Source organism: Paracoccus versutus (assembly GCF_029909795.1).
In the GTDB taxonomy this organism is placed as follows: domain Bacteria; phylum Pseudomonadota; class Alphaproteobacteria; order Rhodobacterales; family Rhodobacteraceae; genus Paracoccus; species Paracoccus versutus.
Window position 1 is genome coordinate 226,371 of sequence record NZ_CP038197.1, and the last position, 445,856, is coordinate 672,226.

Annotated in this window: 430 protein-coding genes, 5 tRNA genes, 11 pseudogenes and 1 riboswitch (2 of these 447 cut by a window edge); of the genes and pseudogenes, 236 read left to right on the forward strand and 210 right to left on the reverse strand. The window is 68.1% G+C overall.

The window, feature by feature from the left end; translation table 11 throughout:
- Positions 1-315 carry the end of a nucleobase:cation symporter-2 family protein gene (locus E3U25_RS12135; RefSeq protein ID WP_116222596.1) on the forward strand. 1,158 nt of this gene lie to the left of the window's left edge, so only the last 315 of its 1,473 coding nucleotides appear in the window; its start codon lies off the left edge, out of view; its stop codon occupies positions 313-315.
- A gap of 160 nt (positions 316-475) precedes the next feature.
- Here the strand turns inward: E3U25_RS12135 and E3U25_RS12140 are convergent.
- From E3U25_RS12140 to E3U25_RS25055, 4 genes and pseudogenes are all read right to left on the reverse strand, one after another.
- Positions 476-550, reverse strand: a tRNA-Glu gene (locus E3U25_RS12140).
- Between the two features lie 110 nt (positions 551-660).
- Complete coding sequence (locus E3U25_RS12145; RefSeq protein WP_116222846.1) at positions 661-1,869, reverse strand: Bcr/CflA family efflux MFS transporter; 1,209 nt, start codon at positions 1,867-1,869, stop codon at positions 661-663.
- A gap of 226 nt (positions 1,870-2,095) precedes the next feature.
- Positions 2,096-2,296: pseudogene (locus E3U25_RS25050) on the reverse strand (hypothetical protein); the annotation flags it as partial.
- A gap of 10 nt (positions 2,297-2,306) precedes the next feature.
- Positions 2,307-2,681: pseudogene (locus E3U25_RS25055) on the reverse strand (carbonic anhydrase); the annotation flags it as partial.
- 77 nt (positions 2,682-2,758) lie between these two features.
- On the opposite strand from E3U25_RS25055, the gene tnpA reads away from it, so the two are divergent.
- From tnpA to E3U25_RS12170, 4 genes and pseudogenes are all read left to right on the forward strand, one after another.
- Positions 2,759-3,136 (forward strand): IS66-like element accessory protein TnpA, encoded by a 378-nt coding sequence (gene tnpA / locus E3U25_RS12155; RefSeq protein WP_116222597.1) that lies wholly within the window; start codon positions 2,759-2,761, stop codon positions 3,134-3,136.
- On the forward strand, positions 3,133-3,480 hold the full coding sequence (tnpB, locus tag E3U25_RS12160) for an IS66 family insertion sequence element accessory protein TnpB (RefSeq protein WP_116222598.1): 348 nt from the start codon (positions 3,133-3,135) through the stop codon (positions 3,478-3,480). The genes tnpA and tnpB overlap by 4 nt, the downstream gene beginning before the upstream one ends.
- Positions 3,481-3,534: 54 nt before the next feature.
- Positions 3,535-5,159 (forward strand): annotated as a pseudogene (gene tnpC, locus E3U25_RS12165) (IS66 family transposase).
- 354 nt (positions 5,160-5,513) lie between these two features.
- Entirely contained in the window at positions 5,514-5,936 is a 423-nt protein-coding gene (locus tag E3U25_RS12170) for a DUF1489 family protein (RefSeq protein WP_114537472.1), read from the forward strand.
- Between the two features lie 817 nt (positions 5,937-6,753).
- Here E3U25_RS12170 and E3U25_RS12175 read toward each other — a convergent pair.
- Both E3U25_RS12175 and E3U25_RS12180 read right to left on the reverse strand, forming a co-directional pair.
- Positions 6,754-8,046: a CPBP family intramembrane glutamic endopeptidase gene (locus tag E3U25_RS12175; protein ID WP_166435581.1), complete on the reverse strand. Its 1,293-nt coding sequence runs from the start codon at positions 8,044-8,046 to the stop codon at positions 6,754-6,756.
- Positions 8,047-8,078: 32 nt separating this feature from the next.
- Positions 8,079-8,861, reverse strand: coding sequence for an autotransporter-associated beta strand repeat-containing protein (locus tag E3U25_RS12180; protein WP_166435582.1), 783 nt, complete (start codon positions 8,859-8,861; stop codon positions 8,079-8,081).
- A 275-nt stretch (positions 8,862-9,136) separates the two neighbouring features.
- Between E3U25_RS12180 and E3U25_RS12185 the strand changes: the two genes are divergently transcribed.
- From E3U25_RS12185 to istB (E3U25_RS12205), 5 genes are all read left to right on the forward strand, one after another.
- Positions 9,137-9,412 (forward strand): sigma factor-like helix-turn-helix DNA-binding protein, encoded by a 276-nt coding sequence (locus E3U25_RS12185; protein WP_244295335.1) that lies wholly within the window; start codon positions 9,137-9,139, stop codon positions 9,410-9,412.
- A gap of 1 nt (position 9,413) precedes the next feature.
- On the forward strand, positions 9,414-10,367 hold the full coding sequence (locus tag E3U25_RS12190; RefSeq protein WP_116222603.1) for a FecR family protein: 954 nt from the start codon (positions 9,414-9,416) through the stop codon (positions 10,365-10,367).
- A gap of 136 nt (positions 10,368-10,503) precedes the next feature.
- Complete coding sequence (locus tag E3U25_RS12195) at positions 10,504-10,920, forward strand: STN domain-containing protein (RefSeq protein WP_116222604.1); 417 nt, start codon at positions 10,504-10,506, stop codon at positions 10,918-10,920.
- 97 nt (positions 10,921-11,017) lie between these two features.
- Positions 11,018-12,514 (forward strand): IS21-like element ISPve1 family transposase, encoded by a 1,497-nt coding sequence (gene istA / locus E3U25_RS12200; protein ID WP_116220988.1) that lies wholly within the window; start codon positions 11,018-11,020, stop codon positions 12,512-12,514.
- Positions 12,511-13,266, forward strand: a complete 756-nt coding sequence (gene istB / locus E3U25_RS12205; protein WP_116220987.1) for an IS21-like element ISPve1 family helper ATPase IstB — start codon at positions 12,511-12,513, stop codon at positions 13,264-13,266. Before istA (E3U25_RS12200) ends, istB (E3U25_RS12205) begins: the two co-directional genes overlap by 4 nt.
- Before the next feature lie 696 nt (positions 13,267-13,962).
- Here istB (E3U25_RS12205) and E3U25_RS12210 read toward each other — a convergent pair.
- The 3 genes from E3U25_RS12210 to E3U25_RS12220 form a co-directional block, all read right to left on the reverse strand.
- A complete protein-coding gene (locus E3U25_RS12210) occupies positions 13,963-15,903 on the reverse strand; it encodes a TniQ family protein (RefSeq protein WP_116222605.1) in 1,941 nt (646 codons plus the stop codon).
- 4 nt (positions 15,904-15,907) lie between these two features.
- Positions 15,908-17,245 (reverse strand): PepSY domain-containing protein, encoded by a 1,338-nt coding sequence (locus E3U25_RS12215; RefSeq protein ID WP_244295288.1) that lies wholly within the window; start codon positions 17,243-17,245, stop codon positions 15,908-15,910.
- 121 nt (positions 17,246-17,366) lie between these two features.
- Entirely contained in the window at positions 17,367-17,870 is a 504-nt protein-coding gene (locus tag E3U25_RS12220) for a copper chaperone PCu(A)C (protein ID WP_116222606.1), read from the reverse strand.
- 37 nt (positions 17,871-17,907) lie between these two features.
- On the opposite strand from E3U25_RS12220, the gene E3U25_RS12225 reads away from it, so the two are divergent.
- The 8 genes from E3U25_RS12225 to E3U25_RS12260 all read left to right on the forward strand — a co-directional run bounded on the left by E3U25_RS12225 (position 17,908) and on the right by E3U25_RS12260 (position 24,946).
- Entirely contained in the window at positions 17,908-18,225 is a 318-nt protein-coding gene (locus tag E3U25_RS12225) for a DUF1007 family protein (RefSeq protein WP_072463134.1), read from the forward strand.
- A 167-nt stretch (positions 18,226-18,392) separates the two neighbouring features.
- The gene (locus tag E3U25_RS12230) at positions 18,393-19,190 is read left to right on the forward strand and encodes an ATP-binding cassette domain-containing protein (RefSeq protein ID WP_036757674.1); all 798 of its coding nucleotides are present in this window, start codon (positions 18,393-18,395) and stop codon (positions 19,188-19,190) included.
- Positions 19,190-20,017 carry an ABC transporter ATP-binding protein gene (locus E3U25_RS12235; protein WP_116222607.1) on the forward strand — a complete coding sequence of 276 codons (828 nt, stop codon included), beginning with the start codon at positions 19,190-19,192 and terminating at the stop codon, positions 20,015-20,017. The genes E3U25_RS12230 and E3U25_RS12235 overlap by 1 nt, the downstream gene beginning before the upstream one ends.
- A 66-nt stretch (positions 20,018-20,083) precedes the next feature.
- Entirely contained in the window at positions 20,084-21,580 is a 1,497-nt protein-coding gene (locus tag E3U25_RS12240; protein ID WP_116222608.1) for an ABC transporter substrate-binding protein, read from the forward strand.
- Positions 21,580-23,334: an ABC transporter permease subunit gene (locus tag E3U25_RS12245; protein WP_208861642.1), complete on the forward strand. Its 1,755-nt coding sequence runs from the start codon at positions 21,580-21,582 to the stop codon at positions 23,332-23,334. The genes E3U25_RS12240 and E3U25_RS12245 overlap by 1 nt, the downstream gene beginning before the upstream one ends.
- Before the next feature lie 60 nt (positions 23,335-23,394).
- Positions 23,395-23,697 carry an ArsR/SmtB family transcription factor gene (locus E3U25_RS12250; RefSeq protein ID WP_208861643.1) on the forward strand — a complete coding sequence of 101 codons (303 nt, stop codon included), beginning with the start codon at positions 23,395-23,397 and terminating at the stop codon, positions 23,695-23,697.
- 16 nt (positions 23,698-23,713) lie between these two features.
- Positions 23,714-24,073, forward strand: a complete 360-nt coding sequence (locus tag E3U25_RS12255; RefSeq protein ID WP_181180827.1) for a hypothetical protein — start codon at positions 23,714-23,716, stop codon at positions 24,071-24,073.
- A gap of 6 nt (positions 24,074-24,079) precedes the next feature.
- A complete protein-coding gene (locus E3U25_RS12260; RefSeq protein WP_116222610.1) occupies positions 24,080-24,946 on the forward strand; it encodes an ATP-grasp domain-containing protein in 867 nt (288 codons plus the stop codon).
- A 27-nt stretch (positions 24,947-24,973) separates the two neighbouring features.
- Here the strand turns inward: E3U25_RS12260 and E3U25_RS12265 are convergent, their stop codons facing one another.
- The 4 genes from E3U25_RS12265 to E3U25_RS12280 form a co-directional block, all read right to left on the reverse strand.
- Positions 24,974-25,411 (reverse strand): Fur family transcriptional regulator, encoded by a 438-nt coding sequence (locus E3U25_RS12265; RefSeq protein WP_181180826.1) that lies wholly within the window; start codon positions 25,409-25,411, stop codon positions 24,974-24,976.
- Between the two features lie 281 nt (positions 25,412-25,692).
- Positions 25,693-25,878, reverse strand: a complete 186-nt coding sequence (locus E3U25_RS12270) for a hypothetical protein (protein WP_208861644.1) — start codon at positions 25,876-25,878, stop codon at positions 25,693-25,695.
- 286 nt (positions 25,879-26,164) lie between these two features.
- Positions 26,165-26,716, reverse strand: coding sequence for a hypothetical protein (locus tag E3U25_RS12275; RefSeq protein WP_140846965.1), 552 nt, complete (start codon positions 26,714-26,716; stop codon positions 26,165-26,167).
- A gap of 78 nt (positions 26,717-26,794) precedes the next feature.
- The gene (locus E3U25_RS12280; protein WP_166435584.1) at positions 26,795-27,268 is read right to left on the reverse strand and encodes a Fur family transcriptional regulator; all 474 of its coding nucleotides are present in this window, start codon (positions 27,266-27,268) and stop codon (positions 26,795-26,797) included.
- A 197-nt stretch (positions 27,269-27,465) separates the two neighbouring features.
- Here E3U25_RS12280 and E3U25_RS12285 point away from each other — a divergent pair, with 197 nt between their 5' ends.
- From E3U25_RS12285 to E3U25_RS12300, 4 genes are all read left to right on the forward strand, one after another.
- Complete coding sequence (locus E3U25_RS12285) at positions 27,466-28,368, forward strand: metal ABC transporter substrate-binding protein (RefSeq protein ID WP_116222613.1); 903 nt, start codon at positions 27,466-27,468, stop codon at positions 28,366-28,368.
- A gap of 103 nt (positions 28,369-28,471) precedes the next feature.
- Positions 28,472-29,371, forward strand: a complete 900-nt coding sequence (locus tag E3U25_RS12290; protein WP_420872913.1) for a manganese/iron ABC transporter ATP-binding protein — start codon at positions 28,472-28,474, stop codon at positions 29,369-29,371.
- A complete protein-coding gene (locus E3U25_RS12295; RefSeq protein ID WP_116222614.1) occupies positions 29,368-30,234 on the forward strand; it encodes a metal ABC transporter permease in 867 nt (288 codons plus the stop codon). Before E3U25_RS12290 ends, E3U25_RS12295 begins: the two co-directional genes overlap by 4 nt.
- Entirely contained in the window at positions 30,231-31,073 is an 843-nt protein-coding gene (locus E3U25_RS12300; RefSeq protein WP_116222615.1) for a metal ABC transporter permease, read from the forward strand. Before E3U25_RS12295 ends, E3U25_RS12300 begins: the two co-directional genes overlap by 4 nt.
- Positions 31,074-31,154: 81 nt before the next feature.
- Here the strand turns inward: E3U25_RS12300 and E3U25_RS12305 are convergent, their stop codons facing one another.
- From E3U25_RS12305 to E3U25_RS12320, 4 genes are all read right to left on the reverse strand, one after another.
- Complete coding sequence (locus tag E3U25_RS12305; RefSeq protein ID WP_116222616.1) at positions 31,155-33,440, reverse strand: FepA family TonB-dependent siderophore receptor; 2,286 nt, start codon at positions 33,438-33,440, stop codon at positions 31,155-31,157.
- A gap of 961 nt (positions 33,441-34,401) precedes the next feature.
- Positions 34,402-35,085, reverse strand: coding sequence for an autotransporter-associated beta strand repeat-containing protein (locus E3U25_RS12310; protein ID WP_116222618.1), 684 nt, complete (start codon positions 35,083-35,085; stop codon positions 34,402-34,404).
- A gap of 9 nt (positions 35,086-35,094) precedes the next feature.
- Positions 35,095-35,220 carry a hypothetical protein gene (locus tag E3U25_RS12315; RefSeq protein ID WP_255469678.1) on the reverse strand — a complete coding sequence of 42 codons (126 nt, stop codon included), beginning with the start codon at positions 35,218-35,220 and terminating at the stop codon, positions 35,095-35,097.
- 373 nt (positions 35,221-35,593) lie between these two features.
- Positions 35,594-36,511 (reverse strand): LysR family transcriptional regulator, encoded by a 918-nt coding sequence (locus tag E3U25_RS12320; RefSeq protein WP_114537477.1) that lies wholly within the window; start codon positions 36,509-36,511, stop codon positions 35,594-35,596.
- 189 nt (positions 36,512-36,700) lie between these two features.
- Between E3U25_RS12320 and E3U25_RS12325 the strand changes: the two genes are divergently transcribed.
- The 7 genes from E3U25_RS12325 (at position 36,701) to E3U25_RS12355 (ending at position 43,507) form a co-directional block, all read left to right on the forward strand.
- Positions 36,701-37,900, forward strand: coding sequence for an ABC transporter substrate-binding protein (locus E3U25_RS12325; protein WP_116222848.1), 1,200 nt, complete (start codon positions 36,701-36,703; stop codon positions 37,898-37,900).
- Positions 37,900-38,676: an ABC transporter ATP-binding protein gene (locus tag E3U25_RS12330; RefSeq protein ID WP_036757688.1), complete on the forward strand. Its 777-nt coding sequence runs from the start codon at positions 37,900-37,902 to the stop codon at positions 38,674-38,676. Before E3U25_RS12325 ends, E3U25_RS12330 begins: the two co-directional genes overlap by 1 nt.
- Positions 38,673-39,377, forward strand: coding sequence for an ABC transporter ATP-binding protein (locus E3U25_RS12335; RefSeq protein ID WP_036757657.1), 705 nt, complete (start codon positions 38,673-38,675; stop codon positions 39,375-39,377). Before E3U25_RS12330 ends, E3U25_RS12335 begins: the two co-directional genes overlap by 4 nt.
- A gap of 1 nt (position 39,378) precedes the next feature.
- Positions 39,379-40,266: a branched-chain amino acid ABC transporter permease gene (locus E3U25_RS12340; RefSeq protein WP_116222620.1), complete on the forward strand. Its 888-nt coding sequence runs from the start codon at positions 39,379-39,381 to the stop codon at positions 40,264-40,266.
- A 1-nt stretch (position 40,267) separates the two neighbouring features.
- Positions 40,268-41,266 (forward strand): branched-chain amino acid ABC transporter permease, encoded by a 999-nt coding sequence (locus E3U25_RS12345; protein ID WP_116222621.1) that lies wholly within the window; start codon positions 40,268-40,270, stop codon positions 41,264-41,266.
- Positions 41,267-41,309: 43 nt separating this feature from the next.
- Positions 41,310-42,908, forward strand: a complete 1,599-nt coding sequence (locus E3U25_RS12350; protein WP_116222622.1) for a GMC family oxidoreductase — start codon at positions 41,310-41,312, stop codon at positions 42,906-42,908.
- A 68-nt stretch (positions 42,909-42,976) separates the two neighbouring features.
- Complete coding sequence (locus E3U25_RS12355; protein WP_116222623.1) at positions 42,977-43,507, forward strand: DUF3016 domain-containing protein; 531 nt, start codon at positions 42,977-42,979, stop codon at positions 43,505-43,507.
- A gap of 36 nt (positions 43,508-43,543) precedes the next feature.
- On the opposite strand, the gene cbbX is transcribed toward E3U25_RS12355, so the two are convergent.
- From cbbX to E3U25_RS12390, 7 genes are all read right to left on the reverse strand, one after another.
- On the reverse strand, positions 43,544-44,470 hold the full coding sequence (gene cbbX / locus E3U25_RS12360; protein ID WP_166435585.1) for a CbbX protein: 927 nt from the start codon (positions 44,468-44,470) through the stop codon (positions 43,544-43,546).
- 73 nt (positions 44,471-44,543) lie between these two features.
- Positions 44,544-44,933 carry a ribulose bisphosphate carboxylase small subunit gene (locus E3U25_RS12365; RefSeq protein ID WP_072463156.1) on the reverse strand — a complete coding sequence of 130 codons (390 nt, stop codon included), beginning with the start codon at positions 44,931-44,933 and terminating at the stop codon, positions 44,544-44,546.
- A 12-nt stretch (positions 44,934-44,945) separates the two neighbouring features.
- Positions 44,946-46,409: a form I ribulose bisphosphate carboxylase large subunit gene (locus E3U25_RS12370; protein ID WP_036757650.1), complete on the reverse strand. Its 1,464-nt coding sequence runs from the start codon at positions 46,407-46,409 to the stop codon at positions 44,946-44,948.
- Between the two features lie 15 nt (positions 46,410-46,424).
- On the reverse strand, positions 46,425-47,504 hold the full coding sequence (fba, locus tag E3U25_RS12375; protein ID WP_036757649.1) for a class II fructose-bisphosphate aldolase: 1,080 nt from the start codon (positions 47,502-47,504) through the stop codon (positions 46,425-46,427).
- A complete protein-coding gene (gene tkt / locus E3U25_RS12380) occupies positions 47,504-49,507 on the reverse strand; it encodes a transketolase (RefSeq protein WP_181180825.1) in 2,004 nt (667 codons plus the stop codon). Before tkt ends, fba begins: the two co-directional genes overlap by 1 nt.
- Positions 49,508-49,521: 14 nt before the next feature.
- Positions 49,522-50,394 (reverse strand): phosphoribulokinase, encoded by an 873-nt coding sequence (locus E3U25_RS12385; protein ID WP_036757648.1) that lies wholly within the window; start codon positions 50,392-50,394, stop codon positions 49,522-49,524.
- Positions 50,395-50,415: 21 nt separating this feature from the next.
- Positions 50,416-51,408 carry a class 1 fructose-bisphosphatase gene (locus E3U25_RS12390; RefSeq protein ID WP_036757647.1) on the reverse strand — a complete coding sequence of 331 codons (993 nt, stop codon included), beginning with the start codon at positions 51,406-51,408 and terminating at the stop codon, positions 50,416-50,418.
- Between the two features lie 93 nt (positions 51,409-51,501).
- Between E3U25_RS12390 and cbbR the strand changes: the two genes are divergently transcribed.
- A complete protein-coding gene (cbbR, locus tag E3U25_RS12395) occupies positions 51,502-52,431 on the forward strand; it encodes a LysR family regulator CbbR (RefSeq protein ID WP_116222624.1) in 930 nt (309 codons plus the stop codon).
- 62 nt (positions 52,432-52,493) lie between these two features.
- Here the strand turns inward: cbbR and E3U25_RS12400 are convergent, their stop codons facing one another.
- A complete protein-coding gene (locus tag E3U25_RS12400) occupies positions 52,494-53,828 on the reverse strand; it encodes an MFS transporter (protein ID WP_036757645.1) in 1,335 nt (444 codons plus the stop codon).
- Between the two features lie 146 nt (positions 53,829-53,974).
- On the reverse strand, positions 53,975-55,201 hold the full coding sequence (locus E3U25_RS12405) for an aminopeptidase P family protein (RefSeq protein WP_116222625.1): 1,227 nt from the start codon (positions 55,199-55,201) through the stop codon (positions 53,975-53,977).
- Positions 55,202-55,325: 124 nt separating this feature from the next.
- Here E3U25_RS12405 and E3U25_RS12410 point away from each other — a divergent pair, with 124 nt between their 5' ends.
- The gene (locus E3U25_RS12410) at positions 55,326-56,231 is read left to right on the forward strand and encodes a LysR substrate-binding domain-containing protein (protein WP_072463161.1); all 906 of its coding nucleotides are present in this window, start codon (positions 55,326-55,328) and stop codon (positions 56,229-56,231) included.
- Between the two features lie 6 nt (positions 56,232-56,237).
- Here the strand turns inward: E3U25_RS12410 and E3U25_RS12415 are convergent, their stop codons facing one another.
- Positions 56,238-56,681, reverse strand: a complete 444-nt coding sequence (locus tag E3U25_RS12415; RefSeq protein WP_114536208.1) for an RrF2 family transcriptional regulator — start codon at positions 56,679-56,681, stop codon at positions 56,238-56,240.
- 123 nt (positions 56,682-56,804) lie between these two features.
- Here E3U25_RS12415 and hmpA point away from each other — a divergent pair, with 123 nt between their 5' ends.
- From hmpA to E3U25_RS12470, 11 genes are all read left to right on the forward strand, one after another.
- Complete coding sequence (hmpA, locus tag E3U25_RS12420; RefSeq protein WP_116222626.1) at positions 56,805-58,013, forward strand: NO-inducible flavohemoprotein; 1,209 nt, start codon at positions 56,805-56,807, stop codon at positions 58,011-58,013.
- A 121-nt stretch (positions 58,014-58,134) separates the two neighbouring features.
- On the forward strand, positions 58,135-58,503 hold the full coding sequence (locus tag E3U25_RS12425; RefSeq protein ID WP_244295290.1) for an AraC family transcriptional regulator: 369 nt from the start codon (positions 58,135-58,137) through the stop codon (positions 58,501-58,503).
- Positions 58,504-58,518: 15 nt separating this feature from the next.
- Entirely contained in the window at positions 58,519-59,169 is a 651-nt protein-coding gene (locus E3U25_RS12430; protein ID WP_244295291.1) for a GlxA family transcriptional regulator, read from the forward strand.
- A gap of 58 nt (positions 59,170-59,227) precedes the next feature.
- Complete coding sequence (locus tag E3U25_RS12435) at positions 59,228-60,037, forward strand: DUF72 domain-containing protein (protein ID WP_116222627.1); 810 nt, start codon at positions 59,228-59,230, stop codon at positions 60,035-60,037.
- Between the two features lie 85 nt (positions 60,038-60,122).
- A complete protein-coding gene (locus E3U25_RS12440; RefSeq protein ID WP_116222628.1) occupies positions 60,123-60,797 on the forward strand; it encodes a DUF2270 domain-containing protein in 675 nt (224 codons plus the stop codon).
- A gap of 389 nt (positions 60,798-61,186) precedes the next feature.
- Complete coding sequence (locus E3U25_RS12445; RefSeq protein ID WP_114536211.1) at positions 61,187-61,372, forward strand: hypothetical protein; 186 nt, start codon at positions 61,187-61,189, stop codon at positions 61,370-61,372.
- A 298-nt stretch (positions 61,373-61,670) separates the two neighbouring features.
- A complete protein-coding gene (locus tag E3U25_RS12450; RefSeq protein WP_072463165.1) occupies positions 61,671-63,275 on the forward strand; it encodes an ABC transporter substrate-binding protein in 1,605 nt (534 codons plus the stop codon).
- Between the two features lie 72 nt (positions 63,276-63,347).
- Positions 63,348-64,355, forward strand: coding sequence for an ABC transporter permease subunit (locus E3U25_RS12455; protein WP_036757631.1), 1,008 nt, complete (start codon positions 63,348-63,350; stop codon positions 64,353-64,355).
- Positions 64,352-65,254, forward strand: coding sequence for an ABC transporter permease subunit (locus tag E3U25_RS12460; protein WP_036757630.1), 903 nt, complete (start codon positions 64,352-64,354; stop codon positions 65,252-65,254). Before E3U25_RS12455 ends, E3U25_RS12460 begins: the two co-directional genes overlap by 4 nt.
- Positions 65,255-65,257: 3 nt before the next feature.
- The gene (locus tag E3U25_RS12465) at positions 65,258-66,097 is read left to right on the forward strand and encodes an ABC transporter ATP-binding protein (RefSeq protein WP_052096078.1); all 840 of its coding nucleotides are present in this window, start codon (positions 65,258-65,260) and stop codon (positions 66,095-66,097) included.
- On the forward strand, positions 66,094-66,933 hold the full coding sequence (locus tag E3U25_RS12470; protein ID WP_036757629.1) for an ATP-binding cassette domain-containing protein: 840 nt from the start codon (positions 66,094-66,096) through the stop codon (positions 66,931-66,933). Before E3U25_RS12465 ends, E3U25_RS12470 begins: the two co-directional genes overlap by 4 nt.
- Before the next feature lie 220 nt (positions 66,934-67,153).
- Here the strand turns inward: E3U25_RS12470 and E3U25_RS12475 are convergent, their stop codons facing one another.
- The 5 genes from E3U25_RS12475 to E3U25_RS12495 form a co-directional block, all read right to left on the reverse strand.
- Positions 67,154-67,897, reverse strand: coding sequence for a molecular chaperone DjiA (locus E3U25_RS12475; protein WP_036757628.1), 744 nt, complete (start codon positions 67,895-67,897; stop codon positions 67,154-67,156).
- 62 nt (positions 67,898-67,959) lie between these two features.
- Positions 67,960-68,784, reverse strand: coding sequence for a sulfate ABC transporter permease subunit CysW (cysW, locus tag E3U25_RS12480; protein WP_072463167.1), 825 nt, complete (start codon positions 68,782-68,784; stop codon positions 67,960-67,962).
- Positions 68,784-69,629 (reverse strand): sulfate ABC transporter permease subunit CysT, encoded by an 846-nt coding sequence (gene cysT / locus E3U25_RS12485; protein WP_116222629.1) that lies wholly within the window; start codon positions 69,627-69,629, stop codon positions 68,784-68,786. The genes cysW and cysT overlap by 1 nt, the downstream gene beginning before the upstream one ends.
- Positions 69,626-70,624 (reverse strand): sulfate ABC transporter substrate-binding protein, encoded by a 999-nt coding sequence (locus tag E3U25_RS12490; protein ID WP_116222630.1) that lies wholly within the window; start codon positions 70,622-70,624, stop codon positions 69,626-69,628. Before E3U25_RS12490 ends, cysT begins: the two co-directional genes overlap by 4 nt.
- Positions 70,621-71,721, reverse strand: coding sequence for a sulfate/molybdate ABC transporter ATP-binding protein (locus E3U25_RS12495; protein WP_116222631.1), 1,101 nt, complete (start codon positions 71,719-71,721; stop codon positions 70,621-70,623). The genes E3U25_RS12490 and E3U25_RS12495 overlap by 4 nt, the downstream gene beginning before the upstream one ends.
- Before the next feature lie 277 nt (positions 71,722-71,998).
- Between E3U25_RS12495 and E3U25_RS12500 the strand changes: the two genes are divergently transcribed.
- The gene (locus E3U25_RS12500) at positions 71,999-72,481 is read left to right on the forward strand and encodes a GNAT family N-acetyltransferase (RefSeq protein ID WP_116222851.1); all 483 of its coding nucleotides are present in this window, start codon (positions 71,999-72,001) and stop codon (positions 72,479-72,481) included.
- A gap of 44 nt (positions 72,482-72,525) precedes the next feature.
- Positions 72,526-72,602 (forward strand) — tRNA-Arg (locus tag E3U25_RS12505).
- A gap of 184 nt (positions 72,603-72,786) precedes the next feature.
- Here the strand turns inward: E3U25_RS12505 and E3U25_RS12510 are convergent.
- From E3U25_RS12510 to E3U25_RS12565, 12 genes are all read right to left on the reverse strand, one after another.
- A complete protein-coding gene (locus tag E3U25_RS12510; protein ID WP_116222632.1) occupies positions 72,787-74,412 on the reverse strand; it encodes a GMC family oxidoreductase in 1,626 nt (541 codons plus the stop codon).
- Position 74,413: 1 nt separating this feature from the next.
- Positions 74,414-74,863: a type 2 periplasmic-binding domain-containing protein gene (locus E3U25_RS12515; RefSeq protein ID WP_116222633.1), complete on the reverse strand. Its 450-nt coding sequence runs from the start codon at positions 74,861-74,863 to the stop codon at positions 74,414-74,416.
- A 223-nt stretch (positions 74,864-75,086) separates the two neighbouring features.
- Positions 75,087-75,476: a cupin domain-containing protein gene (locus E3U25_RS12520; protein ID WP_166435586.1), complete on the reverse strand. Its 390-nt coding sequence runs from the start codon at positions 75,474-75,476 to the stop codon at positions 75,087-75,089.
- 57 nt (positions 75,477-75,533) lie between these two features.
- Positions 75,534-76,532: a TRAP transporter substrate-binding protein DctP gene (gene dctP / locus E3U25_RS12525; RefSeq protein WP_166435587.1), complete on the reverse strand. Its 999-nt coding sequence runs from the start codon at positions 76,530-76,532 to the stop codon at positions 75,534-75,536.
- A 292-nt stretch (positions 76,533-76,824) separates the two neighbouring features.
- Positions 76,825-77,586, reverse strand: a complete 762-nt coding sequence (locus tag E3U25_RS12530) for an SDR family NAD(P)-dependent oxidoreductase (protein WP_116222636.1) — start codon at positions 77,584-77,586, stop codon at positions 76,825-76,827.
- 70 nt (positions 77,587-77,656) lie between these two features.
- The gene (locus tag E3U25_RS12535; protein WP_116222637.1) at positions 77,657-79,153 is read right to left on the reverse strand and encodes an aldehyde dehydrogenase; all 1,497 of its coding nucleotides are present in this window, start codon (positions 79,151-79,153) and stop codon (positions 77,657-77,659) included.
- 57 nt (positions 79,154-79,210) lie between these two features.
- Positions 79,211-79,624 (reverse strand): Zn-ribbon domain-containing OB-fold protein, encoded by a 414-nt coding sequence (locus E3U25_RS12540; RefSeq protein ID WP_116220609.1) that lies wholly within the window; start codon positions 79,622-79,624, stop codon positions 79,211-79,213.
- Between the two features lie 11 nt (positions 79,625-79,635).
- Positions 79,636-80,859, reverse strand: a complete 1,224-nt coding sequence (locus E3U25_RS12545) for a thiolase family protein (RefSeq protein ID WP_116220608.1) — start codon at positions 80,857-80,859, stop codon at positions 79,636-79,638.
- 4 nt (positions 80,860-80,863) lie between these two features.
- On the reverse strand, positions 80,864-81,358 hold the full coding sequence (locus E3U25_RS12550; RefSeq protein WP_036761367.1) for a MaoC family dehydratase: 495 nt from the start codon (positions 81,356-81,358) through the stop codon (positions 80,864-80,866).
- A gap of 86 nt (positions 81,359-81,444) precedes the next feature.
- Positions 81,445-82,590, reverse strand: coding sequence for an acyl-CoA dehydrogenase family protein (locus E3U25_RS12555; RefSeq protein ID WP_116222638.1), 1,146 nt, complete (start codon positions 82,588-82,590; stop codon positions 81,445-81,447).
- 543 nt (positions 82,591-83,133) lie between these two features.
- Complete coding sequence (locus E3U25_RS12560) at positions 83,134-84,039, reverse strand: alpha/beta hydrolase (protein ID WP_116222852.1); 906 nt, start codon at positions 84,037-84,039, stop codon at positions 83,134-83,136.
- A 143-nt stretch (positions 84,040-84,182) separates the two neighbouring features.
- Positions 84,183-85,007: an IclR family transcriptional regulator gene (locus E3U25_RS12565; protein WP_052096306.1), complete on the reverse strand. Its 825-nt coding sequence runs from the start codon at positions 85,005-85,007 to the stop codon at positions 84,183-84,185.
- 196 nt (positions 85,008-85,203) lie between these two features.
- Here E3U25_RS12565 and E3U25_RS12570 point away from each other — a divergent pair, with 196 nt between their 5' ends.
- From E3U25_RS12570 to E3U25_RS12615, 10 genes are all read left to right on the forward strand, one after another.
- On the forward strand, positions 85,204-86,352 hold the full coding sequence (locus E3U25_RS12570; RefSeq protein ID WP_166435588.1) for an acyl-CoA dehydrogenase family protein: 1,149 nt from the start codon (positions 85,204-85,206) through the stop codon (positions 86,350-86,352).
- A complete protein-coding gene (locus tag E3U25_RS12575) occupies positions 86,342-87,493 on the forward strand; it encodes an acyl-CoA dehydrogenase family protein (protein ID WP_072464243.1) in 1,152 nt (383 codons plus the stop codon). The genes E3U25_RS12570 and E3U25_RS12575 overlap by 11 nt, the downstream gene beginning before the upstream one ends.
- A gap of 78 nt (positions 87,494-87,571) precedes the next feature.
- Positions 87,572-89,197 (forward strand): class I adenylate-forming enzyme family protein, encoded by a 1,626-nt coding sequence (locus tag E3U25_RS12580; RefSeq protein ID WP_116222641.1) that lies wholly within the window; start codon positions 87,572-87,574, stop codon positions 89,195-89,197.
- Between the two features lie 67 nt (positions 89,198-89,264).
- A complete protein-coding gene (locus E3U25_RS12585) occupies positions 89,265-90,011 on the forward strand; it encodes an electron transfer flavoprotein subunit beta/FixA family protein (RefSeq protein WP_116222853.1) in 747 nt (248 codons plus the stop codon).
- On the forward strand, positions 90,011-90,955 hold the full coding sequence (locus E3U25_RS12590) for an electron transfer flavoprotein subunit alpha/FixB family protein (protein WP_116222642.1): 945 nt from the start codon (positions 90,011-90,013) through the stop codon (positions 90,953-90,955). The genes E3U25_RS12585 and E3U25_RS12590 overlap by 1 nt, the downstream gene beginning before the upstream one ends.
- 15 nt (positions 90,956-90,970) lie before the next feature.
- Positions 90,971-91,825: an HTD2 family dehydratase gene (locus E3U25_RS12595; RefSeq protein ID WP_116222643.1), complete on the forward strand. Its 855-nt coding sequence runs from the start codon at positions 90,971-90,973 to the stop codon at positions 91,823-91,825.
- Positions 91,819-92,652: an HpcH/HpaI aldolase/citrate lyase family protein gene (locus E3U25_RS12600; RefSeq protein ID WP_116222644.1), complete on the forward strand. Its 834-nt coding sequence runs from the start codon at positions 91,819-91,821 to the stop codon at positions 92,650-92,652. Before E3U25_RS12595 ends, E3U25_RS12600 begins: the two co-directional genes overlap by 7 nt.
- Positions 92,645-93,871 carry a CoA transferase gene (locus tag E3U25_RS12605; RefSeq protein ID WP_116222645.1) on the forward strand — a complete coding sequence of 409 codons (1,227 nt, stop codon included), beginning with the start codon at positions 92,645-92,647 and terminating at the stop codon, positions 93,869-93,871. Before E3U25_RS12600 ends, E3U25_RS12605 begins: the two co-directional genes overlap by 8 nt.
- A 10-nt stretch (positions 93,872-93,881) precedes the next feature.
- The gene (locus E3U25_RS12610; protein ID WP_116222646.1) at positions 93,882-95,534 is read left to right on the forward strand and encodes an acyl-CoA dehydrogenase family protein; all 1,653 of its coding nucleotides are present in this window, start codon (positions 93,882-93,884) and stop codon (positions 95,532-95,534) included.
- Between the two features lie 2 nt (positions 95,535-95,536).
- The gene (locus E3U25_RS12615; protein WP_116222647.1) at positions 95,537-96,598 is read left to right on the forward strand and encodes a TRAP transporter substrate-binding protein; all 1,062 of its coding nucleotides are present in this window, start codon (positions 95,537-95,539) and stop codon (positions 96,596-96,598) included.
- 177 nt (positions 96,599-96,775) lie between these two features.
- Here the strand turns inward: E3U25_RS12615 and E3U25_RS12620 are convergent, their stop codons facing one another.
- The 10 genes from E3U25_RS12620 to E3U25_RS12665 form a co-directional block, all read right to left on the reverse strand.
- Positions 96,776-97,900, reverse strand: a complete 1,125-nt coding sequence (locus E3U25_RS12620) for a DcaP family trimeric outer membrane transporter (RefSeq protein ID WP_072464234.1) — start codon at positions 97,898-97,900, stop codon at positions 96,776-96,778.
- A gap of 254 nt (positions 97,901-98,154) precedes the next feature.
- Complete coding sequence (locus E3U25_RS12625) at positions 98,155-99,171, reverse strand: TRAP transporter substrate-binding protein (protein ID WP_116222648.1); 1,017 nt, start codon at positions 99,169-99,171, stop codon at positions 98,155-98,157.
- Positions 99,172-99,207: 36 nt separating this feature from the next.
- Positions 99,208-100,038: an oxidoreductase gene (locus E3U25_RS12630; protein WP_116222649.1), complete on the reverse strand. Its 831-nt coding sequence runs from the start codon at positions 100,036-100,038 to the stop codon at positions 99,208-99,210.
- Between the two features lie 389 nt (positions 100,039-100,427).
- Positions 100,428-100,649 carry a hypothetical protein gene (locus E3U25_RS12635; RefSeq protein ID WP_116222650.1) on the reverse strand — a complete coding sequence of 74 codons (222 nt, stop codon included), beginning with the start codon at positions 100,647-100,649 and terminating at the stop codon, positions 100,428-100,430.
- A 79-nt stretch (positions 100,650-100,728) separates the two neighbouring features.
- Positions 100,729-101,562 (reverse strand): thioesterase family protein, encoded by an 834-nt coding sequence (locus E3U25_RS12640; protein ID WP_116222651.1) that lies wholly within the window; start codon positions 101,560-101,562, stop codon positions 100,729-100,731.
- A gap of 91 nt (positions 101,563-101,653) precedes the next feature.
- Positions 101,654-102,943 carry a TRAP transporter large permease gene (locus E3U25_RS12645; RefSeq protein WP_116222652.1) on the reverse strand — a complete coding sequence of 430 codons (1,290 nt, stop codon included), beginning with the start codon at positions 102,941-102,943 and terminating at the stop codon, positions 101,654-101,656.
- Positions 102,940-103,455 carry a TRAP transporter small permease gene (locus E3U25_RS12650; RefSeq protein WP_140848450.1) on the reverse strand — a complete coding sequence of 172 codons (516 nt, stop codon included), beginning with the start codon at positions 103,453-103,455 and terminating at the stop codon, positions 102,940-102,942. Before E3U25_RS12650 ends, E3U25_RS12645 begins: the two co-directional genes overlap by 4 nt.
- Positions 103,456-103,767: 312 nt before the next feature.
- Positions 103,768-104,922 (reverse strand): CaiB/BaiF CoA transferase family protein, encoded by a 1,155-nt coding sequence (locus E3U25_RS12655; protein ID WP_116222654.1) that lies wholly within the window; start codon positions 104,920-104,922, stop codon positions 103,768-103,770.
- 45 nt (positions 104,923-104,967) lie between these two features.
- Positions 104,968-106,221: a CaiB/BaiF CoA transferase family protein gene (locus tag E3U25_RS12660; RefSeq protein WP_116222655.1), complete on the reverse strand. Its 1,254-nt coding sequence runs from the start codon at positions 106,219-106,221 to the stop codon at positions 104,968-104,970.
- A gap of 64 nt (positions 106,222-106,285) precedes the next feature.
- Positions 106,286-107,791, reverse strand: coding sequence for an aldehyde dehydrogenase family protein (locus tag E3U25_RS12665; RefSeq protein WP_116222656.1), 1,506 nt, complete (start codon positions 107,789-107,791; stop codon positions 106,286-106,288).
- A gap of 463 nt (positions 107,792-108,254) precedes the next feature.
- Between E3U25_RS12665 and E3U25_RS12670 the strand changes: the two genes are divergently transcribed.
- From E3U25_RS12670 to E3U25_RS12700, 7 genes are read left to right on the forward strand one after another with little or no spacing between them, the layout of a single operon-like run.
- Positions 108,255-109,025, forward strand: coding sequence for an enoyl-CoA hydratase-related protein (locus E3U25_RS12670; protein ID WP_036759977.1), 771 nt, complete (start codon positions 108,255-108,257; stop codon positions 109,023-109,025).
- A gap of 10 nt (positions 109,026-109,035) precedes the next feature.
- Positions 109,036-110,526: a 3-hydroxyacyl-CoA dehydrogenase gene (locus E3U25_RS12675; protein ID WP_116222657.1), complete on the forward strand. Its 1,491-nt coding sequence runs from the start codon at positions 109,036-109,038 to the stop codon at positions 110,524-110,526.
- Between the two features lie 24 nt (positions 110,527-110,550).
- The gene (locus tag E3U25_RS12680) at positions 110,551-111,423 is read left to right on the forward strand and encodes an HpcH/HpaI aldolase/citrate lyase family protein (RefSeq protein WP_036759974.1); all 873 of its coding nucleotides are present in this window, start codon (positions 110,551-110,553) and stop codon (positions 111,421-111,423) included.
- 20 nt (positions 111,424-111,443) lie between these two features.
- Positions 111,444-111,935, forward strand: a complete 492-nt coding sequence (locus E3U25_RS12685) for a MaoC family dehydratase (protein ID WP_052096235.1) — start codon at positions 111,444-111,446, stop codon at positions 111,933-111,935.
- 1 nt (position 111,936) lies between these two features.
- Positions 111,937-112,728 carry an enoyl-CoA hydratase-related protein gene (locus E3U25_RS12690; RefSeq protein ID WP_116222658.1) on the forward strand — a complete coding sequence of 264 codons (792 nt, stop codon included), beginning with the start codon at positions 111,937-111,939 and terminating at the stop codon, positions 112,726-112,728.
- Positions 112,729-112,757: 29 nt separating this feature from the next.
- On the forward strand, positions 112,758-113,936 hold the full coding sequence (locus tag E3U25_RS12695; RefSeq protein WP_208861645.1) for an MFS transporter: 1,179 nt from the start codon (positions 112,758-112,760) through the stop codon (positions 113,934-113,936).
- A 45-nt stretch (positions 113,937-113,981) separates the two neighbouring features.
- On the forward strand, positions 113,982-115,166 hold the full coding sequence (locus tag E3U25_RS12700; protein ID WP_116222659.1) for a CaiB/BaiF CoA transferase family protein: 1,185 nt from the start codon (positions 113,982-113,984) through the stop codon (positions 115,164-115,166).
- A 33-nt stretch (positions 115,167-115,199) separates the two neighbouring features.
- On the opposite strand, the gene leuA is transcribed toward E3U25_RS12700, so the two are convergent.
- Together leuA and E3U25_RS12710 are read right to left on the reverse strand one after the other, a co-directional pair.
- Positions 115,200-116,909, reverse strand: coding sequence for a 2-isopropylmalate synthase (gene leuA / locus E3U25_RS12705; RefSeq protein WP_036759985.1), 1,710 nt, complete (start codon positions 116,907-116,909; stop codon positions 115,200-115,202).
- 499 nt (positions 116,910-117,408) lie between these two features.
- Positions 117,409-118,629 (reverse strand): acetyl-CoA C-acetyltransferase, encoded by a 1,221-nt coding sequence (locus E3U25_RS12710; RefSeq protein WP_116222660.1) that lies wholly within the window; start codon positions 118,627-118,629, stop codon positions 117,409-117,411.
- A 323-nt stretch (positions 118,630-118,952) separates the two neighbouring features.
- On the opposite strand from E3U25_RS12710, the gene E3U25_RS12715 reads away from it, so the two are divergent.
- The 8 genes from E3U25_RS12715 to E3U25_RS12750 all read left to right on the forward strand — a co-directional run bounded on the left by E3U25_RS12715 (position 118,953) and on the right by E3U25_RS12750 (position 128,148).
- Positions 118,953-120,041 (forward strand): NAD(P)H-dependent flavin oxidoreductase, encoded by a 1,089-nt coding sequence (locus tag E3U25_RS12715; protein WP_116222661.1) that lies wholly within the window; start codon positions 118,953-118,955, stop codon positions 120,039-120,041.
- 69 nt (positions 120,042-120,110) lie between these two features.
- On the forward strand, positions 120,111-121,364 hold the full coding sequence (locus E3U25_RS12720; RefSeq protein WP_116222662.1) for a CaiB/BaiF CoA transferase family protein: 1,254 nt from the start codon (positions 120,111-120,113) through the stop codon (positions 121,362-121,364).
- Between the two features lie 40 nt (positions 121,365-121,404).
- Entirely contained in the window at positions 121,405-122,061 is a 657-nt protein-coding gene (locus tag E3U25_RS12725; protein ID WP_244295293.1) for an acyl-CoA dehydrogenase family protein, read from the forward strand.
- 130 nt (positions 122,062-122,191) lie between these two features.
- The gene (locus E3U25_RS12730) at positions 122,192-123,691 is read left to right on the forward strand and encodes an aldehyde dehydrogenase family protein (protein ID WP_116222663.1); all 1,500 of its coding nucleotides are present in this window, start codon (positions 122,192-122,194) and stop codon (positions 123,689-123,691) included.
- A gap of 16 nt (positions 123,692-123,707) precedes the next feature.
- The gene (locus E3U25_RS12735; RefSeq protein WP_116222664.1) at positions 123,708-124,478 is read left to right on the forward strand and encodes an SDR family NAD(P)-dependent oxidoreductase; all 771 of its coding nucleotides are present in this window, start codon (positions 123,708-123,710) and stop codon (positions 124,476-124,478) included.
- Between the two features lie 16 nt (positions 124,479-124,494).
- A complete protein-coding gene (locus E3U25_RS12740; RefSeq protein ID WP_116222854.1) occupies positions 124,495-125,961 on the forward strand; it encodes an aldehyde dehydrogenase in 1,467 nt (488 codons plus the stop codon).
- Positions 125,962-126,216: 255 nt separating this feature from the next.
- Positions 126,217-126,372 carry a hypothetical protein gene (locus E3U25_RS12745; RefSeq protein ID WP_166435564.1) on the forward strand — a complete coding sequence of 52 codons (156 nt, stop codon included), beginning with the start codon at positions 126,217-126,219 and terminating at the stop codon, positions 126,370-126,372.
- 129 nt (positions 126,373-126,501) lie between these two features.
- Positions 126,502-128,148 carry an electron transfer flavoprotein-ubiquinone oxidoreductase gene (locus tag E3U25_RS12750; RefSeq protein ID WP_116222666.1) on the forward strand — a complete coding sequence of 549 codons (1,647 nt, stop codon included), beginning with the start codon at positions 126,502-126,504 and terminating at the stop codon, positions 128,146-128,148.
- On the opposite strand, the gene E3U25_RS12755 is transcribed toward E3U25_RS12750, so the two are convergent.
- On the reverse strand, positions 128,096-128,731 hold the full coding sequence (locus tag E3U25_RS12755; RefSeq protein WP_147304540.1) for a hypothetical protein: 636 nt from the start codon (positions 128,729-128,731) through the stop codon (positions 128,096-128,098). The genes E3U25_RS12750 and E3U25_RS12755 overlap by 53 nt on opposite strands.
- 264 nt (positions 128,732-128,995) lie before the next feature.
- Positions 128,996-129,904, reverse strand: coding sequence for a LysR family transcriptional regulator (locus E3U25_RS12760; RefSeq protein ID WP_166435590.1), 909 nt, complete (start codon positions 129,902-129,904; stop codon positions 128,996-128,998).
- Positions 129,905-130,389: 485 nt separating this feature from the next.
- Between E3U25_RS12760 and E3U25_RS12765 the strand changes: the two genes are divergently transcribed.
- The 5 genes from E3U25_RS12765 (at position 130,390) to E3U25_RS12785 (ending at position 137,017) form a co-directional block, all read left to right on the forward strand.
- Complete coding sequence (locus E3U25_RS12765; protein WP_208861646.1) at positions 130,390-131,307, forward strand: LysR family transcriptional regulator; 918 nt, start codon at positions 130,390-130,392, stop codon at positions 131,305-131,307.
- Positions 131,308-131,751: 444 nt separating this feature from the next.
- Complete coding sequence (locus E3U25_RS12770; protein WP_116222670.1) at positions 131,752-132,591, forward strand: SDR family NAD(P)-dependent oxidoreductase; 840 nt, start codon at positions 131,752-131,754, stop codon at positions 132,589-132,591.
- A 107-nt stretch (positions 132,592-132,698) separates the two neighbouring features.
- Positions 132,699-134,165: an aldehyde dehydrogenase gene (locus E3U25_RS12775; protein ID WP_116222671.1), complete on the forward strand. Its 1,467-nt coding sequence runs from the start codon at positions 132,699-132,701 to the stop codon at positions 134,163-134,165.
- A 129-nt stretch (positions 134,166-134,294) separates the two neighbouring features.
- Positions 134,295-135,266 carry a TRAP transporter substrate-binding protein gene (locus E3U25_RS12780; RefSeq protein WP_166435592.1) on the forward strand — a complete coding sequence of 324 codons (972 nt, stop codon included), beginning with the start codon at positions 134,295-134,297 and terminating at the stop codon, positions 135,264-135,266.
- 131 nt (positions 135,267-135,397) lie between these two features.
- A complete protein-coding gene (locus E3U25_RS12785) occupies positions 135,398-137,017 on the forward strand; it encodes a GMC family oxidoreductase (protein ID WP_116222673.1) in 1,620 nt (539 codons plus the stop codon).
- A gap of 243 nt (positions 137,018-137,260) precedes the next feature.
- Here E3U25_RS12785 and E3U25_RS12790 read toward each other — a convergent pair whose 3' ends face one another.
- Positions 137,261-137,629: a hypothetical protein gene (locus tag E3U25_RS12790; RefSeq protein WP_116222674.1), complete on the reverse strand. Its 369-nt coding sequence runs from the start codon at positions 137,627-137,629 to the stop codon at positions 137,261-137,263.
- Between the two features lie 629 nt (positions 137,630-138,258).
- On the opposite strand from E3U25_RS12790, the gene E3U25_RS12795 reads away from it, so the two are divergent.
- Positions 138,259-139,152, forward strand: a complete 894-nt coding sequence (locus E3U25_RS12795; protein WP_181180866.1) for a helix-turn-helix domain-containing protein — start codon at positions 138,259-138,261, stop codon at positions 139,150-139,152.
- A gap of 36 nt (positions 139,153-139,188) precedes the next feature.
- On the opposite strand, the gene E3U25_RS12800 is transcribed toward E3U25_RS12795, so the two are convergent.
- Positions 139,189-141,324: a TonB-dependent siderophore receptor gene (locus E3U25_RS12800; protein WP_072462538.1), complete on the reverse strand. Its 2,136-nt coding sequence runs from the start codon at positions 141,322-141,324 to the stop codon at positions 139,189-139,191.
- 296 nt (positions 141,325-141,620) lie between these two features.
- Here E3U25_RS12800 and E3U25_RS12805 point away from each other — a divergent pair, with 296 nt between their 5' ends.
- From E3U25_RS12805 to E3U25_RS12820, 4 genes are read left to right on the forward strand one after another with little or no spacing between them, the layout of a single operon-like run.
- The gene (locus E3U25_RS12805) at positions 141,621-142,604 is read left to right on the forward strand and encodes an iron-siderophore ABC transporter substrate-binding protein (RefSeq protein ID WP_208861647.1); all 984 of its coding nucleotides are present in this window, start codon (positions 141,621-141,623) and stop codon (positions 142,602-142,604) included.
- Positions 142,601-143,626 (forward strand): FecCD family ABC transporter permease, encoded by a 1,026-nt coding sequence (locus E3U25_RS12810; protein ID WP_116222675.1) that lies wholly within the window; start codon positions 142,601-142,603, stop codon positions 143,624-143,626. Before E3U25_RS12805 ends, E3U25_RS12810 begins: the two co-directional genes overlap by 4 nt.
- Entirely contained in the window at positions 143,623-144,648 is a 1,026-nt protein-coding gene (locus tag E3U25_RS12815; RefSeq protein WP_116222676.1) for a FecCD family ABC transporter permease, read from the forward strand. The genes E3U25_RS12810 and E3U25_RS12815 overlap by 4 nt, the downstream gene beginning before the upstream one ends.
- Complete coding sequence (locus E3U25_RS12820; protein WP_116222677.1) at positions 144,645-145,448, forward strand: ABC transporter ATP-binding protein; 804 nt, start codon at positions 144,645-144,647, stop codon at positions 145,446-145,448. The genes E3U25_RS12815 and E3U25_RS12820 overlap by 4 nt, the downstream gene beginning before the upstream one ends.
- A 111-nt stretch (positions 145,449-145,559) precedes the next feature.
- On the opposite strand, the gene E3U25_RS12825 is transcribed toward E3U25_RS12820, so the two are convergent.
- The gene (locus E3U25_RS12825) at positions 145,560-145,748 is read right to left on the reverse strand and encodes a helix-turn-helix transcriptional regulator (protein WP_036755046.1); all 189 of its coding nucleotides are present in this window, start codon (positions 145,746-145,748) and stop codon (positions 145,560-145,562) included.
- Positions 145,745-146,116 (reverse strand): hypothetical protein, encoded by a 372-nt coding sequence (locus E3U25_RS12830; RefSeq protein WP_116222678.1) that lies wholly within the window; start codon positions 146,114-146,116, stop codon positions 145,745-145,747. Before E3U25_RS12830 ends, E3U25_RS12825 begins: the two co-directional genes overlap by 4 nt.
- Before the next feature lie 167 nt (positions 146,117-146,283).
- Here E3U25_RS12830 and E3U25_RS12835 point away from each other — a divergent pair, with 167 nt between their 5' ends.
- Positions 146,284-146,577, forward strand: a complete 294-nt coding sequence (locus E3U25_RS12835; RefSeq protein ID WP_208861648.1) for a hypothetical protein — start codon at positions 146,284-146,286, stop codon at positions 146,575-146,577.
- A gap of 115 nt (positions 146,578-146,692) precedes the next feature.
- Here E3U25_RS12835 and E3U25_RS12840 read toward each other — a convergent pair whose 3' ends face one another.
- Positions 146,693-147,607, reverse strand: a complete 915-nt coding sequence (locus tag E3U25_RS12840) for an ETX/MTX2 family pore-forming toxin (RefSeq protein WP_116222680.1) — start codon at positions 147,605-147,607, stop codon at positions 146,693-146,695.
- A gap of 24 nt (positions 147,608-147,631) precedes the next feature.
- Positions 147,632-147,964, reverse strand: coding sequence for a hypothetical protein (locus E3U25_RS12845; RefSeq protein ID WP_036755057.1), 333 nt, complete (start codon positions 147,962-147,964; stop codon positions 147,632-147,634).
- A gap of 159 nt (positions 147,965-148,123) precedes the next feature.
- Between E3U25_RS12845 and E3U25_RS12850 the strand changes: the two genes are divergently transcribed.
- Positions 148,124-148,780: a Crp/Fnr family transcriptional regulator gene (locus E3U25_RS12850; RefSeq protein ID WP_052095879.1), complete on the forward strand. Its 657-nt coding sequence runs from the start codon at positions 148,124-148,126 to the stop codon at positions 148,778-148,780.
- Here the strand turns inward: E3U25_RS12850 and E3U25_RS12855 are convergent.
- The 3 genes from E3U25_RS12855 to E3U25_RS12865 are packed head-to-tail and all read right to left on the reverse strand — an operon-like array spanning position 148,764 to position 152,675.
- On the reverse strand, positions 148,764-149,561 hold the full coding sequence (locus tag E3U25_RS12855) for an adenylate/guanylate cyclase domain-containing protein (RefSeq protein ID WP_116222681.1): 798 nt from the start codon (positions 149,559-149,561) through the stop codon (positions 148,764-148,766). The two genes, E3U25_RS12850 and E3U25_RS12855, sit on opposite strands and share 17 nt — an antisense overlap.
- On the reverse strand, positions 149,551-150,462 hold the full coding sequence (locus E3U25_RS12860) for a hypothetical protein (RefSeq protein ID WP_116222682.1): 912 nt from the start codon (positions 150,460-150,462) through the stop codon (positions 149,551-149,553). The genes E3U25_RS12855 and E3U25_RS12860 overlap by 11 nt, the downstream gene beginning before the upstream one ends.
- Positions 150,459-152,675, reverse strand: coding sequence for a pyridoxal phosphate-dependent decarboxylase family protein (locus E3U25_RS12865; RefSeq protein ID WP_116222683.1), 2,217 nt, complete (start codon positions 152,673-152,675; stop codon positions 150,459-150,461). Before E3U25_RS12865 ends, E3U25_RS12860 begins: the two co-directional genes overlap by 4 nt.
- Before the next feature lie 296 nt (positions 152,676-152,971).
- Between E3U25_RS12865 and E3U25_RS12870 the strand changes: the two genes are divergently transcribed.
- Entirely contained in the window at positions 152,972-153,205 is a 234-nt protein-coding gene (locus E3U25_RS12870) for a hypothetical protein (RefSeq protein ID WP_116222684.1), read from the forward strand.
- A 47-nt stretch (positions 153,206-153,252) separates the two neighbouring features.
- On the opposite strand, the gene E3U25_RS12875 is transcribed toward E3U25_RS12870, so the two are convergent.
- From E3U25_RS12875 to E3U25_RS12895, 5 genes are all read right to left on the reverse strand, one after another.
- Entirely contained in the window at positions 153,253-153,957 is a 705-nt protein-coding gene (locus E3U25_RS12875) for a Crp/Fnr family transcriptional regulator (protein WP_083539140.1), read from the reverse strand.
- A 151-nt stretch (positions 153,958-154,108) separates the two neighbouring features.
- Entirely contained in the window at positions 154,109-155,158 is a 1,050-nt protein-coding gene (locus E3U25_RS12880; protein WP_072462550.1) for a FecCD family ABC transporter permease, read from the reverse strand.
- Entirely contained in the window at positions 155,155-156,171 is a 1,017-nt protein-coding gene (locus E3U25_RS12885; protein WP_116222685.1) for a FecCD family ABC transporter permease, read from the reverse strand. The genes E3U25_RS12880 and E3U25_RS12885 overlap by 4 nt, the downstream gene beginning before the upstream one ends.
- Entirely contained in the window at positions 156,168-157,109 is a 942-nt protein-coding gene (fepB, locus tag E3U25_RS12890) for a Fe2+-enterobactin ABC transporter substrate-binding protein (protein ID WP_116222856.1), read from the reverse strand. Before fepB ends, E3U25_RS12885 begins: the two co-directional genes overlap by 4 nt.
- A gap of 9 nt (positions 157,110-157,118) precedes the next feature.
- Positions 157,119-157,979 carry a siderophore-interacting protein gene (locus tag E3U25_RS12895; protein WP_181180867.1) on the reverse strand — a complete coding sequence of 287 codons (861 nt, stop codon included), beginning with the start codon at positions 157,977-157,979 and terminating at the stop codon, positions 157,119-157,121.
- A gap of 166 nt (positions 157,980-158,145) precedes the next feature.
- Between E3U25_RS12895 and E3U25_RS12900 the strand changes: the two genes are divergently transcribed.
- The gene (locus E3U25_RS12900; RefSeq protein WP_036755081.1) at positions 158,146-158,943 is read left to right on the forward strand and encodes an ABC transporter ATP-binding protein; all 798 of its coding nucleotides are present in this window, start codon (positions 158,146-158,148) and stop codon (positions 158,941-158,943) included.
- On the opposite strand, the gene E3U25_RS12905 is transcribed toward E3U25_RS12900, so the two are convergent.
- Positions 158,944-159,741 carry an IclR family transcriptional regulator gene (locus E3U25_RS12905; RefSeq protein ID WP_072462555.1) on the reverse strand — a complete coding sequence of 266 codons (798 nt, stop codon included), beginning with the start codon at positions 159,739-159,741 and terminating at the stop codon, positions 158,944-158,946.
- A 202-nt stretch (positions 159,742-159,943) separates the two neighbouring features.
- Here E3U25_RS12905 and E3U25_RS12910 point away from each other — a divergent pair, with 202 nt between their 5' ends.
- From E3U25_RS12910 to E3U25_RS12925, 4 genes are all read left to right on the forward strand, one after another.
- The gene (locus E3U25_RS12910; protein WP_116222687.1) at positions 159,944-162,019 is read left to right on the forward strand and encodes a TonB-dependent receptor; all 2,076 of its coding nucleotides are present in this window, start codon (positions 159,944-159,946) and stop codon (positions 162,017-162,019) included.
- Positions 162,020-162,092: 73 nt separating this feature from the next.
- On the forward strand, positions 162,093-163,394 hold the full coding sequence (locus tag E3U25_RS12915) for an NtaA/DmoA family FMN-dependent monooxygenase (RefSeq protein WP_116222857.1): 1,302 nt from the start codon (positions 162,093-162,095) through the stop codon (positions 163,392-163,394).
- A 176-nt stretch (positions 163,395-163,570) separates the two neighbouring features.
- A complete protein-coding gene (locus E3U25_RS12920) occupies positions 163,571-164,392 on the forward strand; it encodes a hypothetical protein (RefSeq protein ID WP_140847845.1) in 822 nt (273 codons plus the stop codon).
- Between the two features lie 185 nt (positions 164,393-164,577).
- Positions 164,578-164,724: a hypothetical protein gene (locus tag E3U25_RS12925; protein ID WP_166435594.1), complete on the forward strand. Its 147-nt coding sequence runs from the start codon at positions 164,578-164,580 to the stop codon at positions 164,722-164,724.
- Positions 164,725-164,784: 60 nt separating this feature from the next.
- Here E3U25_RS12925 and E3U25_RS12930 read toward each other — a convergent pair whose 3' ends face one another.
- Positions 164,785-165,471: a type 1 glutamine amidotransferase domain-containing protein gene (locus E3U25_RS12930; protein ID WP_116222689.1), complete on the reverse strand. Its 687-nt coding sequence runs from the start codon at positions 165,469-165,471 to the stop codon at positions 164,785-164,787.
- Complete coding sequence (locus E3U25_RS12935; RefSeq protein ID WP_116222690.1) at positions 165,468-166,745, reverse strand: NADH:flavin oxidoreductase/NADH oxidase family protein; 1,278 nt, start codon at positions 166,743-166,745, stop codon at positions 165,468-165,470. Before E3U25_RS12935 ends, E3U25_RS12930 begins: the two co-directional genes overlap by 4 nt.
- 74 nt (positions 166,746-166,819) lie before the next feature.
- On the opposite strand from E3U25_RS12935, the gene E3U25_RS12940 reads away from it, so the two are divergent.
- The 8 genes from E3U25_RS12940 to E3U25_RS12975 all read left to right on the forward strand — a co-directional run bounded on the left by E3U25_RS12940 (position 166,820) and on the right by E3U25_RS12975 (position 174,077).
- Positions 166,820-167,185 carry a MerR family transcriptional regulator gene (locus E3U25_RS12940; protein WP_116222691.1) on the forward strand — a complete coding sequence of 122 codons (366 nt, stop codon included), beginning with the start codon at positions 166,820-166,822 and terminating at the stop codon, positions 167,183-167,185.
- 637 nt (positions 167,186-167,822) lie between these two features.
- Complete coding sequence (locus E3U25_RS12945) at positions 167,823-168,296, forward strand: FeoA family protein (RefSeq protein ID WP_116222692.1); 474 nt, start codon at positions 167,823-167,825, stop codon at positions 168,294-168,296.
- On the forward strand, positions 168,293-170,611 hold the full coding sequence (gene feoB, locus E3U25_RS12950; RefSeq protein WP_116222693.1) for a Fe(2+) transporter permease subunit FeoB: 2,319 nt from the start codon (positions 168,293-168,295) through the stop codon (positions 170,609-170,611). The genes E3U25_RS12945 and feoB overlap by 4 nt, the downstream gene beginning before the upstream one ends.
- Positions 170,608-170,865, forward strand: a complete 258-nt coding sequence (locus E3U25_RS12955) for a FeoC-like transcriptional regulator (RefSeq protein WP_036755104.1) — start codon at positions 170,608-170,610, stop codon at positions 170,863-170,865. The genes feoB and E3U25_RS12955 overlap by 4 nt, the downstream gene beginning before the upstream one ends.
- Positions 170,858-171,208 (forward strand): hypothetical protein, encoded by a 351-nt coding sequence (locus tag E3U25_RS12960; RefSeq protein WP_140847848.1) that lies wholly within the window; start codon positions 170,858-170,860, stop codon positions 171,206-171,208. Before E3U25_RS12955 ends, E3U25_RS12960 begins: the two co-directional genes overlap by 8 nt.
- The gene (locus E3U25_RS12965) at positions 171,205-171,516 is read left to right on the forward strand and encodes a hypothetical protein (protein ID WP_116222695.1); all 312 of its coding nucleotides are present in this window, start codon (positions 171,205-171,207) and stop codon (positions 171,514-171,516) included. Before E3U25_RS12960 ends, E3U25_RS12965 begins: the two co-directional genes overlap by 4 nt.
- A gap of 2 nt (positions 171,517-171,518) precedes the next feature.
- Positions 171,519-172,004 carry a hypothetical protein gene (locus E3U25_RS12970; RefSeq protein WP_114537851.1) on the forward strand — a complete coding sequence of 162 codons (486 nt, stop codon included), beginning with the start codon at positions 171,519-171,521 and terminating at the stop codon, positions 172,002-172,004.
- 3 nt (positions 172,005-172,007) lie between these two features.
- Positions 172,008-174,077 carry a heavy metal translocating P-type ATPase gene (locus E3U25_RS12975; RefSeq protein WP_116222696.1) on the forward strand — a complete coding sequence of 690 codons (2,070 nt, stop codon included), beginning with the start codon at positions 172,008-172,010 and terminating at the stop codon, positions 174,075-174,077.
- A 129-nt stretch (positions 174,078-174,206) separates the two neighbouring features.
- Here E3U25_RS12975 and E3U25_RS12980 read toward each other — a convergent pair whose 3' ends face one another.
- The 7 genes from E3U25_RS12980 to E3U25_RS13010 are packed head-to-tail and all read right to left on the reverse strand — an operon-like array spanning position 174,207 to position 180,354.
- Entirely contained in the window at positions 174,207-174,944 is a 738-nt protein-coding gene (locus E3U25_RS12980; RefSeq protein WP_208861649.1) for an aspartate/glutamate racemase family protein, read from the reverse strand.
- A 44-nt stretch (positions 174,945-174,988) separates the two neighbouring features.
- A complete protein-coding gene (locus E3U25_RS12985) occupies positions 174,989-175,696 on the reverse strand; it encodes an aspartate/glutamate racemase family protein (RefSeq protein ID WP_072462565.1) in 708 nt (235 codons plus the stop codon).
- A gap of 7 nt (positions 175,697-175,703) precedes the next feature.
- Complete coding sequence (locus E3U25_RS12990; RefSeq protein WP_036755114.1) at positions 175,704-176,426, reverse strand: ABC transporter ATP-binding protein; 723 nt, start codon at positions 176,424-176,426, stop codon at positions 175,704-175,706.
- A 4-nt stretch (positions 176,427-176,430) separates the two neighbouring features.
- A complete protein-coding gene (locus E3U25_RS12995) occupies positions 176,431-177,213 on the reverse strand; it encodes an ABC transporter ATP-binding protein (protein ID WP_036755116.1) in 783 nt (260 codons plus the stop codon).
- A complete protein-coding gene (locus E3U25_RS13000) occupies positions 177,210-178,226 on the reverse strand; it encodes a branched-chain amino acid ABC transporter permease (RefSeq protein ID WP_240540221.1) in 1,017 nt (338 codons plus the stop codon). The genes E3U25_RS12995 and E3U25_RS13000 overlap by 4 nt, the downstream gene beginning before the upstream one ends.
- A gap of 10 nt (positions 178,227-178,236) precedes the next feature.
- The gene (locus E3U25_RS13005) at positions 178,237-179,106 is read right to left on the reverse strand and encodes a branched-chain amino acid ABC transporter permease (protein WP_036755119.1); all 870 of its coding nucleotides are present in this window, start codon (positions 179,104-179,106) and stop codon (positions 178,237-178,239) included.
- A gap of 60 nt (positions 179,107-179,166) precedes the next feature.
- Positions 179,167-180,354 (reverse strand): ABC transporter substrate-binding protein, encoded by a 1,188-nt coding sequence (locus E3U25_RS13010; RefSeq protein ID WP_116222697.1) that lies wholly within the window; start codon positions 180,352-180,354, stop codon positions 179,167-179,169.
- Positions 180,355-180,569: 215 nt separating this feature from the next.
- Between E3U25_RS13010 and E3U25_RS13015 the strand changes: the two genes are divergently transcribed.
- A complete protein-coding gene (locus E3U25_RS13015) occupies positions 180,570-181,280 on the forward strand; it encodes a GntR family transcriptional regulator (RefSeq protein WP_072462566.1) in 711 nt (236 codons plus the stop codon).
- Positions 181,281-181,340: 60 nt separating this feature from the next.
- Here E3U25_RS13015 and E3U25_RS13020 read toward each other — a convergent pair whose 3' ends face one another.
- The 9 genes from E3U25_RS13020 to urtA form a co-directional block, all read right to left on the reverse strand.
- Positions 181,341-182,546, reverse strand: a complete 1,206-nt coding sequence (locus tag E3U25_RS13020) for a multidrug effflux MFS transporter (RefSeq protein WP_244295295.1) — start codon at positions 182,544-182,546, stop codon at positions 181,341-181,343.
- Positions 182,543-183,013, reverse strand: a complete 471-nt coding sequence (locus E3U25_RS13025) for a MarR family winged helix-turn-helix transcriptional regulator (protein ID WP_036755127.1) — start codon at positions 183,011-183,013, stop codon at positions 182,543-182,545. The genes E3U25_RS13020 and E3U25_RS13025 overlap by 4 nt, the downstream gene beginning before the upstream one ends.
- Before the next feature lie 184 nt (positions 183,014-183,197).
- Positions 183,198-185,495: a caspase family protein gene (locus tag E3U25_RS13030; protein ID WP_116222700.1), complete on the reverse strand. Its 2,298-nt coding sequence runs from the start codon at positions 185,493-185,495 to the stop codon at positions 183,198-183,200.
- 2 nt (positions 185,496-185,497) lie between these two features.
- Positions 185,498-185,881 (reverse strand): hypothetical protein, encoded by a 384-nt coding sequence (locus E3U25_RS13035; RefSeq protein ID WP_147304541.1) that lies wholly within the window; start codon positions 185,879-185,881, stop codon positions 185,498-185,500.
- 271 nt (positions 185,882-186,152) lie between these two features.
- Entirely contained in the window at positions 186,153-186,860 is a 708-nt protein-coding gene (urtE, locus tag E3U25_RS13040) for an urea ABC transporter ATP-binding subunit UrtE (protein WP_116222702.1), read from the reverse strand.
- 3 nt (positions 186,861-186,863) lie between these two features.
- Positions 186,864-187,604, reverse strand: coding sequence for an urea ABC transporter ATP-binding protein UrtD (gene urtD, locus E3U25_RS13045; protein WP_036755135.1), 741 nt, complete (start codon positions 187,602-187,604; stop codon positions 186,864-186,866).
- Complete coding sequence (urtC, locus tag E3U25_RS13050) at positions 187,601-188,836, reverse strand: urea ABC transporter permease subunit UrtC (RefSeq protein ID WP_036755136.1); 1,236 nt, start codon at positions 188,834-188,836, stop codon at positions 187,601-187,603. The genes urtD and urtC overlap by 4 nt, the downstream gene beginning before the upstream one ends.
- 1 nt (position 188,837) lies before the next feature.
- Positions 188,838-190,748 carry an urea ABC transporter permease subunit UrtB gene (urtB, locus tag E3U25_RS13055; protein WP_116222703.1) on the reverse strand — a complete coding sequence of 637 codons (1,911 nt, stop codon included), beginning with the start codon at positions 190,746-190,748 and terminating at the stop codon, positions 188,838-188,840.
- A 49-nt stretch (positions 190,749-190,797) separates the two neighbouring features.
- On the reverse strand, positions 190,798-192,084 hold the full coding sequence (urtA, locus tag E3U25_RS13060; RefSeq protein WP_072462573.1) for an urea ABC transporter substrate-binding protein: 1,287 nt from the start codon (positions 192,082-192,084) through the stop codon (positions 190,798-190,800).
- A gap of 384 nt (positions 192,085-192,468) precedes the next feature.
- On the opposite strand from urtA, the gene E3U25_RS13065 reads away from it, so the two are divergent.
- The 8 genes from E3U25_RS13065 to ureG are packed head-to-tail and all read left to right on the forward strand — an operon-like array spanning position 192,469 to position 197,858.
- A complete protein-coding gene (locus E3U25_RS13065) occupies positions 192,469-193,263 on the forward strand; it encodes an urease accessory protein UreD (RefSeq protein WP_116222859.1) in 795 nt (264 codons plus the stop codon).
- 8 nt (positions 193,264-193,271) lie between these two features.
- Positions 193,272-193,574: an urease subunit gamma gene (locus E3U25_RS13070; protein ID WP_036755147.1), complete on the forward strand. Its 303-nt coding sequence runs from the start codon at positions 193,272-193,274 to the stop codon at positions 193,572-193,574.
- A gap of 11 nt (positions 193,575-193,585) precedes the next feature.
- Positions 193,586-194,128: a HupE/UreJ family protein gene (locus E3U25_RS13075; protein WP_116222704.1), complete on the forward strand. Its 543-nt coding sequence runs from the start codon at positions 193,586-193,588 to the stop codon at positions 194,126-194,128.
- Position 194,129: 1 nt separating this feature from the next.
- Positions 194,130-194,435, forward strand: coding sequence for an urease subunit beta (locus tag E3U25_RS13080; protein WP_072462575.1), 306 nt, complete (start codon positions 194,130-194,132; stop codon positions 194,433-194,435).
- Position 194,436: 1 nt separating this feature from the next.
- The gene (ureC, locus tag E3U25_RS13085; protein WP_116222705.1) at positions 194,437-196,128 is read left to right on the forward strand and encodes an urease subunit alpha; all 1,692 of its coding nucleotides are present in this window, start codon (positions 194,437-194,439) and stop codon (positions 196,126-196,128) included.
- A gap of 2 nt (positions 196,129-196,130) precedes the next feature.
- Positions 196,131-196,622 carry an urease accessory protein UreE gene (locus E3U25_RS13090; RefSeq protein ID WP_116222706.1) on the forward strand — a complete coding sequence of 164 codons (492 nt, stop codon included), beginning with the start codon at positions 196,131-196,133 and terminating at the stop codon, positions 196,620-196,622.
- Entirely contained in the window at positions 196,597-197,241 is a 645-nt protein-coding gene (locus tag E3U25_RS13095; RefSeq protein ID WP_370362701.1) for an urease accessory protein UreF, read from the forward strand. Before E3U25_RS13090 ends, E3U25_RS13095 begins: the two co-directional genes overlap by 26 nt.
- Entirely contained in the window at positions 197,238-197,858 is a 621-nt protein-coding gene (ureG, locus tag E3U25_RS13100) for an urease accessory protein UreG (protein ID WP_036755230.1), read from the forward strand. The genes E3U25_RS13095 and ureG overlap by 4 nt, the downstream gene beginning before the upstream one ends.
- Positions 197,859-197,921: 63 nt before the next feature.
- Here ureG and E3U25_RS13105 read toward each other — a convergent pair whose 3' ends face one another.
- The 5 genes from E3U25_RS13105 to E3U25_RS13125 are packed head-to-tail and all read right to left on the reverse strand — an operon-like array spanning position 197,922 to position 199,977.
- Positions 197,922-198,437, reverse strand: a complete 516-nt coding sequence (locus E3U25_RS13105; RefSeq protein WP_255469839.1) for a TonB-dependent receptor domain-containing protein — start codon at positions 198,435-198,437, stop codon at positions 197,922-197,924.
- A 47-nt stretch (positions 198,438-198,484) separates the two neighbouring features.
- Positions 198,485-198,796: a TonB-dependent receptor domain-containing protein gene (locus E3U25_RS13110; protein ID WP_338117761.1), complete on the reverse strand. Its 312-nt coding sequence runs from the start codon at positions 198,794-198,796 to the stop codon at positions 198,485-198,487.
- Positions 198,775-198,906, reverse strand: coding sequence for a hypothetical protein (locus tag E3U25_RS13115; protein WP_255469838.1), 132 nt, complete (start codon positions 198,904-198,906; stop codon positions 198,775-198,777). The genes E3U25_RS13110 and E3U25_RS13115 overlap by 22 nt, the downstream gene beginning before the upstream one ends.
- Positions 198,903-199,394 carry a TonB-dependent receptor gene (locus E3U25_RS13120; RefSeq protein ID WP_281029309.1) on the reverse strand — a complete coding sequence of 164 codons (492 nt, stop codon included), beginning with the start codon at positions 199,392-199,394 and terminating at the stop codon, positions 198,903-198,905. Before E3U25_RS13120 ends, E3U25_RS13115 begins: the two co-directional genes overlap by 4 nt.
- The gene (locus tag E3U25_RS13125) at positions 199,342-199,977 is read right to left on the reverse strand and encodes a TonB-dependent receptor plug domain-containing protein (protein ID WP_116222709.1); all 636 of its coding nucleotides are present in this window, start codon (positions 199,975-199,977) and stop codon (positions 199,342-199,344) included. The genes E3U25_RS13120 and E3U25_RS13125 overlap by 53 nt, the downstream gene beginning before the upstream one ends.
- Here E3U25_RS13125 and E3U25_RS13130 point away from each other — a divergent pair.
- Positions 199,953-200,588 carry an AMP-binding protein gene (locus E3U25_RS13130; RefSeq protein ID WP_338117762.1) on the forward strand — a complete coding sequence of 212 codons (636 nt, stop codon included), beginning with the start codon at positions 199,953-199,955 and terminating at the stop codon, positions 200,586-200,588. The genes E3U25_RS13125 and E3U25_RS13130 overlap by 25 nt on opposite strands.
- 13 nt (positions 200,589-200,601) lie before the next feature.
- Here the strand turns inward: E3U25_RS13130 and E3U25_RS13135 are convergent.
- From E3U25_RS13135 to E3U25_RS13150, 4 genes and pseudogenes are all read right to left on the reverse strand, one after another.
- Positions 200,602-201,807, reverse strand: a pseudogene (locus E3U25_RS13135) (condensation domain-containing protein); the annotation flags it as partial.
- A 31-nt stretch (positions 201,808-201,838) separates the two neighbouring features.
- A complete protein-coding gene (locus tag E3U25_RS13140; protein ID WP_116222711.1) occupies positions 201,839-203,563 on the reverse strand; it encodes an AMP-binding protein in 1,725 nt (574 codons plus the stop codon).
- Positions 203,496-204,353, reverse strand: coding sequence for a condensation domain-containing protein (locus E3U25_RS13145; protein ID WP_116222712.1), 858 nt, complete (start codon positions 204,351-204,353; stop codon positions 203,496-203,498). Before E3U25_RS13145 ends, E3U25_RS13140 begins: the two co-directional genes overlap by 68 nt.
- Before the next feature lie 42 nt (positions 204,354-204,395).
- The gene (locus tag E3U25_RS13150) at positions 204,396-205,004 is read right to left on the reverse strand and encodes a TetR/AcrR family transcriptional regulator (protein WP_116222713.1); all 609 of its coding nucleotides are present in this window, start codon (positions 205,002-205,004) and stop codon (positions 204,396-204,398) included.
- Between the two features lie 768 nt (positions 205,005-205,772).
- Here E3U25_RS13150 and E3U25_RS13155 point away from each other — a divergent pair.
- From E3U25_RS13155 to E3U25_RS13185, 7 genes are all read left to right on the forward strand, one after another.
- A complete protein-coding gene (locus tag E3U25_RS13155; RefSeq protein WP_114537831.1) occupies positions 205,773-206,021 on the forward strand; it encodes a hypothetical protein in 249 nt (82 codons plus the stop codon).
- Between the two features lie 183 nt (positions 206,022-206,204).
- Positions 206,205-206,486, forward strand: a complete 282-nt coding sequence (locus tag E3U25_RS13160; RefSeq protein ID WP_139293995.1) for a hypothetical protein — start codon at positions 206,205-206,207, stop codon at positions 206,484-206,486.
- A gap of 3 nt (positions 206,487-206,489) precedes the next feature.
- A complete protein-coding gene (locus tag E3U25_RS13165; RefSeq protein ID WP_116222715.1) occupies positions 206,490-207,902 on the forward strand; it encodes an amidase in 1,413 nt (470 codons plus the stop codon).
- 10 nt (positions 207,903-207,912) lie between these two features.
- Entirely contained in the window at positions 207,913-208,941 is a 1,029-nt protein-coding gene (locus E3U25_RS13170; protein WP_116222716.1) for a type 2 periplasmic-binding domain-containing protein, read from the forward strand.
- Positions 208,942-209,121: 180 nt separating this feature from the next.
- Positions 209,122-209,607 (forward strand): DUF411 domain-containing protein, encoded by a 486-nt coding sequence (locus tag E3U25_RS13175; RefSeq protein ID WP_072462587.1) that lies wholly within the window; start codon positions 209,122-209,124, stop codon positions 209,605-209,607.
- A 552-nt stretch (positions 209,608-210,159) separates the two neighbouring features.
- Positions 210,160-211,566 (forward strand): CopM family metallochaperone, encoded by a 1,407-nt coding sequence (gene copM, locus E3U25_RS13180; protein ID WP_244295297.1) that lies wholly within the window; start codon positions 210,160-210,162, stop codon positions 211,564-211,566.
- Positions 211,567-211,757: 191 nt separating this feature from the next.
- Positions 211,758-212,714, forward strand: coding sequence for an aldo/keto reductase (locus E3U25_RS13185; RefSeq protein ID WP_116222860.1), 957 nt, complete (start codon positions 211,758-211,760; stop codon positions 212,712-212,714).
- 181 nt (positions 212,715-212,895) lie between these two features.
- Here the strand turns inward: E3U25_RS13185 and E3U25_RS13190 are convergent, their stop codons facing one another.
- Both E3U25_RS13190 and E3U25_RS13195 read right to left on the reverse strand, forming a co-directional pair.
- Positions 212,896-214,251 (reverse strand): ATP-binding protein, encoded by a 1,356-nt coding sequence (locus tag E3U25_RS13190; protein WP_116222719.1) that lies wholly within the window; start codon positions 214,249-214,251, stop codon positions 212,896-212,898.
- A complete protein-coding gene (locus E3U25_RS13195; RefSeq protein WP_116222720.1) occupies positions 214,248-214,925 on the reverse strand; it encodes a winged helix-turn-helix domain-containing protein in 678 nt (225 codons plus the stop codon). Before E3U25_RS13195 ends, E3U25_RS13190 begins: the two co-directional genes overlap by 4 nt.
- 86 nt (positions 214,926-215,011) lie before the next feature.
- Here E3U25_RS13195 and dsbD point away from each other — a divergent pair, with 86 nt between their 5' ends.
- The 5 genes from dsbD to E3U25_RS13220 all read left to right on the forward strand — a co-directional run bounded on the left by dsbD (position 215,012) and on the right by E3U25_RS13220 (position 219,714).
- On the forward strand, positions 215,012-216,796 hold the full coding sequence (dsbD, locus tag E3U25_RS13200) for a protein-disulfide reductase DsbD (RefSeq protein ID WP_244295340.1): 1,785 nt from the start codon (positions 215,012-215,014) through the stop codon (positions 216,794-216,796).
- Entirely contained in the window at positions 216,793-217,599 is an 807-nt protein-coding gene (locus tag E3U25_RS13205; RefSeq protein ID WP_116222722.1) for a TlpA disulfide reductase family protein, read from the forward strand. The genes dsbD and E3U25_RS13205 overlap by 4 nt, the downstream gene beginning before the upstream one ends.
- Positions 217,596-218,342: a L,D-transpeptidase gene (locus E3U25_RS13210; RefSeq protein WP_116222723.1), complete on the forward strand. Its 747-nt coding sequence runs from the start codon at positions 217,596-217,598 to the stop codon at positions 218,340-218,342. Before E3U25_RS13205 ends, E3U25_RS13210 begins: the two co-directional genes overlap by 4 nt.
- Complete coding sequence (locus E3U25_RS13215; RefSeq protein ID WP_116222724.1) at positions 218,339-218,998, forward strand: DsbA family protein; 660 nt, start codon at positions 218,339-218,341, stop codon at positions 218,996-218,998. Before E3U25_RS13210 ends, E3U25_RS13215 begins: the two co-directional genes overlap by 4 nt.
- 86 nt (positions 218,999-219,084) lie before the next feature.
- Positions 219,085-219,714, forward strand: coding sequence for a DsbA family protein (locus E3U25_RS13220; RefSeq protein ID WP_116222861.1), 630 nt, complete (start codon positions 219,085-219,087; stop codon positions 219,712-219,714).
- 458 nt (positions 219,715-220,172) lie between these two features.
- On the opposite strand, the gene purU is transcribed toward E3U25_RS13220, so the two are convergent.
- From purU to E3U25_RS13240, 4 genes are all read right to left on the reverse strand, one after another.
- The gene (gene purU, locus E3U25_RS13225) at positions 220,173-221,057 is read right to left on the reverse strand and encodes a formyltetrahydrofolate deformylase (protein ID WP_116220436.1); all 885 of its coding nucleotides are present in this window, start codon (positions 221,055-221,057) and stop codon (positions 220,173-220,175) included.
- A gap of 132 nt (positions 221,058-221,189) precedes the next feature.
- The gene (folD, locus tag E3U25_RS13230; RefSeq protein WP_116222725.1) at positions 221,190-222,095 is read right to left on the reverse strand and encodes a bifunctional methylenetetrahydrofolate dehydrogenase/methenyltetrahydrofolate cyclohydrolase FolD; all 906 of its coding nucleotides are present in this window, start codon (positions 222,093-222,095) and stop codon (positions 221,190-221,192) included.
- Between the two features lie 74 nt (positions 222,096-222,169).
- Positions 222,170-222,601 carry a RidA family protein gene (locus tag E3U25_RS13235; RefSeq protein ID WP_116222726.1) on the reverse strand — a complete coding sequence of 144 codons (432 nt, stop codon included), beginning with the start codon at positions 222,599-222,601 and terminating at the stop codon, positions 222,170-222,172.
- Positions 222,602-222,779: 178 nt separating this feature from the next.
- Positions 222,780-225,227, reverse strand: coding sequence for a GcvT family protein (locus E3U25_RS13240; protein ID WP_208861651.1), 2,448 nt, complete (start codon positions 225,225-225,227; stop codon positions 222,780-222,782).
- Positions 225,228-225,461: 234 nt separating this feature from the next.
- Here E3U25_RS13240 and E3U25_RS13245 point away from each other — a divergent pair, with 234 nt between their 5' ends.
- The 3 genes and pseudogenes from E3U25_RS13245 (at position 225,462) to E3U25_RS13255 (ending at position 227,367) form a co-directional block, all read left to right on the forward strand.
- The gene (locus E3U25_RS13245; protein WP_072462771.1) at positions 225,462-226,016 is read left to right on the forward strand and encodes a helix-turn-helix domain-containing protein; all 555 of its coding nucleotides are present in this window, start codon (positions 225,462-225,464) and stop codon (positions 226,014-226,016) included.
- Between the two features lie 290 nt (positions 226,017-226,306).
- Positions 226,307-226,672 (forward strand): annotated as a pseudogene (locus E3U25_RS13250) (FAD-dependent oxidoreductase); the annotation flags it as partial.
- A gap of 74 nt (positions 226,673-226,746) precedes the next feature.
- Positions 226,747-227,367: an ArsR/SmtB family transcription factor gene (locus tag E3U25_RS13255; RefSeq protein ID WP_244295300.1), complete on the forward strand. Its 621-nt coding sequence runs from the start codon at positions 226,747-226,749 to the stop codon at positions 227,365-227,367.
- A 310-nt stretch (positions 227,368-227,677) separates the two neighbouring features.
- Here E3U25_RS13255 and E3U25_RS13260 read toward each other — a convergent pair.
- Together E3U25_RS13260 and E3U25_RS13265 are read right to left on the reverse strand one after the other, a co-directional pair.
- Positions 227,678-227,752 (reverse strand) — tRNA-Asn (locus tag E3U25_RS13260).
- A gap of 93 nt (positions 227,753-227,845) precedes the next feature.
- The gene (locus tag E3U25_RS13265) at positions 227,846-228,712 is read right to left on the reverse strand and encodes an MBL fold metallo-hydrolase (protein WP_072462723.1); all 867 of its coding nucleotides are present in this window, start codon (positions 228,710-228,712) and stop codon (positions 227,846-227,848) included.
- A 58-nt stretch (positions 228,713-228,770) separates the two neighbouring features.
- Between E3U25_RS13265 and E3U25_RS13270 the strand changes: the two genes are divergently transcribed.
- From E3U25_RS13270 to dps, 5 genes are all read left to right on the forward strand, one after another.
- Positions 228,771-230,108, forward strand: coding sequence for an ATP-binding protein (locus tag E3U25_RS13270; protein ID WP_036759578.1), 1,338 nt, complete (start codon positions 228,771-228,773; stop codon positions 230,106-230,108).
- A gap of 72 nt (positions 230,109-230,180) precedes the next feature.
- Entirely contained in the window at positions 230,181-231,107 is a 927-nt protein-coding gene (gene fabD, locus E3U25_RS13275) for an ACP S-malonyltransferase (RefSeq protein ID WP_036759576.1), read from the forward strand.
- Between the two features lie 64 nt (positions 231,108-231,171).
- A complete protein-coding gene (fabG, locus tag E3U25_RS13280; protein WP_072462722.1) occupies positions 231,172-231,909 on the forward strand; it encodes a 3-oxoacyl-ACP reductase FabG in 738 nt (245 codons plus the stop codon).
- A 136-nt stretch (positions 231,910-232,045) separates the two neighbouring features.
- Positions 232,046-232,279: an acyl carrier protein gene (locus tag E3U25_RS13285; RefSeq protein ID WP_011748063.1), complete on the forward strand. Its 234-nt coding sequence runs from the start codon at positions 232,046-232,048 to the stop codon at positions 232,277-232,279.
- A 145-nt stretch (positions 232,280-232,424) separates the two neighbouring features.
- A complete protein-coding gene (gene dps / locus E3U25_RS13290; RefSeq protein WP_024844371.1) occupies positions 232,425-232,898 on the forward strand; it encodes a DNA starvation/stationary phase protection protein Dps in 474 nt (157 codons plus the stop codon).
- Positions 232,899-232,953: 55 nt separating this feature from the next.
- Here dps and E3U25_RS13295 read toward each other — a convergent pair whose 3' ends face one another.
- From E3U25_RS13295 to E3U25_RS13310, 4 genes are read right to left on the reverse strand one after another with little or no spacing between them, the layout of a single operon-like run.
- Positions 232,954-234,030, reverse strand: a complete 1,077-nt coding sequence (locus E3U25_RS13295; RefSeq protein WP_036759571.1) for a BMP family ABC transporter substrate-binding protein — start codon at positions 234,028-234,030, stop codon at positions 232,954-232,956.
- A gap of 23 nt (positions 234,031-234,053) precedes the next feature.
- The gene (locus E3U25_RS13300) at positions 234,054-234,944 is read right to left on the reverse strand and encodes an ABC transporter permease (protein ID WP_116222729.1); all 891 of its coding nucleotides are present in this window, start codon (positions 234,942-234,944) and stop codon (positions 234,054-234,056) included.
- Positions 234,941-236,011 carry an ABC transporter permease gene (locus E3U25_RS13305; RefSeq protein WP_116222730.1) on the reverse strand — a complete coding sequence of 357 codons (1,071 nt, stop codon included), beginning with the start codon at positions 236,009-236,011 and terminating at the stop codon, positions 234,941-234,943. Before E3U25_RS13305 ends, E3U25_RS13300 begins: the two co-directional genes overlap by 4 nt.
- Positions 235,998-237,512, reverse strand: a complete 1,515-nt coding sequence (locus E3U25_RS13310; RefSeq protein WP_116222731.1) for an ABC transporter ATP-binding protein — start codon at positions 237,510-237,512, stop codon at positions 235,998-236,000. Before E3U25_RS13310 ends, E3U25_RS13305 begins: the two co-directional genes overlap by 14 nt.
- A gap of 92 nt (positions 237,513-237,604) precedes the next feature.
- Here E3U25_RS13310 and dnaE point away from each other — a divergent pair, with 92 nt between their 5' ends.
- Positions 237,605-241,075 carry a DNA polymerase III subunit alpha gene (gene dnaE / locus E3U25_RS13315; RefSeq protein WP_116222732.1) on the forward strand — a complete coding sequence of 1,157 codons (3,471 nt, stop codon included), beginning with the start codon at positions 237,605-237,607 and terminating at the stop codon, positions 241,073-241,075.
- Between the two features lie 58 nt (positions 241,076-241,133).
- On the opposite strand, the gene E3U25_RS13320 is transcribed toward dnaE, so the two are convergent.
- Entirely contained in the window at positions 241,134-241,814 is a 681-nt protein-coding gene (locus E3U25_RS13320; protein ID WP_116222733.1) for a GntR family transcriptional regulator, read from the reverse strand.
- 321 nt (positions 241,815-242,135) lie between these two features.
- Between E3U25_RS13320 and E3U25_RS13325 the strand changes: the two genes are divergently transcribed.
- Together E3U25_RS13325 and E3U25_RS13330 are read left to right on the forward strand one after the other, a co-directional pair.
- Positions 242,136-242,273, forward strand: a complete 138-nt coding sequence (locus tag E3U25_RS13325; protein ID WP_370362681.1) for a proline racemase family protein — start codon at positions 242,136-242,138, stop codon at positions 242,271-242,273.
- A 15-nt stretch (positions 242,274-242,288) separates the two neighbouring features.
- Positions 242,289-243,236 (forward strand): ornithine cyclodeaminase family protein, encoded by a 948-nt coding sequence (locus E3U25_RS13330; RefSeq protein WP_116222735.1) that lies wholly within the window; start codon positions 242,289-242,291, stop codon positions 243,234-243,236.
- Positions 243,237-243,240: 4 nt separating this feature from the next.
- On the opposite strand, the gene E3U25_RS13335 is transcribed toward E3U25_RS13330, so the two are convergent.
- A complete protein-coding gene (locus E3U25_RS13335; protein WP_036759560.1) occupies positions 243,241-243,705 on the reverse strand; it encodes an Lrp/AsnC family transcriptional regulator in 465 nt (154 codons plus the stop codon).
- Positions 243,706-243,814: 109 nt separating this feature from the next.
- On the opposite strand from E3U25_RS13335, the gene putA reads away from it, so the two are divergent.
- Both putA and E3U25_RS13345 read left to right on the forward strand, forming a co-directional pair.
- Positions 243,815-247,234, forward strand: coding sequence for a bifunctional proline dehydrogenase/L-glutamate gamma-semialdehyde dehydrogenase PutA (putA, locus tag E3U25_RS13340; RefSeq protein WP_116222736.1), 3,420 nt, complete (start codon positions 243,815-243,817; stop codon positions 247,232-247,234).
- A gap of 63 nt (positions 247,235-247,297) precedes the next feature.
- On the forward strand, positions 247,298-248,707 hold the full coding sequence (locus tag E3U25_RS13345) for a Glu/Leu/Phe/Val family dehydrogenase (RefSeq protein ID WP_116222737.1): 1,410 nt from the start codon (positions 247,298-247,300) through the stop codon (positions 248,705-248,707).
- Positions 248,708-249,051: 344 nt separating this feature from the next.
- Here E3U25_RS13345 and hpbD read toward each other — a convergent pair whose 3' ends face one another.
- The 3 genes from hpbD to E3U25_RS13360 all read right to left on the reverse strand — a co-directional run bounded on the left by hpbD (position 249,052) and on the right by E3U25_RS13360 (position 252,539).
- Positions 249,052-250,161 carry a 4-hydroxyproline betaine 2-epimerase gene (gene hpbD / locus E3U25_RS13350; protein ID WP_116222738.1) on the reverse strand — a complete coding sequence of 370 codons (1,110 nt, stop codon included), beginning with the start codon at positions 250,159-250,161 and terminating at the stop codon, positions 249,052-249,054.
- Positions 250,162-250,230: 69 nt separating this feature from the next.
- The gene (locus tag E3U25_RS13355) at positions 250,231-251,298 is read right to left on the reverse strand and encodes an FAD-binding oxidoreductase (protein ID WP_072462712.1); all 1,068 of its coding nucleotides are present in this window, start codon (positions 251,296-251,298) and stop codon (positions 250,231-250,233) included.
- 2 nt (positions 251,299-251,300) lie between these two features.
- Positions 251,301-252,539: an aromatic ring-hydroxylating oxygenase subunit alpha gene (locus E3U25_RS13360; RefSeq protein ID WP_116221257.1), complete on the reverse strand. Its 1,239-nt coding sequence runs from the start codon at positions 252,537-252,539 to the stop codon at positions 251,301-251,303.
- A 115-nt stretch (positions 252,540-252,654) separates the two neighbouring features.
- Between E3U25_RS13360 and E3U25_RS13365 the strand changes: the two genes are divergently transcribed.
- Positions 252,655-253,530, forward strand: coding sequence for a LysR family transcriptional regulator (locus E3U25_RS13365; protein WP_116222740.1), 876 nt, complete (start codon positions 252,655-252,657; stop codon positions 253,528-253,530).
- Between the two features lie 6 nt (positions 253,531-253,536).
- Here the strand turns inward: E3U25_RS13365 and E3U25_RS13370 are convergent, their stop codons facing one another.
- From E3U25_RS13370 to E3U25_RS13395, 6 genes are all read right to left on the reverse strand, one after another.
- Positions 253,537-255,009 (reverse strand): FAD-dependent oxidoreductase, encoded by a 1,473-nt coding sequence (locus tag E3U25_RS13370; protein ID WP_116222741.1) that lies wholly within the window; start codon positions 255,007-255,009, stop codon positions 253,537-253,539.
- Positions 255,006-255,800, reverse strand: a complete 795-nt coding sequence (locus tag E3U25_RS13375; protein WP_116222742.1) for a pyrroline-5-carboxylate reductase family protein — start codon at positions 255,798-255,800, stop codon at positions 255,006-255,008. The genes E3U25_RS13370 and E3U25_RS13375 overlap by 4 nt, the downstream gene beginning before the upstream one ends.
- Positions 255,797-256,906, reverse strand: coding sequence for a quaternary amine ABC transporter ATP-binding protein (locus E3U25_RS13380; protein WP_116222743.1), 1,110 nt, complete (start codon positions 256,904-256,906; stop codon positions 255,797-255,799). The genes E3U25_RS13375 and E3U25_RS13380 overlap by 4 nt, the downstream gene beginning before the upstream one ends.
- The gene (locus E3U25_RS13385; protein WP_036761282.1) at positions 256,899-257,786 is read right to left on the reverse strand and encodes an ABC transporter permease; all 888 of its coding nucleotides are present in this window, start codon (positions 257,784-257,786) and stop codon (positions 256,899-256,901) included. The genes E3U25_RS13380 and E3U25_RS13385 overlap by 8 nt, the downstream gene beginning before the upstream one ends.
- A gap of 824 nt (positions 257,787-258,610) precedes the next feature.
- Positions 258,611-259,609: a glycine betaine ABC transporter substrate-binding protein gene (locus tag E3U25_RS13390; RefSeq protein ID WP_116222744.1), complete on the reverse strand. Its 999-nt coding sequence runs from the start codon at positions 259,607-259,609 to the stop codon at positions 258,611-258,613.
- Positions 259,610-259,710: 101 nt separating this feature from the next.
- Positions 259,711-260,352, reverse strand: coding sequence for a TetR/AcrR family transcriptional regulator (locus E3U25_RS13395; RefSeq protein ID WP_036760664.1), 642 nt, complete (start codon positions 260,350-260,352; stop codon positions 259,711-259,713).
- A 148-nt stretch (positions 260,353-260,500) separates the two neighbouring features.
- On the opposite strand from E3U25_RS13395, the gene hpbA reads away from it, so the two are divergent.
- Positions 260,501-262,537: an N-methyl-L-proline N-demethylase HpbA gene (gene hpbA / locus E3U25_RS13400; RefSeq protein ID WP_116222745.1), complete on the forward strand. Its 2,037-nt coding sequence runs from the start codon at positions 260,501-260,503 to the stop codon at positions 262,535-262,537.
- On the forward strand, positions 262,494-263,144 hold the full coding sequence (locus tag E3U25_RS13405) for a dimethylsulfonioproprionate lyase family protein (RefSeq protein ID WP_116222746.1): 651 nt from the start codon (positions 262,494-262,496) through the stop codon (positions 263,142-263,144). The genes hpbA and E3U25_RS13405 overlap by 44 nt, the downstream gene beginning before the upstream one ends.
- Positions 263,145-263,172: 28 nt before the next feature.
- On the opposite strand, the gene copM (E3U25_RS13410) is transcribed toward E3U25_RS13405, so the two are convergent.
- Entirely contained in the window at positions 263,173-263,538 is a 366-nt protein-coding gene (gene copM / locus E3U25_RS13410; protein WP_072464262.1) for a CopM family metallochaperone, read from the reverse strand.
- Positions 263,539-263,868: 330 nt separating this feature from the next.
- Here copM (E3U25_RS13410) and E3U25_RS13415 point away from each other — a divergent pair, with 330 nt between their 5' ends.
- The gene (locus E3U25_RS13415; protein ID WP_036760660.1) at positions 263,869-264,870 is read left to right on the forward strand and encodes a glycine betaine ABC transporter substrate-binding protein; all 1,002 of its coding nucleotides are present in this window, start codon (positions 263,869-263,871) and stop codon (positions 264,868-264,870) included.
- A 146-nt stretch (positions 264,871-265,016) separates the two neighbouring features.
- The gene (locus E3U25_RS13420) at positions 265,017-266,069 is read left to right on the forward strand and encodes a proline racemase family protein (RefSeq protein WP_116222747.1); all 1,053 of its coding nucleotides are present in this window, start codon (positions 265,017-265,019) and stop codon (positions 266,067-266,069) included.
- A gap of 159 nt (positions 266,070-266,228) precedes the next feature.
- Here the strand turns inward: E3U25_RS13420 and E3U25_RS13425 are convergent, their stop codons facing one another.
- The gene (locus E3U25_RS13425) at positions 266,229-267,239 is read right to left on the reverse strand and encodes a GlxA family transcriptional regulator (RefSeq protein WP_244295302.1); all 1,011 of its coding nucleotides are present in this window, start codon (positions 267,237-267,239) and stop codon (positions 266,229-266,231) included.
- Between the two features lie 87 nt (positions 267,240-267,326).
- Between E3U25_RS13425 and E3U25_RS13430 the strand changes: the two genes are divergently transcribed.
- From E3U25_RS13430 to E3U25_RS13485, 13 genes and pseudogenes are all read left to right on the forward strand, one after another.
- Positions 267,327-268,499, forward strand: a complete 1,173-nt coding sequence (locus E3U25_RS13430; protein ID WP_244295305.1) for a DJ-1/PfpI family protein — start codon at positions 267,327-267,329, stop codon at positions 268,497-268,499.
- Positions 268,500-268,513: 14 nt separating this feature from the next.
- The gene (locus E3U25_RS13435; protein ID WP_116222749.1) at positions 268,514-268,957 is read left to right on the forward strand and encodes an SRPBCC family protein; all 444 of its coding nucleotides are present in this window, start codon (positions 268,514-268,516) and stop codon (positions 268,955-268,957) included.
- Positions 268,958-269,002: 45 nt separating this feature from the next.
- Entirely contained in the window at positions 269,003-269,650 is a 648-nt protein-coding gene (locus tag E3U25_RS13440; protein ID WP_116222750.1) for a glutathione S-transferase family protein, read from the forward strand.
- Between the two features lie 62 nt (positions 269,651-269,712).
- A complete protein-coding gene (locus E3U25_RS13445) occupies positions 269,713-270,243 on the forward strand; it encodes a dihydrofolate reductase family protein (protein ID WP_116222751.1) in 531 nt (176 codons plus the stop codon).
- Positions 270,244-270,314: 71 nt separating this feature from the next.
- Positions 270,315-270,575: a hypothetical protein gene (locus E3U25_RS13450; RefSeq protein WP_116222752.1), complete on the forward strand. Its 261-nt coding sequence runs from the start codon at positions 270,315-270,317 to the stop codon at positions 270,573-270,575.
- 36 nt (positions 270,576-270,611) lie between these two features.
- The gene (locus E3U25_RS13455) at positions 270,612-270,992 is read left to right on the forward strand and encodes a cbb3-type cytochrome c oxidase subunit I (RefSeq protein WP_208861652.1); all 381 of its coding nucleotides are present in this window, start codon (positions 270,612-270,614) and stop codon (positions 270,990-270,992) included.
- 5 nt (positions 270,993-270,997) lie between these two features.
- On the forward strand, positions 270,998-271,147 hold the full coding sequence (locus tag E3U25_RS13460; RefSeq protein WP_208861653.1) for a hypothetical protein: 150 nt from the start codon (positions 270,998-271,000) through the stop codon (positions 271,145-271,147).
- 29 nt (positions 271,148-271,176) lie between these two features.
- Positions 271,177-271,817, forward strand: a pseudogene (locus E3U25_RS13465) (cbb3-type cytochrome c oxidase subunit II).
- Between the two features lie 119 nt (positions 271,818-271,936).
- Positions 271,937-272,098: pseudogene (locus tag E3U25_RS25060) on the forward strand (cbb3-type cytochrome c oxidase N-terminal domain-containing protein); the annotation flags it as partial.
- Between the two features lie 79 nt (positions 272,099-272,177).
- Entirely contained in the window at positions 272,178-272,654 is a 477-nt protein-coding gene (locus E3U25_RS13470; protein ID WP_116222753.1) for a c-type cytochrome, read from the forward strand.
- A 54-nt stretch (positions 272,655-272,708) separates the two neighbouring features.
- Positions 272,709-272,942: a hypothetical protein gene (locus E3U25_RS13475; protein WP_116222754.1), complete on the forward strand. Its 234-nt coding sequence runs from the start codon at positions 272,709-272,711 to the stop codon at positions 272,940-272,942.
- Between the two features lie 8 nt (positions 272,943-272,950).
- The gene (locus E3U25_RS13480) at positions 272,951-273,184 is read left to right on the forward strand and encodes a DUF2189 domain-containing protein (RefSeq protein ID WP_116222755.1); all 234 of its coding nucleotides are present in this window, start codon (positions 272,951-272,953) and stop codon (positions 273,182-273,184) included.
- Between the two features lie 69 nt (positions 273,185-273,253).
- Positions 273,254-273,514, forward strand: a complete 261-nt coding sequence (locus E3U25_RS13485) for a DUF2189 domain-containing protein (protein ID WP_116222756.1) — start codon at positions 273,254-273,256, stop codon at positions 273,512-273,514.
- On the opposite strand, the gene E3U25_RS13490 is transcribed toward E3U25_RS13485, so the two are convergent.
- A complete protein-coding gene (locus E3U25_RS13490) occupies positions 273,495-273,677 on the reverse strand; it encodes a hypothetical protein (RefSeq protein ID WP_052096291.1) in 183 nt (60 codons plus the stop codon). The two genes, E3U25_RS13485 and E3U25_RS13490, sit on opposite strands and share 20 nt — an antisense overlap.
- Positions 273,678-273,718: 41 nt before the next feature.
- Between E3U25_RS13490 and ccoS the strand changes: the two genes are divergently transcribed.
- The 3 genes and pseudogenes from ccoS to E3U25_RS13500 form a co-directional block, all read left to right on the forward strand.
- Positions 273,719-273,895 (forward strand): cbb3-type cytochrome oxidase assembly protein CcoS, encoded by a 177-nt coding sequence (gene ccoS, locus E3U25_RS13495; RefSeq protein WP_116222757.1) that lies wholly within the window; start codon positions 273,719-273,721, stop codon positions 273,893-273,895.
- A gap of 69 nt (positions 273,896-273,964) precedes the next feature.
- Positions 273,965-274,180: pseudogene (locus E3U25_RS25065) on the forward strand (DUF6522 family protein); the annotation flags it as partial.
- Positions 274,181-274,385: 205 nt separating this feature from the next.
- A pseudogene (locus tag E3U25_RS13500) lies at positions 274,386-274,970 on the forward strand (AMP-binding enzyme); the annotation flags it as partial.
- 353 nt (positions 274,971-275,323) lie between these two features.
- Here E3U25_RS13500 and groL (E3U25_RS13505) read toward each other — a convergent pair.
- On the reverse strand, positions 275,324-276,961 hold the full coding sequence (groL, locus tag E3U25_RS13505; RefSeq protein ID WP_036761420.1) for a chaperonin GroEL: 1,638 nt from the start codon (positions 276,959-276,961) through the stop codon (positions 275,324-275,326).
- Between the two features lie 38 nt (positions 276,962-276,999).
- Positions 277,000-277,287, reverse strand: a complete 288-nt coding sequence (locus tag E3U25_RS13510) for a co-chaperone GroES (RefSeq protein WP_116222758.1) — start codon at positions 277,285-277,287, stop codon at positions 277,000-277,002.
- Positions 277,288-277,484: 197 nt separating this feature from the next.
- Between E3U25_RS13510 and E3U25_RS13515 the strand changes: the two genes are divergently transcribed.
- From E3U25_RS13515 to E3U25_RS13560, 10 genes are all read left to right on the forward strand, one after another.
- Complete coding sequence (locus E3U25_RS13515; RefSeq protein WP_072463616.1) at positions 277,485-278,786, forward strand: glycosyltransferase family 4 protein; 1,302 nt, start codon at positions 277,485-277,487, stop codon at positions 278,784-278,786.
- A 61-nt stretch (positions 278,787-278,847) separates the two neighbouring features.
- The gene (locus E3U25_RS13520) at positions 278,848-279,894 is read left to right on the forward strand and encodes a TraB/GumN family protein (RefSeq protein WP_116222759.1); all 1,047 of its coding nucleotides are present in this window, start codon (positions 278,848-278,850) and stop codon (positions 279,892-279,894) included.
- Complete coding sequence (locus E3U25_RS13525) at positions 279,884-280,219, forward strand: DUF4440 domain-containing protein (protein WP_036758438.1); 336 nt, start codon at positions 279,884-279,886, stop codon at positions 280,217-280,219. Before E3U25_RS13520 ends, E3U25_RS13525 begins: the two co-directional genes overlap by 11 nt.
- Positions 280,219-280,860: a DUF1345 domain-containing protein gene (locus tag E3U25_RS13530; RefSeq protein ID WP_116222760.1), complete on the forward strand. Its 642-nt coding sequence runs from the start codon at positions 280,219-280,221 to the stop codon at positions 280,858-280,860. Before E3U25_RS13525 ends, E3U25_RS13530 begins: the two co-directional genes overlap by 1 nt.
- Before the next feature lie 66 nt (positions 280,861-280,926).
- Positions 280,927-281,847, forward strand: coding sequence for a manganese-dependent inorganic pyrophosphatase (locus E3U25_RS13535; RefSeq protein WP_036758444.1), 921 nt, complete (start codon positions 280,927-280,929; stop codon positions 281,845-281,847).
- 15 nt (positions 281,848-281,862) lie between these two features.
- Positions 281,863-282,732: a TIGR01459 family HAD-type hydrolase gene (locus tag E3U25_RS13540; protein ID WP_116222761.1), complete on the forward strand. Its 870-nt coding sequence runs from the start codon at positions 281,863-281,865 to the stop codon at positions 282,730-282,732.
- 108 nt (positions 282,733-282,840) lie between these two features.
- Entirely contained in the window at positions 282,841-283,284 is a 444-nt protein-coding gene (locus tag E3U25_RS13545) for a MaoC family dehydratase (protein WP_036758533.1), read from the forward strand.
- A gap of 32 nt (positions 283,285-283,316) precedes the next feature.
- Positions 283,317-284,246, forward strand: coding sequence for a bifunctional riboflavin kinase/FAD synthetase (locus E3U25_RS13550; protein ID WP_116222762.1), 930 nt, complete (start codon positions 283,317-283,319; stop codon positions 284,244-284,246).
- Positions 284,246-284,686, forward strand: a complete 441-nt coding sequence (locus E3U25_RS13555; RefSeq protein WP_036758454.1) for a YcgN family cysteine cluster protein — start codon at positions 284,246-284,248, stop codon at positions 284,684-284,686. The genes E3U25_RS13550 and E3U25_RS13555 overlap by 1 nt, the downstream gene beginning before the upstream one ends.
- Positions 284,683-285,726: a threonine aldolase family protein gene (locus E3U25_RS13560; protein WP_116222763.1), complete on the forward strand. Its 1,044-nt coding sequence runs from the start codon at positions 284,683-284,685 to the stop codon at positions 285,724-285,726. The genes E3U25_RS13555 and E3U25_RS13560 overlap by 4 nt, the downstream gene beginning before the upstream one ends.
- A gap of 111 nt (positions 285,727-285,837) precedes the next feature.
- Here the strand turns inward: E3U25_RS13560 and E3U25_RS13565 are convergent, their stop codons facing one another.
- From E3U25_RS13565 to E3U25_RS13575, 3 genes are read right to left on the reverse strand one after another with little or no spacing between them, the layout of a single operon-like run.
- A complete protein-coding gene (locus E3U25_RS13565) occupies positions 285,838-286,305 on the reverse strand; it encodes a CinA family protein (protein ID WP_116222764.1) in 468 nt (155 codons plus the stop codon).
- Positions 286,302-286,799, reverse strand: a complete 498-nt coding sequence (locus tag E3U25_RS13570) for a phosphatidylglycerophosphatase A family protein (protein WP_036758463.1) — start codon at positions 286,797-286,799, stop codon at positions 286,302-286,304. The genes E3U25_RS13565 and E3U25_RS13570 overlap by 4 nt, the downstream gene beginning before the upstream one ends.
- 2 nt (positions 286,800-286,801) lie before the next feature.
- Positions 286,802-287,944 carry a bifunctional 2-C-methyl-D-erythritol 4-phosphate cytidylyltransferase/2-C-methyl-D-erythritol 2,4-cyclodiphosphate synthase gene (locus E3U25_RS13575; RefSeq protein ID WP_116222863.1) on the reverse strand — a complete coding sequence of 381 codons (1,143 nt, stop codon included), beginning with the start codon at positions 287,942-287,944 and terminating at the stop codon, positions 286,802-286,804.
- A gap of 147 nt (positions 287,945-288,091) precedes the next feature.
- Between E3U25_RS13575 and rpiA the strand changes: the two genes are divergently transcribed.
- The 4 genes from rpiA to hflC are packed head-to-tail and all read left to right on the forward strand — an operon-like array spanning position 288,092 to position 292,602.
- A complete protein-coding gene (gene rpiA, locus E3U25_RS13580; RefSeq protein WP_370362688.1) occupies positions 288,092-288,826 on the forward strand; it encodes a ribose-5-phosphate isomerase RpiA in 735 nt (244 codons plus the stop codon).
- The gene (gene gorA / locus E3U25_RS13585; protein WP_116222765.1) at positions 288,823-290,223 is read left to right on the forward strand and encodes a glutathione-disulfide reductase; all 1,401 of its coding nucleotides are present in this window, start codon (positions 288,823-288,825) and stop codon (positions 290,221-290,223) included. The genes rpiA and gorA overlap by 4 nt, the downstream gene beginning before the upstream one ends.
- Positions 290,224-290,281: 58 nt before the next feature.
- A complete protein-coding gene (gene hflK / locus E3U25_RS13590) occupies positions 290,282-291,487 on the forward strand; it encodes an FtsH protease activity modulator HflK (protein ID WP_036758471.1) in 1,206 nt (401 codons plus the stop codon).
- On the forward strand, positions 291,487-292,602 hold the full coding sequence (hflC, locus tag E3U25_RS13595) for a protease modulator HflC (RefSeq protein ID WP_116222766.1): 1,116 nt from the start codon (positions 291,487-291,489) through the stop codon (positions 292,600-292,602). Before hflK ends, hflC begins: the two co-directional genes overlap by 1 nt.
- A 76-nt stretch (positions 292,603-292,678) precedes the next feature.
- Here hflC and E3U25_RS13600 read toward each other — a convergent pair whose 3' ends face one another.
- Complete coding sequence (locus tag E3U25_RS13600) at positions 292,679-293,872, reverse strand: AI-2E family transporter (protein WP_116222767.1); 1,194 nt, start codon at positions 293,870-293,872, stop codon at positions 292,679-292,681.
- 171 nt (positions 293,873-294,043) lie between these two features.
- Positions 294,044-294,174: riboswitch (TPP riboswitch) on the forward strand.
- Between the two features lie 65 nt (positions 294,175-294,239).
- Between E3U25_RS13600 and E3U25_RS13605 the strand changes: the two genes are divergently transcribed.
- The gene (locus tag E3U25_RS13605) at positions 294,240-294,881 is read left to right on the forward strand and encodes a TenA family protein (RefSeq protein ID WP_116222864.1); all 642 of its coding nucleotides are present in this window, start codon (positions 294,240-294,242) and stop codon (positions 294,879-294,881) included.
- 3 nt (positions 294,882-294,884) lie between these two features.
- Here the strand turns inward: E3U25_RS13605 and E3U25_RS13610 are convergent, their stop codons facing one another.
- Together E3U25_RS13610 and ilvC are read right to left on the reverse strand one after the other, a co-directional pair.
- Entirely contained in the window at positions 294,885-295,358 is a 474-nt protein-coding gene (locus E3U25_RS13610; RefSeq protein ID WP_116222768.1) for an NUDIX hydrolase, read from the reverse strand.
- Positions 295,359-295,540: 182 nt separating this feature from the next.
- Entirely contained in the window at positions 295,541-296,563 is a 1,023-nt protein-coding gene (gene ilvC, locus E3U25_RS13615) for a ketol-acid reductoisomerase (protein WP_036758482.1), read from the reverse strand.
- Positions 296,564-296,689: 126 nt separating this feature from the next.
- Here ilvC and E3U25_RS13620 point away from each other — a divergent pair, with 126 nt between their 5' ends.
- The gene (locus E3U25_RS13620; RefSeq protein ID WP_116222769.1) at positions 296,690-297,145 is read left to right on the forward strand and encodes an Lrp/AsnC family transcriptional regulator; all 456 of its coding nucleotides are present in this window, start codon (positions 296,690-296,692) and stop codon (positions 297,143-297,145) included.
- A complete protein-coding gene (locus E3U25_RS13625) occupies positions 297,142-297,600 on the forward strand; it encodes an Lrp/AsnC family transcriptional regulator (protein ID WP_116222770.1) in 459 nt (152 codons plus the stop codon). Before E3U25_RS13620 ends, E3U25_RS13625 begins: the two co-directional genes overlap by 4 nt.
- Before the next feature lie 372 nt (positions 297,601-297,972).
- Here E3U25_RS13625 and E3U25_RS13630 read toward each other — a convergent pair whose 3' ends face one another.
- Positions 297,973-299,577 carry a D-alanyl-D-alanine carboxypeptidase family protein gene (locus E3U25_RS13630; protein WP_116222771.1) on the reverse strand — a complete coding sequence of 535 codons (1,605 nt, stop codon included), beginning with the start codon at positions 299,575-299,577 and terminating at the stop codon, positions 297,973-297,975.
- Positions 299,578-299,887: 310 nt separating this feature from the next.
- Here E3U25_RS13630 and clpS point away from each other — a divergent pair, with 310 nt between their 5' ends.
- The 3 genes from clpS to E3U25_RS13645 are packed head-to-tail and all read left to right on the forward strand — an operon-like array spanning position 299,888 to position 302,064.
- Entirely contained in the window at positions 299,888-300,205 is a 318-nt protein-coding gene (clpS, locus tag E3U25_RS13635; protein ID WP_024845416.1) for an ATP-dependent Clp protease adapter ClpS, read from the forward strand.
- Positions 300,206-300,208: 3 nt separating this feature from the next.
- Complete coding sequence (locus E3U25_RS13640; RefSeq protein WP_116222772.1) at positions 300,209-301,258, forward strand: class I SAM-dependent methyltransferase; 1,050 nt, start codon at positions 300,209-300,211, stop codon at positions 301,256-301,258.
- Positions 301,255-302,064, forward strand: coding sequence for an SDR family NAD(P)-dependent oxidoreductase (locus tag E3U25_RS13645; protein WP_036758495.1), 810 nt, complete (start codon positions 301,255-301,257; stop codon positions 302,062-302,064). The genes E3U25_RS13640 and E3U25_RS13645 overlap by 4 nt, the downstream gene beginning before the upstream one ends.
- A gap of 3 nt (positions 302,065-302,067) precedes the next feature.
- On the opposite strand, the gene E3U25_RS13650 is transcribed toward E3U25_RS13645, so the two are convergent.
- Positions 302,068-302,481: a hypothetical protein gene (locus tag E3U25_RS13650; protein ID WP_036758498.1), complete on the reverse strand. Its 414-nt coding sequence runs from the start codon at positions 302,479-302,481 to the stop codon at positions 302,068-302,070.
- Between the two features lie 80 nt (positions 302,482-302,561).
- Here E3U25_RS13650 and hemF point away from each other — a divergent pair, with 80 nt between their 5' ends.
- Positions 302,562-303,422 (forward strand): oxygen-dependent coproporphyrinogen oxidase, encoded by an 861-nt coding sequence (hemF, locus tag E3U25_RS13655; RefSeq protein WP_114535536.1) that lies wholly within the window; start codon positions 302,562-302,564, stop codon positions 303,420-303,422.
- Entirely contained in the window at positions 303,422-303,982 is a 561-nt protein-coding gene (locus E3U25_RS13660; protein WP_244295307.1) for a histidine phosphatase family protein, read from the forward strand. Before hemF ends, E3U25_RS13660 begins: the two co-directional genes overlap by 1 nt.
- Positions 303,983-303,985: 3 nt before the next feature.
- Here the strand turns inward: E3U25_RS13660 and E3U25_RS13665 are convergent, their stop codons facing one another.
- The 4 genes from E3U25_RS13665 to E3U25_RS13680 form a co-directional block, all read right to left on the reverse strand.
- On the reverse strand, positions 303,986-304,534 hold the full coding sequence (locus E3U25_RS13665) for a sugar O-acetyltransferase (protein WP_208021383.1): 549 nt from the start codon (positions 304,532-304,534) through the stop codon (positions 303,986-303,988).
- The gene (locus tag E3U25_RS13670) at positions 304,531-304,890 is read right to left on the reverse strand and encodes a DUF59 domain-containing protein (protein ID WP_036758506.1); all 360 of its coding nucleotides are present in this window, start codon (positions 304,888-304,890) and stop codon (positions 304,531-304,533) included. The genes E3U25_RS13665 and E3U25_RS13670 overlap by 4 nt, the downstream gene beginning before the upstream one ends.
- 64 nt (positions 304,891-304,954) lie before the next feature.
- On the reverse strand, positions 304,955-305,689 hold the full coding sequence (locus E3U25_RS13675; RefSeq protein WP_114535534.1) for a MipA/OmpV family protein: 735 nt from the start codon (positions 305,687-305,689) through the stop codon (positions 304,955-304,957).
- 100 nt (positions 305,690-305,789) lie between these two features.
- The gene (locus E3U25_RS13680; RefSeq protein ID WP_036758546.1) at positions 305,790-307,637 is read right to left on the reverse strand and encodes an ABC-F family ATP-binding cassette domain-containing protein; all 1,848 of its coding nucleotides are present in this window, start codon (positions 307,635-307,637) and stop codon (positions 305,790-305,792) included.
- 165 nt (positions 307,638-307,802) lie between these two features.
- Between E3U25_RS13680 and ndk the strand changes: the two genes are divergently transcribed.
- Positions 307,803-308,225, forward strand: coding sequence for a nucleoside-diphosphate kinase (ndk, locus tag E3U25_RS13685; protein ID WP_011748041.1), 423 nt, complete (start codon positions 307,803-307,805; stop codon positions 308,223-308,225).
- Positions 308,226-308,352: 127 nt separating this feature from the next.
- Here ndk and E3U25_RS13690 read toward each other — a convergent pair whose 3' ends face one another.
- From E3U25_RS13690 to E3U25_RS13710, 5 genes are all read right to left on the reverse strand, one after another.
- On the reverse strand, positions 308,353-309,579 hold the full coding sequence (locus tag E3U25_RS13690; RefSeq protein WP_116222774.1) for a cytochrome b/b6 domain-containing protein: 1,227 nt from the start codon (positions 309,577-309,579) through the stop codon (positions 308,353-308,355).
- Entirely contained in the window at positions 309,576-310,154 is a 579-nt protein-coding gene (locus E3U25_RS13695; protein WP_036758515.1) for a thymidine kinase, read from the reverse strand. The genes E3U25_RS13690 and E3U25_RS13695 overlap by 4 nt, the downstream gene beginning before the upstream one ends.
- A gap of 83 nt (positions 310,155-310,237) precedes the next feature.
- Positions 310,238-311,641: a DEAD/DEAH box helicase gene (locus E3U25_RS13700; protein WP_244295309.1), complete on the reverse strand. Its 1,404-nt coding sequence runs from the start codon at positions 311,639-311,641 to the stop codon at positions 310,238-310,240.
- A gap of 221 nt (positions 311,642-311,862) precedes the next feature.
- Positions 311,863-312,312, reverse strand: a complete 450-nt coding sequence (gene dtd / locus E3U25_RS13705; RefSeq protein ID WP_116222776.1) for a D-aminoacyl-tRNA deacylase — start codon at positions 312,310-312,312, stop codon at positions 311,863-311,865.
- Between the two features lies 1 nt (position 312,313).
- Positions 312,314-312,541 (reverse strand): hypothetical protein, encoded by a 228-nt coding sequence (locus tag E3U25_RS13710; protein WP_083539265.1) that lies wholly within the window; start codon positions 312,539-312,541, stop codon positions 312,314-312,316.
- Between the two features lie 144 nt (positions 312,542-312,685).
- Between E3U25_RS13710 and E3U25_RS13715 the strand changes: the two genes are divergently transcribed.
- The 8 genes from E3U25_RS13715 (at position 312,686) to E3U25_RS13750 (ending at position 323,362) form a co-directional block, all read left to right on the forward strand.
- Complete coding sequence (locus E3U25_RS13715) at positions 312,686-312,928, forward strand: DUF2312 domain-containing protein (RefSeq protein ID WP_083539266.1); 243 nt, start codon at positions 312,686-312,688, stop codon at positions 312,926-312,928.
- 956 nt (positions 312,929-313,884) lie between these two features.
- Entirely contained in the window at positions 313,885-314,073 is a 189-nt protein-coding gene (locus tag E3U25_RS13720; RefSeq protein WP_036758520.1) for a hypothetical protein, read from the forward strand.
- A 294-nt stretch (positions 314,074-314,367) separates the two neighbouring features.
- Positions 314,368-315,456, forward strand: a complete 1,089-nt coding sequence (locus E3U25_RS13725) for an ABC transporter ATP-binding protein (protein WP_116222777.1) — start codon at positions 314,368-314,370, stop codon at positions 315,454-315,456.
- A gap of 17 nt (positions 315,457-315,473) precedes the next feature.
- Positions 315,474-316,154, forward strand: a complete 681-nt coding sequence (locus E3U25_RS13730; protein WP_244295311.1) for an ABC transporter permease — start codon at positions 315,474-315,476, stop codon at positions 316,152-316,154.
- Positions 316,155-316,316: 162 nt separating this feature from the next.
- Positions 316,317-317,099: a DeoR/GlpR family DNA-binding transcription regulator gene (locus E3U25_RS13735; protein WP_116222778.1), complete on the forward strand. Its 783-nt coding sequence runs from the start codon at positions 316,317-316,319 to the stop codon at positions 317,097-317,099.
- A gap of 1,586 nt (positions 317,100-318,685) precedes the next feature.
- Positions 318,686-319,234 carry a hypothetical protein gene (locus tag E3U25_RS13740; protein ID WP_116222779.1) on the forward strand — a complete coding sequence of 183 codons (549 nt, stop codon included), beginning with the start codon at positions 318,686-318,688 and terminating at the stop codon, positions 319,232-319,234.
- Entirely contained in the window at positions 319,234-321,417 is a 2,184-nt protein-coding gene (locus tag E3U25_RS13745; RefSeq protein ID WP_116222780.1) for a Mu transposase C-terminal domain-containing protein, read from the forward strand. The genes E3U25_RS13740 and E3U25_RS13745 overlap by 1 nt, the downstream gene beginning before the upstream one ends.
- 4 nt (positions 321,418-321,421) lie before the next feature.
- Positions 321,422-323,362, forward strand: coding sequence for a TniQ family protein (locus tag E3U25_RS13750; protein WP_116222605.1), 1,941 nt, complete (start codon positions 321,422-321,424; stop codon positions 323,360-323,362).
- 1,077 nt (positions 323,363-324,439) lie between these two features.
- Here E3U25_RS13750 and E3U25_RS13755 read toward each other — a convergent pair.
- Both E3U25_RS13755 and E3U25_RS13760 read right to left on the reverse strand, forming a co-directional pair.
- The gene (locus tag E3U25_RS13755) at positions 324,440-326,041 is read right to left on the reverse strand and encodes an OpgD/OpgG family glucan biosynthesis protein (RefSeq protein WP_116222781.1); all 1,602 of its coding nucleotides are present in this window, start codon (positions 326,039-326,041) and stop codon (positions 324,440-324,442) included.
- A gap of 155 nt (positions 326,042-326,196) precedes the next feature.
- A complete protein-coding gene (locus E3U25_RS13760; protein ID WP_072464007.1) occupies positions 326,197-326,745 on the reverse strand; it encodes a cytochrome b in 549 nt (182 codons plus the stop codon).
- 94 nt (positions 326,746-326,839) lie between these two features.
- Here E3U25_RS13760 and E3U25_RS13765 point away from each other — a divergent pair, with 94 nt between their 5' ends.
- From E3U25_RS13765 to E3U25_RS13790, 6 genes are read left to right on the forward strand one after another with little or no spacing between them, the layout of a single operon-like run.
- Complete coding sequence (locus E3U25_RS13765) at positions 326,840-327,577, forward strand: CDP-alcohol phosphatidyltransferase family protein (RefSeq protein ID WP_116222782.1); 738 nt, start codon at positions 326,840-326,842, stop codon at positions 327,575-327,577.
- A complete protein-coding gene (locus E3U25_RS13770) occupies positions 327,574-329,148 on the forward strand; it encodes a sulfatase-like hydrolase/transferase (protein ID WP_116222783.1) in 1,575 nt (524 codons plus the stop codon). The genes E3U25_RS13765 and E3U25_RS13770 overlap by 4 nt, the downstream gene beginning before the upstream one ends.
- A 19-nt stretch (positions 329,149-329,167) precedes the next feature.
- The gene (locus E3U25_RS13775) at positions 329,168-330,163 is read left to right on the forward strand and encodes an ABC transporter substrate-binding protein (protein WP_116222784.1); all 996 of its coding nucleotides are present in this window, start codon (positions 329,168-329,170) and stop codon (positions 330,161-330,163) included.
- Positions 330,153-330,926, forward strand: a complete 774-nt coding sequence (locus E3U25_RS13780; RefSeq protein ID WP_116222785.1) for an ABC transporter ATP-binding protein — start codon at positions 330,153-330,155, stop codon at positions 330,924-330,926. The genes E3U25_RS13775 and E3U25_RS13780 overlap by 11 nt, the downstream gene beginning before the upstream one ends.
- On the forward strand, positions 330,923-332,461 hold the full coding sequence (locus E3U25_RS13785; RefSeq protein WP_116222786.1) for an ABC transporter permease: 1,539 nt from the start codon (positions 330,923-330,925) through the stop codon (positions 332,459-332,461). The genes E3U25_RS13780 and E3U25_RS13785 overlap by 4 nt, the downstream gene beginning before the upstream one ends.
- A complete protein-coding gene (locus E3U25_RS13790; RefSeq protein WP_116222787.1) occupies positions 332,458-333,543 on the forward strand; it encodes a glycosyltransferase family 4 protein in 1,086 nt (361 codons plus the stop codon). Before E3U25_RS13785 ends, E3U25_RS13790 begins: the two co-directional genes overlap by 4 nt.
- A gap of 213 nt (positions 333,544-333,756) precedes the next feature.
- Here the strand turns inward: E3U25_RS13790 and E3U25_RS13795 are convergent, their stop codons facing one another.
- Entirely contained in the window at positions 333,757-334,821 is a 1,065-nt protein-coding gene (locus E3U25_RS13795) for an acyltransferase family protein (protein WP_116222788.1), read from the reverse strand.
- Between the two features lie 397 nt (positions 334,822-335,218).
- Here E3U25_RS13795 and E3U25_RS25070 point away from each other — a divergent pair.
- Positions 335,219-335,698: pseudogene (locus E3U25_RS25070) on the forward strand (alpha-hydroxy-acid oxidizing protein); the annotation flags it as partial.
- Between the two features lie 194 nt (positions 335,699-335,892).
- Here E3U25_RS25070 and E3U25_RS13800 read toward each other — a convergent pair.
- Together E3U25_RS13800 and E3U25_RS13805 are read right to left on the reverse strand one after the other, a co-directional pair.
- Positions 335,893-336,846, reverse strand: coding sequence for a hydroxymethylglutaryl-CoA lyase (locus E3U25_RS13800; protein WP_116222790.1), 954 nt, complete (start codon positions 336,844-336,846; stop codon positions 335,893-335,895).
- 1 nt (position 336,847) lies between these two features.
- Entirely contained in the window at positions 336,848-338,035 is a 1,188-nt protein-coding gene (locus tag E3U25_RS13805; protein ID WP_036759613.1) for a CaiB/BaiF CoA transferase family protein, read from the reverse strand.
- 105 nt (positions 338,036-338,140) lie between these two features.
- On the opposite strand from E3U25_RS13805, the gene E3U25_RS13810 reads away from it, so the two are divergent.
- Positions 338,141-339,073 carry a LysR family transcriptional regulator gene (locus E3U25_RS13810; RefSeq protein WP_072463991.1) on the forward strand — a complete coding sequence of 311 codons (933 nt, stop codon included), beginning with the start codon at positions 338,141-338,143 and terminating at the stop codon, positions 339,071-339,073.
- Positions 339,074-339,121: 48 nt separating this feature from the next.
- Here E3U25_RS13810 and E3U25_RS13815 read toward each other — a convergent pair whose 3' ends face one another.
- Genes E3U25_RS13815 through E3U25_RS13825 form a run of 3 tightly spaced genes read right to left on the reverse strand, consistent with a single transcriptional unit; the run spans position 339,122 to position 341,723 of the window.
- Positions 339,122-340,123, reverse strand: coding sequence for an ABC transporter substrate-binding protein (locus tag E3U25_RS13815; protein WP_036759617.1), 1,002 nt, complete (start codon positions 340,121-340,123; stop codon positions 339,122-339,124).
- Between the two features lie 14 nt (positions 340,124-340,137).
- Complete coding sequence (locus tag E3U25_RS13820; protein ID WP_036759619.1) at positions 340,138-340,917, reverse strand: ABC transporter permease; 780 nt, start codon at positions 340,915-340,917, stop codon at positions 340,138-340,140.
- Positions 340,914-341,723: an ABC transporter ATP-binding protein gene (locus tag E3U25_RS13825; RefSeq protein WP_116222791.1), complete on the reverse strand. Its 810-nt coding sequence runs from the start codon at positions 341,721-341,723 to the stop codon at positions 340,914-340,916. Before E3U25_RS13825 ends, E3U25_RS13820 begins: the two co-directional genes overlap by 4 nt.
- Before the next feature lie 296 nt (positions 341,724-342,019).
- Between E3U25_RS13825 and yghU the strand changes: the two genes are divergently transcribed.
- A complete protein-coding gene (gene yghU, locus E3U25_RS13830) occupies positions 342,020-342,895 on the forward strand; it encodes a glutathione-dependent disulfide-bond oxidoreductase (protein WP_116222792.1) in 876 nt (291 codons plus the stop codon).
- 222 nt (positions 342,896-343,117) lie between these two features.
- Here the strand turns inward: yghU and E3U25_RS13835 are convergent, their stop codons facing one another.
- The 5 genes from E3U25_RS13835 to E3U25_RS13855 form a co-directional block, all read right to left on the reverse strand.
- The gene (locus E3U25_RS13835; RefSeq protein ID WP_116222793.1) at positions 343,118-344,179 is read right to left on the reverse strand and encodes a DNA topoisomerase IB; all 1,062 of its coding nucleotides are present in this window, start codon (positions 344,177-344,179) and stop codon (positions 343,118-343,120) included.
- Between the two features lie 140 nt (positions 344,180-344,319).
- Complete coding sequence (locus E3U25_RS13840; RefSeq protein WP_116222794.1) at positions 344,320-344,853, reverse strand: type 1 glutamine amidotransferase domain-containing protein; 534 nt, start codon at positions 344,851-344,853, stop codon at positions 344,320-344,322.
- Between the two features lie 174 nt (positions 344,854-345,027).
- Positions 345,028-345,921, reverse strand: coding sequence for an RNA polymerase sigma factor SigJ (sigJ, locus tag E3U25_RS13845; protein WP_116222795.1), 894 nt, complete (start codon positions 345,919-345,921; stop codon positions 345,028-345,030).
- A complete protein-coding gene (locus E3U25_RS13850; protein WP_244295315.1) occupies positions 345,911-346,387 on the reverse strand; it encodes a carboxymuconolactone decarboxylase family protein in 477 nt (158 codons plus the stop codon). Before E3U25_RS13850 ends, sigJ begins: the two co-directional genes overlap by 11 nt.
- A 94-nt stretch (positions 346,388-346,481) precedes the next feature.
- Positions 346,482-347,264, reverse strand: a complete 783-nt coding sequence (locus E3U25_RS13855) for a MauE/DoxX family redox-associated membrane protein (RefSeq protein WP_116222796.1) — start codon at positions 347,262-347,264, stop codon at positions 346,482-346,484.
- 240 nt (positions 347,265-347,504) lie between these two features.
- Here E3U25_RS13855 and E3U25_RS13860 point away from each other — a divergent pair, with 240 nt between their 5' ends.
- Positions 347,505-348,629 carry a YihY/virulence factor BrkB family protein gene (locus E3U25_RS13860; protein ID WP_116222797.1) on the forward strand — a complete coding sequence of 375 codons (1,125 nt, stop codon included), beginning with the start codon at positions 347,505-347,507 and terminating at the stop codon, positions 348,627-348,629.
- Positions 348,630-348,699: 70 nt separating this feature from the next.
- On the opposite strand, the gene E3U25_RS13865 is transcribed toward E3U25_RS13860, so the two are convergent.
- The 3 genes from E3U25_RS13865 to E3U25_RS13875 form a co-directional block, all read right to left on the reverse strand.
- A complete protein-coding gene (locus tag E3U25_RS13865) occupies positions 348,700-348,978 on the reverse strand; it encodes an Hsp20/alpha crystallin family protein (RefSeq protein WP_244295317.1) in 279 nt (92 codons plus the stop codon).
- A 13-nt stretch (positions 348,979-348,991) separates the two neighbouring features.
- Entirely contained in the window at positions 348,992-349,210 is a 219-nt protein-coding gene (locus tag E3U25_RS13870; protein WP_244295319.1) for a hypothetical protein, read from the reverse strand.
- A gap of 71 nt (positions 349,211-349,281) precedes the next feature.
- Positions 349,282-349,749: an Hsp20 family protein gene (locus E3U25_RS13875; RefSeq protein WP_116222798.1), complete on the reverse strand. Its 468-nt coding sequence runs from the start codon at positions 349,747-349,749 to the stop codon at positions 349,282-349,284.
- Between the two features lie 212 nt (positions 349,750-349,961).
- Between E3U25_RS13875 and E3U25_RS13880 the strand changes: the two genes are divergently transcribed.
- Positions 349,962-350,180, forward strand: a complete 219-nt coding sequence (locus E3U25_RS13880) for a hypothetical protein (protein ID WP_036759637.1) — start codon at positions 349,962-349,964, stop codon at positions 350,178-350,180.
- A gap of 8 nt (positions 350,181-350,188) precedes the next feature.
- Here the strand turns inward: E3U25_RS13880 and E3U25_RS13885 are convergent, their stop codons facing one another.
- Positions 350,189-350,656, reverse strand: coding sequence for a hypothetical protein (locus E3U25_RS13885; RefSeq protein ID WP_036759639.1), 468 nt, complete (start codon positions 350,654-350,656; stop codon positions 350,189-350,191).
- 306 nt (positions 350,657-350,962) lie between these two features.
- Here E3U25_RS13885 and E3U25_RS13890 point away from each other — a divergent pair, with 306 nt between their 5' ends.
- Positions 350,963-351,277 (forward strand): co-chaperone GroES, encoded by a 315-nt coding sequence (locus E3U25_RS13890; RefSeq protein ID WP_036759641.1) that lies wholly within the window; start codon positions 350,963-350,965, stop codon positions 351,275-351,277.
- A gap of 54 nt (positions 351,278-351,331) precedes the next feature.
- Positions 351,332-352,969, forward strand: a complete 1,638-nt coding sequence (gene groL / locus E3U25_RS13895) for a chaperonin GroEL (protein ID WP_036761420.1) — start codon at positions 351,332-351,334, stop codon at positions 352,967-352,969.
- Between the two features lie 353 nt (positions 352,970-353,322).
- Here the strand turns inward: groL (E3U25_RS13895) and E3U25_RS13900 are convergent, their stop codons facing one another.
- Both E3U25_RS13900 and E3U25_RS13905 read right to left on the reverse strand, forming a co-directional pair.
- Complete coding sequence (locus E3U25_RS13900) at positions 353,323-354,849, reverse strand: malonate--CoA ligase (protein ID WP_116222799.1); 1,527 nt, start codon at positions 354,847-354,849, stop codon at positions 353,323-353,325.
- 16 nt (positions 354,850-354,865) lie between these two features.
- Complete coding sequence (locus tag E3U25_RS13905; RefSeq protein ID WP_116222866.1) at positions 354,866-356,236, reverse strand: malonyl-CoA decarboxylase; 1,371 nt, start codon at positions 356,234-356,236, stop codon at positions 354,866-354,868.
- A gap of 287 nt (positions 356,237-356,523) precedes the next feature.
- Here E3U25_RS13905 and E3U25_RS13910 point away from each other — a divergent pair, with 287 nt between their 5' ends.
- The gene (locus tag E3U25_RS13910) at positions 356,524-357,168 is read left to right on the forward strand and encodes a hypothetical protein (RefSeq protein ID WP_116222800.1); all 645 of its coding nucleotides are present in this window, start codon (positions 356,524-356,526) and stop codon (positions 357,166-357,168) included.
- Positions 357,169-357,245: 77 nt separating this feature from the next.
- On the opposite strand, the gene E3U25_RS13915 is transcribed toward E3U25_RS13910, so the two are convergent.
- The 5 genes from E3U25_RS13915 to E3U25_RS13935 form a co-directional block, all read right to left on the reverse strand.
- Positions 357,246-357,983, reverse strand: coding sequence for a calcium-binding protein (locus tag E3U25_RS13915; protein ID WP_116222801.1), 738 nt, complete (start codon positions 357,981-357,983; stop codon positions 357,246-357,248).
- A 111-nt stretch (positions 357,984-358,094) separates the two neighbouring features.
- Positions 358,095-359,267 carry a glycerate kinase family protein gene (locus E3U25_RS13920; RefSeq protein WP_116171335.1) on the reverse strand — a complete coding sequence of 391 codons (1,173 nt, stop codon included), beginning with the start codon at positions 359,265-359,267 and terminating at the stop codon, positions 358,095-358,097.
- Between the two features lie 137 nt (positions 359,268-359,404).
- Complete coding sequence (locus E3U25_RS13925) at positions 359,405-361,024, reverse strand: SLC13 family permease (RefSeq protein ID WP_181180962.1); 1,620 nt, start codon at positions 361,022-361,024, stop codon at positions 359,405-359,407.
- Between the two features lie 44 nt (positions 361,025-361,068).
- Positions 361,069-361,776, reverse strand: a complete 708-nt coding sequence (locus E3U25_RS13930; protein WP_116222802.1) for a hypothetical protein — start codon at positions 361,774-361,776, stop codon at positions 361,069-361,071.
- A gap of 45 nt (positions 361,777-361,821) precedes the next feature.
- The gene (locus E3U25_RS13935) at positions 361,822-362,313 is read right to left on the reverse strand and encodes an RNA polymerase sigma factor (RefSeq protein WP_072464314.1); all 492 of its coding nucleotides are present in this window, start codon (positions 362,311-362,313) and stop codon (positions 361,822-361,824) included.
- Between the two features lie 94 nt (positions 362,314-362,407).
- Here E3U25_RS13935 and E3U25_RS13940 point away from each other — a divergent pair, with 94 nt between their 5' ends.
- Both E3U25_RS13940 and E3U25_RS13945 read left to right on the forward strand, forming a co-directional pair.
- Entirely contained in the window at positions 362,408-363,700 is a 1,293-nt protein-coding gene (locus E3U25_RS13940) for a S8 family serine peptidase (protein ID WP_116222803.1), read from the forward strand.
- Positions 363,701-363,852: 152 nt separating this feature from the next.
- Entirely contained in the window at positions 363,853-365,343 is a 1,491-nt protein-coding gene (locus E3U25_RS13945; protein WP_116222804.1) for a CYTH and CHAD domain-containing protein, read from the forward strand.
- 6 nt (positions 365,344-365,349) lie between these two features.
- On the opposite strand, the gene ald is transcribed toward E3U25_RS13945, so the two are convergent.
- Positions 365,350-366,468: an alanine dehydrogenase gene (gene ald, locus E3U25_RS13950; RefSeq protein WP_072464316.1), complete on the reverse strand. Its 1,119-nt coding sequence runs from the start codon at positions 366,466-366,468 to the stop codon at positions 365,350-365,352.
- Positions 366,469-366,910: 442 nt separating this feature from the next.
- Between ald and E3U25_RS13955 the strand changes: the two genes are divergently transcribed.
- The 8 genes from E3U25_RS13955 to E3U25_RS13990 all read left to right on the forward strand — a co-directional run bounded on the left by E3U25_RS13955 (position 366,911) and on the right by E3U25_RS13990 (position 372,714).
- Entirely contained in the window at positions 366,911-367,789 is an 879-nt protein-coding gene (locus E3U25_RS13955; RefSeq protein WP_116222867.1) for an MBL fold metallo-hydrolase, read from the forward strand.
- A 15-nt stretch (positions 367,790-367,804) separates the two neighbouring features.
- Complete coding sequence (locus E3U25_RS13960; protein WP_116222805.1) at positions 367,805-368,128, forward strand: YgaP family membrane protein; 324 nt, start codon at positions 367,805-367,807, stop codon at positions 368,126-368,128.
- Positions 368,125-368,544 carry a YeeE/YedE family protein gene (locus E3U25_RS13965; protein WP_036761444.1) on the forward strand — a complete coding sequence of 140 codons (420 nt, stop codon included), beginning with the start codon at positions 368,125-368,127 and terminating at the stop codon, positions 368,542-368,544. Before E3U25_RS13960 ends, E3U25_RS13965 begins: the two co-directional genes overlap by 4 nt.
- 1 nt (position 368,545) lies before the next feature.
- Positions 368,546-368,971: a DUF6691 family protein gene (locus E3U25_RS13970; RefSeq protein ID WP_072464113.1), complete on the forward strand. Its 426-nt coding sequence runs from the start codon at positions 368,546-368,548 to the stop codon at positions 368,969-368,971.
- Positions 368,962-370,749 (forward strand): SulP family inorganic anion transporter, encoded by a 1,788-nt coding sequence (locus E3U25_RS13975; protein WP_116222806.1) that lies wholly within the window; start codon positions 368,962-368,964, stop codon positions 370,747-370,749. Before E3U25_RS13970 ends, E3U25_RS13975 begins: the two co-directional genes overlap by 10 nt.
- Before the next feature lie 80 nt (positions 370,750-370,829).
- Positions 370,830-371,273: a thioredoxin TrxC gene (gene trxC, locus E3U25_RS13980; protein ID WP_116222807.1), complete on the forward strand. Its 444-nt coding sequence runs from the start codon at positions 370,830-370,832 to the stop codon at positions 371,271-371,273.
- Positions 371,274-371,342: 69 nt separating this feature from the next.
- Positions 371,343-372,317 carry a glutathione S-transferase family protein gene (locus E3U25_RS13985; RefSeq protein WP_116222808.1) on the forward strand — a complete coding sequence of 325 codons (975 nt, stop codon included), beginning with the start codon at positions 371,343-371,345 and terminating at the stop codon, positions 372,315-372,317.
- A gap of 321 nt (positions 372,318-372,638) precedes the next feature.
- Positions 372,639-372,714, forward strand: a tRNA-Ala gene (locus E3U25_RS13990).
- Between the two features lie 681 nt (positions 372,715-373,395).
- On the opposite strand, the gene E3U25_RS13995 is transcribed toward E3U25_RS13990, so the two are convergent.
- Together E3U25_RS13995 and lipA are read right to left on the reverse strand one after the other, a co-directional pair.
- Positions 373,396-373,479 (reverse strand) — tRNA-Leu (locus E3U25_RS13995).
- A 169-nt stretch (positions 373,480-373,648) separates the two neighbouring features.
- Positions 373,649-374,596 (reverse strand): lipoyl synthase, encoded by a 948-nt coding sequence (gene lipA, locus E3U25_RS14000; protein WP_036760049.1) that lies wholly within the window; start codon positions 374,594-374,596, stop codon positions 373,649-373,651.
- 140 nt (positions 374,597-374,736) lie between these two features.
- On the opposite strand from lipA, the gene E3U25_RS14005 reads away from it, so the two are divergent.
- Positions 374,737-375,285: a peroxiredoxin gene (locus E3U25_RS14005; RefSeq protein ID WP_116222868.1), complete on the forward strand. Its 549-nt coding sequence runs from the start codon at positions 374,737-374,739 to the stop codon at positions 375,283-375,285.
- An 85-nt stretch (positions 375,286-375,370) separates the two neighbouring features.
- Here E3U25_RS14005 and E3U25_RS14010 read toward each other — a convergent pair.
- Positions 375,371-376,557: pseudogene (locus tag E3U25_RS14010) on the reverse strand (DUF6456 domain-containing protein).
- A 213-nt stretch (positions 376,558-376,770) separates the two neighbouring features.
- Here E3U25_RS14010 and E3U25_RS14015 point away from each other — a divergent pair.
- Entirely contained in the window at positions 376,771-377,103 is a 333-nt protein-coding gene (locus E3U25_RS14015) for a DUF6477 family protein (protein WP_116222809.1), read from the forward strand.
- Here the strand turns inward: E3U25_RS14015 and E3U25_RS14020 are convergent.
- Positions 377,090-378,664, reverse strand: coding sequence for a helicase HerA-like domain-containing protein (locus tag E3U25_RS14020; protein ID WP_036760046.1), 1,575 nt, complete (start codon positions 378,662-378,664; stop codon positions 377,090-377,092). The two genes, E3U25_RS14015 and E3U25_RS14020, sit on opposite strands and share 14 nt — an antisense overlap.
- Positions 378,665-379,128: 464 nt before the next feature.
- Between E3U25_RS14020 and E3U25_RS14025 the strand changes: the two genes are divergently transcribed.
- Positions 379,129-379,905 (forward strand): invasion associated locus B family protein, encoded by a 777-nt coding sequence (locus tag E3U25_RS14025; RefSeq protein WP_243700309.1) that lies wholly within the window; start codon positions 379,129-379,131, stop codon positions 379,903-379,905.
- Between the two features lie 78 nt (positions 379,906-379,983).
- Here the strand turns inward: E3U25_RS14025 and E3U25_RS14030 are convergent, their stop codons facing one another.
- The 7 genes from E3U25_RS14030 to E3U25_RS14060 all read right to left on the reverse strand — a co-directional run bounded on the left by E3U25_RS14030 (position 379,984) and on the right by E3U25_RS14060 (position 389,394).
- Positions 379,984-381,531, reverse strand: coding sequence for a DegQ family serine endoprotease (locus E3U25_RS14030; RefSeq protein WP_114537195.1), 1,548 nt, complete (start codon positions 381,529-381,531; stop codon positions 379,984-379,986).
- A 213-nt stretch (positions 381,532-381,744) separates the two neighbouring features.
- Entirely contained in the window at positions 381,745-381,996 is a 252-nt protein-coding gene (locus E3U25_RS14035; RefSeq protein ID WP_036760042.1) for a hypothetical protein, read from the reverse strand.
- 61 nt (positions 381,997-382,057) lie between these two features.
- Positions 382,058-385,678 (reverse strand): vitamin B12-dependent ribonucleotide reductase, encoded by a 3,621-nt coding sequence (locus E3U25_RS14040; RefSeq protein WP_072464121.1) that lies wholly within the window; start codon positions 385,676-385,678, stop codon positions 382,058-382,060.
- Positions 385,679-386,073: 395 nt separating this feature from the next.
- The gene (locus E3U25_RS14045) at positions 386,074-386,664 is read right to left on the reverse strand and encodes a 5-formyltetrahydrofolate cyclo-ligase (protein WP_166435597.1); all 591 of its coding nucleotides are present in this window, start codon (positions 386,662-386,664) and stop codon (positions 386,074-386,076) included.
- Complete coding sequence (gene mgtE / locus E3U25_RS14050; RefSeq protein ID WP_116222810.1) at positions 386,661-388,046, reverse strand: magnesium transporter; 1,386 nt, start codon at positions 388,044-388,046, stop codon at positions 386,661-386,663. The genes E3U25_RS14045 and mgtE overlap by 4 nt, the downstream gene beginning before the upstream one ends.
- Before the next feature lie 88 nt (positions 388,047-388,134).
- Complete coding sequence (gene hisN, locus E3U25_RS14055) at positions 388,135-388,950, reverse strand: histidinol-phosphatase (RefSeq protein ID WP_116222811.1); 816 nt, start codon at positions 388,948-388,950, stop codon at positions 388,135-388,137.
- 84 nt (positions 388,951-389,034) lie between these two features.
- The gene (locus E3U25_RS14060) at positions 389,035-389,394 is read right to left on the reverse strand and encodes a helix-turn-helix domain-containing protein (RefSeq protein ID WP_024844684.1); all 360 of its coding nucleotides are present in this window, start codon (positions 389,392-389,394) and stop codon (positions 389,035-389,037) included.
- Between the two features lie 179 nt (positions 389,395-389,573).
- Here E3U25_RS14060 and E3U25_RS14065 point away from each other — a divergent pair, with 179 nt between their 5' ends.
- The 9 genes from E3U25_RS14065 (at position 389,574) to grxD (ending at position 399,105) form a co-directional block, all read left to right on the forward strand.
- Positions 389,574-390,542 carry an NADPH:quinone oxidoreductase family protein gene (locus E3U25_RS14065; protein ID WP_116222812.1) on the forward strand — a complete coding sequence of 323 codons (969 nt, stop codon included), beginning with the start codon at positions 389,574-389,576 and terminating at the stop codon, positions 390,540-390,542.
- A gap of 122 nt (positions 390,543-390,664) precedes the next feature.
- Entirely contained in the window at positions 390,665-391,435 is a 771-nt protein-coding gene (locus E3U25_RS14070) for a Bax inhibitor-1/YccA family protein (RefSeq protein WP_036760057.1), read from the forward strand.
- A 1,012-nt stretch (positions 391,436-392,447) separates the two neighbouring features.
- Positions 392,448-393,446, forward strand: coding sequence for a glycine betaine ABC transporter substrate-binding protein (locus E3U25_RS14075; RefSeq protein WP_116222744.1), 999 nt, complete (start codon positions 392,448-392,450; stop codon positions 393,444-393,446).
- Between the two features lie 824 nt (positions 393,447-394,270).
- Positions 394,271-395,158 (forward strand): ABC transporter permease, encoded by an 888-nt coding sequence (locus tag E3U25_RS14080; RefSeq protein WP_036761282.1) that lies wholly within the window; start codon positions 394,271-394,273, stop codon positions 395,156-395,158.
- A complete protein-coding gene (locus tag E3U25_RS14085; RefSeq protein ID WP_116222743.1) occupies positions 395,151-396,260 on the forward strand; it encodes a quaternary amine ABC transporter ATP-binding protein in 1,110 nt (369 codons plus the stop codon). Before E3U25_RS14080 ends, E3U25_RS14085 begins: the two co-directional genes overlap by 8 nt.
- On the forward strand, positions 396,257-396,604 hold the full coding sequence (locus tag E3U25_RS14090; RefSeq protein WP_116222813.1) for a pyrroline-5-carboxylate reductase family protein: 348 nt from the start codon (positions 396,257-396,259) through the stop codon (positions 396,602-396,604). The genes E3U25_RS14085 and E3U25_RS14090 overlap by 4 nt, the downstream gene beginning before the upstream one ends.
- A gap of 415 nt (positions 396,605-397,019) precedes the next feature.
- Positions 397,020-398,207, forward strand: coding sequence for a Hint domain-containing protein (locus tag E3U25_RS14095; RefSeq protein WP_244295323.1), 1,188 nt, complete (start codon positions 397,020-397,022; stop codon positions 398,205-398,207).
- A gap of 240 nt (positions 398,208-398,447) precedes the next feature.
- Positions 398,448-398,690 (forward strand): BolA/IbaG family iron-sulfur metabolism protein, encoded by a 243-nt coding sequence (locus tag E3U25_RS14100; protein WP_024844566.1) that lies wholly within the window; start codon positions 398,448-398,450, stop codon positions 398,688-398,690.
- Between the two features lie 52 nt (positions 398,691-398,742).
- Positions 398,743-399,105, forward strand: coding sequence for a Grx4 family monothiol glutaredoxin (grxD, locus tag E3U25_RS14105; protein WP_036759351.1), 363 nt, complete (start codon positions 398,743-398,745; stop codon positions 399,103-399,105).
- Between the two features lie 82 nt (positions 399,106-399,187).
- Here the strand turns inward: grxD and E3U25_RS14110 are convergent, their stop codons facing one another.
- From E3U25_RS14110 to E3U25_RS14120, 3 genes are all read right to left on the reverse strand, one after another.
- The gene (locus tag E3U25_RS14110; RefSeq protein WP_116222814.1) at positions 399,188-399,889 is read right to left on the reverse strand and encodes a phage holin family protein; all 702 of its coding nucleotides are present in this window, start codon (positions 399,887-399,889) and stop codon (positions 399,188-399,190) included.
- Positions 399,890-399,899: 10 nt separating this feature from the next.
- Positions 399,900-400,328: an ElaB/YgaM/YqjD family protein gene (locus tag E3U25_RS14115; RefSeq protein ID WP_036759354.1), complete on the reverse strand. Its 429-nt coding sequence runs from the start codon at positions 400,326-400,328 to the stop codon at positions 399,900-399,902.
- Positions 400,329-400,425: 97 nt separating this feature from the next.
- The gene (locus E3U25_RS14120) at positions 400,426-401,553 is read right to left on the reverse strand and encodes an aminotransferase class V-fold PLP-dependent enzyme (protein WP_116222815.1); all 1,128 of its coding nucleotides are present in this window, start codon (positions 401,551-401,553) and stop codon (positions 400,426-400,428) included.
- A gap of 147 nt (positions 401,554-401,700) precedes the next feature.
- Between E3U25_RS14120 and E3U25_RS14125 the strand changes: the two genes are divergently transcribed.
- The 3 genes from E3U25_RS14125 (at position 401,701) to E3U25_RS14135 (ending at position 405,145) form a co-directional block, all read left to right on the forward strand.
- Positions 401,701-402,411, forward strand: coding sequence for a type 1 glutamine amidotransferase (locus tag E3U25_RS14125; protein WP_116222816.1), 711 nt, complete (start codon positions 401,701-401,703; stop codon positions 402,409-402,411).
- Positions 402,408-403,766, forward strand: coding sequence for a glutamine synthetase family protein (locus tag E3U25_RS14130; protein WP_116222817.1), 1,359 nt, complete (start codon positions 402,408-402,410; stop codon positions 403,764-403,766). The genes E3U25_RS14125 and E3U25_RS14130 overlap by 4 nt, the downstream gene beginning before the upstream one ends.
- A 68-nt stretch (positions 403,767-403,834) precedes the next feature.
- Positions 403,835-405,145 carry an NAD(P)/FAD-dependent oxidoreductase gene (locus tag E3U25_RS14135; protein ID WP_116222818.1) on the forward strand — a complete coding sequence of 437 codons (1,311 nt, stop codon included), beginning with the start codon at positions 403,835-403,837 and terminating at the stop codon, positions 405,143-405,145.
- On the opposite strand, the gene E3U25_RS14140 is transcribed toward E3U25_RS14135, so the two are convergent.
- From E3U25_RS14140 to folK, 4 genes are all read right to left on the reverse strand, one after another.
- Complete coding sequence (locus tag E3U25_RS14140) at positions 405,142-405,786, reverse strand: DUF2062 domain-containing protein (protein WP_036759361.1); 645 nt, start codon at positions 405,784-405,786, stop codon at positions 405,142-405,144. The genes E3U25_RS14135 and E3U25_RS14140 overlap by 4 nt on opposite strands.
- A 12-nt stretch (positions 405,787-405,798) precedes the next feature.
- The gene (locus E3U25_RS14145; protein ID WP_036759362.1) at positions 405,799-407,916 is read right to left on the reverse strand and encodes a RelA/SpoT family protein; all 2,118 of its coding nucleotides are present in this window, start codon (positions 407,914-407,916) and stop codon (positions 405,799-405,801) included.
- Positions 407,917-407,938: 22 nt separating this feature from the next.
- Positions 407,939-408,295 carry a DNA-directed RNA polymerase subunit omega gene (rpoZ, locus tag E3U25_RS14150; RefSeq protein ID WP_024844556.1) on the reverse strand — a complete coding sequence of 119 codons (357 nt, stop codon included), beginning with the start codon at positions 408,293-408,295 and terminating at the stop codon, positions 407,939-407,941.
- A gap of 72 nt (positions 408,296-408,367) precedes the next feature.
- Positions 408,368-408,961, reverse strand: coding sequence for a 2-amino-4-hydroxy-6-hydroxymethyldihydropteridine diphosphokinase (folK, locus tag E3U25_RS14155; RefSeq protein WP_084197335.1), 594 nt, complete (start codon positions 408,959-408,961; stop codon positions 408,368-408,370).
- Between the two features lie 12 nt (positions 408,962-408,973).
- On the opposite strand from folK, the gene E3U25_RS14160 reads away from it, so the two are divergent.
- Entirely contained in the window at positions 408,974-409,525 is a 552-nt protein-coding gene (locus tag E3U25_RS14160) for a LabA-like NYN domain-containing protein (protein ID WP_036759365.1), read from the forward strand.
- Between the two features lie 64 nt (positions 409,526-409,589).
- On the opposite strand, the gene E3U25_RS14165 is transcribed toward E3U25_RS14160, so the two are convergent.
- The 3 genes from E3U25_RS14165 to E3U25_RS14175 form a co-directional block, all read right to left on the reverse strand.
- Positions 409,590-410,981, reverse strand: coding sequence for a peptidoglycan -binding protein (locus E3U25_RS14165; RefSeq protein ID WP_072463839.1), 1,392 nt, complete (start codon positions 410,979-410,981; stop codon positions 409,590-409,592).
- On the reverse strand, positions 410,971-412,647 hold the full coding sequence (locus E3U25_RS14170) for a hypothetical protein (RefSeq protein WP_116222819.1): 1,677 nt from the start codon (positions 412,645-412,647) through the stop codon (positions 410,971-410,973). Before E3U25_RS14170 ends, E3U25_RS14165 begins: the two co-directional genes overlap by 11 nt.
- 83 nt (positions 412,648-412,730) lie before the next feature.
- Positions 412,731-413,285 (reverse strand): gamma-glutamylcyclotransferase, encoded by a 555-nt coding sequence (locus E3U25_RS14175; protein ID WP_036759370.1) that lies wholly within the window; start codon positions 413,283-413,285, stop codon positions 412,731-412,733.
- A gap of 92 nt (positions 413,286-413,377) precedes the next feature.
- Here E3U25_RS14175 and E3U25_RS14180 point away from each other — a divergent pair, with 92 nt between their 5' ends.
- Positions 413,378-414,385 carry a DUF2125 domain-containing protein gene (locus E3U25_RS14180; RefSeq protein ID WP_116222820.1) on the forward strand — a complete coding sequence of 336 codons (1,008 nt, stop codon included), beginning with the start codon at positions 413,378-413,380 and terminating at the stop codon, positions 414,383-414,385.
- A gap of 173 nt (positions 414,386-414,558) precedes the next feature.
- Here E3U25_RS14180 and E3U25_RS14185 read toward each other — a convergent pair whose 3' ends face one another.
- The 11 genes from E3U25_RS14185 to yajC form a co-directional block, all read right to left on the reverse strand.
- The gene (locus tag E3U25_RS14185) at positions 414,559-415,494 is read right to left on the reverse strand and encodes a prephenate/arogenate dehydrogenase family protein (RefSeq protein ID WP_116222821.1); all 936 of its coding nucleotides are present in this window, start codon (positions 415,492-415,494) and stop codon (positions 414,559-414,561) included.
- Positions 415,494-416,597: a histidinol-phosphate transaminase gene (hisC, locus tag E3U25_RS14190; protein ID WP_116222822.1), complete on the reverse strand. Its 1,104-nt coding sequence runs from the start codon at positions 416,595-416,597 to the stop codon at positions 415,494-415,496. Before hisC ends, E3U25_RS14185 begins: the two co-directional genes overlap by 1 nt.
- A 191-nt stretch (positions 416,598-416,788) precedes the next feature.
- On the reverse strand, positions 416,789-417,307 hold the full coding sequence (locus tag E3U25_RS14195) for a DsbE family thiol:disulfide interchange protein (RefSeq protein WP_036759389.1): 519 nt from the start codon (positions 417,305-417,307) through the stop codon (positions 416,789-416,791).
- 13 nt (positions 417,308-417,320) lie between these two features.
- Positions 417,321-417,464 carry a heme exporter protein CcmD gene (ccmD, locus tag E3U25_RS14200; protein WP_024844546.1) on the reverse strand — a complete coding sequence of 48 codons (144 nt, stop codon included), beginning with the start codon at positions 417,462-417,464 and terminating at the stop codon, positions 417,321-417,323.
- Positions 417,461-418,186, reverse strand: coding sequence for a heme ABC transporter permease (locus E3U25_RS14205; RefSeq protein ID WP_036759376.1), 726 nt, complete (start codon positions 418,184-418,186; stop codon positions 417,461-417,463). The genes ccmD and E3U25_RS14205 overlap by 4 nt, the downstream gene beginning before the upstream one ends.
- A 52-nt stretch (positions 418,187-418,238) precedes the next feature.
- Positions 418,239-418,895, reverse strand: a complete 657-nt coding sequence (gene ccmB, locus E3U25_RS14210; RefSeq protein WP_116222823.1) for a heme exporter protein CcmB — start codon at positions 418,893-418,895, stop codon at positions 418,239-418,241.
- 24 nt (positions 418,896-418,919) lie between these two features.
- Positions 418,920-419,552 (reverse strand): heme ABC exporter ATP-binding protein CcmA, encoded by a 633-nt coding sequence (gene ccmA / locus E3U25_RS14215; protein WP_114534713.1) that lies wholly within the window; start codon positions 419,550-419,552, stop codon positions 418,920-418,922.
- Positions 419,549-419,905 carry an Mth938-like domain-containing protein gene (locus E3U25_RS14220; RefSeq protein ID WP_083539286.1) on the reverse strand — a complete coding sequence of 119 codons (357 nt, stop codon included), beginning with the start codon at positions 419,903-419,905 and terminating at the stop codon, positions 419,549-419,551. Before E3U25_RS14220 ends, ccmA begins: the two co-directional genes overlap by 4 nt.
- Complete coding sequence (secF, locus tag E3U25_RS14225) at positions 419,905-420,897, reverse strand: protein translocase subunit SecF (protein ID WP_116222824.1); 993 nt, start codon at positions 420,895-420,897, stop codon at positions 419,905-419,907. Before secF ends, E3U25_RS14220 begins: the two co-directional genes overlap by 1 nt.
- 12 nt (positions 420,898-420,909) lie before the next feature.
- Entirely contained in the window at positions 420,910-422,574 is a 1,665-nt protein-coding gene (gene secD / locus E3U25_RS14230) for a protein translocase subunit SecD (protein WP_116222825.1), read from the reverse strand.
- A 16-nt stretch (positions 422,575-422,590) separates the two neighbouring features.
- Entirely contained in the window at positions 422,591-422,923 is a 333-nt protein-coding gene (gene yajC / locus E3U25_RS14235) for a preprotein translocase subunit YajC (RefSeq protein WP_036759383.1), read from the reverse strand.
- 411 nt (positions 422,924-423,334) lie between these two features.
- Here yajC and mazG point away from each other — a divergent pair, with 411 nt between their 5' ends.
- Together mazG and E3U25_RS14245 are read left to right on the forward strand one after the other, a co-directional pair.
- On the forward strand, positions 423,335-424,090 hold the full coding sequence (gene mazG, locus E3U25_RS14240; protein WP_243785241.1) for a nucleoside triphosphate pyrophosphohydrolase: 756 nt from the start codon (positions 423,335-423,337) through the stop codon (positions 424,088-424,090).
- 13 nt (positions 424,091-424,103) lie between these two features.
- Positions 424,104-425,003, forward strand: coding sequence for a phosphotransferase (locus E3U25_RS14245; RefSeq protein WP_244295325.1), 900 nt, complete (start codon positions 424,104-424,106; stop codon positions 425,001-425,003).
- On the opposite strand, the gene dusA is transcribed toward E3U25_RS14245, so the two are convergent.
- The 3 genes from dusA to istA (E3U25_RS14260) all read right to left on the reverse strand — a co-directional run bounded on the left by dusA (position 424,987) and on the right by istA (E3U25_RS14260) (position 428,471).
- The gene (dusA, locus tag E3U25_RS14250; RefSeq protein WP_116222827.1) at positions 424,987-425,976 is read right to left on the reverse strand and encodes a tRNA dihydrouridine(20/20a) synthase DusA; all 990 of its coding nucleotides are present in this window, start codon (positions 425,974-425,976) and stop codon (positions 424,987-424,989) included. The genes E3U25_RS14245 and dusA overlap by 17 nt on opposite strands.
- A gap of 246 nt (positions 425,977-426,222) precedes the next feature.
- On the reverse strand, positions 426,223-426,978 hold the full coding sequence (istB, locus tag E3U25_RS14255) for an IS21-like element ISPve1 family helper ATPase IstB (protein WP_116220987.1): 756 nt from the start codon (positions 426,976-426,978) through the stop codon (positions 426,223-426,225).
- Positions 426,975-428,471, reverse strand: coding sequence for an IS21-like element ISPve1 family transposase (gene istA, locus E3U25_RS14260; RefSeq protein ID WP_116220988.1), 1,497 nt, complete (start codon positions 428,469-428,471; stop codon positions 426,975-426,977). Before istA (E3U25_RS14260) ends, istB (E3U25_RS14255) begins: the two co-directional genes overlap by 4 nt.
- 45 nt (positions 428,472-428,516) lie before the next feature.
- Here istA (E3U25_RS14260) and E3U25_RS14265 point away from each other — a divergent pair, with 45 nt between their 5' ends.
- Positions 428,517-429,653 (forward strand): site-specific integrase, encoded by a 1,137-nt coding sequence (locus E3U25_RS14265; protein WP_244295327.1) that lies wholly within the window; start codon positions 428,517-428,519, stop codon positions 429,651-429,653.
- Positions 429,654-429,724: 71 nt separating this feature from the next.
- On the opposite strand, the gene E3U25_RS14270 is transcribed toward E3U25_RS14265, so the two are convergent.
- A complete protein-coding gene (locus E3U25_RS14270) occupies positions 429,725-430,195 on the reverse strand; it encodes an RrF2 family transcriptional regulator (protein WP_011747741.1) in 471 nt (156 codons plus the stop codon).
- 122 nt (positions 430,196-430,317) lie between these two features.
- Between E3U25_RS14270 and E3U25_RS14275 the strand changes: the two genes are divergently transcribed.
- The 7 genes from E3U25_RS14275 to bioB all read left to right on the forward strand — a co-directional run bounded on the left by E3U25_RS14275 (position 430,318) and on the right by bioB (position 437,000).
- Positions 430,318-431,235 carry an NAD(P)/FAD-dependent oxidoreductase gene (locus tag E3U25_RS14275; protein ID WP_116222828.1) on the forward strand — a complete coding sequence of 306 codons (918 nt, stop codon included), beginning with the start codon at positions 430,318-430,320 and terminating at the stop codon, positions 431,233-431,235.
- A gap of 12 nt (positions 431,236-431,247) precedes the next feature.
- A complete protein-coding gene (locus E3U25_RS14280; RefSeq protein ID WP_116222829.1) occupies positions 431,248-431,868 on the forward strand; it encodes an SAM-dependent methyltransferase in 621 nt (206 codons plus the stop codon).
- A 473-nt stretch (positions 431,869-432,341) separates the two neighbouring features.
- Entirely contained in the window at positions 432,342-432,935 is a 594-nt protein-coding gene (locus E3U25_RS14285) for a LysE family translocator (RefSeq protein ID WP_116222830.1), read from the forward strand.
- 273 nt (positions 432,936-433,208) lie between these two features.
- A protein-coding gene (locus E3U25_RS14290; RefSeq protein WP_076611590.1) for an IS3-like element ISPbe1 family transposase occupies positions 433,209-434,296 on the forward strand; the annotation gives its coding sequence in 2 pieces (ribosomal slippage) (positions 433,209-433,464 and positions 433,464-434,296; 1,089 coding nt in all).
- Between the two features lie 422 nt (positions 434,297-434,718).
- Positions 434,719-435,387: a GntR family transcriptional regulator gene (locus tag E3U25_RS14295; RefSeq protein WP_116222832.1), complete on the forward strand. Its 669-nt coding sequence runs from the start codon at positions 434,719-434,721 to the stop codon at positions 435,385-435,387.
- A gap of 84 nt (positions 435,388-435,471) precedes the next feature.
- The gene (locus E3U25_RS14300) at positions 435,472-436,029 is read left to right on the forward strand and encodes a biotin transporter BioY (protein WP_116222833.1); all 558 of its coding nucleotides are present in this window, start codon (positions 435,472-435,474) and stop codon (positions 436,027-436,029) included.
- A complete protein-coding gene (gene bioB / locus E3U25_RS14305) occupies positions 436,026-437,000 on the forward strand; it encodes a biotin synthase BioB (protein ID WP_116222404.1) in 975 nt (324 codons plus the stop codon). The genes E3U25_RS14300 and bioB overlap by 4 nt, the downstream gene beginning before the upstream one ends.
- A 2-nt stretch (positions 437,001-437,002) precedes the next feature.
- Here bioB and pdxR read toward each other — a convergent pair whose 3' ends face one another.
- Positions 437,003-438,415, reverse strand: coding sequence for a MocR-like pyridoxine biosynthesis transcription factor PdxR (gene pdxR, locus E3U25_RS14310; protein ID WP_116222403.1), 1,413 nt, complete (start codon positions 438,413-438,415; stop codon positions 437,003-437,005).
- Positions 438,416-438,507: 92 nt separating this feature from the next.
- Between pdxR and E3U25_RS14315 the strand changes: the two genes are divergently transcribed.
- From E3U25_RS14315 to pdxY, 3 genes are read left to right on the forward strand one after another with little or no spacing between them, the layout of a single operon-like run.
- Positions 438,508-439,203 carry a glutamine amidotransferase gene (locus tag E3U25_RS14315; protein ID WP_116222402.1) on the forward strand — a complete coding sequence of 232 codons (696 nt, stop codon included), beginning with the start codon at positions 438,508-438,510 and terminating at the stop codon, positions 439,201-439,203.
- Complete coding sequence (locus E3U25_RS14320; RefSeq protein ID WP_116222401.1) at positions 439,200-439,880, forward strand: MOSC domain-containing protein; 681 nt, start codon at positions 439,200-439,202, stop codon at positions 439,878-439,880. The genes E3U25_RS14315 and E3U25_RS14320 overlap by 4 nt, the downstream gene beginning before the upstream one ends.
- A complete protein-coding gene (gene pdxY / locus E3U25_RS14325) occupies positions 439,877-440,725 on the forward strand; it encodes a pyridoxal kinase (RefSeq protein WP_116222400.1) in 849 nt (282 codons plus the stop codon). Before E3U25_RS14320 ends, pdxY begins: the two co-directional genes overlap by 4 nt.
- Positions 440,726-440,990: 265 nt before the next feature.
- On the opposite strand, the gene E3U25_RS14330 is transcribed toward pdxY, so the two are convergent.
- From E3U25_RS14330 to tnpC (E3U25_RS14340), 3 genes are all read right to left on the reverse strand, one after another.
- On the reverse strand, positions 440,991-441,905 hold the full coding sequence (locus E3U25_RS14330; protein WP_116222399.1) for a hypothetical protein: 915 nt from the start codon (positions 441,903-441,905) through the stop codon (positions 440,991-440,993).
- A gap of 59 nt (positions 441,906-441,964) precedes the next feature.
- The gene (locus E3U25_RS14335; protein WP_116222398.1) at positions 441,965-444,916 is read right to left on the reverse strand and encodes a TrlF family AAA-like ATPase; all 2,952 of its coding nucleotides are present in this window, start codon (positions 444,914-444,916) and stop codon (positions 441,965-441,967) included.
- Between the two features lie 311 nt (positions 444,917-445,227).
- On the reverse strand, positions 445,228-445,856 hold the 3' portion of the coding sequence (tnpC, locus tag E3U25_RS14340) for an IS66 family transposase (protein WP_116221375.1). The gene runs 937 nt beyond the window's last position; 629 of the gene's 1,566 nt are visible here — the last part of the coding sequence; its start codon lies beyond the right edge, outside the window; the stop codon is at positions 445,228-445,230.

The window sequence follows — 445,856 nt, forward strand, 5'->3', positions numbered from 1 at the left end:
GTGGCGACCTCGATCGGCTTCGGCACCATCCCGATCGTGCTGCCGGCCTTCTACCACCAGTTCCCGGCCTGGGTCGAGACGATCTTCCATTCGGGCATCAGCTCCTCGGCGCTGATGGCGATCACGCTGAACCTTCTGTTCAACCATTTCACGGCCGGCAATTCCGACCAGCCCTCGGTCTTCGGTGCCGCGGCGGAACGAACCATCCGCTACACCGACATCGCCCAGCTCGAGGACGGGGACTATTTCATGGACGGCCGGCTCTACGACGCGAATGGCAATGAGGTGCCGCTGGTCCGCCCGGCCAGCCACTGACCGCGACCAGCCACTGACCCCGAGGCGGGCCGCCTTCCCGGCGGCCTGCCCGAACCGCCGCCCCTTCGCGGCATGTTCCCGGCCACCCACGGGCGCGCGCCTGCATCGGGTGGGCGGCATCGGGCTAGCCGTGCAAGGGGATCAAAGGCAAAGGGGGCGATGGCAGCCCGTAGGGGAGTCGAACCCCTCTTTTCAGGTTGAAAACCTGACGTCCTAACCGATAGACGAACGGGCCATGCCTGCGCCTGCGCTTCGGCCGGCGACACGGCTGCTCTTAGGCCAGCTTCGGCGGCTGCGCAAGGGGCCGCGGCGCATTCCCCTGTGGGTAACTCGCGGCCGGCGCCGTCAGCCCTCGCGCACGCCGCGCATCAGCATCAGCGCGACCGCCGAGCAGACCAGCGTCGCCAGCACGATCGGCCGCGCCGTGCCGTCGTAAAGCAGCCCGACCGGCGCCGCGATCAGCACCGCCCCCAGCGTCGAAAGCGCGCCGACGACCGAGGCCGCCATCCCCGCCACATGACCCATGCGCTGCAGGGCCATGGCGTTGAGGTTGCCGAAGGTCACGCCGGCCATGAAGAACACGCTGACCGCCCAGAAGAAGAAGGCCGGAAAGCGCAGCGCCTCGGGCAGCAGGTCGCAAAACACCAGCACCGTCATTGCGCCCGAGACCACGACCTGCATGGCATAGGCCCAGCCCACGATGCGCCGCATGCCCAGCCGCACGACATAGCGCGCGTTCAGCACCGTGCCGCTGCCCGACAGCAGGGCCATGGCGGCGAACCACAGCGGGAAGCTTTCGCCCTTGCCGTAGGTGTCGACGAAAAGCTGCTGGGCCGAACTCAGCAGCGCGAACATCTGCCCGAAGCCCAGCGTCATCACCACCGTCACCAGCTGCACCTGGCCGTTGCCCATCACCTCGCGCGCCGAGGCCGCCAGGCTGCGCAGGTTCAGCGGCCGGCGCGCGGCCTCGGGCAGGGTCTCGGGGCGGCGCAGGTTCAGCCACAGGCTGCCGATCAGCGCCAGCACCACGAAAGAGCCGAACACCCCGCGCCAGCCGACGAAATGGATCACCACCGCCCCGATCGACGGCGCCACCGCCGGCACCAGGATGAAGACCATCATCACGAAGCTGGTGATCCGCGCCATCTCGCGCCCCTGGTACAGGTCGCGCACCATGGCCAGCGCCACGATGCGCGGTGCGGCGGCGGCGATGCCCTGCACGAAACGCGCCGCCAGCAGCAGGTCCAGCGAATCGGCAAAGATCGCCGCCACGGCGGCCAGCGCGTAAAGCGCGAAGCCGGCGGTGATGACCGGCTTGCGCCCCAGCGCGTCGGAAAGCGGCCCGCCGACCAGCAGGCCCAGCCCCAGCCCGCCGACGAAGGAGGTCAGCACAAGCTGCGCGCGGTTGACGTTCTGGGGCGTCAGGGTGGCCGCGATCTCGGGCAGGGCCGGCAGCATGGAATCGATCGAAAAGGCGATGACGGCGAAGATCAGCGCCAGCATCGCGATGAACTCCGGCAGGGGCTGGCCGCGGGTCGGTTGGGGATTGGGCATGATGTCTTCCATCGGTGGACCTCCGGGGCGTAACCTCGCAAGCCCCGGGGTTCAACCCCTGCGGGCACCCCGCCTGATCCCGTCCCTTTCGCCTACAGGAAGCGGATTTCCCCCGTGGCGGTGCCGTGCATCGCGGCCACCACCACGATTTCGGCGGCATGGCCATGTCCTTCAGCGTCGGGCTTTCCGCAAGGATCTTGGCCACGGTCAGTTCGGCATTCTTCTCGGCCACCTGCTGCACCAGCGCCTTGTCCTTCGAGGTGCGATTGGCCTGGGCGACGGCCGCAATGGCCGGTTCGATCCTCTGCATCACATGCGTCAGATAGCCCAGCTCGACCTTGTCGATGGCACCCTTGGCCGCGCCGCAGGCGCTGTGCCCCCAGCACGACGATGGCCCTGGAGCCCGAGACCTTGCAGGCAAATTCAAGGCTGCCTATGATGTCGGTGTTCACATAATTTCCGGCGATGCGCGCGGTGAACAGGTCGCCGACCTTCTGGTCGAAGACCAGTTCCGGCGGCACGCGGCTGTCGATGCAGCCCACGACCGCGGCAACGGGATATTGCCCTTCCGAGGTTTCGCGCGCCATCGCGTTCAGGTCGCAATGCTGCACCGCCCCGGCGGCAAAGCGGGCATTGCCCTCTTGCAGCGCGGCGATGACATCGCGGGGGTCATGTCGGCCTGGCGCTCCTTCGTCGGCATGACGCAGGCGGTTTCCGCCATGCCCGCGCCGGCGGAGGCCGGCGTGAACGAAGCGGTGGTGCAAAGAAACATGCGGCGGTTCATCATGGGGTAACCGCCCGGTTGCGACCATCTGCCTGAGTTTGGGCGGATCGGCTATGGGACGTGCATAACGACGTCGTTAGCGACGTCTCTTATGCGGGGTTGAGGATGCGTGGCGATGTCCTTGGGTTGGAGCGGCGGCGGTGGGATGACGAGGAGAAGCTCGGGATCGTGCTGTCGGTTGGCGCCGATGGCGCGACGGTCACGCAGGTGGCGCAGCGCCATGATGTGACGCGCCAGCAGATCTACGCCTGGCGGCCCGAGCTGAAGAAGAAGGGGCTGGTGTTTCCGACCGCCGATGCGCTGTTCCTGCCGATCTCGGCGCCCGAGCCGATAGAGACGGCCCTGCCAGAGGCAACTGTCCGCTCGACCGCACCCGATCCGCAGATTGAGTTGGTGCTGGCCAATGGCCGCTGCCTGCGCTTCATGCCAGATCTGGAGCCTGCTGTTCTGGTGCGGCTGATCCGGGTGGTCGAGGCGGCATGATCGGCCCCGGAACCGGTGTCAGGGTCTATCTGGCCTGCGGCGTGACCGACATGCGCAAGGGGATCGAGGGGCTGGCGGCGCTGGCCCGGGACGTGCTGCGCCAGAACCCGACCTGCGGCGCGGTCTTCGCCTTCCGCGGCCGTCGCGGCGACAGGCTGAAGCTGCTCTATTGGGACGGCCAGTGCTTCTGCCTCTACTACAAGATCCTGGAGCGGGGCCGCTTCCCTTGGCCCGGCAGTAGCGAAGGATCGATGCGCCTGACTTCGGCGCAGCTTGCCATGCTCTGGGAAGGAATTGATTGGCGCAGGCCGGATTGGGGCGCGCCGCCTGCGCGGGTCGGATGAACCGGAAGACGTTGTTTTTATGGCTGTTCGGACCGATCCGTGTTATCAGATCGCATGTCGAGCATGGCCGAACACCTGCCGGATGATCCTGCGCTTCTGAAGGCGCTGATCGCGGCCTTGCAGGCCGGGAATGCGCAGATATCGGCGACCCTGCGCGCCCCTGACCCTCTGATCCAGACCCTGCGGGCGCGGATCGCCAAATTGCGCAAACAGGTCTTCGGCCAGTCATCGGAGAAGATCGAACGCGAGATCGCACAGCTGGAACTGGCGCTTGAAGACCTCATGGTCGCGACAGCCGAAAGCAGCGCGGCCGCCGCCGAGGATGCCCCGGAAGTCAAGACCATCGCCGAGCCCGATACAGAGGACCGCCCCACACGCCGCCGCCCGCGGGTCTCGGCGGATACGCCGCGCGAGCGTCAGGAACTCGACCCCGGCAGCTGCTGCCCCGATTGCGGCGGCGACCTACGACTGGTGGGCGAAGACACCAGCGAGATGCTGGATCTGGTTGCGGCGCAGCTGGAGGTCGTGCAGATCGCCCGGCTCAAGAAGTCCTGCCGCCGCTGCGAGCACAGGGTGCAACCGCCCGCGCCCAGCCGTCCGATCCCCGGCAGCATGGCGGGCGCGGGGCTGCTTGCGCATGTGCTGGTCTCGAGGTTCGACGATCATCTTCCCTTGTATCGCCAGAACGAGATCTTCGCCCGCATGGGTGCGGACATCCCCGACAGCACTCTGGTCGACTGGTGCGGCCGGGCGATGCGGGTGCTGCAGCCGCTGATCGATCGCATCGAGATGTCGGTGATGGCCAGCGATCTGCTCCATGCCGATGACACCCCGATCCGGGTGCTCGACCGGTCCTTGCGCGACCGCGGCCTCGGCAAGGGGGTGAAGAAGGGTCGGATCTGGGCCTATGTCCGCGATCAGCGGCCCTGGTCCGGCTCAGCGCCACCCGGCGTGACCTGTCACTTCGCGCCGGACTGGAAGGAAGAGCATGTCCGCCATCACCTGCGACGGTCCAGCGGCATGCCTCACAGGCAGATGGCTACAAGGGCTACGCCAAGCTCTACCTTCCCGAACCGGACGGCAGCTCGGCCCGCTTCCGCGAGGCCGCGTGCTGGGCGCATCTGCGACGGGACTTCCATGACGTCTGGCAATCCACCAAATCCGAGATCGCCCGCGCAGCCCTTGATCGGATCGGGGCGTTCTACGACATCGAGCGCGACATCACCGGCCAGACTGCCAAGGCGCGCCATGCGGCCCGCCAGACGCTGAGCAAGCCGCTGGTCGAAGCGTTCTTCGACTGGTCCGGGGTGCAGCTACGCCGGCTCCCCGGCAAGAGCGATCTCGCGAAGGCCTTCCGCTATGGCCTTAGCCGCCGCGCGGGCTTCAGCCTGTTCCTCGACGATGGCCGCGTTGCCATCGACAACAATCCGGCCGAGAGGGCCCTGCGGCCCATTGGAATCGGCAGGAAAAACTGGCTCTTCGCGGGTGCCGAGACCGGCGCCGAGACTCTCGCCGGCGCCATGACCCTGATCGAGACGGCCAAGATGAACGGCCTCGATCCGCAGGCCTATCTGGCCGACATCCTGGACCGCATCCACGACCACAAGATCAACCGGCTCGACGAACTGCTCCCCTGGAACTGGGCGCCACCGGCAGCACCGCGGGCGGCAGCCGCCTGATCATCGGCAAGCCGAGGCGGTAGAAACCGAGCGGTTACATCATAGGTTACTCCTCCCGTTGTGTTCATGGGTTCACAGCCCAAGGAGGTCGGGCGCGCAGACTGCACCGGACCAGACTGCACCGGACCAGACTGCGTTGCTTTGCAAAATTTTTCCTGAATGATCGCTTTTTGGCCAAAGAATCGGATTCGGCCTGGCGTCCATGTTGTCGCAGGGTGGTCATCGCCTCGGGGGAAACAGCACGCCCCCGCCCGTCGCTGGGCCGGTCCTGTTTGCCCGGCCGCTGCACTGCGGTCATGGCGGCTTGGCGCACAGGTCCATTGCGCCCGCCCGTCACAGAGCTATATCTGGCGCATGAGCGCGTCCCTGAACCTGATGAAACTCTGCGTCGGCTGCGACGATCCGGCCGAACTCGCCGCCTGGCAGAAGCACCGTTTCGGCGGCGGCCCGGCCCGCCATGTCACCCGCATGTGGCCCAAGCGCGAGGCCGAACTGCTGGACGGCGGCTCGATCTACTGGGTGTTCAAGGGCGTGATGCAGGCCCGCCAGCGCATCCTGGAGCTGCATGAGGTGCAGGGCGAGGACGGCATCCGCCGCTGCGCGCTGGTCCTTGCCCCCGAGCTGGTGCGCGTCGCGGCCGTGCCGCGCCGTCCGTTCCAGGGCTGGCGCTATCTGCCCGGCGCCGAGACCCCGCCCGACCTGCCGGCAGGCCGCGGGGCCGAGCCGGACCTGCCCCCCGAAATCGCCAGGGCGCTGGCCGAGATGGGCCTGCGCTGAGCCATCCGGGAAGGCATGCCGAAAGCCGGCAATGCGCTTTCCCTAGGTGGCGCGGCAAAAATTTCCCATGGCGGGGTGGAAAACCCTCTCGACAGGCGCGTCGGGCTTTCGCAGTCTCCAGGTCTCCAGGTCTCCAGGTCTCCAGGTCTCCAGGTCTCCAGGTCTCCAGGTCTCCAGGTCTCCAGGTCTCCAGGTCTCCAGGTCTCCAGGTCTCCAGGTCTCCAGGTCTCCAGGTCTCCAGGTCTCCAGGTCTCCAGGTCTCCAGGTCTCCAGGTCTCCAGGTCTCCAGGTCTCCAGGTCTCCAGGTCTCCAGGTCTCCAGGTCTCCAGGTCTCCAGGTCTCCAGGTCTCCAGGTCTCCAGGTCTCCAGGTCTCCAGGTCTCCAGGTCTCCAGGTCTCCAGGTCTCCAGGTCTCCAGGTCTCCAGGTCTCCAGGTCTCCAGGTCTCCAGGTCTCCAGGTCTCCAGGTCTCCAGGTCTCCGAGGCGGGCTGCTGTATCCCTTTGCCCCAGCTTCCTGCGAGACTAGGCCGTGCCAGCACATTCCAGTGTCATGGGCACCCGGAAACCTCACCTCGGATCCCGCGCCGAAGGGCCTGACCGGCAGAGACTAGCCGTTTCCGATGGCGTGGCGCTGGAATCCGCTGCCAAATCCCGCGGCTGCAAGCCCTGGCGGGTGTTCCCTGCCGGGCAGAGCGTGCCAATCCGACGCAAGCGGGCACAGAAACCCCACCGGGCGCAGTGGCGTATCGCCCATCGCGGCCGAGGCGCGGTCCACGGCATGGCTCTGCAGGGGCCGGCAACCGGCTGGGGAACCCTGATCAGCGTCTCGGGCGGTCCGCCCATCGCGGTTGCCGCGCCCGCACCCGGCGCGGTCGGGCCTGGTGCCGGTTTTCGCCAGCAGGGCGGCCGCGATCCGCGCGTCCGGCCGGCTCGGGTCGTCCCGGCGCGCGGAAGCCGCCGAAGCCGCCGAAGCCGAGGACCAGGATGTTCCACAGGCAATGCAGCGCCATCGCCGGGACAAGCGACCGGCACCGGATGCGAAGGGCCAGCCAGCCGGTCCCGGACAGCACGGCCGCGACGGACTGCACGATGCCGCCCTGCATGTCCCCGGTGCCGGCGACATCGGCCATGTGGGCGATTCCGAAAATCCCGGAAACGGCCAGAAAGGCCGGCCAGAACGGCATCGCCCGGCGCGGCGCGCCCCATAGCACGCCCCGAAAGGCAAGCTCCTCTGCGATGCCGATGGCGATCACGTTGACCATCACATGGATCGCCACCGCTTGCATTCCCTGGCCCGCCGCCCCGACCAGGGCCGCCATGGCGGCAAGATGCAGAAGCGGAAACCAGAGGAGCCGCCCGAGGGTGCGCCAGTCGGGCCACCGCAGCCCCAGGCCGATCCCGCGCAGCAGCCGCACGGCAAGCAGCAGGAATGCCAGCGCCGCAAGGTTTTTCCACGCCAAGGTGGTGGTCGTCGCCTGTTTCAGCGAAACCGGGGCATCGCGCGGCATCAGGCCGATGCTGGTCGTCAACACCAGCCGGGCCGCAACGACGCAAAGCGCGACGGCAAGGCGGTCGAGCCCGCCGGATCGCGACCCGATCTCAAAAGCCTGGGTCAATCCTTTGTCCTTTCCCCGATCCGCCCTGCCGTGGCCGGTCGATCCGTCCCGACCTGCATCGCATCCGTTCTCTCCCGCCTGGAAGTCGACCCGCCAGTCGCCCAGCGGTCCGTCGAGCCCAAGAAGCAGCCTCTCGCTGTCCTGCTCAAGCGCGGCGGCATTGCGCCCGCCCTGCCGATCGGCCGATGATCCATGGCCCCGCGCCCAGAACGCGCTGCCGGGATCCGTGCCGGCCGCAAGGCGGAACCTGTCGGCGAAGGCGAGGCGGGGAAAACGGCCCTCCTCGAACAGCAGGTCCAGCGCCGAGGCATGGATTTCCCCCGACAGAAGGTCCAGCCCGCGGCGCACTGCATTCTCGTTGCTCATCAGCGCGACCGTGTTCCATACCGCGTAGCCGCGGGGCAGGGCATCGATCCCCCGGCCGGTCGAGGACTGGTTGGCCCTGCGCGCGAGCGATGCGAAGGAGACGTCGCACCAGCTCCAGCGTGACGTCATTGCCGTCCCCGCCGGCATGGTTCAGCTGCGGGTCAAGGAACAGGAGGTTCCTGTTCACCGCGGCGAAGGTTCCGCTTACGGCGCCGGTCCCCTGGTTGTCGATGATGGTGAAGGGGTGGGCGATCGCGCTCCAGCCCTCGGCCGCAACGGGCGAGAAGCGCAGATCGAGGGTCGATCCGGCAATGTCGACGCGGCCCTGCACCACCAACCCGCCCACGGCCTCCGGCGCGCCGGCGATCTGCAACGTGCCGCGCAGGACATAATCGCCCAGGACCGCCTGCCGGCCCAGGCGGTCGCCCGGAGCGTGGACGCCCCCGGGCGGCGATGGTGACGGCGGCCCCCGCGTCGCCGAGCGTGCCCGATCCGCCCAGCGTCCCGCCCGATTGCACGCTGATCGGGCCGCCCAGCCCGCCGGCGCCCACGGTCAGCCGGCCATCCGTGACCGTGGCGCTGCCGGCGAAGCCCGCATTGTCGCCGGCCAGCGCCAGCGTGCTCGCGCCGAGCTTGTAGAGCTCTCCGCCGCCAAGGATGCCCCGGCCCAGGGTAAAGACGTGGCCGGCCGCGGCGATGTCGAACCCGCCGCCGTCGACGCCCACCAGGACGGTGCGGTTCGTGGCCCGGTAGCTGTCGCCGGTCACGCGCAGGACGCCGCCGTCCAGAGTCAACGCGCCCCCGGCCTGGCCAAGCGCGTCGTCGGCAGCGACCGCGACCACGCCGTCCTCGATCCTGGTGCCGCCGGCATGGGTGTTGGCCCCGGTCAGGACCAGCGTTCCGCCCTGGGTCTTGACGATGGCGTACCTTAGCCACAGGGTCATTTCGCATCGTAATGGACCGTAACGTCCAGTGGAACTTGGAGTGACAGGCATGGCCTGGGATTTTCAGAGCCTTTTCCGGCGGCACGCGCCGGGGATCGCCCGCTCGCTGCGCAGGCGCGGGCTGGATGCCGAAGCTGCGGCGGACCTGACCTAGGACACCTTCGCGAGGGTCATCGCCAGGGGGCCCGCCCAGGATGTTTCCGACTACCTGTCGAGGGCCTATCTTTACCGAGTGGCGCGCACTGGGCATCAACCACGCAAAGCGGCAGGCCTTGGTGCTTTCGCTGCCGCTGGAGCAATCTGAAGCCCAACGGGCACTCGCCCGCGAGCCCGACGCAGAAACGATCCTGGCCTCTCGTGAGCAGTTGCGGCTGGTGGCTGCCGTCCTGGCCGAGTTGCCGGAACGCCAGCGGTGCGCATTCCTTCTGCATCGGGTCGAAAATTGGCCCATCGCGCGCATCGCCGAGGAGATCGGGTTGTCCCCAACCCGCACATGGGAGTTGGTCCGTGATACCTATCGCCGGATCGTGCTGCGGACAGGGGGGCTCTAAGATGGCCTCCGCATCCGAGAAACGGCCGGAACTGGACGACCGGACATCCCGCCTGCTGGACGAGGCCATCGACCTGGTGATCCGACGGCAGAACGCGCCGGAGAACTTTGTGACGCTTCAGACGATTTCGGCCTGGCGCGGGCGCAGCGCAGAGCACGGGCGCGTCTGGCAGTGCGTGGCCGAGGCGCATGGGTTGAGCGGTGCCGCCTTGGCCGAACCGGCGAAGCCCCGGCTGACCCGGCGCAATCTGGTGCTTGCGGGGACGCTCGGCCTGGGGGCTGGAGTGTTGGGTGCCTGGGGCTTGCCTTATATGCGATTGCGGTTGCAGGCGGACCAGTTGACCGCCACGGCCGAATTGCTGCCCGTGGAGTTGCGCGATGGCACGCGGATCACCCTGGGTCCGGCCAGTGCCATCGCAATGCCGGACCATGGCGAAACCCGCGCCGTGCGCCTGTTGCGGGGCATGGCCTGGTTCGATGTCGCACCCGATCCGACGCACCCCTTCGTCCTGGAATTGAACGGCGGCGTCGAGACGCGGACGGCAGGGGCATCCTTCGAGGTCTCGCAGGATGCGGGTGTCGTCAACCTTGCCGTTGCAAGGGACGAGGTCGAGTTGATCGGCACATCCCGTTACGGTATCGGCGCCGGGCGCTGGATCCGTCTGGATACCGAGACCGGCCACCCGGAGACCGGCAGCCGCGACGGGGCCATGGCTGGGGCTTGGCGGACGGGGATGGTCGTAGCCGAGGCCGAGCCGCTGGAAACGCTTGTCGCGCGGATCGCACGCTGGTTGCCCGGCCGTGTGATCGTCGCGGACGCTGCGATCGGTCGCGCGCGGATCAGCGGCCTTTTCGACATCTCCGACCCCGAGCGAGCGCTCGAGGCCGCCGTCCGCCCGACCGGCGGCCGGTTGCGCCGGGTCTCGGGTCTGTTGGCGGTCATCTCCAGCGTCTGAACTTTTTTCGATAATCGACCGAATGAATCGCCTGCCCGATTGTATCAGTCATAGGGTCGGGCAATACCCAATGCGCTCCGGCGAGCGAAGGCACGGCACATCCTCCAGTCCAGTTTGACCGAAGGAGAGGCTCGCCATGGCCGAAAGTTCAGTTTATTCAATGCTATATCCAACCGCGATCCGGCCGGCGCGGATGCTGGGGGCACTGTTGCTTTCCACGCTGGTCCTGGCGGGCGGAACCATCGTGATCAGCCAAGCGGCATCGGCGCAGGAAAGCGCGCAAAGCGTGGAGTTCTCGATTCCGGCCGGGCCATTGAGCCAGGCGCTGATGGTCTGGGGACGGCAGGCGGGGGTCCAGATCTCCTATCTGGATGCCGTCACGTCCGGCAAGAGCACGTCGGGCCTTACGGGCAACCTGCGACCGGAACAGGCGCTGGCGCGGCTGCTGTCGGGCTCGGGCCTGCATTACAGCTTTTCCGATCCCCGCAGCGTCGTCATTTCAGGCCGTTCCGCCTCCGCCGGCATGACGGTGAGAATGGCGGTGCGAAATTAGTCCACGTTAGCGGCGGCATGGTGCTGCTGCGGGCGGCGTAAAAGTCGTCCACCTTTTCCCTTTCTGCGGCTGCAGGGAGGATGGGAGGATCTACAGCGTGGAACTCTATCTCAAGGTTCGTCAGGCCTGTGCTGCTGGTATGAGCCAGCGTCAGGCGGCGACGACATTCAACATATCGCGCGACACGGTCGCAAAGATGATGACGTTCTCGGTTCCTCCGGGCTACCGGCGGACGGCCGAGGTCAGGCGCCCGAAGCTCGATCCGTTCATCCCGATCATCGAGGGTTGGCTGGAGGCGGACCGGACCATGCCGCGCAAGCAGCGGCATACGGCGAAGCGTGTGTTTGACCGTCTGCGCGAAGAATGCGGTTTCACCGGCGGCTACACGATCATCAAGGATTATATCCGGGAACGTGAGCGGCGGGGCCAGGAGGTGTTCGTGCCGCTGGCGCATCCCCCAGGACACGCGCAGGCCGACTTCGGCGAGGCAATGGTTCGGATCGGAGGTGTCGAACAGAAGGCGCATTTCTTCGTGCTGGACTTGCCGCATAGCGACGCCTGCTACGTCCGTGCCTATCCGGCGGCGGTTGCCGAGGCCTGGGTGGACGGTCATGTCCATGCCTTTGCCTTTTTTGGGGCGGTTCCGCAGTCGATCGTCTACGACAATGACCGCTGCCTGGTGGCGAAGATCCTGCCGGATGGCACCCGCAAGCGGGCGGCGCTGTTCAGCGGGTTTCTGTCGCATTACCTGATCCGGGATCGCTATGGCCGCCCTGGCAAGGGGAACGACAAAGGCAATGTCGAAGGCCTGGTGGGCTATTGCCGCCGCAACTTCATGGTGCCGATGCCTGAGTTCGCCAGTTGGGAAGAATTCAACCTCTGGCTGGAGGAGCGCTGCAAGCGGCGTCAGCACGATGTCCTTCGCGGCGAGAGCGAAACGATCGGCGAGCGACTGCAGCGCGATCTCGCCGCGATGCGCCCGCTCCCGGCGGCGCCCTTTGATGCCTGCGATCAGGCGACCGGCCGCGTGTCGTCGCAATCGCTGGTGCGCTACAAGACCAACGATTACTCGGTGCCCGTCGCCTACGGCCATCAGGATGTCTGGATCCGGGGCTATATCCATGAGGTGGTGATCGGCTGCCGGGGCGAAGTGATCGCCCGCCATCCCCGGTGCTGGGATCGCGACGAGATCGTCTTCGACCCGCTCCATTACCTTCCGCTGATCGAGCAGAAGATCAATGCGTTGGATCAGGCGGCACCATTGCAGGACTGGGACCTGCCAGAGGAGTTCGCCACCCTGCGCCGGCTGATGGAGGCACGGATGAACCGGCACGGCCGACGCGAATATGTCCAGGTCCTGCGGCTTCTGGAAACCTTCGATCTGGCCGATCTGCATGCGGCCGTGAGGCAGGCGCTGCAGATGGGGGCGATCGGCTTCGATGCGGTGAAGCATCTCTTGTTGTGCCGGGTGGAGCGCCGGCCACCCCGGCTGGATCTGGACTGCTATCCCTACCTGCCCAGGGCAACGGTCGAGAAGACCGAGGCCCGCTCCTACATGCGGCTGCTGTCTGTCAATGCGGAGGGCGTGGCATGAGCGACGCCCCGGAAATCCTGCTTGCCCATCACCTCAAGGCGCTGAAACTGCCGACCTTCCTGCGAGAACACCAGAAACTGGCCCGGCAATGTGCGGCGGAAGGCGTGGACCATGTCCGATATCTCGCCCGGCTCGTCGAACTGGAACTGATCGACCGGGAACGGCGGATGGTCGAGCGGCGCATCAAGGCCGCCAGGTTCCCGGCCGTCAAAAGCCTGGACAGCTTCGACTTCACGGCCATCCCGAAGCTCAACAAGATGCAGGTGCTGGAACTGGCCCGGTGCGAATGGATCGAGCGGCGCGAGAACATTATTGCTCTCGGCCCCAGTGGCACGGGCAAGACGCACATCTCGCTCGGCCTTGGTCTGGCCGCCTGCCAGAAGGGCCTGTCCGTCGGCTTCACCACCGCCGCGGCCCTGGTCAGCGAGATGATGGAGGCCCGCGACGAGCGCCGCCTGCTGCGCTTCCAGAAGCAGATGGCAGGATACAAGCTGCTCATCATCGATGAACTCGGCTTCGTGCCGCTGTCGAAGACCGGCGCCGAGCTGCTGTTCGAACTGATCTCGCAACGCTACGAGCGCGGATCGACCCTGATCACCAGCAATCTGCCTTTTGACGAATGGACCGAGACATTCGGCTCCGAACGCCTCACCGGCGCGCTTCTCGACAGGCTGACCCACCACGTCAGCATTCTCGAAATGAATGGCCAGAGCTATCGTCTCGCCCAAAGCCGCGCCCGAAAGGCCGGCTGACCCCTTTCAAAAAATACCAACGGCACAAGCACGGAACTCTGGTCGGGCTACGCCCTCCCGACGTTCCGTGCTTGTGCCGCTAACTGGCAGACTTTTGCGCCGCCGCGTGGCCGGGTTTTACTCCGCCGTTGACAGCTGGGCGGGAGAGACCCAATAAACGGCGCAGACAAGCATCGCCTCGGGAGGCAATACCGCGTCGGGATCAAAGAGCCATTCCTCGACACGGGAATGGCCCCACAGCCACGCTTGCGCTTCCTCGTAGCTCGACACCGACTGTGGCGCAAAGACACGACCACGACGCATGTCAGCCCCCGAGTGGGAAGGAGATGCCGGGAAGGACAACACCGCCACAGACGGCGGCATGATAGGCCGGGAACATGGTCGCGGCCACGGCACCAGCCGCACCGAGGACGGGCGGCAGAACCGCTTTGACGATCAACGGGATAAGGGGTTTCACTGTGGACCTCGCAACTGAAAACGACGGAAGGCCCGTCGCAGCCAGTGTTCCTATGTCGAACCACTGAAATAATGGCCAACTCGCACCGGTCCATTACATATAACCCATTGATTTCAATTCATCCAAGAATCGCGCGTTTTCCCGCTTTGACCATTCTACGCGCGATTATTGACCATCGAAATGTTGCGTGATGGCCAAAGAAAAGGCCGCCCGAAGGCGGCGTGACGAAGTCTGGCATCTTATGGAGGGCAGGGCCGGACTGGGCCTGCCGATAGCGGGTCAGGTTCCACCAATGCTCTCGAATTGCTCTTCGAAGATTCTGCGGAACGGGCTGCCCGGTGCGGGATGGTGGAGTTCGTCGAGCAACGACCCGAAAGCTCCCCAGTTTTTGATGCGGCAGGGAGAACGCTCGGGGTCAAACCCGGTCTGAAGGATCTGCAATGCGCCGCGGATTCCCGCCACCCCTTTGGCGGTGTAGATCCAGCCACAAGTGGTTGCAGCATCTGATCCTGGACTGATAGGTCGTCGAAAGCGGCATATGGCCCGAACTCCATAGCGGTGCCCAGCAGATCCGTCACCCGGATGCTTTGTTCGAGCGGCAGGCTGTCCAGCCATACCGGACCGGGGCGTTCTGCAATCCTGTCAGCGATATAGGTCTGGAGCGGGGATCCGGGGCAGGGCGCAGCGCAGCCTGCAAGATCCTGCAACCTAGCGGTGTTTTCCGGAACGCTGTCTGCAAAGACGCCCTTGCCGTCCGCTCCACCAGGCCGATCCCGGCGGATCAGGGGCAGCCTATGTGTCGGGCAGGACCGGATCGGCTTCAGCCGCCAGATCAGCCGTTCGCGCCGGTGGATGGCAATATCCTGACCTACCGCCATAGCGATCGCATCGTCCTCGGCCAGGCAGGCCGGACAAAAGCGCAGATCCTGCTGCGGGCGCAGGCTGTCGATCAGGATCTCCTCACCGAGCCGCCAGCTCCGGCAGGTGTTCCGCATCAGGGTGTTGCGCAGCACCGGTCCCGGATCCTGCCCGGCGGTTGCGCACAGGCGGGCCACCTCATCCGGATCGCCGATGGACAGAACGAAAGGATCGAGGCCGAGATCACGCAGGAAGGTTCCGATGGGGCCGCGGATATGGAAAGCGGCCATGCGGGCCGCCCAGGACCAATGGGTCTCATCCGCCCGGAACGGCAGCAGGGGGAAAAGGCGGGCCATGCTCATGCCCCGCCGCCGCCGGGCCCGCGCGCGAGCAGGCGGATCGTCGGCCTCGTTCCGGTCGGGGTCGATCTGCGGCCAATCCGGGGCGAGGAAGACATTGCCGCCGGGCGGGCAGCCCTCCTGCATCGCCCAGAATTCCGCAAAATGGGCGATGTCCAGACGGGATGCCCCCGCCTCCAGGGCAAACTCGATCGCACCGACCAGGGTCTCGATGCAGCGGCCAAAGCGATAGCGCGCGCCATGAAACAGGCGCAGGATCAGATCACCGTCAAGCGGCGGCTCAAGCCCCGCAATCCGGCAATATTCCCGGACTACCCCGGAGAAGCTTGCCCCATCCGTCACCTCCGAGACCGGCGGCAGGATCAGCGTCGAAAGCCGACGCTGGACCTGAGGATCGGAACGGACGATCTCGTGCAGCCTCTCGGTGCCGGACAGGATCGGGATGACGGCCTCGTCCCCCTGCATGAGGGATTTGAGGGCGCGCAGGATCAGGTGGCGATCGGCGCAAAACAGGTCATGCGCCTCGTCGATCCACAGAACCGTGATACCCAGATCCTTGAGCCGACCCCGGAGGGTTTCCCAAAGGCCCCAGCCTTCGCGGTTGGCGGTGATCACCGGGTAACCGCTGCGCTGCAACAGCGCAGCGGTCATGCTCTTGAAGGTGGCGGGGCTGGGCACGCTGGCATCGAGATAGTGCCGCCCCGTCGCTCCGGACAGAACCGGGTGCCGTTCCAGGGCGCGGGAGATCAGCGTGGTCTTGCCGCCACCGGCACCATCCACCACCATCACGCCGTGGGTCTCTCGCCCCGCGGAAAAGCGCTGCGGCTCGGGCAAGAGGTTGCCCGCCTCATCCCGACACAACAGCCGGTCGAGATGGGTGATGAATGCGGCGTCCCTTGGCGTATCGACGCGGAGTTTGCGCAGTTTCTGAAGGATCCGGGCGGCCTCGGTGGGATTGGGCATGGGGTTACTCCATGATGGACCAGGGTTGCGCTGCGGGGGCCGCATCGGGCAGGTCGGGTTGCGTGGGGGCAGGATCAGTGGCCGGCATCACCGGCAAGGTCGCCGGGCGCGGCGCCTGCGCTTCCGGGTCCGGAATGGAACGGCCAAGGCCATCAGCAGCCGCAGGCCGAGCCGGTTTGTCGCCACCCGCATTGAAGCCGATATAGAGGCTGGCCTCCAAATCCCGGATCCGCTCGGGCGTCCATTCGTCAACGAGCAGCCCGGCCATCCGGGTCGCCGCGGTGCTGCGCCCTTCGATCGCCGTGATCGCGGCATGGTTCAGCACGCCGAAGGTCTGGCCCATATGGGTGTTGATCCCCCATTCCAGCCATTTCCCCAGCGGACCGTAATCGGCATAGCCCATGTCCAGCAGCGGCTGCCCGCTATATTGGTCCAGGTGCACCACACGCTGCTGAGTGAGGTCGTCGGGATAGACCGAACCGCTGAACATGTCTTCGGGCTTCTGCGGCAGGTTGACGGCATAGCCGCGATGCAGACCCAGCCGGTCGAAGGACGCGATCGCATCGTCCAGCGTGATCGGGGTGCCGCCGGGCACCGGGCTTTCAGGGATCTGCGCCTGTTCCAGCGACCACGAGGTCTTGGCAATCTGATCCAGCTTCTGCTGCGACATTGGCACGTTCACCCGCACCCCGTCGGGATAGCCGAAGTTGTTGCCGTTGGCCCATTCGTTCACCTTGCTGCCCCAGACGCCCGACCAGGGCATGCCGGTGACGGCCAAGAAGACGATGAAGAAGCCCACGAGCAGCCCCGTCACCGCATGCAGGTCGCGCCAGAACACCCGGCGCTGCGGCTTGCCCCGAACGGAGACGATGCCGCCCTTTTGCCCGCGCGGCCACCACCGCCAGGTGCCGGTGCCGACCAGCAGGATCGACCAGCCCGCCGCGATCTCGATGACATAGCGCGTCCAGGTGCCGAAATACTTGAAGCTGTGCAGCGTGCGGATCGTCCACATGATCGTCGAACGATCCGGCATCGCGCCCAGCACCAAGCCGTTATAGGGGTTCACATAGACCGCCATCTTGCCGCGCTCCGTGCTGACGGTGATCTCGGTCGAGGCGCCGGGGTCGGCCGGATCGGTGTATTTGACCGCCGTGCCCGGAACCGCATCCAGGGCCGAGGCGACCTGCGCGGTCGGTGCCAGCCTTTGGCTGTCCTGCACCTGCACGCGCTTGAGGTCGGCGTGATACCAGTTGTCGATCTCGTTGCGGAAGACATACATCGCGCCGTTGATCGACAGCGTGATCATGAAGGGCAGCACCAGCAAGCCCGCGTAAAATGCCAACGCCAGGCGGCGCGATAAAGGTCGCCCACACCCTGGCGAGCGGTATTGGGAATTGCAGACATGGAGTCCTCGCATGCGTTGGCCCGCCGAGGCAGGACCGATGTTGGCTGGGAACGGGCGCTCAATGGCCCGAATGATCCGAAGCATGGCCCTGGTCGGCGGCGGGTGTGGCATTCATGGCGCGCACCTCGAACGGCAGGGCGATTTCGCCCGCTTTCTCGAAGACCAGTGTCGTCTCGACGATCTCGCCCTCGGCAAAGGGGGTCGGCACCTGCATGAACATCAGGTGATAGCCGCCGGGCTTCAGCTCGACCGAGCCACCGGCCGGGACTGGCAGGCCATCGGGCAGTTCGCGCATCTTCATCACGTCGCCCTTCCTGGTCATCTCGTGGATATGCAGCTCGCCCGCCCGCGTCGAGCGGGCCGCGACCAGCCGGTCCTCCTGGCTGCCCTTGTTGGCGATGGTGACATAACCGCCGGCCACCGGGGCATTGGGCGGCATGGCGCGGACATAGCCGTCCGAAAGCAGATCTCCATGCGTTACGGGATCGGCCGAGGCCGAGGCGGCAAGGAGGCCAAGGAAAAGCGCGCCCAGCATCGGGGCGGCCAGAATTCTGGATTTCATGGTTCTATCTCGTGTCTGAACTGCATTCACCGCCCCGATGGACGATGGCGAGGTTCAGACTGCGGGCGGTCCCCGAGCCGAGGGGGCAAGCACCTGCGCGCAGGGCGCGATCTCGATAAGGATGTATGATCCGGGTTACTACACCACCTATCGGCTGTCCTCTCCTCTGCGGATCGCCGGCCGGCAAGGATGCGAGATCCGGGTAAGGCGGGCAGACGGCGAGGCGGCACGCCGTCGCCATGCCGACGAACTGGCGCTGCTGGATGCGCTTGTCGCGATGGGACAGAAGATTACGTCGAATGTCGGGGCAGCCTTCGCCGACGAATGGATGCTTTCATGTCGTGCGGCGCGCTGAGACCGCTGCGCGGGGATTTAACGGCTCTTCGTCTTGCGTTGTCAGGCCTATGGGTCCAGAAAAAGCAGGATCGCACGTAATAACATCACTGCCGCTCTTGACATGTAATAGCATTACATTGTCTTCCTGAACGCCGGACAGCTATCGACGCGGATGCAGGTGCGGGTATGGACAGAACGGCAATGCTGGAGGTCGCGGGGCTGCGGATCTCCTTCGGTCCGCGCGAGATCGTCGGTCCGCTCAACTTCACCGTCGCGCGCGGCGAGCGGATCTGCCTGCTGGGAGCATCAGGCTCCGGCAAATCGATGACGGCGGCGGCGATCCTTGGGCTGATTTCGCCGCGCGCGCAATGCAGCGGCAGCGTGCGCGTGAACGGCCATGAGGTGCTGAACATCCGCGTGCCGCAGCGTCCCGCCGATGCGCGAGTGGCGATGGTGTTCCAGGATACGCAATCGGCGCTGAACCCACTGGTCTCCATCGGATCGCAGCTTGAGGAACCGCTGCGGCGGCATGGCGGGCTGGATGCTGGCGCGGCGCGGGAGGAGGTCCGTGCCCTGCTGGCCTCCATCGGCCTGCCGGGCACCGACGCCTTCCTGCGGACCAGCCCGGCCGAGATTTCGGGCGGCCAGCGGCAGCGGGTTTGCATCGCGCTGGCGCTGGCCTGCCGCACCGGGCTGATCGTCGCGGATGAGCCGACGACGGCGCTGGACGTGGTGACGCAGGCGCAGGTGCTGGAGGTGCTGAAGCAAAAGACCAGCGCGCCCGGCAGCCCCGGCTTGTTGCTGGTCACGCATGATCTGTCGGCGGCGATGCGGGTCTGCGACCGGGCGCTGATCCTGGCCGAGGGGCGGATCGTCGAGGATGGTCCCATCGACCAGATCCTGAATCGCCCGCGTCATTCCTTCACCTGCGAACTGGTCGATTGCGCCTGCGAGGGGCTGCATATCGTCCGCGAGGTTGCTTGATGAACGCCCTTCTCATGAACGAGGATGGCTCTTTCCTGTCGGTCAGCGGGCTTGAGCGCAGCTTTCCGGTCCCGGCGGGCCTGTGGCGCAAGCCCGAACGCCGCATGGTGCTGCGCGGGGTCGATTTCGCGCTGTGGCCGGGTGAGCGGGTGGCGCTGGTGGGCGCCTCGGGTTCAGGCAAGACGACGCTGCTGCGCTCGCTGCTCGCCATCGACGCGCCCGATTGCGGGCATATCCTGTGCCAGTGCAAGCCGGTCCGACCGGCGGGCATGGCGGAACTGCGCTGGTATCGGCAATCGGTGCAATACATCCCGCAGGACCCGGCGGCCTCGCTGGACCCGCGTATGACGGTGCGCCAGCAGATCGCCGAGCCGCTGCGCCGCCTTGGTGTGGATTGCGAACACGATGTCCGCATCCGTGAATCGCTGGAACGGGTCGGGCTCGGGCCGGAGCTCCTACTGCGCCGCCGCAATGAACTCTCCGGCGGCCAGGCACAGCGGGTGGCCATCGCCCGCGCCATCGCCACGCGCCCCGCTTTCCTGCTGGCCGACGAGCCGATGAGCGGCCTCGACCTGCCGATCCGCCGACAGGTTGCCGCGGTGCTGCGGGATCTGTCGGAGAACCAGGGCACCGGGCTGCTGATTGTGTCGCATGACATCGTGGATGTGTCGCGGCTCTGCACCCGCACGGTGGTGATGTATGACGGCGCCATCGTCGAGGATCGCCCCAGTGCCGAGTTGCTGGCCGATCCGCACCACCCCGCCGCCCGCGGACTGGTCGCGGCGGCATTGCCCGATGCCGCAAGGCTGCCCGCGCCGCAGGCGTAGGCCCCCCGCCTGAAAACCAACCGCTGTCCGGCGGCGCCTGCGTCCGCCATGAATGGAGTGCAACCGATGCTCGCAACCCGAAAACCCCTCGTCCTGTCGCTGCTGGGCGCGCTGATGCTGTCCGCCGGCCCTGGCCTTGCACAGGACGCCGCCCCGCATGACGACAACGCCCGCATCCGGCTGGCGATGTTGCAGCCGCCGCGTTCGGGGCTGACGCCGCTGTCGGACGATGCCTTCAAGCTGTCGCGCTGGCGCGCGGCGGAAACCCTGATCCGGCTGGACCCGGACGGGCTGCCGCAGCCCTTCCTTGCCACCGCATGGGCGCAGGTGGACGACCACACCTGGCGTTTCGTCATCCGCAAGGACGTCAAGTTCCATGATGGCACCGATCTGACGCCGGAACGGGTCGTCGCCTCGCTGGTTGCCGCCAAGCAGGCCGCGCCGAAGCCGCGCATCCTCGACGGGGTGGAACTGGAAATCACCGCCGATGGCGACGACGCCGTGCTGGTGCGGTCGCGCGATGTCGATCCGCTGATCCCGAACCGGCTGTCCAGTCCGCAACTGGCGATCCTGGCCGAGCGTGCCTATGGGGCGGACGGTCGCGTGAACCCGATCGAGGCGGGCACCGGGCCCTTTGTGCTGAAGGAGATCAACGGCACCACCAGCGCGAAGCTGGACCGTTTCGACGGCTACTGGGGCGAACGCGCGCAGGTCGCCGGGATCGACGCCGATTACGTCCCCGACGGTACGGCCCGCGCGGCGGCGCTGCGCACCGGCACCGCCCATGTCGTCGAGGCGATCCCGGTCTCGCAGGCGGCGCTGCTGGACCAGAACCTCATCCACGAGGTGCCGATGCCGCGCACCAACACACTGTATCTGAACACGAAAAACGGCGCCTTCGCCAACCCGGAAATGCGCCGGATCGCCGCCGCCGCCATCGACCGCGAGACCATCGTGCGCATGGTCTATGAGGGCCGCGCCGACGTGGCGCGCGGGCTGCTTGGCCCGGCGCTGCCTTGGGCGGACGGGCTGCGGGCGGCGGTGGGCGCCCCCGAACCGGGTGACGCGGGCGGGGCCAAGATCGTGCTGGCGACCTTCACCGACCGGGCCGAACTGCCCGAAGTCGCGGTCTTCCTGGAACAGCAACTGACGCAGGCCGGGTTCGACGTCACTATGGAAGTGCGCCAATACGCGCATATCGAGGCCGACGCGCTGGCGGGGCGGTTCGACGCCTTCATCCTGTCGCGGGCGACCGTCCTCGATTCCGGTGATCCGGTGGCCTATATGTTCAGCGATTTCGCCTGCGAAGGCTCGTTCAACATCTCGCAGCTTTGCGATCAGGACGTGGATGCCGCACTGCGCCGCGCTGCCGAGGCCGCCGCGGGCGAAGAGCGCCAGCGAGCCATCATTGAGGCCGAGGCTGCGATCCTCGCCACCCATGCCGCCGTGCCGATGCTGCATGAACGGGTGATCCAGGGCGAGGCCGCTGGCGTCGTCGATGCCGTCCGCGACCCCCGTGAACGGGAACTGGTCAATACCCGCACCCATATCCGGGCCGAATGATGGCCGGGGTGGTCGCTCCGGTGCGGCACGGCGTGGGCTGGCGGATTGCGCCTTTCGTGCCGGCCCTGTCGCGGGCAGTCACGCTGTTGGCGGTGCTGGTGCTGGTCGGGCTACTGCCCTGGCTGACGGATCGCGACCCGGCGCTGTCGATCCTGCGCGCCCGCTCCGGCGATCAGGAAGCCACGCCCGAGGCGCTGGCCGCGATCCGCGCGCAACTGGGCCTCGATCAGGGGCAGGTCAGCTATCTGCTGCGCTGGTTCGGTGGGCTGCTGCAGGGCGACGCGGGCACCTCGTGGATTTCCGGCGCGCCGATCCTGCCGGGGATGCTGAAGGCCACGGGCGTCTCACTGACGCTGATGGGTTGCGCGATCCTTGTGGTCGTGCCCATCGTCGCGGCGTTCTGCGCGCCGGTGGTCCGTTCGGGCCTGAGGGGAGAGCCGCGACGATCCTCGGGCGCCATCGCCGCCGCCTTCACTGCGCTACCGGAATTCCTGCTGGCGACGCTGCTCTTGGTAGTCTTTGCAGTCTGGCTGGGCTGGTTCGCGCCCTATGGCTGGACGCGCTGGCAGGATGCCGTGCTGCCCGCCATCGCCATGGGCATTCCGGCGGGTGGGCTGCTGGGGCGGCTGTTCTCAGACGCGCTGGCCGTCACCTTCTCGGAACGCTGGGTCGCGACGTGGAGCGTGGCGGGCTTCTCGCAGCCCAAGATCGTGCGGGCGATCATTCGCCGGGCCATGCCGGGGCTGTTGCCGCAGGTCGGCATGGTGATGATCGGGCTGACAGGCGGTGCGGTCGCGGTAGAACAGGTGTTTTCCATCCCGGGCCTTGGCCGCGCGACCCTTGGCGCGGCCTCGGCGCAGGACTTGCCTGCGCTGCAAACCGGGATCCTGATCCTGCTGCTGATCGCCGTGACGCTTGGCAGCCTTGCGAACCTGTCCAGCGCGGCCCTGCTTGGCCCGGCGCTGCGGACGGGGGCCTTGCCGGTGGCGATGCCCGATACCGCGCCCACAAGGCGCGCGCTGATCGTGCCGGTGGTGGCCTTCGCGCTGCTGGTTGCGCTGGTCCTTGCGGGCCTGCCGCGCGACCCCTTTACCTCGGCCCATCTGCGGCTCGAGGCGCCCAGCCTTGCCCTGCCGCTGGGCGCGGACGGGATGGGCCGCGACGTGCTGGCGCGGGTGGCGCATGGGGCGGTCTCGACCATCTCAATGGCGGTGATCACGACCTTTCTTGCGCTGTGCATCGGGCTGGTGGCGGGCACCGCGCCGCGGCTGATGGCCGGTCCCATCGAGATCACCAAGGCCACGCCCCCGGTGATCGCGGGGCTTGTCGTGGCGGCGCTGATGGGGCCAAGCTCGGGCGGGGCGATGATCGCGGTGCTGGCGGTAGGCTGGGCGCCGCTGGCCGCCCATGTCGCGGCGCTGGTCACGCAGGCGCGCGCGCAGCCTCATGTGCAGATGGCGCCGCTGCTGGGGGTCGGGCCGCTGCGGTTGGCGCTGCGCTATATCCTGCCCGCGGTTTTCGGTCCGGTGCTGCGCCATGCCACCCTGCGTCTGCCCGGCATCGCCCTGGCGCTGGCGGCGCTCGGCTTCCTGGGCCTTGGCGCGCGTCCGCCCACGCCGGAATGGGGCCTCGTTCTGGCCGAGGGGATGCCTTACCTTGAACGCGCACCCTGGGCGGTGTTCATCCCGGCGCTGGCGCTGGTTTTGCTGGCGGTTCTGGCCGTCTCGCTGGCCAATCTGGAACGCAGGCGGTGAAGCGGGCTCGACTGGTTGTTTGAATCACTCTATCAATCTAAAAAATCATAGATTGATAGAGTGAAACTCGCCATGGTGGACCGGCATCAGCTTGAAGAGACCGCCGCCATGTTCAAGGCGCTGGCCGATCCGGCCCGGCTGCGCACGCTTATCCTTCTGGCTGAACAGGAGCGCAATGTGGGCGAGTTGGCCGAGATCGAGGGTGCCCAGATCGGCACCGTCTCGGCCCGGCTGAAGCTGTTGCTGCAAGCGCGGCTGGTCGCCCGGCGGCGCGAGGGCAAGGCCGCGATCTATTCGATCGCCGATGCCCATGTGCTGCAGCTGGTCGAGAACGCCATCGCCCATATCTGCGAAGAACATTGAACGAAAAGGAAAAACCATGTCGAACTGCACCCATCCCCATCACGAAAACCACGACCACCAGCACGGCGCGGGTTGTGGCCATACCGCCGTCCGCCACGGCGATCATGTCGATTACCTGCATGACGGCCACCTGCACCATCCCCACGCCGACCATGTCGACGAGCATGTGATCGAGGTCAGCTCGACGAACCCCGATACCTGCACCCCTGATCACCGATGCGCCGGCCATGAGCCGGACCACGTTCACGGGCCGGGCTGCAGGCATGAGGCCGTGCCCCATGGCGGTCACGTCGATTACCTGGTCGACGGCCACCTGCATCATCCGCATGGCGATCATTGCGACAACCCCGGTCCCCTGGAAGTCGTCATTCGTTGACCGGGCGTGACGCCTGACGATACGCTCTCGGTTGCCATCGCAACCTGCGCGGCCTGGCCCGATCCCGGGCCGGGCCTTCTGCCGTTGATCGAGGCCCTGACCGCAAGGGGTTTCGACGTGACCTGCCTGCCCTGGCAGAGCGTCGATGAGCAGGCCTTCCTGACCGCGCGGGTCATCCTGCCGCTTTGTGCCTGGGACTATGCCGCCGCCCCGCGGGCGTTCCGCGACTGGATCGCCCGGATCGCGGCAGGGGGTGGCCGCTTTGCCAACGCGCCGGACCTGATGTTGTGGAATATGGAGAAGTCCTACCTGCTGGACCTTGCCGCGCGCGGCGTTCCTGTGCCCCGGACCCATGTGATCGCCGATCCCTCTGCCGGGACGGTCGCGGCGCGGATGCGGGAAGAGGGCTGGGGCAGGGCGGTCCTGAAACCCGCCATCGGGCAGAGCGGGAACGGCGTCACGCTGCTTGAACTGGCCCGGATCGGGAACTGGCCGCAGATGCCGCCGGGCGCGCATGTCCTTCAGGAGTTTCAGGCCGATATCGGTGAGACGGGCGAGACCACGCTAACCTTTTTCGGCGGCGCATTCTCACATGCCGTTCTGCGCCGTCCCGCTGCAGGAGAGTGGCGGGCGAACTCGCAATATGGCGTTGCGCTGGAACGGATCCGGCCCGACAAGGCCGTCATCGAGGTGGCCCGCCGCGCGCTTGCGGCGCTGCCCACGCCCCCGGCCTATGTGCGGGTGGATGGCATCGCCCGGCCAGGGCGTGAATTTCTGGTGACCGAGATCGAGCTGATCGAACCCGCGCTGTTCCTGCATCTCTGCCCCGGAAAGGCGGAAAGGATCGTGGATCTCCTCTGCTGCGCCGCCTGACGTCGCGGATCGCGCTGATCCTGGTCGCTACTTGCCGCCATTCTTGTCGTCTCTCGGCCTGACGTAGATCTCCAGCCGGTGGCCAACGATTTCGAAACCGTGTTCGCGGGCGATCCTGTCCTGCAACTGCTCGATCTCGTCGCAGCGGAATTCGATCACCTCGTCCGTCTCGACATTGATGAAATGGTCGTGGTGTTCCGAGCCGCTGGTTTCGTAGCGCGCGCGCCCGTCGGCGAAGCTGTGGCGTTCGATCAGCCCGCAGCTTTCGAGCGTGCTGACCGTGCGATAGACCGTGGCGATCGATATCCCCGGCGCGATCTTGCTTACCCGCCGATGAAGTTCCTCGGCGTCGGGATGGTCGGCTGAATCGCTCAGAACCTGCAGGATCACCCGGCGCTGGCCGGTCAGGCGCATGCCCTTTTCCTTGCAGAGCTCGGCCAGCTTCTTTTCGAGATTCACGGTCATTCGCTCGATTTCGCCCTGTTGGTCCCCCGGCGGGTGAGCAGGCACGATAGCAGTTCGGCCTGCGGGGGTCATCACCCTATCCCGCCCGGCATCCGGGACCGTTTCGGCCGGCTTGGGTTGGGGGTGTTCGCACCTACCGCCGCTGGGCCGGATTACGAAGCACGACGCGGCATAGGGCGACTGCCGCCGCGAATCCGTCGCTGGCGGTAAAGGTTAGCCCGGCGCCTGCCTTCAGCCCTTGGAGGCGCCGATCCCATCTCGGCCGCGATCAGGCCGTCAGGTCATCCATCCGCCTGCCCGCGTCGGGTGAGCAAATCGTCTCTATGGACCAGAACGGCGCATTTCGGCGCCTTCATCCCGTTTCCGGCGAATGCCACGGCATTGTCGAAGGGGGCGTCCGCGCCGACGATCTGGGGCGTGCCGAGAAAGCGATAGTCGTCCAGCTTTTCGTGGTCGATCACCGCCACGGCGATCTTCGATCCGCTTTGCGTCGTCTTCGGCGTCTGGCCGCCGGTTTTTCGTCGAAGATCGGCGTGTCGTCATGGACCCACAGGCTGCGCTTGGGTCGATGGTCGGGATGCCGGTTTTCGTCACCGTCGCCTGGATCGGCGTCTGTTTCGCCAGCATGTCCTTCATCGCATCGGTCAGGGCCTTCATGCCCCTCGACCCTTCTGGCTTGGGTCAATGGTTCCCGGCCTGCATCCTGCGGGACGTGCCGTCCTGGTCCGGCAATCCCGATGCCGACCGGGCGGATCAGTTGAGCAGGCGGCAATGCCCGCAGGCCGATTGCGCGATGCGGCGCAGATGCTCGACGGCATGATGCACCGAAAGCGCGGCGGCTTTCGCGCGGGCGACATGGCTGTCGATTTCCGCCCCGGTCGCGCCTTGCTTGCCGATATGCGCCGCCAGTTCGGCCAGGGCATATTTCAGATGCTGCGTACAGCTGATCCGCAACGCTATCGGGGCGGAGCGCCGGCTCGCGGTCCCGGTCAGCAGGTCGAAGGCGCGGGCAAGGGGTTCCGTCGCCTCGGCGTCCTTGCCCTCATGGACCAGAAGTGCGGCCAGGTTGTGGCACGAGACATTGACGATCACCGGCAGGGGAACGGTCAGCGCCTCGGGTCGTTGCAGCGCGAAAAGCCGCTCCGCCTCGGTCAGGGCCCGCATGTAGAGCGTCCTGGCCGCAGCATGTTCTCCGGCTGAAAACGCCTTGTTGGCGATGGCTGTCAGTTCGAGCCAGAGGTGGTCGCGGCCGGCCGGCGTCGCGGCGGCGGCGTTCATGGCATCGAGGTCTGTAAAGGCATTCATCGTCTTCTCCTTGGGAATGACCATGCCGGCGGCGCGACATCGCTCGGGCGGCGGGCGCCCTTCGGATCGGAAGGGGCGTCACCGTGTCTGTGCGCCGCGGCTTGCGCCCGGTCCGGCTTCCGACGCGGTGCGGCGGATGCGGCACAGCACGTCGATACCCGCAAGCTCATAGCCCGGCGGGGCAGGGGGAAGCTCGGCGAGGTGGATTATCCCGGCCGGGATGTCGAGCAAGCGATCTTCTTCCTCGATATAGAAATGATGGTGATCTTCTCCCTTCATCTCATACCAGACCGTGTTGCCATAGGCCGGCACGCGCCGCACCAACCCGGTTTCGCAGAAGCGTTTCAGGCTGCCATAGACCCTGCTCAGGGATCCCGGTGCGCCGCGGCTCTGCAATGCGTCGAAAAGATCTTCCGCCGAGACATGGCGCGGTGGCTGCCCGGACAGGATATCCACGATGGCGAGCCGCTGGCGCGTCGCCCGCAGGCCCGCTTCGGCCAGGATGCTGCGGGCGCGGTGGGAACCGAATGGGCTGTCATCGCTGGCGGTCATTGGCGGCTCCGACATTGTTGCGAGCAAGTCGCAACAATGGATGGCGAAAGCGCCGTCATTCGTCAAGCACAGATGCAAGTGAATTGCACTTGCAATATCGTTTTGAATCGATATTCCTTACTGCGACTCGCTCGCAACTATGCTGCGGCTGGCCTTGCAGGCGGGCTTTCGACCATGGAAACAGGAAAGGAATTCCCATGTCTTCGACACTGGCGCGCCTGCTTGGTGCGGTGACGGCAACGGCGCTGATGGCGGGCGCCGCGACGGCCGAGGACAAGATGAAGGTGGTGACGACCTTCACCGTGATCGCCGACATGGCAAGGCAGGTGGCGGGGGATGCCGCCGAGGTGGTGTCGATCACCAAGCCGGGGGCCGAGATCCACGGCTATGAGCCGACGCCGCAGGACATCATTGCCGCGCAGGATGCCGACCTGATCCTCTGGAACGGCATGAACCTGGAACTCTGGTTCGAGAAGTTCCTGGTTAACCTGGGCGATGTCCCCTCGGCCACGCTGACCGAGGGCATCGACCCGATCCCGATCGCCGCCGGCGCCTATGAAGGCAAACCCAATCCCCATGCCTGGATGGGTCTCGACAACGCGCTGATCTACATCGACAACATCACCGAGGCTTTCAGCGAACATGACCCGCAGAACGCGGCAAGCTATGTCAGGAACGCCAACGCCTACAAGAAGCAGCTTCGCGCCACGCTCGAGCCGCTGAAGGCCGAGATCGCCCGCATCCCCGAGGACCGGCGCTGGCTGGTGACCTGCGAAGGCGCCTTCAGCTATCTGGCCCGCGATTTCGGGATGCAGGAACTGTATCTCTGGCCGATGAACTCGGACCAGATGGGCACGCCGCAGCAGGTGCGTGCGGTGATCGACGGAGTGAAGGAGCATCAGATCCCCACCGTCTTCTGTGAAAGCACGGTGAATACCGCGCCCGCCGAACAGGTCGCGCGCGAAACGGGGGCGCATTACGGCGGCGTTCTTTACGTGGACAGCCTGTCCGAGCCGGACGGGCCGGTGCCAACCTACCTGGACCTGTTGAAGGTCACGTCCGAGACCGTGGCGAAAGGGCTCGCGGCCGGCGCGAGCTAAGGCCTGGCTTGCAAAAAGGACTGCCCTGCCGCGGCGCCTTCCGCGCGGCGGGTTTCCCGTTCAAAGGGCGGCCGTCCCGTTCCGGCAGAAAGCGATGACCATGATGCGCGACGACAGAATGACCATGAGGGACAGCGATCCTGGGACGGACCCCGGCGGTGGCATCGTGGCGCGCGACGTGTCGGTAACCTACCGCAACGGCCTGACCGCGCTACGCAATGCCAGTTTCGCGATTCCCACGGGGACCGTCACCGCGCTGGTCGGCGTGAACGGTTCCGGGAAATCGACGCTTTTCAAGGCGATCATGGGTTTCGTGCCGGTGGCCAGGGGCGAGATCAGGCTGCTGGGCATGACGGTCCGCGAGGCGCTGCGCCGCAACCTGATCGCCTATGTGCCCCAGGCCGAGGAGGTGGACTGGTCCTTTCCGGTTCTGGTCGAGGACGTGGTGATGATGGGCCGCTACGGCCACATGGGTTTCCTGCGCCGCCCGTCGCAGGCGGATCGCGACGCGGTGGATCGGGCTCTGGCCCGCGTCAACGTGCAGGACTACCGCCATCGCCAGATCGGAGAGCTGTCCGGCGGCCAGAAGAAACGCGTCTTCCTGGCCCGCGCGCTGGCGCAGGACGGCCGCGTCATCCTGCTGGACGAGCCCTTCACCGGCGTCGACGTCAAGACCGAAGAGCAGATCGTGGCGCTGCTGCGCGAATTGAGGGACGAGGGGCGGGTGATGCTGGTCTCGACCCACAACCTGGGCTCGGTGCCGGAATTCTGCGACCGGGTGGTGCTGGTCAAGGGCACCGTGCTGGCCCATGGCCCGACCGAGACCACCTTCACCCGCGAAAACCTCGAGGCGGCCTTCGGCGGCGTGCTACGCCATTTCACCCTGGGCGGGCAGGTGCTGCATGACGACGAGGACAGCCGCCACGTCACCATCCTGACCGACGACGAACGCCCGCTGGTGCAATATGGCGACCGCACCCACACGCGCGAGGGCGTCCGATGAACCTGCTGCTTGAACCCTTCGGCTATCACTACATGACGAACGCCATGTGGGTCTCGGCGCTGGTCGGCGGGGTCTGCGCGTTCCTGTCGGCCTACCTCATGCTCAAGGGCTGGTCGCTGATCGGCGACGCGCTGTCCCATTCGGTCGTGCCGGGCGTGGCCGGCGCCTATATGCTGGGCCTGCCCTTCGCGCTTGGCGCCTTCATCTCGGGCGGGCTGGCGGCGGCGGCGATGCTGTTTCTGTCCGATCGCTCGGGGCTCAAGGTCGATGTGGTGATCGGCCTGATCTTCACCGCGTTCTTCGGGTTGGGGCTGTTCATGGTCTCGATCAACCCGATGGCGGTTTCCGTGCAGACCATCACCATGGGCAACATCCTAGCCATCACGCCCGAGGATACCTTGCAACTCGCCCTCATCGGCCTTGTTTCGCTGGCGGTGCTGGCGCTGAAATGGAAGGATCTGATGGTGGTCTTCTTCGACGAGGCCCATGCGCGTTCCATCGGATTGCGGCCGGGGCTGCTGAAGGGCGTGTTCTTCGTCCTGCTGTCGGCCTGCGTGGTGGCGGCGATGCAGACCGTGGGGGCGTTCCTGGTCATCGCCATGGTGGTGACGCCCGGCGCCACGGCCTATCTGCTCTGCGACCGCTTCCCGCGGCTGATCGCGCTTTCGGTCGCCATCGGCGCGGCCACCAGCTTCCTCGGCGCCTATCTCAGCTATTTCCTGGATGGCGCCACGGGCGGGATCATCGTCTTGCTGCAGACGCTGGTCTTTCTTAGCGCCTTCGTCTGGGCGCCCAAGCACGGGCTGCTGGCCGCCCGCGCCAAGGCCCGCGCGGAGCTTCTGGCAGAGGGAGGCGCGCAATGATCGACACGCTTCTGATGCCGTTCCAGTTCGGCTTCATGCAGAATGCCTTCCTGATCGCCGCCATCGTCTCGGTGCCGACGGCGCTGCTCTCGTGCTTCCTGGTGCTGAAGGGCTGGGCCCTGATGGGCGACGCCGTCAGCCATGCGGTGCTGCCCGGCGTGGTGCTGGCCTATATCTTCGGCTTTCCGCTGATCCTCGGGGCCTTCGGCGCCGGGATGGTGACGGCCCTGGCGACGGGCTATCTGTCGGCCAACAGCCGGGTCAAGCAGGACACGGTCATGGGCGTCGTCTTCTCGGGCATGTTCGGGCTGGGGATCGTCCTTTACACCTCGATCACCTCGGACGTGCATCTGGACCATATCCTGTTCGGCAACATGCTGGGGATCGTGCCGGCGGACCTGCGCACCGCGCTGTGGATTGCCGTGCCGGTTTCCGTCGTGCTGGCCCTGAAGTGGAAGGACCTGATGCTGCACGCTTTCGATCCGGTGCAGGCGCGGGCCTCTGGCCTGCCGGTCGGGCTGCTGCATTACGGGCTGCTGACCATCCTGTCGCTGGCCATCGTCGCCACGATGACCGCCACGGGACTGATCCTGGCGGTGGGCCTCTTGATCGCGCCGGGGGCCATCGCCTTCCTGCTGGTGCGCAGCTTCGGACGGATGCTGATCGTGGCTGTCGCGGTCTGCATGGGGGCGATGCTGGCCGGGGTCCACGCCAGCTTCTTCCTGGACAGCGCACCGGCGCCGACCATCGTCCTGATCCTGACCGCGGCCTTCGTCGCGGCCCTCGTCCGGCGGACCTGGCAGATCAGGCGCGCCACGGCATCATTTGAGCTCACTTGAGTGTATATAGGGAAACGGCGGCGCACGAGGCACCGCCGTCACGGGGGCTTTCGGCGCGAGGGGTGGGACCGCCCTGCCGCGTCAGAAGGTCGAGGTCAGCCCGATATAGAAGGCGCGCCCCGGTTCGTTGAAGGTGTTCGTTCCGTCGCTGGTATTGGTGCGCAGGATCCGTTTGTCGAAAAGGTTCGTCACCCCGGCCGACAGCCGCGCCGACTCGCTTACCGCCCAGTTAGCACCCAGGTTGACCAGCGTATAGCTGCCGCGGGTTTCGGGATCCTCGATCTCGTTGCCCATGCTGTTGCCGATCGTCGCCGGCTCGATCTTGCCGTAGTGGGTCGCACCCAGCGTCAGGGTCAGGTCAGGCGTGGCATACCAGTCGAGCGAGGCGTTGATCGTATAGTCCGGCACCAGGCTCAGCGGCTGGCCGTTCTCGTCCTCGGACTTGATCATCTTGGTGAAGTTCGTGTTGAAGGCGAAGCTTTCGCCCAGCGGGGTCGAGAAATTGCCCTCGATCCCCGAGATCACCGCGTTCTTCTGGTTTTCCCAGCGGAACAGACGGTTTGTCGTCGCATCCGGGTTGTGCTGGATCCGGCCCGAGGCGATGCGGTTGTCATAGTCGTTGTGGAACCAGGTCAGGCTGGCACTGATGTCGTTGTGACCGGCATAAGCGACGCCGATCTCCTTGTTCAGGCTGCGCTCGGCCTCCAGATCCGGGTTGCCCAGAACGTAGCAGGGACCGCTGAGGCGCACGCCGTCGACATAGGGGCAGCCATTGCCTCGGGTGACATAGACGTAGTTCGGGTTCAGCTGATACAGGTTCGGCGCCTTGAAGGCCCGCGCCACGCCCAGCTTCATCGTCCATTCGTCGTTGAAGGCATAGGTCGCGTTCAGGCTGGGCGACCATGCGCTGCCGAAATTGTCATTATAATCGAAGCGCAGGCCGGGGGTCAGGGTCAGCTTGTCGTTCCATTGGATGTTCGCCTCGGCGTAAAGGCCGATGGTCTGCTGGTCGGTCTTGGGATCGCGGTTCTCGCCGTCGGGATCGACGCCGGTATCGGGCACCAGCGACGGGTCGAGCCCGCCGCGGATCGACACGCCGTCCTCCATGAACTCGCCGCGATATTCGGCGCCGAAGGTCACGCGGCTGTCCCGGCCGGCAAGCTTCATCGGCAGGATCCATTCGCTCTTGGCGGTGATGTTGTCCAGCGTGATGGTGCTGAACGCCATCGCGTCGTTTTCCCCGTCGCCATCGGTATCGACGCAATTGGTGATGGCACCTTCGCCACCGCCGGCCGTGCCTTCGCAAAGCCGGGCATTGCGGGTGTTTTCCCATTGCAGATAGCTGAACGACTCGCCGAAATCATACTCGCCGCGATGGGTCAGGGACAGGGCGCGGCGATACATGCGGTTGGTCTCGGTGCCGATCAGGTTGACGCCGTCCTGATCCTCTTTCACGCTGCCGAACATCGTGTCGCCGGCATAGATGTTGCCCTGGCGCGAGAAATTCGCCTCGAAGTCGATGACATGACCGGGCGCGACCTGCCAGCTCAGCAAGCCGCCCAGATCCTTGTTCACCACGCCTTCGCGGCCCGCGAGGTTGAGATATTCCGGGTTGCCGTCGTCGTCCAGAACCGGACTTCCATCATCATCCAGCAAAGGAACGCGGTTGATGTCGGGGGCGTCGCCGTCGGTCTTGTTGTAGTTGCCGAACAGACGGAAGGTCAGGTTTTCACCCACGGGCCCAGCCAGCATGAAATTGCTGCGCACCGTGTCGCCTTCCTTGCGGCTTTCGGGCGAATTGTAATGCATCCCGACCTGGCCCGAGAAGGTCTCGGGGCGCTTAGTGATGATATTGACCACCCCGCCCGACGAGCCCGAGCCATAGCGCGCCGCCGCCGGACCGCGCAGCACCTCGATGCGCTCGATCATTTCGGCGGGCACCCAGTTCGAATCGCCGCGCGAGTCGCGTTCGCCATTGCGGCTCATACGGACCGAGTTGCGCGACATGACCGGCTTGCCGTCGATCAGGATCAGGGTGTTTTCCGGCCCCATGCCGCGAATGTCGATCTGGCGCTGGTTGCCGCGCTGGCCGCTGGCGGTGGCGCCGGTCAGGTTCACGCCGGGCATCTTGCGCACGACTTCGGAAATATCGTTGACCGGAGGGGCTTTCTCGATGTCCTCGGCTGTCACGGTCGAGGTGCCGAGCGCCTGCTTGGCCTGTTCCTCGGCGGTGATCACGACCGTTTCAAGGACGACCGTGTCCTCGGTGGTTGTCTCCTGTGCCAGGACGGAACCGGCGAAGACCGGCAGTGACATCAGCAGACAGAGTGCGGTGCCCGTGGTCGGGCGCGGGAAAGGCGTCGCCATCGCATGCTCCTGTTGGAAAGGGTCAGGGATGGCTGGCGTCTCGCGCGCTTGCCGGCTTCAACCATTTGTGAATTAAGTCTTCAACGCAAAGAATGCCGAGGCTGCGGCAATCGCGCCGCATCTGTGGCTGTTCTGCCACGGCCGAGCCTGCAAGAGCAGAGCTTTCGAAGTCTGGCCCCTGATTTTCGCAGCGTGGTGTCCGGCAGGAAATCGGTTTACAGGATTGGCGGCGAGGCAGGCAGCCTTGGACCGTTCGACCAAGGACAAGCCCTCCACCAGACGCAGCCCGGGCGTGCGGGCACTGCGGGTATTCTGGAAGCCTCGCCGTAACTGCGCGAATTGCGGCTTGAGGGCGATGAGGTCGCGTGGCGGAAATATGCAGGCGGCCACGACTATCTGGTCTGGCGTGGGGTGCCGGCGGATGGGCTGATCGCCCTCTTCGGCGCGGAGGGGGAGGTGGAGTTGCCCCGGCTGCCATCTGAGCAAGGCGGCCTGCGTTGTGCGAACTGCAGAGGTCAAGACCGACCGGATCGACCCGCCGTCGGCACGAATCTTTCGGCCGGCAATGCAGCCCCGCAGGGTTGCCAGGCGGGCCGCCCGCCGCCATCACGCGATTGACACAAGCGCCGAACAGTTGCAGTGCCATCGTAAGCGGGAGCGGCAGCGACAGGGGAGCACCCGTGCCGCCGATCCGGGTGCCGATGGTGGCCGTCGCCCCCGCAAGGACGCGCAATTCGCCGCCGCCCGCCTCTGTCTTCAGCATCCCGCCGCCGGCCAGGGCATAGCTGTCGGCGACGAATTGCAGGCCCTTGAAGGACAAATCGCCCTGGACCTCGACCAGCCCTCCGGTCCCGTTGAAGGCGCCGTGGCCGCCGGCCCAAGGCCATGGGGATGTCGCCGCCACGGTCCCGCCAGGCTAGGTTCGCCGCGCTCCAGACGCCGCTGCCGCCGCGCCAGATCTTCACCGCCGCATCGCCGCCGTGCCGACCACCAGGTCGACATGGCCGCCGCCGGTCACGATTTCATAGGTGCTTGTTCCCAGTGCCGGCGTCGTCGCGATCCCAAGGCCATGGTCGGTCAGCCCGCCATAGCTCAGCAGCCGGTAATAGCCCAGGCCCGCGCCGCCCGCATTGGAAAGCCTGAGCACGCCGTCCAGGGTCAGCTGCCCGCCGACGGCGACGTGATCGCTTGTGCCGCCGCCGCTGGCCGGGCCGGAGGCGCCCAGGTCAAAGCCGAGGACGGAGCCGGTGCCGAGTTCCAGGTCGTCCGCGATCATCAGGGTGCCGATGCTGCCGCTTCCCAGTTGAAGCACGCCGCCGGCCACCAGGATGTCGCCGCTGTGGGTGTTGGTGCCACTCAGGATCAAGGTGCCGCCGCCCTCTTTCACCAGCCCGCCCGTGCCCGAGATCGTGCCGCCGAAGCCCGTGTCGCTGCCGTCCCCGCCCGTGGTCAGCGTGCCCTGGCCAAGCGTGACGTCCCCGGCCCCGGAAAGCGAGCCGATGGTCTGGTCGAACCCGTCCAGGTCGAGCGAGGCCCCGGCATCGACGGCATGCGCGCCGAGGGTCGCAAAGCTGCCGGCAGCCCCCGCCCGCAGGCTGCCCCGAGAGGCATAGGCGCGGCCATGGCCGTTCGATCCGTCGCCCATGACGTTGACTCAGCCGGACTTGCCGGCCTCGCTGCCGATGACGCCGGACCCTGTGTCCAGCCGGCCGCCCGCTTGGATCGCCAGCGTTCCGCCGCCGCCGTCGATGTCGATTGCATCCTGGGCGTTCACGCCCACGCAAGGTTCCAGGCCGCAAGCGGGGGCGGCGGGATGCCGGGAAGCATGTCGCCGCTGGCGGCCACGGTCTGCGCCAAGGCGACGGGGCTGCCCATGACCCTGCCGAGGACGAGGGCCAGCGCGGTCGAATATAGCGGATCGTGGACGGCCGATGCCCTGCGCAGGCGGGCATTCGGGGCAACCCTCGCCAGCAGGGCCGTCGGAAGGGCATGTCGCGATGCCATCTGGCGGGCTTTCCCCCATCGTGTCGCCATTCATTGCGACCTTTCTGGCAAAGGAACGTTAAGAGAAGGTTAAGCGGCATGCCGAAGCCCCGAGGCATTTCCGAAGGATTTGATCGATTCCGCACCCGCAGGGGCTTGCCGGGCGAGCCTCAGCCCGGCCCGGCATGGCCGAGGGGGCGGGACAGTTCGTGGCCGCGCTCGGCCAGCCTTGCCGACAGAAAGCCGATCACCGCGCGCACCCATTGCATCACCCGCAGGTCGCGGTGGCAGGTCAGCCAATAGGTCCGGGTCAGGCGGACCCGTTCAGGCAGCACGATCTGCAATTCGGGATATTTCGCGGCGATATACCAGGGCAGCACGCCGATCCCCAGCCCGCCCCGCACCGCCGCAAGCTGGTTGAAGATGCTGGAGCTTTTCACCCCGGCCCGGATCGCGGGATGGATCTCGCCCAGGTAGTCGAGGCCGGGGGCGAAGATCATCTCCTCGATATAGCCGACGAAGCGCAGCCGGGGCAGATCCTCGGGGCTGGCGATCGGCGGCAGGCTGCGCAGATGCTCGCGCGTGGCGTAGAGGTGCAGCGTATAGTCCACCAGCCGCTCGGAGCGATAGGGGCCGCTCGTGACCGGGTCCAGCGTGATCGAGATGTCTGCCTCGCGCCGCGACAGCGACAACACCTGCGGCATGGTGATGAGTTCCAGCGAGATCAGCGGAAATTCCGCGGCAAAGGCCGGCAGCAGATGGGTCGAGAACAGGCTGCCGAAGCCCTCGGGCATGGCCAGCCGCAGCGGCCGCGCCTGGCCGGTGGCGGCGGATTGCTCCAGCGGGATCAGCCCGGCGGCCTGCTCCATCCGCTCGGCCGCCTCGATCAGGCGCTGGCCGGCGGGGGTCGGCTCGTAGCCGCGGGGATTGCGCTCGAACAGGCGGGTGTTCAGCGCCTGCTCCAGCCGGTCGATGCGGCGCGAGACGGTGACATGCGAGGTGCCCAGCTGTCGCGCCGCGCGCGAAAGCTGCCCTTCGCGCACAACCGCCAGAAAGAATTGCAGATCGTCCCAGCTGAGATTGGCCATCTGTTCGAAAACGCACACGCCCTGTAAGAAATTAAACCTCTCTGAACACTTGTGTCAAAGCCGAATTGCCTGCATCGTTCCATGCGGGAGGGGCAAGGCGAGAGTCGCCCCCTCGCGGGTAACAGGACAGTATTCCCACCCGGCAGGCAGAAGCGGCCGGTGGAAGGGATGCGCCTTTGGGAGGACATAATGCGAAAGATTCTGCTGTCGACCGCCGCGGTCGGCCTTATTGCCACGCCTGCCCTGGCCGAGGTTTCGGACGGGGTGGTCAAGATCGGCATCCTGAACGACCAGTCCGGGGTCTATGCCGATTTCGGCGGCAAGTATTCCTATGAGGCCGCGCGGATGGCGGTCGAGGATTTCGGCGGCAAGGTGCTGGACGCGCCGGTCGAGGTCGTCACCGCCGATCACCAGAACAAGCCCGACATCGCCTCGAACATCGCCCGGCAATGGTATGACACCGAGCAGGTCGATGCGATCATGGAACTGACCACCTCGTCGGTCGGCCTGGCGGTGCAGGCGCTGAGCCAGGAAAAGAAGAAGATCACCGTCAACACCGGCGCGGCCACGACCGAGCTGACCGGGCCGCAATGCACCCCCTATGGCTTCCACTGGGCCTATGACACCCATGCGCTGGCCGTGGGCACCGGCGGCGCGCTGGTGAAGGAGGGCGGCGACAGCTGGTTCTTCCTGACCGCCGACTATGCCTTCGGCTATTCGCTGGAAGAGCAGACCGGCAATTTCGTCAAGTCGCAGGGCGGCACGGTCGCGGGCGCGGTGCGCCACCCGCTGGCGACGACGGATTATTCCTCGTTCCTGCTGCAGGCCCAGGCTTCGGGGGCCAAGGTCATCGGCCTGGCCAATGCCGGCATGGACACGCAGAACGCCATCAAGCAGGCGGCCGAATTCGGCATCACCGCCGGCGGCCAGCGCCTGGCGGCGCTGCTCTTCACCCTGGCCGAGGTGCATGGCATCGGACTGGATGCCGCGCAGGGGCTGACGCTGACCGAAAGCTTCTACTGGAACCGCACGCCGGAATCGCGCGAGTTCGGCGAACGCTTCAAGGAACGCACCGGCGTCATGCCGAACATGGTCCATGCCGGCACCTATTCCGCCGTCACCCAATACCTCAAGGCGATCCAGGAGGCAGGGACCGACGAGACCGAGGCCGTCGCCGCCAAGATGCACGAGATGCCGGTGGACGACATCTTTGCCCAGGGCGGCAAGGTCGGGCCCAACGGCCGGCTGATCAAGGACGTCTACCTGATGGAGGTCAAGGCGCCCGGCGACGTGACCGAGGACTGGGATTATTACAACGTCCTGGCCACGATTCCGGGCGATCAGGCCTTCCTGAACCCGGCCGAAAGCGGCTGCCCGCTGGTCCAGTGATGGCGGCGACGCTTGCAACGCAGTCCCAGCCGCGGGTGGTCTTGTCCGCCCGCGGCCTCGGCCGGGACTTCGCGGGCTTCACCGCCGTCAACAACGTGGATCTGGACGTGGAGCATGCGCGCATCCACGCGCTGATCGGGCCCAATGGCGCCGGCAAGACCACGGTCTTCAACCTCTTGACCAAGTTCCTGCAGCCGACGCGGGGCCAGATCACGCTCCTGGGCCAGGACATCACCAACACCCGGCCCGACAAGGTGGCGCGGATGGGGCTGGTGCGGTCCTTCCAGATCTCGGCGGTGTTCCCGCACCTGACCGTGCGCGAGAACGTCAAGGTCGCGCTGCAACGCCCCAACGGGCTTTCGACGCAGTTCTGGCTGCCGCTGTCCGCGCTCGACCGGCTGGATGCGCGCGCCGACCAGCTGATCGAGCAGCTGGGCCTGGCGCAATACCGCGACCACCGCGCCGCCGACCTGTCCTATGGCCGCAAGCGCGTGCTGGAGATCGCGACCACCCTCGCGCTCGACCCCGAGGTGCTGCTTCTGGACGAGCCGATGGCCGGCATGGGGCAGGAGGACGTGGCCATGGTCGCGGGCATCATCCGCGACGTCGCCGCCGAACGCGCCGTGCTGATGGTCGAGCACAACCTCAGCGTCGTCGCCGACATCTGCCACCACGTCACCGTGCTGCAGCGCGGCGAGATCATCGCGCGGGGCGACTATGCCACCGTCTCGGCCGATCCGCGCGTGCGCACCGCCTATATGGGGTCCGAGGCATGAGCGCGCCGCTTCTGAACGTCCGCGACCTGCAGGCCTGGTATGGCGAAAGCCACGTCCTGCACGGCGTGAACCTGCATGTGAACGAAGGCGAGACCATCTGCATCCTCGGCCGCAACGGCATGGGCAAGACCACGACGCTGCGCAGCATCATGGGCATCCTGCGCAAGCGCACCGGCCGCATCCAGTTCGCCGGGCGCGACATGATGGCGCTGCCCCTGCACCAGACCGCCCGCGCCGGGCTGGGCTTCGTCCCCGAGGAACGCGGCATCTTCGCCAGCCTCTCGGTCGAGGAGAACCTGATGCTGCCGCCGAAGGTCGCCGAGGGCGGCATGTCGGTCGAGGAGATCTACGCGCTGTTCCCGAACCTCGAGGAGCGCCGCAATTCGCAGGGCACCAAGCTGTCGGGCGGCGAGCAACAGATGCTGGCCATGGCGCGCATCCTGCGCACCGGCGCGCGCTGCCTCTTGCTCGACGAGCCGACCGAGGGGCTGGCCCCGGTCATCATCCAGGCCATCGGCGAGGTGCTGCAGAAGCTGAAGGGCCGCGGCATGACCGTGGTGCTGGTCGAGCAGAACTTCCGCTTCGCCGCCAAGGTCGCCGACCGCTTCTACCTGATGGACCACGGCCGCATGACGGCGGAATTCCCGGTCGCCGAACTGCCGGCGCAGATGGACATGCTGCATCGGGAACTGGGGGTGTGAGATGACGATGATTTTCGGCGTGCCCCTCCAGGCCCTGATGGGGCAATTGCTGGTCGGGCTGATCAACGGCAGCTTCTATGCGCTCTTGTCGCTGGGCCTGGCGGTGATCTTCGGGCTGTTGCGCGTGATCAACTTCGCCCATGGCGCGCAATACATGCTGGGCGCCTTCGCGGCGCTGCTGCTCCTGACCGTGGGCGGCATCAACTACTGGCTGGCGCTGATCCTGGCGCCGGTGATCGTGGGGGTGTTCGCGGCGCTGGTGGAAAAGACCATGCTGTCGCGGCTCTACAAGCTCGATCCCCTTTACGGGCTTCTCTTCACCTTCGGCCTGGCGCTGGCGATCGAGGGCACCTTCCGCTATTTCTTCGGCGCCTCGGGCAAGCCCTATGCGCCGCCCCCGCAGCTGACCGGGGCGGTGAACCTGGGCTTCATGTTCCTGCCGATCTATCGCGGCTGGGTGGTCATCGCCTCGCTGGCGGTCTGCATCGGGGTCTGGCTGCTGATCGAAAAGACCAAGCTCGGCGCCTACCTGCGCGCGGCGACGGAAAACCCGGTGCTGGTGCAGGCCTTCGGCGTCAACGTGCCCTTGCTCTTGACGCTGACCTATGCGCTCGGCGCCGGGCTTGCGGGCTTTGCCGGCGTGCTGGCGGCGCCGGTCTACCAGGTCAGCCCGCTGATGGGCTCGAACCTGATCATCATCGTCTTCGCGGTGGTGGTCGTGGGCGGCATGGGCTCGATCCTGGGCGCCATCGTCACCGGCTACATGCTGGGCGTGGTCGAGGGGCTGACCAAGGTCTTCTACCCCGAGGCCTCGAACATCGTGATCTTCGTCATCATGGCGATCGTCTTGATCCTGCGGCCCGCGGGCCTTTTCGGAAAGGATGCCTGACATGGCCGCAAAATCCGAAACCGTCGCCTCGGAACATGTCGCGGCCCATCCGCGCGCGGGGCAGGTGCAGCTGGTGCTGGTCGCCATCGCCCTGGCCGGGCTGCTGGTGGCGCCGATGTTCCTCTACCCGATCTTCCTGATGAAGCTTCTGGCCTTCGCGCTGTTTGCCTCGGCCTTCAACCTGCTGCTGGGCTACACGGGGCTTCTGTCCTTCGGCCATGCCACCTTCTTCGGGGGCGCGGCCTATTTCACCGCCCATGCGGTGAAGGTCTGGGGCTGGTCGCCCGAGGCCGGCATCCTGCTGGGCGTCGCCGGCGCGGCCCTGCTGGGGCTGGTGATGGGCGCCATCGCCATCCGCCGCCAGGGCATCTATTTCGCCATGATCACGCTGGCGCTGTCGCAGATGTTCTTCTTCTTCTGCCTGCAGGCGCCCTTCACCCATGGCGAGGACGGCATCCAGTCGGTGCCGCGCGGGCACCTGTTCGGGCTGATCGACCTGAACCGGCCGATGAACATGTATTACTTCGTGCTGGCGGTGTTCGTGATCGGGCTCCTGATCATCCGGCGTTTCGTGAACTCGCCCTTCGGCATGATCCTGAAGTCGATCCGGGAAAACGAGCAGCGCGCGATCTCGCTGGGTTATTCGGTGCAGCGCTACAAACTGGGCGCCTTCGTGATGTCGGCGGCGCTGGCGGGGCTGGCGGGGGGCGTCAAGGCGCTGATCTTCCAGTTCGCGACGCTGACCGACGTGACCTGGCAGATGTCGGGCGAGGTGATCCTGATGACGCTGCTGGGCGGCATCGGCACGCTCCTGGGGCCCATCGTCGGCGCAGGCCTGGTGGTCACCTTGCAGAACTACCTGGCCACATCGGACTTCCCGGTGACGATCATCACCGGCCTCGTCTTCATGGTCTGCGTCCTGCTGTTCCGCCGCGGCCTCGTCGGCGAGTTCTTCGCAACCAGGCTGGGCAGAAAAATGGGGTTCCGTTCCGAATCGTGATGGTGCGGCCCCCGCGCCGGCGGGGGCCATCATGGAGTGTCCGATGGAAAGCTACGACTATATCGTGATCGGCGCGGGCAGCGCCGGCTGCGTTCTGGCCAACCGCCTCAGCGCCGATCCCGGCAACCGGGTGCTGCTGCTCGAGGCCGGGGGGCGCGACAATTACCACTGGATCCATATCCCGGTCGGCTATCTCTATTGCATCGGCAACCCGCGCACCGACTGGGGTTTTCGCACCCAACCCGAGCCGGGGCTGAACGGCCGCGCGCTGCTTTACCCGCGCGGCCGGGTGCTGGGCGGCTGTTCCTCGATCAACGGCATGATCTACATGCGCGGGCAGGCGGCGGATTACGACCATTGGCGCCAGCTCGGCTGCACCGGCTGGGGCTGGGACGACGTGCTGCCGCTGTTCAAGGCGCAAGAGGACCATTATCGCGGGGCCGACGACATGCATGGCGCCGGTGGCGAATTGCGGGTCGAGACGGCGCGGGTTCGCTGGGCCGTGCTCGACGCCTTCATGGAGGCGGCCGAGCAGGCCGGCATCCCACGGACCGAGGACTTCAACCGCGGCGACAACGAGGGCGGCGGCTATTTCGACGTGACCCAGCGCCGCGGCTGGCGCTGGAGCGCGGCGAAGGCCTTTCTGCGCCCGGTGCGCCACCGCCCGAACCTGCGCATCCTGACCGGGGCCGAGGTCGAGCGGCTGGTGATCGAGGCGGGCGAGGTCGCGGGCGTGGTCTTTCACCACCAGGGCCAGCGGCGCGAGGTCCGCGCCGCGCGCGAGACGGTGCTGGCCGCGGGCGCCATCGGCTCGGTGCAGATCCTCGAACATTCCGGCGTCGGCCGCGGCGAGGTGCTGCAGGCGGCCGGCATCGCGCCCCAGGTCGAGGTGCCGGGCCTGGGCGAGAACCTGCAGGACCACCTGCAATTGCGGCTGGTCTACAAGGTCCGCGGCGTGCCGACGCTGAACGAAAAGGCCTCGCGCCTGATGGGCAAGGCGTCGATCGGGCTGGAATACCTGCTGAAACGCTCGGGCCCGATGTCGATGGCGCCCAGCCAGCTTGGCATCTTCACCCGCTCGGGGCCGGACAAGGCGACGCCGGACCTGGAGTTCCACGTCCAGCCGGTCAGCCTCGACAAGTTCGGCGACCCGGTGCATCCCTTTCCGGCGATGACCGCCTCGGTCTGCAACCTGCGGCCGGAAAGCCGCGGCTCGGTCCATGTCGCCGGGCCGGATTTCCGCGCCCATCCCGCGATCCGGCCGAATTACCTGTCGACCCAGGCCGACCGTGACGTGGCCGCGCGTGCCATCCGCCTGACCCGCAGGATCGCCGCGCAGCCCGCCTTCAACCGCTTCGACCCCGAGGAGCATATCCCCGGCATCGCCTTCCAGAGCGACGAGGATCTGGTCCGCGCCGCCGGCGCCATCGGCACCACGATCTTCCACCCGGTCGGCACCTGCCGCATGGGCGCCGACGACGCGGCGGTGGTCGACCCGCGGCTGCGGATGCGCGCGCTTGGCCGGCTGCGCATCGCCGACGCCTCGGTCATGCCGACCATCACCAGCGGCAACACCAACGCCCCGGTGATGATGATCGCCGAAAAGGCCGCGCGGATGATGCTCGAGGACGCCAGGGCCTGAGCCCGGCTTTGACTTTTCGCGCCCCATGCCCATATCTTGGCACAGGGCTGGAAGCGCGGAGGCAAGCCATGCTCAGGACCATCTGCCTGTCCCTTTCCCTGGCGCTCGCCGCGCCTGCCGCCATGGCCGGGCCGGACGCATCGGCGGGGGGAAACGTCACCGTCACCTATGTCGCGCCCGAGAGCTTCCGCGACCGCGAGTTCCGCCGCGAACGCAGCCGGACCTCGGTGCTGGCCGAATTCGACCGCTGGTTTGCCGAGCTTGGCGCGCGCTACCTGCCCGCCGGGCAAAGCCTTGCCATCGAGGTGCTGGACATCGACCTTGCCGGCGAGTTCGAACCCTGGCGCAGCGGCTTCAACGACGTGCGCTTCCTGCGCGACACCACGCCGCCGCGCATCCACCTGCGCTATCGGCTGATGCAGGGCGACACCGTCATCCGCGCGGGCGAAGAACGGCTGACCGACATGAACTATCTCTCGGACCCGCGCGGGCATGGCGACAGCCGGCGCTTCGTCTATGACAAGCTGATGGTGCAGGACTGGTTCCGCAAGACCTTCGCCACGCCGCGGCAACCCGCCCGTCCCGATCTTTCCGGCTGACCGGCAAGCCCCCGGCAGGCCGCAAGCGGCCCGCCCTCAATCCTCGATCATGCGGCGGCTGCCGTCGATGTCCAGCCCGCCGGAAAACACCCGGCTCGCGCGAATGTCGCTTTCGGTGATGGTGGACAGCGCCCGCGCATCGACCGGCACCTCGCCGGAAAACAGCCGGTTCGCCTGCCGCAGCCGCGCCCGGTCCAGCGCATTGCGGATCGAGCGGGCATTGGCGAAATGCGGCTGATCGCGGCGCAGGCGGATATATTCCTCCATCGCCGCCCGCCCGGCCTCGTCGAAGACATAGCCCTGGTTCACCAGCATCGAGGCCGAGATCCGCCCCAGCTCCTCGTCGGTATAGTCGGGAAACTCGATGTGATGGGCGATGCGCGAGCGAAAGCCGGGATTGGCCGAGAAGAAGCGGTCCATCCGGTCGGCATAGCCGGCCATGATGACCACCAGGTCGTCGCGGTTGTTCTCCATCACCTGCAGCAGGATCTCGATCGCCTCCTGGCCATAGTCGCGCTCGTTGTCGGGCTTGTAGAGGTAATAGGCCTCGTCGATGAACAGGACGCCCCCCATGGCCTTCTTCAGGACTTCCTTGGTCTTGGGCGCGGTATGGCCGATATATTGCCCGACCAGGTCGTCGCGGGTCACGCTGACCAGGTGGCCCTTGCGCACATAGCCCAGCCGGTGCAGCAGCCCGGCCATCTTCAGCGCCACCGTGGTCTTGCCGGTGCCGGGATTGCCGGTAAAGCTCATGTGCAGCGTCGGCACCTCATGGGCCAGCCCCAGGTCGCGCCGCGCCCGGTCTACCAGCAGCAGCGCCGCCGTCTCGCGGATCCTCTGCTTCACCGGCGCCAGCCCGATCAACTCGCGGTCCAGTTCGTCCAGGATCTCGCGCACGCCCGAGGATTCATACTCGGCCTTCAGATCCACGGTCGCCAGCGTCTCGCCCATATCGCCGTCCATCAGCCCTTCTCCGTTGCGAAAATACCTTCGGGGGGTCCGGGGGGCAGACAGCCCCCCGGCAGCAGCAGTCCGCTTAGCCGACCATCTCGTGGGTATAGCGGATATGGCGGCCATCGGCCTCCATGCGCCAGGTCTTGAAGCTCGGCTCGTTTTCCGGGCGGTTGACGATGAAGGACATCATCACCGTCTCCCAGCCGCGCGTGCTGTCGAAGGCGTTGATGCGGATATACTTGTCGCCATGCGCCTTGCGGCAGTCGTCCAGCTCCATCATCACGCCCTTGGCGTCCTTGAGGTCGAACATCGGGTTGCCCCACATCTCCCAATAGGTGTTGCGGGGATGGGGCTCGGAGGTCCATTCGATCCCGACCGCCCAGTCGCGCGACAGGATGTATTCCACCTGGTCGCGGATCTGCTCGTCGGTCAGGTCGGGCAGGAAGGAAAAGCAGCCCTGAGTGATACGCATCTGATCTCTCCCTTAGCTGACGGACGCGGTCGGAACGAAGTCCGAGGTGTCGGTCGAGGTATAGTTGAAGGTGATGTTGCCCCAGGTATCCAGCGCCGCCTCCAGCGGCTTGCACCACTTGGCCGCCTTGCGCAGCACCTCGGGACCCTCATTGGCGATATCGACGCCCTCGTTGCGCGCCAGAACCATGGCCTCCAGCGCCACGCGGTTCGCGGTCGCGCCGGCCTGGATGCCCATCGGGTGGCCGATGGTGCCGCCGCCGAATTGCAGCACCACGTCGTCGCCGAACAGGTCCAGCAGCTGGTGCATCTGCCCGGCATGGATGCCGCCCGAGGCGACCGGCATCACCTTTTTCAGGTTGGCCCAGTCCTGCTCGAAGAAGATGCCGCGCGGCAGGTCCACCGCGTTCACCGTCTCGCGGCAGACGTTGTAATAGCCCTGCACGGTCATCGGGTCGCCTTCCAGCTTGCCGACGGCGGTGCCGGTATGCAGGTGATCGACTCCGGCCATGCGCAGCCACTTGGCGATGACGCGGAAGCTGATGCCGTGGTTCTTCTGCCGGGTATAGGTGCCGTGGCCGGCGCGGTGCATGTGCAGGATCATGTCGTTCTGCCGGCACCAGTTGCTGATCGACTGGATCGCGGTCCAGCCGACGATCAGGTCCACCATGACGATGACAGAGCCCAGCTCCTTGGCCAGTTCCGCGCGGCGATACATCTCTTCCATCGTGCCGGCGGTGATGTTGAGGTAATGGCCCTTGGTCTCGCCGGTGGCGGCGGTGGCCTTGTTCACCGCCTCCATGCAGTAGAGGAAGCGGTCGCGCCAATGCATGAAGGGCTGCGAGTTGATGTTCTCGTCGTCCTTCATGAAGTCGAGCCCGCCCTTGAGCCCCTCGTAGACCACGCGGCCGTAGTTCTTGCCCGACAGGCCCAGCTTGGGCTTGGTGGTGGCGCCCAGGAGCGGGCGGCCGAACTTGTCCAGGCGCTCGCGCTCGACCACGATGCCGGTGGGCGGGCCGGCGAAGGTCTTCATGTAGGCGACCGGAAAGCGCATGTCCTCGAGCCGCGCGGCCTTCAGCGGCTTGAAGCTGAAGACGTTGCCGATGATCGAGGCGGTGACGTTGGCGATCGAGCCTTCCTCGAACAGGATCAGGTCATAGGCGACATAGCAGAAATACTGCCCCGGCGTGCCCGGCACCGGCTCGACCTTATAGGCTTTCGCGCGATACTGGTCGCAGGCGGTCAGCCGGTCGGTCCAGACCACGGTCCAGGTCGCGGTCGAGCTTTCGCCGGCCACGGCCGCCGCCGCCTCGATCGGGTCCACGCCCTCTTGCGGGGTGATGCGGAACAGCGCCAGCACATCGGTGTCCTTGGGCTGGTAGTCGCCGTCCCAGTAACCCATCTGGGCGTATTTCAGCACGCCGGCGGCGTAGCGCTTTTTCTTGTCCGTGATTTCGGACTTGCTCATCTCGTTCATCGGGCTTCCTCCTCCTCAGGCGGCTTTCGCGCCAGTGATTGCCGGGTCCAGCGCCCCCGACGCATAGCGTTTGGCCATCTCGTCCATCGGGATGACCCTGATCTTGCTGGCGTGGCCCGCGGTGCCGAAACGCTCGAAGCGGTCGCGGCACAGCGCCGTCAGCTCCTTCATGGCCGGGATCATGAACTTGCGCGGATCGAACTCTTCGGGCTTGTCGCGGGCGATCTTGCGGAACTGCCCGGTCATCGCCATGCGGCAGTCGGTGTCGATGTTCACCTTGCGCACGCCGTGGCGGATGCCGCGCTCGATCTCCTCGACCGGGACGCCATAGGTCTGCGGCATCGCGCCGCCGGCATCGTTGATCAGATCCTGCAGGTATTGCGGCACCGAGCTGGAGCCGTGCATGACCAGATGCGTGCCGGGCAGGCGCTCGTGGATCGCCTCGATCACATGCATGGCCAGGATGTCGCCATCGGGCTTGCGGCTGAACTTGTAGGCGCCATGGCTGGTGCCGCAGGCGATGGCCAGCGCGTCGCAGCGGGTGCGCGAGACGAAGTCCACCGCCTGGTCCGGGTCGGTCAGCAGCTGGCTGTGATCCAGCTTGCCCTCGGCGCCCGAGCCGTCCTCGGCCGCGGCCTCGCCGGTCTCCAGGCTGCCCAGCACGCCCAGCTCGCCCTCGACCGAGGCGCCGACGGCATGGGCGGCCTCGGCCACCTTGGCCGTCACCGCGACGTTATAGTCGTAATCCGCGGGCGTCTTCATGTCCTCGTGCAGCGAGCCGTCCATCATCACGCTGGTGAATCCGTGGCGGATCGCCGACATGCAGGTGGCCAGGTTGTTGCCATGGTCCTGGTGCAGGCAGATCGGGATGGTCGGGTTCATCTCGGCCAGGGCCTCGACCATGCGGCGCAGCATGATGTCGCCGGCATAGGAGCGGGCGCCGCGGCTGGCTTGCAGGATCACCGGGGCATCGACCTCGGCCGCGGCCTTCACGATGGCCAGGCCCTGTTCCATGTTGTTGATGTTGAAGGCGGGCACGCCGTAGCCATGTTCGGCGGCGTGGTCCAGAAGCTGTCGCAGCGTGATGAGGGCCATCACTTTCCTCCCTGGATAAGCTGGTTGGCAAGGTCGGCGGCACGTTCGGCGGTGATGCCGAAATGCCGGTAAAGCGCGGGGGCGGGGGCCGAGGCGCCAAAGCCCGCCATGCCGATGAAGCCGTCGCCGGGGCGCAGGAACAGCCCGTCCCAGCCCTGGCGGATCAGCGCCTCGATGGCGATGCGCGGGGCGCGGCCCAGCACCGCCTCGCGCTCGGCCTCGGGACGCCGGGCGAACAGCTCGAAGCAGGGGGCCGAGACGACGGCGGCGCGCACGCCCTGTGCCGCCAGCAGGTCGGCGGCCTCCAGCGCGATCTCGATCTCGGAGCCGGTGGCGATCAGGGTCACGTCGCGCGCGCCCTCGGTCTCGCGCAGGACATAGGCGCCCTGGCGGCTCAGGTTCTCGTCATCGGCCTCCAGCCGCACGGCGGGCAGGTTCTGGCGCGACAGGCACAGGACCGAGGGCGTGGCGGGCGCGGTCAGCGCGATCTCCCAGGCCTCGGCGGTCTCGACCGCATCGGCGGGGCGAAAGACCATCAGGTTCGGGATCGCCCGCAGCGCCGCGACATGCTCGACCGGCTGGTGGGTCGGGCCGTCCTCGCCTAGGCCGATGCTGTCATGGGTCATGACATGGACCACCGGCACCCCCATCAGCGCGCCCAGCCGGATGGCCGGGCGGGAATAGTCGGAAAAGGCCAGGAAGGTGCCGCCATAGGGGATCAGCCCGCCATGCAGCGCGATGCCGTTCATGATCGCGGCCATGCCGTGTTCGCGGATGCCGTAATGGACATAGCGGCCCAGGCGCTCGGCCGGCGTCACCGAGACCATGCCCTTGCTGCGGGTGTTGTTCGAGCCGGTCAGGTCGGCCGAGCCGCCCACCGTGTTCGGCAGCGTGGCGTTCACCACCTCCAGCGCCATCTCGGACGCCTTGCGGGTCGCCACCTTGGGCCGGTCGGCGGCCAGTCTGGCGGTATAGTCGCGGATGGCGCTGCGTAGCGCCGCCGCATCGGGCGCGGCCAGCATGGCGTTGAAACGGCCCTGATCTGGGGACGTTTCCAGCCGCTTCTGCCATGCTGACCGCGCCTCGGCCCCTCGCGCGGAGACATTGCGCCAGGAGTCCAGGATGTCTTGGGGAATTTCGAAGGGCGGATGGCTCCAGCCCAGATGCGCGCGCGCCGCGGCGATCTCGTCGGCGCCCAGCGGCGCGCCATGCACGTCGTGGCTGCCCTGCTTGTTCGGCGCGCCATAGCCGATCACCGTCTTGCAGGCGATGAGCGAGGGGCGCTCGTCCGCGCGCGCGGCCTCGATGGCGGCGGCCACCGCCTCGCGGTCATGGCCGTCCACCGCCTGCACATGCCAGCCCGCGGCGGCAAAGCGCGCCAGTTGGTCGGTCGAGGTGGACAGGTCGGTATGGCCGTCGATGGTGATGCCGTTGTCGTCCCACAGCAGGATCAGCCGGCCCAGCCGCTGGTGGCCGGCAAAGTCGATGGCCTCGTGGCTGATGCCCTCCATCAGGCAGCCGTCGCCCGAGATGACATAGGTCCAGTGATCGACCAGCCCGTCGCCGAAGCGGGCGTTCATCATCCGCTCGGCCAGCGCCATGCCGACGGCGGTGGCGATGCCCTGGCCCAGCGGGCCGGTGGTGGTCTCGATCCCCTTGGCATGGCCGTATTCGGGATGGCCGGCGGTGCGTGTGCCCAGCTGGCGGAAATTCCGCAGCTGCTCCATGTCCATGTCGTCATAGCCCAGCATGTGGTTGATCGCATAGACCAGCATCGAGCCATGGCCGGCCGACATCACGAAACGGTCGCGGTCGGGCCATGCGGCATCCGCCGGGTCGATCTTCATGAAGCGGTTGAACAGCACCGCGGCCACGTCGGCCATGCCCATGGGCGCGCCGGGGTGGCCGGATTTCGCCGCCTCGACCGCATCCATCGCCAGCGCACGGATGGCATTGGCCATCTGCGCCTCCATGCCGGTGTCGATCCTTGCCATCTGGTTCATGTTCTTCCCTCCCTTCAGGCGCGCTTCGATTCGTTGACCAGACGCAGGATCATCGGCGTCAGGATCAGCTGCATGGCGAGGTCCAGCTTCGGCCCCGGAATGACGATGGAATTGGCGCGGCTCATCCACGAGCCCTGGATCATCGAGGTCAGATAGGGGAAATCGATGCCGCGCGGGTTCTTGAAGCGGATCACCACCAGGCTTTCGTCCGCGGTGGGGATCCAGCGCGCGATGAACGGGTCCGAGGTGTCCACCACCGGCACGCGCTGGAAGTTGATGTCGGTTTCGGTGAACTGCGGGCAGATCACATGCACATAGGCATGCATCCGGCGCAGGATCACGTCGGTCACGGCCTCGGTCGAATAGCCGCGGCTGGCCTTGTCGCGGTGGATCTTCTGGATCCACTCCAGGTTGATGACCGGCACCACGCCGATCTTCAGGTCGGCCTGGCCGGCGATGTCGATGCCGTCCGACCTGACCGCGCCATGCAGCCCCTCGTAGAACAGCAGGTCCGAGTCGGGGGCGAAATCCTCCCATGCGGTGAACTGGCCGGGGGGCGTGCCGTATTTCTCGGCCTCGCGGTCGTCGTGGACGTAATGCCGGGTCTGGCCGGTGCCGGTCTCGCCGTAGTGGCGGAACACCTGCTCAAGGCGCTCCAGCTCGTTGGCCTCGATGCTGAAATGGCTGAAGGTGTGGTCGCCCGTCTCGGTCCGGCGCGTCAGTTCCGCCTTCATCGCCGCGCGGTCGAAGCGGTGGAAGGCGTCGCCCTCGATGCTGACGGCGGTGATGCTTTCGCGGCGGAAGATCTGGTCGAAGGTGTTCTTGATCGTGGTGGTGCCTGCGCCCGACGAGCCGGTGACAGAGATGATCGGGTGTTTCTTGCTCATGGTGTCCCTTCTTTTTCCAGATCAGGCCCGGAACAGGCCGCGATGGCCGAACAGTGCCGAAACCTCGGTCTCGGGCAGTTCGTGATAGGCGGCGATGCGGGCGACCTTCTCGGCCGAGCCGAAGACGAAGGGCGTGCGCTGGTGCAGGCTCGCCGCGCCCTGGTCGAGGATCGGGACCAGCCCGTTGGTGGCGCGACCGCCGGCCTGTTCGACCAGAAAGGCGATGGGCGCGCATTCGTAGAGCATGCGCAGCCGGCCCGAGCCGTAGCCCTTGCGCGCGTCGCCCGGATACAGGAACACGCCGCCCCGGATCAGGATGCGATGGGTTTCCGCCACCAGCGAGGCGATCCAGCGCATGTTGAAGTTCTGTTCCCGCGGGCCGTCGCTGCCGGCCAGGCAATCGTCGATATAGGCCCGGATCGGCTGCGGCCAGTGCCGGTAGTTCGAGGCGTTGATGGCGAATTCCAGGGCGCTTTCGGGCATCTCCTGCCGGGCCGTGACCAGCCGGAAGCCGTCGCTGTCGGGGTCCAGCGCGTAATGCTGCACGCCGTCGCCGAACGTCACCATCATGGCGCAGCGCGGGCCGTAGATGATATAGCCGCCGGCGATCTGCTGGCGCGCCGGGCGCAGGAAGCTGGCCTCGGCCGTCGCCTCGGCGGGGTAGATCGAAAAGATCGTGCCGATCGAGACATTGGTGTCGATGTTCGAGGAACCGTCCAGCGGGTCGATGGCGACGGCCAGGCGCCCCGCGGGGTCCAGCGCCACGGCCTCGTCCTGTTCCTCAGAGGCGAGCCAGCGCACCCCCGCGCCGGCCAGCGCCTGGCGGAACAGGTCGTCCGCCATCACGTCCAGCGCCTTCTGCCCGTCGCCATCCGCATTGGTCCCGACCGGCGAGGCAAGGTCGCCGCCCCGGCGGATGATCGCGGCAAGCCGGGCGCCGGCCTCGGCCATCGCCTGCATCACGGGCCGAAGCTCCTCGGGAATGCGGTCGGTCTGGATTGTCTCGGCGGTCATCTGCCCCTCCTCTGGCGCGTCCCGTCTTCTTGTTGACATGTCCAGATTTTAAGGAACATTTAATAATGCAAAAAAGTATTTCGGAAATTCTGAATGAAGCGGATCAGTGCCATTACCCTGCGCCAGCTGCGCGTGCTGCGCGCGGTGATCGACAGCGGCTCTCTGACGGGCGCCGCGGGGCAGCTTAGCCTCAGCCCGCCCGCGATCCACAGCCAGCTGCGCGCGCTGGAAGACCTGATGGGCGCGCCCATGGTGATCCGCGGCGAGCATGGCGCCTTCCTTGCCACCGAGGAGGGGCGGACGGTGCTGGAGGCCGAGGCGCAGATCGCCATCGCCCTGGAAACCTGTGCGCGGCGGGTGGCGGCACTGCAAAGCGGCCATACCGGCAACGTCTCGCTGGGGGTGGTCTCGACCGGCAAGTATTTCGCGCCGCGCCTTGTCGCCGACCTGCGCCGCGCGCTGCCCGAGGTCGAGGTGACGCTGCGCATCGGCAACCGCGACACGGTGATCCAGTGGCTGACCTCGCGCGCGCTGGACCTGGCGATCATGGGCCGGCCGCCGCGCAACCCGGCGGTGGTGGCCGAGCCCATCGGCCCGCATCCCCATATCATCGTCGCGCCCCCCGATCACCGGCTGGCCACAGCCGATCCGGCGACGCCGCGGGATCTGCTGGCCGAAACCTATCTGGCGCGCGAGCCGGGCTCGGGCACGCGCATCCTGATGACGCGCTTCCTGGACCGGATCGGCGACGGCACGCCCTGGCGCATGGTCGAGATGGGCACGAACGAGACCATCAAGCAGGCGGTGATCGCCGGGCTGGGGATCGCGCTGATCTCGCAGCATACCGTGACCGAGGAATTGCGCGCCGGCCGGCTGGTGGCGCTGAAGGCCGAGGGGCTGCCGATCCAGCGCAACTGGTTCCTGATCCGGCGCGAGGACATGGCGCTGTCGCCGGCGGGGCGGCGGGTGCATGACCATATCCTGGGGCTGAAGGGCACCTTCCTGCCCGCGGTCGAATCCTAGGGGCCGGCCGCGGCGGATCGCCGGCGGCCGGCCCCCTGGGCCTTGCCTTTGACCTTGCGCGATCAGTCCTCCAGCGGCTTGCCGGCGGTCTCGCGCGCCATCAGCATGGCGACCAGCGCCAGCGCGGCGGCGCCGACCAGGTACCAGGCCGGCGCCAGCTTGCTGCCGGTCACGCTGATCAGCCAGGTCGCGACGAAGGGCGCGGTGCCGCCGAACAGCGCATTCGCCGCGTTGAAGCTGAAGGCGAAGCCGGAATAGCGCACGCGGGTCGGAAAGATCTCGGACAGGAAGCAGGGCAGGGTGCCGTCGTTGATGGTCAGCAGCGCGCCGAAGGCGATCTGGATCAGCACGATGGTGAGGAAGCTCGCGCCGTCGAGCATGCTGAACAGCGGCACGGTCAGCGCCATGAACAGCACCGAGGCGGTGATCAGCGCCGTCTTGCGCCCCAGCCGGTCCGACAGCATGCCCATCAGGAAGATCAGGAAGATGTAGCTGGCCAGCGAGATGCTGGTGGCCAGGAAGGCCTGCGCCTTGCCCATGCCCATCTCGGTCGAGAGATAGGTGGGCATGTAGCTGAGGATCAGGTAGAAGCCCACGGCGTTGAGGCAGGTGACGCCGAAGGCGATGGCGATCTGCCGGCGATGGTTGCGAAACAGCTCGCGCACCGGGGTGGCCTCGACGTGATGGGTCTTTTCCAGCTCGCGGAATTTCGGCGTATCCTCCAGCCGCAGCCGGATATAAAGGCCGATGAAGCCCAGCGGCAGCGCCAGCAGGAAGGGGATGCGCCAGCCGAAGCTTTGCATCTGCGCCTCGTCCAGGAAGGCGAAGAGCCCCGCCGACATCAGCGAGCCGGCCAGCAGCCCCGCGGCGGTCGAGGCCGGCACGATGCTGGTGTAAAGGCCGCGGCGGTGGGTCGGCGAATATTCGGCGATGAACGAGGTGGCGCCGGCATATTCGCCCGCGGCGGAAAAGCCCTGCACCATGCGCACCAGCAGCAGAAGCACCGGCGCCAGCAGGCCGATCTGGTGATAGGACGGCAGCAGCGCGATGACGGTGGTGGCGCCCGACATGATCAGGATCGACCAGGACAGCGCCGTGCGCCGCCCGACCCGGTCGCCGATCGCGCCCCAGATGATGCCGCCGACCGGGCGGATGATGAACGAGATGGCGAAGACCGCGAAGGTCGCCAGCAGCGCGCTGGTCGGCGCGATCTCGGGGAAGAAGGCATGGGCGATGACGGTGGCGAAATAGCCGTATGAGGCATAGTCGAACCATTCGACGAAATTGCCGACGAAGCTGGCGCCCAGCACCTTCCTGACGACATCGCGCGAGACCTCGGCGTCCGGCGCCGCATCCTGCGGCATGCCGGCCGCCGCGGCGAGCGTTGGATTGGACATTGATTACCCTCCCTTGGGTGTTCCTGCCGGCCTCCTCTGCCGGCAATGGCCTTTCGGCCCGGCCCGCGGGGGATGCGGGCCGGTGGCGGCGGTCGGAACCGCCGTTACGCGATCCGCCCGCCGGGTGGTCCGGCGGGCGGCGGGGGTCAGGCGGCCTTGGCCTTGCCCTTGACGATCAGATGCTCGGGTCCATAGGGGAAGCCGGTGATGTTGCGGTTCCCGCCTTCCTCGATCACCAGGATGTCATGCTCGCGATAGCCGCCGGCGCCGGGCATGCCCTCGGGGATGGTGATCATCGGCTCCATCGAGACGACCATGCCGGGCTCCAGCACCGTCTCGCAATCCTCGCGCAGTTCCAGCCCCGCCTCGCGGCCGTAATAGTGGCAGAGCACGCCGAAGCTGTGGCCATAGCCGAAGCTGCGGTATTGCAGCAGGTTCTGGGCCGCATACATCTCGTTCAGCTCGGCCGCGATCTCCGAGCATTTCTTGCCCGGCACCAGCAATTCCTTGCCGCGGTCGTGGACCTTGCAGTTGAACTCCCACAGCCGGATGTGTTCGTCGCTGGCCTCCTCGGCGAAGAGCGTGCGCTCCAGCGCGACGTAATAGCCCGCGACCATGGGGAAGCAGTTCAGCGACAGGATGTCGCCGCGCTGGATCTTGCGGCTCGTCACCGGGTTGTGGGCGCCGTCCGTGTTCACGCCGGACTGGAACCAGGTCCAGGTGTCCAGCAGCTCGGCATGCGGCCAGGTCTTGGCGATCTCGCGCACCATGGCGGCGGTGGAATGCAGCGCCACCTCGTGCTCGGGCACGCCGACGGCGGTCGCTTCGACGCAGGCCGCGCCGCCGACATCGGCGATGCGGGCCATCTCGGTGATATGGGCGATCTCCTCGGCCGACTTGATCATGCGCAGCCGCATGGCGGGGGCGGCGATGTCGACGAACGCGACGCCGGGAAATTCCGCCTTCAGCAGGTCGAGCAGGTCGATGTTCACATGGTCGAACTCGATGCCGATGCGCTTGGCGCTGCCGGCAAGCTGGCGCAGGGCATGAAAATAATTGTCCTTCTGCCAGTCGGTATAGGTGACGTTGCCACCGAAGCTTCGCCGCCAGGGCTGGCCGCCGTCGATGCCGGCGCTGATCGTCGTCGCCTTGTCATGGTCGATCACCAGCCCGTAGCGGCGGCCGAACTGGCAATAGAGGAAATCCGCGTAATAGTTGATGTTGTGATACGAGGTGAACAGCGCCGCATCGACGCCCGCCTGCGCCATATGCGCGCGGATCGCGTCCTGGCGGCGCTGCATTTCCGTGACCGAGAAGGTCGGGGCCGCCTTCTCGCCATTGCCGACGAAACTTTGAAGCCTGTCGCGTTGCATGGGATGTCCTCTTTGTTCTTTGGGGGTTCGGATGGCGTCAGGATCGGGCGTGCAAGGGGTCTTGTCAAAAGACCGTTTCTCATGCTTCGCTTGAGAAAATCTCAACTTCTGCGGATCGCTTCCCATGTCGCTTCTGCCGCTCAATGCCCTGCGTGCCTTCGAGGCCGTCGCCCGGCTGAAAAGCTTCAAGGAGGCAGCGAAGGCGCTGTTCGTCACCCAGTCGGCGGTCAGCCACCAGGTCCGCCATCTCGAGGAATTCCTGGGGGTTGCGCTGTTCGACCGCTCGGGGCCGCGGCCGCGCCTCCTGCCGCGCGGGCAGGAGCTGGCGCGCACGCTGAGCCTGTCGCTGGCCGAGATCGAGGCGGCCTGCAAGCGGGTGCGCATGGCCGGCGGCGCGCAGCCGCTGGTGATCGCCGCCATCCCCTCGGTCGCGATCTGCTGGCTGATCCCGCGGCTTTCGCGCTTTCGGCAGGCGCATCCCGACCTGGCGCTGCGCGTGGTCTATGCCATGCACGGGCAAGAGATCGACTTTCGCAGCACGCATTTCGCCTTCGTCTTCTCGGATGGCCCGCCGGTCATGCCGGGGGTGCGGGTGCTGGCCTTCCTGCCCGGCGAAAGCGCGCCGGTCTGCAACCCCTCGCTGCTGTCCGGCCTGGGCGAGGCGCCGCCCTCGGCCGCCGGGATCAGGGCCGCCGGGCTGCTGCACGACACCGACACATCCGCCTGGCGCGCCTGGCTGGCGCGGATGGGCGAGGGCATCGGCCCGGACGAGGCCGGGCCGGTCTTCGAGGATTTCAATCTGCTTCGCGCCGCCGCCCTGGCCGGGCAGGGGGTGGCGCTATGCCCGCTGGCGATGATCCGCGATGACCTGGACAGCGGCCGGCTGGTGCAGCTGTCCCCGGTCACGGTGCTGGAAAACTATGGCTATTACCTGCTGGCCAACGATCCGCAGCCCGCCGACCTGGCCGAGAACGCCCAGGCGTTCCAGGACTGGGCGTTCCGCGAAAGGGATGCCGGGCCGGACGGCTGATCCGGGTCAGGACCGTGCCGGTTCGCGCGCCGCGACCGGGTGCAGCAGATGCGAGAAATCCGGCCGCCGCGCCAGCACGTCGGCCAGGCTGTAGCCGTCCAGCACCGCCATGAACCCCGCCATCGCCTCGTCCAGCACCGAGGTCAGCCCGCAGGCCGGCGCGATGATGCAGGTGCCGCAGCCGACCAGGTCGAAATCGTCCTCGGTATGGCGGACCAGCGCGCCGACATTGATCTCGGCCGGCGGACGGGCCAGGCGGATGCCGCCGTTGCGCCCGCGCAGGCTGGCCAGGAAGCCGGCATGCACCAGGTCGTTGATGACCTTCATCAGGTGGTTTTGCGAAATGCCATAGGCCTGCGCGATCTCGCCGATCGAGCAGAGCCGCTCGGGCTCGCGGCCCAGATACAGCAGCACGCGCATGGCATAATCGGTATAGCGCGTCAGGCGCATCGCAGGCTCCGATAAAACATGTATCCTGATTGCATGTTTCTGGCGGCAAAGATACATGTATCCACAATACATGTTTTGAGTCGCGGCCGATCCCTTGCCGCGCCCCCTTGCAGGAGAAGCCGAATGCCGCAGCCGCTGAGCGCGCAGACCATCGCCCTGGTCAAAGCCACCGTCCCCGCGCTTGAGGCGCATGGCCTTGACATCATTCGCGAAATGTATGCGCGCATGTTCCAGAACCCGGACATCCGCGACCTGTTCAACCAGACGCACCAGGGCGGTTCGGAATCGCAGCCGCGCGCGCTGACCGGGGCGATCCTGGCCTATGCCAACAATATCGACAACGTGACGGCGCTGGTTCCCGCGGTCGAGCGCATCGCCCAGAAACATGTCGGCCTGCAGATCCTGCCCGAACATTACCCCCATGTCGCCGAGGCGCTTCTGGGCGCCATCCAGGCGGTTCTGGGCGATGCCGCCACCGACGAGGTGCTGGATGCCTGGGGCGAGGCCTATTGGTTCCTTGCCAATATCCTGATCGCGCGCGAGCGGCGGATCTATGACGAGCAGCTGGCGGTCGAGGGCGGCTGGAACGGCTGGCGCGACTTCCGCATCGACGAGGTGATCCGCGAAAGCAGCACCATCGCCTCGTTCATCCTGCGCCCGGTCGATGGCGGGCCGGTGATGGCGCACAAGCCGGGCCAATACCTGACCTTCTGGCTGGAGATCCCCGGCCATGCCCCGGCCAAGCGCAACTATTCGATCTCGGCCGCGGCGAACGGCCAGACCTATCGCATCTCGGTCAAGCGCGAGCCGCAGGGGCTGGTCTCGGGCTGGCTGCACCAGCAAAGGCCGGGCACGGTGCTGAAGGTGGCCGCGCCCGCGGGCGAGTTCTTCCTGCCCGACCGGCCCGAGCGGCCGGTGGTGCTGCTGTCGGGGGGCGTGGGGCTGACGCCCATGGTCGCCATGCTGGAGGCGCTGGTGCAATCGGATGCGCCGGTGCCGGTGCATTACATCCACGGCACCCACGACCGCGACACCCATGCGATGCGCGCCCATGTCCGCGCGCTGGCCAAGCGGCGGCCGCAGATCACCGTCACCGATTTCCACCAGACGCCGCTGGCGGACGAGGTCGCGGGCCGCGACTACGACCATGCCGGGCTGATCACCGAGGAATGGCTGCTGGCCAATACCCCCTCGGAGGCGGCGGATTACTATATCTGCGGCCCGCGCCCCTTCCTGCGCGCGGCGGTGGCGGCCTTGTCGCTGGCGGGCGTGCCCGCGGACCGCATCCATTACGAGTTCTTCGGCCCGGCCGACGAATTGCTGGCCGCCTGAGGCGGCCTTGGGCCGACGCTGCCCGGCCCCTTGCCAAGGGGCTTGGCAGCGCGCCGCGGCTTGTGGCAATGCGGAACGGACGCCCGGTCCCCCGGCCGGGTGCAGCATCCGGGAAACCATCGTGCCGCAATCTGTTGCTGACGACAGCGAACGCTATATCGCGCGGGGCATTGCCCATGTGAAGCTTGCGACGCCGGTCCGGGCGCCGATCACCGTGTCCTTCGTGCTGATGCCGCGCTTTACCATGCTGGCCTTCACCTCGGCGATCGAGCCCTTGCGGGTGGCCAACCAGCTGACCGAGCAGGTGCTGTTCAAATGGCGCATCCACAGCGAAAGCGGCGCGCCGATCACCTGCTCGAACGGGGTGCCGCTGCTGCCCGACGCGCCGCTGTCCGAGGCGCTGGCCTCGGATTACGTGCTGGTCTGCGGCGGGGTCGAGCCGGATGCGGGGTGCAGCGCCGAGCTGACCGACTGGCTGCGCAAGCAATAGCGCCATGGCGGCACCGTGGGCGGGCTTTGCACCGGCGCCTATGCGCTGGCCCGTGCCGGCATCCTCAACGGCCGCCGCTTTACCCTGCATTGGGAAAACATCCCGAACTTTACCGAGAAATATCCCGACCTGGTGCCCGAGCGGCGCATCTTCTGCATCGACGAACGCATCGTCACCTGCGCCGGCGGCGTCGCCTCGGCCGAACTGGCGCTGAAGCTGATCGAGGATTACTACGGCGCCGAGCTGGGCCAGGCGGTGATGAACATGTGCCTGCTGGGCCAGATCCGCCGCGGCGAGGACGAACAGCTGAGTTCGCTTTCCGTCCGCCTGGGCACGCGCAACGACCACCTGATCCGCGCCGTGGCCTATATCGAGGCCCATGTCGAGGACGAGATCGACCTGGCCGAATGCGCCCGCCACCTGGGCATCTCGCGCCGCCAGCTCGAGCGGCTGTTCCAGCGCTACCTGGACACGACGCCGCTGCAATACCTCAACAGGGTGCGGCTGCAGCATGCCCGCTCGCTGCTGACCGAGACCAATCTCAGCGTCATGCAGGTGGCGGTGGCCTGCGGCTTCGGCTCGTCCTCGTATTTCTCCAAGGTGTTCCGGGGGCAATACGGCATGTCGCCCTACAAGTTCTCGCTGACGCGCAAGCGGCCGGGTTAGGGCCTGGTCCGCGCCCTGCGCTATGATCGGCCGAATCGCCAGCGCAGGAGGACGGGGGATGGACAAGGGCAGGGCGGCGGCGGGACGCATCCGCATCGGCATCGGCGGCTGGACCTATGAGCCCTGGCGCGGCAGCTTCTATCCCGAGGGGCTGGCGCAGCGGCGCGAGCTGGAACATGCCAGCCGCCGGCTGACCTCGATCGAGGTCAACGGCACCTATTACGGCGCGCAAAAGCCCGAGAGCTTTCGCAAATGGCATGACGAGACGCCCGAGGATTTCGTCTTTTCGCTGAAGGCGCCGCGCTATGCCACCAACCGCAAGGTGCTGGCCGATGCGGGCGAAACCATCGCGCGCTTCCTGTCCGGCGGGGTCATGCTCTTGGGCGACAAGCTGGGGCCGATCAACTGGCAGTTCATGGCGACGAAGAAATTCGAGCCGGCGGATTTCGAGGCCTTCCTGAAGCTGCTGCCCGCCTCGGCCGAGGGCAGGGCGCTGCGCCATGTGGTCGAGGTCCGCCACGAGAGCTTCCGCACGCCCGCCTTTACCGAGATGCTGCGCGAGCATGGGGTGGCGGCCGTGGTCGCCGCGGACGGCAAGTATCTGCAGATCGCCGATCCGACCGCGCCCTTCGTCTATGCGCGCATCATGGGCACCAGCGCGGACGAGGCGCTGGGCTATTCGCCGGCCGCGCTGGATCTTTGGGCGGAAAGGGCGCGGATCTGGGCCGCGGGCGAGCTGCCCGAGGGGCTGGATCATGTCGGGCCGAACGCGGTCCCGGGGCCGCGCGACGTCTATCTTTACGTCATCGGCGGCCACAAGGCGCATAATCCGCAAGCCGCGATGGCGCTGATCGAGCGGCTGGGCTGAAGGCCGCGGAGGGTCCGGCCGCGGACCGGGGGTCTTGCCGGCAAGGTCCGGCCCTGCCAAGCTGCAAGGCAGGGAGAACGCGCATATGGACGGACAGCAGAACAGCCGCAAGTCGCTGGACACGGCGGAAATCGGCGCGCTTGCGCATCTTTACCGGGCCGAAATCTATCGCTCGACCATCTGGCGCACGCGGCTCGACACCACGACGAACTGGTCGGTGGTGACGCTGGGGGTGGCGCTGTCGATCACCTTTTCCTCGCCCCAGGCATCGCCGTTGCCGCTGGTTCTGGTCGGCATCCTCATCATCTTCTTCCTGATGCTGGAGGCCCGGCGCTATCGCTATTTCAACGTCTGGCGCGCGCGCTGCCGCTGGATGGAGCTGAACTTCATGGCGCCGATGCTGCGCGACGGCGATTTGCGGCTGGAAACCGGCTGGCAGGACCGGCTGGCCGAGGATTACCGCCGCCCCGCCTATCACGTCAGCCTGCGCACTGCCATCGGCCGGCGCATCCGGCGCAATTACTTCTGGATCCTGCTGATCCAGACCGCGGCCTATCTGGGCAAGCTGGGGGTGCATCCGACCCCGCTGCAATCGGCGGGCGAATTGCTGGAGCGCGCCGCCATCGGCCCGATTCCGGGTTGGCTGGTGCTGGCCTTGGGGCTGGCCTATTGCCTGTCCTGGGGCGCCATCGCCCTGTGGAGCCTGCGCGAGGACCGCCAGCGCGCCCGCTGGCGCCAGGATCCGCTGGGCATGGGGTGAGGGCCCGTCGGGCCGATGCAAGCGCGCGCTTTTCCTGACGCATTCCCCCGGCTGAATGCAGGATGTATGGCGGGGCGATCCAGGATCGAGGGTGTGGCCGGGGCGGCCGGTGTTTGTGTCCCGGCGGTGCGGCCGGGTGCCGGACGGCCGCGCCGGGATCGGCTGCGCCGCTGGCGTCGGGGGGCGTTGCCCCCCGCGTTTCCTCCACCCCTCGACGGGGTGGAGGAAACGTCCCCCCAGGATATTTGGGCACGAAAGAAGGGCAGGCGCCGCCGCCGGTGGTCGAGGCGGCCAGGCCTCGGCAGGCTGGAGCCGGCGCAATGCCACCCCATCGGCCCAAGGCGCCGAGGGATATGGCGCCGGCAGCCGCGCTGCACTAGGCTGGCGGGATGCTGGTCGATCCCAAACACCCGTTCTTCCGCCCGCTCTGGGTCCGCGTCCTCTGCGTCCTGCTGCCCCTGCTTTGGGCGGCGTTCGAGGCAGCGGGCGGCGCCTTCTTCTGGGCCATCCTGTTCGGTGCGGCAGGGATCTATCTTTTCGTGGCGCTTTTCCTGGGGCGTGGCGACGGCGGATGATGTCCCGCCGCCGGCGCGGACCTGCCCGCTGCGCCGATCCGCAGATGTCGGGCCGAGAATCATCCCGCCCAGGGCCGGAACCGGCGGCGCGGCAGCGTCTGAACGGTCCGGTTCTGTCTGTTTTTGCGGCGGGGGCCCTCCCATGGCTGCCCGGTGGAACGCCAAGATTCGCCCGATGATTCTGGCGTTTCGCAGCGTCATTGCGGCAAATCGACGATCAGACCCGGCAAAGCACTTGACCTGTCAGGCAGATTCGTTTGCATCGGGACAGGGAATATCTCTAGACATGGGAGGCATTATGTCACTCTTCTCCACCCGGATGCTTGCGGCATCGGCTTTCGCCTTGATGGCTGCGGCGCCGCTGCATGCCAAGACCTTCGTCTATTGCTCGGAGGGCTCGCCGGAAGGGTTCGACGCCGCGCCCTATACCGCGGGCACCACCTTCGACGCCTCGGGCCATGCGGTCTACAACCGTCTGGTGCAGTTCAAGCCGGGCACCACCGAGATCGAGCCGGCCCTGGCCGAAAGCTGGGACGTGTCGGAGGACGGGCTGGAATACACCTTCCATCTGCGCCAGGGCGTGAAGTTCCATTCCAACGACAAGTTCACGCCCTCGCGCGACTTCAACGCCGACGACGTGATCTTCACCTTCGAGCGCCAGGCCAGCGCCGACCATCCCTGGCACGAATACATCCCCGGCATCACCTATGAGTATTATTCCTCGATGGAGATGGACAAGCTGATCAAGTCCATCGAAAAGGTCGACGACCATACGGTGAAGTTCACCCTCAACCAGCCCGAGGCGCCGTTCCTGGCCAATGTGGCCATGCCCTTCGTCTCGATCGTGTCCAAGGAATATGCCGATGCGCTGGACGCCGCCGGCACCCGCGAAGACCTGAACAACGCCCCCATCGGCACCGGCCCCTTCAAGTTCGTCGCCTACCAGAAGGACGCGGTGATCCGCTATCAGAAGAACGCCGACTACTGGGGCGAGGCGCCCAAGATCGACGACCTGGTCTTTGCCATCACCCCCGACGCCTCGGTGCGGCTGCAAAAGCTCAAGGCCGGCGAATGCCACCTGATGCCCTATCCCGCGCCCGCCGACCTGGACGAGATCCGCGCCGATCCGAACCTCAAGCTGGACGAGCAGCCCGGCCTGAACGTGGGCTACCTGGCCTATAACACCACCGTCGCGCCTTTCGACAACCCGCAGGTCCGCAAGGCGCTGAACATGGCCATGGACAAGCCGGCGCTGATCGATGCCGTCTACCAGGGCAATGCCGAGGTCGCCAAGAACCCGATCCCGCCGACCATGTGGTCCTATAACGACGCCATCGAGGACGACAAATACGATCCCGAGGCGGCCAAGGCGATGCTGGAGGAAGCCGGCGTCAAGGACCTGACCATGGAAGTCTGGGCCATGCCGGTGCAGCGCCCCTACATGCCCAACGCCCGCCGCACCGCCGAGATGATCCAGAGCGACTTCGCCAAGGTCGGCGTCAAGGTCGAGATCGTCAGCTACGAATGGGGCGAATACCTGAAGAAGTCGATGGAAGAGGGCCGCAAGGGCGCCGTCATCCTGGGCTGGACCGGCGACAACGGCGATCCCGACAACTTCCTGTCGGTGCTTCTGTCCTGCGCCGCGGCCACGCCGGGCGGGGCGAACCGTGCCTTCTGGTGCAACCAGGAATTCTCGGACCTGCTGGCCAAGGCCAAGGCGACCTCGGACCATGACGAGCGGGTCAAGCTTTACGAAGAGGCGCAGGTCATCTTCAAGCGCGAGGCACCCTGGGCCACGCTGGCGCATTCGACCCAATACGTGCCGATGGCCAAGAACGTCACCGGCTTCGTGCAGTCGCCGTTGGGCGACTATGTCTTCGACACCGTGGACTTGACCGAATAAGGTCGCGCCCGGATTGAAACTCTCGCGGCCGTGCAGGGAAATTTCCTTGCACGGCCCTTAGGTTAGGGTTCGATGCTCAGATTCATCCTCAAGAAACTGCTTTACCTGGTCCCGACGATGATCGGGATCACGCTGGTGGCCTTCGGCTTCATCCGCCTGCTGCCGGGCGATCCGGTGCTGCTGATGGCCGGCGAGCGCGGCGTCTCGCCCGAGCGCTATGCCCAGATCGCGGCGCAGCTTGGCTATGACAAGCCGGTCTGGCAGCAATACCTGCATTATCTCGGCAACCTGCTGCAGGGCGACCTGGGCAATTCGCTGGTGACGAAGAAGCCGGTGCTGACCGAGTTCCTGGCGCTGTTCCCGGCCACGGTCGAGCTGGCGCTGGTGGCCATCATCATCGCCACGGTGATCGGCGTGCCGGTGGGCGTGATCGCGGCGATCAAGCGCGGCAGCTGGTTCGACCAGGTTTCGATGACCGCGGCGCTGGTCGGGTTTTCCATGCCGATCTTCTGGTGGGGGCTTCTGCTCATCATCCTGTTTTCCGGCGTGCTGGGCTGGACCCCGGTCTCGGGCCGCATCTCGCTGATGTATTTCTTTCCGCAGGTCACGGGCTTCATGCTGATCGACAGCCTGATTTCCGGGCAGAAGGGCGCCTTCGCCTCGGCGCTGAGCCACCTGATCCTGCCCTCGATCGTGCTGGCGACCATTCCGCTGGCGGTGATCGCGCGGCAGACCCGCTCGGCCATGCTGGAGGTGATGGGCGAGGATTACGTCCGCACCGCCAGGGCCAAGGGCCTGTCGACCCGCCGGGTGATCGGGGTCCATGCGCTGCGCAATGCCATGATCCCGGTCATCACCACCATCGGCCTGCAGGTCGGCGTTCTGATGGCGGGCGCCATCCTGACCGAGACGATCTTTTCCTGGCCCGGCATCGGCAAGTGGATGATCGATTCGATCTCGCGCCGCGACTATCCGGTGGTGCAGTCGGGCCTGCTGCTGATCGCCGCCATCGTGATGATCGTGAACCTGATCGTCGACCTGACCTATGGTCTCATCAACCCGAGGATCCGGCACAAATGACCGATACCACCGTCAAGATTTCGGACGCGGCCATCCGCCGCCGGATGCTGCGCGAGTTCTGGTTCTATTTCAGCCAGAACCGCGGCGCGGTGATCGGCCTCGTCGTCTTCGTCCTGCTGGTGCTGACCGCGATCTTCGCGTCGCTGATCGCGCCGCATGACCCGACGCAGCAATATCGCGACGCGCTGCTGGTGCCGCCGATCTGGCAAGAGGGCGGGCGCGCGGGCTTTCTGCTGGGCACCGATGCCGTGGGCCGGGACATGCTGTCGCGGCTGATCCATGGCGCGCAATATTCGCTGTTCATCGGCATCGTCGTCGTCGCCATCGCCCTGACCGGCGGCATCATCATCGGGCTGGTCGCCGGTTTCTTCGGCGGCTGGGTCGATACCGTCATCATGCGCGTCATGGACGTGGTGCTGGCCTTTCCCTCGCTCTTGCTGGCGCTGGTGCTGGTCGCCGTGCTGGGGCCGGGGCTGACCAATGCGATGATCGCCATCGCCATCGTCTACCAGCCGCATTTCGCACGCCTGACCCGCGCCGCGGTGATGGGCGAGAAGGCGCGCGAATATGTCACCGCCGCCAAGGTGGCGGGCGCCGGCAACCTGCGGCTGATGTTCAAGACCATCCTGCCCAATTGCCTGGCGCCCTTGATCGTGCAGGCGACGCTTTCCTTCAGTTCGGCGGTCCTCGACAGCGCCGCGCTGGGTTTCCTCGGCATGGGCGCGCAGCCGCCGGCGTCCGAATGGGGCACCATGCTGGCCGAGGCGCGCGAGTTCATCCTGCGCGCCTGGTGGGTCGTGACCTTCCCCGGCCTCGCCATCCTGGTCTCGGTGCTGGCGATCAACCTGATGGGCGACGGGCTGCGCGACGCGCTCGACCCGAAACTGAAGCGGAGCTGACCGATGGCGCTTCTGACAATCCGCAACCTGACCGTGCGCTTCGCCACCTCGACCGGCAGCTTCACCGCCGTGGACGGCATCGACGTGACCGTGGACAAGGGCGAGGTGCTGGCCATCGTGGGCGAGTCGGGCTCGGGCAAGTCGGTGTCGATGCTGGCGGCGATGGGGCTTTTGCCCGACACCGCCACCGTCACCGCCGACGAGATGACCTTCGACGGGCAGGATCTGCTGCGCATGACCCCGCGCCAGCGCCGCCGCATCATCGGGCGCGAGATCACCATGATCTTCCAGGAACCCATCGCGTCCCTGAACCCCAGCTTTACCACCGGCTACCAGATCGAGGAGGTGCTGCGCTTCAACGCGGGCCTGTCGAAACGCGCCGCCCGCGCCCGCGCGCTGGAGCTGTTCCGCCAGGTCGGCATCCCCGACCCCGAGGAAAAGCTGAAAAGCTATCCGCACCAGATGTCCGGCGGGCAATGCCAGCGGGTGATGATCGCCATGGCCATCGCCACCGGCCCGCGCCTCTTGATCGCGGACGAGCCGACGACGGCGCTGGACGTGACCATCCAGAAGCAGATCCTCGACCTGCTGATGAAACTGCAGGAACAGACCGGCATGGCGCTGATCCTGATCACCCACGACATGGGCGTGGTGGCCGAGACGGCGGACCGCGTGCAGGTGCAATACAAGGGCCGCAAGATGGAAGAGGCCGACGTGCTGACGCTGTTCGAGGCACCTTCGCATCCCTATACCCGCGCGCTGCTTTCGGCCCTGCCCGAGAACGCGACGGGCGACCGGCTGCCCACCGTCGGCAGCTTCCTTGAACCGGAGGTGCAGCCATGAGTGTCGTCGAAGGGCGCAACCTGATCCGCGACTATTACGTCCCCGGCTCGCTGACCCGCGCCGCCAAGATGGTGCGCGCGGTCAAGGGCATCAGCTTCTCGGTCGATCGCGGCAAGACGCTGGCCATCGTCGGCGAATCCGGCTCGGGCAAGTCGACGCTGGCGCGGATCATCGCGCTGATCGACCCGGCCTCGGGCGGCGAGCTGCTGATCGACGGCAAGCCCGTGGACATCGGCAAGGCGCGGCTGACGCGCGAGATGCGCTCCAAGGTGCAGATGGTGTTCCAGAACCCCTATGGCAGCCTGAACCCGCGCCAGAAGATCGGCGACGTGCTGATGGAGCCCCTGCTTCTGAACACCGACACGCCCGCCGCCGAGCGTCGCCGCCGCGCCGAGGAGATGCTGGCCAAGGTCGGCCTGCCGCCCGAGGTGTTCAACCGCTATCCGCACATGTTCTCGGGCGGGCAGCGCCAGCGCATCGCCATCGCCCGCGCGCTGATGCTGAACCCGACGCTGCTGGTGCTGGACGAGCCGGTCTCGGCGCTGGACCTTTCGGTCCAGGCGCAGGTGCTGAACCTGCTGGCCGACCTGCAGGACGAGTTCAACCTGGCCTATGTCTTCATCAGCCACGACCTGTCGGTGGTGCGCTATATCGCCGACGACGTGCTGGTGATGAACAAGGGCGAGGCGGTCGAGCAGGGCAGCCGCGAAGAGGTCTTCGCAGACCCCCGCCACCCCTATACGCGCGAGTTGTTCGCCGCGACCCCGGTGACGGACATCGAGGCGATCCGCGAGCGCGTGGCGCGCCGCAAGGCGCTGCGCGCGGCGATGGCCTGACGCGACGAGGATGCCGGGGCGCGCAGGTCACAGGCGTCCCGGCAATGCCTTGGCCCCTGGCAGGCTGCTGGAAAAGGATCTTGGGCCTTTTCTGTAAAGGAATTGGTCCCCGATCTGGCGCAACTGGTCCAGGAATTTGAGGTTTCCGGGTCATTTTGCGGCGAATTTCCCGGCGTCCAGAGCCGGATCTAGACACCCGGGCCGTTTTTCCGTAGCCCGCCTAGGTCGACAGGCTGGGGCCGGCGCAGCGCTTGGGGTGCATGTTGCGGAAGGTCTCCCATGCCTCGTTCAGCGCGCGGGTGCGCGCCTCAGCCAGGCGGATCGCCTCGGGCGGCAGGCCGCGGGCCAGGGCGCGGTCGGGATGGCTTTCGCGCACCAGTTCGCGCCAGCGCCGCCGCGCCTCGGGCAGCGGCGTGTCGGGCGTCACGCCCAGCACCTCGCAAGAGGGGCAGCCCTGCCGGCGGTCGTGGCGGGCGCGGATCGCCGCCACCTGCGCGGCGGGCAGGCCGAAGATGCGCGCCACCTCGTCGATGAAAATGATCTCGGCCTCGTGCAGGTCGCCATCGGCGACGGCGATGATGAACAGCCCCTCGACCACATCGGCCAGCACCGGGTCGCCCGCCGGGAACATGGCCGCGATGCGCCGCGCCCAGGCGTCGAAGCCCGCCACGTCCTGCCGCGCCAGGTCGAAGACGCGGGCGGCGTTCTTTTCCTCGGACCGCGGGATGATGAAGACGCGGCGAAAGGCCGCCACCTCGGACCGCGCCACGGCACCGTCGGCCTTGGCGAGCTTGGCCCCCAGCGCGATCACGGCGATGGTGAAGGCCACCGATTTCTCGGGCGGGGTGGCCGGGCGGCGCGCGCCGACGATCGCCGCCAGCCGGTCGGCAATGCGCTGCCAGAAGCTGCGGGGCTTCGGCAGTTCGGGGCAGGGCTGTTTCTGGTCCTTGATCGCGGCGTCCATGGCCTGCAGCCTAGGCGGGGTGGCGGGTCAAGTCCACTGACATTCCCGCCAGTTACGAGCCGTCATCTGCGGCTTTCCAACGCGGCCTTGACGACCAGCACCACCAGCGCGATCACGGTCAGCGTCGAGGCGGCGGCAAAGGCGCCGGTGGTGTTGAGGTCGTTGAACATCAGCTCGATTTGCAGGGGCAGGGTGTTGGTCTGCCCGCGGATCGAGCCCGAGACGACCGAGACGCCGCCGAACTCGCCCACCGCCCGCGCCGTGCAAAGCACCGCGCCGTAAAGCAGCGCCCAGCGGATATTGGGCAGGGTGACGCGGGAAAACACCTGCCAGCCGCGCGCGCCCAGCGTGACCGCCGCCTGCTCCTGTTCCGAGCCCTGCGCCTGCATCAGCGGCAGCACCTCGCGCACGACGAAGGGGGCGGTGACGAACATGGTCACAAGCACGATGCCGGGCAGGGCGAACATGACCTTCAGGTCATGCGCGGCCAGCCACGGGCCCAGCAGGCCCTGCCGGCCGTAAAGCAGCAGGTAGCAGATGCCGGCGATGATCGGCGAGATCGAGAAGGGGATCTCGATCAGCACCATCAAGAGCTTGCGCCCCGGAAAGCGAAAGCGGGCGATGGCCCAGGCGGCGGCGATGCCGAAGGCGATGTTGACCGGCACCACGATCACCGCGACCAGCGTCGTCAGCCAGATCGCATGCAGGACCAGCGGATCGGCGATGTTCTTCAGATAGACCGCCCAGCCCTCGGCAAAGGCGCGCCAGAAGATGAAGGCCAGGGGCGCCACCACGAAGATCGCGGTCAGCGCGAAGGCCAGCCCGATCAGCAGCCGCGGCACCGCGCGGCTTTGGCCGGGGGCGTGGGTCAGCGCGACGGTGCTCATCAGCGGGCCTCCAGGTGGCGGGCGGCGCGGAACTGGATCAGGTTCGAGACCACCAGCAGGATCAGCGCGAACAGCAGCAGCACCAGCGCGATGGCGGCGGCGCCCTGGTAGTCGTATTCCTCCAGCCGGATGAAGGCCAGCAGCGCCGCGATCTCGGTCTTGAAGGGCAGGTTGCCGGCGATGAACACCACCGCGCCGAACTCGCCCAGCGAGCGGGCGAAGGCCACGGTCGAACCCGCCAGCCAGGCCGGCAGGATCGCCGGCAGCACCACGCGGCGGAAGATGGCAAAGGGCCGGGCGCCCAGCGTCATCGCCGCCTGCTCCAGCGCCGGGTCCAGATCCTCCAGCACCGGCTGGATCGCGCGCACCACGAAGGGGATCGAGGTGAAGGTCATCGCCAGGATCACGCCGCCCAGCGTATAGACCAGCTCGATCCCGGCGCCGGCCAGCGGCGCGCCGAACCAGCCGTTCGCCGAATAAAGCGCGGTCAGCGAGATGCCGGCGACGGCGGTCGGCAGGGCGAAGGGAATGTCCATAAGCGCGTCCAGGATGCGCTTGCCGGGAAAGTCGTAGCGCGTCAGCACCCAGGCCATCAGCAGGCCGTAGAAGGCGTTGAAGACGGTGGCCGCGGCGGCGGCGGTCAGCGTCACCCGCAGCGCCGCCAGCGTGCGCGGCGCGGTGACGATGGCCCAGAACCGCGCCGGCCCGATCTCGGCCCCCTTCAGCACCAGCGCCGCCACCGGGATCAGGATCACCAGCCCGACGTAAAGCAACGTGGTGCCGAGGCTCAGCGAGAACCCCGGCAATACGCGTTTCGCGCGGATGGGCGCGGCGGCGGCGCTCATTGGTTGACGAAGACCTTGTCGAGGATGCCGCCCTCGGCCAGGTGCTCATCCTGCACCTTCTGCCAGCCGCCGAAGACCTCGTCCACGGTCAAGAGCTTCACCTCGGGGAACTCGGCGGCGTATTTCGCCGTCACCGCCTCGTCGGTGGTGCGATAGTGGTTCTCGGCTAGGGTGTCCTGCGCCTCGGGCGAGTAGAGCCAGTTGAGATATTCCGTCGAAACCTCGGTCGAGCCGTTCTTTTCGGCGTTCTCGGCCACCACGGCGACCGGGAAGGCGGCGAAAAGGCTAGTCGCGGGGGTCACGGCCTCGAAGCCCTGGGCCTCGTATTGCTTGGCGATGCCCTTGGTCTCGGCCTCGAAGGTGATCAGCACGTCGCCGATATTGCGCTCGGCGAAGGTCTGGGTGGCGGCGCGGCCGCCGGTGTCGAAGACCGGGACGTTGGCAAAGATCTTGCCGACGAATTCCTGCGCCGTCTCGGGCGTGCCGCCCGCTTGCGTCAGGGCATAGGCATAGGCGGCCAGATAGGTATAGCGGCCGTTGCCGCTGGTCTTGGGGTTGGGGAACACCGCCTGCACGTCGTCGCGCGCCAGGTCCGACCAGTCCTTGATCCCCTTGGGATTGCCCTTGCGCACCAGGAAGGCGGGCAGCGAGTAATAGGGCGAGGCGCCGTTCGGCAGGGCCTCGCGCCAGTTCTCGGCCACCAGGCCGTTCTGGGCCAGCACGTCCACGTCGGTTTCCTGGTTGAAGGTGACGACATCGGCCGGCAGCCCTTCGAGGATGGCGCGCGCCTGTTTCGACGAGCCGCCATGGCTTTGGTCGATGGTCACGTCGCGGCCGGTCTTTTCCTTCCAATGCGCCTGGAACTCGGGGTTCAGCGCCTCGAACAGCTCGCGGGCGATGTCATAGCTGACGTTCAGGATCTTGTCCTGGGCCAGCGCCGGGCTGCTGCCCAGCATCAGCGCCAGCGCGGCGACGTGAAGCTTGCGGATCGTCATAGGCTTTTCTCCTTGCGGGGGAATGCGGCGGTGGCGGCCTGCGAAGCCAGGGCGCGCGGGCCGGGAAAGATCGTGCCCGCCTCGGGGCGCAGGTTGACGCGGGCGCCGGGGACCAGCCCCTGCGCCTCGGGCGCGCGGCGGGGCAGGTCGATGCCGAACTGGCCGGTGCCGTCGGTCAGCTCCAGCCGCAGCAGGGCGCCGTTGCTGGTGCGATGGGCGACCTGCCAGCGCCCGGCGGGATCTGCCAGGGGCGTCACGTCGGCGGGGCGCAGGAACAGCGTGGCCGGCCCGTCGGGCAGGGCGCGGCGCGGCAGGCGGCTGGGGTCCAGCCCCTGCGCCTCGGCCCGGCCGGCCTGCAGCATCACCGGCAATTCGATGGTCGCGCCCATGAAGCGGGCGACGAAGGGGCTGGCGGGATGATCGTGGATCTGGTCGGCATTGCCGATCTGCTCGATCCGGCCCTCGCCCATCACTACGACGCGGTCGGCCAGCTCGAAGGCTTCCTCCTGGTCGTGGGTGACGAAGATCGTGGTCGATCCGGCCTCGTCATGCACCTGGCGCAGCCAGGCGCGCAGGTCGCGGCGCACGGCGGCGTCGAGCGCGCCGAAGGGCTCGTCCAGCAAGAGCACCGTGGGCTCGATGGCCAGCGCGCGCCCCAGCGCCACCCGCTGGCGCTGGCCGCCCGAAAGCTGAGCCGGGTAGCGGTCGCCCAGATGCGCGATCTGCAGGAACTCCAGCAGCTGGTCCACCTTGGCCGCGATCACCGCCTTGCCCGGCCGCTGGGCGCGCGGGCGCACGGTCAGGCCGAAGGCGATGTTGTCGCGCACGCTCATATGCGGGAACAGCGCGTAATGCTGAAAGACGAAGCCGATGCGGCGGTCCTGCGCCGCCAGGTGCAGCCAGTCGGCGCCATGCACCACCAGCCCGCCCGAGTCCGGCCATTCCAGCCCGGCGATGATCTTGAGAAGCGTGGTCTTGCCCGAGCCCGAGGGTCCGAGCAGCGCCACCAGCTCGCCCGATTCGATGGTCAGGTCGATGCCGCGCAGGACAGCGGTGCCGTCGAAGCTTTTGGTCATGTGCTCGATGACGATGGACATGGGCGCCTCCGTTTCCGCGCCAGAGGTAGCGGGCGGGTCGGGGCCGGGCAAGCCGGGCGGGCCCCGGCCGCCCCGGCGGGCGGCGAATGTTTTCCCAAGGCTGGCCGGGCGGCGGACCGCTGTTCCCCTGCCGCCGGCCCGGCGCGGAAAGCGTCCGGGCCGCAAGGGGCTGGCGCGCGCATTCTTCCTTATTTTTCATGCCGCCTGGCCGCGCGGGGCTTCGCAATCGCGCCGGCCGCTGCTAGGGTCCGGCGCGCAGCAGCAAAGGGACGGTGCGATGGGTGGCGGGGATCTGGTGATCGGGCGGGAAAGCCCCCTGGGCGAGGATCTGGCGCTGCTGTTTCGGCGCCATACCGCCGACATGCATGCCGACACGCCGCCGGAATCGATCCACATGCTGCCGCGCGCCGCGCTGGAGGGCCCCGAGATCGCCTTTTTCGTGCTGCGCGAGGGCGGCGTGCCGGTCGGCATGGGCGCGGTCAAGCGCATCGCCCCCGATCATGGCGAGATCAAGTCCATGCATGTGCTGGCCGAGGCGCGCGGGCGCGGCCATTCCCGCCGCATGCTCGGGGCGCTGGTCGCCCATGCGCGGGCCGAGGGCATGGCGCGGCTGAGCCTGGAAACCGGGGTGCAGCCGACCTTCATCGCCGCGCGCGGGCTTTATGCGCGGGCGGGTTTCGTCGAATGCCCGCCCTTTGGCGACTACCACCCCGATCCGAACAGCGTCTTCATGACGATTGCGCTGCGCGGTTCGGATTGAACGGTTGATTCAGCCGCCGTCCTGCGCCATGACTGCCGCCATGCGGCCCCGTAGCTCAACTGGATAGAGCAAGCGCCTTCTAAGCGCTAGGTTCCGGGTTCAAGTCCTGGCGGGGTCGCCATCCTATCAAGAAATGCTTTGAATATCAGGCGCTAGACGCCCGGTTTCCATTCTGGCTCTGATCGGTTCCCCGTTTCCATGCCTGATCCGCCGCGCAGGGGATGCGCTTGCGGCCCGCGCCTTGCTTTGCGTCGCCGGGCTTCGGGCGGGCCCGCCTGGCCGGCCGGGCCGCGATCCGATGCGCCTCAGCGCGGCGCAGCCTGCCAAGGCGGCAGCGGCGACTTGCGGATCATGTCCGCGGCCTTCTCGGCGATCATGATGGTCGGGGCGCTGGTGTTGCCGCGGGTGATGCGCGGCATGACCGAGGCGTCCGCCACGCGCAGCCGGCCGATGCCGTGAACGCGCAGCTGCGGATCGACCACCGCCATCTCGTCCCTGCCCATCTTGCAGGTGCTGGTCTGGTGCCAGCCCGTGCTGCCGGCCTGTTTCAGATGATCCAGCAGCTGGTCGTCTGTGACGGCATCGGGTCCGGGCGCCAGTTCGCTGACGATCCGCCGCGACAGCGGCTCGGTGGCGAGGATCCTGCGAAACAACCTCATGCCGATCAGGGTGCGGCGGATGTCGTCCTCGTCGCCCAGATAGTTCGGGTGAAAGGCCGGTGCCGCCAGCGGGTCCGCGGATTTCAGTGCCATATGGCCGGTCGATTTCGGGCCGACCAGCACCGTCGCCCCGCTCATCCCCGGCTCGGGGTCGACGACGACCTGGCCGCTGGGCAGGAAGTTCGAGGTCATCGGCCGGATCGCCAGTTGCAGGTCGGGCTGCGGCTGGTCGGGCGTGGACCGGACATAGGCGCTGACCGCCGAGGATCCCATCGCCAGGTAGCCGCGACGGGTCAGCAGGTAGCGCATCCCCTCGACATATTTGCGCCATCCGACGAGGTGGCCGTTATAGGAGCTGTCGGGCGTCACCCGCATCAGGAAGGGCGCGAACCAATGGTCCTGCAGGTTCTGCCCGACGCCGGGCAGGTGCCTTGCCGCCTGGATGCCGAACTTGCGAAGCTGCCCGGCATCGCCGATCCCCGAATGCATCAGCAGATGCGGCGAGGCCAGCGCGCCGGCGGACAGGATGACCTCGCGCGCGGCGTGGATGATCCGCCTGGCGCCGTCCTGGATCACCTCGACGCCGGTCGCCTCGCCGTTTCGGAGGACGATGCGCAGAACCTGGACCCCGGTCAGCACGGTCAGGTTGCGGCGATGCAGGACCGGCTTGACGAAGGCGGTATAGGCGGATTCCCGGCGGCCGCCGCGAATGGTGAATTGCTGATACGAGACGCCTTCGTAGGGCGGCGCGTTCAGGCCGCGGATCTCGGGGATGCCGTTCCTGACGGCGGCGGCGACGAAATCCTGGGTCGAGGGGTGGCGGATCACCGGGTCGCTGACCGCCAGCGGGCCGTCGCCGCCGAAAAACGCGTCTGCGCCCCGCTCGTTGCACTCGGATTTCCTGAAATAGGGCAGGACATCGCGGTAGCTCCAGCCCTCGTTGCCGAGGCTGGCCCAATGGTCGTAATCCATCGGATGGCCGCGCGAATAGACCATGCCGTTGACGGAACTCGATCCGCCCAGCGTCTTGCCGCGGGGCCAATAGACCGTGCGCCCGCCAAGGGTCGGAACGGTTTCGGTGGTAAAGGCCCAGTTGTAGCGCTTGTTGAGGAAAAGCGGGCCCATGCCGGCGGGGGTGTTGATCCAGAAATAATCCGCCGACGGTCCCGCCTCGATCAGCAGGACGCTTTTCCTGGAATCCTCGGACAGGCGGCTCGCCATGACGCAACCGGCGGAACCGGCGCCGACAACGAGATAATCGTATGGTTCCATATCAATCCCCTCCCGGAATGGCGGACGCATGGGGATGCGTCCGGGCTGTCCTGTTTCGTCCCGTCAGTTGGTTTCGCCGGCGGCGATATGGGGCTCGAGCCTCTGGCTGCCGGAGGCGGCCCTTGTCGTCCAGCCATCTGGCCCCGTCGATCTCGATCGACGCGATGCGCGCGTTCCGGCGCCCCTTCACGCCCGGCGGCGCGGTCGCGAACAGCGCATGCATGCCCAGCAGGCCGCCTTCCTGCGCCGGCGACCGCAGCCGGCCGAGCCTGTCGCAGGTGTCCCTGGTGATCCGCGGCCGGTCGAGGCCGCCGCTCGGCGGCATCCTGTCCGGGCTGGAGGGCGCGGGAGCCAGGGCGATGTCGGCCATGCCCGACGGCCGCACCGAAAGCTGGCCCTTGCCTAGCCGCCCGGTATGGAACCCGGCCCGGCCGCCGGTCGCTTCGGCCACGGTATCGACAAGAACCTGGCCGCATGGAGTTGCTTGCCGGCCACGGATCGGAGACCTTAAGCGCTTGCGCCGCCGCATTTCCGGCGGTCATGAGCGGCAAGAGGCCCAGGGCGGCAAGCTTCGCCGGTCTTTTCATCGCCTTTTCCTCCCGCTGGTTACAAATTCGCCGGGCCAGGACAAGCCGGCCCGCCAAGGGGTTGTCGCTGCGGCCGGATCGCCGGGTTCAGCCGGCCGGGCCCTGGGGCGCCCTGGGGTCGAGATAATCCGCCAGGCCCAGGCGGCGCCGGGCGAAATACTGCATCTCGATCATCAGGCAGCCGGACGCCGAGACCAGCGGCCCGTGCGGCGTTCCCGGCGGGCGGATGACATAGGCCGGGGCGCGCAAGGTGATGCCGCTTTCCTTCTGCGTCAGCGCGCCCTCGATCAGCAGCGCCTCTTCCCAATGCGGATGGGTGAAGGCCGCGAAGGTCTCGCCGCCCGGTTCGAAGCGGACATAGCGGGTGCGAAACCCCTCGGCTTCCGCCTCGTTCCAGGCGCCGCTGAGCGGCTTGACGAATATGCCGGCGGTGCCGGCGACCGGCTCCCAACCCGTGGCCAGATCGACTTCGAACATGCTGCGCCTTCCTTTTTCCCGGCGGTTCCGGGACGGGATGCCCGTCCCGGAGCGCATTCATTCAGCCTGCCGGAACGCCTCGAGGATCTCGGTGCCCGGCTTGCGGTTGTCGTTCATGCGCGCCGCCCAACCCTCGGCCACCGTCGCGGTTTTTTCGTTCCACAGCGCGATCTCCTCGTCGCTCAGGACCGCCGGCTGATAGCCGTATTTGTCGATCATGTCCTGGCGGACCCTGGCCTCTTCGCCCTCGGTCCATCGGCACAGGTTCTCCTGCGCCTCGGCGGCGGCGGCGGTGATCTCTTGCCGGATGTTTTCGGGCAGGGATTGCCATTTGCTTTCCGCCATGGCGAAGACGATGGTCGCGGAACCCAGGTTCGGCCCCTCGGCGCCGTATTTGAACAGCGATTCAAGTTCATAGGGCGGCGCGGCGTGATAGGGCCAGATCGCGCCGTCGATGGTGCCGCGGCGCAGGGAATCGTTGATCTCGCTGGCCGTCAGCTGGATCGGAACCGCACCCAGGGCACGGACCGTCTGCTCCATGGCGGCACCCGAGGCCCGGATCTTCAGGCCCTGAAGGTCGGCCAGCGACCGGACCGGCTTGGTGGTGGTGGGAACCTTGTAGCCGGGAAGGATAGTCACGAACAGCGCGCGCATGCCCTGGGGCTTGTATTCCGCTTCGGAAAGCACGCCGCCGGGCCTGGCGATTTCCCAAAGCTTGCGCGTCGCATCGCAGGCGTCCTCGTATTTCACCGGCAGTTCCGCCACGGTCGTCAGCGGCATCTTGTCGGATGCATAGGACGGGATCAGGACCACGATATCCGCCAGCTTGCTGTTGAGGACCGAGACATAGTCCTTGCCAAGCTGACCGGCGGGATAGACCTCATAGGACACCCTGCCGTCGCTGGCCTTGACCACGGCATCCGCCATGCGCCCCAGCCCCTCGACCCAGGCGTAATGGGTCGAGGAAAGCGGATGCGCAAAGCGCAGCTTCACCTCTTCCTGCGCCTGCAGCGGTTGCCCCAGCGCCAGGACGCCCGCCATCGCGACAGCGGCCATTTTCGTTGTCTTGTGCAGCATTTCTCCTCCAATCTGCTGGGATGAAGCCGTTTTCGCTCAACGGTCTGTCTGTTGCCCGCCGTCCCCAGGGGGCGGCGTCGCGGTCATTGCCGGCTGCGATACGAGGAAACGGCAGGCATTTCGCATCACGCCATGCGATGCCGTCTCACAAGGATGGCGCAGGCCGGTCCTGGTGCCGATCAGGCGCTTTTCCGAAGCTCGGCTTCGGTGGCGTCGCGGCGCGTGTTCAGGGCAGGGCGGCTGGACGCCGCCCGCATTCGCCGGGGCGCGCTTAGAACGAGGCGGCGCCGGCGGTGATCCCGCCATCGACGGGAACGACGGCCCCGGTCATGAAGCTGGCATCCTCCGACAGCAGGAAGGCGATGACCGAGGCGACTTCCTCGGGGCGCCCCTCGCGCCCGATCGGATGGGCGGCGCGCATCTTGCGGGCGCGTTCGGGGTCGGCGAACATCGCCTCGGTAAAGGGCGAGTTGATGATGCCGGGCGCGACGCAGTTCACCCGGATGCCGCGCGGCGCCAGGTCCATCGCCGCGGCCCGCGTCAGGCCGATGACCCCATGTTTCGAGGTCACATAGGGCAGGCGGGCGGGCAGCCCCTCGAGCCCGGCCTGGGACGAGATATTGACCACCGCGCCGCTGTCGCGCCCCTCGCTGGCCTGGGCATAGGCGCGGCAGGTATGGAAGGAGCCGTCCAGGTTCGCTGCCATGTTGCTGCGCCACAACTCGTCCGTGGTGTCCGAGGCGCTGCCCCAGCCCTTGATGCCGGCGGCATTGACCAGATAGTCCACCGCGCCGAAGCGCTGCCTTGCCGCCTCGAAGGCCGCGACCACCTGGCCGTCGTCCGAGACATCCACCGCCACCGCCAGCAGCCGGTCGCCGCCGCCCAGTTCCGCCACCACCCGGTTCGCGTTTTCCTGTTGCAGGTCGGCGACGACGACATTGGCGCCCTCGTCGAACAGCCTGCGGGCCGTGGCCGCGCCGATCCCGCTGCCGCCGCCGGTGATGAATACCGTCTTTCCTTCAAACCGTGCCATTCTCGTCTCCTCTCCGAGAGTTCTGGTCTTTCGCGATGCGTCGGGGAAAGCGGCCGGACCGAGTGCGCCGTCATCCCGCCGGCCGGAAGTCCCGCAGCGGAACCTCCAGCTTTCCGGCCAGCCCGGCGGGGATGCCCACCGACTTGACCTCGACATAGGAATCGAAGGCCTCCAGCCCCGCCTCGCGCCCGATGCCGGATTTCTTGAAGCCGCCCACCGGGCAGTAATATCCCGGCCCCACGCCGTTGATGTCCGTGGCCCCGGTCCTGATGCGGCGGGCGATGCGCAGGGCATGTTCGTCCTCGGCGGCGAAGATCGCGCCATGCAGCCCGTATTGGGTGCCGTTGGCGATCTCGACCGCCTCGTCCTCGCCGTCGAAGGGGATCACGGCGATGACAGGGCCGAAGATCTCTTCCTGCGCGATGGCCGCCCCCGGCGCCACGTCCGAAAAGATCGTCGGCTCGACGAACCAGCCGTGGTTCAGGCGGCCCGGCCGGCCGCCGCCCAGGACCAGGCGCGCGCCCTCGGCCTTGCCCTTGGCGATATAGCCCTCGACCCGGTCGCGCTGGCGGGCGCTGACCATGGGGCCGATCTCGGTCGCCGGATCCATCGGATCGCCCACCGGCATCGAGGCGACCATGGCGGAAAAGGCGTCCAGGAACTCGGCCTTGCGGTTGGCCGCGACCAGCACGCGGGTCTTGTTGCTGCAGATCTGGCCCGAATTGCGCAGCGAGGCGACGCGCAGCGATTCCACCGCCTTGGGAATGTCGGCGCCGTCCAGGATGATCGCCGCCGACTTGCCGCCCAGCTCCAGCGTGATGCGGCGGATCTCGGCGCCGCAAAGCCCGCCCAGGCGCTGCCCGGCCGCGGTTGAGCCGGTGAAGCTGACCTTGTCCACGCCCGGATGCAGGCACAGGTATTCGCTGGTCTCGCGGTCGGCGGGGACGACGTTCACCACCCCCTTGGGCAGGCCCGCCCGCTCGAACAGCTCGGCCAGCAGATAGGCGTCGACCGGGGTTTCCGGCGCCGGCTTGAAGACGGCGGTGTTCCCCGCCAGCAGCGCCGGCGCCAGCTTGAGCATCGCCACCACCAGCGGGCCGTTCCACGGCGCCACCGCCGCGACCACGCCCAGCGGCTCGCGCAGGACCAGCCCGTAGCCCGAGGGCGACTGGCGCAGTTCCTCGAACGGATAGCGGTCCACGACATCCAGCGCGATGTCCAGCATCGCCCGCGCCCCCGCCGACTGCATCCATCTCGACAGCGTGATCGGGCTGCCCATCTCTTCGGTCACGAGCTGGGCGATCAGGTCTTCCTGCGCCTTGAGCCCGTCGCTCAGGCGGCGCAGGATCTCGCGCCGCTCGGCCAGCGACATGCGCGGCCAGGGGCCCTGGTCAAAGGCGTTGCGCGCCGCCGCCACCGCCCTGTCGATATCGGCGCGATCGGCCGTGACGACGCTGGTCAGCCTTTCCTCGGTGAAGGGCGAGATCACATCGACGAATGCCGTCGAATGCGGCCGCACCCATTCCCCGCCGATGAAAAGCCGGTCGTGCCTTCCTTCCCAGATCATGATTTCCTCCTCCCATTCCTGCGGCGTCCCCGACCAGCCTGCCGGAAACGCTCATGTTCATTCTGCGCATCGGAAGACGGGCAGGGTGTGTCTGCCGCGCTTGATGAAGGCGACCTCGACGGGGCGGCCGATGCGCATGTCCTCGGGCTTGCCCTCGATCTGGGTGAAGAGGTGATAGCCCTCCTCCAGCACCACGAAGCCGACGGTGTAGGGCGCGATCGCCTGCCAGGCCGGGGTCGGGCCGCGGCCCACCGTGCTGTGGGAATAGATCCGCCCCTTGCCCGAGGAGCGCCGCCATTCCAGGGCCTCGCCGTCGCATTCCGGGCAGAAGGACCGCGCCGGCCACACCACCGCGCCGCAGCCGGTGCAATGCTGGTAGGTCAGCTCGCCCCGCGCGCAGGCCTGCCAGTAGGGCGCGGCGTCCATCTGCGCATAAGGCTGCGGAAAGCCGTCGACATATTCGATTTCCATGGCGTCTCCCCTTAGGTCCGGTTGCCGAGGATGGCGACGGCGCCGGCCGCCAGCATGCCGCCCGAGCCCTGCACCAGCACCGTCTGCGGCCGCTTCGACGGCGCCGCCCCCAGCGCGGTGCCGCGCAGCTGGCGGATGGCCTCGACATAGCTGTCCATGTTGCACGAAATCCCCGGCTGGCCAAAGGACAGCCAGCCGCCGTTGGTGTCCAGCGGCAGGTCGCCGTCGATGCCGGTGCGCCCCTCGCGGTAGAGCCGCGCGCCCTTGCCCTTTTCGGCAAAGCCCAGGTCCTCGAGGAGGATCGGCCCCATATGCGCGAAATTGACCGAGATCTGCGCCATGTCGATGTCGTCGCGGCCGATGCCGGCCTGGGCGAAGGCCTGGCGCGCCGCCTCGGCCGTCGCGGTATGGGTGATGTTGGGCAGCGGGCCCAGCGTGTCGAAGCGCGCCCGGCGCATGTTCATCCGGTCGCCCAGGTATTCATGGGTCGAGGCCGAGCCGTAGCCCAGCAGGTAGACCGGCGCCGCGAAGTTGCGGGCGTTCCCGGCCGAGGTCACCACCAGCGCCCCGCCGGTGCCGCCGCCCCAGGTCGAGCACATCCAGCGCCGCAGCGGGCTCGAGACATAGGGCGAGGCCAGCACCTTCTGCGCGTCGATCTCGCCGAAGCGGGCCTTGGCGGCATGGGGGTGCTTCACGCCCCATGCCTGGTTGGCGATGGCGACCTGGGCGAAATCCTCCTCGGTCACGCCGAACTCGTGCATGTAGCGGCAGGCCGCCTGGGCATAGAGCGAGGGGATGGTGGGGCCGTAGGGGATCTCGAACTGCGGGTCGGCATCGGCCTCGGCGCCCATGGCCACCGCGTCGACGAAAAGCTCGGTGGCGTCGCTTTGCAGGCAGAGCACGTATTCGGCCTTGCCGGCGGCGATCATCTGCGCGGCCATGCCCAGGCTGGCGGTCAGGCCCGCGCCGTGCATCGTCAGCTCGCTGTTGATCGTCACCGGCATCTGCATGTGCGAGATGAAGATGTTGGACCATTGCGAGCGCTTGTCGGCCCAGGGCGAGCGGCCGGTGAAGACCGCATCGACCTGCTGCCGGCCGATGCCGGCGTCCTTCAGCGCGGCGCGGGCGGCCTCGACCGCCAGCCGCATCGGATCCTTGCGGTTGTCGCGGCTGGCATAGGCATCGCCCATGCCGACGATGGCGGCGACAGGGCCGGTGGCGGGGCTGGGGCTCATGGCGTCAGTCCTTGAAGATCGGCGTGGCCTGGGCCATCAGCTCTTCCAGGTCGGCACGCTTGCGCAGCATCAGGATCGACCATTCGCTGCGCTGAAGCACGTCGCCGTTCTGATTATAGGCCTTGATCAGGAAGGTGCCGACACCGAACTTGTCGTCCTTGTCCTTCTTGGCGATGACCTCGCCGGTGGCATAGACCGTGTCGCCGATCTTGACCGGGTGCAGGAAACGCAGCTTGTCGACGCCGTAATTGGCCTGGATCGCCGGGCCGAACTGCAGGAGCCCCGAGATCAGCGAGAAGGTCAGCTGGCCCTGCACGATGCGTTCGCCCCAGCGGGTCTTGGACGAATATTCGGTGTTCGAGTGGATCTCGATCCAGTTGCCGGTCAGCATGCAGAAATTGACCACATCCGTTTCGGTCACGGTGCGGCCAGGCGAGCGGAAGACATGGCCGATTTCCAGCTCGTCCAGCGGGGTGTTGACGCGATTGTCCGCAATCATGGCTTCATCCTTTCAATGGGTTGCATCCTCCTTGGGGGAGGCGGCGCCGCGGCGGGGAGGCGACCGGCGGCGCCGCGCGACGCGGGTCAGAGCCGCATCGACTTCGAGATGATCGTCTTCTGGATCTGCGAGGTGCCGCCGCCGATCGTGGACTGCACGCTTTCGCGCAGGTAGCGCTCCATGTCGGCCTCGGGCAGGTTGGCGTGGCCGCCCAGCACCTGCATCCCGGTCAGCGCGCATTGCTTCAGCGTCTCGGAGCCATAAAGCTTGGCCATCGACACCTCGCGCGAGCAGGGGATCTTGGCGGCCGCCATGCGGGCGGCGCGATAGCACAGCAGGCGGGCGGCATCGACTTCGGTCTGGCGCTCGGCCAGCATGTGGCGCAGCACCTGGAAGTCCCAGATCGGGCGGCCGAACTGGATGCGTTCATGGGCGTATTGCGTGGCCTTGTTGACCGCGGTCTGGGCGTTGCCGACATAGGCGGCGGCGACCGAGCAGCGTTCCAGCTCCAGATGCGCCAGGATGATTTCCCAGCCCTGGCCTTCCTTGCCCAGGAGGGCGTTGCCGGGCACCTTGACCTCGTCGAGGAAGATCTCGGTGGTGCCGGTGGCGTGGCGCGACAGCGTCGGCAGCTTGTTGATGACCATGCCCGGCGTGTCGTTCGGGATCAGCAGGATCGACAGCCCGCCATGCTTGTCGTCGGCATCGGTGCGCACCAGCATGGCGATGACGGTGTTGTTCGCCGCCGCGCCCGAGCACCACAGCTTCGAGCCGGTGACGATCCAGTCGCCGTTCTCGTCGCGCCGCGCCCGCGTGGCGGTGTTCGAGGCGTCCGACCCCGCGCCCGGTTCCGAGATCGAGACCGAGAAGCGGATCTTGCCGTCGATGAAGGGCTTGATGTATTGCGCCTTCTGTTCTTCGCTGCCGTATTTCTGGATGTTCATCGCGGTGAAGGTCGGCACCAGGATGGCGGCGGCGAAGTCGAAGCCGTATTTGCCCAGGCCCTCGGCCATCAGCGTGTAGTCGAAGATGTCGCCGCCGGCGCCGCCGTCCTCTTCCTTGAACAGCAGCCCCAGCCAGCCCTGCCTGGCGATCTTGTCATAGGCTTCATAGGGATAGTCGCGGTTCATGTCGCATTTGCGGATATATTCGACAGTCACCTCGTCATCCATGAAACGGTTCACCGTCTCAAGCCAAAGCGCCTGCCCCTCGTCCAGAAAATTCCTGTCCATTCCATCCTCCTAAATCCACAGTAAGGCGGGCCATTATTCCGGTATGCAAAATCAGATTCTGCTTTTTACGTTAGGATCGGGGCAGTGCGAAGCCAATTGACATTTTCCCAACCGCCGCTTCGGCAGAGCCGAATTGACGCGTTTGGCCGGCCGGCATTCCGCATGGGGCTGCGGCTGCGGGGCTCCATGCCCGGCGCCGATGGCTGCTCTTGCGCCTTGGGCCGCGGGCCGCGACCTTCCGGGCAGGGTCGGCAGGGTCGGCAGGGTCGGCAGGGTCGGCAGGGTCGGCAGGGTCGGCAGGGTCGGCAGGGTCGGCAGGGTCGGCAGCCCCGCGAGATCGTCCGGGTTCTGCCGTGGTGCGCATGTGTTCGCGACCGGCCGCGGATGCCTGGTCGAACCATTTCGGCGGCGCGGCACAGGCAACCAAGCTCGGCGCGAGGCGGCGATGCCGGTCGGGGCGCGCCGCCGCGGCGGCAGGTTCCGGGGCTTTCGGCCCCCCATGGAAAGGCCGCCCAGGCATGATGCCAGGGCGGCGCCGGTGTTTCAGAGCCTGGCCCTGAAGAAGGGGCCGAGCTTCGCCATCGCCTCGCCCACCAGGTCGGGCTTGTCATAGAGGCCCAGGTGCGACGCGCCCGGAACGATGTGCAGGTGCTTGTCCTTGCTGGCGGCGCGGCGGAACAGGTCTTCGCTGATCCAGCGCGTGCCCGCATCCTCGCCGGCGACGATCTGGATCGGCTGGGTCAGGAACAGGTCGACCAGGTGGAAGGCGTCGAAGGTGGCGAGCTGCGCCAGGCTGCGCACCGGCGCGATGCTGGGCGAGCTGGCGCATTGCGCGCGCGGGGTGCGGTAATACTCGACCGCCTCGGCCAGGTCGGCGTTCGGGGCGTCCTCCGGCTGCTGCGGCACGATCGGATAATAGCCGGTCTCGGCGCCGTTCGCCTCGGCGGTGCGGGCGTTGGCTGCGTTTTCCAGCATGGCGAAGGCGCCGGTCAGGTCGTCGCGGCCTTCCCAGCCATTGCGCAGGATCGCGCCGTAATTGGTGGCGCTGACCGCGCCCACCGCCTTGATGCGGCGGTCGCTCATCGCCGCTGTCACGGTATAGGCGCCGCCGGCGCAGATGCCCATGGCGCCGATGCGGCCGCGGTCGACATAGGGCAGCGTCGTCAGGTAATCCACGGCGGCGCTGATGTCCTCGACCCGCGCATGGGGGTTTTCAAGCTGGCGCGGCTCGCCGGTGCTTTCGCCCTGGCAGGAGGCGTCGAAGGCGATGGCGACGAAGCCCTCGGCCGCAAGCTTGCCGGCATAGATGCCCGCCGTCTGCTCCTTCACGCCGCCGGCGGGGTGGGTGACGACGATGGCGGGATAGGTCTTGCTTTCGTCGAAGCCGGCGGGAAGGTGCAGATGCGCGGCCATCTCGAGCGCGCCGTTCCTGAAGGTCACGGATTTCATCTTCGTCTCCTCTGTCATGCGATGGGGACGAAGATAGCGCCGGCGACGAGTCGCAATTAGACCGCTCAATCGGGATGCCGTGATTAGCCGGCCTTATGAATGCGCCCTCGCCGCGCCGAAGGGACGAGGGCCCAGGGCCGGGCTCAGACCCGGACCGGATGCACCAGCAGTTCCGCCTCGATCCGGCTGACCATGACGGCCAGGCGCGGGCCGACGTCGCTGCGAATCATCTCTTCCGTCAGGTGGAAGGACGGGCCCGAGCAGTTGAAGGCATAGACCCCGCCGTCGCGCGTCTTCAGCGCCGCGCCGACGCCGTTCACCGTCCGCTCGTAAGTGCCCAGCGAGACGCAATAGCCATGCGCGTCGAGTTCCTTGAACGCGGTGGCGAGGCGTTTCTTGAACTTGGGGAAGTCGGCCTTGTCGTGTTTCTCGATGGCCTCGACCAGGAAATCCCGCTCGCTTTCCGGCAGGGCGTGCAGATAGGCCATGCCCATGGCGGACCGCGCGATCGGGATGCGGGCGCCGACCTCGAGCCGCAGCGACACCGTCGCGCTGCCATGCGCCAGTTCCAGATAGGCCAGGTTCAGCCGGTCCCGGTTGCCGAGCGCCACCGAGATATTGGCGTGATTCGCCAGCTCCTGCATGTGCGGGCGGGCGACGCGGGTCAGGCTCATGCTGCCGAGATAGGCGTAGCCCAGCGACAGGACCGGGGTGCCCAGCGAATATTTCTCCAGCCGGGCGTTGTATTCCAGATAGCCCAGCGTGGTCAGCGTATGGGCGATGCGGGCGACGGTCGGCTTGGGCAGGCCGGTGCGCTGCGCGATCTCGAGGTTGCCCAGGAAGCCGTCGCCCGGTTCGAAGGCGCGCAGGACTTCCAGCCCGCGCGCCAGCGCGGTGATGAACTGGCGGTCGGTCTTTTCCTCGTCGGGACCGGGCAGGGACAAGAGGGTTTTGAAAGACCTGGCCAAGCTGAACTCCTGCTTTGTTGCGGGCTTCTGTCCCACGTTAGTCGGTTTTCTGCCAGAAACAAGCTTCTGCCAGGCGAAAGACGCAGCCGGGGGCCGCGGGCTGCGCCAGTATGCAAAATGTAATTCTGCATTGCAAAACCAGATTGGTTGGTTTAAACAGCCTGTCAACATCAACCCATGCTGCGGGAGGCGCGATTTGTTCAGCAGGCCGGAGGAACCCGACCACAGGCAACAGCTTCGGGAAAGCGTTGCGGATTTCGCCAATCGAGAGGCCACGCTTGCCGCGACTCGGGCGGGGCTGGCCACGCAGGCGGGCTTTTCGCATGAACGCTGGAAGACCATGGCCGAGCTGGGCTGGACCGGCATCCTGGTCCCCGAGGATGACGGCGGCCTGGCGATGGAACATGCGGATCTGGCGGCGCTGCATCACGAGGCCGGGCGCGCGGCCCTGCCGGAGCCGCTTGTTTGCGTTGGCATTCTTGCGATGCAGGCGCTGGTCCTGGGCGGCAATCAGGCGCTGAAGGACAGGCTTCTGCCCGGCCTGATGGGCGGCGACCTGCTGGCGACGCTGGCCTGGCAGGGCCGCGCCGGGGCGATGGGTTCGGGCGCCGTGGGGCCCAAGGCCGCGCCCGAGGGCGAGGGCTGGACCCTGTCGGGCCAGGCGCTGTTCGTGCCCCTGGCGCAAGAGGCCGGCGGCTATGCCGTGGCTGCCGATACCGGCGCGGGCATCCTGCTGGCCTGGATCGACCAGCCGCCGAAGGTGGTGCAGACCACCGCCCACACCGACGGATCGCGGCAATCGACGGTCGATCTCGACGGGGCCAAGGTCGATCCCGGCGCAGTCATCGCCTTTCCCGACCGCGGGGCGGCGATCCTCGACCAGCTGCTCGACATCGCCCGGCTGGCCGTCGCGGCCCAATTGCAGGGGGTGATGGAGGCGGCGTTCCAGATGACGCTGGACTACATGAAGCAGCGGGTGCAGTTCGGCAAGCCCATCGCCTCGTTCCAGGCGATCCAGCACCGGGCGGTGAACCTTTACGTCCATATCGAGATGGCGCGCTCGGCCTTGCTGCGGGCCGCGGCGGCGATGGACGATCCTCATGCCGATGCGGCCAGCCGGGCCACCCATGTCTCGGCCGCGAAAAGCCGGGCGGGCGATGCCGCGCAGCTGGTGGTCAAGGAATGCATCCAGCTGCATGGCGCCATCGGCTATACCGAGGAATGCGACCTCAGCCTTTACGTCAACCGGGCGCTGGCGCTGGCGGCATGGCTCGGCAATCCGCGCGCCCATCGCGCGCGCTGGTTCGAATTGCACAACGCCGGGGGGCAAGCCAATGGCCATTGATTACAATGCGATGGACGAGCAGGATTTCCGCAGGATGCTGCGGGATTTCATCGCCGCCGAATGCCCGCCGCACCTGATCAACCAGGCCCGCCGCGTCAACTGGCACGAGGCGAGGGACTGGTTCCTGAAGCTGTCGGCCAAGGGCTGGCTGGCGCCCGCCTGGCCGGTCGAGCATGGCGGCATGGGCCTGAACGTCGAGAAGATGCTGGCCTATCACGACGAATTCGACAGCGCCGGCGTCGCCCGCCATCCCGACATCGGCATCGTCATGCTGGGGATGCTGCTGGTCCGCTTCGGCACCGAGGCGCAAAAGGCGCATTACCTGCCGCGCATCCTGGCGGGTCAGGATGTCTGGTGCCAGGGCTATTCCGAACCGGGCGCCGGCTCGGATCTTGCCAGCTTGCGCACCTCGGCGGTGCTGGACGGCGATCACTGGGTCATCAACGGGCAAAAGATCTGGACCACGCTGGCGCAGGATTCGACCGACATCTTCATCCTGGCGCGCACCGATCCCGCGGCCAAGAAGCAGCAGGGCATCAGCTTCTTCCTGGCGCGGATGGACACGCCCGGCATCACCGTGCGCCCGATCAAGACCCTGGCCGGCGATGCCGAGTTCTGCGAGGTCTTTCTCGACGACGTGCGGGTGCCCAGGGACAATATCGTCGGTGCGGTCAATGACGGCTGGACCATGGCCAAGGCGCTGCTGGGTTTCGAACGCCTGACCCATGGCAGCCCGAAATTCGCGCAGATGGCACTCTTGCGGCTCGAGACGATGGGCCGCGAGCTGGGCATTTTCGACGACCCGTCCTTTGCCGCGACATATACCCAGCTGGCGCTGGATGTGGCCGACCTGACCGCCACCTATGCCCGCTTTGCCGAGACGCTGAAGGGCGGCGGCGCGCTGGGGCCCGAGATCTCGATCCTCAAGCTCTGGGGGCCGGACCTCTACCAGCGCATCTCGGAATTCATGCTGGACGTGGCGCAGGAAAACGGCTCGGCCCTTGGCCCGACCCGGTTCGGCGGGGCCGAGGTGGACCCGCTTGGCTATTACTTCCTGTCGCGGCCGACCACGATCTACGGCGGCGCCAGCGAGATCCAGCGCAACATCCTGGCCAAGACCCTGCTGGGGATGCCCGGCTGACACCTTGCGCGAAGGCCGTGAAATGACCTGCCGGGGCCGCGTCCAAGGCCCTGCGAAGCCTGTAGAGGGAGGATTTGGATGCAGGACGTCATTCTGAGGCAGAGCCCTGCCGACCAGCAGCATTACCGCGCGACCGGCGTCTGGCCCGACGAGACCTTCGCTGACGTCCTGCGCGCCCGCACCGCCGCCCATCCCGACCGCGAGGCGGTGACGGACGGCAAGGCCCGGCTGACCTATCGCCAGCTGGAGGATGCGATCATCCGCGTCGCCGTCCTGCTGGCCCGCAGCGGCATCCGTCCCGGCGACATCGTGGCGGTGCAGCTGCCGAACTGGATCGAGTTCATCCCGGCCTATTTCGCCATCGAGCGCATCGGCGCCATCGGCGTGCCGGTCAGCATCGAGTTCCGCGCCCGCGAGGTCGATTACGTCCTGCGCACCACCGGGGCGCGCGGCATCATCACCTGCGCCGAATACAAGAAGTTCGACCATCAGGCGATGGTCCAGGCCCTGCGCAAGGATCTGCCCGAACTGACATTCCTGGGCGTGGTGCGGGGGCAGCCGACCGGGGACGCGGTGGCGCTGGACCCGGTGATCTCCGCCTCGGGCCGGCCCCAGGGCTTTGCCGAGGTCGGGACCGACCCGAACGCGATGATGCGGATGATGTTCACCTCGGGCACCACCGGCAGCCCCAAGGGGGTGACGCATAACCACAACACCTCGCTGTGGCCGGCGCGGATGCTGAACATGGACATGGAGGTGGGCGAGGACGACGTGATGCTCCTCTACCTGCCGCTGGCGCTGAACTGGGGCTATCTCTCGGTGCTGCAGACCGTGCTGGCGGGCTGCAAGCTGGTCATCATGGAGAAATTCGCCGCCGAGCCCGCGCTTCAGGTGATCGAGGCCGAGCGCGTGACCTATGTCGCCACCGCCCCGGCGTCCATCGTGGCCATGCTGAACGTGCCGGGGCAGGAGCGATACGACCTCTCCTCGCTGAAGACGGTGATCTCGGGCGGCACCTCCTGCCCGCTGGAAACCATCCGCGCCTTTCGCGCCCGCATCCAGGGCGACCTGATCGAGCTTTACGGCATGCTGGAATGCGGCGGCTATCATACCTATACCCGGCGCAGCGACGACCCGGAAAAGGTCGCGGGCTCGGTTGGCAAATGCGGCACCGAGATGCGGCTGCGCATCTCGCCCATCGGCGGCACCGGCGCGGTGCCGCAGGGCGAGCCGGGCGAGATCCAGAGCCAGGGCCCGGCCACGCAGATGGGCTATTACAAGCGCCCCGAGGCCAATGCCGAGGCCTTTACCGAGGACGGCTGGTTCCGCAGCGGCGACCTGGGCATGATCGACGCGGACGGCAACCTGCGCATCGTCGGGCGGCTGAAGGAGATGATCAACCGCGGCGGCAAGAAATACTATCCGCGCGAAGTCGAGGAGATCCTCTACACCCATCCGAAGGTGCTGCATTGCGCGGTGATCGGCCTGCCCGACGAACGGCTGGGCGAGTCGAACTGCCTTTGCCTGGTGCCGCGTCCGGGCGAGAGCGCCACGCTGCAGGAATTCGTGGATTTCCTCAAGAACGAGGTGGCGATCTACAAGCTGCCCGAACGGCTGGAGATCTTCGAGGAATTCCCGATGACGCCCACCGGCAAGTTCCAGCGCCATGAGCTGATCAAGCAGGTCGTCGCCCGCGACGGCTAGGCCAGGCGCATCCCATTGCAACCCGCGCCGGCGTTTGCCGGTGCCCGTCATGGAGACAATCCCGGACATGAAAATCCTTGTCCCCGTCAAACGTGTCGTCGATTTCAACGTCAAGGTCCGCGTCAAGGCGGACGGCTCGGGCGTCGATACCGCCAGCGTCAAGATGTCGATGAACCCCTTCGACGAGATCGCCGTCGAGGAAGCCATCCGCCTGAAGGAAGCCGGCAAGGCCGATCAGGTCATCGCCGTCTCCGTCGGCCCCGCGCAGGCGATGGAAACCATCCGCACCGCGCTGGCCATGGGCGCCGATCGCGGCATCCTGGTCAGGACCGACGAGGCGGTCGAGCCGCTGGGCGTCGCTCGCGTGCTGAAGGCGCTGGCCGAGAAGGAGGGCCCCGGCCTGGTCATCCTGGGCAAGCAGGCCATCGACGGCGACAACAACCAGACCGGCCAGATGCTGGCCGCCCTGCTGGGCTGGGCGCAGGGCACTTTCGCGTCCAGGGTCGAGATCGGGGACGGCGAAGTGACCGTCACGCGCGAGGTCGACGGCGGGCTTCAGACCGTGCGGCTGAAGACCCCCGCCATCGTCACCACCGACCTGCGGCTGAACGAGCCGCGCTATGCCAGCCTGCCGAACATCATGAAGGCCAAGAAGAAGCCGGTCGATGAGACGACGCCCGAGGCGCTTGGCGCGGACATCTCGCCGCGCCTCAGGGTGGTCAGGACCAGCGAGCCGGCGCAGCGGCAGGCGGGGATCAAACTCGGCTCGGTGCCCGAGCTGGTCGGCAAACTCAAGGAAGCGGGGGTTCTCTGATGGCCATTCTTCTGATCGCGGATCACGACAATTCCACCCTGTCCGATGCCACCGCCAAGGCGCTGACGGCCGCGGCCAGGATCGGCGGGCCGGTGCATGTGCTGGTCGCCGGCTCGGGCGCGCAGCCGGTGGCCGATGCCGCCGCCGCGCTGGCGGGCGTCGACAAGGTGCTGCTGGCCGATGCGCCGGCTTACGCCCATGCGCTGGCCGAGCCGCTGGCGGCGCTGATCGTCTCGCTGGCCGGTGGCTATGACGCCATCCTCGCCCCGGCCACCACCACCGGCAAGAACGTGCTGCCGCGGGTCGCGGCGCTGCTCGATACGGTGCAGGTCTCGGACGTGGTGGCGGTGCATGGGCCCAAGAGCTTCGAGCGCCCGATCTATGCCGGCAACGCGCTGCAAGTGGTCGAGGTGCTGTCGGCGAAGATCGTCGCCACCATCCGCACCACCGCCTTCGAGGCGGCGGGGCAGGGCGGCTCCGCCCCGGTCGAGCCGGTGGCGCCGGCCGACGATCCGGCCGTGTCCAGCTTCGTCGGCCAGGAGGTCGCGGTTTCCGAGCGCCCCGAGCTGACCGGCGCCAGGATCGTCGTGTCGGGCGGCCGCGCGCTCGGCTCCAGGGAAAAGTTCGACGAATTCATCCTGCCGCTGGCCGATGCCTTCGGCGGCGCGGCGGGCGCGTCGCGTGCGGCGGTCGACTCGGGCTATGCCCCGAACGACTGGCAGGTGGGCCAGACCGGCAAGGTGGTGGCGCCCGAGCTTTACGTGGCCGTCGGCATCTCGGGCGCGATCCAGCACCTGGCCGGGATGAAGGACAGCAAGATCATCGTCGCCATCAACAAGGACGAGGAGGCGCCGATCTTCCAGGTCGCCGACCTGGGCCTGGTGGGCGACCTGTTCAGCGTCCTGCCCGAACTGACCCAGGCCGTCGCGGCCGCGCGCGGCTGAGGCTGGAGGGGGAAGATGACCGACCAGCCCGCCGTCGACATCGAGGATCTGCGCAAGGCTATCGGCCGGGAAAGCTCGGCCTCGGAAATCGTGACGGTGCAGCATTGCCTTGCGCTGAACGCCACGCTGGACAAGGACGCGCCCCCGCCGCAGCCGGGGGACGCGGCGCCGCTTTCGATCCACTGGTGCCTTGCCCCGCCCACCGTGCCGATGCGCGCCATCGGCGCAGACGGCCACCCCGAGCGCGGCGGCTTCCTGCCCGCCGTGCCGCTGCCGCGCCGGATGTGGGCCGGGGGGCGGCTGGAGTTCCTGGACCCGATCCGCGTCGGCGACCGGGTCACGCGCCTGTCGCGGATCGAGGATGTCAGGCTGAAGCAGGGCAGCACCGGCCCGCTGTGCTTCGTGACCGTGTGGCACCAGGTCTCGACCCCGCGCGGCCCGGCGATCAACGAGCGCCAGGATATCGTCTATCGCGGCGCCGAGACCGGGGCCGCGTCCGCGAAACCGGCGGTCCCGCCGCCCGGCCCCAGAGCGGAATGGAGCCGCAGCGTCATGGCAGACCCGGTGCTGCTGTTTCGCTATTCCGCGCTGACCTTCAACGGCCATCGCATCCATTACGACCGCGCCTATGCGATGGGCGAAGAGGGCTATCCCGGCCTTGTCGTGCATGGGCCGCTGCAAGCCACGCTGCTGCTGACGCTGGCGGGCGAGCTGCGCGGGATGCCCAAGACCTTCGATTTCCGCGGCACCAGCCCGCTGTTCGACGGCGCCGCCCTTACCGTGAACGCCGCGCCCTCGGAAACCGGGCTGGAGCTGTGGATCGCGGGCGCCGACGGCCGCACCACCATGTCGGGAAGCGCGACATGGTAGAGGCGCTGTCCACGATCACCGCGCCGCTGTTCGTGCCCGCGTCTAGGCCCGAGCGGGTGGCCAAGGCGGCCGCCTCGGGCGCCGATGCCATCGTCATCGACCTGGAGGATGCCGTGGCGCCGGCCGACAAGCAGGCCGCGCGCGATGCGCTGGCGGGCCTTGCCCTGCCGGATATCCCGGTGATCCTGCGCCTCAACGCCATCGGCACGCCCTGGCACGAAGGCGACCTGGCGCTGGCCGCGCGGATCGGCCTTGCCGGGATCATGCTGCCGAAAAGCGAAGACGCGGCGCAGACCCAGGTGGCGCATCAGGCCGCGGGCCACGCCGTCCTGGCGTTGGTGGAAACCGCGCGCGGCATCGCCAACCTGCCCGCCATCGCCGCCGCGCCGGGCGTGGCGCGGCTGGTCTTCGGCTCGGTCGATTTCTCGGCCGACATCGGCTGCGCGCATGAGCCCGAGCCGCTGCTGCTGGCGCGCTTGCAGATGGTGCTGGCCTCGCGCGTCGCGGGGCTGGCCGCGCCCATCGACGGCGTGACGCTGGCCATCGAGGACGAGGCCGCCGTCGAGGCCGCCGTCGAGGCCGATGCGCGCCGCGCGGTGTCCCTGGGTTTTTCGGGCAAGCTTTGCATCCATCCGCGCCAGGTCGCGCCGGTGCTGCGCGGCTTCGCGCCCTCGGCGGCCGAGGTCGAATGGGCCGCCAGGGTCGTGGCCGCCGATCGGGGCGGCGCGGCGATGGTGGACGGGGCGATGATCGACCCGCCCGTGCGGATGCACGCCGAACAGATCCTGCGCCGGAGCGGCAGAAAAGACGGGGTGAACCATGTATGACATTCTGAAGGGCCTCCGCGTCATCGAGGGCTCGTCCTTCGTCGCCAGCCCGGTTTGCGGCCAGCACCTGCTGGGGCTGGGGGCCGAGGTCATCCGCTTCGACAATATCGGCGGCGGGCTGGATGCCAGCCGCTGGCCCATCGACGGGGCGGGCCGCAGCCTGTTCTGGGAAGGGCTGAACAAGGGCAAGAAATCCATCGCCATCGACCTGAACAGTCCCGCCGGGCGCGAACTGGCGACGCAGATCATCACCGCGCCGGGCGAGGATGCGGGGCTGTTCGTGACCAACTTCCCGGCCGCGGGCTTCCTGTCGCATGAACGGCTGGCGGCGCATCGCCCCGACCTGATCACCGCCCGCGTCATGGGCTGGGCCAGCGGCCGCAACGCGGTCGATTACACGATGAACGCGATCACCGGCCTGCCGCTGATCACCGGCCCCGAGGATCTGCCGCCCGACGTGCCGGTCAACCACGTCCTGCCCGCCTGGGATCTGATCACCGGCGCCTATGCCGCCTTCACCCTGATGGCGGCCGAGCGCAACCGCCGCCGGACCGGCCAGGGCGGCGAGATCCGCATCCCGCTGGTCGACATCGCCGCGACCACGCTGGGCCATCTGGGCCAGATCGCCGAGGTAACAGCGGACGGCCCGCCGCGCATCCGCAGTGGCAACGACCTTTTCGGCGCCTTCGGCTGCGACTTCTTCACCGCCGACGGCAAGCGGCTGATCCTGGTGGGCATCACCGCGCGGCAATGGAAGGGCGTGATCGAGACCTTCGGCATCGGGGCCGAGGTGGCGGCGCTGGAAGACCGGCTGGGCGTGTCCTTCGACCAGGAAGGCCCGCGCTTTCTCCACCGCAAGCCGCTGTTCGACATGGTGCAGAAGGTGATCGGCGCGATGAGCTATGCCAAGGCCGCCGCGCTGCTGAACGAAAAGGGCATCTGCTGGGAGACCTATCGCAGCCTTCAGGAATCCATGGCCGAGGAGCCCGGCTTCATCAGCGGCAACCCGGTCTTCAACCAGCAGACCCATCCGTCCGGCCACAGCTACCCGACGGGCGGCGCCCCCGCGACCTTCCCGGCGCTGCCGCGCCATCCGGCCCCGCGCGCACCGCGCCTGGGCGAGCATACCGAAGAGATCCTGGCCGAGCTGCTGGACCTTCCCGCCCATGAAATCGCCCGGCTGCACGATCAGCGGATCGTCGCCGGCCCCGAGAGTTGAGGAAACCGCCATGTCCGACACCGCCGATCTTGCCGATCTTCTGGACCGCGCCGCCGCTGCCGTTGCCGCCATGCGCCTCTATCTCGACCGCGTGAAGGAGGGGGTAGCCGGCCGCGTCACCGTCGACGGCCGCCCGCAGGCCGCCCGCGTCGACCAACAGCAGCGCGCCGTCCACGGCTTTGCCTGGGCCGCCACCGTGGTCGAGGCGCTGGCCCAGACCGAATCCTGGGGCCGCCGCCTGCAAGCGGCCGGCACCCTGGGCGAGGCCGAGCGGCTGGTGATCGAGATCGGCTTCGGCGAATACCTCGCCCAGCTTCTGGGCGGCATCCCGATGGGGCCGAACGAGATGCTGCGCCCCGCCGACCTGGGGGTCTCAAACGATGCGCTGGCGCAGGACGCGGCGGTGGCCGGGTTCATCGCCGGGGGCAACACGCCCGCCAATCGCGCGCGGCTGGTCGAGCTGATCCAGTCGGGCGAGCAGGTCTCGGACGCGCTTGGCGACGCCGACCTGGACATGATCCGCGAAACCTACCGCCGCTTTGCCGAGGAGCGCATCGCCCCCTCGGCGCATCAATGGCATCTCGCGGATGTGCTGATCCCCGACGATATCGTGGCCGAAATGGCCGAGCTTGGCACCTTCGGCGTCTGCATCGACGAGGAATATGGCGGGCTCGGCATGGGCAAGCTGGCCATGTGCGTCGTGACCGAGGAACTGAGCCGCGGCTGGATCGCCGCCGGCTCGCTGGGCACCCGCTCGGAAATCGCGGGCGAGCTGATCCTTGGCGGCGGCACGCCCGAGCAGAAGGCGGAATGGCTGCCCAGGATCGCCTCGGGCGAGGTGCTGCCGACCGCGGTCTTCACCGAGCCCGACACCGGCTCGGACCTGGGCAGCCTGCGCACCCGCGCCAGCCGCGACGGCGAGGGCTGGGTGGTCAACGGCAACAAGACCTGGATCACCCATGCCGCGCGCAGCGACGTGATGACCATGCTGGTGCGCACCAACCCGGACAGCAAGAGCTATGACGGGCTGTCGATGCTGCTGGCGCCCAAGCCGCGCGGCACGGACGACAACCCCTTCCCGGCCGAGGGCATGACCGGGGGCGAGATCAAGGTGCTGGGCTATCGCGGGATGAAGGAATACGAGCTGTCCTTCGACGGCTTCCGCGTGCCGGCGGACGGCGTGCTGGGCGGCGAGGAGGGGCAGGGCTTCAAGCAGCTGATGCGCACCTTCGAGGGCGCGCGCATCCAGACCGCCGCCCGCGCGGTGGGCGTGGCGCGCTCGGCCTTCGAGCTGGGCTTGCGCTATGCGCTCGACCGCAAGCAGTTCGGCCGCGCCATCGCGGGCTTCCCGCGCATCTCGGACAAGCTGGCGATGATGCTGGTCGAGATCGTGCTGGCGCGCGAGCTGACCTATTTCTCGGCTCGCGAAAAGGACAAGGGCCGGCGCTGCGACATCGAGGCCGGCATGGCCAAGCTGCTGGCCGCCCGCGTCGCCTGGACCAATGCCGACGCGGCGCTGCAGATCCACGGCGGCAACGGCTATTCGATGGAGTTCGAGATCAGCCGCGTGCTGTGCGACGCGCGCATCCTGAACATCTTCGAAGGTGCCGCCGAAATCCAGGCACAGGTCGTCGGCAGGGGGCTGCTGGCGACGAGGAATTGACGATGCTGCCGCGCTCCTGCGGCGGCCGGATGGAGGACCAACTGATGATGAGGAAACTGATCGCCACGACCGCCCTTGGCGTCCTGGCATGCACCGCGCCCGCAATGGCGCAAGAGGAGATGACGCTGAAGCTGGCCCATATCGCGCCGGCGACGCATTACCTGTGGGAACAGGGCGCGAAGCCCTTTACCGAGGCGGTGACGGAAAGCACCGGGGGCCGCGTCCGCTTCGACGTCTACCCGGCCGGGCAATTGGGCAAGGATTACATCTCGATCCTGAATTCGGGCATTGCCGACGTGGTGTTCTTCGTGGCGAACTATGCGCCCGACAAGTTCCCGCTGACCTCGGTGGTCGAGCTGCCCTCGCCCTACAAGACCTCTTGCGAGGCGACGGCGCGGTTCTGGGACCTGGCGCAGGACGGCGGGCTGCTGAACGAACAGGAATACAAGCCCCAGGGCATCCATGTGCTGTTCGTCTCGTCGCTGCGCCCCTATACGGTGATGACCACCGGCAAGCAGGTGACTGGGCTTGGCGACGTCGCCGGGCTCAAGCTGCGCGCCAACGGGGCGGCGATGGACAAGGCGGTGCGGGCGCTTGGCGGCGTGCCGGTGCGCGTGCCCTCGCCCGAGGCCTATGACGCGCTGACCCGCGGCACGGTGGACGGCGGCGTCTATTCCTACCTCAGCCTGCCGGAGTTCAAGCTGGACCAGGTCTTCCACCACGCGGTCGACGGGGTGCAGATCGGCTCGCCCGGCATCGTCTTCGCCATGAGCGAACGCGGCTGGGAGCGGCTGCCCGAGGACGTGAAGGCGGCGATGACCGAGGCGGCGCTGCCCGCGCAAGAGGGGCTTTGCGCCTGGCAGGATGCCGAGGAAACCAAGGTCCGCGACAGGCTGGTGGCCGAGCAGGGCTTTACCGTGAACACGCTTTCGGCCGAAGAGGCCGCGCAGTGGAACGAGCGGCTGGCGACGGTCGCCAGCGTCTGGCTGGACGAGCTGAAGGCCGTGGGCAAGGACGGCGAGGCGCTGTTGCAGGCCTATATGGGCGATCCGGCCACGAACTGAGCCGGGCCGAGAGCCGCAGGAGAAGGCCGCGACCCGATGGTCGCGGCCTTTTTCCTTTGCCGGTCGCAAGCCGCGATCCCCGGCTTTCCCGGCCCGCCTGGACGGGTTGGCCGCTGGTATCCTTTCGGACGCCAGCGGCCTTTTTCCACGAGAGAGAGAGATTGATCGGGCCTATTTTCAGAAGCTGTATTGCGCGGCGAACTGGATCCTGTCGTTGTCGAACCTGGCGCCGTCGAACTGGCGGCGCTCGGCCCTGATGTATTCCAGGCCCAGCGTCACCGGCTTGACCGGCTTGTACTTGACGTTCAGATGCACCGCGCTCAGCTTGTCGGTGCCGTCCGCGGCCGCGCCGGCATGATCGTCGTAGTCGTTGACGCCATAGCCCGCGCCGATCTCGAATTGCGGGGTGATCGCATGGCTCAGCGCGATGCCGTAGCCCTTGGCGCCGATGGCCTGGCCATTCGCGTCCAGCTCGGGGGCATAGGTCGCGCTCCAGGCCGGCAGCAGCGAGGAAATGCCGTCGCCCTGGGTGTAGGAGGCCTGGATCAGCCCGCCCTGCCACAGCTTGGCATTGGCGCTGATCGTCGCGCCCCAGCTGGATTCGACGCCGTTGACCGGATGCTCCAGGCTGCGCGAGATCGCGGCCAGCTTCACGCTGCCCTGCGCGAATTTCTGCGTCACCGCGGCGGCGATGGCGACGCGGTCCTTGAGCGCCGAGTTGTCCTCTTCGAGCGAGAGCGCGGCCGAGGTGTCGCCGAACTCGGCGGTATAGCGGACCTGGCCGACGCGATAGGCCGGGGCGCCGGTCTGGCCGTTGGCGTCGATGAAGGCCGGCAGCTCGCCCACCGGGGTGAACAGGCTCCAGGTCTGGCCGGCGAGCAGGCCGTTCAGCTCGCCGAAGGCGTGGCGCAGGCGGAAGGTGCCGCCGCCGCCGCCCAGGAAGTCGCCCTCGAGGTTGAACTTCAGCTCGCCCATGTCGGTGGATTGGGCGCCGCGGATGCCGATGCGGCTTTGGTAGGCATGGGCGCGGCTGGCGGAATCCTCGGTGCTGGCGGCGGTGATGCCGGCGATGCCGCCCGAATGGATGCCGAGGTCGTGGCTGTTGTCGTAGATCAGGTCGCCCTTGACGTAGCCGTAGAAGTTCAGCGTGAAGCCGGTGGGCGTGGTCAGGCCGGCCGGCTGGGCCTGGCGCGCCTCGAGCGCGGCGACGCGGTCCTCCAGCGTCTGCGCGGCGGCGGGCAGGGCGGCAAGCCCGGCCGCCAGCGCGGCGAGGCCAAGCCCGCCGATATGGGTCTTCTTCATGGTGCTCCTCCCTGAGCCTGGTGATGCATCGCGCCGCACGGCAGGTGCGGCCGGTTGCGGGATTTCGAACGATGGGCTGTGCCGGCAGGCGACCCGCGGCGATCCCGTGGGGAAGGCCGGACAGGGTGCCGTCCTGCGGCGGGCCGGGCGCTTTGCCTGCCCCCGTCATTCCCCGCGGCGGGGAAGCGTCCGGGACAGGCAGGCCTGGCCATGCGGTCCCCCTGGCCCCGGAAGGGTCGGGGGGACCGCGGTTTTCAGAATTCGGGGCTTGCGGCGCGATAGGCTTCCAGCGCCTGCGAGCCTTTCTTGCCCTGCGCGTCCATCCGCGCCGCCCAGTCCTGGACGACCGGCTCCAGCGCCGCGTCCCAGCGGGCGCTTTCCTCGGCGGGCAGGTCCATCGCCTTGAAGCCGGCATCGGCGACGATCTGGTCGCGGATCTGGCTGTCCTCGCGATCCTGCGCCGCGCAGGCCGCCTCCTGGGCCATGGCGGCCGCCTCGGTGAAGATGGCCTTCATGTCCTCGGGCAGCCGGTCCCAGCCCTTCTTGCTCATCGCGTAGATCACGATGCCCGAGCCCAGCCGGGGGCCGCCGACGGCGTTGTGCAGCACCTCTTCCAGCTTGTAGGGCGTGACGCCGCCAAAGGGGTAAAGCGCGCCGTCGACCGTGCCGCGGCTGATCGAATCATACATCTCGCTGGACTGGATGCGGACGGGCACGCCGCCTAGGGCGCGCACGGTCTTGTCCATGGCCTCGCCGGTCACGCGCAGCTTGAGGCCGGCCATGTCTTCCAGCCGCTCGACCTGCCTTTGCGAGGTCATGACCTTGTAGGGCGACAGCGTCAGCACGAACAGCGGATGGATGTCGAGCGCGTCGAACTCTTCCTGTGCCAGGAAGCCGCCGGGCTGGCTCAGGTGCCAGAATTTCGCGGTGCCTTCGCAAGAGGTGGAATAGCCGCCGGGAAGCTCGACCACCGCGCTCAGCGGGAACTTCTCCTGCGCATAGGAGGGCGCGATCAGCGAGACATCGGCCAGGTTCGCGCTGAGCACCGCCAGCGAATCCTTGCCCAGCTGGGCGGCGGGATAGACGTTCCATTTCACCGTCCCGCCGCTTGCCTCGACCACCGCATCGGTAAAGATCCTGCCGCCTTCCTCCCACATCAGATGGCTGGCGGGCAGGAAATGCGCGAACTTGAAGGTGGTTTCCTGCGCCATGGCCGGTGCGGACACCGACATCATGGCTGCGACCATGAAACCGAAACACTTGTGCGACATGACGACCTCCCATTGTTGTCGCGATGCGGCCCCTTTTCAGGGCTCTCTGGTTGTTGAGCCTGCGATGTCTTCCCAGCGCTCCAACTCGGCCAGGACCTGGGCGATGTCGGCGCGGATGTAGTCGAGCGCGTCCCGGCCCAGCGGCAGGCGCAGGGGCGGCTCGGCCTCGGCGGCGATGCGGCAGAGCGCGGGGCCAAGCAGCGCCGGATCGTTGGGCTGCTTGCCGTGCCGCGCCGCGGTATAGCCGCGCAGCGCCGCGCCCAGCTCGGCGTAATCCTCGATCTGCGAGAATCTGGTATCCAGCGACGGCCCGGCGAAATCGCTGCGAAAGCCGCCCGGCTCGACGATCGTCACCTTGATGCCCAAGGGCGCCACCTCCTTGGCCAGCGCCTCGGAATAGCCCTCGACCGCGAATTTCGCCGCGCTGTAGAACGAGAAGCCCGGCGCGGCCGCGAAGCCGACCATCGAGGAGAAGTTGATGACATGGCCGCGCCGGCGCTTGCGCATGCCGGGCAGCACGGCGCGCACCATCTCGGTGGTGCCGAAGAAGTTCACGTCGAAGAGCGGGCGGTATTTCTCGGCCGGGGTTTCCTCGGCGGTCGAGGCCAGGCCGTAGCCGGCATTGTTCACCAGCACGTCGATGCCGCCGAAGGCCGCCTCGGCCTTGGCGACGACGGCGGGAAAGCGGGCATGGTCGGCGGCGTTCAGGTGAAAGGACCGGCAACGGTCCGGGAATGCCTGGGCCAGCGGGCTCTGGCCGTCTGCGGCCAGGACGGTGACGACGACATTGTCGCCCTGCGCCAGCGCGGACTGTGCCAGCGAATGGCCCAGCCCCTTGTCGGCGCCGGTGATCAGCCAGGTTTTCATTTCATCCCTCCCCGAGGCGTGCCGAGGCGTTTCCAGCCGGCTTGCGTCCCTGGACAGATTGATTAGCAGAATCGTTTCGCGAATCAACAGTTAATTTTGCTGTGCAGAATTTGTTCTTGCAAATTGGCGGGTGAGGAAACCTAGCCGGCACGACGGCTTGCCCTCTGCCGCCGGGGTCGGAAGCAGGAAGCGGCGGCCAGCGCCAGGCTGCTCGGTTTCATGTCGTTTCCTCCCGCTTCGCGGATCGTCGCGATTTTCATGTACAGGGGCCGGTCCCGCCCCTGCGTCTGGTATCGCCACCGATTTTCGTGGAAATGCCGCGCTGTAGGCCAGAACAATCTCGGCAGGCCGAAGCGATGCAGGCTATCGGGAAAACCTGGAGGCCGCGATCAGGCCGAGGCGGGCGATCCAGAGGCTGCGCCATCAGCCGCGCGCCCCGGCACCCTGCCCTGGGCGGGGGTGATCAGGATCGGGCGCTTGGCCCAGGGCTCGTCCCGCCGCACGACCGCGACCTCGCCAAGCCTGTCGCGATAGATCAGGCATTCGGGCTGGATGGTCATGCCCAGCCCGGCCTGCACCGGGCTGGTCGCCACCCCGCCGCTGCGCACCATGCGACCCGGTTGCGAAGGGCCGAAAGGCGGGCGAGGCGCGTGGCCGGGCCGGTAATCTGGGCCTGCGGCGGCCGCCTTCTCAGCCGACCGCATCCTGCAGGAAGGCGGGCGGGGTGACGGCGCGGCGCCGCTCCAGGTCGACGGCAAGCATGTCATGCGCGATATGGGCCAGCGCCGTGCCATCCGCGGCTTCCAGGCAATGCCATGTGGAGAAGATCTTTGCGCCCACCTGCGAGATGCGCGAGCGGACGCGCAGGACGGTTCCGGGCGGGCAGGGCCGGTGGACGGGCCGGACCGAGCTTTGCGCCGCCATCCGGCCGATCCCGGTGTCGCGGGTGAACTCCGGCGTCAGGCCGGCAAGGGCCAGCCGGTCATACATGCCGTGGCCGACCCGCCGGATGATGGTTTCGTAAAGCAGCGCGCCCCTGTGGTCCAGGTCGTCGGGACGCACCGGGCCGGACATGGTCAGGTGGTCGCCCGGCCGGCTCGTCGCCGCCAGCTTGGCCAGGATGTCGCCGCGCGGCAGGGCCGTGGCCAGCAGGCCGGACCGGATGGCCGGCAGGCGGCTTGCGCCGGTGCCGGGCAGGTCGAAGGCGGTGGCCGAAAGCGCGCCGGCGCTGGACAGCAGATGGACCGCGGCACCGGCATGGGGGCCATCCGCCACCCGCAGCGAGCGGATTTCGACCGCGGCGCCGGCGCGAAGTTCCCGGTGAAAGCGGATCACGCGCAGGGCGATGGCCGCCATGCCGGGATTTTCGCCGCCGGCCAGCGCCGCGACGGTCTCGGCCGCCATCTGGAAGCTGCGGGAATAGTAGCGGGCGTTCCAGTGGTCGTTGAAGTCGCATTCCCAGCTTTCGACGCGGGTCTGCAATGTCGGGACGGCGAATGCGGCCGGGTCGGTGTTGTCATCCATGCCGGTGTTTTCCAGCCTTTCCTCGGTTCTCGGGCAGTGTGCGCGCGCCCCGGCATGCCGGGGCGCCCGCGGTTTCGGTTTCGGGCCCTCGTCACATGTGGTTCGGCAGCCACATGACCATGGCGGGGAAGGCCAGCATGATGGCGATGGCGATGAGATGGGCCCAGACATGCGGCAGCACGCCCCAGAACACGTCGCCGGTCGGGATGCGGGCGTATTTCGACACCACGAAGCAGTTGAGCCCCAAGGGCGGCGTGACCAGCCCGACCTCGGCGGTGACGATCAGCACCACGCCGAACCACACCAGGTCGAAGCCCATCGAGGTCAGCAGCGGCGCCAGCACCGGCACGGTCAGCACCAGGATCGCCATCTGGTCCATGAAGCAGCCCAGGATCAGGATGACCACGATCAGCAGCACCATGATGACCCAGCGGTTGACCTCGAGCGCGCCGACCCAGTCGATGATCATGGCGGTGGTCTGGGTCAGCGCGAAGAAGGTGGTGAAGACATGCGCGCCCAGGATGATGATCGCCAGCATGCAGGAGGTGCGGGTGGCGCGGGCGATGATGGCGTAGATCTCGGCGAGCGAGGTGTCCTTGTGGCGGCGGCTGAGATAGAGCAGGCCCGCGGCGAAGGCGCCGACGGCCGAGGCCTCGGTCGGCGTGGTGATGCCGGTGTAGATGGCGCCGGTGACGACCAGCATCAGCAGCACCATGGGCAGGATCAGCCGCAGCAGCGCCAGCTTTTCGCGCAGCGGGAAGGCCTGGCTCAGCGGCGCGTGCTCGGGGTTGCGCGCGGCCAGGACATAGACGGTCAGCGCGATGGTGAGGGTGACGAGGATGCCGGGCACGACGCCGGCGATGAGCATCTTGGCGACGCTGACATCGGCCAGCAGCGCATAGACCACCATGGCGATCGAGGGCGGGATCAGCATGGCGAGCGTGCCCGAGATGGCGACGACGCCCGATGCCATGCGCTTGTCGTAGCCGTATTTCAGCATGGCCGGCAGCGAGGTCGAGGCGAGCGTGGCGGCGGATGCGGTCGAGGATCCGCAGATGGCGCCGAAGCCTGCGCCGGCGAGCGCGGTTGCGATGCCGAGCCCGCCGCGGACGCGGCCGAACCACGCGGCCGCGGCCTGGAACAGGTCGTCGGCGACGCCCGAGCGCAGCACGAATTCGGCCATCAAGAGGAACATCGGGATGGCGAGGAATTCATAGGACGAGGCGCTGTCCTTGGGCATGCTGGAGAGGATGCCGAGCAGCGCCGATCCGCCGCCGATCCAGTAGATGCCAAGCGCGCCCGAGGCGATCAGGGTAAAGCCCACCGGCATGCCCGCCGCCAGCAGCACGAACATCAGGAGCAGGATGGTTCCGGTGATCATTCGTGATGCTCCTCGAGTTCGTTGCCATGTTCGATGACATGGGGGTCGCGGCCATGGACGATGAGCAGCGCGGCATGCAGCGCCATGCGCACCACCAGCAGGGCAAAGCCCAGCACGATGGGCAGGTAGGACATCCAGGCCGGCCAGGTGATGTAACCGGGCAGGAATTCGTTGCGGCTGTAGGCATGGGCCATCTCGCTCCACGACCCGTAGGCGACGATGCCGAAGATCACCACGCCCAGCAGCGACCACAGCGCATCCAGCCGCGCCCGCAGGCGCGGGGCGATGAGATGGCGGAACAGGTCGATATTGATGTGGTCGCCGGCGGTGAAGGTGGCCGAGACCGCGAAATAGGTGCCGGCCAGCATCAGGTAATAGGTGATCAGCTCATAGGCCCAGGGCAAGGGCGCGTGCAGCGCATAGCGCGAGAACGCATCATAGGACACGATGAACATGATCAGGGTGACGGACAAGACTGCGAGCGACAGGCTAAGTCGCTCCAGCCAAGACAAGACGTTTCCCAACGAAACTCCCCCCTTGAAGCGGCCAGGCGCGGGGCATGGCCGGGTGATTGTGATTGATGCAGGGCTCCGATCGACTGGTCGGAAGGCAGCGGCCTCCGGTTCGCGGGCTGACGTCGTCCTGCGTCAGTTCCTTTCAAAAGCATGGAATGGCACGCCGGCGCCTTGCCGATCCTCCGACGGGCTGCGATCCCTTGCGCGATGCCACGCTCTCCCTGCTGCAAAAGCTACATGCGGGCAAGGTAATCCGTCAAGCAGAAATAAGTATCGCATAGCGAAATTACTTGCTGCCCGGACAAGCTGTCAGCCGACGGCCGCGGCGCGGCGAAGCCCGTCGATCTCCGCGGCCGAAAAGCCCCAGTCGCCGAGGATCTCGTCCGAATGCTGGCCGGGCCGCGCGGGCGGGCGCTGGATCGCGCCGGGCGTGCGGCTGAACCGCGGCGCCGGGGCGGGCTGGGTCACGCCCTCGACCTCGACGAAGGTGCCCCGCGCCCGCAGGTGCGGCGCCTGCGGCGCCTCGGAGAGCGACAGGACCGGCGTGATGCAGGCTTCCTTGCCGGCGGCCAGCGCCACCCATTCGTCGCGGGTCCGGGTCTTGAAGGCTTGGGCGAATTTCTCGCGCATCAGGGGCCAGCCCGACTGGTCGTGCTGGTCGGGCAGGCCGGCATCCTCCAGTCCCAGCAGCCTGACGGCATTGGCATAGAACCGTTCCTCGTTGGCGCCGATGCTGACATGCCTGCCGTCCGCGGTCTCGTAGACGTTGTAGAAGGGCGCGCCGCCGTCCAGCCGGTTCACGCCGCGGCGGTCCTGCCAATAGCCCGCGGCATGGATGCCGTAGATCAGCCCCATCAGCGAGGCCGAGCCATCGACCATGGCCGCATCGACGACCTGGCCCTTGCCGGACCTGCGGGCCTCGATGATGCCGCTGAGCAGCCCCAGCGCCAGGTAGAGCGAGCCGCCGCCGAAATCCCCGGCCAGGTTCAGGGGCGGGACCGGCGCCTCGCCCGCACGGCCGATGGCGTGCAGCACGCCCGTCAGCGAGATGTAGTTGATGTCGTGCCCCGGCTCCTGCGCCAGCGGGCCGTCCTGGCCCCAGCCGGTCATGCGGCCGTAGACGAGGCGGGGGTTGACCGCCAGGCAGGCGTCGGGGCCGATGCCCAGCCGCTCGGCCGCGCCGGGGCGAAAGCCCTCGATCGCGGCATCGGCGCCGGCCACCAGCCGCATGACCGCCGCGATCGCCTCGGGCTTTTTCAGGTCCATGGCGATGCTGCGCTGGCCGCGGTTGAGCAGGTTGAAGCGCGGATCGACCGGCAAGCCGCCGTCGGTCGCGGTGAGGCGGTCGATGCGCACCACGTCGGCGCCCAGGTCCGACAGCAGCGCCCCGCAGAAGGGCGAGGGCCCGATGCCGCCCAGCAGAACGATCCTTACCCCGGCCAGCGGCCCCTTTGCTTGTGTCATGTCGCTATTCCCTTTGCTTTGCCGCAGGCAGCCAGGCCCGCGGGGTCAGATCACGTTGCGCGCGCGCAGTTCGGCGATGCGGGCGTCGTCCACGCCCAGCCAGCCATGCAGCACCTCGTCGGTATTCTCGCCAAGCGCCGGGGGCAGGCGGGTCTCGATGGGCGGCACGCCGGACATCTTCACCGGGTTGCCCACCACCTGCACCTTGCCCCAGACCGGATCGTCCAGCGTGACCAGCATCTCGCGCGCGGCGGCATGCGGGCAGTCGAACACGTCCTCGACATCGTTCACCGCCGCCGCCGGAACCCCCGCCGCCAGCAGCGTGTCCAGCGCCTCCCGCCGGGTGCGGGCCAGCAGCCAGGGCGAGATGGCGGCCGTCAGCGCCGCGTTCTCGCGGTTGCGCGACACGCCGTCCTTGAAGCGCGGATCGTCCTTGAGGCCGGGCATGCCGATCGCCTCGCAGAAGCGGTGCCAGATATGCTCGCCCAGCACCGCGATGACGATATAGCCGTCCTTCGTCTCGTAGCTGCCGAAGGGGGCAGTCACCGCATGCAGGCCCGGCGCGGATTTGGTCTTCTGGCCCGAATACATCGCCACCGAGATCTCGTTCAGGATCAGGCAGGCGTCGTAGAGCGAGATGTCGATCATCTGTCCCTTGCCGGTGCGCCCGCGCTGGATGAGCGCCAGAAGCGCGCCATAGGCGCCCAGGATCCCGGCTTCGATGTCGGCCAGCGAGAAGCCCAGGTAGGTCGGGCGGTCGCCCTGGCGCTCGGGCCGGTTCATCAGCCCGCTCAGCGCCTGGCCGACGATGTCGAAGGCGGGATAGTCGATAAAGGGGCTGGGCAGGACATGCTTTTGCCCAAAGCCGGAGATGGCGACATAGATCAGCTTGGGGTTGATCCGGCTCAGCTCGGCATAGCCGATGCCCAGCCGGTCCATCACCCCGGCGCGCAGGTTCTCGACCACGATGTCGGCCTCTTTGGCCAGTTCGGTGAACAGCGCCTTGCCCTCGGGGTGCTTGAGGTCCAGCGTGATGCTTTTCTTGTTGCGGTTCGAGCGCAGCAGCGACAACCCGCGTGGGTTGCCCTGGGCGTCCTGCCGGACCGGGCTGGTCCGGCGTGCCATGTCGCCGCCGTCGCGGGTCTCGACCTTGACCACCTCGGCCCCGGCATCGGCCAGCCACATCGAGCAATAGGGCGCGGCCAGGAAATTCTCGACGGTCAGCACGCGGATGCCCTCCAGCGGGCGCATGCCCAGCATCGAGGACAATCCGGCGGCGGCGGTGTTCAGGTCGGTCATGGCGTCGTCTTTCGTTCTCTGCGCCCCTTGCGGGGCGGTTCAATCCGGCGGCGGTTTGCGGCCGTCAGAAGCGGACCTGCACCGATTTCGTCTCGGTATAGGCCATGATCGAATCGATGCCGAACTCGCGCCCGATCCCCGATTGCTTGAAGCCGCCGAAGGGCATCACCGGGTCGGTCTCGCCGAAGGTGTTGATCCAGACGCGGCCGGCGCGGATGGCGCGGGCGACCTTGTGGGCGCGGCCGATGTCGCGGGTCCAGATACCGGCGGCCAGGCCATAGGTGCTGTCGTTGCCCTGGAAGACCGCGTCCTCTTCGTCCTTGAAGGGGATGATCGCCACGACCGGGCCGAAGATTTCCTCGCGCGCGATCTTCATCCGGTTGGTCACGCCGGAAAACACCGTGGGCGCGACGTAATAGCCGCGCTCGCCCAGGGTGCAGCCGCCGGTCATCAGGCTGGCGCCGTCCTGGTTGCCGGAATCGACATAGCCCATGATCCGCTGGCGCTGCGTGGCCGAGATCACCGGGCCCAGCTTGGTGTCGGCGTCGAAGGGCGAGCCGACCTTCAGCCCGCCGGCGATGCGGCTGATCTCCTGCGCGACCTCGTCATGGATGCTTTCATGCACGAAGAGCCGGCTGCCGGTCGAGCAGATCTGCCCGGAATTGCGGGTGAACCCGTTCACCGCCGCCGCGATCGCCTTGTCCATGTCGGCATCGGGAAAGATGATGTTCGGGGACTTGCCGCCCAGCTCCAGCGTCACGCGCTTGAAGTTCCCGGCCGAGGCCAGCAGGATCGAGCGCCCGACCGCGGTCGAGCCGGTAAAGGACACCTTGTCGATGCCGGGATGTTCGGAAATCGCCGCGCCGACGGTCTGGCCATAGCCGGTCACGACGTTCAGCACGCCCGGCGGCAGCAGCCCGGTTTCCTGAGCCAGTTCCGCGATGCGCAGCGAGGTCAGCGAGGCCAGTTCCGAGGGTTTCAGCACCACGGTATTGCCGCAGGCCAGGGGCGGCGCGATCTTCAGCGCGACCAGCAGCAGCGGCACGTTCCAGGGGTTGATCTGGCCGCAGACCCCCACCGGCTCGCGCAGGGTATAGATGAAGTTCGAGGCATCGGTCGGGTTGGTGGTGCCCAGGATCTTGCTGGGCCAGCCGGCGTAATAGCGGATGGCGTCGATGCACATGTTCACCGCCGCGCCGCTGAACCAGGTCGGCATGCCGTTGTCGAGCGTCTCCAGCGCAGAAAGCTCGTCCTTGTGGCGCTCTACCGCATCGGCGATGGCCAGCAGCACGCGGGTGCGGGCATGGGGCGAGATGCCCTTCCATTCCGGCGCGTCGAAGGCGCGGCGCGCGGCGGCGACGGCGGCATCGACATCGGCCTTGTCGCCCTCGGCGATGCGGGCCAGCTCTTCCTCGGTCGCGGGGTTCAGCACCTCGATGGTCCTGCCCGATTGCGCCTCGACCCAGTTGCCGTCGATCAGCAGCTTCTTGGCGCCGCCGGCAAGCCACCGGCGCGCGGCCTTCATGCCGGGGTGTTCGGTTTGCAGATCGGCTTGGTTCGCGAGTGTCATCCTGTCCTCCCATGTTCGGATGCGGGGCCTTGGCCGCCGCGGTGATCAGCGGGCCGGGGCGTCGAAGGCGGCTGCCTTGCGACAGATCCATGATCCCTCCCCGAGATCCTCCGGCCTGCTGCGAGCCGCGCCCGCCCGTGATCCTTGGCCGTAATCGGCGCGCAAACGGATGCGCCGGCGCTTGCGTTCTTGCGAATCGCATGCCCGACGATTTCCGCTTGATTGCAAGATTGCCTGTAGATATTCCGCTATGCAATACTAAATTCTGCAAAGTGAGGCGGGATTTCACTTGATCTTAGTTTTGCATTGCAGAAGATGATTTCGAAATATATGGTGATGAACGGGCGCCGGAATGATCCCGCGTTCCCTGCGGCCCGGATGGGATTCACCGGAAAAGTGACCCCGGAAAACGAAAGGGGCGTCTTCGGCGCCTCGGGGGCGTGGAGGTTCAAGCGGAGGCATCATGTCCGAAGTGCAAGTCGAGAAACTGGAAGGCAGGGTGGGGCTGGTCCTGCTGAACCGTCCCGCCCGGCGCAACGCGCTGAGCATTTCCCTGCGCAAGGGCGTCGCGGATGCCGTCCAGGCGCTGGATGCCGACGACGACATCCGGGCCATCGTCATCGGCGGCGATGAAAGGGCCTTTGCGGCCGGGGCCGATCTTGGCGAACTGGCCGACATGGTGCCGCTGGACCCGCGGTTCGAGGATCTGGCGGTGATGCGCCGCGCCTGCGACGCCTGCGGCAAGCCGCTGATCGCGGCGGTGCGCGGCTATGCCCTGGGCGGCGGCTGCGAACTGGCGATGATGTGCGACCTGGTCGTGGCCGGGCAGGGGGCGATCTTCGCCCAGCCCGAGGTGCGGGTGGGCATCATGCCCGGCGCGGGCGGCACGCAGCGCTTCCTGCGGGCGGCCGGCAAGGCGCGGGCGCTGCGCTGGCTGCTGACGGGCGAGGCCTTCACGGCCGCGCAGGCCGAGGCCATGGGCATCGTTTCCGAAGTCGTGCCGGACGATCAGGTGATGGAACGCTCGGTCGTCCTGGCGCGCAAGATCGCGGCGCAGCCCGCCAAGGCGGTGACGGCGATCCGCGAGGCGATCCGCGCCGGCGACAACGCCCCGCTGGAAACCGCCCTGATGATCGAGAACCGGCTGTTCCAGATGCTTTTCGCCACCGCCGACCAGCGCGAGGGCATGGGTGCCTTCCTTGAGAAGCGCGAGCCGAGCTTTACCGGAAAATGAAGGGGTTGCGATGACTTATTCTGTTTCTGGCCTGTCCGTCGTCGGGGTGATCGGTGCCGGCATCATGGGCGCCGGCATCGCGCAGGTGCTGGCGGCCAGCGGCTTTCAGACCGTGCTTTACGACACCCGCCCCGAGGCCCTGGCCAAGGCCCAGGCCGACATCCATGCCCGGCTGGACCGGCTGGCCGAAAAGGGCCAGATGGGCGCGCAGGACGCGGCCCATGCCAAGTCCCGCCTGCGCATCGCAAGCGACCTGGCCGATCTGGCCCCCGCGGGCCTGGTGATCGAGGCCATCGTCGAGAACCTCGAGGTCAAGCAGGCCCTGTTCCGGCAGCTGGAAGAGGTCGTGCCGGAAACGGCGGTGCTGGCCTCGAATACCTCGTCGCTGTCCATCGCCGCCATCGGCCGGGCCTGCCGGCATCGTCAGCGCATCTGTGGCATGCATTTCTTCAACCCCGTGCCGCTGATGAAGCTGGTCGAGGTCATCGCCGGCCCCGCGACCCGCCCGGAGGTCATGCAGCTGGCGACCGACCTGGTCGGCCGCATGGGCAAGGTCGCGGTGGTGGCCAAGGACGGGCCGGGCTTCCTGGTCAACCTGGGCGGGCGTGCCTTCTATACCGAGGCGCTGCATATCGAGGCCGAAGGCGTGGCCGCCCCCGAGCAGATCGACCGGATCATGACCGCGGGCTGCGGCTTTCGCATGGGGCCCTTCGCGCTGATGGACCTGACCGGCATCGACGTGAACTTTCCCGTCACCGGCTTCATCCACCAGGGCCATCAATACGACCCGCGCCTGAAGACCGCCCCGCGCCACGAGCGCATGTTCGAGGCCGGGCTTTACGGCCGCAAGGTGGGTCGCGGCTTCTACGACTATTCCGAAGGCGCGGCGAAGCCTGCCGCGCCCGAACCGCCCGAGCCGGGCCGGGCCCCCTTCCGCGCCCATGTCGCCGAGGCGCATCCGGGCTTCGATGCGCTGGCCGCGCGCGGGCTGGAAAGTGCCGCTGACGCCGACCCGATCCTCGTCAGCCCCTGGGGCGAGGATGCGACCACCGTCGCCGCCCGCCTGCGCCTGCCGGCCGAGCGGGTGGTGGCGGTGGATTTCTCGGGCGCCGAGCGCGGCGTGCTGACGCTGATGACGCCGCCGGTCGCCTCGACCGCGCTGCAACCCGTCGCCGAGTGGCTGGCCGCCGTCGGCTACCGGGTCGAGATCGTGCAGGATTCGCCGGGCTTCGTCGCGCAGCGCATCCTGGCGATGATCGTGAACCTGGGCTGCGAAATGGCCCAGACCGGCGTCGGCTCGCCCGCCGACATCGAGACCGCGATGAAGCTGGGGCTGAACTATCCCTTCGGCCCCCTGGAGCTGGGCGACCGGATCGGTGCGGGCAAGGTGCTGGAGACGCTGGAAAACCTGCAAGCCGTCACCGGATCGGACCGCTATCGCCCCAGCCTGTGGCTGCGCCGCCGCGCATTCCTGGACCTGCCTTTGCAGGCCCGGCCGTAAACCGTCATTCAGGAGGAGACCCGAATGAAACCCATCCGCTCGCTGCTTTTCGTCCCCGGCAACAAGGAATCCATGCTGGAGAAAGGCGCCAAGGCCGGCGCCGACGCGCTGATCCTCGATCTCGAGGATTCGGTGCCCCATGCCGAGAAACAGGCCGCCCGCGCCCTGGTCGCCGGCAAGATCCCGGAGCTGGTCGCGCAGGGCCATCGCATCTGGGTGCGCATCAACCGCAGCGCGCATATCTACGACCTCGACGACATCCTGGCCGTGGTGCAGCCCGGCGTCGAGGGGCTGGTGATCTCGAAGCCCTGGGGCCCCGAGGACATCCACATGGCATCGTGCATGATCGCCGAGGCCGAGGCGCGGGCGAATATCGAGATCGGCACCGTCAAGCTGATCCCGCTGCTGGAGACCGCGCGCTCGATGCAGCTGTGCTTCGAGATCGCCGAGCATCCGCGCGTCGCGGCCATCGTCGGCGCCACCGCCAAGAATGCCGACATGGCCCGTGCCCTGCGCTTCGTCTGGACCGCCGACGGGCGCGAGTCGGATTACCTGAAATCGCGCGTCGTCATGGCCGCCCGCGCCGCCGGCAAGCAGCCGATCGGCGGCATCTGGCAGCAGATCAAGGATCTGGAGGGGCTGGAAAAGGCCTCCAGGCTGGACCGCCAGCTGGGCATGTCGGGCGAGCTGGTGCTGCACCCGATGCAGGTCGAGACGGTGAACCGCACCTATACCCCCGATGCCGACGAGGTCGCCTATTACCAGGGCATGATCGACGCGCTGGACGCGGCGATGGCGCAGGGCCGCGCCTCGGTCATGTATGACGGCGAGCATATCGACATCGCCCATGTGAAAACCGCGCGCGAGATCATCGAACTCGCCGGCTCGTTCAAGTAATCCAACGAAAGGAACCCACCATGTCGCATCAAGTCGATTACGCCGCCCTCGCCACCGGGAAATGGTATGAGGATCTGGAGCCGGGCCTGGTGATCAAGAGCGCGATCACCCGCACCGTGACGGAAACCGACAACCTGCTGTTCAGCGCCCTGACGCATAACTCGGCCTGGCTGCACCTGGACGAGGAATATTGCAAGACGCAGATGTTCAAGACCCGGATCGTGAACAGCATGTTCACGCTGTCGCTGCTTTGCGGCATCCAGGTCGCCGACGTCACGCTGGGCACGACGCTCGCGAACCTGGGCTTTTCGGACATCAAGTTCCCCAAGCCCGTGTTCTTCGGCGACACGATCTATGTCGAGACCGAAGTCCTGGGCCGGCGCGAATCGAAGTCGCGCCCCGATGCCGGCATCGTCGATTTCGAGCATCGCGGCATCAATCAGCGCGGCGAGACGGTCGCCGTCCTGCGCCGCCAGGGCCTGATGTCCAAGCGCCCGGCAAAGGCCGCCTGAGATGGGCGATTACCGGGACATCCTCTATGAGGTCGAGGCCGGGGCGGCCACCATCACCATCAACCGCCCCGAGGTGATGAACGCGTTTCGCGCCCAGACCGTCGAGGAGATGATCCACGCCTTCACCCGCGCCGGCGCCGACAGGAATGTCGGCGTCATCGTGCTGACCGGCGCGGGCAGCCGCGCCTTTTGCACCGGCGGCGACCAGTCGGCGCATGGCGAGGGTGACAGCGACGGCTATGGCGGGCGCGGCGTGATCGGCGTGCCGGTCGAGGATCTGCAATCGCTGATCCGCGACGTGCCGCAGCCGGTCATCGCCAAGGTGCGCGGCTATGCCATCGGCGGCGGCAACGTGCTGGCGACGCTTTGCGACATGACCATTGCGTCCGAGAACGCGGTCTTCGGCCAGGTCGGTCCCAAGGTCGGCTCGGTCGATCCCGGCTTCGGCACCGCCTATCTGGCCCGCATCGTGGGCGAGAAGAAGGCGCGCGAGATCTGGTACATGTGCCGCCGCTACAAGGCGCAGGACGCGCTGGCGATGGGGCTGGTGAATGCCGTGGTCCCCGACGACCAGCTGGACGCCGAGGTGCGCCGGTGGTGCGACGAGATCATGGCCCACAGCCCCACCGCCATCGCCATCGCCAAGCGCAGCTTCAACGCCGACAGCGAGAATATCCGCGGCATCGGCGCGCTGGGGATGCAGGCGCTGAGCCTTTACTACCGCACCGAGGAATCCAAGGAGGGCGGCCGCGCCTTTCGCGAAAAGCGCAAGCCGGACTTCCGGCAATGGTAGGGCGGTAAAGGCGGCGCATGACGGCGATGATGGATGAGAGCCTGCCGCCCATGGCCTCGCGGCAGGGTGGCGGGCCTTGGGGCTTCCTGCTGACGGTGTTCATCGGCTGCATGAACAACGCGCCCTTGATGACGGCCCGGCTGATCCTGCCGATGATCGCCATGCAGGCGGGCGCGAGCCCCGGTTTCGTGGGGCTCATCGCCGCCATGTTCACCGCCCTGCCCATCGTCTTCAACGTGGGTTTCGGGCGGTGGGTGGATCGCTCGGGAACGCTGGTGCCGATGGTGCTGGCCTCGTTGCTGATCGGCGTCGCCAGCCTGCTGCCGATCCTGTGGGGCCGGCCGGCGATGCTGCTGGCCATGGCTGGGCTGATCGGCTGCGGCACGGTGTTTTCCCATGTGGCCACCACCCGCGCCGTGGGCGAGATCGGCCCGCCCGAACAGCGCACCCGCAACCTGGGCCTGCTGATCGCGGCCTATTCGGTGTTCCAGTTCGTCGGCCCCATGGTCGCGGGCGTCACGCTGGAGCATTACGGCAAGGACTGGGCGGTGCTGTCGATCGGCACCTTCGCCGTCCTGGCGCTTTGCGGGCTGATGCTGCCGGGGCATCTGTTCACGTGCTGGACCACCTTGCGCGACGCGGCCGCGGCCCGGCCCCGCATCCGCGAGCTGGTGCGGGTGCCCAGCCTCATGCGCTGGCTGGCGGTCAGCAGCGTGACCAGCAGCGTGGTGACGATCTTTCCCTTCATCGTCGCCCTGCACGCGGCCGAGATCGGCATGTCGGCCTCGCAGGCCGGGCTGGCGCTTGGCGCCTTCGCCATCGGCACCGTGGTCTCGCGGCTGCTGACCGGGCCGATCAGCCGCCATGTCCGGGCGCATGTCGCGATCTCGGCCATGCTGGGGGTCGGCGCCATCCTTTACGCCGCGCTGCCGGCCATGGCGGGCTTTGCCTCCTTTGCCGCGCTGAATGCCGCCCTGGGCCTGGTGCTGGGCATGAGCGTGCCTTTCGTGCTGAGCGTGATCTATTCCGTCGCGCCGCCGCGCCGGGTGAACGAGGCCATCGGCCTGTCGATGACCCTGACCAATGTCATCCAGACGCTGATGCCGCTGGGGCTGGGGTTGCTTGCGGCCCGGCTGGGCGGCGCGGTCATGTCCTGGATGCTGGCCCTGCTGATGCTGGGGGCGATAGGGCTGTCGCGAAAGCCATGAGGAACCGCCCGCATCCACCTGATCTTGCGTGAAGGACACGCAGACATGACGACCATTCTCGACGGTATCCGGGTGCTGGATTTCGGCCGCTACATCGCCGGGCCGTTCTGCGCCGCCATGCTGGGCGACATGGGGGCCGAGGTGATCCGCATCGAGCCCCCTGCCGGCGCCGACGACCGCTACCTGATGCCGGTGACGCCCGAGGGCGAGGGCGCGCTGTTCCTGCAGTCGAACCGCGGCAAGCGGTCGCTGACGCTGGACCTGACCAGGGACGAGGGCCGCGCGCTGGCCCGCCGGCTGGTCGAGACGGCGGACGTGGTGATCGCCAACGCCCCGCCCGCCGCGCTGGCGCAGCAGGGGCTGGACTACGACAGCCTGCGCGCCGTCAAGCCCGACATCATCCTGACCGTGGCGACGGCCTGGGGCCTGACCGGCCCGAACCGCAATGCCAGCGGCTTCGACGGCACCGGGCAGGCGGTCAGCGGCGCGATCTGGCTGTCGGGCCAGCCGGGCCAGCCGTTCCGTGCCGCGACCTCCTATGTCGATTACGGCACCGCGATCAGTTGCGCCTATGGCACGCTGGGCGCGATCATCCGCAAGCTGCGCACGGGGCAGGGCAGCCTGGTCGAGACCTCGCTGATCGGCACGGCGCTGACCATGACCACGCCGATGCTGATGGAGGAAGCCACCGGCGCCCGCAGCCGGGTGCCGACCGGCAACCGCAGCCCCATCGCCGGGCCCTCGGACCTGTTCGCGACCAGGGACGGCTGGGTGCTGACCCAGGTGATCGGGCAAGGCATGTTCCGCCGCTGGGCCAGGCTGGTCGGGCGCCCCGAATTGCTGGACGATCCGCGCTTTGCCACCGACATCCTGCGTGGCGACAATGGCGAGGAACTCAGCCGCATCATGGGCGCCTGGTGTGCCACCCGCACGGTCGAGGAATGCATGGCGGCGCTGCAGGCCGCGCGCATCCCGGTCACGCGGCTGCTGCGCCCGGCGCAGGTGCTGGAACCCGAGTTCGGCCTGGCCGAAGGGTTCCTGAACTGGATGGATCACCCGGCCTTGCCGGGCCCGCTGCCCGTCGCCCGGCCGCTGGCGACGGTCACGGGCATGGATGCGACCGCGGTCCGCCCCGCCCCGGCGCTTGGCGCGCATACGGATGAACTGCTGGGCCAGCTGGGGATTTCCGAAGCCGAGATCGCCCGGCTCAGAGGCGACGGCATCGTCTAGGAAGGGGCAGGGCGGCCGGCCCTGCCCGATGCTTCAGCGCTGGCCCGGCAGGATGCGGTTCACCGCCGACACCACCGCGGCCAGCGAGGCGGCGACGATATTGCTGTCGATCCCGACGCCCCAGGTTTTGCCCTGCGGATGCTCGATCACCATGTAGCACACCGCATTCGCATCCGACCCGCCCGAGATCGAATGTTCGGAATAATCCGCCACGGTGATCTCGGTGCCGAGCCAGGTCGACAGGGCATGCACGAAACCATCGACCGGCCCCGTGCCCGAGCCCGAGATCTTGACCGGATTGCCCCGGTCCAGGATCGTGGCCTCGACCAGGCGGCGATGCCCCTTGTCGGCCGACATGGCGGGGATGGTGACGTGGTCGACGAATTTCAGCCGTCCCGCCGGCTGGTCGACATAGTGCCGGGTGAAGAGGCCGTGGATCTGCTCCGAGGTCAGCTCGGTCCCCTCGGCATCGGTCACGGCCTGCACCTCGCCGGCGAATTCGACCTGCAGTCCGCGCGGCAGGTGGAAGCCATAGTCGGCCTGCATGACATAGGCGATGCCGCCCTTGCCCGATTGCGAGTTGATGCGGATGATCGCCTCGTAGCTGCGGCCCAGGTCCTGCGGGTCGATGGGCAGGTAGGGCACCTCCCATTGCGGCTTGTTGGCCTTGCGCAGCGCCTTCATCCCCTTGTTGATCGCATCCTGGTGTGAACCGGAAAAGGCGGTATAGACCAATTCGCCGACATAGGGGTGGCGCTCGCCCACCGGCATCTGGTTGGAATATTCGTAGACGTCCTTGAGCCGGTTGATGTCGCTGCAATCCAGCCCCGGATCGACGCCCTGCGTGTACATGTTCAGCGCCAGCGTCACCAGGTCGACGTTCCCCGTCCGCTCGCCATTGCCGAAGAGCGTGCCCTCGACCCGCTCGGCCCCGGCCATCAGCGCCAGTTCCGTGGCGGCGACGGCGGTGCCGCGGTCGTTGTGCGGATGCAGCGACAGCGTGATCGAATCGCGCCGGTCGAGATTGCGCCCCATCCATTCGATGGCGTCGGCATAAAGGTTCGGCGTCGACATCTCGACGGTGGCGGGCAGGTTCAGGATCAGCTTGCGCTCGGGCGTGGGCCGGACGATCTCGGTCACGGCGTTGCAGATCTCCAGCGCCACCTCCAGTTCGGTGCCGGTGAAGCTTTCGGGCGAATATTCGAACTGGAAATCGCCGCCGGCCTTCGCCGCCATGTCGGTGATCAGCTTGGCGGCGTCGGTGGCGATCTGCTTGATGCCGGCCACGTCCTTTTCGAACACCACCCGGCGCTGCAATTCGCTGGTCGAGTTGTAGAAATGCACGATGGGCGATCTGGCGCCTTCCAGCGCCTCGAAGGTGCGGGCGATCAGTTCGGGCCGGCACTGGACCAGCACCTGCATGCGCACGTCCTCGGGCACGTTGCCATGCTCGATCGCCCAGCGGGTGAAGCCGAAATCGGTCTCGGAGGCCGAGGGGAAGCCGATCTCGATCTCCTTGAAGCCCATGTCGAGCAGCAGGGCCAGCATCCGCGCCTTGCGGTCCTGGCCCATCGGGTTCACCAGCGCCTGGTTGCCGTCGCGCAGGTCGACGGAACACCAGGTGGGCGGCTGGGTGATCCGCTTGTCCGGCCAGGTGCGGTCGGCCAGTTCGATGCGGGGATAGGGCTCGTATTTGACCGGGGCGTTGGCCATGCCGGCCGGTGCGCTTGCTGGCGCGGTCATCTGCATTCCTCCGAGGCGGTATTCATCTTTTCCCTTGCGATCATACGCCAAGACCGGCGTTTTGCACGGCGGAATCGACCCAAGGCCGTCGGCGCGATCCTGCCGGGTAACGCGGCCGTTTTCAAGGACATGGCCGTAATCCGCAAGGGAAAGCGCGATTTCGGCATTCTGTTCGATCAGCAGGGTGCCACGCCCATGCCGGCGATCTCGCGGATCGGATGCGCCACCCCGTCGGCTCGTCCAGCGCAAGAGCCACAGCGCCGAGATCAGCGCGCGGACGATGGCGACCATCTGGCCGCCGCGGAAGATGCCGGCCACGGTCGAAAGCCGATTGCGCAGTTCGCGAAAACGGCTCCTGCGCGCTGGACATCCCGCGCCACGTCCTCGCGATCCGGCGCAATCTGGCGCTGGCCAGTGTGGTCGCCGAGCAGATCGGCGGCCGGTTCATCGCAGGCCGAGCCTGGGGGGCCGGGGCGAAGATGCCGCCCCGGCTTGCGGTTCACGCGACCCGCTTGAAGATCGCGGTCAGGCCCTGGCCGCCGCCGATGCACATGGTTTCCAGCCCGTATTGCGCCTCGCGCCGGCGCATCTCGCGCAGCATGGTGGTCAGGATGCGCACGCCGGTCGCGCCGACCGGATGGCCCAGCGAAATGCCCGAGCCGTTGACGTTCATCCGCTCGAAATCCGCCTTGCCGAAGCCCCATTCGCGGGTGCAGGCCAGGGCCTGGGCGGCGAAAGCCTCGTTCAGCTCGATCAGGTCGATGTCCTTCATCTCCAGCCCGGCGCGGGCCAGCGCCCTGGCGGTCGAGGGCACCGGGCCGATGCCCATGCGATGCGGCTCGACCCCGGCCACGGCCCATGTCACCAGCTCGCCATAGGGGCGCAGGCCCAGCTTTTCGGCGGTGTCGATGTCGGTGACGACGCAGACCGCCGCGCCGTCGTTCTGGCCGCTGGCATTGCCGGCCGTCACCGTCGATTCAGGGTCCGAGCCCAGCATCACCGGCCTGAGCGAGGCCAGCTTTTCCAGGGTCACGTCGGGGCGGACATGTTCGTCGCGGTCCAGCACGATCTCGCCCTTGCGCTTGTCCTTGTCCTTGACCGTGACCGGCACGATTTCCTCGGCGAAGCGGCCGTCATCGGCCGCGGCGGCCGCGCGCAGATGCGAGTTCACCGCCAGCTCGTCCTGCTCCTCGCGCGGGATCGCATATTCGCGGCGCAGGTTCTCGGCCGTCTCCAGCATGCCGCCCGGCACCGGATAGCGATAGCCGCCCGAGGTGACGCGGCCGCGCGCCAGCCGGTCATGCAGCTGCGCCGGGCGGCCGCCGGTGCCCCAGCGCATGTCCTCGGTGTAATATTCGGCGCGGCTCATGCTTTCGCAGCCGCCGGCCAGCACGATCTCGGCCGCGCCGGTCTGCACCCGCATGGCTGCGTCGATCACCGCCTGCAGGCCCGAGCCGCAGCGGCGGTCGATCTGGATGCCCGGCGTGCGGATCGGCAGGCCGGCGTCCAGCGCCACGACCCGGCCGATGGCCGGCGCCTCGCCATTGGGATAGCACTGGCCGAAGATCACGTCGTCGATCCTTTCCGGGTCGATGCCGGTGCGGGCCAGGACCGCCTCGATCACCGTCCGGCCCAGATGCGTGGCCGGAACGCCCTTGTACATGCCGCCATAGCCGCCCACCGCCGTGCGCACCGGCTCGCAAATCACAACCCGTTTCATCGCTTGTTCTTTCTCCTGACGCTTGTCTGGCCTGCGATTGCCGCCGCAAGCCGTTGCCGCTTCCGAATTCCCTGGCCGCGATGGCGGGGCGCCCTTTTCCGTCTGTCCGGCGGCAACTGCGCCCTTGCCACGGCTCGAGGAATAAACTATAGAACGAAATCATCTTCCGCAATACGAAATATAAATCGTGCCGCGGAGGGCATGATCGCGGCATTTCCGGCAGAGAATCGGGCGCCTTGCGCCGGTGCATCCGCCAAGCCGGGCCGCGAAGCCCGGATCGTTCATCGCGGCCCCGCGCCGCTTCTTTTGGGAGGATTCGTCCTATGGCGAACAAGAAATTGCGCACCCCGCTTTGCGACCTGCTGAACATCGAGGTGCCGATCCTTCAGGCCGGCATGGGGGGGGTCGCCTTCGGCCCGCTGGCCGCGGCCGTGTCCAAGGCGGGCGGGCTTGGCACCATCGCCGCGATCTCGCCCACGCCGGCGCGGGTCGAGGAAGAGATCAAGCTGGTGCGCAGCATCACCGACAAGCCGCTCTGCGTCGACATCGGCTTTCCCGCCCGCGCGCCCAAGGATCTGTCCGAGGTCCAGCTGGACAAGATGCCCGAGCCGCTGGAACGGCTGCAAAAGGAGATCGAGGAACTGGGCGTCGAGGTGAAGCCGGTCGACGACCAGGCCATGAGCATCGAGGACGCCAAGGAAAAGCTGGAGATCTGCTTTCGTCACAAGGTCGAGGTGGTGGCCTGCGCGCTCGGCACGCCGAAATGGGCGGTCGAGGCCTGCCATGAAAACGGCGTCAAGGTGATCAGCGTCGTCGGCTCGGCCCGCCATGCCCGCTCGGCCATCCGCAACGGCGCCGACGTGGTGGTGGTGCAGGGCACCGAGGGCGGCGGCCATACCGGCGACGTGGGCCTGAACACCCTGCTGGCCGAGGTGCTGGAATTCGCTACCGTGCCGGTGGTGGCGGCGGGTGGCATCGTCAACGGCGCGCAGATCGCCGGCCTTCTGACCGCGGGGGCGCAGGGCGTCTGGGTCGGCACCCGCTTCATCGCCACCCCGGAATCGAGCGTGGGCCCGAACTACAAGCAGTCCATCGTCGAGGCCGATTACGACCAGACCATCCGCTCGCTGCTGTTCGACGGCCTCTATGTCCGCCAGATCAAGAACCGCTACACCGAGGTCTGGGAAGGCCACGAGGACGAGATGCTGCCCTATCCCTTGCAGCGCAAGGCGCAGGGTCCGGTGCGCTTTGCCGCCGCCGCCGCCGACCTCAAGGACCACCAGGCGCTGCCGGCGGGGCAGGGGTCCAGCGTGATCCGCGACATCCTGCCCGCGGGCGCGGTGCTGGAGCGGCTGGTCGAGGAAACCGTGGCGCAGCTTTCGAGCCTGCAAAACCGGGTTCAGTTCGGCTGAGAAACAGGCATCGTTCCGGCCGCGGGGATCGCGCGGCCGGAACGGGCATCGAGCGAAGGGGGGATTATCTTGACCGAACAGACTGCGACCGCGCCGCGCCCGCTGGAAGGGGTGCGGGTTCTCGACCTGACCGTTGCGCTGGCGGGGCCTTACGGCACGCTGCTGCTGGCGGGGCTGGGGGCCGAGGTCATCAAGATCGAGGCGCCGCAGGGCGGCGACATCGCCCGCTTCAACCCGCCCTTCTACGGCAAGGACGGCATCCATTTCGACGCGCTGGAGGATGGCGACATCTCGCTGTCGATCCTTGCCCGCGCGCGCTCGAAGAAATCGGTCTCGCTGGACCTCAAGACCGACGACGGCCGGCGCATCTTCCACGAACTGGTCAAGCATGCGGATGTGGTCTTCGAGAACCTCAGCGACGGCGTGGTCGAGCGGCTGGGCGTCGACTACGAGACGCTGCGCAAGATCAACCCGCGCATCGTCTACGGTTCCGTCACCGGGCTGGGCCGGCCCAGCCTTTATCCCGGCGTCAAGGCCATGGACATCACCGTGCAGGCGCTGAGCGGGGCGATGGACACCACCGGCTACCAGGACGGCCCGCCCATGCGCTTCGGCCTGCCGATCAGCGACCTGCTGGCGCCGCTTTACGCGGTGATCGGGGTGCAAGCGGCGCTGCGCCAGCGCGACCGGACGGGCAAGGGCCAGCATGTCGTCGTCTCGATGCTGGAATGCCTCAGCTCGCTGCTGGCCTTCGAGCATTTCGACGTGTTCCAGCGCCACGGCTTCCCGGCGCGGTCCGGGAATTATCACAACCGGCTGACGCCCTTCGGCGTCTATGCGACCCGCGACGGCCATGTCTCGATCGCCGCGGCCAACGATGCCTGGACGCGCTCGATCTTCGAGGCGATGGGCCGGCCGGAGTTGATCGAGGATCCGCGCTTTGCCTCGCGCGGGCCCAGGGCGACGAATGCGGACGTGCTGAACCGGCTGATCGAGGACTGGACCAGCCAGCACAGCTCGGAGGAGGTGATCCGCATGCTGGCGACCGAACGCAGCGTGCCCTGCGTGCCGGTGCGCACGGCGCTGGAAAGCCTGTCCGACCCCGCGCTCTTCGCCGCCGGCACCCTGCAGCAGCTGGAACATCCGGTGGACGGCAAGATCGACGCCGTCGGGGGCGGGGTGCCGATCCACATGTCGGGCTCCGCCGTGGGGCTGGAACGGCCGGCGGCGCTGCTGGGATCGGACAATGCCGGGGTGCTGGGGCAGTTGCTGGGGCTGGATGATGCCGCCCTGGCCGAACTCAAGGCGCGCAATGTGATCTGATCTTGCGCCAGGGGGGGCGCGCCGGCTTGCGAGCGCCCCCATGGCGACCATCCCGGTCCCGGACCAGCAGGCGATCCGGGACGCGGAGTTGCGGATCGCGTCGAAATTCGACCCCGACTGCTGGCCGGAACGCGACCGCGAGGGCGGCTTTCTCGAGGCGTTTTATTACGCCTGCGTGGGCGGCGGCTGGCTGGGCATCGCCATGCCCGAGGCCTATGGCGGGACCGGGATCGGCATCACCGAGGCGGCGGTCTTCTTGCAGGCCATGGCGGAAGCGGGCGGCGCGGTGCAGGCGGTCTTTGACCGGCCCATCGGCCAGAACCAGGGCATCCGGCATCCCTTGGCGCAGAACTGGGCGAAGCTGATGATGCTGCATGCCGCAAGGCTGTGGGACGAAGGCAAGCCCTGCCGTTTCCGAAGCGAAAGCGGCCAAGCTGCTGGCCTTGCAGGCGGCGGTGGCGACCTGCCAGAACGCGATGCTGACCCATGGCGGCTAGAGCTATGCCAAGGAATACCATGTCGGGCGCTTCCTGCGCGCGGTGATGATCCTTTATATCGCCCCGATCATCCCGCAGCTCATTCTGTCCAACATCGCCGAGAAGAGACTCGGCCTGCCGAAGTCGTATTGAGGGCACCGCCCGCCGGGGCGGCCAGCGGGATTCCCAGGGCATACCATAATTTCGTATTGCAAAATTAAATTCCTAAAAGTAGATTTGCGCGAGGGCGCGGCGCAGGGCCGCGCATGGGGAATTCGCAAGATGGATGTGCTGGCCGCGGGGGTGTCCCCCGGTTGACCGGGCATGGCTTGCAGGGGGGAAGGGGAAGCCATGTCTTTCAGTCTGTTGGATGTCCGGGACCGGCTTGGGGTGCAACCGGGGCGCATGTTCATCGGCGGCAGGTGGGTGGACTGGGACGGTCCGCGCTTCGACCAGGTCAGCCCCGCGACCAACGAGGTGATGACCAGCTTTGCCGAGGCCGGTCGGCGCGGCGTGGACATGGCCGTCGCTGCCGCCCGCCGGGCCTTTGACGAAGGGCCCTGGCCGCGCATGGCGGCGCAGGACCGCAAGCGCATGCTGCAGCGCATCATCGAACGCATCTACGACGCCGAGGAGGAGCTCGCGCAGCTGCAGACGCTGGACAACGGCATTCCCTATCATTTCAGCCGCAACTCGCGCCTGTCGGGCAAGGCCTGCGCCGACATCTTCGACCATTACGCCGGCTGGATCGACAAGATCACCGGCGAGACCTATCCGCAATTCTCGGACGCCTCGAACTTCCATTACATGAGCTTTCGCGAGCCGGTGGGCGTCGCCGGGCTGATCACCGCCTGGAACGCGCCGCTGGCGATGTTCGCGATGAAGGCGGGGCCGGCGCTGGCCTGCGGCTGCACCGTGGTGCTGAAACCGTCCGAGAACACCAACCTCGCCGCCACGCGGCTGGCACAGATCCTTGCCGAAAGCGACCTGCCCGAGGGCGTGTTCAACTTCGTCACCGGCGCGGGCGGGACCGGCGCGGCGCTGGCCGGCCATCCCGGCGTGGACAAGGTCAGCTTCACCGGCTCGGCCGCGGTGGGCGAACGGATCGCCAATGCCAGCGGGCTGAACATGAAGCGGCTGTCGCTGGAGCTGGGCGGGAAAAGCGCGGGCATCGTCTTTCCGCAGGCGCGCAGCGTCGCGGGGGCGGCGACCACGCTGATGGGGCTGTGTTCCACCTTCCTGTCGGGGCAGGTCTGCTCGACCTCCAGCCGGGCGCTGGTGCATGTCTCGGTGCTGGACGAATTTGTCCACCACGCGACCGAGCAGGTCAGGAACGTCCGCTTCGGCAATCCCTTCGACGCCGCCACCACCTCGGCGCCGATGATCACCAGGGCGCATCTGGAACGCGTGCTGGGCTTCGTCGAAAGCGGCAAGGCCGAGGGCGCGATGCTGGCCTTCGGCGGCGACCGGCCCGGCGGCGATCTGGCGAACGGCAACTGGGTCAACCCGGCCATGTTCGTGGGCGTGACCAACGACATGCGCATCGCCCGCGAAGAGATCTTCGGCCCGGTCCTGTCGGTCATCCCCTTCGAGACCGAGGAAGAGGCGATCCGCATCGCCAACGACAGCGAATACGGGCTGGCCGGGACGCTCTGGACCGCCGACGTGACGCAGGCCTTCCGGGTGGCGCGTGCCATCCGCTCGGGCTCGGTCGGCATCAACGGCTATGCCAGCATCCCCAACGCGCCGATGGGCGGCGTCAAGCGTTCGGGCATCGGGCGCGAGGGCGGCTGGCCGGCCATCGAGGCCTTCACCGAGCTGAAGACCATCAATTTCAATCTCGACATCTGACGGGGAGAACCGGGACATGCGCCTCAAGGACAAGCGCGCCATCGTGACCGCCGCCGCCTCGGGCATGGGCGCCGCCGGCTGCAAGCTTTTTGCGCAGGAAGGCGCCACCGTCGCGGTGGTCGACATCCACCCCGAGCGGACGCAGGCCGTGGTGGACGAGATCCTGGCAGCGGGCGGCAAGGCCAGGGGCTTCGTCGCCGACCTGTCCAGGCCCGAGGAATGCGGCCGGGTGATCCGCGAGGCCGCCGATTGGCTGGGCGGGCTGGACCTGCTCTGGGCCCATGCCGGCACGCCCGGCCCCGCGCAATTCGAGGAGATGGAGAAGGCGGATTACGACTTTACCGTCAACCTGAACCTGACCTCGGCGGTGCAATGCGCCGCGGCGGCCGGCCCGCTGATGCGCCAGCGCGGCGGCGGCTCGATCCTGTTCACCTCGTCGGTGGGCGGGCTGGTCGGCTCGATGATGGCGCCGATCTATTCCATGGCGAAATTCGGGGTGATCGGCCTGACCATGTCGCTGGCGCAGCGCTATGCCGCGGACGGCATCCGCGTGAACGCGATCTGCCCCGGCCCGGTGGACACGCCGATGCTGCCCTTGTTCTTCGGCCGCAAGGGCGACGAGGACAAGACCGAGGAGAACCGCCAGAAGCTGATGGCCATCGTGCCGATGGGCCGCGCCGCGCAACCCATCGAGATCGCGCATGGCGCGCTGTGGCTGCTGTCGGACGACGCGTCCTTCGTCACCGGCATCGCGCTGCCGGTGGACGGCGGCTACACCTGCCGCTGACGGGATGGGGGACGACATGATCTGGCAAGGACGAACCGACAGGCTGTTCATCGGCGGCGAATGGGTGGCACCCAGTTCCGGCACCTTCGTCGAGGTGATCTCGCCCATGACCGAAGAGCCGGTCGCCAGCGTGGTCTCGGGCGACAGGGCCGATGCCGACCGCGCCGTGGCCGCCGCCCGCATGGCCTTCGACCACGGCCCCTGGCCGCGCATGGCGCTGCCCGAGCGGATCGAGGTGCTGGCCCGGCTGCGCGACCTGATCGCCGAGCGGCAGGATCTGATCGCCAGGCTGGTCACGGCTGAGAACGGCTGCCCGATCAGCACCTCGCAATGGATGCAGGCCGCCGGCCCCAGGGTGCTGATGGACGTGTTCTTCGAACTCGCGCCGCAATACCCGTTCAGCGACCTGCGCCGCACGCCACTTGGCAACGGGCTGGTGCTGCGCGAGCCGATGGGCGTGGTCGCCGCCGTGGTGCCCTGGAACGCGCCGCTGCTGCTGGCAATCCTGAAGATGACTCCGGCGCTGCTCTGCGGCAATACCGTCATCCTCAAGCCGGCGCCGGAAACCCCGGTCAACGCCTATCTGCTGGCCGAGCTGGTGCAACAGGCCGGGCTGCCGCCGGGCACGGTCAACGTGCTGCCCGCCGACCGCGAGACCAGCGAATACCTGTGCCTGCATCCGGGCGTGGACAAGGTCAGCTTCACTGGCTCGACCGCCGCCGGGCAGCGCCTGGGCGGGCTTTGCGGGCAGGAGATCCGCCGTATCACGCTGGAGCTGGGCGGCAAGTCGGCGGCGATCATCCTCGACGATGCCGATATCCCCAAGGCGGTCGAGAACCTGCGCCTTGCCTCCTTGCGCAATTCGGGGCAGGTGTGCAGCAACAAGACCCGGATCCTGGTGCCGCGGCGGCGCCGCGACGAGATCCTGGATGCCCTGGCGGCCATGGTCGGCACCATGCCGGTAGGGGACCCGATGGACCCGGCGACCGAGATCGGCCCGATGGTCAGCGCCCGCCAGCGCGACCGGGTCGAGGGCTATGTCGCCAGGGGCAGGGCCGAGGGCGCGACGCTCGTCCTCGGCGGCGGCCGCCCCGGCCACCTGGGCCGCGGCTGGTTCGTCGAGCCGACGATCTTCGCCGACGTGGACCAGAACGCGACCATCGCACAGGAAGAGATCTTCGGCCCGGTCCTCGCCGTGCTGAACTACGACAGCGAGGACGAGGCGGTGGCCATCGCCAACAATTCGCAATACGGGCTGCACGGCTCGGTCTTTTCGGGTGACGACGGCCATGCGGTCGCGGTCGCACGCCGCATCCGCACCGGCTCGGTCGACATCAACGGCGCCGGGGCGGGGTTCTATTCTCCGCTCGGCGGCTTCAAGAAGTCCGGCATCGGCCGCGAGGCGGCGATCGAGGGCTTCGACGCCTATGTCGAGATGAAATCCATCGGCCTGCCCGCAGCTTACGCGGAAACCTTCGCCTGATCGCGGCATTTTCGGAAGAGACGACCATGCCCCGCCTGACCCCCTCGACACCGGCCCCGACGCGTGCCGTCCCGGCCGCCGGCGCCGCGGATAGGATCCCGCGGAAGCTGGCGCATAGGCAGATCACCGCCTTTCCCGCGGGCCCTGGCGCTTTCGATGCGGACCCGGCCGCAAGATGCCCGTGCCGCAATGGCCCAGGCGGGCGCCAGCGGTCGGCGCCATCCCTGCCGATGGTTGGACGCCAAGATCCAGGCCATGAGCGACAGGCTGGTCATGGGGGATGGCTTCAGCATCACCGGCCTCTTCGCCGAGCGGGCCGCGTCATGGAAAGGGCAGGCCGACAAGGTCGCCGACTACGGGTTGGTGGGCGACCTGTTCAGCCTGGTGCCGGAACTGACCGGCAAGCTCTGAACTTCTCTGTTCCGCAAATACTCCGGGGGGAGCGCCCCTGCGGCCCCATCGAGGGGCCGCCGGGGCGCGGGGGGCAGAGCCCCCCGCCCCACCCCGCAACCGCCACCAGCCAGCCAGGGAGGCCGAGCCATGTCCGAAATTGAACGCGAGTCGATGGAATACGACGTTGTGATCGTCGGCGGCGGCCCGGCGGGGCTGTCGGCGGCGATCCGGCTCAAGCAGGTGAACCCCGACCTCAGCGTCGTGCTGCTGGAGAAGGGCTCGGAGATCGGCGCGCATATCCTCTCGGGCGCCGTGCTCGACACCGCCGGCCTCGACAAGCTGATCCCGGACTGGAAGGACAAGGGCGCCCCGGTCAGCACCGAAGTCACCCAGGACAATTTCTACATCCTCGGCCCGCAGGGTCAGGTCCGCGTCCCGAACTGGCCGATGCCGCCCCTGATGTCGAACCACGGCAAATACATCGTCTCGATGGGCAATGTCTGCCGCTGGCTCGCCGAGCAGGCCGAGGCGCTGGAGGTCGAGATCTTCCCCGGCATGGCCTGCTCGCAGCTGGTCTACGAGGGCCAACGCGTCGCGGGCGTCGTCGCCGGCGAGATGGGGCTGAATGCCGACGGCACCCCCGGCCCGGCCTACGAGCCCGGCATGGAACTGCGCGGCAAATACGTGCTGATCGCCGAGGGCGTGAGGGGCTCGCTGGCGAAGGAACTCATCCAGAAATACGACCTCTCCGCCGGCCATGAGCCGCAGAAATTCGGCCTCGGCATGAAGGAGATCTGGGAGATCGACCCCTCCAAGGCCCGCCCCGGCACCGTCACCCACACCATGGGCTGGCCCTTGGGCAAGAACGCCGGCGGCGGCAGCTTCATCTATCACCTCGAGGGCAACCAGGTCCTGGTCGGCTTCGTCGTGCACCTGAACTATGCCAACCCCTATCTCTATCCCTACATGGAGTTCCAGCGCTTCAAGCACCACCCGATGGTGGCGGAGCTGCTGGAGGGCGGCAAGCGCGTGGCTTACGGCGCCCGCGCCATCTCCGAGGGCGGCTGGCAGTCGATCCCGAAGCTGGCGGTGCCCGGCGCGGCGCTCTTGGGCTGCTCGGCCGGGCTGGTGAACGTGCCGCGGATCAAGGGCAACCACAACGCCATGCTCTCGGGCATCGCCGCGGCCGAGGCGGCGGCGGCCGCCATCGCCGCCGGCCGCGCGGGCGACGAGCTCACGGACTACGAGGCCGACCTGCGCTCCGGCCCCATCGCCCGCGACCTCAAGCCGGTCCGCAACGTCAAGCCGCTGTGGTCGAAGCTGGGGCTGTGGCCGTCGCTGGCGCTTGGCGGCTTCGACATGTGGGTGGCGAACCTGACCGGCTGGAACCCCTTGGGCACCTGGAAGCACGGCAAGACGGATGCCGAGGCCACCGGCAAGGCCGCCGATTTCCAGCCCATCGACTATCCCAGGCCGGACGGCAAGCTGTCGTTCGACCGCCTCACCAACGTGGCGTTTTCCTTCACCAACCACGAGGAAAGCCAGCCCTGCCACCTGAAGCTGAAGGACCCCGCGATCCCGATCGCGGTGAACCTGCCGCTTTATGCGGAACCCGCGCAGCGCTACTGCCCGGCCGGGGTCTACGAGGTGCTGGAGGGCGAGGGCGGCCCGCGCTTCCAGATCAACTTCCAGAACTGCGTGCATTGCAAGACCTGCGACATCAAGGACCCCAGCCAGAACATCAAATGGACAACGCCTCAAGGCGGAGACGGGCCGAATTACCCGAATATGTGACAAGGGAAACTTGTCGATCGCCAACCCTTCTTGGCGGTCTGATCGCCGAGGATAGGGAATAATCCTGCCAGTTTCTTGAGGCAAATCCTTGCCCGACAGCAGGAGGCAGGCATGCAGGACTGTAAGCGCAACTTGATCGGCGGCGAATGGGTTTTGCCGCAGGGAGGCGCGAGAAATACACGGCGAAATGCATCTGGCTGTCGTCGAACTGGATAAGCTGGCGCTTTTCCCATCGGCCGTTGACCCATCCTGGGAATCGTTCGGATTTTTCCTTTGCTGCAAGGATCTCGGCGGTGTTGTCCTTGTAATAGTCGTCGCGCGTGTCCCAGATCTTGGTGCCTTGATTGGTGATCCGAACGTGGGGATAGTGGTTTATATCGGCGAACTTTTCAGCATCGTTTCCGATGAACGCGGCGAGAATCTCATCAAGAAATGCACAGCCTTCCTTGAGATGCGGCTCGACCGGATTCGCGCAGTCGTCGCGGATCGGGAACTGTTCCGGTTGCGTTCCGTCCTGGGCGCAGGCGGCGCCGATGCTCAACATCGAAACAAGCGATACCGCAGCGATTAGCTTACCAAGCATGATGGTTTATTCTCCTTGCTATGGGTAATGTTTTTCGAATCGTGCAGGCTATGGCCGCATCGTCGGGTTGTTCAGATTGTTCGTCCCCGGCCGTCGGGTGAATGGCTCGCAAAGCCATCTCGCCCGCACAATCACATTGCTAACGGGTTTCAGTTGATAGGAAAAGATTATTATATCTTGCTATATGATAGGAAAAATTTAGCTTTGATTTCCTGCCGGATCTGGCTGGAAATCAGCGCATCGGCTTCCGGCGGCCCGGAGTCCTCAGCCGATTTTCTGCCGCGCGGAGTTGGACATATGCTCGATGAAGGCTCGGGCGGCGGGGGACATGCGCCTGTTGTCGGGAAACAGGATGCTGATGCGGCCCCAGAGGGAATGCCATTCCGGCAGGATCTGCTTCAAGGTGCCTTGCGCCAGGGCCGTTTCGCAGGTCTGGAGCGACAGCAGGCCGATGCCGCCGCCTTCTATGACCGCGTCCCGGATCATTGCCGAATCATTGCTCACCAGCACCGGCCGGTGCCGCAGCGTGTAGCTTGCCCCCTTGTCGTTGCGCAGCTTCCAGCTGCCCGCCCAGCCGGCCGAAAGATAGTCGCCGCCGACGCTGACGGTCGGCAGCTGCTTTATGCCCTCCAGCGTGATTCCGGGATGGCGGGCAAGGAACGCCGGCGAGGCCACGAGGATGCTGCGCGTCTCGCCCAGCTTGCGCGTCAGAAGCGAGGGATTGCTGCGCTCATTGACCTCGGCCATGATCGCCAGATCGAAACGCTTGTTGATCAGGTCAACCTTTTCCGTCGTCACGTGCAGTTCCAGCCGCACCTCGGGGTAGTCGCGGAGGAAGTCCGTCACGAATTTCGGGCCAAGATAGCGCGCTAGCCCCGGCAGGCAACTGACCCGCAGATCGCCCGACACGCGCGACCTGAACTCGACGGCGATGGCTTCGGCGTCCTCAAGGCTGCTCTCGACGATCTGCCATTGCTCATAGATCGCCCGGCCGGCTTCGGTCAGGCGCAGGCTGCGGGTCGAACGAAAAAGCAGCTGGGTTTCCAGGTCGCTTTCCAGCCGCTGGATATGGCGGCTGAGCTTGGCCTTGCGCTCGCCCGTGGCGCGTTCGGCAGCGGTAAAGCCGCCATGCTGCACGACCATGCCAAAGCTGCGCAGATCCTCGAAATTCATTTCCGCAGCATAAATTGGAACCATTTATGAAACAATATGCATCTTCCGGGTTGCGCGGAGAGGACGAGGGCGCCCCGTCGCTTTGACGGTTTCGATGCCGGTGAGCGACCTGCGGGATCCCGCCATGCAGATCGTCACGCAGGATGTCAGCGCTGAAGGTGCGCGCATCGTTTGCGGGGGGAAGACGGCCATCCGACAGGACCGCGGTCGTTTCGTCGAACGGGCGCCTTTCATCGCTCCAGCCTGCGGGTCGCGCCGCAGGGGGGGCAGCAATCCACATCCGCCGCCCCCTGTCCGGTCTTATCGAGCGGGAACGCCGTTCTACCGGATGTTGCGCTTGAACCCTCCGAGTCCGCTGGCATAACCTGCCCCGGACGCGACGAAGCCGGTCTGTCTGCTGGATGCTGCGGCTGTCGTCGGACCGGGGCCTTGGCCGCTCCGACCGACCGGCGTTCTGCATTTTCACCGCACATTGGGAGATTGCCTTGCTTCGGTTCACCTTGAGACAACTTTCCTATTTCCGCGCGACGGCCGCACTGGGCAGCATTGCCAGCGCGGCAAAGGAACTGGGCGTTTCGACTGCGGCGATCTCTGCCGCGATCGACAATCTCGAAGCGATCGCCGGCACCAGGCTGTTCAACCGATTTCCCGCGCATGGCGTCAAGCTGACCCCTTCCGGCGAAATCCTTGAGCAGATGGCACGCGGCGTATTGGCCGAGGCCGAGAAATGGGCGCAGGGCGCACGCAACTTGCGCACCGATGCCGGCGGCAAGGTCCAGATCGGAACCTATCTCGCGCTCGTCTATGTCTTCGCCATTCCGATCCTGATGCGGAACCGGGAAATCTGGCCCAAGGTCGAACTGGACTTTGTCGAGAGCAGCCACCCCAATCTTTTGGAGCAGCTGAACAAGGGCCATATCGACATCATGATGCTCTACGATCTCTGCTTCGAGCGTGAGGGCTATGACGTGGTCGATCTGGCCAAGGTCGAGGCCAAGGTGGTCTTGCCCGCCTCCAGTCCCTTGGCGGGCAGGAAACGGCTTGCGCTGGGGGATCTGGAGGGGCTGTCCTATGTGCGGCTGGACCGGGAAATTCCCGGACGGACGATGCTGGATCTGCTTTACGCAAGGGGGATCAAGCCGCCAATAGCGTTTTCGTCCTCGTCCTATGAGCTGGTCCGGTCTGCGGTCGGCAAGGGCCTCGGTTTCACCTTCAGCATGTTCCAGCCGCATAATGCGATCACCTATCAGGGGGACAGGCTGGTCTGCATACCGCTGGAAGAGCCCCTGCAGCAGGTCAGGATCATTGCCGCCTGTCGCAAAGGCCGGCTGCAGGAGGACATCATCCGCAACGTGATTTCCAGTTGCCGCCACGTGCTGGAAGCGGCGGATAGCCGCAACTGATGCAATTGCAGGCAATCCGGCCTCGTTGAAGGGCTCTGGATCAGTGCCTTGAATGCGCCCTTTGGGGTGATCATGCAGAGAAATGGACCGGCTTGTCGGGTTTTCGGAAAGACGCCCCATCCTGGGCGCTTTTATCGGCATCTTTGGATTGTCGGGTCCGCCTTGGCCAAGCGCAGGTTGCGGGTCGAATAGGCTAGGCAGTTGGCCTCCAGATTGTAACTGCTGAACTTCCCCCGTGCGCGCGCCCGAATGCCGAGAACCTGCCATGCCGGCCGACAAGATCGAAGCTGCGCAAGGCGTGACGTCCCTGTCCTTGATCGGGCCTGTCCTTGATCGGGATTGGGACGATTTGCGAGACAATCTGTATTTGCATAACCGACTACAGCCAGCGCCTGACCCGGACTAGCCTGATGAGGGGAGCATGAAAAGGGGGGAGGACTGGACATGGACAAAGAGGCCCGCACCTGGCTGATCACCGGGGCCGACAAGGGCCTGGGGGCGGCGGCGGCGCGCGCAGCCCTGGCCCAAGGCGACAATGTCGTGGTGACGGTCCTTGCGAAGGATGGCGATCACGGCCTTGCCGCGGAATTTCCAGACCGGATGCGGTCGCTGCACCTTGATGCGCGCGATATCCACCGCACCGCTGATGTGGTCGCCCGCGCCCTGTCGTTCTTCGATCGCATCGACGTATTGGTGAACAACGCCGGCTATGGCGTGGCTGCGCCGGCCGAGGAAACGCCCGCCGACACCTATCGCGCCTTGTTCGAGGTGGGCTTCTTCTCGCTTGTCGAGATGACGCGCGCGGTGTTGTCGATCATGCGGCGTCAACGCGCAGGCCACATCATCAACCTGTCCTCTATCGCCGGTTTCAGCGCATATCCGGGCTTTGCCTTCTACAGTGCCGTGAAATTCGCGGTCGAGGGCTATTCGGAGGCGCTTTCCAAGGAGGTGGCCCCCTTCGGCGTCAAGGTGACCATCGTCGAGCCGGGCGCCTTCCGCACGGATTTCCGTGGCCCATCCCTGGTCAGCGCGATCAATCCAGCGTCGGACTATGCCGATCTGAACCGTGCCCTGGCCGGCGTGTCGCAGGCAAGCGGGCGGCAACCCAATGATCTGGAAAAATTCGGCGCGGTGTTGTGCAAGATCGTCGCGCAAGAGAAACCGCCATTGCGCCTGCCCTTGGGCGAGGACGCGGTCGAAGCCCGCCGCACCACGGTGGCCGCGGTAGGGGACGAGTTGCAGGCCTGGCTCGACCTGTCGCGTTCAACCACATTCGCCAATTGAGAGCGGCGGCAGGCAAGGCCCGCCGCATCATTTCCCGTCTACCGAAGCATGTGCCCGGATCGCTGCCGATCCGCCGTGCTTCGGCAATCCCAAACAGGAGCAAACGCATGTGGCAAGGTCGATACGATCAGCTTTATATCGGTGGCCAGTGGATCAAGCCCGCATCGGACGGGCGTATCGAAGTGATCTCGCCCTTCACCGAAGATGCCCTTGGTTCGGTGCCCGACGGAACCCGCGAGGATATGGACCGCGCCATCGCCGCGGCCCGCGAGGCTTTCGACCACGGTCCCTGGCCCCGCATGCCGCTGGCCGAGCGCAAGGCCGCCGTCGCCAGGCTGGGGGCGCAGTTCCGGGCCCATGAAGATACGCTGGCCGAGCTTGTCTCCACCGAAATGGGCTGCCCGATCACCATGTCGAAAGGGATGCAGTCCATCGGCGCGCGGCTGTTGATCGACAGCTATCTCGAGATCGTGGACGACTACCCGTTCCGCAGCTTCCGCCGTTCGCGGACCGGCAATGCGCTGGTCACCCGCGAGCCGATCGGCGTGGTGGCGGCGGTCGTGCCCTGGAACGCCCCGCAGCTGGTGACGATGATCAAGATCATCCCGGCGCTGCTTGCGGGCTGCACGGTGGTTCTGAAGCCGGCGCCCGAGACGCCCTTCGATGCCTATCTGCTGGCAGAGATGGCCGCGGCGGCAGGCTTTCCCGCGGGTGTGATCAACATCGTCCCTGCGGGGCGCGAGATCGGCGAATACCTCGTCACCCATCCTTCGGTGGACAAGGTTTCCTTTACCGGCTCGACCGCGGCGGGGCGGCGGATCGCCAGCCTGTGTGGCCAGGATCTGCGCCGGGTTTCGCTGGAACTGGGAGGGAAATCGGCGGCGATCATCCTGGACGATGCCGATTTCGACCAGGCGGTCGAGATGCTGCGCACCGCCTCGCTGCGCAACAACGGGCAGGTGTGCAGCGGCAAGACGCGGATAGTGGTGCCCGAACGGCACGCCTCGGAACTGATCGACCGGATCGTCGCCCTGATGGATTCGATGCCGATCGGCGATCCGCTGGACCCGGCCACGCAGATCGGGCCCTTGGTCAGCAAGCGGCAAAGGGACAGGGTCGCGGACTATCTCGCCATCGGGCAGGCCGAGGGTGCCCGGATCGTTCGCGGCGGCGACCGCCCCCTCGGGCTGGATCGGGGCTGGTTCATCGACCCCACGCTGTTCGTCGATGTCGACCGCAAGATGCGGATCGCGCAGGAGGAGATCTTCGGCCCAGTGCTGACGGTGCTGACCTACAAGGACGACGAGGACGCGATCGCGATCGCCAACGATTCGGCCTATGGGCTGAACGGTGCGGTCTTCAGCGGCGATTTCGACCGGGCGCTTGGTGTCGCCAGCCGCATCCGCAGCGGCGTGGTCGAGCTGAACGGCAATCTGGTTGGTTTCCATGCCCCGATCGGCGGCTGGAAGTGCAGCGGCATCGGCCGCGAGGCCGGGCTCGAGGCTTTCGACGCCTATGTCGAATGCCGCTCCATCGGCATGCCGCGCGAAATGGTGGATGCGCTGGAGAAATAGCGGCGCAATCAAAAAGGAAAGCCCGCCCGGCCATCTTGGCCCAGGGGGACATAATGACCGCACATCAGTCTTCAAAATCGGGAGGAAGGAATGGTCCATGGAATTTGCCGGCTTCTGGCAGCAGGTCTGATGACCTCTGCCCTGGCGGCCACCGCACAGGCGGAAACGCTGAAGTTCGCGCATGTCTTTCCCGCAGATCATTATCTGTGGACGCAGGGCGGCAAGGTTTTCGCGGAAGCGGTCACCAAGGCATCCGAAGGCCGGATCGCCTTCGAAGTCTATCCTGCCGGTCAACTGGGCAAGGATGTCATTGCGGTGCAGCGGTCGGGCCTGGCGGAACTGGCCATGGTGATCCCGGCCTATTCGCCCGACAAGCTGCCGCTTTCCTCGGTGGCCGAACTGCCAGGGATGTATGCCTCCGCCTGCCAGGGAACGCGGATGTTCTGGAATGTGGCCAAGCCGGGCGCGATCCTGGACGAGCTGGAACTGAAGGGGCAGGGAATGCGCGTCCTTTTCGCCTCGACCATTCCGCCGCTCAAGATCGCGACCAAGAACAGGCCGGTGGGGGGGCTCGCGGACCTGAAAGGGTTGAAGCTCCGCGCGGCTGGGTCGGCCATGAACAAGACGGTTCGTGCATTGGGGGCGACGCCGATCCAGCTGACCGCCGGCGAAATGTTCGACAGCCTGTCGCGAGGCACCGTCGATGGCGCCTTGTGGTATTATCATTCGACGCCGACATTCGGGCTCGAGGATGTGCTGAACAACGCGGTCGAAGGGGTCGAACTTGGCGGCGGCACGTTGCTTTACACCATCAGCACGACGGCCTGGGATCGGCTGAGCCCCGAGGACCAGGAAATCTTCGCCACCGCTGCCGCAGATGCTCAGACCGCGCTTTGCGAATGGCTGGACGCCGAGGAAAGCCGGGTGCGCGACGACCTGGCTGCCAACCACGACTGGCAGATTTCCACCCCGCCGGCGGAGGAGATGGAACAATGGCAGGCGCTGATCAACGACGTCACCGTTTCCTGGGCCAAGGAAATCGAGGACAATGGGCAGGCGGGCACGCAGGTGCTGCAAGCCTTCCGGGACAGCGCCGAATAGGCACGACGCATCGGAGCGGCATCTCTCCAGGTGCCGGTTCCTTCGTCGTTCGATGGAAAGCTTCGGCGGACCGACATCCATCCTGAAAAGCCGATAGCCGCGAGCGGCTGGCAGCAAGGTATTGAAAATCCATGGAGAGTTTCGACTACATCGTAATCGGCTCTGGTTCGTCTGGGAGCGTGGTTGCGAGCCGTCTGTCGGAGGATGGTCGCAACCAGGTTCTGCTGCTGGAGGCTGGGGGCCATGCCGACCGCTTCTGGGTGCATGCGCCGGCCGGGATGGGGCGGCTGTTCCTGGAAAAGGCGATCAACTGGGCCTATTTCACCGAGCCGGGCGCCGAGATCAACGGCCGCAGCATCTACTGGCCGCGCGGCAAGACCGAAGGCGGCACCGGCGCCGTCAACGGCATGGTCTACATGCGCGGCCACCCGCTGGACTTCGACCGCTGGGCCGCGCTGGGCGCCGAGGGCTGGGGCTGGGACGAGGTGCTGCCCTATTTCATCAAGTCCGAATCGAACAGCCGCGGCGCCAGCGCGTTCCACGGCGGCGACGGCCCGCTGCGGGTCAGCGACCCGCGCCAGAAGCACCCCACGATCGAGGACTACCTGCGCGCCGCCGAGAATGCCGGCGTCCCGCGCGTGGCCGACCTGAACGCCCCGCCCTACGAGGGTGCGGATTTCCACCAGCACACCATCCGCGACGGCCGGCGCGAGACCAGCTACACCGCCTTCGTCAAGCCGGTCCTGCACCGGCGCAACCTGACCGTGATGCGCAAGACCCGCGTGCTGCGCATCCTGGTCGAGCGGGGCGAGGCGACCGGCGTCGAGATCCTGCAGGGCGACCGGCGCCATGTGATCCGCGCCCGGCGCGAGATCGTGGTCTCGGCCGGGTCGCTGAATTCGCCGCATCTGCTGATGCTGTCGGGGATCGGCGAGGGGCGGATGCTGGCGGCGCAGGGCATCGCGGTCGCGCGCGACCTGCCGGGCGTGGGCCGGAACCTGCAGGACCACTGGTTCGGCCCGATGATCTGGGAGGTGACGCGGGGCAGTTCCTACAACGACGCCCTGCGCGGGCTGGGGAAATACGTCGAGGGGGTCAAATACCTGCTGGCGCGGCGCGGGCTGCTGGCCCTGTCGGTCTCGGCCTCGGCGGTGTTCGCGCGCAGTTCGGACGCGCTGGCGCAGCCGGACCTGCAGATGGTGCTGCGGCCGGTGTCCTACACCTTCCATCCCAAGGGGGCGGTGATGGTGGACGGCTTTCCCGGCGTCAGCGCCGGGGTGGTGCTGCTCAACCCCGGCTCGCGCGGGCATGTGTCGCTGAGATCGCCCGACCCTCTGGCGGCGCCGGCCTTCCAGCCGAACTACCTTTCCGACCCCGACGACGGGCGGCGCACGGTCCTGGGCCTGCGGCGGATGCGCGAGATCATGTCCCGCGACCCGGTGGCGGCCCGCGTGGTGGCCGAGCGGCTGCCGGGGCCGGCGGTGCAGGAGGACGAGGCGCTGCTCGAGCACATCAGGGCCCACGGCAATTGCGGCTGGCACCAGGTCGGCACCTGCCGGATGGGGCGCGACGCGTTGTCGGTGGTGGATCCGCGGCTGCGGGTGCATGGCATCGGGCGGCTGCGTGTGGCGGACGGGTCGGTCATGCCCACGATCACCTCGGGCAATACCAACGCGCCCTGCATCATGATCGGGGAAAAGGCGGCGGACATGATCCGGCAGGACGCCCTGCCGCGCCGCGACACAAGCTGAACATCGGGAGGGACCAAGATGACGGCAGATTTCACCCATCCGGGACGGGAAACCGCGCGGGACTGGGCGGTTGAACCGACCTCCACCAGGTTTCGAGAGGAAGAAATCCCCTGCCAGGACGCCACCGAAACTTCTGCATGAATTCAGGCGCCAGATCCTCGCGGAATACCATGTCGGCCAAAGCCAGCATGCACTCTGCCCGACGAACCGGCGGAACAGATCCTGCATCTGTGCCATCCATGGTCACGCGGATCGGGCCGAGGCCCCGCGGTGATGAGCGGACGGGTTGTCTAGCCGCAGTTGGGACGTCAAGCGGGAAGCTGTCGAGATGACGCTGCCGGGCGCGGGGTCGTCTTCGCGGTCGACATCGGTCGCCGCATGATCGAGCCGGTGACTGCGCCGGCTCGGCGCAAGGCGCCTCGGTGGTCGAGAAGCTGTCGGTCCCGCCGCGTGGATCGGTATCGAGATAACCGGCGCGATCCGCTCCAGCGCCGCGACTGGCGCGCCGATGCCGAAAGCGCCGAGGAACAGGTCGGGCGACAGGGCCTGCAGCGATTCCGAGTGCGGTGCGTGGAAGAAGCCGAGGTTCATCGTCTCGCAAAGGCGCTGCATCGCGGATCAGCATCCATGTCTGCGTCGTCGACAGGCCGATGCGCTGCCCGATCTCGGCATTGCCGAGCCCCTCCCAGCCGATGCTGTTCGAAGGCCAGCCGCGTGCGCGGCGGCAGGTCCGCCCGCGCGCACCTGACGATGCGAAGCGCTGCCGGTCATGGACGATGGTTTCCGCGCCCGGCGACGGGTCGGGGACCTGCCGCCGCGCGTCGTCGCCGACCTGGTGGATGGTGACAGAGTGCCGCCGGCACTCGTGGTCTATCACCAGATTGCGGGCGAGCGCACTGTCATGACCCACTCCGGGAGCGCAAGCCGCTTCCCTGGCATTCTTGTCGGATGTCGTTCGCGGCGTTTCAGCCACATTGCGCGCCGGTCATGATCATCCCGCGGCCATGGGCGGGATGGGCCGGGCGGTCCCGCCGGCCCGCCCGCGCTGCGTCGCGAAAATACACCAGCCTGGCCCGGCCGAAACGACGTTGGGGCCCGCCATATTGCCAAGGCGGGCCGTTTCCCGCATCATGCGTGGTCGACAATGGATCGCTTCCCAGAGATGACGCCTCGCGCCCTGCTGCGCCGCGCCTGACAGGCATGCCATCTGGAATACTCAGCACGAGCGGGGCTTTCGGACGATGAGCTATCGTCACTCGATGATCTGTTATACCCAAGGCATCAGCTGCGTATCGCCGGTGCAATGGCGCGGGCTGGACGGGCTGGTCAGCGTCTATTGGCAGGCCGAAGGCCAGGCCGGCGCGCATGGCTATTACCTGTCGCCCGACCCGCGCATCATGTTCTTCTTCGACGACGTGTCCTCGCATATCCTGATCTCGAACCGCGACGACGAAATGCGACGCAGCGGGCGACCGATGATGCGGGCGCTCTATGTCCCGGCGGGCGTGCCGATGTGGTCGCGCTTTACCGGCCATCACGTCTTTGCGCATCTGGACCTGCATATCCACAAGGACCGGATGATGCGCTTCCTGACGCCGACGGTGGGGGCATCCGCCGCACTGGCCGCGCTGCGCCGCCCGGTCGAGATCCAGGACGCCGATGCGATCCACACCCTGGCCGGGCTGCTGGTCGGAGAGGTCGCGCAGCCCTCGCGCCACGGCGTTTTCGCCGAAAGCCTTGTCGGCAGCATCGTGACCGGGCTTCTGGACATTCCGCACGAGGGGGCCGAGCGTGCAAGCGGCGGGCTGACCCCGGCGCAGATGAACCGTCTGGCCGCGCGTCTTGAAAAGGCGGGCGATCACCGCCTGACCGTGGCCGAGATGGCGGCGACTGTGGGGCTGTCGGAAAGCTGGTTTGCGACGGTGTTCAAGCAGACGACCGGGCAGACGCCGCTGCAATGGCAGATGGCGCAACGCATCGGCCAGGCGCAGAAGCTGCTGGTCGAAACCGACCTGACCGTCGCCGATGTCGCGGCCCAGGTCGGCTTTTCCGATCAGGCGCATCTGACGCGCGTGTTCCGCCAGGTCGCCGGGGAAACGCCCGCCGCCTGGCGGCGGATGCAGCTGGTCAGCTAGGGGCCCGGCCGTCGCGACGACGGCCGGGCCGTCGGCTTACCAGGTGCGGCGCAGCGTCACCGCGACGGTGCGGCCCGGATTGTAGTAATCCGCCGTGCCCCGCCCGACGACATGCTGTTCGTCCAGCAGGTTGCTGATATTGACCGCCAGGTTGGTGTTTTCCAGCACCTTGTAGTTGAAGGCCGCATCAAGCGTGACCGAGGCATCGGCCTTGCCCGTATTGTTCGAGATCGTGTGGAAATACGAACCGACGTAGCGCGCGCCCAGGCCGAAGGTCATGTCGCCGCGGGTCTCATTGCCCTCAAGGGTATAGTTCAGCCACAGCGATGCCATGTGGTTGGGAACCTCGGAGAACTCGTTTCCTTCCACGTCCACGCCCCGGATCGGCCCGGATCGCACGACTTCCGAATCCATGTAGGAATAGGACGCGATCAGGTCGAGGTTGTTCGCCAGCTCGGCCTTGCCTTCCAGGTCGAAGCCGCGCACGCGCTGCTCGCCCACCAGTTCGCGGGTGATATTGCCGTCGGGCTGGACCACGGCGACAGTGACGTTGTTCTTGCGCAGGTCATAGACCGAGGCCGAGATCAGCGCATTGGTGCCAAGCGGTTGGTATTTCACCCCGACTTCGTATTGCTCGCCCCGTTCCGGCTCGGCGCCGACGCCCGGAGGCGCGACGGATTCGACATAGCTGGCATAGGCCGAGATTTCGCTGTTGATCTTGTAGGTCAGCGCGCCGCGGATCGAGGTTTCCGAGTAATCGCCGCTGGAGCGCACGCCGTTCAGCGTTTCCTCGATGTCCAGCCAGTCGTGGCGCAGGCCTACCGTTGCGATGATCTTGTCGTCGAAGGACAGGTTCTGCTGCACGAACAGCGATTGGGTCTTGTAGTCGTTGTCGCGCAGTTCGTAGGGCGCTGCCAGCGCGCCGGGTGCGCCCGAATAGACCGGATTGGCCACGTCGATGGGTGTGTAAAGCCCATAGAACGGGGCGCTGGTGGTCGATGCGTCGCGGAACTCGATGCCGCCCACGGTGCTGCTGTCGAAGGCTTCGAAGCTGCGGTCGTATTGCAGGATGACGTTGCCGATCAGTTCCTTGGCCGTGGAGTTGCCGCCGAAATACCAGCGGTCCACCATGGTGCCGGTCCGCGCCGCGCTGTCCGACAGATAGACATAGCCGAAATCGCTTTTTAGGTCGCTGTAGCGCAGGTTCGCACGCAGGCTGAGGCCGCTGTCGAACTCATGCTCGAACAGGGCGCTGATGCTCGAGCGCTCCACGTTCTGATAGTTGAAATCCGGCTCGCCGAAGAAGTCGCTGCGGTCGTATTCGCGGTCCAGCGGATAGCCGCCGCTGTTGGGCGTGTTCTCGCGCTTCAGGTAATCCGCGATCACGCTGAGCTTGGTCGCCGTGGTGGGCTGCCAGGACAGGCCGCCCATGACGAAGGTGGAATCGTTGCGCGAATAGTCGTATTCCCGCTCGCCGTCCTGCACCCTGGCGGTCAGGCGCCAGGCCAGCGTCTGGTCGGCGTTCAGCGTGTCGCCCACGTCGAAGCCGTATTCCGCGTTCCGCGGCGATCCGATCGAGCCATAGACCTCGCCGAAACGCTCGAAGCGCGGCTGCTTGGTCACGAAGTTGATCGTGCCGCCCGGATCCGAGGTCCCGAAGAGCGTCGAGTTGCCGCCGCGGATGACCTCGACCCGCTCATAGGCATAGGGCTCTTCGCGCGTGGCGCGCATCGAGCCCAGGGTCAGCCCGTCGCGATAGGTCGTCGCCTGGAAGCCGCGCACGAGATAGTATTCGTTGCGGTCGTCCGTCCCCCAATAGTCGGTGTGGATGCCCGCCGAATAGCTCAGCACCTCTTCCAGCGTGGTGGCCCTGCGGTCGCGCATCTCCTTTTCGGTGATCACCGAAACCGAGGCCGGGGTGTCGAGGATGCTGGTCGCCACCTTGCCGCCGACCCACAATTCGCTGGCGACGATGGTGTTCGCGTCGTCGTCGAACGGGCCGCTGGCGTTGATGATGATCGGGGAAAGGCGATAGGGCGATTCCTCGGTTCCCGCCCCGGAATCCGGCGGCGCGGGATCCTGGGCCAGGGCCGGGGATGCGATCAGGGCGGTGCAGCCCAGCAGAAGGGCGGTAAGGTGGCGGCGGGGGCCGCGCCGGATGTCATGTGCCATGGTTCAAGGTCCCGCATGGATGTTGTTGTTGTTGCTGCTGGCTGCCTGCGGATCAGAGGAGGGGCCGAGGCTGGCTGGTCTTGGAATGACGGCAGCCCCCCGGTGCCCGAGGCTGGGGCAGGGACGGCGTGGCGGTCATGCTGGCGGGGCTTCTAGGGCCGATGGCGCGAACCTGTCTTGTAGAATCCCACTTTTTTTGTCGGAATCTTTGGGAAAAAGCGGATACCTTGGTCGGCACGGGTTGACGCATGCCCGCTTGCGCGGGAAATCCGCAGGCGAACCTGCCAGGAAAGGCCATGACGATGCGGATTCTGCGCCCTGCGATGCTGGTCCTGATGACGGCCGCCGCCCCCGCCCTTGCGGATGAGGCCGGGTTTCCCGTCAGCATCCCGCACGCGTTCGGCACCACGACGATCACGGAAAAGCCGCGCCGCGTGGCGACGGTCGCCTCGGGCAATCACGAGGTGCCGCTTGCGCTGGGGGTCGTGCCGGTGGGCATGGCGGCGGCGAATTACGGCGACGACGACAGCGACGGCGTGCTGCCCTGGGTCGAGGAAAAGCTGGCCGAACTGGGCGCGGGCACGCCCGCCTTGTTCGACGAAGGCGACGGTATCGATTTCGAGGCCGTCGCGGCGGTGGACCCCGACGTGATCCTTGCCGCCTATTCCGGGCTGACGCAGTCCGATTACGACACGCTGAGCCAAATCGCGCCGGTCGTCGCCTACCCGGATTCGCCCTGGACGACCGATTGGCGGCGGATGATCCAGATGAACAGCGCCGGCATGGGCATGGGTGCCGAAGGCGATGCGCTGATCGCCAGGATGGAGACGCAGATCGCCGACACGCTTGCCGCGCATCCCGCCCTGCAGGGCAAGACCGCGATGTTCGTGACCCATCTGGACACCACGAACCTCAGCGTCGTGAATTTCTACACGGCCAACGATACGCGGGTGAAGTTCTTCCAGGATCTTGGCCTGTCGATGCCGAAAAGCGTCGCGGATGCCACGCAGCCCGGCAAGTTCGCGGGCTCGGTCAGTGCCGAGAATATCGACGCGTTCGAAGATGTGGACATCGTCGTGACCTATGGCAACCTGCTTTTGCTGGCCGCGATGAAGGCCGATCCGCTGGTCAGCCACATGCCCGCCGTCGCCCATGGCAGCATCGTCATGCTGAAGAACGATCCGGTCGGGAACGCGGCGAATCCCACGCCCCTGGGCATCGCATGGGTGCTGGACGATTACGTCGCCATGCTGGCCGAGGCCGCGCAGAAAGCCGAATGACCGAATCCGCGACCATCTTGCCGCGGCGCGCCGCGCGGGCGCGGCTGCTGTGGCTGGCGGTGGTCCTGGCCGCGCTGCTGCTGCTTGGCGCGCTGTCGGTGGCCATCGGCACCCGGCAGGTGGGGCTTGACGACATCCTGGCCGGGCTGCGGGGTGAGACCGGCACGATCGCGCAGGCCGCCGTCTCGGCCCGCATTCCGCGCACGATGCTTGCGGCGCTGGCCGGGGCCTCGCTTGGGCTTTCGGGCGCGTTGATGCAGGGGGTGACGCGCAATCCGCTGGCCGATCCGGGCATCCTGGGGGTGAATACCGGGGCGGCGCTGGCCGTGGTCATCGCGGTCGCGTGGTTCCAGATCAGCGCCGCGCACAGCTTCATCTGGGTCGCGATCTGCGGCGCCGGCGCGACGGCGGTCTTCGTCTATGCCATCGGCTCGCTCGGCCGAGGCGGCGCGACGCCGCTGAAGCTGGCGCTGGCGGGGACGGCGACCTCGATCGCCTTCTACTCGCTGGTGGTGGCGGTGATGCTGACGCGCGGCGACATCGCCGGGGGCTTGCAGGCCTGGCAGATCGGCGGCGTCGGCGGGGCGACATTCGCGCGGATGCAGCCGGTGCTGCCTTTCCTTGCCGTCGGGCTGCTGCTGGCGATGGCATCCGCGCGCAGGCTGAACTCGCTGGCGCTTGGGGATGAGATGGCGGCGGGACTGGGCGAGCGTGTCGCGGTTGCGCGCGCAACGGCTGCGCTGTCGGCGATCCTGCTTTGCGGGGCGACAACCGCGGTCTGCGGCCCCATCGGCTTCGTCGGGCTGCTCGTGCCGCATCTGTGCCGCCTGCTGGTGGGGGTCGATCATCGCTGGCTGCTGCCGTTCTCGGCCCTGACCGGCGCGGCGCTGCTGGTCGCGTCCGACGTGGTCGGCCGCATCATCGCCCGCCCCGGAGAGCTGGACGTCGGCATCGTCACCGCCTTCATCGGCGCGCCCTTCTTCATCTGGATCGTCCGTCGCCAGAGGGTCCGCGAGCTATGATCGCCGATGCCGTCACCGCCGCGCGCCTGCGCCGCGCGCGTTATCGCAGCCGGGTGATCTGGACGGCGCTCGCGCTGCTGGCGGCGGGGTTCGCCGTCACGCTGATGCTGGGCCAAAGCTTCACCCCGCCGCAGGACGTGCTGCGGGTGCTGGCCGGGCACGAGGTGCCGGGCGCCTCCTTCACCGTCGGGCAGTTGCGCCTGCCGCGCGCGGTCATGGCGATCCTGGCGGGCCTGTCCTTCGGCCTTGGCGGCGCGGCGTTCCAGATCATGCTGCGCAACCCGCTGGCCAGCCCCGACATCATCGGCATCAGCTCGGGCGCCAGCGCCGCGGCGGTCTTTGCCATCGTCGTGATGGGCCTCGACGGCGCGGCGGTGTCGGTCTTTGCCGTCCTGGCCGGGCTGGGCGTGGCGATTGCGATCTATGCGCTGTCCTTTCGCGGCGGCGTCGCCGGCACGCGGCTGATCCTGGTCGGTATCGGCGTGCAGGCGATGATGCAAAGCTTCATCTCCTACACGCTGTCGCGCGCGCCCTCGTGGGATCTGCAAGAGGCGATCCGCTGGCTGGCGGGCAGCCTCAACGGCGCGCAGCTGGCGCAGGCCGTGCCGGTGCTGCTGTCGCTGCTGGTCTTCGGCGGGCTGCTGGTCTTGCGCACGCGCGATCTCGAGGCGCTGCGGCTGGGCGACGATGCGGCCTCGGCGCTGGGCACCGATGTCGGACGGACGCGCGCCCTCGTGGTGGTCACGGCGGTCGGGCTGATCGCGGTGGCGACGGCGGTGGTCGGGCCGATCTCCTTCGTCGCCTTCCTTGCCGGGCCGATTGCGGCGCGGATCGTCGGGCCGAACGGCTCGGCCCTGCTGCCCGCCGCGCTGGTGGGCGCGGCGCTGGTGCTGGCCGGCGATTACGCCGGGCAGTTCCTGCTGCCGGGGCGCTATCCCGTGGGCGTCGTGACCGGGGCCCTGGGCGCGCCTTACCTCATCTATCTCATCATCCGCGTCAACCGCACCGGAGGCTCGCTGTGACCGCCCATACCCTTTGCGTGCAGCAGCTGTCGGCCGGATATGGCGACCGGCTGATCCTTGAGGGGCTGGACCTCGACGTGTTGCCGGGCCGGATGACGGCGATCGTCGGGGCCAATGCCTGCGGGAAATCGACGTTGCTGCGGTCGATGTCGCGGCTGCTTGCGCCGCGTGGCGGGCAGGTGCTGCTGGACGGCAAGGCGGTGCATCGCATGGCGCCGCGCAAGCTGGCGCAGGTGCTGGGCCTTCTGCCGCAATCGCCCACGGCGCCCGAGGGGATCACCGTGGCCGATCTGGTCAGCCGGGGCCGCCATCCGCATCACGGCATCCTGTCCCGCTGGAACCGCAGCGACGACCAGGCCGTCGCCGCCGCGCTGGAGGCCACGCGCACCGCCGACCTGGCCGAGCGCGCCGTGGACGAGCTGTCGGGCGGGCAGCGCCAGCGCGTCTGGATCGCGATGGCGCTGGCGCAGGAAACCGACCTGCTGCTCTTGGACGAGCCGACGACATTCCTGGACATTGCCCATCAGGTCGAGGTGCTGGACCTGCTGACCGACCTGAACCAGCGCCGCGGCACGACCATCGTGATGGTTCTGCACGACCTCAACCTTGCCGCGCGCTATGCCGATCACCTGGTGGCGATGGCGGCGGGGCGGCTGCATGTGTCGGGCAGCCCGGACGAGGTGCTGACGGCGGCGAATGTGCGGGCGGTGTTCGGGCTGGACAGCCGGATCATCGCGGACCCGACCTCGGGGCGCCCGATGATGCTGCCCATCGGGCGGCACCGGATGGCGGGCGCGTGATCCGCTGCATCGCGGCGTGCCGACCGGCAGCGCCTCCGGCCTGCCCCGCCAGGCATCAGGTCAGGCACCAGGCCCGGTTGGATCAGGCCGCCGTGGCCTGCCGAACCGGGATCAGGGCAGAAAGATCTCCTCGATCTTCCGGTCGAAGAGACGTGCGATCCTGAAGGCAAGTTCGAGGCTGGGATCGTATCTCTCGCGCTCGATCGCATTGACGGTCTGGCGCGAGACATTCAGTTTCGCGGCGAGTTCGGCTTGCGACCAGCTTTTCTCCTGGCGCAGCTGCTGCACGCGGTTGTTCATTTGTAGCGCAGCCGGCCGATGACCAGTCCGAGGGTCCAGAGCGCGCACATCAGCGGCCAGACCGCGAACATGGACAGCCGAGGCATGCCGGCATTTTCCAGGAACCCGTAGCTGAAGGTCAGCAATGCCGTGCCGGCAAAGGCCAGCGCGAATGCCTCGAACTGGATGCGCCTTTGCAATTCGTCCAGTGCGCGGATGGCGCGAACGACCGACCAGCACAGAAGGACGGCCGGAACCATGGGCGCCATCGAAACGACGATCTGCATCGTCTGGCCCCGGTCGTTGCCGTTCAAAAGGCGCAACGAGACTGCCAGCGTGACCATATAGGCCAGCATGCTCAGGATGAAGGATGGGGCTATCCGGGTCATTTCATGTCCTCGATGTAAAGCACGCTTTACAGTCGGGCCGCAGGCTGCGGATGTCAAGTATGCTTTACATCGGCATCGCAGGCGGCGACCGCTGCGGGCGGATTGCGCCCCAGGCGCACAGGCCGTAAGGCTCCGGGTTCTCATCGCCTTGCAACGGAGACGACGCCTTGCCCCTTGCCGCCGCAATGAACAGCCTCGGGTCGCTGGCCTTCATCCTGCTGGTCGCGCATACGACCGCCTATCAGGAGGCGAACTGGCCCGCGGGGCGGGTCGTCCATGTGCGCGACTGGGTGGTCCATGCCGCCTATGCGCTTGGCGCGGCCCTGCTTTGGCTGACCCTGGTCCCGGCAAGGGATGCGCGGCGCAGGGTCTTGCTGGCCATATGGTTCCCGCGCGCCTGCTGGGCGCTTCTGCTGGTCGGGATCGTCGTCCTGCCGATGTTCTTTCCGCTCGAACCGTGACCGGCGGCAAGGCGGCGGGCCGGGAAACCGGAACCCTGCGAAAGGGGAAAGCCCCGCCTCTCCCGCAGCTGCCATCTGCGGAAAGGGGCGGGGCCGCCGCGGCCTGCCAGGAGATTCAGGCAGCGGCAAGCTCGGTAACCAGAACCTCGTCAACAACAGGCGCTTCCGACCCGGCGTTGGTCGCAAGGACCAGACCACCGTCGCCATCGGGTCGGAAGCTTTCGGTCACATCCAGCGTCCGCACGGTGAAATTGACCGTATGGACCGCCTTCAGCGTCCCCAGCAGGGAAATGCGCCCCTGCGTGGGATCGGTGGGATCGCAGCCATAGCTCCAGGACTCGTCGGCCGCCGAGCCATGGCGGTTGATCCATTCGCACAGCGTGCCGGCATCGGCCTGCCAGATCCTCTGGCCACGGATCGGCGACAGGAAATTCGCCACCGTGCTGCCCTTCAGGATGATGTCGGCGCGATAGGGCATGCTGAGTTCCTTCTTGTTGGCCATCAGCACGACCTGCCAGACCCGGCCGGCAGGCACGTTGCGCACCGGCACCGAGACGCTGAAGCTGCGCGACTCGGATTTCGACACGGCGGTCGCATCCGTCCAGGAATGCGAATATTCGGCGGTGAAGCTGATGCCGAATTCCTTCTTCACCACCTTGGCGTCGATGGTCCCCTTGATCGAGACCGTGGTGCCCGTCTTGACCGCCTTGCTGACCGAATGCGTCGTCGTCACCGTGTCCTGGAAGGTGCAGGACAGGCCGACCGTCTGCTCGGGCGTCAGGCCGTTGCGGTTGTCCACGATCCCGGTCGCCGCCGCCGACTGGTAGACGCTGAAGGTCTGCGCCGGCACGTCGAAGACCAGTTCGGATGCCAGCGTGTCCGTCAGCTTGCCGAACAGCCCGCCGTTGTTGCCGGGACCGTTGGCGAACCATTGGCCGCCGGCCGGGTCCTTCTCGGTTTCGAGGTGATTTTGCCAGGCATCCACGATGATGGCGCCAAGCCCAAGCGTGTCGAGATATTGCAGCGTCATGGAAAATCCTCCTGAAGGAAGGGCTCAGCAGTTCACGTCGATCAGCCCCAGCGTGTTCGACAGCGTCGTGCCGGTGATCGTATAGGCCGCCGTGCAGGTATTGCCGCGCTCGTAGGTGAAGGCGCGCGCGGCCTCGTTGTCCTTGCCCCAGACCACGTCGACATGCAGATAGACGAGCGCGCCGTCCGGGATGTCGAACTCTTCCAGTTTCGCGGTCTTGGTCTGGCCCAGAAGGATGTCGCCGGTTTCCCGCGTGCTCTTCTTCTGGCCCTCGTCGTCGATATAGGCGAACTTCATCCGGGCGACGAAGCCGCCGCCATTGTGCAGGCTGAAATTGCCGACTTTCTGCAGAGACATGATTTTCCTCCGAAATCGCGGGTCTGAAATGGTCCGCGGCGTTGCCGCCTTGGGTAAGACCTGTTTCGCGCATTCCGCGAATCGGCGCAGTGGCATTTGCCACAGCGCCGGGGAATAATCGCGCCGGTTGTGGATCATTCGCGCAATGGGAGAGAGGCGATGCAATTGACCGGCGAGGCGCGGGCGATGTTCATGGCGTCCGCGCACCAGCGCAGCCACCCGGCCGGCGCCGAACTGATCCGCGAGGCCGACCGGGACCGGCGCGTCTTCCTGATGCTGGCGGGCGAGGCCGACGTTCTGGCCCATTCGCCCGAGGGGCGCATGGTCCTGTTTTCCCGTGTCGTGCCCGGCGACCTGGTCGGCATCCTGGCCGCCATCGACGGCGGCGCGCGCTCGACCAGCGTGGTGGCGCGGGATGCGGGGCGCACGGCATGGGTCTCGCCCCAGGATTTCCAGCGGCTGATGCGAGAGCCGGATTTTGCCGGTGCGATCCACCTGCATTTCGTCGGCCTCATCCGCGGCCTGTCCGAGCGGGTCTATGAATTCGGCACGCTCCTGGTGCGCGAAAGGCTGGTGCGCGAATTGCTGCGCCTGCTGGCCGCGCCGGGCGACGGGCCGCATCTGCTGGACCCGGCGCCAAGCCATATGGAGCTGGCCGCCCGCATCGCCACCCATCGCGAGGCAGTCTCGCGCGAGATGAGCCGGCTTGCCCGGCTGGGGGTGCTGGAAAGGCGGGGCCGCAGCCTGCACGTGCCCTCGCGCGCCAGGCTGGCCGCCGCGCTGGACACGGGCGAGCAGATCAGGCCAGAGCCGTGATCTCCACCGGGTCGTCGATGCCCTTCAGCGTGACCTGGCGCAGCGGCGGGGGCGCCTGCCGCGCGGCGTCGCAGACGGCCCTGGTGGCCAGGATCTGCCCCGGCTCGGCCAGGGCCGAAAGGCGCGCCGCGATGTTCATCGCCTGGCCGAAGGCGCCGACCTCTTGCAGCAGGCCGCTGGCCGCCGAAAAGGTGCACAGGAAGGCCGTGCCGGTATGCAGGCCGATGCCGGCGCGGATCGGATCGTCGCCGGCATCCTCCTGCCGCGCCAGCGTCCGGGCCATGCTGCGGGCGGCGGCGACGGCCTTGAGCGCATGGTCCTTGCCGGAAAAGCCGGGCGGCCAGACGCCGATCACTGAATCGCCCTGGAACTCCAGCACGAAGCCGTCATGCTGCCACAGCGCCGCGACCACCGTGTCGCGCATCCGCGCCACCGTCGCGGCATAGGCGGCCGCGCCCAGCCTTTCGCCCAATGCGACCGAGCCGCGCAGGTCGCAGAACAGGATGCTGATCGGCACCTCGGCGCCGCCGGGGAATTGCTCGATGAACCTGTCGCAGGCGTTGCAGAAGCGCGGGTTGCGGTTCGACGGGCGCAGGCCGATCCGCCGGGCCACCCAGCCGCCCCAGCCGCCGAAGGGCGCGAAGCACAGCTTGCAGCGCGGCAGGCCCGGCAGCCGCCGGTAGCGCCGCTGCTTGCCCATCAGCACCGGGTGGCCGTCGCGAAAGATCTGCAGCCAAAGCTGCTCGTTGCCGAATTCGGGCTGCGAGGCGCTATCGGACATCGGGCCTGACCAGGTATTCGTCGGGGGTTTCGGAGGCGTGCATCGACTGATCCTCGGGGCAGACGTCCAGCCCCTCGCTGTTGCAGACCGCGGTGGCGCAGAAGAACGAGGGGCCGGCGACGGCGGTCAGGGGCGGGTCGCGCGGCAGGCCGCGATAATCCAGCACCACCGCCTCGCCCTCGGCCATGGGGATGGCGCAGGGGATATGCGCCCGCCCGTCCGGGCCGCGCAAGGGGATCGAGGGCACGGTGACGACGATCCCCGCCTCCAGCATGTCCGGCGCGATCCAGTGGGGCGTCCCCGCCAGGCTCAGCACATGGTCGTAGCCGGGGCCGAAAAGCATGCCGCCGTCCGCGGCCAGGGCGACGGGCGCGGTCTGCAGGTCGGTCATATGCGCCTCGGCGCCGCGGCCGAACATCAGGTAATGCGCGACCTCGGGCAGGGGCTCGGCATGGGAGAAGGGCCGGAAATATACCACGCGCTCGACCGTGACCGGGATCTTGCCGAAGACCGGGCGCACCCGCGTCAGCTGCCAGGGAAAGAAATGCGGATCCTTCTCGTCCTCGGGACCGAAGGGCGGGATGCCCTGGAAGATGTTGCCGGTGAAGGTGGGCTTCAGCCCGGCCGCGACCGAGGGGATGTTGAACTCGTCGCTTTCGTCGTTGGCCAGCACGAAGATGTCGCGCGGATAACGCGCCCGGATCTCGCGCAGGGCGGCGGCGACCTCGGCCGGGACCGAAAAGCGCAGCACCAGCTGATACTTGTGCATCTCGGTATGGTATTGCGTCATGTGGACGCCGAACAGCGTCTGGGCGCCGACGATGGTGAAGGCGTGCTGATGCGCCATGTTGCTGATCGGCGGCCCGGCCGGATCGTGTTCGGGGCAATGATCCATCTTCATCCTTTCTTCAGACGCAATCCGGCGGCCCGGCAGATTTCCCCGGCAGCCTCGGTGGCGGTTTCGCGCAGGATCGCGATCAGCCGCGGAATGAAATCCCCGTCCTCGGTCGCGGTCAGGAACGGGTTCTGCTGGGTCGAGATCAGGAAGCGCACGCCCATGCCCGGCTGCGGCTCGACCCCGGCCCGCCGGGCGAAGCGCGCGACGAACCCCTCGCCATAGACGGCGGGATCGAATTCCGAGGCGGTGACGAACATCGGCTTCGGCGGCGGTCCCGAAACGGGCGCCTCTTCCAGGCTCAGCGCGCGGAAGATGGCGTCGTTGAGCCGGTTCATCAGCCCCAGGTCCGTGTTGAGCCCGCGCTCGCTGCGGAAGTTGAAGGCATAGGGCACGATGCTGGTGTCCGAGCCGATGCTGCGAAACAACGCCATCAGCGTCGGATCGGCCAGCAGCCGGTCGACCAGCGCATCGTTGTCGAGGCAGGCGATCTCGTCGTGCAGCCGCCGCTCCTGCTCGGCCACGGCCTGGGGGTCGAGGCCGCGGCGCTCGGCCGGCAGGCGCTGGAAGGGGGTGACGGCGACCGGCCCGTCGGCCGGGAACCCGGCCCGCAGCGCGGCATAGAAGCGGCGGCTGGCAAAGATGCATTTCGCCAGCAACCGGCCATAGCCCGACTGGTCGGGCGGGATCACCCGATGCGACAGCCAGACCGAGGCCGCCGCGGCGCCGGGCTTCGAGCCCTCGATGCCATAGATGCCGACCGTCGGCACCACGCCGTCGTGAAAGACCACCGGCGCGGCAAAGCTGACCAGATCGCGCATCGCGCCGTCGCGATAGCAAAGCGCGCCGGCGGGGTAGGGGATGAACCCCGCCTTGTGCGGGTCCACGGTCAGCGTCTCGCAATGCCGCGCCGCCTCGAGGCGCGCCTCGACCCGCGGGTTCAGGTGCATGCCGGGCGGCGCGTCGTCGTCGTCGATGTCCAGCATGTGGTTGGGGTCCGAACTGCCCAGCGGCGGCTGGCGCAGCATGGACATGAAATAGCCGCCCCAGGCGGCGTCGGCATGCAGCGCAAAGCCCAGGCCGCGGCCGCCGAACGCCTCGCGCAGGGAGACGATGCGGTCCAGCGGATCGACCGCGCCCTCCTCGGTGGTGCCCAGCACGGCGACCGCCAGCATGACCGGCCGGCGCTGGTCCAGGCATTCCGCCAGCATCCGCTCCAGCGCGCCGATCTCCATGCGGCCGTTGTCGTCCACCGGCACGCTGCGCAGCGCGGCGCGCCCCAGGCCCAGCAGCGCCGCGCCCTTGGGCCAGGAATAATGCGCCGTCGCCGGGGCAAGGATCAGAGGCACCGGCAGGTCGGGGGCATGGCGGCGGTGCATCTCGGCCAGGCCCAGATCCTGCACGGTGCGGCCTGCCAGCGCGGCGACCGCCGCCTCGGGCTCGACCCCGGCCGACCGGGCAAGATCGCCGGTCAGGTCCAGCACCGTCCGCACCGGCAGGTTCATCAGCCCCCAGGCGTCCAGCTCCAGCAGCCGGGCCTGCCCCTGTCCGGTCCGCACCTCCAGCCCGCGGGCCGCGGCCAGGGCCGGCACTTCGCGCAGCGCCTCCGCCGCCGCGAAGGGCAGGTATTTCAGGTTGCGCGCCGCCCAGATCGCCTCGGCATTGGCCACGCTGCCGTCGCAGGTGACATGGCCCCAGGGCGGGCGCTGCGCATCGTCAAAGCCGGCCATCCGGCACAACTCGCGCCCGACGGTGATCTCGAGCAAGGTGGTGACGGGCGAGGCCTCGGCCGCGACATTGTTCTGGTTGAAGAGCAGCGCCGCGATATAGCCCGCAACCCCCGGCAGGGTGATGTCCCAATACATGTGCGACTGGTTGCGATAGCTGGAAAGCGGCGTGGACCCGGCCAGCTTGCCGATCATCTCGGCAAGACAGGCGCGCATGCGCTCGACCGTGGCGCGATAGGCGTCGCTTTCGAAGACGCGGTCCGGCCCAAGCCGGGGATCCTGCGGCGCATAGTCCCGCCGGGCGGCGACATGGCCGGAAATCGCCATCCCGACCAGTTCGCGCAGCACCGCCTCGTTCTCGGCCTTGGGGCCAAGGAACCATGCTGGCAGCGCGCCCGCCCGCGCGACCCCGGCCGCGCCCAACAGCCCCGTCCCCTCCCGCGCGATCCGGTCCAGCGAATCTATCAGGTCGGGATTGGCCTTGCCGGTCATGGACGCCTCGCAGGATCGCCGGGAGCAGGAAGATGGGACCACCATGGCCCGAGCGTTCGGCCTTTTCAACATGCAGTTGCATGAGCCGCGCCGTTTTCCCCAATGTTTGGACGGGCTTCCGCGGGCCGCATCGCCCGCGGCCGGGGCAGGAGCCGGGCAGGAACCGGGCAGGGCGGCGGCCGCATATTTTCCGAAATGTCGAATTCTCAACATTCCGGCCATCCGCCGTCCGCTTATACCCGGAGACGGCGCCCACGGGCGCCCCTTGTCCCCACCAGATTTGCACAGGCGCGATTATGAGCAAAAACCTTCGCCATACCCGGAATCCCGACATGATCGCCTTTACCATCGGATGGGTCGTGCTGCAGCTTATCCACGACGACCTGCCCACCGACATCAAGACCATCAAGGGAAGGCTGCGCCAGATCGCTGCGGGCCGCGCCGAAGGCCGGGTGACGCCCGAGATGGCCAAGGACGCCCTTTCCGGCACCGAGGGCCTGGAGCGCGGGCGAATGCGCGACGTGGCCTGAAAGGACAGGGCCTGAGAAGGCCCGGCCGAGAGCGGATGGCCGGGGTATCAGCCCTCGGTCCCGGTGACATAGGCGCGCAGGCCCTGTGGCCTCAGCACGGTTATCCGGCCATAGCCGACCTCGATGCAGCCGAGGGCCTCCAGCTTCTTCAGCGTCTCGTTCACGATATGGCGCGAGGCGTTGGCCATTTCGGCCAGGTCGTTCTGCGTCAGCCGGCAGGTCTCGGGCGCGTCCTCGCAGGGGCCCGTGCCGGCCACGCGCAAAAGCACCGCCGCCGTCCGGCGATCCGCCCGCCGGATCAGCAAGTCGGCCATGCAGCGGACCGCTATGTCGAGGTTGTATTCCGAAAGAGAGCCGAAATGCAGCGCCGCCTCGGGCAGGCGCCGGCAAATCCTGTCCACGGCCGCAAGCGAGACGTAAAGCACCGCGGCAGGCTCCATGGCGCGAAAGGACAGGGTCCGCGGCTGGCGAGAGACCATCGGCCCTTCCCCCACCCAGTCGCCGCGCCGGAAGATATGCCCCATGGCGATGCCGGCATCCGGGGTTGGGCCCAGCCCGGCAAAGCTGCCCCGGACGATCCCGTAGAATCCGCCCAGGCCGTCGCCGATGTGATGGGTATACTGGCCGGCCTCGTAATGGCGCAGCCTCGCCTCGTCGAGAAGGGCGGACTGGAACGCGCCCGGCTTTTGCGCCAGCCAGCCAAAGGACAGCAGGGTCTGCCGGCACTCGGCCATGGAAACAGCAACTTGCATGAAATTCCCGGTATCGAACGGCGCGCAGGGCGCCCGCCACAGGCTTGTCCATCATCGAGAAAGGGTCAAGCCTTGCTGCAACGGCCGCGCGCGTTGCCCGCGCCTCGTGCATGAGGAGATCCCCTGTTTCTGCGGATGGCCGGACAAAGGTTCACCGCTTGCCGGCCCCCGCGCCACCCTGTCCCAGCAGCCAGACCAGGTAGAGCCCGCCGCACAATCCGGTCATGCTGCCGATGGGCAAGAGCAGGCCAAGCGGCGCGCGCTGCGAGATCAGGTCCGCCGCCAGCAGCAGCGCCGCGCCGGTCCATGCGCCGGAAAGCAGCGGCACCCCGGGCGCGCGGGTCAGGCGGCGGGCGATCTGCGGCCCGGCCAGCGCGATGAAGGCGATGGGGCCGGCGCTGGCGGTGGCCACAGCGGTCAGCCCGACGGCGGCGATGACCAGCAGCACGCGGGTGCGGGCGATGTTCAGGCCCAGCTGGGCCGCCATGCCCTCGCCCAGCTCAAGGACGGCCAGGCGGCGCGCGTTCAGCACCAGCAGCGGCGCGAACAGCGCCAGCCCCGCCAGGGCCGGCCAGACATGCGACCAGCTGCGCGCGTTCAGCGATCCGGCCAGCCAGATCTGCGCCGACATGGCGCGGTCGAGGTTGCCCATCACCATCAGCATGTTGTTGACCCCGGTCAGCACCGCGCCCACGCCGATGCCGACCAGGATCAGGCGATAGCCGCCCTCGGTCCCCCGGCGTCGCGCCAGCGCCAGCACCACCACCGCCGTCGCCAGGCCCGAGACCACCGCCGCCGAGGCGACCTGGAAGGTGCCGGCGTTGAACAGGACGATCTGCACGATGGCCCCGGTCGCCGCCCCGGTGGTGAAGCCGATCACGTCGGGCGAACCCAGCGCATTGCGCGACAGCGACTGGAACACCGCCCCGGCCATGCCCAGCGAGGCGCCGACCAGCGCCGCCGTCAGCACCCGCGGCAGGCGGATGCCGCGCAGCACCCGCGTCACCGTGGTCTCGCCCGAGGTGCCGGCCAGCCCCTCGACCACCTGCGCCGGCGACAGCCGCACCGTGCCGGTGCCCAGAAGCAGCAGCGCCAGGACCAGGCACAGCAGCAGCAGCGCCAGGCAGACCGCCAGCGCGCGCGGCCGCCACAGCAGCGAGGCGCGGCCCAGTCGCAGGACGCGGGTCTCGGGCAGGATCATAGCCGCGCCAGCCGGAAGCGGCGCACGACATGGACGAAGAACGGCCCGCCCAGGATCGCCGCGACGATGCCGGCCGCGACCTCGGCCGGCGGCGCGACGACGCGGCCGATGATGTCCGCGCCCAAGAGGACCGAGGCCGCGAACAGCGCCGAAAGCGGCAGCACCCGGCGGTTGTCCGGCCCGGTGACGGCGCGCGCCAGATGCGGCGCGACCAGCCCGACAAAGCCGATCGGCCCGGCCGCGGCCGTCGCGGCGCCGGCCAGGATCATCACCGACAGGCAGGCGAGCGCCCAGAACCGCTGCGGCCGCAGCCCCAGCGCCCGGCCGCTGTCATGCCCCAGCGCCATGGCGTTCAGCCCCGGCGCCAGCGCCAGCGCCAGCCCGCCGCCAAGCGCCAGCGCCACGCCCATGGTCGCCGCCACGGCCCGCCCGCGCCCCTCGAGCGCGCCCGAGCCCCAGTTGCGGAACAGGTCCAGCACCTCGAGCCCCGAGTTCAGGATCACCAGGCTCGCCGCCGCGCCCAGCAGGACCGAGATCCCGGCCCCCGCCAGCACCAGCCGGACCGGGTCGGTGCCGCTTTCATGCGCCCGGCCCAGCAGGAAGACCGCGACCCCCGCCAGCCCGGCGCCCAGGAAGCCGAACCAGACATATTGCGCCATCTGCGTCAGCCCGAAGGCCGAGGCCCCCAAGACGACCGCGATGGCCGCGCCCGAATTCACCCCCAGCAGGCCCGGTTCGGCCAGCGGGTTGCGTGTCACCGATTGCATCACCGCCCCGGCCAGCCCCAGCGCCGCGCCGGCAAAGATCGCCAGCAGCGTGCGCGGCAGCCGCAGCGCGCGCACCACCAGATGCAGGTCGTTCGCCGGGTCGAAGCCGAACAGCGCCGAAAGCACCTGCGAGGGCGGCACCGGGCGCGAGCCGACGGCCAGGCTTGCCAGCGCCAGAAGCGCCAGCACCGCCGCTCCGGCCGCGTATTGCCGCCCTGCCGGCGCCGGGCGCAAGAGCGGCGTCATTTGGCGAAATAGGGCGCGACCGTCTCGATGATCTGCAGGCCCGAGTAATAATCCACCCGGAACGAGTTCGGCCCCAGCGGATAGACCCGGCCCTCGCGCACTGCGGGCAGGTTGGCCAGCACCGGATCGGCGCTGAATTCGCGCACCGTCTGCTCGGTCCCGTTCAGCAGGAAGACGCTGTCGCCGGTGATCGCGGCGGGCAGGTTCTCATGCGAGACGAAATCGAAATCGGCCGAGCGCGAGACCTCGCCCCGCATCTCGTCGGGAAGGCCCGCGACCGAGAACCCCAGCGCCGCCAGCACCCGCGCCTGCGGGCTTTCGGGCTTGCCGACCGAATAGGTGCCCGAGAAATTGTAGGACACGATGCTGACATCGCCCGGCGGCAGGGACAGCCCCGCCTTCGCCTCGGCCGCCCGGCGGGCGAAATCCTGGGTCATGCGGGCGGCGTCGGCCTCGTGCCCGGTGGCGCGGCCCAGGCTGTGGGCCAGTTTCTCCCAGCCGTCGTTGGCATAGTCCAGCACGATCACCGGCACCTCCTGCGCGCGCAGCTGGTCGAGATAGGGCAGGATGCTGTCGCCGCCGACGGAGGAGGCGACGACGAGGTCGGGCTCCTGCACGATCAGCGCCTCGATGTCGAAATTCAGGTTCGGATACAGCAGCTCGACCCCGCGTTGGTCGGCGGTGGCGGCCCATTGCGTGAAGAAGCCCTTGTGGTCGGTCAGCGGCCCGACCATGGCCGAGGCGGTGGCCGCAAGCGGCGCGTCGATGGCCAGCAGGATGCCGGTCAGGCTGGGCGAGGTCGAGACGATGCGCTGCGGAGGCGCTGCCACCTTCGCCTCGCCCAGGGCGTCGGGAATGCTGCGCGGCCAGCCTTCGTCGGCAAGCGCCGCGGCGGGCAGGATCAGCGCAAGGAGCAGCGGGGCGAGGCGTGTGGGCATGGGCATTCCTCAGATCGGCAGTTCGGCGTCGTCAAGGTCTTCCAGCCGCAGCCCGCGTTTGCGGATCTCGGCATATTCGCGCAGCCGGATGCGGTCGATCTCGGAGCTGCTGGCGCCGTGCTTCCAGTAGCCGAAGACGCGCACGTCCTCTCGGGCCAGGCCGAGGGCGCGGAAATGGCTGCGCAGATCCCGCATCTCCTGGCGCTCGCCGGCGGCCCAGAGCGTCCAGCCCTTGGGCGTGGTGATGGCGTTGCGCGCGGCGGCCAGCAGTGCGCCGGTGGTGCCCGCGGGCCGGTCCCGCCGGATCAGGTAATAGTCGATGCCGGGCAGGCGCGGCAGTTCCTCGAATGCGCCGCGCTCGGCGGTCTCGATCCACAGGCTGCCGGGGGTGCCCTGCGGCCATGCGCCCAGGATGGCGTGGACGGCGGGGATCGCGGTTTCGTCGGCAAAGATCGCCGCGCGCTTGCCGGGGGCGTGGCCGGGGACCAGGTGCTGGCGCGGCCCGATCATCCAGGCGCGCGTGCCGGCGCGGGCGGCCTTCAGCCAGCGCATCGCCGGGCTGTCGTCGTCATGGAGCACGAAGTCGATCTCGACCGTGCCGCTGGCGGGCTCGAAGCTGCGGACCGTGTAGATGCGCGAGACCGGCCGCTGGTCCTGGGGCGTCTCGACCTCGATGCGGACGGCCAGGTTCGCGGGCAGCCAGGCGGCGGGGTCCGCCGCGTCGATGCGGCCGACCACCCGCGCGACCGAGGGAAAGGGGCGGCGGATCTCGGCCACCTCCAGCTGGACGCGATCCATGTCGCGCATGTGATCCTGCTGCGACAGCAGGTCGTCAGGATCTTCGACGGATTCCGTGTTCGGGCTGGCCATGGCATCCTTTCCGCCTGCAGCATGTCGCGGGCGCTGGTCTGAAAAGCAGGGATGGCTGATCGCCGGACCGGGCTCCGGCGCAATGGCTGAAACCATATTGCAGAGCGCATTCCGCAATGCAATACACATGCCGCCGGAAAAAGGCGGCCCAAGGGAAGGAACGGGAATGTCCCATCGCCTGCATGCCGATGCGGTGACGCTGCGCTACCAGGCGCGGGTGGTGTCGGAAAACCTGTCGCTGGCGATACCGGACGGGTCGTTCACCGCCATCGTCGGGCCCAACGCCTGCGGCAAGTCGACGCTGTTGCGCGCCCTGGCGCGGCTGCTGGTGCCCGATGCGGGGCAGGTGGTGCTGGACGGCAAGGCGATCCTGGGCCTGCCCTCGCGCGAGGTGGCGCGGCGGCTGGGGCTGCTGCCGCAGTCGCCCGTGGCGCCGGACGGGCTGACCGTGGCCGAGCTGGTGGCCCGCGGCCGCTTTCCGCACCAGGGCTTCCTGCAGCAATGGTCGCCCGAGGACGAGCGCGCCGTGCGCGCGGCGCTGGAAACCACCGGCACGCTGCCCCTGGCCGGGCGCCCGGTGGCCGAGCTGTCGGGCGGCCAGCGCCAGCGCGTCTGGATCGCCATGGCGCTGGCGCAGGAAACCGGCATCCTGCTGCTGGACGAGCCGACGACCTTCCTGGACATCGTGCATCAGGTCGAATTGCTCGAGCTTCTGTCCGGGCTGAACGCGCAGGGCCGCACCGTGGTCGCGGTGCTGCACGAGTTGAACCTGGCCTTTCGCTATGCCTCGCATCTGGTGGCGATGAACGATGGCGCCGTGGTGGCCGAGGGCGCGCCCGACCAGATCGTCACCGATGCGCTGATGCGGCAGGTCTTTGGCCTCGATGCGCTGGTGCAGCCCGATCCGCTGACCGGGCGGCCGATGGTGATCCCGCGTCCGCGCGGCGAATTGGGCGGCGGCTGATCAGTCGAAGGTGCTTTGCCCGCCGGTCGCGCGGTTGATCAGCCGCGCCGCGTCGCGCAGCGCCAGCCCCGCCTGGGGCGAATCCAGCTTGCCCAGGTTGCCGGCCGTGGTCACGACGCAGACCAGCTCGCCCTGCGCATCCAGGACCGGCGCGGCCTGGCCGGTGACGTTGGACAGAAGGTGGCTGGTCAGTTCCGCCCAGCCCTCGGCGCGAATGCGGTCGATCGCCGCCTTGCCGGGCGGCGTGCCGCGGAAGCTGGCCGGTTGCAGGCGGCGTGCGGCCTCGATCTGCGCGCGGGGCAGGAAGGCCTGGAAGACCAGGCCGCAGGCGGTGTTGTCCACCGGCAGCACGTCGCCAAGGCTGACGGCGGTGATGGCGAAATGCGCGCTGCGATACCAGCGCACGATGGTCGGGCCGCGCTCGGTCCAGATGCAGACGCCGGAGCTGAGCCCGTGATTCTCGGTCAGCTGCTTCATCTGCGTGCCCGAGATCTCGACCGCATCGACCCGGCGCAGCGCGGCGACGCCCAGGCTCAGCGCCGCCGGGCCAAGGTCATAGCGGCTGGAGGCGGGATCCTGCACCGCCAGCCCCTCTTTCACCAGGCTCTGCATGTAGCGATGCGCGGTCGAGCGGCCGGTGCGCGACAGCTGCGCGATCTCGGCCAGCGGCAGGGCGCGTTCCGCCCCGGCCAGGATGTTGAGGAAACGCATGGCGATGGTGATCGACTGGATCGTCCCCGACCGCTTTTGCCCCGAGAGCTTCGCATCCTCGTCAAGGAAGGGCTCGAACTCCATCATGGGCGGTTTCTCCTGCGCTTGCGGCTGGCTCGCGGATCGGGCGTGCGGCAGCGGCGCAACACTAGCGCGGCGCGGCGGCGATGGCAAAGGGGCGGGCGCGCTATGTGATTGACATGCGGAATGCATTGCGCAATGTGGCACGCATGCCGCCAGCAAGGTTCCCCTGCCAGCCCGCGCTTTTGCCGACAAGCCCGAGGAACCCATGCCCAAGAATCATCGCAGGCGGCTGACGCAAGGGGTCAGCCTGGTCACGCTTCTGGTCGCAGCGCCGCTGCAGGCGCAGGAAGCCCCCGCCGAAGCCATCACGCTGGAGACGGTCATCATCACCGGCGACACCATCACCCGCGACCTGATGGAGACCCCCAGTTCGGTTTCCGTGGTGACGGCCGAGGAGCTGGAAAAGGAAAAGCCCGGCAAGGCCGAGGTCCGCGGCGTCATCGCCGGCACGCCGAACGTGCTCTATACCGACAACGTCAGCACGCCGGTCATCCGCGGCCAGGACGCGCAGGGGCCGCATACCGGCGCCAACGCCTTCTTCGCCGGATCGGTGCCGCGCGCGACCATCAACCTCGACGGCCATTATCTCAGCTATAACGAGCTTTACTTCGGCGCGACCTCGACCTGGGACGTGGACGGCGTCGAGGTGTTCCGCGGCCCGCAGACCACCGCGCAGGGCGCGAACGCCATCGCCGGCGCGATCATCGTCAACACCAAGGATCCCAGCTTCACCCCCGAGGGCGCGTATCGGCTGGAAGGCGGCAACTACAACCAGCGCGCCGCATCCTTCATGTGGTCGGGGCCGATCACCGAGGAACTGGCCGCGCGGGTCTCGCTGGACTATTCGGCCCGCGACACCTTCATCGACTATGTCGGCTCGAACTTCATCCAGAACGAGATCGGGCAGGACTTCCTGAACGCCAATGCGCGGCTGAAGCTGCTGTGGCAGCCGGCCGAACTGCCGGGCCTGTCCGCCAAGCTGACCTACAGCCACAGCCGGATGAAGCGCCCCAGCGCCGAGGGGGCCTCGGAACCCTATGACGAGCTGGAATCGATCGCCACCTGGATGCCGGGCTGGGACCAGGCCACCGACACCGCGATCCTCGACGTGGATTACGACATCGGCAACGGCATGGTGCTGAGCAGCAGGACGCAATATTCGACCTCGGATGTCGAGCGCCGCGTCGGCACGCCGACCATGGGCGACGCGAATGTCGCGCAGGACAACTACTCGAACGAAAGCAAGCTGACCTTCGGCACGCCGGCCGACGGGCTCAGCGGCGTGGCCGGCATCTATGTCGCCTTCACCGACCAGGACGAATGGCTGAACCAGGGCGGCATCTCGACCTTCCGCGACGAGAAGTCGAACCTGGGCCTTTACGGCGAGGTGAACTGGCGCATGGACGAGCGTTGGACGCTGTCGGCGGGCCTGCGCTATCAGCGCGACCACATCCGCCGGCAGGGCGACGTCTCGCCGCTGTTCGCCAACAGCGACGTGGATTACGACCACACCTTCGACGCGCTGCTGCCCAGGCTGACCCTGGCCTATCAGGCGACGCCGGACTGGAGCGTCGGCGCGCTGGTCAGCAAGGGCTATAACCCCGGCGGCATCTCGCTGGACTTCGGCTATTCCAAGGAATGGACCGAGTTCGACGCCGAGACCGTCTGGAACTACGAGCTGTTCACCCGCGCCGAACTGCTGGAAGGGCGGCTGATGCTGACCGGCAACCTGTTCTACATGGATTACAGCGATGCGCAGCACAATATCGCGCATCTGGTCAATGGCGTGACCTATCTGCAGACCGTGAACGCGCAGGATGCCCGCGCCTACGGGCTGGAGCTGGCCGCGGACTGGCGCGCGACCGATGCGCTGACCCTGCGCGGCAGCATGGGCCTGCTGCATACCAAGTTCGAGCGCTTCGACCAGATGCCCGCCTACGAGGGCAACGAATTCGCCCGTGCGCCCGGCAAGATGCTGACGCTGGGCGCCAGCTGGGATGCGACCGACCGGCTGAACCTGGGCGGGCAGCTGCGCTATATCGACGGCTATTATTCCAACACCGCCAACACCCCGGCCTATGCGGTGGACGGCTTTACCCTGGTCGACGTCAATGCCAGCTACCGTGTCAACGACCGGGTCGAGCTTTACGGCTATGTCAACAACCTTCTGGACGAACGCACGCCGACGCTGCTTGAAGCGGCGCGGGGGAATGTGGTCTTTACCCAGGGCAGCATGACCTCGCCGCGCATGGTCGGCATCGGCATCCGCGGCACCTTCTAGGCGGCTGCACCGCGCAATTCCGGCCGGCGCCCCCGTGGCGCCGGTCTTCTTTGACAGGCAGGCAGGGCGAATGATGCTCCGACCAAGACTTTGCATCGGCATGTCCGTTGCGCCCACATGGCTCAGCGGCGAAGGCTGGCGGCACAGGGACAGCGGCATCGAGGGGCTTTATTCCAGCGACCTGGCGCTGGACGTGGCCCGGCGGGCCGAGGCGGCGCATATGGATTTCGTCTTTCGCCCCGACGCCAGCTTCCTGCCCCTGCCGGTGATGGCGCAATCCTTCGGCTTTTCCAGCTTGGACCCGACCCTGCTTCTGGCCTCGATCGCGCGGGAAACCCGCCGGATCGGGCTGGTCACGACCATCTCGACCACCTTCGGCCATCCCTATCACGCCGCGCGCCAGCTGATGTCGCTGCATTGGCTCAGCCGGGGCCGGGCGGGGTGGAACGTCGTCACCGCCTTGCAGGGCAACGAGAATTTCGGCCTGCCCGAGATGCCCTCGTCCGAGGCGCGCTATGCCCGCGCGGCCGAGTTCACCGAGGTGGTGCGCCGGCTCTGGGCCAGCTTCCCGGCCGAGGCGCTGCTGGTCGACCGCGAGAACGGCCGCTATGCCGATACCGACCTGATCCTGCCCATCGACCACCACGGCCCGCAGTTCCAGGTCAGCGGGCCGATGAACCTGCCGCAATATCCCGGCCCGGACATTCCGCTGATGCAGGCCGGCGGATCAAGCCTGGGGGTGGATTTCGCCGGGCAGGTCGCCGACATGGTCTTCGGCATGACGCCCGACATGCCGACCGCGCTGGAGATGCGGCGGCAATTGTCCGAACGCGCGCTGGCCCATGGCCGCCAGCCCCGCGACGTGCGGCTGCTGCCGGGCCTGAGCCTTTACCTGGGCAAGACGCGGGACGAGGCGCGGGCGCTGTTCCTGGCCACCCACGCCCGGATCGACCGCCGCCAGCGCATGCGGCTGGCCCAGGAATTCCTGGGCCTCGACCTGCGGGACTGGCCCGAGGACCGGCCGATCACCCCGGCGGACCTGCCGGCCGACCACCGCTCGTCCCGCTGCGCCAGCCATTGCGAGGCGCTGCGCCGCATCGTGCGCGACCAGCGCCCGACGCCCGCCGACCTGCTGGCCCGGCCCGAGATCCTGGCCTCGGTGCATTGGCAGGTGATCGGCACGGTCGAGGATGCGGTCCGGGAGATCGCCGCCTGGTTCCGCGCCGGCGCCATCGACGGCTTCATCGCCGTGCCGGGCGGCTCGATCCGCTCGCTGGACCTGCTGCTGGAGGCGCTGATCCCGCGGCTGGTGCAGGAGGGGCTGTTCCGGCCGCGATACTCGGCCGATACCCTGCGCGGCCATCTGGAGGAATGACCGGCCGCCCGGCCGCAAGCTGCGCGAGTGCAGGATCGGGACCATGCGATCCGCTCCCGCTGGCGGTTTCGCGGGCCTGGCTGCCTGTCACGGTCGTGCCCCGTGCAACTTCATTGCCCGGTGACAGGCCGCCCGCGCCGCCTATAGTGGTCCAGCGCAGTGCAGGAGGATGAATCATGCATGTTGTATCGCTGCTTCGCACCGACATGTTCGCGATCCGCATCGGCGGCAGGCCCGCAGGGCTGGACGAGCTTTTCCCCGGCTGGACCGAGCTTGACCGTTTCGGCCTGGTGATCGACGAGCCCGTGGGCGGGGTCGGCGCCACCCACCTGCTGCAATCCGCGATGATGGCCTATTACGACGCGAAACCCTCGCGCCGCAGCAGCCGCGCCGTCTATCCCGAGATCTATGCCTTCCATATCGGCAAGTGCCACGGCGCCCATGCGCCCTATGATTTCTGGCCCGCCCGGCGCGAGGTGATCCTGCGTACCGACGATCACCGCGAGGTGCTAGATGCGATCAACGACCGCGGCATCACCCGCCTCGCCGTTCCCGACCGCCCCTTGCGTGAGGTGGTGCATCGCCCGAAAGAGGTCGAGGCCGCGCTCGACCGCATCGCCTCTGCCTTCGTCTATGACGCCACGGGGCGGGTGACGGGCGGCGATGTCGAGATCGCGGGGACCGACAAGCGCACCGAGTTCAATCCTGCGCAGGTGCTGCGCCCGGTTTCCGAGATCGTCGCGATGCGCCGTTCGCCCGGCGCGGTCTCGAGCAGCGGCATCCCGATCAAGGAAGCCGATGACGATTATGCGCATTGGCTGGTCGCCTGCGACGCCGAGATCGCCCCCGAAGAGCGGGAAAGGGCGCTGCAGACCCGGCAGGCCCTGCGCTCGCCCGAGGGGCTGGCGACCGAGACCTATCGCCGGGTGGAGGTGTCCGAGGCGCTGAAGCGCCTGGCTTCCGCAGGACAGCCCCGCCGCGCCGCTTCGGCGGAATGAGGGTCGCAGGACATTCGCCATGACCCACCGGCCCAGCGGCATGGTGTGACGCTTCCCCAATCAGCCGCGCAGCATCCGGGCGATCCGTTTCGCCGTGGCCTTGGCCGAGGCGCTGAAGCGCCTGGCTTCCGCAGGACAGCCCCGCCGCGCCGCTTCGGCGGAATGAGGGTCGCAGGACATTCGCCATGACCCACCGGCCCAGCGGCATGGTGTGGCGCTTCCCCATTCAGCCGCGCAGCATCCGGGCGATCCGTTTCGCCATGGCCTTGGCCGAGGCGCTGAAGCGCCTGGCTTTCGCAGGACAGCTCCGCCGCGCCGCTTCGGCGGAATGAGGGCCGCAGGACATTCGCCATGACCCACCGGCCCAGCGGCATAGCGTGGCGCTTCCCCAATCATTCCCGCAGCAGCCGAGCGATGTGCCGGGCAGTGGCCTTGGCCGAGGCGGGGTTCTGGCCCGTCACCAGCCGCCCGTCGGCGACGACATGCGGGACGAAGGGCAGCCACGCCTTGCGGTAGAGCGCGCCACGGCGGATCATCTCGGCCTCGGCATCGAAGGGCATCGCCTTGGCCACCCCGGCGAGGATCTCCTCGCGCCATGAAAACCCGGTGACGCGGCGGCCCGCCACCAGAAGCCGGCCGTCCGAAAGCCGGGTGTTCAAGAGCCCGCAATAGCCGTGGCAGACCGCGCCGACGATGCCGCCCCGCTCCCATATCTCGCGGGTGATGCGCTGCAATCCGGCGCTGTCGGGGAAATCCCACATCACCCCATGCCCGCCGGTGAAATAGATGGCGTCGTAATCGGCCGGGTCGATCCGGTCGGGCGCGGCGGTCTCTTCCAGCAGCGCCATCCGGGCCGGATCGTCCCGCCAGGCCCGCGCCGAGGCGTCCAGCAGCGGCCATCTCAGCGCCCGCGGTTCCAGCGGCGCGCGGCCGCCTTGCGGGCTGGCCAGGTGCTGGGCATGGCCCTGGGCGGCAAAGATGTCCCAGGCATGGGTCAGTTCCGACAGCCACAGCCCGGTGGGGTGGCTCGGGTCGTCGTAATGCGCGGTATTGGTCACGACATGCAGGATGCGTTTCATGGGCTCTCGCCTCCTTGCTGGCGGGCCTGCAACCAGGCGCGATAGCGGCGGCTGCGCCAGGCGGTCCTGACCTGGTCGAGGACTGCCACGCCGGGCGCCCAGGCGCGGGGCGTCGGTGCCTTGCCCGCACCCATGCGGCGCAGTTGCAGCTTGGCCAGCGCCATGGTGGCGAGGCTCGCCAGCGGGCGGCTTTTCCAGCGCACCCCTGGCACCTCGGCCACCGCCTCTCCCGCGCGCCAGCGGTTCGGCAGGTCGGGCGCCCAGGCCAGCGCCTGCGCAAGGCCGACCATGGCCACGCCGGGGCGGCCGTCCTCGGGGGCCAGCGCGGCCTCGGCCGTGGCGCGGCGGCGGATCCCGCCCGTGACCAGCACCGGCATATGCGCCACCGCCACCACGTCGCGGGCGAAATCGACGAAATAGGCCTCGCGCGCCACGGTGCTGGCGGCGGCGGGCCGGCCATGCATGGCCGGGCTTTCGTAGCTGCCGCCCGACAGCTCGACCAGGTCGACGGGCAGGTCGTTCAGCATCCGCACCACGGCGACCGCATCCTCGGCCCCGAACCCGCCCTTCTGGAAATCCGAGGAGTTCAGCTTGACCCCCAGTCCGAAGCCGGGCGAGACCCGCGTGCGCACCGCCCGGACGATCTCGACCAGCAGCCGGGCGCGGTTCTCCAGGCTGCCGCCCCATTCGTCGGTCCGCAGGTTGGTCAGCGGCGACAGGAACTGGCTCAGCAGATAGCCATGCGCGGCATGGATCTGCACCCCGTCGAAGCCCGCCTGTTCGGCCAGCGCGGCGGTTTCGGCAAAGCGGCGGATCACCTCGGCGATCTCTGCGCCGGTCATGGCGCGGGGCTGCGCGAAGAGGCGCGAGGCGCCCTCCATTCGCATCGGCACCGCCGAGGGGGCGATGGCCTCGGGCGCGGTGCGGGCAAAGACCTGGCGGCCGGGATGGTTGATCTGCATCCAGAGCCGCGCCCCGTTCACGCGCCCCGCCGCCGCCCAGTCCTTGAACGGCGCCAGCGGCTGGCTTGCGTCGAGGATAACCCCGGCAGGCCCCGTCACCGCATCGGGCGCGACCATAACATTGCCGGTGACGATCAGCCCGGCGCCACCCTCGGCCCATTGTCGGTAAAGCCGGCCCAGGCGCTCCCCCGGCAGGTGGCGTAGGTCGGCCATGTTCTCCTCCATCGCCGCCTTGGCGATGCGGTTGGGGATGGTCTGGCCGCTGGGCAGCGGAAGCGGCTGGAACAGCGGGGATTGGGACATATCCGGCATGCGGCGCGATCCTTTCTTGTCGTGTCGCATCGGGATATAGGGTTTGAACCTAGGTTTAAGGTCAAGGGGCCAGAATGAAGATCGGTGAGATCGCGAAAGCAGCAGGCTTGACGACCTCGCGCATCCGCTTCTACGAGAGGCGCGGCATCATCGCGCCTGCCGCACGCGGGCCGAACGGCTATCGGGACTACCCCGAGGAACTGGTCGCGCTTTTGCGTTTCATCGAGCAGGCGCAGGGGCTGGGCTTCACCCTGCGCGAGATCGCCAGCGTCGAGGTCCGTTCCGGCCCGCATCCGATCTCCTGCGCCGAGGCGATCCGCCTGCTGAGCGCAAAGCGCGATGCGGTGGACGCGCTGATCGCCGAGGCGCGGCAGCGAAAGCGCAGGATCGAGGCGCTGATCGGGGAATTGCAGGCGAGCCAGGCGGGGACCACGGGATAAGGGCGGGGGTGGCCCTTACCCCGTCGGTGTCGAGTGTCGGGCCAAGCCGGCTTGCGATTGCCTGCGACGATCTCGATCGTCCTGCTGTTCGCGCAGGGCGGCCGGATCGTTGACGAGAAGCCGCGTCTCGCCTCGGTGCGTGAGGCGGAGGTCGGTGCCCCAAGGGGGCTGCTGGGAAACGGTGCCTTGGCGGCGATCCGTCGGCCTCGGCACCGGGACGGGTTCAGAGGAAAGGCTGGCCGCGGTTTCTCGCCTGCGGCGCGGGGCGGCATCTGGGGGCTGTTGGGAAACGCGGTCTCGGCGATGCGATCCGTCGGCTCAGGCGCGGGGACGGGTGCAGAGGAACGGCTCGCCGCGGGCGGCAGACCGTGGTGCCGAGCGGCGATCCCGCGGGCGGCTATGCGGGAAGGCTGGCGATCCCGGTCGATTTCGCCGCCAGGCGCGGCATGGGCATGGCGCGGCCACCCGGAAACGGCTGAGCCGCGCGGTGCGGGACAGACCCCTTTGGCCCGGCCGGGCCGGGCACGGCGCGCCTGGATTGATGCGGATCAAGGACGGCAAGGGCGAATCGGGCTAGGATCAAATAATCCGGGCAAGCCGCCGCCAGCTCGTTTCCTCCTTGCCAACGAGGTCATCCATGTGCGCGGTATCCCTTGACGAAGCCCCGGACGGCGCGCTTGGGGTGCGCGCCATCGAGGCCCCGCCCGAAGAACAGCTTCGCCTGTCCGATCTGGGCCTGCATGTCGGCTGCCGCCTGCGCGTGGTGCAGCGCAGCGGGGCAGGGCTGCTGGTGTCCATCAACGAGGATGCGCGGCTGACGCTGGACCTGGACACCGCGCGGCGGGTCAAGGTGCGGCTGCTGGAGCCGGCCATGCCGGCGCTGACGCTTTCCGACCTGGTGCCGGGGGACAGGGCGCGGATCCTCGGGCTGGGCCGTGGCGCCGCAGGCTATCGCCAGCGGCTGATGTCCATGGGCCTGACGCCCGGCGTCGAATTCGCCATCACCCGCGTCGCGCCCCTTGGCGATCCGGTCGAGATCAGCCTGCGCGGCTTTGCCATGAGCCTGCGCAAGGCCGAGGCCGCCCTTCTGTCGGTGGAGAAGCTGCAATGACCATCGTCATCGGCGTCGTCGGCAACCCCAATTGCGGCAAGAGCACGCTTTTCAACATCCTGACCGGCGCGCGGCAGGAGGTGGGCAACTGGCCCGGCGTGACGGTCGAGAAAAAGACCGGCCGCTTCCGCCACCAGAACCGGGTCTATGAGCTGGTCGACCTGCCCGGCGTCTATTCGCTGGGCGCGACCGTGCAGGTGTCCGAGGACGAGCGCGTCGCGCGCGACTTCGTGCTGTCGGGCGCGGCGCAGGTGATCGTCAATATCGTCGATGCCTCGAACCTGGAGCGCAACCTCTACCTCACCACGCAGCTGCTGGAGATGCAGGTGCCGATCGTGGTCGCGCTGAACATGGTCGACATCGCGGCGCGGCGGGGGCTGGCCATCGACCGGGCTGGGCTGGAGCGCGCGCTCGGCTGCCCGGTGATCGAGGTCGTGGCCTCGCGCGGGACCGGCATCGAGGCGCTGAAGCGCGCGATCACCGCCGCCCCCGGCCCAGGCACCGAGCCGCGCTATGCGCCCGAGATCGAGGCCGCCGTCGCCGCGCTGATGCCCCATGCCGGCAGCCGCTGGCGGGCGCTGAAGCTGATCGAGGGCGACCCGCCGACGCTGGCCGGGACCGGGGGCGAACTGGAATCGCAGATCGCCGCCGCCCGCGACGGGCTGGAGCGCGCGCTGGGCGAGGACAGCGACATCCTGATCGCCGATGCCCGCTTCGGCTTCGTGACCGGGATTGTCTCTGCGGTGCTGACCCGGCCGCATGACGTCTCGCGCACCATGTCGGACCGGATCGACCGGGTGGTGCTGAACCGCTGGCTGGGGATCCCGATCTTCCTGGCGATGATGTATCTGATGTTCTTCTTCACCATTTCCATCGGCGGCGCCTTCATCGACTTCTTCGACATCGCGGTGGGCGCGGTGGCGGTCGACGGCTTCGGCCGGGCTCTGTCCTCGATCGGCCTGCCGGAATGGCTGGTGGTGCTGCTGGCCGACGGGGTGGGCGGCGGCATCCAGACGGTGGCGACCTTCATCCCGATCATCGCCTTTCTCTACCTGTTCCTGTCGGTGCTGGAGGATTCGGGCTACATGGCGCGGGCGGCCTTCGTCATGGACCGGGCGATGCGCTTCATCGGCCTGCCGGGAAAAAGCTTCGTGCCGCTGATCGTCGGTTTCGGCTGCAACGTGCCCGCGATCATGGCCACGCGCACGCTGGAAAGCCGTCGCGACCGGCTGCTGACGGTGATGATGGCGCCCTTCATGTCCTGCGGGGCGCGGCTGCCGGTCTATGCGCTGTTCGCCGCCGCCTTCTTTCCCGAAACCGGGCAGAACCTGGTCTTCCTGCTATACGTCATCGGCATCGCCGCGGCGGTGCTGACCGGGCTCTTGCTGAAGAACACGGTGCTGAAAGGCGATGCCTCGCCCTTCATCATGGAACTGCCGCCCTATCACCTGCCGACCTTCACCACGGTGATCCTGCGCGCCTGGGACCGGCTCAAGGCGTTCATCGTCAAGGCCGGGCGGGTGATCGTGCCGGTGGTCGTGGTGCTGAACTTCCTCAATTCGGTCGGCACCGACGGCAGCTTCGGCCACCAGGACGAGACGGATTCGGTCCTGTCCGCCATCGGGCGCGGCATCGTGCCGGTGTTCCGCCCCATGGGCATGACCGACGACAACTGGCCCGCCGCCGTGGGCGTCTTTACCGGCATCCTGGCGAAAGAGGCGGTGATCGGCACGCTGAACGCGCTTTACACCCAGCTTGGCGTCGCGGAAGCCGGCGGCGAGGCGGCCGAGGAAGAGGCGCCCGGCATCGGCGAACAGATCGCGACCGCCCTTGCCACCATTCCCGCGAACCTGGCCGATGCCTTCGGCTCGGCCGGCGATCCGCTGGGGATCGACGTCTCCTATACGGCCGAGGGCGAGGATGCGGCGGCCGAGGAGCTTGAGGTCGCCCCCGCCGCCTTCCGCGCGATGGAGGCGCGTTTCGACGGGCAGGCCGGCGCCTTCGCCTATCTGCTGATGATCCTGCTCTACATGCCCTGCGTGGCCGCGGTGGGCGCGATCTGGCACGAGGTCGGCTGGCGCTGGACCGCGTTCTCGGCCGGCTGGACCACGGGGCTGGGCTGGACGGCGGCGACACTGTTCTACCAAGGCGCGCGCTTTGGCCGCGACCCGGCGCAGGCGACGCTCTGGATCGCCTTCTGCCTCGCGCTGCTGGCCGGGTCGATGGCCGCGCTTTGGGTGGTGGGCCATTCGGTCGCGCGCAGGCGGCTGCCCGAGCGCCCGCCGCTGCCGGACCGGATCGGAGGTGCTGCATGACCACGCTGGCCGCCCTTCGCGACTATATGGAGCGCGCGCATCGCGCCAGCCTGACCGACCTGTCCATCGCGCTGGAGACCAGCCGCGACAATGCCCATGCGATGATGCAGATCTGGGCCGCCAAGGGTCGCGCCCGGCTGGTGGCCGATGCTTGCGGTTCCTGCGGCAAGGGGCCGGTATGCTGCACCTGCCCGGTGGCCGAGATGCTGCCCGAGGTCTGGGAATGGATCCCGCGCGAGGTGCCCCATGGCTGATCCCATGCCCGATCTGGCCCCCTTCCTGCACCTGCGCCGCCATGTCACCGTGGCCCATCACGTTGCCGGCCGCATCCGGCTGAAGCTGGCGCCCGCGGCGCTCAGGGACATGCCCTCGGCCGATCCGGCGCCGTTCCTCGACCTGTTGCGCCGCCTGCCGCTGCGGATCGCGCGGCTCAACCCGGCGGCGCTGTCGGTGGTGGTGGAATACGATCCGCAGGTGATCGGCGCGGCGGATTGGCAGGTCATCTTGAACGGAGGGGCCGCGGAGATCGCCGCGGCCCTGAACCGCCAGCTTGGGGACGGCGCGTCCCCGCACCAGTCGCAAAGGAGCATCCCATGAGCAACGATTATCAATCCGGCCCCGGCCAGCCCCACGGCTGGGGCTATGGCCAGGGGCCGCAGGGCGGGCCCTATGGCTATGGTCCGGGTCCGGGACCGGGTCCGCGCCGGGTCGATCTGCTGGACGTGCTGGAGGGGGTGATGCAGGACGGGCTCAGCCTGTCGAACCTCGGCCGGATCGCGCGGGCCAGCGGCTCGAAATTCTGGCTCGGCGCGGCCATCGGCGCCGGCGTGGTGGTCCTGGCCCGCAAGCCGGAACTGCGCGAGGTCGTCTCGCAGGTCTTTCACAAGCCCGGTCAGGAGGGGTGAGCATGTCGAGCAAGGATAACGGCGGGGTGCATTATCACTATCACTTCTACGGCAGCCAGGGCTGGCCGGCGCCCGATCCGGCCCAGCAGATGGCCCCTCAGCCCCAGCCGCAACCTCAGCCATGGGCCGGCCCGCCGGCCTTTCCCGGCTATCGCGGCCAGCCCGGCCAGCCCGCGCCGGGCATGGCCAATCCGCACCCGCATCCGCAGGCGGATTCGCTGGTCAAGGGGCTGGCGGTCGGCGCCGGCGCGGCCTGGCTTCTGACCAGCGAGCCGGCGCAGCGCGTCATCATGCGCACCGCGGTGCAGCTTTGGGCGACGCTGCAGGGCGGGATCGAGGAGTTGAAGGAACGCTATCACGACGCCGAGGCCGAAGCGGCCGCCGAAGCCGCGGCGACGCCCGAAGCCCCCGCCGAGGCCCCCGCCGAGCCCCAGGCGGCGGTCGATCCCCAGGCCGACCGCAGCGGCCCGCGCCCGGTGAACGGCTAGGCCATGCGGATCGCCCATGAACTGCCCGGCCGCCTGCGCCTGCGGCTGCCGGCCGATGCCGCGCTGATCGCGCGGGCGGGGGCGGCGATCCGCGCCCTGCCGGGCGTGACCGGGCTGCGGGTGAACCGGCGGGGCGGCTCGGTCGTGGTCCTTCATGACGGCCGCCCCGGTCTGCGCGCACGCATCCTCGCCACCGCCGCCAACCCGCCCGCCCATGCCGAGGGCTTCGTGCCGCCCGAGGGGGCGGACGGGCTGGACCTGGCGCTGGCGGCTGGCTCGGTCGCCGGGGCCTTCGCCCTGCCGCGCCCCCTGGCCGCGCTGGCCACCTGGGCGAATGTCGCCCGCCCGGTCCTGACCGGCGCCGGGGCAGCGCTGACCCAGGGGCTGAAGGTCGAGGTGCTGGACGCCATCGCCATGGGCCTGCCGGCGCTGCGCGGCGAATACGGCACGGCGAACTTCACCCGCTTCCTGATGGAGCTGGCGAATTACATCGAGGCGGGCACCGAGCAGCGCTCGGACGAGCTGTTGCGCACGCTGCTGCACCGCCGCCCCGACGACGTCTGGGTCGAGCGCGGCGGCCAGACCGTCCGCGTCCCCTTCGACAGCCTGCAGGGCGGCGAAAGCGTCGTGGTCGGCATGGGCGAGACCGTGCCCGTCGACGGGCTGGTGCTGGCGGGCGCGGGCTATGTCGACCAGTCGGCAGTGACGGGCGAAAGCCTGCCCCTGTCGCGGATGCCGGGCGAGGTGGCGCTGTCGGGCGGCATCGTCACCGACGGCCGGCTGGTGATCCGCGCCGACCGGGTGGGCGACGCCACCACCACCGGCCGCATCACCCGCTATATCCAGGAGGCGCTGGAACGCCCGGCCGAGATCGAGACCGTGTCCGAGCAGCTTGCCGACAAGCGCATCGGCATCACGCTGGCCTCGGCCGCCGGGGTCTTTGCCGCGACGCGCGACTGGCGGCGGATGGAATCGGTCTTCATGGTCGATTATTCCTGCACCGTGAAGCTGGGCACCCCCATCGCCATCAAGAGCGCGATGTATCGCGCCGCGAAACAGGGCTGCCTGATCAAGTCCGGCCAGGCGCTGGAGGCGCTGGCGGGCGTCGATACGCTGGTCTTCGACAAGACAGGGACGCTGACCCACAATACGCTGCAAGTCACCGACATCGTGCCGCTGGCCAGGGGCGTGGACGAAGAGCGGGCCGTGGCCATGGTCGCCTCGCTGGGGGAACACACCGCCCATCCCATCGCCCGCGCGGTGGTGGAACTGGCGCAGGCCCGGCATCTGGCCCATGTCGCGCATGAAGAGGTGAACTTCATCGTCGGCCACGGCGTCGAGGGCAGGATCGGCGGCAACGTGATCCGCTTCGGCAGCCGGCATTTCCTGGAAGACGACGAACATGTCTCCTTCGCCGCCGAACGCGCGCGGGTCGAGGCGCTGAAGGCCGAGGGCAAGTCGATGCTCTATGCCGCGCAGGACGACCGCCCGCTGGCGATGTTCGCCCTGCGCGACCGGCTGCGGGACGAGGCGGCGCCGGTGCTGGCGCGGCTGCGGGCGATGGGCATCCGGCGCATGGTGATGATCACCGGCGACGCGCGCGAAAAGGCGCTGGCCTTCGGCCGCGTGCTGGGCATGGACGAGGTGCATTACGAACAGCAGCCCGAGGACAAGGCCAGCCTGATCGCCGCGCTCAAGGCGCAGGGCGCCAAGGTCGCCTATGTCGGCGACGGGGTGAACGACGGGCCGGCGCTGATGGTGGCCGATGTGGGCCTTGCCATGCCGCGCGCGGCCGACATCGCGCGGGCGACCGCCGACGTGCTGCTGGTCGAGGACCGGCTGGACGCCTTGGCCGACGTGCTGGAGATCGCGCAGGACACGATGGCGCTGATCCGCTCGAACTTCCGCGTCGCGGTGGGGGTGAACTCGGCAATCCTGGCCGGGGCGACGACGGGCCTGCTTGCGCCCGCGACCACGGCGCTCTTGCATAACGGCACGACCATCGCGGTCCTCGTCCGCTCGATGCGGCATCGGCGGGCGCTTGGCATGACCCGCAGGCCCGTCGGCGCCTGAGCGGCGCCAGGCCCGGCCGTTCCGCAGGCTTGCCGCGACGGCGATCCGCCTTGCCTGGCCGGCATCACGGCCGCGCCCGGCCGCGGTCGGCTTGCCGTGCGGATCACCCGGCCGCGGCCGGCGACGGCCCTAGTCGATCCCGGCCAGGGCGGCCCTTGTCGCCGCCGCCACCGCCACGACCAGCGGAACCTGGAACTTGTCCTGGATGCGCATCGCGGGGGCCGACAGCGGGCCGCCGCCCATGATGATCGCCGCCGCGCCCTTTTCCGCGATGGCCCGTTCGACCGCATCCGCCAGCGCGGCGTCCAGCGCATCGGCATCCTTGACCAGCTCGTTCGGATCCCCCTCCGTCACCGTGACGCCCTGGTATTGGTCGGCATAGCCCAGCTCCTCGGCCCGCAGGCGGAAGGATTCGAGCAGCCCCTCGTCGGGGGTGATGGTCACGATGGAGAAAGGCCGGCCATCCCGCGCCGCCTCGTGGAACGCCTCTTCGCCGATGCCGAAGACACCGATCCCGGTCACGGCCTGGCGCAGCTCCGGCAGGCCCGGATCGCTGAAGGCGGCCACGATGACCGCGGCGACGCCGGGCTCGGCAGCAACCTCCTGCCCGATGGCGGCGACGCCCCTGGCGGCATTCGCCATGTCCTCGGGCGTGGTCAGCAGCGCGGGAACGCCTGCATTCGTCCGCTCGACGATGGTGGCGCGGTCGCCGGCGACGCCGCGGGCCAGATCGGCCATGCTTCTGGTCGCCTCGGCATTGGAATTGGGGTTGATCAGCACGATGGCGGGCGTTTCCGCCAGCGCCTGGGGAGCAGTCGCCAGGGTCAGCATCAGCGCGGCCAAAACCGGATGGGTGCGGTGTTTCATCTGTCTTACCTCCGTGGGATCAGGATGCGCGGGGCGCGCCAGGGTCAGGCCGGGGCCAGCTTGTGTTGCGGCACCGGGGCATAGCCGCCCAGGCGGGACGTCCGCAGCTTCAGCCGCACCATCGCCTCGCACAGGGTCACGGCACAGCTGACCCCGTCCAGGACGGGGACGCCATGTTCGGCGGCCAGCCGCTCGGTCAGGTCGGTCATCCCGGCGCAGCCCAGCACGATGGCCTCGGCCCGGTCGTCGGCGATGGCGCGGGCGATCTCGCGGCCGATGCGGGCGCTGGCGTTGCTGCCCGGCTCTTCCAGCTCCAGCACGGCGACCTCGGACGAGCGCACCCGCCCGCATCGCGACCACAGGCCATAGCGGTGCAGGTTGTGTTCCAGCGCCGGGACCGAGCGCGCCAGCGTCGTGACCACCGAGAACCTGTTCGAGATCAGCGAGGCCATGTGATAGGCGGCCTCGCCGATGCCGACCACGGGAATGTCGGTCAGGCAGCGCGCCGCATCGAGGCCGGTGTCGTCGAAACAGGCGATCACCACAGCATCGACATCGGGGGTCTCGCGGATCACCTGCAACAGGCCCGACAGGCTCATCGCCTCGTCATAGAAACCCTCGATGGAGGCCGGGCCGCGGGCGGGGTTGGCCGCCACGATCTCGGTTCCGGGCGAGGCCGCGCGCCGGGCGGCGGCGGCGATCTTTTCGGTCATCGAAGCGGTGGTATTGGGGTTCAGAACCAGAATGCGCATGTTTTCCTCAGACATCCCCGCCCAGATAGGCGGCCTTGACGCGCGGGTCGTTCAGCAGCTCGCGCGAATTGCCCGACAGGACGACCTGTCCCAGGGACAGCGCATAGGCCCGGTTCGAGATGGACAGCGCCATGCGGCTGTTCTGCTCGACCAGCAGGACCGACACCCCCTCGTCGCGGCTGATGGCGACGATGGCGCGGGCGATGTCCTGCACCAGCTTGGGCGCGATCCCCAGCGAAGGCTCGTCCAGCAGCAACAGCCTGGGCTTGGCCATCAGCGCGCGGCCGATCACCATCATCTGCTGCTCTCCGCCCGAAAGCGTGCTGGCCTGCTGGTTGAAGCGTTCGCGCAGGCGGGGAAACCGCGTCAGGATGCTTTCCAGCGTCTGTTCGATGCCGGGCTTGTCGCTGCGGGTGAAGGCCCCCATCAGCAGGTTGTCCTTGACGCTCATCAGCGGAAAGACGCGCCGTCCCTCGGGGACCATGGCGATGCCTTTCCTGACGACCTCGGGGGCGGAGGTGCCGTCCAGCCGCTCGCCCATGTAGGTGATCTGGCCGGACTTGATCTTGCGCAGGCCGGTGATCGCCCGCAGGATCGAGGACTTGCCGGCCCCGTTCGCGCCGATCAGCGCCACGGTCTCGCCCTCGTTCAGTTCGATGGACACGCCTTTCAGCGCATAGACATGGTCGTAGTAAAGCTCGACATTGTCGAAGCTGAGCATCCTGGTCATGCGCTTACATCCCGATGGCCGCGTCTTCCGAGCCGAGATAGGCTTCGATGACGCGGGGGTTGGCCTGAATCTCGGCGGGGCTGCCCTCGGCGATCTTCTCGCCGAAGTTGATGCAGACGATCCGGTCCGAGATCTTCATCACCGCGGGCATGTCGTGTTCGACCAGCAGCACGGTCACGCCGCGTTCGTCGCGCAGCCTGCGGACCAGGGCGACCATGCGCATGGTTTCGTCGTGGTTCATGCCGGCGAAGGGTTCGTCCAGCAGGATGACCTGCGGCTGCGTGGCCAGGCCGATGGCCATGCCAAGCGCCCGCAGATGCCCCTGCGGCAGGTTCGAGGCCAGTTCGTCGCGGATGGCGCCCAGGCCCAGGAAGTCGATGATCTCGTCGGCCGAGCGGGCGAATTCTGCCTCGTCCGCGCGCGCGGTGGCGGTGCCCAGGAAATAGCCCAGCAGGCTGGCGCGCGAGCGCAGGTGATGCGAGACGATGACGTTCTCGCGCACGGTCATCGACCGGAAGATGGTGGTTTCCTGAAAGGTGCGCACCACGCCCAGCCGCGCCACCCTGTGCGGGGCCAGCCCCGAGATGCGTTCGCCCTTGAAGCGGACCTCGCCGGTGGTCGGCTTCTCGAAACCGGCGATCTGCTTGAACAGCGTCGATTTCCCGGCGCCGTTCGGCCCGATCACCGACAGGATCTCGCCGGGTGCGACGTCGAAGCTGATGTCGTTGTTCGCCGTCAGCCCGCCGAATTTCTTGGTGACGTTGCGGATTTCCAGGATCGGGCTCATTTGCCGCCCCCCTTCCGGTCAAACAGGCTCAGCACGCCGTTCGGCAGCACCAGCATCAGCGTGATCATCGCCCCCGAATAGATCAGCAGCTGGTATTTCCCGGCCACCGACAGCAGATCCCAGCCGAAATACAGCAGCAGCGTGCCCAGCATCGGGCCGAAGACATAGCCCAGGCCGCCGAGGAAGCAGTAGAGCATGAAGTTCACGCTGTCCTGCACCACGAAGGACGAGGGATAGATGGATTGCGAGATCGACACGAACATCGCCCCCGCGACGCCCCCGAAGAAGCTGGAGATGGCATAGGCCATGATCCGCAGCCATGCGGTGTTGACGCCGATGGAGGCCGAAAGCTCTTCGTTCTGCTGCAGGCTGCGGCACAGGTGGCCCAGGCGCGAGTTCACGATCCGCCACAGGATCACGTAGACCAGGATCATCAGGCCGATGGCGGCGAAATAGAACGCCTGGCGCGGGTTCTGCAGCGTGGCGAAATCGGGGATCAGGGTGATGCCGAAGACCGAGACGCCCCCCGGCAGCGGGATCGAGGTGATGCCCTTGGCCCCGTTCGTCACCGGCAGGGCCAGCGCGGTCAGCCGCGCCACCTCGGTCAGCACCAGCGTGACCATGGCGAAATAGACGCCGCGCAGCCGCAGGATCGGTAGGCCGATCAGCACCGAGATCAGCGCGCAGAACAGCCCCGCCAGCGGCAGGGTCAGCCAGAAGCTGACGCCCGCCTGCGTGATCAGCACGGCCGAGACATAGCCGCCGGCCAGCGCATAGGCCCCCTGTCCGATGTTGATCCGCCCGATATAGAAGGTCAGCCAGACCCCCGCCGCCCCGATGGACAGCAGCGCCACCGAGGTCAGCGTATAGTAGAAGTCCCAGCGGCCGGTCGCCGCGATGAACATGGGCACGGCTGCGAAGACGAAGGCCAGGAAGGCGGCCACGCCCAGCATCTTGGGCATCGTCAGCCCCTTGCCGGCCGCCAAGGGCGCGGCGTGCGGTTGGTTTTGCATCGTCATCGCCTCAGCCCCAGGGTTTGCCCATCAGGCCCTGCGGCCGGATGGCAAGGAAGATCATCAGGGTGGCGAAGATCACCAGATAGGTCACGTCGCCATAGGAGGACAAGACCGACAGGCCGACGCTTTCCATCATCCCCAGGATGAAGCCCCCGGCGATGGCGCCCGAGATCACCCCGGCGCCGCCGATCATGATCATCAGGAAGGCCTTGATCGAGGTGGGCCCGCCCATGCCCAGGTTGACGCCGGTGATCGTGACCAGCAGCGCCCCGACCAGCCCGGCCAGCATCGCGCCCATGGCAAAGCCGATCATGGAATAGCGGTCCACGTCGACGCCCATCAGCTGCGCCGCCACCCGGTCCTGCGCCAGGGCCCGCATGGCGCGGCCGGCCTTGGAATATTGCATGAACAGGATGAAGGCGACGATCAGGCCGATGGCCAGCATCCCGATCAGGATGCGGTCATAGGGCATGATGATGCGGAAGTCCCAGTTGAAGACCCCGTTGACCACCTTGGGCACGCCGCGCTGCTTTTCGCCGAACAGCAGCAGGATCACCGCATCCAGGAAGAAGGCGATCCCCGCCGCCAGCAGCATGGTGGATTCGTCGCGCTTGGAGCGGCGGATGACGGGGCGGAACAGGAACCGCTCGATCAGCCCGCCCAGCACCGCCAGCACCAGGGCCGAGGCGACCAGCCCGACGATGAACGGCATCCCCAGCTGCGCCACGACGGTGTAGCAGACGAAGCCGCCCAGGACATACATCTGCCCATGCGCGAAGTTCAGCACGTTCATCAGTGAAAAGATAAGTGTCAGGCCCAGGGCGATCAGGGCGTATTGCGCACCCAGATACAGGCCGTTTGCGATGATCTGTTCCATCCCGTCCTCGTGTGTGAAACCGGGGCCATGCGGTCGCAAGGCCCCCGACGCGATGCGGCGTCAGTCGACCTCGGCCACGAACAGGGTCTCGAACTTGCCGCCGCGGTATTCGTTCACGACCAGCGGCACCGAAACCTGCCGCTTCTGTCCGAAGGAACTTTCGCCGACATAGCGCAGCTTGGCATCGCCGACCATGAAGGGGTTGGGCGCCTCGAAGGTGTCGATGGTCTTCTTGAACTCCTCGACGTCGCTGATCGCGGCGGGGTTCGCCTTCAGCGTCTCGATGATGTATTCCAGCGCATAGATCTTGGTGTTCGACTCGTCGTTATATTCGCCGAACATCTTGGTATAGCGCTCCACGAATTCGCGCATCGCGTCCGAGGCCAGCTCCTCGGTCGAGGCGCCGCCGACCGAGATGAAGCCCTCGGCCAGGTCGCCCGCGCCCTCGGCCAGCACGCTGGCATCCTGCGCGGTCTCGGTCGAGATCAGCCCCTCGTAGCCCAGTTCGCGCGCCGAACGGATCAGCTGCGGCGCGTTGGCGGGCGACACGCCCGACAGCACCAGCAGGTCGGGCTGCGCCTGCAGCACCGGCAGCAGGACCGGGGTGAAGTCGGTGGTGTCCACCTGGTAGGTCACCTTGTCCGACACCACCTCGAGCCCCAGCGCCTTGGCCGCCTCGATGCCGGAATCGCGTTGGCTCAGCGGGTCGGATTCATTGGCGGCGACGAAGGCCACCTTCTTCACGCCCTTGTTCTCCATCAGGTATTTGTAGATCGCCGGGCCGGACTGATAGTTCGCGACCATGCCCAGGATGGCGTTCGAGGCGGGGGCGACATAGAGCGTCTTGGGGAAGGCATAGGGGAAATAGATGATGCCTTTCTGCTCGGCGACCGGGCGGACGGCGGCCGCGCCGTCGTCGACATTCGGGCCGACGACGTAATGCACGCCGTCCTGCGCCATCTTTTCCATCCCGGCGATGGCGCGCTTGGGATCCTTCTGGTCGTCGAAGGCGACGATCTGCACGTCATAGGTCGTGTCGCCGATCTGCACCCCGCCCAGTTCGTTCAGCCAGGCCGCGCGGGCCTCCATCGAGCGCTGGTTGGAAATGCCCCAGGCGGCCGCCGGGCCCGAGGTCACGCCCACGAAGCCGATCTTCAGCTTGGCATTCTCGGCATGGGCCGCCGGGATCAGCGCCAGGGTGGCGACGGCGGCCAATGCGGTGGATTTCAGAAAGCTACGACGCAGCATGAGTTCAGTTCTCCCTGTCTGTTGACTGTCCGGGCAGCGGCTCCAGGCCGCCGCACGGGTGCTTTTGCGATTTTCGACAAGGCCCATCGTGAACCCGTTAACAGATATGTCAACAATTATGTTAACAATCTGGATCGCGTCGGATTCTTGTTGTAGCCTGGGTTAGACCCTATTTTCGGGGGAACAGAAGGGCATTGCCGGGGAATTGACTGTCGATGGAGTTCGCAGCAGCACAGGACGAAAGCACCGAAATTGGTGAAGAAGACATCGTCGAGCATATTTTCGAAGCAGTCATAGAACAGCGCCTGCCCCCCGGCACCAAGCTTTCCGAATCGGCCCTGTGCGATGCATTCGGCGTCGGGCGGATGCGGATCCGCCGGGCGCTGCTGCTGCTGGCCAGCCGCCAGATCGTCGATCTGCAGGCCAATCGCGGGGCCTTCGTCGCCAGCCCGACCGCGGAACAGGCGCATGAGGTCTTCGAGGCGCGGCTGATGCTGGAACCCTCGATCACCCGCCTTGCGGTGCAGCGCGCGACCGATGCCGAAATCGCCATGCTCGCCGCCCATATCGAGCGCGAGCACGAAGCCCACCACATCGGCAGGCGCCGCGACGCCATCCGCCTGTCGGGCCAGTTCCACGGCCTCCTGGCGCAGGTGGCGGGCAATTCGGTGATGCTGCGGATGATGCGCGAGCTGATCACGCGCACCTCGCTGATCATCGGGATTTTCGGCGCGCAGGACATGACCGATTGCCGCGACCACGATCATTCCCGGATCGTCGATGCGATCCGCCGGCGCGATGCCGAGGAAGGCGCGCGCCTGATGCAAGAGCATCTGGCCCAGATCAAGCGCGACCTGGACCTGTCCGGCCGTGCCACGAACGCGCTTGACCTCGTGTCGATCCTGAAGCGCCAGGGCACGTCCTGAGCCAGCCCCCGGCAAGGCCGCGCGGGCCGGCCGCCGCCGGCTCGGTCCGGGATCGCCGCGTCAGGCCCGGCTGCGATGCGCGATGTGGAACGACAGCTGCGCCAGGATGCCCGCCGCCGTCAGCACCAGCGCCGCGGCCAAGGCCGGATTGCCGCCGATGCCGCTGAGCGCGGCGCAGGCCGCGCCGATCACCATCTGGATGAAGCCGTAAAGCCCCGAGGCCGAGCCGGAGGCGGCCGGATCGAGGCTCAGCGCCTCGGACAGCGCCATGGGCGAGGCGAGCCCGGCGCCGAAGCTCAGCACCAGCATCGGCAGGACCGCCAGGGCCACGCTCAGCGTGCCGCTCAGGACCGCCAGCAGGAACAGCACGGCCCCCAGGCAGCTGATCAGGTTGCCCGCCACCATCAGGCGCCCCATGCGGATGCGGCCCGCCAGCCGGCTGGCGGCAAGGCTGCCGAACCATACGCCCAGCACGTTGAAGGCCAGGTAGAAGGCGACCTCGCTGGCCGGGCGGTGCAGCTGGTCGACGAAGATGAAGGGGGCGGCGCCGAGATAGGCATAGATCGCCGTCGTGGCGAAGCCGCCGCCGATGGCATAGCCCAGGAAGCGGCGCGAGCCCAGAAGCCCGGCATAGCTGCGCATCACCCGACCCAGATCCCGGCCGTGCAGGTCGGGGCCATGCGGCAGGCGGCGCCAGACCAGCAGCAGGTTTACCAGCCCCAGCGCACAGAGGACCAGGAAGATCGAGCGCCAGCCGGTCGCCTCGGCCAGAAGCGCGCCGACCAGCGGCGAAAGGCCCGGCCCGACCATGACCATCAGGTTCATGAGCGACAGCTTCCTTGCCGCCTCTTCGTGCGAATGGCCGTCGCGCAGCATCGCCCGGCCCAGGACCAGGCCCGAGCCGCCGCCGATCGCCTCGAAGAAGCGCGCGACGATCAGCATCTCGATGGTCGGGGCCAGGAATGCCGTCGCCCCGGCAAGGGCATAGATCACCATGCCCGCGATCAGCACCGGGCGGCGCCCGAAAAAGTCGGCTATCGGCCCGTAGACGACCTGCGCCAGCGCCAGGCCGACGACATAGGCGCTGAGCGTCATCTGCGCCGCGCCGGCGGTGGTGCCAAAGGCCGCGGCCACCATCGGCAGCGCCGGCACGAAGATATGGATCGCCATGGTGCCGCCCAGGGTAAGCATGGCCAGCAGCCACAGCGGCGCGGGCGCCGGGGCGGTTCGCCAGCCTTGCGGCTCGTGACAGGTGGCCATGGTCATGGGGCGTTGCCTTTGTCGGTTCGTTCCGGCGCCAGCCGGTCAAGGATGCGTTGCAGGACGTCGCGGGCGGCGGCGATCCGGTCCTCGTCGATGCCGGCCAGCACCTCGGCCTCCAGCTCGCGCGAGACGGCAAGGGCGCGGCGGCCCAAAGCCTCTCCGGCCGGGGTCAGGCTCAGGGCCTTGGCGCGGCCGTCCCGCGGGTCGGGCGCGCTGCGCACCAGCCCGTCGGCCTCGAGCCGGGCAAGGATGCGGACCAGGGACGAGCTGTCCAGCGACAGCGCGGCGGCCAGTTCCTTTTGCCGGACCGGCTCGCCTGCGCGGGCCAGCTGGACCAGCGGCGCCAGGCCGGCATCGGTGACTTTGCAGCCCTGCAGCCTGTGGTCGATGGCTTGCCGCCAGCGGCGGCTGGCCTGGCCGATCAGCCTGCCCAGTCGGGGCGGCCGGCCCTGCTCGTCGTCTTCGGACATCGGGAGATCCTGCTGTGATGCAGAAATAGATGGCATCCAAACCAATTCGCCGCAACGCATGAGATTGCAAACGAGCTATGCGCTGACGGGGCAGCCGTCGGCTGGGCCTGGGGGCAGGCGGACGCAGCGCACCGGCAGAAAAGCCAGGACCGGCGGGGCGGGGTGCTTGCCCGTCCCGATCGCCTCAGAACAGATCGACACGGGGCGGGTTCTGCGCCCACCAGGCGCGGGCTGCCATCAGCAGCCGCTCCTGCGGGCCGGCGCCGGGCGGCAAGGCTTCCAGCCCCGCGCGGCTGCCCGCCCGCGCCAATGCCGCGATGGTGGCGGGCCCGGCCCGCCCGTCCACGGCGACCGCTTCGCCCAGCTCGTTCAGGATCATCTGCGCCGCCCGGTCCAGGTCGGCGGCGGCCACCCCCTCCAGCAGCTCGCGCGCGCGGGCGGCCGCCTCGGCAGAGGGCAGGTGCAGCGCCTTGGCGGCGCGCAGGGCGGCATCGGCCGGACCCAGCGGGCGGGCGTCGCCCCCCAGGATGATGCCGGCGCCATTGGCCCCGCCCCAGCCGTCGCCCCGCGCCAGCCCCATGTCATACCAGCGCAGCGCCGCGCGCGGATCGGGCTTGCCCAGCTGGCCGCGCATGATCATCCGGCCCAGGTTCGCGGGCGCAAGGGGATGCCCTCCCTGGGCCGCGCGCTCGAACCAGTCGCGGGCGGCGGCGGGATCGGGCTTCACGTCGCCATGACCGCGCAGCGCCACCAGCCCCAGGTTGTTATAGCCGTAGATGTCCTTGCGCTCGGCCGAGGCGCGCAGATAGGTCAGCCCGCGCTCGGGCCGGAACCAGCGGCTGTCGGGGTCCAGGAAATAGGCGCCCAGCTCGTTCATGGAATAGGTATGGCCAAGCTCTGCGGCGCGCTCCAGCAGCTCGAAGCCGCGCTGGCGGTCGGCTTCGGCGGGGCCGTTGCGCAGCAGGCGCAGGCCGCGGCTGTGCATGGCAAAGGGATCGCCGCTGGCGATGGCCTGCTCCAGCAGCGCGTTGCCCTGCGCCTCGTCCAGCGGGATCGGCACCGCGGCGCGGTCCACGCGCGGGCTCAGCAGCAGCATGGCGGCGGCATGGCCGGCGCGGACATGGCCGGCCGCGGCGGCGGCGCGAAAGCTGTCATAGGCCGCTTTCAGGTCGCCCGACGCCTGCTGCGCGCGGCCCAGCTGGTAGAGCAGCCGCGGGACGCCGGGGTTTTCGGCCACGGCCTGCGTGCAATCGGCCAGCGCGCGCCGGGGCTCGATCTGGTTCGGCAGCCGGTAAAGGCCCACGCCCTGAAGGTCCAGCGCATCGCCCGCCTGCACGTCGCAGGCCAGGGCGGGCATCTGGACCGAGACCTTCAGCACGCCGGGCTCGGCGCCGCCGATGCCAAGGGTGAAGCGGTCCCGGACGACATGCTCGGTCCTGCCGGCCATCGGGGTCTCGGCCAGGTGCGGGCGATAGGTCGGGGCGCCGCCGGCAAGGTCGATCTGCCCATGCTGCGGCGCCTCGATCACCGAGACATCGCCCAGAGGGCCGCCGATCCCTTCGGCCAGCCGCTCGCCCAGCGGCAGTTCGCGCGCGAAGGGCAGGGTCAGGTCGACCGCCTGTTCCCGCGCGGGCGCGGCGCTGCGGTTGGGCTGCGAGACGGCGGAATCCGCGGACGGCGGGGTGGCGACGGTCCCGCCCTGGACCAGGTAGAAGGGCTGCACCAGGGTCGAGCTTTCCCAGGGCACCTGCCGGCCGCTGGTCGATTGATAGACGCGCTGGCGCACGTCGGCCAGCATGGTCAGGATGTTTTCATCGGAATATTGCCCGGCCGCGTCCAGGATGGCCTGGGCATAGGGCCCGTTCCCGCCCGCCTCGCCGTCATAGGCCACCTGTCCGGGCGAGGTCGAAAAGGCGACCAGCGAATTGATCGGGGTCGAGAAGACCTCGAAGCCGGATTTGGTCTCGAACAGCGTCGCATCAAGATTGGCCGCCAGGCGCAGGTTCGGAAAGGGATTTTCCCGACAGGCGTCGATCATGGCGACATGGGTCGAGCCGCGGGCCGACAGCAGCTCGACCACCCGGTCCAGGGTGATGGACTGCACCGGCAGGTCGTAGATGCTTTCGAAGGCCACGTCGGTCGGCAGCAGATAGTTGCGCCGCCCGATCTGGATGCCGTGGCCGGCATAGAAGAAGACCAGCTCCGATCCCTCGGGGATGTTCAGCAAGGCCGTGCGCAGGAAGGATTCGAAGCCCGTCCGGTCGAGGTCGTGGGATTCCTGCACGGTAAAGCCGAAGCCGCGCAGCATGTCGGCGATGTCGCGGGCGTCGCGCACGGCATTGTCCAGCGAGGGCGCGCGCTGATAGTCCCCGTTGCCGACGACCAGCGCGATGCGGGCGTCTTCGGCCCCGGCCAGGGTGGTCAGGCCCAGCGACACCGCCGCAGCCAGCAGCAGAGACCTAGCTGGTCGCCCGGCCGACATCGCTAGCCCCAGCCCCCTCCGCCGTCATCGCCGCCATCGCTGCCGCCACCATCGTTGCCACCATCGTTGCCGCCATCGCTGCCGCTGTCGCCGCCGCTGTCGCCACCGTCACTGTCGCCGCCGCCCGAGCCGTCACCCGAGCCACCGCCTGAACCGCCGCCGCCGGTTCCGCCACCCGAGCCGCCGCTGTTGCCGCCGCTCGAGCCACCGCTGTTGCCGCCGCCGCCGGATTCATTTGCCCGGCCGCCGCCGGTTCCGCCCGTTGACCCGGCCGAGGAAACGGCCGGCTGCGCCTGCTGGCCGGTTGCGGAGGGAGTGGGAACCTCCTCACAGCCGGAAACGAGCGCGATTGCTGCTGTCGAGAGAGTTAGGGCCAGGATACGCATCTTTGCCGCCCCCGTTGCAATGGGACGATGATAGTCCAAATCACGCAATCCAGCCAGAAATTCCTGCTCATCCCGACGCCTTTCCCGGCCGGCCGGAACGCCGTGCCGGTGGGTCCGGCCTGACTGCCACGTCCCGAAACCGCGCGTCTTGCGCAGGACGGCCGGCGTTGGTGCTGGAGGACCGGAACACCTTTGCAAAACCGCGCCGGGCATGTCGCCGCGAACCCCGTCCCATGGCGCCGCATGGACAGGCCGGGCGACCCTGGACCCGTCAGGCGGCCGCGTGGCCGGCCAGCCGCGCGTGCAGATCCTCGCGCCGCAGCCGCGCCTTGGGGCCCTGCGCCACCGCCCGGCCGCGCTCCAGCACCAGGAAGTCGTTGCCCAGATCCCAGGCGAAGTCGAAATACTGCTCGACCAGCACGATGGCCATGTCGCCGCGGTCGCGCAGCGCGGCGATCACCCGGCCGATCTGGGCGATGATGTTGGGCTGGATGCCCTCGGTCGGCTCGTCCAGCAGCAAAAGGCGCGGCCGGGTGATCAGCGCGCGGGCTATGGCCAGCTGCTGCTGCTGGCCGCCCGAAAGGTCGCCGCCGCGCCGATGCGCCATCTCGGCCAGCACCGGGAAGCTGTCGAAGATCTCGTCGGGGATGCGGCGCTCGGCGCGCGGCAGGCAGGCGAATCCGGTCTCCATGTTCTCGCGCACGGTCAGCATCGGGAAGATCGCCCGGCCCTGCGGGACGTAGCCCACGCCCATCCGCGCCATCTGCTGCGCGCTGACGCGGCCCAGCTCGCGCCCGTCCAGGCGGATCGTGCCGCCCGAACGCGGATGCCGCCCGGCCAGCAGGCTGAGCAGCGAGGTCTTGCCCACGCCGTTGTTGCCCATCACGCAGACCACCGCGCCGGGGCGGGCGTCGATGTCGATGCCGTGAAGGATCTGGCTGCCGCCATAGTGAAGGGTCAGGTTCCTGGCTTCCAGCATCTCTCAGCGCCCCAGATAGACTTCGATCACGTCGGGATTGCGGGTCACGTGGTCCAGCGTGCCCTCGGCCAGGACCGAGCCCTGGTGCAGCACCGTCACCTTGCAGTCGAGCCGGCGCACGAAATCCATGTCATGTTCCACCACGACCACGGCACGGGTCCGCGCCAGCCGCACCAGAAGCGCGGTGGTCTGCTCGCGCTCGGCCAGGGTCATGCCCGCCGCCGGCTCGTCCACCAGCAGCAGCCGCGGCTCTTGCGCCAGGAGCATGCCGATCTCCAGCCATTGTTTCTGGCCGTGGCTCAGCTCGCCCGCCTTGCGGCCGGTGTGTTCGGCCAGCCCGACCTCGGCCGCCAGTTCCGCGACCCGCGCCACCGATGCGGCCGAGGGTTTCCAGAACAGCACCGCAAAGGGGCCGCGGCCCGCCTTCAGCGCCATGGTCAGGTTGGCGGCGACGCTCTGGTCCTCGAAGACGGTGGGGCGCTGGAACTTGCGGCCGATGCCGGCGCGGGCGATCTGCGCCTCGTTCATCCGCAAGAGCGAGCGCGAGGTCTCGCCGAAACGGACATCGCCGGAATCGGGCCGGGTCTTGCCGGTCACGATGTCCATGAAGGTGGTCTTGCCGGCGCCGTTCGGGCCGATCACCGCGCGCAGTTCCGCCGCGCCGATGGCGAAGGACAGGTTGTTGATCGCCCGGAACCCGTCGAAGCTGACCGAGATGCCGTCGACCTCCAGAAGCGCGCTCATGCCTTGGCCTCCTTTTCCTGCAAGGCGCCCTGGCCGGGGCCAAGGTCGCGGCCGTGCCGGCGCGGCGGCAGCACGCCCGCCAGCCGGTCGAAGATGCCGGCGATGCCCTTGGGCGCGAACAGCGTGACCAGCACGAAGCTGAGGCCCAGCGCCACCTGCCACCAATCCACCCATTTGACCGTATAGCCCGGCAGCGGCAGGTCGGGCGCGCGGCCGCCGGTGAACCAGCTGGACAGCAGCGACACCGCGATGGCGCCGATCATCGCGCCGTAAAGCCGGCCGCGCCCGCCGATCGCCACCCAGACCGCCAGGTAGATCGAGGCGATGGGCATCAGCTCGGCCGGGTTGATGATGCCGGCCTGCGGGTAATAGAGCGCGCCGGCGACGGCGGTGATCATCGCGGCCAGGGTAAAGACGACCAGCTTGAAGCCCTCGACCGGATAGCCGAGGAAGCGCACCCGCGTCTCGTCGTCGCGGATGGCGCGGATGACGCTGCCGAACTTGCCGCTGACCAGCCAGGCGGCCAGCACGTAGCAAAGCGCCAGCGCCGCGGCCGAGGCCCAGAGGAACCAGACCGACAGCGTGGCCTGCGGGACGCCGTCCAGGCCGGGGATGTTCTGCAGGCCCGACAGCCCGTTGTTGCCGCGAAAGCCGCTGTCGTTCTGGAAGAGCCACAAGGCCAGGGCCAGCGTCATCGCCTGGGTCAGGATGGACAGGTAGACCCCGTTCACGCGCGAGCGGAAGGCAAGCCAGCCGAAGGCCAGCGCCAGCAGCCCCGGCACCGCGACCACCAGCACCAGCTGCGCCGTCAGGCTGTGGGCGAAGGCCCAGGCCAGGGGCAGCTCGGACGAGCCGACGACGCCGAAGATCTGGTTGGCGACGGCCTCGCGCAGTTCCTGCGCGGTGGGCGGGATCGGGTTGCCGGCCATCGCGGCCGCGACGATGGCCTCGGTCCTGGCATACATCAGCCATTGCCCGATCATGTAGCCGCCAAGCGCGAAGAAGGCCATCTGCCCCAGCGACAGGATGCCCAGGTAGCCCCAGACCAGGTCCATCGCCAGGGCGGCCAGCGCCAGGCACAGCGTCTTGCCCAGGATCTTGACGGTCGAGGTCGGCACGACGCCCGAGCCGTAGGCCTGGCTCAGCAGCGTGACGGCAAGGGTGAAGACGGCCAGCAGCGCCAGGACGACCAGCACCGAGGGGTTGCGCAGGATCAGGGGTTGCCGGGTCATGTCAGGCCTCCGCCGCACGGCCGCGCTGCGGGATGATGCCGCGCGGACGGAACTGGATGAAGATCACGATGAACAGGATCATGAAGGTCTGCGCCGCCAGCGTGTTCGAGGGGTTGAAGGATTCGATCACCTTCGACAGCACCCCGATCAGCCCGGCGCCCGCCAGCGTGCCCCAGATATTGCCGACGCCGCCCACCACCACGGTCATGAAGCTTTGCACGATGTATTGCTGGCCCAGCTCGGACGTGACCTGCGCGAAAAGGCCGATGGCCACCCCCGCGATCCCGGCGATGCCCGAGCCGAGGCCAAAGGTCATCATGGCGATGCGGTCGGGGTTGATGCCCATGCTGGCGGCCATGCCGGGGTTTTGCGTGACCGCCCGCACCTCGAGCCCCAGCCGCGTGCGCTTCATGATGAACAGGAACAGCCCCAGAAACAGCACCGCAAGCACCAGGATCGCCACCCGGATCGAAGAGATCGAGATCACGTCGTTCACGGTGATCGCCCCTTCCAGCCATGCCGGCGCGGTCAGCGGCCGGGCCTGGGTGCCGAAGATGTTCTTGGCCAGCTGTTGCAGCGCGATGGACACGCCGAAGGTCGCCAGCAGCGTCTCCAGCGGGCGATGCGCCAGGTGCCGGATCACCAGCCGGTAAAGCGCCACCCCGGCCGCGAAGGTCACTGCAAAGGCCAGCGGCAGCGCCACCACCAGCGACAGGGTGCGATCCGCGATCATGGTCTGGGTGACATAGCCGGCATAGGCGCCCATCATGATGAATTCGCCATGCGCCATGTTGATGACGCGCATGACGCCGAAGGTGATCGCCAGCCCGATGGCGGCCAGGAAATAGATCGAGGCCAGGGACAGCGCGTCCAGCCCCAGGTCGATGCCGGACATCGCCGCCAGCCGCCATTCCGCGCCCCTTTGCGCGGCGCGGGCGGCGTCGGTCACGTCGGGGTCGGCCTCCGCATAGACCTCGAAGAAGCGGGTGCCGGCCAGCGCCGCCTCGGTCTCGGCCTCGGTCGCGGCGGGGGGGACGGCGCCCGCGGCCTCCAGCGCCTCATAGGCGCGGTCGCGGGCCTGCGGGTCGGACAGTTCTGCGACGGGAACGCCGCCCACGCGGCCCTGGGCGACATGCGCGGCCAGCGCGGCGCGCTGGTCGGCGGGCGTCAGGCGCGGCTGGATCAGCCCCTCGGCGGTCAGCAGGGCGACGGCGGCCTCGCGCGGGAAATCATCCGAGCCTGGGCGCAATTCGCGGGCGATATTGGCTTGCGGCTCCTCCGCCGCGGCCAGGCGGCGCGTCGCCAGCAGCGGGTTCAGCGCGGCGCGGAAATCCAGCCCGACATCGCCCGCCATCAGCTGGATGGCGGCCACGCGGGCGGCGGGGTCGGTATCGAAGCGGATGGTCAGCAGCCTTTCGATCCGGTCGCGGCGCGCGGCCAGGACGGGATCGACCTCGGGCGCGGCCGAGCGCAGGGCGGCCAGATGCGCGGCGGTGCCGTCGCGGGCGATGCTGGCCAGCGCGGCGGCGCGGCGGGCGCGGTCGGGGCTGGCGATCTCGCCCGCGACCAGCGCCGATTCGATGACGCCGCGCACGCCGGAATTGGGCCGCAGCATCCTGGGCTCCGCGTCCGCGACAGGCTGTCCCGTCACCGCGTCGGTGGCGCCGTCGCCGTCCACGATCACCAGCCGCCCGCCGGCCAGGCCAAGCGCGCGGCCCGCCCAGGCCGACAGCAGCGCCAACCCCTCGGGGCCGGTGGCGGCGATTTCGGCGACCAGCGGCTCGACCGTGCGGCGCGAGGGCTTTTCGATCTGGTCGAGGTTGTCGGCGACGACGGCTTCCAGCGCCGGGTTGGCGGCGGCAGGCAGGGCCAGAAGCAGCGTCAGCAAAAGGGCGATCAGGCGGCAGGTCATGGGCGCTCCCGTCCAAGGAAGGGGGCGGCGGAACCGCCCCCGCAATCTGTCAGTAATTCGACTGGATCTGCACGCAGCTGTCGGTCTGCGTGTTGAACATGCCGCATTTCCTGTCCTGCCAGTCGGCCTCCAGCACCGCGGATTCGGGCAGGAAGTCGGTCCAGGCGTCGCCCGGCACCGGCTCGGTCTGGCTGACGATGTCGAACTGCCCGTCCTCGCGGATCTCGCCGATCAGCACCGGCTTGGTCAGGTGGTGGTTGGGCAGGACCGTCGCCGTGCCGCCGGTCAGGTTCGGCACCTCGACGCCGACGATGGCGTCCAGCACCGGATCGACATCCGTGGTCCCGGCCTTTTCGACCGCCGCCACCCAGGCGTTGAAGCCGATCACCGTCGCCTCCATCGGGTCGTTGGTCACGCGCTTGTCGTCGCCGATGAACTTGTGCCAGTCCTCGATGAACGCGGCGTTTTCCGGCGTGTCGGCGGATTGGAAATAGTTCCAGGCGGCCAGGTGGCCCACGAGGTTCGTGGTATCCAGCCCCGAAAGCTCTTCCTCGCCGACCGAGAAGGCGATGACCGGGATGTCCTCGGCCGAGACGCCCGCCGCCGCCAGCTCCTTGTAGAAGCCGACATTGGCGTCGCCGTTGATCGTCGAGACCACGCCGACCTTCTTGCCGTCGGCGCCAAGCGCGACCACGTCCGCGACGATCTTGGACCAGTCGGAATGCCCGAAGGGCGTGTAGTTGACGAAGATGTCGCCCTCTGCCACGCCCTTGCCCTTCAGATAGGCGTCGAGGATGTTGTTCGTCGTGCGCGGATAGACGTAGTCGGTCCCGAGCAGCGCCCATTTCTCGACGCCCAGCTCCTCGGTCATGTAATCGACCGCCGGGATCGCCTGCTGGTTCGGGGCGGCGCCGGTGTAGATGACGTTCTTCGAGCTTTCCTCGCCTTCATATTGAACGGGATAGAACATCAGCCCGTTGAGTTCCTCCAGCACCGGCAGCACGGACTTGCGCGAGACCGAGGTCCAGCAGCCGAAGATCACGTCCACCTCGGACACGGTCAGCAGTTCGCGCGCCTTCTCGGCAAAGAGCGGCCAGTCCGAGGCGGGATCGACCACCACCGCCTCCAGCGGGCGGCCCAGAAGGCCGCCCTTGGCGTTCTGGCGCTCGACCATCATCAGGACGGTGTCCTTCAGCGTGGTTTCCGAAATCGCCATCGTGCCCGACAACGAATGCAGCACGCCGATCTTGATCGGCTCGCCTTCCTGTGCCTGCGCGGCGCCGGCAAGGCCGGTCGAAACGGCCAGTGCGGCGGCTGCGCTGATAATCCTCTTCATCCCTGTCTTCCCTTCCCTGTGTCATTGGCAGCGGGTTCAGGGGCACTAGAGGCCATCGGCGGCACCGCGCCAAACCCCATGCCGCGGCGCGGCGCCGGGCGACATGCGGTGATGAAGTTTCAGCCAGTTCCGCGGGAGATCGCTTGCCGAACGGGCAGAAATGGATCGAAGCAGGGCCGGGGCGGTCGGTTTTCCCGGCCCATGTCCGGCACCGGCGGCCAAAGGGCGGCAGGCGTTCGGCGATTGCCCAAAAACCCGTCGCCGTGGCGAATATCCGGGCAGGTTGCCGGGCGTTTTGTCCCGGCCGCTTGGCGGCGGCTGCCCATCGGTTGATCGCCGCCCTGTTTCATGGCCGAGGTCGGGGCAACGCATCGGGATCCGCTCATGGCTTTGGACATCTCCAGTTCGGTTCAGGCATTGCCGCGCAGCCACGGCGCGGCGCAGCTGTCGCGTGCCGAAGGGCGGCTGCGGCGCCTGCACCAGCAAGGCTGCCTCAAGATCCTGATGCCGCGGAACCGCTGCGAGGCGGTGGTGGTCAATACCGCCGGCGGCATCACCGGCGGCGACCGGCTGGCGCTTGGCATCCATGCGGGCCGGGGCGAAAGCCTGACGGTGACGACGCAGGCGGCCGAGCGCGTCTATCGCAGCGCCGGCGGGGCAGGGCAGGTGTCGAACCTCCTGACGCTTGACGAAGGCGCCCGCATCGACTGGCTGCCGCAGGAGACGATCCTGTTCGAGGGCTCGGCCCTCGAACGGCGGCTGACCGTGGATATGGCGCCGGGCGCGACGCTGCTGGCCGCCGAAAGCGTGGTCTTCGGGCGCGCGGCGCATGGGGAAACGCTGCGCCGGTTCCATCTGCGCGACCATTGGCGCATCCGCCGCGGCGACCGCCTGATCCATGCCGAGGCGATGCGGCTGGACGGGATGCCCACGGGGCCCGCCACCCTGGCGGGGGTGCGCGCCGCCGCCACCATGATCCTTGCCGCGCCGGGGGCCGAGCATGGGCTGGACGCGGCCCGCGCGGCGATCCCCCAGGGCGCCGAGGCCGGGGTCAGCGCGCTGCCGGGCCTGCTGGTGGCACGGTTCCTGGCGCCCTCGGCCCAGGCCCTGCGGGCGGCGCTGGTGCCGCTCATCGCGCATTTCCGCGCCGGCCCGCCGCCGCGCATCTGGCAATTGTGAGGCAAGAGATGAACCTGACACCCCGCGAAAAGGACAAGCTGCTGGTGGCCATGGCCGCCATCGTCGCCCGCAACCGCATGGCGCGCGGCGTCAGGCTGAACCACCCCGAGGCCGTCGCCATCATCACCGACGCCGTGGTCGAGGGCGCCCGCGACGGCCGCTCGGTCGCCGACCTGATGTCCTGGGGCGCCGAGATCCTGCGCGCCGAGGATTGCATGGAAGGCGTGCCCGAGATGATCCCCGAGATCCAGGTCGAGGCCACCTTTCCCGACGGCACCAAGCTGGTGACGGTCCACCATCCCATCCGCTGAAGGACTTCGCGATGAAAAAGCTTCTTGCCGCCCTGCTGCTGGCACCGACCGCGGCCCTTGCCCATACCGGCCACGGCGGGGGCGCGCCCCTGGTGGCGGGCCTGTCCCACCCGCTGGGCGGGGCCGATCACCTGCTGGCCATGCTGGCCGTGGGCCTGTGGGCGGCCGGCATCGGCGGACGCGCGATCTGGGCGCTGCCGCTGGCCTTCGTGGCGGCGATGGTCGCGGGCGGCGCGCTGGGTGCGGCAGGGGTCGGCCTGCCGCTGGTCGAGCCGGTGATCCTGGCCTCTTCCATCGTCATCGGCGCGGCGATCGCGCTGGCCCTGCGGCCGGGCCTGGCCATGGTGCTGCCGGTGATCGCGGTCTTCGGCATGATGCACGGCCATGCGCACGGGATCGAAGGCCCGGCGCAGGGGCTGGCCGCCTATGCCGCGGGCTTTGCGCTGGCGACGGCGGGCCTGCACGGCATCGGCATCGCGCTGGGGCGCCTGCCGCTGGCGCGCTGGCTGGGCGCTGCGACCGCCGCGGCGGGCCTTGTGCTGGCGGTGGCCTGAGATGATCCCCGGAGAGATCATCCCCGCCGAGGGCGAGATCGTGCTGAACGCCGGCCGCCCCCGCCTGGTCCTGACCGTCGCCAATACCGGCGACCGCCCGGTGCAGGTCGGCAGCCATTACCATTTCGCCGAAACCAACCCGGCGCTGGATTTCGACCGCGCGGCTGCGCGGGGGATGCGCCTCGACATCGCCGCCGGCACCGCGATCCGCTTCGAGCCGGGTCAGACCCGCGACGTGGGCCTGATCCCCTTTGCGGGCGACCGCCGGGTCTTCGGCTTTCGCGCCGCCGTCATGGGAGAGCTGTAGGATGCCCGCCACGCTGTCCCGCGCCGATTACGCGGCGATCTATGGCCCCACCACCGGCGACCGCGTGCGCCTGGCCGATACCGAACTGGTCATCGAGGTCGAGCGCGACCTGACCACCTATGGCGAGGAGGTCAAGTTCGGCGGCGGCAAGGTCATCCGCGACGGCATGGGCCAGTCGCAGAAATCCCGCGCCGAGGGCGCGATGGACACCGTCATCACCAATGCGCTGATCGTGGATGCGACCGGCATCTACAAGGCGGACGTGGGCCTGCGGGACGGGCGCATCGCGGTGATCGGCAAGGCCGGCAACCCCGATACCCAGCCCGCCGTCACCGTGCTGATCGGGCCGGGGACCGAGATCATCGCGGGCGAAGGCCGCATCCTGACCGCCGGCGCCATGGACGCGCATATCCATTTCATCTGCCCCCAGCAGATCGACGACGCGCTGCATTCGGGCATCACCACCATGCTGGGCGGCGGCACCGGCCCGGCGCATGGCACGCTGGCCACCACCTGCACGCCGGGGCCCTGGCATATCGGCCGGATGCTGCAAGCCGCGGACGCCTTCCCGATGAACCTGGCCTTTGCGGGCAAGGGCAACGCCTCGCTGCCCGCCGCGCTGGAGGAACAGGTCCGCGCCGGCGCCTGCGCGATGAAGCTGCACGAGGACTGGGGCACCACCCCCGCCGCCATCGACTGCTGCCTTTCCGTCGCCGACCGCATGGACGTGCAGGTGATGATCCACACCGACACGCTGAACGAAAGCGGCTTTGTCGAGGACACCATCGCCGCCATCGCCGGCCGCACCATCCATGCCTTCCATACCGAGGGCGCGGGCGGCGGCCATGCGCCCGACATCATCCGGGTGGCGGGGCTGGCGAACGTGATCCCGTCCTCGACCAACCCGACGCGGCCCTTCACCGTCAACACGATGGAAGAGCATCTGGACATGCTGATGGTCTGCCATCACTTGGACCGCTCGATCCCGGAAGACATCGCCTTTGCCGAATCCCGCATCCGGCGCGAGACCATCGCGGCCGAGGACATCCTGCACGACATCGGTGCCATGTCGATCATCTCGTCCGACAGCCAGGCCATGGGCCGGGTGGGTGAGGTGCTGATCCGCACCTGGCAGACCGCCCACAAGATGCGCGTGCAAAGGGGCGTGCTGGGCGATGGCCCGGCCGACAATTTCCGCGTCCGCCGCTATGTCGCGAAATACACCATCAACCCGGCCATCGCGCATGGATTGGCGCATGAGATCGGTTCCGTCGAGCCGGGCAAGCGCGCCGACCTGGTGCTGTGGAACCCCGCCTTCTTCGGCGTCAAGCCCGGGATGGTGCTGCTGGGCGGCACCGTGGTCATGGCGCAGATGGGCGATCCCAACGCCTCGATCCCGACGCCGCAGCCGGTGCATTCGCGGCCCATGTTCGGGGCCTTCGGGCGCTCGGTCGAACGCAGCGCCGTGACCTTCGTCAGCCGCGATGCCGAGCTGGGCCATCTGGGGCTGGCCAAGGACACGGTCGCCGCGCGCGGCACGCGCGGCATCGGCAAGGCGCAGATGGTGCTGAACGACGCCACCCCCGAGATCCATGTCGACCCCGAAACCTACGAGGTGCGCGCGGATGGCGAGTTGCTGACCTGCCAGCCCGCCGAAAGCCTGCCCATGACGCAACGCTATTTCCTGTTCTGACGATGAAAGCCACCGCCGTCCTTCACCCGCCGCTTGCCGCCCGGCCCATCGACCGGGTCGAGCTGGACTATGATGCCCGCTTCCTGCGCCGCAAGCTGCTGCGCACCCGCTCGGGCGCCGACCTGCTGGTCGATCTGCCGAAAGTCACCGCGCTGGCCCATGGCGACGCGCTGCTGAGCGATGCCGGCCCGGTCGAGGTCGTCGCCGCAGCCGAGCCGGTGCTGATCGTCACCGGCGACCTGCCGCGCCTGGCCTGGCATATCGGCAACCGCCACACGCCCTGCCAGATCGAGCCCTTCCACCTGGTCATCCGCGCCGATCACGTCCTGCGCGCCATGCTGCAGGGCCTGGGCGCGACCGTGACCGAGGCGCGGCAGCCTTTCATCCCCGAAGGCGGCGCCTATGGCCCGGCCCAGGTCATGGGCCATGGGCATGGACATGGGGACGGGCACGGGCACCAGCATGCGCATGGCCACCCCCACCCCCATGGCTGAGCTTGCCGCGCTGCAACGGCTGTTTGCCTGGCTGTCGCCCGCCTGGCCGGTGGGCAGCTTTGCCTATTCGCACGGCATCGAGCAGGCCATCGCCGATGGCTGGCTGACCGGGCCGGACGCGGTGCAGGACTGGATCGCCGATCTTTTGCGCCATGGGGCGGGCCGCAACGACGCGATCCTCTTGGCCCATGCCTGGCGGGGCGAGGATGTGGCCGAGCTTGCCCTGGCGCTGTCCGGTTGCGCCGAGCGCCGCCGCGAGGCGGCCGAGCAGGGGGCAAGCTTCGCCCGCGCCCTCTCGGCCGTCGAGGGCGCGCTGCCACCCGCCCCCTATCCCGTCGCCATCGGCATGGCGGCCGCCCGTGCGGGGGTGCCGCTTGCCGAAACGCTGGCGCTCTTCCTGCAGGCCTTTGCCTCGAACCTGGTTACGGCCTGCGTCAAGTCCGTGCCCATCGGCCCGACCCAGGGCCAGCGCGTGCTGGCCGCCCTGATGCCGCTGATCCGCGAGATCGCCGCCGAGGCCGAGGTCGCGACGCTGGACGAGCTGGGCGGCTGCACCTTGCGCGGCGACCTGGCCGCCATCCGCCACGAAACGCTGCAACCAAGGATCTATCGCACATGACCAGCCCGAACGGCCCGCTTCGCATCGGCATCGGCGGCCCGGTCGGCGCGGGCAAGACCCGCCTGACCGAGGCGCTTTGCCGGGCGCTGTCGCAAGACCTGTCCGTCGCCGCGATCACCAACGACATCTATACGCGCGAGGATGCCGAATACCTGATGCGCGTGCAGGCCCTGCCGCTGGAGCGCATCCGCGGCGTCGAGACCGGCGGCTGCCCGCATACGGCGATCCGCGAGGATTGCTCGATCAACCTTGCCGCCGTCGAAGAGCTGACGGCGGCCTTTCCCGACCTCGACGTGATCCTGATCGAGTCGGGGGGCGACAACCTGTCGGCCACCTTCTCGCCGGAACTGGCGGACCTGACGGTCTATCAGATCGACTGCGGCATGGGCGACGACATCCCGCGCAAGGGCGGGCCGGGGGTCACGCGCTCGGACCTGCTGGTCGTCAACAAGATCGACATCGCCGAGGCGGTGGGCTGCGACCGCGACCGCATGGCGCGCGACGCGGCCCGGCAACGCGGCGCGCGCCCGGTGCGCTTCTGCTCCCTGCGCACCGGCGAGGGCGTGGCCGAGGTCGTGGCCGAGATCCGCCGCCTGGGCGGGCTGGACGGCGCCTGACCCGCCTGCCGCAGCGCGACCCTGGGGCAGGGCGGCCCGGTCGCTGCCGGGGCACCCTTCGCATCAGAACGTCATCTTCAGGCCGATGCCCAGCTCGCGCGGCTCGACCACGGTGGCCTCGAAGCCGCCGATCGAGCGGCTGGCCCGCAGAGAGGTCACCGAGCGGTCGTCGAACAGGTTGCTGACATAGGCGAAGGCCTGCAGGTTCTCGTACGGCTGCCAGGTTAGCCGGGCATTGGCGACGGTATAGGAAGCGACCCAACTGTCGCGGTCCTCGTTGTCGTCGGAATAATAGCCGTCGGTATGGCGCAGCTGGCCGCTGAGCCGCCATTGCGGCGTGATGTCCCAATCGGCCGCCAGCGAAAGCGTATAGTCGGGCGCGCGGCCGAAGCGGTGGCCCTGGTATTCCGCCGCCGCGCTGGTCAAGCGGCCGATCTCGGCATGCAGCAGGCCCAGCCCCGCCTTGACCCGCAGGTTGTCGCGCAGCAGATCGTCCATCCCCAGTTCCAGGCCATAGGATCTGGTGCGCTCGGCATTGACGGTGATCGAACGGCCTATGTTCTCCGGCAGCCTGGTCATGACATAGCGCTGCGCATCGTGCAGTCGGGTGTAGAACAGGTTCCCGGTCAGCCCATCCGGTCGTCGAGCAACCGGATGCGGCCGAAGATCTCGTAGTTCCACGAGATCTCCGCATCGAAGGGCACGTATTCGCCGCTGTTCATGCTCAGCGTCGCCCCGCCGGGGTTGTAGCCCTTGCTGACCATGACGCCGATGCGGCTCGACCGGTCGAGGTCATGGGCCAGCGCCAGCTTGCGCAGCCAGGCGTCGAAGCTTTCGTCGTAGTCCAGCAGGTTGGGGGTAAAGCTCGACACGCCGCACCGGGTGATGTCGTCGCGCTGATAGCGCAGCCCGCCGGTCAGGTTCCAGCGGTCCGCCAGGTGGCTTCGGCGAACAGCCCCAGGCTGTCCTTGCGGTCGTCATAGGGGGTGGTGCCGTGGTAATCCAGCAACTCGTCCGAATCCGTGTGCGAGACGAACAGCCCCGTCACGCCGCTGATCCGGTCCTCGGGCGTGCCGAAGGTCGGGTCTCGTTCGAGGTCACGTCCTGGTCCAGGACCACCGTGCCCGAGTTGACCGGCTCGGTCGAGCGCTTGATCCGGATGTCGGAATATTGCAGCTGGTTGAACAGCGTCCAGCCGTTGCCGAAATCATGGCTCAGGTCCAGGATCGTGGTGTTGGTGCGCAGCCGCCAGCTGGGGTTCGAGGCGGTGGCGCTTTCCAGGTCCTCATAGGGTTCGGTCACGGCCTCCCAGTTCGGCCGGTTCGTCATGCCGTGCAAGAAGGTCAGCTTGCCCTGGAATCCGGGGATCTCTTGCGGCTGCCACAGCAGCTTGGCGCGAATGGTGTGCGATTCATGGTCCCGGTCGGTCGAGCCGACCGCGAAGGCGGGATTGGTATAGTCGATGTAATTGTCGCGCGCCCAGTCATCGACGGCGATGCGCCCGGCCAGATCCTCGGACAAGGATCCCGAGGCCATCAGGCGGCTGTGGCTGCCGTATTCCATCTGCGCGGCGCCCTGGGGCTGGAAGGTCGGATCCTTGGTCCTGGCGATGATCGCCCCGGCGATCGAAATTCGCGCCCTGGGTCGCCGTCTGCGGGCCGCGGAAGACCTCGATGGATTCCACGTCCCACAGCGCCTGGCTGCCCCAGACGATTTCGTTATAGCCTAGGGAATGGCCGTCGAGGGTGAAGGCCAGCCGCGGCGCGGTGCCGCCGAAAAAGGCCACCGCGCCCGAATGCGCGCCTTCGCTGTCCTGGCCGCGGATGGTGGGCGCGCCGCCCTGTCCGCCCGAGGCGACATAGGTCACGTTGGCGATGCCCGTCGCCGCATCGGCGACGCTGTCCTGCCCGCCGTTCTCCTCAAGGTCGCGCGCGGTCAGGATCGCCACGGAAGAGGCGGTGTGCTTGACGCTGCGCGCCTGCTTTTCGCCGGTCAGGACGATTTCGTCCAGCCGCATCGTCTCGGTCGCGCCCTGGCCGTCCTGGGTAAGCGCCGGGGCGATGGCCAATGCCAGCAGGGTGCCCGTGCCGACCCATGCCGGGATCTTGCGTCCATTCATCTCCAAACCCTCTTGAGAAGCTGCGGGCTGGCGGGTGCTGGCTGCCAGATGTGATTCGCATCCGGCCCGGGCTGGGCTGCCAGTTGCAGCAGGTCTTCGGCATGGCCGAGGGGCTGGTCTGCTTTACCGCGCCGCCCGACAGCGAAGAGCGCATCGTGAACACCCAGGGCCGGCCGATGTCGCCCTGGGACGAGCTGCGCATCATCCGCCCCGACAGGCGCGAGGCCGCCATCGGCGAGCCGGGCGAGCTGCAGGTCCACGGCCCCTATACGATCCCGCGAGGCCCATGCCGGCGGGGCGCTGGCCGCGCCACTGGGGTCTGCCAGGCCGGCGGCCAGCGGCTGATCGTCCTGGGGTTGCGCAAAGTGGGCCAGCATCGCCTGGACCGCCGCGGTGATCTGCCGGATCTTGGCCGGGCCGTAGCGGTCGGCGCGATGGCTCATCATGATGCGCAGGCCGACGGTCTCGCCCGCCACGTCCTCGACGATCTCGAATTGGAGGCCAAGAAGGGTCTCTGCCTTGTCCGGGTCGATCTGCCGGTATTCGACGCGACTTGCCGTCCATCAACGCGATGGCGCCGTTCATCCGGTTCCGGGCGTGGATCTGGATGAAGACTTCGAACATCTCGTCCAGCCGGGTGACGGGATTGCCGGTCAGCGCTTCGGCCACCTGATCCAGCGGAATCTCGGAGTGCGGCAGCGACCGGGCGATGCGGTCGCGCACCTGCGCGATCAGCGCGGCGGGCGTGTCCTGCGCCCCCAAAGCCAGGCGATGCGCGGTCATGGTGGTGAAATAGCCCACGGTATCGAACCAAGCCGGATCGTTGCGCCCCGAGGCTGAGGTGCCGATTACCAGGTCGCCGATGCCGCCCAGGCGCCCCAGCGCCACGCCGATCGCCGCATAGGCGGTGGCGAAGAGCGAAGCCGCGTTTCGCCGCGCCGTGGCATAGAGCCCGCGCGCGATTTCCGCCGGCAGGTCGATCCGGGTCCAGCCGCCCTGCGGATCCCGTCCGCCCGGCGCATCGCCCAGGATCGGCCGGGCGCGGGGCGCGCCGCGCAGGTGATGCAGCCAATAGTCCAGATGCGCGCGGTCCGCCTGCGCCGCCCTTTGCGCGGTGGCGAAGCGGTGGAAGCCCGGCGGCTGGTCGGGCCATTCCGGCGCCAGCCCCGCCCGCTGGCGATAGGCGTGGCCAAGCTGGTCCATCAGCAGGCTCAGCGACCATTCGTCCAGCACGACATGGTGGAACAGCATGGACAGCACCTGCTCGTCCCCCTCGCGGAAGAAGCGCAGCCGCAGCGGCAATTCGCGGGCAAGGTCGAAGACATGGCCGGCCTCGGTCCGGCGGCTGGCATCGCCGGCCTCGGCGCTGGTCCAGAACCCGCGGTCGTCGCCCAGCCGCTCGACCGGGACCACCTCTTGCAGCGGCTGGCCGTCCCGTTCGCGGAAATGGCTGCGCAGGACGGGATGGCGGCGGATCAGGTCGCCGAAAGCCAGGCCGAAGACCGTCTCGTCCACCGGTGTCGGGAAACGCAAGGCGAAAGGCAGGTTGAAGATGCCGCCATGGCCGAAGGCGGCATAGGCCTTCCGCAGCGATTGCTGGGCCAAGGACAGCGGCGCCGCCTGGGCCTTGGCGGCGTCCTCGCCGGCTGCGGGCATCGGTGCGGCCGGCGCGCTGCGGGTGGCGATATCCGCCAGCGCACGGGCGGTCGGATGGCGGAAGATGTCGATGAAGTGCAGGATGATGCCGTATTCGGCCTGCAACTTGCCGATGATGCGGGTCGCGACCAGCGAATGCCCGCCATGGTTGAAGAAATCGTCCTCGGGCCCCATCCCCGGCGCGCCGAGCGCCTCGCGGAAGGCGTCAAGGATCAGGCCCGCCAGTTCGTCCGCGTCCGCGGGCGCGTCGCCCGGTGTCCGGCGCGGCGCGGCGGGCTCGGGGCCGGGCTCGGCTGCGATCTGGCGCGCGCGGCGGCGGTCGGGTTTGCCATTGGCCGACAGCGGCAGGGCCGGGACCGCAAGGATGCGGTCGGGAAGGTGCGATTGCGGCAGCCGCTTTCGCAGGAAGGCGCGCAGCGCGCGGCTCGGGCAGGGCGCGGCCGGCGACCAGAGCGGCCAGCACCGTCTCGTCCCGCGCGTCGGGCAGGTCCACGACCAGCGCCTGCGCGATGGCGGGATGGGCGGCCAGCTCGGCCTCGACATCCGCCAGCGAGATGGGCACGCCGCGCACCTTGACATAGCCGTTCACCCGGCTGTCGATCAGGATCGTGCCGTCGCCGCGCAGCCGACCCAGGTCGCCGCTGCGAAAGGCGCGGGTGTCCTCGACCTCGGTGAAGTCGGTCTGTTCCAGCGCGCCGTCGCGCAGATAGCCCAGGGAAAGGTTCACGCCGGTGGTGTGGATGCTGCCGGCCACGCCCTCGGGGCAGGGCTCGCCCTGCGGGTTCAGCAGCAGGTAGCGGTTGCCGGGCAAGGCGCGGCCATAGGGGATGATGCGGTCGTCCTCGGGGCCGATCCGGTGCCAGACGCTCCAGATCGTGGTCTCGGTCGGGCCGCCCAGCGACCACAGGGCAGCATCTGGCCGCAGCCGGCGCAGCCGGTCGATCACCGCGGGCTTGATGTAGTCGCCGCCCCGCGCCACCAGCCGCAGCGAGCCGAGCCCGTCCTGGGGCGCGCAGGCCAGCAGCATCTCGACGATGGCGGGAACCGAGCACCAGACGGTCACGCCGTGGTCGCGCACCAGGCGGTTCCAGGCGACCGCGTCCTTTTCCTCGGTCGGCAACGGCATGACCAACCGCGCGCCGGCGGCCAGCGTGCCGAACAGGTCGAAGACCGACATGTCGTGATGCAGCGGCGTGACCGAGATCACCACGTCCTTGGCGCGGATCACCCAGGCGTCCAGCGTATGGCCGACGACGTTGGCGGTGGCGCGATTGTTCAGCACCACGCATTTCGGCCGCCCGGTGGTGCCCGAGGTGTAAAGGTAATAGGCCGCCGCCGGCGAGCGGGACAGCGCTGCAAGCCCCCGCGAGACCGGGGGGCATGCTTCCAGCGCGTCCATCTTGACCAGCAGCGCTTGGTCATCCGCCTGCGGCATGTCCACCAGCACCAGCCGCCACAGCAGCCCGTCCAGCGGCAGCGGCGCGTGGGCGAATTCGTCCCGCAGGGCCGAGAGCCGCACCTCGGCCGCGTCCAGCACGCGCAGCGCGGAATGGGCGGGGTCGAGCCCGCTGCGCCGCGCCTCGTGCCGGGCGATCAGCGCCCTGGCCCGGATCGCCAGGGCCCCGGCATCCAGCAGGCCGCGATAGCAGCGATATTCCTGCATGGCGGTGCGGCCCAGGGGCACTTCGCCCTCGCGGCCCAGCAGATAGGCCTTTTGCAGATCGCCCAGCCGCCGCATCCGCGTCGGCGCCGGCAGCCAGTCCGACAGCGGCGACGCCGCCAGGGCGGGCGCATCGGCCAGCCGGCACAGCGCCGCGTGGCAGGCATCGAAACCGGCGCGGACCCAATCCTCGGGCAGCGCGTCAAGCCGCAGATCCCAGTTCAGCAGCACGCCTTCGGCCAGCGCGGCCACCTGCACGTCCAGCGCCACCTGCGGCGCCTGCGAGACGCTCCAGACCAGCCCGCCCGAACAGCCGGCCGACGCGGGGGCTGAGCAGCTGGCGCTGCGCCCCGTCCAGGTCGAGCCCGCTGGTAAAGACCACCGGCGCGGAGTCCGCGCCCTGCCCGCCGCGCGGCATCTCGCGCAGCACGGCGACGCCGGGGCAGGCCTGGTGCGACAGCGCCTCGGCGATCTCGCGCGCCAGCCCGGCCAGCGTGGCCCCCGGTCCCACCCGCAGGCCGAGCGGCAGGATATTGGTGCAATCCCCGACCAGCCGCGAGGCGTCGCGCATCACCAGGGTGCGGAAAAAGCCCGGCAGCGTCAGGCGAAAGGCCCGGTCGCCCGTCGCCCGCGCCAGAACGGCGGCAAAGACCACCAGGTAAAGCGAGGTTTGCGTGACCGGCAGTTCCCGCGCCAGGCTTCGCAGCGCCGCGGCCGGGGCCGGCGAAAGCAGGGCCGAAAGCCGGGTGCTTTCCGGCGCCGGCGCAGCGTCGTTCAGCGGCAGGGATGGCGGGGGCGGCAGATCGCGCAGCCGCGCGCGCCACCAGCCGCGGTCCGCCGCCTCGGCCGGGACGGGGCCCAGCCGGCCCAGGTAGTCGAAATAGCAGCCCTCGGGTTCCTCGACCGCGCCAAGCCCGGCCGACGAGAACCTGCTGTTTCCGGGCCTGGATTCGCTTTCCGTGATGACGCTAGTGGGGAACTGAAGCAGGCGGGCATCACGCTTGGCGCGCGGGAACTGCTGCAGGAGCCCAGCATCGAGTGCTGGTGGCGCCTGATCCAGGCGCGGCTGCCCTAGATCGCGCCCGGCGCGTCGATTGTCGGGCTAGGCGGCCAGCCGCTGCAGAAGCAGCCGCAGGTTTTCGCGCATCTCGGCCAGATCCCCCGGACCCGGCTTTTCCCCCGGCAGCCGTTCCAGCATCGCCTTGTGCAGCGCGCCGCAGATGAACGAGCGGATCAGTTCCGCAAGCATCCCCGGATCGTCCCGCCCGGCCAGCAGGCCGTCCTGCTGCGCGCGGGCGATCAGCCGCTGCATCAGCGCGATCACCGCCTGCTCGAAGCGGGTGACGCGGGCGTTCTTTCGCAGCGCGCCCAGCGTCGGCGAATGCAGGGCCAAGAACACGCCGGGATGGTCGATGGCCCAGTCGATATAGGCGTCGGCCAGGGCCTTGAGCTGCGCCATCGGGTCGGCGCCGTCGATCACCGTCGTCGCCCGGATGCAGCGGTCGTGCAGGCGCAGCAGCGCGCTTTCGACCGCCATCTCCATCAGATGCGCCTCGTCGCGAAAGACGGAAGCCAGGGTTTCGGGCGGGATCTCGAGCGCCGCCGCCACCTCGTCAAGGCTGGGCGGGCGGCCGGTTTTGGTCAGCAGCTTGCGAAAGGCGCTGGTCGCATCGGTGCAGAGATTCCTGCTGCCGCGGTTTTGGTAGGTCATGGTCTACTCCAATAACAGCCAGTTCGCGAGAATCGGAAACCACGACACGGTGAAACGGAGCATAATGAATAGATCCATTATGCTCCCGTCTCCCGAAGCGTGTAGCTGGCTAAATGTATATCTTTCCGGTTGTATTGGGATCGGCGGGATTCGGCGCGATCCAAGGGCGCCATCCGCCCGTCATCGCAGGGGGGCGATTATCCGGCCCGTCCCAGATCGTTCATCGGGCCGCATTCCGGCGACCCGGTCCGGCCATTTGCCCAGGACGGGACCGCCATCCGCGGCAGCGCCGCCAGGGTAAGCCCGGCAATGCCGAAGCCGACGTAACACAAGAGTGCCGCAACCCACGCGCAGCCGAGTGCAAGAGTGATGACCGCCGACGTCATGCCTCCGATGACGCCGGCCAGGATGTATGCCAACATATGCTGAGAGTTTCCGCTAACAGTTCGGGGTGCCGAATACCATAAATGCCAGGTTCGATCCACCGAGTGGTTCAGGCGTGACGTCAAGTAAACATCGCCCTTGCGCATCCTGCGGCCCCCTGGATGCCCGCCCGGCTATCGCCTGGGTTGTGCCGGCATGAACATTTTCCCCCAACCTTGCGCGCGACTTGCCTTTTTCTCCAGGTTTCCCGGCATTCAACATGGTTGCCTTGGATGAATGGATTGGCAAACATGCAACTATAGATTGGTTCTCGCTTGGGGATTCTTTGCAAGCGGTTGACATTATTGGGAGGGTGACGATTTGCTTTACACTAATAACCCTGACATGATTGCCTTCACGCTCGGCCGGGTGATTCTGCGTCTTGCGCGGGCCGGAACGCCGATCGGCGCGGATACCATCACCCAGGCGCTGATCCGAATTGCCGGTGGCGATTCCACCGGCCGGGTTTCCCCCGAAATGGCGAAAAGCGCACTCGCGGCGCTGAGACGGCTCGACATCGAAGACCATATGACGCCCCCAGCCCTTGGCCGTGACCGCCGCCCGGCAGCGGCGCAGAACTGGCTGGCGTCGTAGAAGCCGGTTTCCCAGGGCGGGGCGGGGCGGCCGGGCTGTTGCCGAACCGGCCCGCGGCGCTGGTCGCAGCGCCATATCCAGGGGCGTCCCCAGGACGGGACTTTCGGCGCTGATCGGCTGGCGGCCCCGGATCCGGCGGGCGCAAGATCTTCATCATCTTCGCCGCCGTTTTGGTGCCGGTCCATGTCGACGCCCATGGCGGCATTGCGCGGCATCGACATCGGCCATGTCGAGCTGGCCCGCACCCATGCGGCCAAGCCGAATTCTGTCCTGCAAAATCGCGGCTTTCGGAAAAGGAAATTGAAGAGACCGGGGCCGGGCAATAGCCTGACCGCCGTAGATGATGCCTGGGATGGCGCAAGGGCGCCGAAAGAAGTCAGGACATCGCGGAGGAACCGGCCACCCCTCTGCGATCTCGTCGATCCTGCAATGCGTTTGCATCGCTTAGCCACAGCGGAGGAGTGATTCATGCTTCCATTCTGGATGATGGATGCGGCTGAACTGTCCGACCGGATACGCCGGCGCGAAATCTCTTGCGCCGAGGCCGTCGATTCGGTCCTGGACCGGGTGCAAGAGGTGAACGCGGCCCATAACGCCCTGACCTCGGTCGAGGCCGACGAGGCCCGCGCCATGGCCCGCGACGCCGACCGGCGGCTGGCCCAGGATGGGCCGGCGGGGCCGTTGCACGGGGTTCCCTTTACCGTCAAGCTGGATACCGACGTGGCCGGCAAGATCACCGATTTCGGCTCGGCGGCGATGCGCGACAACCTGGCGGCCGAGGATGCCCCGGCTGTCGGCCACCTGCGCCGCGCCGGTGCGATCTATATCGGGAAAAGCAATGCGCCGTGCTTCTCGATGCGCGGCTTCACCGATAACGAGCTTTACGGCCGGACGCTGAATCCCTTCGACGCGACCGCCTCGGCGGGCGGCTCCAGCGGCGGGGCGGCCGCGGCTGCGGCGCTGGGGCTGGGGCCGATCCATGTCGCCAGCGACCGGGGCGGTTCCATCCGGCTGCCGTCCTGGTCCTGCGGCGTCGTGGGCCTGCGGCCGACGGCCGGGCGGGTCGCGGTCCGCAACGCCAGCGAAAGGGCCGAGCGGAACCTGACCAACCAGCTGACCTCGGTCTGGGGGCCGATCACGCGCACGGTGCGCGATGCGCAACTGGCGCTGGCGGTCTTCGGCCAGCCCGATCCGCGCGATCCGCAATGGGTTCCGGCGCCCCTGGAGCAGGCGATCCCCGCGCCCCTGCGGGTGTCGCTGTTCCGCCGCTGGGGGGACCGCGGCGCCGACCCGGCGGTGGCGGCGGCGCTGGACCAGGCGGCGGCGGCGTTGAGCGAGGCGGGCTGCATCGTCGAAGAGGGGATGCCGCCGCATTTCGACGAGCTGGAAGAGATGCGCAACCGCATGGCCGTCGACGACAGCCGGCGGGCGCAGGCCGGCATCGACAAGACCGGGGACCGCATGGCCCGCAAGGTGTTCGACAACATCCTGCAGATGTCGGCGCCGCGCGACACCGACGAGGCGCTTGCCGCCTACCAGCGCAAGCTTGCCATCGCGCGCGCCTGGTCGCTGCATCTTGCCGATCATGACCTGATGCTGACCCCCGTCTCGTGGCGCCACCGCATTCCGCTGGACGAGGACCAGCACACGCCCGAGCGCTATCGCGAAATGATCCGCGACCTGTCCTGCCTGACCACGGTGGCCACGCTCGGCCTGCCGGGCCTGGCGGTGCCGACCGGCCTGGCGGATGGCATTCCGGTCGGCGTCCAGCTGGTCGCGCGGTGGTTCCGCGAGGACGTCCTGCTGGCTGCGGGCAAGATCATCGAGCGCGCAAGCGGCTTTTCCGTGCTGCGCTCGCTTGACCACAAGACCAGCTCATAGGGAGGAATGAATGAGATCGGTTGTTTTCCCCGCCTTTCGCGTCGCGGCGATGGCCCTTGCCCTGGGCGGCACCCCCGCCGTGGCGCAAGAGACGATCACGCTGAAAGTGGCGCATCCCTTGCCCGAGACCCATTATTCCTGGGAACTGGGCATCAAGAAGATGCTCGATTCCATCACCGAGGCGACCGACGGGCGCGTGCAGTTCGAGGTCTATCCCGCCAACCAGCTGGGCCGGGATGCCTATGGGCTGCTGCGCTCGGGGATCGCCGACATGGCGATGATCGTGCCGCTTTACGCGCCCGACAAGTTCCCGCTGACCGGCGTGACCGAGTTCTCCAGCTTCTACGACACCACCTGCGAGGCGGCCGAGAAATATTGGGAACTGGCAAGGCCCGGCGGCGCCCTGGATGCGGCCGAATATGGCGCGCAGGGCCTGCGGGTGGTGTTTGCGATGACCACGGCGCCGCAGCGCTACATGACGTCATCGAAGCCGGTCGCCTCGCTTGGCGACGCGGGCGGGCTCAAGATCTATGCCGCGGGCTCCGCCCTGCCCAGGGCGCTGCGGGCCGTGGGCAGCATCCCGATCAGCATCACCGCGTCGGAGCTTTACGATTCCGTGTCGCGCGGAACCGTCGACGGGGCGCTTTTCCCCTATTCCAGCACCAACGCCTACAAGCTTGGCGGCAAGCTGAGGCATGAGGTCGGCGGGGTGAAGTTCGGCGTCTCCAGCTGGTTCGTCGGGATGAGCGAAAGCCGGTTTGCGGCCTTGCCCGAGGACGTGCAGCAGGCGATCACCGCGGCCGGCCTTCCCGTGCAGCAGAGCTTTTGCGCCTGGACGGACGAGGATGACGAGAACATCCGCCAAAGCCTGATCGCCAGCGGCGAGCTGACCGTGTCGGAACTGCCCGAGGCCGAGGTCCAGCTATGGCGCGAGCGGCTGCTGAAGGCGGCGCAGGAATGGGCGGCCGAGATGGATGCCGCCGGCAAGAACGGCACCGAACTGCTGGAAGCGATGGCCCAGGCCGGCGCAGGCGAATGACGGCGGCGGCCGCGCGCCCCTCCGGCCGCGCCGGCCCCAGGCCCTGGGGATCGGGCGGAGCCGCCGGCCCCAGGGCGCTCGCGACACCATGCCGCGGAATGCGGGCGCCCGTTCACCTTATCGTGGCTGGCGTCCCGCGCGGCATGGCGGAAGAATGCCATCCGCAAGCGAGGTTTGACGATGCGAAATCACACCCTGAGCCGGCGCGCCGTCCTGATGGCCGCGGCCGTCCTTCCCCTGGCGTTCGCCCTGCCTGGCCGGCTGCGGGCCGAAACGCTGCCGCTGGTGACAGTGACCAAGGATCCCGGTTGCGGCTGCTGCGGCGGCTGGATCGACCACATGCGCGCCGCCGGCTTTCCGGTCCGCGCGGTGAACTCGGACGAGGTCTTCGCCCTCAAGGAACGGCTGGGCGTGCCGCCCGACCTGGCCTCTTGCCACACGGCCGAGGTCGCGGGCTATGTGATCGAGGGCCATGTCCCGGCAACGGCCATCCGCCGCCTTCTGGCCGAGCGGCCGCAGGCCATCGGCCTTGCCGCGCCGGGAATGCCCGCCGGCTCGCCCGGCATGGACCTGCCCGGCACCGAGCCCGAATCCTACGACGTGCTGCTGTTCGACGCCTCGGGCCGCAAGACCTATGCCCGCTTCCACGGCGCCAAGGAGATCTGATCGAAGGCCGCCATGATCGCCCGCCCCGTGACCAGACCGCCCCGATCCTGTTCCGGCCCGCGCCTGCGGGCGGCGTTCCGGTTGCGCCTTCTGTCGGTCGCGCTGCTGCTGCTGGCCTTGGGCGGCGTCCTTTTGCTGCCGGTGGCGCATGCCGGTCCGCACGGGTATTCCCTGCATCATGACGTCGCCGCCGCGGCAATGGCGCAGCCTTGCCCGCATGCCCATGGACCGGGCGACGGGGCTGCCGCCGATCATTGCGATCCCGACCCGGCCGGACCGGGCCTGTTCGATTGCTGCCAGGCCTGCTTGGCCGCTGCCATCCTTCCCGAAACCCAGGCCCTGCCGCCCTCGCCGGAAAACGGCAACCTTGGCGTCAGAGGGCCGGATCGCCAGGGGCGCATCCCCGCGGGCATCCTGAGGCCGCCACGTCCGATTGCGACTGCCTGAATCGCGCATGGCAGAGGGCGTCCCCCCTCTGCCGGTCCAATCGACGAAGGCGGAATCCCGCGCCCCAAGGCGGCGCCGGTTCCGCGCTGCCAAAGGATGACAACAATGAGACAAGCCGCAATCGCCCTTTCCGTCGGGCTGCTGGCCGGGCTGCCCGGCCTTGCCCTGGCGCAAGCCGGGCATGACGCCCACCACTCCGGGAACCCCCCGGCGCAAATCGGGCAGGCGCCCCAGACCGCGGTGTCGCCCGCCGCCGCCGACCTTCCCGATTTCACCAAGGCCAATGTCGCGGCGATGAACGACATGCATGGGCCGATGATGGAGGGGATCATGGCCGATGACCCCGACCTGGCCTTTGTCCAGGGCATGATCCCGCACCATCAGGGTGCGATCGACATGGCCCGGATCGTCCGGCAATACGGGGACGATCCGCAGACGCAGGCATGGGCCGCCCAGATCATCGAGGCGCAGGAACGCGAGATTGCCGAGATGCAAGCCTGGCTGGAGGCCAGGGCAGGCGGGGAAGCGGCCGCCGCCGCGCCTCTGGGGGGCGCCGTCTATTCCGCCAACGAAGGCGGCAATTCCATCAGCGCCGTCGACCTGGGCACCGGGGCGGCCGCCACGGTCTCGCTTCCCATCGCCCCGCATAACGTCGATCTGACGCCGGACGGCGGGCTGCTGCTGGCAGTCGGCGATCCCGCGGCCCAGGGCGACCACGGATCGCAGGGCCACGGGCATGGCGCGGGCGTTGGCGCAGACGCAGGCGAAGGGCTGCTGGTCATGATTGATCCGCAAGACCTTGCGGCGCCGGTGGCGGCGGTCGCGGTGGGGCCGCATCCGGCCCATGTGGTCGCCGACCGGCTGGGGCGCGCCTATGTGTCCCTGGCCGGCGGCGACGCGATCGCCGTGGTCGATCTGGCGCGGGCCGAGGTGGTCGCGCGCATCGCGACGGGCGGCTATCCGCACGGCCTGCGGCTCAGCCCGGACGAGGCGCAGCTCTACGTCGCCAATGTCCGGGACGGGTCGGTGTCCGTGATCGATACGGCCGGGCTGGCCGAACTCGCCCGCATTCCGGTCGGCGCCGGGCCGGTTCAGGTCGGCTTCACGCCTTCGGGCGACCAGGTCTATGTCTCGCTTCGCGACGAGAACCGGGTGGCGGTCATCGACACCCGGTCCCGCCAGGTCACCGGCAAGGTGGATGTGGGGCCGGGTCCGATCCAGGTCCTGGCGACCGCGGACGGCCGCTGGGTCTACGTGGCCAACCAGGGCAGCGAGGCAGAGCCGAACGACACCGTCTCGATGATCGACACGGCGACCGGCCGGGTGGTGCGGACCGTCACCGCCGGCAAGGGCGCCCATGGCGTGTCGGCCTCGGCCGATGGGGCGCATGTCTTCGTGACCAACACCGCCGAGGACAGCATCTCGGTGATCGAGGCGGCAAGCGGCACGGTCATTCGGACGATCCCGGTCGGTGATCGGCCCAACGGCATCGTCCACGGGCGGTCGCACTGACGGGGACTTGGGATGGCGCCGGCGTGATCCGGCGCCATCGCGACCCATGGGCCGGCTGTCGCCGTTGCCCAGGGGCGACTAGCCCCTTGCGAAGGCCTGCATGAAAGCTGCCGGCCTTCCTGCCGCGCTTGCCGCCGGCACGCGGACGTGGTGGAACTGGCCTTCGGAACCAACATCGGATGGAGGCCCCCATGGAACGTCGCGATCTGGGCAGGAGCGGGCTGAGGATCATGCCGCTGGTCTTCGGCGGCAATGTCTTCGGCTGGACCATCGACGAGGCGCAGAGCTTCGCCGTGCTGGACGCTTTCGTCGATCACGGCTTCGATGCCATCGACACGGCGGATTGCTATTCCGCCTGGGCGCCCGGCAACAGGGGCGGCGAATCCGAGACGATCATCGGCAACTGGCTGAAGGCCCGCCCCGGCATGCGCGACCGGGTGACGATCTTCACCAAGGTCGGCTCGATCACCGGCGCCCCGCACGAGGGCGGCTTGACCGAGGCGCATATCCTGCCCGCCTGCGACGCCTCGCTGCAGCGGCTGGGGATCGAGGCCATCGACCTTTACTTCGCGCATTGGCCCGACCCGCTCGGCACCAGCTATCAGGAAACGCTGGGGGCCTTCGACAAGCTGCGGCAGGCCGGCAAGATCCGCGCCATCGGCGTGTCCAATGTCGATGCGGCGCAGCTTGGGGAGTCGCTCAGGGCCGCGCGGGATGCCGGCCTGCCGGGCTACCAGGTGCTGCAGCCCGGATACAATCTCTATGACCGCGACGGGTTCGAGGGGCGGCTGCGCGATCTCTGCCTGGCCGAGGGGATCGGCGTCGTGACCTATTACAGCCTCGCCGCCGGGTTCCTGTCGGGGAAATACCGCTCGGCGGCCGACCTGGGCCGATCCGCCCGCGGCGGCGGGGTCGGGAAATACCTGACGCCCAGGGGCATGGCGATCCTTGCCGCGCTGGACGAGGTCGCCGGCGCCCATGGTGCGAAGCCCGCCGAGGTGGCGCTGGCCTGGCTGATGGCGCAGCCCGGCGTGACCGCGCCGATCGCCAGCGCGACGACGGTGGCGCAGGTCGAAAGCTTCGCCAAGGCCGCGGCGCTGACGCTGGGCGCGGATGAGATCGAGAAGCTGACGCGGGCAGGGGCGTGACTTCGCCGCGAGGGCCGGGCCTTCGACCTTCGCGATGGTGATGCGCCGCGGATGGCCCCGCCGGACGGCCGGCGGGACCAGGAACCGCCCCGCGACGGCCCGCTTGCCGGTCAACCGCGGCTTTCGGAGCTTTCGCGCAGCGCCTCAAGCAGGGGATGTCGCTCTGGAGGGCGTGGGAGGCTCAAGCAGGCGCGGCGGGCAGGATGATTTCGGCCTGCTCGCCGCCGCCCTTGCGCGGCGACAGGCGCAGCTCGCCCCCCAACGCCTCGACAGCCGCCGCGACGATGGCGAGGCCCAGCCCGCTGCCGCCGCCCGAAGGGCTGGCCGCGCCGCGGTAGAAGCGCTCGGTGATATGGGGGCGGTCGGCCTCGGCGATGCCGGGGCCGCGGTCCAGCACGCTGAAGCGGATCCTCTCGCCCTCGCGCGTCAGCCGCGCCTCGACGCTCGCCCCCTTGGGCGAGGCGAGGATCGCATTCTCCAGCAGGTTGCGCAGCGCCGGCGCCAGCAGCGCCGCCTGCGTGCTGCGCCAGGCGGTGCCGGTTTCCAGCCGCAGCGCGACGCCGCGGGCCTGCGCCAGCCCGGCCAGTTCGCCGGCCACATCGGCAAGGATCCTTGCGCCGTCCTCGGCCGGAGCCGTGCCGTCGACGGCATTCTCGGCCGCGGTCATGTCCAGAAGCTGGCGCACCATGCGGTCGGTGCGGTCGACGCCTTGCGCGATCTGCGCCAGCGCCCGGTCGCGCGTCGCGGCATCGGGGGCCAGCGTCGCGACCTGCGCCTGGGTCTTCAGCCCGGCCAGTGGCGTCTTCAGCTCATGCGCGGCAAAGGCGGTAAAGCTGCGCTCGCGCTCGCGCAGCCCCTCGACCCGGTGGAAGAGGCCGTTCAGCGCCTCGATCATCGGGCGCAGTTCGGCGGGCGCGCGGGTCTCTCCCAGCGGGCTCAGGTCGGTCGCGGGGCGGCGCGACAGCGCCTGCGCCAGCCGGTCCAGCGGCGCAAGCCCGCTGCGCACCGCCAGCCAGATCAGCGCCGCCAGCAGCGGCAGGACCAGCATGGCCGGGGCCAGAAGCCCCATCGCCACGCCATGCACCAGCCGGTCGCGCATGGACCGCGCATCGCCGACCATGACGCGGATGCCCAGATCCCGGTCGACATGGGTATAGACGCGCCAGACCTCGCCATCGACCGCGCGCTCGCTGAAGCCTTCCTGCCGGGCCAGCCGCCCCGCGGGCGCGCCGTCGGATTGGCTTTTCAGCTGGCCGTCGAAGCCCCAGACCTGGCAGATCAGCTGGCGGGCGAAACCGCGCCCGGTCTCGGCCAGGGCCGGGGCGGCCTCGGCCAGCGCCGCCGCCTCCGGCCCGGCGATGCCGCCGCCCCGGCGGATCAGCGAGGCGACCATCTGCGCCGATTCCTGCAGGCGCCGGTCCAGCACATGGCCGACCTCGGTGCGGGTCGAATGCTGGATCCAGATGACGGCCGACAGCCAGATCGCGCCGGTCGCCAGCAGCAGGATGGTCAGCAGCCGCCTGCGGATCGAGATCATGTCCGCTGCCCTTTCCCTGCCGCCGCCAGCCGGTATCCCGCGCCGCGGACGGTTTCGATGAACGCCCGGCCCAGCTTGGCGCGCAGGTGGTGGACATGGACCTCGACCGTGTTGCTTTCGACATCCTCCTGCCAGCCGTAAAGCCGCTCTTCCAGCTGGGTCTTGGACAGGATGCGGCCCGGATGCTCGGCCAGGGCGTGCAGGATGGTGAATTCTCGGCGCGAAAAGCGCAGCTCGCGCCCGCCGATCCGCCCGGCCTGTGTGGCGGGGTCGAGGCTGAGCCCGTTCCACTCGATCACCGCCGCCGCGCGGCCTTCCTGCCGGCGCAGCATGGCGCGCAGCCGGGCGGCGAGTTCATCGAGGTCGAAGGGCTTGCCCAGGTAGTCGTCCGCCCCCGCGTCCAGCCCCAGGACCCGGTCGCGCACCCGGTCGCGGGCGGTCAGCAGCAGCACCGGCAGCCGTTCGCCCGCCCGTCGCAATTCGGCCAGCAGCTCCAGCCCCGAGCCGTCGGGCAGCATGATGTCCAGGACCACGCCCGCGAAACCGCCGCCCGCCAGCGCCGCGCGGGCATCGGCAAGGGTGCCGACCGCATCGGCATTGAAGCCCGAAAGCCCCAGCCCGACGGTAAGCCCATCGGATAGGACCGGGTCGTCCTCGACGATCAGCAGGCGCATGGCGTTCTCCCTTGGCTTGACGATCACGCTTTCGTCGGCGGAGCTTAAGCTGGGCTTAAGGTCGCGTCCCTAGCCAGCCCGGCATGATGACGAGATTGTTTGCTTTCCTGATGGCCGCGCTGCCGCTGCTGCTCGCCGGTTTTCCGGCGGCGGCGCAGGCCCGGCCCCTGCAACCCCAGGACGCCTTTGCGCTGAGCGTCAGCCCGGCCGAGGATGGCGCGCTGGTGCTGAACTGGCGCATCGCCGAGGGCTATTACCTCTATCGCAGCGGCTTCGCGGCAGAGGCGGGAGATCGCAGCCTGCCGCTGTCCCTGCCCGAGGGCGAGAGCCATGACGATCCCTATTTCGGCGCGGGCCAGATCTATCGCGGTGCGGTCGAGGCGCGGCTGGAACGCGCGGGCCAGCCCGTCACCCTGCGCTGGCAGGGTTGCCAGCAGGACGGCATCTGCTATGCGCCGCAAAGCGTGCGGCTGGATGCGGAGGGCAGGGTGCTGGCGGATAAGGGTGCCGGCGGCTCGGGCTGGAGCCCGCGGCCCGCGGATGGCGTGGCGGTTTCTGATGGCGGGCTGACCCTGGCGCAGGATCAGGGGCTGGTGCAGGGCCTGGCCGCGCGCGGCGGCGGGGCGCTGGTGATCGCCGGTTTCCTGGGCTTCGGCCTGCTGCTGGCCTTTACCCCCTGCGTCTTTCCCATGTTCCCCATCGTTGCCGGCATGCTGGCCGGGCAAGGAGAGAGCCTGACGGCCCGCCGCGGGCTCATGCTGGCCGGGGCCTATGTGCTGGCGATGGCGGCGGCCTTCGGCAGCTTGGGCGTTGCCGCGGCATGGTCGGGGGCGAACCTTCAGGCGGTGCTGCAATCGCCCGCCGCCACCGCGGTCGTCGCGGCGCTTTTCGTGGCGCTGGCCCTGTCGATGTTCGGGTTTTACGACCTGCAGCTGCCGCAGGCGCTGCAAGCCCGCCTGGGCCGTATCGGCGGCCGCCGCGGCTCGGTCGGCGGGGCGATGCTGCTGGGGTTCACCTCGGCGCTGATCGTCGGGCCCTGCGTGACCGCGCCGCTGGCCGGGGCGCTGCTTTATATCGCGCAGACCGGCGAGGTGATGCTGGGCGCGGCGGCGCTGTTCGCGCTGGGGCTGGGGCAGGGGTTGCCGCTGCTGGCCATCGGGATTTTCGGCCCGCGCATCCTGCCCGGCAGCGGCGGCTGGATGGAGGGTGCCAAGCGCGCCTTCGGGGTGATCTTCCTGGGCTTCGCGATCTGGCTGGCGGGGCGGGAGCTGCCGGGGCCGGTCACGCTGGCGCTCTGGGCGGTCTTGCTCGTGGGTACGGCGGTCTTCCTCGGCGCACTGGACCGGTTGGAGGGTGACGCGCGCCGCAACCGCCGCCTTGGCGCGGCGCTCGGCATCCTGCTGCTGTTCGCCGGTCTGGTGCAGGGCCTCGGCGCGGCGCTTGGCGGGCAGGATCCGCTGCGCCCGCTGGCGCCGCTGGTGGGCGGTGCTGCCCCCATACAGACGCAGGCCGAGGCGCAATTCGCCGAGGTCACGACGCGGGCCGGGCTGGATCAGGCGCTGACCTCAGCGGGCGACAGGCCGGCGCTGCTTTACGTCACCGCCGACTGGTGCGTGACCTGTCGCGCCATCGAGCGCGGTCCGCTGGCCGATCCGGCGGTTCATGCCGCGCTGGCCGGTCTGGCGGCGATCAAGCTGGATGTCAGCACCTTCGACGCCGAGGCGCAGGCGCTGATGCGGGATCTGGCCGCCGCCGGGCCGCCGACCATGGTCTTTCTCGACGCCAGCCGCGCCGAGGCCGCGGGCAGCCGCCTGGTCGGCGCAATGGACAGCGGCGCGCTGCTGGCCTCGATCGGGAAGGTGGCCCGATGAACGCGATCTCGATCGGCCCGCTGGTCTTCGACGGCGCGCGTTTCGCCGCAGTCGTGGCGTTGCTGCTGTTCTTCGCGGTAATCGAGATCGCGGCGCGGCTGCAAAAAGGCGACGCGGGCCGATGGGCCGGCATCGCCGTGCTGGCCTGGATCGTCGGTGCGCGCGTGGGCTTCGTCATCGCCAACTGGCCTGCATTCGCCGCGCATCCGCTGGACGCGCTCAAGCTCTGGCAAGGCGGTTTCCTGCCCGCTGCCGGCTGGGCCGGGGGCATCGCCGTCCTGTCGCTGGCGCTGCTGCGCCGGGTGCGGGGCGCAGCCCTGCCGCTGGTCCTGGGTGGCGCGGCGGCGCTGGCCGGGCATCAGGCCGTCATCGCCGCGTTGCCGCGCCCTTCCGTCACCATCCCCGACATGCAGCTGATCGCGCTGGACGGGCGCGGCGTGCACCTGGGCGGACGCGACTGGCCGGTGGTTCTGAACCTCTGGGCGACCTGGTGCCCGCCCTGCCGGCGCGAGATGCCGATGATGACCGACCTGGCTGCGAATATGCCCGGCGTCGAGTTCGTCTTTGCCAACCAGGGCGAGGAAGCGGCCCGGATCATGGCGTTCCTGCGAGACGAGAACCTGCCCCGCGAAGGCATGATCCGCGATCCGCATGGCCGGCTGATGGGGGTGCTGGGCGCGGTCGGCCTGCCCTCGACGCTGGTCTTCGACGCCAAGGGACGGCTGGTCGCGGCGCAGACGGGCGAGATCTCGCGCGCCGCCCTCGCCCGGATGATCGCGCAGGCGACAGGAGATTCGCGATGAGAGGACATGCCGCATGGGCGGGCGCGATGCTTCTGGCCCTGGCCGCCTGCGCCTCGACCGAGCCGCCCGCCGAACCGACGCCTGCCATCCGCCCCGAACTGGCGGCCATGTATGGCGCGATGGAGGATAACGGCCACCACATCCCCGCCGTCTCGCCGCGACTGCTGGCCGAGGACAAGGCGCGGCAGGTCGTGGACTACTGGACCGACGAAAAGCCCGGCACGATCATCGTCGATCCCCATGCCCGCTATCTCTACCAGGTCCGGCCCGGCAACCAGGCGATGCGCTATGCCGTCGCCGTGGGCGCGGCCGGCTATGGCTTCACCGGCGAGGCGCATATCCCCTATCAGCGCGATTGGCCAAGCTGGAAGCCCACCGACAACATGGTCGCGACCCAGCCCGAGCTTTACGGCCCGGTGGAAAAGGGGCTGGAAGGCGGCATCGACAACCCGATGGGCGCCCGCGCGCTCTATCTGCACAACGGCCGGGGCGATACCTATTACCGCATCCACGGCACCATGGACCCGGCCTCGATCGGGCAGGCGACCTCGGCGGGCTGCATCCGGCTGTTCAACCAGGACATCATCCACCTGGCCGGACAGACCGGCAGCATGACCAAGGTCGTCGTGCTGAGCGAGGCGGAATCCGGCAAGGGCACGGTGCCGCCGGGCCAGCCCTTGCCGCAACCCGCGCCCGCGGATGCGCTGGCTGCCGGCCCCGTTCAGACAGGAGGAACGACATGAGCATCACCCGACGTCACGTCCTGGCCGGAACAGCCGGCCTTGGCCTGGCGGGCCTTGCCGGAGGAGCCGTCCTGCTGACCCGGAGCAGGGGAGGCGGGAACGGCGCCAGCGGCACCGCCGCGGCCGAGATGACCGCCGACGACGTGCTGCACGACCCCGACAACCCGGTCCTGGGCAACCCCGCGGGCACGCTGACCATCGTCGAATATTTCGACTACCAATGCCCCTATTGCAAGATGGGCCATTCGATGCTGACCCGCGTGGTCGGCGAGGACGGCGACATCCGGCTGATGATGAAGGACTGGCCGATCTTCGGCGCGCCCTCGGTCCTGGCCAGCCAGCTGGTCCTCGGGGCAGCGTCGATGGGCGATTACGCGCAGGCCCACAAGGCGCTGATGGCGACCGAAGCCAGGCTCTCCGAGGATCGGATCCGGCAGGTGCTGGGCGACGGCGGCATCGACACCGGCGCGGCGCTGGCCGCCTATCGCGCCGAGCGCGACAAATGGGACGGGCTGCTGGCGCGCAACTCGGCGCAGGCGGCGGCGCTGGGGCTGCGCGGCACGCCGGCCTTCATCATCGGAGAGAGAATTTATCCCGGCGCGCTGGACGAGGCCCGCCTGCGCGGGGCCATCGCCGAGGCGCGGCGGACGTCCTGAGCAGGATGGTCTACAAAGGGCGGGACATCCCCGCCGCCATCGCTTCCCGGCGCACCCGCCGGGGGCGGAACCATGAAGGAGAGATCATGCAACGCCGTCACCTCGTCCTTGCGGGCGCGAGCCTGCTGGCCCTGCCGGTCCTGCCCCGCACGGGCCTGGCGCAAGAGCGCGCCAACCCGATGCCCGAGGCGCTGCGCCAGTCGCTGGAACGCGACCCGACCGCCCCGGTTCTGGGCAACCCGCAGGGCGACATCACCCTGTCCGAGTTCTTCGACTACAACTGCCCCTTCTGCCGCAAGATGGTCGAGCCGATGCACCGGCTGATCACCTCGGACCCGAAGCTGCGGGTGGTGTTTCGCGAATGGCCGGTCTTCGGCGAGGATTCGGATTTCGCGGCACGGGCCTCGCTGGCCTCGTTGCAACAGGGGCGGTATTGGCAGTTCCATACCGCGCTGTTCCGCACCAGGGGGCGAGTGACCGAGGCCGCCACGATGCGCGCCGCCCGCGACATCGGCCTCGATACCGCACGGCTGGAGCGCGACATGGCAGCCAAGCCGGTCGAGCGTCACATCGCCATGAGCCATATGCTGGCCGAGCACATGGGGCTGATCGGCACCCCCACCTTCGTCGCCGGCGATGAAGGCGCTTTCGGCGAATACAGCCTCGACGACCTGCGCGGGCTGGTCCAGCGCGCAAGGGAAACGATGGCGACCTAGAGCCGCCCGTCGGAACGGCCGGTTGTCGAGAGCCTTGCCCCAGGCTTGTCGCCGGCAAGGCGCATGAGCTTCGGGGCGTCGCGGCCAATCCGCCACGCAGGGAGCGGTCGTGCCGATCGCGCAGGGCCATGCTGACCCCGAACTCATCCGGGCCATCGCTGCGGGCTGGACCCCATGCCGCGCCGATCTTCTCCGCCGCCGGGCGCAGGATCCGTTGCCTGTCCGCAAAGGAGCCCCTTGCCCTCCCTCGGCACCTCGGACGGAAACCGTAGATTCCGTGGTCATCACGATTGGGTATGAGCTTGACGGCGGTGCTTCGGAAGCGAAGCGATGGCAGGTTGGGACGCGGCACGGGAACAGGCGGGCAAGGCCTTCGCCGGTTTCCCCGCTGCTTGCCTCCGGCGGGGATATTTGTCCACGGAAGACCGGGGCGGGGGCTGGGGGTGGGGGGCGCTGTTTCACCCCATTCTTTCGGATGCGTAGCTTCCTGGCGAGGCGGGAAAGACCACGGTCTTGTTGCCGTTGAGGAACACCCGGCGGTGGATATGGGCGTGGATGGCGCGGGCCAGGACCTGGCTTTCGACGTCGCGGCCGAGGCTGACGTAGTCCTCGGGCGATTGCGCATGGGTGACCCGGACGGTGTCCTGCTCGATGATCGGGCCCTCGTCGAGGTCGGCGGTCACGTAATGGCTGGTCGCCCCGATCAGCTTCACCCCGCGCTCGAAGGCCTGCTTGTAGGGGTTGGCGCCCTTGAAGCTCGGCAGGAAGGAATGGTGGATGTTGATGATCCGCCCCGACATCTTCTTGCACAATGCATCCGACAGCACCTGCATGTAGCGCGCCAGCACCACCAGCTCGGCCCCCGAATCCTCGACCACCGCCATCAGCTGCGCCTCGGCCTGCGGCTTGTTCTCGCGCGTGACCTTGATGCAGTGGAAGGGGATGTCGTGGTTCACCACCACCTTCTGGTAGTCCATGTGGTTCGAGATCACCGCCACGATCTCGATCGGCAGCGCGCCGATGCGCCAGCGATAGAGAAGGTCGTTCAGGCAATGGCCGAAGCGGCTGACCATGATCACCACCTTCATCTTCTCGGCCTCGTCATGGATGGCGTAGTCCATGGCGAAGGGCTCGGCCGGGCCGGCCAGGCCCGCACGCAGCGCCTCCAGCCCCACGCCCTCCTCCGAGACGAAGCTCACCCGCATGAAGAAGCGCCCGGTCTCGGTATCGTCGAACTGCGAACTGTCGGTGATGTTGCAGCCATGCTCGGCCAGAAAGCCGGCCACGGTGGCGACGATGCCGCGCGTCGAGGGGCAGGCGACCGTCAGCGTGTATTTCTTCATCTGGCTCTCCACTGAAAGGGCAAGCGCCCTGGTTTCTTCCGTGTGCAAATATCCCGGGGGGACGCTCCTGCGGCCCCCTCGAGGGGCCGCAGGAGCGGGGGGGCAGCGCCCCCCGCCGTCCCGCGCCATCCCTCAGGCCGCCGCGCCTTCGGCCCGGCCCGGGTCCGGCTCGGGCAGGCCATGCGCCCGGCAGCAGGCCACCAGCGTATTGGCCAGCAGGCAGGCGATGGTCATCGGCCCCACGCCCCCCGGCACCGGGGTGATCGCGCCCGCCACCTGCGCCGCGCCCGCGAAGTCCACGTCGCCGACCAGCCGCGACCGGCCCTCCTCCTCGATGCGGTTGATGCCCACGTCGATCACCGTGGCGCCGGGCTTGATCCACTCGCCCCGGATCATCCGCGCCCGGCCCACCGCCGCCACCAGGATGTCGGCCCGCCGGCAGACCGCCGCCAGCTCGCGGGTGCGGCTGTGGGCGATGGTCACCGTGCAGTTCTCGGCCAGCAAGAGCTGCGCCATCGGCTTGCCCACGATGTTGCTGCGCCCCACCACCACCGCCTCCAGCCCCGACAGATCCCCGAGCGTCTCGCGCAAGAGCATCAGGCAGCCCGAGGGCGTGCAGGGCACCAGCGCCTTCTGCCCGGTCCCCAGCAGCCCCACGTTCAGCGCATGGAACCCGTCCACGTCCTTTCGCGGGTCGATGGCGGCGATCACCGCCCCGGCGTCCATATGCGCGGGCAGCGGCAGCTGCACCAGGATGCCGTGCACGGCCGGGTCGGCATTGAGCCGCGCGACCAGCGCCAGCAGCGCCGCCTGCGGCGTCTCGGCCGCAAGCCGGTGCTCGAAGCTCGCCATCCCCGCCTCGCGCGTCTGGACCGCCTTGTTCCTGACATAGACCTGGCTCGCAGGATCCTCGCCCACCAGAACAACCGCAAGCCCGGGCACCAACCCGTGCGCAGACCGCAGCCGGTCCACAGCCTCGGCAACACGCGCCCGCACCCCGGCCGCAAAGCCCCGCCCGTCGATGATCCTTGCACCCATAAGCCATTCTCCTTGCAATGTCCGCAGCCCGCCCCAAGGCAAAAGCCCGGCACCCACACGCGCGGCGCGGCAGATCAGACCGCCGCCACCATCTGGATTTCGACCGGCGCATTCCCCGGCAGCGTCGCCACGCCCACCGCGCAGCGGCTGCCGATGCCGCTTGTGCCCAGCTGTTCCTTGAGGAACTGCGAGGCGAAATCGGCAAGCGCGGAATGCGCGGCAAACCCCGCTTCCGCGGCGACATAGACGGTCAGGCTGAGGACGGCCGCCAGATCCTCGCCCGGCGCCAGGGTCGCACGCGCGGCCCGCAGCGCGTTGCTGCAGGCCAGCACCACCGCCTCGCGCCAGGCTTCCAGCGGCTGGTCCCTGCGGACCGGGCCGCTGAACATCAGCCGGCCGTTCGCGCGCGGGGTCATCCCGGCGGTGAAGATCAGCGATCCATGCCGCGTTGCCGCGACGTAATCGCCCTGCGGCACCGGGTTGCCCTGTCCGGGAGCCGCGCTCATGCGCGATACCGTTCGACCAGCGCCGCCAGGCGCTCGACCGCGGCCGTCGCCGCCGCATGGTCCTGCGAGAAGTTCAGCCGGATGCTGTCACCGGAATGCGGGCCTTCACGTTGTAGTCGATCACGCGCTTCACGGGGACCAGGAACGTCATGGCTTCCGTCCTTCCACGAGTTCGGTTTCAGCCGCGCACCCGCGCCGACTTGGGATCGTAGAGGGGCGCCAGGCTGGCCTCGGCAGCCACGATCCGGCCTGCCACGTCGATGGTATAATCCGACGCCAGCATCTCGGCCGCGGTCTCGTCCCCCCGGCAGGGCACATAGCCCAGGCCGATCGCGGCGCCGAGCGCGTGGCCGTAATTGCCCGAGGTCAGGAAGCCGACGATCTTGCCGTCGCGCAGGACCGGCTCGTTGTGGAACAGCAGCGGTTCGGGATCCTTCAGCTGGAACTGGACCAGGCGGCGCTCCAGCCCGGTTTCGCGCTTCTTCAGCACCGCGTCGCGGCCGATGAAGTCGCCCTTGTCGGTTTTCACCGCGAAGCCCAGGCCCGCCTCCAGCACATGATCCTCGTCGGTGATGTCATGGCCGAAATGGCGATAGGCTTTCTCGATGCGGCATGAATCCATCGCGTGCAGGCCGCAGAGTTTAAGGCCGACGGCCTCGCCCGCCTCGGCCAGGGTTTCGAACACATGCGCGGCCTGGTCGGTGGGGACGTAAAGCTCCCATCCCAATTCGCCGACATAGGTCACGCGATGGGCGCGGGCCAGGCCCATGCCGATCTCGATCTCGCGCGCGGTGCCGAAGGGATGCGCCTCGTTCGAGAAATCATCGGGCGAGACCAGCGCCAGAAGCTCGCGCGAGCGCGGGCCCATCAGCGGCAGCACGGCTTCCGACGCGGTGATGTCGGTGATGGTGACGAACTCATCGCCCAGATGCCGGCGCAGCCAGGCCAGGTCGCGCTGCAAGGTCGCGCCGGGCACGACCAGGAAGAAGGCCGTTTCGGAAAGCCGCGTCGCCGTGAGGTCGGACTCAATGCCGCCGCAGTGGTTCAGCATCTGCGTATAGACGATGCGGCCCGCGGGCACGTCCATGTCGTTCGCGCAAAGCCGCTGCAGGAAGGCAAGCGCATCGCGCCCCTCGACCCGGATCTTGCCGAAGCTGGTCATGTCCAGCAGGCCCACGCCCTCGCGCATCGCCATATGCTCGGCGCGCTGGTTGTCGAACCAGTTCTGGCGCTTCCAGCCATAGCGGTATTCGCGCTCTTGCCCGTCCGCGGCGAACCAGTTGGCACGCTCCCAGCCCGCGACCTCGCCAAAGACCGCGCCGCGCGCCTTGAGATGCTCGTGCAGGGGCGAGCGGCGGATGCCGCGCGAGGTCGCCATCTGCCGATAGGGGAAATGATCGGCGTAAAGCAGGCCCAGCGTCTCGCTGACCCGTTCCTTCAGATAGCGGCGATTGCGCTGGAAGGGCTGGGCGCGACGGATATCGACCTCCCACAGGTCGAAAGGCGGCTCGCCGTCCTCCATCCATTGCGCCAGTGCCATGCCGGCCCCGCCGGAGGACACGATGCCGATGGAATTGTAGCCGGCCGCGACCCAGTAGCCGGCAAGCTCGGGCGACTCGCCCAGGTAATAGCGGTCGTCGGGGGTGAAGCTTTCCGGGCCGTTGAAGAAGGTGTGGATGCCCGCCTGGCCCAGCAGCGGCATGCGGGCCACCGCCTTTTCCAGGATCGGCTCGAAATGATCGAAATCCTCGGGCAGCTGGTCGAAGCAGAAATCCTCGGGAATGCCGGACATGCCCCAGGGCTTGGCCTTGGGCTCGAAGGCGCCGAGCAGGATCTTGCCCGCGTCCTCCTTGTAATAGGCGCATTCGTCGGGCACGCGCAGGACCGGAAGCTGGGCCAGGTCGGGGATGTTCTCGGTGACGATATAGAAATGCTCGCAGGCGTGCAGCGGCAGGGTGACGCCGTTTTGCGCCGCAAGGTCGCGGCCCCACATGCCGCCGCAGTTCACCACGTTTTCGGTGGCGATATGGCCCCGTTCGCCGCCGGCTTCCCAATCGACGCCGGTCACGCGGCCATTGGCGGTGGTGATGCGCGTGACCTTGACCTGCTCGACGATCCGGGCGCCGCGCATCCGCGCGCCCTTGGCCAGCGCCAGCGCGATATTGCCCGGATCGGCCTGGCCGTCCAGCGGTAGGTGGACGCCGGCAACCACATCCGAGATCTCCAGATGCGGATAAAGCTCCAGCACCTCGCGCGGCGAAAGCTCGTTCACGTCCACGCCGAAGGCGCGGGCCAGCGCCGCTTGGCGCAGGATCTCCTCGCGCCGCTCTTCGGTCAGGGCGACGGTGATCGAGCCGCATTGCCGCAGGCCGGTGGCAAGCCCGGTCTCGGCCTCCAGCTTGGTGTAGAGGTCGGCGGAATATTTCGCCAGCCGGGTCATGTTCTGGCTGGCGCGCAGCTGGCCGATCAGCCCCGCCGCGTGCCAGGTGGTGCCGGATGTCAGCTGCTTGCGTTCCAGCAGCACGATGTCGGTCCAGCCGAGCTTGGCAAGGTGATAGGCGACGGAACAGCCCGAAATGCCGCCGCCGATGATGACGACGCGGGCTTGGCTGGGAAGTTCGACCATGATGGTTATCCGCTGTTGGACTGGGTGAGCTGTGCAGGGCCGGGAGGTCGCCAGGGAAGGAGGGGCGATTCCGTTCTTTCCGATAGGGTGGAACTATCCATGGCGAGAATGAAATTTCAATTAAAAATTTCATTTTTAGGCAGAGCCATCCAGGAATTTCATTTACCGGCTGCGGTCGTGTTGAGATTTCAGCGGAATTGCTGCACCTTGCCGGCATCCTCTGAAGGAGAGCCGATGAGCCATCATGTGGGTGAAGACATCCGGTCGCTGCGCAAGTCGCGGGGCATGACGCTGCTGGAGCTTGCGGGCGATGTCGGGCGCTCGGTCGGCTGGCTGAGCCAGGTCGAGCGCGGGCAGACCACGCCGTCGGTCCATGACCTGGGGCAGATCTCGGACCGGCTGGGGGTGAACATCAGCTTCTTCTTCCGCTCTGCCAGCCGGGCGCCCGAGGAACGCGGGCTGGTCCTGCGCGCGGCGGACCGGACGCCCATCGGCTCGCAGGAAAGCGGGCTGGTCGAGGAGCTGCTGTCCCCGACGCTCAGCGGCTCGTTCGAGATGATCAAGTCGACCTTCGCGCCGCGCTCGTCCAGCGGCGGACGGCGAAAGGCGCGGCCGAAGGAGGACGGCGGCGTCCTGATCTCGGGCCGCCTGACCCTGATCATCGGCGACCGCGAGATCCGGCTGGAGCCCGGCGACAGCTTCCAGTTCCGCGAGACGGACTATGCCTGGCGCAACGATGGCGACGAACCCGCCATCGCCATCTGGATCGTCTCTCCGCCGATCTACTAGCGGCCAGTTCTGCCGGGGTGCGCGTTGGCCGCGATGCGGCGACCCCTGTCCATGCAGGGAGCATTCATAAATCCATTCTATACGGAGCGGGAAATTTCCAGCATCACGCCGGCTGGCCCGTTGATGTAGGCCCGGACCAGAAACATCATCCCGGTCCTGCTATGAAAATCATGCCTGTCCATATGGAGCCAACCCGTTCCGGTTGGTTCGCCGCCCTGGGTCCGCGGCCCGCAGCCAATCAGTTGAATACTGATATCGCATGCGATTATCTCGTCGTCGGAGGCGGCTGGATGGGGCTCCACTGTGCCCGCCGGCTGGGCGAACTCGCCCCCGACGCACGCGTCGTTCTTGTCGATGCCGGTCGCATCGGCGATGGCGCGGCCGGCCGTTGCGCCGGTTTTGCGATCGATCTGGCGCATAATCCGCGCAACAAGCACTTCGCCGAGGATAAAAAGGGCAACGAGGAAGAGTTCCACGTCAACAGCGAGGGGATCGACTATCTTCGCCAGGCGGTCGAGGAACTGGGCGTCGATTGCGACTGGGACCCTTCGGGCAAATACCACGCCGCAGCGACCGAGCGCGGGCAGAAATGCCTCACCGAGATGTCGGTGGCGCTGAAGCAGATCGGCAAGGAGCACCGCTGGCTCGGCCGGGAGGAAATCCAGGCCCGCACCGGATCGAAGCATTATTTCGCGGCGATCCACACTCCCGGCACGCAAGCCTGGCCGAGGTGGCGCAAGCGCTTGGCCATCCGCATCGTCTGGAACTGCCGGAATACCTGGCGCAGGGCCGCCGTCCGGTCGAGGAACTGTCCGCGCTGTCGGGCATGTCCTTTGCCAACACCTCGCGGCGTCTGCAGATCCTGCGGCGCGCGCGGCTGGTCGAGATCGAGCGGCGCGGCAAGCATGTGATCTACAGCCTTGCCGGCGATGCCGAGGCGGTGGCGCTCGTCAGCGCGCTCAGCCGGGTGGGAGAGCGCAATATCGCCGAGGTCAACCGCCTGCTGGACGACTATTTCCATGCGCGGGACTCGATGGAGGCGGTGTCGCGCGAAGATCTGGCCCAGCGGATCGAGGCCGGTCTGGTCACGGTGCTGGACGTTCGTCCCGCCGAGGAGTTCGCGCAGGGCCATCTTCCGGGCGCGCGCAATATCCCGTTTTCGGAACTGGACCGGCGGCTGAACGAGCTGCCCAAGGATACCGAGATCATCGCCTATTGCCGCGACCCCTATTGCGTCTTTTCGGTCGAAGCCGTGGCCGCGCTGCGCGCCAGGGGCTTCAGGGCGATGCGGTTGGAGGATGGTTTCGCCGAATGGAAGGCGGCGGGGCTGGCCGTCGAGACGCAGGTTTGAGGACGACGCGGGCCCAGGTGCCTTCATCCTGGCGGATGAACGGGGCAAGCCGCCGGTTTCACGGTTCGCGGCCTCGGTCCCGCTGGCTATCCCGTCGGCGGTGTTTTCCACGGGCCGGCACTTGGCGATGCGGACGGCCTTGCCCAAAGGCGCCTGATCGAATGCGGAAGCTCGGATGACGCGGGGCGCAATGCGCTACCCCGAAACCGCTCGAAACGATCTCGCAATCGCCGCGGAGGCGGGCCTCATCCCCGGCGTCGGACAACTTTCCGCAACACCTGAAGGACGCCCTTCATCACCTTGATTTTTATGGCTCCGGCGGTAGGGATCGAACCTACGACCAATTGATTAACAGTCAACTGCTCTACCGCTGAGCTACGCCGGAACACGGGGCGGTGTATAGCCGCGCTCTTCGGGGTCGTCCAGAGGGGTTTGCGCATTTTTTTCATCCATCCGGAAAATCCCCCGCCGGTCCCGGTCAATGCGCGGAAAAGACCGAATCCGAGCCGATCGGGCCGGGGGTCGAGACCGCGCCAAGCTCGGACAGGGCGATCAGATGCGCCAGCACGTTGCGCATCGCCGCCGGAATCATCGCCGGCGGGATGCGGTAGATTCGCCGTGCCAGCGCCTCGGCCGTGGCCGGGCCGTCGCGCAGCGCGGCAAGGATCTGCACCGTGCGCTCGCGCCGATGCGCGGCAAGCTCGGCCAGCCGCGCCGTCGGGTCGCGCACCGCATCGCCATGCGCGGGCAGCAGCACCCGCGCCCCCGCCGAATCGAGCCGCGAGAGCGAACGGAAGTAATCCGCCAGATCGCCGTCCGGCGGCGAGATGATGGTCGAGGACCAGCCCATCACCACGTCACCGCAAAAGATCGTCTCGTCCTGGCGAAAGGCCAGGTGGCCGGCGAAATGGCCCGGCGTGTGCAGCGCGGTCAGGCGCCACTCGTCGGTCTCGACCGCCGCGCCGTCGGCCAGGGCGATATCGGGGGCGAAGCCGCGGTCCAGCCCCTCGCCGCCGTCGATGGCGCCTTCGCGCGCTAGCCGCTCCATCACCGCCGAGCGGCCCGATTCGGCGGGGCCGAAGCCCAGGATCGGCGCGCCGGTCGCCTGGGCCAGGGCGCGGGCGCCGCCGGAATGGTCCAGATGCGCATGGGTGACGAAGATATGGCTGATGCGGCCCGGCCCCGCGGCGGCCAGGATCGCCCGGCGATGCGCGGCCAGGTCCGGGCCGGGGTCGATCACCGCGATCCGCTCGCGTCCCAGCAGGAAGGTGTTGGTGCCCGGCCCGGTGAAGGGCGAGGGATTGTCGGCGGTGATGATCCGCAGGGCTTTCTCGGCGCTTGTCATGGGGCTAACCTAGCCATGGCAGGGCCCGTATTCCAAGGGCCGGGTGGGGCATGAGGCAATGAATTTCGACTGGCTGAAGCGGACCATGCCGCGCGGGCTTTACGGACGGGCGGCGCTGATCCTGTTCCTGCCGGTCGTGGTGGTGACAATCGTCGTCACCATCATGTTCCTGCAGCGCCATTTCGAGGACGTGACGCGGCAGATGACCTCGGGCATGGCGCATGAGGTCGCGCTGGTCGCGGCCCGGATCGAGGCGGCGCCCGATGTCCAGGCGGCGCGCGATTCTGCCGGCGAGGTGGTCGTGCCGCTGGGGCTGGAGCTGCAGCTGCCGGCCGAGCCGGGCGTGGAATGGCGGGCCTTCTACGACCTGTCGGGCCGCATCGTCATCGCCGAGCTGCACGAGCGCGTGCCCGCCGTGCGCGCCGTCGACCTGAGCCACCGGCGCGAGGTGCGGGTGACGCTGCAGGGCCGCTGGGGGCATTACCAGCTGGTGTTTCCGCGCCTGCGGGTCAGCGCCTCGAACCCGCATCAGCTGCTGGTGCTGATGGTGGGCACCTCGCTTCTGATGACGGCGATCGCGACGATCTTCCTGCGCAACCAGCTGCGCCCGATCCGGCGGCTGGCACGCGCGGCCGAGGAATACGGCAAGGGGCGGATCATTTCCTACCGCCCGGCCGGCGCCAGCGAGATCCGCAGCGCCGGCACCGCCTTCCTGGAGATGCGCGCCCGCATCGAGCGCCAGAACGAGCAGCGCAAGCAGATGCTCTCGGGCGTCAGCCACGACCTGCGCACGCCCCTGACCCGGCTGCGGCTGGGCCTGTCGATGCTGAGCCCGGACTATCCGCCCGAACCCGAGGAGATCGCGGCGCTGGAAAGCGACGTGGCGGCCATGGGCACCATGGTCGACGCCTTCCTGGACCATGCCCGCGACGCGGCGCAGGACGCCCCACCCGAACCGGTGCCGGCGCTGGATTTCGTGCGCGGCATCGTCGCCGATGCGCAGCGCGGCGGGCAGCGGGTGGTCCTGCATTCGGTCGCGGGCGACGGCGCCGGCCGCGCCACCTTTCGCCGCGACAGCCTGCGCCGCGCCGTCGAGAACCTGATCGGCAATGCCGTGCGCTACGGCGAGCGCGCCGAGGTCGAGGCGGCGCTGGGGCCGAGCTATTTCCGCATTTCGGTCGAGGACGACGGGCCCGGCATCCCGCCCGAGAGGCGCGAGGAGGCGCTGAAACCCTTTACCCGGCTCGACCCCGCGCGCAACCAGAACCGCGGCCAGGGCGTGGGGCTGGGCCTGTCCATCGCCGCCGACATCGCCCGCGCCCATGGCGGGCAGTTGCGGCTGGGCCAGGGCGAGCGGCTGGGGGGATTGCGGGCCGAGATCGTGATTCCGCGCTGACGGCCGCGGTTGCGGCAAGGGGCGTCGCGGGCTAAGGCTGTCGCAAGGACATAGGACAGAAGGGATTCCGCGATGCGGGCATTCGTATTTCCGGGGCAGGGCGCACAGGTCGTCGGCATGGGGCGCGAGCTGGCCGAGGCCTATCCGGCGGCGCGCGAGGTCTTTGCCGAGGTCGACGAGGCGCTGGGAGAGAGCCTGTCCGACCTGGTCTGGAACGGCGACATCGAGACGCTGACCCTGACCCGGAACGCGCAGCCGGCGCTGATGGCGACCTCGATCGCGGCCTTCCGGGCGCTGGAGGCCGAAGGCTTCGGCATCCGGGACGCGGATTTCGTCGCCGGCCACTCGCTGGGCGAATATTCGGCGCTTTGTGCGGCGGGCGCGCTGAGCCTGGCCGACACCGCGCGGCTGTTGCGCCTGCGCGGCCAGGCCATGCAGGAGGCGGTGCCGGTCGGGCAGGGCGCAATGGCGGCGATCCTGGGCCTGGATTTCGCCGCGGTCGACCAGATCGCGCGCGACGCGGCCGAGGGCGAGGTCTGCCAGGCCGCCAATGACAACGATCCGGCGCAGGTGGTGATCTCGGGGCACAAGGAGGCGGTCGAGCGCGCCGCGGCGCTGGCCAAGGAGCGCGGCGCCAAGCGGGCGCTGATGCTGCCGGTCTCGGCCCCGTTCCATTCGGCGCTGATGCAGCCCGCGGCGGCGGTGATGGCCGAGGCCCTGGCCGCGGTCGAGATCGCCGCGCCGGCCGTGCCGCTGGTGGCCAATGTCCGCGCCGAGCCGGTGACCGAGCCCGGCGCCATCCGCCGGCTGCTGGTCGAGCAGGTGACGGGTGCCGTGCGCTGGCGCGAGTCGGTCGAGTTCCTGGCCGGCGCGGGCGTGACCGAGTTCTGGGAGATCGGCGCCGGCAAGGCGCTGTCGGGCATGATCAAGCGCATCGCCAAGGATGCGGCGGTGCGCAATATCGGTGTCCCGGCGGATATTGCGGCGCTGAAGGCATGAGGGGGCTCTGCCCCCATCCCTGCGGGATTCCCCCGGGGTATTTGGACAACGGAGAAAGAGCGTGATGTTTGATCTGACGGGCAGGAATGCGCTGGTGACCGGGGCGTCGGGCGGGATCGGCGGCGCCGTGGCCGAGGCGCTGCATGCCGCCGGCGCCACCGTGGCGCTGTCGGGCACGCGCGAGGCGCCGCTGCGCGAACTGGCCGAGAGGCTGGGCGGGCGGGCGCATGTGGTCACCGCCAACCTGGCCGATGCGGCGGCGGTCGAGGCCCTGCCCAAGGCGGCGGCCGAGGCGATGGGTTCGGTCGACATCCTGGTCAACAATGCCGGGATCACCCGCGACAACCTGTTCATGCGCATGTCCGACGAGGAATGGGCGCAGGTGCTGGAGGTCAACCTGACCTCGAGCTTCCGGCTGTGCCGGGGCGTCCTGCGCGGCATGATGAAGGCGCGCTGGGGCCGGATCGTGAACATCGGCTCGATCGTCGGCACCACCGGCAATCCGGGGCAGGGCAATTACGCCGCCGCCAAGGCCGGGCTGGTCGGCATGTCGAAGAGCCTGGCCTATGAGGTCGCCTCGCGCGGGATCACCGTGAACTGCGTCGCCCCCGGCTTCATCGAGACGGCGATGACCGGCAAGCTGAACGACGAGCAGAAGGGCCGGATCCTGACGCAGATCCCCGCCGGGCGCATGGGTTCCGCCCAGGAAATCGCCGCCGCCGTGCTGTATCTGGCCAGCCCCGAGGCGGGCTATGTCACCGGCGCCACGCTGCATGTCAACGGCGGCATGGCGATGATCTGAACGTGGTTTATGCGGGTTGCAAGATCACGTTCCCGTGCTATATCCCGCAAACAAGGCCGCAGGGGAACCGCCCTGGGCTCTGACCGGCAATCGCTGGAACATCTGGGCGGATTGCCCGCGAAAACGAGGAAGAGACATGAGCGATATCGCTGATCGCGTGAAGAAAATTGTCGTCGAGCACCTGGGTGTCGATGAAGAGAAGGTCACCGAGACCGCCTCGTTCATCGACGATCTCGGCGCCGATTCGCTGGACACCGTCGAGCTGGTCATGGCTTTCGAGGAAGAGTTCGGCATCGAGATCCCGGACGATGCGGCCGAGACCATCCAGACCTTCGGCGATGCCGTGAAATTCATCCAGGGCGCGGTCTGATCCTGCTCTGACCTGCTTTCGGGGCGGTGCTTTCGGTGGAAAGCGCCGCCCTTTTTCTTTGCCTGCGGCGGTTTGACCCAGCGTCGCGGGGAACCGCCGCAAGGCCCATGTCGTTTCAAGGGCGGACCTGACGAAGGAGAGTTTCATGGCCGTGAATGTCAAAGGGCTCAGCGACAATGCCCGCAAGACCGCAATCGCCGAGCTGAATGCCCGCCTGGCCGACGCCCTGGCGCTGTCGGCGGCGATCAAGCAGGCGCATTGGAACGTCAAGGGCCGCAACTTCATCGCCGTGCATGAGCTGTTCGACACCGTGAAGGCGCGGCTGGACGAGCATGTGGACATGATGGCCGAGCGCGTGCAGGTGCTGGACGGCGTCGCCGTCGGCACGGTCGAGAAGGTGGCCAAGGCCAGCACGCTCAAGGAATACCCGACCGACCTGACCAAGGCCGAGGACCACATCAAGGCCGTCTGCGAGCGCATGCGCGATTATGGCGAGAAGGTGCGCGCCGCCATCGACGCGACCGACGAGGCCGGCGATGCCGATACCGCCGACCTGTTCACCGCCGCCTCGCGCACGGCGGACAAGGATCTGTGGTTCCTGGAAAGCCACCTGGAATAGGCTTTCCGCCAGGTGAACCGGGGCCGAGGCCCCGGTTTGCCGCTTGAGCCGCGGCCTATTTCGGCATCGGCGCGGTGATCCCCTCGACATAGAAGTTCATCGAGGAGAGTTCCTGGTCGCTGGCCGTCTGCCCCTCGGCCAGCCAGGCCGAGCCGTCCTGCTTGTTCAGCGGCCCGGTGAAGGGGTGGTATTCGCCGGCGGCGATCTTGTCGCGCAGCGCCTCGGCCTCGGCCTTGACCTCGGCGGGGACGGCATCGGTGATCTCGCCGATCACCACCTCGCCGTCGCCGATGCCCAGCCAGACGCCCTGGGATTTCCAGGTGCCGTCCAGCACCTCGCCGACGCGCTTGATGTAATAGGGCTCCCAATTGTCGATGATCGAGGCGAGCCGGGGCTGGGGCGCGAAATTCGCCATGTCCGAGGCCTGGCCGAAGCCGAAGGCGCCCGCTTCCTGCGCCTTGGCCAGCGGCGCGGTCGAGTCGGTGTGCTGCATGAACACGTCCACGCCCTCGGCGATCAGCGCGGCGGCGGCATCGGCCTCTTTCGCGGGGTCGAACCAGGTATAGGCCCAGACCACCTTCATCTCGACATCCGGGTTCACCTTCCTGGCGTGGATATAGGCCGAGTTGATGCCCTGCACGACCTCGGGAATCGGGAAGGAGCCGATATAGCCGATCTTGTTCGACTTGGTCATGCGGCCGGCAATCGTGCCCAGCACCGCGCGGCCTTCGTAGAAGCGGGCGTCGTAGGTGGCGACGTTTTCGGCGGTCTTGTAGCCGGTGGCGTGTTCGAATTTCACATCCGGGAACTTCTTGGCGACGTTGATCGTGGCGTCCATGAAGCCGAAGCTGGTGGTGAAGATCAGCTTATGGCCGGACAGCGCCAGTTGCGTGATGGCGCGCTCGGCATCGGCGCCTTCGGGGACGCTTTCGATATAGGTGGTCTCGACCCGGTCGCCGTATTCGCGTTCCACCGCCTGCCGGGCCAGGTCGTGCTGATAGGTCCAGCCGCCGTCGCCCACCGGGCCGACATAGATGAAGCCCACCTTCAGCTTTTCCTCTTGCGCGAAGGCGGGCAGGGCCGTGCTGGCCACCAGCGCCGCGGCGCTGCCAAGAAGGGTTCTGCGTTTCATGTCATGCTCCTTGCAGGTTGTGCCTATTTCAATGCGTGGAAGGGCCGGCCCAGGCTGGCGGGGGCCGCGCCCGCGCCCGTGCGGCCGAATTTCTGCCGGGCCGAGATCAGCACCAGCACGAAGATCGTGGCGAGATAGGGCGCCATGGACAGCAGCTGCACCGGCACCGCGACCCCGGCCGCCTGCAGCCGCAGCTGCAAGACGGTGACGCCGCCGAAGAGCCAGGCCCCGGCCAGCACGCCCCAGGGGTTCCATTGCGCAAAGACCACGATGGCCAGCGCGATCCAGCCGGCGCCCGCCGTCATGCCCTCGGTCCATTGCAGCACGGTGCCGATCGAGATATAGGCGCCGCCCATCCCTGCCAGCGCGCCGCCGAAGCCGATGGCAAGGACGCGCATCCGCCGCACCGGATAGCCCAGGCCATGGGCGGCGTCGTGGTTTTCGCCCACCGCGCGCAGGATCAGGCCCGGCCGGGTGCGGGCCAGGAACCACCAGACCGCGGGCACCAGCGCGATGCCCAGCCAGATCATCCAGTTCAGGCCCAGCGGGCCGGGCATCATCGCCGGGGCCTTCATCCCCTCATAGGGCTTGCCGAACATCGCGGTCAGGCCCAGGCCGAACAGCGTCAGCGCCAGCCCCGTCGCCACCTGGTTCGACAGCAGGAATTGGGTTAGCGCCGCGAATGTCATGGACACCGCCGCACCGGCCAGGGCCGCGGCCAGAAAGCCCAGGGCGGGGCTGCCGCTGGCATGGGCGGCGGCGAAACCGGCCAGCGCGCCGGTGATCATCATGCCCTCGACGCCCAGGTTCAGCACGCCCGCACGCTCGACCACCAATTCGCCAAGCGCGGCGAACAGGATCGGCGTCGCGGCGCCGAGCAGCAGGATGAAGACGGAAAGCGGGTCGATCATCATGCGCGCCTCCGAATGCGGTAGCGGGTCAGAAGGTCGAAGCCGAGCAGGAAGAACAGAAGCATCCCCTGAAAGACCTGCACCGTCGCCGCGGGCAGGTTCAGCATCATCTGCGCCAGCTCGCCGCCGATATAGGTCAGCGCCATGAGCAGTCCCGCCAGCAGGATGCCCAGCGGATGCAGCCGGCCCAGGAAGGCCACGATGATCGCGGTAAAGCCGTAGCCCGAGCCGAAGCTTTCGGTGATCTGCCCGGCCGGGCCCGCGACCTCGAAGAGACCCGCCAGCCCCGCCAGCGCGCCCGAGACGCCAAGGCACAGCGCCACCAGCCGCTCGGGGCGGACGCCGGCAAAGCGGGCGGCGCGGGGGGCGGCGCCGGCGGTGCGGATGTGAAAGCCCAGGACATGGCGCGACATGACGAACCAGGTCGCCGCAAGGGCCAGGATCGCCGCCACGCCGCCCCAATGCAGGCCGGAATTGGCGATGAGTTCGGGGTTCGAGGCGGGCTCGTATTGCTGCAGGTTGCGCGAGCCGGGAAAGTTGAAGCCCTCGGGGTTCTTCATCGGGCCGAAGGCCATCCAGGCCGCGATGCGCTGCGCGACATAGACCAGCATCAGCGAGACCAGGATCTCGGACGCGCCGAACCAGTTGCGCAGCATCGCCGGGACCATGCCCCAGGCCCAGCCGCCCGCCGCGCCGGCCAGGATCATCGCCGGAAAGATCCAGAAGGCGTCCAGCGGATAGGCGGCCAGCGCCACCGCCGCGCCGCAGATGGCGCCGATGATGTATTGCCCCTCGGCGCCGATGTTCCAGATCCCGGCGCGGAACCCCAGCGCCAGGCCCGAGGCGATCAGGATCAGCGGCCCGGCCTTGACCAGAAGCTGCGGGCGCGAATAGCCGGCGGCGGGGCCGAACAGCGGATCCCAGAAGATGGTGCGGATCGCGGCCAGCGGATCGAAGCCCATGGCGGCGAACAGCCCGCCGCCAACCACCATCGTGGACAGGACGGCCAGGATGGGCGTCGCCACCTGCCAGAGCAGCGGGGCGCTGGCGCGGGGCTCAAGCCGGAACATGCGCCACCTCCATGCCATGGGCGCCGCCCAGCATCAGCCCGATCTCCTCGACCGTCAGCCCCTCGGTCGGGCGGGGCGCGGACAGCCGGCCCTGGTTCAGGGCGCAGAAGCGGTCCGAAAGCTCCAGCAATTCGTCCAGGTCCTGGCTGATGACGATCAGCCCCGCGCCCTGCGCCGCCAGGTCCAGCAGCGCCTGGCGGATGGCGGCGGCGGCGCCGGCATCGACGCCCCAGGTCGGCTGGTTGACGACCAGCACCCGCGGCCGGCCCAGCACCTCGCGGCCGATGACGAATTTCTGCAGATTGCCGCCCGACAGCGCGCCGGCTGCCGTATCCGGGCCGGGGGTGCGCACGTCGAAGGCGCGGATCACCTCTTGCGCGAAACCCGTGGCGGCCTTGCGGTCGATCAGCCCGCGGCGGATCAGGCCCTGCCGGGCGCCTGCGGTCAGCAGCGTGTTTTCCGCCAGGCTGAACTCGGGCACGGCGGCATGGCCCAGCCGGTCCTCGGGCGCGGCCAGCAGGCCGGCGCGGCGCCGCGCCTCGGGGCCGGCGCGGGACAGGTCGCGGCCCTCCAGCGCCACGGTGCCGGGGGCGGTCAGCGTCTCGCCCGACAGCGCCGAGAGCAGTTCCTCCTGCCCGTTGCCGGCGACGCCGCCGATGCCCAGGATCTCGCCCGAGCGCAGGGTCAGGCCGATCTGCTTCAGCGCCATGCCCTCGCCGCCCGGCGTCGAAAGGCCGCGGACCTCCAGCACCGGGGCAGCGGGCTTGCGGCCGGAACGGTCCACCAGCCGCATTTCGGCCCCGACCATCATCGCCGCCAGTTCGCGGGCGGAATGGGCGCGCGGATCGACCGTGCCCACCAGCTTGCCCTGGCGCAGGATGGTGGCGCGGTCGCAATGGCTGCGGATCTCTTCCAGCTTGTGGCTGATATACAGGATCGCCGTGCCGGCCCCGGCCAGTTGCCGCAGGGTGGCGAACAGGATCTCGGCCTCCTGCGGGGTCAGGACCGAGGTCGGCTCGTCCATGATCAGCAGCCGCGGGTTCTGCAGCAGGCAGCGCAGGATCTCGACCCGCTGCCGCTCGCCCGCCGAAAGGCTGGCGATGCGGCGGGCGGGGTTCAGCGGCAGGCCGTAGCCCTGCGACAGCTCGGCGATGCGGCGGGCAAGCTCGGGCCGGGGCGGCGGATTCTCCATCCCCAGCGCGATGTTTTCCGCAACCGTCATCGCGTCGAACAGGCTGAAATGCTGGAACACCATGGCGACGCCCGCGGCACGGGCCGCGCGCGGGTCATGCGGCGCGTAAGGCGCGCCCAGCAGCGCCATCTGCCCTTCGTCCGGCCGCACGAGGCCATAGATCATCTTGACCAGCGTGGACTTGCCCGCGCCGTTCTCGCCCAGAAGGGCGTGGATCTCGCCCGCCTCGACCCCGAACGAGATGTCGTCATTGGCGCGCACGCCGGGATAGGTCTTGCCCAGGCCCTCGGCCCGGAAAACATTCGTCACTGTCGCGCGCCTCGCTGCTTTTTGCGCAAGATTAGCGGTTTTCCGCCGAGGGGCAATTGCACAGTTGGGCAGGTCGCCCCTAGATTGGCGCCATGCCTGAAAATTCCCCCCGATTCATCCACCTGCGCACCCATTCCGAACATTCGCTGCTGGAAGGCGCGGTGCCGGTCAAGAAACTTGCCGATCTCGCGGCGCAGAACGGCATGCCCGCCGTGGCGCTGACCGACAGCAACGCCTTGTTCGCGGCGCTGGAATTTTCGGTCAAGGCGCAGGACGCGGGGGTGCAGCCGATCATCGGCTGCCAGGTCACGCTGGCGGCGGATGTCACCGGCCCGGTGGTGCTGCTGGCGCAGAACGAGGCCGGCTGGCTGAACCTGATGGCGCTTTCGACCTGCCTTTACCTGCGCGACGACCACGCCTTGCCGCATGTGACGGTCGAGGAACTGGAAACCCATGCCGAGGGGCTGATCTGCCTGACCGGCGCCGCCGGCGGCCCGCTGGGCCAGCTGGTGCTGCAAGGCCGGCAGGCCGAGGCGCGCGCGCTGGCGGAAAGGCTCGCCGCCGCCTTCCCGACCCGGCTTTACGTCGAACTGCAGCGCCATCACGACGCCGAGGGCCAGCCGGTCCCCGAAGAGGCGGGTTCCGAAGGCGGCATGATCGACATCGCCTATGCGCTGGACCTGCCGCTGGTCGCGACCAACGACGTCTATTTCCCCAAGCCCGAGCTTTTCGACGCCCATGACGCGCTGATCTGCATCTCAGAACGCGCCTATGTCGACCAGACCGCGCCGCGCCGCCGGCTGACGCCGCAGCATTACTTCAAGTCCGCAGCCGAGATGGCGACCCTGTTCGCCGACCTGCCCGAGGCGGTGCAGAACACCGTCGAGATTGCCCACCGCTGCGCCTTTGCCGTCAAGAAGCACAAGCCGATCCTGCCGCGCTTTGCGGATGACGAGGTCGAGGAACTGCGCCGCCAGGCCTGGGACGGCCTGCGCGCCCGGCTGGCGGTGATCCCGCATTCCGCCCCGGTCGAGGAATACGAGGAGCGGCTGCGCTTCGAGCTGGGCATCATCGAGCAGATGGGCTTTCCCGGCTATTTCCTGATCGTGGCCGATTTCATCAAATGGGCCAAGGAACACGGCATCCCGGTGGGGCCCGGCCGGGGCTCGGGCGCGGGTTCGCTCGTCGCCTATGCTCTGACGATTACCGACCTTGATCCAATACGTTACAGCCTGCTCTTCGAGCGGTTCCTGAATCCGGAGCGGGTGTCGATGCCCGACTTCGACATCGACTTCTGCATGGATCGCCGCGAGGAGGTGATCCAATACGTGCAAGAGAAATACGGCCGCGACAAGGTGGGCCAGATCATCACCTTCGGCGCGCTTTTGTCCAAGGCGGCGGTGCGCGACGTGGGAAGGGTGCTGCAGCTGCCCTTCGGACAGGTGGACCGGCTTTCCAAGATGATCCCGGTCGAAGGGGTCAAGCCGGTCAGCGTCACCAAGGCGCTGGCCGACGAGCCGCGCCTGCGCGAGGCGGCGCGCGAAGAGGTGGTCGGCCGCCTGCTGGACTATGCCGCCAAGATCGAGGGGCTGCTCAGGAACGCCTCGACCCATGCCGCCGGCGTGGTGATCGGCGACCGGCCGCTGCACCGGCTGGTGCCGCTTTACCGCGACCCGGCCTCCGACATGCCGGCCACGCAGTTCAACATGAAATGGGTCGAGCAGGCGGGGCTGGTCAAGTTCGACTTCCTGGGCCTCAAGACGCTGACGGTAATCCAGAACGCCGTGGACCTGATCAACGCGGGCGGCCGGCCGCTGCATGTCGCGGCCGACGGTCGGATGCTTTACGAGCCGGCGAAAAGGGCCGAGAACCAGATCAACGCCATCCCGCTGGACGACAAGCCCAGCTACGACCTGTTCGCCAGCGCCCGCACGGTCGCGGTGTTCCAGGTCGAAAGCTCGGGCATGATGGACGCGCTGCGGCGCATGAAGCCCACCTGCATCGAGGACATCGTGGCGCTGGTGGCGCTGTATCGCCCCGGCCCGATGGAGAACATCCCGACCTATTGCGAGGTGAAGAACGGCCTGCGACCCCTTGAATCCATTCATCCTTCCATCGACCATATCCTCGCCGAGACCCAGGGCATCATCGTCTACCAGGAACAGGTGATGCAGATCGCGCAGGTCATGGCCGGCTATTCGCTGGGCGGCGCCGACCTGCTTCGCCGCGCCATGGGCAAGAAGATCGCCGAAGAGATGGCCAAGGAGCGGCCCAAGTTCGTCGAAGGCTGCAAGGCGCAGGGAATCGACGCGAAGAAGGCCGGAGAGGTCTTTGACCTGCTTGAAAAATTCGCCAACTACGGCTTCAACAAGTCCCATGCCGCGGCCTATGCCGTGGTCAGCTACCAGACCGCCTGGCTGAAGGCGAACCACCCGGTCGAGTTCATGGCCGCGGTGATGAACTGCGATATTCACCTGACCGACAAGCTCGCCGTCTACAAGCGCGAGGCCGACCGCATGGGGATCGAGACGGTCGCGCCCTGCGTCAACCGCTCCGAGGCCATGTTCAGCGTCAAGGAGGGCAAGATCGTCTATGCCCTTGGCGCGCTGAAGGGCGTGGGGGTCGAGGCGATGAACCTGATCGTGCAGGCCCGCGGCGACCGGCCCTTTGCCGACATGCAGGACTTTGCCCGCCGGGTGGACATGCGCCGCGTCGGCAAGCGGCCGCTGGAGATGCTGGCCCGCGCCGGCGCCTTCGACGCGCTCGAGCCGAACCGCGCCCGCGTGCTGAAGGCGCTGGACGGGCTGGTGGCCTGGTCGGCGGCGGTGCAGGAGGCGGCGGCCTCCAGCCAGTCCTCGCTTTTCGGCGGGGGCGAGGATCTGCCGCCGCCGCGCCCGGTCGCCGCGCCCGTCTGGATGCCGGCCGAGAAACTGGCCGAGGAACATGCGGCCGTGGGCTTCTACCTGTCCGGGCATCCGCTGGACGACTACCAGCCGGCGCTGCGCCGCAAGGGGGTGCAGACGCTCGCCGAGGTGACGCAGGCGGCGCAGGACGGCGCGCTGGTGGCGCAGCTGGCCGGCACCGTGGCGCACCGGCAGGAAAAGAAATCCGCCCGCGGCACCCGTTTCGCCTTTGTCGGCCTGTCCGACCCGACCGGGCTTTACGAGGTCACGGTGTTTTCCGACACGCTGGATGCGCATCGCCAGCACCTGGAGCCGGGCGAGAACGTGGTCTTGCAGGTGCAGGTCGAGCCTTCGGGCGACCAGGTCAAGCTGCTGGCGCGCTCGGTCATGCCGCTGGAGCAGGCGGTGGCCGATGCCGGCGCGAACCGCCTGGCGGTCGAGATCGCCGGGCTGGACGCCGTCCCCGCCGTCGCCGAGGCGCTGGAACGCATCCTGGCCGAGCTGAACGTGCCGCCGCGCGCCCGCGGCCCCATCGCGCTGCGGCTGAAGGACGGGGCCGACCTGGTGGATATCGAGATCGCCGAGGACGTGCCGCTGACCACGCCCGCCCGCCAGGCCCTGCGCGTGATCCCCGGCGTGCTGGAGGTGCTGGAGGAATAGGCGGCCGAAGCTGCCGGGGCGTTCCCGGCCCGGCCATGTGCAAGCCGTGCCGTGGGCGTCAGCTTGCGCCCTTGCCGGCCGGCAGGTGGTGCAGCAGCGAGGAACAGGCGCCCATGATATGGGCATAGACCAGCTCGCCCGCCCTTTCCGCATCGCCGGCCCGGCAGGCGGCAAGGATCTCGCGATGCTCGCGGTCGGCGGTGCCTTGCCCGTGCGACAGGGACAGCTGGATGCGCAGATAGCGTTCCAGCCGGTCGTTCACCGCGCGGATCGTGCCGACCAGGAACGGGCGCTGCGCATCCAGATAGAGGCGGCTGTGGAACTGCCAGTTCAGCGCCGACCATTGCGCCACATCGGTTTCCCCGGCGAAGGCGTCGCAGAAAGCCTGGGCCTCGGCAAAGGTTTCGGGCGTCATATGCGGCACCGACAGCCGGATGGCGTTCGATTCGAGGATGGCGCGGGTTTCGAAGATCTGGGCGATCTCGGGTTCGGAGACCGCGGTGACGATGGCGCCCTTGTTGCGCTGGAACTCGACCAAGCCTTCGGCCTCCAGCCGCTTCAGCGCCTCGCGCACCGGGATCTTGCTGACGTTGAACATCCTGGCGACATCGTCCTGGCGGATCGGCTCGCCCTCGTCCAGCGAGCCGTCGGCGATGGAATCGCGGATGAATTTCAGGATGATGTCCGAGGCGGTGGGCGCCTTGCCAAGGTTGGGAACCTCTGCGTCCTTGAATGGCATTCCCCTCTCCCGCAATTCCGCGGCCTCGGCCGCCCGCGAAAGATATGGTAGCCGATATTCGGCCGCAAGGGAGGGGCGCGCCCCAGCCGCTTGACAGGTCGGGGCGGAACCGGCAGGCTGGGTTTGGAATATGGTATACGAAATATAATCCCAAGCCCGTTCCCCGGATCGAGGAAAAGATGCGCAGCTCCAGACTCGTGCACGTCGTGTCCTGCCATGCGGAAGGCGAGGTCGGCGACGTCATCTTCGGCGGGGTGGCCCCGCCGCCCGGCGAGACGGTCCGGGACCGAGTTCCATTGCCGCATCGACGGCGAAACCGAGGTGAACGGCAGGCCGGCGATCAGCCCGACCATCTCGGGCCGCGCCTGGGTGGTGGGCACCCGGCAACTGATGGTCGATCCCGCCGACCCCTTCCAGGGCGGCTATCGCCTGTCGGATACCTGGCCGATGGGCATGTGACGGAGGCATGACACGATGACGGGCGCGAAGGTTCCGCAATTCCTGTCCTACGCGGCCGCGATCGGCCGGCTAAGGTGGCGCGATGCCGTCGAGGCGCTGCGGCAGGGCCATGCGCTGCCCCCGGCCGAGATCCGGGACGTGTTCCTGGGCCCGCCCACCGGCACGATGATGAGCCGCTCGGCCTTCATCGAGGGGCTGGGCTACGGGGCCAAGACCTTCACCGTCTGCGACGGCAATGCGGCCAAGGGGCTGCCCACGGTCCAGGGGGCGATGCTGGTCTTCGACAAGGATACGGGCGCGCTGCAGGCCATCGTGGACAGCCCGCTTGTGACCGAGATCAAGACCGCCGCCGATTCCGTCCTGGGCGCCAGCCTGCTGGCGCGGCCGGACAGCCGGCACCTGCTGGTCGTCGGCGCGGGCACGGTCGCTGCCAGCCTGGTCAGGGCCTATACAGCGGTGCTGCCGGGGATCGAGCGCGTCTCGGTCTGGTCGCGCCGGCCGGAACAGGCGCAGGCGCTGGTGGCCGGGCTGGGCGGCGTCGCAGCCGATCTCCAGCCGGTGCCGGACCTGCGCGCGGCGGTCGGGCAGGCCGACATCGTCTCGGCCGCCACCATGGCGCGGCAGCCGGTGATCCTGGGCGACTGGGTCCGGCCCGGCACCCATGTCGACCTGATCGGCGCCTTCAAGGCCGACATGCGCGAGGCCGACGATGCGCTGATGGCCAGGGCCGCGCTGTTCGTGGACAGCCGCGCGACCACGCTAGGCCATATCGGCGAGCTGACGATGCCCATCGCCTCGGGCGCGATCACGGCCGAAAGCGTGCTGGGCGACTTCTACGACCTGCTGCGCCCCGGTGCCCGCCGGCGCCGCTCGAATGACGAGATCACCGTGTTCAAGAACGGCGGCGGCGCGCATCTGGACCTGATGATCGCGTCCTGGATCGCGCGGGTGATGGCGGCGTAAGCGGTCAGCCCAGGCGGAAGTTCTGCTCGACCACCGCCTCCATCGAGACATGGCTCGAGGTGTTGCTGACATGGGGCAGGGTCGAGATCTTCTCGGCCAGGATGCGGCGGAAATCGGCCATGTCGCGCGAGCGGACCTTCATCAGGTAGTCGCAGCCGCCGGCGATCATGTAGCATTCCTCGACTTCGGGAATGGCGCGGACGGCGGCGTTGAACTGCTGCAGCGCATGTTCGCGGGTGTCGTTCATGCTGACCTCGACATAGGTCACATGGGTCAGGCCCAGCTTCAGGGGCGACAGGATGGCGCGATAGCCGGTGATCAGCCCGATCTCTTCCAGATGCCGGATGCGCTGCGCCACCGGGGTCTTGGACAGCCCGACCCGGCGCGCCAGTTCGGCGATGGGGATGCGCGCGTTCTGCGTCAGCTCCGCCAGGATCTTGCGGTCCTGCGTGTCCAGATCCGGGTCCATACTGAAAATCGCCTCGAATTTGTTCCATCGGCCTACCTGCTGGCCGATATTCAGGCGCACCGCCTGGCAGCCATCTGGTATTCCTGTCCTATCGAATAAGGAGATCGGCATGATACGTGTCAACCCCACCGAGCTTTCCGACGCGTTTTCCACCCAGGCGAAATTCGCCGACGAGGCGGAACTGCTGAACCGGCTGGTCGCGCAGGCCGCGCTGAGCCCCGAGGCCCGCGCCGCCATCACCGGTCGCGCCGCCGAGCTGGTGCGCCGCATCCGCGCCGAGGCCAAGCCGACGATGATGGAACATTTCCTGGCCGAATACGGCCTGTCCACGCGTGAAGGCGTGGCGCTGATGTGCCTGGCCGAGGCTATGCTGCGCGTCCCCGACCGCATGACCATCGACGCGCTGATCGAGGACAAGATCGCGCCCTCGGACTGGGGCCGGCACCTGGGCGAGGCGTCCTCGTCGCTGGTCAATGCCTCGACCTGGGCGCTGATGCTGACCGGCAAGGTGCTGGACGACGACCAGGGCGGCATCGCCGGCACCCTGCGCGGCGCCGTGCGGCGGCTGGGCGAGCCGGTGATCCGCGCCGCCGTCGGCCGGGCGATGAAGGAAATGGGCCGGCAGTTCGTGCTGGGCGAGACCATCCAGAAGGCGCTGGAGCGCGCCAGGCAGCGCGAGGCGCAGGGCTTTACCTACAGCTACGACATGCTGGGCGAGGCGGCGATGACCGGGCTCGACGCCGCGCGCTATGCCCGCGCCTATGCCGACGCCATCGCCGCCATCGCCAGGGCCTGCGACAAGGGCTCGGTCGAGATGAACCCCGGCATCTCGATCAAGCTTTCGGCGCTGCATCCGCGCTATGAGGTGGCGCAGGAAACCCGCGTCATGGCCGAGCTGGTGCCGGTGGTGCTGTCGCTGGCCCGCCAGGCCAAGGCCGCCGGCATGGGCATGAACATCGACGCCGAGGAACAGGACCGGCTGGTGATCTCGCTGAAGGTGATCGAGGCGGTGCTGTCGGACCCCTCGCTGGCCGGCTGGGACGGGTTCGGCGTGGTGGTGCAGGCTTACGGCAAGCGCGCGGGCCAGGTCATCGACTGGCTTTACACCACCGCCGAGCGGCTGGACCGGCGCATCATGGTGCGGCTGGTCAAGGGCGCCTATTGGGACACCGAGATCAAGCGTGCCCAGGTCGAGGGTTTCGACGGTTTCCCGCTGTTCACCAGCAAGGTCGCGACCGACGTCAGCTATATCGCCCATGCCCGCAAGCTGATCGGCTACGCCGACCGCATCTATCCGCAATTCGCCACCCATAACGCCCAGACCGTCGCGGCGATCCTGGAAATGGCCGGCGACATCCCCTTCGAGTTCCAGCGCCTGCATGGCATGGGCGAGCGGCTGCACGACATCGTGCTGCGCGACTATAACGGCCGCTGCCGCATCTATGCCCCGGTCGGCGCGCATCGCGACCTGCTGGCCTATCTGGTGCGGCGCCTGCTGGAGAATGGCGCGAACAGCAGCTTCGTGCATCAGATCGTGGACGAAACCGTCTCGCCCGAGGAGGTCGCGCGCGACCCGTTCGAGGCGCTGGCCGGCGCCCGTCCGCCAGCCGGGCTGGCCGCGCCCGCGGCGATCTTCGGCAAGGTCCGGCGCAATTCGCAGGGCTTCGACCTGAGCGACGAGGCGACGCTGGCCCGGATCGAGGCCGCCCGCAACGGCCCGGTGCCGGATGCCGCGCCGCTGACCGTCTCCGCCGGCTCGGGCACGCGGGTCGCGGTCGCGAACCCGGCCACGGGCGAGTTGGTCGCCCATGTGACCGAGGCCGATGCCGAGACCGTCGCCCGCGCCATCGACGACGCCCGGCCCTGGGACGCGCCCGCCGCCACCCGCGCCGCGGTGCTGCGCCGTGCAGCCGACCTCTACGAGGCGCATTTCGGCCCGATCTTCGCCGCCCTGGCGCGCGAGGCGGGCAAGACCCTGCCCGATTGCGTGGGCGAATTGCGCGAGGCCGCCGATTTCCTGCGCTATTACGCAGCCGAGGGCGAAGGGGCGACCGGCCGGCCGCGCGGGGTGATCGCGGCGATCAGCCCCTGGAACTTTCCGCTGGCGATCTTTACCGGCCAGATCGCCGCGGCGCTGATGGCGGGCAATGCCGTGCTGGCGAAGCCGGCCGAGCAGACGCCGCTGGTCGCCGCCATCGCCGTGCGGCTGCTGCACGAGGCCGGCGTTCCGGCCGGCGCGCTGCAGCTGCTGCCGGGGCAGGGCGGCACGGTGGGGGCGGCGCTGACCGCGGATTCGCGGATCAACGGCGTGGTCTTCACCGGCTCGACCGAGACGGCGCAGACCATCGCCCGCGCCATGGCCGAGCATATGGCCCCCGGCACGCCGCTGATCGCCGAGACCGGCGGGCTGAACGCGATGATCGTCGATTCCACCGCACTGCCGGAACAGGCGGTGCGCGACATCGTCGCCTCGGCCTTCCGCTCGGCCGGGCAGCGCTGCTCGGCGCTGCGCTGCCTTTACGTGCAGGAGGACATCGCCCCGCATCTGATCGCCATGATCAAGGGCGCCATGGACGAGCTGCGGCTGGGCGATCCCTGGCGGCTTTCGACCGATGTCGGCCCGGTGATCGACGCCGAGGCGCAGGCCGGCATCGAGCGCTACCTGGAGAGCAAGGCGAACCGCATCCTGCATCGCATCTGGGCACCGAAGCAGGGCCATTTCATCGCCCCCGTGCTGCTGCGGGTCGAGGGCATCGACGACCTGGAACGCGAGGTCTTCGGCCCGGTCCTGCATGTCGCGACCTTCCGTGCCGGCGAGCTGGAGCGCGTCGTCGCCGCTATCAACGCGCGCGGCTTCGGCCTGACCTTCGGGCTGCACACCCGCATCGATTCGCGCGTGCAGGAGGTATCGGACGCCATCCATGCCGGCAATATCTACGTCAACCGCAACCAGATCGGCGCCGTGGTGGGCAGCCAGCCCTTTGGCGGCGAGGGGCTGTCGGGCACCGGGCCGAAGGCGGGCGGCCCGCTTTACCTGCCGCGCTTCTTCGCGCCGGCCGAGCCCGCGGCCCCGGCGGGCGGCTGGCAGGGCCCGGCCGACGAGGCGCGGCTGCGCGGCGCGCTGTCCGCCACCGTCCCAACAAGGATCGAGGAGCGGCTGATGCCCGGCCCCACGGGCGAGTTGAACCGGCTTTCCGCGCATAGCCGGCCGCCGGTCCTCTGCCTCGGCCCCGGCCCGCAGGCGGTGGCGGCGCAGGTGGCGGCGGTCCAGGCGCTCGGTGGCCAGGCCGTCGGCGCCGAGGGCGAGTTGCCGCCCGAGGCGCTGACCCGGCTGCCGCAGCTTTCGGCGGTGCTGTGGTGGGGCGACGAGGCGCAGGGCCGCGCCTATGCCCGCGCGCTGGCTGGGCGTGCAGGCGCCATCGTGCCGCTGATCGGCGCCATGCCCGACCTCGCCCATGTCGCGCATGAACGCCACCTTTGCGTGGACACCACCGCCGCGGGCGGCAACGCCGCGCTGCTGGCCGGCTGAGATGACCGCAGGGGGCCCGCCGCGGCCCCCTGTTTTCCAGAAAGAGCCCGGAGGAGGCGTTCCATGAGCAATCAATCATTCCTGGCCGATGTGAACGAGATGTTCGACGTCGCGGCCTCGCGCTGCGACCTGCCCGAGGGGCTGGCCGAGAAGATCAAGGTTTGCAACGCGACCTATGTCACCCGCTTCGGCGTGCGGCTGCGCGGGCGCATGCATACCTTCACCGGCTGGCGCGCCGTGCATTCGACCCATAGCCGTCCGGCCAAGGGCGGCATCCGCTTTGCCCCCAACGCCGACCAGGACGAGGTCGAGGCGCTGGCGGCGCTGATGACCTACAAATGCGCGCTGGTGCGGCTGCCCTTCGGCGGCTCCAAGGGGGCGCTGAAGATCGACCCCGCCGACTGGACCGAGACCGAGCTGGAAAAGATCACCCGCCGCTTCGCGCAGGAGCTGATGGCGCATGAATTCCTCAGCTCGGCCGCCAACGTGCCGGCACCGGACATGGGCACGGGCGAGCTGAACATGATGTGGATCGCCGACGAATACCGCCGCGCCCGCCCGCAGGACATCAACGCGCTGGGTTGCGTCACCGGCAAGCCGGTCGGCGGCGGCGGCATCGAGGGCCGCACCGAGGCCACCGGCCGCGGCGTGCAATACGCGATCCGCGAATTCTTCCGCCATCCCGCCGACCGCGCCCGCGCCGGCTTCCAGTCCGAGATCCTGTCCGGCCTGACCTGCGTGGTGCAGGGCCTTGGAAACGTGGGCTTCCACGCCGCCAAGTTCCTGTCGCAGGAGGACGGGGTGCGCATCGTCACGGTGATCGAGCGGACGGGCGTGGTGCGCAACCCCGACGGCATCGACATCGACGCGCTCAAGGCGCATCTGGTCCAGACCGGCTCGGTCGAGGGCTTTGCCGGCGGCGCGGTCAGCCCGCCCGACATGGGGGCGCTGGCCGACGATTGCGACATCCTGATCCCCGCCGCGGCCGAGGGCGCGATCACGGGCGAAAATGCCGCCGCCATCAAGGCGGCGCTGATCGTCGAGGCCGCCAACGGCCCCACGACCAAGGCCGCCGACACCATCCTGCGCCAGGCCGGCAAGATCATCCTACCCGACCTCTTCGCCAATGCCGGCGGCGTGGTGGTGTCCTATTTCGAATGGGTGAAGAACCTCAGCCACATCCCCTTCGGCCTGATGGAACGGCGGCTGGAAGAGGACGAGCACCGGCTGCTTGCGCGCTCGCTCGAGCAGATGACCGGCCGGGACTTTCCCAGCGAGCATGCCCGCTTCCTGGAGGCGCGCAGCGAGATCGCGCTGGTCCGCTCGGGCCTCGACGACATCATGCGCGCCGCCTATCGCCGGATGAGCGCGCTGTGGAACCGCCCCGACGGCAGCTACCCGGACCTGCGCACCGCCGCCTATGTGCTGGCCATCGACGAGGTGGCACAGGCCTACAAGGCCATCGGGCTTTAGCCGCCGGGCCGGGGTGTCCATCGGCCCGGTCCTGCGGCCAAGGGGGAAACCGGCAGCGATAGGCGGCCGGTCCTTTCGCGCCCATACCGCCCGACCCGGCGAATGATCGTGGCCTTTGCGACAGAACCGGCAGGCGGCCGTATGAGCTGCTCGTGAAACCGCATTCAAGGCCATTGGGCTTGGCCACCGGGCTTAGGCATTCATCGGCCGGGCCTGTGGCCAATGGAGAAACCGGCCGCAATACGCGGCCGGTCCTTTCTCACGCATATCCCCCACCCGGCGAATGATCGTAGCCCTCGAGACATGACCGGCAGGTGGCCGCGCGCGTCGCTGGTGAAACCGCTTCAGGAAAAGAATGCAACCGGCGGGTTGAACAGGCTTTCTTCGGGAATGACCCCAAGGCCCGGACCCTTGGGCAGGTCGATATGGCCGCCCGTGATGCGGATGCCGTTCTCCGGGTCGTAGGGCTGCGCGATATAGGGCTGGGCGACCCAGACGCCCTCGTTCAGCCGCGGCTGGACGGTGGCGCCGACATGGGTGCAGGCAGCGGCGATGATGTCGCCGCCCCAGGCGTCGTCGCAGGTATGGGGCAGGGCGCGCGCCTCGCAGATGTCGCGGAACGCCGCCATCGGTTGCAGCCCGCCGATGCGCGTCACCTTCATGCCGAACCCGTCGCAGAGCCCCTGGCCGGCGGCGCGGATCACCGTGGACAGATCCTCGCCGCTCTCGTCCAGGTAGATGCCGTGCTGGACGCGGCCGCGAATGGCCGCGATCTCCTCCAGCGTGTTGCAGGGCTGTTCCAGCACGAAGGGGATCTCGGGGCATTCGCGGCTGAGCCGCAGCACGTCGCGGGCGGGCAGGCTGCGGTTGCCGTCCACCGCCAGCCGCGTGCCGGTGCCGCGGATGCGCTCCCAGACCTTGCGCACGGTCTCGATGTCGATCTCGACCGGGCGCGCGCCGATCTTGATCTGCAGGCGCGGGAAGCCCTCGGCGACCTTCTCGGCGGCGATGCGGGCGATCTCGTCGGGCTGGCCGATGCCGGTGGCGTAATAGGAGGGCAGGCGCTCGGCCGCGACGCCGCCCAGCAGGTCCGCCACGCGGACGCCGTAATGCTTGCCCATCAGGTCATGGGCGGCGATGTCGATGGCCGCCTTGGCGTAGTTATGCCCGCAAAGCAGCCCGTCCATGCGGCGGCGCAGGACCAGCGGCTGCAGCGGGTTCGCGCCGATCAGGCCCGGCGCCATCTCGGCCAGCGCGGCACGGGCGCCAAGCGCATGGCTGGGCGCATAGGTCGGGCCGACCGGGCAGGTCTCGCCCCAGCCCGCCAACCCGCTGTCGGCGACGATTTTGACCAGCGTGCTCTGCAGCGACCAGACCGTCGAGCTGGCGATGGTATAGGGCCCGTCCTTGACCGGCAGATCATGGGCATAGACGTGTATTTCGGCAATCTTCATGGCCTGTCCCTGTCATATTGCTTGTTGCTTGAGCGATGCGTTTCCGGGGACCGGCGGCCCCTGAACGCGTCACAGATCGATGGTAACGTTTCCGATGGGCCTTGAGCAGCAGGCGAGGATATAGCCCGCCTCGACATCCTCGTCGGTGATGCCGCCGTTGTGGACCATGTGGACCTGGCCCGAGAGCCTGAGCACCTGGCAGGTGCCGCAGATGCCCATGCCGCAGCCCGAGGGGATCGGGATGCCCGCCGCCCGCGCCGTGGCCAGGATGGTCTCGGTTTGCGCGCAGCGGGCGGTCTTGCCGGATGCGGCGAAGCTGACCTCGGCCAGCGCGTCCTCTTGCGGCACCACGTCCTCGGGCACCGCCTCGGCCTCGGCCGGCGGGGCGCCGAAGCTTTCCTGGTGATAGCGGGCCATGTCGTAGCCCAGCCCGTGCAGGATGTCGCGCACCGCCTGCATGAAGGGCTCGGGGCCGCAGCAATAGACGTCGCGCTCCAGGTAGTCGGGCGCGACCAGGCCCAGCACCAGCTGGTTGACCATGCCGCGATAGCCGGTCCAGGGCCGATAGGGGTCGGGTTCCTCGACGATCCATTTCAGGTCGATGCCGGCGACGCGCGTCGCCATGTGCTCCAGCCGCTCGCGGAAGATGATCTCGGAGGGGCGGCGGGCGCAGTTGACGAAGACGATGTCCGGCGCCCGCCCGGAATCGTAAAGGAAGGTCGTCATCGACATCATCGGCGTGATGCCCGATCCGGCCGAGATGAACAGGTATTTCGCGGCCGGATCCCGCATCATCGAGAACTTGCCCGCCGGTCCCCTGGCGCGGATGCGCATCCCCGGCCGCAGGTGGTCGAACATCCAGCGCGTGCCGATGGAATCCCTTTGCGCCTTGACCGTCACCGTCAGCGAGGTCGGCCGCGAGGGCGAGGACGAGATGGTATAGGTGCGATGCAGCGGCCCGCCGGGCAGGGGCAGCTCCAGCGTCAGGAACTGCCCCGGCTCATGGCTGAAGAGCGCGCCCGAGGGGCTGCGGAAGCAGAAGGTCATCACCTCCGGCGCCTCGGGCAGGAACGAGACGCATTCCAGCTCCTCGGCGTCGGTCCAGAAGGCCAGCGTCGGTTTCAGTGCTGCGTTCATCGTCACTCGGCCGCCATGCGGCTGGGGCCGAGCGCACGCTCCATGGCATCCGCATACCAGTCCACGAACTGGATGACGCCGCTTTCCCAATAGTCCGAATAGGGACCGGGGACGAAGGCGGGCGTGCTGACGCCAAGCTGGTTGGTCTCGACCACTTCGCGATCCTCGTCATTGGTGGCGATCCAGACCTCGGTCAGGCGCTTGAGGTCGTAGTCCACCCCCTCGACCGCATCCTTGTGCACCAGCCAGGTGGTGGTCACTTCGGTCTCGGTCGGGCTGATCGGCATCACCCGGAAGGTCAGCGAGTGATCGGGCAGGAAATGGTTCCAGGTGGTCGGGTAGTGGAACACCATCAGCGGGCCGGCGTCGGCAAAGGGCACCCGGCCCAGGTTCTTTTGCACCGCGACCTTGCCATCCATGGTATAGCTGACCGCATCGCCTTCCAGCGGGGCGCGGGTCAGGCGGAACTGGCCGTGCTCGCCCAGGTAGAACTGCGCGGGTGCGCCCGCGGCGGTGCAGCGGTCGAAATGCGCCTGCAGTTTTTCCGAGACGCTGCCGTCGGGCATGATGCCGGACATTTCCGGGTCCAGCGGGAAGGATCGGCACAGCGACGGATGGTTCGCGCTGCAATGATAGCATTCGCGGTTGTTTTCCCACACCAGCTTCCAGTTGCCCTTCTCGATGATCGAGGAGGTATAGGCCACCTTGGCGTCGCCGAGGTCGTGCACGTCCAGATAAGGCGCCGCCTTTTGCGCGAATGTTTCGAAGTTCGGCGGGTTCTCGGCCAGGCAGATATAGACCAGGCCACCGACCTCGCGCAGATGGACGCTGCGCAGCCCGTGCTGCGAGGGGTCGAAATCGGCATTCATCTTGTCGGCCCAGACCAGCCGGCCGTCGAGGTCGTAGGTCCAGGAGTGATAGGGGCAGACCAGCTTGGCCACCTGGCCCTCGCGGGCCTTGCAGACGATCGAGCCGCGGTGCCGGCAGGAGTTGTGGAAGGCGCGGATCTCGCCGTCTCGGCCCTTGACGATGATGACGTTGTAATCGCCGATCTTCAGGGTGACGTAGCTGCCCGCCCTGGCCAGCTGGCAGGCCGGGATGGCATAGAGCCATTCGCGATACCAGATATTCTCCAGGTCGAGCTGATAGATCTCGGCCGAGGTGTAGAAGGGCTGTTCCAGCGCATGTCCGGGCCGGCGGCGCGCAAGCAGGTCATGGATGTTCGGTTGGGTGGCTGTCATTGTCGGCTTCCACGCTGAGGTTGAACTGGCCTAATATTCCGCCGACTCGTTTCCCATTGACAACGGCATAAAAATTCATCCTGGATTAGGTGAAGTAACCTGAATACGGCCCGGCATGCCCAATCCCCATGACTTCGCCTCGATGACCGCGCTGATCTGCTTCGAGGCGGCGGCCCGCAACATGAGCTTCAAGGCCGCCGCGCAGGAGATGAACGTCACCCCCGCCGCGATCAGCCACCAGGTCAAGGCGCTGGAGCAGAACCTGGGCTGCGCGCTGTTCATCCGCCGGCACCGCGGGGTCGAGCTGACCGAGAAGGGCGCCTTCCTGCTGGTTGCGCTGCAACGCGGCTTCGAGACGATCTCGGACGCCGTCAGCCGGCTGCGCGACCGGCCCGATGCCGTGGACGTGACCATCCGCACCACCACGGCGGTCAGCGCCTTGTGGCTGACCCCCAAGATCACCGCCTTCTGGAAGATCCACCCCGGCATCACCGTCTCGCAGATCATCAGCGACGTGGCCACGGCGGCCAGCCGGCACGACCTGCACATCGGCTATGCGGTTCCCGGCGATGACGGCGACGAATGGCGGGAAATCTTCCGCGACCGCATCCTGGCCTATGGCACGCCGCATTTCGCCAGGGAACACGGCATCCGGGGAATCAAGGATCTGCTGCGCGCGCCGCTGGTCCACATGAACGACGACCACAATGCCTGGACAGGCTGGGCCGACTGGTTTCGCGAGCTCGGCCATCCGCCGCCCTCCGGGCGCAGCCTGTTTGTCAACAACCACATGATCGCCCTGCAGGCGGCCGAGGACGATGTCGGCGCGGTGCTGGGCTGGGAGGGGCTGATGGCCCGCGTCCTGCAAGCCGGCCGCCTGGTCAGCCTGGTGCCCGAGAGCATCCCCTCGCCCGCCGCCTTCTCGCTCAGGATCAATCCCCGCGCCTCCGCAAGGGCAAGGCTGTTCGCAGACTGGCTGGCGGCGGGCTGAGCCGGGTCAGGGCTGGCGATAGACCCGGGCCGTGTCCTCCTCGAAATGGCGCAACTCGTCCTGCCGGCGGGCCTCGGACCAGCCCAGGCTGGCGGCGGCGATGCGTGACAGCGCCTCGGCACGGGCCCGGCCCAGGTCGGGCTCCAGCCCGTCGGGCAGCCGCCGGCGGATCAGGTCGGCAAGCCGCACCACATGTTCGGCGGCAGCCATCTGGCCGATGCCCTGGTCCTGCGGCGGCGAAATGATCCCTTCCGGCGCCGGGCCGCGTTTGCCCAGGCGCCTTTCGACGCGGCGCGCCACCTGCCGCGCCGCGTGGCGATGCAGCATGATGGTCGAGCCGGTGACGGCCAGCAGGCCGGGCATCGCGGGGTCTTCGGCCACCTCAACCGGCAGGCTGGTGGTGCGGCCGTCGCGGGTCGAGGTCGGCCGCACCCCGCACCAGCAATGCAGCACGTCGGCGCGCGTCAGCTGCAGGCCAAGGAACAGGTGGTTGGCCTCGCCCAGGATATAGTCGACCTCGGCCTCCTCGACGCGGATGTCGTCGGGGTTGGCGGTGACTTCGGTCTCGGTCGGGCCGATGAAGTGGAAATCGCGCCAGGGAAAGACGTAATAGGGCTCGCCCTTGCGGGAAAAGGCTTCCAGCCCCTGGCCGCGGAACGCCTCGGGCAGGCGCACCATGACGTTGACGCCCTTGATGCCGATCACCCGGCGCCGGCCCGAGCCGCCGCCCGGCACCCGGTCGATCCAGGGGCCGGCGGCGTTCACCACCATGCGGGCGCGGACCTGCGCCCGGCCATGCATCTCGGGCGCGCGTTCCTCCAGCGTGACCAGCCAGCCCTCGCCGTCGCGCGCAATCGCCGTCACCTCGGCATAGGTGCGGATGGTGGCGCCGCGCCGCTCGGCATCCAGGGCGGTATCGACGCAGATGCGCTCGGGCCAGGCATACATGTATTCCTCGAACACGCTCACGCCGCGCAGCGGTCCGCCCAGGGCCGCGGCCATGGCGCTGTCCGCGGCCGCCTGCGCCGGGGCGAGGCGGCGATAGGCCAGCGGCACCCGCCAGCCGTCCAGCGCCTCGACCAGGCGAAAGCCCAGGTCGACCAGCCAGGGCGGATAGCGGTCGCCCCTGCGGAACGGGTAGTGGAAGCGATGTTTCGTCAGGTGGCCCGGCATGTCGCGCACCAGCTCGGCCCGGCAGCGCATGACCTCGCGGGTATAAAGCAGCCGCCGGATCATGTCGGCGGGCCGGAAGGGCATCTGCCACAAGGGATAGCGCGCGGCGAGATAGCCGAGCCCGGAATAGAGCATCCGGCTGGAACGCGACGAGGTTCCTGCGCCGAAGTCTGCCCGATCCACCAGCAGGGTGCGAAAGCCGCGTGCTGCGAGTTGGCGTGCGGTGGCGCAGCCGACGGCTCCGGCGCCGATGACGATGGTGTCGTAGTCGGTGTCGTGGAGGGTTTCGATCGTCTTGCGGGTCATGTGGGGGCCGTGGTCTGCGTCATGGTCCGGGCCTTTTCGGTTGCGGCGGCGAGGGCGGTCTCGATGGCTTGGGGGAAGCCTGCGGCCTCGGCGGCATCGAGGCCGGCGGCGGTGGTGCCGCGATAGGCGCGGTAGGCGGCGAGCAGGGCGGGGGCCTCGGTGATGCGGTCTTCCAGCAGCCGGGCGCCGCCGACCACCGCCGCCTCGGCCGCGCGCCAGGCGATGGCCTCGGGGATGCCGCGCGCGCGCATGAAAGCGGCCATCGCCGTGGCCATCAGCGCCGGATAGGCCGCGCCCGAGCCGGGCAGGGCGGTCATCAGGTCGATTTGCGCCTCGGTCTCCAGCTCGTCGGTGCTGCCGATGGCCGAGAGCAGGCGGCGCACCGTGGCGCGGTCGGCGGCGGTCACGCCGGGCCCGGCCCAGAAGGGCGAATAGGAGGCGCCGATCTCGGCCGCGGCATTGGGCATTGCCCGCACGATCCGGCCGCCGCAGCACGCCAGCGTGGCTGCCCCGATCCCGGCCATGAAGGACAGGACCAGCCGGCCCGCGGCGCGCAGGTCCAGCCCCGGCCAGTCCTCGGGCCGCACCGAGACCACGATCACGTCGCTTTGCGCCGCCAGCTCGGCCGCGTTGCGCGCCCATGTCACGTTGGCATGGCCGTGGTAGTTGGTCTGCGGGGCGCTGCGATTGAGCAGCACCAGCTCGCCCGGCGCCAGGATGCCGCGCGCGAGCAGCCCCGCGCCGAGCGCCGAGCCGAGCCAGCCGGTGGCGCCGATCAGGCCGACCCTCATGCCTGCCGCCCGTCATGCTGCCCGTCATGCTGCCCGTCATGCTGGCCGCCATGCTGGCCGGTATAGGCGTTGATCGCGGCCTGGAAGGGGATGACGCCGATGGCCCGGCCCTGGGGATCCTGGACCCGCAGCGCCTGCAGCCGGCTGGCGGCCATCTGCTGCAGCGCCTCGGCGATGCTGGCCTCGGGGGCGATGGCGGCCTCGGGCAGGGCGGCGTCGGGCAGGGCGGCTTCGGGGGCGTCGAAACCGTGCCGGGCCTGCATCACCGCGCCGACCTTCAGCACCTTGCCGCGGTCGACATGCTGGACGAAATTCGCCACGTAATCGTCGGCCGGGCGCAGCACGATGTCCTGCGCCGTGCCCTGCTGGATCACCGAGCCGTCGCGCAGAAGCGCGATGCGGTCGCCGATGCGCAGCGCCTCGTCGAGGTCGTGGGTGATGAAGACGATGGTCTTCTTCACCTCCTGCTGCAGGTCCAAGAGCACCGTCTGCATGTCGTAGCGGATCAGCGGGTCGAGCGCCGAATAGGCCTCGTCCATGAGCAGGATCGGCGCGTCGTTGGCCAGCGCGCGCGCCAGGCCCACCCGCTGCTGCATGCCGCCCGAAAGCTGGCTCGGATAGCTCTTCTCGAAGCCCGAAAGCCCGACCCGCTCGATCCAGCGCATGGCGGTGCGGTAGCGCTCGGCCTGCGGGATGCCCTGCACCTCGAGGCCATAGGCGGCATTGTCGAGCACGGTGCGATGCGGCAGCAGGCCGAATTTCTGGAACACCATCGCGGTCTTGTGGCGGCGGAACGCGCGCAGCTCCGCCTGCGACATGGCGACGACGTTGCGGCCCTCGATCACGATCTCGCCGGCGGTGGGCTCGATCAGCCGGTTGATGTGGCGGATCAGCGTCGACTTGCCCGATCCCGACAGGCCCATGATGACCTGGATGCTGCCCGGCGCGACCTGGATGTTGATGTCGCTCAGCCCCAGGACGTGCTGGTGGCGGGCCTGCAGCTCGGCCTTGGTCATGCCGGCGCGGACGGCCGCGACATGCGCCTCGGGATTGGCGCCGAAGATCTTGTAGAGGTTCTTGATCTCGATGCCGATCGGATCAGTCATGGCTGGCCTCCTGGTGTTTTTGCAGCCGCTTGCCCCAGGCCTGGCTGATGCGGTCGAAGAGGATGGCGATGCCGACGATGGCGAAGCCGTTGAAGAGCCCGAGCGTGAAATACTGGTTCGAGATCGCGCGCAGCACCGGCTGGCCCAGCCCCTGCACCCCGATCATCGAGGCGATCACCACCATGGCCAGCGCCATCATGATGGTCTGGTTGATGCCGGCCATGATCGTGGGCAGCGCCAGCGGCAGCTGCGCCTTGACCAGCTTCTGCCAGGCCGAGGAGCCGAAGGCGTCGGTCGCCTCCAGCACCTCGCGGTCGACCTGGCGGATGCCGAGGTTGGTCAGCCGGATCATCGGCGGGATGGCATAGATCACCACCGCGATCAGGCCGGGCACCCGGCCGATGCCCAGCAGCATCACCACCGGGATCAGGTAGACGAAGCTGGGCATGGTCTGCATGATGTCGAGGATCGGGCTGATGATGCGCTGCACCCGCTGCGAGCGCGCCATCAGGATGCCGAGCGGCAGGCCGATGGCGATGGACAAAAGCGTCGCGGCCAGCACCATGGAGATGGTCTTCATGGTGTCGTCCCACATGCCGAAGAGCCCGATCAGCACCAGGGTCAGCACGGAGCCGATCACCACGCGCAGGCTGCGGCTGGCGCCCCAGGCCAGGGCGGCGACGACGGCCAGGACGAGCAGCCAGGGGGTGCCCAGAAGCAATCGCTCGAACCAGATCAGCATGGTCTGCAGCGGGCTGAAGAGGCCCTCGATCATGTCGCCGTGGCTGCGGGTGAAGCTGCGAAAGCCGTCGTCGATGACGCGCTGCAACTCGCGCAGCCAGGCGCTTTTCAATTGGGGGAAGGAGGTGAGCCAGGTCATGGGATCCTCGCGCATGGGGCTGGGGGCCGGCCTGGGCGGCCGGGACCGGGAAAGGGTGGCGGCATCGGGCCGGACCGGGGTCGGGGCGGTCCCGCGGACCGGCCCGGAGGCCGGACCGAGGGGTGGTCAGGGCCCGACCCGAGAGCCGGACCGAAGGGGTGTCAGGGCCCGGACCCGAGCGCCGGCTGGGCCAGGGACCGGAACCGGGAGCCGGAGCGGGCCCCCGAGCCGAGAGCCGGAGCGGGGCCAGTCCTGGGCCGAAACCGAAGCCCGAGCGGGTCCGCAGGCCCGAGAGCCGGAGTGGGGTCAGGCCTGGGCCAGACCTGGGTCCGACCTGGGCCGGAACCGGAGCCGGAGCCGGCCCGACGGGCAGCCAGGGCCCGGACCGAGAGCCGGACCGCGACCGCGGGCCCGAGAGCCGGAGTCTCGCCAGACCAAGACCGGACCGGAGAACCGGCTGGGCCAGGCCAGGGCCCGGACCCGAGCGCCGGCTGGGCCAGGGACCGGAACCGGGAGCGGGTCCGCGGGCCCGAAAGCCGCTCCGCGGGGCCAGGCCTGGGCCAGACCTGGGTCCGACCTGGGCCGGAACCGGAACCGGAGCCGGCCCGACGGGCAGCCAGGGCCCAGACCGAAGCCGGACCGCGACCGCGGGCCCGAGAGCCGAGAACTGGAGCCTCGCCAGACCAAGGCCGGACCGCAGAACCGGCTGGGCCAAGGCCCGGACCGGAAAGCCGGACCGACGGGCAGCCCGGCCCGGACCCGAGAGCCGGAGGGCGGGCCGGGGCGGACTTTCGGCCCACCCAGCCCGGCCGCGGGGCGCGCGGTCAGAGCGCGGCCTTGATCCTTTCGGCCGCCTCGGGCGTGACCCATTCGGTCCACGTCGCCTCGTTCTCGCGCAGGAACTGCCGCGCGCCCTCCTCGCCCTGCGCCTGGTTCTCGGTCATCCAGGCCATCAGCGCGTTCACCGTCGCATTCGTCCAGCTCCGCTTGGAAAGATAGTCCATCACCTCGGGCGGGGCGCTGTCGGCGAAGCGCTTGGCGACGACGGTCTGCACCTTGTCGGCCGGCCAGTCGTTCTTCCTGGGCTCGGCGCAATCGGCGTTCGAGGTGCAGTTCTGCCATTCGTCCCTGTCGAGCGCCACGCCGTGCTCCAGCTTGACCATCTCGTAGCGGCCCAGCAGCGCGGTCGGCGCCCAGTAATAGCCGACCCAGCCCTGCTGGCGTTCATAGGCGCGCGCGATCGAGCCGTCGAGCCCGGCGGCCGAGCCGGTGTCGACCAGGTTGAAGCCCGCCGCCTGGGCGCCGAAGGCCTTGTAGAGCTGGCTGGTGATCACCGTGCCGCCCCAGCCGGCCGGGCCGTTGAAGATGGCGCCCTTCGCGGGATCCTCGGGATCGGGGAAGAGGTCGGGGCGCTTGAGCACGTCCTCGATGGTCTTCAGCTCGGGGTTGGCCTCGGCGAGGTATTTCGGGATCCACCAGCCCTGCACGGCGCCGTCGCTGAGGATGTCGCCGGTGACGACGATCCGGTCCTCGGCCAGGCCGGACCGGATGACTTCGGGCACCAGGTCGACCCAGCCCTCGGGGGCGATCTCGGGCTGGCCCTTCTCGACCATCGAGGTCAGCGTCGGCACCGTGTCGCCCTGGATCACCTCGGCGCTGCAGCCGTAGCCCTCGTTGAGGATGAAGGCATCCAGCGCCGCCGCAAGCTCGGCGCTCTGCCAGTTCATGCTGGCAATCGTCGGACTGCCGCAATCCGCCCAGGCCGCACCCGAAAAGCCCACAAGCAAAAGCGCCGCACCGCAGGAAACAAACCGTCTTCCCATTCTCTTTCTCCCTGACGCGAACATGGCCCCCAAACCCCAGCCGTCGCGCAAACCGGGGGCTGGAAGGGGCGCGCGCGCCCCTTATCGGTGACGGACCGCTCTTATGACGGCGGGTTGGCCGAGCTTTTCACCCGAGCATTGAAGCGCGCGATCTCGCGCGGCTCGGCAGCCTGCCCGGTATAGATTTCGACATAGGTGGGGATGCGCGCGAGCCGGGTATCCACCTCTTCCTGCGCGCGCATCGAGATATAGCCGATCTGGGTCAGGTAGATGGTGCGCGCCCGGACGTCGGCGCCCTGTTCCTGGTGGCCCCAGCGCATCAGCATCTCGCGCAGGGCCGACAGCCGGGTTTCGTCCGCGGCGGCGACGCGGGCGCCGACCTTGTCGTCCTGCAAGGCCCAGCTGCGCACGGCGAATTCCAGCTTGCTGTCGAAGATGCCGCAAAGAAAGCAGGCCAGCACGTTCAGCATCGCCTCGGCCGGGCTCTCGGCATATTCCTGCGTCGCGCGGACCAGCGGCGCGGTCGTCCTTTCCTCCCAGCCGTCGATCAGCGCGGTCAGCAGCGCCTCGCGATCCTCGAAGAACCAGTAGAAGCTGGTGCGGGACAGGTTCAGATGCTTGGCCAGGGGCTGGATCTTGACCGCGTCGATGCCGCCGTCGATCAGCGCCTGATAGCCGGTTTCAAGCCAGCCCTCGCGCGACCCGCGCCATCCAGTTTCAGCCGTTGCTGCACGATTTCTCATGTCCCAGCCCTAGCCCGCCCCGCGATTCGCTGCAAGGAAAAATGTCCTGGAATGATCCCGTCATGTTCATGTTTGATTTTTTAATTGACGCAGATGAACATTACTTTGATCCTGAGATGCGACTCCCCACCTTTCACAGGCAGATCCGATGTCGAACGATCCCCTCCTGCAGCCCTATCGGCTGAAGCACCTGACGCTTCGCAACCGCATCATGATCACCAGCCACGAGCCGGCCTATCCCGAGGACGGCATGCCCAAGGACCGCTACCGCGCCTATCACGTCGAGCGCGCCAGGGCCGGCGTGGCGCTGACCATGACCGCGGGCTCGGCCTCGGTCTCGCGCGACAGCCCGCCGGTGTTCAACAACATCCTGGCCTGGAAGGACGAGGTGGTCGGCTGGATGAAGAAGCTGGCCGACGAATGCCACGACCACGGTTGCGCGGTGATGATCCAGCTGACCCACCTGGGCCGGCGCACGCGCTGGGACAAGGCCGACTGGCTGCCGGTGATCTCGCCGGGGCATGAGCGCGAGGCGGCCCACCGCGCCTTTCCCAAGAAGATGGAGGACTGGGACATCGAACGGGTCATCGGCGACTATGTCGATGCGGCCGAGCGGATGAAGGCGGCGGGGCTGGACGGGATCGAGATCCAGGCCTACGGCCACCTGATGGACCAGTTCTGGTCGCCGCTGACCAACGACCTGGACGGGCCCTATGGCGGCAGCCTGGACAACCGGCTGCGCTTCACCTTCGACGTGCTGCGCGGCATCCGCGAACGCTGCGGCGAGGATTTCATCCTGGGCGTGCGCTATACCGGCGACGAGGACCTGCCCGGCGGGCTGACCGCCGAGGACGGGATCGAGATCTCGCGCCGGCTGAAGGACAGCGGGCTCGTGGATTTCCTGAACGTGGTCAAGGGCCATATCGACACCGATGCGGGCATCACCGACACCATCCCGATCCAGGGCATGAGGAACGCCCCGCACCTGGAATTCGCGGGCGCCATCCGCAGGGCCACGAATTTCCCCACCTTCCACGCGGCCAAGATCCCCGACGTGCCGACCGCGCGCCATGCCATCGCCGCCGGGCTCTTGGACATGGTCGGCATGACGCGGGCGCATATGGCCGACCCGCACCTGGTCCGCAAGGTGATCGAGGGGCGCGAGGACGACATCCGCCCCTGCGTCGGCGCGAACTACTGCCTCGACCGCATCTACCAGGGCGGCATGGCCTTCTGCCTGCACAATGCCGCGACCGGGCGCGAAGAGACCATGCCCCACGCCATCCCCGCCGCGCCGGTCAAGAAGCGCATCACCATCGTCGGCGCCGGTCCGGGGGGCATGGAGGCCGCCCGCGTCGCCGCCGAGCGCGGCCATGCGGTGACGGTCTTCGAGGCCGCCGACCAGCCCGGCGGCCAGATCCGCCTGACCGCGCAGGACGAGCGCCGGCGCGAGATGATCTCGATCATCGCCTGGCGGCAGGCGATGTGCGACAAGCACGGCGTCCAGTTCCGCTTCAACACCTTCGCCGAGATGGAGGATGTGCTGGCCACCGAGCCGGACGAGGTCGTCATCGCCACCGGCGGCCTGCCGCATACCGAGGTGCTGGAGCAGGGCAACGACCTTGTCTGTTCCGCCTGGGACATCCTGTCGGGCGACGTGAAGCCGGGCCGCAACGTGCTGATCTTCGACGACGCGGGCGACCATGCGGCGCTGCAGGCCGCCGACCTGATCTCGGCCACCGGCGCCGCGGTCGAGATCGTGACTCCGGACCGCAGCTTCTCGCCCGAGGTGATGGCGATGAACCTGGTGCCCTATATGCGCAACCTGCAAAAGCGCGACACCACCTTCACCGTCACCTGGCGGCTCATGTCGGTGGCGCGCGAGGGCAACCAGCTGCGTGCGCGCCTGGGCAGCGATTACGGCGATTTCACCCGTGAGCGCATCGTCGATCAGGTCGTCGTCAACCATGGCACAAGGCCGCTGGACGACCTGTATTTCGAGCTGAAGCCGCTGGCCTCGAACCTGGGCGAGGTCGATTACGAGGCCCTGACCACCGGCGGGTTGCAAGAGGTCCGCAAGAACCCCGAGGGCCGCTTCCGCCTTTACCGCATCGGCGACGCGGTGGCGGCGCGCAACACCCATGCGGCGATCTACGACGCGCTGCGGCTGGTCAAGGATCTGTGAGGCGAGGCATCCGGCCGCGACCGGCTTCGCGGCGCGGCCGGAAGATGGCGACAGCGACGGGGGATATCAGCATGGCACGAGCCCAAGCCCTGCGGGACTTTCGCGATCCGGCCCTGCCGGCGATTCAGGCATCCGCATCGCTCTGCCGCATCGCCGGGGCGCTTGGGGCCGAGGGCCAGGCCGGCGCCGGCCCGGCAGCGCAGCCGGCCCGCAGCTGGCTGGCGCCGGCGCGGGACCACCCGTTGCCAAGGCGGACCTGGCCGTCCTCCGGGCGCTGTCGCCGCTGCTGTGCTGGCGCCGGCGCAACGGCGCCCCCAACGCCAGCGCGAATGTCGCGGACAGCCCCGCCAATGCCATGCGGCTGCGCCCCGGCAGCATCGACGAGCGCTGCGGCCTGTGGCCGGGCCTCGGCCTGGTCGCCCCGCACACGCGCCATCCCGACCACCGGCACGCGCCCGAGGAGACCTACCCGGTCCTCTCGCCCGGCCAGTTCCGCAAGGACGGCTGGGGCCGGGTCCGGCCGGGCGGCGGCTTCTTCGTCCCCCCGAACGCCCCCCGCGTCCTGCGATCGGGCGGGCAGCCCCTGTTCGCGGTCCGGGCCGGGTGACGTCGCAGGGCGGGCACGGTCCGGCGCCTTACTCGCCGCGCTCCTCAAGCCATTTGCGCATCATGGCGATCTCGGCCTCCTGGGCCTTGATGACCTCTTCGGCCAGCTTGCGCACCTCGGGGTCCGAGCCGTGCTCAAGCACGATCCTGGCCATGTCGATGGCGCCCTGGTGATGCGGGATCATGCCGCGCATGAAATCGACATCGGCATCGCCGGTATGCTCGATCATCATGTCGTCATGCATCCGCTCCATCGCCGCGACATAGGCCTGGGTCGCGGCGCCGTCGGCATCGGCGTGCATGTGATCGCCATGGGCGTCGCCATCCTGCGCAAGGGCAAGCCCGGCCGAGATCGCGAGGGCGCCCGCGGCAAGGATCGGTGCCAGCCGGTTCATCCGACCCTCCTGCGGCCGCGTCGGGTGGGGGTGATGGCCTTGACGCGCGAAGTTCATGAGAAAACCCTCCTGCGTTGCGTTCCAGCCTACAGGAATAGGGCTTTCCACCCCCGGAAGGTCAAGGGCCGGCCGCAGGGATCTGCGGCGGGCAGGCCGGAAAACGGCTTGACAGAATCACACGCGATAGCAAGGTTTCGTATCTGAAATATCGTATACGAAAATAAGGCCCCCAAAGAACCCGAGCCTGTTTGGGGAGATGCAGCCGCCCATACGGGACAGAACCAAGCGGCGCCCTGTCCCGATCAATCGCCGCATGCAGGGAGAAAGAACGTGCAAAGACTACTCGCTTCCACCGTTTTGGCCGCCGGTTTCCTTGGCGGGGCCTGGTCGGCCTCGGCGCAGGATTGCGGCAACGTGACGCTTGCGCTCCACAACGTCCAAAGCGCCGAGCTGCTGACCTATGTCGACAAGTTCATCCTTGAGAACGGCTATGGCTGCAGCGTCGAGACCATCCCCGGCGACACCGTGCCCTCGACCACCTCGATGGTCGAGAAGGGCTCGCCCGACGTTTCGTCCGAGACCTGGGTGGACCTGCTGCCCGAAATCGTGCCGCGCGGGCTGGAGGAGGGCAAGATCGTCTATGGTGCGCCGGCCTTGCCCGACGGCGGCATCCAGGGCTGGTGGATTCCCAAATACCTTGCCGATGCGCATCCCGACATCAAGACGGTCGAGGATGCCCTGGCCCATCCCGAGCTTTTCCCCGACCCGGAAAACCCCGACAGGGGCGTGATCTTCAACGGCGCCGAAGGCTGGGGCGCCACGGTCGTCACCGCGCAGCTGTTCAAGGCCTACGAGGCCGAAAGCAAGGGGTTCAACCTGATGCGGCCGGGCTCGGCCGCCGGCCTCGATGGCGCCATCGCCAGGGCCTATGAGCGGCAGGAGGGCTTCATCACCTATTACTGGGCGCCGACCGCGCTGCTGGGCAAATACGAGCTGGTGCTGCTGGAAGCCTCGCAGGAACACGATCCGGCCGAATGGAAGCGGTGCATCACCAGCCTCGACTGCCCCGATCCCAAGGTCACGGCCTGGCCGGTCGATACGGTGATGACGGTCTTGACCAAGGATTTCGCCGACCGCACCAGCCCCCAGATCCTGGACTATTTCAACACCCGCGGCTGGAGCAACGAAACCGTGGCCAAGCTGATGGCCTGGCAGGCAGAGAGCCAGGCCATGGGCGAGGATGGCGCGATCCACTTCCTTGAGGAAAACAAGGACATGTGGACGAAATGGGTGCCGGCCGAGGTCGCGGAAAAGATCGAAGCCGCGCTTTGATCGCTCCCGCCGCGCGGCCGCGCCGAGCGGCCCGGCGGATCGGGGGCCGCGAATGAAAACCCTCGGTTCGCCCGGACATTCCTCGGGCGAACCGAACCCTCTCTGTCCCAACCCATCCCGACACAATTGCCTCAGGAGAAACAGGAATGGCGTTCAAGCGAATGATCCATGCCGTCGATACGCATGCCGGAACGCCGATGCGGGTGATTACCGGGGGCGTTCCGCATATCCCTGGAAACTCGGTCTACGAGAAGATGAAATGGCTGGAGGCCAATGACGACCAGCTGCGCAAGCTGATGCTGCGCGAGCCGCGCGGCTATTCGGCGCATTGCTGCAACATCATCGTGCCGCCCTCGCATCCCCAGGCGGATGCCGGATACATCATCATGGAGCAGATCGAATATCCGGTCATGTCCGGCGGCAACACCATCTCGGTCGTCACGGTGCTGCTGGAAATGGGCCTGCTGCCGATGAAGGAGCCCATGACCGAACTGGTGCTGGAGGCGCCTGCGGGGCTGATCCGGGTCCGCGCCGAATGCGCGGGCGGCAAGGTCAAGAGCGTGACCTTCCGCAACGTGCCGGCCTTCGCCGCCCATCTGGACGCCGAGATCGAGGTGCCGCATCTGGGCAAGGTCCGCGTCGATGTCGGCTGGGGCGGCATGTTCTATGCCATTGCCGATGTCCGGCAGTTTCCCGGCCTCGAGCTCATCCCCCAGCATGGCCGTGAGATCGCCCGCATCTCGGCGATGATCCGGCAGGCGGCGATCGAGCAGCTTCCGGTCGAGCATCCCGATTATCCGGGCGTGGGCATCACCATCTCGCAGCTTTCCGAGCCGACGGACGATCCGAACGCGGATTGGAGGAACGCCGTCACCATGGCCTCGGGGGATTTCTCCTGGGACAATCCCGCGACCTGGACCGGCGCGCTGGACCGCTGCCCCTGCGGCACCGGCACCTGCGCCAAGATGGCGGTGCTGCATGCCAAGGGCGAGTTGCCGCTGGACCAGAGCTTCCGCCACCAGAGCATCCTGGGCAATGTCTATACCGGGCGGCTGGTCGAGGAGACCGAGATCGCGGGCCGGCGCGCCGTCGTGCCGGAAATCTCGGGGACCAGCTGGATCTACGGGCTCAACACGCTGGTGCTGGATCATGACGATCCCTTCACCGAAGGCTTCACCGTCGGCGATACCTGGGCATAGCTCCGGCCGCCGCGGAGGGCTCGATGCCCTTCGTCATTCGAGAGCGTCCATGGAGTGCAAGGCAAGAAGTAATATCAAGTTCTTGCCCTATAAACCCTCGAAACTCTTGCAATCGAGGGACCGATGCGCGGGTCCGCAAAGCTGCGGCATGGCGACGGTTCAGCCGATCGCGTCCACTGCGGCCGGCGGGTCCATATGCATGTCCCGGAACAGGCGCGGGGTGATGCCGAAGCGGCGCTCGAAGGCTTGCACGAACCGCGGGGCCGGGGACAGGCCGACCTGCGCGGCGACGGTCTTCAGCGGCAGCCCGCGGGACAGGAGCATGCGCGCGGCATCCAGCCGGGCGGTCTCGACGAAGCGGGCCGGGGTCTCGCCCGTCGCCGCGGTGAACTTGCGGTGGAAGCTGCGCTCGGACAGCCCGGCGCGGGCGGCCAGCGACGGCACGTCCAGGGGCGCGTCGAGGTTCGCCTGCATCCAGCCGATCAGATCCCCGAACGGGTTGTCGCCCCGCGCCTGGGCCCTGAGAAGGGGGCTGAACTGCGACTGGTAGCCGGGCCGCCGGGCATAGAGGACCAGCCGCTTGGCCACCTCGCCGGCGATCCCCGCGTCGAGGTCATGCGCGACCATCGCCAGCGCCATGTCGATGCCGGTCGTCACCCCCGCCGAGGTCCAGAGCCTGCCTTCGGCCAGGTAAAGCGCCTCGGGTTCGACCGCGACCCCGGGAAAGGCCCGCGCGAAGGCTTCGCAGGCGTCCCAATGCGTGGCGACCCGGTGCCCGTCGAGCAGCCCCGACGCGGCCAGGACGAAGCCGCCGGTGCAGACCGAGCCGAAGCGCCCGGCCTCTGCCGTCAGCCGCGGAAGCATGGAGCGCAGGACGGGGTCGGCCATCGCCTGCAGCAGGGGCTCCCGTTCGGCGCCCACCACCAGCACGGTCCCGGCTTTCCCCGGCAGTTCGGCGATGGGGCGGGTTTCCAGGGCGATGCCGCTGCTGCTGTCGACGGCCCCGCCCTGGGCCGACAGGGGCACGACCTTGTAGAATGCCGGCCTGCCGCGTTGGCCCAGGGCGCGATTGGCGCCGTTGAAGACCGATGCCGGCCCCGAAATGTCCAGCAGTTCGAAACCCGGATAAAGGATGAAGGCGACCTGGTGCATTGGCCGAAAATACGGCATTTCTGTCATTTCTGCCAGAGGCGCACCTTGCTATCCTTGCCCCATCGCCGAAAGCTGACCGCCACCGCGCAGGAAGGAGCAACCGGCATGAGCGACCTGCAGCCTGACCGCCCGGCACGGCCCAGCAAGCCGATGAAACGTCGCCTCGTCCTGGTGGCCATCCTGGGACTGGCCGTTCTCTCGACGGCGGGCTTCGGCCTCTGGATCGCCTCGCTGCCGCCCGCATCCGTGGCCCTGGCCCCGCCGGTGCCGCAAGCGGAAAGGGGCGCCCTGCTCGCGGCGCTGAAGCCGAAGCGCCCCCGTCCCCTGATCGCCATCGTCGGGATCAACGATGCGACCGAGACCACCGATTACCTGCTGCCCCCTGGCATCCTGAAGCGCGCCGATGTGGCCGAGGTGGTCTCGCTTGCCACCGGCCCCGGCCCGGTGCGGCTGTTTCCCGCGCTGACCGTGCAGCCCGACATGACCATCGCGGACTTCGACGCCGCGCATCCGCAGGGCGCGGATCACGTGATCGTCCCCGCCATGAGCCGCGACGACGACCCCGTGGTGACGGGCTGGCTGCGGGATCAGGCGAGGAAGGGCGCGGTGATCGTCGGCATCTGCGCCGGCGCCAAGGTCGTCGCTGCCGCCGGATTGCTGAAGGGCAAGCGCGCGACGACGCATTGGTATTACCTGGACCGGCTGCGGAAGATCGACCCGACCATCACGCATGCCCCCGACCGGCGGATGGTGGCGGATGGCGGCGTGGTGACGACGACCGGCATCACCGCCTCGATGCCGATGATGCTGACCCTGGTCGAGGCCATCGCGGGCCGGGCCAGGGCGGAAGCCGTCGCCCGCGATCTCGGCATCGCCCGATGGGACGCACGCCATGCCAGCGGCGCCTTCGCGCTGAGCCGGCCTTTCGCGGTGACAGTTCTGGCCAACCGGCTGGCTTTCTGGAACCATGAGGAGTTGGGCATCGCCCTTGCACCGGGCATGGACGAGGTCTCGCTGGCGTTGGCAGCCGATGCCTGGTCGCGGACCTATCGGTCGACGGTGACGGCATATGCCCCGAGCGGCACGGTCGAGACCCGGAACGGCATCCGCCTCATCCCCGACCGGCAGGGCACGGACGGACCGGAAGCGAGGCGTGTCCCCATCTTTCCCGAGAGCCCGCCCGCCGAGGCCCTCGACCGGACCCTTGCAGCGATCGCCGCGCGTTACGGTGCAGGCACCGCCGACGCGGTGGCCATGCAACTGGAATATCCAAGGTAGACACGGAGGACACCATGCCCAGCACCATCCGACTGCACCGCGTCATCGCGGCCAGGCCCGAAAAGCTTTATCGCGCCTTCATCGAGCCGGACGCGGTGGCAAGCTGGCTGCCACCCTACGGCTTTCTCTGCACCGTCCACGAACTGGAGGCGAAGGTCGGCGGCCATCACCGCATGTCGTTTCGCAACTTCACCACCGGCCAGAGCCATTCCTTTGGCGGCACCTATCTGGAACTGATCCCCGGCCAGCGCCTCGTCTATACCGACGGGTTCGACGACCCCAACCTGCCGGGCGAGATGAAGGTCACGGTGGACCTGAAACAGGTCTCCGTCGGCACAGAGATCACCATCGAGCAGCAGGGCGTGCCGGACGTGATCCCCGCCGAGGCCTGCTATCTCGGCTGGCAGGATTCGCTGCGCAAGCTGGCGAAGCTGGTCGAGCCCGAGATCAACCAATAGGCGCGGGCCGCCCGGCCCGGCGATCCCATCACGCGGAGCCTTCCGATGACGCCCACCATCACCGCCTTTGCGCAATCCCCGGATCGCGGCCAAGGGCTGGCGCGGGACATGCGCGTCCGCTGGGCGCTGGAGGAGGTCGGCCAGCCCTACCACACCCGGCTGGTGTCCTTCGACGAGATGAAGCGGCCCGCGCATCTGGCGCTTCACCCCTTCGGGCAGATCCCGACCTATGAGGAAGGCGACCTCGCGCTGTTCGAATCCGGCGCCATCGTGCTGCATATCGCCGGGCGCCATCCGGGCCTACTGCCCGAGGACGCGAACGCGCGGGCGCGGGCGATCATGTGGATCTTTGCCGCGCTCAACACCATGGAGCCGCCCATCGTCGAGCACGAACAGGCGCGTTACCATGAACACGACAAGCCCTGGCACCGGGCCCGCCTTCCCCTGCTGGAAAAACGCATCCATGGCCGGCTGGAACAACTGTCCAACCGGCTCGGCGATGCCGACTGGCTTGACGGCGCCTTCAGCGCCGGCGACCTGCTGATGGTGACAGTGCTGCGCAGGCTGGAGGGCAGCGGCATGCTGGACGCATTTCCGAACCTCTGCGCCTATGTCGCGCGCGGCAAGGCGCGTCCCGCCTATCAGCGCGCCTTCGACGCGCAGCGGGCGGTGTTCACGGCATCGAATGGCTGAGCAGGGACCGCTTGCGGCAGGATCACGGCGGGCTGAACCAACGGCCAGGGAGGATATGCAGCATGGCGAAATTCCTCTTCGGAATGAACCTGTCGCTGGACGGCTATGTCGATCACGACGCCTTCGTGCCCGATCCGGTGCTGTTTCACCATTGGACCGGGCAGGTGCGCGGCCTGGCCGGCAGCCTCTACGGCCGCCGCATCTACGAGGTGATGCGCTGTTGGGACGAGGACCATCCCGAATGGAGCGCCGAGGACCGCGCCTTCGCGGATGCCTGGCGGCGCCAGCCGAAATGGGTGGTCTCGCGCTCGCTGACCTCGGTCGGTCCCAATGCGACGCTGGTTGCGGATGACATCGAGGCGCGGATCCGCCGCCTCAAGGCGGAACGCGCCGGAGAGATCGACGTCGCCGGGCCGGAGCTGGCGCAAAGCCTGGGCGAGTGGGGGCTGATCGACGAATATCGGCTCTATTTCCACCCGGTCGTGCTGGGCCGCGGCAAGCCGTTCTTCGCCGGCCCCCGGCCCCCGCTGCGCCTTGTCGCCAGCGACCGCATCGGCGGAGAGGTGATCCGGCTGACATACGCGCCCGCCTAGCGCGGCGGGGAGTTGCCCCGGCCGGACACGCGTGCGTCGCCGGTCCGTGCCGGCGGAGCTATCTTGCCGCGATGGCGGCGCCTTGCGCCAGCCTGACGGGGGCGGGGCTGCTCTATTGGCCCGAGGCGACGCCGCCCTGGCCCGCCACCCGCTTCGGGCCGCTGCGGCCGGCCCATGCCACCGGCATCCTCTTCGGCTTTGGCGGCAATGCGCTGATCCCGGCCTTGTTCCATGTCGTCCAGCGCAACGCGCGCGCGCGGCTGCCGGGGGCCCTGGGTGCTGCTGCAGGGCTACAACCTGTTCTGCTGCCGGGGCGGTCACGGGCTGTCTGACGGGCGCAACCCACGCTGAACGGCGGCGGGCACAAGGTGCGCGACGACGCCACGCTGCGTTTCATGTTCGTCGCGGCGGCGTTCTACGGGCTCTTGGCCTTCGAGGGCTCGTTCCTGGCGATCCGGCCGGTCAACGCGCTGTCGCGTTGCACCGACTGGACTGTGGGGCACGTCCATTCCGGCACGCTTGGCTGGCTGGCGATGATCATCTTCGGCTCGCTTTATACGCTGGTGCCCCATCTGGCCGGGCAGGACGGGATGCGCTGGCCGCGGGCGGTCGAGCGGCATTTCCGACTGGGGGTGCCGGCGACGCTGGTCCATGTCGTCGCCATATGGAACGCGGGCGTCCCCCAGGGGCTGATGTGGCGCACCATGACGCAGGTGGCGCGCGGTCCCACGGCTTCCTGCAATCGGTGATGGCGATGGCGCCCTATGACCTGCTGCGCACCTTCGGCGGCGCGCTGTTCCTGCTTGGGGTGCTGATCTGCGTGGCCAATACCCTCGACCTTCCGCCAGCGCCGCGCGCGGGAGCAAGTCCACGCGACCATGGCGGCGGAGGAGCGCGATGCTGAGGCTGCATTGCAGCCTGGAAAAGCTGTCCATGGGGCTGGTGGCGGGGATCATCGTCGCGGCCTCGACCGGCGGCATCGTCGAGATCGCGCCGCTTTTCACCATCCAGCGCACGGTCGAGATCCCCGCGGATCTGCGCCGCCGACGCCGCTGGAACTGGGGCGCGAGATCCACATGCGCGAGGGCTGCCATTGCCTGCCACAGCCAGATGATCCGCACCCCGGCCGATGAGATCGACCGCCACGGCCCCTATTTCATCGTGGGCGAAAGCGCCTGGGATTTCCCGACGCCGTGGGGATCGAAACGCACCGGGCCGGATATCGTCCGGCTGGGGGGCAAGTATTCCGACGACTGGCGCGTCGCGCGCGCGAGGTGGTGCCGGCCTCGATCATGCCGGCCTGTCCCTGGCTGATGCGGCCGCTGGAGATCGCCGTGCTGGCGCGGCTCGGCGTGCCCTATGACGACGGGATGGTCGCCCATGCCGCCCGCGACGCCGCTGGGCAGGCCATGCCCGACGGCGACGCGGCGGGTTTCGCGGAACGCCACGGCGACCGGCCGCCCATCCGCGCCTTCGACGGCGATCCGGGGCGGCTGACGGAGATGGATGCGCTGGCCGCCTATCTGCAATCCCTGGGCCGGCTGACCGGGGTCGCCAGCGGGAAGGGCGGGTGATGGCGCTGCATGATTTCCTGGTCCTGATGGCCAAGACCTTCGGGCTTTTTGGATGATGGGTTTCTTCGGCGTGGCTTTGTGGCTGGCCTGGCGCCCCTCGGCGCGGCAGGGGGCCGGGGATGAGCGGCAAGCAAGAGATCGACCCCGTCACCGGCTACGAGACCACCGGCCATGACTGGAACGGCATCAAGGAGCTGAACACGCCCTTTCCGCGCATCGTGATCTGGGCGCCGGCGCTGAGTTTCGCCTATTCGGTCGTCGCCTGGGTGCTGCTGCCCGCCTGGCCCCTGGGCCGCGACTATACCCGCGGCCTACTGGGCATCGACCAAGGCCACCGAGACCGAGGCCGGCCATGCCTGCATGACCGCCCTGTGCGCGGGCTGGAAGGACCGCTTCGCCACGGGCGATTTCAAGGCGCTGGCGGCGGATGCCGGTCTGATGACCGTGGCCCGCCCGGCGGCAGCGCGGCTCTTTGCCGACAATTGCGCCGCCTGCCACGGCGCCGAGGGGCAGGGCAGGGACGGCCATGGCGGCACGGGTTTCCCGGCGCTGGACGACGGCGACTGGCTGCGGTCCACGGACCCCGCCGATATTGCCCAGCTGATCTGCGTCGGCGTCAACAACAACCACCCCGAGACGAATAGCGTCCAGATCATGGGTTTCGGCCGCGACGGGATGCTGTCGCGCGCGGAGATCGAGCAGCTGGTGCCCTATGTCATCGCCTTCGACGGCACCGCCGATCCCGACATCCCCGCCGCGACGCTGTTCGCCGACAACTGCGCCTCGTGCCATGGCGAGCGGGGCGAGGGCGGCATGAGCCTCGGTGCGCCCTCATAGGCCGACGAGCAATGGATCTATGGCGGCACGCCCGCCGCCATCTGCGCCACGCTGATGAACGGCCGCGCCGGGGTCTTGCCGGCATGGGAAGGCCGGCTGACCGAGGTCGAGCGCAACCTGCTGGCGCTTTACGTCGCCGGCCTGCCGGGGGCGCAAAGGCGGCTAGCGATCTGTGCCGCGGCCGTGGCGCTGCTGGTCTTTGCCGCCGCCAATGTCCATCTGGTCGCCGTGGCCTTTCGCTCGCAGCCGGAATGCGCCGCGATCTCGCCCGACCGGCACAACTGTTAGGGGCGTTAATGCTGGAACCCCTTCCCATGCGGCGCGCGTCCCCGCGGCCCCAGGACACGCTGGCCCGCAACCTGTCCGCGCGGGTGGCGCTGGACTGCCTTGCGGCGGGCTGGCGCGATTTCCGCCGCAACCCCCTGGCCAACCTTGGGGTAGCGCTGTTCCTGCTTTCGGTCGCGGCGGTCTGGACCCTGTGGCATTTCTGCCTGATATACTTGGTGCTGCCCGCGCTGGCGGGCGCATGATCCTGGGGCCTGTCCTGGCCATCGGGCTTTCGCGCGCTGGCACGGGGCGAAGGCGCGTATCTGGCCGACATGCGCCATTCCCGCGCCGCTGCGGGCGCGCAGCTTGCCTGTGCGGGACTGCTTCTGTGCCTGCTGCTGTTCTGGCTGCGCACGGCGGACCTGCTTTACGCGCTGTTCTTCTGGCTGCGATCCTATCCGGGGGCGGGCGAGGCGCTGGCCGACACCTTCACCACCCTGCGCGGCTGGATGCTGCTGCTGACCGGCAGACTGGTCGGTGGGCTGTTCGCGGGCTTCGCCTTCGCCATCGCCTTTATGCCCTGCCGATGCTGATGTCCGAGCGGCGCGATGCGCTGACCGCGCCGGGGTTCAGCTTTGCGATGCTGGCGCGCAATCCCGGCCCCTCGCTGGCCTGGGGCGCGATCGTCACGCAGGGCATCGCGCACAGCGTCGCGACCGGGCTTCTGGAGCTGATCCTGATCTTGTCCCGGGCCACGGCACCTGGCACCTTTTCCGTGCCATCCTGGGGGATCGGGCATGAGCCTGGCCCTGCTGATCCCGCTGTCGCTGGCCATGGGCCTTTCGGGGCTTGCGGCTTTCCTGGGGGCGCTGCGCAACCGCGAGTTCAAGGGTCTGGATGGGGCGGCATGGCGCGTCCTGATGACCGGCGACGAAGGGGGAAGGCGGGCACGGCGCCCCTGCGGCCGAAGCTGAGCAAGCCGAGCGGATCGAGATTGCCGACGGCCGCTTCGTCGTCGGCGCGGACCTGCTTGCCGCGGCTTTCGGCAGCCGGCCGAAGCCACGCGAGCCCTGATCCGCGACGGCGGCACCACCAGCCGCACCGAGCGCGGCACAGGCAGCGACATCGGCCTGCACCGCCTGACCTTCCATCACGACGGCCACATCTTCAGGATCGTCATCGATGCCGAGGACCGCATCGCGAAGCGCCTGCGCTTCGTCATGCCTACCCGCAAGCCAGCGGCCGGGAACGGGCGATAAAGTGCCTCTGGCAGAGAATTTTGCGTCTCGGCCATCGCGTTTCCCGTCGCGACCTGCCGGAGAGGTTGATGATTTTTAGGTAAATTGATTCATGCAAATAATATTTTGAGATAAATATCTTCAGTCATTTCGAGGATTTTTCACCCTCGTCTATCGGCGATCCCGACTGTCAGCCGTGCCTGGTCCTCCTCGATTGGAAAGACAAGGCGCGCGCATCGCCGGCACCGTCGGCCTGCCGCTGCCCGGCACCGAGATCATCGTCACCGACCCGGAAACCGGCGTGGAACTGCCGCGGGGCGAGATCGGCATGATCGAGGTGCGCGGCCCGAACGTGTTCAAGGGCTATTGGCGCTTGCCGGAAAAGACCGCCGCCGAGCTGCGCGAGAACGGCTTCTTCATCACCGGCGACCTGGGGAAATTCGACGAGCGCGGCTATCTGCACATCGTCGGCCGCGGCAAGGATTTGATCATCACCGGCGGCTACAATGTCTATCCCAAGGAGGTCGAGGCCGAGATCGACGCGCTGCCCGGCGTGGTCGAATCTGCCGTGATCGGCCTTCCGCATGGCGATTTCGGCGAGGGGGTTACGGCGGTCGTGGTCCCGACCGGCAGTCCGGCGCTGGCCGAGGCGGGGGTGCTGGCGGCGCTGGCAGGGCGGCTGGCCAGGTTCAAGCAGCCCAAGCGCGTGCTCTTCGTCGAGGAACTGCCGCGCAACACCATGGGCAAGGTGCAAAAGAACCTGCTGCGCCAGCGCTTCGCCGGGCTCTACGACCAGCCGGAAGGGTGCTGAAGGCCTGACAGGGCGCGGCCTGCGGTCGCCAGGCCGTCTCCGTCTTCCCGGGCATGAAAATCTTCGGGTAAAGGACCGGGGGAGGGCTGTGGCCTCTGCCAGGAAAAGCGCATGGCCTTGCATGGGCCCTGGGCCGGCCCGTCCTTTCCCGACAGGTTCCCGGCCCCACCCCGGCCCCAGCCCGGCCCGGTGCGGCCCCAGCCCGGCCCGGTGCGGCCCCGGTGCGGCCCGGTGCGGCCCGGTGCGGCCCAGAGCGGCCCCGGTGCGCGGCAAGGCCCTTGTTCTGGCGCGGTCCGCCCGCGAAAAAGGCCGCCCCCTGCGGGGCGGCCCGGTCTTTCGCCGCTTCGGGCAGCTTACATCATGCCGCCCATGCCGCCCATGTCGGGCATGCCGCCGGCGGGGGCCTTGGGCTCGGGCTTCTCGGCGATCATCGCCTCGGTGGTGATCAGCAGGCCGGCGACCGAGGCCGCATCCTCCAGCGCGGTGCGCACCACCTTGGCCGGGTCGATCACGCCGAACTTGAACATGTCGCCATATTCCTCGGTCTGCGCGTTGAAGCCGAAGGCCTTGTCCGAGGATTCGCGCACCTTGCCGGCAACCACCGCGCCGTCCACGCCGGCGTTCTCGGCGATCTGGCGCATCGGCGCCTCCAGCGCACGGCGGATGATGGCGATGCCGGCTTCCTGGTCCGAGTTCGCACCGGCCAGCCCTTCCAGCGCCTTGGCCCCCTGCACCAGCGCCACGCCGCCGCCGACCACGATGCCTTCCTGCACCGCGGCGCGGGTCGCGTTCAGCGCGTCGTCCACGCGGTCCTTGCGCTCCTTGACCTCGATCTCGGTCATGCCGCCGACGCGGATCACCGCCACGCCGCCGGCCAGCTTGGCCACGCGCTCCTGCAGCTTCTCGCGGTCGTAGTCCGAGGTGGTCTCCTCGATCTGCTGGCGGATCTGGGCGACGCGCGCCTCGATCTCGGCCTTCTCGCCGGCGCCGTCGACGATGGTGGTGTTGTCCTTGTTGATCGAGATCTTCTTGGCCCGGCCCAGCATGTCGATGGTGACATTCTCCAGCTTCATGCCCAGGTCTTCCGAGATCACCTGGCCGCCGGTCAGGATGGCGATGTCCTGCAGCATGGCCTTGCGGCGGTCGCCGAAGCCCGGCGCCTTCACCGCGGCGATCTTGAGCCCGCCGCGCAGCTTGTTCACGACCAGCGTCGCCAGGGCCTCGCCCTCGACGTCCTCGGCCACGATCAGGAGCGGCTTTTGCGACTGGATCACGGCCTCGAGCAGCGGCACCATCGGCTGCAGCGACGACAGCTTCTTCTCGTGCAGCAGGATATAGGCATCCTCCAGCTCGGCGATCATCTTGTCGGCGTTGGTGACGAAATAGGGCGAGAGATAGCCGCGGTCGAACTGCATCCCCTCGACGACCTCGACCTCGGTCTCCATGCCCTTGTTCTCTTCGACGGTGATCACGCCCTCGTTGCCGACGCGCTGCATCGCCTCGGCGATCTGCTGGCCGATGAAGGCCTCGCCATTGGCCGAGATGGTGCCGACCTGCGCCACTTCCGAGCTGTCGTTGACCGGGCGGGCGGCGGATTTGATGGCTTCCACGACCTTGGCGGTGGCCATGTCGATGCCGCGCTTGAGGTCCATCGGGTTCATGCCGGCGGCCACGGCCTTGAGGCCCTCGCGCACGATGGCCTGGGCCAGAACGGTGGCGGTGGTGGTGCCGTCGCCGGCCTCGTCATTGGTGCGCGAGGCCACTTCGCGCACCATCTGCGCGCCCATGTTCTCGAACTTGTCGGAAAGCTCGATCTCCTTGGCGACCGAAACGCCGTCCTTGGTGATGCGCGGCGCGCCGAAGGACTTGTCGATCACCACGTTGCGCCCCTTCGGGCCCAGCGTCACCTTGACCGCATCCGCAAGGATGTTCACGCCCTTCAGCATCCGGTCACGCGCGTCGCTGTTGAACTTAACTTCTTTCGCAGCCATCTGTTCTGCTCCTTGAATGGGTTATCGGAAGGGGACGATCAGGCGATGATGCCCAGGATGTCGCTTTCCTTCATGATCAGCAGTTCTTCGCCATCGACCGAGACCTCGGTGCCCGACCATTTGCCGAACAGCACCCGGTCGCCGGGCTTGACCGCGGGCGCGATCAGCTCGCCCGAATCCTTGCGCGCGCCTTCGCCCACGGCGATGATCTCGCCCTCGGCGGGTTTTTCCTTGGCGCTGTCGGGGATGATCAGCCCGCCCTTGGTTTTCTCGTCCGACTGGACGCGACGGACCAGAACGCGGTCGTGCAGCGGTTTGAAAGCCATTGTAGAACACTCCGGTGTTTCAGGTTGCAGTGTTGCAGCTGTTGGCACTCGGATCGGGTGAGTGCCAATGGCGAACCATCTAGGCGCCTGCCCGCGGCCTGTCAACGGTCTGCAATCGCGAAATCGGCCATGAAATCCGCTTGACGGGCTTTCCGCGGCGCGGCTAGGCCGAAGGGAAAGCAGCGGGGGCGGAGCTTATGGTGGAACGGCGTCTGAAGGCCCTTGTCATCGCCGAGGCGGCGAACCCGGAATGGGTCTCGGTGCCGCTGGTCGGCTGGTCGCTGGCCCATGCGCTGCGCGGGGTGGCCGATGTGCATATCGTCACCCAGGTCCGCAACCGCGAGGCGATCCTGCGCGCCGGCCTGGTCGAGGGGCGCGATTTCACCGCCATCGACAGCGAAAAGCTGGCCGCGCCGATGTGGCGGCTGGCCGAGCGGCTGAGCATGGGCAAGGGCGTGGGCTGGACGATGAAGACCGCGGTCTCGACCCTGGGCTACGGCTATTTCGAGCGGCTGGTCTGGCGCGCCTTCGGCCCGGCGATCCGCGCCGGGCAATACGATGTCGTGCATCGGGTGACGCCGCTGACGCCGACGGCGAACAGCCGCATCGCGCCGCTTTGCGCCCGCGCGGGCGTGCCCTTCGTCCTGGGGCCGCTGAACGGCGGCGTGCCCTGGCCCAGGGGGTTCGACAGCGAGCGGCGGCGGGAAAGGGAATGGCTGTCCTATGTCCGCGGCGCCTACAAGGCGCTGCCGGGCCGCGGCGCGATGCTGCGCCATGCCTCGGCCATCCTCTGCGGCTCGCTGCACACGCTGGGCGAGATCCCGGCGCGCTACCGGGCCAAGACCGTCTGGCTGCCGGAAAACGCCATCGAGCCCTCGCGCTTCAGCCTGACCGCGCCGCAGCCCGGCACATTGCCGCTGCGCGGCTGCTTCATCGGCCGGCTGGTGCCCTACAAGGGCGCCGACATGGCGATCGAGGCGGCGCTGCCCTTGCTGCGCGACGGCCGGATGGTGCTGGACATCGTCGGCGACGGCCCGCAGGCCGAGGCGCTGCGCGACCTGGTCGCGCGCGAAGCGGTGGGGCAGGCAGTGCGTTTCCACGGCTGGCTGCCGCATGCCGAGGTGCAGGGCGTCGCGGCGCAGGCGCAGCTTCTGGTGTTCCCCTCGGTGCGCGAGTTCGGCGGCGGCGTGGTGCTGGAGGCGATGGCGCTTGGCGTGGTGCCGGTGATCGCCGATTACGCGGGACCGGGCGAGCTGGTCGACGACGCGACGGGTTTCCGCATTCCGATGGGCCGCCGCGCCGATCTGGTGGCGGGGCTGCGGGCGCGGCTGGAGGCCATCGCCGCCGATCCGGCGGTGCTGCCCGCGATGGCGGCGGCGGGGCAGGCCCGCGTCATGCGCGATTTCACCTGGGCCGCCAAGGCCGCGCAGGTCGAGCGCATCTGGCGCGCCGTCGCGGCCGGGGCGCCCCCGCCGCAGGAGCTGCCCCTGCCGCGCTAGGCTGGCGCCCTGCGCGCGCCCGTGCCATGCTGCCGCCATCCTCGATGCCGGAACCGATCCCATGCGCCTCAAGCCGATCCTGACCGCCCTTTTCGCCGCCGCGACCCTGGCCTTGCCGGCGGCGGCGCAGGATTGCGTGGGCCAGAACCTGTTCGAGCGCATGCCGCCCGCGCGGCTGGCCGAACTGCACGCGGCCGCCGAGGGCGTGCCCTATCGCCAGGGCCTGTTCTGGCGGGCCGAAAAGGGCGAGCGGCGGGTGACGCTGCTGGGCACCTATCACTTCGCCGATCCGCGCCACGGCCTCGCCATGGACCGCTTCGGCCCCGAGCTCGACGAAGCCGCCCTGCTGATGGTCGAGGCCGGCCCCGAGGAAGAGGCGCGGCTGACCCAGGCCATGGCCGCGGACCCGTCCCTGCTGGTCGACCCCGAGGGGCCGACCCTGCCCGAGCGCTTCACCGATGCCGAGTGGAAATCGCTTGCGGCCGCGCTGGAGGCGCGGGGCCTGCCGGCGGTGATCGCCAGCCGGCTGCGGCCCTGGTATGTGGCGGTCATGCTGGGGGTCTCGCCCTGCATGATGCGGCTGATCGAGGAAAGGGGCGATCCCGGCGGGCTCGATCACCTGCTGGTGGAACGCGCCCAGGCCGCCGGGGTGCCGGTTCGCGCGCTGGAGCCCTGGGACACGGTCCTGACCCTGTTCGCGGACATGACCCCCAGGGAAGAAGAGGACATGATCCGCGCCGCCATGCCCGCCGCCGAATATGCCGACGATTACGCGGTGACGCTGGCCGATACCTATTTCGCCGGCGACAGCTGGCTGATCTGGGAGTTCGGCCGTTTCGACGCCTATGACCATTCCGGCCTGAGCCGGGCCGCGGTCGACGAGCAGATGCGGCTGGCGCAGGAAAAGCTGATGGACCGGCGGAACGAAAGCTGGATCGAACCGATTGAGCAGGCGGCGGCCGAGGCGGCCGGGCAGGGCAAGGGCGTGGTGATCGGCTTTGGCGCGCTGCACCTGCCGGGAGAGCATGGCGTGCTGCGGCTGCTGGAGGAAAGGGGCTGGAGCATCAGCCCGATCATGCTGGAGGAGGGGACGGGCGATGGCGGATGAGCTTTGGCGCGAGGAACGCGAATTCTGGCTGGCCGGGGTGGCCGAGGCGGCGCGCAAGCTTGACGGCTCCTGCCTGATGGCCTTTCAGCCCAGGGGCATCATGAACCGCGCCGCGGTGATCGCCGCGCTGCAATCCGCCCCGCGCTGGCAGGAAGTGACCATGGCCGACCGCGCCAGCATCGAGACCGACGAGGTTTGCGTGCTGGCCTATCGCGCCACCGCGCGCCGCGCCGGGGCCGAGACCTATCGCGCGCTCTGCACCACGACCTGGATCCGCCGCGCCGGCGACTGGCGCATCCTGCAGCACCAGCAGACCCCGGTCTGATGCTGCAAGACCTGCGCAGGCACCTGCGCTTCCTGCTGAGCTTTGCGCTTGGCCTTGCCGCGGGGCTGGCGCTTTACCGCATGCAGCCGGTGGACCGGCTGCTGGTCTTTTCCGTGCTGTTCTGCACCGGCTACCTGCTGCTGACCGGGCTTCTGATGCGGGGCATCAGCGCGCAGGATCTGCGCGGCCAGGCCGACCGCGACGACGAGGGGATGATCCTGATCGTGCCGCTGGCCGTCGGCGCGGTGGCGATCAGCCTGGCCGCCATCCTGCTGACGATCCGCGACCCCCATGCCGGGATCGCGCTGCGCCCGGTGCTGGCGCTGGCCTCGGTGCCGCTGGGCTGGGCGATGATCCATACCGTCATGGCCTTCCACTATGCCAGCCTGTGGTATGCGCCCGGCCCGGACGGGACCGAGGCGCGGGGCCTGGGCTTTCCGGGCCTGGCCCCGGACGCGGATGCGGGGATCTGGGATTTCCTCTATTACAGCTTCACGCTGGGCATGGCGGCGCAGACCGCGGACGTGACGGCGCTGAGCACGCGGATGCGGCGGGTGACGCTGTTCCATTCGGCCTTCTCGTTCTTCTACAACACCGTGCTGCTGGCGCTGGCGGTGAATGCGGCCGTCTCGCCGGGTTGATAGACATTGCCGGGCCGCGCCCCTATAACCCCGGCGAATTTTCCGCCCAAGCTTCAGGGGATCCCCATGATCAAGGTTTTCGGCCACAAGGCCCCCGACACCGATTCGACCGGCTCGCCCATCATCTGGGCCTGGTATCTGTCCGAGGTGCGCAAGACCCCCGCGCAGGCCGTGCTTCAGGGCGAGCCGAACACCGAGGCCGCCTGGATGCTGGCGAAATGGGGCCTCGACCAGCCCCAGATCATCGCCGACGTGGCGCCGGGCGAGCAATGCGTGGTGGTGGACACCAACAACCCCGCCGAGCTGCCCGATTCGCTGGCCGAGGCCGATGTGATCGAGATCATCGACCACCACCTGCTGGCCGGCGGCATCCGCACGCGCCTGCCGATCAACATCACCATCCGCCCGCTGGCCTGCACCGCGACGATCATGCACGACCTGATCGGCGACGAGGATCTGGCCCGCGCGCCCCGCGCCATCAAGGGCGCGATGCTGACCTGCATCCTGTCGGACACGCTGGAGTTCCGCAGCCCGACCACCACGCCCCACGACCGTTTCGTGGCCGAGAAGCTGGCAAAGGATCTGGGCGTCTCGATCCCCGAATACGCGGCCGAGATGTTCGCGGCCAAGTCGGACGTGTCGGCCTTTACCGAGGAAGCCCTGCTGCGTATGGACAGCAAGGAATACGAGCTGGGCGGCAAGCAGCTGCGCGTCTCGGTGCTGGAGACGACCGCGCCGCAGGTGCTGCTGGACCGCAAGGCGGCGCTGATGGCCGCCATGCCCGCCGTTGCGGCCGCCGATGGCGCCGACGAGGTGCTGCTGTTCATCGTCGACATCCTGAACGAGGAAGCGACCTTGCTGGTGCCGAACGATTTCGTCCGTCAGGTCGCCGAGAAAAGCTTCAACGCCACGGTTTCGGGCGACAGCGTGGTGCTGCCCGGCGTCATGTCGCGCAAGAAGCAGATCATCCCGGCCCTGGCCGTCTGACCGAAGGGCAGTTCCATGACGCAGATCATCCGCTCGCTTGACGAGATCGCACCGAATTACGACGTCCTGTTCTGCGATCTCTGGGGCTGCCTGCACAATGGCGTCGCGGCCTTCCCGGCCGCGGTCGCCGCCTTGCAGGGCTTTCGCGCCGGCGGCGGGCGGGTGGTGCTGCTGACCAATGCGCCGCGCCCGCGCCGCTATGTGGCGGCGCAGCTGGACGCCATGGGCGTGCCGCGCGACGCCTGGGACGCCATCGTCAGCTCGGGCGATGCGGCGCAGGACGCGATGTTCGCCGGCGCCGTCGGCCGCCGGGTCTGGGCCATCGCCCAGCCCAAGGACGAGGGCTTCTTCACCGACATCCCCGAGGAATGGCGCGATGCCCCGGCCATTTCCCGCGTCGCGCTGGACGAGGCCGAGGGCATCGTCTGCTGCGGGCTTTTCGACGACCTGGTCGAGGTGCCCGAGGATTACCGCGCCCGGCTGATGCTGGCGCGCGAACGCGGGCTCAAGCTGCTTTGCGCCAACCCGGACGTGGTGGTGGACCTGGGCGAGAAGCGGCTTTACTGCGCCGGCGCCCTGGCCGAGCTTTACGAGGATCTGGGCGGCACCTCGCTGTATTTCGGCAAGCCGCATCCGCCGATCTATGACCTTGCCCGCCGCCGGCTGGGGCTGGGCGAGGATGCCCGCATCCTGGCCATCGGCGACGGCATCGCCACTGATATCGCCGGCGCGACGGGCGAGGGGCTGGACGCGCTGTTCATCACCGGCGGCCTTGCCTTCGACCAGTTCGGCGCGGATGTGGAAAACCCCGACCCGGCCCAGCTTGGGGAATGGCTGGCGCTGCGGTCGCAGAACCCGGCCTATGCCATCGGCCGGCTGCGCTGAACGGTTCGGTAACAATCCGTCCTTTCGGATGGTGCCCGTGTTATTTTGTTGCGCGCCCATGCTTTTGCTGCTATGCAGCATGAAGCCACTCATCGGGAGCATTGAATGATGCTGGACAACCTTCCGCGCGGCACGATCGTCATCGAGGATCTCGAGGTCGGGATGATGCGCTACCTGCAGAAGGTAGTGACCGACGAGGATATCGAGATGTTCGCCCAGGTCTCGACCGACCGTAATCCGGTGCATCTGGACGAGGCCTATGCGCAGGACACCATCTTCGAGGGGCGCATCGCCCATGGCATGCTGACCGCCGGGCTGATCTCGGCCGTGATCGGCGAGCAGCTGCCCGGCCATGGCACGGTCTACCTGGGCCAGACATTGAAATTCATGGCCCCCGTCCGGCCCGGCGACATGGTGCGCGCCGAGGTCACGGTCGAGGCGATCGACCACGCAAAGCGCCGCGTGACCCTTGCAACCCGCTGCCTCGTCGGCGATACGGTCGTCCTGAAAGGCGAGGCGGTCGTTCTGGCGCCAAGCCGCAAATTCGACTGACAGGGCCGGCCGCCGGCCCACCGGGGGCCCGATTGCGCATCCATCACGACTGGAAAGCTCTGCCGCTCGATGCCCGCGGGGCCACCGTCGCCATGGGCAATTTCGACGGCGTCCACCTGGGCCATCGCTCGGTGATCGACGCGGCGCGCGCCGCCTGCGACGCGGCGCTCGGCGTCATCACCTTCGAGCCGCATCCGCGCGAGTTCTTCGCCCCAGACGCGCCGCCTTTCCGGCTGATGAACGTGGAATCGCGGGCGAACCGGCTGGCGCGGCTGGGGGTGGACCATCTTTACCAACTGCCCTTCGACGCGGTGCTGGCCGGGCTTGCGCCCGAGGCCTTCGCGCGCGAGGTGCTGGTCGAGGGGCTGGGCGTGCGCCATGTCACCGTCGGCTCCGACTTCTGCTTCGGCCGCAAGCGGTCGGGCGATGCGCAGACCCTGGCCCGGCTGGGCCGCGAGATGGGCTTCGGCGTCACCGTGGCACCGCTGATCGGCGATGGCGCGGTGCAATACAGCTCGACCGCGATCCGCCAGGCGCTGACCGAGGGCCGCACCCGCGACGTCGAGCGCATGCTGGGCCATTGGCACCGCATCGACGGCGAAGTGCTGCATGGCGACAAGCGCGGCCGCGACCTGGGCTATCCGACCGCGAACATGGCGGTCGAGGGGCTGCACCTGCCGGCGCTCGGCATCTATGCCGTGCTGGTCGACGTGCTGACCGGGCCGGACCGCGGCAGCTACAAGGGCGTGGCCAGCCTTGGCGTGCGGCCGATGTTCGGCGAGAACCGGCCCAACCTGGAAGTGCATGTCTTCGATTTCGCCGCCGACCTCTATGGCCAGCACCTGTCGGTCGCCCTGGTCGAATATCTGCGCCCCGAGGCCAAGTTCGACACGCTCGACGCGCTGGTCGCGCAGATGGACCGCGACAGTGCCCAGGCGCGCGAGATCCTGGCGACCCGCTGATGCGCGAACGGTTCTGGGAACTGCCGCTGGCGCGCCTCGACAAGGAGGAATGGGAGGCGCTTTGCGACGGCTGCGGCAAGTGCTGCCTCAACAAGATCGAATATGAGGATACGGGCGAGCTGGCCTTTACCCGCGTCGCCTGCCGGCTGCTGGACGGCGAGACCTGCCAATGTTCCAGCTATGCCAACCGCCATGATTTCGTTCCCGATTGCGTCGTCCTGACGCCCAAAAAGCTCAAGGAGATCGCCTGGTGGCTGCCCTCGACCTGCGCCTACAGGTTGCGCGCCGAGGGCAAGCCGCTTTACGACTGGCACTATCTGATCTCGGGCGATCGCGAATCGGTGCATCGCGCCGGCGCCTCGGTGCGCGGCTGGACCGTCAGCGAGCTTTCCGTGACCGAGGACGACTGGGACGAGCATATCATCGAGGATCTTTCATGAATTTCGCCTCGGACAATGCGGGCGGCGTGCATCCCCGCATCATGGCCGCGCTTGCCGCCGCGAACGAGGGCCATGTGCCCTCCTACGGCCAGGACAGCATCACCCGCGCCGCCCAGGACCGCCTGCGCGAACTGTTCGACGCGCCCGAGGCGGCGGTGCATTTCGTGGCCTCGGGCACCGCGGCCAATGCGCTGTCCGTGTCGCTGCTGGCGCCGGGCTGGGGCAAGGTCTTCTGCCATGCCGACGCCCATGTGCAGACCAGCGAGACCGGCGCGCCCGAGTTCATGACCGGCGGCGCCAAGCTTGTCCCGGTGCCCGGCGCCGGCGGCAAGATCACCCCCGAGGCGCTGGCCGAAGCGCTGGTGGTCCATGGCCGCGATTCGGTCCATGCCGGGCGGAACGCCGCGCTGACCCTGACCAACGCGACCGAATGGGGCACGGTCTACACCCCGGACGAGGTCGATGCCCTTGCCGCCGTCGCCCGCGATGCCGGGCTGGGGCTGCATATGGACGGGGCGCGCTTTGCCAATGCGCTGGCCGGGCTGGACGTGGCGCCGGCCGACCTGACCTGGCGGGCGGGCGTGGACATCCTGTCGCTGGGCGGCACCAAGGACGGCTGCATGGGGGTCGAGGCGGTGCTGATCTTCGACCCCGCGAAATCCGAGGAGTTCGAGTTCCGCCGCAAGCGGGCCGGGGCGCTGGTCTCGAAGCATCGCTATCTGGCGGCGCAGGTGCTGGCCTGGCTCGAGGGCGACCTGTGGCTGCAACTGGCGCGCCACGCCAATGCCATGGCGCATGAGCTGGCGCTGGGTCTGGCGCGGCTGCCCGGCGTGCGCATCGACCAGCGCGTCGAATCGAATGCGGTCTTTGCCACCATCCCGGCCGATCTGCATCGCCGCGCCTGCGCCGGCGGCCTTTGCTATCACCTCTGGCCGCACAGCCAGAAGGCCGGGGAAGACGAGCCGGTCGGCGTCCGGCTGGTCTGCGGCTGGGACACGCGGCTCGAGGACGTGACCGGCGCCTTGCAGGCCCTGGCCTGACGCCGCCCGGCGGGGGGTGGCGTCGCCTTGGCCTTGGGCAGCCCGGCGGGCGCGACCTGATCTTGCTGTGTGGGTGTACCGTCCGGCATTCGCCCCCGCATTGCCGCGCCCCTAGGTCAGCGCGGCCTTCAGCAAAGCCAGCGCGTGGTCCACGGTGGCGGCGCGCACCGCGGCGCGGCCGCGGGGGCCGAAATCCACCGTCTCGGTGCTGACGCCGCCGGCATCGGCGATGCCGAAGCAGACCCGGCCCTCGGGCTTGTGCTCGGACCCGCCGGGGCCGGCGATGCCGGTGACGGCGACAGCGACGCCGGCCTGCGAACGGGCCAGCGCGCCCGAGGCCATCTCGGCCGCGATTTCCTCGCTGACCGCGCCGTGGGCCTCCAGCGTCTCGGGGTGGATGCCCAGCATCTCGACCTTGGCGGCGTTGGAATAGGTGACAAAGCCCCGGTCCACCGCGTCCGACGAGCCCGGCACGTCGGTCAGCCGCCCGGCGATCAGCCCGCCGGTGCAGCTTTCGGCGGTGGCGATCATCACCCCGCGCCTGCGCGCCAGGTCCAGGACTTCGGCCGGGTCGGTCACAGCATCGGCTCCAGCACGGCATGGTAAAGCCCGGCCAGGATGACCGAGACCACGCCGGCGAACAGCCCCGCCCACAGGTCGTCCGCCATCACGCCCAGCGTGCCGCCGCGCCGGTCCGCGCGCCCGACCAGCCAGGGTTTCCAGATGTCGAACAGCCGAAACAGCAGGAATGGCGCGACGAAGCCCGGCCAGGCCGCCAGGATCGAGACACCCTTCTGCGCCAGCGGGATCACGGTGAAGCTCATGGCCAGCCATTGCCCCGCCACCTCGTCGATGACGACCCAGGACGGGTCGCCGTCGGCGCTTTGCGCCAGTACGCGCGGCACCGCCCAGAAGCCCAGCACGGTCGCCAGCACGAAACCCGCCGGCACCAGCATCGGGTGCAGCCATTCATAGGCCGCGACCCCCAGCACCACCGCGGCGGCCGAGCCCCAGGTGCCGGGCGCCGGCCGCAGGTGGCCGATGCCGAAGAATGTCGCGATCAACTTGTCCATGATTACCCCTTGACCAAAGTGACGGTGGCAATGGCGGCGATGCCTTCCTCGCGCCCGGTGAAGCCCAGCCGTTCCGAGGTGGTGGCCTTGACGCTGACCCGGTCGGGCTCGACCCCGACGATCTCGGACAGCCGCAGCGCCATGGCGCCGGCATGGGGCCCGACCTTGGGCCGCTCGCAGATCAGCGTCACGTCGGCGTTCGAGATCTCATAGCCCATCTGCCGCGCCAGCATCGCGGCATGGCGCAGGAAGATATGGCTTTCCGCGCCCTTCCATTGCGGGTCCGAGGGCGGGAAATGCCGGCCGATGTCGCCCTGCGCCAAGGCGCCATAGATCGCGTCGGTCAGCGCGTGCATCCCCACGTCGGCGTCGGAATGGCCCAGCAGCGCCTTGTCATGCGGGATCTTCACCCCGCACAGCCAGACATGGTCGCCTGTGGTGAAGGCATGCACGTCGAAACCATTGCCAAGCCGGATGTCCATCGCGTCCCCCAGGATACGCTCGGCCCGCGCGAAATCCTCGGGCCAGGTCAGTTTCAGGTTGTCCTCGTCCCCCGGCGTCACGGTGACGGGCAGGCCGGCGCGGATCGCCAGCTCCACGTCGTCCGCCGCGCCCTCGGGATGGGCGCGATGCGCGGCCAGGATGGCGTCCAGCGCAAAGCCCTGCGGGGTCTGGGCGCGAAACAGCCCCTCGCGGCTGGCGGTGCCGGTGACGCGGCCGTCCGCGGCCCGCCACAGCGCATCGGTGACGGGCAGGGCGGGGGCGGCGGCGGGCGCGCCGGCGGCAAGCGCCGCGACCACGCCGTCGATCACGCCGGGCGACACCAGCGGGCGGGCGCCGTCATGGATCAGCACATGGGTCACGCCGCTGCCTTCCAGGCTTTCCAGCGCCGCGCGCACGCTGTCGCTGCGCGTCGCGCCGCCGGCGACCAGCACCACCGGGCCGGCAAGCTCGGCGAGGCCGCGCGCCATGTCCTCGGGCGCGAGCGTCACCACGATGCGCGGGAAGCCGGAAAAGGCGGCGATGCTGCGCTCGAGCACGCTTTGCCCGGCCAGGCCGCGCCATTGCTTGGGCAGGCCCTCGCCTGCGCGGGTGCCGCGGCCCGCGGCGGTGATGATGGCGGCATATGTGGCGGGTATCGTCATGGCCGCCAGATGTAGGTCAGCCGCCGCCCCGAGGCAATCGCCGCCGGTCAGGCGTTTCGTCGCGGCCAAAAGACGCAGCCGGTAGTGGCCCATGGCGCGGCTTGTGCTTATAAGGACGGCCATGTGCCGCCTGCCATTCAGCCAAGGATTCCCGTCATGACCGATCCCGCCGTCACCGATCTTTCCAAGGATGCCGCCGCCCGCGCCGCGGTGGCGCTGGTCGAGCCGGGGATGCGGCTGGGGCTGGGGACCGGCTCGACCGCGGCGATCTTCGTGCGCCGCCTGGCGCAGCGGGTGCAGGAGGAAGGCTTTGCGCTGCGCTGCGCCGCGACCTCGAAGGCGACGGCGGAGCTGGCGACCGCGCTGGGGCTGACGGTCGAGGACCTGGACGCCATCGGCTGGCTGGACCTGACCATCGACGGCGCCGACGAGGTGGACCCGGACCTGAACCTGATCAAGGGCGGCGGCGCGGCGCATCTGCGCGAAAAGATCGTCGCCACCGCCTCGGACCGCATGGTGGTCATCGCCGACCAGGGCAAGGTGGTGGACCGGCTGGGCGCCTTTCACCTGCCGGTCGAGGTGATTCCCTTTGGCTGGCAGGCGACCAGGACGCTGATCCAGCGCGCGCTGGACCGGCTGGAGCTGACCCAGCGCCCGATCCTGCTGCGCAAGCGGGCCGATGCGCCCCTGCGCACCGACGAGGGCAACCTGGTGCTGGACCTGGCGCTGGAATCGATCCCCGATGCCGAGGCGCTGGCGGCCGAGCTGTCCGCGATCGCCGGGGTGGTTGAACACGGGCTGTTCCTGAATATCTGCGAGCTGGCGATCATCGGCTGCCCGGACGGGTCGGTGGTGGAGTTGCGGCGCGAGGACATGGCATGAAATTCGACTACGACCTTTTCGTCATCGGCGGCGGCTCGGGCGGGGTGCGCGCGGCGCGGATCGCGGCCAGCGAATACGGCGCCCGCGTCGGCCTGGCCGAGGAAAGCCGCATGGGCGGCACCTGCGTCATCCGCGGCTGCGTCCCCAAGAAGCTGATGATCTTCGCCTCGCAAGCCGGCGCCGCGGCGGCCGAATCGCGCGGCTACGGCTGGCAGGGCGCGGGCGAGGGCCGCTTCGACTGGGCCGAGTTCCACGGCAAGCTCCTGCGCGAACTCGACCGGCTCGAGGGCGCCTATACCTCGGGGCTGGTGAATGCCGGGGTCGAGGTCCACATGCAGCGCGCCCGGCTGCACGACGCGCATACGGTCGAGCTGGCCGACGGCCAGCGCCTGAGCGCCAAGCATATCCTGATCGCGGTCGGCGGCCGGCCGCAGCGCCCCGACATTCCGGGCAAGGAACTGGGGCTGATCTCGGACGACCTGTTCACGCTCGACAGGCTGCCGGGCCGGGTGCTGGTGGTGGGCGGCGGCTTCATCGCCTGCGAATTCGCCACCATCCTGCAGGGCCTGGGCAGCGCCACCGTGCTGGCCTATCGCGGCGATGCGGTGCTGCGCGGCTTCGACGCCGAGATGCGCCGCCATGCCACCGAGCAGCTGCGCGCCATCGGCGTCGACGTGCGGCTGGGCACCAACCCGGCGCGGCTGGACCGCGAGGGGGCGGGCGTCCGCGTCACCTTCGAGGACGGCGGCAGCGAGATCTTCGACGCGGTGATGTTCGCCACCGGCCGCGCGCCCTATACCAAGGGGCTGGGGCTCGAGGAGGCCGGCGTCCGGCTGGGCCGCAGGGGCGAGATCGCGGTGGACGAATGGTCGCAAAGCTCGGTGCCGTCGATCTATGCCGTGGGCGACGTGACCGACCGGGTGAACCTGACCCCGGTCGCGATCCGCGAAGGGCACAGCTTTGCCGACACGGTCTTCGGCGCCCGGCCGCGCAAGGTCGACCACCGGCTGGTGGCCAGCGCCGTCTATACCCGCCCGCATGAGGTGGCGACCATCGGCCTGACCGAGGAAGAGGCCGAGGCCTGCGGTCCCGCCGACATCTATGTCGCCAGCTTCAGGCCCATGCGCTCGCTTTTCGCCGGCTCGGATGCGCGGGCGGTGATGAAGCTGGTGGTAGACGGCGAGACCGACAAGGTGCTGGGCTGCCACATCTTCGGCCCCGAGGCGGGCGAGATGATCCAGATGATCGCGATTCCGCTGGGCATGGGCGCGACCAAGGCCGATTTCGACGCCGCCATCGCCGTGCATCCGACGCTGGCGGAAGAGCTTGTGACCATGCGCAAGCCTTCGCGCCGCGTGGGGGCGGCAAAAATGGACAAACCCGCCGCATCGGCTTGATTTTCCGGCCGAAGGCACCAGTTTCAACCAGACAGACATCAAGCGAGGCACGAGAGGTATGGCAGGACAAGGCCCCTGGGGCGGCGGCGGAGATGACGGCAAGGGCGGCAAGCAGCCGCCGCAAGGGGGCGGCCAGCCCCCCTGGGGCAGTCCGGGCGGCGGCAGGGACGACCGGCCGCAGGGTCCGCGCCGCGGCGACCAGATCCCCGAGATCGAGGAACTGGTGCGCAAGGGCCAGGACCGGCTGCGGGTGCTGATGGGCGGCAAGGGCGGCGGCGGTGGCAACCGCGGCGGCGGCCCGCGCCGGCCGCAGGGCCCGCAATTCCAGATGAGCCGCGGCACCTGGGGCATCGCGGCGCTGGCCGTGCTGGCGGTCTGGGCCTTTTCCAGCTTCTACACCGTCAAGCCCGAGGAACGCGCGGTCGAGCTGCTGTTCGGCAAGCCCGTGGGCACCGGCGAGCCGGGCCTGAACTTCGCGCCCTGGCCCGTCGTCACCGCCGAGGTGGTGCAGGTCTCGGGCGAGCGGACCACGGAGATCGGCACCGGCCGCGCCGGGCCGATGGATTCGGGGCTGATGCTGACCCGCGACCAGAACATCGTGGACATGGCCTATCAGGTGGTCTGGAACATCTCGGACCCCGAGAAATTCCTGTTCAACCTGGCCGATCCCGACGACACCATCCGCGCCGTCTCGGAATCCGCCATGCGCGACATCGTGGCGCGTTCGGAACTGGCGCCGATCCTGAACCGCGACCGCGGCGCCATCGCCGACGACCTGAAGCTGGCGGTGCAGAACACGCTGAACGACTACGAGGCCGGGATCAACGTGCTGCGCGTCAACCTGGACCGCGCCGACCCGCCGCGCGAGGTGATCGACAGCTTCCGCGAGGTGCAGGCCGCCCAGCAGGAACGCGACCGGCTGGAGAAAGAGGCCGACGCCTATGCCAACCGCGTGCTGGCCAGCGCCCGAGGCGAGGCCGCCGCCGTGATCGAACGCGCCGAGGCCTATCGCGCCGAGGCGGTGAACAACGCCGAGGGCGAGGCCGCGCGCTTCAACTCGGTCTATGACGAATATGTCAAGGCGCCGGAGGTCACGCGCCGCCGGATGTATCTGGAAACCATGGAGAAGGTTCTGGGCGGGGTGAACAAGGTCATCCTCGATGGCGAGGCCGGGCAGGGCGTGGTGCCCTATCTGCCGCTGGATCAGCTGCGCAGCGGGGCCTCGGGCTCCGGCAACACCAATACCGGCGGGGGGAACCAGTGATGAACCGTGCAATCTCGCTTCTGGCGCTGCCCTTCCTGGTCGTGGTGGCGGTCCTGGTCATCGCCGCGCTCTATATCGTCGACGTGCGCGAAAAGGCGCTTGTCCTGCGCTTCGGCGAGGTGGTCGAGGTGCGCGAGGAGCCGGGCCTGGGCATCAAGGTGCCCTTCCTCGACAACGTGGTGAAATATGATGCCCGCATCCTGGGCCTGCCGACCCCGCCGATGGAGGTCACGCCGCTGGACGACCGCCGCCTGGTGGTCGATGCCTTCGCGCGCTGGCAGATCACCGACGTGGTGCAGTTCCGCCGCGCGGTGGGCTCGGGCGGCATCGAATTCGCGCAGCGCCGGCTTGAGCCGATCGTGACCAATGCGATCCGGCAGGTGCTGGGCTCGGTGCCCTCGACCACGGTGCTGTCGGACGACCGCACGCCGCTGATGAACCGCATCCGCGACCTGGCCCGCGACGACGCCCGCGACCTGGGCATCCGCGTCATCGACGTGCGCCTGACCCGCACCGACCTGCCCGAGCAGAACCTGACCGCGACCTATGCCCGGATGCGCGCCGAGCGCGAGCGCGAAGCCGCCGACGAGATCGCCCGCGGTGGCGAGGCCGCGCAGCGCGTCCGCGCCGCCGCCGACCGCACCGTGGTCGAGCTGACCTCGGAAGCGCGCAAGCGGGCCGAGGTGGTGCGCGGCGAGGCGGATGCCCGCCGCAACGCCATCTATGCCGACGCTTTCGGCCGCGATCCCGAGTTCTTTGCCTTCACCCGCTCGATGACCTCCTATGAGCGGGCGCTGAAGGGCGAGAACAGCTCGCTGGTGATCCAGCCCCAGGGCGAGTTCTTCGACTACCTGCGCAATGACGGCGCGGACCGGGCCAATCCGGTGCCGGTGCCGCCGCCCGCCGCCACCGAGCCCGAGTCGGAGGAGGAGCCGCAGACCGAAGGCGCGCTGCAACCGGGCGAGACCCCGGCGCCGGCCGAAACCGACCGCACCGGCCAGCCCCTGGGCTCCAGCGCCGGGGTGACGCTGACGCCGCTGCCGGAATCGCTGGCCAGCCCGCCGCAGGAAGAGCCGGTGGTGCCGCCCGCCCCGACGCCGGCCCCGGCCGACTGATCCGCGGGACGAACAGCGCAAATGGAAAGGCGGGACGCGGCTTGCGTCCCGCCTTTTTCATGCCGGGGGCCGGCGGTCATTCCAGGCCGATGAGCTTGCTGTCCTGCCGCTGTTCCTCTTCCGACAGTTCGCGCTGCCATTCCCGCCAGATCGAGACCAGCAGCGCCATCAGCACCGGACCGACGAACAGCCCGACGATGCCCATGGTCTTGACCCCGCCGATCAACCCGAAAAAGGTCGGCAGGAAGGGCAGCTTGACCGGACCGCCGACCAGGACCGGGCGGATGGTCTTGTCCACCACGAACAGCTCGCAGGTGCCCCAGATGAACAGCGCCGCCCCGGCAAAGGGCGTGCCGCTGGCCACCAGATAGGCCGAGACCAGGGTGAAGGACAGCGGCGCGCCGCCGGGGATCAGCGCCATGAAGCCGGTGATGACGCCGAATGTCACCGGCGAGGGCACGCCGGCCAGCCAATAGGCGATGCCCAGGATCACCCCTTCGCCGATGGCGATCAGCGTCATGCCGGTCACGGTCGAGCTGATGGTGGCGGGCACCACGCGCGACAGCCGGCTCCAGCGGTCGGGCAGGATGCGGCGGCCGACCTGGTCGATCTGCGCCACGATCCTGTCGCCGTCGCGGTAAAGCACGAACAGCGTGATCAGCATGAACAGCAGCGTCAGCGCCAGATGGAAGGCCAGCGTGCCCGCCGTCACCGCACCGCGATAGATCGCGCCGATGTTCGAGCCGCTGACCAGCTGCACGATCTCGCTGATGCCGCCGGGGCGGCCGACATAGGTCTGCCAGTTCTCGTCCAGCCAGTCGCCGACCTGCGGCAGCTCGACCATCCAGCCCGGCGTCGGCGCGCCCGAGCTGTTGACCACGATCGCCCAGTTGATCCAGTCGCGCAGCTCGCGGAAGGCATAGATCAGCGCCATGGCGATGGGGATCAGCAGGAAGCAGACCAGCACCAGCACCAGCAGCGTGGCCGCGCCGGTGCGGCCCAGGTTCAGCTGGTGGGCCGCGCGCTCGCGCAGGGGCCAGCTGGCCAGCGCGATCACCATGGCCGCCAGCACCGGCACCAGGAAGCCGTGGAAGAAGTAGATCGAGGCCGCCACGATGGCCAGCAGCAGCCAGCGCGCGGCCGAGATATTGGTCAGCAGGGGCGGCCGGTGCAGGCGCAGACCGACCTGTTTCGGGCTTTGCTGCAGGGCGGCGGCGGCGGGGTTCGGCTCGGTCTTGGTCGTGGGTTTCGGCATTTCGCCTGTCGTCATGGTTCCCGGTCCTGACTGCGGGCGGCTCGCGCGCCCGCCCTGTCGCAACGAGATAACATCTGGCCCCCGGCTGCAAGACGGAATGCCGCCTCGGGCCCGGCCGCTCCCGGATTTCCCGGCTCACGATCCTGTGGGCGGCGCGTGACAGCCGCGGCCATCCGCGCTAACCTTGGCGCCACCAAGGGGAGCCCCGGCAAGGGGCTGAGAAACCGCTGGCCCGGTGCGACCTGCAACGGGCGGCGCGGTGACCCTTTGAACCTGACCCGGATCATGCCGGCGGAGGAATGGGAATGACGCACCTGCCTTTTGCCGGCCTCACCGCGAGGCCGCCGCACCGACGGTCTCGCCCCCAAGCCATGAGGGCATGATGACCGAAAGTTTCTTTGAGACCCTGCGCCGGGAATGCGCGACGGAATGGTCCGCCGCCGTCGGCCACCGCTTCGTGCGCGAAGTTTGCGACGGCAGCATCGCGGATGCGGCGATGGCGCGCTACCTGGTGCAGGACCACCGTTTCCTCGACGCCTTCCTGACGCTTCTGGGCGCCGCCATCGCCTCGGCCGACCGTTTCGAATCGCGGCTGCGCTTCGGCCGCTTCGCCGGCATGGTCTCGGGCGAGGAGAACGACTATTTCCTGCGCGCCTTTGCCACGCTTGGCGTAGGCGAGGCGGACCGCGCCGCCATTCCCGACAGCGCCCCTACCGCGGGTTTCCAGGCGCTGATGCGCGAGGCGGCCGAGACGCGCGCCTATCCCGCCGTTCTGGCGGTGCTGAACGTGGCCGAGGGGCTCTATCTCGACTGGGCCATGCGCGCGACCCAGCCGCTGCCGGCGAATTTCGTCCATGCCGAATGGATCACGCTGCACGACAATCCCTTCTTCCGCGATTTCGTCGGCTTCCTGCGCGACGAATTCGACCGGGCGGGCCCCGAGGCCGCAGAGCAGGCGCGGGACTTCTTCCGCCGCGCCGTCACGCTGGAACTGGCGTTTTTCGACAATGTTTTCGCTGCTTAGCGATCAATCCTCGATGATTTCTATCTCGGGCGGGCTGCCGGGCGGCCCGCTTTCGCGATAGTCCAGCACGATGCGCGCCAGTCCGGCCGGGGCCAGGCGCTGGGAGGTGTGGCGCATCTCGGCCAGGCTCCACCAGCGGAATTCGCGGATGGTGGCGGCTTCGGGCGCGTCCTGGATCGCCGGGGTGAAGCCGGGGGTCTCGACCAGGAAATAGTCCTCGGACTGCCGCCAGCGCTGCCGGTGCAGCGTCATGGTCACGCGGCGCCGCCAGACCAGCGGGCCCAGGGCGGGCAGGGCCAAGCCCAGCTCCTCGGCCAATTCGCGGCGCAGGGTCTGTTCCGGCGTCTCGCCCGGCTCGGTGCCGCCGCCGGGGGTGATCCACCAGTCGCCGCCGCCGTAATCGACCCGCATCAGCAGCACCCGGTCCTCGGGCGTCAGCAGAATGACCCGCACGGCCTGCCTGTCGATGATCCGCATGTTCCTTGCCCTGAAAACGCCCGGCCTGCCGGGCTAGCACATGCCCGGCCAAGGGCGGCGTGGCCTGCGGCCTCCGCGATCGGGAAAGCTCGCCCGACGCGATATGCCGGCTCCCGCCGCGCGCCTCTGCGCCCGCGAAATGGAAAAGCCCCGCCGGGGCGGGGCTTTCCATGGCATCGCGCTCAGTTGCGCTCCTTGTCCACCATCTTGCCCTTGGAGATCCAGGGCATCATGCCGCGCAGCTTCTCGCCGACCTTCTCGATCTGGTGTTCGTCGTTGATGCGGCGGGTCGCCTTGAAGAAGGGCTGGCCCACGGCGTTCTCCTGCATGAAGTCGCGCACGAACTTGCCGGTCTGGATGTCGGTCAGCACCGCCTTCATCCGCGCCTTGGTCTCTTCATAGGGCAGCACGCGCGGGCCCGAGACGTATTCGCCATATTCCGCGGTGTTCGAGATCGAATAGTTCATGTTGGCGATGCCGCCCTCGTAGATCAGGTCCACGATCAGCTTCACTTCGTGCAGGCATTCGAAATAGGCCATTTCCGGCTCGTAGCCGGCCTCGACCAGGGTTTCGAAGCCCATGCGGATCAGCTCGACCAGGCCGCCGCACAGCACCGCCTGCTCGCCGAACAGGTCGGTTTCGCATTCCTGGCGGAAGTTCGTCTCGATGATGCCCGAGCGGCCGCCGCCGATGGCCGAGCAATAGCTCAGGCCGATGTCCATGGCCTTGCCGGTGGCGTCCTGATGCACGGCGACCAGGCAGGGCACGCCGCCGCCCTTGACATATTCGCCGCGCACGGTGTGGCCGGGGCCCTTGGGCGCCATCATGATCACGTCCACGCCGGGCTTGGGCTCGATCAGGCCGAAATGCACGTTCAGCCCGTGGGCAAAGGCGATGGCCGCGCCTTCGCGCAGGTTGTCATGCACGTATTTGCGATAGGTCTCGGCCTGCAGCTCGTCGGGCATGGTGAACATGATCAGGTCGGCCCAGGCGGCGGCCTCGGCGATGCCCATGACCTTCAGCCCCTCGGCTTCGGCCTTCTTGGCCGAGGCGGAACCCTCGCGCAGGGCGACGACCAGGTTCTTGGCGCCGGAATCGCGCAGGTTCAGCGCATGGGCATGGCCTTGGCTGCCATAGCCCAGCATGGCGATCTTCTTGTCCTTGATCAGGTTCACATCGCAGTCGCGATCGTAATAGACACGCATCGGGATCTCCCTCGTTTCGATGCGAGGGTTCTAGCAGCGTTCCGATGGCAGTTCTGTGCAATCTTCGCGGATATGCTGGAGTTTTGGCGACAATCATGCCAAGAATGCCATAAAGGTGAAAAATTCATGCCCGACGCGACCGACCGCCGCATCCTGCGCCAGCTTCTGGCCGATCCCGACATCGCGAACGCCGAGCTGGCCGAGCGGGCAGGGGTCACGCCGGCCAGCCTGTGGCGCCGGCTGGAACGGCTGCGCCAGGCGGGGGTGATCTGCGCCACCGAAGCCCGCATCGACTGGCGCAGGCTTGGCTACGAGGTGCAGGTCAGCCTGCGCTTTACCCTGGACAAGACCCATCCCCGCGCCTTCGACGAGTTCATCGCCGCCGCCCGGCGCGTGCCCGAAGTGACCGAGATCCAGACCTTCCTGGGCTCGGTCGATCTGCGGCTGTCGGTGATCGCCCGCGACATGGCGCATTGGCAGCAGCTCTATCGCGAAAGCATCCTGACCCTGCCGCATGTGGCCGACAGCGATGCGCTGATGCTGGTCTCGACCATCAAGGACGTGCAGGAGCTGCCGCTGTGAGTTTTCACCCCGATGCGACGGATCTGGCGATCCTGCGGCTTCTGGCCGAGGATGCGACGCGCGGCGCGGCCGAGATCGGCCGGACCCTGGGCCTGACCCAGCCCGCGGCCTGGCGGCGCATCCGCCGGCTGACCGAGGCGGGGGTGGTCGCCGGGCGCCGGGTGGTGGTGGACAAGCCCGCCCTGGGCTTCGGCGTCACCGTGTTCCTGGGCATCCGGCTGGCCGCCAAGGGCCGCGTCAGCCTGGAGGATTTCGAGCGCGCAGTGACGGCGATCCCCGAGGTGCAGGTGGTGCAGCATGTGCTGGGGCAGTTCGACTACCGCCTGCGCATCCATGCCCGCGATATCGCCGATTTCGAGCGCATCCTGCGCCGCCGCATCATGACCCTGCCCGGCGTGGGCCAGGTCGAGGCCAATGTCATGCTTTCAGAAGAACGCCGGCTGGGGCCGCTTTAGCCCGGCGGCTGTCGGGCCCGCGCATCTGGAAACGCAAGCTTGCCGCGGGAATGTGACCGGCCGCGCGGCCTCGCACCCGCTATGCAGCGGTACAGGTTGCCCAAGCGGTCCGGCTTGCAGGGAGGGCGGAATGCCAAGGCGGAATGCCAAGGCGGAATGCCAAGGCGGAATGCCAAGGCGGAATGCCAAGGCGGAATGCCAAGGCGGAATGCCAAGGCGGAATGCCAAGGCGGAATGCCAAGGCGGAATGCCAAGGCGGAATGCCAAGGCGGAATGCCAAGGCGGAATGCCAAGGGCGCCTGGTCCTGCCGGACCATGGCGCCCTTGTTGCTTGGTGGCGGCGAACCCCTCGGCCGGTGAAGGTCGGCGAGGTCAGGGGCCGAGGACCCGGCAGCTTTGCTGCCGCGCGGCGATCCGGCCGCAGGCGAGTTCCGCGGTTTCCCGGTTCATCCCGACGAAATTCGCCTCGAATCCCCGCTTGGTATTGGCGACGCGGCTCAGCGCGCTGCCAAGCGCGCCGCTTTCCTGAAGCGCGGTTTTCAGCAGCATCTGCTCGGCCTCGTATTGCGAACGGAACAGGCCCAGCGAGACGCCCCAGCCCTTGCCGCCCGAATCCGATCCGCGGGCGACGATCTCGGTCGGCGCGGGCGCGGCATCCTCTTCGGGGTCGAGCGAGGCGAGGATGATCGTCTCGGACCGCTGCGCCGGGGCCGGCGAGGCCAGCAGCGCCATGCTTTCCGGCTGCGGTTGGGTCGCCTGCACGAACAGCGAGGGCGAGCCCGCCGCCGGCGCGGAAAGCCCGGCCGAACGGTCGTCGCGCGGCGCCGGGGCAGGGCGGACGGCATTCACCGGCACGGCCGCGGGTTCCGAGGCATCGCCTTCTTCCGGCCGCGCCTCGGGCCGGGCGGCGCGGGCCAGCAGTTCGGGATCGGTCGCGACATTGGCGAACTGGCCGGTGCCGGGCTTGCGCGCCGGCCGGGCGCTGGCGGCAAGGGAGCTGCCGCTGCGGGCAGGGGCCGGTGCCGCGGCCGCCTGGGCGCGCGAGACCGCGGCCGAGATCGCCGCCGGCGTCACCACCGCCACGGTCGAGGCTCGCGCCACCGGACGGTCCGAGCTGGCAAGCCGCACGGTCGTTGCCTGCTGCGGTTCGGTGCGGGCGACCTGCACGGTGCGGCGCACCTTCTTCTCGGCCACCAGCTGCGGCGGCGCGGGCTTCACCTCTCGCACACGAGTGGGGGCCTTTCCGAAGCCGGCGTCCAGCAGCTGGGCCATGACCTGGTTGCGATGCGCCGTCGAGGTGCCGCCCAGCACCGTGGCGATGATCCGCTTGGAGCCGCGCTTGGCCGAGGCGGTCAGGTTGAAGCCCGCCGCCCGCGTATAGCCGGTCTTGATGCCGTCCGCGCCCTCGTAGCTGTCGAGGAAGCGCTTGTTGGTGCTGGCGACGGTGGCGATCCCCGCATCGGCCGAGCGGCGCGAGAAGATCGAGTAATATTGCGGGAAATCGTAGAACAGTCGCCGCCCGAGGACCGTCATGTCGCGGGCAGTGGAATAATGCCCCTCGGCCGTCAGGCCGTTGGCGTTGCGGAAATGCGTGTTGCGCATGCCCAGGGCACGGGCCATCTGGGTCATCTGCGCGGCGAATTTCGCCTCGGATCCCGCCAGCCCCTCGCCGATCACCGTGGCCGCGTCATTGGCGGATTTCACCGCCGCCGCGCGGATCAGGTAGCGCAGCTCGATCCGCTGGCCCGGCTTCAGCCCCAGCCGCGAGGGCGGTTGCGCGGCCGCATGGCTGGACACCAGGAACTTGCTGTCCAGCCGCACCTGCCCGCGCTCGACGGCGCTGAAGGCCATGTAGAGCGTCATCATCTTGGTCAGCGAGGCCGGATGAAGCCGCGTATCCGCGTTCTGCGCATAGATTTCCTGCCCGGTGCGCGCATCCATGACGAAGGCCGCGAAGGGGGCGGCGGCCACCGCCATGGGCAATGCCCAGGCGAATAGGATCATCAGTCCCAAGCGGACTTTTCTGGTGATTCTGCTCACTGTCCCGGTCTCTTCTGCCTCTGAGGGTCCGTTCATTATGCGGGCCCTTCATTAATGAAATGACAATAACACGCATTCCCGTGTTCGGAAACCGCAAGTTTGCGCCCATGCCGCGCAATCTGCCGCAGGTTGCCGGGGCTTTCGCATCCCGGCGGCGGGGGCGGGGCTTATCAAGCGCGGGGAAAGGCTCTATATTCGGTCCCAGAACCGTCCATATCCTGATACGAGCGTCGTGACCAAACCGCAGATGACCAACCGACCTGGGGACCGCGAAGAGGTCGAACTGGGGGTCAAGACCAGACCCCGCACGCAGCGGCCTCCGATGTACAAGGTATTGCTGCTGAACGACGATTTCACGCCGATGGAATTCGTCGTGCATGTGCTTGAGCGGCTGTTCAACATGAACCACGCCCAGGCGATCGAGATCATGCTGACGGTTCATCGCAAGGGGGTGGCCGTCGTCGGCGTCTTCTCGCACGAGATCGCCGAAACCAAGGTGGCGCAGGTCATGGAACTGGCCCGCCGCCAGCAGCATCCGCTGCAATGCACCATGGAAAAAGAGTAGAAATTGGCTGGATCACGGCTGGAACTTGTCTTTGGCGGCACGCCGCCCGAAGGGCGCATGCTGCTGATCGGCGCGGGCGCCGCGACCGATCTTTCGTCCTTCGATCCCGCCCGCGTGCAGATCGTGCAGGGCTTTTATCCCGACCACCGGGCGCTGAAATCGCGTGGCTACGACGTCGAGACGGCGGCCTCGGGCGATTTCGACGGCGCCGTGGTCTTTTTGCCGCGGGCGCGGGCCGAGGCGCGGGCGCGCATCGCCGAGGCCGCGGCGCGGCTGGCGCCGGGCGCCTCGCTGTGGATCGACGGGCAAAAGACCGACGGCGTCGATGCGGTGATGAAGGAGATGCGCGCCCTGGCCCCGGTGGACGAGGTCCAGTCGCGCGCCCATGGCAAGATCTTCCGGGTGACGCTGCCCCAGCCGGGCTGGCTGCCCGAGGGCTGGGCGGCGCAGGATCACCCGGCCGCGCCCGGCATGGTGACGCGGCCGGGCGTGTTCTCGGCCGACGGGCCGGACCCCGCCTCGCAGGCGCTGGCGGCGGCGCTGCCCGAGAAACTGCCGACCCGCATCGTCGACCTGGGCGCGGGCTGGGGCTGGCTTTCGGCGCAGATCCTGACCCATCCCGGCGTCGAGCTGCTGCACCTGGTCGAGGCCGATGCCGCGGCGCTGGATTGCGCGCGGCGCAACATTGCCGATCCGCGCGCGCGCTTTCACTGGGCGGATGCGCTGGATTTCCGCCTGCCCGAGCCGGTGAACGGCGTGATCATGAACCCGCCCTTCCACGAGGGGCGGGCGGCCGACCCGAGGCTCGGCGCCGGCTTCATCCGCGCGGCGGCGGGGCTGCTGACCGGGGCAGGGCGGCTGTGGATGGTGGCCAACCGCCACCTTCCCTATGAGCAGGCGCTGCGCGAATGCTTTGCCGAAGTCACCGAGCTGGGCGGAGACGCGCGGTTCAAGATCCTGACCGCCTCGGGCGCGCGGCGCGGCGGAGCCGGGCGGCCCCAGTCGAAAGGCCCGCAGTCGAAAGCCCCCCTGTCGAGAGCGAGGAAAAGATGAGCCTGTCCATCCAGGGCAAGACCGCCATCGTGACCGGCGCCGCCCGCGGCATCGGCCTGGCCATCGCCCGCCATTTCGAAGAGGCGGGCGCCAATGTCATGTTCGCCGACAGCGACGAGGCGGCGCTGATGACCGAACTGGGCGACCAGGCCGCGGCCGAGGGGCCGGTGCGCGCCTTTGCCGGCGACCTGGGGCAGAAGCTGACGCTGGCGAACCTGGTCTCGGCCACCATCGACGCCTTCGACCGGGTGGACATCCTGGTCAATGCGCATCGCATGGTGCAGGGCTGCGACCCGCTGACGGTGAACGACGACCTTCTGGGCGACATGCTGCGCCAGAACATGAGTTCCGGCCTGCGCCTGTCGCAGATGGTCGCCAAGCGGATGATGGCCCAGGCCGAGGAGGCCGGCGAGGAGGCGATCCAGCACGGCGCCATCGTCAACGTCACCTCGCTGGCCGCCGACTGGCCGCAGCCGCAGATGCTGGCCTATTCCATCGCCAGCGCGGCGCAGGCGCAGGCGACGCGCTCGCTCGCCTCGGCCCTGGCGCCCAAGCGGATCAGGGTGAACGGCGTCGCCTTCGCCAGCATCATGTCGAACAACCTGCAGCTGAAGCTGCGCGAGGATCCGGGCCTGCGCGACCGCATGATCGCGGCGACGCCCCTGGGCCGGATCGCCGGGGCGGACGAACTGGCGGCGACGGTGCAGTTCCTGGCCAGCGAGGCGTCGAGCTTTGTCACCGGGCAGATCCTGCGCGTCGATGGCGGCCGCAGCCTGGGCGACCCGCTGGCGCCCGGCGTCTACTGAGCGTTATCCGTCCTTTTCGGGATAGGCGGCCTTGCAGGCGTCGACCGCGGCGCGGGCGGCGGGCATCAGCGCCTGCTTGCGCGCCAGCAGGTTGTCGCGCTTGCGCGTCTCGGCCGCCGGGTCGATCGGCACCCGGTAGCGCTCGGTATCGGCGACGTCGCGCAGGCAGGGGCGATAGCCCAGCCGGCGGTTGCCGTCCTTGTCCACCCAGACATAGCGGCAATCTTCCCATTGGGTGCGCATCACCGTGCGCTCTTCCCAGGCATAGCCGCGCGCCAGATTGGCCTCGACCTCGGCCAGCAGGTTCGAGACGGTGCGATATTCACGGGTGTTGCGGCTGATGCATTGCTCTTGCGGGGTTCCGCAGGATGCGACAACCAGAACAGGCATCAGGGCAAGCAGGATGTTGCGGGTCATGGCCGGGATCTCTAGTTGTTTCGTCCGAAGCATAAGCCCGTCCCCCAGGTGGGGCAATTCACGAATGCGGAGGCAAGCCCATGGAAATGCACGATGAGCGACAGAAGGCCGCGGCCTGGTTCCGCGAGCTGCGCGACCGCATCGTGGCCGCCTTCGAGGCGCTGGAGGATCGCGGCCCCGGCAGCGCCGCGCCCGGCCGTTTCGAGGTCCGCGAGACCCGGCGCGGCGAGGATGGCGGCGGCGGGCTGATGTCGGTCATGCGCGGGGGCCGGGTCTTCGAAAAGGTCGGCGTGAACTGGTCGGCGGTGCATGGCGAACTGTCCCCTGCCGCCCGCCAGGCCATGGCGGCCCGCGGCGTGCCGGGGATCGAGGCGGACCCGCGCTTCTGGGCCTCGGGGATCAGCCTGGTCGCGCATATGCAGAACCCGCATGCGCCGGCGGTGCACATGAACACGCGCATGTTCTGGACGCCGGGCGCCTGGTGGTTCGGCGGCGGCGCCGACCTGAACCCCTGCCTGGAATATGCCGAGGATACCGCGCATTTCCACGCCACCCTGCGCGCTGCCTGCGCCCCGCATGGCGCCGATTACTACGACCGCTTCAAGGCCTGGGCGGACGAGTATTTCTTTGTCCCGCATCGCGGAAGGGCGCGGGGCGTCGGCGGCATCTTCTATGACGACCTGAACAGCGGCGACTGGCATGCCGATTTCGCCTTTACCAGGGCGGTGGGCGAGGCTTTCCTGCCCGCCTTCCTGCCCCTGGCCGAAAAGCGCATGGCTCGGCCCTGGGACGAGGCGGACAAGGACGCGCAACTGATCCATCGCGGCCTTTATGCGGAATACAACCTGGTCTATGACCGCGGCACCAAGTTCGGCCTCGCCACCGGCCACGACCCCGAGGCGGTGCTGATGAGCCTGCCGCCCATGGCGAAATGGGCCTGATGCCGGACTGGCCGGACCTTTACCTGATGCGGCACGGCCAGACGGTCTGGAACGTCGAGGGGCGGATGCAGGGCCGGCTGGATTCTCCGCTTACCCCGCTGGGCGAGGCACAGGCGCGGCGGCTGGCCTGGCTGGTGCGCGATCTGCGCGGCATGGCGCGGCTTGCCAGCACCGCGGGGCGGGCGCAGCAGACCGCGCGCATTGCCTTTGGCGGGCAGGGCTTTGCCCTGGACGAGCGCCTGCATGAAATCGACATCGGCGAATTCAGCGGCCGGCTTTCGTCGGAACTGCACGCGGCGCACCCGGAAGCCTTCGCCCGAGGGCCGCTGGACTGGTATGACATGGCGCCGGGGGGCGAGCATTTCGCCGGGCTCGAGGTGCGGGTGCGCGCATTCCTGGACGACCTGGACGGCCCGGCGCTGATCGTGACGCATGGCATCACCCTGCGCATGCTGCGGCTGGTGGCCATGGACCTGCCGCTGGAGCGGTTGGCCGAAATGCCGGTCAGCCAGGGCGGGCTGCACCTGGTCAGCCGCGGCCGGCACCGGATGTTTCTCTGACGCTCAGGATTTCGCCGGCAAGGGACGGGCAGGGTTGCCGACCACGGTCGCGCCGGCTGCCACGTCGCGGGTCACGACCGCGCCGGCGCCGACGATGGCGCCGTCGCCGATGCTGACGCCCGGCAGCACGACCGCGCCGCCGCCGACCCAGACGTCATCGCCGATGGTGATGGGCTTGCCCCATTCGACGCCCTTGGCACGGCTGTCGCGCTCGCGCGGGCGGTCCTCGGTCAGCAATTGCACGGCGGTGCCGAACTGGCAGCGCGCGCCGATGCGGATTTCGCAGATGTCCATGAAGAAGCAGCCGTAATTCACGAAGCAATCCGGCCCGAAATGGATGTGCTTGCCGTAATCGACATGAAAGGGCGTGCGGATCACCGCGCCGTTCCAGGTGCCCAGCAATTGCGTCAGGGTGCGGGCGCGGGTCTTGTCGCCGATGATGGTGGCGTTGTAGTCGCGCATCAATCCCTGCGCGGCCTTGCGCATCGCCACCAACTCGCCATCGCCGGGATTGTAGGGCCGGCCGGCCAGCATGTCCTCGCGCGCCGTCAAATGAAGCCAAGCTCCAGGCGGGCCTCTTCGGACATCATGTCCATGCCCCATTGTGGCAGGAAGGTCATCTCGACATCGACCTGCTTGACGCCGGGCAGCGGCTCGACCGCATCGGCGACCCAGCCGGGCATCTCGCCCGCGACGGGGCAGCCGGGCGCGGTCAGGGTCATGACGATGCGCACCGCATTCTCGTTGTCGATGGCGATGGTATAGATCAGCCCCAGGTCGAAGATATTGACCGGGATTTCCGGGTCGTAGACCGTCTTGCAGGCCTCGACCACGCTTTCGTAAAGGGGATGGTCGGTCGTCGAAGGCGCGATCAGCGGGTCGCCTTCCTTGAGATTCTCGGTGCTCATGCGGCGTGTCCTGTAAAATCTTGGCAATGATATAGGACTTGTGCCTTCCGGGGTCCAGAGCCGCTTAGAAGCGGAAGTTCAGCCGCCGCGCCACGCCGATGCTGATCGAGGGCTGGCTGCGGGTCTGCACCAGGGGCGAATCGCCGGCATCGCCCAGCAGCCGGCCATAGGTCAGCCGCCCCATCAGCGCCGTGTCGGGCATGAATTCGTAACGCGCCTCGACGCTGACGCGGGCGATATAGGCGCCGCCGTCGGGGCTGTGGGCGGCGCGGCCCGGCCGCGATTCGTTCCCGTCGACGCCGAAATAGGTGCCGACGAAATCCTGGTCGCCCAGGCCCAGCTCGGCCCCGGTCCAAAGCGTCAGCCTGTCGTTGACCTCATAGCGGTATTTCGCGCCCAGTTCGCCCGCCACGCCGTGATGGCCGCCGAAGCCCTTGCGGATGGCGCCATAGCTGGTCATGTCGCCCATGCGCCAGGACAGCTTCACCCCGAATTCGCCGGCGCGGCCGATGTCGCGCATGCCGCGCAGATCCTCGTGATCGTCGGCATCGCGCTTGCCCACATAGTTCAGCGAGGGCAGGATCGAGATCCCGTCCTTCTTGCCGCGGTCGGCATCGCCGTTGCGCAGGATGATCCAGGGCGAGGCGTCCAGGTTGTCCGACCCCATGAACTCGGGGCTGTATTTCACCCCCAGCCCGGCATCGACCGAAAGCCCGCGCCCAAGCCCCAGCGACTGCGCCGCGGCGGGCGAGGTCAGGGCGGTGGCGGCAAGAAGCGCAAGCGCGGCAATCCGGGTCATGGCGAATCCTTATCAAATCGGTCGGCACCCTGCGTCGAAACCCGGCATCAGGGCAAGCGGAGTCTGGAGAATTTTAGACAATAATTCGCGGGTGTTGCGCTCAGGCCCGCTGGGCTTCCTCCAGCCGCTCCAGCGCCTCCATCCACAGCCCCTCGGCGCGCTGCATCGCCTCGCTGGCCTCGGCATGCTTGCGGCCCCAGGCCTCGGCCTTCTGCGCGTCGTCATAGGTCGCGGGATCGGCCATGATCGCATCCAGCTTTTCCAGCATGGCGGTCAGCTTTTCGACCCGCTCCTCGGCCCGGCGGGCCTCGGCGCGCAGCTCCAGGACCTTCTCGCGCGCGGGGCGTTTGGGCGCCGGTTTCGCCTCGGGCTTCGGCTCGGACTTCTCCTCGCCGGCCAGCAGCATGCGGCGATAGTCGTCCAGGTCGCCCTGCCAGGGGCTGACCCCGCCCTGGTCCACCAGCCACAGCCGGTCGGCCACCAGGTTCAGCAGGTGCATGTCGTGGCTGACCAGCACCACGGCGCCGGTATAGTCGTTCAGTGCCTCGGTCAGCGCCTCGCGCGATTCGATGTCCAGGTGGTTGGTCGGCTCGTCCAGGATCAGTAGATGCGGCGCGTCGATGGTTGCGAGCAGCAGCGACAGCCGCGCCTTCTGCCCGCCGGACAGCTGGCCGACGCGGGTCTCGGCCTGGGCCTCCATCAGCCCGAAGCCGGCCAGTCGGGCGCGCAGCCGGGCCGGCGGCTCGTCCGGGCGCAGCCGGCGGACATGGTCCAGCGGGGTGTCCATCAGTTCCAGCTCGTCGACCTGGTGCTGGGCAAAATAGCCGATGCGCAGCTTGCCCGAACGCGCGATCCGCCCCTCCATCGCCTCCAGCCGGCCGGCCAGCAGCTTGGACAGCGTGGACTTGCCCTGGCCGTTGCGACCCAAAAGCGCGATGCGGTCGTCCTGGTCGATGCGCAGGTTCAGCCGCCGCAGCACCGCGCGCCCGTCATAGCCGACCGAAACCCCGTCCAGCGAGACGATGGGCGGCGACAGCTGGTCGGGCTGCGGAAAGCCGAAGCGGTGGAACTTCGCCTCTTCCGGGGCGGTGATCGGCTCCATCCTTTCCAGCATCTTGATGCGGGCCTGGGCCTGGCGCGCCTTGGTGGCCTTGGCCCGGAAACGGTCGACGAAGCTTTGCAGATGGGCGCGGCGGGCGTCCTGCTTCCTGGCCTCGGCGGCCTGCAGGGCGCGCTTCTCGGCCCGGGTCCGCGCGAAGGTGTCGTAGCCGCCGGAGTAAAGCAGCAGCTTGCGATCCTCCAGGTGCAGGATATGGCCGACGGCGCGGTTCAGCAGGTCGCGGTCATGGCTGATGACGATGACGGTATGGGGATATTTCGCCAGGTAGCTTTCCAGCCACAGCGCGCCTTCCAGGTCCAGGTAGTTGGTCGGCTCGTCCAGCAGCAGCAGGTCGGGCTGGGAAAACAGCACGCCGGCCAGCGCCACCCGCATGCGCCAGCCGCCGGAATAGTCGCTGGTCGGCCGGGCCTGGTCCTCGGTCGAAAAGCCCAGGCCGCGCAGGATGGTCGCGGCCCGCGCCTCGGCGGACCAGGCATCGATGTCGGCCAGCCGGGTCTGGATCTCGGCGATGCGGGCGGGATCGGCGGCGCTTGCGGATTCGGCGATCAGGGCGGCGCGCTCGGCGTCCGCCTCCAGCACCGTCTCCAGCACGCTCGTCGCGGTGCCGGGCGCTTCCTGCGCGACGCCGCCGATGCGGGCGCGGGGCGGCAGGGTGATGGCGCCGCCGTCCAGGCCCAGCTCGCCCCGGATCAGCCGGAACAGCGTGGTCTTGCCGGCGCCGTTCGGACCGACCAGGCCGACCTTGTGGCCGTCGGGGATGGTGGCCGAGGCGTGCTCGAACAGCGGCCGTCCGGCGATGGAATAGGATATGTCGTCGATGCGCAGCATGCGCCCCCGCATGGCGCAAGCCGCGCGCGCCGTCAATGCCGTCATCAAAGCCCCGTGCCAAGGCGCGGGCCGGGGCCGCGCCGGCTTTTCAAGCGCCGCCGCCCATGCTAACGGGGCGCGGATTTCCGCGCCACCTGCGGCCGGAACAAGGAAAAGGACGATCCCATGGCCATCGAACGCACGCTTTCGATCATCAAACCCGACGCCACCAAGCGCAACCTGACCGGCAAGATCAACGCCAAGTTCGAGGAAGCCGGCCTGCGCATCGTCGCGCAAAAGCGCATCCAGCTGACGCTGGCGCAAGCCGGCCAGTTCTATGCCGAACACAAGGAGCGCCCCTTCTACGGCGAGCTGACCGAATTCATGACCTCCGAGCCGGTGGTGGTGCAGGTGCTGGAAGGCGAGGGCGCCATCCTGAAGAACCGCGAAGTCATGGGTGCGACCAACCCGGCCAATGCCGACGAGGGCACCATCCGCAAGGAATTCGCCCTCTCGGTCGGCGAAAACTCGGTCCACGGCTCGGACAGCCCCGAAGCCGCGGCGCGCGAGATCGCCTTCTTCTTCTCGGGCCTCGAACTGGTCGGCTGAGCCCGGCTTCTTCGTTCCCCAAATACCCATCGGAAAAGGCCGCCCACCGAGGCGGCCTTTTTCCTGCCGCGCCGTCACCGTTTCCCGAATACCCAAGGCAGGGCCGCCCGTCGAGGCGGCCCTTGCCCTATTGCCGCCTGGCGCTCAGCTCGAACCCCACGGCCACGGCAAAGCCCACGGTGCCCTCGTCGGCATAGCTCGCACCGATGCCGAAATCGCGGCGGTCGAGCTGCATCCGGCCCTGCGCCTGCGCCACGTCGCCCTCGATGACCAGTTCGAAGGGCAGGGCGGCCTCGACCGCCTGGCCGGCGACGGTCAGCCGGCCCTGCGCGACATGCGGCTGCCCCTCGGCCGCGGGTGGCAGGATCTCGGCCTCGAAGACGGCGGTCGGATGGGCGGCGGCATCCAGGAAATCCGGTCCCTTGGCGGCGTCGCTGACCGCGCCCAGCGTCAGCGAGGCGATGTCGACCTCGACCCGCACCTGCCCGGTCCGGCTGTCCGGGTCATAGGAAATATCGGCCTGCCATTGGCCGAACTGGCCCGCGACCGGATTGCCGGCCTGGACGACCTCGATCTCCAGCTTGCCCTGGTCCACCGCCCAGCCCGCACCCGAAGCGGTCGCAGGCACGGATGCCGCCGGCTGCTGCACCGCGGGCGCGTCGGCCGGAATCGAGGTCGACACCAAGGCCGGCACCAGGGCGATGCCGACCCAAAGCCCCAGCCCCGCCACGGCCGCCAGCAGATGCGGCAGGATGCCCGAGGCCGGGGCGGTCGGTTCGGGCGCGAGCGCGGGATCGCCGGCCATGCGGTGCATGGTGCCGTCGCGGTCGATGACCGCATGTTTCAGCGCGCCCAGGACATGCAGCAGGATCAGCCCGGCCAGCAGCCACCAGCCCAATTCGTGAAAGACCCCGAAACGCTCGGACAGGGCCACGTCCTCGGGCACGAAGGGCAGGCGCTGGCCGAAGGGCCAGAGGATGCGGGCAAAGCCGCCCGGCGCCGCCGAATGCAGGAGCCAACCCGACAGCGGCATGACGATCATGCCGATCCACAGCGCCCAATGCACCGCCTCGGCGCCAAGGGTCTCCAGCCGCCGCTCGGGGTGCAGGGGGCCGGGCTTCGGCTGCCCCAGCGTCCAGAGCAACCGCGCCGCCACCAGGGCCAGCGCCGCCATGCCCAGGGTCTTGTGCAGGGAATAGGCGGCGAAGATCGCCTGCATCTGCGCGTCGCCGCCCTCGGGCAGGTTGTCCGCGTAAAGCCCGACGGCGATCGCGGCCAGGATCAGGACGGCGACCGTCCAGTGGAAGAAGCGGGCGACCCAGCCATAGGCGCGGTCGGTATTGCTGGCCTTCATCGGATTTCTCCCATCGCTTCGCGCCAATGGCGCCGGCAGAGCGAGACATAGGTTTCATTGCCGCCGATCTGGACCTGGGCGCCCTGGTGCAGCACCCGGCCCCCTTCGTCCTGGCGCACGACCATGGTGGCCTTGCGCCCGCAATGGCAGATGGTGCGCACCTCGCGCAGGTCGTCGGCCAAGGCCAGCAGCGCCGCCGAGCCGGGAAACAGCCGGCCGCGGAAATCGACCCGCAGCCCATAGCACATCACCGGCTGGCCAAGATCGTCGGCGACGCGGGCCAGTTGCCAGACCTGGTCCTCGGTCAGGAACTGCGCCTCGTCGACGAAGATGCAGGCGGCATCGCGGCCCTCGGCCTCGATCAGGGCGAAAAGATCGGCCTCGGGGGTGAAACCCAGCGCGGGCTCGGCGATGCCGATGCGGCTGGCGATGCGGCCGCTGCCGGCGCGGTCGTCCAGCGCCGCGGTCAGCAGCAGCGTCGCCATGCCGCGCTCGCGATAGTTGTAGGACGCCTGCAGCAAGAGCGTGCTCTTGCCGGCGTTCATCGTGGAATAATGAAAGTAAAGCTTGGCCATGCCGGCAGATAGCCGCGACGGCCCGATGGTCGCAAGCCGCCGCGACGGGGCGGCGGCTCACGTTTGCGCGCATATCGGCGGGATCAGCCGCGCTGCGTCGATTTCGGCGCGCGCGAGGGGCGCCGGGCAGGGCGCTTGCGCGCCGCGCCTTGGGCCGGGCGGCCGGCCGGGCCGCCGCGCTCGCGGATCTTGGCCGCCTCGAAGGGTTCCTCGCCGCCGACCACGGCGATCTTGGCCTTCATCGCCTTTTCGATGGCGCGCAGCTCGCCGGTCTCGGTGGGCGAGCAGAAGGCGATGGCGCGGCCGTCGCGCCCGGCGCGGGCGGTGCGGCCGATGCGGTGGACATAGTTTTCCGGCACGTTCGGCAGGTCGTAGTTATAGACATGCGCCACCTGCGGAATGTCGAGCCCGCGCGCCGCCACGTCGGTCGCGACCAGCACCTTGGTCTCGCCGGCGCGGAAGCTCGCCAATGCCCGCTCGCGCTGGCCCTGGCTCTTGTTGCCGTGGATCGCGGCGACCTTGAAGCCCCATTTCTCCAGAAGCTTCGACAGCTTTTCCGAACCGTGCTTGGTGCGGCCGAAGACGATGGCCAGCTCGTCCACATGTTTCGACAGGTATTCCGCCAGCAGGGTCGCCTTGTCGCCCTGGTTGACGAAATGCACGCCCTGGTCGATCTTTTCCGCCGCCTGTCCGGGCGGGTTCACCGCCACGCGCAGGGGATCGTTCAGGTAGCTGTCGGCCAGCTCCTCCATCAGCTTCGGCATGGTGGCCGAGAACAGCAGCGTCTGGCGTTCGCGCGGCAGCATCTTGGCGATGCGGCGCAGCGCGTGGATGAAGCCGATGTCCAGCATCTGGTCGGCCTCGTCCAACACCAGATACTTGGTCTGCGACAGGTCCACGGCGCCGCGTTCGATCAGGTCGATCAGCCGGCCCGGCGTCGCGATCAGCACGTCGACGCCGCGTTCCAGCCGCTGGGTCTGCACGTTGATCGAGGCGCCGCCGACGACGCGGAACTGCCGGATCGGCGTGCCGATGGCATAGTTGTCGATATTCTCGGCGATCTGGGTCGCCAGTTCCCGCGTCGGCGCCAGGATCAGCGCCCGGCAGGTCCGGGGCTCGGGCTTGCGGCCGATGTTCAGCAGCCGGGTCAGCATCGGCAGGCCGAAGGCCGCCGTCTTGCCGGTGCCGGTCTGCGCCAGGCCCAGAAGGTCGCGGCCGGCGACGATGCCGGGGATGGATTTCTCCTGGATGGGCGAGGGGGTCTCGATCCCCAGGCCCGGCAGGTTGATCGCCACGCGCGGGTCGATCCCCATGCGGGTGAAGGCGGTGTCCATCTCGGGGATGGCGCGGCGGATGAACTTCTCTTCCGGCTCGGCGCGGTGACGGCGGTGGTTGGTGTTGGGCTTGTCGCTGCGGAAGCGCGGCTTGCCGCCTTGCTGGGCGCGGGGGTTGCCCGAACGGTTCGGGCGGGTGGTTTCGTTCGTCATGTCGTCTTTCGGCCAGGTCGCCCGCGTATCGGCGCGCATGGCTGGGGCCGCGCGGATCGCACGGCTGGTTGCGAGGGGCGGGCGTGGATACGGTGATGCCCGCAGCCTCCCCGCGTGAATGGGAAACTGGAAAATCGGTGCCGACCTTGGCGCAAGGGCGCCGGCTGCTCACGCGGCAGCGGGCGGCAACCCGTCGCAAATGAGGGTTCCGGCTGCGAAAGTCAAGCGCGGTCTGCGGAATCCATCCAGATCGTCACCGGACCGTCATTGACCAGCGACACCTGCATGTCGGCGCCGAAGGAGCCGGTCTCGACCGGCAGGCCGAGTGCGCGCAGCGCCTCGGCAAAGCGCAGATACAGCGCCTCGCCGCGCTCGGGCGTCTCGGCGGTGGAAAATCCGGGGCGGTTGCCGGTGCTGGTGTCGGCGGCGAGCGTGAACTGGCTGACCACCAGAACCGCGCCGCCGATGTCCTGGACCGATCGGTTCATCTTGCCGGCCTCGTCGCGGAAGATGCGCAGCTTGGCCACGCGCGCGGCCAGTTTCGCCGCCGCGTCCTCGGGATCGCCGCGCATGGCGCAGACCAGCACCAGCAGGCCCGGCCCGATGCGGCCGATGCTGCGGCCCGCGACCCTGACCTGGGCCTCGGCGACGCGCTGGACCAGGGCCCGCATCTCAGCCGCCCAACATGATGCCCAGGACGACCAGCATCAGCCCCAGGACCGACGCGGCCAGCGCGGCCATGTTCACGGCGACCACCTTGCGCATGGTGGCGCGCATCTGGTCGTCGTCCGAGATCCGCGCCTTGGCCCGCGCGGCCGTGACGATGCACCATGCCAGCGCAACGAGCCCGATCACCGTCAGCCCGGTTCCGCCCCAGATCAGCCCGTCCCAGATCGTCATCTTCCGCCTCCGTCTGCCAGCGACGGCCTAGCGGCGATTGCACCCGGCCGCAAGACCGCCTAGACCCGCGGCGGAAAGCATGGAGATGGTGTCGCGGCCTTGCGCGCCGCGCATCGCGATCCGCAACAGCAAATGGAGCAGCAAATGGATTCGTATCAGGTGACTGCGGACGAACTGCGTCAGTTCGTGGAGCGGATCGAGCATCTGGAGCAGGAAAAGAAGGACATCGCCGAGCAGATCAAGGAGGTCTACGCCGAGAGCAAGGGGCGCGGCTACGACACCAAGGCGCTGAGGTCCATCATTTCGCTGAGAAAGAAGGACAAGGACCAGGTCGCCGAAGAAGAGGCGGTGCTGGAAATCTACAAGCAGGCCCTGAACATGGCCTGAAGCCCTTGATCGGGCCGGCTTCCCTTGGCCCGATCCGTTCGCATGCGCTTTTGCGTCATGCCGCGCCTGCGCATCGATGCGGCCTGTCCTGGCCATCGGGCGCATGATGATCGGACTGCTGCGAGATGGTGCTTTTAGGAGCCGTCTGGTTGTAGCGGCTCCGACAGGGCCGCCCGCGCACGGGCATTCCTTGACAGCTCGAGCGGTTGCTTGCCGGGTGAGAATACGGCGCAACCGACGATCACGCCATCATGAAGGTGGATCAGCCGGGGAACGGCGGAATTTGCGCGGCTGAAGCCGGATGGTGATGGTGGGAGTTGGGGTATATTTGATTACATAACTCCGGTTATCGGGGAAATTCAACCATAGGGGGATCTAGGATGTCGAACAACCGAAATAATGACCATTCGGGCCCCTTTTTGTCCTTTCTACAACCAATTACTGTCCATCGCTTCGACTGGCTCTGCAATAAATTCGGCAATTTCAATGCATTACCTGGAAGCGCTCAATCGCCGCCCGTGATCGTGATCTGCTGCACAGGCCCGGATCCGACCCGTTGACGGTCGAGTCGCTGCCCGGCAAGGTCGTTTCAATCCGTTCCGGAGCGATGGCGCGGCCTGACGGCTGCCGGATCTCCGGAGTTTCCAAACCCTCACGATCCCGCCGGAAAGCGCCGCTTTTCCGAACGACGGAGCCGTGTCTCGAAAGCGATCACGATGCCGCAGCAACACGCGTTTCATCAAGGCTTTGCTGCAGGCTTCAGGGCCGACACGGCCCTCTCACGGTCCTGGCGCAATCACCGCCCTGCCCCGATCATGTTTCCGCTCACATGCGCTGAGTGAAAACCCGCCGGCGTTCGGTCGTGCGCCCCTTGCCCTGAACCCGCCCCTATCCTGCCTCACCGCACGGCCGGCTGACCCCGGTCAACGACCCGGCTTTGCCGAAAGGAATCCCGCATGCCCCGCATCCCGTTCCTTCTCGTCCGAACCTTCGATCCCGGAGAAACGCTCGCCTCGCTCGAGGATCGGTTCCTCCGGCATCTAGGTAAACTGCGCGGCGTGGACCCTTTCGCCGATGAGGGCTGGGAGCGCACCGAGAGCGCCTCGCCGGATTGCGCATCCCAGGCAAGGCAACTCTCGCCCTGATTGGCGAGCGCAATGGCATCAACCCGTCCTGCGGCAGCAAGGACCGCCCGGATGTTCTTCAACAACTCATCCGGATCGTGCTCCACCCATCCAGCCTCTGGATGGTGCTGGGAGTGCCTGCGGCTGGCAGCCAGCCCGCGAGCGGATCATGCAGGAATGGCGCCGCAAGGTGATTGCGCGCTGAATGAAGCCTCCGGGCCCCTGAGGGGCCCGGCCAGCTATCTGGCCGGACAGCCGGCCGCTTCAACCCATCCCAAGCGTGGCGCAAGCGCGATCCAGACAGGGGAATGACCCATGCCTTCAGACCAACCGAGCCCCTCGCGGACCGCGGGAACGGGTGTTCCGCTTCACCTTCGCGGGCTCACGAAGAAATATCAGGATTTCGTTGGGGTCGATAACCTGAACCTCGACATCCAGGGAGGCGAACTGGTCGCACTCCTCGGCCCGTCCGGCTGCGGGAAAACCACCACACTGCGAATGGTGGCTGGCTTGATCCCAGTGACCTCCCGCGAGATTCTCGTGGGCGGAAGGGACGTGACCTCTACCCCCACCTATCAGCGCGACATGGGACTCGTCTTTCAGTCCTATGCCCTCTTCCCGCACATGACGATCGCCCAAAACGTCGCCTTCGGTCTTGAGATGCGCGGGATCGGCAAGGATGAAATCAAGGCACGGGTGCGGGACGCGCTTCGGATGGTCCATCTGGAAGGCAAGGAAGACCGCAAGCCCACGCAGCTTTCTGGCGGCCAGCAACAGCGTGTTGCCCTGGCACGTGCGCTGGTGGTGCGGCCCTCGATCCTGCTCCTGGATGAACCTCTCAGCAATCTTGATGCGAAACTGCGGGATGAAATGCGCCGGGAGATCCGCGAGATCCAGCAGAAGACCGGTATTACGGCGCTGTTTGTGACCCATGACCAGGTCGAAGCGCTCGCGATGTGCGACAAGATCGTGGTCATGCAGGCTGGCAAGCTGATGCAGGCCGGCACCCCACGCGAGATTTATGAAGCCCCGGCCAATCCCTTTGTCGCTTCCTTCGTCGGTCGTGCGAACCGCCTGACCGCGCGCGGCGATGGCAGCGGCCGTTATGGGCTATCCGGCGTCGAGATCCGTGGGTCCGCAGGCATTTCGGGGAACGTGACAATGATGATCCGCCCTCACCGCATCACCATCAACGATCCGGCCGCCGCCGGCGAAAACGGCCTGAGCGGTCGGCTCACCGAGGTGACCTATGTCGGCGACCTGGTCCAACTGGAAGTCGCTTCCGGCGACCAGACCATAATGGTGGAGCGGTCGACCCGTTCGCAAGAGGCGCTCCCGACCATCGGTGAGTCGGTGTCGCTCAACTGGTCGGCCGCGGATATGCGCGCGCTTTGCGCCTGGTAACGGCCTGAGGACATATCATGGACAACAACCGCATGGGATTGCCGATGAAATTGCTCGTCAGCATCCTATTCCTTTACCTGCTGACGCCGGTAATCCTGGTCTTCCCGCTTTCCTTCAGCGATGACCAGACCCTGGCCTTTCCGCCCTCCAGCTGGAGCCTGCGTTGGTATCGCGCCATCTTCGGGGATGGCCGGATGATGGATGCGTTCATCACAAGCCTCGGCCTCGCAACGGTGGTGACATTGCTTTCCATCGTCGTCGCCCTGCCTGCCTCTTATGCGATCGTCCGGTTTCCGTCCAAGGTAACCAACGCGCTGTTCAACCTGTTGACCGCGCCGTTGCTGCTGCCCACGATCGTGCTCGGCCTGGGTATCCTCATCGTCTTCGCGTCTCTGGGGGTGATGGGCAGCTTCAGTGGTCTGGTGATGGCGCATATGACGGTGACCCTGCCTTACGCGTTGCGTGTTCTGACCACCTCTCTCACTGGGTTGAACCTGACTGTTGAGGAAGCGGCAGCGACCCTGGGTGCGCGGCCGATGGTGGTATTCCGCCGCATAACCCTGCCGGCAATGACACCCGGCCTTATCGCGGCGACGGCACTTTGCTTCCTGGTATCCTTCGACGAGGTGGTGATCACCCTGTTTCTCGCGGGCCCTCGCATGACGACCCTGCCCGTCGAACTTTATCATCGGGTCTGATCGTGGATCGGTCCCTTGGTCTGAACAAAACCTTCGTCAAGTGAACAACGCCCGCCGGGACTGGTTGACCGGTCCCGGCTTGGTTCAGGCTTGTCTCGGGAAGACTTCTGCGTTTGATGGAGAGAGACCCTGATCTTCGAGCAGACCTGGAGCTGAATAACAATGCATCCTACTGAAAGGCGTGCGCGAATTGTCGAGTTGGTTCAGCGCAATCACAGCCATAGCGTGGATGAGCTCGCGGAGGCGTTGGACAGCTCACGAGAGACGATCCGGCGGGATCTGGTTGCCCTGGATCGCGACGGACTGCTTCGGCGCTACCACGGCGGCGCCAGATCCCTGACGGACGCAGCCAACTTCCAGGTAGCAGAAGAAAGCTTCAGCGTCCGCCTGACCCGACATGGCGAGGCGAAGAAGAAACTGGCTCGCCTGGCCGCGACCCCGTTCGAGCCGGGCTCCTCCCTTTTCGTCGACACCGGCACGACCACTCTCGCCTTCGCACAAGAATTGGCCCCTCTTCGCCAATGCACCGTGATCACCAATTCACTGGGGATTGCCTCCATCTTCGGGGCCGTGCGCGATTTCCGCCATAAGATTCACGTGCTTGGTGGCGAATTTGTGCCTGATGCACAGGAAATGCTGGGAAGAACCACCCTCCGGCAGATTGCTGATTTCAGGGCTGAGCATGTGGTGCTTACGGTTGGCAGTCTCCAGGTCGGCGGCATTCTCGATTTCGATGAACGGGAAGCAGAAGTGGCTCAGGCCATGATCGAACATGCCCAAAAAGTTACGGTTCTCGCAGACAGCAGCAAGATGGGACAGCCTGCCGTATTCCCGGTAGTTCCCCTCTCCCGAATTGATCGCCTGGTGACGGATGCTCCACCGCCCAACGATATCGTAGACGCGCTTCGGCATGCTCGGGTCGAGCTTCTGGTCGCAACAGAGTGATTATCACCCCGCCGAAGTCCTGATCGCCTTGACCAGCTCTCCATCGTAAAGATCGCGCGGGCATCGGTCCTCGCGTGAGCGTGACGCGGTGCCGTCGCTCACCAGCGACACAGGACATCTCCCGATCCTCCACGAGCAGGTGGAGTCTACATCACCTCTTTAATGGCGAAGGGTGCCGATGGATGTGCATGGCCACTCTGGTCTGCCCCCTGCAAAGTGATCCTCTCCATCACCTCGATAAGCTGCGGTAATCAACCCAGGAATCCTGAATAGATCGGTGGTGTAGCTAGTGACGCTGCTTGCAGAGCGGCCTTCATGCTCCACTGCCTGGACGCCTTGAACGCTCGCAAGAGCGAGGGCCTGCCGCTGTCAACCGGAATATTTCCAAAGAAGCGCGATCTTTGGTTTTTTGGGGGCTGGAAGATGCTGAGCGGATGGTTTCCACCGCCGCTGCTGGCCGGTCCCTTCCTTACTTATTCCTTTTAGACCGTTAGGAAGGGAAATCCGCAACCCACTGCCAGGCAAAGAAAATAAATAAATTCATTCTGTGATATTTTTGCAACAAACCTACTATTCGACCGATCTACGTCCAAATTTTCACAGTTGCGGAGCTCCCTCGCCCGCCGATAAGCTGTGCCCATGATGCTGAACACGCTCCCTCATATCGCCCCTGCCGCTCTGCGGCTCATACGCTGATCCTTCTCGGATTGGACGTAGGGCTCGTTCAGCTGGATGTTCCCGGACCCTCGCAACAGTCACCGAATCGCTCGTCTTTGGACAGGCCGTGCCGGGACATTCCGATGGCTCCGAGACGCCACCCTCGCTGACTGTGCTTGAAACTTTGTGAACCGGCCCCGCCGTTTCGCAAAGCTCTGCGTCCGCTCCCGAACGGCGTGGAGGAACCGGCTGTCGTGGGTTGGAAGTGCCTGTCTACAAGACCTTCCCTTCCTGGTCGGAAGGGTTGTGCGAAAATCGGGGGAGTTCCCAGATTTCCAGTAACGCGTTGTAATAATTGATATTATTTTACATGAATGCGAAATGCGATAGAGTGCCGCCGCTTTCGGGCTGCAAACGAAGGGACAAAACCATGAAGAACTAATCCTGGAAAAACGAGCACCGGAATGCGCCAACATCCCGGTGCAATCGTTCAAGGCAGACCGTAGTCCACCAACTGATACTACGTTCTCTAGCAGATTCCGCGGCCCGCCGCAAGGAATCTGCATGGACGGCGGCCCTCCTCCCCATATGCGCCTTCCGGCTCGGCAGAGCGCCTGGCCCGGCCTAATCCCTGAACGGGACCGGTTGGGAACGGTCCCCTTATGCCCGCGCCCCGGAAAGCGGCTCCCGGACTCGGCCCTGGCCGGTCCGACGCGCGACCGCTTCTGCCCAGGCCGGGCGGGAACCGATATCCCGTGAGGAAACCCCAATGCACTATCCCATCGAAGAAAGCCCTGGCGGATTCACTACGCCTCTGCCCAGCTCCGCGCAGCGTTCCGTGACGCTCAGTTCCAAGGCCCATTTCTGCGGCCATCTCGTCATCGGCGACGGCTCCGGCCGCGGCACCGCTTCCGGCGCCGGCCCGGGTCGTGCAAGTCGAGAGCCATCTCGAACTCTGCTGGTGCCTTTGTCTGTCGCTCCGCCCCGACATCGCCGACCTGCGCGAACAGGTGGGTTTCGACTGGTTCGACGAGCATGGCGAATATCGCACCCATTACTTCGACCTGTTCATCACCAGAACGGACGGAACCCGGATCGCCTGCGCCATCCGTCTCGTCGCACGGACAGGCGGCCGCTTCGGCCGGCAGATGGCGCGGATCGCGGACCAGGAGCGCAGCAGCCGCTTCGCCGATGACGTCCGCCTGCTGACCGACGCGGATCTCGACCCGGTGGAGCTGCACAACGCCTGGCTCCTTCACGGCGTTCGCGCTGGTGATCCGCCGGCCGATGCCGCCGCTGCCCAGGTTCTGTCCGAGATGACCGGCACCGCCTCTCTTGCGGATCTCTCCGCCAGGACCGGCTGCGGTGCCGCGGGCTTCCGGGCCCTGCTGCGGCTTGTCCGCAGCGGTCAGCTTCGCCCCGTTCAGAATGAACGCATTACTCCGGCCACGTTGGCCTACAAGAGGAGCGACCTCTGATGCATATGCACAATCTCAGCTTTGATGCCGACCGCCACCATTATGCCTTCGGCAAATATGATCGCATCACCATCGAAGGTCAGACCTACAGGACCCTGCCCCATAGCCGGAACGAAGAAGGCTGGCTGCTAGAACTGGATGACGGTTCCGGCCGCTGCGGCAGCTTCACGCATCAGGAGCTGAGCCGCCTGGGGTCGATGAAGCGTATCCGGGTCGAGCATAATTTCCATGCCCCCGAGATCGCAAAGCGCCGTCTCCTCACCGGAGATGTGCTGATCTCGGAACTGGAGGCGAAATCGGCCGCTCGGCTGACGAAGAAGAACGCCTATATCGAAGCATTCCTGGAGATGGAGCGCGAGAAGCGCATCAACCGCACCGACGCGGCCATTCTGGCCAACCGGTTCGAGTTGCGTGGCCGCGCCATGGATTACGCGGCGCAGTTTCGGGGCGGCGAAAACGTCCAGCAATCGCAGGACTTCAACAAGGATCCGTCGCCCAGAACACTGCGCCGGTGGCACGCGGATCATCGGGCATCGGGGATTGGCTGCCTCGTCGACGCCATGAACCGGCGCGGGAACCGCAACCGCCTGATGGGTCCCGAACAGCTTGCCCTGATGATGGGCGAGGTCCGGCGCTATGCCAGCGAAGACCGGCCGAGCATGAAGACGATCCACGAAAACGTCAGCGTCGCCTTCGACGCTCGCAACGAGGCCCGGGTGGCGGAGGGGCTGCACCCCTTTCCCATTCCCAGTTATGAAACCGTGCGCCGGGCGATCCACATGCTCGATCCGTTCGAGGTTGCGGTTGCCCGTGACGGAATCGAGGAGGCGCGCAAGAAATTCATGCCGGTGGGTGAAGGCCTGCGCCTGACCCGTCCGCTCGAGCGGGTGGAAATCGATGAAAACACCATCGACATCATCTCGCTGACGAAGTCCTGGGGGCTGCTGGCACTCCTGACCGAGGAGGAGCGCAAGATCCTCGGCCTGGATGGCAGCAAGGCGCGCTGGTTCGTGACCGTCGCCATCTGTGCCACGACGCGCTGCATCCTTGGCATGGCCTTCTCGCGCTCGGCCAAGGAAAAGGCCTCTGTGCAAGTGCTGCAGATGATCCTGCGCGACAAGGGAAAATGGGCCGATGCGGCCGGTTCCCTTGGGTTCTGGGACATGCATGGCACGCCTGTCCTGATCGTCACCGACAATGGCGCGGCCTTCAAGTCCGAGCTTTTCCGGACGGCCTGCGCGGATCTGGGCATCACCACGCTGCGGGCGCCTGCCGGGATGGCCCAGATGCGGGCCCGCAATGAGCGCTTCTTCGACAGCCTCAATACCGGCGTGCTGCCCCGCTTGCCGGGCCGCACCTTCGGCAGTATCCGCGAAAGGGGAAACGCCGACCCGGAAGCGCGCGCCGCGCTGACCTTCGATGATCTGGCATTCTGCCTGGTGCGCTGGATCGTCGACATTTACCACAATACCTCGCATGCCGGTCTGGGCGGGGAAACCCCGCTTAATTGCTGGCGCCGGCTGGCCGCCGAATGGGGTGTGCAGCCTCCGCCCGATATGGGGCTGCATCGCGTCATCTTCGGTGAGCGGCTGCCCCGCAAACTGTCCCGGGAGGGCGTGACCGTCCTGGGTCTGCGCTATCATTCCGAGGCGCTGGCACGGCTGATGACGAACCGGGAAGAGCGCAATGTCGAGGTCCGCTGGCATCCCGACGATATCGGCACGGTGACCGTCTATGCCGGAGAGCAGAAGTTCGAGGTCGGCACGGTCCTGCCCGGTTTCGATGGTGTATCTGCCCGCCAATGGGTCGCCGCAACCCGGGAGTTGAAAGCCGCAAATGCCGGTCGCAAATCCTATGACCGCCAGATGATCCATGCCGCGATCACGGCGATCGAAAGCCGCAGCAGCGCGGCGACCCGGATGGCCGGGCTTCTGGTCGATGAATGGAGTCCGGAGCGGATCCGGGATTTGGAAGCCAGCCTCTATATCGGCTTCAATGCGGGTGGCGACAAACCGGCGCGGCCTGCGGCTGCTGATGGCCTTGGCCGTTCCATTCCGGACCCGGAAGCGCAGGCGCCGCGCCCGGCGACCTTGCCGGTGATGCCGGCCACTGATCCTGCCCCCACGCAACCCGACCTGCCCGATGCGGCCCCCGCAGCGCAACCCTGGTCCATCATGGAGTAACCCCATGCCCAATCCCACCGAGGCCGCCCGGATCCTTCAGAAACTGCGCAAACTCCGCGTCGATACGCCAAGGGACGCCGCATTCATCACCCATCTCGACCGGCTGTTGTGTCGGGATGAGGCGGGCAACCTCTTGCCCGAGCCGCAGCGCTTTTCCGCGGGGCGAGAGACCCACGGCGTGATGGTGGTGGATGGTGCCGGTGGCGGCAAGACCACGCTGATCTCCCGCGCCCTGGAACGGCACCCGGTTCTGTCCGGAGCGACGGGGCGGCACTATCTCGATGCCAGCGTGCCCAGCCCCGCCACCTTCAAGAGCATGACCGCTGCGCTGTTGCAGCGCAGCGGTTACCCGGTGATCACCGCCAACCGCGAAGGCTGGGGCCTTTGGGAAACCCTCCGGGGTCGGCTCAAGGATCTGGGTATCACGGTTCTGTGGATCGACGAGGCGCATGACCTGTTTTGCGCCGATCGCCACCTGATCCTGCGCGCCCTCAAATCCCTCATGCAGGGGGACGAGGCCGTCATCCCGATCCTGTCCGGCACCGAGAGGCTGCACGAGATCGTCCGTTCCGATCCTCAGGTCCAGCGTCGGCTTTCGACGCTGATCCTGCCGCCGGTCTCGGAGGTGACGGATGGGGCAAGCTTCTCCGGGGTAGTCCGGGAATATTGCCGGATTGCGGGGCTTGAGCCGCCGCTTGACGGTGATCTGATCCTGCGCCTGTTTCATGGCGCGCGCTATCGCTTTGGCCGCTGCATCGAGACCCTGGTCGGTGCGATCGAGTTTGCCCTGGAGGCGGGGGCATCCCGTCTGGACATCGCCCATTTTGCGGAATTCTGGGCGATGCAGGAGGGCTGCCCGCCCGGCGGCAATGTCTTCCTCGCCCCGGATTGGCCGCAGATCGACCCCGACCGGAACGAGGCCGACGATCCGCCTGCTCGCGCGCGGGCCCGGCGGCGGCGGGGCATGAGCATGGCCCGCCTTTTCCCCCTGCTGCCGTTCCGGGCGGATGAGACCCATTGGTCCTGGGCGGCCCGCATGGCCGCTTTCCATATCCGCGGCCCCATCGGAACCTTCCTGCGTGATCTCGGCCTCGATCCTTTCGTTCTGTCCATCGGCGATCCGGATGAGGTGGCCCGCCTGTGCGCAACCGCCGGGCAGGATCCGGGACCGGTGCTGCGCAACACCCTGATGCGGAACACCTGCCGGAGCTGGCGGCTCGGTGAGGAGATCCTGATCGACAGCCTGCGCCCGCAGCAGGATCTGCGCTTTTGTCCGGCCTGCCTGGCCGAGGACGATGCGATCGCTATGGCGGTAGGTCAGGATATTGCCATCCACCGGCGCGAACGGCTGATCTGGCGGCTGAAGCCGATCCGGTCCTGCCCGACACATAGGCTGCCCCTGATCCGCCGGGATCGGCCTGGTGGAGCGGACGGCAAGGGCGTCTTTGCAGACAGCGTTCCGGAAAACACCGCTAGGTTGCAGGATCTTGCAGGCTGCGCTGCGCCCTGCCCCGGATCCCCGCTCCAGACCTATATCGCTGACAGGATTGCAGAACGCCCCGGTCCGGTATGGCTGGACAGCCTGCCGCTCGAACAAAGCATCCGGGTGACGGATCTGCTGGGCACCGCTATGGAGTTCGGGCCATATGCCGCTTTCGACGACCTATCAGTCCAGGATCAGATGCTGCAACCACTTGTGGCTGGATCTACACCGCCAAAGGGGTGGCGGGAATCCGCGGCGCATTGCAGATCCTTCAGACCGGGTTTGACCCCGAGCGTTCTCCCTGCCGCATCAAAAACTGGGGAGCTTTCGGGTCGTTGCTCGACGAACTCCACCATCCCGCACCGGGCAGCCCGTTCCGCAGAATCTTCGAAGAGCAATTCGAGAGCATTGGTGGAACCTGACCCGCTATCGGCAGGCCCAGTCCGGCCCTGCCCTCCATAAGATGCCAGACTTCGTCAGGCCGCCTCCGGGCGGCATTTTTCTTTGGCCGTCACGCAACATTTCGATGGTCAATAATCGCGCGTAGAATGGTCAAAGCGGGAAAACAGGCATCCATGAGATAACGTAAAATCAATCAGTTACCACAATACGGAACCCTCTCAATGGCCATTATACGCGCGATTAATGTCCACTGTGCGGGCAAGGTTTCAACATAATCATTTTATTGCAAGGGTTTGCTTGGAATCCAGCGCATGGCGTTGACACCGGGCGCCGTGTCCTGGCGCCGGGATCCGGCAGGTTGACTTGGAAGGCCGCTGTCAAGGTTCTGGCAACTGCTGCGGGACGTGACGAGCATCCGCCCGACGCCATCGCTTCCGGGCCTGCGAAACCTCGTCGAAGCGCCGGGGAAGCGCCGGGGAAGCGCCGCTTTTCCGAACGGCGGCGTTATGCCCGAAGGGTGCCATCATGCGACCCGATGCTGCTGTTCCCTGCCCTGAATCGGAGACTTGGATTTCCGCGCAAAATAATGATTTAAAAGATAAATTAAAAGACTCTCCGTCGCACAGCCGGGCCCAAGCACATGCGTCATGAAGGCGCCAGCTCTGCCGCTTTACGGTCCTGTTTCGCAACAACGACCGCCGCCCAAGGCCGGTCATGATCGGCCCCTGCTCCGCAAGCTTGGCGACCGGATGATCTTGTCGAGGACGCCGTGCCGCCTGTCGTCCGTGACGCAGGGGGCGGCTCTTATCGGCCGCCGACGGCGATGTCGGGAAACAGCGGGCCGGCGGGAAGGTCGCATGCCTTCTGGGCCGGGGCATGGATCCTGATAAAGCTCACGGCCTCGAAACGCCGCAATCCATGCCGAAACGCCGGTGATCGTCCGCAAGGACGATGCGTCCGGGCAATGCCTTTTGCCTTCCCCTCCGGCCTCGCCGCGGTCCTGCCGCGGCCAGGGTTTCGAGGGCGGCCTGGACGCCGATCCCCTCGACGCGCATGCTCCATGCTCCATGCTCCATGCTCCATGCTCCATGCTCCATGCTCCATGCTACAGGCGGGGCGGCCGCGCGCCCGCCCAGGTCACGGCCTGCTGGCCAGCAGGGACCGCAACTGCGTGGGAAACAGCTGCAGCAGCAGGGTCTCTGTCACCGCGTCCTCGGCTTTCGCGACAAAGACCCGCAGGTCGATGGGGCTGTCGTCGCGGGGCACCAGCTCCTCGGGCCCGCCGAAGCCAAGGTCGAACATGGCGCGCCAGGTCGGGCGGCCGACGACCGGATAGACCGCGTCGTTGGACACCACCCCGCGCGAGGCGGTGATGTTGAGATGCGGCTTGTCGCCGGGGGCCAGCGAATGGGGCGTGAAGTCGCAAACGATCTTCACCGTCTCCTGCGGGCGCGGCTGGCCGGGCACGCCGCCGGCACCGATGCGGACCGCGACGAACTGCCCGGTGCTGCCGGCCAGCGGGCTGTCCTCGAGCCAGGATAGCCGGTAGTCCAGCCGGTATTCGTCGCCGGCCCTGGGTGGGGCGGCGGGCTGCCAGAAGGCCACGATATTGTCGTGGATCTCGTCATCGGTGCTGAGTTCGACCAGCGTGACCGTGCCCTCGCCCCAGTCGCCGCGGGGCGCGACCCAGGCGCTGGCGCGCTTTTCGTAAAAGACGCCGTCGTCCTGATATTGCTCGAAATTCCTTTCGCGCTGCATCAGCCCGAAACCCTTGACCGAGGGCGCGGTGAAGGTGTTCGCCATGGTATGGGGCGGGTTGTTCAGCGGCCGCCAGATGCGCTCGCCCGCATGGGTCAGGATCTCGAGCCCGTCCGAATCGTGGATCTCGGGCCGCCAGTCCGGCGCGATATGCGGCGTGTTCTTGCCGAACCAATACATCGAGGTCAGCGGCGCGATGCCCAGCCGCTCGACCCCTTCGCGCAGGAAGATGCGGGCGGTCACGTCCTGCTCGATGCCCTTGCCGCGGCGCGAGACGATGCGATAGGCGCCGGTCGCGCGCGGGCTGTCGAGCAGCGCATAGGTGGTCATGCCGCTGTCGGTTTCCGGCTCGAGCCAGAAATGGGTGAACAGCGGGAACTCCTCGGGCCCGTCGGGGATGGCGGTGTCGATCGCCAGGCCGCGGGCCGAAAGGCCGAACTGGCCGCTGTAGCCCGAGGTCCGCCAGTAGGAGGCGCCCAGGAACGCCATCCAGTCGCGCCCGGTCTGCGCATCCATGACGCTGAAGCCGGCGAAGCCGTCGGTCCGGGCCAGCCGCCGCGCCGGATTGTCGTCGGGGATGTCGAAGAGATCCAGCGAAAACGGGATCTCGCTTGCCATGCCGTCCCGGAGCGCATGGACGTGGACCGGTTGCTTGAAATAGCGGCCCGGAAAGAAGAACCGCACCCGCGAGGGGGCCGGCTCGTCGCCCCAGAGCGCCTGGTCCTGGCGAAAGCGGATCTCGTTGTGGCGGTCGTAATCCACCTGCTCGAGGATCTCGGCCTCTTCGATCTCGGGCGGCTGGTAGGCGGCCTGCGCCAAGGCCCGCGCCCGCTCGGTCAGGATATCGAAGGAGAACGCCTCCGGCTCGGCATCGCCGGCGATGCCGTCCGCCGCGCGCGCGATCCGCGGCAGCAGGAAGAAGGCGCCGCCGCCCAGGGCGGCCTGCAGCACGGTGCGGCGAAAGAGTTTTTGCGAATGCATGATGCCCCAAGGATCAGGTGATTCAGTCGCTTGCCATCGGGGCCCAGCTGCGGCCGCATTTCAAGGCATCGATCCCGCATTGGCCGAGTCTTGCCGATCGGTGCCGCCGGGCAAGGCGCATTGCAGCCGGCCAGACGGCGCTCAGCCCCCGGCCCTCAGCCCCCCGCGGGCGGCCACATGCGCTGCCACACGCCGTCGCGCCGGATCAGCGCGTGCTGCAGCGCCGCGCCGACATGCACCGCCAGCACCGCGATCAAGAGCAGGGCCGCGATGAAATGCAGCCCCTGCGCGGCGGCGGCCAGGGCTTCGGATTTCGGCAGCCAGGGCCCTGCCCCCATGGCGTCGAGCAATTCGATGGGAAAGCCGCCGGCCCGCACCCGGACGAAGCCGCTCAGCGGCATGACGACCAGCAGGACGTAAAGCGCCAGATGCGAGGCGGCCGCCGCCCGCCTCTGCCAGCCGGGCACCGAGGCCGGCAAGGGCGGCGGCGGATGCAGCCGGCGATAGACGATCCGCGCCAGGATCACCGGGATCAGCAGCGTGCCGGTGTTCTTGTGAAAGATGAACAGCGCGTCCTGCAAGCCGCGGTCCAGCCCCTCGCGCGTCATGGTCAGCCCCGCCGGGATCATCAGCAGCACGGCAAGCGCGACGATCCAGTGAAACAGGCGGGCGGGCGTTCTGTAACCCAAGGGGGGCTCGCGCATCGGCTGGCTCCTTTTCACTATCCTATCGCAAAACCCCGCCCCGCGCAAAGCCGTAGCATCTTGACGGAACCCACGCTTGGCGTAGCATTTTCTCATGACCGACCCCGATCACGGCCCGCTTGCGCAGCCGCCCCGCCCGGCGGCTGGAATACCGGCGCAGGTCGCCGCCGGCGCCGCGATGGGCGTTTTCGCGATGCAGGCGCTGCGGCTTGGCGGGATCGGCGGCGCGGCCGGGGGCTGGCTTGCCGCAAGCGCGCTTTATCTGGGCTGCTGCGCCATGATCCTGGCGCAGATGCGGCGCAGCTATCCGCATGACCGGATCGGCGGCTGCAACGCGGTGACGCTGCTGCGCGCGGCCATCACCTGCGCCTTGCTGGCGCCGCTTGCGGATGGCGTGGCGGCAGGATGGGCGGTCGCGGTCGCCGGGGGGGTGGCGCTGGTCCTCGACGGCGTCGATGGCTGGCTGGCGCGGCGGTCGGGGCTCGTCTCGGGCTTCGGGGCGCGTTTCGACATGGAGGTGGACGCGGCTTTCGCCCTGGCCCTGGCGCTGCATGCCTGGCTGGGCACCACGCTGGGGCCGGGGGTGCTGTTGCTGGGGATGCTGCGCTATGGCTTCGTCGCCGCCGGCCTCGCCCTGCCCTGGCTGCGGGCCGAGCTGCCGCAGCGGCTGCGGCGCAAGGCGATCTGCGTGCTGCAGCTCGGCACGCTGATCCTGCTGCAAACGCCGCTGCCGAGCCATGCGCAGGCCGAGTTCCTGGCCTGGTTCGCCACGGCGGCGGTGGTGCTGTCCTTTGCGCTGGACATCCGCTGGCTGTGGCGGCACCGGCCATGACCATGCGCAGGGCCTTGCCGCTGCTGCTTTCGGCGCTGGCGATCCAGCTGGCGCTGATCGTGCCGGGCGCCGCGATCCGCCCGACGCCCGAACTGCCGGCGCTGCTGCTTTTGCTGGCGCTGGGCGGCGGCGTGGCGCGCCTGCCGGTCGCGGCGGCGCTTACGCTGCTGGCGATGCAGAAGATTGCCGACCTTGCCATGGTCTCGGCGCTGGGGCGGCCCTTCAACGTCGCGGCGGACCTGCCGCTGCTGGACGCCGCGGTGCGGCTGACGGGCGGCACCTTCGGCCCGCTGGCGGGTCTCGGCCTCGTCCTGGCCGCTGCCCTTGCCGCATCGGGCATCGCCGCGGCGCTGTGGTGGGCGACGGGGCTCTGGGCCCGCCCCGTCGCGGGGCAAGGCGCGCGCATCGCCCTTGTCGCGGCCATCGGGCTGGTCCTGCTGCCCGCCATGGCCCCAAGGCCGGAGAATGCGCGCTATGCGCTTGAACGCGCCCGGCTGGCCGCCGGCACCTTCGCCGCGCTGCAAGACTTCCGCGCGGCGGCGGCAAACGACCCGATGGCGGGCCGGCCGGGACTGCTGGGTGCCATCGACCGCGACGTGCTGGTGATCTTCGTCGAAAGCTATGGCCGGGCCAGTTTCGCGACCCCCTTCTACGCCGAAACCCATCTCGCCACCCTGCGCCGGGCCGAGGCCGATCTGGCGCGCGCCGGCCTTGCCATGCGCTCGGGGTATCTGGTCTCGCCCACGCAGGGCGGGCAAAGCTGGCTGGCGCATGCGACCTTCGCCTCGGGGCTTTGGGTGGGCGACCAGTCGCTTTACCAGGCCGCGCTGGCCAGCGGGCGGCAGGGGCTGTTCCACCACGCGCAGCGCGCCGGTTTTCAGACCGCGGCCGTCATGCCCGCCATCACCCGCCCCTGGCCCGAGGCGGCGCAGATGGGCTTCGACCGCATCCTGGCCGCATCGGACCTGGGCTATCGCGGGCTGCCCTTCAACTGGGTCACCATGCCCGACCAGTTCACCCTGGCCGCCGCCGACCGCCTGCTGCGCCATGATGGGGGCGACCCGCTTTTCGCCCAGGTGGCGCTGATTTCGTCCCATGCGCCCTGGGTGCCGGTGCCGCGGCTGATCGGCTGGGACGAGGTCGGGGACGGTTCCGCCTTCGCCGCCATGGCCGTCGCCGGGGAAAGCCCGCAAGAGGTCTGGCGCGACCGCGACAACATCCGCCGGCATTACCGCGACGCCATCGACTATGCCTTGCAGACCGTCATGGCCTATGCGCTGCGCCATGCGGGTGACGCGCCGCTGATCCTGGTGCTGGGCGACCACCAGGCCGCGCAACGCATCGCGCCGGACGGCGGGCGCGACGTGCCCATGCATGTGATCGGCCCCGCGGCGCTGGTCGAACGCAGCGCCGCATGGGGCTTTGCCCCCGGCCTCGTCCCCGGCGCGGACAGCCCCGCGATCCCGATGGACCGGATGCGCGACCTGATCCTGCAAGGCTTTGCCGCGCCGGATGCGGGGCCGAGGGAACGCCTCGCCCGCCACGGTCGTTCGTCCCCTGCCCCACCATGACCCGAACGGAGGTGCCCCGATGACCCATTCCCCGCCGACACGCCGCCGGATCCTGCAGACGGGGGCGGCGGGGCTGGCGCTCGGCCTCTCGGGCCTGCCGCACCGGGCGCGGGCGCAGGAGGCCGTGGCGCTGCAACTGTCCTGGCTGCATTCGGTGCAATTCGCCGGCAGCTACATCGCGCTGCAGAATGGCTGGTGGCGCGAGGCGGGGCTGGAGGTCTCGCTGCTGCAGGGCGGACCGAACGCGCCGGTCGAGCCGCCGGTGGTGGCGGGCACGGCGCTGGTCGGCATCTCGGCCGCCGACTATGCCGCGGCGGCGGTGGCGCAGGGGGCGCCGTTCCGCATCATCGGCGTCGCCATGCAGAAGAACCCCTTCGCCATCGCCTCGCTGCCGGGCAATCCGGTGGAAACCCCTGCCGACCTGCCGGGGAAAAGCATCGGCATGGCCATCGCCAACACCCCTGTCCTGCAGGCGCTGTGCAAGCTGAACGACGTGGATTTCGACGCCATCCGCATCGTGCCCACGCAATATTCCGCCCAGCCGCTGATCGCGGCCGAGGTGGACTGCCTGCTCTGCTGGGAAACCGACCTGCCGGTCGCCATGGCGATCCAGGGCATCGAGGCCCGCACCATGCTGATGGCCGATCACGGCTATGCCCTGCATTCCCAGACCTATATCGCGACCGAGGACAGCCTGGCCCACCGCCGCGAGGCGCTGGTGGCGCTGATGGCCGGCGAGGCGCGGGGGTGGGAGGCGTGCCGCGCCGACAGCGATGCGGCGGCCGAACTGACCGTCGCCCTGTTTCCCGATGCCGGGCTGGACCTGCCCACGCAGAAATTGCAGGCGCGCCGGCAATTGCCGCTGATGTTCTCGGGGCTGACCGAGACGCACGGTTTCGGCTGGTGGAGCGACGAGGCGGTCGAGGCCAATATCCGCACCCTCTCGCTGCTGGGCCGCGAGGTGACGCCCGCGCTCTGGGACCGCTCGATCCTGGAGGCGGTCCATGCAGGATAGCAGCGCCGGGATCAGTTGCCGGGCGCTGACCAAGACCTGGCCCGGCTGCGTGCAGGCGGTTGCGGGCTTCGACGCCGATTTCGCCGCGGGGCAGACCACGGCGCTGATCGGCCCCTCGGGCTGCGGCAAGTCCACGCTGCTGCGGCTGGTCGCGGGGCTCGATCTGCCGGACGGCGGGCAGGTGCGCATCAATGGGCTGGACCCGGCCCATCAGCGCCGGCGGGGCGCGATCTCGGTCGCCTTCCAGGATCCCTCGCTGCTGCCCTGGCTTAGCGCCGCGCAGAACGTGGCGCTGGCGCAAAAGCTCGCCCGCCAGCACGCCGATCCGGGCAAGGTCGCGCATCTGCTGCGACTGGTCGGGCTGGAGGGCTTTGCCGCCACCCGCCCGGCGGCGCTGTCGGGCGGCATGCGCCAGCGCGCCGCCATTGCCCGCGCGCTTGTCACCGCGCCGCAGGTGTTGCTGCTGGACGAACCTTTCGGCGCTGTCGATGAACTGACCCGCCGCCAGCTGGCGCAGGATCTGTCGCCGCTCTGGCAGGCGCAGGGCACCACCGCGCTGCTCGTCACCCATTCGCTGGCCGAGGCGGTGTGGCTCGCCGACCGCATCCTGGTCCTGTCGCCCCGCCCGGCGCGGATCATCGCCGACATCGCCGTGCCGCTGCCCCGTCCGCGCCGTCCCGGACTGGCCGACAGCCCCGCCTTTCGCCGCATCGAGGCCGAGGCGCGGGCGGCGCTCTCTGCCCCCGCCTCGGCCTGCCCATGAGGAATGCGCTGGCCGGGCTTATCCTGCTGCTTGCGCTGTGGCAGGCCGCGGCGCTGGCCCTGGCGGGCCGCTACCTGATCGCCGGCCCGGTCGAGGTCGCGCAATGGACCGCCGCCCATGCCGGGCTGCTGTCGCGGGCGCTGGCCGTGACCGGGACCAATGCGGCGGCGGGCTTCCTGCTGGGGAACCTGGCCGCGGTGGCGCTGGCGGGTGTGGCACTGCTCTGGCCCCGGCTGACCGGGCTGGTCTCGGGGCTGGCGCTGGTGGTCTTTTGCCTGCCGCTGGTGGCGACCGGGCCGATCCTGCGGGTGATGATGGGGCCGGGCGAAGGCCCGCAGATCGCGCTGGCGGCGCTGGCGGTCTATTACACCACGCTGATCCCGCTGCTGGCCGGCCTGCGCGCCGTGCCCGCCGCCTGGCTGGACCTGGTCCATGTCTATGGCCGCGGCCGCCTGGCCGAGCTGCGCCATGTCCGGCTGCGCGCCGCCCTGCCCTATCTGGTCGCCGGGCTGCAGATCTCGGCCCCAGCCGCCTTCCTCGGCGCGCTGGTGGGCGAGTTCACCGGGGCCGAGCGCGGCATGGGCGTGCTGACCATCCGTTTCACCCGCGCGCTGGACGTGCCCGCGCTCTGGAGCATCGCCGCGCTGGCCGCCGCCGTCGCGGTCGCGGCCTATGCGCTGATCGGCGCGGCGGCGCGCCGCTTCCTGGATGGATCGCCGCCCGTGCTGCTGGCCCCGCCGGGCGCCGCGCCCGGCTCGCGCCGCGCGGCGCTGGTCTCGACGCTCGCGGTGGTCGCGACCGTGCTTGCCGCGTGGTGGGCGGGGCTGCGGCTGGCCGGGCTCAGCCCGTTCTTCGCCAAGCGGCCGGGGGACGTGCTGGCGGCGCTGGCCTGGGCCCCGGATGCCGCCCAGACCCGGCAGACCCTGGCCGGCGCGCTGGCGCAGACCGGCGCCCATGTGCTGCCGGGCTATGCGGCAGGGCTGGCGGCGGGCGCTGGCCTCGCCGTCCTGCTGGCGCTGCTGCCCGCGCTCTCGGCACTCGTCACCCCGCTTGCCATCGCGCTGCGCGCCATTCCCATCGTGACCACGGCACCGCTGATCGTGCTGCTGGTCGGGCGCGGCGCGGCAGGGGTGGTGGTGCTGGTCGCGGTCATGGTGTTCTTTCCGACCTTCGTCGCCTGCCAGCACGGGCTGCGGCAGGCGCCGGGCCAGATCCTCGACGTGTTCCGCACCTATGCCGCCGGCCGCTGGCGCCAGATGGTCCATGTCCGCATCCCGGCCATGCTGCCCGCGCTTTTCGCCTCGGCGCGGATGAGCGTGCCGGCCGCGGTGCTGGCCGTCACCGTGGTCGAGTGGCTGGCGACGGGCGGCGGCATCGGCGGGCTGATGGCGCTGTCGGCCTCGGTCTCGGATTACGACATGCTCTGGTCCTCGGTGGTGCTGGTCACGCTGCTCTCATGGCTGGGCCATGCAGGCGTCGGCGCGGCCGAGCGCCGCGTGCTGGCCCGCTATGCCCCCGAACAGGTGCGCCCATGACCCCACCCTGCGACGCCGCCTTCGCCATCCCCGGCGACATCGCCACGCTGACCGGCGGCTATATCTATGAACGCCGGTTGCTGGAGGGGCTGCGCGCCCTGGGCCATGACGTCCGCCACCTGCAGCTGCCCGCCAGCTTCCCCGACCCCGCCCCGTCCGAGATGGCGGCGGCCGTCGCGGCGCTGGTGGCCGAGGACCGCCCGCTGATCGTTGACGGGCTGGTCTTCGGCGCCATCGATACCGCCGGCCTCGCCCAGGTCCGCGCGCCCATCGTGGCGATGATCCATCACCCGCTGGCGATGGAGACCGGCCTAGATCCCGCACGGCGCGCGCATCTCTACCGGACCGAGCGCGACAACCTGCGGCTTGCGCGCCGCGTGCTGGTTCCGAGCCCCCATACGCGCGCCCTGCTGACCGAACGCTACGGCGTGCCGCCCGACCGCATCACCATCGCCCGGCCGGGGGTCGAGCGGCCATGGCTCGTCCCCGCGCCCCTGACCCCGCCGCTGATCCTGTCGGTGGGCATCCTGCATCCGCGCAAGGGCCATGACGTGCTGATCAAGGCATTGGCAAAGCTGGCAGATATGGACTGGCAGGCGGTGATCGTCGGCAATCCCTGGGACCGCGCCCATGCCGCCGCGCTGGCCCGGCAACTGGCCGAAAGCCCGGTTTCGGATCGGGTGGTGCTGGCGGGGCGGGTGGATGCCGAGCGGCTGGAACAGCTTTACGCAAGCGCCTCGATCTTCGCGCTGGCGACGCGATACGAGGGGCACGGGCTGGTCTTCGACGAGGCGCTGGCGCATGGCCTGCCGATCGTCGGCTGCGCGACGGGCGCCGTCCCCGATACCGTGCCCGCGGCCGCCGGGCTGCTGGTGCCGCCCGACGACCCGCCGGCCTTTGCGGCCGCGCTGCGCCGGCTGCTGGGCGAGGCGCCCCTGCACGCGCAGCTGCGCGACGCCGCGCGCCGGGCCGGCGACGCCCTGCCCGGCTGGCGGGAAACCGCAGCCGTTGCCAGCCGGGTCCTGGAGCGCTGCGCCCTGCCGCGATACAGGGCAATCAGGTCCGCCGGCGATCGCGATTGACGCAAGGCGCCCAAAGCTGACCTTGCGGACCCGACGGCCAGTTCAGGAACCGCGGCTTAGTCCGTCCAAGCGGAAACGACAGCCGTCGCATCAAGACCCCGCCCCCGGCCCCCGAAAGGAAGGCCCGCAATGGCGCCGGATGGAAAGCCATGCCGGCTTTGTCTGCACCGCCCCTCTGGCCGGCGCGCGGGCTTGATCGGATACAGGCAAACCTCAGTCCACGCCGGCCCGAGTCCGCTGCCGGGCGCGGAGCAGGCTGCGCATCGGAACCTCGAAATGGCGGTAGACCAGCGCCGAAAGCCCCAGCGTGACCAGCAGGGTTGCCGGCACGAACAAGGCCTGCCGGAGCGTGTCGGGCAGGAATCCAGCCAGCTTCGGCCAAGCAAGGTAGCCCGCGCTGATGACCGGGACATGCAGCATGTAGATGGTATAGGAGATGTCCCCGAGCCAGACCGGCGCGCGGGCGGACAGCAGGCGGCCCAGAACGCCCCGGTCCTCCCAGGTGGACAGGATGCAGATGGCAAAGAGCGGCACCATCCAGAGCAGTTCGAGACGGGCATGCATCATGCCTGCCAGCGCAACGACGCAAGACAGCTGAATCAGCGACAGGGCCCTGTCCGACAATCCGGTCCAGGAATGACGATAGTGGCACAGGGCATATCCAAGCAGGAACCCCGGCACCGCCCGCAGCAGGGCAATGCGTTCCCAGCGCAGCCCGTAATGCTGCATCAGGATCTCATGCGCCGCGAGCCCCGCTATCGCCAGCACGACGAAGACCTCGGGCCCAGGGCGCAGGCGCATGAGCAGGCCGCAACCCAGAAGCGGAAACAGCAGATAGGCGGCGAACTCGCCACTGATCGACCAGCTTGGAAAATTCAGGGAAAACTGGTCCTGGAACCCCCAGGCCTGCACCAGCGCTACCGTGCGCAACGCTTCCTGCGAAAGCTCGGCCGAAAAGGGACCGCCATAGAGCACCAGCAGGGACATCCACGCCAGCGTCAGCAGATGAAGCGGATAGATCCGTGCGAACCGGCTTTGCAGGAAATCGCGCGGACTGAAACGGCTGTCGAAACCGTCGGCGGCATAGACGAGTGTCATCACGAAGCCGCTCAGCATGAAGAACAGGTCGACCATATGCGTCGCGCTCATCACGAAGCCGGTTCTGCCGTCGATGGCCGCGCCCCAGGGAAAGGCGTGGCGGTAGTGATAGAGAACCACCAGCAACGCGGCTATTCCGCGCAGCGCCGTATGGGATCGGATATGTCGGCGATGCATCATCGGGCCTGGACTTCGGGTGACGGAGAGGATTCTGAGCCGGGGGCATGCCCGCCGTAAGGTCGTGTCGAATGCGGCGGCAATTCCCCCAGATTGGTTCCGGGTCGAGCGGTGAGGCCAAGTTTGGCAAACTTTACGGGCAGATGTCCATCACCGTCGCCACGAACCGGGCTGTCGGTGAACGGCCCACCCTTCCCGGCGGCACCGAGAGGACCGTCGCAATGCCATCGGCCATCCCGCACCCTGGGACGAAGAGACAGCAACCGTCCTGCTTGAGATGGTCTGCTGCGCCGGGTCGCGGCCTGCGATTGCGACAGGCTGGTCCTGACCGTGGACAGGCAGATGCCGCCCAAGCGCGAAGAGAAACCAGCGCAAGGGCTTCGGCGCGCCCTTTCGACTGATGTTGCGGAACCTCGTCGACATGCTGCGCCATCCGCGCTGGCCATGGGACGTGATCCTGCGGCCGGCCCTGCGGCGCCGGATGCCGAGTTATGGCCATTACCCGCCCGAGGTCCACGCCGGCCTGCTGTCGCCGGCTATGGCCGAGGAGTTGCGCCTTGATCCCGCGCTGACGGGACGGGATTTCCGCGCGCTGTGCCTGAAAGGCGGGCTGTCCGCCGAGGGCGCCGATGCCATCGTGGTCTCGACTCAGAGCGGGCGGAGTTTCGACGGCCTGCCGCCGCCCGCCGCAGCCCTGCCCCGCATCGCCGCCAATCCGGGAGCGGTTTCCGAACTGCTGGCCGAGAGCGGCGTCCGGCGCGATTCGGGCGTGCTGAAACACCGGGCCTTCGGCGCTTCGGCGGTGCAGCTTGGCCGCGCGCCGCTACGGGATCCTGCCGCCGGCGGCGAGGCTGGGGCCGCGGCGCTGCCGGCAATGGCCGAGATGCGGGCGGCGATGGGTTTTCTTGGCGTGCGGACGCTTGCCGATCTCTCGGCTAAGGCTGAAGCCGGTCAGCCGAGGGCGCAGAAACGGGAACATGCGGACATGATCCCCGCCGGCGCAGTTCGCAAATGGAACGTGCCGCAGAAGCGCCCTCGATCCCCCAGCTTGCACCGCGGGCGTCGGGATAGGGCTCAGCCATGGGCGGTCCGCACGGCATCCATGCTGGATAGCGCCAGGCGCGGCCCGGCCTTCATGACCTGGCCGGGCAGTTCCCTTCCCAGGATCCGCTCGGCGGTCCGGGCGGCCTCGATGAGTCTGCCGAGGTCGATCCCGGTCGGAAAACCCGATTCCTCGCACAGATAGACGAAATCCTCGGTGGCGATATTGCCGGTCGCGCGCGGCACGAACGGGCAGCCGCCGATCCCGCCCACGCTCGCCTCGAAATCGCGGATGCCGTGCAGCAGGCCGGCATAGGCGCAGGCCAGGCCGACGCCGCGGGTATTGTGGAAATGCAGCGCGATCCCCACCTCGGGCACCGCCTTGCGCAGGGCGTCGAGCGCCGGCACGACATTGCCCGGCGTCGCCATGCCGGTCGTGTCCCCCAGGGTGATGCGCGAAATGCCGAGGTCGCGATACCGCATGGCCTGCTCGACCAGCTGGTCCACCGGCACGTCGCCTTCGAAGGGACAGCCGAAGGCCGTGGCGATGGCGCCATGCAGCGCGACCCCGGACCCTTGGGCGAGGCGCGCGATCTCGTGGAACCCGGCAATCGAATCGGCGCGCGAGCGGTTCACGTTCTTCAGGTTGTGGCTTTCCGAGGCCGAGGCGAACATCACCACCGCGTCGATCCCCGCCTCGATGGCGGCTTCGGCACCGCGCAGGTTCGGCGCCAGCGCGCTGAAGCGGACACCGGCCCGGCCGCGGAAATGCCGCACCAGTTCGGCCGCATCGCGCATCTGCGGCACGGCGCGCGGCGAGACGAAGGATGTCAGCTCGACCGAGCGGATGCCGGCCGCGACAAGGCTTTCGACGAGCCGGATCTTGTCCTCGGTCGGAACGAAGGCTTTCTCGGATTGCAGGCCGTCGCGGGGCGAAACCTCGGTCACGGCGACTTGCCTGCCCGGTGCGGATGCGGGGCCGGTCATGTCACGCCGCCTCGCCCGAGGGGGCCTTGGCGGCCGCGGCGATTTCCTCGGGCGTCAGGCCGAGACTGCCGAGGATCTCGGCGTTGTGCCCGCCGAGACGGTCCACATCGCCCCCGCCGGCCAGCGAGGCGCCGTCGATCTCGATCGGCAGGGCCGGCGCCCGGAAGCTCCGGCCGTCCGGGGTCTGCGACAGCGCAAGCCCGCCCTGCCGCATGACATGCTGGTCGCGAAACAGGTCCGAAGGCTTGGCCACCGGCGCAAAGGGGATCTCCATCTTCTCCAGCGCCGGCAGAAGCTCGGCCATGGGCCGCCTTGCGACCGCCGCTGCGACCAGGGGCACCACCCAGGAGCGGGCGTTGATGCGGGCCATCCTGCTTTGCAGCTCGGGGTGCTGCAGCAGGTCGTCCAGGCCGAGATAGGTGCAAAGCCGGGTCCAATGGCCGTCGCTGACCGCGCCGATGAAGATCTGCCCCCCCTCGGCATCGGCAAAGACGTCATAGATCGGCCAGCTGAAGGCCCGCTCGGGCATCGGTTCGGGGTCCCTGCCCTCAAGCTCGAACTGCACCATGTGCTGCGAGACCAGCAGCAGGCAATTCTCGAACAGGCCGACGCGGATGGTCCGCCCCTCGCCGGTCTTGCCGCGCTCGAACAGCGCGGCGATGACGGCGAAGGCCCCGAACAGCCCACCCATGATGTCGTTGGCCGAGGTGCCGACGCGCAGCGGCCGCCCCTTGGGGCCGGTCATGTAGGCCAGGCCCGACATCATCTGCACCACCTCGTCCAGCGCCGTGCGCCGCTCGTAAGGCCCTGAAAGGAAACCCTTGTGACTGGCGCAGATCAGGTGCGGAAAGCGGTCCTGCAGGGTTTCGGCATCCAGCCCCATCCCCTTCAGGGTGCTGTCCTTGAAATTGTCGATGAAGACGTCGGCCGAGGCCAGAAGGCGGTCCAGCGCCTTCCTGCCGGCCGGGGTGCGGCTGTCCAGGACCACGGATTTCTTGCGGCGGTTGAACAGCGGAAAGAACGCGCTGCCCATGCCGGTCAGCTGGCGCGTCTTGTCGCCGCCGGGCGGCTCGACCTTGACCACCTCGGCGCCCAGGAAGGCCAGGAACATGCCGCAGCTTGGCCCCATCACCATATGGCTCATCTCAACGACACGGATCCCCGCGAGGGGTTTGAACTCGGCAGTCATGCGGCCTCCCATCCCATGGGCAAAGGATAGGATTGCCTGACTGTTCTTACAATTATATAATACTTATAGCTATGTTCTAAAAATTAGCATCTGCGCGAGGCGCCCTTGGACCTGAAGCAATTGCGGTATTTCTGCAGCATCTACGACAGCAAGAGCCTGTCGGCCGCGGCGGATGCCGAGAGGATCGCCGTGTCGGCGCTGAGCTATCATCTCGCCAATCTCGAGGCCGAGATCGGCGCGCCGCTGTTTACCCGAAAGCCGCGCGGGCTCGAGGCCACGGCGGCGGGCGAGCGGCTTTACCTGCATGCCCGGACCATCCTGAAGACGGTCGAGGTGGCGAAAAGGGATCTGTCCACCTTTCGCGACAATGTCTCGGGCGAGGTGTCGCTGGCCCTGGCCTATTCCGCGATCCAGGCCATCGGCGTCCAGCTGGCGAAGGTCGTGGTCGAGGACTACCCGGACCTGCAGCTCAACATGATCGAAAGCCTTTCCAGCACGACCCTGCTGCACCTGTCCTCGGCCGATGCCGACCTGGGCCTGGCCTACAACCCGCCGCTGACCAGCACCTTCAAGGCCACGCCGATCCTGGAGGAGGATCTGGTCCTGATCGGCAAGCGCGAGATCATCGGCAGCGGGTCCGAGCCGGTGACGGTGTCGGAACTGCTGGATTTCAAGATCATCATGCTGCGCCAGGGCATGGCGGCGCGGGCGCTGCTGGACCATCACAAGACCTTGGAACAGATCTATGCGACCAGCCAGTTGCAGATGAACTCGGTCCACGCGATTTCGGGCGCGGTCCGCGAGGGGCTGGGCTGCACCATCGGGACGACGCTGTTCATGGGCGACGAGATCAAGTCCGGCCGGCTGCATTGGCGGCCGATCATCTCGCCGACGCTGACGAGGACGCTTTATCTGTGCGAGCAGACGGACCGGCCGCCGACCATCGCGCTGGAGACGATCCGCGACCTGATCCGCGACCTGATCGTCCGCGCGGTCAAGGACGGCATCTGGCCGGCAAGGCTGGTCGAGGCGGAATGACGAAAGCCCCGTCCGGGCGGACGGGGCTTTCGCATCGGTTTCACCGGCCTACTGCTGCGCCGAGACCTTTTCGACATAGGCGTTGGTATAGGTCTTGCTCAGGTCGATCTTGGCGCCGGCGACCTCGGGCAGGTTGAAGCTCAGCATCGTCTGCACCGCTTCGGCGCCCTTCGCATCCACCAGCCCGGTTTCCGACAGCATTTCCATGCTGTTGTTCAGCGATTCGATATAGACCTGCGGGTCGGCGCCGACCAGGTTGGGCGGCATCTTCGCCGCGATCTCTTCGGCGGGGGTGTTGTGGATGTATTGCAGCGTCTCGACGATGGCGGCGGCCAGGGCCTGCGCCTGTTCGGGATGCTGGTCGAGCCATTCCGTGCGCGTATAAAGCGCCGCGCCGGGATAGTCGGCGCCGAACAGGGCGTGGGTGTCCGCCGCTTTCCGGGTATCGACCAGCACGGGCAGATCGGGATGGCGGTTCTGCAACTGGGTGATCGCCGGATCGGGCGTGACCACCGCATCGATCCGGCCCTGCTCCAGCGCCGCGACCGCGGTGGCGCCGACGCCGACGCCGACGACCGACGCGGCATTCGGCTCCAGCCCGTTCTGCGACAGCATGTATTTGAGGAAGAAGTCGGTCGAGGAACCGGGCGCGCTGATCCCGACGGTCTTGCCGGCAAGATCCTTGATCGTCTTGACCTCGCCGGCCTTGCCCGGCGCCACGGCCACGGCGATGCCGGGCAGCCGGCCCATCAGCACGAACGAGGACAGCTCCTGCTGCTTGGCCGCCAGCGTGATCGTGTGCTCGTAATAGCCCGAGACCACGTCCGCGCTGCCGCCGACCACGGCCTTCAGCGCCGCCGAGCCGCCCTTGAAATCCACGAGCTCGACATCGACCCCGTGCTTTTCGTAAAGGCCAAGCTGCTCGGCCAGGACGACGGGCATGTAGCAGACGCAGCTGGCCCCGCCGATCGCGATCTTGACGGTTTCAGCCGCCGCAGGCGTCGCGCCCGCGACGAGCGCCGCCGCAAGGATAGTCCTGAGCATCGTCATCTTTGCTCCTCCCTTCAGTGATTGTTGTCGGGCTGCCAGACCAGCAGCTTCCTTTCCACCATCGTCACCCCCCAGTCGATGAGAAGGACGAAGGCCGACAGGACGAACATCCCCGCGAACACGCCGGCGATGTCGAACATGCCCTCGGCCTGCGCGATCAGATAGCCGAGCCCGGCGGATGACCCCAGGTATTCGCCCACGACCGCGCCGACCACCGCAAAGCCGATCGAGACATGCAGCGAGGAAAACACCCAGCTCAGCGCCGAGGGCAGGTAGACGTGGCGCAGCAGCTGGCGCTCGGTCATGCCCAGCATCCGGGCGTTTTGCAGCACGGTCCGGTTCACCTCCTTCACGCCCTGGTAGACGTTGAAGAAGACGATGAAGAAGACCAGCGTGAACCCCAGCGCCACCTTGGACCAGATGCCCAGGCCGAACCACAGCGTGAAGATCGGCGCCAGCACCACGCGCGGCAAGGCATTGGCGGCCTTGACATAGGGGTCGAAGACCGCGGCCAGCTTGGGCCGGCGCGCCAGCCAGAAACCGGCGATCATCGCGGCGACCGCGCCGATGACGAAGGCCAGCGCCGCCTCGACCAGCGTGATCCACAGATGCCGCCAGATCTCGCCGCTCCTGAACCAGGCGACGATCTGCCAGAACACGTCGGCGGGCGTCGAGAAGAAGAACTGGATCCGGGCCGGATCGCCCAGGATCGAGGTCTTGGTGATCACCCACCACAGCGCGACGGCAACGACCGCCACGAGGATCTGCAGGGTTGTCAGGACGGCTCTGTTCATGCCCGCTCCTCCCGGTTCTGGTTGCCATAGGCCTTGAGCACCTGCTCTTTCAGCAGGTGCCAGATGTCGCGGTGCAGCTCCTGGAACTCGGGGGACAGCTTGATCTCGGACACGTCCCGCGGCCGGGTCAGGGGAATGGTGAAATCCCCGATCAGCTTGGCGTCCGGCCCCGTCGACATGATGACCACCCGGTCCGCAAGCGCGATGGCTTCCTCGAGGTCGTGGGTCACGAACATCACCGCCTTGCGGTCCTGCTGCCACAGGTCCAGCAGCAGATCCCCCATGATCAGCCGCGTCTGCGCGTCCAGCGGCCCGAAGGGCTCGTCCATCAGCAGGATTTCCGGGTCGCGGATCAGCACCTGCGCCATGGCGACCCGCTTGCGCTGGCCGCCCGAGAGCATGTGGGGATAGCGATGCCCGAAGCCCTTGAGGCCGACCTTTTCCAGCCATTCCTCGGCCCGTTCCAGGGCTTCGCGCCGCGGCGTGCCCGAGATTTCCAGCGCGATGGCCACGTTGTCGCGCGAGGTCTTCCACGGCATCAGCGCATCGGCCTGGAACAGGTAGCCCGCGCGCCCGTTGAGCCCCTCGAGCGGCTGGCCCTGGATCTCGACGGTCCCGGCCGAGGGCTTGAGCAGCCCGGCGGCGGCGTTCAGCAGCGTCGACTTGCCCGAGCCGGTCGGCCCGACGATGGCGACGAACTCGCCCTCGGCAACGCTGAGATTGGCGCCGGCAACCGCGCGGAACACAGTTTTTCCCGTCCCGCCGAAACTGATGTCGACATTATCCAGACGCACGGCGTGCTGCATTCATCCTCCCTAACCGCCATCGCCCAGGCGACCGGCCGCGAAGGGATGCCGGGTTGCCCCGACATGCCCGACCGGATGCCGCCGCTGCGCGCTGACTGAATATCGCCTTACCGCAAGCCTCCTCATGCGGTTTCCCTAACGTATCCAAGCCGGATCATGCTCACAATTATATAATTTCATATGTTTTGTTCTATTTTTTGGAAACCTGTGGGCGGGATCTTCCGGTTGTCCCCGGCCGCGGTTGATGTCCGGCCCCATCCCCCGCATCCTGGGGCCATGCAGCGACAGGAGCGATCATGAGCGACGACTATGCCCCGCCCAGGGTCTGGACATGGGACAAGGAAAACGGCGGCGAGTTCGCCAGCATCAACCGTCCCATCGCCGGGCCGACGCATGACAGGGACCTGCCGGTCGGCAAGCATCCCTTGCAGCTTTATTCGCTGGCCACGCCCAACGGCCAGAAGGTCACGATCATGCTGGAGGAATTGCTGGAAGCCGGCTTCGACGCCGAATACGACGCCTGGCTGATCCGCATCGGCGACGGCGACCAGTTCGGCAGCGGTTTCGTCGCGGTGAACCCCAACTCCAAGATCCCGGCGCTGATGGACCGCTCGGTCGCGCCGCCGCGGCGGGTGTTCGAATCCGGCTCGATCCTGCTTTACCTGGCCGAGAAGTTCGGCGCCTTCCTGCCCCGTGACCCGGCGGCGCGGACCGAGGCGCTGAACTGGCTGTTCTGGCAGATGGGCTCGGCCCCCTTCCTCGGCGGCGGCTTCGGGCATTTCTACGCCTATGCGCCGGTCAAGATCGAATATGCCATCGACCGCTACACCATGGAGGTCAAGCGCCAGCTCGACGTGCTGGACCGGCACCTGGCCGATCACCGCTTCATGGCCGGCGAGGACTATACCATCGCCGACATGGCGATCTGGCCCTGGTATGGGCAGGTGATCGCGGGCAAGGTCTATGGCGACGCGGCGACCTTCCTCGATGCCGGGATCTATGGCCATGTCCGGCGCTGGCAGGACGAGATCGCCGCGCGTCCCGCGGTTCGGCGCGGCATCATGGTCAACAAGACCTCGGGCGATCCGGCCAGGCAGCTTTGGGAACGCCACGATGCCGCGGATTTCCTGACCAGGACGCAGGACAAGATCGGCGACAAGGCCGAGGGTTGAGCCGCGCATGAAAGGCCCGGTTCTCGCCGGGCTTTTCCAAAGACGCTGCGTGGGTCTGTTGCGCGGGCGGACCGAACATCCGGATTGCAGGGTGGGAATCCGTCCTGCCGCCCCTCGGCCAAAGCGCCGCGCCGGGAAGGGCCGCGTCCTCGCCGCGCGGCGCTGGGAGGTCGCGGTCCCGACGGCCGCGGCCTTCGCGCGCCTGTCCCGCGAATGTCCGGGTCAGGCGCGCAGCCGGCGGCCGAGAAAATTCAGCACCTGCCTTTCCTCGTGCCGCAGCCCCGGCTTTTGCGGGTCGCCGGCGGGTTTGCGGCAGGGGCCCAGCTTCAGCTCGCCAGCCAGGTAAGCCTCGATGATCCGGGGGTGGACATAGCATTTGCGGCAGATCGCCGGCGTATTGCCCAGATGGCCGGCAACGGTTTCGATGGCCTCGCGGATGTTGCGGTTCGCCGCCGCTTGGCTCTCGCAGGCGGGATATGCCGACAGGGCCAGCGCGGCCAGGACCGTGCCGGTCCAGGTGCGGAAATCCTTGGCCGTTACCTCGCTGCACGAGATCCGGCGCAGATAGTCGTTCACGTCGGTCGAGGTGATCTTCTGCCGGGCGCCCTCCTCGTCCAGATACTGGAACAGGGCCTGGCCGGGCAGATCCTGCATGCTGCGCACGATCCGGGCCACGCGGCGGTCGCGGATGCCCAGGTCCCATTCCCTGCCGCCCTTGCCGCGAAAGCGGAACCGCAGCTGGTTGCCCTCCAGCCTGACATGCCGGCTGCGCAAGGTGGTCAGCCCGTGCGACCGGTTCCGGCGGGCATAGTCGCCGTTGCCGACGCGGATCATGGTGGTCTCGAGCAGATGCACCACCGTCGCCAGCACCTTTTGCTCAGGCAGCCCGCGCAGCGCCATGTCGCGCGCGACGCAGGCGCGGATCCTGGGCAGAAGCCGGGCAAAGGCCAGCATGTGATCGTATTTGGCGCTGTCGCGGAAGGCGCGGAAACCGGGGTGGTAGCGGTATTGCTTGCGCCCGCGCGCGTCCCTGCCGGTGGCCTGGATATGGCCGCGCGGATCGGGGCAGATCCAGACGTCGGTATAGGCCGGCGGCACCGCCAGCGCCGCCAGCCGCCTGCGCTCGGCATTGTCGGTGATCCGCCGGCCCTGGGGATCGCGATAGCAAAACCCCTTGCCCGCGCGGATGCGGGTGATCCCCGGCATGTCGTCGCTGACATGCACCAGCCCGGCCTGTTTCGCGGCCGCGACGGGGTCCGAAGGGGCGGGCGTGTCCCTGGGCATCTGGTGATCCGGCTGATGGTCGCGGGCTCAACGCCGGTCGGGGCGGATGGTTGCGCGGATGGTTGCGCGGATGGTTGCGGGGCCAGGACGGCGAGGCTTCCGGGACGGCCAAGACCGCGCGCGATCCGCCCTGCCCCTCGTCAGCCAAGCTCGGCCAGGATCGCGTCGCAGAAGGCATCCAGGTCGGCCGGGCTGCGCGCGGTGATGATGCGGTCGTCCGTCACCGCCTGGCCGTCGACCCAGACCCCGCCCGCATTCACCAGGTCCGTGCGGATGGATTTGTAGGATGTCACCTTGCGGCCCCGGATCAGATCCGCCTCGACCAGCAGCCAGGGGCCGTGGCAGATCGCGGCGACGATCTTGCCCTCGTCGTGAAAGCGCCGCACCAGGTCGACCGCCCCTGGCTCGATGCGCAGCTTGTCGGGGTTGATCTGGCCGCCGGGCAGCACGAGCGCGTCATAGGCCGAGGCATCGACCGAGGACAGGGCCAGGTCGGCATGGACCCTCTGCCCCCAATCCTCGCCCTGCCAGCCGCGAATGCTTTCCCCGCCGGGCGAGGCGATCTCGACCGTCGCGCCCGCCTCGCTCAGCCGGTCGCGCGGAACTTCCAGTTCGGATTGCTCGAATCCATCGGTGGCGAGGATGAGAATCCGGGCATCGGCAATCTTGCGCATGTCATGGTCCTTTCCTGTTGCAGGGTTCACGCCTTCAACGGCAACGGGTAGGCAACAAGGAAACCCGCAGGATGTTCCTGGCCGTGCGGGAAACGGGCAGACAGGCGTGCCCGAGCCTGTCCCCAGAGGCGGCGTCCGGCCGATCCGCGCGTCGCGGCGGCATGGCCTTCGGCCCTAGCCGGCGATGACCCGCGGCGAGAGGTGCCGCAGCTTCTCGGGGTTGCGCATGATCCAGATGGCGGCGATCCGGCCCTCCCGGATCGCCAGCGCCGTGGTCTGCACCACGCCCCCCGGCTTGACCAGCACGAAGCCGGGCGAGCCGTTGATCCGGCACAGGTGCGGGACGGCATCGGCCGCATGCGGCCATTTGCGCGCGATGCCCGCAAAGAACCCGGCCGCCCGCCGCCGCCCGCGCAGGACGTTGATGGCCGCGGGCACCTTGCCGCCGCCATCGGTATGGACCTCGATCTCTTCGGCGAAAAGCCGCAGCAGGCCCTCCATGTCGCCCTGTCGGCTGGCCTGCCAGAAGGCGGTGACGATGGGCAATGCCTCGTCGGGCTGGACGGAGGATGCGGGCGCGGCCCCCGCCAGCCTGCGCCGCGCACGCGAGACGAGCTGCCGGCAGGCGACCGGGCTGCGGCCGACCACCGCGGCGATCTCCTCGAAATCGTAGTCGAAGGCGTCGCGCAGGATGAAGGCCGCGCGCATCTCGGGCGACAGCGCGTCGAGCGTCAGGATCAGGGCGATGCCGACGTCCTCGGTCACGATCCATTGCTGCTCGGCCCCCGCCGCGGCGTCCTCGACCAGCGGCTCGGGCAGCCAGGCGCCGACATAGGTCTCGCGCCGCATCCGCGCGGATTTCAGGTGGTCGAGGCAAAGCCGCGTGACCACCGCGCCGAGCCAGCGCGACGGCCGCTCGATGGTGCGCAGATCCTGCCCGGCAAAGCGCAGCCAGGCATCCTGCACGATGTCCTCGGTATCGGCGACCGAGCCGGTCATGCGATAGGCCAGCCCCGCCAGGCGGCGGCGCTGGCCCTGGAAGATCTGCGCATGCCGGTCAGCTTCCATCGCCCAAGGTCCGTTCGGGATGCTGCGACCGGAACCCCACCGCAAAGCGGTTCCAGGCGTTGATCGCGTTGATGACCAGGGTCAGTTCGACCCGCTCGGCCTCGCCGAACTGCGCGGCGAGCGCGTCGTAGTCCCGCTGCGGCGCGCCCGTCGTCTCCAGCCGCGTCAGCGCCTCGGCCCAGCCGAGGGCGGCGCGTTCGCGGGCGTAGAAGGCCGGGCTTTCGCGCCAGGCCGCCAGCACGTCCAGCTTTTGCTGCGGCACGCCCGCCTCGCGGGCCTCGGGGGCGTGCATGTCCAGGCAATAGGCGCAGCCGTTGATCTGCGACACGCGCATCTTCACCAGCTGGCGCAGGGCCGCGGGGATCGCAAGCTGGCGGCTGGCGGTCTCCAGCGCCAGCATCGCCTTCATCGCCGCGGGCGCCGCCTTGAAATAGTCGAGACGTGCGGTCATGGTTGGTTTCTCCATCAATGCTTCCTGCAGAACCATGACGAGATGGCGGCGGGGTTTGTGACAGGCGGGCGGGTTGGTGCCGCCTGCATTGCGCGGCCAGGGCACCGCCTCACATTCCCGGCGCGGCGCCATGGCCCAGCCCGATGCCCGCGGGCTTGAGCAGCATCCACAGCGCCATGGCGACCATCATCAGGTTCTCGGTCAGCGAGACGAAGCCCAAAGGCACGTTGCTGTCGCCGCCGACGCAGGCGCATTTCAGCGCGCGCCCGTCGACATAGACCGCCTTGAAGACCGAAACCGCGCCCACCGTGCCGATGAACAGCGCCACCGGGATCGACAGCCACATCATCGCCCCGGCCATCATCAGCACCCCGGCAAGCGCCTCGGCAAAGGGATAGACGTAGCCATAGGGCACCCAGCGCCGCGCCAGCAGGTCGTAGTTGAGGAACATGGTCGAAAAGCCCTCGACATCCTTCAGCTTCTGCAGCGCCAGCAGGCACATGGCGATGGCGACGAACCATTCGGCGGCCTGCACCGTCAGTAGGCTGCCGAAGGCCGCCCAGCTGGTCGCCAGGGCCATCAGCGCGGCCATGGCGAAAAGCGCGAGGACGGGCCGGTAGGTCGGCGCGTCCCTGTCCTTCACCTCCTTGCCGAAGAAGGCCAGAAGATCGTCGTAGCCGCCGATGCGCTTGCCGTCGATGAAGGCCTGGGGCGTGGTCTCGACGCCGTGCCGCGCCTGGAAGGCGTCGATCTCGGATCGCAAGGTCAGGTGGTGGTCCTCGACCTCGTAGCCCTGGCGCTTCAGCAGGTCGAGCGATTTCAGCCCCCAGGGACAGATATGGTCCGCCGTCACCATGCGGTAAAGCGCGGCGCGTTTCGGGACATTTGCCATGATCTTCTCCTTTCGGGATCGCCGGGCCGCAGTTTGGCGATCATGCTTGGGATGAGTCCTCGCCTGAAACCAATCTGCCGCGCGGCCAGGGGTTCCACGACCGCTACGGCATGCGGCCATGTCGCTTGGCGCGGGATCGATAGACGACGCCCAGCTTTCGCCGGCAGAACGAACCCTGGACCCAAGCGGCCGCTTGCCGCGTTCCGCCTGGATCATCCCGAACTGGACGAGGTTTCCCCGATGCCGACAGATGGTGCCCGCCTTGCCGACGATCTGGGCCATGCCGCCGAAACCCCCGCCGGGATCCCCCTGCCCGGCTGGAGGCAGATCTTCCGGCGGGTCCGGGCCGAGATCGCCCAGGATCATGTCGGCGTGGTCGCCGCCGGCATCGCCTTCTACGGCCTCATCGCCATCTTCCCGGCCATCGCGGCGCTGGTGGCGATTTCCGGGCTGGTCCTCGATCCGGCCGATCTGGGCAGCACGATGGAGCGGATCTTCACCCTGCTGCCGCCGGATGCCGCCGGGATCATCCGCGACCAGCTGGTCAAGGTGACGGACGGCGGCACGCAGACGGGGCTGCTCGCGATCTCGGGCCTGGCGGTCGCGATCTACGGCGCGACGAAGGGGGTGATGACGCTGATCGAGGGGCTGAACATCTCCTATGACGAGGACGAGACGCGGGGCCTGCTGCGGCTTTACCTGACCGGATTTGCGCTGACGCTGGGGCTGGTGGTCGGCCTGACCGTCGCCATCGGGCTGATCGTGGTGCTGCCCCTGGCCGCCGGGCTGCTGCATCTGGGCGACGGGGTGCAGGCGGCGATCTCGTGGATCGCCTGGCCGATCCTGGCGGGGTCCGGGGTGCTGGGGCTGGCGGTGATCTATCGCTTCGGCCCGGCGCGCAAGGCGGCGAAATGGCGGTGGCTCAGCCTGGGTGCGGCGCTGGCGGTCTGCGTCTGGATCGCCGCCTCGCTGGGATTTTCGCTCTATGCCAGCAATTTCGCCCGCTATACCGAGACCTACGGCACGCTGGCCGGCGTCGTCGTCCTGCTGACCTGGTTGTGGCTTTCGGCCTATGTGGTCCTGGCCGGGGCCGAGCTGAATGCCGAGATCGAACAGCAGACCGCCCGCGACACCACCACGGGCGCGCCGCAGCCGATGGGCCGGCGCGGCGCGGTCAAGGCGGACACGCCGCCGCCGGGAATGGACCATCGCGACGGCGCAAGGGCAGGCGCAGCGGGAAAGGCCGCGCCCCTTTCGCCCGACAAGGTTTCGCCGGACCAGGTCTCGCCGGGCCGGGAATTGCTGCTGGCATCGGCGCTGGCCCTGCGCGCGGCAATCCGCATGACGGGACAGCGCAGAAGGTGATCCGGCCGGGGTCAGGGGCAGCCCATTCCGGCAAGGGCGGGGCGGCGAGGGCCGACGCCCCGCCGATGGCTCAGCCCTTGATGGCGATGCGCTTGACCTGCGCCTGCGCCTTTTCCGTCTTCGGCAGGGTCACGGTCAGCACGCCGTTCCTGAAATGCGCATCGACCTCGTCCTCGCGGATCTCGGCGCCCAGCGGGATACGGCGCTCGAAACGGCCGTAGAAGCGTTCCGAGAATTGCCGGTCCTTGTCCTCGACCTCCGAGCGTTTCTCGCCCTTCAGCGTCAGCACGCCGTCATCCAGCAGGACTTCGATGTCCCTTTCCTCAAGGCCCGGCACCTCGGCCGTCACCGTGATCTCCTTTTCATTGTCGGAGATCTCGACGCTCGGCCAGCCGCCCCGGAATGCGGGGGCCGCGCCAAGGGAACGGCAGCCCGGCGCCGAAGCCGCGGAACATGTCGTCGAACAGCCGGTTCACCTCGCGATGCAGCGACAGGAAGGGATCGCGGTCGCCCTCGCGGAAAGCGGTGGGAAGCTGGTTGCCGCCGTTGCGGCTCCAGGGGATCAGATCACGGACGTTCATGATTTTCCTCCTTTCTGGGCAACGGGTCCGGCACCGGGCGGTGCCCGGCGCCGTTTGCGTGGCGGACAGGCTCAGGCGGCCTCTTTCCCGGCCTCGATCCGTTTCGGCTCGGTCCGGGGTCTGGCCGCGATCTCGATCCGGCGCGGCTTCATCTCCTCGGGGATCTCGTGCCGCAGGTCGATGGTCAGCAGGCCGTTCTGCAGCTCGGCCCCCGTCACCTTCACATGGTCGGCCAGCTGGAAGCGCCGGCGGAAGGAGCGTTCGGCAATGCCGCGATGCAGATACTCGGCCTTGTCCTCGCCGGCCTTCTGGCCCGACACGACCAGCATGGTCTGTTCCTGCGTGATGGCCAGTTCGTCGGGCGAGAAACCCGCCACCGCCATGGCGATGCGATAGTCGTCCTCGCCGGTCTTGGCGATGTCGTAGGGCGGCCAGGTGTCGATGGTTTCGACGCGGCTCGCGGCCTCGAGCGCGTCCAGCATCCGGTCGAAACCGATGCTCGACCGGTAGAGCGGGGAAAAATCGAAAGTGGTTCTCATAGCCACATCCTCCGTTGAGCAACATGGGTACAAGCGTTCTGCCGGCAGGGCTGGGCGCCCGTCCGGCATGCCGGACCCGTCAAGGGCTTCCGGCGAGTCACGATCTAGGGCGAGGGCATGGCGGTTCAAGGGGGCGCGCGCCGCCCCTTTTCCCCGCCCGCAAAGCCCCTATCTGACAGGGACGAACCGCAGGAACATCACAGGAGACAGCCATGCGACTTGAGGACATCAGGGCTGTTCTGGGGCCGGTGGACGAGACGCTGATCGCCCAGATCAGCCGGACGGATGCGACGGCCGAGGAACTGGCCGAGGCCTGGGGCTGGCTGCATGCCGACGAGGCCATGATCGACGAGGGCCGCCCCCTGCCCCAGGGCCGCGTCGCCGAGCTGCTCGCCATCCTCGAGGCGGCCGAGCCTGACCCCGAGGAATAGCGCCGGGTTCAGTGCCGGAACCTGGGCGACAGCAGCAGGATCCTGCTCTCCGGCTCGCCCTCGCCCTCCCTCGAGGGGGCGGGCCGGTCCTCGACATGCGGGCCGCTGGCCTGCAGCACATCCAGCATGTCGGGAAAGCCAAGCGCCACGTCCGGCATCCCCGCGATCTCATAGGCGCTCTGCCCCAGCCCGGCATAATGGACGATGGAGCCTCCCCGCCGCGTCAGCCGCGCCGCGAAGAAGGCGCAGGAGATCAGGCATTCGTCCCCGATCTGGCGCGACTCGCCCCGGTGCGCCCGCCGTTGCGCCGCGTCCATCAGCCGGACGGTCAGGCGGTCGGGCGCGATCGGGCGATGCATGTAGCGCGCCAGCGTCGAGGCAAGGTGATATTCCAGCTCCGACGACAGGGCGACCTGGCTTTCGCGCATCCCCTCGATCACCAGGTCGCGGGCGGCAGAGATATACGTGTCCGTCATGAAACCCCTCGGCATCAGTCTGAACGAAACCATTCCATGATAAAAAGTTTGGCGCAGTCCCGCTGCAGGTCAAGACCCTGCATGGATCCGAGGCAGCTGAAATCACTCGATATTGCACGCAAACCTCATGTGTTGGCAGCCGTCTTCGGCGAGTGCCGAAATTTTTCGCGCCACCCCTTGAAACCGCCGTCCTGCGTGCCAATTCCTCTCACGCGCGATGCCATCCGGGTCGCGCAAGCCCCGTGCCGGTCGCTTGGCCGGTGCGGAGGAACCTCTCGCAATCTGTTTGTCCATGAGGAGAACGATATGACGTTCCGTCCACTCCACGACCGTATCCTGGTCCGCCGCATCGATGCCGAGGAAAAGACGGCCGGCGGGCTGATCATTCCCGACAGCGCCAAGGAAAAGCCTCAGGAAGGCGAGGTTCTGGCCGCGGGTCCGGGTGCGCGCAGCGAAAACGGCACGCTGCACCCGCTGGACGTCAAGCCCGGCGACCGCATCCTGTTCGGAAAATGGTCGGGCACCGAGATCCGGCTTGATGGCGAGGATCTGCTGATCATGAAGGAAAGCGACGTGCTGGGCGTGATCGAGGCCCCGGCCAGCGCGAAAAAGGCCGCCTGACGGCCGTTCCCCAGGATCCAACCCAAGAATGCTGCTCAGGAAGGAGTGAGCCAGATGGCTGCGAAAGAAGTTAAGTTCAACAGCGACGCGCGTGACCGGATGCTGAAGGGCGTGAACATCCTTGCGGATGCGGTCAAGGTGACGCTGGGCCCGAAGGGGCGCAACGTGGTGATCGACAAGTCCTTCGGCGCGCCGCGCATCACCAAGGACGGCGTTTCGGTCGCCAAGGAGATCGAGCTTTCCGACAAGTTCGAGAACATGGGCGCGCAGATGGTGCGCGAAGTGGCCTCGCGCACCAATGACGAGGCCGGCGACGGCACCACCACCGCCACCGTTCTGGCCCAGGCCATCGTGCGCGAGGGCCTCAAGGCCGTGGCCGCCGGCATGAACCCGATGGACCTCAAGCGCGGCATCGACATGGCCACCGCCAAGGTCGTGGAAGCCATCAAATCCGCCGCCCGCCCGGTCAACGACAGCTCGGAAGTGGCGCAGGTCGGCACCATCTCGGCCAATGGCGAGGCCTTCATCGGCCAGCAGATCGCCGAGGCGATGCAGCGCGTCGGCAACGAGGGCGTGATCACCGTCGAAGAGAACAAGGGCATGGAGACCGAGGTCGAGGTCGTCGAGGGGATGCAGTTCGACCGCGGCTATCTCTCGCCCTATTTCGTCACCAACGCCGACAAGATGATCGCCGAGCTGGAGGATGCCTATATCCTGCTGCACGAGAAGAAGCTGTCGTCGCTGCAGCCGATGGTGCCGCTGCTCGAGGCCGTGATCCAGTCGCAAAAGCCGCTCCTGATCGTGGCCGAGGACGTCGAGGGCGAGGCCCTGGCGACGCTGGTCGTGAACAAGCTGCGCGGCGGGCTCAAGATCGCCGCGGTGAAGGCGCCGGGCTTCGGCGACCGCCGCAAGGCCATGCTGCAGGACATCGCCATCCTGACCGGCGGCCAGGTGATCTCGGAAGACCTGGGCATGAAGCTGGAGAATGTCACCATCGACATGCTGGGCCGGGCCAAGAAGATCTCGATCAACAAGGACAACACCACCATCGTCGACGGCGCCGGCGAGAAGGCCGAGATCGAGGCGCGCGTCGCCCAGATCCGCCAGCAGATCGAGGAGACCACCTCGGACTACGACCGCGAGAAGCTGCAGGAGCGCGTGGCCAAGCTGGCCGGCGGCGTGGCGGTGATCCGCGTCGGCGGCATGACCGAGATCGAGGTCAAGGAGCGCAAGGACCGCGTGGACGACGCGCTGAACGCGACCCGCGCCGCGGTGCAGGAAGGCATCGTGGTCGGCGGCGGCGTGGCGCTGGTGCAGGGGGCCAAGGCGCTGGAAGGGCTGGCCGGTGCGAACTCGGACCAGGAAGCCGGCATCGCCATCATCCGCCGTGCGCTGGAGGCGCCGATGCGCCAGATCGCCGAGAACGCCGGCGTGGACGGCGCGGTGGTTGCCGGCAAGGTGCGCGAATCCTCGGACAAGGCCTTCGGCTTCAACGCGCAGACCGAGGAATATGGCGACATGTTCAAGTTCGGCGTGATCGACCCGGCCAAGGTGGTGCGCACCGCGCTGGAGGATGCGGCCTCGGTCGCCGGCCTGCTGATCACCACCGAGGCGATGATCGCCGAGAAGCCCGAGCCCAAGGCCCCCGCCGGCGGCATGCCCGACATGGGCGGCATGGGCGGCATGATGTAAGCTGCCCGAAGCGGCGAAAGACCGGGCCGCCCCGCAGGGGGCGGCCTTTTTCGCGGGCGGACCGCGCCAGAACAAGGGCCTTGCCGCGCACCGGGGCCGCTCTGGGCCGCACCGGGCCGCACCGGGCCGCACCGGGGCCGCACCGGGCCGGGCTGGGGCCGCACCGGGCCGGGCTGGGGCCGGGGTGGGGCCGGGAACCTGTCGGGAAAGGACGGGCCGGCCCAGGGCCCATGCAAGGCCATGCGCTTTTCCTGGCAGAGGCCACAGCCCTCCCCCGGTCCTTTACCCGAAGATTTTCATGCCCGGGAAGACGGAGACGGCCTGGCGACCGCAGGCCGCGCCCTGTCAGGCCTTCAGCACCCTTCCGGCTGGTCGTAGAGCCCGGCGAAGCGCTGGCGCAGCAGGTTCTTTTGCACCTTGCCCATGGTGTTGCGCGGCAGTTCCTCGACGAAGAGCACGCGCTTGGGCTGCTTGAACCTGGCCAGCCGCCCTGCCAGCGCCGCCAGCACCCCCGCCTCGGCCAGCGCCGGACTGCCGGTCGGGACCACGACCGCCGTAACCCCCTCGCCGAAATCGCCATGCGGAAGGCCGATCACGGCAGATTCGACCACGCCGGGCAGCGCGTCGATCTCGGCCTCGACCTCCTTGGGATAGACATTGTAGCCGCCGGTGATGATCAAATCCTTGCCGCGGCCGACGATGTGCAGATAGCCGCGCTCGTCGAATTTCCCCAGGTCGCCGGTGATGAAGAAGCCGTTCTCGCGCAGCTCGGCGGCGGTCTTTTCCGGCAAGCGCCAATAGCCCTTGAACACGTTCGGGCCGCGCACCTCGATCATGCCGATCTCGCCCCGCGGCAGTTCCACGCCGGTTTCCGGGTCGGTGACGATGATCTCGGTGCCGGGCAGCGGCAGGCCGACGGTGCCGGCGATGCGCGCGCCGTCATAGGGGTTCGAGGCGTTCATGTTCGTCTCGGTCATGCCGTAGCGTTCCAGGATGGCATGGCCGGTGCGGACCTGCCATTCGCGATGCGTCTCGGCCAGGAGCGGCGCCGAGCCCGAGACGAACAGCCGCATTTTCGCGGTGGCCGCGGCATCCAGCGCCGGTTCCTGCAGCAGCCGGACGTAGAAGGTCGGCACGCCCATCAGCACGCTCGCCCGCGCCATCGCCTCGAAGATCCGGTCGACGTCGAATTTCGGCAGGAAGATCATCGAGGCGCCCGAGAACAGCGCCACGTTGGTGGCGACGAACAGGCCGTGGGTGTGAAAGATCGGCAGGGCGTGGATCAGCACGTCCTGGGCGGCAAAGCGCCAGGCATCGCACAGCACCAGGGCGTTCGAGACCAGGTTGCCATGCGTCAGCATCGCGCCCTTCGACCGGCCGGTGGTGCCCGAGGTGTAAAGCAGCGCGGCCAGGTCGTCGCTGTCGCGGGCCACGGTGGCGAAAGCCTCGGGGGCGGCATCGGCGGCGTCGGTCAGGCTGCCCCGCCCCTCGGCGTCCAGCGTGACCATGCGGGCGCCGGCGGCTTCCGCGGGCTCGCGCAGCGCCTCCTGCCGGGCGGGATCGCAGACGAAGACCCTGGGCTCGGCATCGCCCAGGAAATAGCCGATCTCGGCGGGGGTGTAGCCGGTGTTCAGCGGCAGGAACACCGCCCCCGCCCGCAAGGTAGCGAGATAGAGGATGATCGCCTGCACCGATTTCTCGACCTGTGCCGCCACCCGGTCGCCGGGCTGGACGCCAAGCCCCGCCAGCGCATTGGCCATGCGGCCGCTGCGGGCGATCAGGTCGCCGTAGCGGATGCGCTCGCCCGCCGGCGTCTCGATGGCCACGGCCTCGGGGTCGCGGATGCGGGTGGCGAGAAGGTCGAACAGGTTGTCGCTCATGAATGGTCCCCGTGGTTCATGCGTTGGAAATCGGCTGCGCGCGCGTCACGCTGTCCGAGGCGGCGATGGCGCTGCCTTCGGCGAAGGCTTCGTGGTTCGCCTCGATCTGGTCGAGGTCGTAGAGGTAGTTCACCATCAGCCCATGCGCCTGCTTGAGCCCGTTGGCCGAGACGTCACCCAGGAAGTTCAGCCGCTCCAACCGGGCGCCGTTGCCCAGGTGGAAGCGCGCCACCGGATCGACGACGCGGCCCTTGCCGTCGCGGGCGCGCAGGAAATAGGTGGCGGCGGCGGCCAACAGAGGCGCGCGCAGGCTTTCGGCCGCGGCCCGGTCCCGGTGCCAGTCGGGATCGTCCAGCAGGGCGAAGGCCAGGCGCTGGTCGGCACCGATCAGTTCGGACATCTCGTCCTGGCGCTGCCGGGCCAGCCAGGCGGCAAAGCCGGGCACCGGCGACAGCGTGACGAAGCTGCGGATGTTCGGCAGTTCCGCCTTGAGTTCCTCGACCACCTGCTTGATCAGGAAATTGCCGAAGGACACCCCGGCCAAGCCCCGCTGCGTGTTCGAGATGGAGTAGAACACCGCGGTGCTGGCGCGCTCCGCCTCGATCGGCTGGCGGTCGAGGTCGAGAAGGCCCGCGACATTGTCCGGGATCTCCTCGGTCAGCGCCACCTCGACGAAGATCAGCGGCTCGTCCACCAGCTGCGGGTGAAAGAAGCCGTAGCAGCGCCGGTCGGTCGGCTGCAGGCGGTTGCGCAGGTCGTCCCAGTTCTGGATGGCATGCACCGCCTCGTAGCGGATGATCTTTTCCAGGATGCTGGCGGGCGTGTTCCAGTCGATATGGCGCAGCACGAGAAACCCCCTGTTGAACCAGGAGGCGAAGAGATGCGCAAAATCCAGGTCCACCCGGCGCAGTGCGGGATTATCCTCCAGATGGGCCAGCAGCTCCTCGCGCATCCGCACCAGCGCCGCCGTGCCGCCGGGGGCAAGGTTCAGGCGACGCAGCAGCTCCTGCCGGCGCGGCTCGGTCGCCTCGTGCAGCGCCTCGATGGCCAGCGTGTCCTCGGGGTCGCGCTGCACCGCCTCCAGCGCGGCGCGGACCACCGCCGGGTCGGGGCCGAAACGCTCGGCGAGGTCGTGCAGGAAGGCCAGCCGCGTCGCCTCGTCGGCATCCTCGAAGGCGGCGAGCAGGTCTTGGGCGATGGCCACGCCCGAGGCTTCGCCCCGCCGCGACAGCAGCGCCTCGCCCAGTTCGCACAGGTCGGGCGACTCGGTGGCGGCGCCGGCACCGCGCCGTCCCAGCAGGCGGCGGCCGCGGTTCGTCAGCACCTCGAACAGCTCGCCCAGAAAGGCCGGGCGGCTGGGGCGCGGGGTTTCGACGGTCCTGGTCATTTCGGCCTCCGAAGGGGTTGGCATGCCGGGATCGCCCCGGCAGCACGAAGATCGACCATGGCGCAGCCGGGCGACCGCCGGTGCGCCATGGTCCGGCAGTTTGCGGAAAAACGCCGGCCGGTCCACCCCAGAGGCATCGGCCGCCTTCCAGACGCGCGGCCGCATCCCCGCGCCGGCGACAAGCGACGCCGGCCTTTCGCGGCATGGGCCGCAAAACCCTCTGGCGCATCGCGGCGAAGCGGTGGGATAAACGGGCCGGGGATCGCGGCCGAGCCAGGGAGTTTCCGATGCGCTATTTCGACTTCAGCACCTGGCAGGGGATCCTGACCACGCTGCTGGGCCTTGCGCTGTTCACGCTGATCGGCGTCGGCATCCGGGTGCTGATGCTGCTGACCATCCAGCAGCGCCAGCAGCGGATGAACCGGCAGATCAACGAGCGGCTGCGCACGCTGATCGCCGCCTACAAGGTGCTGGGCGGTTCCTTCACCGGCGAGTTGCTGGTCGATCCGACGCATTTGCGCGACCTGCGGCAGCGCGCGCAAGAGGCGGGCGGCGATGAGGCCGGCGGCTCGGATCGCGCCCGGCGCATCCGCGACGCGGTCGAGGCGGCGCTTTCCGACATCATCCTGCTGGGGACCGAGGAACAGGTGCGCCTGGCCAGCCATGCCGCCGCCGAGATGGCCGCCGGCCGGACGATCCACACCGCCGAGCTGGTCGTCTCGCTGCGCGATTTCATCCGCAAGGCGCTGGACCTTGCGCCGGTGCCGTCCGATGCGGTGATCCCGCTGCAAGGTCCGGCCCGCCAGCTTGGCGGCTCGTCCAAGGGCGGGCGCGGCGAAGGCGGCAAGGGCGGCGGTGGCGGCATGGGCGGGGGCATGGGCACCGGCATGGGCCTTGGGCCGGGGCGTCCTGCCGACGATGCCGGGCCCTGATCCGGGGCCGCGGGGCGCATAGCATCGCAGCGGCGCGGACCTGCCCGCGCCGCCGTCGCCTGCCGTGGATAAGCCGCCTACCAGCTGAAATCGTCGCCGCCCAACTGGCCCAGCCGCATGTCCTCGATCACCAGCCGGTCGTTGCCGGCGCGGATCACGACGTCGTTGCCGACCTGGCTCGCCGCGGCGCGGATGTCGCCGAAACCGTCGAACCGGGCGTAATGCGACAGGTTGATGCGGTCGTCGTCGCTGTCGAAATCGGTGATCCGGTCGCGGCCGCCGTTCCAGACGAAGACATCCGCGCCCTCGCCACCGGTCATGGTGTCGTTGCCGGCACCGCCGTTCAGCGTGTCGTTGCCCTCGTGCCCGACCAGCCGGTCGTTGCCGGCCTCGCCGAACAGGCGGTCGTCGCCCTCGCCGCCCATCAGCGTGTCGGCGCCGGCACCCGCGCGGACGACGTCGTTGCCGTCGCCGGCGGCGATATGGTCGCGGCCGTTGCCGGTAAAGGCCTGGTCGTTGCCCTCGCCCAGGGTGATGCGGTTGTTGCCGTTGCCGGCGCGCACCACGTCATTGCCGCTGCCCGCGTCGATGGTGTCGTTGCCGGCACCGGCCAGGATCACGTCGTTGCCCTCGCCGCCCCAGACCCGGTTATGGCCCTGTCCGGCATCCAGGCGGTCGTTGCCGGCGCCGCCATAGATGCTGTCGTTGCCCTGGTAGCCGAAGATGCTGTCGTCCCCGGACATGCCCCAGATCTGGTCGGCGACACTGGTGCCGAACAGGCGGTTGTCGTCGTCGTTGCCACGTATCTTTGCCATGGTCGTTCTCCGTCACTTGCGTTGGACCGGCAGGATCGGAGCGGCCTTGGGCGGCCGTTCCCCGCGCGTCCCGGTTGCCGGTTCGACCGGGGGCGCAAGTCGCGATGTTCATCAGGCGTCGCGGGCGCGCCAGGCCAGGCGCTGGCCCACCAGCAGCATGCGCATGGTGTTCTCGGCCGCCGCGCGCAGCAGCTTGCCGCCCTCGTCGATCGCCTTGCCCAGCGAACAGGGCCGCCGCATGATCGAGGCATAGGCGGCGATCCCGTGTTCATAGGTCTGGCGCGCGCCCTTGCCGATGGTGCCGGCCAGCGCCACGGTCGGCACGCCAAGCGCCTCGGCGCGGCGCGCGACCTCGCAGGGCACCTTGCCATAGGGGCTCTGCCCGTCCAGCGCGCCCTCGGCGGTGATGACCAGGTCGGCGCGGGCCAGCAGCCGGTCGAAATCCAGGTAGTCCAGCATGATGTCGAAGCGCGGATGCAGCGTCGCGCCGGCAAGGCCGGCAAGCCCCGCCCCCAGCCCGCCCGAGGCGCCCGCGCCCGCCATCCCCGCCACGTCGCGCCCGGTCGCCGCCAGGATCGCGGCGGCGTGGCGGGTCATGCCGCGGTCCAGCGCCTCGACCTGCTCGGGCGTGGCGCCCTTTTGCGGGCCGAAGACGCGGGCGACGCCGCGCGGGCCCAGCAGCATGTTGTGCCAGTTCACCGCCGCGTCGATCCGCACCCCCGCCAGCCGGGGATCGAGCCCGGCGATGTCGATCCGTTCCAGATGCTCCAGCGCGCCGCCGCCTTCGGGCAGCTCGCGCCCCTGGGCGTCCAGGAAGCGCGCGCCAAGCGCCCGCGCCATGCCGGCGCCGCCGTCGTTGATGCCGCTGTCGCCGCAGCCCACAAGGATGCGGGTGGCGCCCTGGTCCAGCGCCTCGAGGATCAGTTCCCCGACGCCGCGGCTGGTGGTCAGCGTCGGGTCGCGCCGGTCGCGGGGCACCAGCGACAGGCCGGCGGCCGCCGCCATCTCGATCACCGCGCTGCGCGGGCCGTCGCCGCCCATCATGCCCCAGAAACTGGCCACGGGCTGGCCCAGGGGGCCGGTGACGGTGGTGGCGACCATGCGGCCGCCGGTGGCGGCGACCAGCGCCTCGGTCGTGCCTTCGCCGCCATCGACCATGGGGGCGGTCAGGATGGTCGCATGCGGGGCGGCGCGGCGGATGCCGCGGGCGATGGCCTCGGCCACCTGATTGACGGAAAGCGATTCCTTGAACCCCGAGGGTGCGATCAGAACGGTCAGGGACATATCCGGCATCCTTTTTTCTGTTGTCTGGCAGGATTACGGCCCGGACCCGTGGATTATTCCGGCGCGATGCGAAAAATTTGTGGCAGGAAGCGAAAAGAGCGGCCGGAGCCGCCCTTTCCCATTGATCCGAAACGATCTTATCGGATGGTGATGCGCAGGCCCACCGGGCGCAGGGCGCGGTTCACCTCGTGCTGCAGCCGCTGCAACTCGCCCATGGCGCGGGGATGGTGCGGCTCGGCCGGAAGTCGCGCAGGCCGGGGCACGGGCCGGGTGGCGGAAATGGTCGGGGCCGGAGCCGACACCGAGGCCGGGGCTTCCTGCGCCCCGCCGCGCATCCGCTCCAGCTGCGCGGGCCAGACCAGCAGGGCGAAGCCGACCAGCAGCGCGGTCACGGCCGGCGCCAGCGGCAGCGCCAGCCGCATCAGGTCGCGCTGCGCGAAGCCCGCGCCCTCGGCATGGCCGAAGATCGCCACCGGCTTGGCCGAGGCCATCATGCTTTGGCAAAAGCCGGTGCCCATGACCGCGACCAGGATCATCAGCGCCGGATCGTGGCCCCAGCCCGCCATCGGCAGCGCCAGCGCCGGGATCAGCACCGCCGCGCGGGCCGAGCGCGAGGTGATCGCCAGATGCGCCGCCACCGATGCCGCGGCCAGCAGCGCCACCACGGCGGCGCGATTCCCGGTCAGCACGGGCGGCAGCGCGGCCAGCGCATGGCCGGCCAGCCAGCGGTCCGTCCCCGTCGCCGTCATCGCCTGGGCGATCAGCACGGTCGCGGCCATGTAGAGCAGCAGCTCGACATCGACGGCGCGGAAGATCTCCTTGGGCTTGCGGGTGGCAAAGGGCGGGGTCAGCAGCACCAGCGCCCCGGCCAGCGCCGCCAGCGCCATGCCGATGCCGTGCAGCGGCGCGGTCAGCCACAGCCCGACCACCGCCGCCAGCACCAGGGCGATGCGCGCCTGGCGGCGGCGGGTCGCGGGGTCCGGCCGCGGCGTCTCGATCCGGGGCAGCGGCGCCATCAGCAAGGCGCGCGGCACGAACAGCAGCAGGATCAGCGCGGCCCCGGCCAGGCTGGCGGCCAGCGAAAACGGCAGGCCCAGCATGGCCCAGTCCAGATAGCCCAGCTGCAAGCCGGTGGCGCTGCGGATGCTGGCGGCGGCCAGCAGATGCGCGCCCGCCCCGATCAGCGAGGCGCCGGCGGACAGCAGGATCACCGTCGGAAACAGCAGCGCCAGCGGCTTTCGCAGCGCCGGATCGGGCAGAGCGCCGGCGATCGCCGCAAAGACCGGCAGCAGCAGCGCCGCCCGCCCCGAGGTCGAGGGCAGCACGAAGGCCGTCGCCGCCACCAGCAGCGCCAGCAGCAGGGCGAAGGGCGCGAAACGCAGCCCCCGGCGCATCAGCGGCGCGACCAGCCGCTGGGTCAGCCCGGCATCCCTGGCCACGGCGGCGATGACGAAGGCCGAAAGCAGCAGCCAGATCAGCTCGCTGCCGAGCGCGGCGAAAAGCTGCGCCTCGCTCAGCACGCCGCCCAGCACCAGTGCCAGCACGGCGGCCAGCGCCACCAGCGATTCCGGCAGGCGCGTGCCGACCCAGCCCAGCACCGCCAGCGCCGAGACGGCCAGCGTCATCCGCCCCCGCGGCTCCAGCGTGGCGGGCAAGCCCCAGGCGGCGGCGATGATGGCCAGGGCCAGCAGCGCGGCGATCAACCGGCGCGGCCGGGGAAGCGGCAGGGTCGGGGCAAGAAGGGTCCGGGCGGTCATGGCGTTCTCCTATCTGTCCACAGGATTACGCGGCGGGCTCCGAACTATTCCCCCGGCAGGGCGCGCAGGGCCAGCGCCTCGTCCTCGGGGGTCAGCGGCTCGCCCGCGCCCAGGGCGGCAAGCGCCGCCTCGATGCTCTCGGGGCCCGAGGCCGGGCGGTAGTCCGCGCCGTCCGCCTGGGCCTGGGCGGCGAAGCGCGCCTGCCAGCCATCCGCGTCGCGGCAGGCCAGCACGGTGCGCAGCGCGCGCGCGCGGGCGGTTTCATATTCGCGGCACAACTGCCCCCCGGCCAGCTGGAACGAGGCGATCATGCTGATCTCGGTGCCGTCCGCCAGCACCCGCACCTCGCCCGAGGGCAATTCGTCCAGCGCCGCCAGCTCGGCGCCCGGCAGCCCATCGGCGCCCCGCCCCGACCATTCCCACCAGCCAAGGCCAAGCGCGGCCAGCGCGGCCGAGGCCGCCAGCGCAAGCCATGGCCGGCGGTTCAGGTTCGCGGCCGGGGCCTTTGGCGCGGCCTGCGGCGCAGGAGCAGGCGCAGGCGCGGCGGTGGCGGCGCGGATCATGCCGGCCAGCGGGTCTTCGCCGCCGGCGCCGGTGCGCAGGCCGCCCAGCAGGCGCCGCGTCTCGGCAAAGCGGCTCAGCCGGCGCTGCAACTCGGGATCGGCGGCGACGGCCCGGCGCACCGCCTCGGCCCGGTCGGGCTCCAGCTCGCCGTCGGCCAGCGCCATCAGGGTCTCATCGTCGATCTGCATGGGCCTGTCCTCCCGCCGGGTTGCCCGCCGTATACGCGCCGCCCGTCATTCTATTCCCAACTTCCCGGCCAGCGCGAGCCGCGCCCGCGACAGCCGGCTCATCACCGTGCCGACCGGGATCGACAGCACCTCGGCGGTCTCGGCATAGCTCATCTCCTCGACGCAGACGAGATGCAGCACCTCGCGCTGCTCGGGCGGCAGGGTGGCCATCGCCGCCTCGACCGATTGCAGCATCAGATGCGCCTCGAGCGCCGGGGCCGGGTCCACCGGCAGCGCCTCGGGCATCTCGAAGATGTCGACCTGGGTGCCCGCGGTCCTTTGCCGCCGGGTCTGGTCGATCCAGGCATTGCGCATGATGCGAAACAGCCACGGCTCCAGCCGCGCGCGGCGGTCGAATCCGGCGGCATGGGTGATGGCGCGCTCGACGGTGATCTGCACCAGGTCGTCGGCCAGATCGGCGCGGCGCGACAGCGACAGCGCAAATCGCCGCAGGTTCGGCAAAAGGGCGATCAGGGCTTCGCCGAAAGCCGCATCCATGAAGTCCTCCGGGCGGGAAAATTGACCTGGGCGGGGAATAATAGAATGTGTCGGGCGTAGAATGTCCAGAAACCGGCTTCATGGAGGAAGGGAAATGCCGCGCCTGCTGCTGTTCGTGACCGTGCTGGCCGCCATGCTGCTGGCCGACCTGCGCCCCGGCGCCGATTGGACGGCGCCCGCCGCTGCCTGGGCCGACGATGACGACGATGACGACGACGACGATGACGACGACGATGATGATGACGACGACGATGACGATGCGCCCCGCCGCCGGGCGCCGCCGCCGGCCCAGCCGCGGGTCCGCGCCGAGCCCCTGCCCCAGCGCGCCCCGGACGAGGTGATCGCGCGCGGCCTGTCGCCGGCCGATCTGGCGCAGTTGCAGGACATGGGCTTCGAGGTGCTGCACGAAACCCGGCTCAGCGCGGGCGAGCCGATGCACCGGCTGCGCAAGCCCGCCGCCATGCCCCTTGAGCAGGCGCGGGACGTGGTGCGCGCCATGGCCTCGGCCACGGCGGCCGATTTCAACCATTACTACCGGCCGGGCAATGCGCCGGGCTGCCGGGGCGCCGACTGCCCCGCCCGGCAGATGATCGCCTGGCCGGCGCATGGCGCGACCTGCGGCACGCCGCCCCGGATCGGCATGGTGGATACCGGGCTCAACATCCGGCACGAGGCGCTGGAGGATGCGCGGATCAGCCTGCACCGCATCGCCTCGGACGGCGAGGCCGCGGCCTCGGACCAGATGCACGGCACCGCGGTCGCGGCGCTGCTGGTCGGGCGCGCCGACGGCCGCACGCCGGGGCTGGTGCCGGGGGCGCCGCTGGTCGCCGTCGATGCCTTTCACAAGCAGCGCCAGGACGAGCGCGCCGATGCCTTCGCGCTGGTCGAGGCGCTGGACTACCTGACCGCGCAGCAGGTGCGGATCGTGAACCTGTCGCTGGCCGGCCCGGCGAACGACGCCCTGGCCGGGCAGGTCCGGCGCATGGACCGGGACGGGATCGTGCTGGTGGCGGCGGCGGGCAATGGCGGGCCGGCGGCGAAGCCGGCCTATCCGGCCGCCTATCCGCAGGTCATCGCGGTCACGGCGGTGGACCGCCGCGCCCAGGTCTATCGCCGGGCGAACCGGGGCGGGCATATCGACCTGGCGGCGCCGGGGGTGGATGTCTGGACCGCCGCCTCGATCCGCGGGGCGCGGACCAAGACCGGCACCTCCTTCGCGACGCCCTTCGTCACCGCGGCCGCGGCGCTGCTGATGCAGAAGGAACCGGGGCTGACCCCGGCCGAGGTGCGCGCGCGCCTGCAATCCAGCGCGCGGGATCTGGGCAAGGCCGGCCATGACGAGGTCTTCGGCCACGGCCTGGTCAGCCCGCTCGATCCCTGCCTCTGATCCCGGCACGGTGCGGCTGGGGTTGCGGCAGTTTCGGCGTTTCGACGAAAACCGACATGGAGGTGTTTCAGCCGTCGGTTATCCTGCCTCTGCCGCCGCCCGTTCCGGGACGGGCCGGCACGATGTCCGGAAGCGCCCGATGGAAGGTCGAAATGCCGCAACAGAAAACCATGGTCTCCGTGCCGGAGCTGATGCTCGAGATCGCGCCCGAGGCGGCCGAGGCCCTGCGCGCCTCGGATCTGCTGCCGGGGGAGCCAGCCGTCCTGCCGCTCCATGCCACCTATTTCGACACGCCCGACCGGGACCTGGCGGCCGCCGGCTTTACGCTGAGCCTGGCCGAGGGCGAAGGCGAAGGCGAGGACGAAACCGGGCGCATCCAGATCGTCCGGGCCACCGGCAGCACCGCCGATCTGTTCGTGCTGCCCGAATGGCGCCAGCCCGTCGCAGGCGACAGGCCGGTGCTGGACGAGCGCACGCCGCTTTGCGCGCTGCTGGGGCCAAAGGTGGCCGACATCGGCCCGCTGTTCGACCTGCGCCTCCAGCGGCAGCTCTGGTCCCTGTCCTGGCAGGGCGCCGACATCGAGCTGGCGCTGGACCGGGGCGAGGTGACGGCCGCCGACCGCCGTTCGGCGCGCTGCGAGCTTCGGCTGGCACTGCGCGAAGGCGCGCCCACCGCGCTTTACGCGCTGGCCCGCCGGCTGGACGAGATCGCGCCGCTGCGCCTGGGCGTGCTGAGCGAGGCCGATCACGGCTTTCGCCTGCTGGGCCCGGTGCTGCGCATGCACAAGGCCGCGCCGACAGCCCTTCACCGCGACATGGCGGCGGCCGAGGGCTTTCGCCAGATCGGCGCCGCCTGCCTGCGGCAGTTCCGCCTCAACGAGCCGCTGGTCGATCCCGGCAACCCCGAGGCCGTGCATCAGGCGCGGGTGGCGCTGCGCCGGCTGCGCTCGGCCCTGTCCATCTTCAAGCCAATGCTTCAGGACGAGACGGCCGCGCGGCTGAACGGTGAAAGCCGCTGGCTGGCCGGGGTGCTGGGCGAGGCGCGCGACCTGGACGTGCTGCGCCTGCGCTGCCGGCCGGATGCGCTGCGCGCCCGGCTGGAGCCGGCGCGGATGGCGGCCTATGCCCAGGCCCGGACGGCGCTCGGCTCGCGCCGGGCGCGGCTGCTGATGCTCGACCTGGCGGAATATCTTGCCATCGGCCCCTGGACGACGCAGCCCTCGGCCGCCGAGATCCGCGACCTGCCCCTGCGCGAATTCGCCTCGGCCGCGCTCGACCGCCTGCGCCGCAAGGTCAAGAAGGACGGCATCGGCCTTGCCGATGTGGATGACGAGACCCGGCACGAATTGCGCAAGGACGCCAAGAAGCTGCGCTATGCCGCCGAGTTCTTCGCACCGCTTTATGCGGAAAAGCGCCGCAGGCGCCGGGCCGCGCGCTTCCTGGCCGCACTCGAGGCGTTGCAGGACCGCATGGGCGCGCTGAACGACCTGGCGGCGGCCCCGGCGCTGGTCGAGCGGCTGGGCCTGGCCGGCGACCCCGCGGCGGCCGCGCTGCTGGGCACCGACCGCGACAAGCGCGCCCTGGTCGAGGCCGCCGCCGAAGCGCATGAGGCCCTGGTCGATGCCAAGCGCTTCTGGCGCTAGGGTGGCCTAGCCCGCCAGCAGCTGGTCGGGGGTGATCGCCGCCAGCCCCAGCGCTTCGCCCACCGGCGGCGAGGTCAGCTGCCCTTCATGCGTGGCCAGGCCCGCGCGCAGATGCGCATCCTCGGCCAGCGCGCGGCGCCAGCCCTTGTCGGCCAGCGCCAGCAGGAAGGGCAGCGTGGCATTGCCGAGCGCCTGGGTCGAGGTCCGCGCCACCGCCCCCGGCATGTTGGCCACGCAGTAATGGATCACGCCGTCGACCTCGTAGATCGGATCCTGGTGGGTGGTGGGGCGCGAGGTCTCGAAACAGCCGCCCTGGTCGATGGCGACATCGACCAGCACCGCGCCGCGCGGCATGGTTTCAAGCTGCGCCCGCGACACCAGCTTCGGCGCCGCCGCACCCGGCACCAGCACGGCGCCGACCACCATGTCTGCGCGCTGGATCAGCTCGGCGGTCGCGGCCGCGCTGGCGTGCTGGGTGGTCAGCTTGCCCATGAAGAGATCGTCGAGCCAGGACAGCCGCGGCAGCGAACGGTCCATCACCGTCACGTTCGCGCCCATGCCGACCGCGACCCGCGCCGCCGCCGCACCCACCACGCCGCCGCCGATGATCAGCACATTGGCCGGCCTGACCCCCGGCACCCCGCCCAGCAGCACGCCGCGCCCGCCATTGGCCTTTTGCAGCGCCCAGGCGCCGACCTGCGGCGCCAGCCGCCCCGCCACCTCGGACATCGGCGCCAGCAGCGGCAGCCCGCCGCGCGCATCCGTCACCGTCTCATAGGCGATGGCGGTCACGCCCGAAGCCAGCAACTCGCGCGTCTGCGCCGGATCTGGCGCCAGGTGCAGATAGGTGAACAGCACCTGCCCGCGCCGCAGCATGGCGCGCTCGGGCGCCTGCGGCTCCTTGACCTTGACGATCAGCTCGGCCTCGGCAAAGACCGCGGCCGCATCCGGCACGATCCGCGCCCCCGCGGCCAGGTAGTCCTCGTCGGCGAAGCCCGCGCCCAGGCCGGCGCCGGCCTCGACCAGCACCTGGTGGCCGCGCAGGACGGCCTCGGCGGCTGCGGCGGGCGCCAGGCCCACGCGAAATTCCTGCGGCTTGATCTCCCTGGGGCAGCCGATCCTCATTCCCTTCTCCTCCTGCTGGTTTTCGGAACTCCCGGCGCCAGTCTGGCATTGGCTTTCCGCAAGATGCTGCGAAATCAAGCCCCGCCAAGGCGCGCCGGCGCACAAGGACGCCCCGGATTCCCAGAAGAATCGAAGATCCTGCCGCCGTCAAGCGCCAGGGCGCAAGCTTTCCCCCGCTCGCCACCCTTGCATATATTCGCATACTCGAATATCTCATGGATGTAGGACAGTTTGCGCGCAGGAGGAGTATCCGATGAGCCATGCCCCGACCTCGACCTCGACGCCCGGCCAGGGCGCGGCCCCTGATCGTGATACCCGTGATCGTGATACCCGTGATCGTGATACCCGTGATCGTGATTCCGGCCCCGGCCGGGCCGCCGATCCGCATTCCGATCCGCATTCCGATCCTGGCCCCGGTTCTGGCGCAGGCGTGGCCGCGGCCCTGGCGGCTGTGCCGGAGGTGACGGGGTTTTACGAGGCGCGGACCGGCTCGGTGCAATATGTGGTGGCCGATCCGGCGACCGGCCAATGCGCCGTCGTCGACCCGGTGCTGGACTATGACGAGAAATCCGGCGCCACCGCCACCATCGAGGCCGACCGCATCCTCGCCTTCATCGCCGAGCGCGGCTACAGGCTGGAATGGATCCTCGACACCCATCCCCATGCCGACCATTTCTCGGCCGCCGACTACCTCAAGCGCAAGACCGGCGCCCCCACCGCCATCGGCGAGAAGGTGGTCGAGGTGCAGAAACTGTGGAAGGAATTCTACAACTGGCCGGACTTCCCCGCCGACGGCTCGCAATGGGACCGGCTCTTCGCCGAGGGCGAGACCTTCCGCCTCGGCTCGATCCCGGCGCGGGTGCTGTTCTCGCCCGGCCATACCCTGGCCTCGATCTCCTATGTGATCGGCGACGCGGCCTTCGTGCACGACACGCTGTTCATGCCCGACAGCGGCACGGCGCGGGCGGATTTCCCCGGCGGCGACGCGCATGCGCTGTGGCGCTCGATCCAGGAGATCCTGGCCCTGCCCGAGGCGACGCGGGTCTTCACCGGCCACGACTATTGCCAGGGCGGGCGGGCGCCGGCCTGGGAATCGACCGTGGCCGAGCAGAAGGCGCGCAACAGCCACATGGCGCAATACCTGACCGAGGCCGAGTTCGTCGCCGCGCGGCAGGCGCGCGACCGCACCCTGCCGATGCCCAAGCTGATCCTGCATGCGCTGCAGGTCAACACCAATGCCGGCCGGCTGCCCGCGCCGGAGGCGAACGGTCGGCGCTACCTGAAGATCCCGCTTGACCTGCTGCAGGCGCCCTGGGACTGAGGAGGAGGAGGAAGGATGCGGATCAATATCGCAGGCACCGAGCGGGTGCTGCGGCTGGTGCTGGGCCTCGGCCTGGTTCTGCTGGCCTTGCTGGCCGGGCTTTCGCCGGCGTGGAGCTGGGCGGCGGCGGTTGTCGGGCTGGTGCTGCTGGCGACCGCGGCGCTGCGCTTCTGCCCGGTCTGGGCGCTGCTGGGCATCGGCCGCGGGCCGGAAGGCGGCGGTTCCGAAGGCGGCTCTGAAGGCGAAGGCGCGGATCGTCGGGACGGGGACCGCGAGGACGGGGACCGCGAGGACGGGGATCGCGAAAACGGGGATCGTCGGGACGGAGGCGGGGCATGACCGAATTCACCCCTGTGCAATCGCTGCTGGGCGGCGGGTTGATCGGGCTGGCGGCGGTGCTGCTGATGGCGCTGCACGGCCGCATCGCCGGCATGACCGGGATCCTGGCCGGGGCGCTGGCGCCGGGCGGCGGCTGGCGGCTGGCCTTCCTGGCCGGCGCGGTGGCGGCGCCCTTGCTGCTGGTGCGGCTGGGCGGGGTCGAGATCGGCTTCGACAGCCCGGTGCCGCTGGGCTGGACGGCGCTCAGCGGGCTGCTGGTCGGGATCGGGGTCAGCTATGGCGGCGGCTGCACCTCGGGCCACGGGGTCTGCGGGCTGGCGCGGCTGTCGGCGCGGTCGCTGGTGGCGACGCTGAGCTTCATGCTGGCGACCGGGGCGACGGTCTATGCGGTGCGCCATCTTGCGGGAGGGTTCTGAGATGGTCTTGCTGTCGGCCTTGCTGGTCGGGTTGGTCTTTGGCGCGGGGATTGCGGTCTCGGGCATGGCCAACCCTGCGAAGGTTCTGAATTTCTTCGACATTGCCGGGGCCTGGGATCCGTCCCTGGCCTTCGTGATGGGCGGGGCGCTGCTGGTGGCCTATCCGGGCTACCGGCTGGTCTTGCGCCGGCCGGCGCCGGTGCTGGCGCTGCGCTTCCACCTGCCCGAGCGGCGCGACATCGACGCCGGGCTGGTCGGGGGTTCGGCGCTGTTCGGCCTGGGCTGGGGGCTGTCGGGCTTCTGCCCCGGCGGCGCCATCCCCGCCATCGGCCTCATCCGCCCCGAACCCGTCCTCTTCACCGCAACAATGGCCGCCGGAATCGCAATGGTCAAAATCGGGCAGGGGCTTCGCCGCAGATGCATCTGATCCACCGCCTGCCCATGCTGCAATGGGCGCGCGGCTATGGCGGGGCGGTGCTGAGCGCCGACCTGCTGGCCGCGGTGATCGTCACCATCATGCTGATCCCGCAGAGCCTGGCCTATGCCATGCTGGCCAACCTGCCGCCTGAGGTGGGGCTTTACGCCTCGATCCTGCCGCTGGTCGCCTATGCGGTCTTCGGCACCTCGCGGGTGCTGGCGGTCGGGCCGGTGGCGGTGGTCTCGCTGATGACCGCCTCGGCCATCGGGCCGGTGATGCAGGCGGGGCTGGCCGATGCGCTGACCGCCGCCGTCGCGCTGGCGCTGCTTTCGGGCGCGATGCTGGTGGCGGCGGGCATCTTCCGGCTGGGGTTCCTGGCGAATTTCCTCAGCCACCCGGTGATGTCGGGCTTCATCACCGCCTCGGGCATCCTGATCGCGGCCGGGCAGATCCGGCACCTGCTGGGCGTGGGCGGCGGCGGCTCGACCCTGCCCGAGATCCTGCCCGCGCTTTTCGCCGGCCTGCCCCGGACGAATCCCTGGACGCTGGCCATCGGCGCCGGGTCGCTGGCCTTCCTTTACGCGGCGCGGCGCTGGGGCCGGCATGGGCTGGTGCGGGCCGGCCTGCCCGGCTGGCTGGCCGACATGCTGGCCCGCGCGGCGCCGATCCTGGCCATCGCCGCCGCCATCGCCCTGGCCAAGGCGCTGGACCTGGGCGGGCGCGGCGTGGCGCTGGTCGGCGCCATCCCGCAGGGCCTGCCGGGGCTGTCGCTGCCCATCCCGTCGCTTGAATTGCTGGCGGCGCTGGCGCCGGCGGCGCTGCTGATCTCGGTCGTGGGCTTCGTCGAATCGGTCTCGGTCGGGCAGACGCTGGCGGCACGGCGGCGCGAGCGGATCGCCCCGGACCAGGAGCTGATCGGCCTGGGCGCGGCCAATATCGCCGCCGGGCTGGGCGGCGGCTATCCGGTCACGGGCGGCTTTGCACGCTCGGTGGTGAATTACGACGCCGGCGCGCAGACCCCGGCGGCGGGGGTATTCACCGCCATCGGCATCGCGCTGGCGGCGCTGTTCCTGACGCCGCTGCTGGCGGACCTGCCGCAGGCGGTGCTGGCGGCGACCATCATCCTGGCGGTGCTGTCGCTGGTCGATTTCCGCGCCATCCGCCGGGTGCTGGACTATTCGCCGCGCGATTTCCTGGCCATGGCGGCGACCATCCTGGTCACGCTGCTGGTCGGGGTCGAGCCGGGGATCAGCGCCGGGGTGCTGCTGTCGCTGGTCATGCAGCTTTACCGCAGCTCGCGGCCACATTCCGCCGTCGTGGGCCAGGTGCCGGGGACCGAGCATTTCCGCAACGTCGACCGCCACCGCGTGCTGGTCTGGCCCGAGATCCTGTCGCTGCGCGTCGACGAAAGCCTGTATTTCGCCAATTCCCGCTTTCTCGAGGACCGCATCGCCGCGCTGGTCGCCGACCGGCCGCGCCTGCGCCATGTCGTGCTGATGTGCCCTGCCGTCAACGACATCGACGCCAGCGCCCTGGAAAGCCTGGAGGAAATCAACCGCCGCCTGGCCGAGGGCGGGATCAGCCTGAACCTGTCCGAGGTCAAGGGGCCGGTCATGGACCGGCTGCGGCGCAGCGATTTCCTGCGCCACCTGTCCGGCCAGGTGTTCCTGAGCCAGCACGAGGCCATCTGCCAGCTGCGGCGCGACCTGGGGCCGGATGCCAGCCCGGCGCGGGAAACCGGGCTGGCCTGTTACGGCGACGCGGCGCGGCTTTTGCGGGGCGGATAGGGTCCGGCAGGGGCCGGGCCTTGTTTATATACGCGCCTGCGAATATATCTGGGACAGCCCCCGGAACCCCGAGGTTGACCATGTCCGACGCCGACCGCCAGATCGTCTGCACCGCCTGCGGCGCGACCAACCGCCTGCCGCCCGGGCGCGACGCGCGCGAGGCACGCTGCGGCAAATGCCGCGCGGCGCTGTTCTCTGCCCATCCCGCCGATGTGGACGGGGCGATGTTCCGGCGCCAGATCGACCGCAACTCGATCCCGGTGCTGGTCGATGTCTGGGCGCCCTGGTGCGGCCCCTGCCGGATGATGGCGCCCGAGTTCGCCCGCGCCGCCGGCATGCTGGAGCCCGAGATGCGGCTCGTCAAGCTGAACTCCGAGGCCGAGCCGCAGGTCGCCGCCACCCTGGGCATCCGCGGCATCCCGACGCTGCTGCTCTATCGGGGCGGGCGCGAGGTGGCGCGGCAATCGGGCGCCATGGACGCCGCCTCGATCGCCGGCTGGGCGCGGGCGCAGCTGCGCGACTGAACCGGGCGGTTGCCCGCCCTGCCCGCTCGGCTATGCTGGGGGCCGGACGGAAACGCGCGAGGGGGCAGCATGGGCCAGTTGATCGACGGCACCTGGCATGACGAATGGTATGACACCGAAAGCAGCGGCGGGCGCTTCCAGCGCAGCGTGACGGCCTATCGCAACTGGATCACCGCGGACGGCAGTCCCGGACCCAGCGGCATGGGCGGCTTTGCCGCCGAAAGCGGGCGCTATCACCTCTATGTCTCCTATGCCTGCCCCTGGGCGCATCGCACGCTGATCTTTCGCGCGCTCAAGGGGCTTGCCGCGCATATCGGCGTCTCGGCCGTCCATCCCGACATGCTGTCCGAGGGCTGGACCTTTGCCACCGATTTCCCCGGCGCGACCGGGGACCGGCTGCACGGCCTGCCCTATCTGCGCGACCTCTACCTCAGGGTGGACCCCAGGGCCTCGGGCCGGGTGACGGTGCCGGTGCTGTGGGACAAGGCGCAGGAGACCATCGTCAGCAACGAAAGCGCCGAGATCATCCGCATGTTCAATTCGGCCTTCGACGGGCTGACCGGCAATCGCGACGATTACTGTCCGCCCGGGCTGCTGGACCGGATCGACGCGCTGAACGAGCGCATCTACGACCGGGTCAACAACGGCGTCTACAAGGCCGGATTCGCCACCTCGCAGGCGGCCTATGACGAGGCTGCCGGCCCGCTGTTCGAGACGCTGGACTGGCTCGAGGGCCATCTGGCCGGCAACCGCTATCTCTGCGGCGAGCGGATCACCGAGGCCGATTGGCGGCTTTTCACCACCGCGCTGCGCTTCGACCTGGTCTATCACACGCATTTCAAATGTAACCGGCGCTGGCTGCGCGAATATCCGAACCTCTGGGGCTGGACGCGCGAGCTTTACCAATGGCCGGGCGTGGCCGAGACGGTGCATTTCGACCATATCGTGCGCCACTATCACTACAGCCACGCCACGATAAACCCGCATCGCATCATCCCGATCAACCCGCTGATCGACTGGCAGGAACCGCACGGCCGGGGCTGAGACAGGCGGCCTTGGCAGTCCCCTTTGTCCGACACGCGAAGCCGCCCCATCTGGAGGAGGCCAACGCCCGCCCATGCCGCGGCAGCCGGAGGGCGATCCTGCGAGCGGCCTTGGCCAGGCAGCAGCCGGGCAAGGTCCTACGCCCTGCCCGCGCGCGGCTGCAGCGCGCAGATTTTCCGGGAAAACCGCCTTGATTTCGGGGCTTGGCCGGCAACGCGAGAATTTTTCCCCGAGGCTGTATTTTTCCGCTTGCACCCGCCGACGCCCCCTCCTATACGACGCCTCACACGGGCGACGGAGACGCCGCCCGAGACCTCCGGTGGGGCCATAGCTCAGTTGGTAGAGCGCTTGAATGGCATTCAAGAGGTCAGGGGTTCGACTCCCCTTGGCTCCACCAATTCACTCGCACATTCTGGTTGACTATCAGCCGCTTAGGCGAGTTCCGTTGTGCGTTACTCCATGCTCGTCCCCATACCCGAAAAAAGATCCCGCTGGGTTTCGCCGGACGCTTGGCGGCCAGAGAGCCTCGAACTCGCCCCGGATTGATGCGCCAGATCAGAGGCGCATTCGGGACCATCCCGCCCGCTTCGGCGGCCAAGGCGGCAGGTAGCAGTTGAGGCCGCGAGGGTGGTCATCGCTGGCCCCGGACAGCATCTCGCTCGCATCCACGAGCAACCCGGAGCCCGCTTCCCGCGCATCCAGCGTCAGATCGTCCCGCCGCAGCCAAAGGACTATCCTGCCAGCAGCAGCGCAAGCCGTATCCTCAGCGCCTTGACCGCCTTGGCCTCACTTTGCGCGTGGCGGCGGCCGGCGGCCAAGTCTCCGGCCATGCGACGGCGCGCGAACCCAGCTTCACGGGGAGCCGGGAACCTGTCTGCGGAAATCTGCGCATGGATGGCCGAACGTGCGAGGTCCGTCGGGGCCGAAAGCCGGTCACGGGGGCAGGATACAGGCCGGCCAGCAGCTCCGTCAGGCGAAGCCTTAATGCGACCAAAGGATATGCCGCAGGGGCATGGGGTGGTGAGGATGCGGCACAGTCCGACCGATACGGGACGGAAGCGAAGGCCGAAAAGGGCGCTGGTAGGGGTGGTCGGACTCGAACCGACACTTCTTGCGAAACCTGATTTTGAGTCAGGCGCGTCTACCATTCCGCCACACCCCCGTGGCGCCCTTGTCCAGGCCGGCCTGGCCCGGCGAAACGGCATTGCCTTGCGCAAGGGGCGATGCTTCCCCCCCCCGGCGGGCATTCGGAACATGGACATCCGCCGCCCGGCGTCCGGCCGTCTCTGCGCTCCGCCTAAGGCGCAACGCAGCGTTTTGCAAGCCCCGACTTAGGCCTGGCCAAGCTTTGCCAGCCGCGCCTCGCGCAGCTGCGCGAAGTCGTCGCCGGCATGATAGGAGGAACGCGTCAGCGGCGTGGCCGAGACCATCAGGAAGCCCTTGCCATAGGCGGCTTTCTCGTAGCCCTTGAACTCCTCGGGGGTGACGAAGCGGTCCACCCGGTGATGCTTGGGCGTCGGTTGCAGATATTGCCCGATGGTGATGAAATCCACGTCCGCGGCGCGCATGTCGTCCATGACCTGCAGGACGCCCTGGCGATCCTCGCCCAGGCCGACCATGATGCCGGACTTGGTGAACATGCTGGGGTCCAGTTCCTTGACCCGCTGCAACAACCGCAGGCTGTGGAAATAGCGCGCGCCGGGCCGGACCGTCGGATAAAGGCCGGGCACGGTTTCCAGGTTGTGGTTGAACACGTCGGGCCGGGCCTCGACCACCGCCTCCAGCGCGCCGGGCTTGGACTTCAGGAAGTCGGGCGTCAGCACCTCGATGGTCGAGCCGGGCGAGCGGTGGCGGATGGCGCGGATGGTCTGGGCGAAATGCTCGGCCCCGCCGTCGTCCAGGTCGTCGCGGTCGACCGAGGTGATGACCACATGCTTCAGCCCCAGCTTCTGCACGGCATGGGCGACGCGGCCCGGCTCGAACACGTCGAGCGCATTCGGCTTGCCGGTCATCACGTTGCAGAAGGAACAGCCGCGGGTGCAGATCTCGCCCATGATCATCATGGTGGCGTGGCCCTGGCTCCAGCATTCGCCGACGTTCGGGCAACCGGCCTCTTCGCAGACCGTGGACAGGCGGTTGTTGCGCAGGATGTCGCGGGTGTCCTTGTAGCCCTGGCTGGTCGGCGCCTTCACCCGGATCCAGTCCGGCTTCTTGGGCTGGGGCTGGTCGGGGCGATGGGCTTTCTCGGGGTGGCGCAGAACCGGGGGCATGTCCGCCATATCGGCATCCTTTGCTGGGAGTCAGCCGAACTTACGGGTTTTTCGGGTCTTGATCAACGCCAATGCAGGGTGCATCTATGCCCCTCGATGCTGCGGCGCGGCATCGGCCAAGGGAGGAGCGGATGATGAAAGGACGAATGATGAAACAAGGCGATCTGCTTCCCGAAGTGACCTTCCAGACCCGCGTGCGCGACGAATCCGTGGGCGGGGACAATCCCTATCGCTGGCAGGCGATGACCACCGCGGATTACTTCAAGGGCAAGCGCGTGGTGCTGTTCTCGCTGCCCGGCGCCTTCACGCCCACCTGCTCGACCTATCAGCTGCCGGGCTTCGAGAAGGCGGCGGACGAGATGGCCGATCTGGGCATCGACGCGATCTATTGCATGTCGGTCAACGACAGCTTCGTGATGAACCAATGGGCCAAGGTGCAGAACCTGAAGAACGTCAAGGTGATCCCGGACGGCTCGGGCGCCTTCACCGAAAAGGTCGGCATGCTGGTGCGCAAGGACAACCTGGGCTTCGGCGCCCGCAGCTGGCGCTATGCCGCCATCGTCGAGGACGGCCGCGTCCAGGCCTGGTTCGAAGAGCCCGGCCGGATGGACGACTGCCCCGAGGATCCCTATGGCGCCACCGCGCCCGAGGCGGTGCTGGACTGGCTGCGCGCCAATCCGGCCAAGGCCGCGGCCTGATCCAGGGCCAGGGCCAGGGACGATGCGAAAAGGGCGCCGCCGGGCGCCCTTTTTCATGGCCGTTCCCCCTTGGCCTGCCCCGGCGTCACCCGATCAGCGGCGCGCCCGAGCCGTAGGTTTCGCGATAGTGGCGTTCCAGCCGCATCAGGCCCAGGCGCAGCACGATCTTGCCCGAGCGCGCCGACCAGCCCAGCCGCCGCTCGGTCATCTCGATGCCTTCCAGGAAGCAGCAGACCCGCAGGCACAGGTCGCCCATGCCGGGGCCAAGCTCGCGCAGCGCGGCGGCGACGCGGTTGCGCGCCCCTTCCGAGCCGCCGCCATGGCCGGCCAAGACGCGCGAGACATCGACGCCGGCCGTCAGGAAGCGGTCCCAGTTCTGCGTGACGCGCGGCCCCATCTGCGCCAGCTCGAAATCCTCGCGCAGCCGTTCGCCGGCCGCAACCAGTTCGGCGGCCAGGAAGGGCCGCCCGTCCGGCTCGCGCCGCCGCGCCAGCATCAGCAGCGGGCTTTCGGCGATATTGACGCGGGCGCGGCGGCGGCGGCCGTCCTCGGGGTCGGTGATCTCGCGCTCGTCCCATTGCCGGTGCCGGTCGGCATGGCTGAAGGCGCCAGCATCCTCGGCGCAGCCCTGCACCGGAGGCATGACCGGGGCGGCAAGGACGAAATCCTCGACCCGCGGCAGGGCGCCGCCGCGCCGGGCGGCCAGCATCGCCCGCAGCGCCTCGCGCCTTGGGCCGAGATGGCATAGCGGTTGATCCTGCCCTGCCCCAGCAGATGCACCCAGGCCCGCATCGCCATATGCTCGGCCAATTCGCGGTCCAGGATGGCGGTGCGGATGTCGTCGCGCACGACGATGGCCTTTTCCATGCCGTCGGCCACCACCATCTGCGCCCCCGGCTCGGCCAGGCGGCGCAGGATGCGGGTGATCTGCCTGCTGCCCGCCTGCCCCGGATCGGCCGGGCTTGCCCCGCTGCCCCTGCCCTTTTCTGCCGCCCGCTCGACCGCGCGATCGACCAGCGGGTCGTCGCGCCGCGCCTCGAACCGGCGGATGCGACGCAGGATGGTCGAGGCATGGCAGCCCGTCTCGCGGGCCAGCGAGCGGATCGTTTCCCCGCCCTCGACATGGCGCAGGTAAAGCTTGAGATCGCCGTCCTCGGCCTGCGGGACAAGCGCGGTTTCGGGCGGATTGCCGTCCGTGGGCTCGACGCCGGCCGGCAGGGCGGCAATCAGGGCGTCCGGCGCGAAATCTCCCGTCAAAATCGTCATGGTCATTCCTTCGCTTCCTGCAGACGAGCGGGCAGAGGCTCGCCGATGGGTTGTATCTCCGCCCCGGTCCGGCACAGCGGGACCACGGCGGGGTGCGGCAGTATTTGCTAAGAATTCCTAACGATTCCTTGCTGCGGCGCGCGCAGCACGGGCGGGCGGCGCAACACATCCCAAGGTTGCAAATAATTCCACCGGATTCGACCGGCAGAGGAAACCGCCATGACGATGATGAGCAATGTGATCGCCTTTCAGCCGCGCCTGGGCCAGTCGCCTCTGCGCCGCCCGCGCCTGCTGGTGCGCGCCGCCAGGGCCGGGCTGGCAGGCTGGAGCCGCCGGCGCGACCTGCGCCGGGTGCTGAAATGCGACGCGCCGCCGCCCGCGGGCATCGCCCTGCCGCGGCTTCTGGCCGAAGAAGAGCGGCTTGACCTGATCCGCCGCAGCGGCCAGGCCGGCTACGACATGCACCGCCACGTCATGCTGCTGATCGCGATCCTGGCCGAGACGGCCGAGGCCGCGCCCCGCGCGGTGCCGAACCGGGTCACTTGCCCCTGAACAAGGAACCCAGCACGCCGCGCACCAGTGCCTGCCCGGTCCTGGTGCCCAGTTGCCGGGCCAGGCTCTTGCCGAAGGTCACGGCGATCGAATCGCTGTTCGAGCTGCGCGCGCGCGGCTTGGGCTCGGCCGGAACCCGCAGGCCGGGGTCATAGCGGCGCGCGCGGGTATATTCGCGGTCCATCTGCCACAGGTCGTCGTCCGCGCCCTTGGCCCCTGCCCCGGCGCTGTCCGCGGCCGCCGCCTCGGCGCGCTTGGCCAGGATCTCGGCCGCCGATTCGCGGTCCAGCGCCCGGCCGTATTTCAGCGCCATGGGCGAGGCCGCGTTGATCGCCGCCCGCTCGGCATCCGAAATCGGGCCGAGCTGGGACAGCGGCGGGCGAATCAGGGTGCGCTGCACGATGCCCGGCACGCCCTTGGCCTCCAGCAGGGACGTAACCGCCTCGCCGGTGCCGACGGCCTGGATCGCCTCGGCGGTGTCGAAATCGGGGTTCGGGCGATAGTTCTGCGCCGCCAGCCGCAGCGCCTTCTGGTCCTTGGCGGTAAAGGCGCGCAGCGCGTGCTGGACCCGGTTGCCCAATTGCCCCAGCACCGCATCCGGCAGGTCGGCCGGGTTCTGGCTGATGAACCACAGGCTGACGCCCTTGGAGCGGATCAGACGCGCCACCTGCTCGATCTTGTCCACCAGCGCCGGCGGCGCGTCGTCGAACAGCAGATGCGCCTCGTCGAAGAAGAAGGCGATGCGCGGCTTGTCCGGGTCGCCCACCTCGGGCAATTGCTCGAAAAGCTCGGACATCAGCCACAGCAGGAAGGTGGCATAAAGCCGCGGCGCATTCATCAGCCGCTCGGCCGACAGGATGTTGACCATGCCCTTGCCCGAGGCATCCAGCCGCATCATGTCGGCCAGTTCCAGCGCCGGCTCGCCGAACAGCCGGGCGCCGCCCTCGTTCTCCAGCACCATCAGCGCGCGCTGGATCGCACCGACCGAGGCGGTCGAGACATTGCCGTATTTCAGCGACAGGTCCTTGGCGTTCTGGCCGACCCAGACCAGCATGGCCTGCAAGTCCTTCATGTCCAGCAGCGCCAACCCCTGCTCGTCGGCGACGCGGAAGGCGATGTTCATCACCCCCTCCTGCGCATCGGTCAGCCCCAGCAGCCGCGACAGAAGCAGGGGGCCCATCTCGGCCGGGGTGGTGCGGACCGGGTGGCCGCGTTCGCCCCAGATGTCCCAGAAGGTGACGGGGAAATCCTGGTAGTCCAGCGCCATGCCGATGGTTTCGCTGCGGGCCTGGAAGGGGCCATGCAGCTTGCCGTTCGGATCGCCGGGCCGGGCGATGCCGGCCAGGTCGCCCTTCACATCCGCCATGAACACCGGCACGCCGGCGCGGGAAAACGATTCGGCCAGGGTTTGCAGCGTCACCGTCTTGCCGGTTCCGGTCGCGCCGGCGATCAGCCCGTGGCGATTGGCATATTTCAGCAGCAGGTTTTGCGGCTGGGCGTGGCCGGGGCCGCCGCCGCCCACGAAGACGGTTCCGGCGTCCAGATCGACGATGCCTGTCATGTTTCCTCCACGGATCGGCAAAAAAGCGCAAGGCTAGGACGAAAGGACAATACAATCGCAAGGATTTTGTGCCAGTCTGTTCCTTGCCGGACCCCGCATCGGCGGATGGCCGGCTTCCTCCCTGTTGGACTGCCGCGCCTTCGGGCGCGGCATTTTTTCGCCCAGGCTGCCTGCGATGCGGTCAGATGGCGCATGCGTCGCGGCGATGTCATATTTGACCTTTAGGACAGTTGACGGCCTGTCCCGCTGCATCTAGCCTTCCGCGCAATGATGACCGGCCAGTCCGGCAGGGAAGGTAAGCCATGGGATCCGGGGCAGCGGTCTTGCGCGCCCCGGATCCTTGTGTTTGCGGCGTCCCGCATCCATGCCAACGCAAAGGTGACGCCGCGCGATGCGATCCGCCCTGACAAGGCGCGATGCCCATGTTAGGACCGGGGCCGATGCATGGACCAAAGGAAGAGAACATGGTCAACAGGACATCCGCGGCACTGGTTGCCGCCCTTGTTGCGCTGGCAGGCAGCGCCGCCGGCGTGATGGCGCAGGACGCAAGCACCCAGACCCCGGCCCAGCCGGCAGCCGAGGCCCCTGCGGCCGAAGCCCCCGCAGCCGAGGCCGCCACCGAAGCGCCCGCCGCCGAAACCCCCGCAGCCGAGGCACCCGCCGCTGAAGCCCCCGCCGCCGAAGCGCCTGCCGCCGAGGCCGCCGGCAACGGCGAGCCGCAGGTCGGCCAGCCCTATGCCAGGGCGACCCATGGCGACTGGACGCTGCGCTGCATGAAGACGCAGGACGGCAAGGATCCCTGCGAGCTTTACCAGCTGCTCAGGGACGACAAGGATTCGCCGGTGGCCGAGGCTTCGGTCATCCCGATGACCGGCGAGGTCCAGGCCGTCATCACCTTCATCGCGCCCCTGGAGACCGACCTCCAGGCCGGGGTGGGGCTGCAAGTCGATGCCGGCAAGGAATCGCGCTATCCCTTCCTGCTCTGCGCGCAGGTCGGCTGCGTGTCGCGCGTGGGCCTGGCCGAATCCGACCTGGGCCCGCTGAAGCGCGGCAAGGCCGCAACCCTGTCGCTTTTACCCTTCGGCGCGCCGCAGGAGCAAATGGTCAAGCTGCCGCTGTCGCTGACCGGCTTCACCGCCGGCATGAACGCGCTGGCCGAGGCGAACAAGGGCCTCGCCGCCGCGCCGGCCCCGGCCCCGGCGCCCGCAGCCGCCCCGGCCGCGGCGCCGCAGCAGCAGTAAGCCGCAACGAAAACGGGGCGCCGCAGGGCGCCCCGACCAAAGGACGGGCCGGGTCATCCCCGGCCCTTTTTCATGCGCTCATCCCACCGGCAGGGCGACGAAGCGCGGCTCGCCGGCGCGGCGCACCATGACCAGGATCGACTTGCGCCCGGCATCGCGCGCCTCCTTGATGCGCGCCTCCAGGTCGGCCAGCGTGGCGACCGGCTGCTGGCCGGCCTCGGTGATGACATCGCCCGCGGCCAGCCCCTTGTCGGCGGCGGCCCCGGTCGGTTCGACCGATTGCACCACCAGCCCCTGCATGTCGCGCGACACCCCCAGTTCGGCGGCGATCTCGGGCGTCAGCGGCGCCAGCGTCATGCCCATCAGGTCGCTGGCCGATTCCTCGGCGCTGTCCACCTTGCCGCCGCCGGTGCCCTCGGCCAACTCGCGCCGGCCCAGCGTCACCTTCAGCTCGACCGGCTCGCCGTCGCGCTGGACCACGACCTCGACCGCCTCGCCCACCGGCGCATCGGCCACCCGGCGCACCAGGTCGCGCGGATCCTCGACCGCGCCGCCGGCAAAGCGGGTGATCACATCGCCCGCCTTCATCCCGGCATCGGCGGCGGGGCCGGCGGGAACATCCGTGACCATGGCACCCTTGGCCTCGGCCAGGCCCAGCGATTCGGCGATGTCGTCGGTCACAGGCTGGATCTTGACGCCCAGCCAGCCGCGCCGGGTCTCGCCATACTCCTCGAGCTGCTCGACCACCTTGCTGACCACGTTCGAGGCCATCGAGAAGCCGATGCCGATCGAGCCGCCGTTGGGCGACAGGATCGCGGTGTTCACCCCGATCACCTCGCCGTCCATGTTGAACAGCGGCCCGCCCGAGTTGCCGCGGTTGATCGCCGCATCGGTCTGGATGAAATCGTCATAGGTGCCCGAAAGCGCCCGGTTGCGGGCCGAGACGATCCCGGTCGAGGCCGAGAAGCCCTGCCCCAGCGGGTTGCCGAGCGCCAGAACCCAGTCGCCCACCCGCGCCCGGTCGCTGTCGCCGAACTTGACGAAGGGCAAGGCGTCGCTGCTTTCCACCTTCAGCACGGCGATGTCGGTCTTGTCGTCCTTGCCGATCACCTTGGCGGGCAGCCGCTTGCCGGAAAAGAACTCGACCTCGATCGCGTCGGCGCCGTCGATGACATGGTTGTTGGTCACGATCAGCCCGTCGGGCGAGATCACGAAGCCCGACCCCAGCGCGTTCGAGCGCTGCTCGCGCTGCTGCGGCCCGCGCTGGAAGGGATTGCCCTCGCCCGGCGGGAAGCCCGGAAAGCCGAATTCGCGGAACAGGTCGCTGAACGGGCTGCCCTCGGGCAGTTGCGGCCCGCGCACCAGCGGCGTCGAGACGGTCGAGGTGGTGGTGATGTTGACGACGGCCGGGCTGACCTTCTCGACCAGGTCGGCAAAGCTTTCGGGCATGACCTGCTGCTGGCGGGCCTGGCTGTCGGGTGCGGTCAGCGGCTGGTTGCTGTTCGCGGCCTCCTGCGCGGCATCGGCGCCGGGCGTCGCCGGCTCTTGCGCGACGGCCGGCGTCAGGGCCATCAGCAGCGCAAGCCCCGAAGCGGTCAGGAAATGGCGGGAAGAGGGTCTGTTCATCTGGATTGTCTCCTTCCATGCCGGGGCGGCGCTACCCGGTCTCCTGGCAATATGCTCATGTTCAAAGGGATTTTCGAGCCCGTTGCAAATGAACCACGCTCGCAAAGGATGAACTGATCGTGACTTGCAGGCAATGCCGGGCGCAAGCGCCTGAGCATAAAAAAGTTCCGCGGCCAAAGGACGCGGAACAGGTTTCATCGCAGCGATGATCCTTCAGTGCAGCGCCGCCGCCTCGCCCGCGCAAAGCAGCGTGACCAGGGTCGAGGCGCCGCGCATCTCGATGCCGGCCACGTCCATCGGCCGGCGGTCCATGCCGCCGCCCAGGATCTCGACCCGGCCGGCGCCGTGAAAGGTCGCGTCCAGCAAGGGCAGGACCGCGTCGCCCCGCAACTCGGCCTCGACCCCGCCGGGGATCGGATGGATGGCGGCGGCGGCGATGCGCCTGGTGCCGACGATCAGTTCCATGTCCTGCCTTTCGTCCTGGCCAGGGTCCGGCCGCCGTTTCCGCGCCCGGACCCCGATCGCCTCAGCTGCAACCGCTGGTCGCGCCGCAGGTGTTGCACTTCATGCAGGTGCCGTTGCGCACCAGCGTGTAATTGCCGCATTCGCCGCAGGGATCGCCCTCGTAGCCCTGCATCCGCGCCTTGGTGCGCGCATCCATGGCGACGACGCCCACCGCGGCCGCGGCCCCCTCGGCCGTCGCCACCGCGGCGACCGAGACCCCGGATTGCAGCGCCACCAGATCCTGCGGCAGGCGCTTGCGCAGATAGCCGGTCGAGCTGATCTGCTTGAGCATCTCGAGCGAGCGCGAGGCGCCTTCACTGACCGGGGCGACATTGGGCTGGCTCTCGGCCTCGCCGCCGCCAAGGTCGTCGAAGCGCGCGCCCTGCGGCTTCACATGCGCCAGGTCGGTGCGGTCCAGATAGGACACGGCCAGTTCGCGGAACACATAGTCGAGGATCGAGGTCGCGTTCTTGATGCTGTCATTGCCCTGCACCATACCCGCCGGCTCGAAGCGGGTGAAGGTGAAGGCATCGACGAATTCCTCCAGCGGCACGCCGTATTGCAGGCCCACGGACACGGCGATGGCGAAATTGTTCATCATCGCCCGGAAGCCCGCGCCTTCCTTGTGCATGTCGATGAAGATCTCGCCCAGCTTGCCGTCGTCATATTCGCCGGTGCGCAGATAGACCTTGTGCCCGCCGATGATCGCCTTCTGGGTATAGCCCTTGCGGCGCTGCGGCAGCTTTTCGCGATGGCTGCGCACGGCTTCCTTGACGATGATCTTCTCGACCACCTTCTCGGCGATGACCACGGCCTTTTCCTGCAAGCTGCCGCTGGCCAGGATCTCCTCGGCCTCCTCGTCGTCCTCGACCAGCGCCGAGGCCAGCGGCTGCGACAGTTTCGAGCCGTCGCGATAAAGCGCATTCGCCTTGATGCCCAGCGACCAGCTCAGCTCATAGGCTGCGAGCGCATCGGCGATGCTTGCGCTGTTGGGCATGTTGATGGTCTTGGAGATCGCGCCCGAGATGAAGCTCTGCGCCGCCGCCATCATGCGGATATGGCTGTCCACCGACAGGTAGCGGGTGCCCTTCTTGCCGCAGGCATTGGCGCAGTCGAAGACCGGGTAATGTTCCGGCTTCAGATGCGGCGCGCCCTCCAGCGTCATGGTCCCGCAGACATGGTCGTTGGCGGCCTCGATCTGCGCCCGCGTGAAGCCCAGGTGCCGCAGCAGGTCGAAGCTTGGGTCGTTCAGCCTGTCGGCCGGGATGCCCAGCGTCTCGCGGCAGAAGGCCTCGCCCAGCGTCCACTGGTTGAAGACGAAGCGGATGTCGAAGGCCGATGCCAGCGCCGCGTCGATCTTTTCCAGCTCGCGCGGGCCGAAGCCGTGGCCGACCAGGCTGGCATGGTTGATGCCAGGGCAATTGCCCAGGCTCGCATGGCCCACGGCATAGGCGATGATCTCCTCGATCTGGGCCGAGCCGTAACCCAGCGCCTCCAGCGCCGCGGGAACCGAGCGGTTGATGATCTTGAAATAGCCGCCGCCGGCCAGCTTCTTGAACTTCACCAGCGCGAAATCCGGCTCGATGCCGGTGGTGTCGCAATCCATCACCAGCCCGATGGTGCCCGTGGGCGCGATCACCGTCGCCTGGGCGTTGCGATAGCCGTGCTCCTCGCCCAGGGTCAGCGCCTCGTCCCAGGCGCCCTGCGCCAGGGCCACCAGCCGCGGGTCGGGGCAATTCGCGGCGTCCAGCTCCACCGGGGCCACGTTTACGCCCTGATAGGCGCCGGTCCCGTAAGCCGCCGCGCGATGGTTGCGGATCACCCGCAGCATGTGCCCGGCGTTCTTGCCATAGCCGGGGAACGGCCCCAGCTCCGCCGCCATCTCGGCCGAGGTGGCATAGGAGACGCCGGTCATGATCGCGCTCAGCGCGCCGCACAGCGCCCGGCCCTGCTCGCTGTCATAGCCCAGCCCCATGTTCATCAGAAGCCCGCCGATATTGGCATAGCCCAGCCCCAGCGTGCGGAAGTCATAGCTGCGCTGCGCGATCTCGCGGCTGGGGAACTGCGCCATCATCACCGAGATTTCCAGCGTCACCGTCCACAGCCGGCAGGCATGGACATAGCCGTCGGCGTCGAACTCGCCGTCCTGCCAGAAGCTCAGCAGGTTCATCGACGCGAGGTTGCAGGCGGTATCGTCCAGGAACATGTATTCGCTGCACGGGTTCGAGGCGCGGATCGGCCCGTCCTCGGGGCAGGTGTGCCAGGCATTGATCGTGTCGTGGAACTGGATGCCCGGATCGGCGCAGGCCCAGGCGGCATGGCCGATCTGCTGCCACAGCTCGCGCGCCGAGACGGTCTTCGTCACCCGCCCGTCGGTGCGCCGCACCAGCTCCCAGGGCAGGTCGTCGCGCACGGCGCGCAGGAAGGCATCCGTCACCCGCACCGAGTTGTTCGAGTTCTGCCCCGAGACCGAGACATAGGCTTCCGAGTCCCAATCGGTATCATAGGTCGGGAACTCAATGGAATCAAAGCCCTGGCGGGCATATTGAAGAACCCGGTTGATATAGGTCTCCGGGATCATCACGCGCTTCGCCCCGCGGATCGCCGCCTTCAGCGCGGCGTTCCGGGCGGGATCGGTGGCATCTTCGGCGCTGCCGTCCCATGCGCGGATGGCGGCGAAGATGGCATTCAGCTCGCGCTCATGCATCTTCGAACCCGCCACCAGCGAGGCGACCTTCTGTTCTTCGATGACCTTCCAGTTGATGAACTGCTCGATGTCGGGGTGATCCATGTCGCAGATCACCATCTTTGCCGCGCGCCGGGTCGTTCCGCCCGACTTGATCGCGCCGGCTGCGCGGTCTCCGATCTTCAGGAAGCCCATGAGCCCCGAAGACTTCCCGCCGCCCGACAGTTTCTCGCCCTCCCCACGAAGGGACGAAAAATTGGTGCCCGTGCCCGAGCCGTATTTGAAAAGCCGCGCCTCGCGGACCCACAGGTCCATGATGCCGCCCTCGTTCACCAGGTCGTCGGCGACGGACTGGATGAAGCAGGCATGCGGCTGGGGATGTTCATAGGCGCTGTCCGACCGGACCAGCTTGCCGGTCTTGTAGTCGACATAGAAATGGCCCTGGCCGGGGCCGTCGATGCCATAGGCCCAGTGCAGGCCGGTGTTGAACCATTGCGGGCTGTTCGGCGCCCCCATCTGGCTGGCCAGCATGTAGCGCATCTCGTCGTAATAGGCGCGGGCGTCTTCTTCGTTGGAAAAATACCCGCCCTTCCAGCCCCAATAGGTCCAGGCGCCGGCCATGCGGTCGAAGACCTGCCGCGCGCTGCTCTCGCCGCCAAAGCGCGCCTCCTCGGGCAGGGCCGCCAGCGCCGCCTCGTCGGGGACCGAGCGCCACAGGAACTCGGGCACGCCCTTTTCCTTGACGCGCTTGAGCCGCGCCGGCACGCCGGCCTTGCGGAAATATTTCTGCGCGATGACGTCCGAGGCGACCTGGCTCCAGCCCTGGGGCACCTCGACCGCATCGTTGCGAAAGACGACGGTGCCGTCCGGGTTGCGGATCTCGCTGCTGGTGGTGGTAAAGGAAAGCGCGCCGTAAGCCCCGCTCTCGACCGTGGTGAAGCGCCGTTCGATCCGCATCCTGACTGTCCCCCGTCATCCGCAACAAGGCCGCATGCCGACCGCCGCCACCCGCGCCAAGGCACGGGCCCAGGCGGCCGGATCGCACGGCACCCCGAAGCATTTTTCCTGATCTTCGCCCCCGCCGCCGGACCGGATCACTTGTCGAAAAAGACACAAGATCTGGTGGCGCCGAAAGCCTGGGCCACAAATTGAACCGAGACAGCACGCATTTCAATCAAAATTTTTGCTGGACTTCGCCGCCGATCCCGACCCTTGGGACGTCATGAGATTCGCTGCAAATGCACTGTTAACAACTGCCTCGTCGCGGCCGGCGGCGAAAAGCCAAGCGATCTGGCAGGGTTCCTTGCAGCCGCTCACCCGGTTTCCACAGGCTTATCCCCAGCCGCAAGGCGTCAGGGTTGCAACTTCGTTCCCGCACTCGCGTCCTGCGATTTTTCCGGCTGCGGCAGGATGACGCCCCGGTCGGTCACGATCAGGTCCAGGGGCTGGTCGGTCGCCTCGGCGGGGATGGCGTGAATCTCTTGCGCCGCATAGGCCAGCCCGATGGCAACCACCGCCCCCTCGGCGCGCAGCCGGGCCAGCGTGCGGTCGTAGAAACCGCCGCCATAGCCCAGCCGGTGCCCGGCCCGGTCGAACCCGGCCAGGGGCACGATCAGCACATCCGGGCGCAGCAGCGGCGAATCGGCGGGGGGATGAAGGGTGCCGAAGCGGCCCGGCTCCAGCCGATCGCCATGGGCGCGGAACTCCAGCGGCCGGGCCGGGCCGATCACCACCGGCAGGCAGACCGGCCCGCCATGGGCCGCCATGGCCGGGCGCGGATCGGCCTCGCCCCGCATCGGCCAATAGCCGGCCAGCACCTTGCCGCGATGGGGGGCCAGCGCCGCGACCAGGTGGCGCGTCAGCGCGGCATCGTCGCCGCCCCCGGCCCGCGCCGCCAGCGCCGCCTGGCGCAGCGCGTGCTTGAGTGCCGGGTCCGCGCTCACAGCAGGATCACCGCGGCAAGGCCGAGGAAGGTGAAGAAGCCCACCACATCGGTCACGGTGGTCACGAAAGTCCCCGAGGCCAGCGCCGGATCGGCCCCCGCCTTTTCCAGCCCCAGCGGGATCAGGATGCCCCCCAGCGCGGCGACGAACAGGTTCACCACCATGGCCATGGCGATCACCAGGCTGAGCTTGGGATCGCGGAACCAGACATAGGTGACGCCCGCCAGCGCCAGGCCGAACAGCAGCCCGTTGCCCAGGCCCACCGCCAGTTCGCGGCGCACGATGCGCAGCGCATTGGTGCGGGTCAGGCTTTTGGTGGCCAGGCCGCGCACGGCGACGGTCAGGGTCTGGGTCGCGGCATTGCCGCCCATCGAGGCGACGATCGGCATCAGCACCGCCAGCGCCACCAGCCGGGCGATGGCGTCCTCGAAGAACGCGATGACCGAGGCCGAGACCAGCGCGGTCAGGATGTTCACCGCAAGCCAGGGCACGCGCTGGCGCATGGTCTCGACCACTGTGTCGGAAATCGCGCTGTCCTCGCCGACGCCGGCCAGGCGCAGGATGTCCTCCTCATGCTCCTCGTCCAGCACCGACATGGCGTCGTCGATGGTGATGACCCCGACCAGCCGGTCGTCGTCATCGACCACCGGGGCCGAGATCAGGTGATACTTGTTGAAGGCATGCGCCACGTCGCCCTCGTCCTGGCGGGCCGAGATGGTGCGGAAGCTGTCCTCGCGGATTTCGCCCAGCAGCACATGCCGGCGCGAGGCCAGCAGCTTGCCCAGGGTGACATAGCCGGTGGGGTGGCGGCGCGGGTCGACCAGCACGACGTGATAGAACTGGTCGGGCAGCCATTCCTCGGCGCGCAGGAAGTCGATGGTCTCGCCCACGCTCCAATGCTCGGGGGCCGTCACCACCTCGGACTGCATCAGGCGGCCGGCGGAATATTCCGGCCAGGTCAGCGAGCGTTCGACGGCGGCGCGGTCGGATTCGTCCAGCGCGGCCAGGATGGCCTGCTGCTCGGGCGCGCCCATGTCCTCGATCAGGTCGACGACGTCGTCGCTGTCCATTTCGCGGACGGCCTCGGCCACCACCTCGTGCGGCAGCTGCTCGATGACCTCGTCGCGGATGGATTCGTCGATCTCGGACAGGATCTCGCCGTCGATCTCGCCGGAATAGAGATGCAGGAACTCGCGCCGGCGCGCCGGCGTCAGCTGCTCGATCAGGTCGGCGATGTCGGCGGCGTGCATCGGCTCGAGCGCGGCGTCCAGCGCCGGGCCGTCGCCGTCGTCCACGGCCTTGTTGATCGCGTCGATGTCCTGCCGGCTCAGCTGGAAATCGGCTTCGGGGGCATCCGTGTCGGTTTCGCGCGGCTCGGTCATCGGCTGGCTCCTCGGGGTTCGGGTCTTGCGACGAGGATGGCGGTCGGGAAAGTCGGTCGGGGCACCATAGGGGGCCCGCGCCGGGGCCTCAATCGCCCTTGAGCAGGGCTAGCGCCTCGGCATGTAATTCTTGTGAACCCGCGGCCAGGATGGTGCCGCCGCCATGCGCCGGCCCGCCCTGCCAGTCGGTGACGACCCCGCCCGCGGCCTGGATCACCGCGATGGGCGCGGCCACGTCATAGGGTTGCAGCCCGGCCTCGATCACCAGGTCGACATGGCCGGCGGCCAGCAGCGCATAGGCATAGCAGTCGAGCCCGTAGCGCACCAGCCGCGCCCGCGCCGCGACGCGGGAAAAGGCGGCATGTTCCGCGGGGTCGCCGACCTCGGGATAGGTGGTCATCAGCGTCGCCTGGGCCAGCGCGACGCCGCGGCGCACCCGCAAGGGCACGGTGCCGCGGCCCGAGATCAGCCGGGCGTGGCCCAGCCCGCCCTCGAACCGCTCGTCCAGATGCGGCTGGTCCACGATGCCATAGATCGGGCCCCGCGCATCGCTGAGCCCGATCAGCACGCCCCAGCTCGGCGCCCCGGCCATGAAGGCGCGGGTGCCGTCGATCGGGTCCAGCACCCAGGTCAGGCCGCTTCGCCCGGCCTGGGCGCCGTATTCCTCGCCCAGGATCGCGTCCTCGGGCCGCTCGGCGGCCAGGATGGCGCGCATGGCGCGTTCGCTGGCCCGGTCGGCTTCCGTCACCGGGTCGAAGCCGGTCGCGGCCTTGTTGTCGGGCCGCAATGCCGGGCTGCGAAACAGGCTCAGCGTCTCGGCCCGCGCGGCATCGGCAAGGCGATGCGCCACGGCGACGATCCGTTCGGCGTCTTCGACAGGATTGGTCTTGTTCGCGCTCGTCATGACCTGCCCCCGCGGATATGCTTCGGGCGCAGGTTTAGCCGCAGTATCCCGCAAGCGAAAGCCCCGGAACGCGGCGGGTTCGGATCAGGCCGCGTCCGACAGCACGCGGGCCAGTTCGAAGATCTGGCGCCGCTGCGCCTCGGGCATGGCGTAATAGGCCCGCACCAGCTGCAGCGCCTCCTTGTCGGCCAGGATGTCGCCCTCGACCGAGTTCTGGACCTGGCCATCCTCGAGCCCTTCGAAGAAGAAGCTGATCGGCACGTCCACCGCCCGCGCGATGTCCCAAAGCCGCGAGGCCGAGACCCGGTTCATCCCGGTCTCGTATTTCTGGATCTGCTGGAACTTGATCCCGACCTTTTCGGCCAGCTGCTGCTGGGTCATGCCGATCATCCATCGACGATGGCGGATCCGCTTTCCGACATGGACATCCACGTTATGTTTCATGGTAACACCTCACTCAATCTAAACGGGCGCTACATCAGAACGGCGCAATTTTCGAGGTCGATAATGGCCACTTGTCCAAAAAGACAATCGGTTGCGGGCACCGAAAGCCTCTGGCCGAACCCCCCGGAAACATGGGAAAAAGCCGGGCCGGAGGCAGGCGGAAAGCGGTGGGAGGAATCATGAATACGACCTGGAAAATGATGCAAATCAACAAAATGGCCGGCTCTCCCGTCGCGGGCAGGCTGTCGCTGGCCGCGCCCGGTCCGGGCGAGGTGCTGGTGGGCCTGCGCGCGGCCGCCCTGAATTTCGCCGATCTGCTGATGACCAAGGGACAGTATCAGGAGACGCCGCCCCTGCCCTTCATCCCCGGACTCGAGGGCGCGGGCGAGGTGCTGGCGGCGGGCGAAGGCGTGGCGCTGGCGCCCGGCACCCGCGTCGTCGTGCAAGGCCAGGGCACCATGGCCGAGGCCAATCTGTTCCCCGCCGAAAGCTGCCACCCGATCCCCGACGCCATGAGCTATGACGAGGCGGCGGGTTTCCTGATCGCCTATGGCACCAGCCATTTCGCCCTGACGCTGCGCGCGGGCCTGCGCGCGGGCGAGACCCTGGCCGTGCTGGGGGCCGCGGGCGGGGTCGGGCTGACCGCGGTCGAGATCGGCGCCGCCTTGGGCGCGCGGGTGATCGCAGTGGCGCGCGGGGCCGACAAGCTGGCGGTGGCGCGGGCGGCGGGGGCCGCGGATTGCATCGACAGCGAGACATGCCCCGACCTGCGCGCCGCCCTGCGCGAGATGGGGGGCGTCGACGTGGTCTACGATCCCGTGGGCGATGCGCCCGGCGAGGCGGCCTTCGGCGCCCTGCGCCCCGGCGGCCGCTTCCTGGTGATCGGCTTTGCCGGCGGCAAGCCCCCGGCCCTGCCGCTCAACCACGCGCTGGTCAAGAACATCGCCATCCACGGCTTTTACTGGGGCGGCTATCGCAAGCTCGATCCCGGACTGCTGCGCCAGGACATCGCCGCGCTGTTCGCGCTTTACGAACAGGGCCGCCTGCGCCCGCATGTCGGCGCCACCCTGCCGCTCGACCGGCTGGCCGAGGGCTATGACCTGCTGGCCAGCCGGCGCTCGACCGGAAAGGTGATCGTTAGCATCTGAAATTTTCGTCAGCCAGGGCCAAAACCGCCGGTTCTGCATTGAAAAACCGGCGTGCTTTGCCAATATCTGCGTGGATGGTCGGCCATGCGGGCCGCACCGCGATTTTCGACCGGGGAGAACCTATGCAAGACTACAATTCGATCCGCACGGCCGGGACCGCGACGCGCTCGGCTGCCGTGGATGAGGGCCTGCGCGCCTATATGAACAAGGTCTATGGCCTGATGGCCGTGGGCATGCTGGTGACGGCCGGCGCCGCCTGGGGCATGGCGGGCCTGGCGCTTTCCGACACGCCGACGCAATGGGCGCTCGGCAATGGCCACTACCTGACCGAGTTCGGCAAGACGCTGTATCTGTCGCCGCTGAAATGGGTGGTGATGTTCGCGCCGCTGGTCATGGTCTTTGCCTTCGGCGCCGCGCTGAACCGGCTGTCGGTGCAGGGCGCGACCACGCTGTTCTATGCCTTCGCCGCGGTGATGGGCATCTCGATCAGCTGGATCTTTGCCGCCTATACCAGCTTCTCGATCATCCAGACCTTCCTGATCACCGCCATCGCCTTCGCCGGCCTGTCGCTTTACGGCTACACGACCAAGCGCGACCTGTCGGGGATGGGCACTTTCCTGATGATGGGCCTGATCGGGCTGATCGTCGCCTCGATCGTGAACATCTTCCTGAAATCGGGCGCGATGCAATTCGCCATCTCGGCGATCGGCGTGCTGATCTTTGCCGGGCTGACCGCCTTCGACACGCAGAACATCAAGAACACCTATCTGCAGCTGGCCAACTCGGACCGCGACTTCCTGGGCAAGGCCGCGATCATGGGTGCGCTGCAGCTGTACCTGGACTTCCTGAACCTGTTCATGTTCCTGCTGCAATTCCTGGGCAACCGGGAATAAGGCCGGAAGCATCCCGGAGCTTCCTTTTCGGCCCCGCCGGCGCAATCGCCCGGCGGGGCCTTTTGCTGCGCAGGCGGGCAGCCAGGCACGGATTGTTCATCTATGTCTACTAAAACGCCACCCATGATCCTTTGGTATGCATTGCTGGCCAGTTCGGTTGAGGCGAATCGCCGCCGGGGCTATGAAAGGGTATGGAAAACCCTGCTCCCCCCAAGGCGGGACGGCGCGAGGCCGCCGGCCGGGCGCTGGTCGACGGCGGCATCGGCGCGGTGACGATCCCGCCGCCGGCCCGGCGGCGGCGCCTGCCGCGCGCCGGGTTCCGCCGGTTCTTGGGTGACGGCGGGGCGGCGCCGGATGTGCGTGCCCGCTTCCCCAGGGCCTTCATGGCGCGGCCCGAATGCGCGCCGCGCTGCCAGGCTGTGCAGGGCCGCCAGGTGGACGCCCTGACGGTGTGCTTCGCCAGCCGCTGCCCCGAACGCCGCACCACGGCCATCTCGGGGCACCCGAACCCTTTCCCCAGCGCCGCCCGGCCTCGTCTGGATGCGGATGCGCAAGGCGCTGCAAGCCGACTGGCGCCCATTCCTGCCACCGCGCAGATCCGCCCCGGCCGGCGACAGACGGCACGCTTTCCCCTCTGCCTGCGCCATGAAGCGGATGCCCGCATGTCCCGGCTCGGCCGCCCTGCCCGGCCGCGGATGCCAGGGCCGGCTGACGATATTGTCGCAAGACATGCCGCTATCGTTGCATCCGGGATGCGCCGGGCCGGGGATGATGCGCCATGGGCGGCGCGCGGACCGCCGGTCGTCGCCGTGCCGGGCAGCGAACCGGCGCCGCTTTCGGCGCCCTCCGGCTCCTGCATGCCCGGTCCGCCTGTCGGGTTCGCCCCTGCGGCCCGGATCGGAACCGCGGGCCGAGACGACAACCGGCAGGAACCGGCTCCTGCCCAAGAAGCCCCCCCGGTTTGCGCGACGGCTGGGGTTTGGGGGCCATGTTCGCGTCAGGGAGAAAGAGAATGGGAAGACGGTTTGTTTCCTGCGGTGCGGCGCTTTTGCTTGTGGGCTTTTCGGGTGCGGCCTGGGCGGATTGCGGCAGTCCGACGATTGCCAGCATGAACTGGCAGAGCGCCGAGCTTGCGGCGGCGCTGGATGCCTTCATCCTCAACGAGGGCTACGGCTGCAGCGCCGAGGTGATCCAGGGCGACACGGTGCCGACGCTGACCTCGATGGTCGAGAAGGGCCAGCCCGAGATCGCCCCCGAGGGCTGGGTCGACCTGGTGCCCGAAGTCATCCGGTCCGGCCTGGCCGAGGACCGGATCGTCGTCACCGGCGACATCCTCAGCGACGGCGCCGTGCAGGGCTGGTGGATCCCGAAATACCTCGCCGAGGCCAACCCCGAGCTGAAGACCATCGAGGACGTGCTCAAGCGCCCCGACCTCTTCCCCGATCCCGAGGATCCCGCGAAGGGCGCCATCTTCAACGGCCCGGCCGGCTGGGGCGGCACGGTGATCACCAGCCAGCTCTACAAGGCCTTCGGCGCCCAGGCGGCGGGCTTCAACCTGGTCGACACCGGCTCGGCCGCCGGGCTCGACGGCTCGATCGCGCGCGCCTATGAACGCCAGCAGGGCTGGGTCGGCTATTACTGGGCGCCGACCGCGCTGCTGGGCCGCTACGAGATGGTCAAGCTGGAGCACGGCGTGGCGCTCGACAGGGACGAATGGCAGAACTGCACCTCGAACGCCGATTGCGCCGAGCCCAGGAAGAACGACTGGCCGGCCGACAAGGTGCAGACCGTCGTCGCCAAGCGCTTCGCCGACAGCGCCCCGCCCGAGGTGATGGACTATCTTTCCAAGCGGAGCTGGACGAATGCGACGGTGAACGCGCTGATGGCCTGGATGACCGAGAACCAGGCGCAGGGCGAGGAGGGCGCGCGGCAGTTCCTGCGCGAGAACGAGGCGACGTGGACCGAATGGGTCACGCCCGAGGCGGCCGAAAGGATCAAGGCCGCGCTCTGACCGCGCGCCCCGCGGCCGGGCTGGGTGGGCCGAAAGTCCGCCCCGGCCCGCCCTCCGGCTCTCGGGTCCGGGCCGGGCTGCCCGTCGGTCCGGCTTTCCGGTCCGGGCCTTGGCCCAGCCGGTTCTGCGGTCCGGCCTTGGTCTGGCGAGGCTCCAGTTCTCGGCTCTCGGGCCCGCGGTCGCGGTCCGGCTTCGGTCTGGGCCCTGGCTGCCCGTCGGGCCGGCTCCGGTTCCGGTTCCGGCCCAGGTCGGACCCAGGTCTGGCCCAGGCCTGGCCCCGCGGAGCGGCTTTCGGGCCCGCGGACCCGCTCCCGGTTCCGGTCCCTGGCCCAGCCGGCGCTCGGGTCCGGGCCCTGGCCTGGCCCAGCCGGTTCTCCGGTCCGGTCTTGGTCTGGCGAGACTCCGGCTCTCGGGCCCGCGGTCGCGGTCCGGCTCTCGGTCCGGGCCCTGGCTGCCCGTCGGGCCGGCTCCGGCTCCGGTTCCGGCCCAGGTCGGACCCAGGTCTGGCCCAGGCCTGACCCCACTCCGGCTCTCGGGCCTGCGGACCCGCTCGGGCTTCGGTTTCGGCCCAGGACTGGCCCCGCTCCGGCTCTCGGCTCGGGGGCCCGCTCCGGCTCCCGGTTCCGGTCCCTGGCCCAGCCGGCGCTCGGGTCCGGGCCCTGACACCCCTTCGGTCCGGCTCTCGGGTCGGGCCCTGACCACCCCTCGGTCCGGCCTCCGGGCCGGTCCGCGGGACCGCCCCGACCCCGGTCCGGCCCGATGCCGCCACCCTTTCCCGGTCCCGGCCGCCCAGGCCGGCCCCCAGCCCCATGCGCGAGGATCCCATGACCTGGCTCACCTCCTTCCCCCAATTGAAAAGCGCCTGGCTGCGCGAGTTGCAGCGCGTCATCGACGACGGCTTTCGCAGCTTCACCCGCAGCCACGGCGACATGATCGAGGGCCTCTTCAGCCCGCTGCAGACCATGCTGATCTGGTTCGAGCGATTGCTTCTGGGCACCCCCTGGCTGCTCGTCCTGGCCGTCGTCGCCGCCCTGGCCTGGGGCGCCAGCCGCAGCCTGCGCGTGGTGATCGGCTCCGTGCTGACCCTGGTGCTGATCGGGCTCTTCGGCATGTGGGACGACACCATGAAGACCATCTCCATGGTGCTGGCCGCGACGCTTTTGTCCATCGCCATCGGCCTGCCGCTCGGCATCCTGATGGCGCGCTCGCAGCGGGTGCAGCGCATCATCAGCCCGATCCTCGACATCATGCAGACCATGCCCAGCTTCGTCTACCTGATCCCGGTGGTGATGCTGCTGGGCATCGGCCGGGTGCCCGGCCTGATCGCGGTGGTGATCTATGCCATCCCGCCGATGATCCGGCTGACCAACCTCGGCATCCGCCAGGTCGACCGCGAGGTGCTGGAGGCGACCGACGCCTTCGGCTCCTCGGCCTGGCAGAAGCTGGTCAAGGCGCAGCTGCCGCTGGCGCTGCCCACGATCATGGCCGGCATCAACCAGACCATCATGATGGCGCTGGCCATGGTGGTGATCGCCTCGATGATCGGGGTGCAGGGGCTGGGCCAGCCGGTGCTGCGCGCGATCTCGAACCAGTATTTCACGCTCGGGCTCTTCAACGGCTTCGCCATCGTCGGCATCGCCATCCTCTTCGACCGCATCAGCCAGGCCTGGGGCAAGCGGCTGCAAAAACACCAGGAGGCCAGCCATGACTGATCCGATCGGCATCGAGATCAAGAACCTCTACAAGATCTTCGGCGCCAATCCCGAGGCGCATGTCGCGGCCGTCCGCGCCGGCATGACCAAGGCCGAGCTGCAGGCCCGCCACCAGCACGTCCTGGGGCTGAGCGACATCAACATCCAGGTCGCGCCGGGCAGCATCCAGGTCATCATGGGCCTGTCGGGATCGGGCAAGTCGACGCTGATCCGCCACATCAACCGGCTGATCGAGCCCACCGCCGGCGAGATCGTGATCGAGGGCCGCAACGTCGTCGCCATGTCGCAGGCGGAGCTGCGCGCGTTCCGCCGCCACAAGACCGCGATGGTGTTCCAGAAATTCGGCCTGCTGCCGCATCGCACCGTGCTCGACAATGCCGCCTATGGCCTCGAGGTGCAGGGCATCCCGCAGGCCGAGCGCTACCGCACCGCCATGCGCTGGATCGAGCGGGTCGGGCTTTCGGGCTTCGAGAAGAGCTATCCGAGCCAGCTTTCGGGCGGCATGCAGCAGCGGGTGGGCCTGGCGCGCGCGCTGGCCAACGACGCGCCGATCCTGCTCATGGACGAGGCCTATTCGGCGCTCGACCCGCTGATCCGCTACGACATGCAGACGGTGCTCTTGGACCTGCAGCAGGAGGTGAAGAAGACCATCGTCTTCATCACCCACGACCTCGACGAGGCGCTGCGCATCGGCGACCGCATCGCGCTTCTGCGCGACGGCTCGGTGATCCAGCAGGGCACGGCGCAGGACATCGTGCTGCGCCCGGCCGACGATTACGTGGCGAATTTCGTCCAGCATGTCGACCGCGGCAAGGTGCTGAAGGTCGGCGCGGTGATGCAGGCCCGGCACGGTTTCGACGCCCCCGAAGCCGCCCTGCCCGACGCCGCCCTGCCCGAGGCCGCCATCGCCCCCGAGGCCAGCATCGCCGAGGCGCTGCAGCAGATGGCCGCCAGCCGGCTGCAGGCGCTGCGGGTCCAGGATCCCCAGGGCCGGGCCATCGGCGTCATCCCCTTCCAGGCCGCGATCAACGCCTATACCGGCCAGCATGGCGGCCAGCATGACGGGCAGCATGACGGGCAGCATGACGGGCGGCAGGCATGAGGGTCGGCCTGATCGGCGCCACCGGCTGGCTCGGCTCGGCGCTCGGCGCGGGGCTGCTCGCGCGCGGCATCCTGGCGCCGGGCGAGCTGGTGCTGCTCAATCGCAGCGCCCCGCAGACCAACTACCACGGCCATGCCAACGTGACATGGGCGCGCAACGCGGCCGAGCTGGCGGCGCAAAGCGACGTGATCGTGGTCTCGGTGCGGCCCGAGGACTGGCCGGGGCTGGACCTGCGCGCCGCGGGCCGGCTGGTCCTGTCCTTCATGGCCGGGATCGGGGCAGCCACGCTGGCGTGCTGCGGCGGCCGGATCGTTGATCGCAAAGACTTCGGCGCAGGGGCCTGAAGGATGACCCGACCGCGCCGCCCCGCGCCTTGAACGCGGGACGGCGCCTTGGCCGTCGGCAGATCGCCCCCTTGCCGCGACGGCCCGTCCCGGCCGATGCGGGAATGCATATCACGCAGCCCGCCTTCGGCTGGCATATGCGCCAAGGAGCGCGTTAACCCACCGGGATCGCTTATCTTTTAAAAAGAACTGTTCAGTTTTTCCGCTTGTCATGATGCTCATATCTTTTAGACAAAATTGGTCGGCGCCCTGTTGGCCCGATACTGCGCGTCGCGGCTCTTGACGGATCGCCCCGGCCTTGGGGCCGGCAATGCCGATCCCAGCGATGGTCTTCGTCTGCCTGGAAGCCGGACACGCGGGGTAACCGATTACGCGGCCCCCGGCAGGGGCTCGTATCTGAGTGGTGAGTGTTAAAATGTCTTTCAATCATGCCGGCGACAATCATTGCGGTCCCGCCGGACCCGACTGCGAGAAGATGATCTTCCTGGGAAAGCTTCCCGACATGGACCCCTGGGAGCTGGTCCCCGGCGCCGGAAGGGCCAGCACGATATTGGCCGGCGCCAGCTTCGGATCGCAGGCGGACCCGCTGTCGCGCCAGCTAGTCGAGGTCAGCGCCGTGGACCTGGACCAGGACGGCATCATCCGCACCAACGGCCCCTTCGGCTTTCTGGCCGAGCCGATCCGCCACGATGCCGACGGCGACGGCAATATCGCCAGCTACAAGGTCGACTCGACCTTCGTCGTCAAGAACACCGCCGTCACCTTCGCCAATCCCGACGGCAGCCAGGAGACGCTGGTCCTGCCGGTCCGCATCATGCAGGACACCGCCGGCAACGCCTTCCTGATGCCGCCGCCCAAGGGCGCCTCGCTGCAAGAGGTCGAGGCGCTGACCACGCGGCCCATCGTCTCGGTCTCGTTTCCCGCCGGGGCCGGCAATTACGCGCTGGACTACCACGGCATCTTCACCGACCGGCATTGCTTTCCCTGTTTCGTCCGCGGAACGCTGATCGAAACCGAACAGGGGCCGCGGCCGGTCGAGGAACTGACCCCCGGCATGCTGGTCGTGACCAGCGACAACGGCTTGCAGCCGGTGCGCTGGATCGGCTCGCGCGTGCTGGGCAGCAAGGCGCTGGACGCCAGTCCCAACCTGCGCCCGATCCGCATCAGGGCCGGCGCGCTCGGCAAGGGGCTGCCCTTGCGCAACCTGGTCGTCTCGCCCCAGCACCGGGTGCTGGTGCGTTCCAGAATCGCGCTGAAGATGTTCGGCACGCCCGAGGTTCTGGTCGCCGCCAAGCAGCTTTTGCAGATCGACGGCATCGACATCGCCGACGACCTGCCCTCGGTCGAATATTTCCACTTCCTCTTCGACCAGCACGAGATCGTCCTGTCCGAGGGCGCCGAGACCGAATCGCTTCATACCGGGCCCGAGGCGCTGAAATCCGTCGGCCGCCAGGCCCAGGCCGAGATCTTTGCGCTTTTCCCCGAATTGCGCGACCGGCCCGAGGACGAGGTGCCGGTGGGCGCGCGCGTTCTGGCCTCGGGCCGGATGGGGCGCAAGCTGGCCGTGCGCCACGCCCAGCATCGCAAGACCCTGGTGCAATAGCCAAGGCGGGGTCGCCAGGAACCTGAGCCGGCCCCGGCCGGCCTTTTTCCATCCGCCCGCAGGCCGGGCATGGGCCGCGATCCCGGCGGCGCCTGCCGCGGGCAAGCAAGGCCACCGGACCCGCAGGACGGCGGGTGGATCTGCCCCGCCCCCGCGGGGCGGAGCGATTGCGCAGGCCGGTCGATCTTGCGGCCCGCGCGGGCTTCCCCTACATCTTGCAGAACAAAGAAAGGATCCGCCATGGCGATGGAAGCCCAGGATATAGAAGCCCTGATCCGCGCTGCATTTCCGCATGCCAAGATCACGATCACCGACCTTGCCGGGGACGGAAACCACTATGCCGCCGAGGTGATCGACGAAAGCTTCCGCGGCCAGAATCGCGTTCAGCAGCAACGTGCCGTCTATGCGGCGCTGCAGGGCCATATGGACGGCCCCAACGGCGCGCTGCATGCCCTTGCGCTGACCACCAAGGCACCCGACTAAGATCAACCGCAAGCGTCGCGACCAGGCGGCGCTTCAGCAAGGACCGGACGAAATGACCGATGCACGCCAGCAAATCCAGGAGACGATCGACGCAGACGATGTCGTCCTGTTCATGAAAGGCACCAAGGAGATGCCCCAATGCGGCTTTTCAAGCCGCGTGGCCGGGGTTCTGAACTACATGAACGTCCAGTATCGCGACGTGAACGTGCTGGCCGACGAGACGATCCGCCAGGGCATCAAGGATTTCTCGGACTGGCCGACCATCCCGCAGCTTTACGTCAAGGGCGAGTTCGTGGGCGGCTGCGACATCGTCACCGAGATGACGCTTTCGGGCGAACTCGACCAGCTGTTCGACAAGGCCGGCGTGACCTATGACAAGGATGCCGCCAATAAGATCCGCGAAGCGAACGCCTGAGCGCGGGCGCAGCCGACGCGACAGGAAAAAAGACCCCGCCGGCGGCGGGGTCTTTTGTTGTCAATGGGTTGCGGGACGATCCTCAATAGGGATCTTCGCTCCAATCCTCGGCCTCTTCCCAGTCCGGCTCGTCGCGGTGGCGCCAGTGCTGCAGGCGCGAGGCCAGGGTCATCCCCACCGCAAAGGCGCCGATCAGCGGCGCGACGGCCGCCGCCCGCGACTGCGAGGCGCCCTGGACCTGCCCGGCGACGCGGCGCAGCGTATCGGGCGGCAGGCCCAGCGTGTCGACGGCGCTTTCGCCCGCCCGGCGCGCGGCGCCATAGACGCTCGCCTCGGCGCGGTCGGCCATCCGGTCCGCCTTGTAGGCCAGGCTGTCGGTCAGCGAATGCACCCGCTGCTCGGCCTGGTCGATCAGCTGGCCGGCCTTTTGCGAGGCGCGCTCCAACGCCGCATCCGCGGCGCCGGTGGCTTTTTCGACGGCCATGTCGGCGGCCAGCATCAGCCGCTGCTCGACCTCGGCCTTCAGCTCGTCGGTGGTGGGGACGGGATGGCGTTCCTTGCGCGCCATCAGCATCACCGCCAGCCCGACCAGCACGAAGCCCAGGCCGATCGCCAGCGAGGCGCCAAGCGCCCCCCAGCCCAGGTGATCGGCCAGCCAGGTCCACAGCGCCGCCAGCAGGAACCCCGCCCCGATCAGCAGGGCCGCGCCTGCCCCGGCCGACAGGCCGGCGCGGCGCAGCCTGTCGGTCAGGGCGAGTTGGAGTTTCCTGGTATAGTCGAACATCCGCCGAGACTCAGCGCCGTGCGATGATCAGGCCCAGCAGGAAGCCGATGCCGGCCGCGATCCCCAGCGCCTGCGCCGGGTTGCGCCGCACCATGCCCGAGACCTCGTCGTAATATTCCTCGGCATGGGCCGCGACCTCATGCGCCTGCCGTTCGCCCTGCCGGTAAAGCCGGCGGGCTTCGTCGCGGGCGCGCTCGGCATATTCATGGCCCCGCTCGCGGACGGTTTCGGCATATTCGGCGCCGCGGCGCTTGGCGTCCTCGACGAATTCGGCGCCTTTCTCGCGCGCGGTCTCGTAAAGCTCGGCGCCCTTCTCGCGGGCGGTCTCATAGGCTGCGCTGGCCTCGTCGGCGGCGCGGCTGGCGTGGCGGCCTACATCGTCAGCGGCCTCGCGCGCCTTGGCTTTCAGTTCATCGGCGGTGGCTTCGTGGTTCGCCATGATCTTGTCCTTTCGCAGGGCTGTATCGGTTTCGGAAAAGCAAACCCCGAAACCCGCAGATCGTTCCCGGACCGGCCGCGATTTCCTGCCCGCAGCGTCAAAGTGCCGCGTCAAAGGCGGAAACCAGCCGCGCCACCGTGCCCTCGACATCCTTGAGCTTGTCGAGCCCGAAAAGCCCGATGCGGAAGCTGCGGAATCCCTCGCCCTCGCCGACCTGCAGGGGCACGCCCGCGGCGATCTGGTAGCCGGCGGCCAGGAACTTGCGCCCGGTCGAGATCTCGGGGTCGTCGATATGGCAGACCACCACCCCCGGCGCGGCAAAGCCCTCGGCCGCGACCGAGCGCAGCCCGCGCCGCGCCAGCTCCGAGCGCACCGCATCGCCCAGCCGCCATTGCGCCTCGCGCGCCGCCTCGAGGCCGAAGGCGCGCGTCTCGTCCATCGCATCGCGCAGGCCCAGCAGCGCATCCGTCGGCAGCGTGGCGTGATAGGCATGGCCGCCGTCCTCATAGGCCTTCATGATCGCACGCCATTTCTTCAGGTCCAGCGCGAAGCTGTCGCTGACCGTGGTCTCCAGCCGCTCGATCCCGCGCGGGGACAGCATCACCATCCCGGTCGAGGGCGAGGCCGACCAGCCCTTTTGCGGCGCCGAGATCAGCACGTCCACGCCGGTCTGGCGCATGTCGACCCAGATCGCGCCCGAGGCGATGCAGTCCAGCACCATGATCGCGCCCACCTCATGCGCGGCATCGGCCAGCGCCTTGATATAGTCGTCGGGCAGGATCATGCCCGCCGCCGTCTCGACATGCGGGGCAAAGACGGCATCGGGGCGGGTGTCGCGGATCTTTTCCACCACTTCCTCGATGGCGGCGGGGGCAAAGGGGGCGCGGGGCTCGTTGCCCTGCGGCCGCGCCATCATCACCGTGGTCTGGCGCGCGAAACCGCCCGCCTCGAAGATCTGGCTCCAGCGATAGCTGAAAAAGCCGTTCCTGACGATCAGCGCATGGGCGTCGCGGCCGAACTGGCGCGCCACGGCTTCCATGGCGCAGGTGCCGCCGCCGGGGACCAGCGCCACCGCGTCGGCGCCATAGACCTCGCGCAGCGTGGCCGAGATGTCGCGCATGACGCCCTGGAATTTCTGCGACATGTGGTTGAGCGAGCGGTCGGTGAAGACGACCGAGAATTCCTGCAATCCCTCGGGGTCCACATCGGGGCGAAGTCCGGGCATGGCCGATCCTTTCTGCTGGTTTTGCGGCAGCCTAGCGCGCCCTCGCCCACACGGCCAGCCCTACCGAAGCGGCAGCCCGCAGCAGCCCCTTGCCGGCCGCGCCGCGCCCGACTAGCTTCAGGGGGAACAACCGACAGGCCAGTCACCATGCGTATCGGCATTCTCAAATGCGGCCAATCGCCCGAGGAACTTCGCGGCGATCTGGGCGACTATGACACCATGTTCGAGCGGCTCCTTGCCGGGCGGGGCTTCGATTTCACCAGCTATCACGTTGAAAGGATGGAGTTCCCGCCGGATGTCCACGCGGCCCAGGGCTGGCTTCTGACCGGCTCGCGCCATGGCGTCTACGAGGATCATCCCTTCATCCCGCCGCTCGAGGAGTTCATCCGCACCGCCTATGCCCGGCATGTGCCGCTGGTCGGCATCTGCTTTGGCCACCAGATCATCGCCCAGGCGCTTGGCGGCACGGTGACGAAGCATCCCGGCGGCTGGGCGGTCGGCGCGCATGACTACGATTTCGGCGGCGAAAAGGTCACGCTGAACGCCTGGCACCAGGACCAGGTCGTCGCCCTGCCCAGGGATGCGCAGATCGTCGCGCGAAACGAGTTCTGCGAAAACGCCGCGCTGGTCTATGAGGATCGCGCCTTTACCGTGCAGGCCCACCCCGAGTTCGACGACGCCTTCATCCAGGGGCTGATCGAGCATCGCGGCCGCGGCGCGGTGCCCAAGCCGCTGCTGGACCAGGCCCGCGCCCGCATGGGCACCCCGCGGCAATCGCCGGGCATCGCCGACCGGATCGAGGCCTTCTTCAAGGCGCCGCGCGCCTTCAGCGCAGTAATCCGGCAGGGGGCCGCATGAGACCGCATTGGATCGAGGAAACCCCGCAGGCCGCCCAGGACTATGTCGCCGGGCGGCGGCTGGACGAGGTGGAATGCATCGTCGCCGACATCGCCGGGGTGGCGCGGGGCAAGGCCATGCCCGCCTCGAAATTCGCGCATCAGGAACGGTTCTACCTGCCGAACTCGATCTTCCTGCAGACCATCACCGGGGATTGGGCCGACAACCCCTCGGGCGCCTTCACCGAGCCGGACATGATCCTGACGCCGGATTTCTCGACCGCGACGGCGGCGCCCTGGACGGCGGACGTGACCTTGCAGGTCATCCACGACGTCTCGGACCAGTCCGGCAACCCGGTGCCCATCGCGCCGCGCAACGTGCTGAAACGGGTGGTCGATCTTTACCGGCAGCGCGGCTGGCGGCCCATCGTCGCGCCCGAGATGGAGTTCTTCCTGGTCGCGCGCAACATCGACCCGAACCAGCCGATCATGCCGCCCATGGGCCGCACCGGCCGCCGCGCCGCCGCCAAGCAGGCCTATTCCATGTCCGCGGTGGACGAATACGGCAAGGTCATCGACGACATCTACGACTTCGCCGAAGCCCAGGGCTTCGAGATCGACGGCATCCTGCAGGAAGGCGGCGCCGGCCAGGTCGAGATCAACCTCAACCACGGCGACCCGGTCGCCCTGGCCGACCAGATCTTCTATTTCAAGCGGCTGATCCGCGAGGCGGCGCTGCGCCACGACTGCTTCGCCACCTTCATGGCCAAGCCCATCGAGGGCGAGCCGGGCAGCGCCATGCATATCCACCACTCGGTCGTCGGCATCGGCGACGGGCGCAACATCTTTTCCGACGAGCAGGGCCGCGAGACGCCGGCCTTCATGCATTTCATCGCCGGCATGCAGAAGCACCTGCCGGCGGCGGTGGCGCTGCTGGCGCCCTATGTCAACAGCTATCGCCGCTATGTTCCTGATTTCGCGGCGCCGATCAACCTGGAATGGGGGCGCGACAACCGAACCACCGGGCTGCGGGTGCCGATCTCGAAACCGGAATCGCGGCGGGTCGAGAACCGGCTGGCGGGCATGGATTGCAACCCCTACCTGGGCCTGGCCGCCAGCCTCGCCTGCGGCTACCTGGGGCTGGCCGAGGCCGAGGCGCCGCGCGCCGAATGCCTGGGCGACGCCTATATGTCCGAGGACGAGTTGCCCTATAACCTGGGCGACGCGCTGGACCTGATGGACGAGAGCGCGCCGATGCGCGAGGTGCTGGGCTCGGAGTTCATCGACGTCTACCAGGCGGTCAAGCGCAACGAATACAAGGAGTTCCTGCAAGTCATCAGCCCCTGGGAGCGCGAGCATCTGCTGCTGAACGTATAGAGCCGGGCACGGCCTGGCCTTGGCGCGCCGTCGGAATGGGTATTTGGACAACGAAGAAGGCCGAGGGGATGAACCTGCTGTTTTCCAATGATCGGCCGGGGGAGTATCCGCCGAGCCTTTATGCCGCGACCCGCGATCCGCTGCCTGCCTTCCCCGAGCAGCGGGGCGAGGCGCGCGCCGATGTCGTGGTGGTGGGCGCCGGCTATACCGGCTTGTCGGCTGCGCTGCACCTGGCCGAGGCGGGCCGCGACGTGGTGGTGCTGGAGGCGCATCGCGTGGGCTTCGGCGCCTCGGGGCGCAATGGCGGCCAGATCGGCTCGGGGCAGCGGCTGGAGGTGGACGAACTGGAGCGGATGGCCGGGATCGAGGCGGCGCATCGGTTGTGGGACATGGCCGAGGAGGCCAAGCGCCTGACCCGCGATCTGGCGGCGCGCGCCGGGGTGCCGGTCGCCTGTGGCATCGCCCATGCCTTTCGCAAGCCCGCCGAGCTGGACCATGCCCGCGCCATGATCGACAGGCTGGCGCGCGACTACGGCTATGATCGGATCGAGGCGCTGGAGCGCGACGCCTTTCGCGCGCTGGTGCCCTCGGACGCCTATGTCGCCGGCGAGCTGGACCATGGCGCGGGGCATCTGCATCCGCTGAACCTGGCCATCGGCATGGCGCGGCTGGCGGATGCGGCCGGCGCGAAGATCCGCGAGTTGAGCCATGTCCACCACATCCGCCACGCCCGCCGCGCCGGTGAAAAGAGCATCGTCCAGACCGGCAAGGGCCGGGTGATCTGCGACCATGTCATCCTGGCGGGCAATGGCTATCTGGGCAATCTGGACACCCATGTCGCCGCCCGCGTCATGCCGATCAACAATTTCATCGTCGCGACCGAGCCCCTGGGGCCGCGCGCGGCCGAGGTGCTGACCCAGCCCATCGGCGTGCATGACACCAAGTTCGTGGTGAACTACTGGCGGCTCGACCCCGAGGGGCGGCTGATCTTCGGCGGCGGCGAGAATGTCAGCTATCGCTTTCCCGCCGACATCGCCGCCAAGGTGCGCAAGCCGCTGCTGGAGATCTATCCCGGCCTTGCCGACGTCAGGCTGACCCATGCCTGGGGCGGCACGCTGGCGATCACCATGAACCGCATGCCCTGCTTTGCCCGGCCGGCGCCGAATTGCCTGTCGGCCAGCGGCTATTCCGGCCATGGGCTGGCGCTGGCCAATCTTGCCGGCAAGCTGATGGCGCAGGCGGTTCAGGGGCAGGCCGAGGGGTTCGACACCATGGCCGCCCTGCCCTCGCCCGCCTTTCCCGGCGGCGCGGCGCTGCGCTGGCCGCTGCTGGTCGCCGGCATGGGCTGGTATTCGCTGCGCGACCGGCTGGGCTTCTAGCGCTTTTCCGCCAACTCGCGGTCGCGCCGGGCCTTGGCGCGGGCGATGCGCTCGGCCATCTGCTTTTCGCGGTGGCGGTGATAGGCCTTGATCAGCGGCACGGTCAGGTAATGCGCCGCGACCGAGACCGCGATTCCGGGCAGCACGCCCCCCACCGCATAGGGCAGGAAGATCTGCTCGTTGAATTGCAAAAGCTGGTCCCAATGCGCCGTGCGCTCCGCACTGAGCGGCGCGAGCAGGTTGTTCCACAGCTCGCTGCCGGCGCGGGTGAATTCGTCAAAGATCAAGTGCGGGGTAAACCGGCCCTCGACCCCCAGCATCCAGCGCCCCAGCCCCACCGAGGTCAGCGCGATGAAGGGCGTGGTCAGCGGGTTGCCGACGAAGGTGCCCAGAAGCGCCGCCAGGATATTGCCGCGGATCAGCCAGGCCAGCGCCGCAGCCCCCATGAAGTGAAAGCCGAAGAAGGGCGTGAAGGAAATGAAGATGCCGCAGGCCCAGCCGCGCGCCACCCGATGCGGCTGGTCCGGCAGGCGGCGCAGCCGGTGCAGCACGTATTTCGACGCCCGCTTCCAGCCCGAGCGCGGATAGAACATCTCGGTCCACATCTGAGCATAGCTCAGCGGCTTGCGTCTTTTGAACATGCCGGCCGCGCCTCAGCTTATATGGGCGGAAGGATCGCGGATGCGCGAGACCTGGGCCACGTCGCTTTCGGTTTCCAGCGCGGTCAGCAGCGTGTGCAGATGTTCGCGGTCGCGCAGCTCGACCTCGACCCGCAGGCGATAGAAATCCGGCTTGCGGTCGATGAACTCCAGGTCCGAGATATTCGCCCCCTGCGCGCCGATCAGCGTGCAGATGCGGCCCAGCACCCCGGCGTCGTGGCGGATGGTCAGGGACAGCATGGTGGAATAGGCGGCCGGGTGCTGGCCTTCGCGCCAATGCAGGTCGACCCAGCGTTCCGGGCTTTCCTCGAACTCGGCCAGGACGGGGCAGTCGATGGCATGGATCACCACGCCCTTGCCGCGATAGGTGATGCCGACGATACGCTCGCCCGGCAGCGGGTTGCAGCAGGGGGCGCGGGTGAATTCCTGGTCGGCCGCCAGCCCCGCGACCGCGCGGCGGGCGTCGATCTCGCTGCGCTTTTCGGCAAGTTCGGGATAAAGCGTGGTCAGCACGTCATGGGCCGAGATCTCGGCGCTGCCGATGCGGGCCAGCAGCTCGTCGGTGTCGGGCAGCGCCATGGTCTTGGCCGCGGTGCGCAGCGCCTTGTCGCTGACCTTGCGCCCGACATGTTCGAAGGCCACCCGCACCAGTTCCGATCCCAGCCGGATGAAGCGGGTCCGGTCCTCTTGCCGCAGGCTGCGGCGGATCGCGGCCTTGGCCCGGCCGGTGACGACGATGTCGAGCCAGGTCGCCTGCGGGCGCTGGCCGGAGGCGGCGATGATCTCGACCGACTGCCCGTTCTTGAGCCGCGTCCACAGCGGCACGCGGATGCCGTCCACCTTGGCGCCGACGCAGGACGAGCCCAGCCGGGTATGGATCGCATAGGCGAAATCCAAGGGGGTCGCGCCCTTGGGCAGCGGGATCACATCGCCCTTGGGGGTGAAGCAGAACACCTGGTCGGAATACATTTCCAGCTTCACGTGTTCCAGGAACTCGTCGTGATCCTCTTCGCCGAAACGCTCGGTCAGGCTGGCGATCCATTCGCCCGGATCGACGGCAAAGGGGTTCGCGGTGCGCACCCCGTCGCGATAGGCCCAATGCGCGGCCACGCCCGCCTCGGCCACCTCGTGCATCTGGCGGGTGCGGATCTGCACCTCGACCCGCTTGCCGTCGCGCCCCGAGACGGTGGTGTGGATCGAGCGATAGCCGTTCGCCTTCGGCTGGCTGATGTAATCCTTGAACCGGCCCGGCACCGCGCGCCAGCGGTGGTGGATCACGCCCAGCGTGCGATAGCAGTCGGGTTCCGTCCGGGTAATGATGCGAAAGCCGTAGATGTCCGACAGGCGCGAGAAGGAAAGCTGCTTTTCCTGCATCTTGCGCCAGATGCTGAAGGGGCGCTTGGCGCGGCCATAGACATCGGCCTCGATCCCCTCGCGTTCCAGCTCGGCGCGGATGTCGGCGGTGATCTTGGGGATCACGTCGCCGGATTCGCGCTGCAGGCTGACGAAGCGGCGGATGATCGAATTGCGCGCCTCGGGGTTGATGACCTTGAAGGCCAGGTCTTCCAGCTCCTCGCGCATCCATTGCATGCCCATGCGGCCGGCCAGCGGCGCATAGATGTCCATGGTCTCGCGCGCCTTTTGCTGCTGCTTGTCCGGGCGCATGGACTTGATCGTCCGCATATTGTGCAGGCGGTCGGCCAGCTTGACCAAAATCACGCGAAGATCGCGCGACATCGCCATGAAAAGCTTTCGAAAATTCTCGGCCTGCTTGGAATGCGCGCCGGAAAGCTGCAGGTTGGTCAGCTTGGTCACGCCATCGACCAGATCGGCGATCTCGCGGCCGAAGATCTGCGCCACCTCGGCCCAGGTCGAGCGCGTGTCCTCGATCGTGTCGTGCAGAAGCGCGGTGACGATGGTCGCATCGTCCAGCCGCATCTCGGTCAGGATGGCGGCGACGGCGACGGGATGGGTGAAATAGGGTTCGCCCGAATGGCGGAACTGGCCTTCGTGCATGCGACGCCCGTATTCATAGGCGTCGCGGATCAGTTCGGCATTGGTGCGCGGGTTGTAGTTGCGGATCAGCGCGATGAGGTCTTCGACGTCGATCATGATGGGCCGAAGACCTTTGGATTCAGTTCCTGCCTTGCGCTTCCAGCATCATGCGCAGCATGCGCTCTTCCGATTCCTCGTCGGCAGGCTTGGGACGGTCCATCTCGGCGCCCAGCAGCAGGGCCATCGCGTCCTCTTCGGGCTCGTCGACCTCGATCTGGGTCTGATGCGCCTCGATCATGCGCTCGCGCAGATCGTCCACGGGCTGGGTTTCGTCGGCGATCTCGCGCAGCGCCACGACGGGGTTCTTGTCATTGTCGCGATCGACGGTCAGCGGGCTGCCCGCGGCGATTTCACGCGCGCGATGGGACGCCAGCATCACCAGGTCAAAACGGTTCGGAACCTTATCGACGCAATCTTCGACTGTAACGCGGGCCATCGGTCAACCTTATCAGCTGGAATCGGGGTGCAGGGGGCGAGGCCGGATATTTGGGCGCCCGCGACGGAAATGTCAAGCACTTGCGGGCCGCATCCCCGCCAGCGCCTCGGGCGGAAGCGCCGCCAGCATCTGCGCCACGCTGAGCCCAAGGCGCGGATGCACCCAGTCCGGCGCGATCTCGGCCAGGGGTGCCAGGACGAAGCCGCGGTCCTGCATCCGGGGATGGGGCAGGATCAGGCCCTGGGGGGCATGCAGCGGCTGTTCCTGCGGCGGCAGGCCGCGCCAATGGTCCTGCACGGCGGCATCGGGCAGCACCAGATCGCCATGGGCCAGCAGGTCCAGGTCCAGCCCGCGGGCCTGCCAGCGCGCGCCGTCGCGGCTGCGGCCCAGTTCGGCCTCGATTTCGTGCAATTCGCGCAGCAGTTGTTCGGGCGGCATGACGCAGCGGAAAGACGCCGCCGCATTCACATAATCGGGACCGGAACCTGCCGGAAAGGCTGGGGTAAACCAGAAGCGGCTGAAGGCCACCGGCACAACCTGCGGTAATTGCGAGATCTTTTGCAAGGCGAAACGCAGGCTCTGCGAGGGCGAACCTGCCGAACTAGGCAGGTTTGCACCCAGGGCAACGAGGACTAAGTTCGCTTTCTGACTTTGGTTTCGAGACATCTCGGGGGAATCGTGTTTTACAAGGACGACCGGCTGGCGTTGTTCATTGACGGGTCGAATCTTTATGCTGCGGCAAAGTCGCTGGGCTTCGACATCGACTACAAGCTGCTGCGGCAGGAATTCGAACGGCGCGGCAAGCTGGTCCGCGCCTATTATTATACGGCATTGCTGGAGAACGAGGACTACTCACCGATCCGCCCGCTGGTCGATTGGCTGCATTACAACGGCTATTCCATGGTGACGAAACCCGCGCGCGAATATACCGACGCGCTGGGGCGCCGCAAGGTCAAGGGCAACATGGATGTCGAGTTGGTCATCAACGCCATGGAGCTGGCGCCGCGGCTGGATCATGCGGTGCTGTTTTCCGGCGACGGCGACTTCCGGCCGCTGGTCGAGGCGCTGCAGCGCCAGGGCGTGCGGGTCTCGGTGGTCTCGACCATGCGCAGCCAGCCGCCGATGATCGCCGACGAATTGCGCCGGCAGGCGGACAATTTCATCGAACTGGACGCGCTGCGCGACATCATCGGCCGCCCGCCGCGCGAGCCCGCCCCGCAGGAAAGCTGACCCGGCAAAGCTGCCCCGGCACGGGGCCTGCACCATCGACGCCTGACAGCGGCCTGCCACGCGCCTAGCGTTCGGTCAGCTTCAGCTCGATGCGGCGATTGCGGGCACGGGCCTCGGGCGTGTCGCCCTGCGCCACCGGGCGGGTATCGGCAAAGCCGGCAGGCGCCAGGCGGGTTGCCGGAAAGCCCAGATCGTCCACCATGTAGCGCACCACCGCCAGCGCGCGCGCCTGGCTCAGTTCCCAGTTGTCGCGATAGCGCCCCAGCCCCGAAAGCGGCACGTCGTCGGTATGGCCGTCGACGCGGATCATCCAGCCAATCTCGGGCGGGATCTCGGCCGAGATCTGTCCCAGCATCTCTGCCACCCGCGCGATCTGCGCCTGGCCTTCGGGCGACAGCGTCGCCTCGCCCGGCGCGAACAGCACTTCCGAGGAAAAGACGAAGCGATCGCCCACCACCTGCACGCCCTCGCGACCGGCCAGGATCTGCGACAGACGGCCGAAGAACTCCGAGCGATAGCGCGCCAGATCCTTGGCCTCGGCCTCGGCCTTGCTGCGCGCGTCCTCTTCCAGCGCGCGGCGCTTGCGCTCCTCTTCGGCGGCGCGCAGCAGGGCGACGTTCAGCTGCCGGCCCAGATCCTCGGCGCGCAGGTCGGCCTCGCGACGCTCGTCTCCGGCGGCGTCCAGCACCGCGCGCAGGCTGCCCAGCTGGTCGTTGAGCCGCGCGACCTGCTGGTTCAGCGCGGCCAGCCGGCGCTGGTCCTCGACCGTCAGCGCCTCCTGCTCGGACAGCTCCTGCCGGGCCAGGGCCAGCAGGGCGGCCTGTTTCTCGGCCTCGCTGGCCTGGGCCTCGGCCTGCTCGCCCAGCTGCTTCTTGGCGGCCTCGGCGGCGGCCAGCAGGGTCAGGGTTTCCTCGGCCTCCTTGCGCGCCGCCTCCAGCTCCAGCGTGGCGGCGTCCAGTTCCGCATCCGACCTGGCCAGCCGCTCGCGCAGCGCCTCGGCGGCGGCGGCATCGGCCAGCCGCGCGGCCTCGGTCTCGTCCAGCTGCTGCCGCGTTTCGGTGTTCTGGCGCCGCAAGTCGCCTATCAGCGCCTCCAGCGCCTCGCGCCGGGCGGCGGCAAGGCGCGCCGCCTCGGTCTGTGCGTCGATCTCGGCCCGCGCGGAAGCCACCGCCTGTTCGGAACGCCGCAGCCGGTCGCGCTCGGCCGCCAGGTCGCGGTCCAGCGAGGCCGCCTGCGCCTGCGAGGTGGACAGCGCGTCCGACAGCTCGGCCACCTGGCGGCCAAGCTGGTCCAGCTCGCTGTCCTGGGTGGTGATCTGGTCGCGCAGCACCGATTGCACCAGCAGGAAGATGGTCAGCACGAACATCATGACCATCAGCAGCGCGGTCATCGCATCGACGAATCCCGGCCAGATCGTCGCAGAGAAACGGTTGCCGCCGCCCCGGCTAAGTCCCATCGCCGCGCTCCAGGTTGCGGATCGCGCGGGTCAGCGCCGCCAGGTCGCTGCGCAATTCGGCGATCAGCCCGTCGCGGCCGCTGGCGGTTTCCTCGACCAGCCGGCCCAGCTGCACGTCGATGGAACGCAGCCGCATCCGCGCCTCGGGATCGTCGCCCGCGGCGGCGGCTGCAGCAGCCGGCCGCTGCGCGCCGAGGTCCAGGATGCGCTCCTGCCCCTCGGCCAGCCGCTCCAGGGCGCGGGCCAGCCGGCCGTCCTCGGGCGCGGGGGCTTCGGCAAGCGTCGCCAGCCGGGCCTGGCCCTCGGCCAGACGCTCCAGCGCCTCGCCCAGGACGGCGCCGTCGAAGCCCGGTTGCGCCGGCGCCTCGGCCAGCGCCGCCAGCCGCTCCTGGCCCGCGGCCAGCCGTTCCAGCACCGCGGGCAGCGCCGGATCATGGCGCGGCTCGGCGGCAAGACGGTCCTGCCCTTCGGCCAGACGCTCCAGCACGGCGACCAGCTCCGGGTCGCGGCGCGGCTCGGCCAGCCCGCCGATCGCCCGCTCGACCCCGGCCAGGGCCTGCGCGGTCGCCTCGCGCTCGGCGGCCAGCGTCTCGCCCAGCCGGTCACGGTCCGACCCCAGCAGCCCGGCCAGCCGCTCCACCCCCTCGGCCAGCGCCAGCGAGCGCTGGTCGGCGGCGGCGGCCTCCTGGTCGCGCAATTCGTCGCGGCGCAGGTAGAAGTCCTGCAGGCCGGTCATCTGCGCCTCGACCCGCTCGATGAAGCCGGCCAGCGCCGCCTCGCCCAGCCCCTGCCCGTCGCTGCCGCCCAGGCCGATGCGGGTAAAGCCCGACATCCATTCCTCGAGCTCGCGATAGAAGCGGTTCTGGCCATGGGCGACGAACAGCTCCAGCAGCCCGACCACCAGCGAGCCGGCCAGGCCCAGGAGCGAGCTGGAAAAGGCCGTGGCCATGCCGCCCAGCTGCGATTCCAGCCCCGTCATCAGCTTGTTGAAGACCTCGAGCCCGGTCTCGCCATCCTTGGGCGAAAGCGCGCGGATCGTGTCCACCACGGCCGGCACCGTGGTCGCAAGCCCGTAGAACGTCCCCAACAGGCCCAGGAAGATCAGCAGGTTCGCGAGGTAACGGGTGATGTCGCGCGCCTCGTCGATCCGCGTCGCCACCGATTCCAGGATCGAGCGCGAGGATTCGGTCGAGATCGCCCCGCCCACCGGCCCGCGCTGGCCCAGCAGCGCGGCCAGGGGCGCCAGCAGCCGCGGCGCATCGTCCGGCCCCGCCGGCTCGGCCGCGCTGACGCCGCGCTCGGCGGCATTGCGGCGGCGGGCGGCGAAACGCTCGATCCAGCTGACGGATTTGACCAGCTCGGCCACCTGCCAGAAACAGCCCAGCACGCCCATGACGAAGACGGCCAGGATCAGCCCGTTCAGGTATTCGTTCGAATGAAAGATCGACAGGATGCGGCCATAGGCGAACCAGGCGCCGGCCACGACCAGCACCAGCACGATCAGCATCAGCAGGATCTGCCGGACGGGCTGCGAGAATTGCGGCTGCGACGGCCCGGTCCCGCCCGGCCCCCCGTCGCGCGTGGCCGCCAGCCGGGCGGCGCGAGAGCGGCGGCCTTCCGGCGCGGCGGGCGGACCCTCGGGCGGTTCGGCGTCAGTTCGGGACAAGTTCCACCCCCTTGCTGTTTTCCGAGCCGACTGTAGAGGCCGGACCCGCGCCTGCCAAGCGCCCTCGCCAGGGGAAATCGCGCCTATCCCCCGCCGGGGTGCAACAGCCCGCGGACCTGCCGCGCCAGCTCGTCCAGGGCCTGGTCCTCGATGCCCATCTGCGCCAGGTGCCGGGCGGTGTTGAACAGGTAATCCGCGTTCGGCCCCCGCCCGCCCTGCGCCACGGCGATGATGCGGGCCTGTTCGTGCAGCTCCAGCGGGCCGGCATATTGGTCGTGATCGCGCCGGATCACATAGGCGATCGCCTCGACGCCGCGGCCGTCGTCCAGCGCCAGCGGCAGGAAAAGCTCGGCATAGGCGTTGGTGGTCAGCTCGCGCGCGCGCAGGCCGGACAGCGTCTCTTCCCAGTCCGGCTCGGCCACGCGCAGCGCCAGGCCCCGGCAATGCGCCCCCGGATCGGCCTCCAGCCCCAGGACCAGCCCCGGCGTCTCGCTGGTGCCGCGATAGACGATCGAGCGCAGGCAGAAGCTGCGGGCATAGCCGTCCAGCGTCGCGGGCACCATCTCGGCCACGGGAAAGCCCGGATCCCACATCAAAGAGCCATAGGCAAAGACCCAATGCTCCGGCCGTTCACCCATTCTTTACCCCGGCGCCCTAGATAATTCGGTCAGGAAAAACTTAGGACAGCAGGGCCGGCGTTCCAAGACGCCATGAAACCCCCGAGGACCGGATGCGCCGATTGCTTGCCCCCCTGATCGTTCTTGCCCTGATCCTGGGCGGCCTGTGGCTGGGCGGGGAAAGCCTGATGGCGCAGCAGCTGCGCCGGATCGCGGCCGGGCAACCCGCGGCCGAGCTGGGCGCGGTGCAGGAACTGCGCGAGCCGGGCCGGATCGGGGTGCGCGCCTTGGCGCTGGGGATGCAGACCGACCTCGGCCGCGTCGAACTGCCGCAGGCGGAGCTTTGGCTCAGCCCGCTGCGGCCCACGGAGCTGCGGCTGGCCCTGCCGCCCGGCGCGACGCTGGACCCCGGCTCGGGCCCCGTGGCGCTGGGGCTTGGCGATGCCGCCGCCCGGCTGCGCGTGCAGCCGCTGAACGGGCTGGCCATGGCCTCGGCCGGGATCGAGGCCGGCCCGCTGACGGTCGAGGGCGCGGCGCTCGCCACGCGGCTGCACGCCAACGCCGTGCAGCGCGACCTCGACGCCGATGCGCCGGAGGCCGCCGCGGCCGCCTATGACCTGGAGCTGGACCTGGACGATTTGGAACCCGGCCTGTTCGCGACCCTGCCCCTGCCCGGCCGGCTCAGCCTGGCCGCCACCGGCCGGGTCTGGCTGGACGCCCTGCCCCGTCCGGCGACGCTGGACCCCGACCGGGCGCCGCTGCCGGTGGGGCTGCGGCTCGACGATGCCGAATTGCGCCTGGGCGCGGTGCAGGCCCGCATCCTGGGCCGAATCGAGGCCGATGCCCAGGGCCGCGCCCAGGGCCGGCTGGTGCTTTACACCAGGGATGCCGAGGCGCTGTTGCAGGCCGCGGCCACGGCGGGACTGATCCCGACCAGGGTGGTGACGCTGGCCGGCACCATGCTCAAGAACATCTCGGACCTGCCGCTGCCCGAGGATGCGGGCCAGGATTTCCCGCCCCCGGCCGAGGGCGAATTGCGCCTGCCGCTCAGCTTCGCCGAGGGCAGGACGAGCCTTGGCCCGATGGTGCTGGGCCCGGCCCCGGCCTTCCCGCGCCGCTAGGGCCCGCGCCGCTAGCAGGCTGCTGAAAAAGGATTTTGAGAGGGCGACGCAGCGGAAATCGTTCTGGATCCAGCGAATATCGGCCCGGAAATGGGGTGTTTTCGGCAATTTGAGGCGGATTTCCCGGTTCCCCGCCCACGCTGTCCTGTCGCAAGGACTTTTTCAGCAGCCTGCTAGGGCTTGGGCGTCTCGCCCGCCGCCAGGCTGCGGCCGAAATCCGGTGCCGCGGTGTCCTGCCCGGCCTCGATGATGCCGCGCCGGATCGCCCGCGTGCGGGTGAAGTAATCGTGCAGATGCGCCCCGTCGCCCATGCGGATCGCGCGCTGCAGCACGAAAAGCTCCTCGGTAAAGCGGCCCAGGATGTCCAGCACCGCCTCCTTGTTCTGCAGGAACACGTCGCGCCACATGGTCGGGTCCGAGGCGGCGATGCGGGTGAAGTCCCGAAAACCCGCCGCCGAATACTTGATGACCTCGCTTTCGGTGACGCGCTTGAGGTGATCGGCCACCCCCACCATGGTATAGGCGATCAGATGCGGCGTATGGCTGGTCACAGCCAGCACCAGGTCGTGATGGGCGGCGTCCATCGCCTCGACATTGGCACCCATGGCGCGGATCAGCACCGACAGCCGCTCGACCGCCGCCAGATCGCTGTCCGGGACGGGGGTCAGCAGCCACCAGCGGTTGCGAAACAGCGCGGCAAAGCCCGAACGGGGGCCGGAATGCTCGGTCCCGGCCAGCGGATGGCCGGGGATGAAATGCACGCCCGCGGGGATATGCGGCGCCACCGCCTCGATCACCGCCTGCTTGACCGAGCCCACGTCGGTCACGGTCGCGCCGGGCTTCAGATGCGGCGCGATCTCGGCCGCGACCGCGCCCATGGCGCCCACCGGCACGGCCAGCACCACCAGGTCGGCCCCCGCCACCGCCTCGGCCGCGCTCTCGGCCACGCGGTCGACCAGCCCGATCTCGCGCGCGACGGCGCGGGTCTCGGGGCTGCGGGCATGGCCCACCACCTCGCGCGCCAGCCCCGCCTCGCGCATGGCCAGCGACATCGAGCCGGCGATCAGCCCCAGCCCGATCAGCGCCACCCGGTCATAGATCGCGGCCATCAGCGGCTTCCCGCGCGCTCGGCCATGAACTGGCCGATGACATGGGCCACGCGCCGGCAGGACGCCTCGTCGCCCACGGTGATGCGCAGGCAATGCGGCAGGCCGTAGCCGCCGACGCGACGCACGATCAGCCCCTGCGCCTTCAGATATTCGTCGCAGGCCCCCGCGGTCTCGACATCGGCAAAACGCGCCAGGATGAAATTTGCGCAGGAGGTGTCCGAGGGCACGCCCTTCTCGGCCAGCGCCTCGGCCAGCCAGGCGCGCATGCGGGCATTCTCGGCCTGGCAGCGGGCGATATGCTCGCGGTCGCGCATGGCGGCCTCGGCCCCCTCCAGCGCGACATTGGACAGGTTGAAGGGGCCGCGAATGCGGTTCAGCACATCGACGATCTCGCGCGGGCCGTAACCCCAGCCGACGCGCAGCCCGCCCAGCCCGTAGATCTTCGAGAAGGTCCGGGTCATGAACACGTTGGGCAGCCGGCTCGCCAGCTCGGCGCCGCCGTCGTAATCCTCGACATATTCGGCATAGGCCGCATCGACCACCAGGATCGCCTGCGGCACGGCGCGGGCCAGCCGCTCCAGCTCCGGCAGGCCGATCATGGTGCCGGTCGGGTTGTTGGGATTGGCGACGAAGATCAGCCGCGTGCGCTCGCTCGCCCCGGCGATCAGCGCGTCCACATCCGTCACCCGGTCGCGTTCGGCCACCTGCACCGGGGTCGCCCCGGCGGCATGGGCCGAGATGCGATACATCAGGAAACCATGCTCGGTGAACAGAACCTCGGTCCCCGGCCCGGCATAGGCCTGGCACAGGAAATGGATGATCTCGTCCGAGCCGACGCCGCAGATGATGCGGTCCGGGTCCAGCCCATGCACCTCGCCGATGGCAGCGCGCAGCCCGGCATGGTCGGTATTGGGATAGCGGTGCAGCGCATGGGCGGCGCGGATCACCGCCTCGCGCGCCTTGTCCGACGGCCCGAAGGGGTTCTCGTTCGAGGAAAGCTTCACGACATTCTCGACCCCCGCCACCTTCGAGGCCCCGCCCTCGTAAAGCGAGATCTCCATGATGCCGGGTTGCGGAGCGATGGTCGTCTGGTTCTGCGACATGGCGGCCCTCTTGCAAGCCCGGCCGTCTTAGCGCCCGGAGAAAGGCTTGGAAAGCCTCGTCGGCCCGCCGCCATCACCGTTTTCCAAATACTCCCGCGACGGCGCGCGGCATGCGCCGGCGCCGCCGGTCTCCCCCGGCTTCTTCGTTCCGAAAATACCCATGCAAGGCCGCAGCCGGCCCGGCGGCGCCGTCACTCGGCCGCCAGCGCCTTCTCCAGCTCGGGCAGGAAGCGGTTGGTGTAATCCTCGCGCACCAGCGGCCCGGCATAGCGGTAAAGGATGCGGCCCGAACCGTCGATGATGAAGGTCTCGGGCGGCGCGGTCACGCCCCAGTCGATCGCCACCCGCCCGCGCGGATCGGTGGCAAGCGCGTGATAGGGGTCGCCATGCTCGGACAGGAACCCCAGCGCGGCGCCCTCGGGATCCTTCAGGTCGACGCCATAGACCGGCAGCTTGGCCGAAAGCTCGGTCAGCGTCGGATGCTCGGCGCGGCAGGGCGGGCACCAGCTGGCCCAGAAATTCACCAGCTTCACCCCCGGCTGGCGCAGCATCTCGTCGGTCAGCTGCACCTTGCCGGGCAGCGTGGTCTCGCCGACCGAAGGCGCCTCGCGCCCGATCATGGCCGAGGGCAGCGCGTCGGGATCGTCGCGCAGCAGCGCCCAGCCGGAAAGCCCGGCGAAACCGGCAAACACCGCCACCGGCAACAGCATCATCGGCGAGATCCTAGCCACGGCGCTCATGCTCCTGCAATTCGCGGCGGGCGCGGGCATTGGCCAGCACGGTCTGGACGACGATGCCGACCAGCAGCACCAGGCTTGCGCCATAGGCCGCCAGGACGGTCCCGGCATATTTGCCAAGTTCGGTCATGCGCGATTCTCCCTCGCCAGCAGGGCCGCCAGGCGGCGGCGGCGGATCTCGGTCCGGGTGCGGACCAGCAAAAGCGCCAGGAACAGCAGGAAGAACCCCGCCATGGTCAGGTAGAGCGGATAGCGATAGACCGCCGACATCCGCTCGCCCGGCGCCATGGACAGCGAGGCGCCCTGGTGCAGCCCCTGGTTCCAGAAGTTCACCGCATAGCGCGACAGCAGCGCAAAGACCGAGCCCACGAGGCACAGAACCCCGGTCAGGTCGGCGGCGCTGTCGGGATTCTCGACCGCCCCCCACAGCGCCATGTAGCCCAGATAGAACAGGAACAGGATCAGGAACGAGGTCAGCCGCGGATCCCATTCCCACCAGGTGCCCCACATCGGCTGGCCCCAGATCGCCCCGGTGATCAGCGCGATCAGCGTCATCACCGCGCCGACGGGCGCCGCGGCCTTGGCGGCCAGCGCGCTGACGTGGTGGCGCCGGACCAGCCAGATCAGCGAGGTCACCAGCATCATCAGCCAGATGTTGATCGCCATCAGCGCGGCGGGGACGTGCAGGAAGATGATCTTGACCGTCGATCCCTGCTTGTAGTCCTGGGGCGTCAGAAAGCCCCAGACCAGCCCCGCCACGGTGCAGACCGCCGCCGCCGCGGCCACCCAGGGCAGCACGGCGCCCGAGGTGCGCATGAACTTGACGGGGTTGGCATATTCCCAGATTGACATATTCGCTTCCTAAATCGGGCGCGTCGCCCGCTCAAGTGGCCAGTGGTCGCATTCACCGCAGATTGACACGCAGCGCAGCGGCTGCGGCAAAGGGCGCCAGGGCCAATGTGGCCAGCGTGATCGCCGCCAGGAAGACCAAAGGCGTCACCGGATCGGCCCCTGCGGCACCGCGCCGCACCGCCTCGGCCCCGAAGATCAGCGTCGGCACGTAGAGCGGCAGCACCAGCAGCGACATCAGCAGCCCGCCACGACGCAGCCCCACCGTCACCGCCGCGCCGAAGGCGCCCAGCATCGACAGCGTCGGCGTGCCCAGCATCAGCGAGGCGACCAGCCAGGGATAGGCCGGCCCCGGCAGGTGCAAAAGCAGCCCGAAGACCGGCGCCGACAGCGCCAGCGGCAGGCCCGTCACCAGCCAATGCGCGAAGGCCTTGATCGCCACCGTCCCCTCCAGCGGCAGGGGCGCCGTGGCCAGCAGGTCCAGGCTGCCATCCTCGAAATCCAGCGCAAAGATGCGGTCGAGCGACAGCAGGCACGAGAGCAGCGCCCCGACCCACAGGATGCCCGGCGCGATGCGCGAAAGCTGGCCGCCCTCGGGGCCGACGCCGAAGGGGACCAGCGTGCAGACGATCAGGAAGAACGCCAGCGCCAGGCCGAAGCCACCGCCGGCGCGAGTGGCCAGCCGCAGGTCGCGGATCAGCAGCGCCTTCATCCGCGCATCCTCATTTGGCCGCCCTCATCCGAATGCCTCGTTGAAACCGGCCGGCCGCGATTCGCGGCGCGTGCGGGTGGCGCGATAGGGGCCAAGCTCCAGGATCTCGGCCTCGGGCAGGCCCAGCTCGATATGGGTGGCGATCACCGCCGCCCCGCCCCGCCCCAGATGGGCGCGCAGCATCCCGGCGAACAGCGCCACCGAATCGCGATCCAGCGATACCGTCGGCTCGTCGAGCAGCCAGACCGGGCGGCCCGTCACCATCAGCCGCGCCAGCCCCAGCCGCCGCTTCTGCCCGGCGGAAAGCGCATGCGCCGGGCGGTCGGCCAGGTCGCGCAGGTTCATCGCCTCCAGCGCTCCGGCGATGTCATGGCCGCCGAAGATCTCGGACCAGAAGCGCAGGTTCTCGGCCGCGGTCAGCGCCGGCTTCAGCCCGTCGGAATGGCCGGCATAGGCGATGGCGTCGGGCGCGGCCTCGATCACTCCGGCGACCAGCGGCTGCAGCCCGGCCAGCGTGCGCAGAAGCGTGGTCTTGCCGACGCCGTTCGGCCCGCGCAGCACCAGCGCGCCGCCGGCCTCCAGGTTGAAGCTGACGCCCTCGACGGCACGCAGCCCGCCCCGCGCCACGGCCAGGTCGCGGACCGCGAGCAGGCTCATAGCGGGATCAGCGCGCAGGCCACGCGCCGGCCTTCGGACAGCGTGACGTTGTAGCTGCGCGCGGCCGAGGGCGAGTTCATCGGCTCGGCCATCACCCCCGCGGCGTCCAGCGCCGCGGCCAGGTCGCGCGGCGGAAAGGCGATCTCGGCCCCCATGCCCAGGAAAAGCACGTCCACCTGGCCGGCCAGCGCCAGCAGGGGGGCGCGGTCATCCAGCCCGCCCCAGGGCTGCACGCCCGCGGCGGTGACGATCACCCCGCCATGATGCACCACGCCGCCGACGCGAAAGAAGCCGGGGCCGTAGCCGTCCACCGGCACGGCCCCGGAAAATTCCGTCGGCACCATCATCGGCATCAGGGCGCGTCCCGGAAGGCGGCGGGAATGTCCTCACCCGGCGCCTTTTCCTTGGGATCGGGCTTGGACCAGTCGCGCTTGACGCCCAGCCACAGCACGATGTTCTTGGCGACATAGATCGTCGAATAGCAGCCCACGATCACGCCCCAGAGCATGGCGATGACGAAGTCGCGGATCACGTCGCCGCCAAAGATCAGCATGGCGGTCAGCGCGATGGCGGTCGTCACCGCCGTCATGATGGTGCGCGACAGCGTCTCGTTGCAGGTCAGGTTCATCAGGTCGAGCAGCGGCCGCGTCTTGTACTTGATCAGGTTCTCGCGCAGCCGGTCGAAGACCACGACCGTATCGTTGCACGAAAAGCCCAGCGTGGTCAGCAGCGCCGCGATGGTGGTCAGGTCGAAGCGCAGCTGGAACAGCGAGAACAGCCCGACCGTCAGCAGCACGTCATGGATCAGCGAGATCACCGCCCCCAGCGCGAACTGCCATTCGAAGCGCAGCCAGATATAGAACATGATGCCGATGGTCGCGGCACCCACCGCATAGAGGGCGGTCTTGATCAGCTCGCCCGAGACCTTGGGGCCGACCGATTCCACCGCGGCAAAGACCACCTGCGGATCGACGGTCTTCAGCGCCGCCTCGATCTCGTTCAGCTGCTCGGGCGTGACCGATCCGGTCTCGTCGGTCGTGCCGATGCGGATCATGGCGACATGCTTGGTGGTGCCGAAGGCGGGGTCGAAGACCTCGGTGATCGAGACATCGCCCAGGTCCAGATCGCTCATCGCCTGGCGATAGTCGCCGACCTCGAAGGCGGTCGGGCTTTCGGTGCGGATGGTGGTGCCGCCCTTGAAGTCGATGCCGAAGTTCAGCCCCATCACCAGCAGCAGCAGGACCGATCCGACCATGGCCGCGGCCGAGACGCCGAAGGTCAGCCATTGCCAGCGGAAGAAGTTGAAGGCGGTGTTGTCGGGAACGAGTTTCAGACGAAATGCCATGGTCCTGCTCCCTTACAAGATCAGTTCTTTGGGCTTGCGCCATTCCAGCCAGAACACGATCATCAGCCGCGTCAGGTAGATCGCGGTAAAGACCGAGGTGACAAGGCCGATGGTCAGCGTGACCGCGAAGCCCTTGACCGGACCCGAGCCCAGGAAGAACATCACCGCGGCGGCGATGAAGCTGGTGACGTTGGCGTCGATGATCGCCGACATCGCCTCGCTGAAGCCGTCGTCGATGGCCTTGACGATGCGCTTGCCGGCGCGCAGTTCCTCGCGGATGCGTTCGTAGATGATGACGTTGGCATCCACCGCCGTGCCGACGGTCAGCACGATGCCGGCGATGCCGGGAAGCGTCAGCGTCGCCCCCATCATCGACATGACCGACAGGATCAGGATGACGTTGACGATCACCGCGATCGAGGCGAAGACGCCGAACAGCCCGTAGCTTGCGACCATATAGGCCACCACGGCGACCGTGGCGATGATCGAGGACAGCCGGCCGGCGTCGATCGAATCCTGCCCCAGCTCCGGGCCGATGGTGCGTTCTTCCAGGAAGGTCATCTCGGCCGGCAGGGCGCCGGCGCGCAGCAGCACGGCCAGACGGGTCGATTCGTCCACGTTCATCGCGCCCGAGATCTGGCCCGAGCCGGTGGTGATCGCCTGCCGGATCACCGGGGCCGAGATCACCTGGTTGTCCAGCACGATGGCGAAGGGCTGGCCGATATTGGCCGAGGTATAGGCCCCGAACCGCTTGGCGCCCGAGGGGCCGAAGCGGAAATCGACCGCCGGCGCGCCGTTCTGGTCGAAGCTGGGCCGGGCGTCGGTCAGATCCTCGCCGGTGACGACCGGACTTTCCTCGATCACGTAATAGACGCCGGGCTCGTCCATCGAGGGCAGCAGCACATTGCCGGTGCCGGGGCGGGCGTTGGCGTCGGCGATGCGGCTGACCACCGGGTTGAAGGTCAGCTTCGCCGTGGTGCCGATCAGCTGCTTCAGCTCCTCGGCCGAGCCGATGCCGGGCACCTGGATCAGGATGCGGTCCTTGCCCTGGCGCATGATCGTCGGCTCGCGCGTGCCGACCTCGTCGATGCGGCGGCGGATGATCTCGAGGCTCTGCTGCACGGTGCGGTCGTCGGTCGCGGCCTTTTCCGCATCCGAAAGCTGCACGGTAAGCCGGTTGCCCGAGGCCGAGATCGCCAGGTCGCTTTGCCCCGCGCCGGTCAGCGAGGTGACGGGCACGGCAAGGCCGCGGGCGATCTCGACCGCCTTGGCCATCTGGTCGGGATTGCCGATCTCGACCGCCAGCTGCCCCTCGGGCGCCTGGACGCGGCGGACGGCGCCTACCACGTCGCGCTGCGCCGCCAGCGCGTCGCGCAGCTCGGGCCAAAGCGCATCCATGCGCGCCTTGTAGACATCCCGGACATGCACCTCGCCCAGAAGATGGGCGCCGCCGCGCAGGTCCAGGCCCAGGTTGACCAACCCCGAGGGCAGCCAGTCGGGCCAGCCGGCGCGGGCGGCGGCGTCTTCCTGGGATTCGAACCCGTTGCGTTCGGCGGCGGTGACGGCGTCGTTATGCTGCTCGACCCGGCTGTAGAACAGGTTCGGCATGGCATAGAGCAGACCCAGGGCGACGAGCCCCAGGATCAGCAGACGCTTCCAGAATGGGATGTCCAGCATGGCGGGATGCGGTTCTTCAGCTGTTGGCGGCGGCGGGTTGGGTGCGGTTCACGAGCCCGGTCACGGTCGAGCGGATCACGCGGACCTTGACGCCGGGGGCGATCTCGACCTCGAGCTCGTTCTCGCGCACCGAGGTCACCTTGCCGATCAGCCCGCCCTGGGTCACGATCTCGTCGCCCTTCTTCAGCGCCTCGACCATGGCGCGATGTTCCTTCACGCGCTTCTGCTGCGGGCGGATCATCAGGAAATACATGATGACGAAGATCAGGATGAGCGGCAGGAACGAGGCGAGTCCTGCAGCGCCGGAAGCGCCTCCGGCGGCCTGGGCATAGGCGGGGGTCACGAGCATTAAGTCTATCCCTGTGCTGTCGTTCTCCGGGCGATCCCCCGGCGGAATTGGCGCGCACCCTATCCGCGGCTCGGACCGATGGCAAGAAAGCCGATGGCTGCTCGCCGCACTGGCGCAGGGGGGCTCCGCCCCCGTCCTTCGGACTCCCCCGGGATATTTGGGCACGAAAGAAAGGCCCGCGCTTCTTTCGTGTCAAAATATCCTGGGGGAAGCGCGGAACGCGCTGGGGGCAAAGCCCCCGCTGAAAGGTGCCGTGGACACGGGCGGCGAGCTGTGGCAGGTCAATGCGGGCCAAGCCTAGCAAGGGGGATCACGATGGCTGAGGACAAGGCGCCCCATCCCGCGCCGGACCATCCCGCACTGGCCCGCGATGCGGCCGATCGCACCGGCATCCGCCGCCTGCTGGCGATCATGGCCGCGCTGCGCGACCCGCAGGCCGGCTGCCCCTGGGACATCGAGCAGGACTTCGCCTCGATCGCGCCCTATACCATCGAAGAGGCGCATGAGGTCGCCGACGCCATCGCGCGCGAAGCCTGGGACGAATTGCCTGGCGAGCTGGGCGACCTGCTGCTGCAGGTGGTTTTCCACGCGCAAATGGCGGCCGAGGCGGGCATGTTCGACTTTGCCGACGTGGTCGAGAAGATCTCGGACAAGATGATCGACCGCCACCCGCATATCTTCGGCGACGAATCCCGCGACAAGTCCGCCGCCCAACAGATCAAGGATTGGGAGGCGATCAAGGCCCGCGAACGCGCCGCCAAGGCGGAACGCGGCGTGCTGGACGGGGTGGCGCTTGGCCTGCCGGCGCTGACCCGCGCGGTCAAGCTGCAGAACCGCGCCGCCCGCGTCGGCTTCGACTGGCCCGGCCCGGCCGAGGTGCTGGACAAGATCACCGAGGAGGCGCGCGAGCTGGTCGAGGCCAGGGGCGGCTCCGATCACGCCCATTTGACCGAGGAATTCGGCGACCTGATGTTCGTGATGGCGAATCTGGCCCGGCATCTGAAGATCGACCCCGAGGAGGCGCTGCGCCTGGCCAATGCCAAGTTCACCCGCCGCTTCCGCTCCATCGAGGCGGCGCTCGCCGCCCAGGGCCGCCGCCCCGAGGACAGCGACCTGGCCGAGATGGACGCGCTGTGGAACGAGGCCAAGGCTGCCGAACGCGCCTGATCCGCTGGCCGCCTTGCCGCCGCTGGCCGGGATCGAGCCGCTGCGCGTGGCGCGCGACCGGCCCGACCGGCTGGTGGTGCAGGTCCGGCTGGACGGGCGGCCGGCCTGGCTCCGGCAGTTCCGCGGCGCCGATCCCGCCGCCGGCGTGACCCAGGCCCTGGTGCGGCTGCATCGGGCGGCCGAATTGCTGGGGCAGGATCTCGACGCCGTCGCCCCGCCCCTGCTGGCCCTGCCCGAACGCGGTATCCTGATCACCGCGCCGGCTCCGGGCCGGCCCATGGCGCAGCTGCTGGCCGAGGCGGACCCGGTGGAACGCGCCGCGCTGATCGCGCGCATCGGGGTTTGGCTGCGCCACCTGGCCGCCGCGACGCGCGCCCGCGGCACCTTCGGCCCGCGCTTCTGGCTCAACGGGCTCGAGGCGCGGATCGCGGCGGCCTCGGGGGGCTGGATCGACGCCGACCTGGTCGCCGGCCACATGCGGCGGATGCGGGCCGAGGCCGCCCCGCTGCGCGGCGCCGCGGTCGAGCGCGGGCTCTGCCACGGCGACCTGACGCCCGACAACCTTTTCGCCGACGAGCCCCGCCCCGGCGCGCTGCGGCTGACCGCCATCGACATGCAGGGCGCGACCGAAATGGCGCTGGCCCGCGACATGGCGCGGCTGCTGGTCTGGCTGGAAAGCCGGCGTGCGGAGCCGCCGGGACGGACGCGGGACGGGATCGCCCTGGCCGACTGGCAGGCTCTGGCCGGGGTGCCGGGCCTGCTGGCGCCGGACCAGACGCCGATCCTGCGTTTCCTGGTCGGGGAATTAATGCTGGCCTATTATCTCGACAGCGCCCGCCAGCCGGTGCGGCGCCGGGCGCTGGTCCGGGCGATGCGGGCCTGGGCCAAGGACGAGGTCACGCCGGCGCCATGACCTCGGCCAGCGCCGCGTCATAGACCGCCAGAGCCTCGACCCGGTCGCGGGCCCGCGATGCGCCTTCGGACAATTGCCGCCGCCAGCCGCGCGCGCCGGGACGGCCGTGGAACAGGCCCAGCATGTGCCGCGTCGCCTGATGCAGCCGCCCGCCCTGGGCAAGATGCGCATCGACAAGGTCGCGCAGCGCCCGCGCCGCCTCCAGCGGACCGGCAAAGCGCGGCTCCTCGCCCCACAGCCGGTCGGCCTCGCCCAGGATGTCCCAGGGCTGGTGATAGGCCGCGCGCCCGACCATCACCCCGTCCATCGCCCGCAGGTGATCGCGCACGGCATCGAGCGAGGCGATGCCGCCGTTGATCGACAGGTGCAGGTCGGGAAACGCCTGCTTCATGCGATGCACCAGCGGATAGTCCAACGGCGGAATCTCGCGATTCTCGCGCGGCGACAGGCCCTGGAGCCAGGCCTTGCGGGCATGGATGGTCATGCGGCGCACGCCCACGTCGCGCATGCGGGCGATGAAATCGGGCAGCACCGCCTCGGGCAGCTGATCGTCCACGCCGATGCGGCATTTCACTGTGACCTCGACCGGGCTGGCGGCGATCATCGCCGCGACGCATTCGGCGACCAGTTCCGGCCGGGTCATCAGCACGGCGCCGAAACAGCCCGATTGCACCCGGTCGCTGGGGCAGCCGACGTTCAGGTTGATCTCGTCATAGCCCCAATCGGCGCCGATCCGCGCCGCCTCGGCCAGCTGCGCCGGGTCAGAGCCGCCCAGCTGCAACGCCACCGGATGCTCGGCCGCGTCGAAATCCAGGAGCCTGGCCCGGTCGCCGAAAACCAGCGCCGGGGCCGTCACCATCTCGGTATAAAGCAGCGCGCGGCGTGACAGCAGCCGGTGGATGCGGCGGCAAAGGCTGTCGGTCCAATCCATCATAGGCGCAATGGCAAGTCTATGTGCTTGATATTTCGTCATTTTTCCAGTAGTATCAACTCATTGCGCGGCGGCGTGTGCACTCTAATTTACGACCCAATACGCCCCTTTTCGCCACGTTTCGACCGCGCACTGCACACATAGAGCACACGAATGTCAACGGCGGAGTAAAACCCGGCCACGCGGCGGCGCAAAAGTCTGCCAGTTAGCGGCACAAGCACGGAACGTCGGGAGGGCGTAGCCCGACCAGAGTTCCGTGCTTGTGCCGTTGGTATTTTTTGAAAGGGGTCAGCCGGCCTTTCGGGCGCGGCTTTGGGCGAGACGATAGCTCTGGCCATTCATTTCGAGAATGCTGACGTGGTGGGTCAGCCTGTCGAGAAGCGCGCCGGTGAGGCGTTCGGAGCCGAATGTCTCGGTCCATTCGTCAAAAGGCAGATTGCTGGTGATCAGGGTCGATCCGCGCTCGTAGCGTTGCGAGATCAGTTCGAACAGCAGCTCGGCGCCGGTCTTCGACAGCGGCACGAAGCCGAGTTCATCGATGATGAGCAGCTTGTATCCTGCCATCTGCTTCTGGAAGCGCAGCAGGCGGCGCTCGTCGCGGGCCTCCATCATCTCGCTGACCAGGGCCGCGGCGGTGGTGAAGCCGACGGACAGGCCCTTCTGGCAGGCGGCCAGACCAAGGCCGAGCGAGATGTGCGTCTTGCCCGTGCCACTGGGGCCGAGAGCAATAATGTTCTCGCGCCGCTCGATCCATTCGCACCGGGCCAGTTCCAGCACCTGCATCTTGTTGAGCTTCGGGATGGCCGTGAAGTCGAAGCTGTCCAGGCTTTTGACGGCCGGGAACCTGGCGGCCTTGATGCGCCGCTCGACCATCCGCCGTTCCCGGTCGATCAGTTCCAGTTCGACGAGCCGGGCGAGATATCGGACATGGTCCACGCCTTCCGCCGCACATTGCCGGGCCAGTTTCTGGTGTTCTCGCAGGAAGGTCGGCAGTTTCAGCGCCTTGAGGTGATGGGCAAGCAGGATTTCCGGGGCGTCGCTCATGCCACGCCCTCCGCATTGACAGACAGCAGCCGCATGTAGGAGCGGGCCTCGGTCTTCTCGACCGTTGCCCTGGGCAGGTAGGGATAGCAGTCCAGATCCAGCCGGGGTGGCCGGCGCTCCACCCGGCACAACAAGAGATGCTTCACCGCATCGAAGCCGATCGCCCCCATCTGCAGCGCCTGCCTCACGGCCGCATGCAGATCGGCCAGATCGAAGGTTTCCAGAAGCCGCAGGACCTGGACATATTCGCGTCGGCCGTGCCGGTTCATCCGTGCCTCCATCAGCCGGCGCAGGGTGGCGAACTCCTCTGGCAGGTCCCAGTCCTGCAATGGTGCCGCCTGATCCAACGCATTGATCTTCTGCTCGATCAGCGGAAGGTAATGGAGCGGGTCGAAGACGATCTCGTCGCGATCCCAGCACCGGGGATGGCGGGCGATCACTTCGCCCCGGCAGCCGATCACCACCTCATGGATATAGCCCCGGATCCAGACATCCTGATGGCCGTAGGCGACGGGCACCGAGTAATCGTTGGTCTTGTAGCGCACCAGCGATTGCGACGACACGCGGCCGGTCGCCTGATCGCAGGCATCAAAGGGCGCCGCCGGGAGCGGGCGCATCGCGGCGAGATCGCGCTGCAGTCGCTCGCCGATCGTTTCGCTCTCGCCGCGAAGGACATCGTGCTGACGCCGCTTGCAGCGCTCCTCCAGCCAGAGGTTGAATTCTTCCCAACTGGCGAACTCAGGCATCGGCACCATGAAGTTGCGGCGGCAATAGCCCACCAGGCCTTCGACATTGCCTTTGTCGTTCCCCTTGCCAGGGCGGCCATAGCGATCCCGGATCAGGTAATGCGACAGAAACCCGCTGAACAGCGCCGCCCGCTTGCGGGTGCCATCCGGCAGGATCTTCGCCACCAGGCAGCGGTCATTGTCGTAGACGATCGACTGCGGAACCGCCCCAAAAAAGGCAAAGGCATGGACATGACCGTCCACCCAGGCCTCGGCAACCGCCGCCGGATAGGCACGGACGTAGCAGGCGTCGCTATGCGGCAAGTCCAGCACGAAGAAATGCGCCTTCTGTTCGACACCTCCGATCCGAACCATTGCCTCGCCGAAGTCGGCCTGCGCGTGTCCTGGGGGATGCGCCAGCGGCACGAACACCTCCTGGCCCCGCCGCTCACGTTCCCGGATATAATCCTTGATGATCGTGTAGCCGCCGGTGAAACCGCATTCTTCGCGCAGACGGTCAAACACACGCTTCGCCGTATGCCGCTGCTTGCGCGGCATGGTCCGGTCCGCCTCCAGCCAACCCTCGATGATCGGGATGAACGGATCGAGCTTCGGGCGCCTGACCTCGGCCGTCCGCCGGTAGCCCGGAGGAACCGAGAACGTCATCATCTTTGCGACCGTGTCGCGCGATATGTTGAATGTCGTCGCCGCCTGACGCTGGCTCATACCAGCAGCACAGGCCTGACGAACCTTGAGATAGAGTTCCACGCTGTAGATCCTCCCATCCTCCCTGCAGCCGCAGAAAGGGAAAAGGTGGACGACTTTTACGCCGCCCGCAGCAGCACCATGCCGCCGCTAACGTGGACTAATTTCGCACCGCCATTCTCACACGAAATGGCGACCATATCAAAGCTTCCTTCGGGCTCCTGGCGAGTCCAGGTCAGACGCAAAGGGCACTACATCAGTGAATCCTTCCTGCGCCGCGGTGACGCGGAGCTTTGGGCGCGGACCATTGAGGGCAAGATCGATCGGGGGGAACCTATACACACTCGCGTTGCCACGGCCAAGACATTCGGAGACCTCATCGATCTTCACAGAGCGGATCTGGCGGAAGTCGGGAGAACGCTCGGTAGGTCGAAAGCCGCGAGCCTGGATTTTCTTGCGCTACGCCTCGGGGCGTTGAAACCCGCCGAGCTCGGCCGGGAAAAGCTCGTCGAGTTCGGTCGTCAGCGCGCCAAAGAAGGGGCCGGCCCGGTAACGGTTGGCATCGACCTCGGATACATCAAGACGATCCTTTCACATGCTGCCGCCGTTCACGGCATCATCGCACCAACCGAAGGAGTCGATCTCGCTCGGATTGCGCTCACCCGGCTCGGACTGGTGGGCAAAGGCAACGAACGGGATCGTCGGCCGAGCGAAGAGGAGATCGACGCGATCCTGAAGGCGCTTGAAAGCAACCCACGACAGTTCATCCCCGTAGCGCGCGTCGTTCGTTTCGCCATCGCGACGGCCATGCGACAAGATGAAATCTCTCGGGCGCGATGGGAAGACTACAACCCTCGAACCAAAATGCTGCTCATCCGGGACCGCAAAGACCCTCGCCGCAAGACGGGCAACGACCAACGCATCCCGCTGCTGTCCGTTTCTGGTTACGACCCCTGCGCGTTGATCGAAGAACAACGTGCGCTGGTGGGCAGTCGCGGCAGAATCTTCCCTTACAACGGACGCTCAATCGGCACGGCATTCCGACGCGTCTGCCGTACCTTGGGCATCGAGGATTTGCATTTTCATGATCTGCGCCACGAAGCGACCAGTCGACTGTTCGAGGCAGGTTTCACCATTGAACAGGTTGCCCTTGTCACCGGGCACAAGGACTGGAAAATGCTGCGCCGCTACACCCACATCCGCCCAGAGGGTCTCCATGCGCTCGCGGCAAGCAGGGTTGCCTAGCCTTCACATCTGGAAATGACTTCTGGCGGCTCACATCGCTGCAATCTCGGCACAGATAGTGCCACCACCGATCATTCCCCCGTCGCGCCATGCCAAGGGAACGGCACCGTATGGCCGCTTTCTTCGAAACGACGCTCGAAATCCTGCGCGACCTCCTCCACCGTGATCGCTGCGAATTGCGCCAGCAGCCGTGTCTCGGCCTCTGCCAGCGTCGCATCGAGCCGCGCGTCGACCGCCTGTTCGACCAGACAGGGCGACGGGTCCGCCTGCGGTCCAATGTTGAACAGCGGCGGGTGGCCGACCGCCTCGTAGACGTCGCGCAAGCTGATCTCGGCCAGCGGGCAAGCAAGCTGCCAGCCACCGCCGTGACCCTTTTCCGACGACACGATCCCCCGCTCGCGCAGCCCCGCCATCATCCTGCGCACCACCACGGCGTTGGTCGAGATCATCTGCGCGATCTGTTCCGAAGTGGCACGCCCGACATGTCGGTCCATATGGATCAAGACGTGCAGCATCCGGGACATACGAAGATCGCGCGCCATGGGGTTTCCTTTCCTTGCCTCTTCAGGCTCCTTAGCAGCACTCACGTAACAATGAAAGTTTCATGTCTTGAAATGGCGCACCGAATCACGTAACTTTCAGTGATACATTAAAGGGAACCACCATGGATCACGATGTTCTCGTCATCGGCGGCAGCTTTGCCGGGCTTGCCGCCGCAATGCAGCTTGCCCGCGCCCGCAGACGCGTCTGCGTTCTCGATACCGGCGCCCCGCGTAACCGCTTTGCCGCCGCATCGCACGGGTTTCCCGGGCAGGACGGGCGCCCCCCGCAGGACATCCGCGCCGCGCTCAGACACGAACTCGCGCCCTACCCTACCCTGTCCTTCCGGGACGGCGCGGCGGTCTCGGCTGCGCGCGAGGGGCGCGGGTTTCGGGTGGCATTGGCAGAGGGCAGAGACATCACCGCGCGGCGGCTGGTCCTGGCCTTCGGTGTGCGCGACAGCCTGCCCGATCTGCCAGGTCTGTCCGAACGCTGGGGAGCCACAGTGCTCCATTGCCCCTATTGCCACGGCTATGAGCTGAACGGCGGGCCTGTCGGGGTTCTGGCGCGCGGCGAAGCGGCGCTGCATCAGGCGATGCTCCTGCCCGACTGGGGGCCGACCACGCTCTTCACGCAAGGGGTGCTCGCGCTGACCGGGGAACAGCGGCAGGGCTTGACCGCCCGGCGCGTTACGGTCGAGGAAACGCCTGTCGCGGCGCTGATCGGCACCGCCCCGGCGCTTGACGGTGTGCGGCTGGATGACGGCCGTGAGATCGCACTGGCGGGGCTGTTCCTGGCGCCGGACACAGCGCCATCCTGCGATCTGGCTGCGCAGCTAGGCTGCACCATGAAGGACGGACCAACCGGCCCCTATGTGGCCGTCGACCCGATGCAGGCCACCAGCCAGCCCGGCGTCTTCGCCGCCGGCGACCTTGCCAGCCCCATGCCCAATGCCACGATCGCCGCGGCGGCGGGCGTGATGGCAGGCGGCGCCGCGCATCGCTCGCTGATCTTCGATCCGGATCTGACCGCTGCGGCCTGAAGGAGCATCGCCATGCAACAGACCACACGAGACTTCTGGAACGACCGCTACCGCGACAAGACCGGCGACACATCCGGCAAGCCCGGGCTCGTTCTGTCCCAATTCGCCGGTCCGCTGGCGCCGGGGCGGGCGCTGGAACTGGGCTGCGGCCGGGGCGACGATGCGCTCTGGCTGGCCCGGCAGGGCTGGCAGGTGACGGCGGTGGACGTCTCCGCCGTGGCGCTCGCCTATGCGTCGGATAACGCCAGCCGCGCCGGACTGGCCGGGAAGATCCGCTTCGAAGAGCACGATCTGGCCGAAACCTTCCCTGAAGGCATGTACGACCTCGTGGTCGCCAGCTTCCTGCAATCACCGCAGGACTGGCCGCGCGCGCGTGTGCTGGCCCGGGCGGCAGGCGCGGTGTCCACCGGCGGACACCTTCTGATCACCGAACACGCCTCGCACCCGCCGGGATCCAAGGCAACCGAGGACACGATTTCTCCAACCGCTGAGGAGACGCTGGCCTCGCTCGCGCTCGATCCCCGTCAGTGGCGGAGGCTTTGCATCTGCGCCATCGCGCGCACCGGCACCCGGGCCGAGGTTCATGGCGAAACGGTCGAGGACAACGTGATCTTCTTGGAACGGCTAGGATAGGCTACAATCTCCCTGCAGGCCCGCAAGGGCCTGCAGCCCACCCGAGACGAGTGTACTGCAGGGGATCACATCCTCCTAACCCCCTCGATCAAGGGCAGATCGAATTCAAACTTCATCTCATAGCCAGTCGCGTGCAAACCCGGCAGTACCTCGTGCAGCAGCATCCGGCCTTGCATCACAGGGCTCATTCATCGTCGTCAGGGCGGTATCCTGGGACTGAAGCCGCATCGAGATCGCCGCGGCGGCGCGTTTCAGATCCCTGTGGCAGAAGCCCACCCCCGAGAATAGAGGGAGCGAGACAGGTCATCGCCATCGAGTAGCGACGTTGTGAACCAAGAGCATCCGCACCGCGTTCAGAACACATCTTCCAAATTTGTTTTTGGACGCTCATGCCCGGTTGAGAACTTCTCAATCGCCTTGTCCGACGGAACGCTCGACCATCGTGTCGTTGGGAGGATCAGAGGACGCGGAAAATGCAGATTGCGACGATCGGGGCGCTGGCGCTCTATGCCTTTGTCATGTCGATCACTCCGGGACCAAACAACATGCTCCTCGCGAACGCGGGGCTGGTGTTTGGCTTTCGGATCACCATACCGCAGATCGTTGGCATTCCGACTGGTGTAATCTCCCAGATTCTGCTCGTGGCCGCCGGTCTCAGCAGCCTTTTCGCAAAGCTTCCCAGTATCCAGTTGGCACTCAAGGTGGCTGGGACGTTGTATCTGCTCTGGCTCGCCCTGAAGCTTTGGAAAGCAGATGCGCTGGCGCAATCGCCCAATGCCACCCCGATTTCGTTCTCTCAGGCGATGCTGTTCCAGTTCATCAATCCGAAATCGTGGCTGATCGCGCTCACCGCCGTCTCGGCATTTCTGCATCCCGAGCAGGCGGTTGTTCCTCAATTGCTGATCATTTGCTTGGCTTTCGCATTGATCGGCACCCCGTGCATGGCCGTCTGGTCTGCCATGGGATCCGCTCTGCGGCGCCACCTCTCGAGTCCGACCAGCCTAAGGCGCGCCAATCGAACCCTCGCGGCGCTTACATCGGCAACGTGCCTCATGTTCTGGCTCTGAAAGGTGGACAAGGCACGCCAAGCGCATTCGATGCCTGATCTGGAGATCTGGCTGTCGTATTTTCGGCTTGCCGGGTTCTGGCTTATGGCCGGGCTCCTCCTCGTTCCCGTTCTCGCGGTGGCGATGTCTCTCAGTCAGGAGCCCGGCGTCGATGGCGGACCCTCTCAGGTGGCATTTCTGGTATTGGCCGTGCCACTGGGGTGGTAATCCTCCCCGAAAGTAAGGGGCTGCATAAGTAGAATTTTCTCGGCAAGATGAACGAGGAGATTCTGAATGAAGACAAGCAGATACACTGAAGCGCAGATCCTTTCGATCCTGCGTCAGGCCGAAGGCGGGATGCCGGTGGCCGAGCTGTGCCGCGAGCATGGCATGAGCAGCGCGTCGTTTTACAAGTGGCGGGCGAAGTATGGGGGCATGGACGCGTCCCTGATCAGCCAGATGAAGGCTATGGAAGAGGAGAACCGGCGGCTGAAGCGGATGTACGCTGATCTCAGCATGCAGGCCGATTTGCTGAAGGAGGCTCTCGGAAAAAAATGACGCGGCCATCTCAACGCCGCGAGATGGCCGAGAAAGCGGTGGCGCGACACGGGGTCAGCATTGCGCTGGCTTGCCGGGCCTTCGGGGTGAGCGAGACCTGTTATCGCTACAGCCCGAAGCTGAAGGACGAGAACGAGGAGATCGCCGATCTGCTGGTCGGGCTGACGGACGCCCGCAAGACCTGGGGGTTTGGCCTGTGTTTCCTGCATTTGCGCAACGTGAAGGGGCATCCATGGAACCACAAACGTGTCTATCGCATCTATTGCGCGCTGGAACTGAACCTGCGGATCAAGCCCCGCAAACGGCTGAAGCGTGAGAAGCCCGAGGCTCTGGCCGTGCCGGATGCGCCGAACCTGACCTGGTCCATGGACTTCATGGCCGATCGTCTGGGGGATGGCCGCCAGTTCCGGCTGTTGAACGTGCTGGACGACTTCAACCGGGAGGGCTTGGGCATCGAGGTCGACTTTTCACTGCCAGCGGAAAGGGTCATCAGAAGCCTCGACAGGATCATTGAATGGCGCGGCAAACCCGGCACCATTCGGGTCGACAATGGCCCGGAATACATCAGCGGCAAGCTGATGGAATGGGCCGAAAAGCGGAAGATCACCATCCAGCACATCCAACCCGGACAGCCCCAGCAGAACGCCTATATCGAGCGCTACAACCGCACCGTACGGCATGAATGGCTCGATCAATACATCATCGAAACCATCGAGGAGGCTCAGGACTTCGCCACGCAATGGCTCTGGACTTACAACAACGACCGCCCGAACATGGGCATCGGCGGCATCACACCCGCACAGAAACTGAAGATGGCCGCGTGAATTCTACGGATGCACCCCGCTAAAAATGGGGGGATTACCGGGTTTGCGCCCGTTCTCCTGCATTGGAAGTACGGACGACGAAAAGGCCCGATACTGACATTCACGGCACAGGGCATACTCATGAACGCCATAGATCACGAGGCGATCATCCCATGGAGAGATATCGACGTCAGAGCAAGTTGGCACGTTCTCGGGGGCTGGCGGACGATCCTGACCTTCCGATGTGTCGGCCGACCTCCGAAAGAGGGAAGACGTGTCGGACCCGATGACCTTTACGACTTGCGACTTCCCAACATTGCAACCGAGGGCTGCCTGAGCCTGCAGAGGCTTGCCAGGTCCTACAAGAAGGCGACGATGACAGAAGAGCAGCGGAGCACATCTTAACTGTCGACGGGCGGTGCAGCATGAATTATCTATAATTCATGAAACACGCCCCTGAAGAGACCCAGTCCGCCCGTATCGCCCGCGCCCTTGCCGACCGCATCATCTCGGGCGAGATTCCGCCCGGCGCGCGGCTCCGGCAGGACCATATCGCCACCGAGTTCGGCGCCAGCCATGTCCCGGTGCGCGAGGCCTTCCGCGAGTTGCAGACCCAGGGTCTGGCAGAGAGCGAACCGAGGCGCGGCTTTCGCGTCACCGAATTCGACGTAGCCGAACTGCGCGAGGTGGCCGAGATGCGATCGAGCCTTGAAAGCCTTGCCCTGCGCCACGCCGCGCCCAATGTGACGCGCGTCCTTCTGCAAGAGGCAGAAGAGGTTACGCGCCACGGCGACAGCGCCAGCACCGTGCGCGACTGGGAGGCAGCGAACCGTCATTTCCACCGGCTCATCCTGTCCCCCTGCCGGATGCCGCGCCTTCTGCGGACGATCGACGACCTGCAGGCCGCCAGCGCGCGGTTCCTCTTCGCCGCCTGGCGGCGCGACTGGGAGGCGCGCACCGATCACGACCACCGCGCCATTCTCGACGCGCTGCGCAAGGGGCAGACCGACCTCGCTTGTGCCACGCTCGCGCGCCATGTCGGCTGGATCGGCAAGCGCAAGACCGCCGTGAAAAATGCTGATCTGCGAGAGACTTACGAGATTCCCGGATAATTATCTATAAACTTAATTGCCAGCACCACGCAAAGCCTTCGTAATTATAGATAGAATCGATGCCTATCTTCGGAGGACAGACCCATGGTATTTCTCACCCCCTCTCTGACCCGTCCCGCCGCGCTCGGTCGCAGCCTCGCGCTGGCGCTCGGCGGCGCGGCGCTGATCACGCTCGGCGCCAAGATCCAGATCCCGTTCTGGCCGGTGCCGATGACGCTGCACACGCTGGCGGTGTTCTTCCTCGCCGCCACGCTCGGGCCGAGGCTCGGCTTTGCGGCAATGGCGGCCTATCTGGCGGCGGGCGCCCTCGGGTTGCCGGTCTTCTCCGGCACGCCGGAACGCGGCATCGGGCTGGCCTATATGGTTGGGCCGACCGGCGGCTATCTGGCGGGCTATCTGCTGGGCGCGGGCCTGACCGGCTGGCTGGCGCAGGGGCGCGGGCTGATCGGGCGCTTCCTGGCGATGCTGGCGGGCCTCGCCGTGGTCTATGCCCTCGGCCTCGCCTGGCTGGCGCTCTATGTCCCGGCGCAGGGGCTGCTGGCCGCGGGTCTCACGCCCTTCCTGCTCGGCGATCTGCTCAAGCTGGCTTTGGCCTCGGGTCTCATCGCGGCCATCGCCCGCGTCCGGACCCGCGCACAATGATCCGCACCAACTGGACGATGGCAGAGGCCAGGGCGATCCACGCCCTGCCCTTCGCCGACCTCATGCATCGCGCCCAGACCCTGCACCGCGCGCATTTCGACCCCAACGCGATCGAAACCGCGAGCCTGCTCAGCATCAAAACCGGCGGCTGCCCCGAGGATTGCGGTTACTGCTCGCAATCCGCCCATCACGAGACCGGGGTGAAGGCCACCAAGCTGATGGGAGCCGAGGAAATTCTGGCCGCCGCACAGCGCGCCAAGGCTTCCGGTGCGCAGAGGTTCTGCATGGGGGCCGCCTGGCGCAGCCCCAAGGACCGCGACATGGACAAGCTCTGCGACATGGTGCGGGGCGTGTCCGAGCTGGGGCTGGAAACCTGCATGACGCTGGGGATGCTGTCGCCCGAACAGGTCGCGGGGCTGAAGGCGGCGGGCCTGGATTTCTACAACCACAACATCGACACCTCGCCCGAATACTACGCCCAGATTGCCACTACCCGGACGATGGAAGACCGGCTCGACACGGTCGAGCAGGTCCGCAAGGGCGGTATCAAGGTCTGCTGCGGCGGCATCTTGGGCATGGGCGAGGCCGAAGAGGACCGCATCGCCATGCTGGTGACGCTGGCGACGCTCCCCACGCATCCCGACAGCGTGCCGGTGAACCTGTGGAACGAGATCGAGGGCGTGCCGGTGCAGGAGCGGGCACAGGCGGTCGATCCCTTCGCGCTGGTACGCATCGTGGCGCTGGCCCGCATCCTGATGCCCGCCTCGGTCGTGCGGCTGTCGGCGGGGCGCACGGAGATGAGCGACGAGTTGCAGGCGCTGTGCTTCCTTGCCGGGGCGAACTCGATCTTCGTGGGCGACCAGTTGCTGACCACCGGCAACCCGGCGGCCTGGAAGGATCAGGATCTGCTGACCCGGCTCGGGATGCACATCGCCCCCGCGCAGGCCCGGCGCGCGGTCGCGGCGGAATAGGCTCAGCCCGGAACGCTTCGGGCGAGGATCTCCACCGCCCGGGAGATCTGCCCTTCGTCCAGCGCCGCATAGCCCAGCCGGAAGGCCTGCGGCGCCGGGCCCTCCAGCGCAAAGCGCGTACCCGGCAGCAGCGCCAGTCCCGCCTGCCCCGCGGCTTTGGCCCAGGCCTCGGCGGACCTACCCTCGCAACGCAGCCACAGCGCGAGCCCCCCGGCGGGCAGATCGAATGTCGCCCGCCCGGCGAGGCATTCGCCCAGCAGCGCCGCCAGCAGATCCCGCCGCGCCCGGTAGACCCGCCGCGCTTTCCGGGCGTGACGGCCCAGATCGCCGTCGCGGATCAGTTCCGCCAGCGCCGCCTCCAGCGGCGCGTCGCCCTGCCGGTCGATGGCGGCCCGCGCCTCGGCCATGCGGGTCAACAACGGCTCGGGCGCCAGCGCATAGCCCAGCCGGATGCCCGGCGAGAGCAGTTTCGACAGCGAGCCCACATAGATCAGCGGCAAACCCTCAGGCGCGCGGGCGGCCAACGGCAGCACCGGGCGGCCCTCGAAGCGGTACTCGTGGTCGTAATCGTCCTCGATGAGCGTGAGCCCATGGCGCTGCGCCAGCTCCAGCAGTTGCAACCGCCGCGCCGCGCCCATGGTCACCGTGGTCGGGTATTGGTGATGCGGCGTGACATAGACCGCCCGGATGCGCGGATCGCGAGCCAGCACAGCCTCCAACGCGTCGATACGCAGGCCGCCGCCATCCACCGGCACGCCCCGCACCTCTGCCCCCGCTGCGCGGAACGCTTCCCAGGCCAGCGGATAGCCCGGTTCCTCGACGGCAATGACCTCGCCCGGCGACAGCGCCGCCCGTACAGCCAGGAACAGCGCCATCTGGCTGCCCCGCGCGATCAGCAGCCGCGACGAGTCCGCCACCACGCCCCGGTCCGTGGCGAGATAGACTGCCAGTGCCTCGCGCAGCGCGGGCGTGCCACGCGCATCGCCGTAATCGGCCCCGGCGCGGAAGGCGGGCGACAGCAGCGCCCGGCGAAAGGCCCGGGCCAGCGCCTTGTCGGGCACCAGCTTGGGGTCCGGCGCACCGTCGGTGAAGGCGAGCCCCGCGCGTGGTGCCAACGGGTCCATCGGCGTGGGCACGGGTCTGCGGACCATCATCCCCTGCGGCAGATCCTGCGCCACGAAGGTGCCCCGCGCCGGTTCCGCGTGCAGCCAGCCCTGGGTCAGCAGCTCCTGATAGGCGGCATCCACCGTATTGCGATGGACCCCCAGCTCGCGCGCCAGCGCCCGCGTGCCGGGCAGCCGCGCCCCGGGCTTCAGGCGTCCGCGGGTGATGTCACGGGTGATCGCCTCGGCAATGGCGATGAAAAGCGGGCCGTCGTGGCCCGGCTCCATCTCAAGGGCAAGAGGCTCGCGCATATCGGAAACCGGCTATCACAATCTTTCATACTGGCACTTTTGCATAGGCCAGTATTTTGCGACAGAGGCGAAAAACGCAAGAGGCTCCGACGATGAAATCCGCCCTGATCCTGCGCCACCTGGCCTTTGAAGACCTCGGGTCCTTTGCCCCGGTTCTGAGGGACGCCGGCTATCAGCTCCAAGACGTTGAAGCAGCTGTGGACCCACTGCCCGATCCGCTGGAACCGGACCTGGTCGTGGTGCTGGGTGGCCCGATCGGCGTGAATGACGGCGCCGCCTATCCTTGCATGACAGAGGAGCGGAACTGGCTGGCCATGAGGCTGGCGGCGGATCGCCCGACCCTCGGCATTTGCCTCGGCGCACAGCTCATGGCCGCGGTCCTCGGAGCCCGTGTCGCGCCCATTGCCGAGAAGGAGATCGGCTTCGCGCCTCTGACCCTAACCGCGCCAGGCCGGGCCGGCCCGCTTGCCCACCTCTCGAACATCCCGGTCCTGCACTGGCATGGCGAGGGCTTCGACCTGCCCGCCGGAACCGAGCGCCTCGCCGCGACCCCCGGCTGCGAAACACAGGGATTCGCCCGGGGCCGCAACATTCTCGGCCTGCAATTCCACCCCGAGGCCGGGATGCTGCCGGATTTCGAACGCTGGCTAATCGGCCATAGCGCAGAGCTGGCGCAGGCGGGGATTGCCCCGGAGGCGCTCCGGCAGGACGCCAGGGCACATGGCCCGGCCCTGCGGACCGCCGGTCAGGCCATGCTGAAACAATGGCTGCGGGGGTTGGATGAATGAGGCCCGTCACACTCCTGACAGGTCGCGCCGCTCCCCTGCCCGGATGCGACACGCTGAGCGGGATCGGCAAGACGCCGGTCACCCACCCGCTGACGCTTGGCCCCGAGGGGTTCGAAGGCGACGAACAGGCCGACCGGCGCGTACATGGCGGCGTCGAGAAGGCCGTGCATCACTATCCGCTCGATCATTACAGCGACTGGCGCGCGGAACTCGGTGACCTTCCGGCGCTGACCGCTCCCGGCGGGTTCGGCGAGAATATCTCGACCGCCGGGCTCACCGAAGCGGAGGTCGCCGTCGGCGATTCATTCCGGCTGGGCGACGCGCTGATCCAGGTCTCGCAGGGGCGCCAGCCCTGCTGGAAGCTCAACCACCGCTTCGGCGTGCCGGACATGGCGCGGCGGGTGCAGCAGACCGGACGCACCGGGTGGTACTACCGGGTGCTCGAGCCGGGCGAGGTCGCCCCCGGCGACCGGCTGGACCTGATCGACCGGCTGGCGCCGGACTGGAGCTTGCGACGGCTCTGGCACGCGCTTTACGTGGACCGGATGAACCTGCAAGAACTCGAAGGCATCGCCGCGCTCGATGTCCTGGCCGAGGGCTGGCGCAAATACGCGCTCCGGCGGTTGGAAAGCCGCCGGGTCGAGGATTGGAGCGCAAGACTGGACGGCTCCGCATGAAAGCCCCCCCTTTCGTCATTTCCATCCAGAGCCAGGTGGTCTTCGGCCATGTGGGCAATTCCGCAGCGCTCTTCCCGATGCAGGCGGCAGGCCTCGAAGTGGCGGCGATCCCCACCGTGGTCTTCTCGAATACACCCGATTACCCGACCCTGCGCGGCCGCGCCCTGCCGCCCGAATTCTCTTCCGATCTGCTGCAAGGCGCTCGCGAACGCGGTCTCCCCGAGCGGGTGGATTACATCCTCACCGGCTATATCGGCTCGCTCGACGTGGCCGAGATGGTGGCGGATTTCGTAGCCGAGGCGAAGGCCACGAACCCGAGCCTGCGGTACATCTGCGACCCGGTGATGGGCGACACCGGTCCCGGCCTCTATGCCCCCGAAGCCATCGCTGGCGTAATGCGCGACCGGTTGCTGCCGATGGCCGACATCGCCACGCCGAACCCCTTCGAACTCGCCTGGCTCACCGGGCAGCAGATCCGCACTCTGGCGGATCTTCAGGCCGCGCGCGAGGCGCTGCACATCGCGCCCGAAGCGCATCTGATCGCCACCGGCTGCGTGCTCGACGACACCGGCCCCGGGCAACTCGAGACGGTGCTCTTGGGCCCCGAGGACCTCAGCCGCCACCCGACCAAGCGCCTGCCGATCGCCCTGCCCGGCACCGGCGATCTCTTCGCTGGGCTTGTGGTCGCGGGCATCGGGCGGGGCCTTGCCCTGCCCCGCGCCATCGAGACCGCCCAGACCCTAACCGCCCGCGCCCTCAGCCACGCCGAGGCGCTTGGTGCGGGCGAGGTTGTGCTAAGCGAGCCGGAATTTCGTCGCGCGCTGCTTTCGCTTGGGTCCGGCTGAGGCCGGGTGACGCGGACATCGTCGCCTGATCAGGCCTGCACATAGAGTGACCTGACCTGCGCCGTTCAGGGTGCGGACGGACTGCTAAAATCCGTATGAAACCCGGTGGGAACTTATTCAGCGCAAGGAGGATTCTGCACGCTTGAATATCTACGCCTCCGGCCGATAGCGGAAGATCATTCGAAACGCTGCGCCGCAACGCAGCGCTCCGATGGTGACATCCGGCCCTAATGCGCGCCTTGGTCAGCATGACAACACTCTTCGCCTATTTGCCAATCCTTTGTGGCTTGCTCAAATTTTCTTCGATCAAAAGTGGCTTGGCCCTCTTTCCGAAGAACCGTTTGACCTCTGCGTTGTGATAGCTGGCCAGCCACTCGTACTTCAAACGTACGCTGGCGACCGTGGCTTTTGCGTGTGCTTCGGCAATGATCCGGCCGTGGCTCAGTGCCCATTCGCTGCATGCCGACTGCCATAGCTCAGTCCGCATGCGCTCCCGGCCGTCTGCATCCGCTGAAAGATAGCGCTCCCGGTCGTCACCCACGATCACGGGCTCCACTGACTCCAGACAGATACGAAGGTAGTTGATGAACCAATGAGTCTTGCCGTTGGGCAGTTTGCGGTACAGCTTGAATACCTTTGAAAACGGCTCAATGTCTTTGCTGTAGTAGCCCCGGTCCGGATGTTTGGAGAGGTATTTATATAGCGCGGGGGTGATCGCGATCATGGGAACACAGGCTTCGTGTTCAAGTCCGTAAGCGTTCACCATGGCTGGGCTGATCAACGTGTCCTTCCGATGAAGCCAATATCCGAGGTCGACGCCGCCACGGAGAAAAATGCCGCGCTGTACGCAATCCCCTTGCGCGATCGCAAGGCTCGTCAGCTCGCTCATCAACACATCAAACGTACCCTGCAATTTGGCCAGCTCGGAGTGGAGCGGCACCGATATGACGATACAATCTGAAAACGCCAGAACTCGCTTGCCCACGATTTTTTGCGACCTGCGGACAAAGTCGTCCGAAGATTTGTGCTCGAATTCCCTCTGAACGAAAACGACATCAGCGTCGAGTTTTCGCAGATCTTCATCTGTCTTTATTTGCTTCACTCGATCGGAGAACCCGAGAAGATCGATGAAAGCGAAGATCCCGTTCTTCAAATTTCTGCGGGTTATTCTCTCTCCCATGACGCTCCAACAGTTTCCATATTCCCAACGCCTGCCGCCTCAACGAAACGGGCATGCGACTATCGACGCAGCGCGATCCGTAGCCGGCGCGCGCGATCCTGAAATGCGCGGTCTCCACCCTCGAGAATCTCACAAGCCATCCGTCTGATCTCAGCCTCGTCGAGGCCGCCTGCCTGGTATGTGATCGAAGGCAAGCCGGTGCCATCATGGGCGCTGACCTCGGCGACGATGATCTGGTCCGCGTCGGTGTTGATGACCAAATTCGCGTTGTGCGTGACCATGATTACCTGGCGCCTTCGTTTTGCAGCCAGAAACAAGGGCACGAGCTCATCAAAAATCGATTTCGGGTCAAGGTTCTCTTCGGGCTGATCGATAATCAATGGGCAATCTTCGGAGTCATCGAGTGCAAGATAGAGGAGCACAAGAACTATCCCCCGCGTACCGGGAGAGAGTTTCTTCAGGTCAATCCCATCGTACCGAATGCCGTATTCGATCGAGATATGATCCGTACTGTAAAGCCAATGAGCGAACCGCTTCGACCATGGCCGGTAGTTGGTCTGATCCGACTTCTCGACTGGCGCGTTTGCAAGAAGCATGTCCTGAAATTTGGCGCGAAAGGCCTGCATCGCTCCCGATACCGCAGCCGAGTCACCGCTCGCCCAGGCAGTTCCGAGCATTTCGGTTGCTTCCCGTTCAAGAGAACCAATGCCTTTGAAAGGACCCCCACGCAGGTCGAAAAGGTCCTTCTCTCCTCGCTTGGCCCAGCCCGCGACGTCAACGACACGGCTGACCGAGAAGGAAAGTTTGGCGAGCGTGCCGCCTGAGTCCTGCAGTTTCACCATCAATGGAGCATAGAGCTCGTTGAGGACGCGTTCTTCGGCAACCACTGCGTCGAAAACGCGGACATATCCTGCCTCACGATCCGCCACCAATGCGTTCGCCCTGTCTCGCGCGCCGTCGAAGTCCTTGAGCTTTTCCTCAAGGCTCTGAAGAACGGTGTTCTCTTCAGCAATCCGCTTGCTTACGGCCGCAAGCTTCTTGGCGGTTTCATTGTCTGCAGCGACAATCTTTTCAATCCGCGCAATTTCCGCTTCGAGCGTTGCCAAAGGCGTCTTCTCGGGAGCATCGCCAGGACGGAGAAAGGACCCGGTCTCATCGACTGGTGCACTCGGGGTCGCGCCGCGCCACCCTTCCATGCTCGTTGCCGCCTGTTTCGCCTTATCCGTCACGACTGCATCGACATCCCCGGTGTAAGTCAATAGGAACCGTTTCCAATCGTCGTCTTCGAACTTGGCGCGCTGGTGTTGTTCGCGCATGGAGCGCAGCGTATCCGGGGCTTTGTTCTGCCGCAAATCCTGTATTTCCGCCTTGATACCGGTAATCGCCGACTGCTGGTTTGCGAAATATCTGATGTATCCGCGCACCTTGTCCGCGGCGTTGATGAGATCCTGTAGCCTTTCTGCGATCTTGCTCGGGCCCTTTGGCAGCAGTGCTTCTCGGTCCCTCTGATAGCGGGCGATCAACTTCTTCTTTTCCTCGATCTGCGACCTGATAGGCGCAACCTGGCGCGACTTATCGAGCTCGACGCCGATCTGATCCGATATGTTCGCGAGGGCCTCTTCTTCCCGAATGCGTGCGTCGCGAAATTCGCATGCGCGCAGGTCGAGTAGCTCTTGAAAGTTAATTGCTCCGTCCCTTTCCAGAGTTGGATGGGCTTCGAAGATCACTCGTTCGATTTCGTCAATTAGGGACGGCATGCCATCGTTTGAGCACAGATGCTCAACGAACTGCTGCGACAAGTAGCGCGCCCGCGGATAAGCGTCCGAAGACCAATTTACCGGAGAATCGAGGCTCCGTGTCATGGGATCGCCATTTCCCCAGGAAAGCGTGACTTCCGCTCCATCGAGGTGCTCGGCGGCACGGTCAAGAAATGATGGGTGTTCCGAATTGTGATCGTAAGAGTCACACCCCGCCGCGATGATGTCGGCCAAGGCCGTCTTTCCCGACCCTCGGGCTCCGATGATGGCAACTAGACCGGGATTAAGACGTACATGCGGAGTTTTCGCCCATGGTGCATTCGAGATGACGACTTCGTCGATGATCTGTGAGGGTGTGGCCCAAGAGGGCGGGTATGGTGCTACATACGCCCGTTCGGGGTCCAAATGGGCCTGCCGCAGTGTGTCGAAGCTCGGCTTGCCTTTGATCCAGCAAAAGCGGTCTTCCGCCGGTCGAGCCACGTGGTCCATATCGTGTGCGTCCGAGCCCCAGATGCAGGGTTTGCAGCCGCCATAGCGCTCTCGTAATTCCTCTTCGGTGGCCTTTCCGTGTCCCAGCCAAAAGTCCCTCTGTTTTAGACTACTGGCAAAGATCGCATGGGCAGCTTTTTCGATCTCCTCGCGGAGAACGGCGTCGGCCGCCTCCCTAACACCGGACGTCCCGTCTGCATTTCCCGACACGGCGATGACGATATTCTCGCTCGCCCAGTCCATCCGGTGCGCTTCCATCAGATTGTCGAGGGATACCTTGAACTGAGTGCATCCATGCTGAAGGGCGTCCGCATCGGCTGTCTTGTTTGGGTCGGCATGACGGCCCAGCCGCATGAGATCGGAAGGCGTACAGGCGAACTTGTCGCGGGATGTCGAGAATGTGAGGCGGCCAAGGAAACGATTGAGCTCATCGACATGGTTCGGGTCGTCGGGGCAGACCAGAAGATGGATATTGACAAAATGCCCCTTCACCGTGCCGGTGTTGAGACGAAGCTCGATGTTGGGAAAGAGGAGGTCGCAGTCTGGTAAACGACCGCTCTTCTTGTGTTCGAGAACCCGCTCATAGGATCGGGTCACGCAGTAGTCGGTAATTCCGATGGCGCGCAAGCTCGGCGAGGCTGCCTCGAGCGCTGAAAGATAGTCTTCCCAACCATTCGCCGGAAACTGATCATTCAGGATGGTCCCGGGAGCGTGAATATGCGGCTCCCATCGATGCCATTCAGATCCTCTCGACAAAAACTCCAATGAAGCATCCTCCCAATACGGTTGGCCGTCGCGTTAAGTCGGTCCAGCAAACACACCATCAGGGTGAGATTGGGGACGGTCAAGTTGTGCCCACCTTGCTGCAGTGCCGCAAGTCCGCTTCCCGCCGAGACTGTGTAAAAACTTCCTTCGGTCGCAGTGACTTATGAGCTCCTTGCCTGGGAGCAGGTGCTTTTCGTCTTGGCTGCCGGAACTCACCATGCCCTGGCGGCTCAGCCCGGGATTGCCGCCATCACCCCGCGGATGCCGATCAGGGAGACCATGCGCTTGATAGTAAGCGCGACGACGTGGCCCTATGCAGCGAGGCTTGACGTCTGGACGTAGCACCAGGGCATGAGGTCCTCGATGCGGGATCTGGGGTGTCCGTCGAGGATGGCCCGGAGGGTATCGGCGAGGTAGTCGACGGGGTTCACGCCGGACAGCTTGCAGGTTGCGACGAGCGAGGCGAGCATGGCCCAGTTTTCGGCTCCGTTCTCGTTGCCCGCGAAGAGGGCGTTCTTGCGGGTCAGGGCGATGGGGCGGATCTGGTTCTCGACCGGGTTGGTGTCGAGCTCCAGCGTGCCATCGTCGAGGAAGCGGATCAGGCCCGGCCAGTGTGCGAGGGTGTAGCGGATGTCCTCGGCGAGCTGGGATTTCTGCGGGATGCGGGAGAGCTGGGCCTCGAGCCAGGGTTTCAGCGCGGCGATTATGGGGGCGGAATGCTCGCGCCGGGCAGTCAGCCGGGTGGCAGGATCCTTGCCGCGGACGGCCTTCTCGACCCCGTATAGGACCGCGATCCGGCGCAGCATCTCCTCGGCGATGGGCGAGCCGTCGCTCTCGAAGCGCTTGACGAAGCGGCGGCGGACGTGGGTCCAGCAATAGACCAGCTGCCACGGCCCCTCATCGCGCGTGATCTCGGTCAGCGCGTTGTAGGATTGGTAGG

Coding starts and splice junctions, on each gene's coding strand:
- E3U25_RS13320 (WP_116222733.1), bottom strand. CDS start 241,814: ATGCCATTCAAGGACGCAGAGGTTCCCAACCTTGGCAAGGCGCCCACC.
- E3U25_RS13435 (WP_116222749.1), top strand. CDS start 268,514: ATGCCCAGCACCATCCGACTGCACCGCGTCATCGCGGCCAGGCCCGAA.
- E3U25_RS14145 (WP_036759362.1), bottom strand. CDS start 407,916: ATGATCGACGTCGAAGACCTCATCGCGCTGATCCGCAACTACAACCCG.
- E3U25_RS13220 (WP_116222861.1), top strand. CDS start 219,085: ATGCAACGCCGTCACCTCGTCCTTGCGGGCGCGAGCCTGCTGGCCCTG.
- dps (WP_024844371.1), top strand. CDS start 232,425: ATGGCCGTGAATGTCAAAGGGCTCAGCGACAATGCCCGCAAGACCGCA.
- E3U25_RS13265 (WP_072462723.1), bottom strand. CDS start 228,712: ATGACAAGCGCCGAGAAAGCCCTGCGGATCATCACCGCCGACAATCCC.
- E3U25_RS14070 (WP_036760057.1), top strand. CDS start 390,665: ATGCAAGACTACAATTCGATCCGCACGGCCGGGACCGCGACGCGCTCG.
- secF (WP_116222824.1), bottom strand. CDS start 420,897: ATGGCATTTCGTCTGAAACTCGTTCCCGACAACACCGCCTTCAACTTC.
- E3U25_RS13130 (WP_338117762.1), top strand. CDS start 199,953: ATGCCGGGATCTTGCGTCCATTCATCTCCAAACCCTCTTGAGAAGCTG.
- E3U25_RS12685 (WP_052096235.1), top strand. CDS start 111,444: ATGTCGCATCAAGTCGATTACGCCGCCCTCGCCACCGGGAAATGGTAT.
- E3U25_RS12845 (WP_036755057.1), bottom strand. CDS start 147,964: ATGTCTCTGCAGAAAGTCGGCAATTTCAGCCTGCACAATGGCGGCGGC.
- E3U25_RS13065 (WP_116222859.1), top strand. CDS start 192,469: ATGGCTTTGGACATCTCCAGTTCGGTTCAGGCATTGCCGCGCAGCCAC.
- E3U25_RS13820 (WP_036759619.1), bottom strand. CDS start 340,917: ATGAACAGAGCCGTCCTGACAACCCTGCAGATCCTCGTGGCGGTCGTT.
- E3U25_RS12355 (WP_116222623.1), top strand. CDS start 42,977: ATGCTCAGGACCATCTGCCTGTCCCTTTCCCTGGCGCTCGCCGCGCCT.
- E3U25_RS12385 (WP_036757648.1), bottom strand. CDS start 50,394: ATGAGCAAGAAACACCCGATCATCTCTGTCACCGGCTCGTCGGGCGCA.
- E3U25_RS14100 (WP_024844566.1), top strand. CDS start 398,448: ATGGCGATGGAAGCCCAGGATATAGAAGCCCTGATCCGCGCTGCATTT.
- E3U25_RS12865 (WP_116222683.1), bottom strand. CDS start 152,675: ATGACCGGCAAGGCCAATCCCGACCTGATAGATTCGCTGGACCGGATC.
- urtC (WP_036755136.1), bottom strand. CDS start 188,836: ATGACCCGGCAACCCCTGATCCTGCGCAACCCCTCGGTGCTGGTCGTC.
- E3U25_RS12760 (WP_166435590.1), bottom strand. CDS start 129,904: ATGAATTTCGAGGATCTGCGCAGCTTTGGCATGGTCGTGCAGCATGGC.
- E3U25_RS12990 (WP_036755114.1), bottom strand. CDS start 176,426: ATGACCAGGATGCTCAGCTTCGACAATGTCGAGCTTTACTACGACCAT.
- E3U25_RS13600 (WP_116222767.1), bottom strand. CDS start 293,872: ATGACGACAGGCGAAATGCCGAAACCCACGACCAAGACCGAGCCGAAC.
- E3U25_RS12445 (WP_114536211.1), top strand. CDS start 61,187: ATGCTGGTCGATCCCAAACACCCGTTCTTCCGCCCGCTCTGGGTCCGC.
- E3U25_RS13475 (WP_116222754.1), top strand. CDS start 272,709: ATGAACGGCCGCGCCGGGGTCTTGCCGGCATGGGAAGGCCGGCTGACC.
- E3U25_RS12940 (WP_116222691.1), top strand. CDS start 166,820: ATGAAGATCGGTGAGATCGCGAAAGCAGCAGGCTTGACGACCTCGCGC.
- E3U25_RS13875 (WP_116222798.1), bottom strand. CDS start 349,749: ATGAGAACCACTTTCGATTTTTCCCCGCTCTACCGGTCGAGCATCGGT.
- E3U25_RS12455 (WP_036757631.1), top strand. CDS start 63,348: ATGCTCAGATTCATCCTCAAGAAACTGCTTTACCTGGTCCCGACGATG.
- dctP (WP_166435587.1), bottom strand. CDS start 76,532: ATGGCCGCTGTCGCGATGGCGGGCGTCCTGGCGCTGGGGCAACCGCTG.
- E3U25_RS13075 (WP_116222704.1), top strand. CDS start 193,586: ATGAAAAAGCTTCTTGCCGCCCTGCTGCTGGCACCGACCGCGGCCCTT.
- E3U25_RS14085 (WP_116222743.1), top strand. CDS start 395,151: ATGACTGATCCGATCGGCATCGAGATCAAGAACCTCTACAAGATCTTC.
- E3U25_RS13860 (WP_116222797.1), top strand. CDS start 347,505: ATGCCGACAGATGGTGCCCGCCTTGCCGACGATCTGGGCCATGCCGCC.
- E3U25_RS13690 (WP_116222774.1), bottom strand. CDS start 309,579: ATGAAGGCCAGCAATACCGACCGCGCCTATGGCTGGGTCGCCCGCTTC.
- E3U25_RS12180 (WP_166435582.1), bottom strand. CDS start 8,861: ATGACCCTGTGGCTAAGGTACGCCATCGTCAAGACCCAGGGCGGAACG.
- hpbA (WP_116222745.1), top strand. CDS start 260,501: ATGTCGAACGATCCCCTCCTGCAGCCCTATCGGCTGAAGCACCTGACG.
- urtD (WP_036755135.1), bottom strand. CDS start 187,604: ATGAGCGCGCTTCTGGAGGTCGACGGCATCTCGGTCAGCTTCGACGGG.
- E3U25_RS13780 (WP_116222785.1), top strand. CDS start 330,153: ATGCAGGATAGCAGCGCCGGGATCAGTTGCCGGGCGCTGACCAAGACC.
- E3U25_RS13480 (WP_116222755.1), top strand. CDS start 272,951: ATGCTGGAACCCCTTCCCATGCGGCGCGCGTCCCCGCGGCCCCAGGAC.
- E3U25_RS12915 (WP_116222857.1), top strand. CDS start 162,093: ATGCTCCGACCAAGACTTTGCATCGGCATGTCCGTTGCGCCCACATGG.
- E3U25_RS14120 (WP_116222815.1), bottom strand. CDS start 401,553: ATGCCCGGACTTCGCCCCGATGTGGACCCCGAGGGATTGCAGGAATTC.
- E3U25_RS14035 (WP_036760042.1), bottom strand. CDS start 381,996: ATGGAACTGATCGTCGGCACCAGGCGCATCGCCGCCGCCGCCATCCAT.
- E3U25_RS12670 (WP_036759977.1), top strand. CDS start 108,255: ATGTCCGAAGTGCAAGTCGAGAAACTGGAAGGCAGGGTGGGGCTGGTC.
- E3U25_RS12435 (WP_116222627.1), top strand. CDS start 59,228: ATGGACAAGGGCAGGGCGGCGGCGGGACGCATCCGCATCGGCATCGGC.
- fabG (WP_072462722.1), top strand. CDS start 231,172: ATGTTTGATCTGACGGGCAGGAATGCGCTGGTGACCGGGGCGTCGGGC.
- urtB (WP_116222703.1), bottom strand. CDS start 190,748: ATGACCTGCCGCCTGATCGCCCTTTTGCTGACGCTGCTTCTGGCCCTG.
- groL (WP_036761420.1), bottom strand. CDS start 276,961: ATGGCTGCGAAAGAAGTTAAGTTCAACAGCGACGCGCGTGACCGGATG.
- E3U25_RS12335 (WP_036757657.1), top strand. CDS start 38,673: ATGAGCGCGCCGCTTCTGAACGTCCGCGACCTGCAGGCCTGGTATGGC.
- hflC (WP_116222766.1), top strand. CDS start 291,487: ATGAACCGTGCAATCTCGCTTCTGGCGCTGCCCTTCCTGGTCGTGGTG.
- E3U25_RS13935 (WP_072464314.1), bottom strand. CDS start 362,313: ATGGATGCGGCTTTCGGCGAAGCCCTGATCGCCCTTTTGCCGAACCTG.
- mgtE (WP_116222810.1), bottom strand. CDS start 388,046: ATGACCGAGCCGCGCGAAACCGACACGGATGCCCCCGAAGCCGATTTC.
- yghU (WP_116222792.1), top strand. CDS start 342,020: ATGAGCGACGACTATGCCCCGCCCAGGGTCTGGACATGGGACAAGGAA.
- clpS (WP_024845416.1), top strand. CDS start 299,888: ATGACCAACCGACCTGGGGACCGCGAAGAGGTCGAACTGGGGGTCAAG.
- E3U25_RS12460 (WP_036757630.1), top strand. CDS start 64,352: ATGACCGATACCACCGTCAAGATTTCGGACGCGGCCATCCGCCGCCGG.
- E3U25_RS13905 (WP_116222866.1), bottom strand. CDS start 356,236: ATGACCAGGACCGTCGAAACCCCGCGCCCCAGCCGCCCGGCCTTTCTG.
- E3U25_RS13125 (WP_116222709.1), bottom strand. CDS start 199,977: ATGAATGGACGCAAGATCCCGGCATGGGTCGGCACGGGCACCCTGCTG.
- E3U25_RS12255 (WP_181180827.1), top strand. CDS start 23,714: ATGTCGAACTGCACCCATCCCCATCACGAAAACCACGACCACCAGCAC.
- E3U25_RS12520 (WP_166435586.1), bottom strand. CDS start 75,476: ATGTTCGAAGTCGATCTGGCCACGGGTTGGGAGCCGGTCGCCGGCACC.
- E3U25_RS12555 (WP_116222638.1), bottom strand. CDS start 82,590: ATGGACAGGAATTTTCTGGACGAGGGGCAGGCGCTTTGGCTTGAGACG.
- E3U25_RS13755 (WP_116222781.1), bottom strand. CDS start 326,041: ATGCATTCGCAAAAACTCTTTCGCCGCACCGTGCTGCAGGCCGCCCTG.
- E3U25_RS14315 (WP_116222402.1), top strand. CDS start 438,508: ATGAAATCCGCCCTGATCCTGCGCCACCTGGCCTTTGAAGACCTCGGG.
- E3U25_RS13735 (WP_116222778.1), top strand. CDS start 316,317: ATGCATCCTACTGAAAGGCGTGCGCGAATTGTCGAGTTGGTTCAGCGC.
- E3U25_RS13670 (WP_036758506.1), bottom strand. CDS start 304,890: ATGAGCACCGAGAATCTCAAGGAAGGCGACCCGCTGATCGCGCCTTCG.
- E3U25_RS13365 (WP_116222740.1), top strand. CDS start 252,655: ATGCCCAATCCCCATGACTTCGCCTCGATGACCGCGCTGATCTGCTTC.
- E3U25_RS12290 (WP_420872913.1), top strand. CDS start 28,472: ATGCGCGACGACAGAATGACCATGAGGGACAGCGATCCTGGGACGGAC.
- E3U25_RS12780 (WP_166435592.1), top strand. CDS start 134,295: ATGACCTCTGCCCTGGCGGCCACCGCACAGGCGGAAACGCTGAAGTTC.
- E3U25_RS13405 (WP_116222746.1), top strand. CDS start 262,494: ATGCGGCGATCTACGACGCGCTGCGGCTGGTCAAGGATCTGTGAGGCG.
- E3U25_RS14320 (WP_116222401.1), top strand. CDS start 439,200: ATGAGGCCCGTCACACTCCTGACAGGTCGCGCCGCTCCCCTGCCCGGA.
- sigJ (WP_116222795.1), bottom strand. CDS start 345,921: ATGGAAGCTGACCGGCATGCGCAGATCTTCCAGGGCCAGCGCCGCCGC.
- E3U25_RS13190 (WP_116222719.1), bottom strand. CDS start 214,251: ATGATCTCGATCCGCAGGCGGCTGCTGACCATCCTGCTGCTGGCGACC.
- hflK (WP_036758471.1), top strand. CDS start 290,282: ATGGCAGGACAAGGCCCCTGGGGCGGCGGCGGAGATGACGGCAAGGGC.
- E3U25_RS13385 (WP_036761282.1), bottom strand. CDS start 257,786: ATGACCTGGCTCACCTCCTTCCCCCAATTGAAAAGCGCCTGGCTGCGC.
- E3U25_RS13270 (WP_036759578.1), top strand. CDS start 228,771: ATGAATTTCGACTGGCTGAAGCGGACCATGCCGCGCGGGCTTTACGGA.
- E3U25_RS12545 (WP_116220608.1), bottom strand. CDS start 80,859: ATGAGCCCCAGCCCCGCCACCGGCCCTGTCGCCGCCATCGTCGGCATG.
- E3U25_RS13445 (WP_116222751.1), top strand. CDS start 269,713: ATGGCGAAATTCCTCTTCGGAATGAACCTGTCGCTGGACGGCTATGTC.
- dusA (WP_116222827.1), bottom strand. CDS start 425,976: ATGACGAAATATCAAGCACATAGACTTGCCATTGCGCCTATGATGGAT.
- E3U25_RS13210 (WP_116222723.1), top strand. CDS start 217,596: ATGAGAGGACATGCCGCATGGGCGGGCGCGATGCTTCTGGCCCTGGCC.
- E3U25_RS14185 (WP_116222821.1), bottom strand. CDS start 415,494: ATGGCCGCGATCTATGACCGGGTGGCGCTGATCGGGCTGGGGCTGATC.
- E3U25_RS12265 (WP_181180826.1), bottom strand. CDS start 25,411: ATGACCGTGAATCTCGAAAAGAAGCTGGCCGAGCTCTGCAAGGAAAAG.
- E3U25_RS14110 (WP_116222814.1), bottom strand. CDS start 399,889: ATGTTCGACTATACCAGGAAACTCCAACTCGCCCTGACCGACAGGCTG.
- E3U25_RS12590 (WP_116222642.1), top strand. CDS start 90,011: ATGGCCATTCTTCTGATCGCGGATCACGACAATTCCACCCTGTCCGAT.
- E3U25_RS13035 (WP_147304541.1), bottom strand. CDS start 185,881: ATGCGTATCCTGGCCCTAACTCTCTCGACAGCAGCAATCGCGCTCGTT.
- E3U25_RS12645 (WP_116222652.1), bottom strand. CDS start 102,943: ATGATCACCGGAACCATCCTGCTCCTGATGTTCGTGCTGCTGGCGGCG.
- E3U25_RS12690 (WP_116222658.1), top strand. CDS start 111,937: ATGGGCGATTACCGGGACATCCTCTATGAGGTCGAGGCCGGGGCGGCC.
- E3U25_RS14115 (WP_036759354.1), bottom strand. CDS start 400,328: ATGGCGAACCACGAAGCCACCGCCGATGAACTGAAAGCCAAGGCGCGC.
- E3U25_RS13235 (WP_116222726.1), bottom strand. CDS start 222,601: ATGAGCGCGGCTCCCGGACAGGGCAACCCGGTGCCGCAGGGCGATTAC.
- E3U25_RS13890 (WP_036759641.1), top strand. CDS start 350,963: ATGACGTTCCGTCCACTCCACGACCGTATCCTGGTCCGCCGCATCGAT.
- E3U25_RS14040 (WP_072464121.1), bottom strand. CDS start 385,678: ATGCGGATCGAACGGCGCTTCACCACGGTCGAGAGCGGGGCTTACGGC.
- E3U25_RS12625 (WP_116222648.1), bottom strand. CDS start 99,171: ATGTCGCACAAGTGTTTCGGTTTCATGGTCGCAGCCATGATGTCGGTG.
- E3U25_RS12945 (WP_116222692.1), top strand. CDS start 167,823: ATGTGCGCGGTATCCCTTGACGAAGCCCCGGACGGCGCGCTTGGGGTG.
- ald (WP_072464316.1), bottom strand. CDS start 366,468: ATGAGGATCGGCTGCCCCAGGGAGATCAAGCCGCAGGAATTTCGCGTG.
- E3U25_RS12320 (WP_114537477.1), bottom strand. CDS start 36,511: ATGGCCAATCTCAGCTGGGACGATCTGCAATTCTTTCTGGCGGTTGTG.
- grxD (WP_036759351.1), top strand. CDS start 398,743: ATGACCGATGCACGCCAGCAAATCCAGGAGACGATCGACGCAGACGAT.
- E3U25_RS13155 (WP_114537831.1), top strand. CDS start 205,773: ATGATTGCCTTCACGCTCGGCCGGGTGATTCTGCGTCTTGCGCGGGCC.
- E3U25_RS13555 (WP_036758454.1), top strand. CDS start 284,246: ATGCGCGAACGGTTCTGGGAACTGCCGCTGGCGCGCCTCGACAAGGAG.
- E3U25_RS12465 (WP_052096078.1), top strand. CDS start 65,258: ATGGCGCTTCTGACAATCCGCAACCTGACCGTGCGCTTCGCCACCTCG.
- E3U25_RS14175 (WP_036759370.1), bottom strand. CDS start 413,285: ATGGGTGAACGGCCGGAGCATTGGGTCTTTGCCTATGGCTCTTTGATG.
- E3U25_RS12405 (WP_116222625.1), bottom strand. CDS start 55,201: ATGCAACGCGACAGGCTTCAAAGTTTCGTCGGCAATGGCGAGAAGGCG.
- E3U25_RS12580 (WP_116222641.1), top strand. CDS start 87,572: ATGCAGGACGTCATTCTGAGGCAGAGCCCTGCCGACCAGCAGCATTAC.
- E3U25_RS13745 (WP_116222780.1), top strand. CDS start 319,234: ATGCATATGCACAATCTCAGCTTTGATGCCGACCGCCACCATTATGCC.
- E3U25_RS13795 (WP_116222788.1), bottom strand. CDS start 334,821: ATGATGCATCGCCGACATATCCGATCCCATACGGCGCTGCGCGGAATA.
- E3U25_RS13285 (WP_011748063.1), top strand. CDS start 232,046: ATGAGCGATATCGCTGATCGCGTGAAGAAAATTGTCGTCGAGCACCTG.
- tkt (WP_181180825.1), bottom strand. CDS start 49,507: ATGAACCAGATGGCAAGGATCGACACCGGCATGGAGGCGCAGATGGCC.
- E3U25_RS12920 (WP_140847845.1), top strand. CDS start 163,571: ATGCATGTTGTATCGCTGCTTCGCACCGACATGTTCGCGATCCGCATC.
- E3U25_RS13975 (WP_116222806.1), top strand. CDS start 368,962: ATGCATCTGATCCACCGCCTGCCCATGCTGCAATGGGCGCGCGGCTAT.
- E3U25_RS14060 (WP_024844684.1), bottom strand. CDS start 389,394: ATGAAACATAACGTGGATGTCCATGTCGGAAAGCGGATCCGCCATCGT.
- E3U25_RS13025 (WP_036755127.1), bottom strand. CDS start 183,013: ATGTCCGAAGACGACGAGCAGGGCCGGCCGCCCCGACTGGGCAGGCTG.
- E3U25_RS13440 (WP_116222750.1), top strand. CDS start 269,003: ATGACGCCCACCATCACCGCCTTTGCGCAATCCCCGGATCGCGGCCAA.
- E3U25_RS12735 (WP_116222664.1), top strand. CDS start 123,708: ATGCGCCTCAAGGACAAGCGCGCCATCGTGACCGCCGCCGCCTCGGGC.
- E3U25_RS14300 (WP_116222833.1), top strand. CDS start 435,472: ATGGTATTTCTCACCCCCTCTCTGACCCGTCCCGCCGCGCTCGGTCGC.
- E3U25_RS12680 (WP_036759974.1), top strand. CDS start 110,551: ATGAAACCCATCCGCTCGCTGCTTTTCGTCCCCGGCAACAAGGAATCC.
- E3U25_RS12985 (WP_072462565.1), bottom strand. CDS start 175,696: ATGCGCATTCTGGTTCTGAACCCCAATACCACCGCTTCGATGACCGAA.
- E3U25_RS13885 (WP_036759639.1), bottom strand. CDS start 350,656: ATGACGGACACGTATATCTCTGCCGCCCGCGACCTGGTGATCGAGGGG.
- dnaE (WP_116222732.1), top strand. CDS start 237,605: ATGCCTGAAAATTCCCCCCGATTCATCCACCTGCGCACCCATTCCGAA.
- pdxY (WP_116222400.1), top strand. CDS start 439,877: ATGAAAGCCCCCCCTTTCGTCATTTCCATCCAGAGCCAGGTGGTCTTC.
- E3U25_RS13870 (WP_244295319.1), bottom strand. CDS start 349,210: ATGAACGTCCGTGATCTGATCCCCTGGAGCCGCAACGGCGGCAACCAG.
- E3U25_RS13605 (WP_116222864.1), top strand. CDS start 294,240: ATGACCGAAAGTTTCTTTGAGACCCTGCGCCGGGAATGCGCGACGGAA.
- E3U25_RS12975 (WP_116222696.1), top strand. CDS start 172,008: ATGCGGATCGCCCATGAACTGCCCGGCCGCCTGCGCCTGCGGCTGCCG.
- E3U25_RS13420 (WP_116222747.1), top strand. CDS start 265,017: ATGGCGTTCAAGCGAATGATCCATGCCGTCGATACGCATGCCGGAACG.
- E3U25_RS13790 (WP_116222787.1), top strand. CDS start 332,458: ATGACCCCACCCTGCGACGCCGCCTTCGCCATCCCCGGCGACATCGCC.
- E3U25_RS13335 (WP_036759560.1), bottom strand. CDS start 243,705: ATGGACCCGGATCTGGACACGCAGGACCGCAAGATCCTGGCGGAGCTG.
- hpbD (WP_116222738.1), bottom strand. CDS start 250,161: ATGAAGATTGCCGAAATACACGTCTATGCCCATGATCTGCCGGTCAAG.
- E3U25_RS12300 (WP_116222615.1), top strand. CDS start 30,231: ATGATCGACACGCTTCTGATGCCGTTCCAGTTCGGCTTCATGCAGAAT.
- ccmB (WP_116222823.1), bottom strand. CDS start 418,895: ATGAAGGCGCTGCTGATCCGCGACCTGCGGCTGGCCACTCGCGCCGGC.
- E3U25_RS13185 (WP_116222860.1), top strand. CDS start 211,758: ATGGAACGTCGCGATCTGGGCAGGAGCGGGCTGAGGATCATGCCGCTG.
- E3U25_RS14135 (WP_116222818.1), top strand. CDS start 403,835: ATGAACCTGCTGTTTTCCAATGATCGGCCGGGGGAGTATCCGCCGAGC.
- copM (WP_072464262.1), bottom strand. CDS start 263,538: ATGAACCGGCTGGCACCGATCCTTGCCGCGGGCGCCCTCGCGATCTCG.
- E3U25_RS13425 (WP_244295302.1), bottom strand. CDS start 267,239: ATGCCGTATTTTCGGCCAATGCACCAGGTCGCCTTCATCCTTTATCCG.
- mazG (WP_243785241.1), top strand. CDS start 423,335: ATGGCCGCGCTGCGCGACCCGCAGGCCGGCTGCCCCTGGGACATCGAG.
- E3U25_RS12190 (WP_116222603.1), top strand. CDS start 9,414: ATGGCCTCCGCATCCGAGAAACGGCCGGAACTGGACGACCGGACATCC.
- E3U25_RS13805 (WP_036759613.1), bottom strand. CDS start 338,035: ATGACTGCCGAGTTCAAACCCCTCGCGGGGATCCGTGTCGTTGAGATG.
- E3U25_RS12660 (WP_116222655.1), bottom strand. CDS start 106,221: ATGACCGACCTGAACACCGCCGCCGCCGGATTGTCCTCGATGCTGGGC.
- E3U25_RS13760 (WP_072464007.1), bottom strand. CDS start 326,745: ATGCGCGAGCCCCCCTTGGGTTACAGAACGCCCGCCCGCCTGTTTCAC.
- E3U25_RS12730 (WP_116222663.1), top strand. CDS start 122,192: ATGTCTTTCAGTCTGTTGGATGTCCGGGACCGGCTTGGGGTGCAACCG.
- E3U25_RS13940 (WP_116222803.1), top strand. CDS start 362,408: ATGCCGCGCCTGCTGCTGTTCGTGACCGTGCTGGCCGCCATGCTGCTG.
- purU (WP_116220436.1), bottom strand. CDS start 221,057: ATGAAGAAATACACGCTGACGGTCGCCTGCCCCTCGACGCGCGGCATC.
- E3U25_RS14220 (WP_083539286.1), bottom strand. CDS start 419,905: ATGCCGATGATGGTGCCGACGGAATTTTCCGGGGCCGTGCCGGTGGAC.
- E3U25_RS12450 (WP_072463165.1), top strand. CDS start 61,671: ATGTCACTCTTCTCCACCCGGATGCTTGCGGCATCGGCTTTCGCCTTG.
- E3U25_RS12750 (WP_116222666.1), top strand. CDS start 126,502: ATGTCCGAAATTGAACGCGAGTCGATGGAATACGACGTTGTGATCGTC.
- E3U25_RS12610 (WP_116222646.1), top strand. CDS start 93,882: ATGTCCGACACCGCCGATCTTGCCGATCTTCTGGACCGCGCCGCCGCT.
- E3U25_RS14030 (WP_114537195.1), bottom strand. CDS start 381,531: ATGAACAGACCCTCTTCCCGCCATTTCCTGACCGCTTCGGGGCTTGCG.
- E3U25_RS12795 (WP_181180866.1), top strand. CDS start 138,259: ATGAGCTATCGTCACTCGATGATCTGTTATACCCAAGGCATCAGCTGC.
- E3U25_RS12500 (WP_116222851.1), top strand. CDS start 71,999: ATGGGTGGCGGGGATCTGGTGATCGGGCGGGAAAGCCCCCTGGGCGAG.
- E3U25_RS14140 (WP_036759361.1), bottom strand. CDS start 405,786: ATGTTCAAAAGACGCAAGCCGCTGAGCTATGCTCAGATGTGGACCGAG.
- E3U25_RS12230 (WP_036757674.1), top strand. CDS start 18,393: ATGGACAGAACGGCAATGCTGGAGGTCGCGGGGCTGCGGATCTCCTTC.
- E3U25_RS13925 (WP_181180962.1), bottom strand. CDS start 361,024: ATGACCGCCCGGACCCTTCTTGCCCCGACCCTGCCGCTTCCCCGGCCG.
- E3U25_RS12225 (WP_072463134.1), top strand. CDS start 17,908: ATGGACGATGGCGAGGTTCAGACTGCGGGCGGTCCCCGAGCCGAGGGG.
- E3U25_RS14130 (WP_116222817.1), top strand. CDS start 402,408: ATGAGACCGCATTGGATCGAGGAAACCCCGCAGGCCGCCCAGGACTAT.
- E3U25_RS12195 (WP_116222604.1), top strand. CDS start 10,504: ATGGCCGAAAGTTCAGTTTATTCAATGCTATATCCAACCGCGATCCGG.
- E3U25_RS13900 (WP_116222799.1), bottom strand. CDS start 354,849: ATGAGCGACAACCTGTTCGACCTTCTCGCCACCCGCATCCGCGACCCC.
- E3U25_RS12770 (WP_116222670.1), top strand. CDS start 131,752: ATGGACAAAGAGGCCCGCACCTGGCTGATCACCGGGGCCGACAAGGGC.
- E3U25_RS12790 (WP_116222674.1), bottom strand. CDS start 137,629: ATGCAGCGCCTTTGCGAGACGATGAACCTCGGCTTCTTCCACGCACCG.
- E3U25_RS13000 (WP_240540221.1), bottom strand. CDS start 178,226: ATGCAAAACCAACCGCACGCCGCGCCCTTGGCGGCCGGCAAGGGGCTG.
- E3U25_RS12885 (WP_116222685.1), bottom strand. CDS start 156,171: ATGACGCCGCTCTTGCGCCCGGCGCCGGCAGGGCGGCAATACGCGGCC.
- E3U25_RS12440 (WP_116222628.1), top strand. CDS start 60,123: ATGGACGGACAGCAGAACAGCCGCAAGTCGCTGGACACGGCGGAAATC.
- E3U25_RS14275 (WP_116222828.1), top strand. CDS start 430,318: ATGGATCACGATGTTCTCGTCATCGGCGGCAGCTTTGCCGGGCTTGCC.
- E3U25_RS14095 (WP_244295323.1), top strand. CDS start 397,020: ATGTCTTTCAATCATGCCGGCGACAATCATTGCGGTCCCGCCGGACCC.
- E3U25_RS12295 (WP_116222614.1), top strand. CDS start 29,368: ATGAACCTGCTGCTTGAACCCTTCGGCTATCACTACATGACGAACGCC.
- E3U25_RS14090 (WP_116222813.1), top strand. CDS start 396,257: ATGAGGGTCGGCCTGATCGGCGCCACCGGCTGGCTCGGCTCGGCGCTC.
- E3U25_RS13240 (WP_208861651.1), bottom strand. CDS start 225,227: ATGGTCGAACTTCCCAGCCAAGCCCGCGTCGTCATCATCGGCGGCGGC.
- E3U25_RS13835 (WP_116222793.1), bottom strand. CDS start 344,179: ATGCCCAGGGACACGCCCGCCCCTTCGGACCCCGTCGCGGCCGCGAAA.
- E3U25_RS12870 (WP_116222684.1), top strand. CDS start 152,972: ATGAGCAAAAACCTTCGCCATACCCGGAATCCCGACATGATCGCCTTT.
- E3U25_RS13720 (WP_036758520.1), top strand. CDS start 313,885: ATGCCCCGCATCCCGTTCCTTCTCGTCCGAACCTTCGATCCCGGAGAA.
- E3U25_RS13815 (WP_036759617.1), bottom strand. CDS start 340,123: ATGACGATGCTCAGGACTATCCTTGCGGCGGCGCTCGTCGCGGGCGCG.
- E3U25_RS12605 (WP_116222645.1), top strand. CDS start 92,645: ATGTATGACATTCTGAAGGGCCTCCGCGTCATCGAGGGCTCGTCCTTC.
- E3U25_RS14180 (WP_116222820.1), top strand. CDS start 413,378: ATGCGCCGATTGCTTGCCCCCCTGATCGTTCTTGCCCTGATCCTGGGC.
- E3U25_RS12700 (WP_116222659.1), top strand. CDS start 113,982: ATGACGACCATTCTCGACGGTATCCGGGTGCTGGATTTCGGCCGCTAC.
- E3U25_RS13520 (WP_116222759.1), top strand. CDS start 278,848: ATGCGCCTCAAGCCGATCCTGACCGCCCTTTTCGCCGCCGCGACCCTG.
- folK (WP_084197335.1), bottom strand. CDS start 408,961: ATGTCTCGAAACCAAAGTCAGAAAGCGAACTTAGTCCTCGTTGCCCTG.
- leuA (WP_036759985.1), bottom strand. CDS start 116,909: ATGACCGCGCCAGCAAGCGCACCGGCCGGCATGGCCAACGCCCCGGTC.
- dsbD (WP_244295340.1), top strand. CDS start 215,012: ATGACGAGATTGTTTGCTTTCCTGATGGCCGCGCTGCCGCTGCTGCTC.
- E3U25_RS12575 (WP_072464243.1), top strand. CDS start 86,342: ATGGCCATTGATTACAATGCGATGGACGAGCAGGATTTCCGCAGGATG.
- E3U25_RS12955 (WP_036755104.1), top strand. CDS start 170,608: ATGACCACGCTGGCCGCCCTTCGCGACTATATGGAGCGCGCGCATCGC.
- E3U25_RS12675 (WP_116222657.1), top strand. CDS start 109,036: ATGACTTATTCTGTTTCTGGCCTGTCCGTCGTCGGGGTGATCGGTGCC.
- E3U25_RS12310 (WP_116222618.1), bottom strand. CDS start 35,085: ATGGGCGACGGATCGAACGGCCATGGCCGCGCCTATGCCTCTCGGGGC.
- E3U25_RS12620 (WP_072464234.1), bottom strand. CDS start 97,900: ATGAAGAAGACCCATATCGGCGGGCTTGGCCTCGCCGCGCTGGCGGCC.
- E3U25_RS13460 (WP_208861653.1), top strand. CDS start 270,998: ATGGCGCCCTATGACCTGCTGCGCACCTTCGGCGGCGCGCTGTTCCTG.
- E3U25_RS12710 (WP_116222660.1), bottom strand. CDS start 118,629: ATGAAACGGGTTGTGATTTGCGAGCCGGTGCGCACGGCGGTGGGCGGC.
- E3U25_RS13710 (WP_083539265.1), bottom strand. CDS start 312,541: ATGACGATCTGGGACGGGCTGATCTGGGGCGGAACCGGGCTGACGGTG.
- E3U25_RS12930 (WP_116222689.1), bottom strand. CDS start 165,471: ATGAAACGCATCCTGCATGTCGTGACCAATACCGCGCATTACGACGAC.
- E3U25_RS14295 (WP_116222832.1), top strand. CDS start 434,719: ATGAAACACGCCCCTGAAGAGACCCAGTCCGCCCGTATCGCCCGCGCC.
- E3U25_RS13245 (WP_072462771.1), top strand. CDS start 225,462: ATGAGCCATCATGTGGGTGAAGACATCCGGTCGCTGCGCAAGTCGCGG.
- E3U25_RS13080 (WP_072462575.1), top strand. CDS start 194,130: ATGATCCCCGGAGAGATCATCCCCGCCGAGGGCGAGATCGTGCTGAAC.
- tnpA (WP_116222597.1), top strand. CDS start 2,759: ATGCGTGGCGATGTCCTTGGGTTGGAGCGGCGGCGGTGGGATGACGAG.
- E3U25_RS13295 (WP_036759571.1), bottom strand. CDS start 234,030: ATGAAACGCAGAACCCTTCTTGGCAGCGCCGCGGCGCTGGTGGCCAGC.
- E3U25_RS12935 (WP_116222690.1), bottom strand. CDS start 166,745: ATGCCGGATATGTCCCAATCCCCGCTGTTCCAGCCGCTTCCGCTGCCC.
- E3U25_RS12850 (WP_052095879.1), top strand. CDS start 148,124: ATGCAATTGACCGGCGAGGCGCGGGCGATGTTCATGGCGTCCGCGCAC.
- E3U25_RS12305 (WP_116222616.1), bottom strand. CDS start 33,440: ATGGCGACGCCTTTCCCGCGCCCGACCACGGGCACCGCACTCTGTCTG.
- E3U25_RS12365 (WP_072463156.1), bottom strand. CDS start 44,933: ATGCGTATCACTCAGGGCTGCTTTTCCTTCCTGCCCGACCTGACCGAC.
- E3U25_RS13360 (WP_116221257.1), bottom strand. CDS start 252,539: ATGACAGCCACCCAACCGAACATCCATGACCTGCTTGCGCGCCGCCGG.
- E3U25_RS13725 (WP_116222777.1), top strand. CDS start 314,368: ATGCCTTCAGACCAACCGAGCCCCTCGCGGACCGCGGGAACGGGTGTT.
- E3U25_RS12285 (WP_116222613.1), top strand. CDS start 27,466: ATGTCTTCGACACTGGCGCGCCTGCTTGGTGCGGTGACGGCAACGGCG.
- dtd (WP_116222776.1), bottom strand. CDS start 312,312: ATGCGGGCCCTGGTCCAGCGCGTCGCCGAGGCCCAGGTCAGGGTCGCG.
- folD (WP_116222725.1), bottom strand. CDS start 222,095: ATGGGTGCAAGGATCATCGACGGGCGGGGCTTTGCGGCCGGGGTGCGG.
- E3U25_RS12410 (WP_072463161.1), top strand. CDS start 55,326: ATGTCGCTTCTGCCGCTCAATGCCCTGCGTGCCTTCGAGGCCGTCGCC.
- E3U25_RS13850 (WP_244295315.1), bottom strand. CDS start 346,387: ATGGAGAAACCAACCATGACCGCACGTCTCGACTATTTCAAGGCGGCG.
- E3U25_RS12910 (WP_116222687.1), top strand. CDS start 159,944: ATGCCCAAGAATCATCGCAGGCGGCTGACGCAAGGGGTCAGCCTGGTC.
- fba (WP_036757649.1), bottom strand. CDS start 47,504: ATGGCCCTCATCACGCTGCGACAGCTTCTGGACCACGCCGCCGAACAT.
- E3U25_RS13345 (WP_116222737.1), top strand. CDS start 247,298: ATGAGCAATCAATCATTCCTGGCCGATGTGAACGAGATGTTCGACGTC.
- E3U25_RS12965 (WP_116222695.1), top strand. CDS start 171,205: ATGAGCAACGATTATCAATCCGGCCCCGGCCAGCCCCACGGCTGGGGC.
- E3U25_RS12145 (WP_116222846.1), bottom strand. CDS start 1,869: ATGCCCAATCCCCAACCGACCCGCGGCCAGCCCCTGCCGGAGTTCATC.
- E3U25_RS12630 (WP_116222649.1), bottom strand. CDS start 100,038: ATGAAAACCTGGCTGATCACCGGCGCCGACAAGGGGCTGGGCCATTCG.
- E3U25_RS12560 (WP_116222852.1), bottom strand. CDS start 84,039: ATGAAATCCGTGACCTTCAGGAACGGCGCGCTCGAGATGGCCGCGCAT.
- E3U25_RS12860 (WP_116222682.1), bottom strand. CDS start 150,462: ATGAAGATGGATCATTGCCCCGAACACGATCCGGCCGGGCCGCCGATC.
- E3U25_RS12830 (WP_116222678.1), bottom strand. CDS start 146,116: ATGACCCGGATAGCCCCATCCTTCATCCTGAGCATGCTGGCCTATATG.
- E3U25_RS13150 (WP_116222713.1), bottom strand. CDS start 205,004: ATGACCTACCAAAACCGCGGCAGCAGGAATCTCTGCACCGATGCGACC.
- hisC (WP_116222822.1), bottom strand. CDS start 416,597: ATGTCGCAGAACCAGACGACCATCGCTCCGCAACCCGGCATCATGGAG.
- E3U25_RS12815 (WP_116222676.1), top strand. CDS start 143,623: ATGATCGCCGATGCCGTCACCGCCGCGCGCCTGCGCCGCGCGCGTTAT.
- E3U25_RS14165 (WP_072463839.1), bottom strand. CDS start 410,981: ATGGGACTTAGCCGGGGCGGCGGCAACCGTTTCTCTGCGACGATCTGG.
- E3U25_RS12840 (WP_116222680.1), bottom strand. CDS start 147,607: ATGACGCTGCAATATCTCGACACGCTTGGGCTTGGCGCCATCATCGTG.
- E3U25_RS14280 (WP_116222829.1), top strand. CDS start 431,248: ATGCAACAGACCACACGAGACTTCTGGAACGACCGCTACCGCGACAAG.
- E3U25_RS12655 (WP_116222654.1), bottom strand. CDS start 104,922: ATGACACAAGCAAAGGGGCCGCTGGCCGGGGTAAGGATCGTTCTGCTG.
- E3U25_RS13750 (WP_116222605.1), top strand. CDS start 321,422: ATGCCCAATCCCACCGAGGCCGCCCGGATCCTTCAGAAACTGCGCAAA.
- E3U25_RS13695 (WP_036758515.1), bottom strand. CDS start 310,154: ATGGCCAAGCTTTACTTTCATTATTCCACGATGAACGCCGGCAAGAGC.
- E3U25_RS12540 (WP_116220609.1), bottom strand. CDS start 79,624: ATGGAAATCGAATATGTCGACGGCTTTCCGCAGCCTTATGCGCAGATG.
- E3U25_RS12210 (WP_116222605.1), bottom strand. CDS start 15,903: ATGCCCAATCCCACCGAGGCCGCCCGGATCCTTCAGAAACTGCGCAAA.
- hmpA (WP_116222626.1), top strand. CDS start 56,805: ATGCCGCAGCCGCTGAGCGCGCAGACCATCGCCCTGGTCAAAGCCACC.
- E3U25_RS13160 (WP_139293995.1), top strand. CDS start 206,205: ATGTCGACGCCCATGGCGGCATTGCGCGGCATCGACATCGGCCATGTC.
- E3U25_RS13785 (WP_116222786.1), top strand. CDS start 330,923: ATGAGGAATGCGCTGGCCGGGCTTATCCTGCTGCTTGCGCTGTGGCAG.
- ndk (WP_011748041.1), top strand. CDS start 307,803: ATGGCCATCGAACGCACGCTTTCGATCATCAAACCCGACGCCACCAAG.
- E3U25_RS13450 (WP_116222752.1), top strand. CDS start 270,315: ATGGCGGCGCCTTGCGCCAGCCTGACGGGGGCGGGGCTGCTCTATTGG.
- ureC (WP_116222705.1), top strand. CDS start 194,437: ATGCCCGCCACGCTGTCCCGCGCCGATTACGCGGCGATCTATGGCCCC.
- E3U25_RS12880 (WP_072462550.1), bottom strand. CDS start 155,158: ATGATCCTGCCCGAGACCCGCGTCCTGCGACTGGGCCGCGCCTCGCTG.
- ilvC (WP_036758482.1), bottom strand. CDS start 296,563: ATGCGTGTCTATTACGATCGCGACTGCGATGTGAACCTGATCAAGGAC.
- E3U25_RS13305 (WP_116222730.1), bottom strand. CDS start 236,011: ATGTTCCGGCTTGAGCCCCGCGCCAGCGCCCCGCTGCTCTGGCAGGTG.
- E3U25_RS14005 (WP_116222868.1), top strand. CDS start 374,737: ATGAAACAAGGCGATCTGCTTCCCGAAGTGACCTTCCAGACCCGCGTG.
- E3U25_RS13175 (WP_072462587.1), top strand. CDS start 209,122: ATGCGAAATCACACCCTGAGCCGGCGCGCCGTCCTGATGGCCGCGGCC.
- E3U25_RS12745 (WP_166435564.1), top strand. CDS start 126,217: ATGAGCGACAGGCTGGTCATGGGGGATGGCTTCAGCATCACCGGCCTC.
- E3U25_RS12475 (WP_036757628.1), bottom strand. CDS start 67,897: ATGGACGCCGCGATCAAGGACCAGAAACAGCCCTGCCCCGAACTGCCG.
- E3U25_RS12350 (WP_116222622.1), top strand. CDS start 41,310: ATGGAAAGCTACGACTATATCGTGATCGGCGCGGGCAGCGCCGGCTGC.
- E3U25_RS13530 (WP_116222760.1), top strand. CDS start 280,219: ATGCTGCAAGACCTGCGCAGGCACCTGCGCTTCCTGCTGAGCTTTGCG.
- bioB (WP_116222404.1), top strand. CDS start 436,026: ATGATCCGCACCAACTGGACGATGGCAGAGGCCAGGGCGATCCACGCC.
- E3U25_RS13470 (WP_116222753.1), top strand. CDS start 272,178: ATGACCGCCCTGTGCGCGGGCTGGAAGGACCGCTTCGCCACGGGCGAT.
- E3U25_RS13390 (WP_116222744.1), bottom strand. CDS start 259,609: ATGGGAAGACGGTTTGTTTCCTGCGGTGCGGCGCTTTTGCTTGTGGGC.
- E3U25_RS13570 (WP_036758463.1), bottom strand. CDS start 286,799: ATGGACAAGTTGATCGCGACATTCTTCGGCATCGGCCACCTGCGGCCG.
- E3U25_RS12925 (WP_166435594.1), top strand. CDS start 164,578: ATGACCCACCGGCCCAGCGGCATGGTGTGGCGCTTCCCCATTCAGCCG.
- copM (WP_244295297.1), top strand. CDS start 210,160: ATGAGACAAGCCGCAATCGCCCTTTCCGTCGGGCTGCTGGCCGGGCTG.
- E3U25_RS13170 (WP_116222716.1), top strand. CDS start 207,913: ATGAGATCGGTTGTTTTCCCCGCCTTTCGCGTCGCGGCGATGGCCCTT.
- E3U25_RS14065 (WP_116222812.1), top strand. CDS start 389,574: ATGAATACGACCTGGAAAATGATGCAAATCAACAAAATGGCCGGCTCT.
- hisN (WP_116222811.1), bottom strand. CDS start 388,950: ATGACGAGCGCGAACAAGACCAATCCTGTCGAAGACGCCGAACGGATC.
- E3U25_RS13545 (WP_036758533.1), top strand. CDS start 282,841: ATGCTGGACAACCTTCCGCGCGGCACGATCGTCATCGAGGATCTCGAG.
- ureG (WP_036755230.1), top strand. CDS start 197,238: ATGACCAGCCCGAACGGCCCGCTTCGCATCGGCATCGGCGGCCCGGTC.
- E3U25_RS12170 (WP_114537472.1), top strand. CDS start 5,514: ATGAGCGCGTCCCTGAACCTGATGAAACTCTGCGTCGGCTGCGACGAT.
- E3U25_RS14285 (WP_116222830.1), top strand. CDS start 432,342: ATGCAGATTGCGACGATCGGGGCGCTGGCGCTCTATGCCTTTGTCATG.
- E3U25_RS13620 (WP_116222769.1), top strand. CDS start 296,690: ATGCCCGACGCGACCGACCGCCGCATCCTGCGCCAGCTTCTGGCCGAT.
- E3U25_RS13525 (WP_036758438.1), top strand. CDS start 279,884: ATGGCGGATGAGCTTTGGCGCGAGGAACGCGAATTCTGGCTGGCCGGG.
- E3U25_RS12280 (WP_166435584.1), bottom strand. CDS start 27,268: ATGACCGCCAGCGATGACAGCCCATTCGGTTCCCACCGCGCCCGCAGC.
- E3U25_RS14125 (WP_116222816.1), top strand. CDS start 401,701: ATGCGTATCGGCATTCTCAAATGCGGCCAATCGCCCGAGGAACTTCGC.
- E3U25_RS13015 (WP_072462566.1), top strand. CDS start 180,570: ATGGAGTTCGCAGCAGCACAGGACGAAAGCACCGAAATTGGTGAAGAA.
- E3U25_RS12825 (WP_036755046.1), bottom strand. CDS start 145,748: ATGAACAACCGCGTGCAGCAGCTGCGCCAGGAGAAAAGCTGGTCGCAA.
- ccmA (WP_114534713.1), bottom strand. CDS start 419,552: ATGAGCCTGCTCGCGGTCCGCGACCTGGCCGTGGCGCGGGGCGGGCTG.
- E3U25_RS13930 (WP_116222802.1), bottom strand. CDS start 361,776: ATGCAGATCGACGATGAGACCCTGATGGCGCTGGCCGACGGCGAGCTG.
- E3U25_RS13485 (WP_116222756.1), top strand. CDS start 273,254: ATGCGCCATTCCCGCGCCGCTGCGGGCGCGCAGCTTGCCTGTGCGGGA.
- E3U25_RS13945 (WP_116222804.1), top strand. CDS start 363,853: ATGCCGCAACAGAAAACCATGGTCTCCGTGCCGGAGCTGATGCTCGAG.
- E3U25_RS12810 (WP_116222675.1), top strand. CDS start 142,601: ATGACCGAATCCGCGACCATCTTGCCGCGGCGCGCCGCGCGGGCGCGG.
- E3U25_RS13765 (WP_116222782.1), top strand. CDS start 326,840: ATGACCGACCCCGATCACGGCCCGCTTGCGCAGCCGCCCCGCCCGGCG.
- hemF (WP_114535536.1), top strand. CDS start 302,562: ATGGAAATGCACGATGAGCGACAGAAGGCCGCGGCCTGGTTCCGCGAG.
- E3U25_RS13910 (WP_116222800.1), top strand. CDS start 356,524: ATGCGCTATTTCGACTTCAGCACCTGGCAGGGGATCCTGACCACGCTG.
- E3U25_RS12715 (WP_116222661.1), top strand. CDS start 118,953: ATGGCGAACAAGAAATTGCGCACCCCGCTTTGCGACCTGCTGAACATC.
- E3U25_RS12755 (WP_147304540.1), bottom strand. CDS start 128,731: ATGCTTGGTAAGCTAATCGCTGCGGTATCGCTTGTTTCGATGTTGAGC.
- E3U25_RS13920 (WP_116171335.1), bottom strand. CDS start 359,267: ATGTCCCTGACCGTTCTGATCGCACCCTCGGGGTTCAAGGAATCGCTT.
- E3U25_RS12400 (WP_036757645.1), bottom strand. CDS start 53,828: ATGTCCAATCCAACGCTCGCCGCGGCGGCCGGCATGCCGCAGGATGCG.
- E3U25_RS12635 (WP_116222650.1), bottom strand. CDS start 100,649: ATGGTGCGCAGCGGCGGGGTGGCGACCAGCCCGGTGCAGGCCGGGCTG.
- istB (WP_116220987.1), bottom strand. CDS start 426,978: ATGAGCGACGCCCCGGAAATCCTGCTTGCCCATCACCTCAAGGCGCTG.
- E3U25_RS13375 (WP_116222742.1), bottom strand. CDS start 255,800: ATGAGGGTCGGCCTGATCGGCGCCACCGGCTGGCTCGGCTCGGCGCTC.
- E3U25_RS12615 (WP_116222647.1), top strand. CDS start 95,537: ATGCTGCCGCGCTCCTGCGGCGGCCGGATGGAGGACCAACTGATGATG.
- E3U25_RS12725 (WP_244295293.1), top strand. CDS start 121,405: ATGGCGACCATCCCGGTCCCGGACCAGCAGGCGATCCGGGACGCGGAG.
- yajC (WP_036759383.1), bottom strand. CDS start 422,923: ATGCTCGTGACCCCCGCCTATGCCCAGGCCGCCGGAGGCGCTTCCGGC.
- E3U25_RS13700 (WP_244295309.1), bottom strand. CDS start 311,641: ATGACGAACGAAACCACCCGCCCGAACCGTTCGGGCAACCCCCGCGCC.
- E3U25_RS13380 (WP_116222743.1), bottom strand. CDS start 256,906: ATGACTGATCCGATCGGCATCGAGATCAAGAACCTCTACAAGATCTTC.
- urtE (WP_116222702.1), bottom strand. CDS start 186,860: ATGCTGGAAGCCAGGAACCTGACCCTTCACTATGGCGGCAGCCAGATC.
- E3U25_RS12775 (WP_116222671.1), top strand. CDS start 132,699: ATGTGGCAAGGTCGATACGATCAGCTTTATATCGGTGGCCAGTGGATC.
- E3U25_RS13770 (WP_116222783.1), top strand. CDS start 327,574: ATGACCATGCGCAGGGCCTTGCCGCTGCTGCTTTCGGCGCTGGCGATC.
- E3U25_RS13020 (WP_244295295.1), bottom strand. CDS start 182,546: ATGACCATGGCCACCTGTCACGAGCCGCAAGGCTGGCGAACCGCCCCG.
- E3U25_RS13195 (WP_116222720.1), bottom strand. CDS start 214,925: ATGCGCCTGCTGATCGTCGAGGACGACCCGGTCCTATCCGATGGGCTT.
- E3U25_RS13680 (WP_036758546.1), bottom strand. CDS start 307,637: ATGCTGCGCATCGACGACATATCCTATTCCATCGCCGGACGGCCGCTG.
- E3U25_RS12800 (WP_072462538.1), bottom strand. CDS start 141,324: ATGGCACATGACATCCGGCGCGGCCCCCGCCGCCACCTTACCGCCCTT.
- feoB (WP_116222693.1), top strand. CDS start 168,293: ATGACCATCGTCATCGGCGTCGTCGGCAACCCCAATTGCGGCAAGAGC.
- E3U25_RS13965 (WP_036761444.1), top strand. CDS start 368,125: ATGACCGAATTCACCCCTGTGCAATCGCTGCTGGGCGGCGGGTTGATC.
- urtA (WP_072462573.1), bottom strand. CDS start 192,084: ATGAAGAGGATTATCAGCGCAGCCGCCGCACTGGCCGTTTCGACCGGC.
- cbbX (WP_166435585.1), bottom strand. CDS start 44,470: ATGGACGGCGATATGGGCGAGACGCTGGCGACCGTGGATCTGAAGGCC.
- E3U25_RS12245 (WP_208861642.1), top strand. CDS start 21,580: ATGGCCGGGGTGGTCGCTCCGGTGCGGCACGGCGTGGGCTGGCGGATT.
- fabD (WP_036759576.1), top strand. CDS start 230,181: ATGCGGGCATTCGTATTTCCGGGGCAGGGCGCACAGGTCGTCGGCATG.
- E3U25_RS13070 (WP_036755147.1), top strand. CDS start 193,272: ATGAACCTGACACCCCGCGAAAAGGACAAGCTGCTGGTGGCCATGGCC.
- E3U25_RS13090 (WP_116222706.1), top strand. CDS start 196,131: ATGAAAGCCACCGCCGTCCTTCACCCGCCGCTTGCCGCCCGGCCCATC.
- E3U25_RS14330 (WP_116222399.1), bottom strand. CDS start 441,905: ATGGGAGAGAGAATAACCCGCAGAAATTTGAAGAACGGGATCTTCGCT.
- E3U25_RS14195 (WP_036759389.1), bottom strand. CDS start 417,307: ATGCTGTTGCCGGTGGCGGTGTTTGCCGGTTTCGCCGGGCTTTCCGGC.
- E3U25_RS12995 (WP_036755116.1), bottom strand. CDS start 177,213: ATGAGCCCGATCCTGGAAATCCGCAACGTCACCAAGAAATTCGGCGGG.
- E3U25_RS12470 (WP_036757629.1), top strand. CDS start 66,094: ATGAGTGTCGTCGAAGGGCGCAACCTGATCCGCGACTATTACGTCCCC.
- E3U25_RS12595 (WP_116222643.1), top strand. CDS start 90,971: ATGACCGACCAGCCCGCCGTCGACATCGAGGATCTGCGCAAGGCTATC.
- E3U25_RS13355 (WP_072462712.1), bottom strand. CDS start 251,298: ATGAACGCAGCACTGAAACCGACGCTGGCCTTCTGGACCGACGCCGAG.
- E3U25_RS12740 (WP_116222854.1), top strand. CDS start 124,495: ATGATCTGGCAAGGACGAACCGACAGGCTGTTCATCGGCGGCGAATGG.
- E3U25_RS12325 (WP_116222848.1), top strand. CDS start 36,701: ATGCGAAAGATTCTGCTGTCGACCGCCGCGGTCGGCCTTATTGCCACG.
- tnpB (WP_116222598.1), top strand. CDS start 3,133: ATGATCGGCCCCGGAACCGGTGTCAGGGTCTATCTGGCCTGCGGCGTG.
- E3U25_RS12490 (WP_116222630.1), bottom strand. CDS start 70,624: ATGACGATCCGCAAGCTTCACGTCGCCGCGCTGGCGCTGATGCTGGGC.
- E3U25_RS12390 (WP_036757647.1), bottom strand. CDS start 51,408: ATGACCGCCGAGACAATCCAGACCGACCGCATTCCCGAGGAGCTTCGG.
- E3U25_RS13030 (WP_116222700.1), bottom strand. CDS start 185,495: ATGTCGGCCGGGCGACCAGCTAGGTCTCTGCTGCTGGCTGCGGCGGTG.
- E3U25_RS12220 (WP_116222606.1), bottom strand. CDS start 17,870: ATGAAATCCAGAATTCTGGCCGCCCCGATGCTGGGCGCGCTTTTCCTT.
- fepB (WP_116222856.1), bottom strand. CDS start 157,109: ATGCCCACACGCCTCGCCCCGCTGCTCCTTGCGCTGATCCTGCCCGCC.
- E3U25_RS13540 (WP_116222761.1), top strand. CDS start 281,863: ATGACGCAGATCATCCGCTCGCTTGACGAGATCGCACCGAATTACGAC.
- E3U25_RS12585 (WP_116222853.1), top strand. CDS start 89,265: ATGAAAATCCTTGTCCCCGTCAAACGTGTCGTCGATTTCAACGTCAAG.
- E3U25_RS13120 (WP_281029309.1), bottom strand. CDS start 199,394: ATGGCCTCGGGATCCTTGTCCGAGGATCTGGCCGGGCGCATCGCCGTC.
- E3U25_RS13985 (WP_116222808.1), top strand. CDS start 371,343: ATGGGCCAGTTGATCGACGGCACCTGGCATGACGAATGGTATGACACC.
- E3U25_RS12340 (WP_116222620.1), top strand. CDS start 39,379: ATGACGATGATTTTCGGCGTGCCCCTCCAGGCCCTGATGGGGCAATTG.
- E3U25_RS13535 (WP_036758444.1), top strand. CDS start 280,927: ATGATCAAGGTTTTCGGCCACAAGGCCCCCGACACCGATTCGACCGGC.
- cbbR (WP_116222624.1), top strand. CDS start 51,502: ATGAAGCGGATCAGTGCCATTACCCTGCGCCAGCTGCGCGTGCTGCGC.
- E3U25_RS12665 (WP_116222656.1), bottom strand. CDS start 107,791: ATGACACTCGCGAACCAAGCCGATCTGCAAACCGAACACCCCGGCATG.
- E3U25_RS12875 (WP_083539140.1), bottom strand. CDS start 153,957: ATGCAAGTTGCTGTTTCCATGGCCGAGTGCCGGCAGACCCTGCTGTCC.
- E3U25_RS12905 (WP_072462555.1), bottom strand. CDS start 159,741: ATGATGGAGTTCGAGCCCTTCCTTGACGAGGATGCGAAGCTCTCGGGG.
- E3U25_RS13970 (WP_072464113.1), top strand. CDS start 368,546: ATGGTCTTGCTGTCGGCCTTGCTGGTCGGGTTGGTCTTTGGCGCGGGG.
- E3U25_RS13960 (WP_116222805.1), top strand. CDS start 367,805: ATGCGGATCAATATCGCAGGCACCGAGCGGGTGCTGCGGCTGGTGCTG.
- trxC (WP_116222807.1), top strand. CDS start 370,830: ATGTCCGACGCCGACCGCCAGATCGTCTGCACCGCCTGCGGCGCGACC.
- E3U25_RS14020 (WP_036760046.1), bottom strand. CDS start 378,664: ATGACAGGCATCGTCGATCTGGACGCCGGAACCGTCTTCGTGGGCGGC.
- E3U25_RS12855 (WP_116222681.1), bottom strand. CDS start 149,561: ATGTCCGATAGCGCCTCGCAGCCCGAATTCGGCAACGAGCAGCTTTGG.
- lipA (WP_036760049.1), bottom strand. CDS start 374,596: ATGGCGGACATGCCCCCGGTTCTGCGCCACCCCGAGAAAGCCCATCGC.
- E3U25_RS13675 (WP_114535534.1), bottom strand. CDS start 305,689: ATGACCCGGATTGCCGCGCTTGCGCTTCTTGCCGCCACCGCCCTGACC.
- E3U25_RS14205 (WP_036759376.1), bottom strand. CDS start 418,186: ATGTCAATCTGGGAATATGCCAACCCCGTCAAGTTCATGCGCACCTCG.
- E3U25_RS12370 (WP_036757650.1), bottom strand. CDS start 46,409: ATGAACGAGATGAGCAAGTCCGAAATCACGGACAAGAAAAAGCGCTAC.
- E3U25_RS14025 (WP_243700309.1), top strand. CDS start 379,129: ATGGTCAACAGGACATCCGCGGCACTGGTTGCCGCCCTTGTTGCGCTG.
- E3U25_RS12345 (WP_116222621.1), top strand. CDS start 40,268: ATGGCCGCAAAATCCGAAACCGTCGCCTCGGAACATGTCGCGGCCCAT.
- E3U25_RS13855 (WP_116222796.1), bottom strand. CDS start 347,264: ATGGCAAATGTCCCGAAACGCGCCGCGCTTTACCGCATGGTGACGGCG.
- E3U25_RS13300 (WP_116222729.1), bottom strand. CDS start 234,944: ATGATGATCGACCCGCTTTCCGTCTTCATCCTGCTGCTCGGCGCCGCG.
- E3U25_RS13800 (WP_116222790.1), bottom strand. CDS start 336,846: ATGACCGGCCCCGCATCCGCACCGGGCAGGCAAGTCGCCGTGACCGAG.
- E3U25_RS13660 (WP_244295307.1), top strand. CDS start 303,422: ATGCCGGACTGGCCGGACCTTTACCTGATGCGGCACGGCCAGACGGTC.
- E3U25_RS13510 (WP_116222758.1), bottom strand. CDS start 277,287: ATGGCTTTCAAACCGCTGCACGACCGCGTTCTGGTCCGTCGCGTCCAG.
- E3U25_RS13395 (WP_036760664.1), bottom strand. CDS start 260,352: ATGAGAAATCGTGCAGCAACGGCTGAAACTGGATGGCGCGGGTCGCGC.
- E3U25_RS12970 (WP_114537851.1), top strand. CDS start 171,519: ATGTCGAGCAAGGATAACGGCGGGGTGCATTATCACTATCACTTCTAC.
- E3U25_RS12895 (WP_181180867.1), bottom strand. CDS start 157,979: ATGGCCAGCCCGAACACGGAATCCGTCGAAGATCCTGACGACCTGCTG.
- E3U25_RS13915 (WP_116222801.1), bottom strand. CDS start 357,983: ATGGCAAAGATACGTGGCAACGACGACGACAACCGCCTGTTCGGCACC.
- E3U25_RS12275 (WP_140846965.1), bottom strand. CDS start 26,716: ATGAATGCCTTTACAGACCTCGATGCCATGAACGCCGCCGCCGCGACG.
- E3U25_RS13630 (WP_116222771.1), bottom strand. CDS start 299,577: ATGGCGGTGGCCGCCGCCCCCTTCGCGGCCTTCGTCATGGATGCGCGC.
- E3U25_RS12785 (WP_116222673.1), top strand. CDS start 135,398: ATGGAGAGTTTCGACTACATCGTAATCGGCTCTGGTTCGTCTGGGAGC.
- putA (WP_116222736.1), top strand. CDS start 243,815: ATGATACGTGTCAACCCCACCGAGCTTTCCGACGCGTTTTCCACCCAG.
- E3U25_RS13575 (WP_116222863.1), bottom strand. CDS start 287,944: ATGACGATACCCGCCACATATGCCGCCATCATCACCGCCGCGGGCCGC.
- E3U25_RS12510 (WP_116222632.1), bottom strand. CDS start 74,412: ATGGAACCATACGATTATCTCGTTGTCGGCGCCGGTTCCGCCGGTTGC.
- E3U25_RS13105 (WP_255469839.1), bottom strand. CDS start 198,437: ATGACCAGGCTGCCGGAGAACATAGGCCGTTCGATCACCGTCAATGCC.
- E3U25_RS13205 (WP_116222722.1), top strand. CDS start 216,793: ATGAACGCGATCTCGATCGGCCCGCTGGTCTTCGACGGCGCGCGTTTC.
- E3U25_RS13005 (WP_036755119.1), bottom strand. CDS start 179,106: ATGGAACAGATCATCGCAAACGGCCTGTATCTGGGTGCGCAATACGCC.
- E3U25_RS12530 (WP_116222636.1), bottom strand. CDS start 77,586: ATGGCACGGTTTGAAGGAAAGACGGTATTCATCACCGGCGGCGGCAGC.
- E3U25_RS13840 (WP_116222794.1), bottom strand. CDS start 344,853: ATGCGCAAGATTGCCGATGCCCGGATTCTCATCCTCGCCACCGATGGA.
- E3U25_RS13165 (WP_116222715.1), top strand. CDS start 206,490: ATGCTTCCATTCTGGATGATGGATGCGGCTGAACTGTCCGACCGGATA.
- E3U25_RS12240 (WP_116222608.1), top strand. CDS start 20,084: ATGCTCGCAACCCGAAAACCCCTCGTCCTGTCGCTGCTGGGCGCGCTG.
- E3U25_RS14080 (WP_036761282.1), top strand. CDS start 394,271: ATGACCTGGCTCACCTCCTTCCCCCAATTGAAAAGCGCCTGGCTGCGC.
- istB (WP_116220987.1), top strand. CDS start 12,511: ATGAGCGACGCCCCGGAAATCCTGCTTGCCCATCACCTCAAGGCGCTG.
- E3U25_RS13560 (WP_116222763.1), top strand. CDS start 284,683: ATGAATTTCGCCTCGGACAATGCGGGCGGCGTGCATCCCCGCATCATG.
- E3U25_RS12960 (WP_140847848.1), top strand. CDS start 170,858: ATGGCTGATCCCATGCCCGATCTGGCCCCCTTCCTGCACCTGCGCCGC.
- E3U25_RS12805 (WP_208861647.1), top strand. CDS start 141,621: ATGACGATGCGGATTCTGCGCCCTGCGATGCTGGTCCTGATGACGGCC.
- E3U25_RS13775 (WP_116222784.1), top strand. CDS start 329,168: ATGACCCATTCCCCGCCGACACGCCGCCGGATCCTGCAGACGGGGGCG.
- ccmD (WP_024844546.1), bottom strand. CDS start 417,464: ATGACCGAACTTGGCAAATATGCCGGGACCGTCCTGGCGGCCTATGGC.
- E3U25_RS13515 (WP_072463616.1), top strand. CDS start 277,485: ATGGTGGAACGGCGTCTGAAGGCCCTTGTCATCGCCGAGGCGGCGAAC.
- E3U25_RS12900 (WP_036755081.1), top strand. CDS start 158,146: ATGTCCCATCGCCTGCATGCCGATGCGGTGACGCTGCGCTACCAGGCG.
- E3U25_RS13825 (WP_116222791.1), bottom strand. CDS start 341,723: ATGCAGCACGCCGTGCGTCTGGATAATGTCGACATCAGTTTCGGCGGG.
- ccoS (WP_116222757.1), top strand. CDS start 273,719: ATGAGCCTGGCCCTGCTGATCCCGCTGTCGCTGGCCATGGGCCTTTCG.
- E3U25_RS12175 (WP_166435581.1), bottom strand. CDS start 8,046: ATGACGTCACGCTGGAGCTGGTGCGACGTCTCCTTCGCATCGCTCGCG.
- E3U25_RS12535 (WP_116222637.1), bottom strand. CDS start 79,153: ATGATCTGGGAAGGAAGGCACGACCGGCTTTTCATCGGCGGGGAATGG.
- E3U25_RS13610 (WP_116222768.1), bottom strand. CDS start 295,358: ATGCGGATCATCGACAGGCAGGCCGTGCGGGTCATTCTGCTGACGCCC.
- E3U25_RS13215 (WP_116222724.1), top strand. CDS start 218,339: ATGAGCATCACCCGACGTCACGTCCTGGCCGGAACAGCCGGCCTTGGC.
- groL (WP_036761420.1), top strand. CDS start 351,332: ATGGCTGCGAAAGAAGTTAAGTTCAACAGCGACGCGCGTGACCGGATG.
- E3U25_RS13730 (WP_244295311.1), top strand. CDS start 315,474: ATGGACAACAACCGCATGGGATTGCCGATGAAATTGCTCGTCAGCATC.
- E3U25_RS12980 (WP_208861649.1), bottom strand. CDS start 174,944: ATGAAACACCGCACCCATCCGGTTTTGGCCGCGCTGATGCTGACCCTG.
- E3U25_RS14075 (WP_116222744.1), top strand. CDS start 392,448: ATGGGAAGACGGTTTGTTTCCTGCGGTGCGGCGCTTTTGCTTGTGGGC.
- secD (WP_116222825.1), bottom strand. CDS start 422,574: ATGCTGGACATCCCATTCTGGAAGCGTCTGCTGATCCTGGGGCTCGTC.
- E3U25_RS14015 (WP_116222809.1), top strand. CDS start 376,771: ATGACGATGATGAGCAATGTGATCGCCTTTCAGCCGCGCCTGGGCCAG.
- E3U25_RS13715 (WP_083539266.1), top strand. CDS start 312,686: ATGGATTCGTATCAGGTGACTGCGGACGAACTGCGTCAGTTCGTGGAG.
- E3U25_RS13430 (WP_244295305.1), top strand. CDS start 267,327: ATGAGCGACCTGCAGCCTGACCGCCCGGCACGGCCCAGCAAGCCGATG.
- cysW (WP_072463167.1), bottom strand. CDS start 68,784: ATGAGCACCGTCGCGCTGACCCACGCCCCCGGCCAAAGCCGCGCGGTG.
- pdxR (WP_116222403.1), bottom strand. CDS start 438,415: ATGCGCGAGCCTCTTGCCCTTGAGATGGAGCCGGGCCACGACGGCCCG.
- E3U25_RS12330 (WP_036757688.1), top strand. CDS start 37,900: ATGGCGGCGACGCTTGCAACGCAGTCCCAGCCGCGGGTGGTCTTGTCC.
- E3U25_RS12640 (WP_116222651.1), bottom strand. CDS start 101,562: ATGGATGACAACACCGACCCGGCCGCATTCGCCGTCCCGACATTGCAG.
- E3U25_RS13645 (WP_036758495.1), top strand. CDS start 301,255: ATGAGCCTGTCCATCCAGGGCAAGACCGCCATCGTGACCGGCGCCGCC.
- E3U25_RS14270 (WP_011747741.1), bottom strand. CDS start 430,195: ATGGCGCGCGATCTTCGTATGTCCCGGATGCTGCACGTCTTGATCCAT.
- E3U25_RS13330 (WP_116222735.1), top strand. CDS start 242,289: ATGACGGGCGCGAAGGTTCCGCAATTCCTGTCCTACGCGGCCGCGATC.
- E3U25_RS13095 (WP_370362701.1), top strand. CDS start 196,597: ATGGCCACCCCCACCCCCATGGCTGAGCTTGCCGCGCTGCAACGGCTG.
- E3U25_RS13370 (WP_116222741.1), bottom strand. CDS start 255,009: ATGACCCGCAAGACGATCGAAACCCTCCACGACACCGACTACGACACC.
- E3U25_RS12550 (WP_036761367.1), bottom strand. CDS start 81,358: ATGATTGCGGACAATCGCGTCAACACCCCGCTGGACGAGCTGGAAATC.
- E3U25_RS12495 (WP_116222631.1), bottom strand. CDS start 71,721: ATGTCCATCGTCATCGAGCACATGACCAAAAGCTTCGACGGCACCGCT.
- E3U25_RS13650 (WP_036758498.1), bottom strand. CDS start 302,481: ATGACCCGCAACATCCTGCTTGCCCTGATGCCTGTTCTGGTTGTCGCA.
- gorA (WP_116222765.1), top strand. CDS start 288,823: ATGAAATTCGACTACGACCTTTTCGTCATCGGCGGCGGCTCGGGCGGG.
- cysT (WP_116222629.1), bottom strand. CDS start 69,629: ATGAGCGCCGCCGCCGCGCCCATCCGCGCGAAACGCGTATTGCCGGGG.
- rpoZ (WP_024844556.1), bottom strand. CDS start 408,295: ATGGCCCGCGTTACAGTCGAAGATTGCGTCGATAAGGTTCCGAACCGT.
- E3U25_RS13010 (WP_116222697.1), bottom strand. CDS start 180,354: ATGCTGCGTCGTAGCTTTCTGAAATCCACCGCATTGGCCGCCGTCGCC.
- E3U25_RS13880 (WP_036759637.1), top strand. CDS start 349,962: ATGCGACTTGAGGACATCAGGGCTGTTCTGGGGCCGGTGGACGAGACG.
- E3U25_RS12235 (WP_116222607.1), top strand. CDS start 19,190: ATGAACGCCCTTCTCATGAACGAGGATGGCTCTTTCCTGTCGGTCAGC.
- E3U25_RS12415 (WP_114536208.1), bottom strand. CDS start 56,681: ATGCGCCTGACGCGCTATACCGATTATGCCATGCGCGTGCTGCTGTAT.
- E3U25_RS12600 (WP_116222644.1), top strand. CDS start 91,819: ATGGTAGAGGCGCTGTCCACGATCACCGCGCCGCTGTTCGTGCCCGCG.
- E3U25_RS12695 (WP_208861645.1), top strand. CDS start 112,758: ATGGATGAGAGCCTGCCGCCCATGGCCTCGCGGCAGGGTGGCGGGCCT.